The organism is Acinetobacter sp. SWBY1, assembly GCF_002946595.1.
GTDB classification, from domain to species: Bacteria; Pseudomonadota; Gammaproteobacteria; order Pseudomonadales; family Moraxellaceae; genus Acinetobacter; species Acinetobacter towneri.
In genome coordinates, this window is sequence record NZ_CP026616.1 from 1095134 (window position 1) to 1556506 (window position 461373).

401 protein-coding genes, 11 tRNA genes, 3 rRNA genes, 2 other RNA genes, 8 pseudogenes and 1 riboswitch (2 of these 426 only partly in view) are annotated in these 461373 nt (G+C 41.4%); of the genes and pseudogenes, 160 read left to right on the forward strand and 265 right to left on the reverse strand.

The features are described from left to right. Both C3Y93_RS05285 and ssrS read left to right on the forward strand, forming a co-directional pair. A protein-coding gene (locus C3Y93_RS05285) for a cell division protein ZapA (RefSeq protein WP_004970518.1) crosses the window boundary here: on the forward strand, positions 1-241 show its 3' portion. Its footprint begins 44 nt before the window's first position; only the last 241 of its 285 coding nucleotides appear in the window; its start codon lies off the left edge, out of view; it ends in the stop codon at positions 239-241. A gap of 110 nt (positions 242-351) precedes the next feature. Further along, positions 352-534, forward strand: a non-coding RNA gene (gene ssrS / locus C3Y93_RS05290) — 6S RNA. 47 nt (positions 535-581) lie between these two features. On the opposite strand, the gene C3Y93_RS05295 is transcribed toward ssrS, so the two are convergent. The 6 genes from C3Y93_RS05295 to C3Y93_RS05320 form a co-directional block, all read right to left on the reverse strand. After that, on the reverse strand, positions 582-983 hold the full coding sequence (locus C3Y93_RS05295; protein ID WP_004970519.1) for a helix-turn-helix domain-containing protein: 402 nt from the start codon (positions 981-983) through the stop codon (positions 582-584). Between the two features lies 1 nt (position 984). Beyond that, on the reverse strand, positions 985-1275 hold the full coding sequence (locus C3Y93_RS05300) for a type II toxin-antitoxin system HigB family toxin (RefSeq protein WP_019836372.1): 291 nt from the start codon (positions 1273-1275) through the stop codon (positions 985-987). A 71-nt stretch (positions 1276-1346) separates the two neighbouring features. Next, positions 1347-1841, reverse strand: coding sequence for a flavin reductase (locus C3Y93_RS05305; RefSeq protein WP_004970523.1), 495 nt, complete (start codon positions 1839-1841; stop codon positions 1347-1349). A 122-nt stretch (positions 1842-1963) separates the two neighbouring features. Then, positions 1964-2992, reverse strand: coding sequence for a methionine synthase (locus C3Y93_RS05310; RefSeq protein WP_004970525.1), 1029 nt, complete (start codon positions 2990-2992; stop codon positions 1964-1966). Positions 2993-3018: 26 nt separating this feature from the next. Next, positions 3019-4020: a putative oxygenase MesX gene (locus C3Y93_RS05315; protein WP_004970527.1), complete on the reverse strand. Its 1002-nt coding sequence runs from the start codon at positions 4018-4020 to the stop codon at positions 3019-3021. A 503-nt stretch (positions 4021-4523) separates the two neighbouring features. Next, complete coding sequence (locus C3Y93_RS05320; protein WP_004970528.1) at positions 4524-4718, reverse strand: heavy-metal-associated domain-containing protein; 195 nt, start codon at positions 4716-4718, stop codon at positions 4524-4526. 149 nt (positions 4719-4867) lie between these two features. Between C3Y93_RS05320 and C3Y93_RS05325 the strand changes: the two genes are divergently transcribed. The 7 genes and pseudogenes from C3Y93_RS05325 to C3Y93_RS05355 all read left to right on the forward strand — a co-directional run bounded on the left by C3Y93_RS05325 (position 4868) and on the right by C3Y93_RS05355 (position 12855). After that, entirely contained in the window at positions 4868-7339 is a 2472-nt protein-coding gene (locus C3Y93_RS05325) for a heavy metal translocating P-type ATPase (protein ID WP_104852304.1), read from the forward strand. 55 nt (positions 7340-7394) lie between these two features. Continuing rightward, on the forward strand, positions 7395-7787 hold the full coding sequence (gene cueR / locus C3Y93_RS05330) for a Cu(I)-responsive transcriptional regulator (RefSeq protein WP_104852305.1): 393 nt from the start codon (positions 7395-7397) through the stop codon (positions 7785-7787). Between the two features lie 101 nt (positions 7788-7888). Continuing rightward, positions 7889-8107 (forward strand): annotated as a pseudogene (locus C3Y93_RS05335) (transposase); the annotation flags it as partial. A 104-nt stretch (positions 8108-8211) separates the two neighbouring features. Beyond that, positions 8212-8913 carry a VIT1/CCC1 transporter family protein gene (locus C3Y93_RS05340; RefSeq protein WP_096902719.1) on the forward strand — a complete coding sequence of 234 codons (702 nt, stop codon included), beginning with the start codon at positions 8212-8214 and terminating at the stop codon, positions 8911-8913. Between the two features lie 240 nt (positions 8914-9153). Next, positions 9154-10866, forward strand: coding sequence for a phosphoethanolamine transferase (locus C3Y93_RS05345; RefSeq protein WP_104852306.1), 1713 nt, complete (start codon positions 9154-9156; stop codon positions 10864-10866). 1 nt (position 10867) lies between these two features. Continuing rightward, complete coding sequence (locus tag C3Y93_RS05350; RefSeq protein ID WP_104852307.1) at positions 10868-11545, forward strand: response regulator transcription factor; 678 nt, start codon at positions 10868-10870, stop codon at positions 11543-11545. Next, on the forward strand, positions 11545-12855 hold the full coding sequence (locus tag C3Y93_RS05355) for an ATP-binding protein (protein ID WP_104852308.1): 1311 nt from the start codon (positions 11545-11547) through the stop codon (positions 12853-12855). Before C3Y93_RS05350 ends, C3Y93_RS05355 begins: the two co-directional genes overlap by 1 nt. Here the strand turns inward: C3Y93_RS05355 and C3Y93_RS05360 are convergent. From C3Y93_RS05360 to C3Y93_RS05375, 4 genes are all read right to left on the reverse strand, one after another. Then, a complete protein-coding gene (locus C3Y93_RS05360) occupies positions 12836-13549 on the reverse strand; it encodes a phosphatase PAP2 family protein (RefSeq protein ID WP_104852309.1) in 714 nt (237 codons plus the stop codon). The two genes, C3Y93_RS05355 and C3Y93_RS05360, sit on opposite strands and share 20 nt — an antisense overlap. A gap of 55 nt (positions 13550-13604) precedes the next feature. Further along, positions 13605-13982 carry a diacylglycerol kinase gene (locus tag C3Y93_RS05365; RefSeq protein ID WP_004970542.1) on the reverse strand — a complete coding sequence of 126 codons (378 nt, stop codon included), beginning with the start codon at positions 13980-13982 and terminating at the stop codon, positions 13605-13607. A gap of 180 nt (positions 13983-14162) precedes the next feature. After that, a complete protein-coding gene (locus tag C3Y93_RS05370) occupies positions 14163-15293 on the reverse strand; it encodes a TIGR00341 family protein (protein WP_004970544.1) in 1131 nt (376 codons plus the stop codon). A gap of 42 nt (positions 15294-15335) precedes the next feature. Beyond that, positions 15336-16910 (reverse strand): sensor domain-containing diguanylate cyclase, encoded by a 1575-nt coding sequence (locus tag C3Y93_RS05375; protein ID WP_104852310.1) that lies wholly within the window; start codon positions 16908-16910, stop codon positions 15336-15338. 444 nt (positions 16911-17354) lie between these two features. Between C3Y93_RS05375 and C3Y93_RS05380 the strand changes: the two genes are divergently transcribed. After that, positions 17355-17849, forward strand: a complete 495-nt coding sequence (locus tag C3Y93_RS05380) for a ricin-type beta-trefoil lectin domain protein (RefSeq protein ID WP_228153787.1) — start codon at positions 17355-17357, stop codon at positions 17847-17849. Positions 17850-17954: 105 nt separating this feature from the next. Here the strand turns inward: C3Y93_RS05380 and C3Y93_RS05385 are convergent, their stop codons facing one another. The 7 genes from C3Y93_RS05385 to C3Y93_RS05415 form a co-directional block, all read right to left on the reverse strand. Then, positions 17955-18854, reverse strand: a complete 900-nt coding sequence (locus tag C3Y93_RS05385; RefSeq protein WP_004970549.1) for a LysR family transcriptional regulator — start codon at positions 18852-18854, stop codon at positions 17955-17957. Positions 18855-18902: 48 nt separating this feature from the next. After that, positions 18903-20618 (reverse strand): D-lactate dehydrogenase, encoded by a 1716-nt coding sequence (gene dld / locus C3Y93_RS05390; protein WP_035311162.1) that lies wholly within the window; start codon positions 20616-20618, stop codon positions 18903-18905. A gap of 90 nt (positions 20619-20708) precedes the next feature. Next, entirely contained in the window at positions 20709-21863 is a 1155-nt protein-coding gene (gene lldD / locus C3Y93_RS05395; RefSeq protein ID WP_016659249.1) for an FMN-dependent L-lactate dehydrogenase LldD, read from the reverse strand. Next, the gene (lldR, locus tag C3Y93_RS05400; RefSeq protein WP_004970689.1) at positions 21860-22609 is read right to left on the reverse strand and encodes a transcriptional regulator LldR; all 750 of its coding nucleotides are present in this window, start codon (positions 22607-22609) and stop codon (positions 21860-21862) included. The genes lldD and lldR overlap by 4 nt, the downstream gene beginning before the upstream one ends. Before the next feature lie 24 nt (positions 22610-22633). Beyond that, a complete protein-coding gene (lldP, locus tag C3Y93_RS05405; RefSeq protein WP_171287385.1) occupies positions 22634-24304 on the reverse strand; it encodes an L-lactate permease in 1671 nt (556 codons plus the stop codon). 519 nt (positions 24305-24823) lie between these two features. Then, positions 24824-25321 carry a hypothetical protein gene (locus tag C3Y93_RS05410; protein ID WP_004970693.1) on the reverse strand — a complete coding sequence of 166 codons (498 nt, stop codon included), beginning with the start codon at positions 25319-25321 and terminating at the stop codon, positions 24824-24826. Positions 25322-25418: 97 nt separating this feature from the next. Beyond that, positions 25419-26669 carry a YncE family protein gene (locus C3Y93_RS05415; protein WP_104852313.1) on the reverse strand — a complete coding sequence of 417 codons (1251 nt, stop codon included), beginning with the start codon at positions 26667-26669 and terminating at the stop codon, positions 25419-25421. Between the two features lie 351 nt (positions 26670-27020). Between C3Y93_RS05415 and C3Y93_RS05420 the strand changes: the two genes are divergently transcribed. Together C3Y93_RS05420 and lon are read left to right on the forward strand one after the other, a co-directional pair. Beyond that, positions 27021-27617 (forward strand): 5-formyltetrahydrofolate cyclo-ligase, encoded by a 597-nt coding sequence (locus C3Y93_RS05420; RefSeq protein ID WP_026438444.1) that lies wholly within the window; start codon positions 27021-27023, stop codon positions 27615-27617. 147 nt (positions 27618-27764) lie between these two features. Further along, positions 27765-30191, forward strand: coding sequence for an endopeptidase La (gene lon, locus C3Y93_RS05425; RefSeq protein ID WP_104852314.1), 2427 nt, complete (start codon positions 27765-27767; stop codon positions 30189-30191). Between the two features lie 354 nt (positions 30192-30545). On the opposite strand, the gene C3Y93_RS05430 is transcribed toward lon, so the two are convergent. Next, positions 30546-31511, reverse strand: a complete 966-nt coding sequence (locus tag C3Y93_RS05430) for a M28 family peptidase (RefSeq protein WP_416224609.1) — start codon at positions 31509-31511, stop codon at positions 30546-30548. Positions 31512-31668: 157 nt separating this feature from the next. On the opposite strand from C3Y93_RS05430, the gene rlmH reads away from it, so the two are divergent. From rlmH to C3Y93_RS05445, 3 genes are all read left to right on the forward strand, one after another. After that, positions 31669-32151: a 23S rRNA (pseudouridine(1915)-N(3))-methyltransferase RlmH gene (gene rlmH, locus C3Y93_RS05435; RefSeq protein WP_026438445.1), complete on the forward strand. Its 483-nt coding sequence runs from the start codon at positions 31669-31671 to the stop codon at positions 32149-32151. Between the two features lie 150 nt (positions 32152-32301). Continuing rightward, entirely contained in the window at positions 32302-33078 is a 777-nt protein-coding gene (locus tag C3Y93_RS05440; protein WP_104852315.1) for a DODA-type extradiol aromatic ring-opening family dioxygenase, read from the forward strand. A gap of 139 nt (positions 33079-33217) precedes the next feature. Further along, positions 33218-34000 (forward strand): META and DUF4377 domain-containing protein, encoded by a 783-nt coding sequence (locus C3Y93_RS05445; protein ID WP_104852316.1) that lies wholly within the window; start codon positions 33218-33220, stop codon positions 33998-34000. 71 nt (positions 34001-34071) lie between these two features. Here C3Y93_RS05445 and gdhA read toward each other — a convergent pair whose 3' ends face one another. Next, the gene (gdhA, locus tag C3Y93_RS05450; protein WP_004970711.1) at positions 34072-35415 is read right to left on the reverse strand and encodes an NADP-specific glutamate dehydrogenase; all 1344 of its coding nucleotides are present in this window, start codon (positions 35413-35415) and stop codon (positions 34072-34074) included. Between the two features lie 356 nt (positions 35416-35771). Between gdhA and C3Y93_RS05455 the strand changes: the two genes are divergently transcribed. Both C3Y93_RS05455 and nth read left to right on the forward strand, forming a co-directional pair. Further along, the gene (locus tag C3Y93_RS05455; protein ID WP_104852317.1) at positions 35772-36566 is read left to right on the forward strand and encodes an RnfABCDGE type electron transport complex subunit B; all 795 of its coding nucleotides are present in this window, start codon (positions 35772-35774) and stop codon (positions 36564-36566) included. A gap of 92 nt (positions 36567-36658) precedes the next feature. After that, on the forward strand, positions 36659-37348 hold the full coding sequence (gene nth, locus C3Y93_RS05460; protein WP_104853247.1) for an endonuclease III: 690 nt from the start codon (positions 36659-36661) through the stop codon (positions 37346-37348). Positions 37349-37477: 129 nt separating this feature from the next. Here the strand turns inward: nth and C3Y93_RS05465 are convergent, their stop codons facing one another. From C3Y93_RS05465 to C3Y93_RS05480, 4 genes are all read right to left on the reverse strand, one after another. Further along, positions 37478-37702 (reverse strand): hypothetical protein, encoded by a 225-nt coding sequence (locus C3Y93_RS05465; RefSeq protein ID WP_228153788.1) that lies wholly within the window; start codon positions 37700-37702, stop codon positions 37478-37480. 107 nt (positions 37703-37809) lie between these two features. Beyond that, the gene (adk, locus tag C3Y93_RS05470; protein ID WP_004970717.1) at positions 37810-38469 is read right to left on the reverse strand and encodes an adenylate kinase; all 660 of its coding nucleotides are present in this window, start codon (positions 38467-38469) and stop codon (positions 37810-37812) included. 81 nt (positions 38470-38550) lie between these two features. Beyond that, positions 38551-39867, reverse strand: coding sequence for a hypothetical protein (locus tag C3Y93_RS05475; protein ID WP_004970719.1), 1317 nt, complete (start codon positions 39865-39867; stop codon positions 38551-38553). 63 nt (positions 39868-39930) lie between these two features. Beyond that, positions 39931-40449, reverse strand: a complete 519-nt coding sequence (locus C3Y93_RS05480; RefSeq protein ID WP_104852319.1) for a hypothetical protein — start codon at positions 40447-40449, stop codon at positions 39931-39933. A 254-nt stretch (positions 40450-40703) separates the two neighbouring features. Between C3Y93_RS05480 and mrdA the strand changes: the two genes are divergently transcribed. From mrdA to ykgO, 3 genes are all read left to right on the forward strand, one after another. Continuing rightward, positions 40704-42794 (forward strand): penicillin-binding protein 2, encoded by a 2091-nt coding sequence (mrdA, locus tag C3Y93_RS05485; RefSeq protein WP_104852320.1) that lies wholly within the window; start codon positions 40704-40706, stop codon positions 42792-42794. A gap of 3 nt (positions 42795-42797) precedes the next feature. After that, a complete protein-coding gene (rsmD, locus tag C3Y93_RS05490) occupies positions 42798-43355 on the forward strand; it encodes a 16S rRNA (guanine(966)-N(2))-methyltransferase RsmD (RefSeq protein WP_004970724.1) in 558 nt (185 codons plus the stop codon). Positions 43356-43460: 105 nt separating this feature from the next. Further along, positions 43461-43583 (forward strand): type B 50S ribosomal protein L36, encoded by a 123-nt coding sequence (ykgO, locus tag C3Y93_RS05495; RefSeq protein ID WP_026438469.1) that lies wholly within the window; start codon positions 43461-43463, stop codon positions 43581-43583. 47 nt (positions 43584-43630) lie between these two features. Here ykgO and C3Y93_RS05500 read toward each other — a convergent pair whose 3' ends face one another. Continuing rightward, a complete protein-coding gene (locus tag C3Y93_RS05500; protein ID WP_104852321.1) occupies positions 43631-44257 on the reverse strand; it encodes a 1-acyl-sn-glycerol-3-phosphate acyltransferase in 627 nt (208 codons plus the stop codon). 356 nt (positions 44258-44613) lie between these two features. Between C3Y93_RS05500 and C3Y93_RS05505 the strand changes: the two genes are divergently transcribed. Next, the gene (locus tag C3Y93_RS05505; RefSeq protein ID WP_104852322.1) at positions 44614-45444 is read left to right on the forward strand and encodes a copper resistance protein NlpE N-terminal domain-containing protein; all 831 of its coding nucleotides are present in this window, start codon (positions 44614-44616) and stop codon (positions 45442-45444) included. A gap of 140 nt (positions 45445-45584) precedes the next feature. Here the strand turns inward: C3Y93_RS05505 and C3Y93_RS05510 are convergent, their stop codons facing one another. Beyond that, entirely contained in the window at positions 45585-47186 is a 1602-nt protein-coding gene (locus tag C3Y93_RS05510) for an isocitrate lyase (RefSeq protein WP_104852323.1), read from the reverse strand. A 645-nt stretch (positions 47187-47831) separates the two neighbouring features. Between C3Y93_RS05510 and C3Y93_RS05515 the strand changes: the two genes are divergently transcribed. Continuing rightward, positions 47832-48821 carry a LysR family transcriptional regulator gene (locus C3Y93_RS05515; RefSeq protein ID WP_004977282.1) on the forward strand — a complete coding sequence of 330 codons (990 nt, stop codon included), beginning with the start codon at positions 47832-47834 and terminating at the stop codon, positions 48819-48821. Positions 48822-48958: 137 nt separating this feature from the next. Next, the gene (locus C3Y93_RS05520) at positions 48959-50287 is read left to right on the forward strand and encodes a hemolysin family protein (RefSeq protein ID WP_104852324.1); all 1329 of its coding nucleotides are present in this window, start codon (positions 48959-48961) and stop codon (positions 50285-50287) included. 135 nt (positions 50288-50422) lie between these two features. Here C3Y93_RS05520 and C3Y93_RS05525 read toward each other — a convergent pair whose 3' ends face one another. The 3 genes from C3Y93_RS05525 to C3Y93_RS05535 form a co-directional block, all read right to left on the reverse strand. Next, positions 50423-50929 (reverse strand): hypothetical protein, encoded by a 507-nt coding sequence (locus tag C3Y93_RS05525; protein ID WP_004977287.1) that lies wholly within the window; start codon positions 50927-50929, stop codon positions 50423-50425. A gap of 313 nt (positions 50930-51242) precedes the next feature. Beyond that, complete coding sequence (locus C3Y93_RS05530; protein WP_096901477.1) at positions 51243-51422, reverse strand: hypothetical protein; 180 nt, start codon at positions 51420-51422, stop codon at positions 51243-51245. Between the two features lie 304 nt (positions 51423-51726). Then, positions 51727-52719 (reverse strand): NAD(P)H-quinone oxidoreductase, encoded by a 993-nt coding sequence (locus C3Y93_RS05535; protein ID WP_104852325.1) that lies wholly within the window; start codon positions 52717-52719, stop codon positions 51727-51729. A 152-nt stretch (positions 52720-52871) separates the two neighbouring features. Here C3Y93_RS05535 and C3Y93_RS05540 point away from each other — a divergent pair, with 152 nt between their 5' ends. Further along, positions 52872-53192 (forward strand): thioredoxin family protein, encoded by a 321-nt coding sequence (locus tag C3Y93_RS05540; protein WP_004977299.1) that lies wholly within the window; start codon positions 52872-52874, stop codon positions 53190-53192. Positions 53193-53216: 24 nt separating this feature from the next. Here C3Y93_RS05540 and C3Y93_RS05545 read toward each other — a convergent pair whose 3' ends face one another. The 4 genes from C3Y93_RS05545 to C3Y93_RS05560 form a co-directional block, all read right to left on the reverse strand. Next, positions 53217-55058, reverse strand: coding sequence for a diguanylate cyclase domain-containing protein (locus tag C3Y93_RS05545; protein ID WP_416224611.1), 1842 nt, complete (start codon positions 55056-55058; stop codon positions 53217-53219). Between the two features lie 161 nt (positions 55059-55219). Beyond that, a complete protein-coding gene (locus tag C3Y93_RS05550) occupies positions 55220-55561 on the reverse strand; it encodes an FKBP-type peptidyl-prolyl cis-trans isomerase (protein ID WP_004977304.1) in 342 nt (113 codons plus the stop codon). A gap of 58 nt (positions 55562-55619) precedes the next feature. Beyond that, entirely contained in the window at positions 55620-56150 is a 531-nt protein-coding gene (locus tag C3Y93_RS05555; protein ID WP_004977306.1) for a YaeQ family protein, read from the reverse strand. Positions 56151-56242: 92 nt separating this feature from the next. Beyond that, the gene (locus C3Y93_RS05560; protein WP_104852326.1) at positions 56243-57265 is read right to left on the reverse strand and encodes a CobW family GTP-binding protein; all 1023 of its coding nucleotides are present in this window, start codon (positions 57263-57265) and stop codon (positions 56243-56245) included. A gap of 521 nt (positions 57266-57786) precedes the next feature. On the opposite strand from C3Y93_RS05560, the gene C3Y93_RS05565 reads away from it, so the two are divergent. Next, positions 57787-57999 carry a hypothetical protein gene (locus C3Y93_RS05565; protein WP_004977309.1) on the forward strand — a complete coding sequence of 71 codons (213 nt, stop codon included), beginning with the start codon at positions 57787-57789 and terminating at the stop codon, positions 57997-57999. A gap of 184 nt (positions 58000-58183) precedes the next feature. Here the strand turns inward: C3Y93_RS05565 and C3Y93_RS05570 are convergent, their stop codons facing one another. From C3Y93_RS05570 to C3Y93_RS05575, 3 genes are all read right to left on the reverse strand, one after another. Next, the gene (locus C3Y93_RS05570) at positions 58184-58705 is read right to left on the reverse strand and encodes an acyl-CoA thioesterase (RefSeq protein ID WP_004977311.1); all 522 of its coding nucleotides are present in this window, start codon (positions 58703-58705) and stop codon (positions 58184-58186) included. Positions 58706-59063: 358 nt separating this feature from the next. Further along, entirely contained in the window at positions 59064-59234 is a 171-nt protein-coding gene (locus C3Y93_RS14355; protein WP_004977313.1) for a hypothetical protein, read from the reverse strand. A 355-nt stretch (positions 59235-59589) separates the two neighbouring features. Then, the gene (locus C3Y93_RS05575; protein ID WP_162164697.1) at positions 59590-60564 is read right to left on the reverse strand and encodes a patatin-like phospholipase family protein; all 975 of its coding nucleotides are present in this window, start codon (positions 60562-60564) and stop codon (positions 59590-59592) included. Between the two features lie 270 nt (positions 60565-60834). On the opposite strand from C3Y93_RS05575, the gene chrA reads away from it, so the two are divergent. Then, positions 60835-62061, forward strand: coding sequence for a chromate efflux transporter (gene chrA / locus C3Y93_RS05580; protein ID WP_104852327.1), 1227 nt, complete (start codon positions 60835-60837; stop codon positions 62059-62061). Positions 62062-62152: 91 nt separating this feature from the next. Here chrA and gltS read toward each other — a convergent pair whose 3' ends face one another. The 3 genes from gltS to C3Y93_RS05595 all read right to left on the reverse strand — a co-directional run bounded on the left by gltS (position 62153) and on the right by C3Y93_RS05595 (position 66931). Beyond that, positions 62153-63394: a sodium/glutamate symporter gene (gene gltS / locus C3Y93_RS05585; protein ID WP_104853249.1), complete on the reverse strand. Its 1242-nt coding sequence runs from the start codon at positions 63392-63394 to the stop codon at positions 62153-62155. 615 nt (positions 63395-64009) lie between these two features. Next, on the reverse strand, positions 64010-65347 hold the full coding sequence (locus tag C3Y93_RS05590; protein ID WP_104852328.1) for a DcaP family trimeric outer membrane transporter: 1338 nt from the start codon (positions 65345-65347) through the stop codon (positions 64010-64012). 399 nt (positions 65348-65746) lie between these two features. Then, positions 65747-66931 (reverse strand): multidrug effflux MFS transporter, encoded by a 1185-nt coding sequence (locus C3Y93_RS05595; RefSeq protein ID WP_104852329.1) that lies wholly within the window; start codon positions 66929-66931, stop codon positions 65747-65749. Positions 66932-67182: 251 nt separating this feature from the next. Here C3Y93_RS05595 and yccS point away from each other — a divergent pair, with 251 nt between their 5' ends. From yccS to C3Y93_RS05615, 4 genes are all read left to right on the forward strand, one after another. After that, a complete protein-coding gene (gene yccS / locus C3Y93_RS05600; protein ID WP_104853250.1) occupies positions 67183-69357 on the forward strand; it encodes a YccS family putative transporter in 2175 nt (724 codons plus the stop codon). Between the two features lie 147 nt (positions 69358-69504). Then, positions 69505-70065 carry a YcxB family protein gene (locus tag C3Y93_RS05605; RefSeq protein ID WP_004977388.1) on the forward strand — a complete coding sequence of 187 codons (561 nt, stop codon included), beginning with the start codon at positions 69505-69507 and terminating at the stop codon, positions 70063-70065. Between the two features lie 155 nt (positions 70066-70220). Further along, positions 70221-72839, forward strand: a complete 2619-nt coding sequence (locus tag C3Y93_RS05610) for a PepSY domain-containing protein (protein WP_104852330.1) — start codon at positions 70221-70223, stop codon at positions 72837-72839. A gap of 167 nt (positions 72840-73006) precedes the next feature. Beyond that, positions 73007-73825: a YdcF family protein gene (locus tag C3Y93_RS05615; protein WP_104852331.1), complete on the forward strand. Its 819-nt coding sequence runs from the start codon at positions 73007-73009 to the stop codon at positions 73823-73825. Between the two features lie 25 nt (positions 73826-73850). Here C3Y93_RS05615 and C3Y93_RS05620 read toward each other — a convergent pair whose 3' ends face one another. The 11 genes from C3Y93_RS05620 to C3Y93_RS05670 form a co-directional block, all read right to left on the reverse strand. Beyond that, the gene (locus tag C3Y93_RS05620) at positions 73851-74312 is read right to left on the reverse strand and encodes a DUF2750 domain-containing protein (protein WP_004977378.1); all 462 of its coding nucleotides are present in this window, start codon (positions 74310-74312) and stop codon (positions 73851-73853) included. Positions 74313-74406: 94 nt separating this feature from the next. Next, positions 74407-74482: transfer RNA gene (locus tag C3Y93_RS05625), tRNA-Val, on the reverse strand. 101 nt (positions 74483-74583) lie between these two features. Further along, positions 74584-74660 (reverse strand) — tRNA-Asp (locus C3Y93_RS05630). A 65-nt stretch (positions 74661-74725) separates the two neighbouring features. After that, positions 74726-74801, reverse strand: a tRNA-Val gene (locus C3Y93_RS05635). A gap of 101 nt (positions 74802-74902) precedes the next feature. Beyond that, a tRNA-Asp gene (locus C3Y93_RS05640) sits at positions 74903-74979 on the reverse strand. Positions 74980-74993: 14 nt separating this feature from the next. After that, positions 74994-75069: transfer RNA gene (locus C3Y93_RS05645), tRNA-Val, on the reverse strand. Positions 75070-75089: 20 nt separating this feature from the next. Beyond that, positions 75090-75166, reverse strand: a tRNA-Asp gene (locus C3Y93_RS05650). Between the two features lie 51 nt (positions 75167-75217). Continuing rightward, a tRNA-Asp gene (locus C3Y93_RS05655) sits at positions 75218-75294 on the reverse strand. Between the two features lie 26 nt (positions 75295-75320). Further along, positions 75321-75396: transfer RNA gene (locus C3Y93_RS05660), tRNA-Val, on the reverse strand. A 273-nt stretch (positions 75397-75669) separates the two neighbouring features. Further along, positions 75670-76194 carry a cell wall-recycling L,D-carboxypeptidase ElsL gene (gene elsL, locus C3Y93_RS05665; protein ID WP_104852332.1) on the reverse strand — a complete coding sequence of 175 codons (525 nt, stop codon included), beginning with the start codon at positions 76192-76194 and terminating at the stop codon, positions 75670-75672. Positions 76195-76203: 9 nt separating this feature from the next. Continuing rightward, positions 76204-76584 (reverse strand): YbaN family protein, encoded by a 381-nt coding sequence (locus C3Y93_RS05670; protein ID WP_104852333.1) that lies wholly within the window; start codon positions 76582-76584, stop codon positions 76204-76206. A gap of 87 nt (positions 76585-76671) precedes the next feature. Between C3Y93_RS05670 and C3Y93_RS05675 the strand changes: the two genes are divergently transcribed. From C3Y93_RS05675 to dapE, 3 genes are all read left to right on the forward strand, one after another. Beyond that, the gene (locus tag C3Y93_RS05675) at positions 76672-77556 is read left to right on the forward strand and encodes a DUF1853 family protein (protein WP_104852334.1); all 885 of its coding nucleotides are present in this window, start codon (positions 76672-76674) and stop codon (positions 77554-77556) included. Positions 77557-77676: 120 nt separating this feature from the next. After that, the gene (locus C3Y93_RS05680; RefSeq protein ID WP_004968261.1) at positions 77677-77823 is read left to right on the forward strand and encodes an entericidin A/B family lipoprotein; all 147 of its coding nucleotides are present in this window, start codon (positions 77677-77679) and stop codon (positions 77821-77823) included. Positions 77824-77964: 141 nt separating this feature from the next. After that, a complete protein-coding gene (dapE, locus tag C3Y93_RS05685; protein WP_104852335.1) occupies positions 77965-79098 on the forward strand; it encodes a succinyl-diaminopimelate desuccinylase in 1134 nt (377 codons plus the stop codon). A gap of 80 nt (positions 79099-79178) precedes the next feature. On the opposite strand, the gene C3Y93_RS05690 is transcribed toward dapE, so the two are convergent. From C3Y93_RS05690 to pilG, 6 genes are all read right to left on the reverse strand, one after another. After that, positions 79179-79637 (reverse strand): hypothetical protein, encoded by a 459-nt coding sequence (locus tag C3Y93_RS05690; protein ID WP_104852336.1) that lies wholly within the window; start codon positions 79635-79637, stop codon positions 79179-79181. Between the two features lie 3 nt (positions 79638-79640). Beyond that, positions 79641-84212 carry an Hpt domain-containing protein gene (locus tag C3Y93_RS05695; RefSeq protein ID WP_104852337.1) on the reverse strand — a complete coding sequence of 1524 codons (4572 nt, stop codon included), beginning with the start codon at positions 84210-84212 and terminating at the stop codon, positions 79641-79643. A 169-nt stretch (positions 84213-84381) separates the two neighbouring features. After that, complete coding sequence (locus C3Y93_RS05700) at positions 84382-86457, reverse strand: methyl-accepting chemotaxis protein (protein ID WP_104852338.1); 2076 nt, start codon at positions 86455-86457, stop codon at positions 84382-84384. Between the two features lie 46 nt (positions 86458-86503). Next, a complete protein-coding gene (locus C3Y93_RS05705) occupies positions 86504-87040 on the reverse strand; it encodes a chemotaxis protein CheW (protein WP_104852339.1) in 537 nt (178 codons plus the stop codon). Between the two features lie 3 nt (positions 87041-87043). Then, the gene (locus tag C3Y93_RS05710) at positions 87044-87412 is read right to left on the reverse strand and encodes a response regulator (RefSeq protein WP_004975526.1); all 369 of its coding nucleotides are present in this window, start codon (positions 87410-87412) and stop codon (positions 87044-87046) included. Between the two features lie 29 nt (positions 87413-87441). Further along, a complete protein-coding gene (pilG, locus tag C3Y93_RS05715) occupies positions 87442-87825 on the reverse strand; it encodes a twitching motility response regulator PilG (protein WP_004975524.1) in 384 nt (127 codons plus the stop codon). A gap of 338 nt (positions 87826-88163) precedes the next feature. On the opposite strand from pilG, the gene C3Y93_RS05720 reads away from it, so the two are divergent. From C3Y93_RS05720 to C3Y93_RS05735, 4 genes are all read left to right on the forward strand, one after another. After that, positions 88164-88745 (forward strand): hypothetical protein, encoded by a 582-nt coding sequence (locus tag C3Y93_RS05720; RefSeq protein ID WP_228153793.1) that lies wholly within the window; start codon positions 88164-88166, stop codon positions 88743-88745. 51 nt (positions 88746-88796) lie between these two features. Then, positions 88797-89930 carry an efflux RND transporter periplasmic adaptor subunit gene (locus tag C3Y93_RS05725; RefSeq protein WP_104852341.1) on the forward strand — a complete coding sequence of 378 codons (1134 nt, stop codon included), beginning with the start codon at positions 88797-88799 and terminating at the stop codon, positions 89928-89930. A gap of 63 nt (positions 89931-89993) precedes the next feature. Further along, positions 89994-93098 (forward strand): efflux RND transporter permease subunit, encoded by a 3105-nt coding sequence (locus tag C3Y93_RS05730; protein WP_104852342.1) that lies wholly within the window; start codon positions 89994-89996, stop codon positions 93096-93098. Positions 93099-93221: 123 nt separating this feature from the next. After that, positions 93222-94937, forward strand: a complete 1716-nt coding sequence (locus tag C3Y93_RS05735; RefSeq protein WP_104852343.1) for a proline--tRNA ligase — start codon at positions 93222-93224, stop codon at positions 94935-94937. 59 nt (positions 94938-94996) lie between these two features. Here C3Y93_RS05735 and C3Y93_RS05740 read toward each other — a convergent pair whose 3' ends face one another. The 7 genes from C3Y93_RS05740 to apbC all read right to left on the reverse strand — a co-directional run bounded on the left by C3Y93_RS05740 (position 94997) and on the right by apbC (position 104638). Next, positions 94997-96421 (reverse strand): hypothetical protein, encoded by a 1425-nt coding sequence (locus tag C3Y93_RS05740; protein WP_104852344.1) that lies wholly within the window; start codon positions 96419-96421, stop codon positions 94997-94999. A 14-nt stretch (positions 96422-96435) separates the two neighbouring features. Further along, positions 96436-98682 carry a DUF6160 family protein gene (locus C3Y93_RS05745; protein WP_104852345.1) on the reverse strand — a complete coding sequence of 749 codons (2247 nt, stop codon included), beginning with the start codon at positions 98680-98682 and terminating at the stop codon, positions 96436-96438. A 33-nt stretch (positions 98683-98715) separates the two neighbouring features. Next, positions 98716-99432 carry a hypothetical protein gene (locus C3Y93_RS05750; RefSeq protein WP_104852346.1) on the reverse strand — a complete coding sequence of 239 codons (717 nt, stop codon included), beginning with the start codon at positions 99430-99432 and terminating at the stop codon, positions 98716-98718. A gap of 13 nt (positions 99433-99445) precedes the next feature. Continuing rightward, the gene (locus tag C3Y93_RS05755; RefSeq protein WP_104852347.1) at positions 99446-101455 is read right to left on the reverse strand and encodes a hypothetical protein; all 2010 of its coding nucleotides are present in this window, start codon (positions 101453-101455) and stop codon (positions 99446-99448) included. 243 nt (positions 101456-101698) lie between these two features. Beyond that, a complete protein-coding gene (dcd, locus tag C3Y93_RS05760; RefSeq protein ID WP_004975507.1) occupies positions 101699-102268 on the reverse strand; it encodes a dCTP deaminase in 570 nt (189 codons plus the stop codon). 147 nt (positions 102269-102415) lie between these two features. Continuing rightward, entirely contained in the window at positions 102416-103009 is a 594-nt protein-coding gene (locus C3Y93_RS05765; protein WP_019837508.1) for a LysE family translocator, read from the reverse strand. Positions 103010-103384: 375 nt separating this feature from the next. Continuing rightward, positions 103385-104638 (reverse strand): iron-sulfur cluster carrier protein ApbC, encoded by a 1254-nt coding sequence (gene apbC, locus C3Y93_RS05770; protein ID WP_104852348.1) that lies wholly within the window; start codon positions 104636-104638, stop codon positions 103385-103387. A 277-nt stretch (positions 104639-104915) separates the two neighbouring features. Here apbC and metG point away from each other — a divergent pair, with 277 nt between their 5' ends. Continuing rightward, complete coding sequence (gene metG, locus C3Y93_RS05775) at positions 104916-106973, forward strand: methionine--tRNA ligase (RefSeq protein ID WP_104852349.1); 2058 nt, start codon at positions 104916-104918, stop codon at positions 106971-106973. A gap of 264 nt (positions 106974-107237) precedes the next feature. Here metG and C3Y93_RS05780 read toward each other — a convergent pair whose 3' ends face one another. The 4 genes from C3Y93_RS05780 to C3Y93_RS05795 form a co-directional block, all read right to left on the reverse strand. After that, positions 107238-108062 carry a hypothetical protein gene (locus tag C3Y93_RS05780; protein WP_104852350.1) on the reverse strand — a complete coding sequence of 275 codons (825 nt, stop codon included), beginning with the start codon at positions 108060-108062 and terminating at the stop codon, positions 107238-107240. A 52-nt stretch (positions 108063-108114) separates the two neighbouring features. Continuing rightward, positions 108115-108681, reverse strand: coding sequence for an IS630 family transposase (locus tag C3Y93_RS05785; protein WP_121533679.1), 567 nt, complete (start codon positions 108679-108681; stop codon positions 108115-108117). Continuing rightward, positions 108671-109126: a helix-turn-helix domain-containing protein gene (locus C3Y93_RS05790; protein WP_004973749.1), complete on the reverse strand. Its 456-nt coding sequence runs from the start codon at positions 109124-109126 to the stop codon at positions 108671-108673. Before C3Y93_RS05790 ends, C3Y93_RS05785 begins: the two co-directional genes overlap by 11 nt. A 478-nt stretch (positions 109127-109604) precedes the next feature. Then, positions 109605-110228 (reverse strand): LysE family translocator, encoded by a 624-nt coding sequence (locus C3Y93_RS05795; protein WP_104852351.1) that lies wholly within the window; start codon positions 110226-110228, stop codon positions 109605-109607. A gap of 356 nt (positions 110229-110584) precedes the next feature. Between C3Y93_RS05795 and C3Y93_RS05800 the strand changes: the two genes are divergently transcribed. From C3Y93_RS05800 to C3Y93_RS05815, 5 genes and pseudogenes are all read left to right on the forward strand, one after another. After that, positions 110585-112207: an oleate hydratase gene (locus C3Y93_RS05800; RefSeq protein ID WP_104852352.1), complete on the forward strand. Its 1623-nt coding sequence runs from the start codon at positions 110585-110587 to the stop codon at positions 112205-112207. A 135-nt stretch (positions 112208-112342) separates the two neighbouring features. Beyond that, positions 112343-112730 (forward strand): annotated as a pseudogene (locus C3Y93_RS05805) (IS4 family transposase); the annotation flags it as partial. Beyond that, positions 112725-112917: pseudogene (locus tag C3Y93_RS14300) on the forward strand (HlyD family secretion protein); the annotation flags it as partial. The pseudogenes C3Y93_RS05805 and C3Y93_RS14300, both read left to right, overlap by 6 nt. 67 nt (positions 112918-112984) lie before the next feature. After that, a complete protein-coding gene (locus C3Y93_RS05810; RefSeq protein WP_104853251.1) occupies positions 112985-113857 on the forward strand; it encodes a 1-aminocyclopropane-1-carboxylate deaminase/D-cysteine desulfhydrase in 873 nt (290 codons plus the stop codon). 53 nt (positions 113858-113910) lie between these two features. Next, the gene (locus C3Y93_RS05815) at positions 113911-115107 is read left to right on the forward strand and encodes an NAD(P)/FAD-dependent oxidoreductase (protein WP_104852353.1); all 1197 of its coding nucleotides are present in this window, start codon (positions 113911-113913) and stop codon (positions 115105-115107) included. Between the two features lie 183 nt (positions 115108-115290). Here C3Y93_RS05815 and C3Y93_RS14275 read toward each other — a convergent pair whose 3' ends face one another. From C3Y93_RS14275 to C3Y93_RS05825, 4 genes are all read right to left on the reverse strand, one after another. Further along, the gene (locus C3Y93_RS14275) at positions 115291-115458 is read right to left on the reverse strand and encodes a hypothetical protein (protein WP_004975492.1); all 168 of its coding nucleotides are present in this window, start codon (positions 115456-115458) and stop codon (positions 115291-115293) included. Between the two features lie 169 nt (positions 115459-115627). Beyond that, positions 115628-115798: a hypothetical protein gene (locus C3Y93_RS14360; protein WP_171287386.1), complete on the reverse strand. Its 171-nt coding sequence runs from the start codon at positions 115796-115798 to the stop codon at positions 115628-115630. A 95-nt stretch (positions 115799-115893) separates the two neighbouring features. Further along, on the reverse strand, positions 115894-117615 hold the full coding sequence (locus C3Y93_RS05820) for a mechanosensitive ion channel (RefSeq protein WP_104852354.1): 1722 nt from the start codon (positions 117613-117615) through the stop codon (positions 115894-115896). A 254-nt stretch (positions 117616-117869) separates the two neighbouring features. Beyond that, complete coding sequence (locus tag C3Y93_RS05825; protein WP_004975487.1) at positions 117870-118148, reverse strand: hypothetical protein; 279 nt, start codon at positions 118146-118148, stop codon at positions 117870-117872. A 201-nt stretch (positions 118149-118349) separates the two neighbouring features. On the opposite strand from C3Y93_RS05825, the gene C3Y93_RS05830 reads away from it, so the two are divergent. Then, the gene (locus C3Y93_RS05830; RefSeq protein ID WP_004975486.1) at positions 118350-118772 is read left to right on the forward strand and encodes a hypothetical protein; all 423 of its coding nucleotides are present in this window, start codon (positions 118350-118352) and stop codon (positions 118770-118772) included. A 238-nt stretch (positions 118773-119010) separates the two neighbouring features. On the opposite strand, the gene C3Y93_RS05835 is transcribed toward C3Y93_RS05830, so the two are convergent. Both C3Y93_RS05835 and C3Y93_RS05840 read right to left on the reverse strand, forming a co-directional pair. After that, complete coding sequence (locus C3Y93_RS05835) at positions 119011-119517, reverse strand: hypothetical protein (protein WP_158660391.1); 507 nt, start codon at positions 119515-119517, stop codon at positions 119011-119013. A 58-nt stretch (positions 119518-119575) separates the two neighbouring features. Further along, complete coding sequence (locus tag C3Y93_RS05840) at positions 119576-120337, reverse strand: ferredoxin--NADP reductase (protein ID WP_104852356.1); 762 nt, start codon at positions 120335-120337, stop codon at positions 119576-119578. Between the two features lie 85 nt (positions 120338-120422). Here C3Y93_RS05840 and gigC point away from each other — a divergent pair, with 85 nt between their 5' ends. Next, the gene (gene gigC, locus C3Y93_RS05845) at positions 120423-121304 is read left to right on the forward strand and encodes a LysR family transcriptional regulator GigC (protein ID WP_019837525.1); all 882 of its coding nucleotides are present in this window, start codon (positions 120423-120425) and stop codon (positions 121302-121304) included. A 38-nt stretch (positions 121305-121342) separates the two neighbouring features. Here the strand turns inward: gigC and C3Y93_RS05850 are convergent, their stop codons facing one another. The 16 genes from C3Y93_RS05850 to ndhC form a co-directional block, all read right to left on the reverse strand. After that, positions 121343-121918: a cold shock domain-containing protein gene (locus tag C3Y93_RS05850; RefSeq protein ID WP_104852357.1), complete on the reverse strand. Its 576-nt coding sequence runs from the start codon at positions 121916-121918 to the stop codon at positions 121343-121345. A gap of 85 nt (positions 121919-122003) precedes the next feature. Beyond that, positions 122004-122297 (reverse strand): cold-shock protein, encoded by a 294-nt coding sequence (locus C3Y93_RS05855; protein WP_104852358.1) that lies wholly within the window; start codon positions 122295-122297, stop codon positions 122004-122006. 81 nt (positions 122298-122378) lie between these two features. Continuing rightward, a complete protein-coding gene (upp, locus tag C3Y93_RS05860; RefSeq protein ID WP_019836328.1) occupies positions 122379-123014 on the reverse strand; it encodes a uracil phosphoribosyltransferase in 636 nt (211 codons plus the stop codon). A gap of 126 nt (positions 123015-123140) precedes the next feature. Next, complete coding sequence (gene nuoN, locus C3Y93_RS05865) at positions 123141-124634, reverse strand: NADH-quinone oxidoreductase subunit NuoN (RefSeq protein WP_104852359.1); 1494 nt, start codon at positions 124632-124634, stop codon at positions 123141-123143. 3 nt (positions 124635-124637) lie between these two features. Then, a complete protein-coding gene (nuoM, locus tag C3Y93_RS05870) occupies positions 124638-126251 on the reverse strand; it encodes an NADH-quinone oxidoreductase subunit M (RefSeq protein WP_104852360.1) in 1614 nt (537 codons plus the stop codon). Position 126252: 1 nt separating this feature from the next. Continuing rightward, positions 126253-128148, reverse strand: a complete 1896-nt coding sequence (gene nuoL, locus C3Y93_RS05875) for an NADH-quinone oxidoreductase subunit L (protein ID WP_104852361.1) — start codon at positions 128146-128148, stop codon at positions 126253-126255. After that, the gene (gene nuoK, locus C3Y93_RS05880; RefSeq protein ID WP_004975463.1) at positions 128145-128453 is read right to left on the reverse strand and encodes an NADH-quinone oxidoreductase subunit NuoK; all 309 of its coding nucleotides are present in this window, start codon (positions 128451-128453) and stop codon (positions 128145-128147) included. Before nuoK ends, nuoL begins: the two co-directional genes overlap by 4 nt. Then, positions 128453-128971 (reverse strand): NADH-quinone oxidoreductase subunit J, encoded by a 519-nt coding sequence (nuoJ, locus tag C3Y93_RS05885; protein ID WP_171257437.1) that lies wholly within the window; start codon positions 128969-128971, stop codon positions 128453-128455. Before nuoJ ends, nuoK begins: the two co-directional genes overlap by 1 nt. Then, on the reverse strand, positions 128971-129513 hold the full coding sequence (gene nuoI / locus C3Y93_RS05890; protein ID WP_104852362.1) for an NADH-quinone oxidoreductase subunit NuoI: 543 nt from the start codon (positions 129511-129513) through the stop codon (positions 128971-128973). Before nuoI ends, nuoJ begins: the two co-directional genes overlap by 1 nt. Positions 129514-129531: 18 nt before the next feature. Next, the gene (gene nuoH, locus C3Y93_RS05895) at positions 129532-130551 is read right to left on the reverse strand and encodes an NADH-quinone oxidoreductase subunit NuoH (protein WP_004975457.1); all 1020 of its coding nucleotides are present in this window, start codon (positions 130549-130551) and stop codon (positions 129532-129534) included. Positions 130552-130554: 3 nt separating this feature from the next. Then, positions 130555-133239, reverse strand: coding sequence for an NADH-quinone oxidoreductase subunit NuoG (gene nuoG, locus C3Y93_RS05900; RefSeq protein WP_104852363.1), 2685 nt, complete (start codon positions 133237-133239; stop codon positions 130555-130557). Between the two features lie 11 nt (positions 133240-133250). Next, entirely contained in the window at positions 133251-134588 is a 1338-nt protein-coding gene (nuoF, locus tag C3Y93_RS05905; RefSeq protein WP_104852364.1) for an NADH-quinone oxidoreductase subunit NuoF, read from the reverse strand. Further along, positions 134585-135094, reverse strand: a complete 510-nt coding sequence (gene nuoE, locus C3Y93_RS05910) for an NADH-quinone oxidoreductase subunit NuoE (RefSeq protein ID WP_004975451.1) — start codon at positions 135092-135094, stop codon at positions 134585-134587. The genes nuoF and nuoE overlap by 4 nt, the downstream gene beginning before the upstream one ends. A 14-nt stretch (positions 135095-135108) precedes the next feature. After that, a complete protein-coding gene (gene nuoC / locus C3Y93_RS05915) occupies positions 135109-136896 on the reverse strand; it encodes an NADH-quinone oxidoreductase subunit C/D (protein WP_004975450.1) in 1788 nt (595 codons plus the stop codon). A gap of 85 nt (positions 136897-136981) precedes the next feature. After that, on the reverse strand, positions 136982-137659 hold the full coding sequence (locus C3Y93_RS05920; RefSeq protein ID WP_104852365.1) for a NuoB/complex I 20 kDa subunit family protein: 678 nt from the start codon (positions 137657-137659) through the stop codon (positions 136982-136984). Between the two features lie 6 nt (positions 137660-137665). Further along, the gene (gene ndhC, locus C3Y93_RS05925) at positions 137666-138211 is read right to left on the reverse strand and encodes an NADH-quinone oxidoreductase subunit A (RefSeq protein ID WP_004975445.1); all 546 of its coding nucleotides are present in this window, start codon (positions 138209-138211) and stop codon (positions 137666-137668) included. A 439-nt stretch (positions 138212-138650) separates the two neighbouring features. Here ndhC and C3Y93_RS05930 point away from each other — a divergent pair, with 439 nt between their 5' ends. After that, on the forward strand, positions 138651-139007 hold the full coding sequence (locus tag C3Y93_RS05930; RefSeq protein WP_104852366.1) for a hypothetical protein: 357 nt from the start codon (positions 138651-138653) through the stop codon (positions 139005-139007). Between the two features lie 124 nt (positions 139008-139131). Here C3Y93_RS05930 and C3Y93_RS05935 read toward each other — a convergent pair whose 3' ends face one another. Continuing rightward, positions 139132-140067 (reverse strand): polyprenyl synthetase family protein, encoded by a 936-nt coding sequence (locus C3Y93_RS05935; protein WP_004975441.1) that lies wholly within the window; start codon positions 140065-140067, stop codon positions 139132-139134. Between the two features lie 156 nt (positions 140068-140223). Continuing rightward, positions 140224-141414: a 2-methylaconitate cis-trans isomerase PrpF gene (gene prpF / locus C3Y93_RS05940; protein WP_104852367.1), complete on the reverse strand. Its 1191-nt coding sequence runs from the start codon at positions 141412-141414 to the stop codon at positions 140224-140226. A 321-nt stretch (positions 141415-141735) separates the two neighbouring features. On the opposite strand from prpF, the gene C3Y93_RS05945 reads away from it, so the two are divergent. The 6 genes from C3Y93_RS05945 (at position 141736) to C3Y93_RS05970 (ending at position 150240) form a co-directional block, all read left to right on the forward strand. Continuing rightward, positions 141736-143091 carry an amino acid permease gene (locus C3Y93_RS05945; protein WP_171287414.1) on the forward strand — a complete coding sequence of 452 codons (1356 nt, stop codon included), beginning with the start codon at positions 141736-141738 and terminating at the stop codon, positions 143089-143091. A gap of 268 nt (positions 143092-143359) precedes the next feature. After that, on the forward strand, positions 143360-144478 hold the full coding sequence (locus C3Y93_RS05950; protein WP_104852368.1) for an ABC transporter ATP-binding protein: 1119 nt from the start codon (positions 143360-143362) through the stop codon (positions 144476-144478). Between the two features lie 21 nt (positions 144479-144499). Continuing rightward, on the forward strand, positions 144500-145516 hold the full coding sequence (locus C3Y93_RS05955) for an extracellular solute-binding protein (RefSeq protein ID WP_104852369.1): 1017 nt from the start codon (positions 144500-144502) through the stop codon (positions 145514-145516). Positions 145517-145603: 87 nt separating this feature from the next. Further along, positions 145604-147226 (forward strand): ABC transporter permease, encoded by a 1623-nt coding sequence (locus tag C3Y93_RS05960; protein ID WP_104852370.1) that lies wholly within the window; start codon positions 145604-145606, stop codon positions 147224-147226. A 356-nt stretch (positions 147227-147582) separates the two neighbouring features. Continuing rightward, on the forward strand, positions 147583-148797 hold the full coding sequence (locus C3Y93_RS05965; protein WP_104852371.1) for an OmpP1/FadL family transporter: 1215 nt from the start codon (positions 147583-147585) through the stop codon (positions 148795-148797). A gap of 309 nt (positions 148798-149106) precedes the next feature. Beyond that, positions 149107-150240 (forward strand): OmpP1/FadL family transporter, encoded by a 1134-nt coding sequence (locus C3Y93_RS05970; RefSeq protein WP_104852372.1) that lies wholly within the window; start codon positions 149107-149109, stop codon positions 150238-150240. Between the two features lie 72 nt (positions 150241-150312). On the opposite strand, the gene thrH is transcribed toward C3Y93_RS05970, so the two are convergent. Next, entirely contained in the window at positions 150313-150930 is a 618-nt protein-coding gene (gene thrH / locus C3Y93_RS05975; RefSeq protein ID WP_104852373.1) for a bifunctional phosphoserine phosphatase/homoserine phosphotransferase ThrH, read from the reverse strand. A 190-nt stretch (positions 150931-151120) separates the two neighbouring features. Here thrH and C3Y93_RS05980 point away from each other — a divergent pair, with 190 nt between their 5' ends. Beyond that, complete coding sequence (locus C3Y93_RS05980) at positions 151121-151852, forward strand: phosphoadenylyl-sulfate reductase (RefSeq protein WP_104852374.1); 732 nt, start codon at positions 151121-151123, stop codon at positions 151850-151852. Positions 151853-152043: 191 nt separating this feature from the next. Beyond that, complete coding sequence (locus C3Y93_RS05985; RefSeq protein ID WP_104852375.1) at positions 152044-153423, forward strand: WS/DGAT/MGAT family O-acyltransferase; 1380 nt, start codon at positions 152044-152046, stop codon at positions 153421-153423. A gap of 59 nt (positions 153424-153482) precedes the next feature. Here C3Y93_RS05985 and C3Y93_RS14305 read toward each other — a convergent pair whose 3' ends face one another. The 6 genes from C3Y93_RS14305 to C3Y93_RS06010 all read right to left on the reverse strand — a co-directional run bounded on the left by C3Y93_RS14305 (position 153483) and on the right by C3Y93_RS06010 (position 158244). Then, entirely contained in the window at positions 153483-153653 is a 171-nt protein-coding gene (locus tag C3Y93_RS14305) for a PA1571 family protein (protein ID WP_004975418.1), read from the reverse strand. A gap of 129 nt (positions 153654-153782) precedes the next feature. Further along, the gene (gene rng / locus C3Y93_RS05990; RefSeq protein ID WP_104852376.1) at positions 153783-155237 is read right to left on the reverse strand and encodes a ribonuclease G; all 1455 of its coding nucleotides are present in this window, start codon (positions 155235-155237) and stop codon (positions 153783-153785) included. A 39-nt stretch (positions 155238-155276) separates the two neighbouring features. After that, a complete protein-coding gene (locus tag C3Y93_RS05995) occupies positions 155277-155843 on the reverse strand; it encodes a Maf-like protein (RefSeq protein WP_104852377.1) in 567 nt (188 codons plus the stop codon). Beyond that, positions 155831-156337, reverse strand: coding sequence for a rod shape-determining protein MreD (gene mreD / locus C3Y93_RS06000; protein ID WP_104852378.1), 507 nt, complete (start codon positions 156335-156337; stop codon positions 155831-155833). Before mreD ends, C3Y93_RS05995 begins: the two co-directional genes overlap by 13 nt. Continuing rightward, complete coding sequence (mreC, locus tag C3Y93_RS06005) at positions 156324-157181, reverse strand: rod shape-determining protein MreC (protein ID WP_096901766.1); 858 nt, start codon at positions 157179-157181, stop codon at positions 156324-156326. Before mreC ends, mreD begins: the two co-directional genes overlap by 14 nt. A 16-nt stretch (positions 157182-157197) precedes the next feature. Further along, positions 157198-158244 (reverse strand): rod shape-determining protein, encoded by a 1047-nt coding sequence (locus C3Y93_RS06010; RefSeq protein WP_004975408.1) that lies wholly within the window; start codon positions 158242-158244, stop codon positions 157198-157200. Positions 158245-158381: 137 nt separating this feature from the next. Here C3Y93_RS06010 and gatC point away from each other — a divergent pair, with 137 nt between their 5' ends. Genes gatC through gatB form a run of 3 tightly spaced genes read left to right on the forward strand, consistent with a single transcriptional unit; the run spans position 158382 to position 161702 of the window. Continuing rightward, on the forward strand, positions 158382-158696 hold the full coding sequence (gatC, locus tag C3Y93_RS06015; RefSeq protein ID WP_004975405.1) for an Asp-tRNA(Asn)/Glu-tRNA(Gln) amidotransferase subunit GatC: 315 nt from the start codon (positions 158382-158384) through the stop codon (positions 158694-158696). Positions 158697-158748: 52 nt separating this feature from the next. Further along, the gene (gene gatA, locus C3Y93_RS06020; protein WP_004975402.1) at positions 158749-160227 is read left to right on the forward strand and encodes an Asp-tRNA(Asn)/Glu-tRNA(Gln) amidotransferase subunit GatA; all 1479 of its coding nucleotides are present in this window, start codon (positions 158749-158751) and stop codon (positions 160225-160227) included. Beyond that, a complete protein-coding gene (gene gatB / locus C3Y93_RS06025) occupies positions 160227-161702 on the forward strand; it encodes an Asp-tRNA(Asn)/Glu-tRNA(Gln) amidotransferase subunit GatB (RefSeq protein ID WP_104852379.1) in 1476 nt (491 codons plus the stop codon). Before gatA ends, gatB begins: the two co-directional genes overlap by 1 nt. A gap of 30 nt (positions 161703-161732) precedes the next feature. Here the strand turns inward: gatB and C3Y93_RS06030 are convergent, their stop codons facing one another. Further along, entirely contained in the window at positions 161733-162947 is a 1215-nt protein-coding gene (locus tag C3Y93_RS06030) for a hypothetical protein (protein ID WP_104852380.1), read from the reverse strand. 90 nt (positions 162948-163037) lie between these two features. Between C3Y93_RS06030 and C3Y93_RS06035 the strand changes: the two genes are divergently transcribed. Next, complete coding sequence (locus C3Y93_RS06035) at positions 163038-163643, forward strand: hypothetical protein (protein ID WP_104852381.1); 606 nt, start codon at positions 163038-163040, stop codon at positions 163641-163643. A 216-nt stretch (positions 163644-163859) separates the two neighbouring features. Here C3Y93_RS06035 and C3Y93_RS06040 read toward each other — a convergent pair whose 3' ends face one another. Continuing rightward, on the reverse strand, positions 163860-164801 hold the full coding sequence (locus C3Y93_RS06040) for a hypothetical protein (RefSeq protein ID WP_104852382.1): 942 nt from the start codon (positions 164799-164801) through the stop codon (positions 163860-163862). 305 nt (positions 164802-165106) lie between these two features. After that, positions 165107-166303: a peptide antibiotic transporter SbmA gene (sbmA, locus tag C3Y93_RS06045; protein ID WP_104852383.1), complete on the reverse strand. Its 1197-nt coding sequence runs from the start codon at positions 166301-166303 to the stop codon at positions 165107-165109. A 395-nt stretch (positions 166304-166698) separates the two neighbouring features. Here sbmA and C3Y93_RS06050 point away from each other — a divergent pair, with 395 nt between their 5' ends. Next, positions 166699-166905, forward strand: a complete 207-nt coding sequence (locus tag C3Y93_RS06050) for a hypothetical protein (RefSeq protein WP_004975391.1) — start codon at positions 166699-166701, stop codon at positions 166903-166905. Positions 166906-167569: 664 nt separating this feature from the next. Further along, the gene (locus C3Y93_RS06055) at positions 167570-168928 is read left to right on the forward strand and encodes an NAD(P)-binding domain-containing protein (RefSeq protein ID WP_104852384.1); all 1359 of its coding nucleotides are present in this window, start codon (positions 167570-167572) and stop codon (positions 168926-168928) included. A 119-nt stretch (positions 168929-169047) separates the two neighbouring features. On the opposite strand, the gene glpK is transcribed toward C3Y93_RS06055, so the two are convergent. Beyond that, positions 169048-170532 (reverse strand): glycerol kinase GlpK, encoded by a 1485-nt coding sequence (glpK, locus tag C3Y93_RS06060; protein ID WP_104852385.1) that lies wholly within the window; start codon positions 170530-170532, stop codon positions 169048-169050. Between the two features lie 130 nt (positions 170533-170662). Here glpK and ssrA point away from each other — a divergent pair. From ssrA to C3Y93_RS06095, 7 genes are all read left to right on the forward strand, one after another. Then, positions 170663-171022, forward strand: a transfer-messenger RNA (tmRNA) gene (gene ssrA, locus C3Y93_RS06065). 284 nt (positions 171023-171306) lie between these two features. Next, positions 171307-171549 carry a hypothetical protein gene (locus C3Y93_RS06070; RefSeq protein ID WP_104852386.1) on the forward strand — a complete coding sequence of 81 codons (243 nt, stop codon included), beginning with the start codon at positions 171307-171309 and terminating at the stop codon, positions 171547-171549. A gap of 186 nt (positions 171550-171735) precedes the next feature. Further along, entirely contained in the window at positions 171736-172887 is a 1152-nt protein-coding gene (locus C3Y93_RS06075) for an efflux RND transporter periplasmic adaptor subunit (protein ID WP_019383618.1), read from the forward strand. Continuing rightward, the gene (locus C3Y93_RS06080; RefSeq protein WP_104852387.1) at positions 172884-174092 is read left to right on the forward strand and encodes an ABC transporter permease; all 1209 of its coding nucleotides are present in this window, start codon (positions 172884-172886) and stop codon (positions 174090-174092) included. Before C3Y93_RS06075 ends, C3Y93_RS06080 begins: the two co-directional genes overlap by 4 nt. A 1-nt stretch (position 174093) precedes the next feature. Further along, a complete protein-coding gene (locus C3Y93_RS06085) occupies positions 174094-174801 on the forward strand; it encodes an ABC transporter ATP-binding protein (protein WP_104852388.1) in 708 nt (235 codons plus the stop codon). A gap of 274 nt (positions 174802-175075) precedes the next feature. Next, entirely contained in the window at positions 175076-175333 is a 258-nt protein-coding gene (locus tag C3Y93_RS06090; protein ID WP_004975373.1) for a hypothetical protein, read from the forward strand. 3 nt (positions 175334-175336) lie between these two features. Then, positions 175337-176119 (forward strand): hypothetical protein, encoded by a 783-nt coding sequence (locus tag C3Y93_RS06095; RefSeq protein WP_225543583.1) that lies wholly within the window; start codon positions 175337-175339, stop codon positions 176117-176119. Between the two features lie 94 nt (positions 176120-176213). Here C3Y93_RS06095 and C3Y93_RS06100 read toward each other — a convergent pair whose 3' ends face one another. The 3 genes from C3Y93_RS06100 to C3Y93_RS06110 all read right to left on the reverse strand — a co-directional run bounded on the left by C3Y93_RS06100 (position 176214) and on the right by C3Y93_RS06110 (position 178182). Then, positions 176214-176531 (reverse strand): hypothetical protein, encoded by a 318-nt coding sequence (locus C3Y93_RS06100; protein WP_104852389.1) that lies wholly within the window; start codon positions 176529-176531, stop codon positions 176214-176216. A gap of 140 nt (positions 176532-176671) precedes the next feature. Next, a complete protein-coding gene (locus tag C3Y93_RS06105) occupies positions 176672-177454 on the reverse strand; it encodes a sulfite exporter TauE/SafE family protein (RefSeq protein WP_104852390.1) in 783 nt (260 codons plus the stop codon). 44 nt (positions 177455-177498) lie between these two features. Continuing rightward, positions 177499-178182, reverse strand: coding sequence for an MBL fold metallo-hydrolase (locus C3Y93_RS06110; RefSeq protein WP_104852391.1), 684 nt, complete (start codon positions 178180-178182; stop codon positions 177499-177501). Positions 178183-178375: 193 nt separating this feature from the next. Between C3Y93_RS06110 and C3Y93_RS06115 the strand changes: the two genes are divergently transcribed. Further along, positions 178376-179713, forward strand: a complete 1338-nt coding sequence (locus C3Y93_RS06115; RefSeq protein ID WP_104852392.1) for a sigma-54 interaction domain-containing protein — start codon at positions 178376-178378, stop codon at positions 179711-179713. 16 nt (positions 179714-179729) lie between these two features. Here C3Y93_RS06115 and C3Y93_RS06120 read toward each other — a convergent pair whose 3' ends face one another. The 5 genes from C3Y93_RS06120 to C3Y93_RS06140 all read right to left on the reverse strand — a co-directional run bounded on the left by C3Y93_RS06120 (position 179730) and on the right by C3Y93_RS06140 (position 184628). After that, on the reverse strand, positions 179730-180545 hold the full coding sequence (locus C3Y93_RS06120; protein WP_104852393.1) for an SDR family oxidoreductase: 816 nt from the start codon (positions 180543-180545) through the stop codon (positions 179730-179732). A 40-nt stretch (positions 180546-180585) separates the two neighbouring features. After that, complete coding sequence (locus tag C3Y93_RS06125) at positions 180586-181440, reverse strand: TauD/TfdA family dioxygenase (RefSeq protein WP_104852394.1); 855 nt, start codon at positions 181438-181440, stop codon at positions 180586-180588. Positions 181441-181513: 73 nt separating this feature from the next. After that, complete coding sequence (locus tag C3Y93_RS06130) at positions 181514-183085, reverse strand: AMP-binding protein (RefSeq protein ID WP_104852395.1); 1572 nt, start codon at positions 183083-183085, stop codon at positions 181514-181516. Positions 183086-183113: 28 nt separating this feature from the next. Next, entirely contained in the window at positions 183114-183908 is a 795-nt protein-coding gene (locus C3Y93_RS06135; protein ID WP_171287387.1) for a thermostable hemolysin, read from the reverse strand. A 222-nt stretch (positions 183909-184130) separates the two neighbouring features. Next, positions 184131-184628: a thioesterase family protein gene (locus C3Y93_RS06140; RefSeq protein WP_104852396.1), complete on the reverse strand. Its 498-nt coding sequence runs from the start codon at positions 184626-184628 to the stop codon at positions 184131-184133. A gap of 120 nt (positions 184629-184748) precedes the next feature. Here C3Y93_RS06140 and hemB point away from each other — a divergent pair, with 120 nt between their 5' ends. Together hemB and thiO are read left to right on the forward strand one after the other, a co-directional pair. Continuing rightward, a complete protein-coding gene (hemB, locus tag C3Y93_RS06145) occupies positions 184749-185762 on the forward strand; it encodes a porphobilinogen synthase (RefSeq protein ID WP_104852397.1) in 1014 nt (337 codons plus the stop codon). A 13-nt stretch (positions 185763-185775) separates the two neighbouring features. Beyond that, positions 185776-186894, forward strand: a complete 1119-nt coding sequence (gene thiO, locus C3Y93_RS06150; protein ID WP_104852398.1) for a glycine oxidase ThiO — start codon at positions 185776-185778, stop codon at positions 186892-186894. 20 nt (positions 186895-186914) lie between these two features. Here thiO and C3Y93_RS06155 read toward each other — a convergent pair whose 3' ends face one another. Together C3Y93_RS06155 and C3Y93_RS06160 are read right to left on the reverse strand one after the other, a co-directional pair. Continuing rightward, positions 186915-187832 carry a TIGR01777 family oxidoreductase gene (locus C3Y93_RS06155; RefSeq protein ID WP_104852399.1) on the reverse strand — a complete coding sequence of 306 codons (918 nt, stop codon included), beginning with the start codon at positions 187830-187832 and terminating at the stop codon, positions 186915-186917. A gap of 136 nt (positions 187833-187968) precedes the next feature. Then, complete coding sequence (locus C3Y93_RS06160; protein WP_104852400.1) at positions 187969-188415, reverse strand: ABZJ_00895 family protein; 447 nt, start codon at positions 188413-188415, stop codon at positions 187969-187971. A 481-nt stretch (positions 188416-188896) separates the two neighbouring features. On the opposite strand from C3Y93_RS06160, the gene C3Y93_RS06165 reads away from it, so the two are divergent. The 3 genes from C3Y93_RS06165 (at position 188897) to C3Y93_RS06175 (ending at position 194183) form a co-directional block, all read left to right on the forward strand. Next, complete coding sequence (locus C3Y93_RS06165; RefSeq protein WP_104852401.1) at positions 188897-190147, forward strand: exonuclease SbcCD subunit D; 1251 nt, start codon at positions 188897-188899, stop codon at positions 190145-190147. Between the two features lie 9 nt (positions 190148-190156). Next, positions 190157-193768: an AAA family ATPase gene (locus C3Y93_RS06170; protein ID WP_104852402.1), complete on the forward strand. Its 3612-nt coding sequence runs from the start codon at positions 190157-190159 to the stop codon at positions 193766-193768. 139 nt (positions 193769-193907) lie between these two features. Then, a complete protein-coding gene (locus C3Y93_RS06175; protein WP_104852403.1) occupies positions 193908-194183 on the forward strand; it encodes a hypothetical protein in 276 nt (91 codons plus the stop codon). A gap of 366 nt (positions 194184-194549) precedes the next feature. Here the strand turns inward: C3Y93_RS06175 and C3Y93_RS06180 are convergent, their stop codons facing one another. Continuing rightward, on the reverse strand, positions 194550-195239 hold the full coding sequence (locus tag C3Y93_RS06180; protein WP_104852404.1) for a YggS family pyridoxal phosphate-dependent enzyme: 690 nt from the start codon (positions 195237-195239) through the stop codon (positions 194550-194552). 124 nt (positions 195240-195363) lie between these two features. Between C3Y93_RS06180 and C3Y93_RS06185 the strand changes: the two genes are divergently transcribed. Further along, the gene (locus C3Y93_RS06185; RefSeq protein WP_104852405.1) at positions 195364-196401 is read left to right on the forward strand and encodes a type IV pilus twitching motility protein PilT; all 1038 of its coding nucleotides are present in this window, start codon (positions 195364-195366) and stop codon (positions 196399-196401) included. A 21-nt stretch (positions 196402-196422) separates the two neighbouring features. Continuing rightward, positions 196423-197541: a PilT/PilU family type 4a pilus ATPase gene (locus tag C3Y93_RS06190; protein ID WP_104852406.1), complete on the forward strand. Its 1119-nt coding sequence runs from the start codon at positions 196423-196425 to the stop codon at positions 197539-197541. Positions 197542-197613: 72 nt separating this feature from the next. Here C3Y93_RS06190 and fur read toward each other — a convergent pair whose 3' ends face one another. Continuing rightward, positions 197614-198051: a ferric iron uptake transcriptional regulator gene (gene fur / locus C3Y93_RS06195; RefSeq protein ID WP_004975325.1), complete on the reverse strand. Its 438-nt coding sequence runs from the start codon at positions 198049-198051 to the stop codon at positions 197614-197616. 118 nt (positions 198052-198169) lie between these two features. Between fur and C3Y93_RS06200 the strand changes: the two genes are divergently transcribed. Continuing rightward, complete coding sequence (locus C3Y93_RS06200) at positions 198170-198568, forward strand: outer membrane protein assembly factor BamE (RefSeq protein ID WP_004975323.1); 399 nt, start codon at positions 198170-198172, stop codon at positions 198566-198568. Positions 198569-198633: 65 nt separating this feature from the next. Here C3Y93_RS06200 and C3Y93_RS06205 read toward each other — a convergent pair whose 3' ends face one another. The 10 genes from C3Y93_RS06205 to C3Y93_RS06250 form a co-directional block, all read right to left on the reverse strand. Next, a complete protein-coding gene (locus C3Y93_RS06205) occupies positions 198634-198945 on the reverse strand; it encodes an RnfH family protein (RefSeq protein WP_104852407.1) in 312 nt (103 codons plus the stop codon). Beyond that, a complete protein-coding gene (locus C3Y93_RS06210; RefSeq protein ID WP_104852408.1) occupies positions 198942-200027 on the reverse strand; it encodes a hypothetical protein in 1086 nt (361 codons plus the stop codon). Before C3Y93_RS06210 ends, C3Y93_RS06205 begins: the two co-directional genes overlap by 4 nt. Before the next feature lie 147 nt (positions 200028-200174). Beyond that, positions 200175-200630, reverse strand: coding sequence for a bacteriohemerythrin (locus C3Y93_RS06215; protein ID WP_096902263.1), 456 nt, complete (start codon positions 200628-200630; stop codon positions 200175-200177). Positions 200631-200893: 263 nt separating this feature from the next. Beyond that, entirely contained in the window at positions 200894-201742 is an 849-nt protein-coding gene (locus C3Y93_RS06220) for a class II glutamine amidotransferase (protein ID WP_096902262.1), read from the reverse strand. A gap of 149 nt (positions 201743-201891) precedes the next feature. Beyond that, entirely contained in the window at positions 201892-202692 is an 801-nt protein-coding gene (locus C3Y93_RS06225; RefSeq protein ID WP_026438333.1) for a GNAT family N-acetyltransferase, read from the reverse strand. Between the two features lie 209 nt (positions 202693-202901). Beyond that, positions 202902-203807 (reverse strand): acetylglutamate kinase, encoded by a 906-nt coding sequence (argB, locus tag C3Y93_RS06230; RefSeq protein WP_104852409.1) that lies wholly within the window; start codon positions 203805-203807, stop codon positions 202902-202904. Between the two features lie 10 nt (positions 203808-203817). Further along, positions 203818-205260 carry a phosphomannomutase/phosphoglucomutase gene (locus tag C3Y93_RS06235; RefSeq protein ID WP_104852410.1) on the reverse strand — a complete coding sequence of 481 codons (1443 nt, stop codon included), beginning with the start codon at positions 205258-205260 and terminating at the stop codon, positions 203818-203820. Between the two features lie 220 nt (positions 205261-205480). Next, positions 205481-205933, reverse strand: a complete 453-nt coding sequence (gene dut / locus C3Y93_RS06240; RefSeq protein ID WP_004975307.1) for a dUTP diphosphatase — start codon at positions 205931-205933, stop codon at positions 205481-205483. A gap of 91 nt (positions 205934-206024) precedes the next feature. Next, positions 206025-208064: a UvrD-helicase domain-containing protein gene (locus tag C3Y93_RS06245; RefSeq protein ID WP_104852411.1), complete on the reverse strand. Its 2040-nt coding sequence runs from the start codon at positions 208062-208064 to the stop codon at positions 206025-206027. Positions 208065-208233: 169 nt separating this feature from the next. Further along, the gene (locus tag C3Y93_RS06250; protein WP_104852412.1) at positions 208234-208887 is read right to left on the reverse strand and encodes an OmpA family protein; all 654 of its coding nucleotides are present in this window, start codon (positions 208885-208887) and stop codon (positions 208234-208236) included. Positions 208888-209138: 251 nt separating this feature from the next. Here C3Y93_RS06250 and C3Y93_RS06255 point away from each other — a divergent pair, with 251 nt between their 5' ends. The 6 genes from C3Y93_RS06255 to C3Y93_RS06280 all read left to right on the forward strand — a co-directional run bounded on the left by C3Y93_RS06255 (position 209139) and on the right by C3Y93_RS06280 (position 213547). Further along, positions 209139-210065 carry an acyltransferase gene (locus C3Y93_RS06255; RefSeq protein ID WP_104852413.1) on the forward strand — a complete coding sequence of 309 codons (927 nt, stop codon included), beginning with the start codon at positions 209139-209141 and terminating at the stop codon, positions 210063-210065. Positions 210066-210080: 15 nt separating this feature from the next. Continuing rightward, the gene (locus tag C3Y93_RS06260) at positions 210081-211139 is read left to right on the forward strand and encodes a hypothetical protein (protein ID WP_004975298.1); all 1059 of its coding nucleotides are present in this window, start codon (positions 210081-210083) and stop codon (positions 211137-211139) included. 143 nt (positions 211140-211282) lie between these two features. Then, entirely contained in the window at positions 211283-212008 is a 726-nt protein-coding gene (minC, locus tag C3Y93_RS06265) for a septum site-determining protein MinC (protein WP_096902696.1), read from the forward strand. A gap of 69 nt (positions 212009-212077) precedes the next feature. Further along, complete coding sequence (gene minD / locus C3Y93_RS06270) at positions 212078-212890, forward strand: septum site-determining protein MinD (protein WP_096902697.1); 813 nt, start codon at positions 212078-212080, stop codon at positions 212888-212890. A 2-nt stretch (positions 212891-212892) separates the two neighbouring features. Continuing rightward, entirely contained in the window at positions 212893-213165 is a 273-nt protein-coding gene (minE, locus tag C3Y93_RS06275; RefSeq protein ID WP_096902698.1) for a cell division topological specificity factor MinE, read from the forward strand. A gap of 94 nt (positions 213166-213259) precedes the next feature. Next, complete coding sequence (locus C3Y93_RS06280; protein ID WP_004975291.1) at positions 213260-213547, forward strand: PA4642 family protein; 288 nt, start codon at positions 213260-213262, stop codon at positions 213545-213547. Positions 213548-213677: 130 nt separating this feature from the next. Here the strand turns inward: C3Y93_RS06280 and C3Y93_RS06285 are convergent, their stop codons facing one another. After that, on the reverse strand, positions 213678-216866 hold the full coding sequence (locus C3Y93_RS06285; RefSeq protein ID WP_104853253.1) for a DNA translocase FtsK: 3189 nt from the start codon (positions 216864-216866) through the stop codon (positions 213678-213680). A gap of 341 nt (positions 216867-217207) precedes the next feature. On the opposite strand from C3Y93_RS06285, the gene trxB reads away from it, so the two are divergent. The 3 genes from trxB to C3Y93_RS06300 all read left to right on the forward strand — a co-directional run bounded on the left by trxB (position 217208) and on the right by C3Y93_RS06300 (position 219840). Further along, the gene (trxB, locus tag C3Y93_RS06290) at positions 217208-218161 is read left to right on the forward strand and encodes a thioredoxin-disulfide reductase (protein WP_104852414.1); all 954 of its coding nucleotides are present in this window, start codon (positions 217208-217210) and stop codon (positions 218159-218161) included. Positions 218162-218268: 107 nt separating this feature from the next. Continuing rightward, positions 218269-219000, forward strand: a complete 732-nt coding sequence (gene aat, locus C3Y93_RS06295; RefSeq protein WP_096902699.1) for a leucyl/phenylalanyl-tRNA--protein transferase — start codon at positions 218269-218271, stop codon at positions 218998-219000. A 24-nt stretch (positions 219001-219024) separates the two neighbouring features. Beyond that, positions 219025-219840 (forward strand): arginyltransferase, encoded by an 816-nt coding sequence (locus C3Y93_RS06300; RefSeq protein WP_104852415.1) that lies wholly within the window; start codon positions 219025-219027, stop codon positions 219838-219840. A gap of 34 nt (positions 219841-219874) precedes the next feature. Here the strand turns inward: C3Y93_RS06300 and rimI are convergent, their stop codons facing one another. The 7 genes from rimI to C3Y93_RS06335 all read right to left on the reverse strand — a co-directional run bounded on the left by rimI (position 219875) and on the right by C3Y93_RS06335 (position 228054). Further along, on the reverse strand, positions 219875-220339 hold the full coding sequence (gene rimI / locus C3Y93_RS06305; protein ID WP_104852416.1) for a ribosomal protein S18-alanine N-acetyltransferase: 465 nt from the start codon (positions 220337-220339) through the stop codon (positions 219875-219877). A 105-nt stretch (positions 220340-220444) separates the two neighbouring features. Continuing rightward, on the reverse strand, positions 220445-221326 hold the full coding sequence (locus tag C3Y93_RS06310) for a metal-dependent hydrolase (protein ID WP_104852417.1): 882 nt from the start codon (positions 221324-221326) through the stop codon (positions 220445-220447). A 502-nt stretch (positions 221327-221828) separates the two neighbouring features. Then, positions 221829-223019, reverse strand: coding sequence for an elongation factor Tu (gene tuf / locus C3Y93_RS06315; protein WP_004975768.1), 1191 nt, complete (start codon positions 223017-223019; stop codon positions 221829-221831). A 95-nt stretch (positions 223020-223114) separates the two neighbouring features. After that, positions 223115-225250 (reverse strand): elongation factor G, encoded by a 2136-nt coding sequence (fusA, locus tag C3Y93_RS06320; protein WP_096902149.1) that lies wholly within the window; start codon positions 225248-225250, stop codon positions 223115-223117. Between the two features lie 131 nt (positions 225251-225381). Further along, a complete protein-coding gene (rpsG, locus tag C3Y93_RS06325) occupies positions 225382-225852 on the reverse strand; it encodes a 30S ribosomal protein S7 (RefSeq protein WP_004975277.1) in 471 nt (156 codons plus the stop codon). 179 nt (positions 225853-226031) lie between these two features. Next, on the reverse strand, positions 226032-226406 hold the full coding sequence (rpsL, locus tag C3Y93_RS06330) for a 30S ribosomal protein S12 (protein ID WP_000246374.1): 375 nt from the start codon (positions 226404-226406) through the stop codon (positions 226032-226034). Positions 226407-226545: 139 nt separating this feature from the next. Further along, positions 226546-228054 (reverse strand): EcsC family protein, encoded by a 1509-nt coding sequence (locus tag C3Y93_RS06335; RefSeq protein WP_104852418.1) that lies wholly within the window; start codon positions 228052-228054, stop codon positions 226546-226548. A gap of 284 nt (positions 228055-228338) precedes the next feature. On the opposite strand from C3Y93_RS06335, the gene C3Y93_RS06340 reads away from it, so the two are divergent. Both C3Y93_RS06340 and hemJ read left to right on the forward strand, forming a co-directional pair. Further along, on the forward strand, positions 228339-229568 hold the full coding sequence (locus C3Y93_RS06340; RefSeq protein WP_004975268.1) for a beta-ketoacyl synthase N-terminal-like domain-containing protein: 1230 nt from the start codon (positions 228339-228341) through the stop codon (positions 229566-229568). Positions 229569-229586: 18 nt separating this feature from the next. Next, positions 229587-230039, forward strand: coding sequence for a protoporphyrinogen oxidase HemJ (gene hemJ / locus C3Y93_RS06345; RefSeq protein ID WP_004975266.1), 453 nt, complete (start codon positions 229587-229589; stop codon positions 230037-230039). Positions 230040-230155: 116 nt separating this feature from the next. Here hemJ and C3Y93_RS06350 read toward each other — a convergent pair whose 3' ends face one another. Together C3Y93_RS06350 and C3Y93_RS06355 are read right to left on the reverse strand one after the other, a co-directional pair. Next, entirely contained in the window at positions 230156-230503 is a 348-nt protein-coding gene (locus C3Y93_RS06350) for a hypothetical protein (RefSeq protein ID WP_004975264.1), read from the reverse strand. Between the two features lie 106 nt (positions 230504-230609). Continuing rightward, a complete protein-coding gene (locus tag C3Y93_RS06355) occupies positions 230610-231269 on the reverse strand; it encodes an HAD-IA family hydrolase (protein WP_019837216.1) in 660 nt (219 codons plus the stop codon). 88 nt (positions 231270-231357) lie between these two features. Between C3Y93_RS06355 and C3Y93_RS06360 the strand changes: the two genes are divergently transcribed. Further along, positions 231358-232125: a hydroxymethylpyrimidine/phosphomethylpyrimidine kinase gene (locus C3Y93_RS06360; protein WP_104853254.1), complete on the forward strand. Its 768-nt coding sequence runs from the start codon at positions 231358-231360 to the stop codon at positions 232123-232125. A gap of 63 nt (positions 232126-232188) precedes the next feature. Here the strand turns inward: C3Y93_RS06360 and C3Y93_RS06365 are convergent, their stop codons facing one another. From C3Y93_RS06365 to rpe, 8 genes are all read right to left on the reverse strand, one after another. Continuing rightward, complete coding sequence (locus tag C3Y93_RS06365; RefSeq protein ID WP_104852419.1) at positions 232189-232827, reverse strand: nuclease-related domain-containing protein; 639 nt, start codon at positions 232825-232827, stop codon at positions 232189-232191. Positions 232828-232878: 51 nt separating this feature from the next. Beyond that, the gene (locus C3Y93_RS06370; RefSeq protein WP_004975257.1) at positions 232879-233370 is read right to left on the reverse strand and encodes a methylated-DNA--[protein]-cysteine S-methyltransferase; all 492 of its coding nucleotides are present in this window, start codon (positions 233368-233370) and stop codon (positions 232879-232881) included. A gap of 95 nt (positions 233371-233465) precedes the next feature. After that, positions 233466-233783, reverse strand: coding sequence for a quaternary ammonium compound efflux SMR transporter SugE (sugE, locus tag C3Y93_RS06375; protein WP_104852420.1), 318 nt, complete (start codon positions 233781-233783; stop codon positions 233466-233468). A 146-nt stretch (positions 233784-233929) separates the two neighbouring features. Beyond that, positions 233930-234991, reverse strand: coding sequence for a cation transporter (locus tag C3Y93_RS06380; protein ID WP_104852421.1), 1062 nt, complete (start codon positions 234989-234991; stop codon positions 233930-233932). Positions 234992-235113: 122 nt separating this feature from the next. Then, on the reverse strand, positions 235114-236022 hold the full coding sequence (locus tag C3Y93_RS06385) for a copper resistance protein B (protein ID WP_104852422.1): 909 nt from the start codon (positions 236020-236022) through the stop codon (positions 235114-235116). After that, on the reverse strand, positions 236009-238054 hold the full coding sequence (locus C3Y93_RS06390) for a multicopper oxidase domain-containing protein (protein WP_104852423.1): 2046 nt from the start codon (positions 238052-238054) through the stop codon (positions 236009-236011). Before C3Y93_RS06390 ends, C3Y93_RS06385 begins: the two co-directional genes overlap by 14 nt. A 45-nt stretch (positions 238055-238099) precedes the next feature. Next, the gene (locus tag C3Y93_RS06395; RefSeq protein ID WP_228153790.1) at positions 238100-238621 is read right to left on the reverse strand and encodes a hypothetical protein; all 522 of its coding nucleotides are present in this window, start codon (positions 238619-238621) and stop codon (positions 238100-238102) included. A gap of 426 nt (positions 238622-239047) precedes the next feature. After that, complete coding sequence (rpe, locus tag C3Y93_RS06400) at positions 239048-239734, reverse strand: ribulose-phosphate 3-epimerase (protein WP_004975246.1); 687 nt, start codon at positions 239732-239734, stop codon at positions 239048-239050. Between the two features lie 229 nt (positions 239735-239963). Between rpe and C3Y93_RS06405 the strand changes: the two genes are divergently transcribed. Further along, positions 239964-240245 carry a DUF2218 domain-containing protein gene (locus C3Y93_RS06405; protein WP_026438437.1) on the forward strand — a complete coding sequence of 94 codons (282 nt, stop codon included), beginning with the start codon at positions 239964-239966 and terminating at the stop codon, positions 240243-240245. Positions 240246-240255: 10 nt separating this feature from the next. Here C3Y93_RS06405 and C3Y93_RS06410 read toward each other — a convergent pair whose 3' ends face one another. The 9 genes from C3Y93_RS06410 to C3Y93_RS06450 all read right to left on the reverse strand — a co-directional run bounded on the left by C3Y93_RS06410 (position 240256) and on the right by C3Y93_RS06450 (position 248624). Further along, the gene (locus tag C3Y93_RS06410) at positions 240256-241287 is read right to left on the reverse strand and encodes a M48 family metallopeptidase (protein WP_104852426.1); all 1032 of its coding nucleotides are present in this window, start codon (positions 241285-241287) and stop codon (positions 240256-240258) included. Between the two features lie 14 nt (positions 241288-241301). Next, entirely contained in the window at positions 241302-242405 is a 1104-nt protein-coding gene (locus C3Y93_RS06415) for a YjgN family protein (protein WP_104852427.1), read from the reverse strand. 168 nt (positions 242406-242573) lie between these two features. Then, entirely contained in the window at positions 242574-243413 is an 840-nt protein-coding gene (gene fghA, locus C3Y93_RS06420) for an S-formylglutathione hydrolase (RefSeq protein ID WP_104852428.1), read from the reverse strand. An 18-nt stretch (positions 243414-243431) separates the two neighbouring features. Beyond that, entirely contained in the window at positions 243432-244841 is a 1410-nt protein-coding gene (locus C3Y93_RS06425; protein WP_104852429.1) for a C13 family peptidase, read from the reverse strand. A gap of 146 nt (positions 244842-244987) precedes the next feature. Further along, positions 244988-245809, reverse strand: a complete 822-nt coding sequence (locus tag C3Y93_RS06430; RefSeq protein WP_104852430.1) for a class I SAM-dependent methyltransferase — start codon at positions 245807-245809, stop codon at positions 244988-244990. After that, complete coding sequence (locus C3Y93_RS06435; protein WP_104852431.1) at positions 245803-246627, reverse strand: undecaprenyl-diphosphate phosphatase; 825 nt, start codon at positions 246625-246627, stop codon at positions 245803-245805. The genes C3Y93_RS06430 and C3Y93_RS06435 overlap by 7 nt, the downstream gene beginning before the upstream one ends. Positions 246628-246639: 12 nt before the next feature. Continuing rightward, positions 246640-247305, reverse strand: coding sequence for a tRNA (adenosine(37)-N6)-threonylcarbamoyltransferase complex dimerization subunit type 1 TsaB (tsaB, locus tag C3Y93_RS06440; protein WP_104852432.1), 666 nt, complete (start codon positions 247303-247305; stop codon positions 246640-246642). A gap of 160 nt (positions 247306-247465) precedes the next feature. Then, positions 247466-247996 (reverse strand): gamma carbonic anhydrase family protein, encoded by a 531-nt coding sequence (locus tag C3Y93_RS06445; protein ID WP_104852433.1) that lies wholly within the window; start codon positions 247994-247996, stop codon positions 247466-247468. Between the two features lie 31 nt (positions 247997-248027). Continuing rightward, positions 248028-248624: a CoA pyrophosphatase gene (locus tag C3Y93_RS06450; protein ID WP_004975226.1), complete on the reverse strand. Its 597-nt coding sequence runs from the start codon at positions 248622-248624 to the stop codon at positions 248028-248030. 122 nt (positions 248625-248746) lie between these two features. Here C3Y93_RS06450 and C3Y93_RS06455 point away from each other — a divergent pair, with 122 nt between their 5' ends. Next, complete coding sequence (locus C3Y93_RS06455) at positions 248747-249295, forward strand: NUDIX hydrolase (protein ID WP_026438436.1); 549 nt, start codon at positions 248747-248749, stop codon at positions 249293-249295. Between the two features lie 101 nt (positions 249296-249396). On the opposite strand, the gene C3Y93_RS06460 is transcribed toward C3Y93_RS06455, so the two are convergent. From C3Y93_RS06460 to C3Y93_RS06485, 6 genes are all read right to left on the reverse strand, one after another. Beyond that, complete coding sequence (locus C3Y93_RS06460) at positions 249397-251307, reverse strand: flagellar protein FilF (RefSeq protein WP_104852434.1); 1911 nt, start codon at positions 251305-251307, stop codon at positions 249397-249399. Between the two features lie 20 nt (positions 251308-251327). Further along, entirely contained in the window at positions 251328-252611 is a 1284-nt protein-coding gene (filE, locus tag C3Y93_RS06465; RefSeq protein ID WP_265735107.1) for a putative pilus assembly protein FilE, read from the reverse strand. 62 nt (positions 252612-252673) lie between these two features. Beyond that, positions 252674-254338 (reverse strand): OmpP1/FadL family transporter, encoded by a 1665-nt coding sequence (locus C3Y93_RS06470; RefSeq protein WP_070154334.1) that lies wholly within the window; start codon positions 254336-254338, stop codon positions 252674-252676. A 12-nt stretch (positions 254339-254350) separates the two neighbouring features. Further along, positions 254351-255481 (reverse strand): hypothetical protein, encoded by a 1131-nt coding sequence (locus C3Y93_RS06475; protein WP_104852436.1) that lies wholly within the window; start codon positions 255479-255481, stop codon positions 254351-254353. 45 nt (positions 255482-255526) lie between these two features. Next, the gene (locus C3Y93_RS06480) at positions 255527-256360 is read right to left on the reverse strand and encodes a C39 family peptidase (RefSeq protein WP_104852437.1); all 834 of its coding nucleotides are present in this window, start codon (positions 256358-256360) and stop codon (positions 255527-255529) included. A gap of 193 nt (positions 256361-256553) precedes the next feature. Then, the gene (locus C3Y93_RS06485) at positions 256554-257564 is read right to left on the reverse strand and encodes a DUF6160 family protein (protein WP_104852438.1); all 1011 of its coding nucleotides are present in this window, start codon (positions 257562-257564) and stop codon (positions 256554-256556) included. Between the two features lie 255 nt (positions 257565-257819). On the opposite strand from C3Y93_RS06485, the gene pabB reads away from it, so the two are divergent. Further along, positions 257820-259160, forward strand: a complete 1341-nt coding sequence (gene pabB, locus C3Y93_RS06490; protein WP_104852439.1) for an aminodeoxychorismate synthase component I — start codon at positions 257820-257822, stop codon at positions 259158-259160. Positions 259161-259226: 66 nt separating this feature from the next. On the opposite strand, the gene hisC is transcribed toward pabB, so the two are convergent. The 12 genes from hisC to C3Y93_RS06550 all read right to left on the reverse strand — a co-directional run bounded on the left by hisC (position 259227) and on the right by C3Y93_RS06550 (position 271888). Continuing rightward, positions 259227-260315 (reverse strand): histidinol-phosphate transaminase, encoded by a 1089-nt coding sequence (gene hisC, locus C3Y93_RS06495; RefSeq protein WP_104852440.1) that lies wholly within the window; start codon positions 260313-260315, stop codon positions 259227-259229. Between the two features lie 135 nt (positions 260316-260450). After that, a complete protein-coding gene (hisD, locus tag C3Y93_RS06500) occupies positions 260451-261755 on the reverse strand; it encodes a histidinol dehydrogenase (protein ID WP_162495523.1) in 1305 nt (434 codons plus the stop codon). Between the two features lie 186 nt (positions 261756-261941). Further along, entirely contained in the window at positions 261942-262646 is a 705-nt protein-coding gene (gene hisG, locus C3Y93_RS06505) for an ATP phosphoribosyltransferase (RefSeq protein ID WP_104852442.1), read from the reverse strand. Then, positions 262646-263902, reverse strand: a complete 1257-nt coding sequence (gene murA, locus C3Y93_RS06510; RefSeq protein WP_104852443.1) for a UDP-N-acetylglucosamine 1-carboxyvinyltransferase — start codon at positions 263900-263902, stop codon at positions 262646-262648. The genes hisG and murA overlap by 1 nt, the downstream gene beginning before the upstream one ends. Positions 263903-263909: 7 nt before the next feature. After that, complete coding sequence (gene ibaG, locus C3Y93_RS06515) at positions 263910-264161, reverse strand: BolA family iron metabolism protein IbaG (protein ID WP_004975198.1); 252 nt, start codon at positions 264159-264161, stop codon at positions 263910-263912. Positions 264162-264299: 138 nt separating this feature from the next. Then, positions 264300-264632 carry a ribosome hibernation-promoting factor, HPF/YfiA family gene (gene hpf, locus C3Y93_RS06520; protein WP_004975196.1) on the reverse strand — a complete coding sequence of 111 codons (333 nt, stop codon included), beginning with the start codon at positions 264630-264632 and terminating at the stop codon, positions 264300-264302. Positions 264633-264797: 165 nt separating this feature from the next. Next, the gene (locus tag C3Y93_RS06525; protein ID WP_104852444.1) at positions 264798-266252 is read right to left on the reverse strand and encodes an RNA polymerase factor sigma-54; all 1455 of its coding nucleotides are present in this window, start codon (positions 266250-266252) and stop codon (positions 264798-264800) included. A gap of 220 nt (positions 266253-266472) precedes the next feature. Further along, positions 266473-266587 (reverse strand): 5S ribosomal RNA (gene rrf, locus C3Y93_RS06530). A gap of 191 nt (positions 266588-266778) precedes the next feature. Beyond that, positions 266779-269672: ribosomal RNA gene (locus C3Y93_RS06535) — 23S ribosomal RNA — on the reverse strand. Positions 269673-270083: 411 nt separating this feature from the next. Next, positions 270084-270159, reverse strand: a tRNA-Ala gene (locus C3Y93_RS06540). A gap of 55 nt (positions 270160-270214) precedes the next feature. After that, a tRNA-Ile gene (locus C3Y93_RS06545) sits at positions 270215-270291 on the reverse strand. Between the two features lie 59 nt (positions 270292-270350). Further along, positions 270351-271888, reverse strand: a 16S ribosomal RNA gene (locus C3Y93_RS06550). Together the 16S, 23S and 5S rRNA genes with 2 tRNA genes alongside form the textbook arrangement of a ribosomal RNA operon. A 546-nt stretch (positions 271889-272434) precedes the next feature. On the opposite strand from C3Y93_RS06550, the gene C3Y93_RS06560 reads away from it, so the two are divergent. From C3Y93_RS06560 to C3Y93_RS06585, 6 genes are all read left to right on the forward strand, one after another. Then, positions 272435-273358, forward strand: coding sequence for a VacJ family lipoprotein (locus tag C3Y93_RS06560; protein ID WP_104852445.1), 924 nt, complete (start codon positions 272435-272437; stop codon positions 273356-273358). Positions 273359-273459: 101 nt separating this feature from the next. Then, positions 273460-274428, forward strand: coding sequence for an RsbU family protein phosphatase GigA (gene gigA, locus C3Y93_RS06565; RefSeq protein WP_096902424.1), 969 nt, complete (start codon positions 273460-273462; stop codon positions 274426-274428). 113 nt (positions 274429-274541) lie between these two features. Next, on the forward strand, positions 274542-275069 hold the full coding sequence (gigB, locus tag C3Y93_RS06570) for an anti-anti-sigma factor GigB (protein ID WP_004975187.1): 528 nt from the start codon (positions 274542-274544) through the stop codon (positions 275067-275069). 21 nt (positions 275070-275090) lie between these two features. Beyond that, on the forward strand, positions 275091-275915 hold the full coding sequence (locus tag C3Y93_RS06575; protein ID WP_104852446.1) for a carbon-nitrogen hydrolase family protein: 825 nt from the start codon (positions 275091-275093) through the stop codon (positions 275913-275915). A gap of 95 nt (positions 275916-276010) precedes the next feature. Next, entirely contained in the window at positions 276011-276436 is a 426-nt protein-coding gene (locus tag C3Y93_RS06580) for an organic hydroperoxide resistance protein (protein ID WP_104852447.1), read from the forward strand. A 133-nt stretch (positions 276437-276569) separates the two neighbouring features. Beyond that, a complete protein-coding gene (locus C3Y93_RS06585; RefSeq protein ID WP_104852448.1) occupies positions 276570-277661 on the forward strand; it encodes a hypothetical protein in 1092 nt (363 codons plus the stop codon). 76 nt (positions 277662-277737) lie between these two features. On the opposite strand, the gene gspE is transcribed toward C3Y93_RS06585, so the two are convergent. Continuing rightward, complete coding sequence (gene gspE, locus C3Y93_RS06590; protein WP_104852449.1) at positions 277738-279225, reverse strand: type II secretion system ATPase GspE; 1488 nt, start codon at positions 279223-279225, stop codon at positions 277738-277740. A gap of 102 nt (positions 279226-279327) precedes the next feature. Between gspE and C3Y93_RS06595 the strand changes: the two genes are divergently transcribed. Beyond that, positions 279328-280149, forward strand: coding sequence for a hypothetical protein (locus tag C3Y93_RS06595; protein WP_004975182.1), 822 nt, complete (start codon positions 279328-279330; stop codon positions 280147-280149). Positions 280150-280158: 9 nt separating this feature from the next. Continuing rightward, on the forward strand, positions 280159-281082 hold the full coding sequence (locus tag C3Y93_RS06600) for a mechanosensitive ion channel family protein (protein WP_096902425.1): 924 nt from the start codon (positions 280159-280161) through the stop codon (positions 281080-281082). A 48-nt stretch (positions 281083-281130) separates the two neighbouring features. Here C3Y93_RS06600 and C3Y93_RS06605 read toward each other — a convergent pair. Continuing rightward, a pseudogene (locus C3Y93_RS06605) lies at positions 281131-284142 on the reverse strand (DUF2339 domain-containing protein). 182 nt (positions 284143-284324) lie between these two features. On the opposite strand from C3Y93_RS06605, the gene polA reads away from it, so the two are divergent. Beyond that, complete coding sequence (polA, locus tag C3Y93_RS06610; RefSeq protein ID WP_104852450.1) at positions 284325-287084, forward strand: DNA polymerase I; 2760 nt, start codon at positions 284325-284327, stop codon at positions 287082-287084. Positions 287085-287246: 162 nt separating this feature from the next. Here the strand turns inward: polA and C3Y93_RS06615 are convergent, their stop codons facing one another. Genes C3Y93_RS06615 through ppx form a run of 5 tightly spaced genes read right to left on the reverse strand, consistent with a single transcriptional unit; the run spans position 287247 to position 292373 of the window. Continuing rightward, positions 287247-287816: a YggT family protein gene (locus C3Y93_RS06615; protein WP_104852451.1), complete on the reverse strand. Its 570-nt coding sequence runs from the start codon at positions 287814-287816 to the stop codon at positions 287247-287249. 41 nt (positions 287817-287857) lie between these two features. Further along, positions 287858-288685: a pyrroline-5-carboxylate reductase gene (gene proC, locus C3Y93_RS06620; protein ID WP_104852452.1), complete on the reverse strand. Its 828-nt coding sequence runs from the start codon at positions 288683-288685 to the stop codon at positions 287858-287860. A 30-nt stretch (positions 288686-288715) separates the two neighbouring features. After that, positions 288716-290062 carry a tRNA lysidine(34) synthetase TilS gene (gene tilS, locus C3Y93_RS06625; RefSeq protein WP_104852453.1) on the reverse strand — a complete coding sequence of 449 codons (1347 nt, stop codon included), beginning with the start codon at positions 290060-290062 and terminating at the stop codon, positions 288716-288718. After that, positions 289999-290820 carry an acetyl-CoA carboxylase carboxyltransferase subunit alpha gene (locus tag C3Y93_RS06630; RefSeq protein WP_104852454.1) on the reverse strand — a complete coding sequence of 274 codons (822 nt, stop codon included), beginning with the start codon at positions 290818-290820 and terminating at the stop codon, positions 289999-290001. Before C3Y93_RS06630 ends, tilS begins: the two co-directional genes overlap by 64 nt. Before the next feature lie 32 nt (positions 290821-290852). Continuing rightward, positions 290853-292373: an exopolyphosphatase gene (gene ppx, locus C3Y93_RS06635; protein ID WP_004975167.1), complete on the reverse strand. Its 1521-nt coding sequence runs from the start codon at positions 292371-292373 to the stop codon at positions 290853-290855. A 271-nt stretch (positions 292374-292644) separates the two neighbouring features. Here ppx and trxA point away from each other — a divergent pair, with 271 nt between their 5' ends. From trxA to C3Y93_RS06650, 3 genes are all read left to right on the forward strand, one after another. Continuing rightward, positions 292645-292971, forward strand: a complete 327-nt coding sequence (gene trxA, locus C3Y93_RS06640) for a thioredoxin (RefSeq protein WP_104852455.1) — start codon at positions 292645-292647, stop codon at positions 292969-292971. 335 nt (positions 292972-293306) lie between these two features. Continuing rightward, a complete protein-coding gene (gene rho / locus C3Y93_RS06645; protein WP_004975162.1) occupies positions 293307-294575 on the forward strand; it encodes a transcription termination factor Rho in 1269 nt (422 codons plus the stop codon). A gap of 422 nt (positions 294576-294997) precedes the next feature. Then, on the forward strand, positions 294998-295285 hold the full coding sequence (locus tag C3Y93_RS06650) for a hypothetical protein (protein WP_104852456.1): 288 nt from the start codon (positions 294998-295000) through the stop codon (positions 295283-295285). 371 nt (positions 295286-295656) lie between these two features. On the opposite strand, the gene C3Y93_RS06655 is transcribed toward C3Y93_RS06650, so the two are convergent. The 3 genes from C3Y93_RS06655 to pheS form a co-directional block, all read right to left on the reverse strand. Continuing rightward, positions 295657-295953 carry an integration host factor subunit alpha gene (locus C3Y93_RS06655; RefSeq protein ID WP_004649746.1) on the reverse strand — a complete coding sequence of 99 codons (297 nt, stop codon included), beginning with the start codon at positions 295951-295953 and terminating at the stop codon, positions 295657-295659. Then, complete coding sequence (gene pheT, locus C3Y93_RS06660) at positions 295950-298331, reverse strand: phenylalanine--tRNA ligase subunit beta (protein WP_104852457.1); 2382 nt, start codon at positions 298329-298331, stop codon at positions 295950-295952. Before pheT ends, C3Y93_RS06655 begins: the two co-directional genes overlap by 4 nt. Positions 298332-298460: 129 nt before the next feature. Then, positions 298461-299441: a phenylalanine--tRNA ligase subunit alpha gene (gene pheS, locus C3Y93_RS06665; protein WP_004975156.1), complete on the reverse strand. Its 981-nt coding sequence runs from the start codon at positions 299439-299441 to the stop codon at positions 298461-298463. A gap of 159 nt (positions 299442-299600) precedes the next feature. On the opposite strand from pheS, the gene C3Y93_RS06670 reads away from it, so the two are divergent. Then, positions 299601-300629 carry a hypothetical protein gene (locus tag C3Y93_RS06670; RefSeq protein WP_104852458.1) on the forward strand — a complete coding sequence of 343 codons (1029 nt, stop codon included), beginning with the start codon at positions 299601-299603 and terminating at the stop codon, positions 300627-300629. Between the two features lie 298 nt (positions 300630-300927). Here C3Y93_RS06670 and rplT read toward each other — a convergent pair whose 3' ends face one another. Then, positions 300928-301287 (reverse strand): 50S ribosomal protein L20, encoded by a 360-nt coding sequence (rplT, locus tag C3Y93_RS06675; RefSeq protein WP_004975153.1) that lies wholly within the window; start codon positions 301285-301287, stop codon positions 300928-300930. An 11-nt stretch (positions 301288-301298) separates the two neighbouring features. Further along, positions 301299-301493, reverse strand: a complete 195-nt coding sequence (gene rpmI, locus C3Y93_RS06680; RefSeq protein WP_004975152.1) for a 50S ribosomal protein L35 — start codon at positions 301491-301493, stop codon at positions 301299-301301. Between the two features lie 338 nt (positions 301494-301831). Between rpmI and C3Y93_RS06685 the strand changes: the two genes are divergently transcribed. Then, positions 301832-302590 (forward strand): energy transducer TonB, encoded by a 759-nt coding sequence (locus tag C3Y93_RS06685; protein ID WP_416224612.1) that lies wholly within the window; start codon positions 301832-301834, stop codon positions 302588-302590. 28 nt (positions 302591-302618) lie between these two features. Here C3Y93_RS06685 and C3Y93_RS06690 read toward each other — a convergent pair whose 3' ends face one another. From C3Y93_RS06690 to C3Y93_RS06725, 8 genes and pseudogenes are all read right to left on the reverse strand, one after another. Further along, positions 302619-303047 (reverse strand): YqaA family protein, encoded by a 429-nt coding sequence (locus C3Y93_RS06690; RefSeq protein ID WP_004975149.1) that lies wholly within the window; start codon positions 303045-303047, stop codon positions 302619-302621. A 7-nt stretch (positions 303048-303054) separates the two neighbouring features. After that, positions 303055-303339 carry a hypothetical protein gene (locus tag C3Y93_RS06695; protein WP_004975148.1) on the reverse strand — a complete coding sequence of 95 codons (285 nt, stop codon included), beginning with the start codon at positions 303337-303339 and terminating at the stop codon, positions 303055-303057. A 72-nt stretch (positions 303340-303411) separates the two neighbouring features. Then, positions 303412-304029: a glutathione S-transferase N-terminal domain-containing protein gene (locus tag C3Y93_RS06700; RefSeq protein ID WP_004975146.1), complete on the reverse strand. Its 618-nt coding sequence runs from the start codon at positions 304027-304029 to the stop codon at positions 303412-303414. A 211-nt stretch (positions 304030-304240) separates the two neighbouring features. Next, positions 304241-304789 carry a translation initiation factor IF-3 gene (infC, locus tag C3Y93_RS06705; RefSeq protein WP_096902435.1) on the reverse strand — a complete coding sequence of 183 codons (549 nt, stop codon included), beginning with the start codon at positions 304787-304789 and terminating at the stop codon, positions 304241-304243. A 5-nt stretch (positions 304790-304794) separates the two neighbouring features. Further along, entirely contained in the window at positions 304795-306717 is a 1923-nt protein-coding gene (gene thrS / locus C3Y93_RS06710; RefSeq protein ID WP_004975142.1) for a threonine--tRNA ligase, read from the reverse strand. 188 nt (positions 306718-306905) lie between these two features. After that, positions 306906-308075, reverse strand: a complete 1170-nt coding sequence (locus C3Y93_RS06715) for an alanine racemase (RefSeq protein ID WP_104852460.1) — start codon at positions 308073-308075, stop codon at positions 306906-306908. 58 nt (positions 308076-308133) lie between these two features. Beyond that, positions 308134-309417, reverse strand: a complete 1284-nt coding sequence (locus C3Y93_RS06720; protein ID WP_104852461.1) for a D-arabinono-1,4-lactone oxidase — start codon at positions 309415-309417, stop codon at positions 308134-308136. A gap of 191 nt (positions 309418-309608) precedes the next feature. After that, a pseudogene (locus C3Y93_RS06725) lies at positions 309609-311326 on the reverse strand (neutral/alkaline non-lysosomal ceramidase N-terminal domain-containing protein). A 121-nt stretch (positions 311327-311447) separates the two neighbouring features. Between C3Y93_RS06725 and C3Y93_RS14540 the strand changes: the two are divergent. The 3 genes from C3Y93_RS14540 (at position 311448) to C3Y93_RS06735 (ending at position 314592) form a co-directional block, all read left to right on the forward strand. Beyond that, positions 311448-311891: an AraC family transcriptional regulator ligand-binding domain-containing protein gene (locus tag C3Y93_RS14540; protein ID WP_322873887.1), complete on the forward strand. Its 444-nt coding sequence runs from the start codon at positions 311448-311450 to the stop codon at positions 311889-311891. Positions 311892-311925: 34 nt separating this feature from the next. Then, the gene (locus C3Y93_RS14545; RefSeq protein ID WP_322873888.1) at positions 311926-312477 is read left to right on the forward strand and encodes a helix-turn-helix transcriptional regulator; all 552 of its coding nucleotides are present in this window, start codon (positions 311926-311928) and stop codon (positions 312475-312477) included. 468 nt (positions 312478-312945) lie between these two features. Continuing rightward, positions 312946-314592: an acyl-CoA synthetase gene (locus C3Y93_RS06735; RefSeq protein ID WP_104852462.1), complete on the forward strand. Its 1647-nt coding sequence runs from the start codon at positions 312946-312948 to the stop codon at positions 314590-314592. Positions 314593-314701: 109 nt separating this feature from the next. Here C3Y93_RS06735 and yjgA read toward each other — a convergent pair whose 3' ends face one another. The 9 genes from yjgA to mazG all read right to left on the reverse strand — a co-directional run bounded on the left by yjgA (position 314702) and on the right by mazG (position 321409). Continuing rightward, entirely contained in the window at positions 314702-315235 is a 534-nt protein-coding gene (yjgA, locus tag C3Y93_RS06740; protein WP_004975130.1) for a ribosome biogenesis factor YjgA, read from the reverse strand. Between the two features lie 2 nt (positions 315236-315237). Next, entirely contained in the window at positions 315238-315507 is a 270-nt protein-coding gene (locus C3Y93_RS06745; RefSeq protein WP_026438354.1) for an HPr family phosphocarrier protein, read from the reverse strand. Further along, positions 315504-316355 carry an RNase adapter RapZ gene (rapZ, locus tag C3Y93_RS06750; protein ID WP_104852463.1) on the reverse strand — a complete coding sequence of 284 codons (852 nt, stop codon included), beginning with the start codon at positions 316353-316355 and terminating at the stop codon, positions 315504-315506. The genes C3Y93_RS06745 and rapZ overlap by 4 nt, the downstream gene beginning before the upstream one ends. Before the next feature lie 24 nt (positions 316356-316379). Further along, a complete protein-coding gene (panC, locus tag C3Y93_RS06755; protein WP_019836308.1) occupies positions 316380-317225 on the reverse strand; it encodes a pantoate--beta-alanine ligase in 846 nt (281 codons plus the stop codon). 1 nt (position 317226) lies between these two features. After that, positions 317227-318036 carry a 3-methyl-2-oxobutanoate hydroxymethyltransferase gene (gene panB / locus C3Y93_RS06760; RefSeq protein ID WP_004975120.1) on the reverse strand — a complete coding sequence of 270 codons (810 nt, stop codon included), beginning with the start codon at positions 318034-318036 and terminating at the stop codon, positions 317227-317229. A 49-nt stretch (positions 318037-318085) separates the two neighbouring features. Then, entirely contained in the window at positions 318086-318574 is a 489-nt protein-coding gene (gene folK, locus C3Y93_RS06765; protein ID WP_104852464.1) for a 2-amino-4-hydroxy-6-hydroxymethyldihydropteridine diphosphokinase, read from the reverse strand. Continuing rightward, positions 318571-320034, reverse strand: coding sequence for a polynucleotide adenylyltransferase PcnB (gene pcnB / locus C3Y93_RS06770; RefSeq protein WP_104852465.1), 1464 nt, complete (start codon positions 320032-320034; stop codon positions 318571-318573). The genes folK and pcnB overlap by 4 nt, the downstream gene beginning before the upstream one ends. A 129-nt stretch (positions 320035-320163) precedes the next feature. After that, entirely contained in the window at positions 320164-320631 is a 468-nt protein-coding gene (locus C3Y93_RS06775; RefSeq protein WP_104852466.1) for a ComEA family DNA-binding protein, read from the reverse strand. Positions 320632-320647: 16 nt separating this feature from the next. Next, on the reverse strand, positions 320648-321409 hold the full coding sequence (mazG, locus tag C3Y93_RS06780; RefSeq protein ID WP_104852467.1) for a nucleoside triphosphate pyrophosphohydrolase: 762 nt from the start codon (positions 321407-321409) through the stop codon (positions 320648-320650). A 107-nt stretch (positions 321410-321516) separates the two neighbouring features. Between mazG and C3Y93_RS06785 the strand changes: the two genes are divergently transcribed. After that, on the forward strand, positions 321517-322290 hold the full coding sequence (locus tag C3Y93_RS06785; RefSeq protein WP_104853255.1) for an SDR family oxidoreductase: 774 nt from the start codon (positions 321517-321519) through the stop codon (positions 322288-322290). 92 nt (positions 322291-322382) lie between these two features. Here the strand turns inward: C3Y93_RS06785 and der are convergent, their stop codons facing one another. From der to C3Y93_RS06900, 24 genes are all read right to left on the reverse strand, one after another. Further along, entirely contained in the window at positions 322383-323795 is a 1413-nt protein-coding gene (gene der, locus C3Y93_RS06790; RefSeq protein WP_004975107.1) for a ribosome biogenesis GTPase Der, read from the reverse strand. Between the two features lie 218 nt (positions 323796-324013). After that, on the reverse strand, positions 324014-325162 hold the full coding sequence (gene bamB, locus C3Y93_RS06795) for an outer membrane protein assembly factor BamB (RefSeq protein ID WP_104852468.1): 1149 nt from the start codon (positions 325160-325162) through the stop codon (positions 324014-324016). Beyond that, a complete protein-coding gene (locus C3Y93_RS06800; protein ID WP_104852469.1) occupies positions 325162-325863 on the reverse strand; it encodes a YfgM family protein in 702 nt (233 codons plus the stop codon). Before C3Y93_RS06800 ends, bamB begins: the two co-directional genes overlap by 1 nt. A 30-nt stretch (positions 325864-325893) precedes the next feature. Continuing rightward, positions 325894-327189, reverse strand: a complete 1296-nt coding sequence (hisS, locus tag C3Y93_RS06805) for a histidine--tRNA ligase (protein ID WP_104852470.1) — start codon at positions 327187-327189, stop codon at positions 325894-325896. 3 nt (positions 327190-327192) lie between these two features. Next, positions 327193-328314, reverse strand: coding sequence for a flavodoxin-dependent (E)-4-hydroxy-3-methylbut-2-enyl-diphosphate synthase (gene ispG / locus C3Y93_RS06810; protein ID WP_104852471.1), 1122 nt, complete (start codon positions 328312-328314; stop codon positions 327193-327195). A 22-nt stretch (positions 328315-328336) separates the two neighbouring features. Further along, positions 328337-329146 (reverse strand): helix-turn-helix domain-containing protein, encoded by an 810-nt coding sequence (locus tag C3Y93_RS06815; RefSeq protein ID WP_104852472.1) that lies wholly within the window; start codon positions 329144-329146, stop codon positions 328337-328339. Continuing rightward, a complete protein-coding gene (gene pilW / locus C3Y93_RS06820) occupies positions 329137-329925 on the reverse strand; it encodes a type IV pilus biogenesis/stability protein PilW (protein WP_371971077.1) in 789 nt (262 codons plus the stop codon). The genes C3Y93_RS06815 and pilW overlap by 10 nt, the downstream gene beginning before the upstream one ends. A 75-nt stretch (positions 329926-330000) precedes the next feature. After that, on the reverse strand, positions 330001-331233 hold the full coding sequence (gene rlmN / locus C3Y93_RS06825; protein ID WP_004975094.1) for a 23S rRNA (adenine(2503)-C(2))-methyltransferase RlmN: 1233 nt from the start codon (positions 331231-331233) through the stop codon (positions 330001-330003). A 136-nt stretch (positions 331234-331369) separates the two neighbouring features. Next, positions 331370-331801, reverse strand: coding sequence for a nucleoside-diphosphate kinase (ndk, locus tag C3Y93_RS06830; protein WP_004975092.1), 432 nt, complete (start codon positions 331799-331801; stop codon positions 331370-331372). Between the two features lie 162 nt (positions 331802-331963). Then, entirely contained in the window at positions 331964-332164 is a 201-nt protein-coding gene (gene iscX, locus C3Y93_RS06835; protein ID WP_104852473.1) for a Fe-S cluster assembly protein IscX, read from the reverse strand. A 459-nt stretch (positions 332165-332623) separates the two neighbouring features. Further along, on the reverse strand, positions 332624-333175 hold the full coding sequence (locus C3Y93_RS06840; protein WP_104852474.1) for a phosphatase PAP2 family protein: 552 nt from the start codon (positions 333173-333175) through the stop codon (positions 332624-332626). Positions 333176-333200: 25 nt separating this feature from the next. Further along, positions 333201-334484, reverse strand: a complete 1284-nt coding sequence (locus C3Y93_RS06845) for a glycosyltransferase family 4 protein (RefSeq protein ID WP_104852475.1) — start codon at positions 334482-334484, stop codon at positions 333201-333203. A 246-nt stretch (positions 334485-334730) separates the two neighbouring features. Beyond that, positions 334731-335156, reverse strand: coding sequence for a hypothetical protein (locus C3Y93_RS06850; RefSeq protein WP_104852476.1), 426 nt, complete (start codon positions 335154-335156; stop codon positions 334731-334733). Between the two features lie 31 nt (positions 335157-335187). Further along, on the reverse strand, positions 335188-335811 hold the full coding sequence (locus tag C3Y93_RS14505) for a fimbria/pilus outer membrane usher protein (RefSeq protein WP_265735108.1): 624 nt from the start codon (positions 335809-335811) through the stop codon (positions 335188-335190). After that, entirely contained in the window at positions 335793-337496 is a 1704-nt protein-coding gene (locus tag C3Y93_RS06855) for a fimbria/pilus outer membrane usher protein (RefSeq protein ID WP_265735109.1), read from the reverse strand. Before C3Y93_RS06855 ends, C3Y93_RS14505 begins: the two co-directional genes overlap by 19 nt. A 3-nt stretch (positions 337497-337499) precedes the next feature. After that, complete coding sequence (locus C3Y93_RS06860; RefSeq protein WP_104852477.1) at positions 337500-338216, reverse strand: molecular chaperone; 717 nt, start codon at positions 338214-338216, stop codon at positions 337500-337502. 98 nt (positions 338217-338314) lie between these two features. Then, positions 338315-338845, reverse strand: coding sequence for a hypothetical protein (locus C3Y93_RS06865; protein ID WP_104852478.1), 531 nt, complete (start codon positions 338843-338845; stop codon positions 338315-338317). Between the two features lie 731 nt (positions 338846-339576). After that, positions 339577-340503, reverse strand: a complete 927-nt coding sequence (locus C3Y93_RS06870) for a branched-chain amino acid transaminase (protein WP_004975074.1) — start codon at positions 340501-340503, stop codon at positions 339577-339579. A gap of 34 nt (positions 340504-340537) precedes the next feature. After that, a complete protein-coding gene (glnE, locus tag C3Y93_RS06875; RefSeq protein ID WP_096901524.1) occupies positions 340538-343282 on the reverse strand; it encodes a bifunctional [glutamate--ammonia ligase]-adenylyl-L-tyrosine phosphorylase/[glutamate--ammonia-ligase] adenylyltransferase in 2745 nt (914 codons plus the stop codon). A gap of 176 nt (positions 343283-343458) precedes the next feature. Beyond that, positions 343459-344265, reverse strand: coding sequence for an enoyl-ACP reductase FabI (locus tag C3Y93_RS06880; RefSeq protein WP_004975071.1), 807 nt, complete (start codon positions 344263-344265; stop codon positions 343459-343461). A gap of 179 nt (positions 344266-344444) precedes the next feature. Continuing rightward, the gene (locus C3Y93_RS06885) at positions 344445-345437 is read right to left on the reverse strand and encodes a DUF2804 domain-containing protein (RefSeq protein ID WP_104852479.1); all 993 of its coding nucleotides are present in this window, start codon (positions 345435-345437) and stop codon (positions 344445-344447) included. Between the two features lie 203 nt (positions 345438-345640). After that, on the reverse strand, positions 345641-346162 hold the full coding sequence (locus C3Y93_RS06890) for a DUF1543 domain-containing protein (RefSeq protein ID WP_104852480.1): 522 nt from the start codon (positions 346160-346162) through the stop codon (positions 345641-345643). A gap of 174 nt (positions 346163-346336) precedes the next feature. After that, positions 346337-347581 carry a tryptophan synthase subunit beta gene (trpB, locus tag C3Y93_RS06895; RefSeq protein ID WP_004975067.1) on the reverse strand — a complete coding sequence of 415 codons (1245 nt, stop codon included), beginning with the start codon at positions 347579-347581 and terminating at the stop codon, positions 346337-346339. Then, entirely contained in the window at positions 347553-348206 is a 654-nt protein-coding gene (locus tag C3Y93_RS06900) for a phosphoribosylanthranilate isomerase (RefSeq protein WP_104852481.1), read from the reverse strand. The genes trpB and C3Y93_RS06900 overlap by 29 nt, the downstream gene beginning before the upstream one ends. 192 nt (positions 348207-348398) lie before the next feature. Next, positions 348399-348623, forward strand: a riboswitch (cobalamin riboswitch). 35 nt (positions 348624-348658) lie between these two features. Between C3Y93_RS06900 and C3Y93_RS06905 the strand changes: the two genes are divergently transcribed. From C3Y93_RS06905 to C3Y93_RS06930, 6 genes and pseudogenes are all read left to right on the forward strand, one after another. Beyond that, a complete protein-coding gene (locus C3Y93_RS06905; RefSeq protein WP_104852482.1) occupies positions 348659-350494 on the forward strand; it encodes a TonB-dependent receptor plug domain-containing protein in 1836 nt (611 codons plus the stop codon). 95 nt (positions 350495-350589) lie between these two features. Beyond that, entirely contained in the window at positions 350590-351174 is a 585-nt protein-coding gene (locus C3Y93_RS06910) for a cob(I)yrinic acid a,c-diamide adenosyltransferase (protein WP_104852483.1), read from the forward strand. Positions 351175-351341: 167 nt separating this feature from the next. Beyond that, complete coding sequence (locus C3Y93_RS06915; protein WP_004975054.1) at positions 351342-352055, forward strand: glycerophosphodiester phosphodiesterase; 714 nt, start codon at positions 351342-351344, stop codon at positions 352053-352055. Positions 352056-352344: 289 nt separating this feature from the next. Then, entirely contained in the window at positions 352345-353511 is a 1167-nt protein-coding gene (locus C3Y93_RS06920) for an acyl-CoA desaturase (protein ID WP_104852484.1), read from the forward strand. A 124-nt stretch (positions 353512-353635) separates the two neighbouring features. Beyond that, positions 353636-355081: a protein adenylyltransferase SelO gene (locus tag C3Y93_RS06925; protein WP_104852485.1), complete on the forward strand. Its 1446-nt coding sequence runs from the start codon at positions 353636-353638 to the stop codon at positions 355079-355081. Between the two features lie 107 nt (positions 355082-355188). Next, a pseudogene (locus tag C3Y93_RS06930) lies at positions 355189-355563 on the forward strand (MmcQ/YjbR family DNA-binding protein); the annotation flags it as partial. 89 nt (positions 355564-355652) lie between these two features. Here the strand turns inward: C3Y93_RS06930 and C3Y93_RS14435 are convergent. The 4 genes from C3Y93_RS14435 to baeS form a co-directional block, all read right to left on the reverse strand. After that, positions 355653-356723 carry a hypothetical protein gene (locus tag C3Y93_RS14435; protein WP_228153791.1) on the reverse strand — a complete coding sequence of 357 codons (1071 nt, stop codon included), beginning with the start codon at positions 356721-356723 and terminating at the stop codon, positions 355653-355655. 81 nt (positions 356724-356804) lie between these two features. Beyond that, positions 356805-358217: a hypothetical protein gene (locus C3Y93_RS06940; protein ID WP_158660392.1), complete on the reverse strand. Its 1413-nt coding sequence runs from the start codon at positions 358215-358217 to the stop codon at positions 356805-356807. An 83-nt stretch (positions 358218-358300) separates the two neighbouring features. Then, positions 358301-358987, reverse strand: coding sequence for a response regulator (locus C3Y93_RS06945; protein WP_104852488.1), 687 nt, complete (start codon positions 358985-358987; stop codon positions 358301-358303). A gap of 20 nt (positions 358988-359007) precedes the next feature. Then, positions 359008-360663 (reverse strand): sensor histidine kinase efflux regulator BaeS, encoded by a 1656-nt coding sequence (baeS, locus tag C3Y93_RS06950; protein WP_104853257.1) that lies wholly within the window; start codon positions 360661-360663, stop codon positions 359008-359010. A 138-nt stretch (positions 360664-360801) separates the two neighbouring features. On the opposite strand from baeS, the gene C3Y93_RS06955 reads away from it, so the two are divergent. The 4 genes from C3Y93_RS06955 to C3Y93_RS06970 all read left to right on the forward strand — a co-directional run bounded on the left by C3Y93_RS06955 (position 360802) and on the right by C3Y93_RS06970 (position 366180). Next, the gene (locus C3Y93_RS06955) at positions 360802-361419 is read left to right on the forward strand and encodes a hypothetical protein (protein WP_104852489.1); all 618 of its coding nucleotides are present in this window, start codon (positions 360802-360804) and stop codon (positions 361417-361419) included. 309 nt (positions 361420-361728) lie between these two features. Next, complete coding sequence (locus tag C3Y93_RS06960) at positions 361729-363531, forward strand: acyl-CoA dehydrogenase C-terminal domain-containing protein (RefSeq protein ID WP_104853258.1); 1803 nt, start codon at positions 361729-361731, stop codon at positions 363529-363531. A gap of 219 nt (positions 363532-363750) precedes the next feature. Beyond that, on the forward strand, positions 363751-365532 hold the full coding sequence (locus C3Y93_RS06965) for an acyl-CoA dehydrogenase C-terminal domain-containing protein (RefSeq protein WP_104852490.1): 1782 nt from the start codon (positions 363751-363753) through the stop codon (positions 365530-365532). A gap of 138 nt (positions 365533-365670) precedes the next feature. Further along, positions 365671-366180, forward strand: a complete 510-nt coding sequence (locus C3Y93_RS06970; protein ID WP_004975036.1) for a phosphate-starvation-inducible protein PsiE — start codon at positions 365671-365673, stop codon at positions 366178-366180. 78 nt (positions 366181-366258) lie between these two features. On the opposite strand, the gene C3Y93_RS06975 is transcribed toward C3Y93_RS06970, so the two are convergent. Further along, positions 366259-366729 carry an RcnB family protein gene (locus tag C3Y93_RS06975; protein ID WP_004975035.1) on the reverse strand — a complete coding sequence of 157 codons (471 nt, stop codon included), beginning with the start codon at positions 366727-366729 and terminating at the stop codon, positions 366259-366261. 179 nt (positions 366730-366908) lie between these two features. Between C3Y93_RS06975 and C3Y93_RS06980 the strand changes: the two genes are divergently transcribed. Continuing rightward, the gene (locus tag C3Y93_RS06980; RefSeq protein ID WP_004975032.1) at positions 366909-367361 is read left to right on the forward strand and encodes a hypothetical protein; all 453 of its coding nucleotides are present in this window, start codon (positions 366909-366911) and stop codon (positions 367359-367361) included. A 67-nt stretch (positions 367362-367428) separates the two neighbouring features. Here C3Y93_RS06980 and C3Y93_RS06985 read toward each other — a convergent pair whose 3' ends face one another. Both C3Y93_RS06985 and znuD read right to left on the reverse strand, forming a co-directional pair. After that, positions 367429-368892 carry a phospholipase D family protein gene (locus tag C3Y93_RS06985; RefSeq protein ID WP_104852491.1) on the reverse strand — a complete coding sequence of 488 codons (1464 nt, stop codon included), beginning with the start codon at positions 368890-368892 and terminating at the stop codon, positions 367429-367431. A 105-nt stretch (positions 368893-368997) separates the two neighbouring features. Further along, positions 368998-371124, reverse strand: a complete 2127-nt coding sequence (gene znuD, locus C3Y93_RS06990) for a zinc piracy TonB-dependent receptor ZnuD (protein ID WP_104852492.1) — start codon at positions 371122-371124, stop codon at positions 368998-369000. A gap of 148 nt (positions 371125-371272) precedes the next feature. Between znuD and C3Y93_RS06995 the strand changes: the two genes are divergently transcribed. From C3Y93_RS06995 to C3Y93_RS07015, 5 genes are all read left to right on the forward strand, one after another. Beyond that, positions 371273-372037, forward strand: a complete 765-nt coding sequence (locus C3Y93_RS06995; RefSeq protein WP_104852493.1) for a DUF4184 family protein — start codon at positions 371273-371275, stop codon at positions 372035-372037. Positions 372038-372232: 195 nt separating this feature from the next. Next, complete coding sequence (gene aspS / locus C3Y93_RS07000; protein ID WP_104852494.1) at positions 372233-374017, forward strand: aspartate--tRNA ligase; 1785 nt, start codon at positions 372233-372235, stop codon at positions 374015-374017. Between the two features lie 115 nt (positions 374018-374132). Continuing rightward, positions 374133-374351 (forward strand): hypothetical protein, encoded by a 219-nt coding sequence (locus tag C3Y93_RS07005; RefSeq protein ID WP_104852495.1) that lies wholly within the window; start codon positions 374133-374135, stop codon positions 374349-374351. 9 nt (positions 374352-374360) lie between these two features. After that, positions 374361-375470, forward strand: coding sequence for a glycosyltransferase (locus C3Y93_RS07010; protein WP_104852496.1), 1110 nt, complete (start codon positions 374361-374363; stop codon positions 375468-375470). Positions 375471-375653: 183 nt separating this feature from the next. Next, positions 375654-376940: a glycosyltransferase family 4 protein gene (locus C3Y93_RS07015; RefSeq protein WP_104852497.1), complete on the forward strand. Its 1287-nt coding sequence runs from the start codon at positions 375654-375656 to the stop codon at positions 376938-376940. 79 nt (positions 376941-377019) lie between these two features. On the opposite strand, the gene C3Y93_RS07020 is transcribed toward C3Y93_RS07015, so the two are convergent. From C3Y93_RS07020 to C3Y93_RS07030, 3 genes are all read right to left on the reverse strand, one after another. Continuing rightward, positions 377020-377952: an IS5-like element ISAha3 family transposase gene (locus tag C3Y93_RS07020; protein WP_004812228.1), complete on the reverse strand. Its 933-nt coding sequence runs from the start codon at positions 377950-377952 to the stop codon at positions 377020-377022. Between the two features lie 240 nt (positions 377953-378192). Then, the gene (locus C3Y93_RS07025; protein WP_104852498.1) at positions 378193-379125 is read right to left on the reverse strand and encodes an IS5-like element IS17 family transposase; all 933 of its coding nucleotides are present in this window, start codon (positions 379123-379125) and stop codon (positions 378193-378195) included. Positions 379126-379320: 195 nt separating this feature from the next. Continuing rightward, a complete protein-coding gene (locus C3Y93_RS07030) occupies positions 379321-379731 on the reverse strand; it encodes a hypothetical protein (protein WP_158660393.1) in 411 nt (136 codons plus the stop codon). Between the two features lie 41 nt (positions 379732-379772). Here C3Y93_RS07030 and C3Y93_RS07035 point away from each other — a divergent pair, with 41 nt between their 5' ends. Then, positions 379773-380705: an IS5-like element ISAha3 family transposase gene (locus C3Y93_RS07035; protein ID WP_004812228.1), complete on the forward strand. Its 933-nt coding sequence runs from the start codon at positions 379773-379775 to the stop codon at positions 380703-380705. Here C3Y93_RS07035 and C3Y93_RS14575 read toward each other — a convergent pair. Genes C3Y93_RS14575 through C3Y93_RS07065 form a run of 7 tightly spaced genes read right to left on the reverse strand, consistent with a single transcriptional unit; the run spans position 380702 to position 385988 of the window. After that, entirely contained in the window at positions 380702-380956 is a 255-nt protein-coding gene (locus C3Y93_RS14575; protein ID WP_416224613.1) for a hypothetical protein, read from the reverse strand. The two genes, C3Y93_RS07035 and C3Y93_RS14575, sit on opposite strands and share 4 nt — an antisense overlap. A 49-nt stretch (positions 380957-381005) precedes the next feature. After that, on the reverse strand, positions 381006-381281 hold the full coding sequence (locus C3Y93_RS14510; protein ID WP_104852500.1) for a glycosyltransferase family 2 protein: 276 nt from the start codon (positions 381279-381281) through the stop codon (positions 381006-381008). A 1-nt stretch (position 381282) separates the two neighbouring features. Next, the gene (locus C3Y93_RS07045; RefSeq protein ID WP_104852501.1) at positions 381283-381852 is read right to left on the reverse strand and encodes an acyltransferase; all 570 of its coding nucleotides are present in this window, start codon (positions 381850-381852) and stop codon (positions 381283-381285) included. Between the two features lies 1 nt (position 381853). Then, positions 381854-382954, reverse strand: coding sequence for a DegT/DnrJ/EryC1/StrS family aminotransferase (locus tag C3Y93_RS07050; RefSeq protein ID WP_104852502.1), 1101 nt, complete (start codon positions 382952-382954; stop codon positions 381854-381856). A 2-nt stretch (positions 382955-382956) separates the two neighbouring features. After that, positions 382957-383835 carry a glucose-1-phosphate thymidylyltransferase RfbA gene (rfbA, locus tag C3Y93_RS07055; RefSeq protein WP_104852503.1) on the reverse strand — a complete coding sequence of 293 codons (879 nt, stop codon included), beginning with the start codon at positions 383833-383835 and terminating at the stop codon, positions 382957-382959. After that, complete coding sequence (rfbB, locus tag C3Y93_RS07060; protein WP_104852504.1) at positions 383835-384893, reverse strand: dTDP-glucose 4,6-dehydratase; 1059 nt, start codon at positions 384891-384893, stop codon at positions 383835-383837. Before rfbB ends, rfbA begins: the two co-directional genes overlap by 1 nt. A 30-nt stretch (positions 384894-384923) precedes the next feature. Continuing rightward, positions 384924-385988, reverse strand: a complete 1065-nt coding sequence (locus C3Y93_RS07065) for a glycosyltransferase family 4 protein (RefSeq protein WP_158660394.1) — start codon at positions 385986-385988, stop codon at positions 384924-384926. Positions 385989-386169: 181 nt separating this feature from the next. Here C3Y93_RS07065 and C3Y93_RS07070 point away from each other — a divergent pair, with 181 nt between their 5' ends. Both C3Y93_RS07070 and C3Y93_RS07075 read left to right on the forward strand, forming a co-directional pair. After that, positions 386170-387138, forward strand: a complete 969-nt coding sequence (locus tag C3Y93_RS07070; RefSeq protein WP_104852506.1) for an ELM1/GtrOC1 family putative glycosyltransferase — start codon at positions 386170-386172, stop codon at positions 387136-387138. Between the two features lies 1 nt (position 387139). Beyond that, positions 387140-388078 carry a glycosyltransferase family 2 protein gene (locus tag C3Y93_RS07075; protein ID WP_104852507.1) on the forward strand — a complete coding sequence of 313 codons (939 nt, stop codon included), beginning with the start codon at positions 387140-387142 and terminating at the stop codon, positions 388076-388078. On the opposite strand, the gene C3Y93_RS07080 is transcribed toward C3Y93_RS07075, so the two are convergent. Both C3Y93_RS07080 and C3Y93_RS07085 read right to left on the reverse strand, forming a co-directional pair. Next, complete coding sequence (locus tag C3Y93_RS07080) at positions 388075-388881, reverse strand: polysaccharide deacetylase family protein (RefSeq protein ID WP_104852508.1); 807 nt, start codon at positions 388879-388881, stop codon at positions 388075-388077. The genes C3Y93_RS07075 and C3Y93_RS07080 overlap by 4 nt on opposite strands. Positions 388882-388894: 13 nt before the next feature. After that, a complete protein-coding gene (locus C3Y93_RS07085) occupies positions 388895-389785 on the reverse strand; it encodes a mitochondrial fission ELM1 family protein (protein ID WP_104852509.1) in 891 nt (296 codons plus the stop codon). A 400-nt stretch (positions 389786-390185) separates the two neighbouring features. Between C3Y93_RS07085 and C3Y93_RS07095 the strand changes: the two are divergent. Next, positions 390186-390733, forward strand: a pseudogene (locus tag C3Y93_RS07095) (IS66 family transposase); the annotation flags it as partial. Positions 390734-390879: 146 nt separating this feature from the next. Here C3Y93_RS07095 and ilvC read toward each other — a convergent pair. The 3 genes from ilvC to C3Y93_RS07110 all read right to left on the reverse strand — a co-directional run bounded on the left by ilvC (position 390880) and on the right by C3Y93_RS07110 (position 394239). Beyond that, the gene (gene ilvC / locus C3Y93_RS07100; protein ID WP_004974988.1) at positions 390880-391896 is read right to left on the reverse strand and encodes a ketol-acid reductoisomerase; all 1017 of its coding nucleotides are present in this window, start codon (positions 391894-391896) and stop codon (positions 390880-390882) included. A gap of 127 nt (positions 391897-392023) precedes the next feature. Beyond that, positions 392024-392515 (reverse strand): acetolactate synthase small subunit, encoded by a 492-nt coding sequence (gene ilvN, locus C3Y93_RS07105; RefSeq protein WP_004974986.1) that lies wholly within the window; start codon positions 392513-392515, stop codon positions 392024-392026. Further along, positions 392512-394239: an acetolactate synthase 3 large subunit gene (locus C3Y93_RS07110; RefSeq protein ID WP_096902629.1), complete on the reverse strand. Its 1728-nt coding sequence runs from the start codon at positions 394237-394239 to the stop codon at positions 392512-392514. Before C3Y93_RS07110 ends, ilvN begins: the two co-directional genes overlap by 4 nt. Before the next feature lie 729 nt (positions 394240-394968). On the opposite strand from C3Y93_RS07110, the gene C3Y93_RS07120 reads away from it, so the two are divergent. The 4 genes from C3Y93_RS07120 to holA all read left to right on the forward strand — a co-directional run bounded on the left by C3Y93_RS07120 (position 394969) and on the right by holA (position 399883). Then, the gene (locus tag C3Y93_RS07120; protein ID WP_372238842.1) at positions 394969-395340 is read left to right on the forward strand and encodes a DUF4124 domain-containing protein; all 372 of its coding nucleotides are present in this window, start codon (positions 394969-394971) and stop codon (positions 395338-395340) included. Positions 395341-395470: 130 nt separating this feature from the next. Continuing rightward, on the forward strand, positions 395471-398092 hold the full coding sequence (gene leuS / locus C3Y93_RS07125; RefSeq protein WP_104852511.1) for a leucine--tRNA ligase: 2622 nt from the start codon (positions 395471-395473) through the stop codon (positions 398090-398092). A 239-nt stretch (positions 398093-398331) separates the two neighbouring features. Further along, entirely contained in the window at positions 398332-398862 is a 531-nt protein-coding gene (lptE, locus tag C3Y93_RS07130) for an LPS assembly lipoprotein LptE (protein WP_104852512.1), read from the forward strand. A gap of 22 nt (positions 398863-398884) precedes the next feature. After that, complete coding sequence (gene holA, locus C3Y93_RS07135) at positions 398885-399883, forward strand: DNA polymerase III subunit delta (protein ID WP_104852513.1); 999 nt, start codon at positions 398885-398887, stop codon at positions 399881-399883. 50 nt (positions 399884-399933) lie between these two features. Here holA and C3Y93_RS07140 read toward each other — a convergent pair whose 3' ends face one another. Continuing rightward, complete coding sequence (locus C3Y93_RS07140) at positions 399934-400383, reverse strand: bacteriohemerythrin (protein ID WP_004974971.1); 450 nt, start codon at positions 400381-400383, stop codon at positions 399934-399936. A gap of 413 nt (positions 400384-400796) precedes the next feature. Here C3Y93_RS07140 and C3Y93_RS07145 point away from each other — a divergent pair, with 413 nt between their 5' ends. Genes C3Y93_RS07145 through C3Y93_RS07155 form a run of 3 tightly spaced genes read left to right on the forward strand, consistent with a single transcriptional unit; the run spans position 400797 to position 405565 of the window. Further along, a complete protein-coding gene (locus C3Y93_RS07145) occupies positions 400797-402131 on the forward strand; it encodes an efflux RND transporter periplasmic adaptor subunit (RefSeq protein WP_104852514.1) in 1335 nt (444 codons plus the stop codon). 1 nt (position 402132) lies between these two features. Then, positions 402133-404106 carry a MacB family efflux pump subunit gene (locus C3Y93_RS07150; protein ID WP_104852515.1) on the forward strand — a complete coding sequence of 658 codons (1974 nt, stop codon included), beginning with the start codon at positions 402133-402135 and terminating at the stop codon, positions 404104-404106. Between the two features lie 22 nt (positions 404107-404128). Beyond that, a complete protein-coding gene (locus tag C3Y93_RS07155; protein ID WP_104852516.1) occupies positions 404129-405565 on the forward strand; it encodes an efflux transporter outer membrane subunit in 1437 nt (478 codons plus the stop codon). 96 nt (positions 405566-405661) lie between these two features. On the opposite strand, the gene C3Y93_RS07160 is transcribed toward C3Y93_RS07155, so the two are convergent. After that, positions 405662-406930, reverse strand: coding sequence for a sensor histidine kinase (locus C3Y93_RS07160; RefSeq protein ID WP_004974961.1), 1269 nt, complete (start codon positions 406928-406930; stop codon positions 405662-405664). An 816-nt stretch (positions 406931-407746) separates the two neighbouring features. On the opposite strand from C3Y93_RS07160, the gene C3Y93_RS07165 reads away from it, so the two are divergent. After that, a complete protein-coding gene (locus tag C3Y93_RS07165) occupies positions 407747-409981 on the forward strand; it encodes an NADP-dependent isocitrate dehydrogenase (RefSeq protein WP_104852517.1) in 2235 nt (744 codons plus the stop codon). A gap of 190 nt (positions 409982-410171) precedes the next feature. Continuing rightward, a complete protein-coding gene (locus tag C3Y93_RS07170; protein WP_104852518.1) occupies positions 410172-410471 on the forward strand; it encodes an HNH endonuclease in 300 nt (99 codons plus the stop codon). A 274-nt stretch (positions 410472-410745) separates the two neighbouring features. On the opposite strand, the gene C3Y93_RS07175 is transcribed toward C3Y93_RS07170, so the two are convergent. Continuing rightward, positions 410746-410832: transfer RNA gene (locus tag C3Y93_RS07175), tRNA-Leu, on the reverse strand. Positions 410833-411009: 177 nt separating this feature from the next. On the opposite strand from C3Y93_RS07175, the gene queA reads away from it, so the two are divergent. The 3 genes from queA to C3Y93_RS07190 are packed head-to-tail and all read left to right on the forward strand — an operon-like array spanning position 411010 to position 413690. Continuing rightward, complete coding sequence (gene queA, locus C3Y93_RS07180; protein WP_104852519.1) at positions 411010-412047, forward strand: tRNA preQ1(34) S-adenosylmethionine ribosyltransferase-isomerase QueA; 1038 nt, start codon at positions 411010-411012, stop codon at positions 412045-412047. A 25-nt stretch (positions 412048-412072) separates the two neighbouring features. Next, positions 412073-413101, forward strand: a complete 1029-nt coding sequence (locus tag C3Y93_RS07185) for a hypothetical protein (protein ID WP_104852520.1) — start codon at positions 412073-412075, stop codon at positions 413099-413101. A 22-nt stretch (positions 413102-413123) separates the two neighbouring features. Next, on the forward strand, positions 413124-413690 hold the full coding sequence (locus tag C3Y93_RS07190) for a LemA family protein (protein ID WP_104852521.1): 567 nt from the start codon (positions 413124-413126) through the stop codon (positions 413688-413690). Positions 413691-413770: 80 nt separating this feature from the next. On the opposite strand, the gene C3Y93_RS07195 is transcribed toward C3Y93_RS07190, so the two are convergent. Then, the gene (locus C3Y93_RS07195) at positions 413771-414742 is read right to left on the reverse strand and encodes a sensor domain-containing diguanylate cyclase (protein WP_104852522.1); all 972 of its coding nucleotides are present in this window, start codon (positions 414740-414742) and stop codon (positions 413771-413773) included. Between the two features lie 175 nt (positions 414743-414917). Here C3Y93_RS07195 and C3Y93_RS07200 point away from each other — a divergent pair, with 175 nt between their 5' ends. The 5 genes from C3Y93_RS07200 to secF all read left to right on the forward strand — a co-directional run bounded on the left by C3Y93_RS07200 (position 414918) and on the right by secF (position 420388). Further along, entirely contained in the window at positions 414918-415742 is an 825-nt protein-coding gene (locus tag C3Y93_RS07200; protein ID WP_104852523.1) for a DUF4303 domain-containing protein, read from the forward strand. A 149-nt stretch (positions 415743-415891) separates the two neighbouring features. Beyond that, positions 415892-417022 carry a tRNA guanosine(34) transglycosylase Tgt gene (gene tgt, locus C3Y93_RS07205; RefSeq protein ID WP_004974942.1) on the forward strand — a complete coding sequence of 377 codons (1131 nt, stop codon included), beginning with the start codon at positions 415892-415894 and terminating at the stop codon, positions 417020-417022. A 103-nt stretch (positions 417023-417125) separates the two neighbouring features. Continuing rightward, a complete protein-coding gene (gene yajC / locus C3Y93_RS07210) occupies positions 417126-417455 on the forward strand; it encodes a preprotein translocase subunit YajC (RefSeq protein ID WP_004974939.1) in 330 nt (109 codons plus the stop codon). Positions 417456-417506: 51 nt separating this feature from the next. Further along, the gene (gene secD / locus C3Y93_RS07215; RefSeq protein ID WP_104852524.1) at positions 417507-419402 is read left to right on the forward strand and encodes a protein translocase subunit SecD; all 1896 of its coding nucleotides are present in this window, start codon (positions 417507-417509) and stop codon (positions 419400-419402) included. 8 nt (positions 419403-419410) lie between these two features. After that, positions 419411-420388 carry a protein translocase subunit SecF gene (gene secF / locus C3Y93_RS07220; protein ID WP_171287415.1) on the forward strand — a complete coding sequence of 326 codons (978 nt, stop codon included), beginning with the start codon at positions 419411-419413 and terminating at the stop codon, positions 420386-420388. Positions 420389-420478: 90 nt separating this feature from the next. Here the strand turns inward: secF and C3Y93_RS07225 are convergent, their stop codons facing one another. The 5 genes from C3Y93_RS07225 to cysM form a co-directional block, all read right to left on the reverse strand. After that, on the reverse strand, positions 420479-421132 hold the full coding sequence (locus C3Y93_RS07225) for a 4'-phosphopantetheinyl transferase family protein (RefSeq protein WP_104852526.1): 654 nt from the start codon (positions 421130-421132) through the stop codon (positions 420479-420481). 75 nt (positions 421133-421207) lie between these two features. Beyond that, on the reverse strand, positions 421208-423514 hold the full coding sequence (locus tag C3Y93_RS07230) for a RelA/SpoT family protein (RefSeq protein WP_104852527.1): 2307 nt from the start codon (positions 423512-423514) through the stop codon (positions 421208-421210). A 29-nt stretch (positions 423515-423543) separates the two neighbouring features. After that, positions 423544-424935 carry a 23S rRNA (uracil(1939)-C(5))-methyltransferase RlmD gene (gene rlmD, locus C3Y93_RS07235; protein WP_104852528.1) on the reverse strand — a complete coding sequence of 464 codons (1392 nt, stop codon included), beginning with the start codon at positions 424933-424935 and terminating at the stop codon, positions 423544-423546. 6 nt (positions 424936-424941) lie between these two features. After that, a complete protein-coding gene (locus C3Y93_RS07240) occupies positions 424942-425817 on the reverse strand; it encodes a 3'-5' exonuclease (protein ID WP_104852529.1) in 876 nt (291 codons plus the stop codon). A gap of 35 nt (positions 425818-425852) precedes the next feature. Further along, entirely contained in the window at positions 425853-426785 is a 933-nt protein-coding gene (gene cysM, locus C3Y93_RS07245; protein WP_104852530.1) for a cysteine synthase CysM, read from the reverse strand. A gap of 313 nt (positions 426786-427098) precedes the next feature. Between cysM and C3Y93_RS07250 the strand changes: the two genes are divergently transcribed. The 5 genes from C3Y93_RS07250 to rsfS all read left to right on the forward strand — a co-directional run bounded on the left by C3Y93_RS07250 (position 427099) and on the right by rsfS (position 433168). Beyond that, positions 427099-429918: an ATP-binding protein gene (locus C3Y93_RS07250; protein ID WP_104852531.1), complete on the forward strand. Its 2820-nt coding sequence runs from the start codon at positions 427099-427101 to the stop codon at positions 429916-429918. Between the two features lie 190 nt (positions 429919-430108). Continuing rightward, the gene (locus C3Y93_RS07255; RefSeq protein ID WP_104852532.1) at positions 430109-430894 is read left to right on the forward strand and encodes a crotonase/enoyl-CoA hydratase family protein; all 786 of its coding nucleotides are present in this window, start codon (positions 430109-430111) and stop codon (positions 430892-430894) included. Between the two features lie 90 nt (positions 430895-430984). Further along, positions 430985-431851, forward strand: coding sequence for an NAD(P)-dependent oxidoreductase (locus C3Y93_RS07260; RefSeq protein WP_104852533.1), 867 nt, complete (start codon positions 430985-430987; stop codon positions 431849-431851). Positions 431852-431896: 45 nt separating this feature from the next. After that, a complete protein-coding gene (locus C3Y93_RS07265) occupies positions 431897-432691 on the forward strand; it encodes a hydroxypyruvate isomerase family protein (protein ID WP_096901402.1) in 795 nt (264 codons plus the stop codon). A 75-nt stretch (positions 432692-432766) separates the two neighbouring features. Beyond that, complete coding sequence (rsfS, locus tag C3Y93_RS07270; protein ID WP_004974926.1) at positions 432767-433168, forward strand: ribosome silencing factor; 402 nt, start codon at positions 432767-432769, stop codon at positions 433166-433168. Between the two features lie 281 nt (positions 433169-433449). Here rsfS and C3Y93_RS07275 read toward each other — a convergent pair whose 3' ends face one another. The 3 genes from C3Y93_RS07275 to C3Y93_RS07285 are packed head-to-tail and all read right to left on the reverse strand — an operon-like array spanning position 433450 to position 436361. After that, a complete protein-coding gene (locus tag C3Y93_RS07275) occupies positions 433450-434895 on the reverse strand; it encodes an NAD(P)(+) transhydrogenase (Re/Si-specific) subunit beta (RefSeq protein WP_104852534.1) in 1446 nt (481 codons plus the stop codon). A gap of 3 nt (positions 434896-434898) precedes the next feature. Further along, positions 434899-435222: a proton-translocating transhydrogenase family protein gene (locus C3Y93_RS07280; protein ID WP_004974924.1), complete on the reverse strand. Its 324-nt coding sequence runs from the start codon at positions 435220-435222 to the stop codon at positions 434899-434901. Between the two features lie 11 nt (positions 435223-435233). After that, positions 435234-436361, reverse strand: a complete 1128-nt coding sequence (locus tag C3Y93_RS07285; RefSeq protein ID WP_104852535.1) for a Re/Si-specific NAD(P)(+) transhydrogenase subunit alpha — start codon at positions 436359-436361, stop codon at positions 435234-435236. 882 nt (positions 436362-437243) lie between these two features. On the opposite strand from C3Y93_RS07285, the gene C3Y93_RS07295 reads away from it, so the two are divergent. Both C3Y93_RS07295 and C3Y93_RS07300 read left to right on the forward strand, forming a co-directional pair. After that, a complete protein-coding gene (locus C3Y93_RS07295; RefSeq protein WP_104852536.1) occupies positions 437244-438167 on the forward strand; it encodes a DMT family transporter in 924 nt (307 codons plus the stop codon). A gap of 94 nt (positions 438168-438261) precedes the next feature. Then, positions 438262-439452, forward strand: coding sequence for an MFS transporter (locus C3Y93_RS07300; protein WP_104852537.1), 1191 nt, complete (start codon positions 438262-438264; stop codon positions 439450-439452). Between the two features lie 28 nt (positions 439453-439480). On the opposite strand, the gene C3Y93_RS07305 is transcribed toward C3Y93_RS07300, so the two are convergent. Beyond that, positions 439481-440128, reverse strand: a complete 648-nt coding sequence (locus C3Y93_RS07305) for a hypothetical protein (RefSeq protein ID WP_104852538.1) — start codon at positions 440126-440128, stop codon at positions 439481-439483. Positions 440129-440359: 231 nt separating this feature from the next. On the opposite strand from C3Y93_RS07305, the gene dusA reads away from it, so the two are divergent. Then, complete coding sequence (dusA, locus tag C3Y93_RS07310) at positions 440360-441382, forward strand: tRNA dihydrouridine(20/20a) synthase DusA (RefSeq protein WP_104852539.1); 1023 nt, start codon at positions 440360-440362, stop codon at positions 441380-441382. 63 nt (positions 441383-441445) lie between these two features. Here the strand turns inward: dusA and C3Y93_RS07315 are convergent, their stop codons facing one another. From C3Y93_RS07315 to C3Y93_RS07350, 8 genes and pseudogenes are all read right to left on the reverse strand, one after another. Further along, positions 441446-442219, reverse strand: a complete 774-nt coding sequence (locus C3Y93_RS07315; protein WP_004974901.1) for a ThiF family adenylyltransferase — start codon at positions 442217-442219, stop codon at positions 441446-441448. Positions 442220-442287: 68 nt separating this feature from the next. After that, on the reverse strand, positions 442288-443112 hold the full coding sequence (locus C3Y93_RS07320; RefSeq protein ID WP_004974890.1) for a TatD family hydrolase: 825 nt from the start codon (positions 443110-443112) through the stop codon (positions 442288-442290). Between the two features lies 1 nt (position 443113). Continuing rightward, positions 443114-444130 (reverse strand): RsiV family protein, encoded by a 1017-nt coding sequence (locus C3Y93_RS07325; protein WP_104852540.1) that lies wholly within the window; start codon positions 444128-444130, stop codon positions 443114-443116. A gap of 49 nt (positions 444131-444179) precedes the next feature. Continuing rightward, positions 444180-444995 (reverse strand): hypothetical protein, encoded by an 816-nt coding sequence (locus C3Y93_RS07330; protein WP_004974888.1) that lies wholly within the window; start codon positions 444993-444995, stop codon positions 444180-444182. A 167-nt stretch (positions 444996-445162) separates the two neighbouring features. Continuing rightward, the gene (locus C3Y93_RS07335; protein ID WP_104852541.1) at positions 445163-446755 is read right to left on the reverse strand and encodes a peptide chain release factor 3; all 1593 of its coding nucleotides are present in this window, start codon (positions 446753-446755) and stop codon (positions 445163-445165) included. A gap of 136 nt (positions 446756-446891) precedes the next feature. Beyond that, positions 446892-447128, reverse strand: a pseudogene (locus C3Y93_RS07340) (Fic family protein); the annotation flags it as partial. Positions 447129-447131: 3 nt separating this feature from the next. Then, complete coding sequence (locus C3Y93_RS07345) at positions 447132-449198, reverse strand: putative bifunctional diguanylate cyclase/phosphodiesterase (protein WP_104852542.1); 2067 nt, start codon at positions 449196-449198, stop codon at positions 447132-447134. A 321-nt stretch (positions 449199-449519) separates the two neighbouring features. Further along, positions 449520-451724: a carboxy terminal-processing peptidase gene (locus C3Y93_RS07350; protein WP_104852543.1), complete on the reverse strand. Its 2205-nt coding sequence runs from the start codon at positions 451722-451724 to the stop codon at positions 449520-449522. Positions 451725-451918: 194 nt separating this feature from the next. On the opposite strand from C3Y93_RS07350, the gene nagZ reads away from it, so the two are divergent. Continuing rightward, positions 451919-453022, forward strand: a complete 1104-nt coding sequence (nagZ, locus tag C3Y93_RS07355) for a beta-N-acetylhexosaminidase (RefSeq protein WP_104852544.1) — start codon at positions 451919-451921, stop codon at positions 453020-453022. A 244-nt stretch (positions 453023-453266) separates the two neighbouring features. Next, positions 453267-454157, forward strand: a complete 891-nt coding sequence (locus C3Y93_RS07360) for a class I SAM-dependent methyltransferase (RefSeq protein ID WP_104853259.1) — start codon at positions 453267-453269, stop codon at positions 454155-454157. A 59-nt stretch (positions 454158-454216) separates the two neighbouring features. Here C3Y93_RS07360 and C3Y93_RS07365 read toward each other — a convergent pair whose 3' ends face one another. Beyond that, positions 454217-455551, reverse strand: coding sequence for an alpha/beta fold hydrolase (locus C3Y93_RS07365; protein ID WP_104852545.1), 1335 nt, complete (start codon positions 455549-455551; stop codon positions 454217-454219). Between the two features lie 351 nt (positions 455552-455902). Between C3Y93_RS07365 and C3Y93_RS07370 the strand changes: the two genes are divergently transcribed. The 4 genes from C3Y93_RS07370 to pta form a co-directional block, all read left to right on the forward strand. Then, positions 455903-457168 (forward strand): glutamate-5-semialdehyde dehydrogenase, encoded by a 1266-nt coding sequence (locus C3Y93_RS07370; protein ID WP_096901406.1) that lies wholly within the window; start codon positions 455903-455905, stop codon positions 457166-457168. Positions 457169-457354: 186 nt separating this feature from the next. Further along, complete coding sequence (locus tag C3Y93_RS07375) at positions 457355-457765, forward strand: hypothetical protein (protein ID WP_104852546.1); 411 nt, start codon at positions 457355-457357, stop codon at positions 457763-457765. Between the two features lie 340 nt (positions 457766-458105). Next, the gene (locus C3Y93_RS07380; protein WP_096901391.1) at positions 458106-459323 is read left to right on the forward strand and encodes an acetate/propionate family kinase; all 1218 of its coding nucleotides are present in this window, start codon (positions 458106-458108) and stop codon (positions 459321-459323) included. 55 nt (positions 459324-459378) lie between these two features. Next, positions 459379-461373 carry the 5' portion of a phosphate acetyltransferase gene (gene pta, locus C3Y93_RS07385; RefSeq protein WP_104852547.1) on the forward strand. Its footprint extends 147 nt past the window's final position, so only the first 1995 of its 2142 coding nucleotides appear in the window; the start codon lies at positions 459379-459381; the stop codon falls past the right edge of the window.

Below are 461373 nucleotides of genomic sequence, written 5' to 3' on the forward strand. Positions count from 1 at the left end.
TTTCCGTTTAGCCACAACTGAAGAAAAAAGAGAAGATTTAGAGCGTGCAGCACAATTATTGAATGAACGCTATGATGAGTTTCGTCGTAAAGCGCCCAATATGGAACCGAGCAAACTGATTATTGTGGTGGCTTTAGAGTTGATGCAAGAGGTTCTTTCTATGAATAAATCTTTGCAGCATTATGAGCATTGTGAGCGTTTACTCAGCACCATTTTGCAAGAAGTTGAAGCCCTTACTTAAGTGTCGTTTTTTTGACTTAAGTTTGCATAAAGGCTATGCAAACAAGCTCTATCTTTACAGTTAATTCGTGAACATGAGTTGCCAAGCAACTGAGATGGGTTATACTAATTCTAACTCTGAGGTGTTCGCCAGCGAGTCTATATCCCTGCCGATACTTAAATCTTAGGATTGTGTTCTGCATATTTAGAGCGTATGCCCATCTCGTATGGGAAACCCAGCAAGTATGCGTCGCGTCCGCCTTGAACTTTTTCGGGTTCAGGGTAACGACATGCAGCGGCATCTTCGGAGCTATTTATTTTTAAATATCTAAAAATAAAATGTCTAAAAAATATAAAATCGTTTAGAAAAATGTATCAGCAGAAACCTTAAACCGCTCAGACAGCGCTTTAATATGACGAATATTCAACTGGCGTTTGCCGCTTAAAATCTCCGAAATCACAGATTGAGTTGCAACCTCTGCCAAGTCAGATTGACCTAATCCATGTTGCGCCATCAAAAAAGCTAAAGCAGCACGACCATCTCCATGAGGAATAGGCAGGTGTTCATTTTCATAAACAGAAACCAAGTCACCGAGTTGATGAATCAGCCCCATTAAAGGATGCGTTTCATCATCACCAACAATATCTAAAAGCTCATCTAAAGCCTCGACAAGTGCATGAAAATCTTTTTCATTTTCTGGTTTACTCAGCAAAGGAGCAACGTAGTGCCAGTGATCTACAGCCTGTTTAATCATTGCGTTCATACTAATCCTCCTTCCAATGACCTTTGTCATATTCTTTATGGGATAACACATGACGAATATACACACGCTTTGCCTGATACATCACAACAGCAATAAGTCGAATCTTATTCCCACCAATATCGAATACATGAAACTTTCCAACTTTATCAACTGCTGGAAATAACTGCTTCATTTCGGCAAAGTCTTTCGGATCATTTGCCTTAATAATTCGATACCAACCATCGAGTGCTGTTTCAGCCTGTGGCCACTTGTGCATTGCCTCTATAATTCTAGCGTGGGTGATCACATGCATAATATTTTATCGCATTTTGCTATAAATCAAGTATAAACTGATTATCGCATATTGCAATATTTTATAGCGAATTAAACAAACTCAGTTTCACCAACTTGATGATAGTGACGATTAAAATAAACCAACGCCTGATCTTGTTGATTTTTTTGAATGGCAACTATTGGGCAAATAAAAATAGTATGCGTCCCCACTTCTTGAATTTGCGAAATTTCACAATCAAAGCTGACCAATGCATTTTTTAATATAGGAGCGCCCGTTTCCAAAGCAGCCCATTCAGCCTGCTTAAAACGCTCATCGGAACTCAATTTTGATGAGGCAAATGCATTGGAAAGATGTTCTTGTTCTGCATTTAGTACATTCACACACAGCACTTTATTCTCTAAAAAACTGAGATGTGAACGCGATGATTTATTCATACACACCAATAATGTTGGCGGTGTATCTGTCACGCTACATACCGCAGATGCAGTAAAACCATGACGTCCTGCATCTCCCATTGTCGTCACTACATTGACTGCACTTGATAAGAAAGACATTGCATTTTTGAAGTCTGTTGCTTTAACCATCACCGTATTCCAACACTCAACTTTTTTAGAAAGTTCAAAGGATGCTTTTTGCCTGAAAAAGCATCCCTGATTCACTTAACTTAAATTCACTTGGCTTGAATTCACTTCGCCTGATCGAACGCTTAACTAGATAATTCTTGGCGAATAATCTTCGTACCAGCAGCCAAAGCCTGTAACTTGCCTCGTGCAACCTGACGACTCAATGGTGCCATTCCACAGTTAGTCGATGGGTACAACTTGTCAGCATCGACAAATTGCAATGCTTTGCGCAATGTATCTGCAACTTCATCGGCTGTTTCAATCGTATTCGTTGCGACATCAATCGCACCCACCATCACCTTTTTACCACGGATAAGTTCAAGCAAATCCATCGGAACACGTGAGTTGTGACATTCCAGTGAGATAATATCCAAATTAGACTGCTGTAGTTTTGGGAAAACTGCTTCGTATTGACGCCATTCTGAGCCGAGTGTTTTTTTCCAATCGGTATTGGCTTTAATGCCATAGCCATAGCAAATATGCACGGCTGTTTCACATTTCAAACCTTCTAACGCGCGCTCTAATGTTGCCACGCCCCAGTCATTCACCTCATCAAAAAACACATTAAACGCAGGTTCATCAAACTGGATGATATCCACGCCTGCTGCTTCAAGTTCACGCGCTTCCTGATTCAGGATTTTGGCAAATTCCCACGCCAGTTTTTCACGGCTCTTGTAGTGCGCATCGTATAAAGTATCAATCATGGTCATAGGACCAGGCAGCGCCCATTTGATGGGTTGATCTGTCAGTGAACGCAGGAATTTGGCATCTTCAACAAAGACTGGTTTTTGCCTAGAAACTGCACCCACCACAGAAGGGACACTGGCATCATAACGATCACGAATTTTGACTGTTTCACGTTTTTCAAAATCGACACCTTCAAGGTGTTCAATAAAGGTGGTGACAAAATGCTGACGGGTTTGCTCCCCATCACTCACAATATCAATCTCTGCTTGCTGTTGTTCATGCAGTGATAGACGTAGCGCATCTTGTTTTGCGTCCAGTAATTCTTGCCCTGTTAATTTCCAAGCTGACCAAAGCTTTTCAGGTTCTGCGAGCCACGAAGGTTTAGGTAAACTGCCAGCCGTTGAGGTCGGTAATAAAATAGCCATTTTGAATCTTCTATCTGTATTTTAAGTTAAGCAACACGTTCTTGATTGGCAGCATGTAGCGGCACGAACTTGGCAGCCCATTGTTCAAGAATATCTTGATAAGGCTTGATAAAGTTTTCTTCAGTCCATTTGCCCTGCTTGACTGCCAACTGACCTCGCTCAACACGGTCATATACAACTTGGGTTAATGAATAATCCTGATAATTCAAACTTGGCTGATAGACCTCGCCTGCAGGTGAGTTGGTGTTATAAATTTCAGGACGATAAATTTTCTGGAAACTTTCCATGGTACTGATGGCACTGATCAGCTCAAAATCTGTGTAATCACGCAGTAAATCGCCAGAAAAATAGAACGCAAGCGGTGCATTGCTATTTTCAGGTTTGAAGTAACGCACGGTTAAACCCATTTTTTCAAAATAGTCATCGGTTCGTGAATATTCATCATTTTTATATTCTGTGCCTAAGACAGGATGCACATTGGTCGTACGATAATAAGTTTTTGTGGTTGATACGCTCAGGCAAATCACAGGTTGTTTTTGAAACTCAGCTTGGAACACTGCTGAACTGACCAAATGCTGATAAAGCTTGCCATGTAAATCACCAAAACTTTCAGGCTTTTCATTTACTTTGCAGCCTAATGCTGGCAAGACCACACTAAAATCATAATCACGAACATACGATGAAAAACTGTTGCCAATCATGCCTTCAATACGTTCATTTGTTTGATGATCTGTGATCGTACTTTTTAGCATTTCAATGAATGGAAAAGTTTTGCCATTTCCTTCAATATCAATTTCTGCAGAAATAATGTCGATTTCAAGCGAATAACGATCACCTTTTGGGTTATCGCAAGATGCCAGCGAGTTAAAACGATTATTGATCATCGCTAAAGTTCTGCGTAAATTTTCCTGACGGCTTTCACCACGCGCCAAATTTGCAAAATTGGTGGTTAAACGCGTGTTGTTAGCAGGTTCATAGTTTTCGTCAAAACGAATACGTTTAATTGAACAGGTGAATGGCTTTGTCATGATGATCTACTACCCAAATTTAAAAAGTTAAAATTTCTGAATGAGGGTATTTATACTGGAACGACAAAATGAATAAAAATGATTTAACCTCAGTCCAAAGTGAATTTTATTCACCTTAATTTAAAATATGCAGCAAAACATCTAAAAATGATGGTTTTTCTGTTATCCCTTAAATTTAAAAATTAAAATAAATATTTCAATAACAACAAGTTAAAACCAAAAAATATTTTTATTCCGATAAATATTGAAGAGTATATTTTAGAGGACAGCACATAGTTCATTCAGCAGATTTCAGCCCTGAATGAATGAAACTCAGCTTGAAGTTAGAAAATCTCAGCTTCTGATTGGCTTGGTTTAGCATCTTCGTGATCAAAATGTATTCAGTTGGTCACATCAAAAAACAACGAGAAAAAATCGGCAGGCAAAAAAATAGGTCAATTCGTCAGTTGACCAATTGACCTTACGATAAGCTCACACATTGGAGCTTCTTAGATGATGCAGTTTTATTGAACTTGTGCAGGAAAATCATCTTCTGCCAATGCAGCGGTAATTTGATCTACTGTTGCAGTGCTTTCCACAGTCACAATTTTAGTCGCTAAATCGACTTCAACTTTTGCAGCAGGATCAACATCTTGAATGGTTGCCGTGACACCACGTGCACAACCGCCACAAGTCATATTTTCAATCAATAGTTTCATTGCGAACTCCACACTTCTGCATTTATTGAACTGTAGTTTAAAGCTTACCATGCAGGCAAGGTCAAGCCTATTTTGGGCTAAAATTTACTTGACCTTACCATCGTGTCAATCTATATGCTAAACACATCCTCCAAATTATAGAGACGACCATGGACGCAAAACACCCAAATGCCTCTCCCTATCAGGAAACTTTGTCTATAGAAGGCATGACCTGTGCCTCATGTGTCGGGCGTGTCGAAAAAGCCTTAAAAAAAGTCGATGGTGTAGAAAAAGCTGAAGTGAATCTTGCAACAGAAAAAGCACTGATTCACGCATCGCAACCTTTAGACCGTGCACTGCTCATTAAGGCAGTGCAACGTGCAGGTTTTGATGTAGCTGCCATTCAACCAATAGAACTGTCTATTGATGGCATGACCTGTGCCTCGTGTGTAGCACGTGTCGAAAAAGCCTTAAAGAAAGTGTCTGGTGTAGAACAAGCCAATGTCAATTTGGCGACTGAACGCGCATGGATTCAACCGAAAGCCACAGTTTCTAGCCAAGACCTGATTCGAGCGATTCAAAAAGCAGGTTATGACGCCAAACTGCTGCAACACGACTCTAACGAACAACACGATAAAAAGAATCTGGAACAGCAACAACTGAAACGTGATTTAGTAATTTCACTGATTTTAGCCTTGCCTGTATTTATTCTGGAAATGGGCTCACACATGATTCCCGCCTTTCACATGTGGGTGATGCACAATATTGGGCAACAACAAAGTTGGTTGATTCAATTTGCTTTAACCACATTGGTGCTGCTGTTACCAGGACGTCGTTTTTATCAAAAAGGGATTCCAGCGCTGTTACGTTTTGCGCCTGATATGAACTCTTTGGTGGCTGTGGGAACTTTGGCTGCATACAGTTTTTCATTGGTAGCGACATTTATGCCACAGCTTTTACCAGAAGGCACAGTGCATGTTTATTATGAAGCTGCGGCAGTGATTGTCAGTTTGATTTTGCTGGGTCGTTATTTTGAAGCCAAAGCCAAAGGTCGCACTTCACAAGCCATTCAGCATTTAATTGGTATGCAAGCCAAAACTGCGCGTATTCATCGGGATGGTCAAATCATTGAAGTACCTGTGGCAGAAGTCAGTTCCAATACCATTGTCGAAATCCGCCCGGGTGAGCGCATTCCTGTAGATGGTGAAGTGATCGAAGGTCATAGTTATATAGATGAGTCAATGATTACAGGTGAGCCTGTTCCTGTAGCCAAACAAATAGGCAATCAAGTCGTAGGTGGCACCATCAACCAAAATGGCACACTAAATATTCGTGCTACTGCCATTGGTGAAGCTTCGGTGTTGGCGCAAATTATTCGTATGGTCGAACAAGCGCAAGGCTCTAAATTACCTATTCAAGCCTTGGTGGATAAAGTGACCATGTGGTTTGTACCTGCCGTGATGTTATTGGCTGCACTTACTTTTATTGTGTGGTTTATTTTTGGCCCAGAACCTACCCTAACCTTTGGTTTAGTCAATGCAGTCGCTGTTCTAATTATTGCCTGCCCATGTGCGATGGGTTTAGCCACACCGACTTCAATTATGGTGGGAACAGGTCGTGGCGCAGAAATGGGCGTGCTGTTTCGTAAAGGCGAAGCTTTGCAGCTTTTGCAAGATGTTAAAGTGGTCGCGGTGGATAAAACAGGAACGCTCACCGAAGGCAAACCGACATTAACCGATTTTCATGTGCAATCGGGTTTTGATGCAGATCAGGTCTTTGCACTTTTGGCATCGGTAGAAGCGAAATCTGAGCATCCCATTGCATTGGCGATTGTGCAAGCTGCAACAGAAAAGCAAGTCAGTTTACTGCCTGTTACCGAATTTGACAGCATCACAGGTTCAGGTATTGAAGCACTGGTGAATGGTCAACGTATTCAGATTGGTGCAGACCGTTATATGCAACAAATTGGGCTAGATGTTAGCGCTTTTAATGCAGAAGCTGCACGTTTAGGACAAGAAGGCAAAACACCCATTTATATGGCGATTGATCAACAACTGGCAGCCATTGTTGCCGTTGCAGACCCAATTAAAGACACGACTTTTGCTGCTATTGCAGCGTTGCATCAACTGGGTTTAAAAGTGGCGATGATTACGGGAGATAACCGACATACGGCTCAGGCAATTGCTGCACGTTTACAGATTGATCATGTGGTGGCCGAGGTTTTACCCGAAGGCAAGGTCGATGTTGTACGTGAATTACAACAGCAATTTGGACGTGTGGCTTTTGTGGGTGATGGTATTAATGATGCCCCTGCTTTGGCACAAGCCGATGTTGGAATTGCGATTGGCACAGGCACAGATGTTGTGATTGAAGCAGCCGAAGTGGTGTTGATGTCGGGCAATTTACAAGGTGTGCCCAATGCAATTGCTTTGAGTAAAGCCACCATCCGCAATATTCGTCAAAATCTATTTTGGGCATTTATTTATAATATTGCCTTGATTCCAATTGCTGCAGGCGTGCTATACCCGTTTGCAGGTATTTTGCTCTCGCCTATTTTTGCTGCGGGCGCGATGGCATTATCTTCAGTGTTTGTATTGGGTAATGCGCTCCGTTTAAAATATTTCCAAGCAGCACAGATTTAAATGCAACATAAGGGTTTAGAAGATTGCTCTACGCCCTTTTTATGAGAGAAGTCACATGAATATTGGTCAAGCCTCTAAGCTATCGGGTATTTCCAGCAAAATGATTCGTTATTATGAGCAAATTGGTTTACTGGATACCGCCAAACGCTCTGCTTCGGGTTATCGGATTTATTCTGAGCAAGATTTAAAAACTTTGTCTTTTATTAAGCATGCACGGGATTTGGGGTTTTCTTCTGAGCAAATGAAAGAATTGCTAGGTTTATGGAAAAATGCTGACCGACAAAGTGCAGAAGTGAAGCAACTCACGCTTAAACATATTGAAACCTTAAAACAGAAGATTACGCAATTACAGGAAATGGCGAATTGGCTACAAAGTTCTGCAGACCATTGCTCTGGCGATGAACAGGCAGATTGTGTGATTTTGAAGAATATTGAATTGGGCAAGTGAGAATTCAACCCAACATTTAATTTTAAATGGCTTTGGTGCACAAACTATCTCTAAGGCTTATTCCACAATATAATTTCCAAACGAATAAGCCTAAACCTTAAATTTATCCGACAACCCATTGGTCTTCCTATTACCGAGCACTCATTCATCGCGAAAATATTGCCTTTTGGTTTGAGCCTGCTGCGTAATGCTACGCTCCATCAAAAGGCAAACAAGGGATAACCCAAACCTACTCCAAAACAGCCATCCAGTGCTGCTTAATGATGAAATCATTATTCCGTCTTTCTTTACCCATGGTCATTGGCTTTGTACAAAACATCTTTTTCTGAAATAAAGCACCTATTTAGCCGATAAATTTTTTAGAATGATTTATGCTATATCACACATCAATAAACGAAAATTGAATAACAAGAGAGTTTGATCTATGCCACATTCTTACCACCTCGAAAAACACTATATTGAACGGTCTGGATGGTTACGTGCTGCAGTATTGGGTGCGAACGATGGGATCATTTCTGTGACCAGTTTGGTCGTGGGGATGGCAGCCAGTGGTGCATCTTCTCAAACATTGTTAATTACCTGTATTGCAGGCTTAATTTCGGGCGCTGCTTCTATGGCAGCAGGTGAATATATTTCGGTGAAATCTCAACAAGACATTGAACAAAATGACCTTGCGATGGAAGCACGCGAATTAAAACTCAATCCAGAGCATGAACTAAAAGAACTCACCAATATTTATATGATTCGTGGTTTAGATGCCGAATTGGCAGAACAAGTTGCCATACAACTGACTGCTCACAATGCTCTAGATGCCCATGCCCGTGACGAAATTGGTATTTTAGAACACACCTCAGCGCAGCCATTTATGGCAGCTTTTTCATCGGCATTGGCATTTACTGTAGGTTCATTATTCCCGTTGGTGTCTATTTTACTCTTACCTGAACATCTGTTAGACAAAGGCGTGATGTTGGTCGGTGTAATCAGTCTAGGGGTTATGGGTGCGCTTGCCAGCTATGTCGGTGGCGCAAGTATGTGGAAAGGTGCATTGCGTGTCATGATCTGGGGTATTGTCGCCATGGTATTCAGTGCGTGGATTGGTTCAATGTTCCATGTCGCTGTGGCTTAAAATCTAGAAAACTCAGTATAAAAATCTGCTCTATCTTTGGATAAAAATATGTTCAGAGATAGGGCAAGCTTCAGAAATAACATGAATGAACAGCTTATCCATGCAAAGTTTATATCTCTAAAACTTCTATCTTCAAAGTTAATCAAATAAAACTACAACAGATTCAGCCCACAATTTTAAGTCAGTTTTAAGTTTCAAATTTTAAACTAAAGCATCTTAAAGTCTTTTGAATCATTGACAATGTCTAAGCAGCCCGAATCACCACTTGCTCCATCTATCTTTGCCCGACTACGCTTTTGGCAAAAACCGATTTCTTTATTCTATTTCAATCTACTGCTTGCCCTATGGTTAGGCTTGGTATTGAACTATGGATTTTATGAGAAAATTCAACAATTCACACCTTATCAGGGCATTAAAGCCATAGGCTTATTGATTGCAACTGTGATCGTCATCGTATCGGCGTATCATCTGTTGCTGCAATGGCTAAACTGGCGTTGGAATGCCAAAATATTAGCAAGTATTTTGATTGTAGTCGGTGGATTCAGCGCTTATTTTGTCAATAGTTTAGGTGTGGTGATTACCGCAGACCAAATTCAAAATATGCTGCAAACCGATGTACGTGAAGTACGTGATCTTTGGTCAGTGCGCTTGGTGGTTTGGAGTGTGCTGTTTGTGCTACTGCCATTGGTCTTGGTGTGGTCTGTTAAAATTCAGCCGACTCATTTTGCCCGTCAATTACTGCAAAAGACTTTAGGCAGTGTAGTTTCGATTGTGCTGATTTTGGGTTTATTGTTCTGTTTTTATGTGGATTATGCTGCAATCTTCCGCGAGCATCGTGATTTAAAAGGCATGCTTTCTCCACAAAATGCGATTGCCTCTAGTCTATCGTATTATAAAAAGAAAGCACCCAAACAGAATTTGCCGCTGCTGCGCTATGGTGAAGATGCACATTTAATTCAACGTGCGCAAACAGGCACAGCACCCAAAATTATGCTGTTGGTGGTTGGTGAAACTGCACGTGCTGAAAGCTTCTCGCTGAATGGCTACGCAAAAAATACCAACCCTGAACTCTCTAAGCTGCCTGTGATTAATTTCACTCAAGTCAGCTCTTGTGGTACAGCCACGGCTGTTTCTGTGCCGTGCATGTTCTCCGGAATGCCACGCCAAAATTATGATGAACAACTGGCAAGTCACCGTGAAGGATTACTGGATATTGCTCAGCATGCTGGTTATCAAGTCACTTGGATTGATAACAATTCAGGCTGTAAAGGTGCCTGTGATCGGGTGCAGCAATATCAAATTCCTGCAGAACTAAAACAAAAATGGTGTGATGCCAGCGGTGAATGTTTAGACGAAATTTTAGTAGACAGTTTACAGGCTTATCTTGCTCAACTGGACCCGAAAGACACGCGCTCACATTTAATTGTATTGCACCAAATGGGCAGTCATGGACCTGCTTATTTCAAACGCTCAACCGCAGCTTATCAACCCTTCCAACCGACGTGTAACAGCAATGCGATTCAGGGGTGCAGTGCCGATGCCTTACGCAATACCTATGACAACTCGATTGTCTATACCGACCATGTTTTAAGTCAGTTGATTCAAACTTTAGAGCAACAAAAAAACTATCAAACAAGTTTTTGGTATTTGTCTGATCATGGTGAATCGACAGGCGAACATGGTTTATATTTACACGGCGCACCGTATTCTATGGCACCCACTCAACAAACTCATGTACCGATGCTGATGTGGTTTTCAGAAACTTGGCAACAACAAAATGCTGCGCAAGTGAATTGCTTAAAAGCACAACGCCAAACAGCATTGAGTCAGGACAATCTTTTCCCAAGTTTATTGAGCTTACTAGATGTAAAAAGCCAAGTGATTGATCCGAAAAATGATATGCTGAATCAATGTTCTGCCCCATCTACCACTCAACCGCAGCACGAGTCGTAACATGCCTAAAATATTAATCATTGAAGATGATTTTATGATTGCCGAATCGACCCAAACCTTGCTCAAGTTACAGCAATTTGATGTTACTTGGGTGAACAACGGGATTGATGGCTTAAAGCAATTAGAGCAGCAAGATATCCAGTTGGTGTTGCTGGACTTAGGCTTACCCATGATGGACGGCATGCAGGTATTAAAAAACATTCGCCAGTTACATCTACAATTGCCCGTGCTGATTATTTCTGCGCGTGATCAATTGCAACAACGGGTGGATGGTTTAAATCAGGGTGCAGATGATTATTTAATTAAACCCTATGAATTTGATGAATTACTGGCGCGAATTTATGCCCTGCTCAGACGTAGCGGCGCACAAAATCCTGTAAACGATACCGCACATATTTTAAGTTATGGCGATTTAGTCTTAGATACCGAACAACATTTGGCAAAATTCAAAGGTGAATATATCGAATTGTCGAATCGTGAATGGGCAATTTTAATGGCTTTGGTCAGCCACCCTAATAAAATTTTCTCTAAAAGTAATTTAGAAGATAAATTATATGATTTTGACAGTGAAGTCAGCAGCAACACCATTGAAGTCTATATTCACCATTTACGCGCCAAACTTGGCAAGGACTTTATTCGTACCATTCGTGGTTTGGGCTACCGTTTAGGGCAAATTTAATGCAATCCTACTCTTTGCAAAAACGTCTGATTGTTTATGTTTCTATCTTTAGTGTCATGTTGGGCTGCGTTTTGGTATTTGCAGCGTATCGAATTGCCCTAGAAGAAATGAATGAAATTTTAGATGCACAAATGCAAAGTTTGGCAGAACGCATTGCAGCGAACCATCCTGAACCTACACAGAGCCAAATCGATTTAAATCAGAGATATAGCGAAGAAGACTTATTTGTCGATATTTGGTCATATGACGATGCTACAACACAATTACACCCTCAAGATGTGTTGCTACAACCCGTAGAAAAACCAGGGTTTTATAATCATCAAACCGAAGTTGGACTGTGGCATACCTATATTTTGCCGCAAGAAACCCTACAGATTCAAATTAGCCAGCAAAACTCTGTGCGCCAATATTTAGCTTTAGAATTAGCGGCAAATATGTTTATTCCCTATGCAATATTTTTACCCTTTGCCCTTTTGGCTTTGGGTTGGCTGATTCGTCATAATTTTCAACCACTAAATAACTTTAAAAGCGAATTGGCACGTCGTAAAGCGCAGGATCTCAGCCCGATTCACATGTTGGATTATCCTGTCGAGCTTGCACCCACGATTCAGGAAATGAATCAGTTATTTACGCGAATTTCTGCCGCACAGCAGGAACAGCGCCAGTTCGTTGCCGATGCTGCACATGAATTACGTACCCCACTCACTGCACTCAATTTACAAGTACAAATTTTATTGCAGCAATTTCCACATAGTGATGCCCTCAATAATTTAAGCCAAGGGGTTTTGCGTTTACAGCATTTAGTCAATCAGTTATTAAGCTTAGCCAAGCAAGATGCCTCAGATAGTCTAATTGAAAACGATCAAACCCTATCTTTAAATCAAATGACCATTGCCTGTGTGGAACAACTTATTCAATTGGCATTGCAAAAAGATATTGATTTAGGTGTCGAACAACGCCAAGAGTTGAATATTCATGGGCAAAGTTCTGCTTTGCATTCCATTATTTATAATTTAATTGATAATGCGATTAAATATACGCCCAAACAAGGCGTGATCAATGTGACTATTTTTCAGCAAGAACAACATGCAATTTTGCAAATTGAAGACAGTGGTGCAGGCATTGACCCCGCACTATTCAATCAAATTCGACAGCGTTTTTACCGTATTCACAACCATGCAGAAATTGGCAGCGGTTTAGGTTTATCTATTGTAGATAAAGCCACCCAACGCTTAGGTGCAAGTTTAGAGTTTTCTAAAAGTGCCAGTTTAGGTGGTTTATGTGTGCAGGTTAAATTTCCGATGCGTTAAGATCGGGTTTTAATTTAGATTTTGATTGTGGCAATTTATGCGCCAAGAACGCATAAGCGACTACGTTCAAACACCAAGTAATCCAGCCTGTCCAAAGATTATGACTAAAAAAATGTGCCCCGCGCATCATTTGCGCCCAGCCCATCCCCATGCCTAAAATGCAAGCCGCAATCAAGAAAAAATAAGCACGTTTAGGTTGAGCAGCCCGATAAACAAAATATCCTACCAATAAAGCAAAACCACTTGAGGCATGCCCCCCTGGAAAACAATGCCCTGCCGTTGCACTTAAATCCCACCAAACGCCATGCGCTGTGGCAATGCTCATATCCCACGGGCAAGCATGTGCCGACTGTGATTTAAGTATTGCAATCACACTGGTCGAAATCACCACCATCCAAAAGAAATAGCCAAACTCCCAACGACGAGCACGTAATTTTTGAAATTTGAAAGACAGCAACCAAGCCAGCAAATAGCTCAGATATACTGCAATCAGGATATATTTGACATAACGATGATTTAATTCAGCCAATGCCCAATTTTGTCGCAATGGAAATTCTGCATGTGCATCTATAAAAGGTTGAATTAGGTGTAAATCTAGCGTGCCTGCAACGCTAAAAAAATTGAGCAATATCAGCAAACTCAGAAGGAGTAAAATTGCTTGAAGAAGTAAAAATTTTGAATGCTGATGCCGCATGAGGATTACTCAACTCACTATCTATTTTAAAGTCTGTCTTATGCTTTTTGAAGGATTAAGCAGGAATCAGGCATGCGCCCCAAGTCAATGTGATAATTGCCAAAGCAACAAATTGCGCTGCACTGCCCATATCTTTGGCATTTTTAGACAAGGGGTGTTGCTCCATCGAAACACGATCGACCACGGCTTCAATAGCAGAGTTAATCAGTTCGACAATGATGGCAAGTAAACACACCACAATCATGAGCACTTGTTCAACACGACTGACAGGCATGAAAAAACTGAGCGGGATCAGCAGTAAATTAATCAGAATGATTTGCCGAAATGCCGCTTCATTTTGAAAGGCGGCTTTAAAGCCTGCCAAAGAATAGCCTGTGGCATTCAAAATCCGTTGTAAACCAGAAGTGCCTTTGTAAGGAGAGCGTGGAAGCATAGTGAATCTGATTTGAAATAAATCCGATGTTAAGTGGTTTAGCTTAAAATTGGCTTAACTATAACCTTTTGAGACTATTAAATTAAATCGGTGTAATATGTAACATTATGAGTGCCCTATTGAATAATAAGACTCCATCTAAAGTAAGCTGTAAATACCATCAATTTCTTATTGTTGAATCTAAGGTTGTATCAATTGCTCGGCTTCAACTTGCTTAATATCAAAATCAGGACTTTCTTTGGCTTGAATAATTTGCACAGGAATAAAGCGCACTTGAACCACACTTGGTTTTCCACGTGGGTCTTGTGCTAATTTTTGATTCAATGCAGAAATCTGTTGAGGTTTTGGCGCTATATCTCCACGCAAGACTACGCGAATTAAAGTCATCTCTTTACGCCGATCAAACTGCACCGTATCAATCAAATTATTATGTTGATTAAATTGACTTTCAATCAAGCTTTCTACCTGATGTTCATACATCTGTTTATTTAACATCATCATAAAGTTAAAGCTTAAATAGATACCCAGCGCAAAAAGTACTAAAAGACTCACGATATTTCTTTTAATAAATTCAATTACTGTGCTATTTACTTCTTCATCTGAACCGCGTCTAAAACCAGCTGCCCATAACACCAGTGAAGAACTAATTTGAATAGCAACAATATTGGTCAGTGCCAACAGCAGAGCATTTGCTGCATGTTTCCATTCCAGATGCGCAATTAATATGCCACTTGCAACCAGCGGCGGTACCAAAGCAGTCGCAACTGCAACGCCAACAACAGCCACAGACAGACGTGGTGAAACGGCTGCAAATGCCCCTGCTGCACCACCCGCAAGTGCAATCATTAAATCCATAATGGTAGGCTGAGTTCTAGACAGAATTTCATGGGTGATAGGTAAGTTAATATTGATAAGACCTAAAATGATGCCAATACTGACAATCATCGACACACCTAAAACTAAGGTTTTAAATGCTGTTTTAAAAAACAACCATCGATTATCAATAAATGCTAAAGCCATACCTGAAATAGGACCAAGCATCATCGCAACCAGCATTGCACCAATCACCACTGCAGCTGAATTAGACAATAAACCATAGCCTGCAATAATAGCTGCCAAAGCATTCATTATAAAAAAGGTTTTGCTTGGCAAGGCATCGGCCTGAATATTCAGCCGTACTTGTTTATGATCAATCTTTTTAGAGTTTTCGCGCTCCGCTTGTTTGTATTTCAGCTTTTCTTTCAGAAGTTCATATTTTTCTTGTTCAGGACTGTCTTCAACCACAATCGTTGGATCTTGATCTTTTTCCATCGCATGCCTCTGTGTTAGCTGAATAGGAATCTATCCAAATTCTCATGTAGCCGTAGACTTTGTGCAATTCCGCCCAGCATGTTTGGCTTCATACAATTTATTATCTGCAAGTTTAAGCACTTCAGAAATATCCTCTGCATCTTTAAACCAAAATGCGATACCAATTGAGATGGTAATTTCACCCATACCATTAATATTGGTTTGTTGCATGGTCGTTCTTAAACGCTCCGCAGCTTTATATGCCACACTTGGGTCGGCAGTCGTCATCAGCACTAAAAACTCTTCGCCCCCAGAACGGCAACAAATATCATGATCCCTAAAATTAGTTAGCATTATTTGCGCGAGCGTTTTAAGTACCACATCACCTTGATCATGCCCATAGTGATCATTAACTTTCTTAAAGAAATCAATATCAATAGCCAATGCTGCAAACTCAGTTCGGGTTTTGACCAACTCATTTAAAAATAATTGCATCCCACGACGGTTATATAAACCTGTCAATGGATCAGTATTGACGTGATGCTTTAACTCCGCAATCCGATGACTAAAGGTTTCCGAACTGAGTAATAATGAGGTTCTAAACTTTAATACCTCGAAATACCACGGGTCAACTTCTTTAATTTTATTTTCAATGTCCGCATGATTGAGCATACTTGCCATACGTGCCAAGCGGTTCAAAGGTGAAGAAATAAAGCTTGAGATATACCAAATCAATAAAAAAATAAAAAAGTAGAAAATAAAGATACCAATCGATACTTTTAAAATCAGGGTATTGGCTTGGACAAGTAAATCATCTGTGGGCTGCTGAGAAACTACAATCCAATTTACACTTGGAATATGTGCAAAACCCGCCAAATTATCTATACCTAAACTATTCTTTAAACGAATTGATCCCTTTGTATTCTTATTAATATAATCCAAACCTGTATTATTGATAATTTTTTCACCAATTCGCTTTTTATCTGGATGAAAAATAATACGATTATGTTGATCAATCACATACATATAACTTTTTTTATAATCATACTGAGTATTGAGCATGGTATTAATCAAGTTCTGCTCCTGTAAATAAATCGTACCACTGATTAAGCCTAAATATTGATGTGTTTTATCATAAATAGGTTGTGACATCATAACGATTAAATTATTACTTATAGACCAATAGGGAGATGAAATATAAGTTTTCTTTTTTTCAATAGATCCATCAATACCACTGGTGCTATAAGCATGATTAAAATTAAGTTTTAATGTATTAGGTGCATAAGCTAAAATATGTTTATTCTGCCCTACCAATAAAACACTATTAAAATTATTCGATTGATTTTTTAAGCGTTGTACTTCTTCTTTTCTAGCTTGTGTATTATAAAAATTTTTTTCTAATAAACGTGCACTATAATCCAACTCTTGCAGCATATCCGAAAAATGTTGATTGGCACTGGTGGCAATTTTTTCTGCATATTTTTCATTGATCGAAAGTGAATTTTGAATTAATTGTTGTTTAATTACATAATTTAAAATAAAAATACTTACGACAAATAAGCCTGATACACTTAAAATTGTGGAAATTAAAATAAGTTTACGCAGATTCAATCTGAGTGATAGTAAAAAATGTTTCAACAGTTCCTACCCCAAAAACTAAACAACTGCGACAAGTGTCGATTTTAACACATAATTTTACAACTCAATCACATATTTGAAAGCAATACAGTTGAATTTTAGTTGTGAATTTTTGATGTTCAATTGCACAAATTAGATAGTTCGTTTGTTGCTGACCACCAACTAAATCAGAAATATATCCTCTAAATACAATTTCTACCACACACTTCCTAAGAATGCACCGACTAATAACAAATAATGACAACTTGAATTTTTCGTTCTTATTTTTTGCTGAAAACCTTGTCTATTCGATAAATTTTTTGGGTCAATGACTCATAAAATTACAAAAAACTATTATCTTTTTTTGCTTTAAATTTACATAACCACTTAATAAATAGGTTTTTTCTTATATTTAAGCACTATTTTAATTTAAGCGGTTGCTCATTTTTAACAGTCTTTTTTGCTGTGGACGCATTAGCATCAGGGCAGATTCCCAATATCGTCATTCAACCTCAAATTCCAGCAAGTACACCTGTAGAACGTCCTGCACAACAAACCATTTATATGCCAACACCTATGCCTTATCCTGCACAAACATGGCAACAAAAAGTCAAAATTAAAACCTATGATGGTCGCTGCGTAGATTTTAGTCGCAGTAATCAACCTTCCATTCAGACTTCACATTGTCATGATGGTACCAATCAGGATTTTATTTTCCATCCTGATCAAAGCATTACCGTGCAAGGTAAATGTCTAGATGTAGCAGGAAAACAGAAACATGATGGTGCTGAAGTAATTGCTTATACCTGTAATGGACAAAGTAACCAAAAATGGTATCTCGATGGTCAGCGTATTCGTAGTGCAGATACAGGCAAATGTTTAGATATTTATAATGGAAAAATGAAAATGTATAGCTGCAATCAAAATCGTGGGCAGAAATTTAGTTTTATTGCCTTATAAAAAAGAATCACTAATTCCCTCAGCCTAGCCTGCTCTTTTGAAGATGAGGGAATTAGCGAATGATAATTTAAAAAATTATAAAAATTTTACTTTAAATACGATTAATTAAGGATGCTGACTAAACAAATCAAAAATCACTTTTCTTAACCACTGATGACTGGTTTGGTGATGACAAGACGTATGCCAATATTGTCGTACAGGATAGGTTGGAAAATTCAAAGGCGCACTCACTACTTGTAAATTCCCGCGTGCCAATAATACTTCACTTAAATAATAAGGCACTGTCGCAATCATATCGGTTTCTTGCACAATTAAACCGACCCCTAAATAACTTGGGATACTCATTAGAATATTACGTCTTAAACCACGATTGCTTAATTCATTTTCAATATGGTAGTGACCTATACTGGTATCTACATCGACATGCGATTCACGAATATAAGCTTCAACATCTAAACTTTTTTCACAAATACGTGGATGATCTTTACGACTAATCACCACATAATATTGTAAAAATAATTGCTGCTGATAAAAACCCTGCTCTAACTCAGGTAAAAAACCAATCGCAAAATCAATTTCACCATTTGCCATTTGATAACTGGTTTCACGGGTAATAGGACGAATTTTAATCCGCACTGAAGGTGCATATTTTTTTAAAAACTTGGTCAGTTTTGGCAATAAAACCAAATGCGAAACATCGGTCATTGCCAAGGTAAATAATTGATCGGAATGTGTCGGATCAAAATCGACTTTAAAATTATTGACCGTTTCAATTTTATTAATAATTTCACTAATCGGTGAAAAAATCTGTTTCGCCAACTCTGTAGGCAACATTTCATTGCCAACCCTTAAAAATAATGGGTCATTAAAATGCTGACGAATTTTATTTAAACAGTTACTAACCGCAGGCTGACTCATGCCCAATGCATCTGCTGCTGCAGACACATTTTTTAATTTATATACATAGTAAAAAATCTGTAGCAGTTTGCTATCTAACTTAAACATATCCATCTTTCCTTAGAATCAGTTTCACTGCTCAGTTTTCATCCTTATTTAACGCCAAGCTTTTAATTTAGAGCTATGCCCAATGCCCACATTAAAACAATTGGTCGGATCCAATTTTTGATAATGCTGCTTTAAGGCAGGCTTCGCCACATATAAATGCCCAACATTATGCTCTGCAGGATACTCTGCCCCACGTGCATCAAGCAATGACCACATTTGATGTTCCATCGCCAACGGGTCTACGCCTTTTTTAATAATATAGTCCTGATGAAAGACATGACATAAAAAATGACCATAATACAACTTATGTATAATCGCCTGCTCCAACTCTTCGGGCAAGGTTTCAACCCATTGCTGATCATTACGTCTTAACGCAATATCTAAAGCAACAATGTCTTCCACTTCATTTCGATGTGTATCACGATAACGAATTGCAGCACCTGCCACTGCAAAGCGATGCAGAAAAGCCTTGCGGCCTTCATCTTCATTACATAGAAAAAAACTGCCGGAATTGCGCGTGATAAAATAATCCATTAAAAACTGCTGTACTGCCGCAACATCTTGCTGCTCAATGCGCAAAATTAAATGATGTTCATACAAATCACGAAATTGGTTCATGCGTTCTGGTAAATGATTTGGCAGTAGTTTCGTGAACATTTGCAAAACTTTATCCGACAATCCACGCATGCCCCAACGGGTTAGAAAACCATCAACTTTGTCTTTCATGGCAAAAGCTGCAGGTACTTTACTGGTGCCAAACTTCTCGATAAACAAGAAGCTGTCTTTGCCATATTCTGCACCAATGTCATAGGCATCTCGATGAATATACTCGCCAGCAATCGGTACACGCGGCAAATCACGTAATAAAAAACGGCGAATCGCGGTTAAATCATCCTGCTGATTGCTGCCGATATAAAACACCTGACTCGGAATTTTCTCAAACGTATCCAAACGCACTGCAAACACACAGACTTTACCTGCCGAACCCGAAGCTTCAAACAAACGGCTCGGGTCGGCATTAAACCGTGCAGGCGTATCGGCATCGACTTGGGCAACATCATGCACGTAACGCTGATCTGAAGCACAACAATGTTCCGAATATTCAATATCTTCAGGGCGATATTGTTGTTGCTCAAGTTTGGTTAAAATTTCTTCTGGCGAGTTCCCTAAATTCACCCCCAAATGATTGATGAGTTGCAACTCGCCCAGTGCATCGACTTGTGCATATAAGGCCAACTCAGTATAGGCAGGACCACGTCTGACCAATGCACCACCTGAATTATTACATACCCCGCCCAACACTGAAGCGCCAATACAAGATGAACCAATGACTGAGTGTGGCTCACGCTGATGCGGCGCCAATTGCTGTTCCAAAGCATCCAATGTTGCACCAGGCAAGCAAATCACTTGCTTGGCATCGTTGATGAGCTGAATACCTTTTAAACGTTGGGTGTTGATCAAAATTACAGGACGATCATAGTCATCACCAAAAGGGGTAGAACCACCCGTGAGTCCAGTATTGGCGGCTTGCATAATAATAATGCAATCTGCTGCCACAGCCACTTGTAACACTTGCCACTGCTGCAATAAAGAACCTGGCGTGACCACCGCAAAAACCTGTCCTTCGCCAAAACGTCGCCCTTGACGATATAAACGAGTATCTGATTCATGGGTCAATACATGCGCTTTTCCCACAATATCGACCAAGTTTTTGAGGGTTGCTGCAGCATCAAATTGTGTTGCAGAAGAAATTGTCTGTGGCATAGTGTACAAGTCCTGAAACAAGGTGAAAAATACAATTAAGCGATTCAGCCAAATGCATCGGTTGATGGATTGATCGCTCCTGTTGGCAATTTAGCCTTTCAGTTCACGCTCAAGTTGTACCAAGCAATCTGAGTTAATCGCTTGAATGTTTTTAGCACCCGTTAAGGTCATTGCGACTCGCATTTCTTTATCAATCAATTCGAGTAAATTACTCACACCCGCCCCACCTGCTGCACCTAGTGCATAAATAAAGGCACGTCCGAGCATACAAGTATCCGCACCCATCGCCAACATGCGCACCACGTCTAGGCCATTACGAATACCTGAATCCACTAGAATTTTTAGATCTCCTTTTACTGCATCGGCTATTGGCGGTAAAGCACGTGCAGTCGAGAGCACACCATCTAACTGACGACCACCGTGATTGGACACCACAATTCCATCAGCCCCAAAACGAACAGCATCCTTAGCATCTTCTGGGTCTAAAATGCCTTTAATGACCATTGGGCCATCCCAGAATTCACGAATCCACTCCAAGTCTTTCCATGAAATAGATGGGTCAAAGTTATTGCCTAACCAGCCAATATAATCTTCAAGTCCTGTTGGTTTGCCTAAGTATTTAGAGATATTGCCCAAGTCATGCGGACGACCTAGTAAGCCAACATCCCATGCCCAGTTTGGATGCATCACTGCCTGCATATAGCGGCGCATAGCAGCATTTGGACCACTCATGCCCGAATGTGCATCCCGATAACGTGCGCCAGGCACAGGCATATCTACCGTAAAGACTAAGGTTGAACAGCCTGCTGCTTTAGCACGTTCCAAAGCATTACGCATAAAACCACGGTCACGCAATACATATAATTGAAACCACATTGGCCGTGAAATGGCAGGCACCACTTCTTCAATTGGGCATACCGACACGGTAGATAAAGTAAACGGAATGCCTTTTTTGTCAGCTGCAACTGCAGCCTGCACTTCACCACGGCGCGCATACATGCCCGTTAAACCCACAGGTGCCAAAGCCACAGGCATTGACAAGGTTTCATTAAATAAGGTGGTTTCTAAACTCAAAGCCGACATGTCATTCAAAACACGTTGGCGCAAGGCAATCTGTGAAAGGTCTTCCACATTTCTTTTCAGCGTTTGTTCCGCGTACGCACCTCCATCAATATAGTGAAATAAAAATGGCGGTAAACGGCGTTTCGCTGCTTCGCGGTAATCATTCGCAGAAGAAATAATCATGGCGCTATCCTGTTTAATCGACTCGCACGCTGACGACGCGCATCTTCCTCGTCTATCATGCGTACTTGTTGAACTACAAATTCAATATGTCCACACACTGCCGAACGGGCAGCTTCTGGATCCTGGCGTTCAATTGCATCCATCACTTGAAAGTGTTGATCGTGCAACTGATCGAAACGGTGGGCTTCGGTATAGACTTTGCGTCTGCCCAAAACTACGTTGTATTGCAACAAATCAAATAAGCCACGCATCATTTGAATGAGCACCAAATTGTGCGATGCTTCGGCAATTGCCAAATGAAACTTGGCATCGGCAATTGCTGCCTGATCGTCATCACCTAAAATTTGAAAATGGGCGATTTGCTCATAACAGGCACGGATGTTTTTCAAATCCTCAGCAGTTGCCCGCTGTGCGGCATACCATGCCGTACCACCTTCAAGAACCATTCGAGCTTCCTGCACATCAAAACGATAAGCAGGGTCTTCATCAATCAGGTTACTTAAAGGCTGCACAATTTGATATTGCGACCAATTGGTGGGTAGCTGTTGCAAAAAAGTACCCGCTCCAACTTTGCTGACCAGCATGCCCTGACTGGTCAATTGCTGAATGGCTTCACGCAAAGAGGAACGGGAAACCCCGAGTTGTTCACATAACTTTCTTTCGGCAGGCAATCGGTCTCCGACTTGCATCTGATTTTTTTCAACCAGTGTGCGCAGGTCTTGTACAACTTTGTCGGAGACTTTCATGCGGCTATCCTCTTGTGCATGTGATTATGGAATCATCCATGGGAACACATAAGCTTGTAGAGTGATAATAATACCGATCATAACGGTGAAAGTAATACTATGTTTCACGGTAAAGCGGAATAAATCCGATTCTTTTCCGACTAAACCCACTGCCGCACAGGCAATTGCAATCGATTGTGGTGAAATCATTTTGCCTGTTACTCCACCACTGGTATTGGCAGCAACCAACAAGACTTCTGGTACACCAATTTGCTGTGCAGTTGTGGCTTGCAAGGCAGCAAATAAGGCATTGGCTGATGTATCTGAACCTGTCAAGAACACTCCAATCCAACCTAAAAATGGCGAGAAGAATGTGAAAGCATTGCCTGTGTGTGACAAAGCCAGTGCCAAAGTCGCAGACATGCCTGAATAATTGGCAATAAAAGCAAAAGCTAACACCATCCCAATCGAATAAATTGGTGTTTTTAGCTCGTTGATGGTTTCTGCAAAAGTTTTAACCGCTTCACGTGGTTTCATTTTTAAGTAAATGATGGTGATGACAGCCGCAATCATAATTGCAGTCCCTGTTGCACTCAGCCAATCGAACTTAAAGATTGCATCGTAGTCTTTAACTTCAGCAACCACAGGCGGCATTTTTTGCACCAATTGATGTAAAAATGGCACTTTGATGGAAATTACCCAGTCGTGCATTGCGCCATCTTTGGCAAATAAATCTTTAAACGGCTTGATGCTCCAAATAGTGACCATCACCGTTAACACTGCAAAAGGTGACCATGCTTTGACAATCTGACCCATGCTGTATTTTTGCTGTTGTTCTGCAACTAAGTTGGCATCCACTTTGGTGTCTGCATCGCTAAAACGGAAAATGTGTTTTGGCTGCCAGAATTTAAATAAGACCGTTAAACTAATCAAAGAGGCAATTGCAGCGGTAATATCGGGTAACTCAGGCCCTACAAAGTTAGAGGTCAAGTATTGTGCAATCGCAAAAGCACCACCACCCACCAACACTGCAGGCCAAGTTTCTTTCACACCGCGCCAGCCATCCATAATTGCCATAATCCAGAACAACACAATAGGCACCATAAATGGCAACTGACGCCCAACCATCTGGCTAATTTCCATGGTTTCTACACCCGAAACCTGACCCGCCACAATAATTGGAATCCCCATTGCGCCAAACGCAACAGGTGCGGTGTTCACAATCAAACATAAACCCGCAGCGTATAAAGGTTTAAAACCCAAACCCACCAACAAAGCAGCAGTAATTGCCACTGGCGCCCCAAAGCCCGCTGCACCTTCTAAAAATGTGCCAAACGCGAAGCCGACTAATAGCATCTGGAGACGCTGATCTTCTGTAATTGACAGAATAGATGAGCGAATAATGTTAAACTGCCCTGTTTTTACAGAGATTTTATATAAAAATAATGCGCCAATAATAATCCATGCGATTGGCCATAAACCGTAGAAAAAGCCATAGATCAATGAAGCAAAAGCCATTGGTGCAGGCATGCCATAGGCAAATAACGACACTAATAACGCCAAAATAACCGTAATTGTTCCCGCAACACTTCCTTTTAAGCGAAATACAGCCAATGCCAGAAAGAAAAAGATAATCGGGATTAATGCAATAAGACTCGAAATCCAAATATTTGCCATTGGATCGTAGATCTGTTGCCAATGTTGAAGCATTGTCATCTCCTTGAAATGCTCACTCAAACGTAAACATAGGTCTAAGCATATAGATAAAATTCTAATTTTGGTCTGACCAATATTAAGATAAAAAATCAAAATACTTTTAATATTTGCAACAAATAATAGTTTTATACAAATAAATGTCAACATTGGTCTGGTTGTTTATTTAAATGGTCATACCAATTTAAATAAAGATGATCTTTGTTCGCAGCATAAAAAATACGGTGAAGAAAAATTTAAACTTTGTTTTTTCTGTAGTTTTTAAAAGGAAGGAAAAACCAAATTTATTCGGCACAGCCTTATACAACTTTCGTCTAATACAGTAAAATACGTGTGCTTTCTTCTAAGATGAATTGAACGCTTGATCAAAGGAATCATGGATAAATTCAGCTCAAGTGGCCGCTATTCGGCTTAAAAACATGTGGATTAAAAGAATTTTTTAGACAAAAAAATAACGCCATTATTGACTGCAACAATGGCGTCATCGTGTATTTATAACAGCAACTCACACCTTACTGTGGCTTAACCTGTCACCACGTTCAGGCGCTTTAAACGCGAAATATGCAAATCAATTTGCCCTGCAATTTCAGGTAAAATTTGCTTTAAAAACTGGCTATAGTTCATTGCATCTTCTGCTCTTAATACGCCTGCTTGTACCAATTGTTCCTGCTGTAGCAACATACTTTGTACACGGTTTAAATCAGGCTTTTGCCCTTGGCTTAAACCTGTACTAATTTGCTTAAAGCCTAAATACAACTGATCACGTTGCTGGATTAATTGCTGCATTTCAACTGCAGATACCGCAGCACGCTCTAGCATAGCGTTTGTTTCCAGTACATTTTCAGATTCATCTGAATATAGACTTTGCGTTGTTTCTATCTCTGTGGAAGCCGTGTTCGGTTTCACCCACACTGTTTCCGAAACAGTCTTATTCGGTGGTTGAAACACATACACCACGGTAAACAACACCGCGACCGCCAAAACAAAAAAGCCAATACCGAGCCATCGAGTCCCATTCATGTGCATGCTCCATAAGCAAACCATCCTAAAATGCGCTCAATTCAAATATCGTCTTGAGCGCCTTAGCATGCTTTGCCTGTTATGATCGGCTTAAAAATTACGGCGTCGACCAATCGCTTGGTGCATAACCCAAACGCACTCGCTGTGGGTGATTCCCCACTGGCACACTGCGGACTTTTTCTCCCGTAGCAAAGTCAATCACCGTTACCACATCGGTTTCACTTTCTGAAATCACACAGCTTTTTCCATCTGGGCTACGGGTTGCCCAATATGGTTTACCTGCAGGAATCAGTTTGCCTGCTTTTAAACTCTGACGGTCTACAATGGTCGCGTAATCATCCATCGTGCCTGCCACACAGAGTTTTTCGCCATCTGCGCTGATGGATAAACCATGATGACGTGAATCATTTACCCATTTGCTGCGGTCTTTTGGAATTGTACTGCTGCCCGGTAATTGTCCAATACGCGTGACTTTATCGGTTTTTAAGTCGTATTCCACCAAACCATTAAAAAATGAAACCTGCGCATAAAGTTTGCTTTCATCTTTACTTAGCACCATAGGACGCACTGAGTTGGATAAATCTTTACGTCCAAAGGCATCTAACGCAGGTCGGAAATCAATTTTTTTCAGAACTTTATAATTGTTGGCATCGGCAATGGTAATAAAGCGCTTACCTTTGGTAAAATCTTGCCACTGTGCATCCATCGAAGTTTCTACGTTACCAATCGCAGAGTTTAAGATTTTCGTTCCACCTGCAAAGTAAATATTTTCGTGCGGCTTATCCCCTGTTGCAAAACGCCCCAATTCTTTACCTGTATGAATATCTAAAACATGCACCACATTACCTGACGATGCCGACACAGCAACACGTTGTCCATCTGGTGAAACCGCCATGTGGTCTGCGCGGAAACCTTCGACTGGCGTACGCCAATTAATTTTGCCCGTTTTAATGTTGATGGATACCACATCGGCAAAACTTGGACGTGAAGCCACAATCGACTGTCCATCTGGCGTGGAATACATATCATCCACCAACTGGTCATTGCCCTCACCTGCAGTTTGTTGAATGTAAGTGTAGGCAATCAATTTCACTGGATTTAAATGAATTTCTAATAAACGCTCTTTGCGGTCAGGAATCATATTGACCACACCCACTTTGCCAAAGTCTTGTGAAGGGTGAATCACCGTCACTGTGCCATCCCAGTTATTGCCGACAAAAAAGACTTGTTGGGTATTCGGTGGCTGCGGTAAATAGGTCGAATCTGCATAACTTTGTGCGCTGACACAACTTCCTAAAGCCAGCACGCCTTGAAGTAGATGTTTAAACACCCTGTTGGAATAACTCATGTTCTTGTTCTCCCTGAACAGCAAAATGAAAGTGTTGTTTTTGTTTTGGCTTGTGTTTTTACATATTTGTTGTTTTTAACTGAAGCCTGCCTAATCCATCTTGAAGCGATCTTGAAGATTGTTGGCGTGGCATTGATTGGGCAATAGCATAAGAGTTTTTGTAATTTTGCGTCTAGGGTTCGAGCTAGACTATCCGATAGCAGGTCAATTTTCAGATAAACAGAAATACAGCATCACATCCTGTTAAAATGCCAAGTATGATAAAAGCTTGTTTTTGTCGATGAAATGACAGTAATCCCATACCCATTCAAGCATTTAAACTCAAGAATATAAGGATGTGCCGAGATGCAGTTGTTGGAACTTAAAACCTTGCGTAAACAGCTTCGACAACAGCGCAGAGCGGTCACGCGCACCCAACAGCAACACGCACAGCAAGCTGTTTTGCAGCGGCTAATACGACTGCCAAAATTTCAGTACGCAAAAAAAGTGGGTATGTATTTACATGCTTTTGGTGAAATTCATACACACCGCATCATTGAATATTGCTTCGCGCATAGCAAACAAGTGTATTTGCCCATGATTTGCAATATGAATCAACACTTGGTGTGGGTACAAATCACCCCACAACAATATCGTCAGCGTCGCTTTGCCCATCATCGTTTGGGGATGCAAGAACCAAGAACAAGTCGCGGAAAACACATCTCCCATTTAGATTTAGTCTTGATGCCCTTATTGGCTTGCGATACGCATGGCACCCGCATTGGAATGGGCGGTGGTTATTATGACCGCACTTTAGCCTCTGCCCCGCAGCATCCTTATCGCTTAGGGATTGCACATGATTTTCAGCTAATTCATACACGCTTGCCACGTGAAAATTGGGATCAACCTGTAGATGCCTTACTAACTCCACAACATTTTTTACAGTTTAAACGCACCTTGAAACGCTAAATTGATCATTTTGACTGAATAGATCAATTTAAAATCACATATTTAGCTACTTTTTAAACAATTTGTGTTGACCTGCCCTTGTATTTTAAAAAATACCCATCACTATTAAAAACATGGCAACACCGTTGTCACTCATTAGGAGTGCCCATGTCTGAAATTATTATGAATCAAGAAACCTTAGAGCCTCAGGTTCCAAGTGTATTACCGCTTTTAGCGCTACGTGATGTGGTGGTTTATCCACACATGCAAATCGCGCTATTTGTAGGTCGTGAAAAATCGATCAATGCAGTTGATGTGGCTCGTAACAGTGACAATCTAGTATTTGTAGTTGCGCAAAAAGATTCGCTTACAGAAGAAATTGATCACGACAATTTATATCAATACGGTACTGTCGCGAAGATTGTGCAAGTTGTGAATCACGAAAATGATGAAAACTGTATCAAAGTGCTGATTGAAGGCTTATACCGCGCCAAACTCGAAAAAATTATTGATGAAGACGCGTATTTGACTGCAGAACACAACTTGAGCCCAATGACTGTTGCGATGGATGAAAATACCCAAGCAACACGTTTGCAAGAATTACGTGCCTTATTTGCGCAATATGCAGAAGCAAAATTACGCAATGCACGTGAACTGATTGCTGCTGCCAATAAAATTGAAGATTTATTGCAGTTGTTGTTCTTTGTTGCAACCCGTGTGCCATTGAATATTGATGTCAAACAAAAATTCCTTGAGCACGATGAGTTTGAAGCTCACTTGACCGAGTTAATGACTTATTTATTGCAACAGTCTGAAGAACAGCAGATTGAGCAAACCTTGCATGACTCTGTTAAACGCCAGATGGAAAAAAATCAGCGTGAATACTTCTTGAATGAGAAGATGAAAGTCATTCAACGCGAACTGTCCGATATGAACGGCGGTGCGGAAGATGATGTCGCTGAAATTGAAAAACGTCTGGCCGAAGCAGACTTGCCAGAACATGTCCGCAAAAAAGCAGAAGCTGAGTTCCGTAAGCTAAAAGCCATGCAACCTGCATCTAGCGAAGCGGCTGTGGTACGTAACTATCTGGAAGTAATTTTAGATACGCCATGGAACAAAGCCAGCAAAGTCAGCATTAACTTGGCGAAAGCACAAGAAATTTTAGATGCCGACCATTACGGTTTAGATGAAGTCAAAGACCGTATTGTGGAATACCTTGCTGTGCAGTCGCGCGTGAAAAAACTCAAAGGTCCAATTCTGTGCTTAGTCGGTCCTCCGGGTGTAGGTAAAACCTCACTGGGTGAATCGGTTGCAAAAGCCACTGGACGTGAGTTCGTGCGCATGGCGCTAGGCGGCGTACGTGATGAAGCGGAAATTCGCGGTCACCGCCGTACCTATATTGGTGCGATGCCGGGTAAAATTGTGCAGTCATTGACTAAAGTTGGTGTGAAGAACCCACTGTTCTTGCTCGATGAAATTGACAAAATGGCACAGGATTACCGTGGCGACCCTGCATCTGCTTTGTTAGAAGTACTTGATCCATCACAAAACAACAAGTTTAATGATCACTATTTAGATCTAGACTTAGACTTGTCTGAAGTGATGTTCATTTGTACTGCCAACAGCATGAATATTCCAGAAGCTCTGTTAGATCGTATGGAAGTAATTCGTCTACCGGGTTATACCGAAGATGAAAAAGTGAATATTGCAGAACGCTATCTTGTCCCTAAAGCCATCAAAAATAATGGCTTGCGTGCTAAAGAATTGACGGTTCATGAAGAAGCGATTCGTGACATTGTGCAGCGCTATACACGTGAAGCAGGTGTGCGTAGTCTGGAACGTGAAGTGTCAAAAATTGCCCGTAAGGTGGTGAAAGAAGCAGTCAGCAAAAAAGCCAAAAACCTACAGGTAGATGTGACTTCACAAAACTTGCCTGACTACCTTGGTCCACACAAATTTGACTATGGTATGGCAGAAGAAGAAGCCGAAGTGGGTCGTGTAAATGGCTTGGCTTGGACTTCAGTGGGTGGTGAATTACTCACCATTGAAGTGGCAACCATGAAAGGCAAAGGTAATTTCATCACCACAGGTTCATTGGGTGATGTGATGCAAGAGTCAATCAAAGCCGCGATGACCGTTGTGCGTACCCGTGCCGACAGTTTAGGCATTGAAGCCAATGTATTTGCCGAAACCGATGTACACGTACACTTGCCAGAAGGTGCAACACCTAAAGATGGTCCATCTGCAGGTTTGGCATTGACTACGGCATTGGTATCTGCATTTACAGATATTCCAATTCGTCCTGATATTGCCATGACAGGCGAAACCAGCTTACGTGGTCGTGCAATGCGCATTGGTGGCTTGAAAGAGAAACTTCTTGCGGCACATCGTGGTGGTATCAAACTGGTATTTATCCCACAGGAAAACGTGCGTGACTTGTCTGAAATTCCAGACAATGTCAAAGAAGGTTTGGAAATCAAGGCTGTGAAAAGCATTGATGAAATCTTGCCTTTGGCACTGACCAGTATGCCTAAGCCTTTAACCAAGGCACCGATTGTGAAGCCAGTAGCAGCAGGCAAAGCCGCACGTCATTAAGCAAGTTACTCTGCTTTAAGCATAGAACATCTCAAAAGAGCACTTCGGTGCTCTTTTGTTGTATTTAGATTCTGGATTTAAAATAATTGAATAATTTTTTAATTATTTTTAAAATGGATAGTCTGTTTTTAATTCAATTTCCTTGAAAAATAGGCAAACCATCCACATATATAAATTTAAGATACATCGCGCTGTATGTTTCTTGTTTGGTCTATTTAGACCGATAAATTGATCAGACGCTTTTGATTGAAGTGTGCTTCATGGTCTGGTCATCCATATCTCCAGGTGGATGACCTTTTAACCGCAGTCCTATTTCAATTCAGGGCTGCGTTTTTTATGCGCTGCGATCAATCATCAAGGTGATAAAATCTGTGCAACCAAGCCATTCACGACATGTGCCATTTTTTCAAAATTTACTGTTTTTAAAGTATCACCTGTGGTGTGGCGAAGTGTGCTGCGATAACTGCCTGTATCGGTAATTAAAATGGCAGGAATATCATATTTCCAATAATTTAAATGATCTGAAAAATCCATGCCCTTGACGAAAGTCGGTGCGACCACACGCTCACATTGCAATTGATTCAAACGCTGCATCGTATTGCAATAGCTTGCACTCATTTCACGTGACTGCATATTGCTCAATGCCGCAATAAAATTGCCATGACTTGGGTAAATCCACTTTAAACCGATTGGGTAATTTTGCACCAAATTTTTATCGTAATAACCAATCATATCCAGCACATACACCGCACGGATTTTTTCCTTTTCAGCCTGCACAGATTTGGCATGTATAAAACTGCCCATCGACTCGGTTTTAAAAAATGGTGGCTCTGCCAAGGTATAAAAAACAAATTCAACATTTTGACTAAGTTTATTCTTTTCCTGCGCCAAAATTCGTGCTGTTTCGATTACACCTGCAACGCCAGAAGCGTTGTCATTTGCCCCCTGCTGCTGCCCATAAACATCGTAATGCGCACCAAAAATCGTTTTTTGCACAGCACCGATATTCAATTTGCACACCACATTGCGGTAGCTTTGCTGATTGACCACATAATTTTGAAATTGACACGGAATTCCAAATACTCGCATTTGTTCCCGAATCCATGCCGAAACCCGATTCAGTTCAATCACATTTTTATAATGACGATACTGTTCGGAATTACCCAAACCCTGCTGCCCAATCACTTGCTGCATATAGACTTGCAAATTGTTTGGTTCTGCCCATTGAGCCTCAGGCACAGCAAATGTAGCAGTGGTCATCAATCCCATACCCGCGCCCAATATCCATGAATATAACTGCTGACTTTGAAACGCGCGCATGCTGATAATTCCAAGACAAAAAAGACCAATAAGATTGCTGAGTATTAAAGCAACAGCCTGTTGGCAAATTCAATTGCAAATTGTGTCGTTACACAGCGCTTGTGTTGAATCATGGTTATAATGCGAGATTCTGATTGATCGCTACATGAACTCGCCTATGAAAATTCGCATTCTGACCATTGGACAAAAAATGCCTGCTTGGGTGCTGACTGGTTTTGAAGATTATTTCAAACGGATTCAGCCTTTTGTGCAGACTCAAATTGTCGAACTGCCAATGGCGAAACGTGGCAAAAATGATTCTGAGGCCGATATTCTAAAATATCGCCAAATTGAAGGTGATAGCATTTTAAATGCCATGAAAAACAATGAGCTGTTAATTGCCTTGGAAGTGGGCGGCAAAGAGTTCAGCACCGAAAAACTTGCAGAAACCATGAAAGGCTGGATGCTAGAAGGCAATGATGTCGTGCTTGCGATTGGTGGACCAGATGGTCACTCTGAAGCAGTACGTAAAGCAGCAGCATGGCATTGGTCATTATCCAAACTAACTTTGCCACACCCTTTAGTTCGCGTGATGCTGATTGAGCAGCTATACCGTGCTATGAGCATCAACCACAACCATCCTTATCATCGTGCAGGTTAAATCAACTTATTCAATTTGTACGTTGAGTTATCAAAATATCTTCAACTCAAACGACGTTGCAAAGCTGCAACATAGCGTTGAACAAAAGTACATTTCGCTATACACACTTTTTTGCGATGCTGTAGAACAGCAGGCTTTAGGGATCTAGGCATGAACTTACAGACATTACCCGGTTTATTTATCTCACATGGTTCGCCCATGTTGGCACTCAATCCTGAACAGGTCGGGCCTGCACTCAGCCGTTTAAGTGAAAATTTGCCAACACCGCAAGCCATTGTGGTGATGTCGGCGCATTGGGAAAGTAATGCACTGGAGGTCAACACAGGTATTCGCCCTGAAACATGGCATGACTTCCGTGGTTTTCCTGAAGCCTTGTACGCCCTGCGCTACCCTGCACCTGGCTTACCTGAACTGGCAGAAGATATTTTGCAGCGTTTGGCTGATGCGGGCTTTGCTGCCCATGCCAACAGCACACGCCCGCATGATCATGGCGTATGGATGCCATTACTACACATGTATCCCGATGCCAATATTACAGTGATTACCATTTCTTTGCCCATGAATATGAGCGCCGAACAGATTTATCACATTGGGCAAAGTTTAGCGCCATTACGTGAACAGCAAATTTTACTGATTGGCTCAGGCAGTATCACCCATAACTTACGTGAATTATCATGGAATACACCCAATGCGGCTGTGCCTGAATGGGCATCTAGTTTCCGTAATCGTGTGGTGCAGCATTTAAGTCATCGCAATTATGATGCAGTACTAGATTGGCAACAATTGCCACATGTAGCACGTAATCACCCAACCCTAGAACACTTTGCACCGCTGTTTTTTGCAATGGGTACGGGAGATCGATTTAACATTGTACATAGCAGCTTTAGCATGGGTTCACTCGGTATGGATATTTATCGTTTTGACTAACCGATAGCTCCGCTTATTTAAAATCTGACTTTTTAATTTGGATACATTTTGTTAGCAAAAGCTACGATTTGTATCCATATTTTTTGTTAATCTCTTGATTATAATCACGTTGAAACTTTAGCACATAGAATATAAACCAATGAAATTCAGTATTTTTGCGCTTGCCCTGCTCCCTTTGGCTTTAACTGCATGTCAATCTTCACATCTTCCTGCCACTTCAGGAGATCCGGCTATTTCTACTCTATCCACCACATTAAAAACGCCTACACAAATTTTGCCCGCTTATACCTGGGAACTTGATCGTGGGCTGCAACGCCCGATTGTTCTGAGCTTTGATCAACGAGGCAGACTAAGTGTAGCTTCTGGCTGTAATGGCCTTGGCACGAGCTGGACTGTTAAAGATAATTCCCTGAGTACGGGTGACATGATGGGCACCATGATGGCATGTGATGCACCATTAATGGAACAGGAACGTTTTATCAGCCAGCTTCTGCAAAAGCGTAATATTCCGTTTAGTCTGGATCTAAATGATGCCAATCAGCCAAAACTGAGTATTACTGCAGCTGATGGTCAAAAATATGTCTTTACCGGAAAAATGACACCGGAAACCAAATACCAAGGTCAGGCAGAAACCATTTTCCTGGAAGTTTCGTCACAGACTAAAGCCTGTACGGGTGTAGCTCAGCAAACCTGCTTACAGGTGAAAGAAATCAAATATGATGAAAAAGGCTTAAAGACTCAGGTCGATAAAGACTGGACTTTATTTTACGATCAGATCGAAGGTTTTCAGCATTCATCGAATGAGCGTCAGATTATTCGGGTAAAACGTTATGAAATTAAAAATCCGGCAGCTGACCAGTCTAAATATGCCTATGTATTCGACATGACCGTAGAGCGTGAAGCAGTCAAAGGCACTCTATAACGATAAAATCGCAATATAAAAAAACCGAGGCATTCACCTCGGTTTTTTTTCAAGCTTAAACTCAGTCAGACTTAGAATACGCCTTGAGAAAGCATTGCATCAGCAACTTTTACGAAGCCAGCGATGTTTGCGCCGTCTACATAGTTCACGGTACCGTCTTCTTTCGTACCGAATTTTACGCAGTTGCGGTGAATTTCTTTCATGATTGCGTGTAAGCGCTCATCAACTTCTTCGAAAGTCCAGCCTAAACGCAATGCGTTTTGAGACATTTCCAGACCAGAAGTTGCTACACCACCGGCGTTAGATGCTTTACCTGGCGCATAAAGAATTTTCGCTTCAACGAATTTCTCAACCGCTTCAAGTGTAGAAGGCATGTTCGCACCTTCAGCAACACAGATTACGCCGTTTGCAAGAAGCGCTGCTGCATCATTCGCATCAAGTTCGTTTTGAGTCGCACATGGAAGCGCGATATCACATTTAATACCCCAAGGACGTTGACCTTCAAGGTATTCAAAACCGTGCTTAGACGCAAATTCAGAAATACGACCACGTTTTACGTTTTTAAGTTCCATCACTTCAGCAAGTAATTCTGGCGTGAAACCTTCTTTCACGTACACAGTACCATTCGAGTCAGAAAGTGAAACTACTTTCGCACCCAAGTACATTGCTTTGTCTGCAGCAAATTGTGCAACGTTGCCTGAACCAGAAATCGCAACGACTTTATCTTTAAAGCAATCGCCACGAGTCTTGAGCATTTCCTCAGCGAAATACACAGTACCGTAACCTGTAGCTTCTGGACGCGCCAAAGAACCACCGAAAGACAAGCCTTTACCTGTGAATACACATGAAGTGTCATTGCTGAGCTTCTTCATCATACCCGCCATGTAACCCACTTCACGACCGCCTACACCAATATCACCCGCAGGAATATCCGTGTTAGAACCTAAATGACGATATAACTCGATCATTAAGGCTTGGCAGAAACGCATAATTTCGCCTTCAGACTTACCTTTAGGGTCAAAGTCTGAACCACCTTTACCACCGCCCATTGGCAATGTAGTCAAAGCATTTTTAAAGGTTTGTTCAAAACCTAAGAATTTTAAAATAGAAAGGTTCACTGATGGGTGGAAACGCATACCACCTTTAAATGGACCAATTGCTGAGTTGTACTGTACACGGAATGCACGGTTTACGTGGGTTTGACCTTGGTCATCTACCCAAGAAACGCGGAACTGAATTGCACGCTCAGGCTCAACCAAACGCTCAAGCAAACCATGTGCTGCATATTGAGGGTTCTTTTCAATGAATGGCCAAAGACTGGTCATTACTTCTTCTACAGCTTGTAGAAACTCTGGTTGATGTGCATCACGTGTTTTAACGTAATCTAGGAATTCGTTAAGGCTGTTGTATTTCAACGCTTAATCCTCAGCAGAAAATGGATCAAAATTGGTCAAAATTTCAATCAATGATATATTTTGGCGCAAAATATTAAATATCTTTTGTTAACAATCTACAATAGTTTTTTTCAAAAAACTTTAAAACATTTGTATTTTCATAAATTTAACTTATTTTTTAGCGTGTTAAGCCCATAAGTTAATGTAACAAATTAATTCATAGTTTTGAGCATTTTTGCCCAAAAAGCTAGCAATTGTTGTTCTTAATTTGCGCACAAGCCTAAAAGCAAAAATCGTGCTAAAATCATCGACCTAGAATTTTCCCCTAGCCTTATCTTCCGTTTTTCTGCTGCTGTTAAAGTGGCATTGGTTTGTCCATGAATTCGCAAATTGCTCTGATTCAAAATATTGATGCGCTGCTCCCTCAAACTCAATGTGGCTTATGTGGTCACCGCGATGGCTGTTTACCCTATGCCAAAGCGATTGCGGAAGGCGAAGCAGCCAATAAATGCGTACCCGGTGGACAACCTGTTGCAGATGCACTAGCAAACTTACTGCAACGCCCTGTATTGACCGCAGAAGCCAGTGTTTGGCCTGTGCAGGCAGATGGGCGCCCACAGCGTATGAAAGCGCTAATTCGTGAAGATGAATGCATTGGCTGTACCAAATGTATTAATGCCTGCCCTGTCGATGCCATTTTAGGCTCAGGCAAACTCATGCACAGCATTTTGACTGATTTATGTACTGGCTGTGAATTGTGTATTCCACCTTGCCCTGTCGATTGCATTGACTTGGTAGAAGATACACAACCCCTGCTTTCTGATAGCGCACGAGTGGCAGAACAGAATGATTTACGCCAACGCTACTACGCCCACATACAACGTGAAGAACAACGTCGTCTGCACCGTAAAGGCCCTGTGGTACGTGCAGAAATTGATACCGAACTGTTTGCTCAATTTTCTGCACAAGCCGATGCTGCTGTGCCTGCGATTGAATTGCCTGTGCAAAAAAATGAACAGATTTCCACTGCCGATGCACAAACCACCATCGAACTGGCAAAATTACGCACACAAATTAAAAAACTCGAAAAACAACTCAGTGTGCGTGACGATGAGAAAAAACGGCTATTACTAACCAATTTACAACAACAGTTACGTGAATTAGGAGCATAAACATGCCCGAAAGAAATACACGTCTGACCAATAAAGCGGTCAAAACAACGGCTGCCAAAAGCACCACGCTCAAAGAAAAGCTGTCTAAAAATATGACCAAAAAGCAAATTCAGACTTTTTTTGAGCGCTTGCGTGACCAACGTCCAAATCCGACCACTGAACTGAATTTTTCCAATCCATTTGAATTGCTGATAGCGGTGACCTTATCAGCACAAGCGACCGATGTCAGCGTCAATAAAGCCACCGACAAACTGTTTCCTGTTGCCAATACGCCCGAAGCAATTTATGCCTTAGGTGTGGAAGGTTTAAAGGAATATATTAAAACCATCGGACTGTATAATTCCAAAGCAGAAAATGTCATTAAAACCTGCAAAATTCTCATCGAAAAACACGGCAGCATCGTGCCTGATAATCGTGCCGATTTAGAAGCCTTGCCCGGCGTGGGACGCAAAACTGCCAATGTGGTGTTAAATACCGCATTTGGACAGCCAACCATGGCGGTCGATACGCATATTTTCCGCTTAGGTAACCGCACAGGTTTAGCTGTAGGTAAAAATGTTTTAGAAGTCGAACACCGTTTGATTAAAGTCATTCCTAAAGAATTTTTAATTAACTCGCATCACTGGCTAATTTTACATGGCCGTTATTGTTGTATTGCGCGTAAGCCTAAATGCGCTGAATGTGTGGTGTCAGATGTGTGTAACTGGCCTGATCGCTTTGAATTTGGTGCACATCGTCATACTACGCTGCATGAAATTCATCACGCGCCCATATCTAAGTAAGTGCTTCGGTAGACTTTTGCAAAGTGATCTAAACTTATTGATGACAAGCTAGATCATCAAAGCAATGTGGATCATCCAAAATCGTGTGGATAACTGTGCAATCTATGCACAAGATTATGTAGAGATGATTTATTTATCCTGAGAATCTTCAGACTGACGTTGTTGTTCTTGCTGTTGTTTAAGTTTCGGATGCAATTGATAGTGCTTACCTGATTTTTTTTCAGTCGAATTCTGAGCTTGTGTGTTGCGCAATAACTTATAGCTCACAAAAACAAGAAAGCCTAAAACGGCAATACTTGCCAATAACATGATGATAACAGCAGCATGTTGCAAAGCACTCTCCCAAACTGACACAAATAAAAAGAGCCCTAATATGAATCAGGACTCTTTTAAAGTCAAAACAAGCAGCCTGTTTAAACGATTTTATTTTCTTTTAAACAGACTTGGTCTAAAACCTAGACTTATTTTGCTTGGTCTAAAATAGCAAACAAATCTGCTTGAACTTCTTCAATTGGACGAAGACCATTCAATTTGTTATAGCTTGGTGCATTTTCACCAGAAGCAGCACGACCTTGATAGAAGCCAACCAATTGCTCAGTTTCTGAGTGATACGCTTTTAAACGCTTACGAATGGTTTCTTCTTGGTCATCTGGACGTTGAACCAAATCTTCGCCAGTTTCGTCATCTTTACCTTCCACTTTTGGTGGGTTGTAAACAAGATGATAAATACGACCAGATGCAGGGTGCTGACGACGACCAGACAAACGCTGTACGATTTCTTCGTCTGCAACATCAATTTCAATCACGTGGTCGATATTGATGCCTTCACTTTCCAAAGCTTCAGCTTGTGGAATGGTGCGAGGGAAACCATCAAAAATACAACCATTCACGCAATCTGGCTGCGCAATACGCTCTTTCACTAAGCCAATGATCAGTTCATCAGATACCAAACCGCCACCGTCCATAACGCTTTTGGCTTGTAGACCTAATTCAGTACCTTCACGAATTGCAGCACGGAGCATATCACCGGTTGAAATTTGTGGGATATTGTAGCGCTTACAGATCAACTGAGCTTGTGTACCTTTACCTGCTCCAGGTGGTCCGAGTAAGATAATGCGCATAAAAAAACATCCTCATTTTAACAATGTATTTGACACTCGTTGCATATCAGAGCCATCGCCCTTTACGCAGCCAGCATCCTCTTATAAGAAAGCGACAAACAAATGTATTAAACCAGCAATAAAACCAGTTACACCACCCAAGACAATTAAAATCCACTCATCTTCCTGAAAGGCAGGACGCAAGAGATTCTGGAATTCTTTTGGCGTCAGTTCACGAATACGATCTCTGAACATTTGATAAATTTTCTGTGCACGGCTCGCATTAAAGGCAGGGTCGCATACAGGCACCATCGTAATTTCAATCGAACGATCAATCAAGTCAGTCTTGAGTTTGGCATACTCTTTTGGCCCCAAAGACAACTGTAAAGAGGTACGAACCAATGGTGTTTCCATAATTTCGTTGATGTGGCGTTTGACAATACGGCGGGTTTTGTCTTTTTTACTGCCATACATCATTTCAGTCATAATTGATTTTAACGTAATCAGATCTTCTGTGACTACCGTTGCAAACACATCCGAGACTTCTTCTTGGCGTTTCATGAACGCACCCTGAATATTATAAGTCCCAATGCGTGGAATCACTGGCTTAATCCATGGAAATTGACGATTTTCAGTCAATTTAAAGAACTGCGGATATTTCACGTAATGTGGTTCGACTGGGTTAAATACCATCCAAATCGCAATCCAGTTGGTCAAGAAGCCCCAAATTGCCGCCCAAAATGGAACCGTCCAGTGCCATGGTACAAGAAACCAAACAATCATTTGGAAAATACCAAAGAACATCCCAATCAATGCACTGATATGCCAAATAAAGTTAATTTCTTTTTGACCGACTTTTAGGAACATACGCACCATTAAGCGGCGATCACCTTCCATTTGGCTGACCACCATTTCACGCATATCCACCAAGGATTCAACATTCAAGGTCAGTTCAGTCACCAATTCACGCAGCACACCTGGCAATTGTTTATGCGCCTGTGCGTAAATACGGCGTTTAATCGAATACGGTAGGTTTTCCCAAAGCACAGCATTGCGGTCTAACATGACCTCATCAATTAAGTGCTCAAGTTCAAAACCCACTTGCTCACCAATAATACGCGCCATATCTTCAGGGTCCATCGCATTTAAAAATTCACGCAATGAACCTAATTTTGACAATGTGTTATCGGTAATGATGCCTGAAATACGCCCTGCTTTACGCGGTACAATCCCCTGCCATCCCACAGGAATAGGCCCAAGGTGAAAGCCCCAAAAGCTAATTGGATAGAACACCATTTTTAGTGCCATCCACACGTGCGCCCAAGTCACAAAAGCAGTCACAGGAATAATACTGAGCACGGCCCAAAAATCTGGACGATTCAAAAAGGTTTGCCACAACTGATTGACGTACTCAAGCATGCATTTTTTCCATATTTAGTTCTAATTACAAGATTCTAAAGTAGTTAAAAGTCACTATTCTGACTACAAACCCATACTGAGCGTATAGGAAAATTGTAGTCTAGGCTCAGTTTCCGCAATCACTCGCCCTTGTCGATCTTCCAATTTTTCACCTGCGCCAATGCCAACACTAAAGCTACTGATGCGTTCAGGGCTCAGTAATACATAAGCCAGATCAATGCCTGCACCTAAACGCGCTTTTTCTTCACCATCCACCCATTTAGATTCTAGGTGTCCTGCGTAAGCGCCAATATAATAACCATTTTTGTCTTTACCTGTGAGGTGGTATGGGTAACGAAAACCTGTTTGCCCACCGACTTCATGGTCACCATTTAAAAAAGCCCCCGCTTTTAGATAGGCAATGCCATAAGGATTGACCCATTCACCATTCAAATGCAGTAATTTTTGGGTAATACCCGCCCCTACATTCCAAGTTTTTGCGCTATCTGTGCTAATTTTTGCTTCAGGTAAAAAAGTAGTGTTCCCAGCAAAGCTAAAACTTGAAAAGGCAAGTAATGCCACGAAAGAATAGACTTTTGTCATTATTGTCACCAGTGTCCATTTGTTTTAATTTTAAAAACAGTCCTGTTTTCGTGTTTTGACTCTAGCAGAATTGTCAGGATTCTTATATACAGCAAATTACAATTTTGATGTCGCTAAAGTCAAAAATTAAGATTGCGCCCATCTTCTAGGTTAAATCGGGCAATTCAGTCAAACATGGTTACTCAAAATTGCCAATAGATGCGTTAGAATAGTCCAAATTCGTTCTCCCTCATTTTTGTTAAGCCAATTTTTGTATGAAACAACACTATCCGTTAAAAAATGCTCAGCAAGAGAAGCGTATTTTTCGCAATCGCATCTTTTTTTCGGTGGGTGTTGTGGTTTTTTTCTTGCTGCTGTTGGTGGCTCGTTATGCCTTTTTACAAATTAGCGGCTACGATGAATTTGCGACTGCATCAGATAAAAACCGTATTCGATTACAACCACTCGCGCCTGCACGTGGTTATATTTATGACCGCAATGGCGTGTTATTGGCCGATAACTACCCTGTATTCTCTGCTACCTTAAGCCGAGCAGATGTTGAAGATATTGATGACACCATTGCGCGACTGACGCCTGTTTTACAACTGACAGAAGAAGATATTGAGCGCTTTAAAAGTCGGATTAAAACTTCACGTAAAACCGAACGTGTATCGATCAAACTGAATTTAAATGAATCAGATATTGCGCGTTTTAGTGAAGTCAAATATCAGTTCCCTGGTGTCAATATTGAAACTCAAATGACTCGTTATTATCCACACGGTGAATTATTTGCGCATGTGATTGGTTATGTCGGACGTATTAACGACAAAGAACTGAAAGAAATTGACAAAGATGCTTATGCAGGCACTAATCTGATTGGTAAAATTGGGGTGGAAAAATCGTATGAGCACTTACTACATGGCGTACCTGGCAACGAATCTGTAGAAGCCGATGCGCATGGTAATGTGCTACGCAATTTAGGACGTAAAGACCCTTTACGTGGCAATGATTTGTTTTTATCACTGGATTACGGCTTGCAAGTGGTTGCCTCTGAACAATTGGCAGAACGTCGTGGTGCAATTGTGGCACTCGACCCACGCACAGGTGAAATTTTAGCTTTGGTATCTAGTCCTAGCTTTAACCCTAACTTATTTGTCACAGGTATTAGCCATAGCGACTACTCAGCTCTACGTGATAATTTAGATCAGCCGCTCTATAACCGTGCGGTACAAGGTGTTTATCCACCTGGTTCTACCATTAAGCCGATGTTTGGTTTAGGCGGTATTCATTATGGCTATGTCGATTGGAAAACTGCCATTCAGGATTATGGATATTTTACTTTACCGGGTGACAGCCACCGTTTCCGTGATCATAAAAAAACCGGGCACGGCATTGTCGATTTGCACAAAGCACAAATCGTGTCATGTGATACCTACTTCTATGTATTGTCGTATCGCATGGGCATTGAAAAAATGAATGAGTGGATGCGTCAATTTGGTTTTGGTGAAAAAACTGGGGTAGACCTACCAAGTGAAAGCACAGGCTTGTATCCAAACCCTGATTGGAAAATGCGTACGCGCAAAGCCAAATGGATGAAAGGTGAAACAATTTCCGTCAGTATTGGTCAGGGTGCATTTACCTCGACACCATTGCAATTAGCAATGGCCACCGCCATCACCGCCAACAAAGGATTTAAAGTCACACCGCACGTGTTACGTGAAAGTCGTGGCGCGAAACCATTTAAAGTTCACAATGGTACCAACGGAAAAATTGACTTTAACGGCACAGAAGAAGACTGGATTAAAATGCGTGATGCCATGGTTGATGTGATTCAATCAGGTACAGGTAAAGGGATTAAAGGCGGCTTGCAATATTCAGTTGCAGGTAAAACAGGTACAGCACAGGTTAAAAGTATTGCGCAAGGTAAACGCTATAACGAAGCCTTATTGACCGACCGTCAGCTTGACCACGGTTTATTTGTTGGCTTCGCTCCTGCCGAAAACCCTGAAATCGCAATTGCCATCATTCTAGAAAATGGTCGCGGTGGTTCTGCAGCAACGGCTTTGGCGCGTCCAATTTTAGACTATTGGTTACTGAATAAAAATAAAAAGCCAATTCGTCCATCTGCCGCACAAGTGAGTGGTGGCTTAATGACTGCAGGTTTAAAACCAAGTGAATTGCCAAGTGGTGAAGTCCCTTCATCTACTGCACCAAATACGAATAACGTGAATAATCCGAATACAGCAACCAATCACCCTGCGCTCAACCCAAATCCTTCGCAAACTACTCCGAGTTCAGCTCCAACCAATCCACCTGCAACTGCGCCAACAGCAGTTGTACCCACTAACCCAATTGAGAGCGACTAAGCCATGAAAAATCAACTACGCATTATTGGTGGAGAATGGAAACGTCGTCAGTTGGCTTTTGCTTCAATTGAGGGATTACGCCCTACGCCCGACCGAGTGCGCGAAACCTTATTCAACTGGTTAATGTGGGATGTGCAAAACGCCAAAGTGTTAGACCTCTGTTCAGGTTCGGGCGCTTTAGCTTTTGAAGCCCTGTCTCGCGGTGCAGCACACGTGGTCATGATTGAGCCAAACCGTACACAAGCACAGTTTTTACAGCAAAATTTAGAATTATTACGCGTCAATAAAAGCAAAGCACAATTAAAAGTTTCTACCGCACAACATGCTTTGGCGACACTAAAAGATCAGTTTGATTTGGTATTTTTAGACCCGCCTTATAGTTTAGATTTATGGGAAGAATTGGCAGGGTTGGCTGATCCACTCATTGCGGCACAAGGTCTGATTTATGTTGAAGCAGATCGTGATTTAAACCTGTTAAAATTACCGCAGACTTGGCAAAAAGTTAAAGAGAGCAAAGCGGGAACTGTACGTGCGGGCTTATACCAAAAGATTGTTGTTTAAATTTGCTCCTTAAAAGATACGCGGTAATTTTATGACTATCGACACTTTTCAAGAGTCATCTATTAATGTAATATTATAACATTACATATTGTAGTGTTTATCTTCATGAAAGTTCGTTCATCTTTAAAAAGTGCAAAATCGCGTGCCGATTGTCAAATTGTGAAACGTCGTGGCAAATTATTTGTGATTTGCAAATCCAATCCACGTTTTAAAGCAAGACAGGGATAATCCCCTGTCTTTTAGTTTTGATAGATTATTACACTGAAATAGTGTGCTTATTCTGAATAGTAACGTGTATCGACACTAAAACTTTCAGGAAATTTTGCTTGAACCTGCGCATAAAATGCCATGATTTCAGCCATATCTTTTTCAAAATCGCCGGTTGGATGCACAATTTTTCCCACACCCGTTTTCTTTTTTGCGTAATCCATATACGCCAAAGCAATTGGCACACCTGCATTTAACGCAACATGATAAAAACCTGTTTTCCATTGTTCTTGACGCGCACGTGTGGCTTCAGGCGTCACCAACATCACCAATTTAGGATGGTTTTTAAATAAGTCCGTCATGAGCTGAACCATACTAGGTCGTGCTTCGCCTGGTGCTTTCGGACGACGGTCTATACCAATACCTCCCATCGCACGGACAAATGGCCCAAACGGCAATTTCATATAGCTGTCTTTAATGGTCAAGCGAACATTAACGCCCAAAGCTTTAAGCCCTAAGCGTGCATATAAGGCATCCCAATTACTGGTATGCGGTGCAGCAATCATCACATATTGGTCTAATTCCAACGGACAATGATTGTCGATTTCCCAACCCATTAAATTTAAGCTTCGCTCAGCTAACTTTTCAAACACAACCGCATACCCCAAATAAAGTGTGCGAATTTTAGCAAGCATCGACAAATACAAAAGTCTAAAACGACGAATAAATAAACAAATACTTTATAAATGTATAAAAATTTCCTGCACTCATCTTATTTTTGTCATTCCATGCAAAATCATACTGTTTTTGCGCTTATTCATTGCTAGATTCAAGCAAGTTTAAAATGGTAAATATATAAATTTACGCACAGTTTGCTGAGTTTTTTACGGTCTAATCCGATGTAATCCTTGAAGTGAAACTTAAAACTTTAAAACATCGGGCTTGTTATGATTTGCTACAAATCTTCATTAAAAATAAGGCAAATTGGCTTTTCAGATACAAGGTGAAAGTTTAAGGTGGCAGCAAGACAAGTTTGAAGTTTAGAACATTTATGCTGAATCGTTATCCGATTGCACTCAGTACACTTAGCTTATTTTTAGTAGCTTGCGGGTCAACCGAGCAAAGTAAGGAATATCAAGCTAATTTGGCTTCTGAACCACCAGTCGCGCACAAAACTGAATCTCAAAAATCAGCAACTTCTTGGTCAAGACAAGCTACAGGTAACTTTATAGCCTTATTACCTTGTGACCACTGTGAACAACATGTGATTCACTTACGCCTGAATGATGATCAAACCTTTCAACTTAGCGACATTAAACGCTCGAAACAGCGCCAAAGCGAAAACCAAGTGACAGGAACGATTCAAGCTGCTCAAGACAACAAACAGCGAGAAAAACAGAATCAACATCCATCTCAAACTACTATTGATGAATGGTTGCTCCACACAGAAAATGTAGAAGCTTACGCGCGCATTCAGCTTACAACTCACGGGCTTAAATTCAATTTATACAAACAAAGAAATATAAAAAATCAGCCGAAAATTGAAACCCAGGTTTTCCTACATCCTGTAGAAAGTATAAAAGTCAGTAATGCGCTGAAGCATGTCGATATTCAGGCCGAACACGTACAAAATGTTGAGGTCAAAGAGTTAAACGACCCTGTGATGGCACACGATTATTTTCTAGCAATTCACAATCAATCTAATCAAGCATTGCAATTACATGCCAATGACTTAGTTTTGGTCGATCAGCAATATCAAGAATATGCAGCAGTAGTCGATCCACAGTTTTTAGAGCCTATTCCCGCACAACAAAAACAATGGATTAAGGTGTCTTTCCATTACCCTACTTCTGTACAGGCAGATGTGATCAAAATTAAATAAGTTCAAACTGCTGACTGTTCATAAATAAAGAAACATCTCTTTAAAGATGTTTCTTAAAAGTGTTTCAGCATTCTTTGATTATTTTTATCGCCATAAAAAAACCCTGCAGATGCAGGGTTTTCTTTTAAACCATCAAGCGATTACGCGTTGAATTGGTTCATTGTGTTTTTAGCTTCGTCCGCTGCTTTAAGCGCGTTGTCACCAGAGAAAATTTCTTTGTGATCGTCACCGATGTCAGAACCAGCCATTGCTTGGTGTTTAACGCAAGCGATACCACCACGGATTTCTTTACGTTGTACACCAGCAACATAAGCCAACATACCTTCAGAACCGAAGTAACCTTCTGCAAGCTCATGAGTAGAAAGCGCAGCAGTGTGGTAAGTCGGAAGTGTGATCAAGTGGTGGAACACACCTGCTTCACGAGAAGCGTCTGCTTGGAACGTACGTACTTTTTCGTCAGCTTCAGCAGCTAATTCAGTGTTGTCGTACTCAGCGCTCATTAACTTAGCACGGTCGTATGCAGAAACGTCTTTACCTTCAGCAACCCAACGGTCGTAAGCTTGTTGACGGAAGTTTAAAGTCCAGTTGAACGATGGAGAGTTGTTATAAACAAGTTTCGCATTTGGAACAACTTCTTTAACACGGTTAACCATGTGAGCGATTTCAGCTACGTTTGGAGTCGCAGTTTCGATCCAAAGAAGGTCAGCACCGTTTTGTAAGCTAGTTACACAGTCAAGTACCACGCGGTCAATTTGAGTGCCTTCACGGAACTGGTACAAACCAGAAGCTAAACGCTTAGGACGATGTAATTTACCATCACGCTTGATTAGGATTTCGTCTTCTTTCGCTTCAGAGATGTCAATTTCTTGAGTGTCTAAGTAGCTGATGTATTGAGAAGCGATGTCGCCTGGCTCTTTAACTACTGGGATTTTTTGAGTTAAGTCAGCACCTTCAGAGTCAGTACGTGCAACGATGATACCGTCGTCAAGACCCATTTCTAAGAACGCATAACGTAACGCGTGGATTTTAGCGATGAAGTCTTCGTGTGGAACAGTTACTTTACCAGCTTGGTGACCACATTGTTTCGCGTCAGAAACTTGGTTTTCGATTTGAAGTGCACATGCACCCGCTTCGATCATTTTCTTAGCTAATAAGTAAGTTGCTTCTTCGTTACCGAAACCAGCGTCGATGTCCGCAATGATTGGCACAACGTGAGTTTCAAAGTTGTCGATTTGAGCAGTGATTTCAGCAGCTTTAGCAGTATCACCAGCGTCTTGTGCTTTTTTAAGTGCGCGGAACAAATCGTTTAATTCTTTCGCGTCAGCTTGACGTAAGAATGTGTAGATTTCTTCGATCAATGCAGGAACAGAAGTTTTTTCGTGCATAGATTGGTCAGGAAGTGGACCAAATTCTGAACGAAGTGCAGCAACCATCCAACCAGAAAGGTAGATATAACGGCGTTCAGTAGTACCGAAGTATTTTTTGTTCGCAATCATTTTTTGTTGCGCAACAAAACCGTGCCAGCAACCTAAAGATTGAGTGTATTTGCTTGAATCAGCATCATAAGCAGCCATATCACGACGCATAATCGCAGCTGTATATTTAGCAATATCTAAACCAGTTTTGAAACGGTTTTGCATTTGCATACGCGCAGCATCTTCAGGACTGATGTCTGCCCAAGTGTTGCCGAATTTTGCTTTTAATTCGCGGATTGCATCAATCGCTGTTTGGTATGTAGTCATGATATTGTACCCTGTAATATTATTTAGGATTTATCAATCGAAGGCTAAATCGCGCTTATGCTTGATTGCTCAGATTTAGAGCACTTCGTTACGATGAATACAGAGTAGAGTGACTGAATGAATTAATCCAATATTCTCGTGTAATTCTCGGTATTTTTTAAAAAAATGTATAGATCAAAGTCTTAATTCACAAAAACAATAAAAACACAAAATATTGATTTTAAAAACCTTATTTAGAAAATCAATCAAATATCTTTGCTTACAAATTCATCTCTGTGCCGATATTTTCTGCATTAGACTTAAGTCTTGCATTTCATAAAAAATGCTTGCATTGGCGATTTCTGCCATTTTTTAGCAAAATTTTGCTGCTTTTCAGCACAATGTAAGTGCATAAGTTTCATACAAAATAGAATCTGCTATCAGTTCTGCCAATGCTTTTAAGTGTTTTTGCATTTAATATTAAAAAGTATAGATGCAGTGCTAGGCAACTTACATTTCTTTAGGAAATAATGATGGGGCTGGCTGTTTTTATTCAGATTTTTTGCTATTTACCTCGTCGATTTTTTCATCATAATTTATACACAAGCCTTACGGCTTATGGCATAATTCCAATAATTTAGTGATTTTATTTTCGGTATTTATTTTATGAATCTGGAGCGGGTTGATCTTAATCTATTAATTTATCTTGACGTCTTACTTCGTGAAAAAAATGTAACCCGTGCTGCAGAACAATTGGGCGTTACCCAACCTGCGATGAGTAACATTTTACGTCGTTTGCGCAATTTATTTAATGATCCCCTGCTGATTCGTTCTTCTGAAGGCATGACGCCAACTGAACGTGCCTTAGAATTACAACCGCGTATCCGCGATGCCTTATCTGACCTTTCTATGATTTTGGAGCCGCGTACTGAGTTCCGCCCTTATACTTCAAATCGTGTATTTCGGATTATGACCTCCGATTACGCAGAAGCCACATTAGTCCCACGCTTGGTTAAAGCTTTACGCTCTGAAGCACCTAATGTGGTATTAGACTTTTTAACCCCGAGTGATGTGTCTTATCGCGACATGGAACAAGGTAAAGTCGATTTGGCGATTAACCGTTTTAATGAAATTCCACAAAGTTTCCATCAGGTTTTAGTTTGGCGTGATAGTTTTTCTTGCCTGCTCAATCACAAACACCCTGCTGCCAATAACCTGAATTTAAAAAGCTACTTAGATGCACAACATATTTGGGTTTCTAAAACAGGTATGGGCGTTGGTTTTGGTGTGAATCCAGAGAAACAAGCGGGACTGGGTTGGATTGATCAAGCTTTAGAGCGTATTGGACAAAAACGTAAAATTTCGGTGTTTACCCGTCATTATCAAATGCCTGCACTACTCGCGTCTAATGTAGATTTAGTCGCAACCTTACCTACACGTATTGCGCGCTTACAAGCCAAAAGCCAAAGTTTACTGATTAAAGACCCACCATTTTATATTCCAGAATTTGAATTAAAGATGGCATGGTGTCCGTTGTTACATCATCACCCTGCACACCGTTGGTTACGCCAATTGATTTTATATGTAGCGCGCCAAATGATTGAAGAAGAAAACCGTGAGTTTTTACTGAATAACTCTCAATTTTCAGCCTATTAATTAAAAATTCACTGAACTTATTGGCACAAACGCTTATACTCAGATGAGGAATATTTCGATATTCCTCATTGTTTAATCATGATTTAATAAAGATTCAAATTGTTATTTTTAAAATAATATAATCCACAGGTGGATTCGTGAGCCTCTTCCAGAATATTGTTATTATCCTCATCCTCATTGTCGGAGCTGGTTTTTTATCGCTGACTGAAATTGCGTTGGCTGGTGCACGTAAAGTTAAACTGAAAATTCTAGCCGAATCAGGCGATGAACGTGCCCAAAAAGTTTTAGACCTACAAGAAAACTCAGCTGATTTTTTTGCTGCCTCACAAATTGGCTTAAACGCAGTTGCCATTTTAGGTGGTATTTTAGGTGAAGGCGCATTCCGTCCTTATTTTTACAACTTAGTTGTGCGCTTCTATCAAGGACCATGGGCTGAAACGCTTAGTTTTGCCTTGTCATTTACCTTAGTGACTTCGCTGTTTATTTTATTTGCCGACCTAATGCCTAAGCGTTTGGCAATGATCGCCCCTGAAAAAATTGCGGTATCGGTGATTAATCCGATTCAAATTTTTATTCGGATATGCAAGCCTTTGGCATGGATGATTAATGCGATTGCCAACGTGCTGTTCCGTTTATTTAAAGTAAACACCACGCGCGAAGACAATATTACATTTGATGATATTTCTGCAGTCATGGATGCAGGCGCTCAAGCAGGTGTTTTACAAAAGCAGGAACATCACTTTATTGAAAACGTGTTTGAACTTGAAGAACGTAACGTGCCTTCGAGTATGACTACACGTGAAAATGTGGTGTTTTTTACCCTAAAGGAATCTGAAGCCAGTATTCGTCAAAAACTTGCAGAATATCCTTATTCCAAATTTTTGGTCTGTAGCGAAAATATTGATGATGTTATTGGCTATGTTGATGCCAAAGATATTTTGGTCAGAATCCTCAATAATCAATCTTTACTACAACTAAATGAAAGCACCATCCGTAATGTATTAACCATTCCAGATACACTCACGCTGTCTGAAGTCTTAGACCGTTTCCGCTCTACCAAAGAAAAATTTGCCGTAGTCATTAATGAATATGCGTTGGTTGTGGGCGTAATTACCCTGTCTGATATTATGATTACTGTGATGGGCGATTGGGTAACACCTATTGAAGAAGATCAGCAAATCATTAAACGTGATAACAATTCTTGGCTGATTGATGGCAGTACACCAATTGAAGACATTAAACACGCGCTGCAAATTGATGAAATGCCAGATGATGAAAATTATGAAACCATTGCAGGTTTTATGATGTATAAGTTACGTAAAATCCCGCGTCCTGCCGACTCTGTACTTTTTGATGGTTATAAATTTGAAGTGGTCGACGTCGATCATTTTAAAATTGACCAACTTTTAGTAACACGAATTGTAGAAACACAGGAAATACAAAACAACACTGAAGCAGATGGATAGTGAAATTCACTGTATTCGTGTGGGCTTGATCTGCATCCAGATTTTCTAGCATTCATAAAAAAGCACCACATCAAAATGAAGTAGTGCTTTTTTCAAACCTGAACAGATACATCTGAAATTCAGCTGAATATCTATTTAATATTTGCTGATCAATTCATCCAATACCGCTTGATAGTGAATCGCAATATCTTCAGCTAGAATTTTATAGACATTGTCGAATTGCACCATCGGCCAGCCCTCTTTCCAGAAAGGAAAAATGTTGTGCAAATCATGCGTCACCACAGCATCTTCACGCACAATCGCTTGTGCAACCTGAGCCAATACTTGTGCAGTTTCTGTGCCATCAATGGCTAAATAATCAATGCCACGTGCTTTTAAAATACGTACACGGTCTTTTTTATAACGGATTTTTTTCATTTGCGCTTCGTTTAACTGCAAAGCCAAACTTACTGCTTCTACAAATTTGCTTTCGAATGACTGATTAAGTGCCACCAACGCTGCTTTATGCGCTTCCTGACGACCTGCTTTCCCACCATTACGGATAATTTCTTTTGCCTCTGTGTCTAGCTCATCACTTTTCATAGACTGCAAAATGTCGAGTATTTCGATATCACTTAATGATTCAGGAGATTGGTCAATCATGTACTGCCCTTGGACAAAAATAGCAAAACACTATTTTCGCACAATTTAGCTAAAAGCTCGACACATTCCGAAGCAATTGTTCACACAAGGCAGTGCTGCACCTATTACAGTGCAGCAGTTTAAAATTGATCTTTCAGCTTTGATCATCCTTGTTTATTTTAAATTTCTTATTGTTCCCTTAGTTTTTCTCCTGAATTTTACCGTCTATTTAAAACCCGTTATTTCAAATGAATAATCCAATAAATAACAGGTTTAACTTTTCAACTCACTTGTACTTTTTAGTAAAAAATAATTAACAGGTTGCTCTTTACACTTAATACAAGTTTTCGCGTTTATCATGATCGAGGCGGTCAATATAGCGTTCTAAATGTAGCATCGCATGATACATTTTATTTAAGTTCCGAACATTGATTTGCTGACGAACAATATTTTTGTGTAACCGTTTTAATGCACGTAGACTGTGTTTTGGCGTATATGCAGATAAAATTTTCATAAGCCTGCTCTCTCTATCAAATTATTTTACATGAACCGTTTTGTTATCTTGAGAATGAATTCAATGAATATAAAGATAAGCTCTATTATTGACAGGGTGTGTCCTACACCTCCTTAATATCTGACTATTTGGAAAAATTTTATTGTGTTAAATTGTAGTTTAAAGGAATATTTATGTAATTATGATTAAAATAATTGCTAAAAAAGATTCAAAAAATCTTTGTTAAAATCTTCTATAAAAATATGCATAAAAAAACTGACACTCGGTCAGTTTTTTATGCGGGCTGATTTTAAATTTTGAGTCTTTAAATCACTTCCACCACTACTTTGCCCACATGCTCACCTGTATCCATTTCGGCATGTGCTTGTTGAATTTGATCAAACTGGAAAGTTTTATAAATCATTGGCAGACATTCGCCTTTTGCTAACAATGGCCAAACAATCTCTTGCAAGCCTTTGGTAATTTCAGCTTTTTCTGCAGTATTGCGGGCGCGCATAGTCGAACCAGTAATGGTAAGACGCTTCATCATAATTTGACCAAGTTTCACTTCTTTGGCTTTTGCACCACCTAAGAATGCGATATACACCAAGCGACCATCACGACGTAATAAGTTTAAATTACGTTCCAAATACGGCGCACCAACAATATCTAAAATGACATCGACCCCAGCATTGTCTGTCGCTTCGTTAATCACTTGTTCAAAATCTTGTGTCTTGTAATTAATTGCTGTGGTGAGATGTGAAATTGCTTGTACTTTTTCATCTGAACCTACGGTTGCAAAGGTTTTTAAACCTAAGGCATTGCACAGCATTAAAGCAGTTGTACCAATACCACTGGTTCCACCATGAATCAGCGCCGTTTCACCTGCTTTGGCTTTACCCATTTGGAATACATTGGCCCACACAGTAAAAAATGTTTCAGGTATCGCAGCGGCTTGTACAAAACTGACACCTGTTGGAATTGTCAAAGTCTGGCTTTCTGGTACAACACAATATTCTGCATAACCACCACCATTGGTTAAGCCACACACTGCATCACCAACTTTAAATTGGCTAACATCTGCACCCACAGCAACTACTTCACCTGCTACTTCTAAACCTGGCACTGGCGTCACGCCTTTAGGCATAGGATACAGACCCTGACGCTGTAAAATATCAGGACGATTCAAACCAAAAGCATGTACTTTGACCAAAACCTCATTGGCTTGTGGCTCAGGTATTGCAACCGTTTCATAGGCTAATTTTTCTGGGCCACCTGGTTCTGTAATAATAATCTGCTGCATTGTGTTTTGTGTCATGGCAAATCCCTGATTGTTTGATGCTGATATGAATTCTGACTATTTGAACATAAAACAGCAAAGCATTAAAACCCAGATTAACTTAGGTATAATTCTCATGCCGTGGTGTTTCATGCGTGATTAAATTTTTATTTATGATTAAAGAGTATGTGATGTCAGAAATTGTGGAATACAACGAAAATAATTACCGTGAGTTTGAATATGAAACAGGCGTTGCGGTGATTCGTTTTTATGCGACGTGGTGTACGCCTTGTGTTCAAAATGCACCATTTTTTGAGCAGCTTGCCCAACTTTTTGATGCTTCGGTAAAGTTTGGCAAAGTGAATGTCGATCAATCTCCAATTTTAACTTTGCGTTATCAAGTCTTTGGTTTACCGACCACTCTGATTTTTAAAGATGGGCAAATTGTTGAACGACTGTCGGGCAATGTTTCTGTCGTACAACTTCAACAAAAAATTCAGAGCTATCTTTAAGCCATGTAGAGTAGCGTCAACATATTAAGTTTGAATTACTACCTGATCGCGTCCTGCATGTTTGGCTTGATACAAATGCGCATCTGCAGCTTTCATAAAATCATCCACGTGCGTATACGCTTGTGCGCGAGTCATCCACGCTACACCGATACTTAAAGTCACATATTGTTTATGGTCTTCTCGTGCTACATGCTCAAAAGCTGCATCACGCACAGCCTGCAAGACCTTTTGCATGAGTGGTGCAATCGCAGGTTGCGGAATATCGTGCAGTAAAATGGCAAATTCTTCACCCCCATAACGTGCCACAAACGCATTTTTAGGCAAAGTATCTTGTAAAACTTTAACTAGGTTTTGCAGAATTTGATCGCCTTTTAAGTGCCCATAATGATCATTGTATTTTTTAAAATAATCGACATCGAGCATCGCAAAGACCAAAATATGTCGCTTATTTTGCAAGGTTTCAAAATACAAACGCTGAATTTCTTCATTTAATGCACGGCGATTATATGCCCCTGTTAATGCATCGGTTTTAATCTGTATTTCCAGTTTTTCATTCAAAAGACTGAGTTGTTCAGTGCGTTCCTGCACTTTTAAATCTAACGAGCTGTTTAAATGAATCAGTTTTTGGTTCAAGCGTTCAATGCGCAAGTTATGGTAGGCATAATTTCGTGCCTGCTGAAACATGATAAGCAATGCATAAACACTGGTCGAAATAAAAGATAAATGAATGGAATTGACCAAATTCAGCATTAATAAAAAATCATGAATAAATGTGCCACATAGAATAATTACTGCCCAAAAATTGATTCTAGAATAATGCTCTCCTGAATGCAGGGTTTGATAAAATCCATAAGCAAAATTTGCCAAAATCAGCACAAAGAAAAAAGAACTATAAAATGCCAACTGCTGAAAAATAGTGGGTTCTGCCCACAGCGTCACCCCAATATTAAAGCTCAATAACAGCATTGCCACGCTATATACCCAACGATGCAAATAGCGCGAACTGAGCAAAAACATATAACTCAGGAAAAATAAAATCGCTAAAAAACTAAATAAATATTCGAGTCTTATTCCCCAAGACCAACTTAAATTCAGGAAAGTGGTATAGGCATAGGGTGCAGAAAATAAATTGTGTAATGCCAGAAAAACAATAAAAATGCCGAAAATAAAAATACGCTTGGTCTTTCCACCATTTGCAAGACTAAATGCCGAAAACATCAAGGTAAACAAACCAATACCAAGTACTGCCCCACAAATCATGGCAATACTCATCATCAAACGCTGATACTGTTGATTGATGGTGCGACTTAAACCAATTTTCATTGGATTTTTTAAACCACCTTGCAAGCTCTGAAAGCTAGACGCTTGAATGGTCAGGGTAAAATATTCACTTTCAGGAACAAAATATGCAATTCGTGGGGCATTTTCGGTTTGGTGACTACTCGCATCTGCACCGACTGTGCCAACACGCACCAGTGGATCGCCATTTAAAAATACCCGATAGGCGCCATATTGGTTGGGAATCCAAATCGCAATACGTCTGCCTAGAAATTCTTTTGGAATTTGAAAGTGCCCAATAAAAGTGCCGTAAGTATTGGCATTGCCCATTAAATCTTCAAATGAAGCAGGCAATTCAACGGTATTCGATGCCAGTACCGCACTGGGTTCTTGAATCAATTGTTGTGGATAAAACAACCATCGCCCAGTCAAAATACTCGATTGATCTTCAGTAAATTGAACAGAATTGAGCAGTTGTTGATGTAGATAGTAAGATTCAGGTGCAGACTCATACTGCGCCAACACACGCGGTGGTGTGAGTACACTGCACAGTAAAATTAAGAAGAGTAATGCACACTTGTGCCACATCCGAGTGAAATTCAAAAATGCAAAAGTCCTATTGTGCTTGTTTTTTAATCTAATCGTTCTTGCACTAAATTTGAAGTAAAAAATTAAGTCATTTATGCTAGACCTTACTGGCATCGGATGAATGACTTAAATTCTAGCGGTTTGGCTAAGTTGAAAGGTGTTTATTGATCGCGTGTTTTCACATCATACAATTCAATTTCAAAAATCAAATTAGAATTAGCAGGAATGATATTGCCCATTTTGCGCTCACCATAAGCCAAATGCGCAGGTACGATCAGTTTGCGTTTACCACCCACTTTCATCCCCATGATGCCTTGATCCCAGCCTTTAATGACACGACCTGTACCAATCACGGTTTCAAAATAGTTACCACGGTCTAAGGATGAATCAAACTTGGTGCCATCTTCCAACCAGCCTGTGTAATGCGTAGTAATTAAAGCGCCTTTAACCGCTTCTTTCCCCTCACCCACCACCAAATCAATAATTTCTAATTCTGCACTCATGTTCATCTCCAAATATTTACACTTCGATGTTTAAGATAATTTCCAGCTCGTGCAAGTGTTATTGCAACTGTGTCCACTCAATCTGAGCCTGTGCCTGATCGCCAATCAATGTCCATTCGCCATCCATTACATTCAACTGCAATTGCATGGTACGTTCGCATAAAGCTTGAACGGCTTCGGTACTCGCTGGCGATAGTTGCCACACTTCAACATTATTTAAAGTTTTGATTTTACTGTTACGTTTGTACCATTCATCTACCGATGAACCATAAGCAATAATCGCAACTTGCTTACAACGCGAACTGGCTTTTTTGACTTTGTCTTCATCTGGGCAACCGACTTCAATCCACTTAATTAACTGCCCTGTTAAGTCTTTTTCCCACAAAGCAGGCTCATCGGTTTCAAATAAATCTTTGGTAAATTCCAAAGCTTCATCTGCATAACGTGCGAATGCCAAAATACGCACCATCAATCGCTCAATAGTTTCAGAAGGATGCAATGCCATGGTGAGCTGATAGTCACCGTATTGATGCACATCCATATTGGCAATGTTCAAATCTGCCTTATAAATTGTCGCTTTCAGCGCCATTGTCTATTCCTAAAACTATGTTTAAATTTGCCACTAAGCATAATGGATTTTCTGTGATTTTGCTGTATCGTTTGCCCGATAACGTATAGATTTCAGTCTAGAACCGCAGCAGCATCGACCCGATACGCCAATAGTTCAGCCTCAAATTTTTCCCAATCACGCTCGCTTTGATAAATAATTTCCAACCGATTGTCTATGCCTTCATCGGTAGATTGATAATTAAATTGCTGCGGATTGAAGTTGAAACTTTTCCAACCCTGATTGGTATAAAAAATTCCTTTAATACGCAGCCAATCTTGCTGTTCACAGAGTAAATCTAATAAGGGATAAAAGTCGAATTGCCAACGTTTAGGCAATTTCCAACCTGCGACTGCATATCCTTGTGCAGTTTCGAAATAGTGATATGGCAATTGTTTGATTTCTGCAGACTCTTGCAGATTTGTAGAGCTGACCTTCTGTTGCAATTTTAGCAACGGCTGAATTTTACGCTGTGTACCGACATACGGTATATCCATTTCGGTCAAAGCCAGATGACCCTGTTCTGCTTTCAACCATTTTTGCGCGTAGGCTTGATATTCCTGTTGTAGTTGTATGAGGGCTTGCTCATCTGCCGCCTGCATTTGGTCTGCATGTGACACCACAATAATTTGTGCAGCTTTGAGCTGATCGGCATACAGGTTTTGCTGCGTCCACGCCTGATCATGCAAACGCGAACCATCTACTACCGTCACCAAGGCGCGCATCGATAAATGCGTATGCCAATGTGGTTCGGTCAGTTGTTCCAAGAGTTGCGCAGGATGCCCCAAACCTGTCGGCTCGATGAATAAACGGTCAGGCTTCGCTTCGGACAATAAACGCGACAAAGCAATTTGCATAGGCAATTGGCTGCTACAACATAAGCAACCGCCCAATAATTCTTTGACTTGATAACCCTGTTGCTGAGGTAAGAGTTGTTGATCGACCCCGATTTGTCCAAATTCATTCATCAGCACCGCCCAAACTTCATGTTCTGTTTTTTGGCTGAGTAACTGTTTCAATAAGGTGGTTTTTCCTGCACCGAGAAAACCAGAAATAATATGCGTCGGGACTGCTTTTTGTGGTGCAATTAATTTCAAAATAAGCTCACTTTATTGAATTTCAAACAACTCAAGCATGCTAAGCAAGTTTAGCGATTAGTTCAATCTGAATCTAAACACACTGAAATTTATTCATTTCAGCACATCTATCACCATCATGATTTGAAAAATTCGCTTACATTTATTACGTGATGATCTGCAACTTATTTGGGGAAATACACGAGTTTTAGCCGCTTGATGTTATGTTTTATTGCCAACCACGCAATTTTATTGCGGAAAACACAGCCATTTTGATTGGATTTGACTGCATATTTAAAACAAAAATTACCAAACTACGACCTATTCATCATCATTGTGCGGTTCAAGTAACCGTCATTGTTTTGCTTTGTTGCAAGCATTGATCCCATAGCTTTGGCTCTTTAGCATGAGTTCCTGTTCAGCCCGTTCAAATCAGGTGATGACTGACTTGAACACTTTAGCCGCAATAAGTTTTTTTACTTAATGCTTGTGCTGAGCACTCCCTACTACTCATGAAAAACTTTAAATAAGGATGCCAAACCATGAAATTGACACAAATTTTACTCGCTTCAACTTTTGCTTTTGCCACTGCAACTACTTTTGCTGCAAAGGCTGAATCGACAGCAACAGAACAGGAAAAAGTGGTTGTTTCAACGCAGGAAACTGTGGCTGAACCAGCTTCAGAACAAGCTGCTGCACAACCTGCATCTGAAGCAAGCACTGAAACCCCTGCTGCATCGACGCAACAGCCTTAAAACTTAGATACATTTAAAAATGTAAATCGAATACAAAAACTGAGTTTTCCGCCACTCTCTCGGTTTACTCAGTTTTTGTTTATCTGCATAACTAATCAATATTGCCTTGGACAAAATTAAAAAATAGGCACAAAAAAACCTGTCTACAATTGCAAACAGGTTTTCAGCTAAATTTGATGAAAACTTAGTTTTGTTCAGTTTTCTTATAAATGCTGCAAGATGGATGATGATTTTCTTGCAAACGTGCAACTTTACGTTGCTCTGCTGCTTCAAAACGGCAACGCTTCCAGTCATTGTCTAATTTCAACGCAGGGATTTGTTTTGGTTTACCATTTTCATCGACTGCAACCATAGTGAAGTAACAGCTGTTGGTATGGCGCACTGTACGCTTTTGAATATTTTGTGCTTCTACACGAATACCAATTTCCATTGAAGTACGACCCACATGGTTCACACTAGCAAGGAAAGTCACCAATTCACCCACATGAATCGGCTCTTTAAAGTTCACTTTATCAACCGAAAGGGTCACCACATAACTACCCGAATAGCGGCTTGCACATGCATACGCCACTTGGTCTAATAGTTTTAAAATTGTTCCACCATGTACATTCCCTGAGAAATTTGCCATGTCGGGTGTCATTAACACGGTCATGGTTAATTCTGACTGGTCATCTAACACTGGGGCAATTTGATCTAATGGTGACATCGCGTTCTCTAGACTCTTTTAAAGACAGTAAGATATGAGCCTATTATTATATCGCGTTTATAAAAGTTTGAATGTTCATTTCGGCAACAACTGCATCATTATTATTTATATTGTTTATGATAACATTTATTTAAAATTATAAGACTAAAGACTAAGACTCCCAAGCTGTTATTTTTTAATCCATTTCTAATTTTTTAGAATATTTGTTCAAATTGAATATTACGTGAATCCCCCTGATTCAAGTGTTCAAAAAACAATCTAAAATCTTTTATTCAATGGATTATTCAAGCAAATTTCGGCGAATTTACACGAAAAAAAGTTCAATTTACCCGTAAATTTTCAAACTTCGCTGCGACATTTAAACCAAGCGCAGCATTTCCTGCGACACATTGCTATAAGTCAAAGTTTGTTCGGTACTCAGTGCAGCTTCAATCACATAAGAACCATCTGGATTAATCATCGTCACTGTAAAAATAACTTGCTCCATAGTAGCAAGTTTCACCTGCTGTCCAATTTCAAAGCCGTGCATGAAGTATCCCCTCGATTTTTTATAAAGTTTTAAAGTCCTGAAGCACAAAAGTTAGGCCGTCTTGGAAGCATGTTCAATTGGTAAACTGCTTAAAAAACTAATTCAGTAAATGCTGCATAGAATAAATGGAAACAGTGCGAAAGAACACGCTAAAAAATTGATTTTAAGTCTAAATACCTCATCTCAGTATTTAGATATCTTTAGGGTATCTTTATTTTTAAACTATAATATCAAATACTTACAAAGAATAAATCTAAGCAATCTAACATTAAAGTTATTTTTATCAAGCACCTAATTAGACTTAAGTTAAATCTGTTGATTTCATTGAATTGACCTAAATGAAGGATCTGGACAGCTATTTAAACTGTCCATAAAGCCCAAAAGTATTACTCACTTTATAGTCTACAATTCTATGCCCATGCGCATAATGATGCTGTTGATAGACCTGATCAATTTTATTTAATTGCGCTGCGGTTGCTTCTGCACCTGCCAGCATAGTCGCTTCGCGCCCTTTTACATCAAAAATATGGGCTTTTTCACGTAAATCGGGTTGAATGACCACATCTGCCAGTTTCAATTCTTCATTGGCCAAATGCTTTTGCATAATATTAATATTTTGGTTAAACAATCCCCACACATTACTGGTTTCAGTATGAATAGGCTGCGCCAAAATATTCACGGCAATCACAATATCTGCCCCTAAATCGCGTGCAACCTTGACAGGTACAGGGCTCACTAAACCACCATCGACATATTCATGTTCTGCAATTTTAGTAGGTACAAACATACTTGGGATAGACACTGACGCACGCACCGCTTGACCCGTATTGCCATAATTAAATACAACTTTTTTGCCTTCTTTTAATTCAGTCGCCACCACGTACATCGGGATTTTAAATTGCTCCAAACGGAGTTGATCGACTTGTGCATTGACATAATTTTCAACTTTTTTACCATCAAAAAAGCCTTTTAAATCTAAAGTCACATCCCGCACATCATTGGCTTTCATATTCATGGCAATTTCACGTAATTGCTGTGCATTTTTACCACTGGCATAAATTGAACCGACAATGCTGCCTGCGCTGCTGCCCACAATAAAATCAGGATGAATACCGTACTGCTCAAGTACTTCAATCACCCCAATATGTGCATAACCACGTGCGCCACCACTGCCCAAAACCAAGGCGACAACTGGACGTTTTTTTTGTTGTTTTAACTGACGAAAATCAATTTGATTCAGGCGCGACTCTGCTTCAACCACGGGCTGCGACTCACGCAAAGTTTGAGTCGAAAATTGCTGCTGCGATGGCACCACCTGACATCCCACCATCAGTAATGCTGTAAGAGATACATACCCAATTTTCATAATGACCTTCTTGAATCCATAGGTTTCAGTCGATATTTCACCATCAATCGTGTCAAGGTTGATCAGCCTACTTGATACAGCAACCCTCTTAACGTCAACAGTTATGCTCTCTGTTTTTACCTTGCATGAGCGCCCATAGTCTATCTATTATTTTAACCGATCCTTGTAGTAATTCGTTAAACTGTCACGTCTAGCGACTACAGTGGCGCACAAGTCGAATCTGTCTAAAATTATATGCCAACACCTTCTTATTCCTTATTATTCTGGATTTTTCTGCAATTAGGCTGTCTGTCTTTTGGTGGGCCTGCAGCGCATTTGGTGTTTTTCCATCAGCGTTTTGTGCAACAACTCAAATGGCTAGATGAATCCCAGTATTCACAAATTATCGCAATTGCACAACTCTTACCTGGCCCAACTAGTAGTCAGGTGGGTTTAGCGATTGGTTATTTGCAAAAAGGCTATTGGGGTGCAGTCCTAGCTTGGTTGGGTTTTACCCTACCTTCAGCGTTGTTTATGGTTTTGGTTGCAGTTTTGGGACATCAATATTTTGATGTCCTGTCTTCAAATAGCTTTCACAGTATTCAACTGATCGTATTGGCCGTGGTGGCTTGGGCATTTTGGCAAATGCTGCGTAGTTTTTGTAAAACGGTTTGGCAATATGCCTTAATGTTTGCTTCTGCCCTATTTATTTATCTAATGCCATTGAGCTTCAATCAAGTTTTGGTGATTCTGATTGCCGCTTGTTTTGGCATTTGGATGGCGAAACGCGCAGCACCGACTGCTGCACCAGCATCCACCAATACAACGGCGACAGATACGCATTTTACTGCGGCACATTTACTCAAACATCGTCGTTATGCTATATTTTGGGCAGTACTTTTTGTTGCACCCTTTATTGTGCTGTCAGGTCTAAACTGGCTACAACCTCATTTACTCTATGCAGCTAATTTAAGTTTCTATCAAGCCGCATCTTTGGTCTTTGGCGGTGGGCATGTCATTTTGCCTTTATTGCATCAAGATTTTGTTAGCACAGGCTTAGTCAGTGCAGAACAGTTCGATTTGGGTTATGCCATGGCGCAATTGGTGCCTGGCCCACTGTTCAGCTTTGCAACATATTTGGGCAGTTTGATTCCAATGACAGAATCTATGCTGCTGAATGCGACTTTAGCCACGTTGGCGATTTTTCTGCCGTCTTTCTTTTTGCTATTTGCGACCTTGCCTTATTGGTCTTGGTTAATGCAGCAAGCCTATATCCGTCATGCGGTAACAGGTATTAATGCAGCTGTAGTCGGTTTGCTGCTGTATATGGTGCTCGAAATGGCACAGCGTCATATTTTGAGTATTGTTGATCTGCTGTTTATTGTTTTGGTGATTGGATTATTAAAATCCAAACTACCTGTTTGGCTCAGTTTAATTGGTAGTTTTCTGGTCTATACAGCATTCTTGCATTTCATGGCTTAAATGAAAAATGCTACAGATCAAATAAAAATGCCAGTTCAATTGAACTGGCATTTTTTGTGGATGACTGAATCAAGCCTGAATGCTTTGGAGCTTAGCCACCAAAGAATTTTAGAATGGATTGAATCACCGCAACGTTAATTAAATCGACAAAGAATGCACCACACAACGGCACAATCAAGAACGCTTTATAAGATGGACCATACATATTGGTAATGGCCTGCATATTGGCGACTGCTGTTGGCGTTGCCCCCATCCCAAAACCACAGTGTCCTGCTGCCAACACGGCTGCATCGTAGTTTTTCCCCATAAGACGGAAGGTCACAAAAGCTGCATATAACGCCATTGTGAGTGCTTGCGCACCTAAAATCACCATCAACGGACCTGCCAAATCGGCCAATTGCCATAGTTTGAGTGACAACAACGCCATCGCCAAATATAACGATAAAGATGCATTCCCAAACACATCAATCGCACGGTCAAAAATATTAACTTTAAAAATACTTTCTAAGACATTACGCAGAACCACACCGCCCGCCAATGCCCAAACGAAAGTTGGTAATTCAAACATCGTGCCTTTGGCAGCGCCTGTCATAAATTCGGCAAATGCCAAACATCCAGCAAATAAACCCAAAGTAGTAATTGCATTATCTGCTGTAATTAAACGAACCTGATGCGGATATTCAAATGGAATAAACTCATTGGAATCTTGATCCGCAGGTGTATTATCGCGTTTTTCAATTTGTTCGTCGGTACGTGGTACAGCCAATTGATGACGATTGATTAAGGTTTTGGCTAAAGGGCCACCAATCAAACCACCAATGATCAAACCAAAGGTTGCACTGGCCATACCTAATGCCAACGCCCCTTGAATACCATACTGGGTTTCAAAAATTTCGCCCCACGCACCCGCAGTACCATGACCACCCGTTAAGGTAACTGAACCTGCAATTAAACCAATTAGTGGATCAATACCTAATAATGTTGCAAGACTAATGCCGACAATGTTTTGCAACACAATAAATGTGGAAATTGCAATCAAGAAAATAATTAAACCGATTCCGCCCTGACGCAATTTTGTGAAGTTCGCGCTTAAACCAATCGAGGCGAAGAAAATAAGCATAAAGCTAGTTTGCAATGCGCTACTGGTGGTAATGCTATAACCCCAAAATTGACTCACCAACAATGAAACAATAGCGGCAACCAAACCACCTGCAACAGGTTCAGGAATATTATAGCGTTTTAAAAAATCAATTTTATTGACTAAAAGTCGCCCTAAGAGCAGGACGATGACCGCAGCAATCAGCGTATAAAACGCATTAAAAGTAAATTCCATGGCAATATCCATATAGTGATTGCAGATTATTTTTAATATGATCAAGAACTGTCTATGCAAACCAAAGTATTTGCATCATTATGACTCTAAATCAACTAAAAAATGCCGCAATACAAAGTATGTAAACAGTATCGTATTTGACCGAAGTTTAAGAGGTATGCATTTTGCTCAGCCAACCCATCCTTTGGTTTCACTCAAGCGTTATCATCTGCGTTTGCCTAGAACAGAAGAAAAGAAAGACAAAAGACAGCAATTTCACTTTCGGGGTGTCTTCGAGTGCAAACAACTGAATCGGCTTAAGACTGAGAGGTAATCTCATATAAGCTCCAAAATATCTGAGGTAGATAAATACCTTCCGATAAAGATATTCAATCACTTGATAAAAAACAGCAAGATTAAAGGTCGATCATTATGCATTTTTTTTGACAAAAAGCTGCTATTTTCTGCATTATTTCTATAAATTTTATTGATTATTTTCAACTATAAGTGCAAGTTACAGCATTTTATAAAACTGAATAAAATTTAAATTATTGAATTGATAACATAAATTTTCAACATAAAAAAACAGAGCTTAACATTAAGCTCTGTTTTGGTTTTCGCTAAAAGTGCTGAAACTTAGAAGCTATAACGAGCCATAAAGCCTACACGGTCATCACTGAATTTTTGACCTTTGAAAGTTTCACGCTCACCATTAATATATTCAATACCTAAATCAACTGGTTTTACAGGTGAATAGATAAAGTTAATCCACGCTTGTTGTACTTTCTCGTTAGCGCCATCATTTAAACGCGCATAGTCTGTACCATCATCTGCAAATAAAGCACCATACGCTAAAGTTGAACGTAGTTGTGGAGAGAACTTATAGGTTGCGCCCACTTGTACACCAAATGCTTCATTCTGCTCAATATCACCATTATCTGCATTTACGTAAAATGCAGAGTTACTACCATATAAATAGTTACTGTTGCCCTTAACATAAGAGACATCCGCAGATACTTTTAAAGGTTCTGCAACTTGATAATTTGTACCTACAGCTGCGCCCCAACCTGTTTTATCATCGCCAGATTTAGCTTTATAATGTTCAACCAATGCACGTGCAGAAGCCGAACCTTTACCTTCCGCATAACCTTGCATTAATTTAGCTGTAATTACAGGAGCACGATAGGTCACATCTGAAGAAACATTTTCTCTCTTAACTTGAGTGTCAATTACAGCACCCGAATCATCTCTGATTTTTTCTTCTGTAACTTTCAGCTCAGTTGCTGAACTATTACCTTCTTCGGCAGAAACAAATAATTGTGTTGCAGGGGCTAATTTATAGTTGTAACGAACTTGCGGTACACGTGCTGTACCACCACCAATATTTGTATTAAAGTCGATCATTTCTGGTGCATGATTAGACAAGAAGTTCGATGTAGTTTGACCGAATAACCAGTTGTTTAAAGTTAAATAAGCATGGCGAATACGTAAATTCTCTGCGGCACTTGCAAAGTCAACCTCAACTTTACCACCTACTTTGTTGTCACCTACAGGTGTATTAAAGTCTAAACCTAAGCGAGTTACTTTTGCTGTAGCAAGTAATTTGTCACTTGCTTCTTCTTTGCTTGTATGTGCTGAGTTAAAGTCATTATTAGCACCTTTAATAATATAGTTTGCATCCCCACGGATCGAACCATAAATAGAAACATCTGCACCAGATTTAGATTTCCATGCGCTTAATGCACTTGCAGGTGCAGCAGGCTTCGCCTGTTGTACTTGGGCAATTTGAGTTTGCTGCTGTTGTTGTACTTGCTGTTGTTGCTGAATTAACGATTTTAACGCTTCAACTTCTTGACGAAGTTCTTGAATTTGTTGTTGCTCAGTTTTTGCTGCGTGTGCAGTACCTACCATTAATGTTGTAACGGCAATAGCTAAACCTTTGATCATAAATTGACCGTTGAGTAATTGACTCATTTATCTCTCCAAAATAAAACAACGCTGCATCCGTGCATGATGATTTTGTTCGTCATCTATCGATTTCACATCGAATTATAAAAATGGCTTAAAATCAAAACACTTTTGCCAAATAGTCCAAGACACCCAAATATTTAAAATATTACAATTTGTGTCATTTATTACAGGCTTCAATCTATCAAGTTATGACGTTTATTAAAATCAGTTTTCCCGAATAAGAAATCACAATTAATCATAATTACAGATTCAAACAATTAAACCATATAAAATTCAACACTTTAAATAGGTTGATTATTCAAGTATTTACACCACCATTAGACTATTGTATATATTTCAGTTCTGTTAAAAAGCCCGATTTTTTCGAAAAAAATCACCATTTGAAAAAGTATTGACCCCAACTCAATCTGATTGAGGTTGCAAAATATGAAAAACGGCAAACATCCCAAACCCAATAAATAGCAGCATTAATACAGCCATATTCAGCAAAGCACTGCCTGTTAAAAAGTTGAGTAACACTCCACCAATCAAGCCACAAAAGAATTGCACACTGCCCATGACCGCACTGGCTGTTCCTGCACGTGCGCCTTGTTTTGCCATAGCTAGTGCCATGGCATTCGGGCCTGTAAAACCAATCCCAGACACGGCAAGAAATAAACCGACCATCACCAATGCCAAAGGTGCATACCCCAAACTACCTGCAAGCAGTAGAATGACCGCACCACTCAGTTGAATCATGCTGCCCAATTTTAAGCGTTGTAACACACCCAATTTGCCACTGATTTTTTTATTCAGGGTCGAAAACAGCATAATACCAATCGCATTGGCACCAAACACATAAGCAAAAGCTGTTTCACTCAAGCCATATTGATCCATCATGACTGCACTTGAACCGCTGATATAGCAAAACAATGCCCCACCAGTCAGACAGCCTGCCAACATTGGAAAACGAAAATCACGATCTTTTAAAATGGCAAAATATAAGGTCAGTACTTGCTGAAAGTTCAAATTTAAACGACGTTCTTCCGCCAAAGTTTCTTTAAAAAAGAAGTGCACACATAAACAGCAAATAATTCCAACGCAGGTCAGCACTACAAAAATAGCTTGCCAATTCATCCATCTAAGTACCCATGCGCCCAGCGTAGGTGCAATAATGGGCGCAATGGTCATCACAATCATCATGCTCGAAAAAGCTTGAGCGGATGTTTGCAAATCTAAGCGATCACGAATAGCTGCTCGTGCAATTACCACACCCACACAGCCACCCAAAGCCTGCAAAATACGTGCAGCAATCAGTCCCCATTCATTTTGTGCAAACACACACAACATACTGGCGAGTGAAAATAGTGCCAAGCCAAAATATAAAGGCGGCTTACGTCCAATCCGATCACTCAGCGGCCCGTAAATCAGTTGACCCAATGCCAAACCTAAAAAGTAGGCAGGCAAACTGTTTGCGACCATTTGGGTCGATACGCCAAACTCGCTTGCCATAACGGGCAAGGCAGGCAAATACATATCAATCGATAAAGGCCCAAGCGAAGTCAATAACGCCAACAATAAAATCCACGCAGTCGAATATTGCCGCATGTTGGGTTGTTGCGCAGATGGTGGCGTACTGCTTGAACTTGGCAGCGTTTTCGATATGCTCATATTTTATGATGAAATGACAGATGTACAGACAAGCTTACACGCTCCATAGTATGATTTGTTGTGATCAAAGATGAATTTTCACATATTAGGTACTCTAAACATCTCATCTACAGTTACAATGTACGCAAACCTTCATCTTGCAGCATAAATCTCTGTTTAGACAGAAAAGTTTACTTAAAGGAATGATGTTGAAACCTTGGCTGATAAAGCTCAAACAAGCGACCTATAACACCACATTTATGTATAACATCCGCATGCTCATTGCATTTGCGGGAACTGCTTTTGTTCCCTATTTTATGGGGATGCAGCTTGCCACTATTCCTTTAACTTTAGGTGTGCTTGCCGCAGGTTTGAGTGATATTGATGACCGTTTTTCGGTGCGTATTGTCAATCAGCTCTATACTTATATTGGTTTCTTTGTTACCGCCACATCAATTCAGTTTTTATTTCCGCATCCTATTTTATTTGCTACAGGCTTAATCCTGTCGTGTATTGTCTTAATTTTGCTCGGTTCGCTCGGACGACGTTATGCCACCATTTCTTATGGCTGTTTGGTGGTGTCGGTCTATTCCATGCTTGGCGTCAACCTATTTGATGACTGGTACATGCAGCCGCTGCTTTTGGTTTCGGGCGCAATTTGGTACGGCTTAATTTCGACCATCAGCTTTTTACTGTTCCCTGTTCGTGCCTTACAAGACAAACTTTCACTCAGTTATTCTTCTTTGGGTGATTTTTTATTTGCCAAATCAAATCTATTTGATGTGGATATGACTGCACCGAGTTATCAACAAAGTATCATTGATTTATCACTTGAAAATGGCAAATTAATTGCGATTTTTAACGACTTAAAAACCGCTTTACTGACCCGTTTAAAAGGCGACCGTGGGCAAAAAGATACCCGACGCAGCTTACAATATTATTTTGTCGCACAAGACATTCACGAACGTGCAGACTCTGCACATATTGATTATCAAAAACTGGCGAAAATATTTCAGCACAGCGATATTTTATTTCGCTTCCAACGCATTTTGTCGATTCAGGGCAAAGCCTGTAAAGATTTAAGCGAAAGCATTTTGCACCGTAAACCTTATGTGCATAACAAGCGTTTTAAACATGCTTTTGAAAATCTTAAACAGTCTTTAGAAAAACTGCGCAGTGAACAGCAATATGACCAAGTCTGGATTAATGCATTGTTTGCCCTATACCAAAACCTGAAATCTATTGATGCTCAATTGCGTAACCTTGAAACCGAACGCAATATTAAACTGGATAAATCAAAACATATTGAACAACAACTGAAAGATGACGACTTAAAAAGCTGGGATGATATTGTCATCCGTATCAAACAGCATTTAACCCCTGAATCGGTCTTGTTCCGCCATGCCATACGGTTGTCGATTGTACTGTTGATTGGCTATGTTTTTATACAAGTTACCAATATTCAATATGGATACTGGATTTTACTGACCGCACTGTTTGTGATGCAGCCTAACTTTAACACCACCAAACGACGTTTACGTTTGCGTATTATTGGGACGTTGGCAGGGATTGTAGTCGGCTACACCATTTTATATTTTGTACCATCTGTAGAAGGACAATTACTGGTTTTAGTGATTAGTGGCATGTTGTTCTTTGAATTGCGTAGTAAACAATATGCACAAGCCACTGCTTTTATGACCATTTTGGCGCTGATGAACTTTAACCTAGAGGGTTTAGGCTATGCTGCAGCCGTACCACGTATGGTCGATACCTTAATTGGTTGTGCGCTAGCATGGTTTGGCGTGAGTTTTATCTTCCCCGATTGGAAATTCCGTCGTTTATCACGCACGATTCGCCGCTCACTCACCGCGCAATGTGGCTATTTGGCAGAAGTGATTGAACAATATAAAAATGGACGCAACAACGGTTTGAATTATCGTGTCGTGCGCCGTGCTGCTCATAATACCGATGCAGAAGTTGCTTCACTGATTTCAACACTCGCCACCGAACCTGATTTTGACCCCAATCAAAAAGCTCAAGCCTTTGAGTTCTTGTGTCTAAATCACACCTTTATTAGCTATATTGCTGCACTTGGTGTGCATCGTGACAAAATTGACGATCAGGAAGTCTTGCAACTGCTCGATCAAGCAATGGACGATATTCAAGGTGCTTTACTGAAAGATGAAACGCCAGATTTAAGTGCACACAACATGTTGCAAACCATTCGTCAGCGTTTAAGCCAAAACAAAGAAGAAGATCAAAAATCATTAATTATTTTGCAGCAATTATCTTTGATGATGAGTATCTTGCAACAATTAAGTCGCTTAAAACAAAGTTTAAGCCACGAACATGATCAGGACGCAACTGAACTGGCGTCTTTATAAACAATCCTGCAAACGGTCAGTGCCTACTTATTCGCCCTAAGCTGCACAAGTATTCACCGACCTTAGCATGATTTTGCGACAATATACTCACTGCATGACAGCAATTAATGCTAAACTTTTTATAGTTTTAAATTTGTTAGTTTCACTATGACCGCGAAAAGTTTATACGCCTATACCCTACAGCCTGTGATCTACGAAGTTTCTGAAGAAGAACAACGTCACGCACAACTGGTAATTTGGCGCAGTACCAATAAAATTGGCATGAAAGCATGGATTATTATGGGTGTGATTGTTGCCCTTTCCATTTTAGGCATTCTGCTATTAAAAAATTATTCGACAATTTTCTGCTGGGTTGCCATTGTCTGTGTGGTGCTCTACCTGCTCGTGCGTAAATACGGCTTGGAATGGTACGTTAAGCGAAAAATGAATGAATTTCCTGTTCAAGAAATTAAAGGGATTCGTTTAGGCGTACAGCCGCACGGTATCGTGATGCGTCAGCAAATGGGCGCTCAAGAAGGCGTGGGTGCAATTGGCTGGAAAGATGTGTATGAATGGTACAATACCCCTGAGTTTATCTTGATGAACTTCAAAGTAAAAGGTCAGCAAGGTGCTTATATTCTGCCTAAGCGTATGGACAGCAAGAACTTTTCGTTCAACACCATTCGCAAGCATTTGACTGAAGCTGCAGGCGAAGCCAAGCAAATCTAAATATCCCTATTTAAAAATAAACCTCTATCCCCTGTGATGGAGGTTTTTTTTGCTTAAAATTAAAACAATGAACGATAATGAGAATAAATAGCATTTGCATTAACTTCATCTCTGCATTATTCTGCATCACAATTCATACTCAACAACCAACGCTTATGCTGAAGAAAGCCTTTTTCCAAATTCACTGGTTCCTTGGTATTACTGCAGGACTGATCTTGTCACTCATGGGCGTGACAGGTGCGATTTATTCCTACGAACAAGAAATTCTAAAATGGATGAATCCGAACAGTTATCAGGTACAAGTTGAGCAGAAAGCCAAACTAAGCCCTGCAGAAATTTATCAACATTTTCAGCGTACCCAACCTGACTATAAAATTAATAGCATCACCGTTGCAAAAGACCCGGCTGCATCTTCAACCATCAATATTGCGAAAGAAGGTGCAAAACGTGGACAAAATATCCTGATTAACCCTTACTCGGCAGCAGTGTTGCCTGAAATTCGGGGACGTGAATTTTTCCAGTTTATTCAGCAATTACACCGCAACTTAACCGTAGGGCCTATTGGTAAACAAATTACAGCCGCATGTACCCTCATGTTGTTGTTCTTTGTGTTAAGTGGCATTTACCTACGCTGGCCGAAACGCCATTCATTTAAACAATGGTTTGCGCTCAAACCTCAATTAAAAGGACGTAATTTTATTTGGGACTTACATGCCGTAGTAGGCACGTGGGTGGTGATTTTCTATCTAGTTTTGGCATGCACAGGACTGTATTGGTCGTATGAGTGGTGGCGCAATGGCATGTTTAAAGTCATGGGTGTGGAAAGACCACAAGCGCAATTGCAAGCAGATGGACGCAACAAACCTGTAAATTCAAATGCTCAAGCACTTCATCAGGCTGCGCAAACACAAACTGCAGGACGCCGCGCAAACACTACAAAACCAGCCAAGCAGAATACGCTGGATCAGGCACAAATCAATCTGGCATTGACGAAGGCATGGCAACATTTCCCGCAGCAATTGGGGCAGGATTATTCCAGTATCACTTTTAATGTGCCTAAACACACCAATAGTGAAATTGAAATTAACTTTGTCGATGTCATTCCACAACATGAACGTGCCCGCAATAACGCAACTTTTGATTATCAACAAGCACGTATTACTCAACTTGAATTATATGTAGACAAACGGCTTAATGAAAAAATCATGAGCAGTATGCTGCCTGTGCATCGCGGTAGTTTCTTTGGGCCTGTTTATCAATTTTTAGCCATGCTTTCTGCATTGATGATGCCGCTGTTTTTCGTCACAGGTTGGATGCTGTATTTAAAACGTCGTAAACAAAAGCGTTTGACTCTTGCTGCACGTCAAAACCAGACTCAATTTCAGATCGACCCAAATGCTGCACACTGGCTCATTGTCTATGCCAGCCAAACAGGTACTGCCGAACAATTGGCATGGCGCACCGCTACTAGTCTGCAAGAAGCACATCAGCCTGTCACAGTCAAAGCCCTGCAACATCTCAGCCTTGAAGATCTTAAAAACACCACCCAACTGTTATGTATTGCTAGCACTTATGGCACAGGTGATGCACCCGATTTGACCTCAAGTTTTGTGAAAAAAATCCTACCGCAAACCTGTGACCTGAGTCATTTGCGTTATGCAGTACTGGCTTTAGGTTCACGTGAATATGCAGATCATTACTGCCGTTTTGGACATACGATTGCTGCATGGCTGCAACGTAATCAAGCACATGCCTTGTTCAATACCATTGAAGTAAATAATGCCAATCCTGCAGACATACAGCGTTGGAATCAGGCTTTGGTACAGGTCACACAACTTGACTTACCAAGTATGCATATCGAAAAAACTTTTGATACATGGACCTTACAGCAACGTGACTTGCTAAATCCCAACAGTTTAGGCGCACCCGCCTTCAATATTGAACTGTTAGCACAACATGATGTGCATTGGTCTGCAGGTGATATTGCAGAAATTCAGCCTGAAAACAGCACTGCACGGATTCACGCCTTTTTAAAACAGCATCAACTCGATGCCAATACAATTCTTGCTGATGGTCAGCAAACCTTAGTACAGGCTTTGGCAGATAAAGACCTCACCGCGCCAATTCAGACATTTAAAACTGCGGATGAATTATTGGCACAACTTTCACCCTTGCCTAGTCGTGAATATTCAATTGCCAGTATTCCTTCACAACAGGTTTTAAGACTTGTGGTGCGTCAAAAATTCGATGCTCAAGGCGAGCTTGGCTTAGGTTCAGGTTGGTTAACTGCACATGCTGCACTTGGGCAAAATATCGCATTACGCATTCGCAATAATCCATCTTTCCATTTAATTGATGATGACCGCCCAATTATTTGTATTGGCAACGGTACAGGGCTTGCAGGATTAATGAGCTTATTGCATGCACGTACCCGCCTGAATTACACCCAAAACTGGTTGTTTTTTGGTGAACGTCAGCAAGCGCACGATTACTTTTATCAGCACACCATCAAGGCTTGGCAAAGCACAGGTATGCTACAACGCCTTGATTTGGCCTTTTCCCGTGATCAAGCCGAAAAAGTCTATGTACACCATAAGTTACGCGAACAGGCTGAAGAATTAAAACGCTGGATTGAACAAAATGCCGTGATTTATGTCTGCGGTAGCATTCAAGGCATGGCCAGTGATGTCGACCAAGCCTTAAAAGATATTTTGGGTGAGACTCAACTGGAACAATTACGTCAGCAAGGACGTTATCGCCGAGATGTGTATTAGGATTTGTTGACACTTTTTAAATGGCTTGCGCTGTAGCTCTATAGCTAAAACTTGGCAATTCACCCAAGTTTTATCCATAGCCTCAGCCGAAACATAATTCAGTTGAGGCAAAATTTTTCAGCAGCTTCGGCTATACTGTTTGTACAGCATCACAGTACAATAAAATTATGCAAGGCATGCAAGCAAGTCACGTACAAACACAATTTAGTCTATTTAAAAGAATATTGAGTAGCCTAATTGGGCTAATTTTAGTATTGGATGGTGCCTATCTCATCAGCTTAAAGAAAATCCATTTCGGCACCATTTTACCTGTTTTAATAGGCATGATGCTGCTGTGTTATGCGATTTTCTATACTTGGATTCAAAGCTACTTAAAACAACATACACGCTTAGATTGGCTGTGGAAATTCGGTTGGGGCGTATTTTGGCTGTGGTGCATCAGCCTGCTGATCTTTTTTACTTATATTCATTTCAGTACACAGCAGCAAAATACTGTAACCAACAATGCTAAAGTGGTGATTGTACTCGGCAGTGGCATTGAAAATGGACAACCATCGCCCACGCTCGCCAAACGACTGGATACTGCAGCCGCGTATGCCTTAGCGCATCCTCAAAGTTATTTCATTGTTAGTGGTGGCCCTGCATTTGCGGAACAACTCACTGAAGCACAGGTGATGTCTGATTATTTGCAACAACGTTATGCAATTGCAGCATCACACATTATCTTGGAAACCCAAAGCACCAGTACGGCACTTAATTTGAAAAACAGTCAGCCCTTGCTGCATACATTAGGCACAGATAAAACCCAACCGATTATAATTGTCACCAGCGACTTTCACACACCACGTGCAGCAGCCATTGCCAAACGACAAGGATACACACAGTTCAGCATGCTCAGTGCAACGACACCACTCTATACCCGCTATAACGCATGGTTACGCGAGTATTTTGCTTATATCAGTGGTTGGCTGCTGAATGAGTATTAAAAATAAAATCTAGCAAGCAGATCGCTTAATTCAAACGTATCGAGCGTGGTAAAGGAATTTGCATATCTTTAAAAAATTCAGGTTTTTGCATATACACCTGATACAAATAATTTTTTAGATCAAGCAATAACTTTTCAGGGGCAACCAATACATTCTGCCCTTCTGGGCTTAGATTCATCGAAATATTGGTGGCTTCCTGACGTAAAAATGGAATCACTTTTTCAATAAAATCTTTCAGTGAAATTTCTTCGACTTGATAATTGGCCCAATTGTCTTTAATTAACAGTTTTGCCAGACTTTTATTTTGCCACATTGCAAAAGCACGTTGCCCTGTAGGCGTGGCACAGAGCGCCCAGCCATCTTCATACAATGCAAAAACATGCCCCTGAGACACAATGGTCTCAATAAATTGCTTGTAAATATCTTGTGCATTATAAGTTTGCGTTGCTTGCTTAGATGCAGCTTTACGTTGATAAGGATTTCGCATAAGTCACGGATATTAGTATTATTATTAAATAAAAATTTTAGGCGAATTTATTGCAATACGCAAGTAATATAAGATAAATGAGGATGAAAGGATATGGTGGGCGCTGACGGGATCGAACCGCCGACATTCTGCTTGTAAGGCAGACGCTCTACCAACTGAGCTAAGCGCCCTGAAGATTAAAAAATAACATCGTTATTTTTTATGATGCAAGACAAGCGAAGCACGTCGTCTTGAACTTTGAAATACATTTTTCACATCAGGGAATGAAAAATGGCGCAGCGGACGGGGCTCGAACCCGCGACCCCCGGCGTGACAGGCCGGTATTCTAACCAACTGAACTACCGCTGCAACGGTAATTGCGTTAAGCAATTAAGGTCTTTTTTGTATGTATGCCAAGCATAAATACTAAAATATGGTGGGCGCTGACGGGATCGAACCGCCGACATTCTGCTTGTAAGGCAGACGCTCTACCAACTGAGCTAAGCGCCCTGATAAGATCAAAACAATATTTTGTTCTGATTTTGCAAAACTGTCAAACTTTGCATCATTTCAGTTTAAGTCTATCAGGCAACCTAAACTTTTCTTTTGAATGGCGCAGCGGACGGGGCTCGAACCCGCGACCCCCGGCGTGACAGGCCGGTATTCTAACCAACTGAACTACCGCTGCATCGCAAAAGAATCTGGTGGGCGCTGACGGGATCGAACCGCCGACATTCTGCTTGTAAGGCAGACGCTCTACCAACTGAGCTAAGCGCCCTCAAAAGCAATTTATGTAAATGGCGCAGCGGACGGGGCTCGAACCCGCGACCCCCGGCGTGACAGGCCGGTATTCTAACCAACTGAACTACCGCTGCACTTACACAAAGTCACTATTGTGGTACAAACAATGGTTAAAGAATCTTAAGTGGCGCAGCGGACGGGGCTCGAACCCGCGACCCCCGGCGTGACAGGCCGGTATTCTAACCAACTGAACTACCGCTGCACGTAAGAATCTATAACGTAAAGGCTTGGTGGGCGCTGACGGGATCGAACCGCCGACATTCTGCTTGTAAGGCAGACGCTCTACCAACTGAGCTAAGCGCCCTTAACGTCTTTATCGTTTGTGAGGTGCATTATAGAGAATCTTTACCGCCTGTCAAACGCTTTTCGGCTTGTTTTCAGTTTTTTGTGACTGAGTGATTAAAAAATAGGTGATCCGCTATAAAAACAAACAAATTCTGCAAGTTATTTTAGTTTTCAAGCAAAATTAATGTGCTTTTCAACTTGTTAGCGTTGCACTCTACCTGCTCAATGTATTGGTTTTTTATGTTGCGATGAATATAACTTTATTCAATTGACTCGCACCATCAACGCACCATCAACCAAGCAAACCTAAGCTATTTAAATCTAGCTTGTGTTCAGAAATATAAACCAAGGCTTTTTCTGGAATCAGTTCATACAATTCTAAAATATCGTGGTTACGCATCCGAATACAGCCATGCGATGCAGGAATTCCCATCGGCTCTGTATCTGGTGTGCCATGTATATAAATATAACGCTGAAAAGTATCGCAGCCGATGCCTTGATTAAAACCTTCTTGCAAACCACTGAGCCATAAAATGCGGCTTAAAATCCAGTCTCGTTCAGGAAATTGTTCAGCTAAATCTAAATTGTAAATTTCCCCTGTCGGTTGACGTGCAATGAACACTGCATTTTCAGGTTTATTTTCACCAAACTTTAAAGCGACTTCATGCCAGCCACGTGGTGTTTTACCACTATTTTCAGTTTCACCAATGCCATTCACACCACTCGAGATGACGTAGAGTTTCTGATGCTTCGGCAAATATAAAGTTTGCTCGGCTAAATCAATCAAAATATCTGCTTGTGTGTATAAAAAAGACATTGCGCTACCCTATTCTTCTTCTTGCGTGGGCGGCTGTGGCTCAGGACGTAACCACAACCAAATACACACCACCAACATGGTGGTATTGGTAAAAATTTTGACCGCAACGGGCGCAGTTGTAAACAGCATGATCACGGCACTAATACTCATCATGATCGTTGCAAACCATTTGGCTTTACGCGGTACAGTACCATTGGCACGCCAATCTCTGAGTGTACTGCCATATTTAGGATGATTCAGTAACCAGTTGTCCATTTGCGGCCAACCGCGTGACGATGCCCAAGCTGCTAAAATCAAAAAAACTGTAGTAGGCATACCCGGCAACAATGCACCAATAAAGCCAAGGATGACAAAGATCACCACTAAACTTCGCCATAACAAGCTTTGCATACCACTGTCCTAAACTACGAATTGCGGTAGTATAAAGCGTTTTTTAATTTTCCGTTGTAATTCTGCATTTTTCAGCATGGATTCATAATGATTGAGTTGCATCAACCCGAACTTCTGCCCGAAGTATGGCTGACCTACAAAACCCCACTCATCCGTCAGTTGGCTTTTAGTGTGGCAAGTCCGAATATTTTATGTGCTGTGCCTGAGCAATTGCCCATTCAACATGCTTTTGAATTCCATTCAGATACTTTTTGGCAACACCATTATCACGCTTATCAATCACGTTTAGCCTATTTAGATTCACATCCAGAAGCAGTGTACGACTTTTTAAATCAACTGAAAAGCACCCGTTTAGGCTTACGCTTTGAAATGCTGATGTGGTTTTGGCTGCGTGATCGTGATTATCATCCCTTCGAATTATTGGGACACAGTATTCAAATTATTGATGGCGCTAAAACTGTGGGTGAACTGGATTTTTTACTGCACAACCATGACACACAGCAGGTTGAACATTGGGAAGTCGCATTAAAATACTATTTAGCCGAAGCGGATTGCTCTTTGGCACACTGGTATGGTTTAAACCGCTCCGATACTTTGGCGCGTAAACTGAATCATTTTAGTCAAAAGCAATTTCAATTTAAGCAAGCCTTGGATGTGCCGATTCAACGCCGTTTTGCTGTACTCAAAGGACAATTGTATTTCGCCATACATCACTTGGCACAATCATCTACAACACTTACGCCACACTGGGTTAATCGCGCTCGTCGTTTAGGTCTTTGGGGGAGTGATATTCCTGCCCAAGCAGAACGGTTTTATCGCCTACAACGTCATGAATGGATTTGTCAAAATGCTCAAGCCAGTAGCCTACCGAATCAATGGTGGGGCGATGGTTTGTATTATCAAGAGGCACATTCACAATTTTATATGTATCGCGCTGCACCGCTGATTAGCTATCCCCCTTTAACACGCTGAATAACTGTTTCAACATTTTATTACGTAAGCACTATAAAAGTTGCCTATTTATTATTCTGTTTATTTCCTAAGCTAAAAAACACATCAAAATAATCTATCTAGAGCATATTGGAGATGATCATGAAAAAAATTCTAGTGACTTCACTGCTATTAACCTTTGTTTTAACGGGTTGTAATACAATTAAAGGCGTGGGCGAAGACGTATCTTCTGCAGGTCATGCGGTGAGTAACACTGCTGAAAAAACCCAACAAGAAATTCGCAAATAATTCTGAGTATTTCACGAATATCTTCACAAAAACCACAAAAAACCTTGTTCTCGGACAAGGTTTTTTCACGCTAAAATTTCACTTTTGTTGCATTATTCCCCTATTATTAGCACTTACTCTTGATAAACGTCTGAAACTCTCATGACCTCTTCTGCTACTCTGGATTTAAGCCTTCAGCTTTTACGCCAACCGTCTGTCACTCCTGTCGATCACAACTGTCAAAACCTCATGGCAGAACGCTTAGAAAAAATTGGATTTAAGATTGAATCTATGCGTTTTGACGATGTAGATAACCTCTGGGCGCGTAAAGGTACAGAAGCACCTGTCTTTTGCTTTGCAGGTCATACCGATGTTGTACCGACAGGCAATTTAGACGCATGGAATACCGATCCATTTGTACCTGAAATTCGTGATGGCAAACTTTATGGTCGTGGCAGTGCCGACATGAAAACAGCATTGGCAGCCATGGTCGTTGCCTCTGAACGCTTTGTCGCCAAACATCCTGATCACAAAGGCTCAATTGCCTTTTTAATCACCTCAGATGAAGAAGGCCCATCCATTAACGGCACCGTAAAAGTTGTAGAAACGTTGGAAGCACGTCATGAAAAAATGACTTGGTGTTTGGTGGGTGAACCTTCAAGCACCCATAAATTAGGCGATATTATTAAAAATGGGCGTCGCGGTTCGCTTAATGGTGTCTTGACGGTAAAAGGTAAACAAGGTCATGTGGCTTATCCACACTTGGCAATTAACCCGATTCATACCGCGTCTAAAGCGATTTCGGAACTGTGTGAAACGGTGTGGGATCATGGCAATGAATACTTCCCTGCCACCTCATTTCAAATTTCAAATATTCAAGCAGGAACAGGTGCGACCAATGTTGTCCCAGGTAACATGACGGTGACCTTTAACTTCCGTTATTCGACTGAAGTGACTGCAGATGAGCTAAAAGCACGTGTCTTGGAAATTTTAGATCGCCATCAAGTGGATTATGAAATCGAGTGGACGCTTTCAGGTTTGCCATTTTTAACCCCTGTGGACGAATTGGTTAATGCTGCACGTCAAGCCATTCGCAATGTCACAGGTGTTGAAACAGAATTATCGACCAGTGGCGGTACATCTGATGGTCGCTTTATTGCGCCGACAGGTGCACAAGTGTTGGAGTTAGGCGTACTCAATGCCACCATTCACCAAATTAACGAGCATGTTGATGTGGCTGATTTAGTGCCCTTGACAGAAATTTATGAACAGATTTTGGAAGGATTACTAACTTAAATCCAATAAGATTAGTTGCATGAAATAGAAAAGGAACTCTATTTGAGTTCCTTTTCTATTTTACAACGGAGAAAATTGCTTTAAGCCGTCAAATTTTCTTGAATGTATTGCAAATTCGGTACATGAAAGACCTGCTCACCCATACGGACATATTGGAATACCGCAGGATCAGTCGTGGTTTGTTGGTCATCATCTACCACTTCAGAAATACGCAAGCGCAGGGTTTTAGGCATTTCATTGCACATCAAAGCAAAACGCTGCTCCATTTCATCGCCTTCAATCACCAGTGCCACGCCCATTTTTTTCTCTGGGTCATTGACCGCATAAACAGGCAATTGCGATTCGTGCCATTCCACAGTTTTAACTTGAGTGGCGTTATCCAGCGCTGACAACACAATATTTTGAGGTATCAGCATCGGGGGTTTACCATGACATTCAACAATATAAGCATCAATAAAACCGGTAGATACGGTAATTAAATGTTGCAGCTCTTGCTGACTGATTTGCCCGAGTAAATTTGGACTATTCGTCTGACTCATCGTTTACCCCTGACTAACTGCTAATAATTGTTCAATATTGGCAAGCAATTCTGCCTCTTGGAACGGTTTACCCATGTAATGCGTCACACCTAAGCTAAACGCTCGTTCGCGGTGTTTTTCACCTGTACGTGACGTAATCATGATGATCGGCAGATTGCTATGCATGTCGTGGTGGCGTACAAGGTTAGTCACCTCAAAACCATCCATACGTGGCATTTCAATATCCAGTAACATCAAGTCAGGTTTGACGTTTTCAAGCTGCTCCATGGCATCGACACCATCTTTGGCAGTCACGATGTCATAACCTTGACGCTCAAGCATACGTGAAGTTACTTTACGTACGGTGACTGAGTCATCCACAATCATAATTAAGCGGCGTGTATCACGACGTTGGCTATCACGTTGATCGCTGGCTTGTTTAGTACGTTGCGTTGCAAGAATTTGACGGGCAATGTTCTGACCATCCAAAATCAAACAAACTTGACCATCACCCAAAATAGTTGCGCCTGCAATTGCACCAATGCTTGAGAACTGTTGTCCAATTGGTTTCACAACAATTTGACCACGCGAACCAATCAACTGATCGACTAGTAAAGCAATGGTTTGACCTGTGCTGCCTTTAATTAACAGAACAGGTAGTGAATGACCCACATGGCTTAAACGCGGTAATGGCTGATTGCCAACGAACTCAGATAAGTAACGTAACTTGTAGTTCTGGTTGTCAATTTGGAAGAAATCTTCATTGCTGTTGAAGTAAGATTCCAAAGTGGTTGGTGCAATACGTACAATACGGTCAATTTGCGCCAACGGTACAGCAAATTGTTGATCGCCAACTTTAACCATTAAGGCATCGGATACAGCAACTGTCGTTGGTACACGAATACTAAAGGTTGTGCCTTGACCTAAAGTTGAATCTACAGAAACGTGACCACCAAGTGCCTTAATTTCACTTTGCACCACATCTAAACCAACACCACGACCTGAAATTTGTGTAACTGATTGCGCTGTTGTAAAGCCTGGGTGGAAAATGTATTGCAGAATTTCATTTTTATCTAAATTCTGATCGGCTTTGATTAAACCTAAGCTCAATGCTTTTTCTTTAATCTTGGCATCATCAATACCCTTACCATCATCCACAAAAGTCACCATAACATCTGTGCCTTGGCGAGTAATGTTCAGTTCAATTTTACCAACTTCAGGTTTATTGGCTGCAGCACGTTGTGCAGGGTCTTCAATACCATGGTCGACCGCATTACGCAGCATGTGTTCAAACGGTGTCACCAAACGCTCTAGAATGGTACGGTCTAATTCACCTTCAGTGTTATAAACCACCAATTCTGTTGGACGGTTTAAGGTCGATGAAGTCTGACGCACAATACGTTGTAAACGTGGCAATAAACGTGAGAATGGTACAAGGCGTGTGCGCATCAAGCTTTCTTGAATTTCGGCCTGAATACGTGATTGTTGTAATAACAAACCTTCAGCATCACGAATTTTTTCAGCCAAGGTGCTCTTAAAGTCCACCAAGTCCGATGCAGATTCCGCCAGAGATTTAGACAACTGATTCAACGATGAATATTGATCCATCTCTAATGGGTCAAAGTCTGCATAACGTGAGTTTTCAGAACCGTGCTTGGCAATAATTTGCGATTCCAGCTCGCCTTCCATTCGACGTAACTGATCGGCAAGACGTTTAATCGCCAATTCCATCTCATTCAACGTACCGCCTAGTTGCCCAAGCTCCATTTCAATACGTGAACGGTTAATCGAGTTCTCGCCTGACAAGTCAATCATCTTCTCGACTAAATCGGCCGAGATACGAATCATCTCATTGCTATTATCCAGCTGTGTGGTTTCGCCCCACTCACCCGACATTGCAGGTGGCTCTGTACCATCACCCTGAACAAACTCATAACTACGGCTTGGTGATAACAAGTCGTTATGCGTTAAACGCTCAGGTAATTGTGCAGATACATCTACAAACTGCATCGCCGATAAGCTAGATTTTAAGCTGTCATAATCAGTGTAATCTGCTTTGAAAATTGCATCACGCAACCATGCCAATGTGGTTTGCAGCAAGGCATCATAAACATTTGAGTTAAATTGATGCACTGCAAACTGTTCAAAGGCACTTTCCAGTTGATAGGCAATTTGCGCAACAGACTCAATTTCAGCCATACGTGCACCGCCTTTTAAGCTGTGCGCCGCACGTTGTAATTGGAGCAAGACACTACGGTCACTACGCTGCTCAAACCATTGTTTCAAGCGCTGATCTGCAGCATCCAAAATTTCTTCCGCTTCTTCTCGGAAAGTTTCAACCACAATTGAATGTAATTGCTCATCTTCAGATTCAGCATTTGCTTCATGACTTGCAGTTTGTGTTACCGGTTCAAATGACGCAGTAACAGCATCTTCCAGACTTGCCTCATCAGCAATAGCAATATCATCTTCAGCTAAATCTGCAGTCCTGTCTTGCAAGGCTTTTGCCGCCAACTCAGGCTGTGCATCAACCTCTTCTACTTCGATCGCCTGTTCAGGCTGCACTGTACTTATAGCACTTACGACTGACACATCTGCATCGCCTTGTGCCAAGCTGACAATGTTGCCTAAAATCGCAATTGACTCTGTCGCAGCATAGTCCACACGCTCATCGCGAATGGTCTGAATACGGTCTGCAATATCATCTTGCACCAAACGGATAATTTGAATTAACGCAGGTGAAACAACAATTTGGTTGTTAATGATACGCTCGTAAATCGACTCGAGGTTGTGTGCAATTAAACCAATATGCGTCGCAGAAATCATATTTGCGCCACCTTTCAAAGTGTGCAAATAACGCATTAAGTTGTTTAAAGCCGAAGTGTCGCTGGCGTCTTTTGACCAAGTATTGACGTCTTCATCCATACCCACCAAAAGCTCTTCTGCTTCTTCCAAAAAGATATCTAGCAATTCAGGATCGAAGTCTTTATTGGCATCATCGGCATGCATGTTTTGTTGATCTGATGCAATACGTTGTGACAATTGCGCTAAATTCACCGTGCCTGAACTTTCGCTAGCAACTACAGCAGACGCCACATCAGGTTCTGCAACAACCGCTGTTTCTACAGCATTGTCGCTCTCTAATGTTTCAACATCTTCAAGTGCAATTGCATCAATGTCTTGCTGCACAAATGCAGTTAAGTCATTTAAGGTTTTCTGAATGTCTTCTGTAACCGTAACACGCTGTCCCGCAGCCAAGGTATCGAATAAATGAATGAACTCTTGGTGTGCCTGTGCAAATAACTCATAACCATATTCAGAGTTAAGCAGAATTGGTTTGGCTAAAACACTGTCGTAAGCAGCTTTAAGTTCTTCAGTAAATTGATGAATACCCACAGACGCACGGTTATCGGTATGCTCTACCAACAATTGCGCTTGTGCGCTGAGTTCTTCTAAATAGCTTGGGAATTGCGCTTGCGCCAATTTATCAAATTCAAATTCGGCATCAAGTAAACGATCAATATTCAGTTCGATTAGCTTCGATACTAAACCTTGAGGATTAGAGTCTTCTGTATCGCTGGTGCTAAAGCCGTAGCTATCCCATGCTTTATTAAAAGTTGCATAGATTACATCTAAACCATCACAGTGACCTTGACGAAGTACATGCAGATAATCACGGACAAATTCCGCATATTGCACCAACAGCGCAGTTTCTTTAGAGGTGGATTCAATTTCATCTTGCACAAATGTTTTAAACAAGTTTTCAACTTTAGAACTGGCTTGAAAAACTTGATCAATTTGCGCCATAGACGAACTGCCGCGCAGTGTATGTAAAGCACGAATTAAGCCATTATAGTCTTGTGAGTGAATCTGATCTTGCGCCAAGAACTGATCAATTGTTGCTAAATGCTCTTCAGCTTCTTCCACAAAAATAGCCAGAGTTTCAGCCAATAGGCTTGCATCAGCAGCCTCTTCTTGTGCAACTTCTGTCTGCGGCATTTCTTCAGCAGTTATTACGTCTTCAGATGATTCAACTGCTGTGACTACTGCTGTTTCAACTGCAGCATCCGCCAATTCTAGTCCTGTCGGCATATCAGTTGCAGTCAGTTGATCCGCTAAAATCAGCAACTCTTCCAATGCAGGTTCAGGACTTTGGTTTTGCTGTAATTGTTGTCCTAAAAGCACCAATGGGCGTAAATCAAGATCAATTAAACCGACTTGTTTAAAAATTGGATAAAGCTTGTATTGATAAATATTTAAAACAGTTTTTGCGTATTTTTGAATATCAGTATTGAGTGTTACCGCACCCGAAAGCACACGGTTTAAAGTATCTTCAACCGTCCATGCCAATTCGCCCGCAGACTTCGCACCCACCATGCGACCCGAGCCTTTTAAAGTGTGAAAGTGACGACGAATAGTCACTAAAGTTTCTTGATCTGTTGGGTTAGCAAACCAAGTAGTAAATAATGGATTTAATTCTTCGAAGATTTCTTCAATTTCTTCGACAAAAATTTCAAGAATTTCCGCATCTTGCTCAAGATAACTATCTTCAGGAAGCGTCATTGTTTCGACTAAATTTTTTAATATTTCTTTCATAGCTAAGGCTTCTTACGTTTTCAGCACCAAAAGGCACTTCAACTTAATTGTAACCATCCTGAATGCCCCTAACCCAAAAGTTAAGTTCATCTTTGCGATGCTTTATCTCTGAATGATGGTGTACCCATAACTGTGTATAGGTACACCTTTCCCCAAGCTGGAATCCCGCTTATTCAGGTAGTTTAAAGTCAGTTACAGATTCACGTAATGATTCTGCCATGTTGGCCAACTCAGATACCGAACGTGCAGTATCGAAAGTTGCACTGGTCGTTTGCGAGGTAATTTCCTGTACAACATTCATCGTGGTTGCAATGTGACCTGCAGAAGCAGACTGAAGTTTTGCAGCATCCGAAATGTTAGAAATCAATTTCGCAAGGTTGCTCGATACTGTTTGAATCTCATCGAGTGCAACACCCGCATCCTTAGATAAGTTCGCACCACGTACAACCTCAGAAGTCGTTTGTTCCATCGAAATTACGGCTTCGTTGGTATCGGTCTGAATCGTTTTAACCAGTGTTTCAATCTGCTTAGTTGCAGATGCTGAACGTTCTGCTAGACGCTGTACCTCATCCGCAACGACCGCGAAACCACGACCTGCTTCACCCGCCATAGACGCCTGAATTGCTGCGTTCAATGCCAAGATGTTGGTTTGGTCGGCAATATCGTTAATCAAGGCAACGATGTTACCAATCTCTTGTGAAGATTCACCCAAACGCTTAATACGCTTAGAGGTTTCTTGAATCTGCTCACGAATGATATCCATACCTTCAATTGAACGGTTTACAACGTCCGCACCATTCGATGCGATATGTACCGAACGTTCTGCTACCGCAGCGGATTCTTCCGCGTTGGCAGATACTTGGTCAATCGACATTGCCATTTCGTTAATCGCCGCAGATGCACCTGCAATTTCTTGCGCCTGATGTTCAGAAGCTTCTGCTAACTGGTTGGTAATATTCTGCGTAGTTGCCGTATATTGTGCAACTTCGTGTGATGTTTCATGAATACGCGATACAAGGTCACGTAATTGGTCAATCGCGAAGTTAATCGAGTCAGCAATTGCGCCTGTAAAGTCTTCCGATACCGTTGCGTATGAACGTAAGTCACCATCTGCAAGGTCGGCGATCTCATCGAGTAGACGTAAAATCGCGTTTTGGTTACGGTCATATTCATCTTGTAGACGAACCACACGAGTTTTATCGGCTTCACCACGTAAGCCAAGTAATTTGAATACACAGAACAAGAATGCAAGTAAGGCTGCAATTAAGCCAATTGCTGGAATTGCAATAGACCAACCTGAACTGCCAGACAATTTATTTAAATTACTTAAAAGTTTATCAGACTGGTCAAAAATAGAGGATGAAGCCTGACGTACTTTTACAATTTGAGTAGAGTTACTTAAAACGGTTGCAGCAGCAGATTTCAATACATCTTCATATTCTGCTTGAATACCTGTTAATGACTCACGTAAGTCTTCTTGTGCAATACGTTGTACACCCAACTCTGCACTACCATTTAACTGTGCAGCCAAATACGCACCGAAAGTTTCAGTATCGGCACTGAAGTCATCCGCAGATTCACGTGAACTATCTGTACCTGTTAACACCGAGCTAATTGAACGCAAGATACGTTCTGCAATGAATACCTGGTTTTTTGCAATTACAACCTGGCTACTTGGCATATCTTGACGTGCCATTTGGTCAACCATCAAGTTATATTCAGCTTGAATACCTGGAATGGTTTCACTGATTGCAATGTTAGTGTCATAAAGTTGGTTAATGATTTTTTGTTGCGAAGCAATCAAATCAATATTTTCAGAAACCGATTTCCACTGTGTTTCAACTTCACGCAACGTGTCTGTACTAGCATGAATGTCTTTAACCGTTTCTAAGTTTTCTGCAAAAGATTTTTGCGAATCGGTCAAGTTTTTGATTGATTCAGGTGTACCTGATGCAGTTGCTTCAGTCGCTTGACGTGAAATGGTTTGTGACAATAGACGTAAATCACCCAAACTACGGGTAAAATCGTTATTACGCGGCACACTATAAAAGAGGTATAGCAACAGGAAAAGCGATAAGATGATACAAAAAGCTGCGCCTAAAATAAGTGGCTTAGATTTTTCTGTTTCGCCAAATACACTCGCAAACTCATCAGTTCGCGTTTGTAATTTTGCCACAAAACCTGGCCCACTTGCTTTACGAACAGTTTCTTCGCCTGAATTTTTCTTTTTAAGTTTAAAGCCCATGCAGCTTCTCCCCGATTGACGCCTTCATTTTTTAGGTGCGCGACAGTTAATTTATAAATTTTATAGATGCGTTCATGTATTTTGGGTTTTGCAATAAACGACTAAATAAGAAAACATGCCATTGTTGGTTATGCTGGTGAAAATAGCCCTGACAATATTCTTGTAAATTACTTTCTAAATCATTGTGTTTAGAGAAGAAACTTTTCTTATTAAAGTGCTGTATACCCAAAACTTGATCTACAACCAAACCGACATAATGGTCATTATGACTAATACACATTACTTTTTGAGTAGGTGAATATTGGCTGCTTTGCCCAGAAACATAATGTGCCAAATCTGATACTGAGAGCAATCTCCCCCGAATATTGGCTAAACCGACCACCCAAGGTTGGGTATTCGGAACAGGCGTGTATTTCGGTGGGTAAATAACCTCAGAAACCTCTCCTAATGGAGCAACAAAATATTGCCCCATCATCTCAAAAGCAATGCCTGACCAGCGGTTTACCTCATTTTCGGTACTAACGTAGTTTTTGTTACCACGTTTAGATAACCGAAGTAATTCAATAAAACCATTTGCAGCCATAGCTTATCCTGCATTTAGATGTTGATTAATCACATCAATTAATTGTTTTTCGTCAACAGGCTTGGTTAAGTAATCGCTTGCACCTTGGCGTTTACCCCATACACGGTCAGTAGCCTGATCTTTGGTACTTACAATTACAATTGGAATATGCTTGGTAGTATCACCACGCGAAATTTGACGCGTCGCTTGGAAGCCATTTACGCCTGGCATAACCACATCCATTAAAACTAAATCTGGCAATTCAGCTTGCGCCATGGTGACACCATCTGCACCATTAGCAGCTTCAATCACTTCAAAGCCATGTTTAGTCAAAATCTCTCTGAAACGGAAGGTTTCTGTAGGCGAGTCATCGACTATAAGAATACGAGCCATTATTTTCCCCAATAAATCTAACGATATAGTTATGCTGTCACGTGGTTACGAATTGCGTTTAATAATTCGTCTTTACTAAATGGTTTAGTTAAATATTCGTCTGAACCGACAACACGCCCTTTGGCTTGGTCAAATAGACCATCTTTACTTGAAAGCATGATGACCGGAATGTTTTGATAGTTTTGTGAATTTTTAATCAAGGCACAAGTTTGGTAACCATCTAAACGTGGCATCATAATATCTACGAACACAATATCAGGATTTGATTCTGCAATTTTGGATAAAGCTTCAAATCCATCTACTGCGGTAACCACTTCGCAACCTTCTCGTTGTAAGAGCGTTTCGGCTGTACGGCGAATGGTTTTTGAATCATCAATCACCATGACTTTTAGATTTTGGAATTTATCGTCCATTCAATGACCCTTCCCATTTTGTTTGTACAAGCAACTGAGTAGAAATTTTTACACATTGATCGTATTTTTAACATATCTTTACTTGTAGTTTCAATGAACATATTTAGCTCGAAGCTACACTTTTACACCATTATCACCAAATCACTCACACTTTCTGGTGACCATCGATATTTTTTTATCGGTTGTGTTTTTTTAATTTCTAATTTTGATCTAATATAACACTATATATTACGTTTAATTTAAGTAATTTAGTCAACTTTCATTTGGGGGACAACGTGAGCACTTATTTTGCACAATTACTCGCTGTCAAATTAAAACAAAACAAAAAGTCGTTCAAAATGGCGATGCTAGCGTTGCTTCTGTTTCCCTCTGCTCAATTGATGGCTGAAACTCAAAATAAAGCAGTATGGTATCGTTATTATGATCAAAAAGGCGTAGCCAATATTAGCAGCAATGTGACCCCAAATCATATCCGCTATGGCTATGAGGCTTTGGATCGGAACATGCAAGTGATTCAGCGTGCTCGTCCCTATAATACTGAAACCGATATTAAAAAAGCACCACAACGTGCTGCACAAGCACGTCAGAGCGAGTCTGACCAGCGTCTCAAAAAAGCCTATACCAACAGCCAGACAGCAACTATAAAACGGAACAACGCTTTAACGCATATTAAAAAGCAAATTAGCTTTCAACAAGAACAACTCAAGCAACTCCAAACAGACCGTATTAGTTTTAAACGTCAGGAAATGGAGTATTTACGTAAAGTTAAGCCTGTACCACCACAACTGAAAACCAACTTAGACAATAACTTAAAAAATATTGAATTAAAAAAAGACATGATTCACTCTTTACAAACAAGCTATCGAAATACCCAAGCAGAATACGACAGAATTATTCAACGCCTCAGAGCCCTAGAATAGGGCTGGCTTTTTTTGCGTTGTCATTTTGACATTAAAATAGGACAAATATGCATGCACATTGCACAGCGTATCGCATTCATTTTTAATCAACAACCTTTGCCACTTCTTCGGATCAGTACACTTGGTTTATGTGTATTTCTTGCTGCCTGCCAAAAAAATGAAACAGAAAATGTTGCTCCAACACCAGAAAAAATAGAATTAATTCAACAAGATTTAGTTACCATCCAGCAAGGCAGTGCCATCGAAAAAACTGCCTTTACAGGCACCGTGCGTGCTGTGAATCAAAGCAGTATTCAAGCACAGGTGACTGCCACAGCAACCTCAGTCTATGTCAAAGTGGGCGATAGCGTACAACGTGGTCAAACCTTGCTACGCTTAAATAATCAGGATAATGCTGCGCGTTTAGCACAAGCTCGCGCCAATTTAGCTGCAACGCAAGCGCAAGCCAACCAAGCCCGCAACATGATGCAACGAAAAAAACGTTTGCTCGATCAGGGTTTTATTTCACAAGTGGAATATGAGCAAAGTCAGTTAGATTATCGTGCGCAAATGGAAAATGTACTCGCCCAACAAGCCAATGTCGATATTGCACTAAAAGCCGATCAAGATGGCACGATTACCAGTCCAATTCATGGTGTCATTACCCAACGTCAAGTTGAGCCTGGGCAAACTGTGGCTGCAGGACAAACCTTATTTGAAGTCGTCGATCCGAACCAATTAGAAATTCAAGCGAAATTACCAAGCGACTTACAAGCCGCACTCAAAATTGGTCAAAAAATTGAATATCAACTCCAAGGACAAGCAAACACATTTAATGCACAAATTAGCCGTGTTTCTCCTGTTGCGGATTTAGCCAGTCGTCAAATTGAATTTTTTGCGACCCCGCTTGAGCGTCTTCCCTCTTTAAGTATTGGGGCATTTGTGGATGGTTATATTTTAGCGAACACGACAATTTCAGGGCAAATCATCCCACTCAATACCATTCACGATATCCAAAACAAACCTTATGTTTGGGTGATTCGAGATCAAAAAATTGCCCGCGTGGATATCACAGTTTTAGAACAGCGCTATAGTGACAATACTGCCGTCATTCAAGGCTTACAGAGTAGTGATCTAGTCAGTCGAGTGGTGTTCAACCCCGATCAAATTCAGCAGCAGGTGATCATTCAAAATAACCCTCAATAAATTGAATTTCATCTCAATGCAGTAGTGCAGATGTCCCATAAATAAAAAATCAGGATCGTTGTTATGTGGTTTACCCGAGTTAGCGTCAAGTATCCCGTTTTTACCATCATGATGATGTTTTGTCTAATGGTGCTTGGCTTGGCTTCATGGCAACGTATGGGCGTGGAAGAATTTCCTGACGTCGATTTTCCGTTTGTAGTGGTTTATACCAGTTATCTGGGTGCATCACCTGAAACAGTTGAATCTGAAATCACCAAGAAAATGGAAGATCAGATCAACACCATTTCTGGACTCAAACAACTGGTTTCACAATCCAGTGAAGGGCTATCTACTATTATTGCCGAGTTTAATTTAGATGTTCCTTCGGCAGTGGCGGCACAAGATGTACGCGATAAAATTTCGTCTGTCAGTGCAGGCTTTCGAGATGAAATTCAAGACCCTGTGGTGGAGCGCTACGACCCAACTGCCAATGCAGTCATGTCGATTGTGTTTGAATCCTCACAAATGTCTTTGCGTGATTTAAGTTCCTATTTAGATCAACAAGTTGTACCGCAACTGCGCACTGTGTCTGGTGTCGGAACTGTTAATTTATTGGGTGATGCACAGCGACAAATTCGGATTGAGGTAGATCCACAAAAGTTAATGAGTTTTGGCTTAGGTGTGGATCAGGTTATCAACACCCTCAAAGCTGAAAATATTGAAGTGCCAGGCGGTACACTCAAACAAGCCAATAGTGAATTGGTAGTCGAAATCCAATCCAAAGTCATTCATCCTCTGGCTTTTGGCGATTTAATTATTGCCAATAAAAATGGTGCGCCAATCTTTTTAAAACAAGTTGCCACAATTCAAGACAGTCAGGCAGAGCTGGAAACCAGTGCATTTTTAAATGGGCAAACTGCGGTTGCTGTCGATATCTTGCGTAGTTCAGACTCTAATGTTATTGAAGTGGTTGATAACACCTACAAAACCTTAGAACGTATTCAGACCCAACTACCTGTAGGCATGACTGCAAAGGTCGTGGTGGATTCTTCTAAAGGGATTCGTGGCAGTATCCGTGATGTAGCGCGCACCATTATTGAGGGTGCGATTCTGGCAGTCCTGATTGTACTGTTGTTTCTTGGTTCATTCCGTTCTACCGCCATTACAGGATTGACCCTGCCAATCGCCCTACTCGGCACACTCACCTTTATTTGGGCATTTGGCTTTACCATCAACATGATGACCTTACTGGCGCTCTCGCTCAGTATTGGCTTATTGATTGATGATGCAATTGTGGTACGTGAAAATATCGTGCGTCATGCAGATATGGGTAAAGACCATGTCACGGCTGCTTTGGATGGTACTAAAGAAATTGGCTTAGCAGTTTTAGCAACCACCTTAACCATTGTGGCGGTATTTTTACCTGTAGCATTTATGGGCGGAATTATCGGACGCTTTTTCTATCAATTTGGTGTCACCGTCAGTACTGCCGTACTGATTTCCATGTTTGTCAGTTTTACGCTGGATCCAATGCTTTCTGCACACTGGGCAGAAAAAGCAAATCCGAATAAAAAACCTGGACGGGTAAAACGCTTCTTAAACTGGATTTCTAACAAACTCGACAATTTAAGTCATCATTATGAAAAACTTTTAAAATTAGCACTACGATTTCGCGTTATCACCTTATTGATTGCCGTGGGTTCATTATTTGCAGCACTCGGATTATCCAAACTGATTGGCACAGAGTTTGTACCTGTACCCGACAAAGGTGAAATTCGGATTAAATTTGAAACACCTGTAGATGCCTCGCTTGAATATTCACAAGCAAAATTAAAACAAGTAGATCAAATCATCCGTCAACACCCTGAAGTTCGCGCGACTTACGGAGCCATTAACAGCGTGACAGATCGCGGGAAAAATCATGTTAACTTGCGTGTAACTGTCAGCCCGCGTAATGAACGTCAACAAACGCTAACCGAACTCAATAACGAATTTCGCCAGCGTCTACAAAGTGTTGCGGGCATCACCATCACCTCTGTCGCCTCTGCCGATGAAACGGTTTCTGGTGGGCAAAAACCTGTGATGGTGTCTATTAAAGGCCCTGATTTAGCAGAATTACAAAAAATCTCTGACCGCTTTATGACCGAAATTGCTCAGGTGGATGGTATTGTCGATTTAGAAAGCTCGCTAAAAGCTCCTAAACCTACATTAGGTGTTTATATTAACCGTGTCCTTGCTAGTGATTTGGGGCTATCGGTGAATCAAATTGCCAATATTATCCGCCCACTCATTGCGGGGGATGATGTCACCACTTGGCAAGATGAACGTGGTGAAACCTACGATGTCAATGTTCGACTTACAGAAAACCATCGTAGCTTGCCGAGCGATGTGCAAAATATGTATTTAACTTCAAAAAAAACTGATGCCAATGGACAAAATATTTTAGTGCCTTTGGCAAGTGTGGCGAAGTTTGAGGAAAGTTTAGGTGCAGCACAAATTAACCGTCGTGATTTAGCCCGTGAAGTTTTGGTCGAAGCCAATACTGCTGGACGTCCTGCAGGTGACATTGGTGTCGACATTCAAAAAATTCAGGATAACTTTAAATTACCCGCAGGTTATAGCTTCGACACTCAAGGCGCCAATGCTGACATGGCTGAATCTGCAGGTTATGCGCTGACTGCAATTACCCTATCTATTGTGTTTATTTATATCGTTTTAGGTTCACAATTCAACAGTTTCATTCACCCTGCAGCGATTATGGCTTCTCTGCCTTTATCGCTGATTGGGGTATTCTTGGCACTGTTTATTTTTAACTCGACCATGAACCTGTTTTCTATTATCGGTATTATTATGCTGATGGGGTTGGTCACCAAAAATGCGATTTTACTGATTGATTTTATTAAAAAAGCCATGGATCAGGGCGATTCACGTTATGATGCAATTATTGCTGCAGGGAAAACCCGTTTACGCCCTATTTTAATGACCACCAGTGCAATGGTGATGGGGATGGTGCCACTCGCACTTGGCTTGGGTGAAGGCGGCGAACAAAGTGCGCCTATGGCACACGCAGTCATTGGCGGTGTAATTACATCCACCCTACTAACATTGGTGGTCGTACCTGTCATTTTCACTTACTTAGATGATTTTAAGAATTTTATGTTACGCCAAACGCGTAAACTGATTTCTTAAAATCTCACGCAAAGTCACACAATCGTTCGGGCTAAATTTTAACGCAAGTTTAGCCCGATTTTTATTGTATAATCTGGCTTTGAAAAAACTCCATTTAACGCTTCACTTTTTAGGACAGTTTCCATGCGCGCGAGTCGCTTTTTATTTGCTACGTTAAGAGAAACCCCAAACGATGCCGAGGTGATTTCTCACCAGCTGATGTTACGTGCGGGTATGATTCGTAAATTGGCTTCAGGTTTATATACTTGGCTGCCAATGGGTGTGCGTGTGCTAAATAAAGTTGAAGCCATTGTTCGTGAAGAAATGAATCGCGCAGGTGCTTTAGAAACCTTTATGCCTGTTACTCAGCCTGCTTCACTTTGGGAAGAGTCAGGTCGTTATGTACAATACGGTCCTGAATTACTGCGCTTTAATGACCGTCACGACAATCCTTTTGTACTCGGTCCAACACATGAAGAAGTCATTACCGATTTGGCGCGTAATGAATTAAAAAGCTATAAGCAATTACCAATCAACTTCTATCAAATTCAAACCAAATTCCGTGACGAAATTCGCCCACGTTTTGGGGTAATGCGTTCACGCGAATTTATTATGAAAGATGCTTATTCTTTCCATACCGATCAAGCTTCTTTACAAGAAACCTATGATGTAATGTACGACACCTACTGCCGTATTTTCTCGCGCTTAGGTTTAGACTTCCGCCCTGTACAAGCAGATACAGGTTCTATTGGTGGTTCTGGTTCACATGAATTCCACGTTCTGGCTTCAAGCGGTGAAGATGATATCGCCTTCTCTACCGAATCTGATTATGCAGCCAATATTGAAATGGCTGAAGCTATTTTGGTGGGTGAACGTGCTGCGGCAACGCAAGAACTCAAAATTGTGGATACACCAAACCAAAAAACCATTGCGGAAGTTTCTGCATTTTTAGGTACAAATAGCAACCAATCAGTCAAAGCGCTCTTGGTTCAAGGTGTTGCAGATGAAACAGGTCAAGTGCCTGTGATTGCATTATTCCTGCGCGGTGACCATGAACTTAATGAAATTAAAGCAGAAAAGCATCCACAGATTGCAGCACCACTTACTTTTGCAACCGATGCACAAATTGCAGCGTTAGGTTTAACTGCTGGCTTTGTTGGTCCACAAGGTTTGGTTGAAAAAGGTATGACTGTGATTGTAGACCGTGCTGCATCGGTACTGTCTGACTTTGTTGCTGGTGCAAACCAAGTTGATCAACACGCAACAGGTGTGAACTGGGAACGCGATGCACAATATACTGAAGTTTATGATTTACGTAATGTCGTTGAGGGCGATCCATCTCCCGATGGGAAAGGAACGCTACAAATTAAACGCGGTATTGAAGTCGGTCATATCTTCCAGCTTGGTACTAAATACTCAGAAGCGTTAGGCTGCAAAGTTCTTGGTGAAGATGGCAAGCCGTTTACCGTGACTATGGGATGTTATGGTATTGGTGTTACCCGTGTGGTTGCCTCTGCAATTGAACAAAACTTTGATGATAAAGGCATCATTTGGCCTTCTGCCATCGCACCATTTGAAATTGCGATTGTGCCAATGAACGCACATAAATCACCACGTACATTAGAAGCAGCAGAAGCACTTTATGCTGAACTTCAAGCTGCGGGTTATGATGTATTACTGGATGATCGTAATGAACGTCCTGGGGTGAAATTCTCTGACCTTGAGCTTACAGGTATTCCGCACCGTATTGTGATTGGTGAGAAAGGTTTAGATGCGGGTACTTTTGAATATAAAGGTCGTCGTGATGCTGAATCTAGCAACCTAACGAAAGAAGAATTACTCATCAAAATTGCTAAATAAGGTTAAACACTAAGCATAAAAAATCCCGCACAAGTTGCGGGATTTTTTTTCATTTGGAATTAACAGAATTTCATACCACCATAACAGTTAGGGGTAACGTTTTGGTTATTTAAAAGCTTATCCTTTAATGTAATCGTAGCTGGATTTCCTGTTGCATAATTCGTAAATTGACCTACATTAATATTCAATTTTTTTTCAACAGCTACGCCAGCCAAAGAACCTAAAGCCTCAAAAGCACCAACATCAATTGGTTCGGATTTATTGAGCAAATAGTCACTAATCGCTGTAGCTACTTGTGGTAATACCGCAGAAATATCAACCTTATCTGTTGTTGCTAAATATCCCAGTTGTATAGGTTCTTTAAAAGACATCCACCACCCTTGTTGAGCAACATCACCCTGATCGGCTCCTTGCCAATGCACAGGTTTACTTTGCAGAGATAAATACCCTCCTGTGCCATTGAGTGGAATATTGTGAATCATATTTAGGGCTTGAACAAAAGTAATATCCATATTAAGTTCATCCAAACTCGAGCCTGCTGCCATTTTAAAGAATGAGTGTGTCCCAAGAGAACCAAATAATAAAGCAGGGAATTCTACATAAAGCTGGTCTTGAGAGAAATCAGGAGTTCCTTGAACACTACCCGGTAAACTCTTACCCGGCTCTGCAACAGCTAAAGGAATAGAAGGAATAGATGAGCGAATACCACTCACTTTGGCAGCAGTCATACGTTGACCCGTAACCACCGTTTCTGGCATAGTAAAATCTACTTTCATAGAAGGAACTGTAACCCCTGTATGCCCTTCTGTTCTAACACCATTTGTAAATGGCTTACTATGAAACTGTCTTGTTTGCCCCAAAGCCTTTAAACGACCAGAAATAATTTCATCATCGGTCATACCAAATGTCGCTTGCTCAGTAAATGAATGACCTTGAGTTTGTGCCATTTTCATATAACCACTAAAACTTTTAATCCCGTCATTTGGGTTTTGTACGTTATCTGTACCCAAAGTCAGTAGACCTAAAATTTCTTCAGCACCTAAGCGAAAACCAACCACTTCACGTGTTGACGCACTATTTCCACTAATCGCAAATTCAATAAATGGATTAGTAATTTGCGCACTAGTACCCGCACGTTCACCATTAAACTTTGGACTACCTGTTGAATCATAAGATTCATTCAAGCCACTTAATGCAATATTGGAAATATCAATATCACATCCCGCTTTACTACCAATCGCATTATTTACACCACCACAACCCAATTGTAGCGTTTTAATGTTGGCATTGAGCTCCATGAGTGCATCAACACTCAGCTTATAAAAGTTGAGCCCTTGTGATTGATCTGTCGCAGTCATCAGGTTCAAAAGTGCCTGACCTTGTACATGAGATAACTGATCATCATTTAAAGCCTGCATCGCTTGAGCAGAATTGAATGAAAAAGCTGTACTTAAAATAGATGCAACTAAAATTGTTTTTTTCATTTTATTTCTATCCTTTAGCGTGGCGTAATGCCGAATGTGCTGCGCATGGTTCCACCTGTAAGCGCGACAGATGCGATTTTCTGCATATTGCCATTGGTAGACATTGCAAAGTTTGTTTTAAAGGGTTGAGCAATATCATTTTTATAATTAAATTTAACTTGATTGTCTAAAGTGACCGTATCTGCACTGACGACTACTTTTCCTTTAACACCTATATGACCTTCCATTCGATTCAAGTTTATTGAAGAAGTTTGAACAGTTTCATTATTCACTTGATCTTCATTAATCAAACTAAAATAACTACCTAAATTCTTGGGATCTGCCTGTTCTGTGCTATCTAGACTTCTAAACTTAAAGTTCGCATCAAAAGACAAAAAGTTTGAGTTCGGATTAGTATCGGTTGGATCCATTCCAGGAATCACCAACAACTCACCATTTCCATCTAATTTAAAAGCGATTGTGGTCAACACATCATCTTTCTTAGAGAAATTATCATAAGGTATAAAGCCACCGCATTTAGTTGATCCTGTGACGCAGTTGTATTTTGAACCCGGTAGTTGTCCAATCGCTAACTCAGCTTTTGCTGCAACCAATAAATGATCTGCACGAATATAAATCCCTTCATCTTCATAACCAATCACACCATCGGACTGAATTAATGCATCAATATTTCTTAAACCAGCATAATAGTTGACAGCTTCACCAGCATGCAGGCTTTTTTGCCCATCAATTAAGATAATAGAAGTGGTACTTGGTAACCCAGTTTTTGAATCAATGCCATAACCTTCGGTAGAAACAATAGCGTTATAACCAATTCCGGTTTTGTTCGTTCCATCATAAGGTGACAGATATTGTTTACCCGACAAGGCCACATTGGCATTTAAATTATAAATTGGAATCCCAATACCCCAAGAACCACCATCTCCTGTCAATTCATTTAAAGAGTTGTCAGAAATAATTCTAGCTTTGGCTGCAATAGACTGAAAGTCCATGCCACGAACAGCGATCAGTGAAAACTGGTCACCTTCAAGCTTACTCGATAGCAACTGGTTTAAAATAGGACTGGTTGCACCAATAGTATTTTTAATATTTTCATTGACTAAAAAATTGAGGTTTTTCGCTTGTACGGTATTAATATAAATATCGCCAAAATCGATAGAGGCATTTTTATTGTGTAAATTACCTTGTGCATCACGTGTGGTTAGCGGTCTTAAATTCGAAAATTCAACCGCATAACTGCCTTTTCCTGTGTGCCCAATTTCTAAGGTTGTTGGTAATTGCCCTGCGGCCAAACCTGTCGTATTTTGATTGGTAAAATCAGCAGATAAGCCCAAATGCAAACCACCTTGCCCCACCACAGTATCGTAGCCTGTAACTGCGGTATTTTTAGTTTCAATTACACCATTGACCTTATTCGAGACGTCAAAATTAGCAATATTCTTTTGCTGCCCATTAAAAAACAATTTCGCATTGCTCACCGCACCTGATGCACCAAAGCGAATTAAATTTTTATCATCATAACGTAAGTCAATATTGACCCCAGGATTACTTGCATTTTGGCGGCTACTTGCAACATCACTCAGGTCTTTCACTCGTCCAAGATTCACAAAATGGTCGGTGGTGCCATTTTTAGTGGTAAAGACCAATCCCTCATCGGCATCAATGTACATATAGCCGTCAGTCGCAAAATTAAAGTTAAAATCATGCATAGATAATTGATGCTTACCTAAACCATGACTAATTTTGGCATTCTGTAACTGGAAGTTTAAATGTGCCATTTCATTTTGATTGAATAAACCTGCTTTGGTTTCTAATAAAACTTTTAAAGGTGATTTAGTTTCTAAGCCGAACTGACCCAAGCTTTGTGTTTCTTTAGTACAACTATTTCCGACACAGTTTTTTTTGACCAAGTTTAAATCTGCGGTCGCTTGAAAAGCATCAATACTCGCATCGATACGCACACCTGCGCCAACATCAGTTTTCCCCACATCTAAAGCAAGCTTACTGATAATAGGCTGGTTATTCTGTCCTTTAATTTCTACATTATGTAAGCCTAAACCCTGTTGAGTTCCAGCCACTAAATCAGGATCATACCAATTGACTTGATTAATCGTGGCTTTAGACATTTCATGGGTGATTACAATACCATCTTGCCCGCTTACATCAGACAAATGCTGGTCTGCAATCAGCTCTAAAGCATAGACTTGTTGCGCACAAAGTACGCTCAATGTTAATAAATTCAACTGTATTATTTTTTTCATTTTTATTTCCCTATACTGTACTTAATCCTATATTCAACAACGACTTGCTGCTGAACCTGTACAGTTGTAGCTAAATATTTTCACATTGCCAGACATGTGCATATTGCCGTGAATATTTAAGCCCATAAATCCTTTTTCAGCGCCCTGATCAAACAAAGGTACATCTTGCTGAACTAAGTTATAACTACCATCTTGTTGATAATTTCTTCCTAGAAAATTGGTATATACCTCTGAATTTGCATAACCTTCATTTACTCCCTGCCCAGAACCTGTTTCAATAGATAATGCAGCGAAGCCTAAATTTCTAATTTTTAACGGCTTATCATCATAAAACTTAAGCTGCATAGCGGTTTGTGGGTCATTTTTATGATTAATAATGGTTGTGCCATCTAAAGAAAATTTATCTATTTGTATGGTGCCCTGAATTTGTTTAAATACCAGCCATTTTTTATTGCCGTTATTATCTTCATGGTTATTGGGTGCAATGGCTAAACGACAGAGCACATTGTTGTCAGCACAATTTTTACTATAGCGATAATAAACTTCTGTAGGTTTAGTCCCACCATTAAATTTAGAAATATTGCTGAGTTCTAAGTTTTCGGCATATTCATGGTTTAACGATAACGTCCAACTGAGGTCTGCTCCACCTTGACCAGTAGCCTGCGTTAATTCATGATTTTCCAGTGCAATTAAGTTGGCATGGGTCAAAGGACTACACATCAATGCAATACAAAACAGTTTTTTCAACATGATGATTCTCCTTTTATAGACCTGTTGTTTTAAATTTAAGGTGCTGAATCAGCACACCATCTATTGCAACTGAACCTAGATTCTTAGCAGTACCATCCACACCTTTAAATACAACACCTGTGGCATTATCATGATCCTTGGCACGCAACATATTATTTGGCAAGCGTTCTACAGCACCAATTGCAATACTACTATGCGTCGCATTACGTCCTTGATACATCGCAGCACTGTCATTGGCATTGGCTTTTAGCGGTGTGCCACAGCTCACCACATTACAGGTAGAACCTGTAAATGCTGTAGAACCTAAATATCCACCCTTTCCATCTTCATAATTTTGATAAATTTTATTGTAAATTTCAGGAACATTCGGAATACGTGTTACTTCCAGCACAATATTATTGCCCTCAGAACCAACCACAAAAGGCTGATACATATTCCCTAAAACTAAATTGATATTTGGGCTGTATAAATACAGACCTTCTATATCATGAAAAACTGGTGCTAATGAACCATCTATTGCTGGTGTGACCGCAGTTCCATCTAAAGTGTCTGATTTTGCTGCTGTACTAATGCGAATTCCTTTACTGTCTAAGTTTGAATCTGTGAAACTTAGATTCGCAGGATTATCATTGGTATTTAAACGCAATACACTTGCCATACCCAATGTTTGATGATGATTTGGATTATCCGAGTCTAAAGTCTGAAATACTCGGGTCTGTGAACCATTTAAACTTAAACCATTGGCAACAAACTGAGTACGTAAACGGTGCTCTTTATCTAAACCCGATTTTGGTGCTCCAGTGCTCGGATCAACCTCTGCGCTTGAATTCAACTGACGCGAAAAAATATCAGTCCAAAAGCCCAATTTAATATTATTATCACTTTCAGTTGGCGTTGTAGTTGCGAGCGGTGCCTCAAGTGCCAAATAACCGACATCTTTTTCTACATTTTTAAATTGTTTTACTTTTTCTGTACCAGCACGGAATAACCATGGATTGTCTGCAGAACCCCAGTTAAAACCCTGATTGCTATAACGACTGCTTAAAGAGTTATCACTTTTAGATAATGCCAGACCATAAATAAAGACATCTGCTTTGGTTCTGAGTGAACCCACTGAAGTTTGTGCTGCTGCTGTTTTTGCTGCTTGAGTTGCGTTATCTACTGCTAATAATTCTAATTCTTTGATTGCATTTGTAGCTGCTGCTTTTGCAACTTTATCACCCTCAAGGTTTAGTCGCTCCTGAGTTACTGTTTCTACAGTTTGAGCAACCTTAGGATCAATATGATTAAATCTTGTAACCCCTTGCGTCCACTGTGTTGAAGGTACGGTATCAGTATTTCTATTGCCATATAAAATTTCAATCATTTCATATGTATTCTGTAATGCATATTTGGTAGATGCATCTTTATTCCTCAAAGTTGGATTTGCAGCACTAGGAATAGTCGTTCCATCCTTCGTCGCATTAATCCTTCCTTCATTATAATATTCATTATAGCGCTGTTGATAATATTGTTTCATTCGGTCAGATTCAAAGTATTCTGCCACTAAACTTTGACGCACACCAACTGAGATTTCACTGCTCACTGCTGTTTTTGTAGAGCTATAATTTTGTGTTTTATAGTTATTGAAAGTCGTTGTATAGGTACTTTGATATAATGTTGATGTAGTTGAAACACCTGCCAAATATTCAGCATCATAAACCTGATTATAAACTTTCTTATAGGTATGTTCTGAAATATTCTGATAATTCTCCCCCGTCGGGATAATACGAATAAAGCCCGTATCATATTGACTTGGGTTTTCTAACCGACGTGTATAGCTCGACCCTGTTGATAGGTCATTCGGTTGCTGAAACACCATTTTGAAATCATCAAGGACTAAAGCAACCCCTTCGCCTGTGGTATTTGACAAAGAGTCATCGGAGAGTGCTTGTAAAGCATAACTCGGGTTCGCCAAAAATAAGCCTATCGCAGTGGCTAAGCAACGCTTACGAAAAGGGAAAGTAATTGCGTGTTCAGTCATCTCGACCTTCCTTTTATCTGATGCTCCGCATCTTTCTTTTATTTATCTATAGCTTGGCTATTTATTTGAGTGTTTTTATCCTTAAAAACGTGATTATGCCAAAGCATTCTCATATTTAATTATGCTGAATATTTATGCAAATGCAAAACAAACTGGCTAAACTGCACAGCTTTCCGATGAATGAAAAAAAGCGAGCAGATTGGCTCGCTTCTTCAACAGAAAAATATGATAGATAGTTATTGCTTATGCTTTAGGCAAAGTCACGCCTGTCTGCCCTTGATATTTTCCACCACGGTCTTTGTACGAAGTTTCACAGACTTCATCTGATTCAAAGAACAGCATTTGTGCCACACCTTCACCCGCATAAATACGCGCAGGTAAGTTCGTGGTATTGGAAAACTCTAAAGTTACATGACCTTCCCACTCTGGTTCCAGTGGCGTCACATTCACAATAATACCGCAACGTGCATAGGTCGATTTACCTAAACACACTGTCAATACATTGCGCGGAATACGGAAATATTCAACGGTACGCGCCAAGGCAAACGAGTTTGGCGGAATGATGCACACATCTGATTCAATATCGATAAAACTTTTTTCATCAAAGTTTTTTGGATCGACAATTGCTGAGTGAACATTGGTAAAGACTTTAAATTCACGTGCACAACGTACGTCATAACCATAGCTAGAAACACCATAGGAGATGAGTTTCTCTCCATTTTCGTCAAAGCGAACTTGGTTTTCTGCATACGGTTCAATCATGCCGTGTTTTTCGCTCATTTCACGAATCCAACGATCAGACTTAATTGCCATTTATTTTCTATCCAAAATATGAATGTTTAACTGTGCTGTACTTTAACTGAAATCTAAGTTAATGAAAACCAGCCGTTTCCCTCACATCGCTTTTTTAAGTGCAATGATCATTTTCAGTAGATACAACTTTTGGATACAACGTTGGCCTTATAGACTCAACAAAGCCGAATAACTTAAAGGAATTGAAAAGCTCAGCAACACAATAGAAGCTGTTTTTTGTAGATTGCACTGATTGAGCCAGCTAATTTTATTTTTAGCGAGCACAGAACCAATAAAAGTCCAGAAAAAGGCAATCGGCACGATTAAACATAAAAACGCCAGCATGTGTGCAACATAATAGTCTGCTTTTACCCATGCAATTGTTGGGAAAATTGCAGAAGCAAACAACAATGCCTTAGGGTTGAGTAAAGTCGCTAAAAATAGCTCACTGGCACGGATCGTGGGTTGATTAAAGCTTTGCTCGACGTTGGCCGTACGCCACAATTTAATCGCCAAGAAAATAATATAGCTTGCACTGAATAATTTTAGAATGATGGGCAACAACGGGAGATGGGTAGACACCGTACCAATTAAGGCACCCCAAAGTGTAATAGAGATCAAATAACCCAATGCTTCTGCTGGAATTAATCGGAAAGATTTGCGGATACCAACCTGAATGCCAGATGATGCAAGCAAGGTATTGGTTGGCCCTGGTGTCAATAAAATTGTGATCACTAAACCGATAAAAAACCATGAAATCATGCATTGACCTCACTACTGAATGAGCGCAGATTAAAATAGTTCATTGCAATTGGCAAAAAGTATTTTGTAAGACAAATTTTTGATCAGTCTAATATTTTAAATTTATTATTTTTATTCAACCACTTATATAAAAAATATTTTTTAATCGAATGGTAACTTATAAGTCATTTTTTCTTAACATTTTTAAGGTATTTGGAAATTAAACACCTTTAAATCAGATGTTTGCATGTTTTTTAATCAAAAAAAGATAGCCCACCGAAGTGAGCTAAATTTTCAAAATATTGTGACTTAGCTTTTAAAAGATGAATCACTTAAAATTTGAAGGACGACAACTGAATGACGATAACCGCGATCATTCCAAGCTGAGGTCCCCGATTAGAAAATACGATTCTGATCTTTTTCAGCTTTAGGCAGTTTTTTTGCAATTTTCTGAGCAATCGCAATGTAACTATCGGCAGCATCATCGCCTGCAATCACTGACGGCGTGCCTGCATCAACATTTTCACGAATACTGACATTTAAGGGTAAACGCCCAAGCAACGGAATATCATATTGTTCTGCCAGTTTATCGCCACCGCCCTGACCAAAAATTTGTTCTTCGTAGCCGCAGTTTGAGCAGATATGCGTCGACATATTCTCAATTACGCCCATCACAGGAATTTGCACACGATTAAACAGTTCGATGCCTTTCACAGCATCCATTAAGGCAACATTTTGTGGTGTAGTCACAATCACCGCTCCCGTTACAGGAATACGCTGTGCAAGTGTCAGTTGAATATCCCCCGTTCCTGGTGGCATATCAATCATCAACACATCTAAATCTGGCCATAAAGTTTGATTAAAGAGCTGCATTAATACACCTGTGGCTTTTGGTCCACGCCATGCTACAGGTGTATTGTGATCACCTGTTAAATGCCCGATAGATAACACAGGCATCCCAAAAGCATCTAACGGTACAAACTGCTCGGCTTCAATCATTGGAGTTTTGCCTGCATTGCCGAGCATGGTCGGAATACTTGGGCCATAAATATCGGCATCTAATACGCCAACTTTTAAGCCTAGCTTTTGTAATGCCAAAGCCAAATTTACCGTCGTGGTGGATTTTCCAACTCCGCCTTTGCCTGAAGATACCAAAATCACGTTTTGAATACGCGGATGTTTCGGCACATCGCGCTGTTGTGGCGCAGCTTTTTGAATCGGTGGATTATTCGGATCGGCTTCTTGCATTGAACTTTGACCTGCAGCATCCACCACTGGTGGTAAATGAGATGCTGTGGTCTGTGTGGTCGATGTAGCGCAGCCTTCACCTTCAGCATGTTGATGCCCACAACTTTCTTTTTTCTGTGCAGTTTTCTGCTGAATCACATGCATATTCAATTCTTTAATGCCACATTTTTCTAATGCATCTGCCAAATCATCATGAATTTGTTGTAAATGTTGTTTTTCTTCAGGATAAGTATTGATGGTGATTTGCAGGATGTCACCTTGCAAATTCACTTGAGAAATACGATCTTTTAAAACATGTTCAGATTCAGGCAATACATAACTTTGTAGCACGTGCTGAATAGCTTCCTCATTCACCGTATGCGAAGGTGAAAAAACTGATTTAAGTGAAGAAAGCCAAGACATAGATTTACTCCAAAGTTTGGAAATACCGCGATTTTGATAGTGTAACGATAATTCAGTATAAGGTTAAGTCGTGCTATCACTGAAATACTTAATTCTGAGCGTATTGCTTGGTTTTTACATGATTTATGGACAAATGCAGACCTATTCCTTGTTTAGATATTGTATTTAGACTTCTAGGCGGATTTGAAAAGAATTCATTGAATCCCTTGTGCATCTATGTGCTATCTAAGGTAAAATTGCCCGAATTGCATCGTCCATATTTGAGAGAGTTATATCCGTGCGTCAAATTTTAGTCACTAACGCCCTACCATACGCCAATGGCCCGATCCATATGGGTCACTTACTCGGTTATATCCAGGCAGATATCTGGGTTCGCGCCATGCGTGCAATGGGACATGACGTGACTTATGTCTGTGCGGATGATGCGCATGGTACAGCAATCATGCTGCGTGCCGAAGCCAACGGGATTAGCCCTGAACAGCAAATTGCCAATGTGCAACAAGAACACATTCGTGATTTTGACGGTTTTGGCGTGCATTTTGATCATTATGATTCAACGCATAGCGACACCAACCGCGCACGTGCCAGCGAAATTTATGTCAAAAACCGTGATGCAGGCAATATTGCTGTTCGTCCCGTCACGCAATTATTTGACCCTGAAAAAGGCATGTTCTTATCGGATCGTTTTATTAAAGGCACTTGCCCAAAATGTAAAGCGGAAGATCAATACGGCGATTCTTGCGAAGTTTGCGGCACAACCTATAACGCGACTGAATTGATTAATCCAAAATCGACTTTGAGCGGTGCAACACCTGTAGAAAAATCATCAGATCATTACTTCTTTAAATTGCCTAATTTTGGTGAATATTTACAAAAATGGACGCGCGATGAAGGTCGTTTGCCAGTTTCAATTGCCAACAAATTAGATGAATGGTTTGAAAATGGCTTGAATGACTGGGATATTTCACGTGATGCACCATATTTTGGTTTTGAAATTCCAGATGCACCAAATAAATATTTTTATGTCTGGGTTGATGCGCCAATTGGTTATATGTCGAGTTTTGAAAACTACGTAAAAACCAAACGCCCCGACCTGAATTTTGACGATTATTGGAAAAAAGATTCAGACAAAGAAGTCTATCACTTCATTGGTAAAGACATCGTATATTTCCACGCTTTATTCTGGCCTGCGATGTTAGATGGTGCGGGTTATCGCACACCTACAGGTTTATTTGTAAATGGCTTCTTGACTGTAAATGGTCAAAAAATGTCGAAATCTCGCGGCACATTTATTAAAGCAGAAACATATTTGCAGCATTTAAATCCTGAATATTTACGCTATTACTTTGCCTCAAAACTGTCTGACAAAGTTGAAGACTCTGACTTAAATCTGGATGATTTTGTGCAGAAAGTAAACTCTGACCTTGTAGGTAAAGTGGTAAATATTGCCAGCCGTTGTGCCAAATTCATCAACACCAAATTTGATAACAAATTAAGTGCGAGCTGTGCAGAACCTGAGTTAGTACAAAGCTTTATTGCTGCAGGTGATTCAATTGCCAATGCCTATGAAGAGCGAGAGTTCTCTGCCGCCATTCGTGAAATTATGGCGCTTGCTGACCGCGCCAACCAATATATTGATGAGAAAAAGCCTTGGGCTTTAGCCAAAATTGAAGGCGAAGAACAGCAAGTTCATGACGTATGTTCTGTAGGGATTAACCTATTCCGTCAATTGGCGATTTATCTTGCGCCTGTACTGCCAACATTGGCTGAACAAGTTCAAACCTTCTTACAGTTAGATAGCTTTAACTTTGAATCACGTAAAACTGTTTTAGTCGGTCATGAAATTGCGTTGTTCCAACCATTGATGCAACGTGTTGATCCGAAAGCGGTAGCTGCAATGGTTGATGCTTCGAAAGATTCTTTAGCTGCTGCGGCAGAAGCGCCAAAAGCAGAAAAGAAAAAAGAGAAGAAAGTCGAGAAGAAGCCTGAACCTAAAGTGGGTGAAGCTGAAATTATTGGTATTGAAGACTTTATGAAAGTTGACCTACGTGTAGCTGAAATTTTAGAAGCTGCAACGGTAGAAGGTTCAGACAAACTGCTTCAATTAACTTTAAATGTAGGTGAAGCCGAGCCACGTAAAGTGTTTAGCGGTATCCGCGAGTTTTACCAACCTGAAGACTTAAAAGGCAAATTGGTGGTAATGGTTGCCAACCTTGCACCACGTAAGATGCGTTTTGGTATTTCTAACGGGATGATACTCGCTGCGGGTAATGGCGAAGGTGTTTGGGTGATTTCACCTGAATCTGGCGCTAAAGCTGGTGATAAAGTTTCTTAAGATTTAGATCTGAGATGAGAAAAAGCCTCTACGTTGTAGGGGCTTTTTTTAATGGTTTTTAGTTCTCTCTCCTTCTTTAAAGGAGAGGGCTAGGGAGAAGATTTATTAAATCACTGCCCCCACTTTACAATCTAAACTCAATTTTCATTGCGTAGGCATTGCCTTACTTTTGAAAGATCAAAAGTAACAAAAATCTTTTGTTAGCTTGATAATACGTCCATGTATCACAAGCTAACAGCGACATCCATATCGCCTACATCTGAATTAATTTGGTGACGAACTCTGTTTCTTTATTACTTCCAATAATGCAGCTGTCGACTTTAGAACCTCAGCATTCGCTTTAGATTGTTCCTGTATCGAAACTGAGTCCTCTTTAATAGAATCAAAAAGGTTTTGACCAAAATAGCATTTTGCTAAATCAGTCCTAATCTCGTGTTGCTTGTCTTCTGGCAAATGTGCCAAATACTCAGGTAATGCTTCTAATTCCATGAATGTTTGGTGTGCTTGCTCTGAAATTTTTCGATAGAAGCCAATCTGCTTAAAACAGTAAGTAAATAAAGTCGCAATTAAAGCCAGAATTGTTAATTTAATCATTAGAGCATTAGAAACATTTAACGAATCAAAAAAATTGTGTGCAAATAACTGTCCTATAACCAAAGTCACAGATAAACATACGAGTAACATCAGGTACAGTTCATAGACTTCAACAGTTCGCTTATAATCTTTATATTTTTTCTTGTAAATCTCTTTAGTCTTTCGAGCTGAAGCTTCACCTTTATAAAGTTGTAGCTCACCTATTAAGTGATCAACCTGTTGATTTTTTAAATCAAAACTAGGATTAAGATCATCAGATATCTTTTGTTTCAGGAAATTTAATGAAATAGTACTGAGTTGAGCAAAGTGGATAAGTGTGTCATAACTATTTCTAAAGCTAAGATCAATATTATATAGTTCTGATACACTGCCAGATGAACTATACAAATCATTTAAGTCCTCAATATATGCACTAATAGTTCTTAAATTCCCCCTCATAATTTCCTGCGCATCAGACGAAATACTATAAAAATAATTTTTCTGTTCATCGGTCAAAATCTTTAAAACATCGTTTAGAACCGAATCCTTACTTTTTATTAAGCTGTCATTAAAAAGTAAACATGTATTCTTTTCCGAATTGGTTTGATACTCTCTCCACCCATTGCTCTATTTTATCAGCTGTCATGACTTGAAAATCTCGCCAATAATATTTCATCTGCTTCCATACCATCTCGATTCGATTTAACTCAGGGCTATAAGCTGGAATAAAATACAAATTCGTCGAAAAGTTACTTTTAAGTAGCTCTCTGTAATCAGCCATCTTTTTACTTCTATGAATCGAGGCATTATCAACAATAAGAACCAATGGAAGGTTATAAGTCTGTTTTACTTGTTGAGCTATTCCAGTTAAATAGGCATAAAACCAAGTGCTTGTAACTGACTCTTGTAAACAACTTGTCACCAGTTTCCCCGTTGAAAGCAAACACCCCATGACATTAACTCGTTTTAATCTTATTGCATCAACCGCATGAACATCACCTATCTTTGTCCATGCATAGCGGTTATCAGGTGTAGATGAAAACCCTGTTTCATCAACATAACCTAATATAATTTCACCACGTGCCGCTTGCTCTCGTAATTTTTCAATCTGCTGTGTTGCTTGTTCAAATGCAATCGGATCTCTTTTTTTTCAAGCTATGACGGGTACGCTTGAAGACCATACCTGAATCACGTAAAAACTTACGAATGGTTTCAACAGACACGGACACTTCGTATTCTTCATGTAGTTTGACTCGGATTTGTTCTGCATTGAGTGGACTTGTATTGACCCAATCTAGGATTTTCGCCTGATAGTCTGAGATCAATGTATTGGGCCGACCTGAGCGATGACCTTCTTTAATCGATTCAAACTCATACAATTCCCAACGTCGGCGTTGTAGCCTTATGGTTTCTGGGATACGTTCTTGTAGAGTGGCAACTTCCGCAACACTTTTACCTTCAGAAAGCCAGAGAATAGTTTGGGCACGTTGTCTTTCACGCCAATGTTTTGCATGCTTGGCCAGAAAAATGAGTCGTTCTCGCTGTTCTAAACTAAGTGGTACAGAAACAATTCGAGGCATGTGTGAACATCTGTTAACTAAAAAAAACTTTTTCGCATGATTAGTTATTTTTGTCAACTTACAGTAAAACTTTTTTTAATATTAGAACCAAAACTTTCTTTATCACTTATAAGCAAATTTGGTAATTGTTTTGAGAACATCTCACCAATTTCTAAATTACTTTTTGAGCCCAGATAATCTAAAATTCTATCAATTTTAGATGATAATCCCACAAAAAATTATTTGCCATACTCCACCTAAGTAATTATACCCCCAAAGAAGCGATAATAATGAGTTTACTCCAACAAAACTATCATAATAACAATATATCTTCTCTTAAAATTATTCTTCTCACCCAAATTCTTAAAGAATAGACATCAACAATCTGAAAGCAAAAAATAGCCACATGGACAAATAACTATATAGCCAAAAACTTATTGTTTTATACACTGAATAAAAATAGAAAAAAACTAAAACTTATCAAATCATCAGCTTTAAATCACTTCATCCCAAAAATTAATTTTAAGCCCAATACTGTCATTACAGCCCCTGCTAGCCGATCAAAACTCGCTTTAAACTTCAAATAGACTTTACGTGGTTTTTCTGCAGACAAAGCCACAGCAACCAATGAGCACCAGCCTGCATCAATAAAAAAACACAGAATTGGCAGCACTACATAAAAATAGTTTGGAATTTCTTTAGGCAACAAAGCTGTAAAAATACTCGCCAAGACAATTGCAATTTTAGGGTTAGATAGCTGCGTAATTAAACCTGTGGTAAACGCACGGCGCAGTGACATTTGCTGTCCATGTGCAAGATTGGTTTGAATAGGCGCTTTGGCATGCTTCACAATTTTATAAGCCAAAAACAACAAATATAAACCACCACAAATTTTAAGCAGAAAATATGCTGAAGGCACTGCCAATAAAATAGCCTGCAACCCCATCACCGCCAATAAACCAAAAATTGCGGCACCCGTACCCGTGCCTAAAGCCGTAAATAAACCATGCTTACGTGAAATGGCTATCGAATTTTTTGCCACATAAATAAAGGTAGGCCCAGGACTAATTGCCCCCAACATTAATGCCAAAGCAATAGAGCCTAAAATCAATAATGATTCCAAGATAGACCTCAAGATTAGAATAATTTTCAATTATTTATTTTACTTAAAAAACCATAATAGAAGATATAATTTTTTTGATTTATGTTTATAAATTTAAGGATTTTTCAAGCAATTTGATATTTAGTAAAAAACCAAAAATAGAGTAAAAACTCAATTTAATTTCAATATCAAACAGTTAAAACATAGCATATGAACAGTAAAATTTTATTGTGCATCCATTTTTTCTATTAAAGTTTTTTTCTGATAATAATTTATCATCGATTTTTAGCAGAACTTTCATATATTTTTAAAACACATAATCCCATAATAAAATTATGGCTTTAATTTTCTTTAGAATTACAATCGAGGCACATCAGATGCAAAATAAAAGACTGAAAACATTAGACCACTCTAAATCACATCTTTGGATTGTAGGTGGAGGCATAGCTGGTATGGCTGCTGCTGCTTTTGCGATTCGTGATGCTAAAGTGCCAGCTGAACATATCCATATTTTAGAAGAATTGAATGTTTCTGGTGGTTCGATGGATGGTGGACATAATCCACTTAATCCGAACCAAGCATGGGTCACACGTGGTGGACGTATGCTAACTGATGAAACTTATTTGTGTACTTGGGATTTATTTTCAAGCATCCCATCTTTAGAAAATCCAGACATTTCTGTTCGTGAAGAATGTCGTGAATTTAACGAACAAGTTAAAACCAATGCTCAAGCACGTTTGATCGACTCAAATCATATTATTGCAGAAGCTCAAAAATTGGGATTATCAACGCTCAACCGTGCTCAAATGTTACGTCTACTGGCATTAAAAGAAGATCGTATCGGTAGTCGCCGTATTGATGAATTTTTTGATGATGCATTTTTCCAAAGTAATTTTTGGCGGATGTGGCGAACCACGTTTGCCTTTCAAAAATGGCATAGCGCAGCGGAATTACGCCGTTATTTTCTACGTTTCATTCAAGAATTACCACGCATCCATACCTTAGCAGGTGTGAAACGAACTAAATACAATCAATATGATTCAATGATTCATCCTCTACAACGCTGGTTGGTGGAACAAGGCGTTGATGTTCGTTTCGGTAGTTATGTCACAGATGCAGACTTTGTCGAAGATGCGCAAACGAAGGAACGTAAGGCAACCCAACTTTATGTCAACATTCCAGAAGGCACTGAACAAATTCAACTGGGTGAGCATGATCTTGCGCTCTTTACTTTAGGTTCGATTACGGCTGATTCACGTTATGGCGATAAATTCGATGTTCCTGAGCTGATTCGTGATCGACAAGATCATGGCTGGCGTTTGTGGGAAACATTGGCTCAAAAAGCTCCTGATTTTGGTCGTCCAATGACCTTCTATGGCAACATTGATGAGCATAAATGGAAATCCTTTACGCTCACCATGCATGATGATGTGCTGCTAAAACGGATTATTGATTACACAGGAAATGAACCGGGTACAGGTGCACTCATGACTTGGTTTGAATCTGGTTGGCATCTATCTGTGGTCGTTCCAGCTCAACCGCATTTTGCTGACTTACCAGAAGGTAAATTCACCTTATGGGGTTATGGTTTTGAAATTGACCATATCGGCGATTACATTAAAAAACCGATGAGTGAAGCGACAGGTCAAGAGATTTTAATTGAGTTGATTCATCAACTTGGTTTCGATGACATCTTGGATCATGTGTTGGCACATACTGACATTACCACAGTAATGATGCCTTATGCTTCTGCCCTATTTGCATGTCGTAAAGCAGGTGATCGCCCATTGGTCATTCCAGAAAATGCGGTCAACTTTGCTTTCTTAGGTCAATTCGTAGAGCTTGAAGATGATGTGGTTTTCACGGTGGAATATTCCGTACGTTGTGCCATGATTGCCATTTACCAGCTCTTAGGTGTCGAACGTGAAATTCCAGAGATTTACAATGGTTTACTCGATCCTAAAGTTGGCTTAAATGCTTTGGAAGCAGTTTTTCATTAAATTTAAAAAAGCCATAGGGTAAATTGCTGCCCTATGGTTATTCAACTTACTTTGATAAAACGATCTTTGTACACGACAAAAAAAGATAACTCATTGAAATAATGGCATAATACTTGTTTTCTGACGACGAATATGATGATACATTTCAATGAGTTACATCTCATCTTAAACAAATATCTAAAGTTGAATAAGTCACATGTAAAATGTTTTACACTGATTATGCTGGCATTAATTGTAAAACAGACATGTAATCTTTCTTCTGCATTTAAAGCCTTACCCATCACGTGCTTACCACAATCATTTTTATCGACGTATACAACGCTTCTTTGCAGATCAGTATTTCGATTATCGTCAAATTTCTCAGTTAATTTTCAATATATTTTTATTCGATAAAGTCCAATTAACTTTGGATAGAACCAGCTGGAAATGGGGAAAACGAGTTATCAATATCTTGATGTTAGCTATCGTCTATCGTGGAATAGCGATACCTATTGTTTGGACATTGCTCAATGAGCCAGGCCATGTGGAACAGATTTCCCCCCGCTGCGGGTTCAGAGTTCAGTGTACTTAAACCTGACAACCCCACAGGAAATTTTACCAAAGTCGTTCAACGTATAGCGGTACGTATCACCATTGATCCGAATCAAAAAGGGATCGAAAATCTACGCCCTGGTATGTCGGTGATCACGTCGGTGGATACCGACTCATAAACCAACACTGACATTCTCAATCAAATACATTTACAATGTGGTCAAATTCATTTCTCGTTCGCAAAAAATGTTTGATCACATTGCTTTTCCTACCCCTTATCAAACATTAGAACTTCCCCAGCCTGTTCAACTGACCATCAAACGCCTTGATCAGATTCATCCCCAGATTTCGGGCAACAAGTTTTTTAAACTCAAATACAACCTCTTGGCAGCACAACAGCAAGGTTTTTCTCAAGTCCTCACTTTTGGCGGTGCATTTTCCAATCATATTGCAGCAACGGCTTATGCAGCTCAACGCTTTGGCTTTCAAAGTATTGGCATCATTCGTGGTCAAGAACTTGCGACCCAAGACTTAAATCCTACCCTACAAACAGCGCAAGATTTTGGCATGCAACTGCATTTTGTCAGCCGAGCCGAATATCGTCTGCGCCATGAAGTGGAATATTTACAACAACTTCAACAGCAATATCCTCAAGCCTTTATTATTCCAGAGGGTGGAAGCAATTCCCTTGCCATTCAAGGGACACAGGAAATCCTCTCCCCTGATGATTTAGAAAATTATGACGTAATTTGTTGTGCTGTGGGTACTGGTGGAACAATTGTGGGCATCATTGAAAGTAGCTCGGAACAACAGCAAGTTTTAGGGTTTTCAGCCTTGAAAGGTGATTTTCTCAAACAGGACATTCAACAATGGACCGATAAAAGCAATTGGTCTTTAACCGATGCCTATTGTGGTGGCGGCTATGCCAAAACTACACCTGAATTATTGAAATTTATTCAAAATTTTGAGCAAAAATATCAAATTCCACTCGAACACATTTATACAGGTAAAATGATGATGGGACTTCTTGATTTAATCCAGCACAATCATTTCCCTGCCCACACTCGAATCCTGGCCATTCATACAGGTGGGTTGCAAGGAAAGCTTAAAGTATATTAAAACCCCCACAAATCTTTTATAATTACTCGCTTTTCGTCTACCGAGTAATACTCATGGTTCATCAGGTTGATGTTGTTGTTTTAGGTGCAGGTGCATCAGGCTTGATGTTGGCTGCTGAAGCAGGCAAACGTGGGCGTTCGGTTGTGGTACTGGAAAAGGCCAATAAAGTGGGCAAAAAAATTCTAATGTCTGGTGGTGGTAAATGTAACTTTACCAACTTAGAAGTCGAGCCAAACCATTATATTTCACATAATCCACACTTTGTCATTTCTGCACTCACCCGTTATACCAATTGGGATTTTATTGGTTTGGTCTGCGAATACGGCATTGAATATGAAGAACGTAAACACGGACAATTATTCACTTTAAACGGCGCTAAAGAAATTTTAGCCATGCTCTTAGCCGAATGTGAAAAAACCAAATTGGTCGATATTCAAACCAATTGTGAAGTCAAAGCCGTGAATGCGGTAGATGATCAAGGTTTTCAAATTGCAACGACTTTGGGTTATTTCCAAGCAAGCGCTGTGGTCGTAGCAACTGGCGGTTTATCTATTCCAACTTTAGGTGGCTCTGGAATTGGCTATGAAATTGCTAAACAGTTTGGTCATCGTGTTTACCCGACCCGTGCAGGTTTAGTGCCTTTTACCTTCTCAGACAGCTTTAAAGAAGTCACTACACGTTTAAGCGGTAATGCGGTGGATGCGACTTTATCAAATTCATTGACTAGTTTTACCGAAGCATTGCTATTCACCCATCGCGGTTTGAGTGGGCCGAGTGCCTTACAGCTTTCTAATTATTGGGATGTCGGACAAAGTTTTAAAATTAACTTTTTACCTTACTTAGAACTCTATGACTTTTTTAAAAATAAAAAGCAAAGCAGTCCTAAAGTTTTACTGCGCACCTTACTCAGCGAGCATCTGCCAAAAAGTGTAGTGGCTGAATTACAGCAACTGATTTGGCCTGCACTCTCTGAAACGGCAATTGGCAATATCAGTGATGAAAAGCTAGAACAGATTGCAGCACGTTTAAATGCCTTTGAAGTCAAACCATCAGGCACAGAAGGTTATCGTACTGCCGAAGTCACTTTAGGCGGAGTCGATACCCAAGAAGTTTCCTCTAAAACTATGGAAAGTAAAAAACAAAAAGGCTTGTATTTTGTTGGGGAAGTTTTAGATGTAACGGGACATTTGGGCGGCTATAATTTCCAATGGGCGTGGTCATCTGCACATGCAGCATCGGAGTATGTTTAAGTTTGCTTTTAGATGAAACATGCAAACAAATGAATGTGATAAAAATGATTCTAGTCTAAACAGAATAATATTGATCTTGCCGATCAAATTGCAAAATGACAAAAGCCAGTTTTTTCTAAACTGGCTTTTTCTTTAACACCGTCACGTACTATAAAGACTTAGCAATACGTGAATCCTGTTATTTTATTCTAAATAATCGGTACGAAATAATACCAATTTTGGCGTATTTGCCAAACGTGATTCAGTTTGCTGCATTTTAAGCACAGCATTTTGTTGATGCATAGGTAACGAATTTGCCACTTGAACTTTTAAACTGATACGTAATTTGTTTAGCATATTGATTTCTCTCATTATTGTCATCCTTGCGCGAATTTTAAGACTCAAATATTTCAGCTTGGTTAAAACCCAAGTTTTTTATTTTTCCCTTAAACCCTCATCAAGCTTTCCAAGCTATTGATCTGATTTATCCAAATCAGTCTTTGGCTCATTCCTGCCAAAGTTGATTAATTTTTAACATAATTTAAGAGCTTGGTCTATCCTCTTTTGGATGATTTTTCTCAACATTTTCAGTTGGTTTTGCGGTGGCTTCTGGCTTGGCAAAAACAAATTTATAGGCTGTAACAAAAAAGCCGATGGTGATGCCAGCAATCACGATTGGGGCAAAAAACTTATCGGGTGCTGATTTGGACATTATCGTTTCCTCTTTTTTAATGAATACCGAAAAGAAATCGACCAATACGGTGATTGGTCGATCATCTTAGCGATTCAAATCAAAATTTGAACAGGTTATTTCGGGTCATTTTTTGGATGTTCATCGACATCTGGTTCAGCCTCACCTGTCGAACCAAATGGGTTGTTGACTGGTGGATGTTCAGGATCAACCTTTAAGGTATCTGGCACTGCATGATCAGTTGCCGCTTCAGGTGTTGTAGTCACATCACTTACAGACGCTTGCGGCTGCTCAGATACAATAGGTGTCATCACACTTGATGCTGACGTTGCCGTTTCTGTCTTGTGCAAAGGATTCGGTTGATTTGCCTCACGTTTAGCTTTATCAATCAAATCAGTTAACACACGCTCTGCAGGTTGACGACCACCTAAACCAAAGGCAAGTGCGAAAGCCACTGCAACAGAACCGAGGGTTAAACCAAAAGCCAAGTTCACAATCGAGTCTGCAATACCCATCGCGCGTAAGCCCATGGCAACCACCAAGCCCATAATTAAAATACGGACTAAGTTTGCCAACCAACGCGAGCTGTTATATTCACCGCGCTGTACCACTTTGGCAACCAAATTCGCAAGCCAGAAACCCACCACCAAAATGACAGCACCCAACAGGATATCTGCACCAAACTGGATAAACATGGCAATCAAGCCGCTGACTTGATCAAAGCCCAAACGGTTCGCCGCTTCAGATACCGCAAATAGCATGGTAAAGAATACAATCAGATAACCGACTACACATGAAATTTTAGTCGTACCTAAAAAGCGCTGTAAGTCGAGTTTGGCAGGAATATCATCGACTCCTGTACCTGCAACCACTTCCACCACAATATTGGCTACAAAACGCGACACCACATAAGCCAAAATAAGAATCAGACCTGCCGCAATAATATGCGGGATCGCATTCATAATTTCATACAACATGGCAGTCGCAGGCTGAGAAATAGCTTCAATGCCAAGTGCCTCAAAACCAATAATCAAGGCTGTGATGATCACCAAGGCGAAAACAAACGAACCGAGTAATTTAGGTAAATTTGAATTTTTGAAGATGCCAACTTTTTCAGCATGCTGTTGAATATTCAAGCTACCCAATAAACCTTCGACAATGCCACGAACAATTTTTGCCAGAATGTATCCTACAAAAACAATCACACCTGCAATGAAGATGTTCGGTAAATACAGCACAACTTCATTCACCATGTTTTGCACAGGGAACAACAGACCGTTTAAGCCTAAAATTGACAGCACAATTGGCAAGAACAGCAATAAAATCAGCCAATAAACAATTTCACTGATATTTTGACTTAAGCCACTCACACCCACATCGGCGCTGAGTTTTTCATCCAACTGAGTACGTGCCAACAGTTTTTGCATCCCCACTTTGACCAGATTTGCCAAAATCCACCCAATAAAAGCAACGGCTACAGCAGCTAGTAAAGAAGGAATAAACAGTAAGAACTGCTGAATCATATTACTGAATGGCCCACTGACACTGGTCAGATTCAACACATTCAGCGCACCAATGACCGCAATAATTAAAATCACCCAAAACACGACCCGCGACACAATCACTTCAATATTTGAACGATGCCCCGTTGCATTTGATAATTTTTGATCGGTACCTAATTTTTGTAGAACCTTTTTAATTCCACCTGCAACCAATAATGCAATCACCCACCCGACAAGTAAAATTGCGACTGCAGCTAAAATGGGTTGAAATTGCTCCCAATAATACATGGTATCAAAACCTCTGCCATGTAGGTTCCCATTAAAATAATCATTCATCTTGTTTAATCCTCATGGTGATTAGCTTCATTTTTAGGTTTGCACTACAGCGCAAAACTGCTTTTTATCGATTCAAATTATTGAGTAAAGCTCTACCCACCATAGAATTTGCATATTTTTTATTCAACCTTGGGATGCAGAATCGCAACAATTCTACAAAGGAGGGATAATAAACCTTGCGAAAATCCACAAAAAAGCCCTGCATCTAGGCAAGGCTGAATTTGTAAATACGATTTTTTGACGCTTAGGCTAAACTACCGATCTGTTGCTGTTGCAGTATTGCTGTCCTCTGCACGTGCTTCATCTCCAGCTGTGCCCGTTGTCGTGCTATTTGGCGTTGCTTGTTGTACGGTTGGATTAGGATGTCCAGGAGGTGCTTCGCTCGGACTCGGATTGCGATCCGCCATCATGTAAATCAGCAATGCCAATAAAAAGATTCCCACCAGTAGAAGCATATAGACTGGAATACGTTTTTTTCGCTTAATGTCTTCAGCTGAGTTTACATGAGGTGGTTTATTGAAATCATGCGGCATGTTCCCCTCACTTATGTATTTATCTGATGAATTTTCATACTAACAAGCTCCTCACGCTTATTGTGTGACAATACATAGCAAGATGGTGAAAAGATGTAATATACCTCAAGTACCACCTATGTTGCCCAATATCGACAAAGCTGCCTCTCACGGGGAAATGCGCTATAATCACGTACCGTTTTTTTGTGTACTTTGAACTTTATGGCGTATCGTCAACAAAGTGTATCGCTTGATCTTGACACTGACGTCACTCATCAATGTGCCTTGCACTATACCCGTGATGGGCATCTCATTGGTATTATTGAATTTAGCAAGCCCAGCTATCTGCTCAAATGGGGCGATTTGGAATATTTCCGTCGTCGTACCGAAGAATTTTCGGTCATGCCATTTCCAGATTGTGTGAATGCCATGATCATTGATATTCGCAACATTGCTGCATTTCTGGATAATGAAGTGCCAATTTTACCGTGGCGCTTACTTGAAGAAGAATGTCCTGTGCGTTTGGTGGTTCCTCAAGAGCGCTTAGAGCATTATGCAGGTTTTTTTGAACCGACTTGGCTAAGTAGCGATGTCGATAGCGCGATTCAGGAAATCCGCGAATATATGGATATGTTTGTGCACTAATTTCTTTGAAGAGTCACTTTCAAGCATTGCGTTCAAAAGTTGCTTTCAAAATTGAATCGCACCAAGCAAAAACCTCATCTGCAGCGTTGTAGATGAGGTTTTTATATGAATGGTGAAGATCACCTCAACAACCAATTTTTAGCGAATTGTGAAAATACATTTATTTTCAAAACTCGATTTAGGCAGCCACAAAACCTGCTTAAAACGCACCTGATCTATGCCAAAACTTCGCATTTTCTTAGATGTATAGCGCTTGATATTTTTCATATTCAGGAGTCTGCCCTGCAATGGTTGAGCTTTGCTGAACTTTAATTTTCTGAAAAAAAGCGGTTTCCTTTGCACGGATTGGGCCAATATATTCATTATACATTTGCTCCATTTCAGCACTTTCAAATTGCATTTTTTGCAAACTGCCGCCATGCCAACCGAGCTGGCTACGCAAGTTTAAATATTTTACTTTGCCCGCAGGAAATACATAATTAGCACAAGAAGAAAAACAATATTGTCCAACTTCTACATTCAGTTGATGGTCATAAACCAAATTGCCCAAATCAATGCCTAAGCCGATCTCGCCACCACGGCTGTTGATTTTTAAGGTATCAATCTTATCTGACTGTTTGAGTAATTCCGCTGCACGTGCATTGGCTTCAGGGCTAAGTGGCCCATCATAAATGAGCACATGGTCTTGCACAGCAACCTGAGTTTCCACCGTTTCAGCCTGTACGGTTTGTGCGACTATAAACATCAGCCCTGCGCTGGCTATATATTTGAACAGTTGATATTTGAATAGTTGTATCACATCCTCACCAATAATTTTCAACTGCAATATTACCTTCCCCGCGGCGGTTCATGCTTAAACCACGCGCTTTTAAGGCCTCTTTGGTGTCATCGACCATGGCAGGGTTACCGCATAACATCACATGGCTGGTTTCAGGGTTGAGTACACTGCCTGCAGCCTGTTCCAATTCGCCATTAGCAATTAATACAGGTAAACGATCATGCAAAGCAGCTTGAGGGTCGCGGGTGACAATTGGGATAAATTTAAAGCCCGAATGCCCTTCGCCAAAAGTTTCGGCAATTTCTTGAATTTTATCGACATAAGCCAATTCGGCTGCGCTGCGCACGCTATAAATCAAATAAATATATTGATATTTTGTCCACGTTTCAAAATCTTGCAGCATGGATAAAAACGGTGCAAGACCTGTACCTGTGGCCAACAACCATAAATCGTGTGGCGCAGGCAACTGATAACGCGCCAAGGTCAAAAAACCATAAGGGATTTTTTCCAAGTACAGCTCATCGCCCACTTGAAGGTGCTGCAAGTTAGAAGTAAATGCACCATCTGGCACGACAATCGAGAAAAACTCTAAAGTTTCATCAAAGGGTGATGACACCACCGAATAAGCACGTACTACCAATTCATCGCCCACTTTTAACCCGATACGTGCAAACTGCCCTGCGGTAAATTTAAAATGCGCAGGTCGGGTCATGGTGAAGCTAAACAAGGTGTTGGTCCAACGATGAACCGAAAGCACTTTTTCTAAAGTAAATTTTTCAATTGACATGATTTGAGCGTGGCATGAAAGACTGTGCTCATGTTAGCATGTCGGGGTAATTTATGAATATTTTTTAAATGTTAAGGCTTGATTCATGCGCATGACTTTACGCCAGTTGGCGGTTTTTGTAGCAGTTGCCCAAGAAGGGACAGTAACCAAAGCCAGTGATGCCGTTAAACTCACCCAAAGTGCTGCAAGCATGGCCTTAGCAGATTTGGAAGATGGCTTAGGCGCTCCACTGTTTGACCGTTTGGGTAAGCGCCTACAGCTGAACGATTTAGGTCGTTTTTTATTGCCACAAGCCTTAGAAATTTTGGGGCGTTGTGAAGCGTTTGAGCAAGCTGCTAAAGGCGAACTACAAAGCATCGATTTGCGTTTAGGTGCAACCCTCACCATCAGTGACTATTTGATGCCTGATTTAATGGCAGACTTTTTGCAAATTCAGCCACAGGCGCATTTACAATTACAAGTGGGCAATACCCGCCAAATGATTGAAGCTGTAAATCAGTTTCAGCTAGATTTAGCCCTGATAGAAGGCTCTTGTCACTTGCCACAACTCCAATGTATTCATTGGCGTGATGATGAGCTTGCAGTGTGCTGTGCACCAAGTCATCCTTTAGCGCAGTTAAACCGTGCTTTAAGTATCGCAGATTTTGAAGACGCCGAGTGGATTTTACGTGAAGAAGGTTCAGGTACCCGTGAAGTGTTTGACAATGCAATTTTAAAAGACCTGCCTGATGCCAATATTCGTTTAACTTTGGGTCATAACGAAGCGATTTTAAAAATTGTCGCAGGTGGAATTGGTATGTCGTGTATTTCACGATTGGCGATTGAACCTTTACTAGAAAAAGGTCAATTGGTAATTTTGGATACACCTTTCTGGCAACTGACGCGCCCGTTATTCATGTTGGTGCATCGTCAGAAATACCAAGGGCCTGGTTTAAGGGCATTTATGAAATTTTGCGACGCGAAATAATTCATAGGAGTACCAATCAAGGTACTCTTTTTTAACAATTAAAACTGACTCTCACATGGTATGCCGTCACCATCACCGTCCATTTTAGTATTTGGACAATTTCGTATAAAGAATAACGCTTCTTCGTAAGACGTCATTTGACTACAGTGCTCACGCCCATCACAAGTAAAGTTCTGTTCGACAACTGGAACTTCTACTGCTTTTTGTACTGATAAAGCTTCAGGCTGGCTATTTTGCCAAGCTTGGTACTTATTAAATACTGCATAAGCCAAGCCGAATATAATCAATATACCCATATAAGTCACAAAATTGGATGAGTTATTTTCAGACTTCTGCTGTCTTTTTTGAATCTGCTTTGTCGTATGAATTGCCCTTGATTGAGGCGTATGCCTTTCGACTGCAACCTTAATATCTAGACGGACGATATTATCTGCTTTGAACTTGCCATTTTCTTCTACTTTACGAAATTTTAGATTTTCTCCCACTTTTGGTGGCAGATTTTTATTGGGAAAATCTTTAATATGAAAAAACAAATCTTTTGGCTCTCCTTCTATTTGAATAAAACCAAAGCCTCGTTCTTCGTTATAAGTTTTTATTTTCCCTTCTAAAAACATAAATTACTCTTTACACGTTAGTTTTTGATTATTGTATAAAAAAAGAGACTGAAATGCCCCTTTCTATTCATGAAAATATTTAAAATTAACCCTTTAAGTTCGATAACAATGCAGACGTAATCGAGGTATTTGCAGCAACCGCTTTGGCCTTTTTCGCTTTTTTGGATTTATCTTCTACAGGTTCAATATTAATGGCTTTATAACGATCACCATTTTGAACCACATTAAATTTAACCCGATCATTGCGCTTTGGATCACCTTCAGCCGCAGGAAAATCCGAGATATGGAAAAACACTTCACCTTCAGGTGCGGCAATAAATCCATAGCCTTTTTCGGCATTATATTGTTTGATTTTCCCTTGATATTGTTCAGATTTCATGGCTTAACCTTTTACGAGCTGCACTATATGTGAGTATATAAAAAAGAGACAGTTAATGCCTCTTTTTTACCAACATTCAGCTTAATCTTTTTGGACTGAACCAAAAATTTTATCGCCTGCATCACCCAGGCCAGGCACAATATAACCATCTTGGTTTAAACCTTCATCAACCGATGCAGTAAAGATCACCACATCTGGGTGTGCCGCTTCTACACGTTGAATGCCTTCTGGCGCCGCAACCAAAACCATCACACGGATGTCTTTACAACCACTGGCTTTGAGCAAATCAATTGCTGCCACTAAAGATGAACCTGTGGCAAGCATAGGGTCAATAATCATCGCGATACGATTTTGTACATCTGGTACTAATTTTTTGTAGTAAGTACGCGCTTCTAAAGTTTCTTCATCGCGTTCCAAGCCAAGTACAGACACTTTAGCACTTGGAATCAGGTTCAAGAAACCATCTAACATGCCAATACCTGCACGTAAAATTGGCACAACCGTAATTTTTTTACCCGCAATACGGTCTACGGTGACTGCACCATTCCAACCCGCAATTTCGTGTTCGACCACTGGTAAATCTTTAGTCGCCTCATATGTCAGCAACATGGTCACTTCTTGTGCTAATTCACGGAAGTTTTTGGTGCTGATGTCTGCGCGACGTAATAACCCCAATTTATGACGAATAAGTGGATGACGGATTTCATGAATAGCCACGGGAGAACACCTAAAAGGAAAGAAAAGCAAATATCGTTTTATTATATGCTGTTTTTATTGTGTATATAAACCAAAAAGCCTTCAATTTATGAAGGCTTTTTGACTGAAAGTTAAACTTCTTTCAAATTATTGCTGTGACAGCATGAAATGGATGGGTGACAAAATTTCAGCTTCAAGTGCCATTTTGATAATTGGGTCTGGATAAACACCAATCACCAATACCGCTAAAGCTGCAGCCAATACCATAATACCGCCCACTTTTTGACCCCAATGATCGACAGCATCCATTTTTGGTTCGTCTGGCGGTGTCATATACATCACCACCATAACGCGCAAGTAGTAGTACAAACCAATACCTGAACCCACGATGATCATCGCAGCTAAGAACCAGTGCTGAGTCGTTACCGCAGCCATCACCACCAAGAACTTACCAATGAAGCCTGCAGTTAATGGAATACCTGCAAGAGAAAGCATCATCACGGTTAAGACAGCAGTCAATACTGGACGACGCCAGAACAAACCACGGTAGTCAGCCAAACTTTCAGCTTCTGCTACGTTGTTGTATGGGCTAGACATTAATGCCACTGCACCAAACGCGCCAATAGTCGTCAAGACATAGGTAATCACATAAACGCTGACATTACCCAAGCTTGCATAAGTCATGCTGATCAAACCAATCAACAAATAACCAAAGTGTGCAATTGATGAGTAAGCCAAAATACGTTTCAAGTTCACTTGACGTACAGCAAGGAAGTTACCCACCAAAATTGAAAGCACGGCAATAATGGTCATGATAGTTACAATCGAGTCGATCAGGATTGCCCCTGAACCCAAAATGTAACGCACGAACAAACCAATGGTTGCTACTTTCGCTGCAGTCGCAAGGAAGGTTGCGATTGGTGCAGGCGCACCGTCATAAACGTCTGGTGTCCATTTGTGGAATGGTGCCAAAGACAATTTAAATGCAACAGCAAAGACAATTAAGCCTAGACCTAAAACGACTAATGGCTGTTGGATATTTTGCATTAATGCTTGTACAGAGTCATAGAAAGACAATGAACCTGTGTATGCATAAATGTACGCCATACCCATGAGCAACATTGCAGATGCAGTTGCAGACAAGACTAAGTACTTCACGCCTGCTTCTAAAGATTTAGAACGCTGGTGAGTGTATGCCAATAAGCCATAAACAGGAATTGACATTAACTCAAGGCTAATGAAGAACGACGCATAGTGCGAGCTTGACACCATTAACATGGCACCCGTAACCGAACACAACATTAAGATGTAAAGTTCTTCACGGTTGTCTTTATAGGTCTCAATATAAGCATGAGATAAAGTCGAACATGCCAATGCTGCAATCAGAATCACCAGTTGATACAACAAGGTGAACGGATCAATCATAAACATACCCATCACGCTGGCAGGCGCAAAATTGCCGCCAAACATCATGAGTAAAAGGTAAGCAGCAGCAATGTTCAAGCCCACAACTGATGCCGTTGCAATTAAGTTATGATTACGCTTAATTGCTGTAAGAATCATCACGACAATCGCAGTTAAGGCCACGATCATCACAGGAGCTAAAGGCATAAGCTCAGAAAATGACATTGTGAAGTTCATGGCTTATTGGATCTCCACATTTTCGAGTTGAGTTGTTACTTCATGAGTAACTTCAACTACTTCTTGAACTGGGATGTAGCTATTCGCTAACCACGCCATACTTGAGTTTGAAATATCAAGGAAGGTTTGTGGATACAGACCAAGCCATACTAGACCCAGTGCACAGATTAAAAGAATCACAACTTCACGTGCATTTAAATCTTTTAACGGATTTGCATAGTGCTGTTTTTGCTCTTCATTTGGCACACCAAACAAAGCTTTGTGAATCAGGATTAAACCGTATACACCTGCAAAGACCAAGCTCACTGCCGCAATAATTGTGAAGGCTGGGAACTGCTCGAATGAACCCATGAGAATCAGGAATTCACCAATAAAGTTACCTAAACCAGGAATACCAACTAACGCTGCCACAAAGAACATAAGGAAGAATGAAAGGTATTGGAATTGACCACGGATACCGCCCATTAAACGCATGTCACGTGTGTGTACGCGCTCATAAATTTGGCCACACATAATGAACAATGCTGCAGATGACAAGCCATGTGCTAACATCATGATCATTAAGCCTTGGTAAGTCAGGATATTACCTGCATAAATTGCAAGTAATACGAAGCCCATGTGCGAAATAGAGGTATAAGCTAGTAAACGCTTCATGTCGGTTTGCTGGAAAGCACACCACGCACCGTAGAACACACCAATTAAACCCAAAATAATGGCAATGTCTGCAAATTGAGCAGAAGCCGCTGGGAAGAATGGAATCACGAAACGTAATAAACCGTATGCCGCAGTTTTAATCAAAATACCTGCAAGGTCGACAGAACCCGCTGTAGGCGCTTGTGCGTGTGCATCTGGTAACCAACCGTGTAATGGGAAAACTGGAAGTTTTACCGCAAAACCGATGAATAAACAGATCATGAAGGCATAAGCGACTGCTGGTAATTGTGCGTCAAGTGTATTCGCTACAGCCAATAAATAGTTGTAGTTGAATGAAATAGTACCTGACATCATGTATCCATAGATCACTAGACCTAAGATACCAATCAACATGATTAAACCAGCAACTTGCGTATAGATAAAGAATTTGGTTGCAGCGTAAACACGTGAACGACCATTTGAACCTTTATGACCCCATAACGCAATCAGGAAGTAGATTGGTACAAGCATCATCTCCCAGAAGAAGAAGAACAGGAACAAGTCAATCGCAAGGAATACACCAATTACCCCACCCAAAGACCATAAAAGGTTAAGGTGGAAGAAACCGACGTTCTTTTGAATCTCACCAAATGAACAGCCTACCGCTAAAATACCCAGTAATGCGGTTAAACCCACCATGAGTAAAGATAAGCCATCCACCGCTAAGTGAATGTTGATGCCTAGGGTTTGAATCCAAGGCAACATAAATTCAGCCGACCAAGTTGGAACTTGAGCGCCTAATTCATAGTTATAGCTAGCACCTTGCCACAATGCGACAGTTAAGCCCAAAGTAACGAGCATGCCCACTAAAGCAATGTAACGCGGTAATTTATCGTCGAGTTTATCGACCAACCAGCAAATAAAACCTGCAATGAACGGAACAAGGATCAGCGCGGGTAGAATTAAATTGTTTGGAGTATCCATCTTATTTCCCCACGACCTGAATCACGATCAAGATCATTAGTAAGACCACCACACCAAGTGCCATACTCGATGCGTACTCACGTAATGAACCAGTTTGACGTGAACTTGTGAAGCTATGACCACCTTTCACCAGTGCAGGCAGTACTAACCACATACCATCCACTGGATCACGACCTAATAGTTTGGCAATCAGCAAGTATGGTTTTACAAATACGATGTCATACAACGCATCGAAACCAAGTGCATTACGGCAAATATTGGCAAGACCCGCACCCAATGAAGTTTGCGCGAAACCTTTTACAGCGTTGTAAGCAAAGGCAAATAACACCACGCCTACAGCTAAACCAGCCAAAGCCACGCCAATTGCAACATACTCTGCACCATGTGCACCTGCTTCTAATGCTTCAGGAATCACAAATGCTGGGATTTTTGCAGCATCAAGAATGCTCATCACTGGCGCTTTTAATACAATCGCTAAACCAGTTGAAAGTGCTGCAAGCACTGCCAATGGGAACCAGTAAGTTGCGCCTTTGATCTCGTGATACGGTGTGTTTTCTTTACCAAAGAATACAACCCAAATTAAGCGGAATGTATAAATTGACGTTAAGAATGCACCTGCTACACCCACCCAATATAAGGTGTTATATAGCGGAATACCTGCGATATGACTTTGCGTCCAAACTGCTGCCAAAATAGCGTCTTTTGAGAAGAAACCAATGGTCAAGAATGGAATCGCTGCCAATGCACCGCCACCAATCGCGAAACATGCAAACAGGAATTTGTTCTTGTAGAACAAGCCACCCATTTTGAAAATGTTTTGTTCGTGATGGTAAGCCAAAATCACCGCACCAGAAGACAAGAATAATAATGCCTTGAAGAATGCGTGAGTTAACATGTGGAATAGACCCGCTTGGTATGCTTCTGCACCAACTGCCATAAACATATAACCCAGCTGACTCATAGTTGAGTAAGCCAAAATACGTTTGATGTCGGTTTGAACCAATGCTGCAAAACCAGCAACTAGCAAGGTCACAGCACCTGTAATTGAAATGAATAACATCACTTCAGGTGCAAGTTCAAATACGCTGAACATACGGCAGCATAAGTAAACACCCGCAGTTACCATGGTTGCAGCGTGGATTAATGCAGATACAGGTGTAGGACCTGCCATCGCATCGGCTAACCAAGTTTGCAACGGAATTTGTGCAGATTTACCCGCAGCACCCAAGAACAACATTAACGCTGTCCAAATGGTGATCGACGAGCTTTGAGTCATTACATTGGCTGCATTTTCTACGATGTATTGTGTGTTCAACGTACCAAATTGTTGATACAACAAGAACAACGCGATCAGTAGGAAAACGTCACCCACACGTGTTACGGTAAATGCTTTGATTGCTGCAAAACCGTTTGCAGGGTTTTGGTAGTAATAACCAATCAGCAAGTAAGAGCACAAACCTACACCTTCCCAACCTAGGAACAATAACGCCAAGTTATCGCCAAGTACCAACAACAACATGCTCGCAACGAACAAGTTGAAGTAAGAGAAGAAACGTGCAAAGTCTTCTTCACCACGCATATACCATGATGCAAAGATGTGAATTAAGAAACCCACGCCTGTAATCATGCCCAGCATGAGCAAAGATAAACCGTCTAAGTGCAAGCTAAACGCAGGTGCAAAACCACCCACATTGAACCAAGTCCATAAATGTTGAGTCGTTGCAACCGAACCGTTGTTCACAAAGTCCATGCCTGCAATTAGCGCAAATAATGCAGACAGACCCACTGAACCTACGCCAATAATCGCAGCAACTTTTTCAGGTAAGTTGTTACGCCCTGCCGCTAAAAGGATAAAACCAATGAGCGGAAACAATACTGTTAGATATAAATAACTCATCCGCGCATCTCACTAGCAGCATCCACATCCAAATGATGGAAGCGATGATAGAACTGAAGGACGATCGCAAGACCGATACACGCCTCTGCCGCAGCAAGTGTCAAGATCAAGATAAACATGATCTGACCATCTGGTTGTACCCATGCACTACCAGCCAAAACAAACGCCAGTGCCGCAGCGTTCATCATGATTTCAAGGCCCATTAAAATAAATAGTAGGTTGCGTCGCACCATCACACCGTAAAAACCGAGTGCAAAAAGAATGGTCGCGACAATCAAACCATGTTCTAAAGGGATGTTGCCCATTATTCTTTTTCCTCTTCTGCACTTGGTTCACGTTTACCGATGTGGAAGCCTGCAACTAAAGCTGCAAGTAATAACATTGCGGCAACTTCAACCAATAATAAGTACTGAGTAAAGAGTGCTTGACCAACCGCTTTTGGACCCACCATTTCAGTGCCCATTAAAGCGCTTGGTGTGGTGTAGTCTGAGCTTAATGACCACACTAAAACCAAACCAATTAGGAAGCTCATCAAAGCTGGATATGCCCAAGCCGATGAAGTCAACCATTTACGCTCTTGTTCAACGGTTTGCTGACCAAGGTTCAGCATCATTACTACGAATACGAACAAGACCATGATCGCACCCGCATAAACAATGATTTCCAATGCGCCAGCAAATGGAGCACCCACGATCATGAACATGCCTGCAACTGCAAGCAATGACACGATCAAGCTTAATAAAGCATGTACTGGGTTCGCGTTAGTGACTACACGAACCGTAGAGACAATGGCCACGAGTGCCATCAAATAAAACGGCCACATCATGGTAATAGACTCCGTACATCAACAGGTGCGCTTTCACGTTGCGCTTGACCTTTGTCTTTACCTGTAACAGCCATACCCGTTACACGGTAGAAGTTGTAGTCAGGATATTTACCAGGACCTGAAATGAGTAAGTTTTCTTTCTCATAGACCAAGTCTTGACGCACATATTCACCTAACTCGAAGTCAGGCGTTAATTGAATTGCAGTCGTTGGACACGCTTCTTCACACATACCGCAGAAAATACAGCGTGAGAAGTTGATACGGAAAAACTCGGGATACCAACGACCATCTTCCTGTTCTGCTTTTTGTAGTGAAATACAACCCACTGGGCAAGCAACTGCACAGAGGTTACATGCAACACAACGCTCTTCGCCATCTGGATCGCGTGTTAACACAATACGACCACGGAAGCGTGGAGGTACAATTTCTTCGGCTGGTACTTCCGGATACAAAATGGTGTCACGTTTACGTGTCACGTGTGAGAAAACCATCCACAGTGAACGTACAATTGACCCAAACCCAGCTAGAAACTTAAACATATTGTTCTCCCTGCTGTCTTAGGCCGAATGATTCATAAGAATCACAGCACCAGTTACCAAAAGGTTAACAAGCGCCAATGGCAAGCAAATTTTCCAACCAAAGTTCATCACTTGGTCATAACGTGGACGCATTAAAGAACCACGTGCCAAGACAAACATCATTACAAAGAATGCTGTTTTGATAATGAACCAGAAAGCTGCTGGAATGAATGGAATTTCAAGGTTAAACGGCGCAAGCCATCCACCGAAGAATAAAGTCACGATAAGCGCAGAGATCAGTACCACGTTGACATATTCTGCAACGAAGAACATACCCCATTTCATACCGCCATATTCTACGTGATAACCTTCTGCCAATTCTTGTTCTGCTTCTGGTTGGTCAAATGGGTGACGGTGTGTTACCGCAACACCAGCAACCACGAAAATCAAGAAACCTAAGAATTGTGGAATCACAAACCAAACATCACGTTGCGCTTCAACAATTTCACGCATGTTGAATGAGCCTGCAATTGCAACCACACCCATAAGTGAAATACCCAAGAACACTTCATACGAAATGGTTTGAGCTGCTGAACGTAGACCACCAAGCAATGCGTATTTGTTGTTTGATGACCAACCACCAAATAACACCGCATAGACTGCAATACCAGCCATTGCCATAAAGAACAACAGGCCAATGCTCATGTCTGCAACACCTAAATAAGGTGATACAGGAATAACCATGAACGACAGTACCGCAGTTGCCATTGCAACTGCTGGTGCCATACGGAAGGTTAGTTTGTCGGCAAATTTAGGTGTCCAGTCTTCTTTGAACATGATTTTAAGCATGTCGGCTACAATCTGGAACATACCACCTGGACCTACACGGTTCGGACCATAACGGTCTTGCCATAAGCCCAGTAAACGACGCTCAATAAAAGACATGAGCGCAGCAATCAATACTACAACCAGTAAGATGACAATCGCTTGAATGACTGAATAGGCAATTGGCCAGTTCTCAGCCCACAGCGGCGTCTGACGGATTAATTCTTGTTGCATGAATTACACTCCTACCGCGACTGAAACAGGCTCTGCAAGAGATACCGTTGGTGCAAGACCAATTGGGTAGCCAATATAACCTGTAGGTAAATATTCAATCACTTGTACTGGCAGTACGATAGACGTTTCACCTGCTTGTACGGTAATTGTTTGACCATCTTGTACATTCAAACGCTGCGCATCTTGAGTGCCTACAGCAAATACAGCTTCAGGAATACGCGTTTCCATTGCAGGTGTTTTCACCGTAAATTCACCCGATGCAAAAATGTGATGCATTGGAATTAAACGGAAGCTTTCAGGATTAGCTAGCACAGGTGCTGGTGCCACATAGCTACGTGCAGGACGTTTTGCTAAGCGATCGAATAAACGAATGCCTGAATCACCACCTTTTAAGTGACCGCCCACATTGTCTTGGAATTTGTTCCAAGCTTGTGGTGAGTTCCAACCTGCAGACCATGCAAATGGTACAAGTGCCGATGGTGTTTGGTTACCAACATAACCTTCCATAGAGAAAGTTAATGCAGAATCGACATCGGTCGGTTGTTTTGGCTCGTGAATAGATAACGGCGCACGCATTGCAGTACGACCTGAGTAACGACGTGGTTCACGCGCAACTTTCAAGCCATGTACACGGAAACCTGCATCTGGTGCAACATCCTGAATTGCTTCAAGTGCTGGAATATTTTTCGCAACAGATTCAATCACGTCATCTAAAACAGTCCAAGAAATTGCTTTACCTTTTAAGCCTGTTTCAAGTGCGTGTAACCAGCGCCAAGATTCTTTGATTGCTAGTTCAGGTTTGTAGTAGCTTGGGTCATACACTTGGAAGAAGCGTTGAGCACGACCTTCTTGGCTCACTACAGTACCATCCCCCTCAGCAAAGCTTGCTGCAGAAAGTACGATGTTGGCTTTTTGCACTGTTGCTGTTTCAGCATGATCAAGCACGATTACATCTTGTGCTTTTGCCAAAGCGGCATCAACTTGTGCCGCAGGTAAACGACGGTATAAGTCATTTTCAACCACAATCACAGCATCATAATCTTGTGCAAATGCTTGCTCTAAGCTTTGACCACCTAAAATTGCCAAGCCCATTGAGTTCACTTCTGGCACAGTTAGGGTTAAACCTGCGTTCTCACCCAAGTTTTGTGCCACTTGTGCAGCCGCTTCCATAATGGCAGCTTCTTGTAAGCTTGTACCTGAAATCACCAATGGCTTTTTCGCAGCTTTTAACGTGTCGGCAATAGTTTGTGCAAATGCTTTGGCATCGTCATCTAAACCAGTGATTACATCGCCTGCTACTGCAGCTGCAATCGCAAAACCTAAACGTGCGATGTCGTTTGGAGATGCAACCACTTCACCGGTTGCTACATCGGCTAAACGCGTTTGCGTTGCAGCCAAAATGTAAATTGGTGATTTTGCATCTTGCGCAATACGTTGCACAGGTTCAGCCAACCAATCTGGCGTACGACGCTCTGCCGCCATTTCTTTGGCTTTGTTTTTCGCCGCTTGACGAACAGACAACGCCATACGTGGTGCAGTTTGGGTTAAATCTTCACCCAAAATTAACACAGCATCGTAGTCTTCAATTTCACGCATACCCGGGTTGTAAATCCCTTCGGTTTGCGTGATTGAAGCTGCAAGTTCAACCAAGTTTTGCTCTTTTTGCGATAAACCTGTTGAGTAGTTGTCTTGGCCAACCAACTCACGCAAAGCAAAGTTTGATTCAAGCGATGCACGCGGTGAACCAATACCCAAAACTTTTTTGCCTTGAACTTTGGCAATAATTGTATCAAGTGCAGTATCTACAGAAACGGTTTCTACGCTTGCACCGTTACGGAACTGTGGCTGACGTGGACGATCTTCACGGTTCACATAACCTGTACCGAAACGACCTTTATCGCATAGGAAGTATTGGTTGACTTCACCGTTAAAGCGGTTTTCTACACGACGCAATTCGCCATAACGCTCACCCGGAGAGATGTTACAACCTGAAGAACAGCCTTGGCATACGCTAGGCGCATACTGCATGTCCCACTTACGGTTATAACGCGCAGAGTGAGTTTTGTCGGTGAATACACCTGTTGGACATACTTCAGTCAAGTTACCTGAGAATTCAGATTCCAAAGTACCCGATTCAGGACGACCAAAGTACACACGTGATGCGTTGGCATAGACACCAAAGTCTGTACCGCCTGCATAGTCTTTGTAGTAACGCACGCAACGATAACACGCGATACAACGGTTCATTTCATGCGCGATGAACGAACCAAGCTCTTGGTTATAGTGAGTACGTTTAGTAAAGCGGTAACGACGACGATCGTGCTGTGTCATTACAGTCATATCTTGTAAATGACAGTGACCACCTTCTTCACAGACTGGACAGTCGTGTGGGTGGTTGGTCATCAAGAACTCTACAATTGAAGCACGGAACTCAGTTGCTTCCTTATCTTCAATCGAGATATAGGTATTGTCAGCAGCAGGTGTCATACATGACATCACCAAGCGACCACGAGTATCTTCAGGGTTCGCATATTGGGTCACGGCACATTGACGGCAAGAACCGACAGAACCTAAGGATGGATGCCAACAAAAGTACGGAATGTCGATCCCAAGGCTCAAACATGCTTGCAGCAAGTTTTCCGAGCCATTGACTTCGTACGATTTTCCATCGACATGAATTGTAGCCATAGTCGAATTCCTTAAGCTTGTTCTACGTTGCTAGCTTGAGCAGCAGGACGGCTATTTGCCACTTTTGCTTCAAACTCGCTACGGAAATATTTGAGTGCACCCATTAATGGCTCCATCGCACCTGGTGCGTGAGCACAGAAGGTCTTACCAATCCACAATTTTTTGGTGAGTTCTTGAAGATGTTGAATGTCTTCTTCTTTCCCTTCGCCATTTTCAATTGCTTTGAGTGCTTTTACAGCCCACGGTAAACCATCACGACATGGGGTACAGAAACCACATGATTCGCGCGCAAAGAATTCTTCTAAGTTACGGGTTGCAGAAACCATACACTGGGTTTCATCGACCACCATAAGCAAACACGTACCTAAACGTGAACCTGCTTTCATGATGCTCTCTGCATCCATTGGCAAGTCAATGTGTTCTGCCGCCAAGAAGTCAGTAGATGCACCACCTGGTAACCATGCTTTTAGCTTCAAGCCATCACGCATGCCACCCGCATAGTCTTCAATCACTTCACGTGCAGTCGTACCAAATGGAAGTTCCCATAGACCAGGGAATTTCACTTTACCTGACGCACCGTAAATTTTTGTGCCAGGATCTTTCGATTTGCCTGCTGATAAACCGATATACCACTCTGCACCACGCAACATAATTGCAGGTAAGTTGTTATAGGTTTCTACGTTGTTGACAATCGTTGGACGACCCCATGCCCCTGCAACTTGCGGGAATGGTGGTTTAGTACGAGGGTTTGCACGACGACCTTCAAGCGAGTTAATCAATGCAGTTTCTTCACCACAGATATAACGACCTGCGCCTGTGTGCACGTATAACTCAAAGCCCCAACCTGTACCTAAAATGTTTTCGCCCAAATAACCTTTGGCACGAATTTGCTCAATCGCTTCATTTAAGTACTGTGCAGCTTCGATGTATTCGCCACGAATAAAGATATAGCCGTGGGTTGCTTCAAGCGTGTACGCAGCAATCAGCATACCTTCAATCAGTTGGTGTGGAAGTTTTTCCATCAACAAACGGTCTTTGAAAGTACCCGGTTCCATCTCATCGGCATTACAAATCAGGTAACGTGGACCTGAATTGTCGTTTGGTGCCATCAGTGACCATTTGATCCCTGCTGGGAAGCCTGCACCACCACGACCTTTCACTGTCGCAGCTTTAATGACTTCAAGCACATCTTTAGGCGGCATAGAAATCGCTTTCTTAAAGCCTGCATAGCCTTCTAGTGCTTCGTAATCATCTGCATTACGCACGTGCTCTTGCTTGCTTAAACGCCAAGTTAATGGATGCGTTTCTGGGTTACCGTCACCATAAATTGGTCTTGGTTCGGTATTCATACATACTTCTCCAATAACTGTTGCACCGATGTCACCTCAACTAAACCGTGAGTATCTTCATCAATCATCAAGGTTGGACCCTTATCGCAATTTCCTAAACAGCAAATTGGCAATAACGTGAAACGACCATCTGCAGTCGTTTGACCAAACTGAATGCCTAATTCACGCTGGAATGCTTCTGCAAGTGTTTCTGCACCCATCAAAAAGCATGCAATCGAGTCACACAATAAAATCACGTGACGACCTACAGGCTGGCGATAAATACGGTTATAGAATGTTGCGACACCTTCTAAATCAGCAACGCTGATGGTTAGAAGCTGTGCAATCGCATTTAACTGCGCATCATCTACCCAGCCATTACGGCGCTGTACACACTTCAAGGCATCTAAAGATGCTGCACGTGGGTACGGATAATGACCAATGTGATGTTCAATTTCATGGATTTCTTCCGCAGTCAAAATCCCTTCAACATTCACACGTGGCTTTTTATCAGTCAAAATCATCATAATGCGTTTACCCCTTAGCGATCCACGTCTGCCATTACGACGTCAATGGTCGCTAAATAAATGATTAAGTCAGATACCAGACTGCCGTTAATCACAGAAGGCATTTGCTGTAAATGCGTGAAAGTTGGTGTACGAATACGGGTACGGTAACTCATCGTTGACTTATCTGAAGTCAAGTAGTAATTCGATGCACCTTTCACCACTTCTGCCATTACAGATGCTTCACCAGCAGGCATTACAGGACCCCAAGACACGCTTAAGAAGTGCGTAATCAGGGTTTCAATATCTTGTAATGTCTTGTCTTTTGGTGGTGGAACAGCTAATGGATGGTCTGCTTTATATGGACCAGATGGCATGTTATCTAGACATTGTTTGATGATTTTCAATGACTCTTCGATTTCACGGAAGTGAACCAGTACACGTGCGTAAGCATCGCCTTCGTACTCTACAGGTACTTCGAAGTCATAGTTTTCATAACCACTGTATGGACGGTATTTACGCACGTCAAAGTCGATACCTGTTGCACGTAAACCAGTACCTGTCACACCCCAAGCCAAGGCAGATTTCGCATCATACTGCGCTACGCCTTGCGTACGACCCATGAATACCGAGTTGCGTAATGCCGCAGTGTAGTATTCGTTCATACGTTTTGGCATCCACTCTAAGATTTCACGAATCAGGTGTTGCCAGTTGTTTGGTAAGTCGTGTGCGGTACCACCGATACGGAACCATGCTGGATGCATACGGTAACCCGTAATAGCTTCAATCGCATCGTAGATTTTTTGACGGTCTGCGAACATATAGAATACAGGGGTCATACCGCCCGCATCCTGAATTGCAGTACCAATGAACAATAAGTGGTTATTGATACGGAACAATTCCGACATCATGACACGGATACATTGTGCGCGGTCTGGCACAGTAATGCCTGCCAGTTGTTCCACACCCATGACATACGGCATGTTTTGCGCACAACCACCCAAGTAGTCCACACGGTCTGTATAAGGAATGAATGAATGCCAAGTTTGACGCTCAGCCATCTTTTCCACACCACGGTGGTGATAGCCGATATCTGGCACACAGTCTTTCACTTCTTCACCATCCAACTGCAAAATTACACGGAACGCACCGTGCGCAGATGGGTGGTTAGGACCCAAGTTCAGGAACATGAAGTCTTCGTCTTTATTACCGCGCTTTAAGCCCCAATCTTCAGGCACAAAGCGAAGGTGTTCTTGCTCGAAGTCTTGTTTGGCTTGGTTCTGCATATACGGTGTATATTCCGTTGCACGTGCAGAATACTCTTTGCGTAACGGATGACCTTCCCAATATGTTGGCAACAAGATACGACGAAGCATTGGATGCCCTTCGAAGTTGATACCAAACATATCGTAAGCTTCACGCTCGTACCAGTTGGCATTTGGCCAAATGTTGGTTGCTGTTGGAATATTGAGATCACTCTCATTCAACGCAACTTTAATACGAATGTCCGTGTTACGCTCTAGCGATAACAAGTGATAGAACACAGTAAAGTCAGACGCAGGTAGACCATCGCGGTGAGTACGCAAACGCTCATCTACCGCAGACAAGTCGAACAACATCACGTATGGACGTGACACTGTACGCAAGAACATTAAAACTTCTTGTACACGTGCGCGCTCAACCCAGACTGTTGGAAAATCTTCAAAAGTCGTTTGCACATAGAAGTTCTCACCAAATTTGGTTTTGAGCTCTTCTACAATTGCAAATGCTGGGCGTGAATCAACTGCTGTTGATTCTGGCATAGCAATGTCAGTTTCAGCCATTGGCTTGGCTTCCTATTTAATACAAATTCAGTCAACCTAAACGACAACTACACCCGTCGGGTGCATCAATATTTGTACGTTTAAATTATTTAATTTCATCCATAGAGCGTAAGTTTTTCACCGAAATACGCTGCGCATTCTTACGGTCACGTTCTGGCATCATCTTCGGCTTATATACTGGCTTAAGATCATCACCAATCACCGCAGACAACGGACGACGCTCTAATTGAATTTGGTCTTGTAATAACATCAATGCTTGGATTAATGCTTCAGGACGTGGTGGGCAACCCGGAATGTACACATCCACAGGAATGATTTTATCCACACCTTGCACAACTGAATAAATGTCGTACATACCACCTGAGTTTGCACATGCGCCCATTGAGATTACCCACTTAGGCTCAAGCATTTGCTCGTACAAACGTTGAATTACAGGTGCCATTTTCACAAAACACGTACCTGCAACAATCATCAAGTCTGCCTGACGCGGTGAAGCACGAATAACTTCTGCACCAAAACGTGACAAGTCATGCACACCTGTTAAGGTCGTTGCATACTCTACGTAGCAGCACGATGTACCAAAGTTAAACGGCCAAACTGAGTTCTTACGTCCCCAGTTTACTGCTGTATGTGCCAAGTCCTCTAAACGAGTCATGAACACATTTTTATTCACTTCTTCTTCAAGCGGATCGGTTACGATCTGACGCTCTTGAAGTGGATATTGATCAGCATCGGGATTCGCACGGGTTAAGGTATATTTCATCCCGAGTTACTCCTTGTCAGATGAGGTAGTCGCAGATTTTTTTACACGACCAGAGGATTGAGCTGGAATTTGACCGGTAGGGTCCGTTACCAATTCTTCAATTGAGTTAAAGCGTGTGATTTCTGCAAGATCCATATTTGGCGAACCAATTTTAGGTTTAATCCCTGCTGCTTTACGCTTATCAGATGGAGCCCAGTTCAGCGCACCAGTTGATAATTCATAAATTAAGCCAACGAGTAAAACTAAAATAAATACAGCAGCCGTTGCAAAGCCCACCCAACCTACTTCACGAACAGAAGCTGCCCATGCGTATAGATAAAGTGCTTCTAAGTCGAAAACAACGAAGAAAATTGCAACCAAATAGAACTTTGCAGATAAGCGGATACGTGCTCCACCAGCACCTACAACACCCGACTCAAACTGCTCTTGCTTCGCACGCCCCCATGATTTACCCCCAAGGAGTAAAGGAACGGTCAGCATAAAGACGCATAAAAATGTAACGCCGATCACGAAGGCAATAATTGCCCATTCGTATGGAGTAATGGCACTCATGCGGGGATAACTCCTGGCAGGCCTATTTATTAACAAAGAATGTATGTATTGGCCTTCAAATACACCAAACACAAAATTAATCACGCCAATTGTACCTGATTTATGATTTCACTTGCTAGCTCATAAGTCTTAGTCTTTCGGATGATTTTTTATTCAAATACTTGATATTTTAGAATTCCACTACTCAGTAGGGCTTTTAATCGCTTTAACAAATAGATAAGTCGGTTGTGATTATTTTTTCCAAAACACCAATTGAGCGATTCGTTGCAAAGTTTTTAAATTTATAGGAGATCATCGCAACTTCAGGTTTCGGCTTGGTTTAAGCCGCACAAAAATTTGTGTAGTTTTTGCAACTTAAGCCCTGAGCTTCTTTAATTTTTCATTCAGAGTGTGCTATTCCTAGTAGGCATTAAAAATTTGAATAATAAGGAGTAAACACATGAGCTTAGACTATACCCACAAACCAAATTACTTTATGTTTGCGCAATTATTTATTCGTCATTTGCAAAATTATTTTGAAAAACATCCTGACGCACAAAATGCAATTTTTGACCTGCGTGATATTTACGAGTTATTTCGCCAAGACAAAGCATCTGCCACCATTAATTTAGACGGCATTATGAATATTGCAGATGAATACCGCTTTGAAACCTTACAAGGCGATCAAAAATTAATTAGCCGTTATGCGATTGATCCACAAAATAATTCTTTGTTGGTAGATTTTAACCGTGAGGCTTTGGACAGCTTAAAACAAGGCAAAGCAATTTTGCCACCCGATGCAACCCTGCAAGAATAAAGCCGCATAGACTCTGCATTAAATTGTGTCGCTTAAAACAGCTAACACTTTCATAAAGCACAAAAAAGCGAGCATCTGCTCGCTTTTGAGTATTGAGAGCCACAAGCCCTCCATCTAGAATAATTTAGCTTTTACGTGACAATAAAAACTCTGAAATTTGCTGTAACTCTAAGACGGTATCGGTTTTAAAATATGCCAATGCAGCAAAGGCTTGATCGTGCAATTCTTGTGCATAAGCTTGTGCTTTTTCTAAGCCCATGAGTGCGGGATAGGTCGACTTTTCAACTTGTTCATCTTTCCCTGCAGTTTTACCTAGTACTTCAGTATCCGAAATAATATCTAAAATATCGTCTTGTACCTGAAAGGCTAAACCAATCGCCTGTGCATATTCACGCAATTGCGGAATCGCTTTATCTCGTCCATCAAACACGGTCACAGCTGCCATCATCACCGCTGCAGAAATTAACGCCCCTGTTTTATTACGGTGGATATTTTCCAAAGTCGCCTGATCCACCTGTTTACCTTCAGACTGCAAGTCTAAAACCTGACCACAGACCATTTTTGAAGAAGCAGTGGCTAAAATTTGCATCTGTTTGAGCACAATGCCTTGATCTACTGCAACAGCCTGATCAAACAAACGACTGCCTAAAATTTCAAATGCCATCGACTGTAAAATGTCGCCTGCCAACAATGCAGTATCTTCACCATACGCCGCATGGCAAGTTGGTTGCCCACGACGCAACAAGTCATTGTCCATACATGGCAAATCATCATGTGCCAATGAGTAGCAGTGAATTAGTTCAATCGCAACCGCAGCGCGACGTACCGCAGCAAAGTTCTGATTCGGTCTTAACGCTGCGGTGGCATAACACAAGGCAGGACGAACACGTTTTCCACCCAACATGACGGCATGATGCACGGCAGACTTTAACGGTTCTGGCAATGCAAAAGCCTCTAAAGCGGTAAGCAAGTCTTGCTGAATACGTTGTTGGGCTGCGGTTAATGCATGCGCCTGTAAATCGTGAAGTGATGACACATTCGCCTCGAGTTGTTGGTTCATGTCTAATAAGCAGTAAGCTGCCTGTGTTGCAGCATTGTACCTGTAATTCAAAGTTTTTTAAGCCTTAACTGAACTGATATAACATTTCAGCCATAAATAAGCCCCTATCGAAATAGAGGCTGCATTTAGTTAATTAGGGTCTGTTCGAAGCAAAACTTATTCTAATGTTTCAGCAGGTACGCGCACCCAACCTTCCATTAACACACGTGCACTACGGCTCATCACGGCTTTTTTGACTTGCCATTGTCCATTTTCCTGTACGGCTTGCGCACCCACACGAAGCGTACCTGATGGATGTCCAAAACGTACCGCTTCACGCTCACCACCACCTGCAGCTAAGTTCACCAATGTTCCCGGAATAGCTGCAGCAGTACCAATTGCAACAGCTGCTGTGCCCATCATGGCATGGTGTAATTTACCCATCGACAATGCACGTACCAATAAATCGGTATCTTCAGCCTGAATTTGTTTACCACTTGAAGATACATAACTTTTTGGCGCAGAAACAAAGGCAATTTTTGGCGTATGTTGGCGTTTTTCAGCTTCAGCAATTTCCTGAATCAAACCCATTTGTTTAGCACCATAAGCGCGAATGGTTTCAAAACGTGCCAAAGCTTGTGCATCACCATTGATTGCATCTTGCAGTTCTGTGCCTGTATAACCAATTTCTTCTGCATTTAGGAAAATTGTTGGAATACCCGCATTAATAAAGGTCGCTTGGAATGTTCCAATATCTGGCACATGCAAAGTGTCCACCACATTTCCAGTTGGGAACATTGCCCCACCTTCTTCGCCATCATCGGCAGGGTCTAAGAATTCAATTTGTACTTCTGCGGCAGGAAAAGTCACGCCATCCAACTCAAAATCACCCGTTTCCTGCACCTGACCATGCGTCATAGGCACATGCGCGATAATGGTTTTTTCAATATTTTTTTGCCAGATACGTACAGTACAAATGCCATTTTCTGGAATTTTACTGGCATCGACCAAGCCATTGCTGATCGCAAATGCACCGACTGCAGCCGTCAGGTTGCCACAGTTACCACTCCAATCCACAAAAGGCTGATCAATCGAAACCTGTCCAAACAGATAATCGACATCATGATCGGGCTGCGTACTTTTCGCCAAAATTACCGTTTTGCTGGTGCTTGAGGTTGCACCGCCCATTCCATCAATTTGCTTGGCATAAGGGTCTGGACTGCCAATGACGCGCAATAAAATTTGATCTCTAATTTTGCCTGGCTGCTGTGCTGCTGCAGGTAAATCATCAAGTTTAAAAAATACGCCTTTACTAGTACCGCCGCGCATATAAGTCGCTGGAATTTTAACTTGTGGTGCAAAACGCATGAATTTTATTCCCTTGTTTTTGATTGTTATGGTCAATATAAAAAGACCCTTTTGCATGATAACGGTTTTTATTCAAAAGGTATCGTGGTCTTGACTTAAGTATAAAAAAACAACATTTGGTAAAATTTACCCTAGCCAGTCATCTTGATTTATAAGGCAAAAATAAAATTAATATATTGATTCACTTATCTTTTATACAAATAAAAACCATAAAATATTTTAATATTTATCATAAATTTATTTCATTATTGTCTAGCTACTAGGCTAATGAAATTTGATCTATTACAATCTTGTCACTTTTTCCTTGTCGGGCTGAATACTTTGAACAACGAGTCTTCACAACTTCAGCGTGGCTTAAAGAACCGCCATATTCAATTGATTGCCATGGGTGGAGCAATTGGTACAGGCTTATTCTTAGGTTCCGCGCAGGTCATCCAATCTGCTGGCCCTTCTATTATTTTGGGTTACGCCATTGGTGGTCTTATTGCATTTTTAATTATGCGCCAATTGGGGGAAATGATTGTTCATGAGCCCGTTGCAGGATCATTCAGTCACTTTGCCTATAAATATGCAGGTAAATTCCCTGGCTTTTTAGCAGGTTGGAACTACTGGATTTTGTATATTTTGGTGGCAATGGCAGAACTCACCGCAGTTGCCAAATATATTAACTACTGGTGGCCGCATATTCCTGCTTGGACTTCGGCACTGTTCTTTTTCATTGTGATTACCATTATTAACTTGGGCAATGTAAAGTTCTATGGTGAGTCAGAATTCTGGCTAGCAATCATTAAAGTCGCTGCTGTGGTTTCGATGATTGTGTTTGGTTTATATCTCTTACTTTCTGCAGATGCCAATTCAACCGCATCATTCAGCAACCTTTGGGCGCATGGGGGGTTCTTCCCGAATGGCTTTGAAGGTCTGTTCTTCATGCTTGCATTCCTCATGTTTGCCTTTGGCGGCATTGAGTTGATTGGTATGGCTGCCGCAGAAGCGCAAGATCCTGAAAAAACCATTCCTAAAGCCATTAACCAAGTGGTGTTCCGTATTCTAATTTTCTATATCGGTTCACTCACCATTCTATTGTCTTTAGTGCCTTGGAATCAGTTAGATTTAGGTGGTTTAGATAAAAGTCCATTCGTAATGATTTTTAGTCAAATGGGCATTGAATGGGCAGCGCACTTACTGAATTTCGTGATTTTGACTGCGGCACTTTCTGTGTATAACAGTGGGATGTATGCCAACAGCCGTATGCTGTTTGGTTTGGCCAAACAAGGTAACGCACCAAAAATTTTCCTAAAAGTGAATAAACAAGGTGTGCCAATTCCAGCAGTATTATTCTCTGCGGTATTAATTTTCGGCTGTGTATTGTTGAACTACTTTGTACCTGAAGAAGCTTTAAGCCACCTCATGTATATTGTTGTGGGTGCATTGGTTTTAAACTGGGCGATGATCAGTTTGACTCACCTTAAATTTACCAGCACACTGAAAAAATTAGCGATTCCAACTAAGTTCCCTGCGCTATGGTCACCATTTAGCAACTATTTGGTTTTAGCGTTTATTGCAGTGGTACTTTATATTATGTGGACTCAAGGCTTTAAAGAATCAGTCATTATGATTCCTGTATGGGTGGTCTTGATGTACATTTTATTTAGAGTGCTTAATGCGAAAAAACCTTAATTTGCATAGTACGCATAGTACAGATTTCTAAAAATTAAAAAGTTATTGCTTCGGCAGTAACTTTTTGCTTTTAAGCCCCCCTTTTAATAGCCCATAAATAAAGTGCTGCACTTAAAATAATTTAAATTCCAACCCATTCTTTTCAGTTGATATTTCAACTTTTTTGTAGCAAAAGCTACATCATTTACATTCTAAATGATAAAAAGACTCTACATGAGAAGAATTCTTAGTTATCATTTGAGCACAAAATTTGTCGTGTGAATAAACTATGAATGCGTACGCTGCTCAACCTGCCAATGTCTTGACGATCCAACAGCTCAGTAAAAAGTTTGGTTCGCGTTTTGCAGTGCAACAAGCAACATGGTCAGCGATGAGTGGACAAATTGTGTGTTTATTAGGTCATTCAGGCTGCGGCAAAACCACAATGCTACGTCTGATTGCAGGCTTGGAAACACCAAGCAGCGGCACAATCCAACTGAAACAGAATACCTTGTGGAGTGAGCAAGCACAGATTCCTGCGGAAGCACGCAATATTGGTTTAGTGTTTCAGGATTATGCACTTTTCCCACATTTAAGTGTGTTAGACAATGTTATGTTTGGCTTAAAGAAATTTCCCAAAGCGCAGCGGGAAACCATTGCCAAACAAGCTTTAGCGCATGTTTCCATGTTGCATCATCAAGACAGCTATCCATATACACTTTCGGGCGGGGAACAACAACGCGTTGCCTTAGCACGTGCCTTAGCACCAGAACCGCAAGTTTTGTTGATGGATGAACCTTTTTCAAATTTGGATCATCGTCTGCGTGATCAAATTCGTCAAAATACCATTCAACTCCTCAAACAAACTGCAACGACTACGGTTATCGTGACACATGACCCAGAAGAAGCATTGCAAATTGCCGATCAAATTATTTTGATGCACCAAGGGCAAATTATTCAAATTGGTTCACCGAAACAACTTTATTTACAGCCTAAAACGTTGTTTGCTGCACGTTATTTTTCAGCATTGAATGAGATCCCAGTACAAATCAACAACCAAGAAATTCATACCGTATTTGGCAAGATTGATTTACCAGGACATACCACCGCTCATGATTCACTGGTCTGCTGCTTCCGCCCGCATCAATTGCGTGTCAGCCAAACAGCAAGTGAAAATGCGTTGCCAGCAAGCATTGTGTCATCAAGTTTTATGGGCCATGCGCAACAACTGCGTCTAAAACTACGCGATCACGATTTCACTCTTTTGGCCCAAGTCAGTCATCTTCACGATATTCAGCCCGCTGAACAGGTCTATGTTTCTGTCGATTTAAACAGCTGTTATTTCTTGGTGTCTGATGAACCATCACCCAATACCTCATCTTCTACTCAAGCTGCTGTTCAGGTTTAAATTTTCAATTAGGAATACTGCATGAAACCACTGTCTAAATTATCATTGCTTGTTACAGGTTTACTTGCATTTGGTGCAAGTGTCGCACAAGCAGCTGAAGTCAATTTATACACCACGCGCGAACCTGTGCTGATTCAAACTTTATTAACCGAATTTACCCAAAAAACTGGGGTAAAAGTGAATACGGTTTTTATTAAAGATGGTTTATTGGAACGTTTGAAAGCAGAAGGTCGTCGTTCTCCTGCCGATGTGATGCTGACTGTAGATTTTGGCAATTTGGTTGATTTGGTAGAAAGTGGTTTAACCCAGCGCGTGAGTTCTAAAACCTTAAATAGTGCAATTCCTGCCAATTTACGTGCTGCCAATGGTCATTGGTATGCTTTGTCGATGCGTGCACGTGCCGTCTATGCCTCTAAAGACCGTACACCGCTTAATGCGATTACTTATGAAGATTTAGCAAATCCAAAATGGAAAAATAAAATCTGTATTCGTTCAGGCAACCATCCATATAACACTGCTTTAATTGCAGCGTATATTGCCCATCATGGTGAAAAACAAGCCGAAACTTGGTTGCGTGGCGTGAAAGCCAATTTAGCACGCCCAGCAAGTGGTGGTGACCGAGATGTGGCGCGTGATATTTTAGGTAAAATTTGTGATATTGGCGTTGCCAACACCTATTATGTCGGCACGATGCGTACAGGTGACGCGGAACAAAAACGCTGGGGCAATGCCATTAATGTCGTATTACCACGCTTTAAAAATGGTGGAACGCATGTCAACGTATCGGGTGCAGTGGTTTCCAAACATGCACCAAATCGTAAAGAAGCCGTACAGTTGCTCGAGTTTCTAGCTTCTGATCACGCGCAAGCCATTTACGCCCAAAATGGCTTTGAATACCCAGTCAAACCTGGGGTAAAAATTGACCCTATTATTGCCAGCTTCGGTAAACTCAATATCGACTCGATTCGCTTAAGCGATATTGCACGTCACCGTAAAGCCGCAAACTTATTGGTCGATAAAGTCCAGTTTAACCGCTAAAATTTTCTACTTTTATCTTACAGTGCAGCGCTTTGCACTGTAAGATGCTCAGCTGTTCCCTCCCCCTTATTTAGTACCTCTATTGCAATGCTTAAAAATAAATTTAATTTTTTATTTTCGCTTAGTGGGTTATTGACACTACTCGCCTGTTTACCTGTGCTCGCTTTAATTTGGACAGCATTGCAAGGCGATAGTGAAATTTGGGGACATCTGCTGCGTTATGTGATTCCACACACGTTGGCAGAAACAGGGATTTTATTGTTGGGTGTGGGGATTTTTACCATCCTGCTTGGTACAGGCAGTGCATGGATTGTAACGGCCTATCAATTCCGAGGTCGTGCATTTTTAGATTGGGCCTTACTGCTGCCTTTAGCCGTACCGACTTATATTATTGCGTATAGTTATATCGACATTTTGCATCCCATCGGCCCTGTGCAAAGCATCCTGCGCGATTGGTTTAATTTAGAATTACAACAGTTTTGGTTTCCTAATATCCGTACTGTTTGGGGCGGCATCTTCTTACTCAGCTTTGTGCTGTATCCGTATGTGTATTTAAGCACCCGTGCGATGTTTCTAATGCAATCGGCCAGTTTAATTGAAGTGGCACGTACCTTAGGATTAAAACCCGATCAAGTGTTTTTACGGGTTGCAATTCCACTGGCACGTCCTGCTATTGCCGTGGGCACCAGTCTGGTTTTAATGGAAACCATTAATGATATTGGCGCTACAGAATTTTTAGGCATTAAAACCTTAACCTTGTCGATTTATTCAACGTGGACCAATCAATCCGACTTGGCAGGCGCAGCGCAAATTGCCATTTTCATGTTGATAATCATTACTCTATTGGTTTTAGTAGAGCGTTTAGGACGACGCAAACAGCGCTATATGAACTCTGCACAACGCAGCCGTTTAATGCCCGCACAATCGGTCAAAGGTGTTAAAGCACTGGTGTTATTGGGTTTAGGCTTAATTCCAGTCTGTGTTGGCTTTCTAATTCCAACCAGTCACTTATTGGTCGAATCCTATAAACGTATTCAATATGCAGGGTTCTCAGATTTTCTGATCCAAGCATCTATCAACACATTAACACTTGCCAGTATCGCCACCATCGTCACTATTATGATTGGATTCTTCATTGTCAGTGCAGCACGTTTTAGCAAACACACCTGGTTTAGCCGCATTTCGAGCTTAGGCTATGCCATTCCAGGAACCGTTTTAGCCATTGGTCTCATGCTGGCTTTGGGCAAAATTGACCATACCATTGGCGATTTTCTAGAATTTAAACTAGGGATACATACAGGTTTATTATTCCTCGGCACCAGTTTTACCCTCATTTATGCTTATGCCGTGCGTTTTTTAGCCATCTCAGTAGGTGGCATTGAGTCAGGCTATAACCGTATTCATGGTGTTTTTGATGATGCTGCACGTAATTTAGGGCAAAATAGCTTTGCGATTTTATGGCGTGTGCATTTGCCATTATTGCGTCCTGCCATTATTTCTGCAGCTTTATTAATTTTTGTAGATTGTATGAAAGAGCTACCTGCAACTTTATTGCTCCGCCCTTTAAATATGGAAACACTTGCCACCCAATTGTATGCAGAAGCTTCTAGAGGAACCTATGAAGATGGTGCTGTGGCTGCACTGCTGATTGTATTGGTCGGCCTTACTCCTGTTATTTTGCTGGCAAAGCTTGGAAAAACCACACGTTAATATGTGCCATTGTTACTCCATGCGCAGAGTAACAATGGGTTTTAGAATAAAAAATAGTATTTTTTTTAACCAATCAAAAACACTCTACCAACAGCGAATTAATTAATTTTATTTCTTATTTATCAAACACTAATAGATATAAACCGCCTATTTATTAGAACAAATACTCTATTTGGTTTAATTTTTATACTGAATAGTTTTTTCTAGAGCATTTACTCTTATTTTAATTGTGATATTTTTGTCACATGGAGTAACAAATGGTCTCGGTGGATACAAGCCGAAATCATCCTAGATGAAAGCTTAAAGCATCAACAAAAACTGTCATAAAAGACTTTATAGCCCAAGGGAAATGTATAATGAAATTAAAAGCACTTAGCACAGCAATGATTTTAGCAACTGTACCAATGACAGGTGCTTTTGCTGCAGCAATGGATCGTTCTGGTCAATCTATCGCTGCGTTCTTACAACCGGGTAACTATTTTGAAGCTGGCATTTCTGTATTAGACCCAGATGTATCTGGTACAAGTTCTGCTGCTTTAGGTGGACAGGCAACAGGTGACATGGCGAGTGATTATTACTTCCCTCACGCTGCCTTAAAACTACAAGTAACCGATCAGTTTTCTTTCGGTGTAATTTACGATCAACCATTCGGTGCAGAAGCTGAATATACAGCTCAATCTCTTGCATTCAATCCAACAGGAAATGATGGTACTCGTGCTGAAGTTACAACTGAAAATTTAACTTTCTTATTTGGTTTCCAACCAACTGAAAACTGGAATATTTATGCGGGTCCAGTTTATCAAACAGCTAAAGGTGATGTTGCGTTACGTGGTGGGGCTTATGGTCCTTTTGGAGCTTTAAGTTATAATGCCAACATGAAAGAAGACAGTGAGCTAGGGTGGATTGCTGGTTTGGCTTACCAAATTCCAGAAATTGCCTTAAAAGCCTCTTTGACTTACCGCTCTGAAATCGAGCATGAATTGCAAGCCGCTGAAAATGTAACTCACCCTCTTGCTGGTGAACTAAGTGGTGTAGCAATGGTTGGCGCCATGAACCCTGCAGCACTCGCACAATATCAACCAGGTAAAACTGCTGTAACAACCCCACAGTCTGTTAATTTAGACTTACAATCTGGTATTATGGCTGACACTGTAGGCTTCCTTAATGTTCGCTGGGTGAATTGGGATGGTTTTTCAATTCGACCTAATGACTTTGGTTATGTTGTTGACTTATTAGTACCAGGCGCCAATCTAGTTGAATATAATAAAGACCAATGGTCTGCTACCGCAGGCGTAGGTCGTAAATTAAATGATAAATGGGCAGGTAATGTATCTGTAGGTTGGGATTCTGGTGCTGGCAATCCAGTCACAACATTAGGTCCAACTGAAGGCTATTGGAACGTAGGTCTCGGTGTTCAATACTCACCTGCGCCAAACTACTTTATTGCGGGTGGTGTTAAATACTTCTGGTTAGGTGATGCAACCGCTACAACTGCAGCTAGTCCAAATGTTGGTGAATTTAAAGATAACAATGCCATCGCATACGGTCTAAAAATGGGTTACCGCTTCTAATCTCTTGTTTTTCAAAGGAGCCACCCTTCAGGGTGGCTTTTTTTGCACTTAAAACCTCCAGTTTTTATACAAGTGTTAACCAAATGTTCAAATTTAAAACAATCAAACTTATACTTATTCGAACATCCGTCCAAAAAATTATTCAATAAAATTCAATTATTTAAAATTAATTAATAGTACATTTACTCTAATCAAGTACAATTTATAACTTATACAGTTCATTTATTCTGCAAAGTTGAGCATTTACTCTTTTTTTAAATATGTTACTTTTCCTGCACTTTTTGTTACATAAAGCATCACGGAACGACCATGAAGCTCAATAAAATCTATTCGGCTATTTTACTTAGCACTCTCCCACTTACACCTGCGCTTGCTGCTGGTTTAGACCGTTCCGGTCAATCTATTGCTGCATTTTTACAACCAGGTAATTATGCAGAAGCAGGTATTTCAGTTTTAGATCCAACAGTTAAAGGAAAAGATCTTATAAAAAATAACGTCAGCGATATGGCTGAAGACTATTACTTCCCTTCTGCTGCAATTAAAGTACAAGCGACTGAACAAATTTCTTTAGGTCTTTTATATGATCAGCCATTTGGTGCAGATGCGATGTATAGCCTAGAACAGAGCATGTTTAATAATGGAATTGAAGGCACAAAAGTAGAAGTGGAAACACACAACCTTACTGCTTTAATTGGTTACCAACCTACAGAAAACTGGAATTTTTACGCAGGTCCAGTTTGGCAAACCGTAAAAGGTACAGTATCGTTACGTGGGCTTGCATACGGAGGTGAGGATAAACTTGGCAGCTACGACATTAATTTAAAAGAAGATGATGCTTACGGCTGGCTTGCTGGATTTGCTTATCAAATTCCTGAAATCGCATTGAGAGCTGCGGTTACCTATCGTTCAGAAATCAAACATGAACTCGATACAACTGAAACTTTTGGGTTTGGCGCAACTCAACGACCAAATGCACTCACTGAAGTTGTAACTCCGCAATCAGTAAACATTGATTTTCAAACAGGTGTTGCAGCCAATACTTTAGCTTTTGCCAATATCCGTTGGGTACATTGGGATCAATTTGCGGTCACACCAAAGTTTTTAAATGCAGCTTCTGGCAATAACCTTATTGACTATTCAGATGATCAATGGTCTGCAACCGTAGGGGTGGGTCGCAAGTTTAACAGTCATTGGTCTGGTTCTGCTTCTGTAGGTTATGACTCTGGTGCAGGCAACCCTGTCACCACTTTAGGTCCGACTGAGGGTTATTGGAGCGTTGGCTTAGGTAGTCAATACAGCCCTGCAGAAAACTACTTTATTCAAGTAGGCGTAAAATACTTCTGGTTGGGTGATGCCACTGCACGTACGGGTACAAAAAACGTTGGTGAATTTGAAGACAACTATGCATTGGGTTATGGTCTAAAAATCGGCTACCGCTTCTAAATCAATTCACTGTTAATATCGCATAAAAACAAAGGGCATCAAATGATGCCCTTTATTGTATTCAGCTTCAGATTAAGCAGGAATATCTCGTACCGAAGCACCACGAATCGCCTCTTTCAATGCTTCATAACCATGAATGGCCGGGAATTGCGGGAATTCTGCAATTACATTGTCTGGTGCATCAAACAAGAAACCTTTGTCTGCTTCACCAAGCATGGTCGTATCGTTATACGAGTCACCCGCAGCAATCACACGGAAATTTAAACCATGTAGTGCTTTAACTGCCTGACGTTTTTGATCTGGTTGACGTAATTTATACGCAGTGATCATGCCATTTTCATCAGTTTCCAATTTATGACAGAAAATGGTTGGCCAGCCCAATTGCTTCATCAACGGATGTGCAAACTCATAGAACGTGTCTGAAAGAATAATCAATTGGAAGTGTGTGCTCACCCACTCTACAAACTCTTTCGCGCCCGGGAATGGCCCCATGTCTGCAATCACCGCTTGAATATCATTTAAGCCCAAGCCATGCTGTTTTAGAATATTTAAACGCTGAGTCATCAACACATCGTAGTCAGGAATATCACGTGTAGTTGCTTCAAGTTCTTTAATGCCAGTTTTTTTAGCAAAGTTAATCCAAATTTCTGGAACTAACACACCTTCAAGATCAAGACATACGATTTCCATGGGTTCTCCCAAAATACCTGTAAAAATTTTTCCCTATCATAGCCGAAGATTTGTTATTTGCCTTGTTCTTTTTTAAATCTATTTCATTCATAAGCATTTATTTTTTAGTGATAAGACCTTTTTAGGAATTCCATTAAAATAATCCGCTCAAGAACAAAGATTAGCCCTCAAGCCGACTGCAGGAAGACTTATGCACACCATTCCCACCATAGACATTGTTGATGCACTCGCGACTGAATATGCTGACAAATCGCCTAGCGAGATTTTAAAACTTGCTTTGAACCAGCAGGGTGAAGTTGCAATTTCTTTTTCTGGTGCAGAAGATGTGGTACTGATTGATATGGCGTCTAATTTAGGTTTGCCATTTCGTGTATTTAGTTTAGATACAGGACGTTTGCATCCTGAAACCTATCAATTTTTAGAAACTGTACGCAAATATTATAATATTGAGATCGAAATTTGCTTTCCTGAAACCGAAGCAGTCCAACAATTGGTACAAGAAAAAGGCTTGTTTAGCTTTTTTGAAGATGGACATCAGGAATGTTGCGGAATTCGTAAAGTTCAACCTTTACGAAAAAAACTGGCAACACTAGATGGCTGGATTACAGGGCAACGTAAAGATCAAAGCCCAGGTACACGTCAAGATATTCCAGTGGTACAAGCCGATGCAGGTTTTGCTGGTCCAAATAAACAACTAATTAAATACAATCCACTGGCAAACTGGTCAAGCAGTGACGTGTGGAACTACATTCGCATGATGGAAATTCCATACAATCGTTTGCATGAAAAAGGTTTTATTTCGATTGGCTGTGAACCTTGCACCCGCCCTGTGCTCCCAAACCAACATGAACGCGAAGGTCGTTGGTGGTGGGAAGAAGCTACGCACAAAGAATGTGGTCTGCATGCAGGAAATCTCAAATAATCTCCACCCTATTACCCTATTAAGGTCAATAAAAATCACCCACCTACTGTGATTTTTATTGACGGATGATGGCGCAAAAACCACTATATTTGTTTGATAAAAAAGATATACTGAAATTAAATCTTATATAACTCTAAAAAGCCTATTCAGCAAAGAACAGGCGTAGAAATTGCAGTGAGGCAATCCAGAATATGCGACCATTACACCCTATTGATTTTATTTTCCTGTCACTCGAAAAACGTCAACAGCCCATGCATGTGGGTGGATTATTCTTATTCCAAATTCCAGAACATGCGCCAGACACTTTTATTCAAGACTTGGTTGCCGATATTCGCAATTCAAAGTCGATGCCTATTGCACCATTTAACAATAAGCTCAATGGTCTATTTTGGGATGAAGATGAAGAGTTCGATCTCGATCATCACTTCCGTCATATTGCCTTGCCAAAACCAGGTCGCATTCGTGAATTATTAACATATATTTCACAAGAACACAGTTCACTGATTGATCGCGCCAAACCTTTATGGACTTGCCATATTATTGAAGGTATTGAAGATAATCGTTTTGCGATGTTCTTTAAAATTCATCATGCTATGGTAGATGGTATTGCTGGCATGCGTTTGGTGGAAAAATCCCTTTCGCACGACGAAAATGCAAAAAGAATTGTACCTCCTTGGTGTGTTGAAGGTCCACGTGCTAAACGTCTGAAAGAACCGAAAGTCAGCCGTTTAAAGAAAATTTTTGGTGGGGTTAAAGGTCAGTTTGAAGCAACCCCTCGCGCTGTTTATGAAGTATCACAAACTGTTGCCAAAGATATGGGACGCAACCCTGATTATGTCTCCAGCTTCCAAGCACCAAGCACCATCTTAAACCAACGTGTGAGCGCCTCACGTCGTTTTGCCGCTCAATCTTTTGAGTTTGCACGTTTGCACCGTATTGCTAAAGCTTTGGGTGTAACTATTAATGATGTGGTGCTGGCAATTTGCTCAGGCGCATTACGTGAGTATTTACTTAGCCAATATGCCTTACCTAAAAAACCGCTCATTGCGATGGTACCTGCCTCTATTCGAGATGATGATTCTGAGGTATCCAATCGAATCACCATGATTTTAGCCAACTTAGGTACACACAAAGAAGATCCGCTTGAGCGTTTAAAAATTGTGCGCCGCAGTGTGCAAAATTCTAAGCAGCGTTTTAAGCGCATGAATGCCAATCAAATTATGAACTATAGTGCTTTTGTTTACGGCGCTGCTGGTTTAAATATTTTGTCAGGCATTATGCCAAAGCGTCAGGCCTTTAACTTGGTTATTTCCAATGTACCTGGCCCACGTGAACCTTTGTATTGGAATGGTGCAAAGCTAGATGCACTATACCCTGCTTCAATCGTGTTAGATGGACAAGCTTTAAACATTACCATGACCAGCTATTTAGACAAATTAGAAGTTGGTTTAACTGCTTGTCGTCATGCCTTACCGAAAATGCAAAACTTATTGCAACACTTGGAAGATGAAATTCAGCGTTTTGAACAGATTATTGATGCGCCTGAAGGGGTCAATAAAATCGTGGATTGATACGTCAATCCATCAGAAAAATAATTCAATAGAATCAATTAAGGGGCAATTGCTGCCCCTTATTTTTGAATAGTACGACACTGTTTTAATAATTGCTGACAAACCGCGCTAACCATTGCGGTGGTAATTTGAGTTTCTTTACCTTGCTCATCCACAATATAACCGTTATGTGTCACTTTACGATCTAATACTTTTAAACTCTTTTGAATCACAACTTTACTCATACCCATGACATACCTCATTTGCTAAACCGAGGGAGATGTTCGGCTTTGGCTACTCTGTATGCTTAGTATTGAGAATTCACTCAAAAAAGTAAAATTTCAGATGTAACAACTGTTTAGCGATATCCTGTTACAATTTCAGCTCAAAATGATATCGTATTGCTCTTGCGTATATAAATTTTCCACCTGAAATTTAATCACACGGCTGACAAAGTGCTCTAAATCCGCCACTGCTGGCGCTTCGGCAGTTAACAATCGGTCAATCACCGATGGGTGCGCAACGACAGTAAAGCCACGTTGTGATTCAAATGCGCGTGCGTATCTTAAAATTTCTCGAAAAATTTCGTAACATACTGACTCTGCTGTTTTGACATATCCCCGTCCCTGACAAGTTGGACAGGCTTCACAAAGTAAATGTTCTAATGATTCACGGGTGCGTTTACGGGTCATCTCGACCAAGCCCAGTTCAGACACTTGGGTAATTTTGGTCTTGGCATGATCTCGTTCAAGCATACGCTCAAACTGACTCAAGACTTCATCACGATGCTGTACTTCTTGCATATCAATGAAGTCGATAATGATGATGCCACCCAAATTACGCAAACGTAACTGGCGGGCAATGACCTGTGTCGCTTCCATATTGGTTTTAAATACGGTGTCTTCTAAAGTCCGCCCACCGACATAAGAGCCTGTATTCACATCAATGGTAGTCATGGCTTCAGTCTGATCAATCATCAGATAACCGCCCGACTTTAATGCCACACGGGTTTGCAATGCCTTTTGAATATCTTCTTCGACATTGTATAAATCGAACAGTGGCCGCTCACCAGGGTAATGAATCAGGCGATTGTGCATATTCGGCACAAACTCATCCACAAATTCTTTTAATTTGGCGTGAATTTCACGTGAATCGACATAAATTTTGGCGGTGTTATCATTCGCCAAATCACGAATTACGCGTTGCGGTAACGGCAACTCTTCAAAAATCAAAGAAGGCACAGCAATGCTTTTTTGTTTACGCTGAATGTATTCCCACAATTTTGCCAAGTAACACATATCTTGCACTAAGGCCGCTTCATCGACACCTTCGGCTGCTGTGCGTACAATCACTGAGCCTGGTAATTTATGCTCAGCCTGAATGGTTTCAATGATCCCGCGTAGACGCTCACGTTCTTCACTCGATTCAATGCGTTGTGATACGCCAATATGACTGCCATACGGCATTAGAACCAAATAACGCGAAGGAATGGAAAGATCAGTGCTCAGTCGTGCGCCTTTAGTACCGAGCATATCTTTCATCACTTGCACGGTTAGAATTTGCCCAGGCTGCAATAATTCAAAGACATTCGGTGTAGGTTGGCTGCGCGGCCAAATCATGTCATTGATATGCAAAAAAGCAGTACGCGATAAACCAATATCGACAAAAGCGGCTTGCATGCCTGGCAGCACGCGCACCACTTTGCCTTTATAAATATTGCCCACCAAACCACGCTTGGCTGTACGCTCAACGAATAGTTCATTGACCGTGCCGTTTTGAATTAACGCCACCCGACACTCCATCGGTGTGACGTTAATCAACAACTCGTCAGACATAATAAAACTCAAAACATTATAAAAATTTTTGTGCAGCAGTTAATTTAGTGCCTTAACTGTCTGTAATAACTGTACGGTTTCATAGAGTGACAAGCCGACAACGTTGCTATAACTGCCCTCAATACGCGGAATATAACGTGCTGCGATGCCTTGAATCGCATAAGCACCCGCTTTTCCAATCGGCTCACCTGTTGCCCAGTAGCTTTCCATATCATCTAGGCTAAGCGATTGAAATTCAACCTGTGTACGTACCACTATACTGGATTTTTTCTGTTTTGTACGCACACAAACCCCTGAAAAAACATCGTGTTTTCGACCAGAAAGTTGCGACCAAATGGCAAAGGCATGTGCTTTGGATTCTGGCTTGCCCAAAATCTGCCCATCTATGCCCAAACAGGTATCGGCAGCAATTACAATGGCATCAGGAAATAGCTGTAAAACTGCGTCAGCTTTGGCACATGCCAACCGTTCAACATACGCGGCAACATCTTCGCCTGCTAAAATAGATTCATCGATGTCTGGACTGTAAATTTCAAATTCCAGTCCGAGCTGTTGTAGGAGTTCCCGACGGCGCGGTGAACTTGAAGCAAGAATTAAATGCGCCATTTTCGCAAGAAATAATACAGCACAGGCCAGAGCAAAATACTACTCAGCAAAGGTTGCCAATGACGGGCAAATGGGAACTGAATCCCACCCATGACTTGCATCACCCAAATCAGGGCGAGGTGAGCCAAAATTGCGATTACACTAATGACCCATAAATTCGCAAACGTCATAATACGGCGTTCACGAGTCAGGAAACGCGCCACAAAAGTAATCACCACAAAACTTAGGGCATTCATGCCCAAAGGTGCATCGAGGAGCAAGTCTGCAAACAAGCCTGTACCAAAGGCAAACCAAATACCACACCAAGTTGGTTGCCCAAGCACCCAAAACAAGGTCACCATCAACATAAACAATGGTCGCCAACCCGAGCCTGTATAAGACAGCGGATACACCATGAGTACAGATGCAGCAATTACAGAAAAAATAATCGGAAACAGTGGGTCTTTATTCTTGTTTTGCCCGAGTCGGGTTTGTCCTAATTTAGCGATTGGCATTTGGCTGCTCCTTCGCTAAAGATTCTGAGAACAGCACCACCACATGATGACCACCTGCCAATTGTGCTGCAGGCACGACATCAATTTGGGCAAACTCACCTGAGTTATGACGGCTAATTTTAGCAATGCTTCCAACCAAATAACCTGCTGGAAAATGCTCACCTAAGCCAGAGCTATAGACTTTTTCTCCAACTTGAATATTGGCACTGGTCGGTACATATTCCATTTTTAAACGACCAAGGTCACCCGTACCAGACACAATGGCACGCATACCAGTATGTTCTAGACGTACAGAAAGCGAATGTTCTTTGTCTGAAAGCAGCATGACACGGCTACTATGCGGATAAACAGAAATAATCTGCCCCATAATCCCCTTATCATCTAAGACAGTTTGTCCGACTTTTAACTGATTTTGAGAGCCGCGGTTAATCACAATAATGTGGCGCAAAGGATCGGCATCGGTGCCAATCACTTCGGCAATTTCCATGCGTCCATCAATGATTAAGGGCGTATCGAGTAAACCACGCAAGCGGGTATTTTCTGCAGAAAGTTCAGACAATTTTTGCAAACGGACTTGAGCCTGTAATAGCTCTGCCTGCATCGCGGTATTTTCACGACGCAATTGAGCCTCAGACTTACTTTGTTGACTTAGCCATTCTCGCGACAATACAGGATAGCTTGCAAGGGCATAAATTGGATTATATGCCGCATACAAAACATCACGTGCAGGTTGAATTACATGCGGGACACGCCAGTTAAAGAACAGGATGACCAAGCAAGTAATGACCGCAATTATAAAAGAGCGAAAAGATGGCGGTTGTCTGGAAAACAGATTTGTTTGCACCGCCGAATCCTATGTATTAGCCAACAAATAACATATCGTGGTTTGGATTATCAAAGAATTCCAAGACCTTGCCACCACCACGGGTAACGCAAGTTAATGGTTCTTCTGCGACTACCACAGGCAAGCCAGTTTCTTGTGCCAAAAGCTTGTCTAGGTTACGCAATAACGCACCGCCACCGGTGAGCACAATTCCACGCTCTGCAATATCGGAAGAAAGTTCTGGTGGAGTTTGTTCCAGTGCAGATTTTACTGCCGATACAATGCTTTGTAACGGATCAGAAATGGCTTGGGTAATTTCATCAGAAGTTACAGTAATGGCACGTGGCACACCTTCTGCCAAGTTACGGCCACGCACTTCAATTTCCAGTGGTTTAGCACCTTCATCTGGCAAAGCCATGCCAACTTCTTTCTTAATGGTTTCTGCTGTGGTTTCACCAATCACACAACCATGTGCCTTGCGTACATAGTTAATGATTTGCTCATCAAACACATCGCCACCAATACGCAATGAATCTGAATAAACACAACCTTGTAATGAAATGATCGCGATTTCTGTCGTGCCACCACCAACATCTACCACCATTGAACCACAAGCTTGCTCGACAGGCATACCTGCACCAATTGCCGCAGCCATGGGTTCTTCAATTAAACGTACATCACGTGCGCCCGCATTAAACACGGCTTCACGAATGGCACGGCGCTCTACCAAAGTAGATTTGCATGGTACACACACCACTACACGCGGTGCAGGTGGGAATAAACGTTTTTCATGCACTTTGCCAATAAATTGGTTCAGCATGGTTTCAGTCACTTCAAAATCAGCGATAACACCATCTTTCATTGGGCGAATTGCAGAAATGTTTGCAGGGGTACGACCCAACATTTGTTTGGCATCAAGACCGACTGCGGCAACAATTTTCTGTGAACCGCTGTGACGAATTGCCACAACTGTCGGTTCATTTAATATAATGCCTCGTCCTGGCGCATAAATAAGTGTATTTGCTGTACCTAAATCAATGGCTAGGTCTGGCGAAAACAAGCCAATTAGTCGTTTTAGAATCACGGAGTCGTTCTCGATTAAACTTTATGTGGACGCAAGTTGGCAACTTTAACTAAATGTGGTGCGTTGAACAAGTCAATCGCTTATTATAACGCACGATATTTTGAAATTTTTTATTAATACTGATTTTAGGTGATGTTATGTCTACCTCGGATGCTCAGCATTCTGCAGATTTAAATGCACAAACAGTTTCAGCAATTGCCCATCTTGCTCGTCTTAAACTCAATGATACGCAATCTGCTGAGTATGCTCAAAGTCTAAATAAAATTTTAGGCATGATGGAAAGCTTAAAAGGCATAAATACCGATGACGTTGAGCCTTTAAAAAGCCCATTTGACCACCCGCAACCATTACGTGAAGACGTCGTAACCGAACAGAATCATCGTGAGCAATATCAAGCTGTTGCCCCTGCAGTTCAGGATGGCTTGTACCTTGTTCCACGTGTGATTGAATAATTTATTCGGCTGTTACATTTTGACTTCATAAAAAGGTAAAAGAATTTTTCTCATGACAGATTTACATCGCTTATCGATTCGTGAAATCTCTGAGGGTTTAGCGGCAGCCAAATTCTCCTCTCGCGAACTAACAGAACATTATTTAAAACGTATTGCCAAAATTGATCCGCAAGTGCGCTCTTATGTCACCGTGACCAATGAAGTAGCACTGGCACAGGCGGATGCAGCCGATGCATTACGTCAGGCGGGTCAAGCGACAGCACTGACAGGTATTCCTGTTGCACATAAAGATATTTTTTGTACCCAAGGCATTAAAACCTCTGCGGGTTCAAAAATGCTGGACAATTTTATTTCACCTTATGATGCAACTGTGGTGGCACAAGGTAAAAATGCAGGTTTGGTCACTTTGGGTAAAGTGAACATGGACGAATTCGCAATGGGTTCAACCTCTGAAAGTTCGTTCTATGGCGCGACCAAAAACCCATGGGCACTTGACCATGTACCAGGTGGTTCGTCAGGTGGTTCTGCTGCTGTCGTGGCGGCTGACCTTGCACCATTTGCTACAGGTACAGATACAGGTGGTTCAATCCGTCAGCCTGCGTCTTTCTGTGGTTTGACTGGTCTCAAACCAACTTACGGACGTGTTTCACGTTACGGCATCATCGCTTATGCATCATCTTTAGATCAGGCAGGCCCAATGGCACGCTCTGCAGAAGACTGCGCATATTTAATGAATGTAATGGCAGGTCATGACGCCAAAGACTCAACCTCTATGGATAAAGCGGTTGAAGATTATGTGGCGAACCTGAATGCAACAACGCTCAAAGGCTTACGCATTGGTATTCCGAAACAATACTTCAATGTGGCTGGTTTAGATGCTGCGGTGAAAGCACGTGTTGAAGAATCACTAAAAAAATTAGAAGAATTGGGCGCAGTATTGGTTGAGATTGATCTCAACATGACTGAAAGCTACGTGCCAACTTACTATCTGATTGCCCCTGCAGAAGCATCATCTAACCTTTCTCGTTACGATGGTGTGCGTTATGGCTACCGTGCAGAAAATCCTCAAGATATTTTAGACCTCTACAAACGCTCGCGTTCTGAAGGTTTTGGTGCAGAAGTGCAACGTCGTATCTTGATTGGTACGTATGCTCTTTCTGCGGGTTATTACGATGCTTACTACGTGAAAGCACAAAAAGTCCGTCGTTTAATTCAGCAAGACTTCTTAAAAGCCTTTGAACAGGTCGATGTGATTGCAGCACCAACTGCACCAACAACTGCCTACAAAATTGGCGCGTCTTTAGACCCTGTTGAAATGTATTTGGGTGATATTTACACCATCGCAGTGAACTTAGCGGGCTTACCAGCAATTAGTGCGCCTGTTGGTTTTGACCAAGATCACTTGCCTGTGGGTTTACAATTGATTGGCAATTACTGGTCTGAATCACAATTGTTATCTGTGGTACATCAGTATCAACAAGCGACAGATTGGCATACTCAACGCGCTGCAATTGCTGAGGAGAACGCATAATGGCGAAGAATACTGCTAAACCCAAATCAAACCTGATTGATGGCTGGGAAGTCGTAATTGGTATTGAGATTCATACTCAGCTTGCAACCAATTCTAAAATTTTCTCAGGTTCATCAACCGAATTTGGTCAAGACCCAAATACGCAAGCCAGCCTTGTTGATTTAGCTATGCCAGGCGTCTTGCCTGTGCTGAATAAAGAAGTGGTGGATTTGGCAATCCGTTTTGGTTTGGGTATTGATGCCTACATCGACCAAGCGTCTGTATTTGCGCGTAAAAACTACTTCTACCCCGACTCGCCTAAAGGCTACCAAATTAGCCAGATGGATAACCCGATTGTAGGCTTAGGTCATATCGACATCCAACTTGAAGATGGCACAACCAAACGCATTGGCGTAACCCGTGCACACCTTGAGGAAGATGCAGGTAAATCGATTCACGACCAATTTGAAGGCATGTCAGGTATTGACTTAAACCGTGCAGGCACACCTTTATTGGAAATAGTATCTGAACCAGATATGCGTTCGGTTGAAGAAGCCGTAGCTTATATTAAAGCGATTCATACACTGGTACGTTGGTTAGGTATTTCTGACGGTAACATGGCTGAAGGTTCATTCCGTGCCGACTGTAACGTGTCATTACGCCGTCCGGGACAACCTTTCGGTACACGTTGTGAATTGAAAAACCTGAACTCATTCCGTTTCATTGAACAGGCAATCAATGTTGAAATTGAACGTCAAATGGAAATCTTGGAATGGGATGGCACCATTGATCAGGAAACACGTTTGTTTGACCCTGTGAAGATGGAAACGCGTTCAATGCGTTCGAAGGAAGAAGCGAACGATTACCGCTACTTCCCTGATCCAGACTTGTTGCCTGTGATTATTCCTGACGCGCAAATTGAAGCCATTAAAGCGACTATGCCTGAGCTTCCTGCTGCACGTCGTGCACGTTTCGTGGCGGACTTTGCTGTGACTGAGTACGATGCTCACGTTTTAACGCTTACTCGTGAAATGTCTGAATTTTACGAAGCTGTGGTTGCTGCAGCAGGTGGTGCGGCACACGGTAAAATTGCAGCAAACTGGGTGATGGGTGAATTCTCAGGTGCACTCAATAAAGCAGGTTTAGATTTGGCAGACTCACCTGTATCTGCCGAGAAACTTGGCGGTATGATCGCACGTATTGTAGACAACACCATTAGCGGTAAGATTGCAAAACAAGTGTTCGGCTTTATGTGGGATGAAGGCAAAACTGCAGACGAAATTATTGCGGAAAAAGGCTTGAAACAGGAAACTGATACAGGTGCGATTGAAGCAATTATTAAGGAAGTGCTTGCTGCCAACGAAAAAATGGTTGAAGAATATAAGTCTGGTAAAGACAAAGCCTTCAACGGTTTAGTCGGTCAAGTGATGAAAGCGTCTAAGGGTAAAGCCAACCCTGCTCAAGTAAATGAATTAATGAAGAAATTGATTGGTTGATCTGATCAACTTTGAAAAAGGAAACCCGCTTTAGAGCGGGTTTTTATTTAAGCGAAATCCTAGGTTAAAAGCTATTCCTAATTCAAATGAAAGTAAAATCATGAGTGCCATCACTATATTATTTGTCTTCAATAAGTATTCTGTATAGGATAACGTGATTTTTTCAGAGCTAGAACCTGATATCGGGTAGGTTATAAGCTGTGTAGATTCATTATATTTCAACCATTTATGATGAGATGCATTTCTTAATTTACTATCATATTCAAGACTAAAAATGTTAAAGATACTTGTATTCCCCTCAAAACATTTCATCTTTGTTGCCTTATCAATAGTTAAGTATCTTTGATATGTTAATTTTTCACTTTGAAATTCATCATATTTTCTTTGGTTTTCAATATTATTTAAAAAAGCTATCGTGTTTATATTTGAACCTAGAATCTCAAACACTTCACCATATATCATTTTTGTGCGCTTAAAATTAGTTGAAGAAACCTTCGAATTCTTAAATGTTTCAACCTCTAAACGTGCTTGCAAATTCATTTGCTTAAATTCTTGATAATTTGAAAAGAAAGTATCAAAAACCTCCATATAGTCATTAATTTTTTCTTCTAGATTAGGAAGTAAATCATCATTGGCAAACCTATGAAATTCTGACTTATTTTTTTGTAAAATACTTCTAGAAAAATCTCCTAATATATCCATATCCCTAGTTAGCCGTTCACTACCAATAAACATGCCAATGAAACGAAATATTAACTCAGTTAACTCTTGTCCTTGAATAATTTTATCTCTCTGAAGTAAATTTCCTCTAATATTAAATTTGTATGCCTTATATAAATCTTTCCAAATTTCTTCAATGTTTGAAACTCCCATTACCCCCTCTATTTTTTCAGGATTATAATTTTCCCCAAAAGCTTCTTTAAGAATTTCATTCATTTGATATAAAAATGGTGAATATAATTCTTTATTCCTAACCTCATCTGGCACTGTGAAATCTGTACTGAGATTAACTACTAAAGATTTTTCTTCATCGATATCTCCACTTTCAATATAAATTAGATTTTCTAACTCATTAAATGAAATTTTCACCTGTGGTGGATTATCTAATAACAAAACTAATTTAGAATTAGCCTCACAATGTGGGCATGTAAAGTGTAACTCTTGCTTCAATCCATGAGAAATTTGCGTTCTAGTAGTTATAAATCCATCACAAGTTAAACATTGAAAATATATTCTTGAAATCATATTACCTTGATATTTCTATATAATTTTTCATATAAATTACTATATGATATTTCTATATAATTTTCATTACCTCTAGCAAATTAAAACAACATGACCATCAAAAAAGTATCCTCTATCGCTAAACTTGAAGACTTAGGACGCATCAAACTATCCAAGTCCTTTTTTATGCGTGACTTTCTGTATAGCGAAATCGCCAATTGGTACGGTGTACCAAACTTCCCCGACCATCCTGACATTGCCATTCGCACAGGCAAAGAACTCTGCCAACAACTGCTCGAACCACTCCAAGAAAAATTTGGACGAATTGCGATTCGCTCGGCGTATCGCTCACCAAGCGTAAACCAACTTGGTAATGAAAAAGGTCATAACTGCGCGAATAATGAAAAAAACTTTGCGAGTCATATTTGGGACTATCCCGATACAAAAGGTTATGGGGCAACGGCGTGTATTGTCATTCCATCATTTTTAGAGCTATATGAAAAAGATCAAGCCAATTGGCAACAACTCGCCTATTGGATTCATAACCACTTGAACTATAGTTATATGCAGTTTTTCCCAAAACTGTGTGCTTTTAATATTGGTTGGCATGAACAGCCAACACGGGAAATTTATAGTTATATCAAACCCAAAGGCTATTTATTACGTGGGGAAGCGGTGAATCAAGAATTTGAGCAGTTTTATCCTGATCTTATTTAGTTTTCTCTTTTAAATTACCCTCCCCCTTGCGCAGCAGTACTGCTCATCCAAGTGGGAGAAGTAGCTCCCATTACCCATTAAATGCCTAAAAAAATTTAATATTGGATATTGGAAAGGTCTTTAAAACAAACACCAGTGATAAACTGCACTGTGGTGCAAGGGAGAGATAAATATTTAAATTTTAAAATGAAGAGCAGATCAGAAATTATGCGCTCCTCACTTCATGCCTCTCAACATATTCTTAGCCCCTGCGTGATTATAATTTTTGGCTAAATTCTGCAAAATGCGCTTGGCTTGCACTTCTGCGTTTGGAAAACGACTGCGATAACTCGACACACTGGTTAAACAACGTGCCACCAACATGCCAGATTCTGTATAAATACGCGTACCCTCTGCGCCCTGTAACTTGCCATAGTTATAAGCACGTTGCGCATTATTACAGGCATTAATTTGATTACGCCCACTGTTTAAATCACGACGTGCCGCCACATATAAACGTGTCTGTTGCTGTTGTGGTGTCTCAACCACGCGTGGTGGAGCTGTTTTTACTGGCGCAACTACAGGCTCTTTTTTCTCTTCAGGTTTTTCTTTCATTTCAGCAACTTTGGTTGCATTTGTTGTTTTTGGATTACTTTGAGCTGCTTTAGGTGCAGCCTTTGCAGGTGTAGAAACCGCGCGGTAAAAACGTCGTGCTTCATCTTCAGACATTATTTTAGTGACCAAACTCACTACTCGCGCTTCACCACGCTGTTCCAACTGGCGCTCTGCCACAGGTTCAATAGATACAATCCAACTTTCGCCCTGATTACCTACACAGCGGTATGCCCCAATCCCCTGTTTTACATCTCGATAAGTATTGAGTAGTTTTTTAGACCATGCATTTTTGACTAAACTCATTGAGCTTTTATAGGCCAGCGTTAAGCGTCCATTTTGTGACTGACAATAGCTGCCCATATATTTACGTGGAATCATAGATTCAGCAGGCTGATCTTTGCGCTGTGGCCCCCAATAATAGACATATTCTTTAGCGGCACCACTGGGCTGATTTAAGTTTTTTTGAACAATCAGTTCTTGTGCAGATGCAAAATGCTTCACCGAATTTGGGCTATATTGATCGACTGTTGCACAACCAAATAATAGGCTGCCCACCCCCCCCATCAAAAGTATTTTTTTGCAGGTCACGTCTCAATTCTCAATTGTTTTTATATCAATGAAAATATATGAATTAGCGGAAAATAACAAATCTAACACCTTGATTTTATAGTTAAATAATCATCGCTTTATTTGAATCGCGTTTGATATTTTTATAAAACAATCCAATTCATCACAGTTTTTTATGATTTTGAATACTAACACTCATATTATTTTTTATACAACTGTTCAGATCTATTTATATTTAGCAATCATGGCTCTGAACATGTGAACGCGACATCCACAACAAATCATGGATGTCGCCACCACAACTAGTGATCCAAGGTCGATTCAAATGCTTTTAAACGCTTATGAATAGACAAGAGCTCAATAATAGTCGGCCAAGACGCGATGAGGTACTGGAACGACTCACGGACTTTGCCAAATACGTTGGCGATTTGCATCATCAAGCCCAAGGTAATTGCCCCTGCGGCAATGCTTGGGAATAACACAAATAAACCATAAATATTGTCTAATTGCATGTACCAAATGCGTACCAAGTTAAAATAGGCATAGTGGAAATATAAACGGAAATAGTTCAAACGCACTTTGCTAAACAGTTCTTTTAAACTCAGCGGATCAGCACGTTCAGCGTGATCTTCACCATAAACCAATTCTTTACGATAAGCCGCCTCAACTTTTTGGTTATTAAATTCCAGACCTGGTAACTTCGCACCCACCACAATTAACACCACTGTACCAAATACTGCCCAACCCACTGCAGCCCAAACTAAGGCATACGAAATTTCCCCCACTATAGGCAGGGCTTTGACATGCACAGACAAACTAAACAGCACAGGTAAAAATGCCAACAAAGTCATTAGGGCTTCGACTAAATTTACCCCTAAAGTTTCCATGGTTCTGGCAAAGCGCATGGTATCTTCTTGAATACGCTGTGAAGCCCCTTCAATATGTCTGAGTTTTTCCCAATGTGCGGTGTAATAATTATTCATTGCCGTACGCCAACGAAAAACATAGTGACTAACAAAAAATAAATTCAAAACCATTAAGGTCACTGCCACCATGGCGATGTATAAAAAGGTCAGCACACCTGCATAGAGTTCATTGACATCTCCACCGCCACTACTGAGCATTTTTTGAATCAGGTCATAAAATGGGTTGTACCAAGCATTCACCACAACATTGACTTGTACCCCAAACCAAATATTAAACAGGATGAATGCCGATCCCCATACAGACCAGCGCTGCCATGGGTGATTTGCTTTAAGTTTCCAGAAAATGGCAAACAGCGTCGTTGCCACAAAAAACCACAGGTAAAACCATAAAAATGCAGGTGACCAAAAACGGCTGACATCAATGGGTAATGTTGCTTCAGCATAACCTTGCGGAAGGCCAATCAAGCTACCCCATGCGCTACCGCCCGAGTACCATAAAGCCAGATTGATCGCGAACCAAACAAGCAATGAAATAAAAAACCACTTTGGATTTGGAAAAAATGACTTAAACATGCAGACAAAAAGCCTTTATTTTTTAAATTGGAATGTAAAACCCAGTGCCTTCACCACTTAAAAAAGCGTGAATGGATACTTTAACTTTTATACTTTATACGCTGTTTTTTCAGCAATAATTTTATTTTTATACTGAAAACTGTAAATTTCATCAATCGGCTATATTTTACTGCGCTGTTCATTTGCCATTCATCTAAGAAATTACATCAAATTTCAATTTCTTATATTTTTAAAATGTCAAATTATGAAGTATTGGGCAAATTTATTGCGATTTTTTGACCAACAATTCAAGTACAAAATATTTAAACCCGACACAAATTTAAGATTTTGTGTAGATTATTCATCAATTTACTATATAATACAGTTGATTAAAAATAACTCATTTAGGGTGCGGTATGGAATCTCCAACAGAAAACATTGCTATTGAGCTACTTGAACCTATTGTTCTACGTAAAGAAAACTGCGCACCAATTGAATTCGAGCAAGGTACAATTTTAAAAGTTTTATTGGTTAATCCTAACTCCTACTTGGTTACCGTAGACGACGAATTTAACTTTACTGTCTCTTTAGAAGATGAAAATAAGGTGTGGCGTAAACTTTAATTACTGAGTCGCCTCAAACTTTAATGATTGAATGTACGCAAAGCACATTCAATCATTAGATAAAGCTTGATAAATACGCTACTGCTTTCATGGCTTATAAAAACTAAACTTTCATTACACCTATCAATCACAGCATCCTTTTAATTTTTCAGAAGTCCACTTCGGGTATGGCTCTCTGAAAATGTTGCCTAAGATTCAGTTTTCAATCCTCTGTATATCATTGTAGATTTTGCAACAATCTCATCAAAATCACCTTTATATTGGGCAAAATGAGATAAAAATTAGCTTTAAATTTTCATCTTATTTTCTCTATAAAAATCAATAAAATATACCAATTGATCAAACCAAAACAACAACAGCAATGACTTTAAATTCACTTTTACAACTAAGCAAAACCAAAATTAATCAAAAATTATGATAAGATCATGCTTCTTGTAAAATACATTTTTTTATAAAGATGAGTTGCTTAAGCAATTTTTACTGTCTTTAGTGTGTTTTATTTTTTCTATTTTTTTAATTCACATCCTATTTTGACAAGATCTACTTGATCTCTAAATTTAGGATTGTATTTGCTTATTTTTATAATGCGGATATTTAAAATCCTGAATTGTGTCACTCAAAATTGGAGAAGTAATTAAGAACTCAAAAACTAATGGAGATAGCAATGGATCGAATTGCAATTATTGGCGCTGGCCCAAGCGGCATGGCCCAATTAAGAGCGTTTCAGTCAGCAAAGGCCAAAGGTCTACAAGTTCCTGAAATTGTATGTTTCGAAAAACAAAATGATTGGGGTGGACTCTGGAACTATACTTGGCGCACAGGTATAGATGAACATGGCGAACCTGTCCACGGCAGTATGTACCGTTATTTATGGTCAAATGGCCCTAAAGAAGCGCTAGAATTTGCCGATTATACTTTTGATGAACACTTCAAAAAACCAATCGCGTCTTATCCGCCACGCGCAGTGTTGTGGGATTATATTCAAGGTCGTGCAGAAAAAGCACAGGTGAAAGACTTAGTCCGCTTTAATACCGCCGTTCAGCATATTCATTATGATGATGCGACGCAAAAATTTACGGTTGATGTCGAAGATTACGCACAGCAACGTCATTATTCAGAACAGTTTGATTATGTTGTGGTGGCCTCTGGGCACTTTTCTACCCCGCGTGTCCCTGTTTATGAAGGCTTTGATCAATTCCATGGTCGTATTTTACACGCGCATGATTTCCGTGATGCACTGGAATTTAAAGGTAAATCAGTGCTGTTGGTGGGCAGCAGCTACTCTGCCGAAGACATTGGTTCGCAATGTTATAAATACGGCGCCAAACAAATTTACAGTTGCTATCGCAGTAAAGCCATGGGCTTTAAGTGGCCCAAAAACTGGTCTGAAAAACCACAATTACTGCGTGTAGATGAAAATACTGCTTATTTTGGTGATGGAACATCGGCCAAAATTGATGCCATTATTTTATGTACGGGCTATTTACACCACTTCCCGTTTATTGAAGATGGCTTGCGCCTCAGAACGCATAACTGCCTTTATCCACTAGGTTTATATCAAGGTGTGGTTTGGGAAAAGAATCCTCGTTTGTTCTATTTAGGCATGCAAGATCAATGGTACACCTTCAATATGTTCGATGCGCAGGCATGGTTTGTCCGTGATGTGATTTTGGGCAAAATTGCGTTGCCAAGCATAGACGAAATGCAAAGCCATACCCAAACCTTGCATGAAAAAGAACAACGCTTAATGAGCGATGAACAATCTGCACGTTTTCAAGGGGATTACATCAAACGCCTGATTGCGCAGACCGACTATCCATCTTTCAATATTGATGCAGTACACGATATTTTCATGCAATGGAAAAAGCATAAAAAAGAAAATATTATGGGCTTTAGAGATAAAGTTTATCGCTCAGTGATGACAGGAAAAATGGCTAAACCGCATCACACACCATGGCTTTATGCACTAGATGATTCTTTGGAAAGTTATCTAGAAGATGAAGCTCAACGTGAGGCAATGTAAGGCGTAATCTAAAAGATCAAAGTAACGAAAAAACAGCTACAAGCCTCAAAAGTTTTGCTGATGAGGCTTGTGGTTTAAAGATTTATTTCAACTTAGCGTTATTTTAGAAATAGCGCTGATTATAAGTCTGACTTAGCACGTTTTAAGGCTTGTTGCCAACGCGCTAAATGTTCTGCACGCTCTGCTTCATTCATTTGGGGTTCAAATACCCGATCTAACTGCCAAGATGCTGAAATTTCAGATAAGTCAGAAAATACACCCGCCTTTAAACCTGCCATAGCTGCCGCTCCCCAAGCGGTTGATTCCAACATTTTAGGACGTAACACAGGCACATTTAAAATATCGGCTTGGAATTGCATCAACATATCATTTTGACTAGCACCACCATCTACTCGAAGCTCTTTCAGTGGATGATCTAAATCGGATTGCATCGCAGTGAGTACATCCGACACCTGAAATGCAATGGATTCCAAGGCAGCACGGGCAATATGTGCCTTGTTGGTGCCACGTGACATTCCACATAAAAGCGCTCGCGCTTCACTGTCCCAATGTGGCGCACCAAGCCCTGTAAATGCAGGAACTAGCACTACACCATCGCTAGAAGTTACACTATTGGCAAGTTGTTCCACATCGCTGCTTTTTTGGATAATACCCAAACCATCGCGCAGCCATTGCACTACAGCACCTGCCATAAAAACACTGCCTTCAAGGGCAAAATGGGTTTGATTTTGACATTGCCACGCCAAAGTAGTGAGTAACTTATTTTGGCTAAATTGCACCTGATTGCCTGTATTAAACAACATAAAACAGCCTGTGCCGTAGGTATTTTTTGCTGTACCAACTTCAAAGCACGATTGCCCAAACAACGCCGCCTGCTGATCGCCTAAAATACCTGTAATTGGGATATTCGCCCCCAATAAACCCGTTGCGGTATCTGCAATATAGCTGTCGGATGCAATAATTTTAGGTAAAACTGATGCGGGAATTTGAAATAATTCCAGCAATTCTTCATCCCAAGTTTGGTGATGTAAATTCATCAACATCGTTCTTGAAGCATTACTTGCTTCAATGACATGCTCTGCGCCTTGGGTCAAATTCCAGATTAACCAACTGTCGATGGTGCCAAAAGCCACGTGCCCCTGTTGTGCCAATGCTTTTAACCCATCGACATGCTCAAGCAACCACACCAGTTTGCCTGCACTAAAATACGGATCGATACGCAGACCTGTTTTTTCCTGAATCAATTGCATCTGATTATTTTGAATCAAGTGATGACACCAATCAGCCGCACGACGATCTTGCCAAATTATTGCAGGCGCTAATGGTTTGCCTGTGCGTTTATCCCACACCACTGTGGTTTCACGTTGATTGGTCACACCAATTGCGCGAATGTCTTTAGCCAAAATACCTGCAGTCGCCAAGGCTTGTTGCACCACCGCAATTTGATTTGACCAGATTTCTTGGGCATCTTGTTCCACCCAACCTGAATGTGGGGTCTGAATATGGGTTTCTCGTTGTGCCGTTGCCTGAACTTGTCCGTGTTCATTGAAGATGATGGCGCGACTAGAAGTTGTGCCTTGATCGAGTGCCAGTAAATAACTCATATTTTTTATTGTGTTTGACTTGAAAAATAAAATATTAGCGCAATTATGTAACTAAGCGCATCGAAATGTGTAATTGTGCAGAAAATACATCGTAATTTTTGCCAGCTATGCTATGATTGCGCTGTGATATGGGGGTGTTATTGGCTTCGACGCTGATGATGAAGCTCATAGATGCATGCCGAGAGCGCATTTTCTCTCGTAAATCAAATTTGCATTAAAATAGTCGCAAACGACGAATCTTACGCTCTAGCTGCCTAAGGGCCGCTTGTCCGCTTCACTGAATACTTGTGGTCAGTGAACCCGACTGAAGCGCACGCACACAAGTCCGTATAGAGTTGAGCCTCGGGACTTTATACCAAACTTAGAGGATCGCACTTTAAACCCTGTTCGTCGGGTCTTAGAGTGTTAAAACAATAGACGATATCTAAGCATGTAGTATTCTCGAGTGTAGTGTTGGCGGACGCGGGTTCAACTCCCGCCACCTCCACCAAATTCTTAAATTCATATGAAGTTACATAACTAAATATGACTAAAAAAGCCTTAAACATCAGTGTTTAAGGCTTTTTCTATGGGTTTTGCGTCCAATGCTATCCAGAACAAATTGACCCAAATTTGAATAAATTGGGTCAAAATTGCGTCAATTTGACCCACAACTTTTAGATCTATAATGACCTGAAGCGAAGTACATCTCTCAAACAACCCTTGTCATAAATTTGTAATGTTTGTTGCTTATAAATTCTTAGAAATTTCAACTTTATATTTTAAGGTTCAGGAATGTCAGCAAACATCAGCTTAAAGTATCTAAATTCATTGATCAGTGATGCTCAGACTAAAGGCAATAAAATCGATAAGATTTTATTGGGCTATAAAGCCTATTATTTCTTCATGTCGGATAGTGAGTTCCATAAGGAAGTGACTAGCTCTGCACTCTCGCCAAGTAAACGCAAATATAAAGACCATAAAATTAAAGTCACTCAAGACGACTATCAAGTTGAGTTAAAACTTCACGAAAAATGATCAGGATAGCTTTCTATTAAGCGATCTAGGTTCAAATTCACTTTTAGTGGTTTAAGCCTTTTTATTGGACGGTTTATTCATCTCCAAACATTTTTCGCTTTCATCCCCCAAACCGAATAACTCTCCCGCACAATAACAAAATAGATTATATTCTCCTTAATTGATAAAAAATTATGCGGAGTACACATGCAGGTATTTCCCTTAGGCAAGCGAACGATTTCCGTGATTGTGGTCATTGTAGCTTTGGTTTTATTGTTAATTTACGTAGTCTTACGCACAGGCCCATTTGCCCCTGTCAACGTCACCCTCACGCAAGCCAAATATCAATCCATTCAACCTAGCCTGTTTGGCATAGCTACCGTTGAAGCGCGTTATAACTATAAAATTGGCCCAACTGCAGCAGGTCGCTTAAAAAACTTAAAAGTAGATATTGGCGATAACGTACAAGCAGGACAACTGTTAGGCGAAATGGATCCTGTCGATTTGGAAGATCGTTTATTGGCTCAACGTGCGATAATCCAAAAAATTACCGCTCAGCAACAAGACACTCAAATCCGTCAAAATTTTGCGCAGCAACAAGTCAAGCGTTATCAACAACTGGCCAAAATCAATGCCACCAGCCAAGAATCTTTAGCCATTAAACAACAAGAGCTCGATTTGGCAACGGCGGCACTCAGCGCGATGCAACAAGAACTCAATAAAGCACGCGCAGACTTAAACACCTTACAAGCACAGCGCGATAATTTAAATTTAGTGGCCACAGCCGCAGGTGTCGTCACTGCACGTTATGCAGAACCGGGTTCAACAGTCGTGGCAGGTCAAACAGTACTAGAAATTGTCGATCCTAACTCCATTTGGATGAATGCCCGTTTCGATCAATCCAGTGCGATTGGTTTAGCTGCAGGTTTACCTGCTCAAATTCATTTACGTTCACGGCAAAATAATGCTTTGGCAGGTCATGTGTTATGGGTAGAACCCCGTGCCGATGCCATTACCGAAGAAATTTTAGCTAAAGTGGTTTTTAATCAACCTCCAACGCCTCTTCCGCCTTTGGGTGAGTTAGCAGAAGTCACCATCAGCCTCGCACCATTGGCACGCAGTTTAACCATTCCCAATGCGGCAGTTCACCGTATCGATAACCAAGTGGGGGTGTGGAAAGTTGCAGCAGAAAAACCACAATTTGTTGAAGTTCAATTGGGACGTTCAAATTTAGCGGGCGATGTGCAAGTGCTCGCAGGCTTATCTGAAAATGATCAAGTGGTACTGTATAGCGAAAAACCACTGCATGCCAAAAACCGTTTACGGGTTGTGAAGCAACTTGCAGGAGCAGCTAAATGATTAATCTAGCAGGTCGTGATATTTTCCATTCATGGGGTAAATTTGTATTTACTGGCTTTGGACTCGGCTTGCTGATTGGTGTGACCTTAATTATGGCTGGTGTGTATCGCGGCATGGTAGATGATGCCAAAGCCCTGCTGAATAACAGTGGTGCTGACCTATGGGTTGTACAGCAAGATACGCTTGGTCCTTATGCAGAACCTTCAAGTGTACGTGATGATTTATATCGTAGTGTGATGAATATGCCTGGGGTGGCGCATGCTTCAAATATTACTTATTTGACCATGCAAGTGCATCATCAAGACAAAGATATTCGCTCGATGGTGGTCGGGATTCAAACAGGTGAACATGCGTGGAATAACTTGGGGTGGCCACCACACTTGTTGGCAGGACGTCAATTGACTCGTGGACACTATGAAGCTGTAGCCGACATTAGTACGGGATTAAAGTTGGGTGATCGTATTAAAATCCGTCGTAACACCTTTACCGTGGTGGGTTTAACCCGACGTATGGTGTCTTCGGGTGGTGATCCGATGATTTTTATTCCGCTGAAAGATGCACAACAAGCGCAATTCCAAAAGGACAATGCTGCCATTTTACAAGACCGTAGACGAACTGCAGAAAACCCGATTTATAATCGCCCTGCTTATCCTGACTTGCTTGAAAGCGTACTCAATGCACAAAGCAGCAACCGTTATGTAAACGCCATTTTAGTCCGTTTAAATGCAGGCGCTTCGGCTGAAGAAACAGCTGCCCATATTCAGCGTTGGCAACAACTGACAGTCTATACCCGCCTGCAGATGGAATACATTTTAATCAGCAAAATGATTGCCACATCTGCCAAACAAATTGCCATGTTTTTAGTGATTTTGGCCTTGGTCAGCGCCGCGATTGTGGCATTTATTATTTATACCCTGACTATGGACAAAATTCGTGAAATTGCGGTCTTAAAATTAATCGGCACACGCAATCGCACAATCGCTTGGATGATCTTGCAACAAGCACTCGCGCTGGGATTAATTGGATTTGCTGTCGGTAAAATCAGTTCAACTTTTGCAGCACCATATTTCCCCAAATATGTCTTATTGGTTCCACAAGATTCGATTTTCGGATTTTTTGCGGTGATGCTGATTTGCATGTTAGCCAGTTTGGTTGCAATTCGGATGGCACTGCGTATTGACCCTGCCGAAGCAATTGGGGGATAACATGACACACGGCATTTTAATTGAAGGTTTAAAAAAGCGTTTTGGACAAGGTGACAATGCCTTTTATGCCTTAAAAGATGTCAATATGCAGGTTGCACCCGGTGAAGTGGTTGGGCTGATTGGCCCCTCAGGTTCGGGTAAAAGCACCTTGCTCAAATGTTTAGGTGCCGTGATTGATCCTACCGAAGGACGCATGACTTTGGGCGATGAGGTGATTTTTGATCAACGTTGGTTAGTCAAAGACTTAAGTGCCTTACGCCGCGATAAAATTGGTTTTATGTTCCAAACCCCGTACTTAATTCCTTTTTTAAATGTTTTGGATAATGTAGCGCTGCTGCCGATGTTAGCAGGCGTAGCCAATGACATTGCCCGCGCCCGCGCATTGGAAATTTTAACGGCGCTCGATGTGCAGCATCGGGTACATGCCATGCCTGGGCAATTGTCTGGTGGTGAACAACAGCGTGTCGCCATTGCACGTGGTTTGATTAATCAACCGCCTGTGATTTTAGCCGATGAACCCACTGCACCATTGGATAGTGTACGCGCGATGACCGTGATTCGCTTATTACACGAAATGGCAGAAAAATTTCAAACTGCAATTATTGTAGTCACACATGACGGTAAAATCATCCCTACCTTTAAACGCTTGTACCACATTCGAGATGGTGTGACTTATGAAGAACAAGGCGAAGGACGTCCTTTTAAGTAGGCTCTAAAGTTTTCAGCGCTGGAAACTGATGTTTTAGCTCAATATCAAAAGCAATAAAATATCTGCATTTCAAGTTACATGCGACACAATGCTAAAAAACGGTTGATGTGGTATTCTGATAGCATCAGAAATGCAAAAATATAATACTTACTAGCTTCATACTGTTCTTGGAATTTAATCAAAATACGCATATATTGATTAAATAGAGCAATTTATTCTTAATCCAAGAATTGACGCGCTAACCATGAAACTTAATCACCTAGAGGTTTTAGATATGTCAACTAGAAACCGAACCAATGAAAGTGAAATCGCTACAGCTGCAGCTGACGTTTTGCGTGAACGCTTCATTGCAGTAGCTCACAGTGATCGAGTACTTTATGTGGAAAATGATGCCTTAGTCAGCAAAACCCCGAATGGCAAACCAGTTTTAATCAAACAGTTATCTGGTCGGAACCCTGATCTAGCCCGCCAGTTTAATGGTCGCAGAACCTTTAAAATTAGAAAACGTAACATAGAGGCTACTGCAGAATAATTTATGTTGCCAAAAACACCTCGAATCAGAATGTTTGCGGGTCCAAATGGATCGGGCAAAAGTACGATGATTAATGGTTTAGATAGCCGTTTATCTAAATTGTTTTTGAATGCTGACAACCTTGAGCGCGATCTTAAAGCCACACCCATTCTTGATCTAAGTCAATTTGATATACGCATTAATGCAAACATATTGGTTGATTATCTTACTCAAGCAAGTCGACCACTAAAAAATGCAGATGGTACTCTAAGCAAAAGTCCTCTCCTCTCAGTAGATCCTGTGATTGATGGAAGCTTAATCGACTTAAGCGGGAACACGATTGATTCCTACCTCGCAGCCCGAATTCTTGATGTCATCCGTAAAGAGTTACTTACGCTTAAGGTTGGATTTACATTTGAAACCGTAATGTCTCATGAGAGTAAAATCGAGTTTTTGCGAGATGCTAAAACGCAAGGCTATCGTACCTATTTATACTTTGTGACGACTGAGGACCCTGATATTAATGTGGACCGAGTTAAACAACGTGTGAAAAATGGTGGTCATCCAGTCGAAGAAATTAAAATCCGTGAACGCTATTTCCGCACTATGCACATGTTGATTGATGCGATTGAAGTATCTGACCGAGCGTATTTATTTGATAACTCAAGTAATGCGACCAAGAATATGGCTTCTTATATCTGTGAAGTGACTAACGGAGATACATTGATCATTAATCCAGATTTTAAAGGAGAGTTTCCGATCTGGTTTGAAAAATATGTACTTGTTCATTTGGTTGATGAAGAATAAAAAAACCGCGCTTGAATCATTCAAACGCGGTTTTTTAAATATTCACAGGTCAGTAAACTGAACCCATCGGCATCTTATTCAGCCAACATTTTACTCAGTATTCATAGCCATTGTTGATAGACCATTGCTGCAATTTGCCATAATAGATTTCATCACTGAACAGCAGGTCTGCTTTAGAGGCAGCATTACTTTCTTCGGTTGGGCAGAAACCATCATCACAATCGGCATCGACAACCCAGCAACCACGCACAAATAATACTTTATTGCCTTCTTGCTCCAGTTGTTTCTGAACGCGATCAATCGCTTCATGTAAGTCATCTGCGCCTAAATATGCGGTCAAATACGCATAAGAGCCTGTTTCATCGGATGCTTTACGGAACTCGACACCCACACAAAATAAATGTTTTTTCATTCTTGGCTCCTTGTCATCTTATACAACTAAGCTAATCTTTAATTTGGTCTAGGTCTAGTGCTTTTTCTTACACTTAACAATACGTTACCTATTCACAATACTGCAGTTCAAAGTAAAAACATAGTATCCAAATATTAGACTTAAGCCATAATCGCTGTATAAATGAGGTAGAACGCAACACCAATGACTGTTGTAGCAAATACCTTTTGTACAGTATTGCTATTCATGCGATGTACCAAAGTACGTCCAAGTAACATCCCGACAATACACGCCAGAACAAAGGTGATGGTGACTGCCATTGGGTACTGAAAGCCATCTAAAACGTGTGCTGAAATACTCACGCCACCAATCAGGAAAATAATCATCAAAGAGGTTGCGACGATACTGCGCATATCCAAATCGGTAAATTTACGCAATAACGGCACAATAATAAAACCACCGCCCACACCCAACAAACCCGTCAATAAGCCTGCAATTACACCCACACCACCAAGCAAAGACGCCGTTTTAACATTCCAAATTAAGCGTCCTGTGTTTTGGTTTACCTTACACGGTGGATTAGTTTGGTCGTTGACCTTATTAAAGAAAATACGATACGCCACAATAAACATGACCAGACTGAACGCCAGTGTTAACCACATGGGCGGCACAATACCTGCCAAATGCACCCCATAACGCGCAGATGGAATACTGATTAGGGCAATCCACAATGCAGCACGATAACGTACAATACGTTTGAACAATCCTTCAACTGTGCCAACCAAAGCCGCCAAAGTGACTGCCAATAAACCGACAGGTGCAGCCTGCGCCACAGTCCAGCCCTGACTTGCCATAAGTGCAGGAACGGCAAGAATACCGCCCCCTGCCCCAGTTAAACCCAGCAAAGTACCAATCGCCAAGCCTTCTAGGATTAACATCCACATGCGTATTTCCCCCTATTCCATCACTATGTTGTGCTGTGCAAACATCACTTGCCACAAACTTTGTTGGCAGGCAAAGCCACATCAATATGTTTTGGATAAGGCAGGTTTAAATTCTGCATGAGGGTAATAAATTCCGCTTTGGTACGTCCTTGTCCTAAACGCGAGTTATTGCGTTTTTCCTGCCCAACGGTAGAAGATAAACGCCCTTTATAGTCATGCCCTGGATACACCAAAGTGTCATCAGGCAAGCTAAAAATTTGTAGATGAATGCTGTCATATAAACTCGCTGGGTTGCCTTCCTGAAAGTCAGTACGACCACAACCATCAATTAACAACGCATCACCAGTGAATACCATGCCATTGACCACATAGCTGGTACAGGCGTTGGTATGACCCGGGGTATAACGTGCTTCAATCAATAATTCACCCACACGAATGGCGCTGCCATCGGTAATGAAAATATCGCCACACACCACACCTGAATTACGATGTAATACAGTTTTACAACCAAAACGTGTTCTGAGTTCGTTGGCAGCAGTAATATGGTCAGCGTGTACGTGCGTATCTAAGCTATACACCAATTGCAAATCATGCTGTTCTAGAAAAGCAGCATATTGCTCAACCTCTGAAATTACAGGGTCAATCAGCACCGCTTCACGGGTTTGTTCAGATGCCAATAAGTAAGTATAGGTCGAGCTGTCAGCTTCAAAAAATTGATGAAAGATCATGAGATATACACCAAGTTTTATATTTTGTTATTCTTAATTTTGCAAATATAATGCCAACTTAATCTCTTTTAAATATATTAATAAAATACAATATATTAAGAAATATTATTTAATTTAGGTCATATTCCATGTTTCACATCTGTTGCATTTTATGTTTCAATTGAATCAATAATGAAACAAAAGATGAAACATCATGAATGCGATACATGACTTTGAACAACAAGCCAGTCTTGAAAGCTTTTTGTTTCATTTACAACAACTTTGTCCAGACAGTTTGCTCTATGTTTATGACGACATTGCTCAAACATGGATTTATGAATATGCACAAGATGCTTCTGTTTCTGCAGCTACGGGTAAAACATTAAAAAATCAATTATTGAAATTAAAACTACAATCACAATCAGCATCACAACCACAGACAGGTCTGCTGCAACTCCCGAATAGTGCTAAGGCATGGCACTACCACAGCTTAAATATTCGTGTCCATACAGCCGATTTCACAGGATGTTTATTCTTTCTGCAGCCTAGCGTTGCAACAGTGTCATCACAAACACTCACCCCATCTGCCCAAGCACAAAATAGTTTGGCGGAGTTTTTCCATAGTGATTCGCCACAAATGCAGCATATGTATTCCATTATTGAACGGGTAGCGATTACTGAGTTTCCTGTTTTGGTGCGTGGTGAATCTGGTAGTGGTAAAGAGTTGGTGGCGCAAGCAGTACATGCACGCAGCCAACGGCATGCACAAGTCTTTATTGCGATTAACTGCGCGGCTTTAAATGCCAATATTTTAGAAAGTGAATTGTTTGGGCATGTGAAAGGTGCATTTACAGGGGCAATTCGTGAGCATAAAGGTGTGTTTGAACGTGCTGCAGGTGGTACTTTATTTTTAGATGAAATTGCAGAAATTCCACTGGAACTGCAAGCCAAATTATTGCGAGTATTAGAAACGGGCGAATTCACCCCTTTGGGCGGTGAAAAAGCGATTAAATCGAATGTCAGAATTATTACCGCAACCCATCGCGCTTTACGTGAAGAAGCGCGTTTAGGCAGATTTCGCCAAGATTTACTTTATCGTTTACGGGTGATTCCAATTTTTGTGCCACCACTACGTGAACGTAAACAAGATATCCCTAAAATTGCAGCATTTATTTTGCAACAACAAGCCCAGTTTCAGGTCACGCCACATTTGACCGAGCAAGTACTGAAGGTATTAATCAATTACGACTGGCCGGGCAACGTGCGTGAATTAAAAAATACCTTGCTGTATGCATTGACCATGTCAGCAGGTAAAACGGAAATTGATCAACACGATTTACCCGATGAAATTGTGCATGCTAGTTTGAAACTCGCCACAGCTCCCCCAACGCCACAACCTATTGAGCTGCTCATCAAAACCAACAATAAAGTAGATAAAGACACACTGCAGGATTTACTGGAAAAATATCAGGGGCAAACTCAATTGGTGGCACAAGCCTTGGGCATTAGCCGAACCACCTTATGGCGATATCGAAAAAAATATCATTTATAAGGCGGAAACTTAAAAATCAGGAATCAGTCGCTTTGCTTTGATCTGCATATTCATAAATGGTGTCTAAATCTTTTTGAATGGCAGCCGCGACTCGGCTAGGCATCAACTGATTCAGTTTGACAAAGACTTTTTCAGGATACCCGACCTGATAGGATTGACGGTCTGTTTGTAAAAATTGATACAGCTCTTGTGCCACAAATTCAGGTGCATCCACTTTTGTACCCATTTTGATATTCATTTCTATCACATCGGGATTATTCATACTGGTATTGGTCGCGCGTGGGGAGAAATATCTAAAACGAATGGCAGTCTGACAATACTCTCGCGCCAACGCTTCAGTTGCACCACGCAAGGCAAACTTACTGGCGCAATAACTCACATAGCCAGGGTAGCCGATGCTGCCAAAAGTCGAGCCAATATTGATGATCTGACTCGGCTGACTGTCCGACATATATGGAATCACATCCTGAATCAGTTGCAGCGGATAAGCCACATTAACCAGCATCATTTGCTCAATGGTGTCCTGTGATTGCTGCGCAAACAGACGAAAATCATTCATACCTGCATTGTTAATATAGTAATGAATCGGCTGTTTTAATGCGGCAAGTGCCTGAATAAAATCATGACGACTGCTGGCATCAATTAAATCACAACGCAGACTGTGTAATTGCAACTGAGGATACTGCTGCGCCAGACTTTGCTCTAGTTGTTGCAAGGTGTCTTGCTTACGCCCAACCAAAATTAAGTTTAAGCCTTTTTCAGCAAAATGATGCGCAATCGCATGACCAATCCCGCCTGTTGCCCCGAAAATCACCGCAGTTAAATTTGACATAAAAGATACTCTCAATTTTAAGATATTCGATACAACTCAATTATAAAAATGCAGGATTCAGTCCCAAGCCCATACAAATATAGAGTTTACGATCTTCTAATGGCACCAATATTTCACGTCTGCCATGCATAAAGCGCTTGTTATCAATGAGCACCACATCACCATCTTGCCAGTCAATTTCTGAGGTTTCACGCTCGCATCGCTCTGCCAACTCTTCCAATAATTCCGCTTGGATTTCGCTGCCATCGGCAAAGTAAAAACGCGGCTTTTCGTAATTATAAGAAGGCCCCAACAAGGTGTTGGCAAAGGCAGGCACAGCTTTTAAATTGTCATGGCGAATCATCGGCATGTTCAAGTCATACTGCACACCTTCATCATGCGCAGGACGAATCCGTTGTCCAGGAATCATCTCAATAAAATGAGCGAGTTCCTGCTGCCCGACCTGTACGGCATCGGCAATATTGAGTGCTGTCGCCACATACTTTTGCCACATCGCTTTGGGTAAGTAACGGCTGATGGTCATCGGTTCAGCAAATTTCTGCTTCAGTGTGTCAGGCAGTTTTTGCCATACCTCATGTCCATCACATAAAGTAGTCTGCGAACCACGCGAAGCACTTTTTTCACTAAAAAAAGCAATAATATCAGGCGGCATTGGGGTTGAACCATTTTCTATATGCAGTCCCATTGCCTGCGTACCTGCATCTACTTTTTGCGATTGTCGGGTCACATTTTCACGTGCAGGGTCATAGGTCAGCTTTTGGCAAATATTGCTCATCAGCCCACTAAACGCATTCACATCATAATGTTCATTTCTAAGTAAAACCCAACCGTGCTCCACCAAACGATCTTTAATTTGTTGTGGGGAATGTTTGAATTGCTGTTGTGCAATATTCATGTGATTTCTCTCTATCTCTATTGATGACTGACAGGTTGATGTCTATCTGTGAAACATCTCCAAGATCAGCCATTTAATACGTTGTAGGATGTGCCAAAGCTGTCTGATACTGTTGCTGAATGACTGCTCTACGCAATTTTCCGTTATCGGTTAACATCTGATTATTTAAAGAAAAAGGTTGTTCAGCACGGCACCAGTGTTTAATTTGGGCATAATCAGGCATACGGGTATTGGCACGATAAATCGCGGCTGCCAATTGCTCATCTGAACGATGTTCCTCGGCATAAATCACTGCAGATAATGACGGCTGCGCTTCACCAAACACGGCAATCTGTTGAATTTCAGGCTCACTCAAACTGTTCGATTCAACCCATTCTGGTGAAATATTGCGCCCAAAACTGCTGACAATAATTTGCTTGATACGCCCCGTGATATATAAATAGCCATCTTCATCAAAATAACCTGCATCGCCTGTGTGAATATCGGCTGATACCGCATCCTGCTCACGCCCAAGTTCATGCATATATCCCAACATGGCATTGCCCTTGACCACCACTTCTTGATTGGCAGCAATTTCGACTTGAACATGCGGCAACACTCGTCCAACGCTACCAATTCTGCGAGCTTCAGGCAGGTTTAAACTCACGACCAATGCACATTCAGACAGACCATAACCTTCATAAACAGGTAAATTGAATTGCTGACACTGCTTGAGTAAATCTGCAGACACCTTGCCACCACCCACGGCAATAAACTTCAAAGTGCGCAAGCCCAAATCGCCGTGTTGATGGATATATTCCACAATCGCTTTGAGCATTTGCGGCAATAAAATCACGCTTTCAATGCGATATTGCTGCACGGCATCGACAAAGCGTGAAACATCAAACTCATGGTTGGACAGCAAACCGAACTGGCTGACTTCAGCCACCACCACTGCACGTCCCATGTGAAAAGGCACATACACGCCTGCGATATTTTCAAGCAATGTTGCAAATGGAATTAGACACAAATGCCGCCCAAGCTGGCTACTTTGTAATGCCTGACTTAAAGAGTGTGTAATTGAATTGATGGTGGCTTCTGCCAAACACACACTTTTGGGTGTACCTGTACTGCCCGAGGTATAAGTAATTTTTGTAGGCTGCTCAGCAGAATTTGGGGATAAATGCGGTTGTGCTGTTTCAACGCTTAGACGAAACAACTGCTCTTGATATAAATCTGATGGTGGCAAAACCTGTGCCTGAACTGCATGGATCATTTCCAACAAAGCTTCTGGAATAGCAGTATTTCCAATAGCCGAGTTAACATTGGACGGAGTATCGCTTTGTGCAGTATCCGTCAAAATACACAGCAACTCCGCTTGGCTGTCTTGCAGTAAATGTTGCACTTGTGCAGCAGTAAAAAATAAAGGCACAGGAATGACTGTCATTGCAGCTTTACGTGCGGCTAAATCGACCACAATCCAATCGGCCTGATTCACACCCCACAACGCCAAACGCTGTACTTGATAAGTTGCCAATTCTGCACTGAGCAACTCAACCCGTTGCTGTAATGTGGCATAACTCAGTGTGGTTTGTGCCGTCACAATTGCTTCACGCTCAGGGTCTGTTTGGGCATAGTGATTCAGGTTTTCAAATAACTCATTCATCTTTCAATTTCCGCCTTTCTGCATGACCTTAGGCATAAAAACAATATTGCTGTTGCGTGACCGCCAACGCTGCTGCAACGTCAATCGCCAGTACATAAGGCTTCTGTTGGTAATAACTGCCCCATTGATGCTGTGCATCGCCCAAGGCTTCGGGGTTGGCTTTTTCTAGTACCTGAAAATGCAAACCCATTTGCTGTAACACATAGCGCACTGCTGCTGTTCCTGTGCAAACTGCCCACGACACATTGTTCTGCGATAAGTGAAAGACCAAAAAAGCCACCATCAATTTGGCTTTGCTCATGTCTTGCGCTGCCAAGTTGCCAATTTCAACAATCTGCGCGCGCGTTACAGGCACTTGGCTCAATTGGGTTAAAATGGTTTCAATGGGTGCACCTAAATACTGTTCCAAAAAGGCTTGGTTTGCGCCCAATGGTTGCATGCCAATCACCACTTGCATGTCGTGGTTTACATAGCCTGCAAACAAGGTATCTGAAAAAGTATTTATGGATGCCTGATGGACTTTTTGGTATTTATCTCGAATAAAATGCTCTAATGCCAAGCGTTGTTTGCTAGCATCTTGGGTCACAGTTGTCACATTTAAATGTTGTGCTGTTGTGTGTGCTTGAATCACCGAGGCATAGCTGTGTAATACATCTAAATGTGGCTGTTCTAGGTTCAACTGTTTTGGGTTCGTTTGTGGTTTATACGGCTGCGCTACAGCTGCATACCCGTTGAATTGTTTTTTATTTTTTTTCTGATGAAAATTCGCATCCAGAAAATGCGTTTGACTGGATGATTGAGCATCAAAATTAAATTTGATCATGTGCATCACATTGGATAGAAAATAACTCAATGCTCAAGATAGAAATCTAAACTTAAAGAAAACTTAAGTCGCTACAAACTGTCACAATTCAAAAAACTCTTCATGCACACAAAAAAAGGAGATGATCACTCAACTCCTTATATGTTTAAAACAATAAACTAATCAAAAATAAACAGTCATCCAATTATGCAAAACACAATTGTTCGCGCCCTACCTTAGATTTTAATAGGCATAAGACGCAATTGCCGTTGCAATTGGTTTATCTTCATCATTGACCATCGTCATACGCATGGTGCAGCCTTTACGCCCTAAACGCAAAGTTTCCGCACGGGCAATAAAATACTTGCCGCGTCCCGGTGCTAAATAATCCACTCGCATATCTATGGTAGCCAAACGAGTGACTTTTTTAATGGTATCGGGCAAATCGTCAGGTTCTGTCCGTTTATATAATTCCCCCATTGCCACAATACCGCCCACACTGTCCAAAATGGTTGCAGCAACACCACCATGTAAAATTTGGAAAGCCACGTTGCCCACCATATACGGTTGCATCTTAATATAAGCTTCAATTTGACCATCTACCACACGCATGCTCATGCCATTGTGTTGAAAAAATGGCGATCCATTAAATGCATTGACCAATTGTCTTAGCACGACATCAATATCGACTTTCGCGCCTAAATGTATATTCCCAGTCCAATTTTTCTCTGCATTACTCATAACGTGCCCAAAAGTCCAAACAACTCAATTTACCAACAATAAAAACAGCCAATGTATGCCCAAATGAAATTTAAGGGGCTACAATAGTCGTCTAGTTTAATACTGATCAGTGAGATTTTTATGACCTATACGTTCAATCGCCCTGCATTTCCTGCCACTCGTATGCGTCGTATCCGTAAAAATGATCAATTACGCGCCATGGTTCGCGAAACTCACTTAACCACAGATCACTTGATTTATCCTGTATTTGTTTTACCGGGACAAAATCAAACCCAAGATATTCCAAGCATGCCGAATATTCAGCGTTTATCAGCAGACTTATTACTCAAAAAAGCCGAGCGTTTAATGCAGCTGGGTGTGTATAAACTGGCATTGTTTCCAGTCACGCCACAAGAAGATAAAAGCCTGACCGCAGAAGCAGCATGGCGTGAAGATGGCTTGGTGCAAAACACACTACGCCTGCTGAAAAAAGAATTGCCAGAGATGGTACTTATTACCGATGGCGCACTCGACCCGTACACCACTCATGGTCAAGATGGCATTATTGATGACACAGGCTATGTCCTGAATGATGAAACGGTTGAATGTCTAATTAAACAGGCTTTAAGCCATGCCGAAGCGGGTGCAGATGTGGTTGCGCCAAGTGACATGATGGATGGCCGTATTGGTGCGATTCGTCAGGCGTTGGAAAGCAACGGGCATATCTATACCTCTATCATGGCTTATTCAGCCAAATATGCCTCTAGCTTTTACGGTCCTTTCCGTGATGCAGTCGGTTCTGCCAGCAACCTAAAAGGCGGCAACAAATACAATTATCAAATGGATATTGGCAACCGTGCCGAAGCCTTGCATGAAATTGCACTGGATATTCAAGAAGGTGCAGACATGGTGATTGTAAAACCAGGCATGCCTTATTTAGACATTGTACGTGAAGTGAAAGATAACTTTGGTGTGCCAACCTTTGTCTATCAAGTGAGTGGTGAATACGCCATGCTTGCTGCCGCGATTCAAAATGGCTGGTTGTCGGACAGTGTGATTATTGAATCGCTAATGAGTTGCCGCCGTGCAGGTGCAGATGGTATTTGGACATATTTTGCCGAAGAAGCAGCACTCAAACTTAAAGATATGACATAAACAGGCGACTTTCATGCACATCGCAATCATTGGTGCAGGCATCAGCGGTTTGTTGTCTGCACTCGAACTGGTAGAGCAGGGCTGCTCTATCAGTATTTTTGATCAACAACAAGCAGCACAAGCGGCATCATGGGCAGGTGGTGGAATTCTTTCTCCCATGTATCCATGGCGTTATCCTCAAGCGGTCAATGACTTAGCCCAATTTGCCAAACCGCAGTACCAAGCATGGAATGAAAAACTCAAACCTATTACAGGCATTGATTTTGAAATCCATGAAACAGGCATGTTGATTTTTGATGAAGATGATTTTGAGATTGGTTTAAATTATGCCGAACGTCATCATGAACCGATGCAGCAAGCTGAATATCTGAATCGGGAACAACTCGAACAAATTAACCCGCATATCCATCCCAAATTTAAACAAGCCCTGTATTTCTCACAACTTGCCAATGTGCGCAATCCGCGTTTATTACAATCGCTCACGCAATATTTGAAACAACATCCGCGCGTGCGATTTTTTGAACACTGCCCAATTCAGCAATTTCAGATCACTGAAGATCGTATTCAAGCCATTCAATCTGCCGATGGTCGCTTGCATCGTGCAGATCATATCGTGCTTGCGACAGGTGCATGGTCACAGCAGTGGGCGACACAACTGGGTTTAGAGATTCCTGTACAGCCTGTACAAGGGCAAATTGTGTTATTTAAAACCCCTGCACAATGGTTGCCAAGCATGTGCATGAACAAGGTGATGTACTTGATTCCACGTCAAGATGGGCATGTGCTATGCGGTTCCAGTATGCGTCACGTTGGTTTTGACACCACACCAAACCCGCAAACCCAACAAGATATTTTAACGGCTTGTTTTGAAATGGTGCCTGAATTGGCACAGTTCCCCATTGTGAAACAATGGGCTGGTTTACGTCCAGGCTCGCCTACAGGTGTGCCGTATATCGGCAAAGTGCCTAGCCTGAATAATGTATGGGTGAATTTCGGACATTTCCGTAATGGCTTATGCATGGGCACAGCCTCGGCACAGCTATTAAGACAGTTGATGCTTGGGCAAGAAACGATTGTTGATCCTACCGCTTATGATCCAAAGCAGTTACAGCCCACCTCAATCTGTGCATAACACTCAGCAGCATCCTCTGTTTAAGTAGAGGATGATGCACCCAGACAAGCCGCTAGCGCCTGTTCAAGTTTTGGATATTGAAAGCAATAGCCTGCTTGTTCTAACGCTTGTGGTTTAACATATTGCCCATTCAGCACCAATTGCGATTGCTCGCCCAATAACCAACGCAAGACAAAAGCAGGTAACACCAAAAATGGACGACGTCTTAAAAGCCGAGCTGCGGTTTCGGCAAAGTCTTGCTGACTGGTTTTTTCAGGTGCAACCACATTCAAAATTTTGGCGTCTACAGGTTGCGTCATTAACCAGTGAATGGCCTGTAAAACATCTTGTATATGCACCCATGCAACAGGCTGCCGTCCATGCCCAATCCGCCCGACGGCATTTAAACGAATTGGTAATAACATTTGCGGTAAAATGCCACCACCGCGCCCAAACACCACGCCCAAGCGCATAATTTTAGTATTTTGCTGGCTGAAGCTTAACGCAGCCTGTTCCCATTGCTGGCACAACTGCGACATAAAAATATCTTGTGCTGCACTGTGTTCGGTACATACTGCTGACCATTGTTCCTGCGGGTCAATTCCGTAATACCCCACTGCCGAGCCTGAAATAATACACTTGGGGAAAATACGGCGCTTTTCAAGATATTGATATAAGTGCAGTGTGGTCTGAACTCGACTATCAAGCAATTTTTGTTTGCGTGCTGCTGTCCATCTGCCCTGCCCAATACTTTCTCCCGCCAAATTAATCACATAATCAATTTGGTCGGTGTCGAGTTCATCTAACTGCTGAATCCAGCGTAATTGTGGATGTTTGGATACTCGATTGGGCTGTCGGGTTAGCCCCACCACCCGATAATCCTGTTGCAATAAAAACGGCAACAATTGTGAACCAATAAAACCACTTGCCCCTGTTACCAGTACCAAAGGTTTATGCATCTTCCAATCTCAGCATGATGAAAAATATAGTTTTAGCTATACGTGATTTAGACTGAATGTTCAAGTCTAAGCAAATCATCATCACATAACTGATCATGTATATTTGAAGAAAATCAGATATTAACAACTTCTTTTATCAGCCAAACATTTTAACTGCCATACGCTGTGCCTGTTTACCATAAAACCAATAGGTCAGCAGATACAATGGAATTGCGATCAACAAGAACATGATCACCACCACACTCATAAATTGCGGCTGTTGCAAATACTGTAAAAAATCTTGCCAAATGCTTGGGTTTTGGCGAGAAAATATCGCCAAACCTAATAATAAAAACGCCAAGTTATAGCCCCAAAAAATCAGGCTAAATCCTAAAGTAAATGTCTTGCGTTCCTTGTCATTCGGCGCACGGCGTTGTTGTTTTAAAAACTTATACAGCACTAAAATCATGGCAACCAAATAAGGCACTGCAGTTAAAATCCCGCCCACACCCGCTGGTAATAATGCAGCCAATACGCCACAAATACAGGTCATCACAAAGCAATACAAGAAAAACCAGAGAAAATAACGGCTTAGCGATACCATGAAGATGACTCAGACAAAAGATTCAGCCTAGTATAAAAAAAATTGGTTTTTTTTTCATGAAATTGTCAACCGAATACAAAAGCCTGACGTTATATAGGCTACAAGGTCACAACAACCGTTAATGTGTATGGCATCCACAATATTTTCGGTGACCTGACTAAAGCAATAAATCGCATACAGTCATGCTTTGAACAGCAGCCAAAGCTTTACTGTATCGCAAGTTTTTCTTTGACCGACGATTTCATCATCACTCGAATCGTCGGTCTTTATTTTTTAAGGTCTTTTTTTAGCCTTTCTAACATCAGTATTTTAACTCTCTATATTTTTCTATACAGATCACGACAGATTTTACTTTCCCTTCTCTTTAAAATCTCTGCGACCTAAATTGTCGCTTTAAAAGCAGAAAACTGGTTTTTTGCCGCAGTGTTGCGCTCAGTTATGTTAAGTTATCCCATAATTCAACATCAAGATTGGAACACGCATGGCTGTTCATTTTTTACATACGTCTGATTGGCATTTGGGGCAATTTTTCCATCACCATGAACGTGAATATGAACATACTGAATTTTTAAATTGGCTCTTAACTCAAATTAAAAGCAAACAGCCGAATGCCCTGCTCATAGCAGGCGATATTTTTGATGTGGTCAATCCTGCTTCGAGCGCTCAGAAACAACTCTATCAATTCCTTACCGATGCGCATGTGCTTGCTCCACACATGCAAACCTTAATGATTGCAGGCAATCATGACTCTGGGTATCGCATTGAGCAAGTTGAACCCTTTTTAGACCGCTTCAACGCCAAAGCTGTGGGCGTGATTGGTAAAACAGCCGAGCAAAAATTAGATTTAGATAAACTCCTAGTGCCTATTTATGACGCTGCGCAAAATATTGTGGCATGGTGTCTGACCCTGCCCTATTTACGCAGTGCAGAAATTACAGGTTTAAATGAACATAGCAGTGACAATCAATCTGCGGTTGCTTACTTACATCAACAACTGATTGCAGAAGCCAAAGCCCGTAAACAACCCGATCAAGCCCTGATTTTAATGTCACATGCACACATGCAAGGTGGCGAAACTTCCGACTCAGAACGCCCAATTGTAGTGGGGAATGAAGAAGCCTTATCGACTGCGCTGTTTGATGAGGTGATTGACTATGTCGCACTCGGACACTTACACAAACCGCAACAGGTCGGACAGCCACACATTCGCTATAGCGGCTCACCCATCCCTTTATCATTTAGCGAGCTGAATTATAAACACCAAGTCCTTGAAGTTAGGATTGATCCATTACAGGCAGATGCACAGCGTTTCCAATATGAAAGCTTGCTTATTCCACGTACGGTAGAGCTGCTTCGGATTCGCTGTGAACTTTCTGAATTAATCACTAAACTTCATCAATTGCCAAAAGATGAAATTGCAGAAGTTTGCGCACGGCATTTTTTAGAAATTGAATATATCAGCGATGCCCCGCCACCCATTGATTTACGCCAACAAATTGAACAAGCACTGCCTGCCAACCGCTATCGTTTACTGCGCATTGCACGACGCTTTCAAAACTGTGAAAACTCGAACGTGCAACAATCAAAAATTGATTTAGAGCCGCCTACGCCTGAAAAATTATTTTTAGATTTATGGGAAAAAATGGGCTATCAACCTGACCCAGAAGTGAGCCAAGATTTTTTACAGCTTTTGGCCGAAGCCCAACAAGAACTTGATCAGAATAAAGCTTAAGGATTTGCCATGAAAATTTTACGTTTAAGTTTAAATAATTTGGCATCTTTGGCAGGCACGCATGTCATCAATTTTGAAGATGAGCCACTGGCACAGGCAGGTTTAATTGCAATTACGGGCAAAACTGGTGCAGGCAAATCGACTTTGCTGGATGCCATGTGTTTGGCACTTTATGACGAAATTCCACGTTTGAGAGGTGCAACAGGCAGCCTGACCGATACCGCAGGCAAAGAAATTTCCTTAAAAGATTCTAAACATATTTTACGTCGTGGTACGACTTCTGGCTTTGCAGAACTTGAATTTATCGCGCTTGATCAAAAACGCTATTCGGCACGTTGGCAAATTCGCCGTGCGCACAATAAAGTGGATGGGAATTTAAAAGTTGAACGTGCCATTACCTGCCTAGATGAACAACGGGTTTTAAATCAAAAAATTTCTGAAGCTACGCCGATTGTAGAACAACTGATTGGTCTTAGTTTTGAGCAATTCACACGCGCAGTATTATTGGCACAATCGGAAGTTGGGGCATTTTTAAAAGCCAAAGACCATGAACGGGCAGATTTACTTGAATATTTAACCAATTCGCAAATTTTTACCGAAGTCAGTAAACGTGCAGCCGTTAAATTTAGTGAAATTAAACAAAAGCGAACAGATCTTGAAAATGTCATGGGGCATGTGGTGCTCCTCAGCGATGAAACACTAAAAGACTTAGAAACCCAACAACATGACCTGAGCCAGCAGTTAGCTTTGCTGACCCAAACCGAAAAACTGTATGAAAATGATGTGAAATGGCACAAAGATTGCCATGAACTTTATGCTAGCACCCAAGCTAAAAAAGAAATATACGATGTTCAAGTCGATGCTGATCTTAAACTCGCCTCACAAAAACAATTGCTCAAACATTTAGATGAATTTCAAACTATCCGCGAGCAATTTGTCTTGCGTCAGCAAGCAGATACCGAGCTAAAAAATCTGAATCAGCAACTATTGAAGTTTGAGCCAAACTTGCAACAAGCGGAACACGCACAACAGCAAGCGATTAGTCAGCAACAGCAAGCGGAAAAAGACCTTCAGGCATGGCAGCAGCATGTTGAACAATTGAAACCACAACTTGAAATTGCGGCACAGTTACAACATGAAATTTCTAGCAAACTTCAACAATATACCGCTTTGGATGCTGCACAAAAATTATTTGCAGAGCAGCAAATTCAGCCTGTGCAAAATAATTTGAAGCAACTGACGACTCAACTTGCAACCGAGCAACAACAACAGCAACATTTACAACAGCAATTCAAACAGACTGCGGCATGGGCAAATTTTGATGATAATTTAGCCCTTACGTTGCAACGTCTGCAAGATTATTTGCAGCTTGAACAGCAGCTACGTCAGCAAAACCCTACGCTGTTCCAATCTGCATTAGATACTTTAATTGAGCAACAACAACATACACAGCAACAACTGTTGGTTTGGGAAAAACAATATCAACATCCTGAACAACTTGAGCAGCAACTCACGGCAGAGCAACAGCAATTACAACATGCTTTAAAGAGTGTGCATGTTTTAGAGCGCTTGCAACAGGCACTTGAACAATGGCAACAACAGACCACCCTATTTGAGCAGTTACAACAGCGTCAGCAAGAAACTTTAAGTCTGCAACAGCAGACACAGACTCAAATTCAAACCCAACAGCAGCAAGTGCAAATTACTGAACAAACCTTGCAACAATTACAGCAGATTTTTGAACAGCAGCGTTTATTGCAGCATCAAAGTGTGCAGGATTTACGTGCCCAATTAAAACCGAATGAAGCCTGTATGGTCTGCGGCAGCCATGAACATCCGTTTATTCAGCATGAAAATTTACTCAGTGACGCTTTAAACCAATTGCAGGATCAGCAATTGCAGCAGGCCAAAACTGAATTTGAGCATGCGCAAAAACAGCTACAACAATTGGAGCGTGCTCGCAGTCAATACGATGCAACTTATCATCAACAACAACAACGCAGTCTTGAACTGCAACAGCAACTTGAACAACAACAGACATTGGTGCAACAGCTTGCAACATCCTTATCTTTAGATTTGGATGCAGCGCTGCCTGTTGCAAAGCAAATTGAACACGTACAGCAACATTGGGCAACAACACATCAATCCACTCAACACTTGCAGCAGAGTATTCAACAAGCAAACGATACCCTGAAACAATGGCGCAATGCTGCACAGCAGGCAGAACAACTCAAATATGCTATTCAACAACGCCAAGACCTCGCTCAGCGTTTACAGCCTATTTTGTCGCTTTTAGATGCAGAACAAAGACACGCTTGGCTCAATCAACCGATTGAATACTATCAAAATGCCTTACAACAGTTAGAGCAACGTCATCACTTGCAGCAGCAGCAAGTTCAACTGAGCAAAACGATTGAACAACTGACTCAACAACAGCAGCAAGTGCAAGAAAAGTTGCTATTTTTACAACAGCAACATGCAGAGAAAACCCTACAACTGCAGCAGATTAAAACTGCAGGAAGTGAGCTGCGTGATCAAATTAAGCAGCTTACAAGAACTCATGCGGGATGTGAATATCAGACCTATCAAGAATGGCAGCAGGCTTTAGATCAGCAACAACAGCAACTCAATCTTGCACTTAGCACACAACGAACTGTACTTAATCAAGCAGAACAGGTGTTAAAAGACTTACAACTGCAAAAACATGGTTTGGATAGTAGAATTCAACAGCGCATGCAGCAACACACTGAATGTCAGCAACACATTGCAACGTGGCAAGCGACACACACGCATTTTCAAGCCAGCATCATTGATAAATGTTTACAGATTTCTTATGCCGAACATCAGCAAATACGCAACATGCTGCAGCAACAACAAAACAGTTTGGAGAGTGCTAAAACGGCTTGGCAAACATTGGAAGAGCAATATCAAAAACACTTAAAGCAACAGCCACAACTGAGTTTTGACGAGGTCACCACGCAACTGGCAGCGCTGCAAACAGAGAAAGCCAAACAACAGCAAAACTATAATGAGATTGAGGCACAGCTACGCCTGAATAGCACCAATCAAGGGATTTTTGCTACCTATCAAACTCAAATTGAAAATATCAAAGCTGAAGAATATCGTTGGGGACGTATTTACGATTTAATTGGGCATAAAGAAGGGACAAAATTTAAGAAAATTGCCCAAGAACATCACTTGGATATTTTGGTGGAATACGCCAATCAGCAATTGCTACCACTGAGTTCGCGTTATCAATTGCATCGTATTCCAGACAGTTTGGGGTTAGCGATTATTGATTTAGATATGAACAGTGAAATTCGCCCTGTTCTGTCTTTATCGGGTGGCGAAACCTTTTTGGTTTCTTTAGCTTTGGCACTGGCAATTGCCAATATGGCATCTGGCTCAATGAAACTGGAATCGCTATTTATTGATGAAGGCTTTGGCACTCTCGACCCGACTTCCTTGCACATGGTGATGAATGCCTTAGACCATCTGCAAAGTCAGGGACGCAAAGTGGTGCTGATTTCGCATATTCAGGAAATGCACGAACGAATTCCTGTGCAAATTCAAGTCAAACCAGTGGGTGCAGGGGCAAGTGAAGTCAATGTGGTGGGTTAGACTCAAGACTACCTAAAATCTGAAAATTATTTGTCGTTCGAAGAATTATTGAGATGACTGTGAGATTTCAGATTTTAGGCTTCCATGAAGTTGTATTGAATTTATTTTAAAATCACCCACACTTTAAGTACTTAATTTTATGGATATAAAAACGATTGTTCTCTTTGCTGTATTGCCCAGTTTAAGTATTATTTTTCTCACATGGTTAATACGTTTCCCTAAACCTTGGGTTTTTAAAGCGGTTTTAATTTTTGAAATCATTCTCACCGTCTGCACTTTAGTCATTGAGTTGGATGCAAGAAAAACACCTGGAAATAGCGGTTGGATCATCATTTTCACAGGCTTCTTTCAGTTCTGTTTTTTGCTATTTTTACTGATTGCCCGTATTCGAATCTGGATAGAAAATAAATCTTGAATGTCTACTTCACCTATTTACTGGACGGAAGTGGCGCTTTCTAAAAATAGTGAAGGTTATTAAAAATAATCTACACAAGCCAAAACTTTGACAGCTTTACAGCATACATAACTAAAAAAGCCTCGACATCCTGTCGAGGCTTTCTAGATTCAGTTTTTGGTATAACTCCTGTCATACCAAGCACTTCCGTGTTGTTCTATTTCTTATTCTTATTCTTCTTATTTAGGAAACTCCCTGTTTCCCGATAAGTTCATATTAAGAAAATCCAACCTTCAGCACTAGCCGCAAAATTCCGCATTTCATGTCAGCCAAAACGTACAAGATAATGTTTGCAAAATCTTGGCAGATTCTTTGTTCATCTAGCAATTAAGCCTTGGAATAGTCACGTGCGCCAAACAATGCTGTACCAATCCGTACCATAGTTGAACCTGCTGCAATTGCGGCATTTAAATCGCCCGACATCCCCATACTCAAAGTATCCCAATCTTCAGGTTGTGCATGTTGTGCTTTCACTGCATCAAACAATTGTTTGGCATCTTGAAAAGCTTGAGGATGATCAGGTGCAGGAATCACCATCAAACCGCGTAGTTTTAAATGCGGTAATTGGCTGATCTGTCGGACTAATTCTGCAACTTCGCTCGGCTGACAACCATCCTTCGTGTCTTGCGCATCAATATTTACTTGTAAACAAATATTCAGGGGCACTTGTTGAGCATCGCGCTGATTCGATAAACGCTCGGCAATAATCAAACGATCTACCCCATGCACCCATGCAAATTTTTCTGCCAAATGTTTGGTTTTATTGCGCTGCACATGCCCAATAAAGTGCCATTCAATTTCTAAATCACTCAGGGCATGCATTTTATCCAAAGCTTCTTGCAAATAATTTTCGCCAAAAGCGCGCTGCCCTGTCACATACATTTCACGCAAGGCTTCACTCGGATGAGTCTTAGACACTGCCAACAATTGCACCGTATTTGGCTCGCGCTGTGCCAACTGGCATGCCTGTTGAATTTGTTGCAAAACCTGAGTGCGCATAAGCTGCAGATTATTCATTGATGCATTTCTCATTTCATTCATCTTTTTTTACCTTGTCCAGCAACTAACAGTTGGTTAAGCTGATGGAAAGCCGTATTATTCTATCAAAATAATTAAGATTTAATTGATCTCGGGGACTTTCATGGATATTACAGAATTATTGGCGTTCTCCGCTAAAAACGGCGCTTCGGATTTACACTTATCTGCGGGCATGCCACCACTGATTCGTGTGGATGGTGAAGTTCGTCGAATTAACTTACCAGCATTAGAACATAAAGAAGTACACAAATTAGTGTACGACATTATGAATGATAAACAACGTCGTGATTATGAAGAAAATCTAGAAACGGACTTTTCTTTTGAAGTCCCAGACGTGGCTCGTTTCCGTGTGAACGCATTTAACCAAAACCGTGGTGCAGGTGCAGTATTCCGTACCATTCCTTCTAAAGTTTTGACCCTTGAAGATTTAGGCATGGGACAAATCTTTAAAGATATTTGTGAATATCCACGTGGTTTGGTATTGGTGACAGGCCCAACGGGTTCAGGTAAATCAACCACACTTGCCGCGATGATTGACTTTATTAATGACAATCGCTACGACCATATTCTGACCGTCGAAGACCCAATCGAATTTGTACACCAATCTAAAAAATGTTTGGTTAACCAACGAGAAGTACACCGTGATACGCATGGCTTTAACGAAGCATTACGTTCGGCACTGCGTGAAGACCCTGACATTATTCTAGTGGGTGAGATGCGTGACTTAGAAACCATTCGTTTGGCACTGACTGCTGCTGAAACGGGTCACTTGGTATTTGGTACGCTACACACCACCTCTGCAGCAAAAACCATTGACCGTGTGATTGACGTATTCCCTGCCGAAGAAAAAGACATGGTACGTGCCATGTTGTCTGAATCTTTACAAGCCGTCATTTCACAATCCCTGCTCAAGAAAAATGGTGGTGGTCGTGTAGCTGCGCATGAAATCATGATTGGTATTCCTGCAGTGCGTAACCTGATTCGTGAAAACAAAGTAGCTCAAATGTACTCGGCAATTCAGACTGGTGCCAACTACGGTATGACCACCCTTGACCAGAGTTTGAAAAACTTGGTATCGCGCGGTGTGATTAGCCCACAAACGGCTCGTACGGTTGCAAAACAGCCTGAATCATTCTTATAAGTTTAAAATTCGAGATACGCGATGGACTTTAATGATTTACTGAATTTAATGATTCAGCAAAAAGCGTCTGACTTGTTTATTACAGCCGATGTTGAACCTTCCATGAAAATTCATGGACAAATTGTGCCTGTAGCCAAAAGTAAACTTACAGGTGAAATTGTCGGTCAGCTGCTTAACTCAATTATGAGTGAAAAACAGCGCAAGGAATTTGCCGAAACCCGTGAATGTAACTTTGCGATTACCAACCGTGAAAAAACAGCACGTTTCCGTGTCAGCGCATTCCAACAACGTGATGAGCCGGGCATGGTACTCCGTCGGATTGAAACCAAAATCCCGACCATGGATGACTTGAAACTGCCACCTATTCTCAAAGATTTGGCGATGACCAAACGTGGCATCATCATTTTTGTAGGTGCGACTGGTACAGGTAAATCGACTTCTTTGGCGTCTATTATTGGTTACCGCAACCAAAACTCCAAAGGTCATATCATTACCATTGAAGACCCGATTGAATTTGTGCATGAACATGCAGGCTGTATTATTACCCAGCGTGAAGTCGGAATTGATACTGACTCCTTTGAAATCGCCTTAAAAAATACTTTGCGTCAAGCACCTGACGTGATTCTGATTGGTGAGATTCGTTCCCGCGAAACCATGGATTATGCAATTGCCTTTGCCGAAACAGGTCACTTGGTATTTGCCACCCTGCACGCCAACAACGCTAACCAAGCAATTGACCGTATTATTCACTTCTTTGAAGCAGACCGACATAACCAGTTGTTCATGGATTTGTCGCTAAACCTGAAAGCGATTGTGGCACAGCAATTAATTCCAACCATAGATGGCAACTCACGTCGTGCTGCGATTGAAATTTTAATTAACTCACCATTAATTGCAGATTTAATCCGTAAAGGTGATGTGCACGAAATTAAAGACCTGATGAAGCGTTCACGTGAGTTGGGTATGCAAACCTTTGACCAAGCTTTATACGACCTCTATAAAGCCAAACAAATTAGCTACAAAGATGCACTTAAACACGCCGACTCGCCAAACGATTTGCGTCTACAAATCAAACTTGCAGAAGAAGGTGGCGAGCGTTTGTTACATGCAACTTCGAATATTACCTTCGATGGGCAATAACATCACAACAACGCTTAAACACAAACAAAATAGGCTTCCATACGGAAGCCTATTTTTTATGCTTACAGCAAATTATTTCTTGCGTAAGGCTTCACGACATTCTGGCGCATCACAATAACCATATAAATTCAGCGAGTGCCCTGTGAGCTCAAAACCAAATTTCTCTGCCACATCATGCTGTTCTTTTTCAATAGTATCATTAATAAATTCAACCACTTTGCTACAGTTCAAGCAAACCAAGTGGTCGTGGTGATCTTCCTGCATAATTTCAAACACAGAATGATTGTTCTCAAAATTATGACGCTCAATAATGCCTGCAGCTTCAAACTGTGTTAACACACGATACACAGTTGCTAAACCCACATCTTCACCCTGATCGAGTAAAGTTTTGTAGATATCTTCTGCACTTAAATGATGTTGTTTTGAATTTTCCAATAATTCTAAGATTTTAATTCGTGGAAGGGTAACTTTAAGTCCAGCTTTGCGTAATTCTTGATTTGAAATAGGCATGAAAAAAGGTCTCTCAACAAAATTAAAGTTGGAATATGCAACAAAGTTAAGATGCAGTATGATCTAACACTGGATCAAGATCAAATGCATCATAATTAATTTGGGATAGTGTAGCAAAATGCAAAAAATCATGTTGACGTTATTGGTCACTTCACTGCTCGCAGGCTGTTCGACCTTGGGCGTTTATAAAGTCGATATTCCACAGGGTACACCTTTAACCCAAGCTCAAGCGTCTAAAGTCCAAGTCGGTATGAGTCATCAACAAGTCCGCTTTTTGCTGGGCAGTCCTACCATCGCCGACCCGATGAATCCATTACGTTGGGACTACATTTACAACTATATCCCAGGAACTTATGCTAAAAAAGCCAAGATCCCTGCCGCGCATGGTCAGCATTTGAAAATCTTTTTCAATCAAAATGGTATTGTAGAAAAAGTTGAAGGATTGGAAACGATTCCAGAATCTCAACCAGGCCTACCAGGATCGAAAGAAGCGATTCTCAACGCGCCACCACTATAGCCGCTTTAGAATAAAAAGAAACCCCTCACTGAAATTCATCTGAGGGGTTTTTTAAATCATTGCAATTATCTCAAGCGATTGCTTTTGGCATAACGCCCTACTGGGTTCTTTGCGGCACGTTTACGACGAATATCTTTCGGGTTAATGGTCAAAGCACGATAAATCTCAACCCGATCACCTGCTTGTAATACATACTGCGGCTCAACCCGCACACCAAAAATACCCAGCATCAACGGTTCAGGCAAAGTCGTCGCTGTCGTAAGTCCACTTTGCTGAATTGCATCTAAAGCGGTCATACCCTGCTGAAATGCGACAGCCACATGCCATTGTTGTTCGGGTGTGGCATACGCCACCCAAACCTGCGCCATTTGACTCATGCGATCCACTGTCCAATTAACGCCACCATCGCCACTACGATAGATACAGGTAACACCACACGTACTGCAATACGCCAAATGTTATAAAACGCTTCACTGCTAAAGTTCATGGCTTTACGCAAATGGCTGATTTTCATAATCCAGCCTGCAAAAATAGCGTAAATCAAACAAATAACTAAGCCCCAAAGCAACAAGGCAAAATTAAATACAGGACTAATGGCAGGAATTGCCCAAACCAAAGTTGCTGCAATCAATACAACCCACTGAATCGCAACCGCCATTTGACGTTGTGCCAATTGTTCACGTGCCAATTGTAATAAAACCGCTGCTGCTGCAACAGTTGCCGCCACCAAAGCCAATGCTGGAATTTGTGCTTGCACGGCAAAGAATGCAAAAGCAACGACTGCCAATAGCTGAGCAATCCAAATTGGCAATACCGTTGAAGTTGCTGCAGATTGTTGCTGTACTTGCGGCAAACTGGTTTGCCAGTACAAGCCCATGCCTAAACCACTGGCCACCAAAGCCAAAACGGTTGCACTGCCCCATTCACTAAACTCGATTGAGGTGACTTGCCATGCAGGAAGTTCTGAACCCATCACCATCGATAAAACCAAAGCCGCCACAACAGCAACAGCGGTACATAGCAATAAAATTTGACGCGGCACTAATGACAATGCCAGTGCTAAAACAGCCACAATCACAAATAAGACATGACTAGCCAAGTCTGCAGCGGCATATTGATTTAAAATTTGCGCAGCATTAGACAACAAACCGCCTGCTAAAAATGGAATGAACACCACTGCAAGCCAGCCGACCAAACGCCATTTTTGAGAAGCATCGGCATCACGGGTTAAACTTAAAAGTGCTTGTAATGCTGTCGTTTTTGAGCGTTTGGCTAAGGCAATTTCCAAATAAGTAATCGGTAATGCCAAAATCAGCATGGTTGCTAACCACAACAACCAAAAGTCGAGCTGGCGCTCAACCTGAATACCTGTCATTGGTGCGAGTGTGGCAATAATAATGAATGATAAACCAAATGCCATCAGCGGCGATAACCATCGTGACATAGCATTGTCCTGCATGACGCTGTCCTAATAAAAATCTACGGCTATTTTGCCTTTGTCATCAAGGAAAAGCAAAACCTCAAAAAAGAAAAAAGCAAACTATCGTTAGACAGTTTGCTGCGCAAATTTATAATTTTTATTCTTTCATTTTTTATGGCTTCAGACTTATGAGAAGAAACGAGCGAACCAACCTTTACCTTTCTTCTTCTCATTTTCCTTAATAATGCCCATCATATTCTCTTTCACAGCACCAACATAATCGGCGTCATCGTGTTGAATATGATTAATTAACCATTTTGATAAGACTTCATGCAATTCGCCTTCAATGGATTGTCCCATTTCAAAACGATCGCGATAAGACTCAATTTTTTTAATGAATAAATCATGCACACGTTTATGTGGTACGCGGTATTTATAACCCGCTTCTTCTTGTAATGATTCTTCAAACGTAAAATGCGACTGGGTGTAATCAATAATATTATTTAAAATCTGCTTTACACGTGCTCGATCTGTACCATCGCTAATTTCAACAATTTCATTAATATAATCGAGGATACGTTTATGCTGATCGTCAATCACATCGATACCAGTATTGTATTCTGGAACCCATTTCATCTTCATACGACCACCTTACAGAAATAAATGATTAATCACATTGCGGAATGGTAGCCGTATTTCCCATAAATAAAAATGAAGCGAATTGGTAGGGATTGGTTTAAATCGCACAAAAACAACACAAGACATTGATTTAAATAAATTTTAACAAAAATACCCGACTAAAAGAATCAATTATTAATTAACCAATTTATACATTTTCATTCTTGATTTAATTGAATTATACAATAATAAAATGAATATTTTTCAACCACACATACCCGTATAAATTAGTATTGATCCGCTTTGGTGATCCGTCTTAATTCAGGATTTAAACGCTCACGTTCCAAACGCGCAATATGTGTCATTTGGGTTTTAATTGGGCGTCCATGTTGAAATAAAATCATTTCACCTGGCTGAAATGCTGTCCATGTTTCATTTTGAGTCAAGGGTTCAGTGGTAATCACTGCCACACAATCCTCTGCTGTGGTGACTTGGCTAAAATCAACCTCAACATCTAAATCAATTAATTGTGCAGGCTGAAATGGATAAGCACGCACCAACCAATGTAATTTGGTCACCGCATAACTAAATAATGCCTGACCATTGGACAAACAAAAATTAAAAGTGCCATGTTCTGCAATTTTAGGAGAAATTTCGGCTAACAAGTCAAAAATTTGCGTCAGGCTCGGTTCATCATAACCAAAACGATTTACCAATTGATCTAACAAATAACAAAATGCACGTTCACTGTCGGTATTGCCCACAGGGGTAAAACGACCTGATAAACGTGGATGAAAGTCATGTAAATCACCATTATGGGCAAAAATCCACTGGCGTCCCCACAACTCACGACTAAACGGATGTGAATTTTCTAAATTAATTTTGCCTTGTGTCGCTTTACGAATATGGGCAATCACATTACGCGATTTGATGGGATAGTTACGGATCAATTCTGCAATGGGTGACTCCACTGCAGACTGGTTATCGACAAATAAACGGCAAGCTTTATCTTCAAAAAAAGCAATGCCAAAGCCATCAGAATGATCTGAGGTGATTCCTGCGCGCTGCGAAAATCCCCGAAATGAAAAGGTAATATCGGTAGGTGTCGCACAATTCATTCCAAGCAACTGACACATAAGGCCTTATCTTTATACAAATAATGAAATTATCTGATTATTGTGCATCAGCCATGTGGATAATTCAAATCTGAAAAATATAAATAGATTTCTACAGTACCACTTCATAGATATGCAGTGCTGTAGAAATCTCTGCTTAATTATTCTAGTTAAGATGCTTTCACTTTCTTTTGGCGAATAAAATGTTTCGCCATTTGTTTCACATCTAACAAAACAAAATAATCTAGACAGTTAAACTCACGGTCATAAAATGCTTGCTCAGACAGCTTAGCATTCATTTTCAGATAAACATCAAACAGTTTAGGTATTCGTTCATCTTGGCTAAAGCTATGACTTGGACAACTTGGCTCAAACGGCTGCTGTGACTGAATATCGCAGCGTTGATTTTCTGCCAATTGTTGAATCGCTTGATGGGTATGATACGCGCGTGCTTCATTACCTTCCAAACGAATACTGACACAGCCAATCATGTGTTTGGCACGCATTTCCCATAACACTTTAGGCACTAAATTCAGCCATAAAATAGAGAGTGTTTTGCCTGAACGATAACGTGGATGCACACAAGTACGCCCCATTTCGACAATATTCGAGAGATGCCCTAACTCATCTATAATTTTAAACTCGTGCGCACTATAACTGTTGGCTAGCTCATGCCCTTGCCAAAGTTTTAAACGAGTATAAGCAACAATTTCACCCGTAGATTTATCTCTGAGTACGGCGTGTTCACAGCCAAAATCGTACAAGTCCTGATCTAAACCCGATTCAAATTCAATGCCAAATTGCTTGGAAAATTGCTGTGCACGAAAGCGCTGTACTTCTTGTAGTTGCTTTAAATTTTCAACCCATTCAAACGCATATTGCGTAGCTTTGCTGTTTTTTTTCTGTGCTTTACCCACTTTAACCATAGGAAAGCTAAACTGCTGACGATACTGATTTAATTTTTGTAGCATCATAGATACCTCATGTTTTCTCCTACACTAGGACAGCAGCATGACACTATGATGACCGCGATTTTAGCGACTACAATTTTAAGATTGCAGGATAGGTGCAAAGCAATTTCAAGGATGCTGAATCAACAAAATTTCAGTTTCTTGCCGTAAATTTGACATAAAAAAGAGCTTCAATTGTGAAGCTCTTTTAGGGATCATCTTATAGAGTTTTATTTACGCGTTTGGACACGGTTGGTAATTAATGTTCCCACACCATGATCAGTAAAGATTTCCAATAAAGTAGCATGTGGCACACGACCATCTACAATATGTGCACTGATTACACCGCCTTTAACTGCATCCAATGCACAACCCACTTTTGGAATCATGCCACCGTAAATCACGCCTGTATCAATTAAACGATCTACTTCCTGCGTAGTCAAACCAGTTAACAGGTTTTTATTTTCGTCTAATACACCCGTAATATTGGTCAGCAAAATTAACTTTTCCGCACCCAATGCTTCGGCAACTTTACCTGCGACTAAATCGGCATTAATGTTATAGGTATTGCCTGCATCATCGACACCTAAAGGTGCAATCACTGGAATAAAGTCGCTGCTGGTAAACATTTCCAACACGTCGGTTTTGACACCCATCACTTCACCCACCAAACCAAGGTCAATTTGTTGTACTTCGCCTGTTTCAGTAGTTTTTTGCATCAATAATTTTTGTGCGCGAATCAAGTTACCATCTTTACCCGTCAAACCAATGGCACGACCGCCATGTTGGTTAATCAGATTGACGATAGATTTGTTGACGCTACCACCCAAGACCATTTCTACGACTTCCATGGTCGCAGGATCGGTGACACGCATGCCATCAATACGGTCAGACTCACGTCCCAATTGCTTGAGCATAGAATCCACTTGTGGGCCACCGCCATGCACCACAATCGGGTTTAAACCTACAGTCTTTAACAACACGATATCACGAGCAAAAGAACTTTCCAGCTCAGGATCGGTCATGGCATTGCCGCCATATTTCACAACAAGGGTCTTGCCCGCAAAACGTTGAATATACGGCAAAGCTTCAGTCAAAATTTGCGCTTTGTCGATACCAGTCTGTTGATGTGGCATTCGCCTCTCCTTATTGAGCATCTAAAATGTCTTGGGCGATTTCAGGGTATCGCTCACTTAACATGGAAACAAATGTATCGCGAATATCATTCAGTCGTGATGGATTATCGGCATCAAAACGCACCGTAAAATATTCGCCTGTATTGGATGCTCGAATAATGCCAAATCCATCTTCAAAATCAAGTCTTACACCATCTATTTTACTTAATTCTGCACCACTGCGATGGCTATAACTTTCAACATCATTTAAAACCGTACTCGGTTCAATATTCCGTGTGCTGATATACGTGTCTTCAGTGCAACAACGCTCAGGGTATTTCTGCATCAATGCCGAAAGGCTGCTGTAATTACTGTGGCTTAAATATTCCAGCACGCGCAGCGCTGCGTAAATACCATCGTCATAGCCAAAACCACGTCCATCATTGAATACATAATGTCCTGCGTATTCGCCACCGAACACAGCCTTGCCTTGCGACTGCGCCAAATAACGCCGCAAGAAGGTACTGCCCGTGCGAATCATCACCGCTTCGCCACCCAAATCACGCACGGTATTGCGCACCATAGTGGAGCATTTTACATCAAACACCACTTGATGCTGAGGATGAGTTTTTAAACACATTTCTGCAAATAAAGACAGCAAACGATCTGCTGAAAGCACATTGGCATGTTCATCCAAGAGGACGACACGATCACCATCGCCATCTAAAGCAATGCCAATGTCTGCCTGATGTTCACGCACCGCAGCTTTTAAATGTTGTAAGTGTTTTTCTTGTGATGGATCGGGTGCATGTTCTGGAAAATGACCATTGGCTTCGCAGCGTAAAGCAATCACCTCACAGCCCATTTTTTGCAAAACCAAAGCAGCGCAATGACCTGCCGAACCATACATCCCATCTAAAACCACTTTAAAAGTGCCCGCCAGTTGAATATCGTTCAACATTGCCTGCTGATATTGCTGACACGCATCTTCAATAAATTCATGTGAAATATTGGTGGCGTGTTGTGAGGCGATGGATGGTGCTGCATCGGTATTTAAATAATATGGCGCTGCATCGTGTGCCACGTGTTGAATCATTTCAGGGGTTGGCGGTTCGCCCTGCACAATCCATTTAATGCCGTTGTCTGATTTTGGATTATGACTGGCCGTAAGCATAATGCCATTGCCTGCCGTGTGTCGTGCCATAAAATACAACATCGGGCTAGAACAACAACCCACCATCGTCACTTGAAATTGATGGGCAAGAAAGACTTGGCGCATAATTTCAGCATAAGCGGGGCTATTTAAACGCGCATCATAACCAATACTAATTTGAGTTTGCTTTTCTTGTTGATATTGTTGCACCAATCCTTGTGCAATGGCGTGTACCAATTTCGCGGTCAGCACAGTTTCTTTGCCACGAATGTCGTAAGCGCGAAAAATATGCTGAGGAAAAAGTGTTTGTGGATTGTTCATAGGCTTACAACTACAAAGATGAGCCAACATAAAGTGAATAAATCTTGGCTCGAGATATTTTGAAAATTCTAATTAGATTTTTTAATAGATGTGCAATGGTCTCATCAGAGCTAGTGATTTACTTGTCATTATTAGTACATCTTTCGTTACTTTTCAAGAATTGTTGGTAAAGTTTCAGATAAAACTTTACCAAACGATATAGGCTGAAACCTCAGTAAACTTAGTTTTTGCCCGTATGCCCAAAACCACCTGCACCACGTTCGGTGGCAACAAATTCATCTACTTGTTCAAACTTGGCCTGTACCACAGGAACCAAAACGTATTGCGCTAAACGCTCACCAGGTTCTAAGCTAAATGCTGTTTGGCTACGGTTCCACACCGAAACCATCAATTCACCCTGATAATCTGAATCAATCAAACCCACCAAGTTCCCCAACACGATGCCATGTTTGTGACCCAAGCCTGAACGCGGCAAAATCATGCCTGCAAAACCTGTATCTTGAATATAAATCGCTAAACCTGTTTTGACCAATACTGTTTGACCCGGCTCAATCACGGTGCTGCTGTCTACACAAGCACGTAAGTCCAACCCTGCCGAACCTGCGGTTGCATAAGTTGGCATTGGCCATTCTGTGCCTAAACGTGAATCTAAGACTTTAACTTGAACTTTCATGAAGTTTATCCTGTTTTTAAATTTTCAATGTAATTTCGATATAAATTATGCCCTTTGATGCTGTACTTGCATCAACACCGCTGAATATTTTTCAGCGCTTAATCAGAGCACGTAAATTTTCCAAATAATGCTGTGCCTGTAATTTCGGATCGACATCACCGGCTAACTTTTTTTTACGTCCAAGCCATTCCAATTCATCTTGTGGTAATTCATCCAAAAAACGACTTGGGGTCATTTGTTTCATTTGCCCGCCCGCTTTGCGCTGCTCTGCCAAAGTAATGGTTAAGCCCTGACGTGCACGAGTAATCCCCACGTACATCAAACGGCGTTCTTCCTCGACAGTATCTGCCACAATTGAGTTTTTATGCGGTAAAAGCTCTTCTTCCAAACCAATCAAATACACGTACGGAAATTCCAAGCCTTTGGACGCATGCAGGGTGAGTAAATTGACTTTATCAGTGTCTTCTTCTTCCTGTTGCTGTTCGAGCATATCGAGCAGCACCATTTTACGAATCACGCTTTCAATATTCTTTTCATCGACATCTTCAGCACGGTTAATCAAACTTTGGATGCTGCTATATAGAACTTCGATATTATCTAGCTTGGTTTTTTCCTGCGCAGGGGTAGCTGCTTGCTCTTTAATGTAGTCGATATAACCTGCTTCGAGCATCATTTGACGGATGATTGGCACAGGCTCATCATCTTCCAATAAATTACGAGTAAAATTACCAATAAAATCTGCAAACTCTGCCAACTGTGTCGTGGCTTTTTTCGGAATTGCCATCGTCAGACGCTGATCACCTGCGGCAGCCAATAATGACAAATGGTTTTCTTGTGCAAACAGCCCTAGTTTTTCCAAAGTCACAGGACCAATCGCACGTTTAGGCGTATTAATAATGCGCAAGAATGCGCTGTCATCTTCAGGATTAATAATCAAACGCAAATAGCTCATGATGTCTTTGATTTCAGCGCGCGCAAAGAACGATTGACCACCGGAAAGCTTGTACGGAATTTGCATTTGGCGTAATTGGGTTTCCAAAATGCGCGCCTGAAAGTTACCACGATACAAAATCGCATAATCTTTCCAGCTTTTGCCATTCATCAGTTTATGAGTGAGTAAGTCTTTAACCACACGTTCTGATTCATCATCATCGTTACGGCAAGTGATCACCCGAATCACTTCGCCATGACCTTTGTCTGACCAAAGTTTTTTATCAAAAATATGTGGATTATTGCCAATGACGGTATTGGCCGCTTTTAAAATGCGACTGGTCGAGCGATAGTTTTGCTCAAGTTTAATCACTTTTAAATTCGGGAAATCATCTTTCAGCAAGGCCATATTTTCAGGCTTGGCACCGCGCCATGCGTAAATCGATTGGTCGTCATCACCTACCGCAGTGAACTGCCCCATCACCCCCACCAGCAACTTCACCAAAATATACTGTGCGGTGTTGGTGTCCTGATACTCGTCGACCAATAAATAGCGAACACGGTTCTGCCACTTGTCACGTACTTCAGCATTTTCTTGCAAAAGTCGTGTTGGCATTACAATTAAATCGTCAAAATCTACCGCGTTATAGGCACGTAAATTACGTTCATAAAGTTGATATAAATGTGCAAATTGGATGTCTTCTGGCGTTTCGCACGTGGTATGTGCCTGTTCTGGTGCGATCAGATCGTTTTTCCAGTCCGAAATCATCTTCATGGCTTTGGCAATCAATTCTTTGCTTTCTGCACCCGACAAATTATCGCGGTGCATTAAATCCATCAGAATACGTTTACAATCATCGGCATCCAAAATAGAGAAGTTGGCTTTTAACGGCGTGTGTTTTAATTCAAAACGTAATAAATTCAGACCAAAGGTGTGGAAAGTCGAAACCGATAATCCTTTAGCTTCTTCACGTGACAACAATTTGGTCACACGCTCTTTCATTTCTCGTGCTGCTTTGTTGGTAAAAGTCATCGCTGTAATACGATGCGCAGGAATCCCGCAATGCTTAACCAAATAGGCAATTTTTCGGGTAATCACCGAAGTTTTGCCTGAACCTGCACCTGCAAGCACTAACAAGGGTCCTTGAGTGTATTTCATCGCTTCAAGTTGCTTGTCGTTTAACTGACTTGCCAGTGTCATAGTATTTCCTCTATTTCGGTTCGAGCTCGATTATAGTCATCTCCGCCAAAGATGACTAATCTAAAATGCTACTTTAGACGTCATTGTCTATTTGCTGAGTAGACCCTAGAAATTGCTTGCATAAAAAAACCGCCCGAAGGCGGTTCTTTACAATCTATACAATGCCAGATTATTGGATTGCATAAATGCTGATTTCTACACGACGGTTTTGCTCACGACCTTCTGCAGTAGCATTCGATGCGATTGGGTTTGCAGCACCGTGACCTTGTGCATTAATACGTGAAGTTGATACACCACGGCTAGCCAAGTAGTTTGCAACCGATTGTGCACGTGCTTGTGACAATGGAATGTTGATTGCGTCGTTACCAGTGCTGTCAGTATAACCTGTTACCAAAATACCGCTCTTGTTATCTTGGGTTAGCGTTTGCGCTACTTTGTCCAAGGTAGAATAGAAGTTTGGTTTGATGTTTGATTTGTTAGTATCAAACGTGATGTTACCCGGCATGATCAAGCCAACAGAACCATCGGCATTACGGTTTACTTCTACGCCTGTACCAGCCATTTGTTGACGAAGTTGTTTTTCTTTATTGTCAAGATAAACACCCGCAGCAGCACCCACTACAGCACCAATCGCTGCAGCACGGTTGTTTTGTGCGCTTGTATTTGCGTTACCTTTAGAGATGCCATAACCCGCAGCAGCACCAATTACTGTGCCTAACGCAGTTTTGTCATATTCCATACCACCAAGGTTGTTACCAGTCGTTTGACAACCAGTTAAAACCATTGCCCCTACGACTGCTGCCGAAATTGCTAATGCACGCATGGCATGCCTCCTTACTTTTGTTGTATATGCTGAATATTGAATGAAAAAATATACTTAGACCATTAATTTTTTGTTAATAAAAAAACTTTTACTTACAAATATACATGATCATGTACAAATCTTGGTATAACTTCATCACAATTTCTACACACTTTCACTTCAACACTTTTTTATTTTAAAAACAACATTTATATTGGAGTCATCTACAAACACGTGACGCATTGGACGATTTATCTTCAGGATTGATTTATATGTCATCGCAAGCAAAGAAACACCCTTTATTAAAAAAAATCACAAAAGGTCTCACCGTGGGTACAGTCATCACTGGCAGTACATTTTTTCACGGCCCTCCTGTGTTGGCTTTGGGCTTAACCAAACTGTTAAAGCAGTCACGTAAGGTCGATGAAACCAATATTCAAATTACCAACAGTTGGCTCAGTGTAAACAACTGGCTGATTGATCATGTATTACCCAATACCCAATGGGATATCAGCATTGATGAAGATTTGCAACTGAGCATGCAAGGTCGTTATCTCATGACCTGTAACCATCAAAGTTGGGTCGATACCACAGTAAATCAGTATTTTGGCTTAACCCGTATGCCATTGACCCGCTTTTTTACCAAGTGGGAACTGATCTTTATTCCCTTTGTAGGACAAGCCTTTAAAATTTTAGGCTTCCCAATGATGAAGCGTCACAGCAAAGCACAAATTGCCAAAAAACCTGAGCTGAAAGACCGCGATATGGAAGAAGCGCGTAAAGCCTGCCAACAGTTATTAAGTCAGCCCTTTACCCTGCTGAATTATTTAGAAGGCACACGCTTTACCCAAGAAAAACATGATCAACAACAATCGCCTTATCAACATTTATTAAAGCCAAAAGCTGGTGGTTTAGCTTTGGCATTGAATATTTTGGGTGATCAAATTGATGCCTTGGTAGATATGACCATTGTGTACCCAGATGGCGTGCCGGGCTATAGCGAGTTTTGGTTAGGTGAGGTGCCGCGCATTGCGGTGAATTTACGCAAAATTAATATTCCAGATTGGGTGTTGGGCGGCAATTACGAAGATGATGCTGAATATCGTGAGCGTTTTCAGCAATGGGTGCATGAACTGTGGCTGGAAAAAGATCAATTGATTGAAAGCATGCAACAAAAACTTGCAGCTCCGACTGCATAACCATTCAGGTACGCCATGAAAAAGTCTGAAGAACCTGTCATCAAATCCTCTTTTCATCCCCTGCGTAAAGATTCATGGGGATGGAAAATTGCCTTGGCTTATGATTTGTTTTTGATGGGTTTAATCATCTTTAACTTGTTCTGTTTAAGTGCCAATGCCATTTTAATGAGTGATTTTGGCGAATGGTTGTTCGATTTTATTCGTCTACCTGAAATTTTACAGTTTTATCGAACAGAATTGCGCCCTTGGGTGGTGATTACCGAAGGCTGGTTTACCACGTTTTTAATTGTAGAGTTGGGCGTGCGTTGGGGTATTGCAATTATTTTCAAACATCATCAGCGTTGGTGGTTTTTCCCGTTTATTCACTGGTATGAAATTCTTGCAATTATTCCGCAATTGCGTTTTTTACGTTTATTACGTGCCATCGCGATTGGTTACAACCTGCATAGCCATGGCTATAAAGTCATTCCAGACAGTTGGTATAAACGCGGCAACTTTTACTACAACTTGCTAATGGAAGAACTGAGTAGCCGTGTGGTGCTCACGGTACTTAATGGTGTGCAACGTGAATTGACCACCAGTACCACTCACAAACAATTTATTGATGATTTGGTCGAGCATCATCGTCAATTACTCGCGATTGCCCTAGCCGATATTTTGCAGGAATCCTTAGGCAAAGAATTACAAATGCAGCGTCACATGATTGCGAAAAATGTCGGGTTGGTGGTGAATCAAGCCATTGAAGATACGCCTGAACTGACGCAATTGCTGCGCCTGATTCCATTGGTCGGTGGACGTATTGAACAGCAAATTCAAAGTATCGGACAACGATTGGGCGAAAATATCACCCAAGGTTTAATTGAACCTTTTGCACAGCAGCATCAACAAGTACAAAATCCAACTTATCAAATGATTGCTGAAAAAATTAGTCAGATTGAGATTGAACATAATCAGCATATTGATAAATTAGTAGAATCAGCGATATTTGAAAGTTTAGAAGCAATTCGCAAACAAGTAAAAGTTAAACAATGGCAACAAATTTTAAATGAAGGACAACAACACGATATTTCATAAAGGTCTTTCGATAATTTTAGCTAAAACAATGTGAAATATTTTTAGTAACTGAACTAGAGAATTCACCCAATTTGTTCTAGGATTTGCTCTATTTATAAGATGACTTCAACAACCAGCAAAGTTAGAAGTGTTAAGGAATTATTATGGCTGACATACGGATAAAAGGCAGATTGGTCAATGCGATTCGCATTAGCTTAGACACCAATGATCATGATGCGATCCGCCAGCAACTAAGCCCAATGTTGCAAAAATCATTTCCACCAGGGGTTTTGGTGGTCATTGAAAGTTCAGTCGAACAAGAATTGATTGCGCTAATTCAATTGCTAATTAGCCTAGAAGCACAGCCAATTGCTGTGACTGAAGGCATTATGGCAGATCAGGCACGTGCTATTCAGTTCCCTGTCATCCCGCAAGACCGTCCATTGCAGGAAGTGAAAGCCACCAAAGAACAAGTGGTTGAAGTAAAACCTGAACCTGCGGCAGAACAGCAACAGACGGAAAATCAAGTTGCTGAAACTGCACCTGCTGTAGCGCATATTACGTCTTATCACGATGAAATTTTGCGTACAGGTCAATGCTTGGTACAACATCAGGGCGACATTATTTTAACCGCAGGCATCAACAGCGGTTCTGAAGTGATTGCTTCAGGAAATATACATATTTATGGTAGTGTACGCGGTAGAGTCATTGCCGGCGCGGGCGGGAATATTGCGGCACGAATTTTCTGTCATTCCCTAGAAGCAGAATTGGTATCTATTGCAGGCACGTATTGCGTGGCGGACGATATTCCTCAGCATGTAACTAAAAAACCTGTGCATATTTACTTAAATGATAACCAAGAGCTTGTATTTGAAGCTCTACAATTTTAATGTATAAATAATCACCAAAAATCCCCGAAAAAATATAGGGGAATTTAAACCATAACAGGAGTGGATTCGGTGGCGAAAATTGTTGTCGTAACATCAGGCAAAGGTGGCGTAGGTAAAACCACTACAAGTGCATCTTTTGCAACAGGTTTAGCCCTACGTGGTCACAAAACTGTTGTTATCGATTTTGACGTGGGTTTACGTAACCTTGACTTAATTATGGGTTGTGAACGTCGCGTTGTTTATGATTTTGTGAATGTATTAAATAATGAAGCGCGTTTACAACAAGCATTAATTCGCGATAAAGATATCGAAAACCTTTATATTCTTCCAGCTTCACAAACCCGTGATAAAGATGCCCTCACCGATGAAGGTGTGGCACGTATTATGGATGAGTTGGCACAAGAGTTTGATTACATTATTTGCGACTCACCTGCAGGGATTGAGCGCGGTGCCATTCTTGCAATGTACCATGCCGATGAAGCGATTATTGTGACTAACCCTGAAATTTCTTCAGTACGTGACTCTGACCGTATTATTGGTATGCTTGACAGCAAAACCAAAAAAGTAGAACAAAATGAAGGTCGTGTGCGTAAGCACTTGTGTATTACACGTTACAACCCAGAACGTGCCGATAAACAAGAAATGCTGACCATTGACGACATTTCTAAAGATATTTTACGTGTACCAACTTTAGGCGTGATTCCTGAATGTAAGAGCGTACTTCAAGCATCTAACGAAGGTAAACCTGTCATTCTGTATAGCGATGCTGCTGCAGGTCAGGCGTATGATGACTTAGTTGCACGTTTCTTGGGTGAAGAACGTCCGTTTCGTCATATTGAAACAAAACCGAAAGGTTGGTTAGCACGATTATTTGGAGCGTAGACATGGCAGGATTTTGGAGCAAATTATTTAGCGGTGAAGACAAGCCATCTAGCGCACAAACAGCAAAAGATCGCTTAAAAGTGATTGTTGCTTCTGAACAAGGTCTAGGTAAACGCTTAAGCCAAGACAAAATTGATCAGATGAAAAAAGAAATCATGCAAGTGGTAAATCGCTACGTGCGTGGTGTCGATGAACAACATATTCAAATGTCTGTGCGTTCAGAAGCCAATATTGAAATGTTGGAAATGAATATCAATTTGCCTGAAGAGCGATAATCTGAATACTGATTAGTCAAGCAAATTGAATCAGGGCAAAATAACACTAGTTATTTTGCCCTATTTTTTTCAAAAGAATATAAAGGAGATTGCCATGGCATTATCTCAACCTGCGACCTTTAACGAAGCATGGTCGGATGAACGTGTATTTGCCTATTTGAATCAACTTCCACCTGCAGGTGTGAATGCAGATTTTCACGTACTCTATCACGCATTTAAACACATGCGTCCAAGCGACTATGAACGTCTATTGACACAATTTGTTGCCGATGGTCGCGATGTCAATGCCACTAATCCTGAAGGTCAGCGTATTCACGATGTGATTGCTGAATTTCCACGTCAAAAAGATGGTTTTTTAGCAGTTTTAGCCAAGTTTGCTTAAACTGTTTAAACACAATCTCTGGCTAAATTCAGCCAAAAAGATTGAGTGTAAAAAGAAAAAATCCCGCAATTGAATTGCGGGATTTTTTTATAGCACTACTTGATTCAAAATCAAACAGAAAGTGAAAGCTTTACACTAAAATTTCACGTTTCCCATTTGCTCCTTGCTCGCTCACAATACCTTGCTCTTGCATCTGATCGACAATACGTGCCGCACGGTTATAGCCCAAGCTAAATTTGCGCTGTAAAGATGAGGTCGACACTTTACGTGTTTCCAAAACAAATGCTACACACTGATCATACAACACATCACGGTCTGGACTGCCTTCACCATCTTCAAAACCACGTGAAGATGGTTCTTCATCAAATGGCGTCAAGATTTCATCGACATAGTCAGGATCGCCACGCTCACGCCACGCATCACAAATACGGTTGACTTCATCATCCGAAATAAATGCGCCATGCACACGTTCTGGCTCAATTTTACCCGGTCCTAAAAATAGCATATCACCATGACCAAGCAGGTCTTCTGCACCGCCCGCATCCAAGATAGTACGTGAGTCAATTTTCGAGTTCACACGCAAAGCTACACGGGTTGGAATGTTGGCTTTAATTAGACCTGTGATCACATCCACCGATGGACGCTGAGTTGCTAAGAGTAAGTGAATCCCTGCTGCACGTGATTTTTGTGCCAAACGGGTAATCATTTCTTCCGCTTTCTTGCCCACTTGCATGATCATGTCGGCAAACTCATCTGCCACAATCACAATAGATGGCAATGGTGTTAAACGCGGTGCACGTTCTTGCGTTGCTGAATCTCCCGGCTTCCAAGTTGGATCAATTAAATCTTCACCATTGGCAATAGATTCTTCAACCTTACGGTTATAGTCGCTTAATTTACGAATTTTCAGGAAAGACATTAGCTTATAACGACGTTCCATTTCATTGACACACCAATTTAAAGCGCTGACGGCATCTTTCATATCAGTCACTACAGGCGTCAATAAGTGTGGAATATCGTTATAGTTGGCGAGTTCCAATTGTTTCGGGTCAATCAAAATTAAGCGTAATTGATCAGGCTTGTATTTCAGCAACATCGACAAAATCATCGAGTTCACTGCTACTGATTTACCTGAACCCGTTGTCCCTGCTACGAGCATGTGTGGTGCTTTGCCCAATTCAGTAATCACAGGATTGCCTGAAATGTCTTTCCCCATCGCCATAGATAAAATGCCGTTTGGATCTTCAAAAGCAGGCGTTTGTAATAACTCAATCAAACGTACCATTTCACGTGAACTATTCGGTACTTCAATGCCAATATACGGTTTGCCCGGAATCACTTCGACCACACGTACCGATGCCATCGACATTGAACGCGCCAAGTCACGAGAAATATTGGTTACTTTTGAAGCTTTGACCCCAGGTGCCAAATCCAGCTCAAAACGGGTCACGACAGGACCAGGCTGTGCTTCAACCACTTTGGCTTTGACATTAAATTCCTGTAATTTAATTTCCAGCAATTCCGACAAGCGCGATAATTGTTCTGCGGTGAAGTTCACTTTTTTGTTTGGATCGACTTTATCAAGCAAATCCAAACCCGGTAATGGCGATAAATCACGACGTTTTTCTGCAACCTGCATGGCGCGTGACATCGGACGACCATGTGCATCGGTCAGCGGCGCATCAAAATCAAAGTCATCTTCGTCTAGTGGTTTGCCTGCGGTTTCCTGCCAAGCTTCGATAAATGCTTCTTTGGATAACGCCACTTTTTCTGCTTGTTCAGCCTGTGTAGCAGTCGCTGCGTTTGCCATCACTGCGGCAGTGGCTGCCGTCTGAATAGGTGCCTGAACAAAAGCAGAACTTTGTGCATAGCTACTGGTACTACGCGCTACAGGCGCTTGATCTTGAAATGCATCTTGCTGTAACTCATCACCCAAAAGATCATCCACCAACAAGTCATCTAAACTGTCTAAATCATGCTGCAAATGGCGCTCTTGGCGTACAGCATGATTTTGCGTATTCGAAGCACTTGACGATGGCGGGTTAAAATCTGACTCAAATCTGCTGAGATCATCGTTAAAATTGTGAGCCGTAGGATTCGAGTGCGGATGCACTGTTTCTTGCTGGGTCACAGACTCATCTAAAGTATCCATTGCCCCGCTGTTTTGGAATGGGCTGTGTAAATCACTTGCAGCTTTGCCTTGCGGAACTGCTGCGAGCAATTCATCAAAAATTTGATCATCATCCCAATCTAACGAAGATTTTGCAGTGGCTTGAGATGCCGTAGATGCAGGACGCACTTCATCAAAAGGATTCGATTGTAGATGTGGCTCTGGTTCTTCAGAAGCACGTAATAATGCATGAATGTCTTGGTTATGCTGACTGTCGGTATTTTCTTGTAAAGCACGCCACACTTCGCCTGTCGCAACAATACGCTGGCTGTCTTGTTCTAAGCGATGCGCCTTTTCGATGGTTTTTTCTAACTCAACATCATCAATTTCATCTTGCACCAATAGCTGTTGCTGCGCCTGTTGCTCTTCTTCTTCACGTTGCTGCATGTGATTAAACATACGCTCTGCCGCAGGATGTGGCGCAGTTGTTTCAGCTTCTTTCGCCTGTGCAACCACGGGTTCACTTGCTGCTTCTAAATCAGTTGATGCCACTTCAACAGCAACCACAGGTGCAGCAGCGACAACGGTCTTTTTCACCTGTGGTGTAGAACGGTCAAAGTCAGATTCTGCTTCAGGTACATTGCGATAGAACAAATCTTGCAGATAAGCAGGTGTAGCTTTTAAAGTTGCCCACGTTCTGTTCCACTTCACCCCAAATGCGAGGGTAAATAAGAAAATCCAAAAGACGACTAAAAAAAGTGTTGCTCCATAAATGGTTAAAATTTGCGATAAACTTTTCCCAAGTTCAAAACCAATGATGCCGCCTGAGGCATTGTCTAACGTATCGGCAGGTACTTGCCAAAATAAATACAGCAAACTTGCTGTTGCCAATAAAATGAAGAATTGTGCAGCATAACGAAATGGACGGTTTAAAAAACTACGTGGCCACCAGACTTGTAAGGCTTCAATAAAAAAATAAGCAGGAAGAAGCAGACTCGCCCAACCTAAAAAGCCAAACAGTAAATCGGCAATCCACGCACCTGCGATTCCACTCGCATTTGAAACCTGTTGGGTGTCACTGGAAATGTGCATCCAACCTGGGTCAAATGGAGTATAGGTCACCGTTGCAAGGAACAGATATATTCCAAAAGAGACCAAAAATAATGTCGCTATTAAGCGATGTGCATAAGCACCCGACACCGCAGTCATATATTGTCCTGTCGCCAATTCTTCATCAATGTTTTTTGTTTGTTCGATGGTCTTAAAAAGCCACCTGATTCGGAGCGTCTGTATTTCATTTAGCTGTGTCATTTAAGTTGCATTTCACGATGCAAGCTTCACCACACAACAAGCTATAAATTATAACAGACCTTCTATTATGCATGTGTTGCCTAGAAAAAGATGCAAGATTATTGAAGTGTGTTGTTAACTTTTTCTATATAGCTCAAATCGATTTACATGATCAGTAATATCAACTTTAATCACACAGCAAACTCATCCTGTTTCACGTATAATTCCATAAATTTCTAAATAAAAAAAGGATGCTGTGCATGAGCGCTCGTCACTCACGTTTAATTATTTTAGGTTCAGGCCCTGCAGGTTATAGTGCTGCAGTATATGCTGCACGTGCCAACTTAAAACCGACTTTAATTGCAGGCTTACAATTGGGTGGTCAACTCACCACAACTACGGAAGTTGATAACTGGCCAGGTGATCCTGAAGGTTTAACAGGCCCAGCGTTAATGGAACGTATGCAAGCTCATGCGGAACGCTTTGGCACAGAAATCGTGTATGACCATATCAATGAAGTAAACCTGAATGTGCGCCCATTTGTACTGAAAGGTGATATGGAAGAATTTACCTGTGATGCTTTAATCATTTGCACAGGTGCGACTGCACAATATTTAGGTTTAGAATCTGAAGCAGCATTTATGGGTCAAGGCGTAAGTGCCTGTGCCACCTGTGATGGTTTCTTCTATAAAAACCAAAAAGTGATGGTCGTTGGCGGTGGTAACACGGCTGTTGAAGAAGCATTATACCTGTCTAACATTGCATCACACGTGACATTGGTGCATCGTCGTGATTCACTTCGCTCTGAAAAAATCTTGCAAGATCATTTATTTGCCAAAGAGAAAGAAGGCAAAATCAGCATTCTTTGGAACAACCAAGTTGATGAAGTCTTGGGCGACAACACAGGCGTAACTTCAGTACGTTTAAAATCAACTACCGATGGTTCTACTCAAATTGTTGATGTGTCTGGCTTATTCATTGCAATTGGTCACAAACCGAATACAGGCATGTTCGAAGGTCAATTGAACTTGCGTGATGGTTATATCCAAGTACAAAGCGGCACTGCAGGCAATGCGACTCAAACTTCTGTGGCTGGCGTATTTGCTGCAGGTGATGTGGCCGATTCAATTTATCGCCAAGCGATTACTTCTGCAGGTTCAGGTTGTATGGCAGCTTTGGATGCAGAAAAATATTTAGATGCACTTGGTGAATAATTTAGTGACCAAGTTTAAAGACCGCTCTCCTTGAGCGGTTTTTTTATCACGGCATTTTTAGGTATGATGAAATCAAGTTCATCGTAAAACTTCATACGGCAATTGATATGCACACGCTCCCGGCTTCACAATTCATTTTCCCCGATCCCATTGAAGTTGATCCTGAGGGTGAAGGCTTGATTTGTGTAGGTGCAGACCTTTCCCCTTCAACCTTATATGAAGCCTATACACATGGCTTATTTCCATGGTTTTCAGAAGGTGATCCTATTTGTTGGTGGAGTCCTGAGCCACGTTGCGTGATTATTCCGCAACATTATCAGCCGAGTAAGTCTTTAATCCGCAACATGAAAAAAATGGATTATCGCATTACTGTCAATCATGCCTTTGAACAGGTAATTCGTAATTGTGCCTTGCCCCGTAGCTATGCCAATGAGACTTGGATTTCTGAAGAGATCATTCAAGGTTACAGTCAGCTTTTTGCAGCAGGTTATGGCTACAGTGTCGAAGTTTGGGAGCAAGATCTTTTGGTCGGTGGTTTATATGGGGTCAGCATTGGCAAGGGCTGTTTTGGTGAGTCCATGTTTAGCCATCGCACTGATGTATCTAAAATGGCATTTTATAGTTTGATGCTGCTCGGACAAGAACAACAATTGCCTTGGATTGACTGTCAATTGGTCAATGATCATTTAATTAGTCTGGGCGCATGTACACTTTCTCGCCAAGACTATCTTAAATCGTTACAAGATGTTGTAAAACAGCCTGCAATCAATTGGAAAAAATATCAGGACAGTGTATTTTCAAGTAAAACAATAGCGCAGTATGCGCGCCTATTTGAATGACAATAACAGAGAGGGATCTTGAAAATGAATTCATATCACCCAAAATCCCTGCTAAATGATTTGCAGTATTACATTACTCCGCCGCATGATTGCAGCTATTTACCCGAAAAATCTGCGCGGATGGTTTTTTTAGACCCTGCACATAAAATTGATGTGCTGACTTTGTCTGAACTCTCTCGGGTCGGTTTTCGTCGCAGTGGCGATTTTGTCTATCGTCCTGAATGCCATTTGTGCCGCCAATGCCTTTCTTCGCGTATTCCTGTCGCTGAATTTAAAATGAACAGCACCCAAAAAAAAGCTTGGAAACGCAATCACGATTTACAAATCAAAATCACCAAGCCACAAGATGCAGGTGATTTGCATTATGCGCTGTATGAACGCTATATCAATGAACGACATGCCGATGGCGATATGTTCCCTGCCAGCCGTGACCAATTTGAAAAATTTTTAATCCACAGTTGTACCAGCAGCTTCTTTTTAGAAGTTTGGCAAGCAGATCGCCTAATTGCGGTATCGACCTGTGATTATTTAGATGATGGTATTTCTGCGGTCTATACCTTTTTTGACCCAGACGAAAGTCGTCGCTCACTCGGAACATTTGCGGTATTAAAACAAATTGAACAGGCACAGCATTTGGGACTGCAATATGTTTACTTAGGCTATTGGGTACCACATTCCAATAAAATGAACTATAAATCGCAATATGTGCCCCTTGAGCTACTGCTTGATGGTCAATGGCGACGCATTAACCGCAGCCTAAATACCGATGAGGTGCAGCAATTGGGAAACTCCTTAATGACCACGCTGCCCTTAGGCTGGAATAACTCCATCATCAAATAAAAATATAATGATGTAATACTATTTTTTGCATCAATCAGATTCCCTTAAACAAACTGGCAAAATCATCACTACAAGATTTCACCATAATAATGGCATGCTCGCGTGTCCCATCCGTTTTAGGATAATAATTTTTACGTAAATCAATTTGATGAAAACCTGACTTTTCATACAAGGCTATCGCGGCTAAATTACTTTCACGGACTTCTAAAAAAATCTGCACAGGTTGGTTCTTCAATCCTGCAATAGAATGTTCTAGCAGTTGATAACCTAAACCTCTACCTTGCTGACTTGGATGCACCGCCATCAACAATAAATTTGCTTCATCCGATACAGGTTGCAAAATACAAAAACCCACCACTTTCCCTGCGTGTTCAACCACGGTACTGTGATAACTGTCCACCGCTTCGGCAAATTGTTTGGCGCTCCACGGATGACTTTGTACCAAATTTTCAATCGCAACCACATCAGCGACATCATGGGTCTGCATTAAACGAATCATAAGAATGATCTTGTGCTGTTCTAAGATGTAGGCATTATAGATTTCACTACAAAAAAATCGAGCAAAAAAAAAGGCAACTTGCGTTGCCTGACCAAAGGGAAAAGTTTAAAAGCCTAATTTAGCTTTCCAAGTATTTAATAAAGCTGTGGTGTCAAAATCGTTAGGATGAAAATTCGGCTTGAAATAGAACAACATTTCTTTGCCCATGCCGGTAATAATCCCTTTTGATGGGCTATAAGCATAACGATAAATCATGCGTAAATTTTCTAGATTCAATTGCTTATCTTGTTTTAACAAACGCAATAGAAAATAGTTTTGAACTAAAAACAAAGTCAGCATCGAAATAACCAAAGAACTTGTACGTAGTGCATAGGCTTTCAGACCTTTGCCAAACACACCTTCAAATACATCATACGCAACAGCTTTATGTTCGTTTTCTTCAATCGCATGCCACAACCACATAGTTTTCATGGTGTCATCGGTCATCAATTCTTGAATATGTGAATTTGTCAATAATTGTGAGGCAATCGTAGCTGTGAAATGTTCTAGCGCAGTGGTCGCAGTTAAATCTACCATTTTCTGTGTAATGCCAATCGGTTTAGCCAACTTTGCCATAAATTTGCGTGTAGTTTGAATCACAGTATCTGTATAACAATCCAAAGTATCAACATCATGCCCAAATTTCTGTGCAGAGGCATTAAAACCGACATGCTCATGCGTGTGCATGGCTTCTTGTCCAATAAATGCACTGATTTCTTTCTGTAAATCTGCATTGTCTTTCAGCATTGGGTGATAACGCACAGCACGCACACTGTCTATAAAGAACTTCTCACCTGCGGGAAATAACGCAGATAATGCAGTCATAAAATGCGTTAGACCTGCATTACCATTCATCCAATATTCAGGTACAGCATCAAAGTTGAAATTCATTCGACGGACAGGAAAACTCGCCCCTGCACGTTCACTAATACTCACTTTAGCATTCATGTTGCTCACTCCTGAGGTTACAACAATGCAGTCATTCATTTCCTGTAACCCGCTATATTTTTTATTTTTCGGTATGAGTTCATATTACGGTTTTCTGTGCGGTATTTAAGTGCAGTTAAGGACAGTGAGTTGTCAGTTCAGGACATGAGGAATAAAAAATAATGATAAGTGAAATTATTTTTTGTGACGCAAGAGTAAAAAATAGACAATGAAATTATTTTTACGACGCAAGAGTAAAAAAATAGACGATGATTTTTTATGACGTAAGAGCAAGAATAATTAGACAGCAAAATTATTTTTATGATGTAAGAGAAAAAAAGGCAACTAAACCGCAGCAAAAGAATGTTCATAAAATGGTTTTAGATTGATTCAAGGTTTAAAGAACAGCTATTTCATCCATCAATACAGTTGGACAAGCTTTCATCCATCTGGAAACTAGCACACAAAATACAGCCATAAAAAAAGCGCCCCAAATGGAGCGCTTTTTCACACTATAAAGTGATTATGCTGTTACTTTAGCAACAACACCAGCACCTACAGTACGACCACCTTCACGGATCGCAAAACGTAGACCTGGGTCCATTGCGATTGGGTGGATTAATTCTACTGACATTTCAACGTTGTCACCTGGCATTACCATTTCAACGCCTTCTTTCAACTGGATTGCACCAGTTACGTCAGTTGTACGGAAATAGAATTGTGGACGGTAACCGTTAAGGAATGGAGTGTGACGACCACCTTCTTCTTTAGAAAGTACGTATACTTCCGCATCGAATTTAGTGTGTGGCTTGATTGTACCTGGTTTAGCAAGTACTTGACCACGTTGTACGTCTTCACGCTTAGTACCACGTAAAAGAACACCACAGTTCTCGCCCGCACGACCTTCGTCAAGAAGTTTACGGAACATTTCTACGCCAGTTACAGTTGTTTTAACTGTGTCTTTGATACCAACGATTTCAACTTCTTCGCCTACTTTCACGATACCAGTTTCTACACGGCCAGTTACTACTGTACCACGACCAGAAATAGAGAATACGTCTTCGATTGGCATTAAGAATGCTTGATCGATTGCACGTACTGGCTCTGGGATGTAAGTATCAAGCGCTTCAACAAGAGCAACTACAGCATCTTCGCCATATTGACCTGATTCACCGTTAAGTGCAGCAAGTGCTGAACCACGGATTACTGGAGTGTCGTCGCCTGGGAAGTCGTAAGTAGAAAGAAGTTCACGAACTTCCATTTCAACTAATTCGATTAACTCTTCGTCGTCTACGATATCGCATTTGTTTAAGAATACGATGATGTAAGGTACACCTACCTGACGAGAAAGAAGGATGTGTTCACGAGTTTGTGGCATTGGACCATCAGTCGCTGAACAAACAAGGATCGCACCATCCATCTGAGCAGCACCAGTGATCATGTTTTTAACATAGTCGGCGTGGCCTGGGCAGTCTACGTGCGCGTAGTGACGAGTTGGAGAATCGTATTCTACGTGAGAAGTATTAATTGTAATACCACGTGCTTTTTCTTCTGGTGCAGAGTCGATAGCAGCGTAATCTTTCGCTTCACCACCAAACTTACGTGCACATACTGTAGCAATCGCAGCTGTTAAAGTTGTTTTACCATGGTCAACGTGACCGATTGTGCCCACGTTAACGTGTGGCTTATTACGTTCGAACTTAGCCTTAGCCATGAGATCTTCCTTTTTAAAACAACTCATGGAGGATCACTCCATGAGCATTAGGTTTTTTAACTATGAATTAGTTTGCGCTTATAGTAATCGAAAGATTACTCGTCGTCACCTTTTTTACCACCAGACTGGAATTTAGCAATGATGCCATCTGCCACGTTACGTGGAGTTTCAGCATATTTAGCAAATTCCATAGAGTAAGTCGCACGACCTTGAGACATAGAACGCATGTGTGTTGCGTAACCAAACATCTCTGCAAGTGGAACTTCTGCACGAATTGCTTTAGTACCACCAGGTAAGTCGTCCATACCTTGAACCATACCACGACGACGGTTTAAGTCACCCATGATATCGCCCATGTAGTCTTCTGGAGTTTCTACTTCAACTTTCATGATTGGCTCAAGAAGAACAGGATCTGCTTTCATGAAACCGTCACGGAATGCGTAAGAACCCGCCATTTTGAACGATAATTCGTCAGAGTCGACATCGTGGTAAGAACCGTCGAATAATGTCGCTTTAATGCCTACAACTGGGTAACCAGCCAAGACACCATTCTTCATACGTTCTTGGATACCTTTGTCTACTGCACCGAAGAATTCTTTAGGTACTACACCACCTACAACTTCTTCAGCGAATTCGTAGTCTTTACCAGCTTCAGGATCAAGCGGCTCTAAACGTACGAATACGTGACCGAATTTACCTTTACCACCAGTTTGACGTACGAATTTACCTTCTTGCTCAATCGTCTTTTTGATCGTTTCGCGGTATGCAACCATTGGTTTACCAATGTTCGCTTCTACGTTGAATTCACGCTTCATACGGTCAACGATGATGTCAAGGTGAAGCTCGCCCATACCCGCAATGATCGTTTGACCAGATTCTTCGTCTGTACGAACGCGGAATGATGGATCTTCTTTCGCCAAGCGACCTAAAGCAACTGACATTTTTTCTTGGTCAGCTTTAGTTTTAGGTTCAACAGCCAATGCAATTACTGGCTCTGGGAATTCCATACGCTCTAGTGTAATTACGTGGTTTTCGTCACATAATGTATCACCAGTGGTTGTATCTTTAAGACCTACACACGCTGCGATGTCACCTGCACGAATTTCTTCGATGTCGTGACGGTCATTTGCGTGCATCTGTACGATACGACCAATACGCTCACGCTTCATTTTCACTGGGTTATAAACCGGGCTACCCGCTTTAAGAACACCAGAGTAAACACGTACGAACGTTAAGTTACCAACGAATTTGTCGTTCATGATTTTGAACGCTAACGCTGCGAAAGGTGCTTCGTCAGACGCTTCACGAGAACCTTCAGTTTCGTCTTTGTCGTCTAAGATACCTTTGATCGCTTCAACGTCAGTTGGTGCAGGTAAGAATTCAATTACTGCGTCCAACATACGTTGAACACCTTTGTTTTTGAATGCAGAACCACACATTGCAGGTTGAATTTCACCCGCTAATGTACGTTGACGTAAACCAGCAACGATTTCTTCTTTAGAAAGTTCGCCATTTTCTAGGTACTTGTCCATGAGTTCTTCTGATGCTTCTGCAGCAGCTTCAACCATGTTCGTACGCCATTCTTCAGCAGTTGCTTGAAGGTCAGCTGGAATCTCACCGTATTCAAACTTCATACCTTGTGAAGCTTCATCCCAGATGATTGCCTTCATTTCGATTAAGTCAACAACACCTGTGAATGTGTCTTCTGCACCCACTGGTACAACGATAGGCACTGGGTTTGCACCCAAGCGAGTTTTCATTTGTTCAACAACGCGGAAGAAGTTTGCACCTGTACGGTCCATTTTGTTCACGAACGCTAAACGAGGTACTTTATATTTGTTTGCTTGACGCCATACAGTTTCAGACTGAGGTTGTACACCACCTACAGCACAGTAAACCATACATGCACCGTCAAGAACACGCATAGAACGCTCAACTTCGATTGTGAAGTCAACGTGTCCTGGGGTGTCAATTACGTTAATACGGTGTTGGTCAAATTGGTTACCCATACCTTTCCAGAAGCATGTTACAGCTGCTGAGGTAATAGTAATACCACGTTCTTGCTCTTGTTCCATCCAGTCAGTTGTTGCTGAACCTTCGTGAGTTTCACCAAGTTTGTGACTTTCACCTGTATAGAACAAAATACGTTCTGAAGTTGTTGTTTTACCCGCATCGATGTGCGCAGAGATACCAATGTTACGGTAACGAGAAATTGGGGTTTGACGTGCCATGATTTCTAGCATTCCTAAATTTTGTTGTTTAAAACAGGACGCTTTAAGCTGCCTAGCAACTTAAAGCGATTTGATGACAATTCAGTGACAACCGATTCATCACCCTCCTGATTAGGGCCTGTTTTATCCGCTTAGAAACGGTAGTGAGAGAAGGCTTTGTTGGCTTCAGCCATACGGTGCACATCTTCACGTTTTTTGATCGCCGCGCCTTTACCTTCAGATGCATCAAGCAACTCGCCAGCAAGACGTAACGCCATAGTTTTTTCAGAACGCTTAGCAGCAGCATCTACCAACCAACGCATCGCTAAAGCAGTACGACGGGATGGGCGTACTTCCATAGGAACTTGATAAGTAGCACCACCAACACGGCGTGCTTTTACTTCGACCATTGGACGAACTTTTTCAAGCGTAGCTTCAAAAAATTCAACTGGGTCTACTTTAGATTTTTCTTGAACGCGGTCTAAAGCACCGTAAACGATACTTTCAGCAATAGATTTTTTACCATCTTGCATTACGTGGTTCATGAATTTAGCGATTGTTTGGCTGCTGAATTTAGGATCCGGAAGGATTTCACGAGCAGCGACTACGCGACGTCTTGGCATTTTAAACTACCTATAAATATGACACTTCAGGGTGATCCAGCCGTAGCACAAAGTGTCGTGTGCATTTCGCTGGCCTTACTACACGTCGCTTGAATTTCACAAAATTAAATGCAGAAATCAGACAAGCGAGACGATAAAGGATTGCAGTTCTACGAACTAAGAGTTTAATCTTTAAAAGATTATTTCTTAGGACGTTTAGCACCGTATTTAGAACGTGACTGGTTACGATCTTTCACGCCAGCACAGTCTAAAGAACCACGAACGGTATGGTAACGTACACCTGGTAAGTCTTTAACACGACCACCACGGATAAGAACAACACTGTGCTCTTGTAGGTTGTGACCTTCACCACCGATGTAGCTAGAAACTTCAAAACCTGAAGTTAAGCGAACACGGCAAACTTTACGCATTGCTGAGTTAGGTTTTTTAGGTGTAGTTGTGTAAACACGTGTACAAACACCACGACGTTGTGGACAAGCCTTCAACGCAGGAACTTTTGATTTTTCAACCAAAGTCGTACGACCCTTACGGATCAACTGATTTGTTGTTGCCATGTGGCAATTCTCCCGTTAATAAAAAGCCCCAAAAACATACTACTTTTTGAGGGCATGCAATTGTAAGCGAAGATAGAAAAATGGTCAATATTTCATAGGCAGTTAAAATACCAACCAAATTTCTACTTATCACTTGTTTTTATTCAGCTTTTGGCTTGCGAGTACTTGTACGAGTTCTCGGCTTTTTTGTAACCTGCTTTGCAGTTTCTGTACTTGATGTTACTGGATTTTCCGAAACAGTTTCAGCCACTTGGGTTGAATCTTCCACAGGCTCTAAAGCATCTTCCAGCCTATATTCATCAATTTCTTCTGCAGGTACAGCAGGTTTTTGCGGTGCAACTTCAGCATGTGGCTCTAGCATTTGATCTGCCAATTCTTCTAGACCTTGCTGAATATTTTCATCGAGTTGTGCTGCAGTTGTTTCCACTTTGTTCGATTTTTTCTGCACTTTTACCGTTCTGATACTTTCATGGTCTGATACGGTTTGCAGCAAAGCATCTGACGGCGCAGATTCTGCTCTCTCTTGCCCCTCTACTAATGCATCTTGCTCTGCATGTTTGGCTTCATTGCCCTTCAACTGCTCTAAGAGTTTAGGCGCAGCCTGTGCCAGCAATTCCAACGATTTTTCATACGCATGAATGGCTGATAAATTGCTGTCTTTATGCTGAATTAAATAGCTACGGGCATTGGAAAACACTTGCTGTGCCTTGTGATGCACATCTTCCACCAATTTCCAGCTATATACTGCACTCACCGATGCGGTTGCTACAGGCGTGAGTTTATTCAACATGGAAAACTTAGGTACATGATTCAACCACGGCCATTTGACTTGACCTTGCTCATTCAAGAAGTATTTCTTTAATGCCTCATAATCATTGCTTGAACCGAGCATATTTTGTAATTGATGCACATCATGAGTTTGCAGCATATTGGATAAGGTTTTTAGCCCCATCAGTACCGCTTGCTTTTCTGCAATGACGCCTAAATCAATTTGTTTAAAAATAAACTGAACAATTTCTTGCTCGGTGTCTTTGTTCAGTTCAAAACCGTATGCACGTCCCACCTGATAAATGGTACGCAAAGACATCACAATAGATGCAGGCACATCAATAGTTGAACCGATTACTCCTGTTGCACCTGTCAATGCGCCTTGCAGTGATGCAATCCATTTATTTTGTTCTGCGAGTGCCTGACTAATTCGTTTAGAACGATCTACATCTTGAGTCAATTCTTCTAAATCGCGTACGCCAGCCTGATCAAGCACATCATCAACAGAGCTGATATTGGAAGTAAAACTATTCAACTGATCAAATAGGTAATCTGAAATTTTGTCGGAAAAATCGGGCGACACAAAACTCGCCACCTGATTGACGCGGTTATAGTGACGACCTAAAAGCTGACGTGAAACTTGAGGCACATGCTGTCTGAGCATGTGTTGAGGATTGTCATATTGACGCGCTTGAAAAGCACTAAAGCTACGTGCCTGACCTTCAATAATTTGCCCTGATTTTGCACTGTGCTCATCCTTCGCTACAGTACCCGGTGCAACTTGCTGCAATACATGGATGCCTGTACTGCTGAGCTTTTTAGCCACCCCAATCGCATTCGAGAAGAATCCGCTTGATTGTTTATTCTTGGAATCTGACATTCTTACTCCTCATTTTTAATTTCTATGATTTATGGGTAGATACTAGGTGTAGTCTAAGTTTATCTCAATATGATTGTGTATCTTTTGGTTGGCTTCCTGCATCTCATTTGCCGCTTCACTGCGGTTTGATCTTCCCTGCAAAGTGGCATCATATTTGCCATAAGAATTCAAAATTCTTTCTGCTATTATGAACGCAATTGTAAGACATGAGTCATACCGTATCAGCGATTGCTTGGCAGTCACGGTGTTCGGCTCAACATTATCACCATAAAAGGGATCTGTAGATGAAACGTGTTGTAATCACCGGCATGGGCATTAACTCGTGCATTGGTAATACTTTAGAAGCTGTGACTCATTCTTTACAAAACGGTATTTCTGGGACACGTTCCAACCCAACTTATGCTGAACTTAATTTCAAAAGCCACGTAAGTGCAGCAGCAGAACAAAACTTTAACCACATTGACCGTAAATTAAAACGCTTTATGGGCGTGTGTGCGATGTACGCTTACAACGCTGCAGTAGATGCCATTGAACATGCGGGCTTAAAGCAAGAAGATTTAGCAGGCAACCCACGTTACGGTATCGCGGGTGGTTCAGGCGGTAACTCAACTGCATCTGTTGCAGAAATGATTGAGCTACTTGAAGAAAAAGGCGCACGTAAAATTGGCCCGTTCTTCGTACCACGTAACATGTCGAACACCATTACGGCAAACTTGGGTGTTGCGTTCAAATTACAAGGTATCGCGCACTCAATTACCAGTGCATGCGCAACTTCTGCCGATGCAATTGGTTATGCCTACAACCTAATTCAATTGGGTAAACAAGATTTAATGCTTGCAGGTGGCGGTGAAGAAGATCACTGGTCACAAAGCTTATTGTTTGATGCGATGGGTGCTTTGTGTTCTAAATACAACGACACACCAGAAACAGCATCTCGTCCGTACTCTGCAGACCGTGATGGTTTCGTCATTGCAGGTGGTGGTGGTTTCGTGGTTCTTGAATCACTTGAACACGCACAAGCACGTGGTGCAAATATTTTAGCTGAAGTGGTTGCGTATGCTGCAAACTCTGACGGTGCAGACATGGTTGCACCAAGCGGTGAAGGTGCAACACGTTGTATCTTGATGGCTTTAGACGAAGCGAAACAACACGGTGTAGACGCAATTGACTATGTGAACACACATGGTACTTCTACTCCAGCAGGCGACGTGACTGAATTGAAAGCCATGGAACGTGCGTTTGGTGAAGGTAAAGTGCCTGCTCTTAGCTCAACGAAGTCAATGACTGGTCACAGCTTGGGTGCTGCAGGCGTTCAAGAAGCAATTTATTCTGTCTTGATGATGCAAAACGACTTCATTGCACCAAACATCAACGTCACTGAACTTGATGAAGGCGCGAAAGCATTTGATATCGTACTTGAAAAACGCGACACAAAATTGAATACTGTGATGAGTAACAGTTTTGGTTTTGGCGGTGTAAATGCCTGCCTTATTTTCAAGAAGTGGGATGAATAATCTCCTATAGGATAGTCGATGGATGCACCTTCTGATGCTTTTTTATGGGTAAAAGCATTACATATTATTGCCGTGGTTTGCTGGTTCGCTGCATTGTTCTACTTACCACGTTTATATGTTTACCATGCCATGAGTGAAGATACACTGAGCCATCAGCGTTTTGAAATCATGGAGCGCAAGTTGTACCGAGGGATTATGTGGCCGTCTATGATTGCCACCCTCATCACGGCACACTTTTTGGTAGATTGGGGCGATGCGACCCGCAATTACCACGATGCGTTATGGTTTTACCTGAAAGTAGCATTGGTCGGTTTATTGGTGATTTACCATTTGGTTTGTGGCTATTACCGCCAAAAACTGATTGGCAATGCGCATTATAAATCACACAAGTTCTGGCGATTCTTCAATGAAATGCCGACTGTGCTGCTATTAGCGATTGTAATTTTAGTCGTGGTAAAACCACAGTTCTAAAATTTGAAACGCCAAGTATCCTGACATCTCAACCTGATTCGGTTATAAAAAACCTCAGTGCAAAGAACTGAGGTTTTTTTATGGATGACAACTAAAAACAGCACTTATGCTTTAATTCAACGTATTTGTGAGTAAGGCTGAAAGCCCAATGCCGCTGCTTGTTTCTGCTGAGATTGAGGAATCGTGACAATAGCAATTTTTCCATCTGCACCACCACAGACCTGTGCATACATCCGCCCATCTGAACCTACACTGGCCCGCTTCACCTGAATCTGTGCTTGCTGTAAACGCTGAACAATTTCCGTAAGGGTTAAACCTGAATCTGGCTCACACTGTCGATGTTGCAATGATGTGTACATTTCGACCTGCGCAGTAGGTGTTGTGGATGTAGCAGCATGATTGGCACATGCAGTCATCAGTATTGAAACCGCTACTACTGCAATAGATTGACTAAATATCTTCATCACATACCCTCTTTCAATATTAAAATTAAATATTCAAATTAAATATTGAAGCACGATCTTTGCAATAACACTGCGCTAGAAATGCAAACAGATGTAAGCATCTCGCTCATCCAGATAACTGTTCAAGCACCGACAAAATTTGCGCAAAACACTGAATTCTATGTTTTGGTGCAGCCAAGTCTAACTCCTGAGCCGAACCATAGCCGTATTCGACTGCAACACAATCGACTCCATTGGCTCGTGCACCTAAAATATCGTGTTCACGATCTCCAATCATTAAACATTGTTCAGGTTGCAATTGTTCTTGCTGCAAAATATAGGCAATTAAATCCGCTTTATTGGTACGCTCACCATTTAGTTCGCTACCGTAGGGATATTCAAAATATTGCAATAAATCGAAGTGATCTAAAATTTGGCGTGCATAAATTTCAGGTTTGGCTGTTGCTAAAAACAGGCGATAGCCTTGCTGTTTTAAATCTGCCAATGTTGCAGCAACATCTTCAAAGACATGATTTTCAAATAAGCCTGTTGCAGCAAAACGCTCTCGATAGCCTGCTAAGGCTTGCTCTGCCAATACGTCATGCACATCTACATGAAGTAATTTTGCCAAAGAGGCTTTTAAGGGCGGCCCGATAATCCAATCAATATTTTCCGTATCTGCAATAGGATGTCCAACCTTAGCCAAACCATAACGCGCAGAAGCGGTAATGCCCTCTTTCGGGTCGGTCAGCGTGCCATCTAAATCAATTAAAAGGTTCTTTATCACAATGTCAGCCTATGTGCCTAAATGACTATCGAGTGTTACTCCAAAGTTGCCTATACTAACGTAAATAGAAGCAATTAAGGATATGTGTGTGCGACCAACAGTACTATGTTTTTCTGGTTTAGACCCTTCGGGTGGCGCTGGTTTACAGGCTGATATTGAAGCCGTTGGCAATAGCGGTGCACATGCAGCGATTGCCTGCACAGCACTGACCATTCAAAACTCTCAGCAAGTATTTGGCTTTGAAGCAACGTCTAAAGAATTGTTATTGGCGCAAGCCAATGCGGTGGTGAATGATTTGCCCATTAAAGTTGTAAAGTCGGGCATGTTGGGCACCACTGACAATATTGCAGCGCTGGCAGATTTTTTACGTGCACATCCTGATTATTTATATGTGCTTGACCCTGTTTTGGTTGCCAATAGTGGTGGTTCTTTAGGTGATCAAGCGACTTTGGTTCAGGCATTTGTCGAGTTGATTCCACTGGCGACTTTAATCACGCCAAATACTATGGAATTACGTGCCTTAACGGGTGAAGATGATTTAGAACGCGCAACAGCTAAATTATTTGCAATGGGCGCGCAGGCCGTTTTGGTCAAAGGTGGGCATGAAGATACCCCTGATCATATTCGTAATGCACTGTATATTAACAATGAAATGGTTTCAGAAACCCGCTGTCCACGGCTTGAAGGTGAATATCACGGTTCAGGCTGTTCATTGGCGAGCTTTATTGCAGGGCGCTTGGCAATGGGAGATCAACTGAAACAAGCGGTACAACATGCTGAAACTTGGTTGTTTGGTGTGCTTAAATATGCGGAAACGCCTGTACCGAACGGACAGAAAATTCCGAAAAGGTTTTAGTGCTTATCGTTCAACTCCTTCAAACCCTGATCACCTTGTATCAGGGTTTTTCATTGCAACTTTTTAACGTTCGTGCCGTTGTTTCAAATTTTCGACATGCTGACGATTGGTTTTCCAAGACTTATCAAGTAGTTCTTTTTCAATTCTCAGCTGAATACGTTTCAGTTTCATCGGTGAAATGACTTCATGCCGAAAACCTTTGACATACTCAACCCATGCACTGCCTTTAAAAACATTGTTGGGCAAAGAGGTCTTAAACTCACAGTCTGGCATAAATACAATCACAGAATACAGATATTCAGGCTCGACAATATCGCTCAATACTGATTCCAAAACTTTTATATGCTTATAGTTCTGATAGACAGGATTTTGAAACTTGTAGGTCTTTTTATAAATTTTTTGTGTCCATACTTTTTGGCGTTCTCCACCAAAAATCCAGCCTTTATAGTTTTTTGTTTCAATCACAAAAACCCCAAAAGGACTCAATAAAATATGATCTATTTGAGTTGTTCCTGCGAACTCATCAGGCAAAGTTACATCATTCAACAAGATATAACGTTCATCTAAATACAACTTCACATGCGTACTTACTGCGAGTTCCCCCACCTTTCCCTTTAGAAAAGGTTTGAAAATTTTGATCAGCCCTACACCTGCAACAAGCAGAATAAGCCACCAAAACTGCAACAATAATGTTTTTAACATTTCCCCTGCTCTATTTTATTTTGATCAAAATTGTTGTTGAATCTCAGTCATTTAAACTTTTGAAGTTGAAGATTCTAACTTTAACAAAATCGCTTTATTATCCAACCCGCCTGCAAAGCCCACCAATTTTCCACTTGCACCCACCACCCGATGACACGGTGCAATAATCGAAATTGGATTTTTGCCATTTGCCGCCCCTACGGCACGCATCGCATTCTCACTACCAACTTGTTCGGCAATTTGCTTATAACTACGAGTTTCCCCAAAAGGAATGCTTAATAACGCCTGCCAGACTTTCTTCTGAAATTCAGTGCCTTCAAAATCAAGAGGCACATCAAATTGCTGACGCTGACCTGCAAAATACTCTTGGAGTTGCTGCTGAGTTTTGAGCAAAATTGGATGATCATCTTGTCGAACTAAACTGGCTAAACGTACCCGTTTATGATCTTCGTTATCCCACATTACCGCAACCAATGCGTGATCGTGAGCCACCAATTTAAGCACGCCTACAGGAGTGTCCATTTCAGTAAATGCCAATTGCATTATTTTTCTCCTCAAGCAGGTTGGGTATCAGGTCATCCTGTTTTTAACTCAAACCGATCTGTTATTGAGCACACACTAAAAGACTGCATTCCAAGTTAGCTGGATGAAATTTTCATAAGTACCAAGCCTGAAATAATCAGAACTGCAGCCAACATGCGCATGGCACTAGCAGGTTCGCCTAAAATAAAAATACCGACTAAAAATGAACCGACTGCGCCTATACCTGTCCAAATCGTATAAGCCGTGCCTAATGGCAAAGTGCGCATGGCATAAGCCAAAAGCGCAAAACTTAAAATCATAAAAAAGAGAGTCACGATACTGGGCGTTAATTTACTAAAGCCGTCAGACAACTTCATGGAATACGCCCAAACCACTTCAAAAATACCCGCCAATATCAACATCATCCAGGCCATAACGCCCTCCTTCAATAGCATGAAATCAGGCCGTCCTGAAGATTTTTCTTGTCGAGTGTTCAGTCACTTTGACTATTTCTAAAAACCCAAACAAGGGAGGTCGTTCCTCCTGTTGCAATTTAAGCCACCGCGCAGCGATGATCCGTCTATTTTAAACTTAAAATTTTGCGCGCACCATTCAATACAAACATGGCCACAACTAAGCCAATAATCAGGTCTGGATAATTCGACCCTGTCAGCATCACCAAACCGCCCGCGATAATCACACCTAAATTCACAATCACATCATTGGCGGAAAAAATATAACTGGCTTGCATGTGGGTTCCACCATCTTTATGCCCTGAAATTAGCCATAAACAGGTGACGTTTGCCAGCAATGCCACAGCACCAATGACCATCATCAACATGGATTCAGGCTCACTGCCTAAGAAGAAACGGCGCAGGACATCAAAGATAACCAGTGCAGCCAAACCCAGTTGTACCCAACCAGACAAATGTGCAGCTTTGAGCTGTTTCTTGGCGGATTGACCCACGACAAATAAAGCCAAACCATACACGGCGGCATCGGCAAACATATCTAAGGAGTCAGCAATTAACCCAGTCGAAGATGCAATTAAACCTGCAATTAATTCCACCAAAAACATAGCGGCATTAATACCAAGCAAGGCATATAGCACTTTTTGTTGTGCAGCGCTGTTAGATACAGGCAGTTCAGTTTGTGTATTGGCTTCAGTCTGTTGCAACACAGCACCCAAACCCAATGCTTCTAATTTATGGGTAATTTCTGTGGCAGATTGGTTGCTGTGATAAACCTTTAAAAGTCGTGCAGGTGAATCAAAAGACAAGGCTGCAATATCATTATGATCTGCCAAAGCAATCCGCACCATTTGTTCTTCTGCGCCACAATCCATTTTAGGAATATGGTATGCACTCACCCACGGACTCAAAAGTTCCGAATCCAAAATTGTTGCTTTATCTGTCTTGGCAGTCGTTGCAGATGTACAGCTATTTTGATCAGCACAGCTTTTTTCTGTATCGCAAGACGAACCACAGCCTGTATCGCCACATGACTTGGAGTGTGTAGGCGCAGTTGCACAAGGCTGGTTTACATTTTTTTGCGTATCACAACCACAGCCAGTATTGTTTAGATTTTGGTTTTCTAAGTTTTTATCTTGATTCGATTGAGGATCTTGAGTTGATGAAGACATACGCCACACCCAAAAATACAATAGGCTCAGTATAAACCAAGCCTATGTATTTAGGGACAATCTATTCTATTTAGAAGCAGCAACGATCCATTGACTTAATCATTGATAAATACCCCTAATCATTAAAACCTGAAACGCAAGCCTATCGCATATAAGCCGCTCTGCTCGGAATCGGTTGCAGACTGCCAAGCAGTGTGTTGATCACCTTTCGTATACTCATAACCTGCACTGATATACGGCATGATGTTCTTGCTGATTTCATAACGCATTTCCACACCCACAGCTGCGCGGTTGAGTCCTGTTTTTTTCGCATATTTGGCATCATCCTGCAGAATAACATCTACATCTAAATAAGGCTGTGCGATCAATTTCTGAGTCAATAACAGATCCCGTGTGGTTTCCAAACTCAAAGCCGCATATTGATCCTCACCCAAATAAAAATAAGCATCGGTTTCAAAAAAATATGGAGCTAAACCATGTAAGCCAAACACAGCGTCAAACTTATCTTCTCGGTCTGTTTGATGCTCTTGCTGATTCACTTCGTGTCGATAACGCACACCTGCTTGCACATCCCAAAAATCTGAAATCATACGACTGTATAACAACTTGGCATCATATTCAGTCGCTTGTGACTCTTGCTTATCGCTATGAATTTTCACAAACAACTTGTTTTCATCAGTTCCGATACGAGTTTGTAATTTAGATTTGAGCACTCCCTCGGCATGATCATTCACTTGCCATTGCGTATCTAAAGTGCTCACCGCGTACACCTGCGCACCATGTTCTTTACGATGATCGTGTGACTGCGACTCTTGCACGGACGAATCGGATTGATGCGATTGATGCGATTGATGCGATTGATGCGATTGATGCGATTGATGCGATTGAGTATCAGCCTGAGCTGCAATTGTTGCAATCTCTGCTGAACTGGCATGTGCACTATGCACCTCTGTCGCTGCTAGCCCAACTGTACTGATGCAGCAGACAGAAATACTTAAAACTGTTTTCGCAAAAAGATTAATGTTGTGCATGTGCTGCTCCTTTTTGCGCTGTCGCTGAAGGGGTTTGAGTGGCTTGAATTGCTGTGGTTGAAAGCGGTTCATTTTCACTCACCTGCGCTACAATCAATTTATTCATCATTCCCGCGCTCATGTGATAGAGCAAATGACAATGTATTGCCCATTCACCTAATTCATCTGCAGTAAGCAGTGCAGTTACAGTTTGACCTGGCGGCACAATTAAGGTGTGTTTATTCGGCATTTCTGCTGCCGTTTGACCATTTTCCAACTGCATAAACATGCCATGTAAATGCATTGGATGTGCCATCATGCTGTCATTGATAAATTTAATCCGAATACGCTCACCATATTTCACCTTGAGTGGTGTGGCATCACTAAATTTCTTACCGTTGATTGTCCAGATATAACGCTCCATCGTACCGCCTAAACGCACGACCAATTCACTGCTTGGTTCACGTGTATCTGCTTGTGGCTGCAGCGATTTCAAATCTTCATAGTGCAAGGCTTTATGCCCCGCGGGTGTAGAAGCATTTGCCCATCCATATACCACCGCATTTTTGTGTTCTGTTGAAGGCATGCCATGTTGTGTATGCGTATTTTCAGACATTGTTGCATGGTTCATCTTGGAATGATCCATTTCCGACATTACCGCATGATTCATCTTGGAATGATCCATTTCTGACATCGCTACATGGTTCATCTTGGAATGATCCATTTCCGACATCGCTGCATGATTCATCTTGGAATGATCCATCTCCGACATTGCTGCATGGTTCATCTTGGAATGATCCATTTCCGACATCGCTGCATAGTTCATTTTGGAATGATCCATTTCAGACATCGCTGCATGATTCATTTTTGAGTGATCCATTTCAGACATCGTTGCATGATTCATTTTTGAGTGATCCATTTCAGACATCGTTGCATGGTTCATCTTGGAATGATCATCGCCTGAATGCTCTGTAGCATGCCCCATATCTTGCATGGTGAGTAAAGCACGCGGGCGCGCTGCAGGGAGCTGTAGATTTGATGTTGCAGAATGAAGTTCACTCTGTAAGCTACCCACAGCAAAACCTGAGCGGTCTATTGATTCCGCTTCAATTTGATAATGCGCTGCTTGAGGTTCAACAATCACATCGTAGGTTTCTGCAGTGCCGATACGAAATTCATCCACAGTAACAGGTTTGACTGGCTGACCATCGGCACTGACCACTGTCATTTTTAAGTTTGGAATCCGCACATCATAAAACGACATGGCAGAGGTATTGATAAAACGTAAACGCACTTTTTCATTTGGCTTAAATACACCTGTCCAGTTCTGTTCAGGTGTCTTGCCATTCATTAAAAAAGTATAGCCTGTGACATCGGAAAGGTCGGTTTTCAGCATGCGCATCTGATTCCACATTTTACGGTCTGACCATGTGGCTTTTAGCCCATCACGCTGTACTTGACGCCAAACATCACCTAAGGTTTCACGCTGATTTTGATAAAACTCGGCTGAAATTTTTAAATCTTTCTGAATTTGATTGCTAGATTTTTCATGAAAATCTGACAGCATCACCACATAATCACGATCTGTGTATTCATGTGCGTTTACGGCTGGCTTGGCTTTAGGATGAATCACCAAAGAGCCGTATAGACCATCTTGTTCCTGACCTTTGGAATGTGCGTGATACCAATAGGTACCACTTTGACGTACTTTAAATTGATAAACAAAATGTCCTTGTGGCTTAATCCCTTGAAAACCATTAAATCCAGGCACACCATCCATCAAACCGGGCAACAATAAACCATGCCAGTGAATAGATGAGTCCTGATTTTTTAATTGATTATTAACGTGAATTACCGCCTCATCGCCTTCTTCAAATTCGAGTGCAGGCGCGGGAAATTGTCCATTGACTGTAATACGTTGAACAGGTTTTCCCGTGATATTGACCGTTTGTTCTGCAATGGTCAGGTGATATTCCTTGACCGCAGCAAATGCAGAACTCGAACACAATGCACAGACTGTTAAAAACAGCGCAGGCTGATAAAATTTAGACATGACTTAATCCTTAAAATAAAACGTAAAAGTGTTTTGAATTCAGGATTAAGCTTTGGGTGGACGTAAAATTTGCTGCCAATGCCCAAGTAAATGTTGAGCTTGATAAGCAGGCAACAGAATATTGACAGATGAAAGTGCTACAGGTTGAATCAGTTCAGGGACTTGCACATTCAACACACTGTTTAAGCTTTGACAATGCAACTGCGCACAGTCCTGACAATTCGTCTTTGCAGTAGAAAAATCAGCCGAGCCATAACAATTTGCCGCATTTAAATCGGTATCCGTTGCGGATGTGTGCTGACTGAGATGATGGTTGGCCTTGGCATCATGCCCAAATATATGCTGCTTGGTTTCAGGATACGTTTGTAAAGCTATGGTATGACAATCTGGTAAAGATGTCATTTCACTCGCTGCGGTTGCAGAATGTCGAATCTCAGACCCTGCTGCCTGATTTGACATCATCCAATCATGTGCAGGTTTTACCGCAGCACTAACAATACCACTCCACCCTATGACAAATGCCATCAGGACAACAAACCACATTTGTTTGTAGGGTTGAGTCAGCACTAAATAAATTCCTGAGTATGAAAGATGCAGACCTGAACTTGCACAAGAATTGAACATTTTTGCCAAGTACAATCCACAATCTACAATGCACTCAATATAATTCAAGCCCCACTTATACACAATATCTTCTGCATTGAAAAACAGAGTGAATCCGTGCGATTTAAAAGCCAACTAAAACAATCAAGTTATATATTAAGCAACTTATTTTTATAATTAACTGAGTAAATACTCAATAAATTCAGTGTATTTAAAATAAACAAAAAGGATTCGATTGAATCCTTTTTATACTTATTTTGTATAAGTCATAAACAATTGATGTACAAATGTTTATAAATTAATCGGCTTATCCATAGTGTTATCAACATAGATATCCATACGGTTATCTACAAAGTTATCCACAGCATAAGCACTTGTGATTGTAGAAATTTATACTTCGACTGCGCCAACTTTTGCCAATTCAGCACGCATTTCATCAATCACCGTTTTATAGTCTGGCTTGCCAAAAATTGCTGAGCCTGCAACAAACATATCTGCGCCCGCTTCTGCAATTTCACGAATATTGGCAGGTCCCACACCACCATCGACTTCTAAACGGATATCACGACCTGAAGCATCAATGATTTGACGTGCCTGACGTAATTTCTCTAAAGTCATTGGAATGAATTTTTGCCCACCAAAACCAGGGTTCACACTCATGAGTAAAATCTGATCAACTTTATCAAGTACATAATCTAAATAATGCAGCGGTGTAGCAGGGTTAAAGACCAAACCCGCTTTTGCCCCACCCGATTTAATCAGTTGCAATGAACGGTCAATATGCTCTGAAGCTTCAGGATGGAACGTGATAATGTCTGCGCCCGCTTCTAGAAAATCACCAATCATGCGGTCTACAGGTTTTACCATTAAGTGCACATCAATTGGTGCAGTAATACCATAGTTTTTCAATGCCTTACATACACCTGCACCGAAAGTTAAATTCGGTACATAGTGATTATCCATCACATCAAAATGCACCACATCGGCACCCGCCTGAAGTACATTTTCCACTTCTTCGCCTAGACGAGCAAAATCTGCAGATAAGATAGACGGCGCAATTAAATAAGGCTTGGACATGGGAGAACCTAGCTAAATATTGGGATTGTGGTGCATTATAGCAAAGACTGCTTGGTGTGGTGGATTCTGTTACGATTGGATCATTCAGTTCGATGATTCAGGTCGATCAGCCAATTTGATAGTTCTATCTCCGCAACGCTCTGTTGCAGCACTCCACTGTTCTTTCAGTCTGGCTTTGTTATAGTAAAGGTCTTTACTCATTTGAACAAAATGCTGGTTTCAATAGATGATAAACAGTTCTGCCCATATTCAAACAACGCAAGCAAGCCGTATTGCCAAGCGTCTACTCAACCACTGGAAACATAAATTTGACGTTGCAGAAAGCGCAACCCAATACCAAATTATGATGCCAAGTGCCACAATTCTACTTATACCCCAAACACATGAGCTTGTAGTTGAAATTCAGGTAAAAAATACTGAAACAGATTTAAGTTACCTCGAACAAGTCGTGCTTGATCATTTAAGTCGTATGGGACAAACAGAATTGAGCGCGGTTTGGCAACGGTACTAACTGTTTCATGTTAAGGCGCTAAACGCTGCGTTTGTTCAAAATCCTTAACCGCTTGAATACGTTTTTGTGTTGCAGGATGGCTTTGTAAAAAATCCAAAGGGCTTTTGGCGGTGTCTTCACCTGCATTTTCTGCCAAACGCTCCAGAAAATGGGCAAAATGAATGGTTGGAATGCCCTGAGCATGCATCGTATTTAAAGCATAATAATCTGCTTCAGATTCAAAATTACGTGAATAATTTGCCCCCACGAGCGCCACAGGCAAGGTCGAAACTAAATCTGTACCATCTCCTGTAATCGCGAGCAAAATAATACTAAACCCTAAGCTCGATAAAGCCTGTTGCAAGCTGTGTCGTTCTACCAAATGCCCTTGTTCATGTGCCAACACGCCAATGATTTCCTGATCATTCTGTGCCAATTCCACCAATTCATCGGTCAAAATAATGGTGTTATTCGGAATTGCCAAAGCATTCGCGCCTAAGCGATCACCTTGTCGAAACAGCACTTTAGCAGGCGTGTCTCCTGCAATGAGCTTGCGATAATCTGCCAAAATTTTCTGCTGACGTACTGCGGGCAATTGACTTGGCGCTGTCATATCTAAAATATAACACTCTGCTTCATCACCAATTTGATTTAAGGTGTTCGCAGGCAATTGAAAGGCAACGTATTTGGATGCACTTGGGATGCCCCACTGCACTGTGACAAATACCATCAACAACACAAAAAAAAGACTAAATACGATCAGACTTGGCGTGCGTTCCAATTTCCAGATGGAATGCTGCACCTGTTTATTTCGCAGTTGAAACCACTCCGGCAAGGCTTGGGAAAATTCAATACGCGCATCATCTTTGAGTTCAATGACAGGTTGAATTTTACCTAGTGCCCCCACCAACATCATGTCTTGATAATGATAGCGCCGCTGTTGCTCTAAATTTTCACCATAACGGATAAGTACCGACTGAGCATCTATAGGAGAGATTTTGGCAGCCCATGGTTTAGACACTACACCATCATAAAACACTACATCCACGACCTGTGCCGCCATCTTCTTCTCCTAGCTTACAGCGATACATCAATATCAAAAATATCACTGAGTTCTTCTGCAAGTGCGCTATGTTCAGCTTGCAGTTGATTGATCATCAAATCTGGATCATTTTTTAAATGTAGACTTAAAGACTCAACCTGATAGCGATATAAACGAATAGCTGCCCATGGGGTCATTAAACCCAAACTCAGGACTTTCACAATCCAATTGGTCACCACAATCCAAGTATAGTGCCACTGCCCACAATCGGTCTGAAATTCACTACGACTGATACTGGTATTGTTCCATGTAGTGATAAAAATTCGCGCCGACATTAATGGCCAAATTAAAAACAACCCCAAAAGATAAACCGCTACAAATAACCAAATCAACTGCGCAGGATTACGACTCAACTGTCCTGCCAAAGCCAACATTATCCCGACTGCAAGCAAAATGCCAAAGAACAAAAAAACAGGTATGTACATCGCGCGCATATATGCTGGCCAATCTGCTTTCAGCTTAAATTTAAGCTGTCCTGCATATAAATGGTCTAAGCAATAACGCTTATACATCCACACCAACACAGGAAAAAATAAGCCCAATGTAAACAGATTAATCACGATACATTTTAAAAATACCCAATAGGCTTCTTTGTTACTGCCTGAAAAATAAAAACGCGCATTGCCAAATTTACTATTTCGCGCCTTAAAACGGATGGTCGCTCGAATCAACCATGGCACAGCCAAATATAAAACCACCACGCCAATAACCATGGCTTTGACTGAATAATTGGAAATCACCGAGATCACAACATAAATTCCGATGGCAATTAAACGTCCTAATAAAATTTTATGTGGGATACCCGTGAAATCAAAACGACGTTTGATTAATTCGGTATTGCCATAAAAATAGCGCAAACGACGCACTTTTGCCCACGGTGCATACAACCCAAAGGTCACGATCATCAACAAAATATTAACAATCCAAATGCCAAAATACTCTGAGGCACTACCATGAAATTGAAAATGATGAATGTGTCCAAGTAATGGATTACGAGCAGGCGGTGTTGTAGGCTCCGCTGGAAAAAACGGGGAAGATGGCGTTGCTTGTTGTGGTGAATCCCATTCTGAATTGTGCATGTGATGCCTTATTTATTTTATTGTACAGTCGTTATTTTACCAAGACGCTCAAACCCAAATGAGTAATCTTTCCAAATGGTAAAAAGCAAGTGTCCACCATTCTAATAAAAAGTGAACAACTTGCCTAGAAAAGTTTGAAAAATCAATGTGTAAAATTGAGTACTTGGCTTAGTCAGTTTGCAATTGCACCGCATGGAATTGCAAATGCTGATCTATAAAGCTTTGAATGAAATAATAGCCATGATCATAGCCTGCATGTTCCCGCAAACTCAATTTTTGCCCAACCGCATCGCAAGCTTGCTGAAATAATGCAGGATTGAGCTGACTATAAAATTGATCTTTCAATCCCTGATCAATCAAAATTTCACTGAACAATGCACCTTTGACCTGCACCAAAGCAGTCGCATCGTGCTGTAACCATACTTGCTGATCTGTACCTAAATAATTAGAAAATGCTTTTTCACCCCACGGGCATTGGCTTGGCGCACAAATCGGAGCAAAAGCAGACACTGACTTAAATTTTTCAGGATATTTAAACGCGAGGGTCAATGCACCATGACCGCCCATACTGTGCCCCATGATGCCAACGTGCTGTGCCTGAATTGGGAACTGTTGCAGCACCAATTGATAAAGCTCATCGGTGACAAAAGTTTCCATTTGATAATGTGCCGCCCACGGTGCTTGTGTCGCATTGATATAGAAACCTGCCCCCTGTCCAATATCCCAATGGTCGCCTTTGGCAACAGCTTCGCCACGCGGTGAAGTATCTGGACTAATCAAAATCAGTCCCAATTGCGCTGCCATGTGCTGCGCATGTGCTTTAATCGCAAAGGTTTCTTCGTTACAGGTTAAACCTGCCAAATAAAATACCGCAGGACAAGCCTGCCCCGCCAAAGCTTGTTCTGGTAAAAAAATGCCAAACTGAGTTTCAGTCTGTAAAGCATTGGAATGAAAACGATAAATTCGTTGCTCACCCTCAAAACAGCGGTTGTTCTGAATTAACTCCATCACCCTCTCCTCTTTGGCTTATTGAACAGATTGCGCACTCAATTGAATTTCAGCCGATGTTGCAACACTTTTTTGAGGAAACAAACGCTGCTCTAATTGTGGCAACATCAATTCCATATTTTTACCCATCGCCCATTGTGGCTCTGAAGGTTCAAAACCTTGCGCTTGCTCCCATTTCGCCACAGTCACTTTGGCTTCATTAAAAGCATTAGCAAAAGAGTTTTGTTCACGCATAGCCTGATCAAAAAAGGCACGACCAAAATAAGTATAATCAGCTTCGTTTGAACAACCAAACGACTCACGGTCTGCTGCCGATGCAGTAATCACTAAGGTATTATCATCTTGCAAGGCAGATACAAAGCTACCTGAATAACAGGCTGAAATGACGATCACACGCCAACGAATACCCGATTTATCCAAAGTATCGCGTAACCATTTCGGATCGACCTGATTTAAGTCAAGTGGTGCATTTTCAATTTCAAAATGATCTTTTAAACCGTGTGAGGTCATATATAAAAACAGCACATCACTTTCACGGTTCATGCGTTGCCCAATACGGCGCAGCGCCAATTCAATACTGGTTTGCGAAGCAATTGGAATTACATTACGGGTCATTGGGTTATTAATGAGCACCATCGAACGTCCAAAAGTGCCAAAACGGGTATCAAACTGTTCACGAATGCGCTCAATTTCAGACATAAATACGTCTTGATAGCTCGCCCCTGCAACCCCTAAGAAGTACCAATGCGATTGGGCAAATTCCCCATATTGAATACTGTCTAAAGCTTTATTCAGTACACGGCTTTGTGCATAAAAAGCTTCTTCGCTTAAACTTGGTGGAACTTCTTCTACTTTCCAAATGGGCTGACTTTTCACTGACATCTGCCAAACCACCAAAGTGAATAAGGTCGCCAAAACAATCAGTGCACGTTCCCACCACGGCCAATGCAATTCACGTGAAAACACCCATACCACTGCCAAACTTTGCCAAACAAATAGCACCATAAAAATGGTAGGCAAATAGTCATACAACACATACGGCAAGACATCCATCATGCCCATGTATTGAATCAAGCTTTGTAATAATGCAACGTGAGTATCTAATACCAACCACAACAAAGCAGGTACTAACAATAAACGCGGGTTATTGACACGCTGAGAAAGAATAATTCCGACAATTAAGGCAATAAAGGGCCACAAGGCATAACTGACCAAACCTTGTGGGTTAAATTCACCCACTTCTCCCGCGACCAACCAACTGAATAAGGTATTGGCAAGACCACCTAAAATCCCCCAAAAAATCAGTTGTAAGATAGAAGGACGAATAATTTGCAAAGAGCGTCGCGAACCCAAAAATAACCAAACGCCTGCGGCTTGGTTGCTTTTAAAATCGTGCCAAAAATTAATGGAGGGTTTGAAGTCAATCATAGGATTCTGTTAATCGCAGCTCGCGTTTCCACACTCCAAGTTTATGCTTGTCGTCGTAATTATCAATTGTCAATTTTAACTATATAACAAATCTTTGCGCATTATAGAAGCATTGAACGCCTTGCCACTGCTTTAGTGGTAGAAATCTACCCATTGTTCAAATTTGCTTGGAAATAGGCATCAAATCGGCAAGCATCACCCTGCCATTGATGTATGGTTTCCTGCCCCGCCAAAAATACAGCCAAACGTGGGCGCTTCACCACAACACGTTTGGCAATTTGCTGTGCCAAACCCAGTAAATGATCACCTAAATCCATTTCGCCATCTTCAGGTAACAGCAAATGTAATAACTGCATTTGTTTTTTGACTTGTGCCTGCTTTTTCTGCGCCTGTTGATGTTGATCTCGCTGCGGAAACATCGGGTCTAAATACACCACATCAACCACTTTGCCCTGCGCTGCGCAGTTGCGTAAATAATCTGCTGAATCTGTAAAAACCAACTGGATACGGGCAACAACACTTGCTAAAAAAGGATCATCTGCGGCTTGGCGTTTAGCATCCTCCAACAAAGTAAAAAGAATAGGATGACGCTCCAACAACGTGACCTGAGCACCCAAGTGTGCCATGAGTAAGCTGTCGTGTCCTAATCCTGCCGTAGCATCAATTAGGCTTGGTTTTTCCGACAAATTACAGGCACGAGCAATCATTTCCGATTTTAAAGAGGCACGTTTCAATCGCCCAACTTCAGCTTTCCAATCGGGTTGCATTTTCATGCCATTGGCACACAACCACAACCCTTCAGCATCTACACACAATGCCAATTCAGGGTTCAAACGCAAAAAACGTGCATTGAGTTTTTCTACTGTTTCAATGCACGTTTGCACGCCTCTAGACAAAAGCACAGCAGAATAATGCTGTGCTTGAGTGAGCCACTCGGCTTCGGTGTATAAGCGAAGTTCGCTTACCATAGTTTCCAACCTGTGAATGCGAACAATAAAATGATTAAACCTGAAGCAATACGATACCAAGCAAAAATCATAAAATCACGTTTCGCCACATAAGCCACCAATGCACGAATCAGCAAAAGTGCAGAAACAAAAGAAACGATGATCCCGAAGCTGAGTACGGTCCAATCTTCGGTGGTTTGGAATACATCATAGCTTTGATATAAGTCGAGCAAGCCTGCGCCAATAATGACAGGAATCCCCAAAAAGAAGGAAAACTCGGTTGCTGCTTTACGCGACACACCCAAGAACATCGCACCAATAATGGTTGCACCTGAACGCGAAGTTCCCGGAATCAGCGACAATACCTGAATTAGACCAATCCAAATAGCATCTCGGTAAGTTAGGTCTTCAACCTCATGGGCACGTACTTGTGGTGGATGTTTTTCAATCCACATAATGATAAAGCCGCCAATAATCAAACCAATCGCCACGGCAACATCATTAAATAATAATTCTTTTACAGTTTGTCCGAAGGTCAATCCAATCAGAATAATTGGAATAGATGCCATGATCAGACCAAAGCCCAAGCGACGACCTTTTTCTTCGCCTGTAAACATACCTGTGGCTGCGCCCCATAGACGTGTCCAGTATTCATAAATGACCGCTGCAATTGCCCCCATTTGAATGGCAATCACAAATACATCACTTTTTTCTTTGGTCCAAAAGTCCATCAGCTCTGCAGCGAGAATCAAATGTCCTGTGCTAGAAATGGGTAGAAATTCGGTAATCCCTTCTACAATACCCATAATTGCCGCTTTGAGCAGCAGTAAAAGATCCATAAATAACCCTAATTATGCCTTGCCTTGTTCTGGAATTTTTTTCCAAGCATTGTCACGTAAATAGACAGGCAATGCTTGTTCTGCGCTGACCCATTGCTGTTGCTGTGCACAGACGCGTGCAATAGTAGCAATATCTTGTGCGCTTGCACTTAAGCCTTTGTATTGTATTTGTTCTTGATCAATTAGACCTGCACCAGAACCGACCAATTGAAAGCGTACCGTCTGTATAGCATCGCTATAATTCAATAATTGTTCCTGATCAACCGCCTGCATAATCCCTTGTGCATCTAGCTCAAAACTGGCGATATACACTTCATTCATGCGTGCATCCAACACAGCTGTAACCGCAGTTAATCCTTCAAGACGATAAGCCGCCTGCGCCAATGCCTGCAAAGTCGATACAGGAATTACAGGCACATCATGTGACCACGCCAAAGCCTGCGTAACTGCCGCATTAATTCGCACACCGCTAAAAGAACCTGGGCCACGGCTAAAGGCAATTGCAGTCAGATCAGCCGTACTGATTTGAGTTTCAGCAAAGCCTTGCTCAATCATTGGTAAGATGGTTTGCGTTTGTGCTTTTGCTCGCGCATCTAATTGAAAAAAGAGTTCCTGTGTTTCATCTACAATCGAAACGGAACACTGCTCATTGGCAGTTTCCAATGCCAGCAATTTCATGCACAACCTTCAAGGAATAAATATCAAAAATTGGCGTTATGATACTCCACTCCTGAAATTCACGCGAGGATTTACATGCCTCAGATTGCAATTCCTGAGTATAAAATTCTATGTAATTACAGCTAAAAAATGCGTTTGACTAAACGATGCAAATTCTATTTTAGAGTGTTGCAGGCTCTAGGTTTACAAAATGCTGAAAATGTTCAGCATAGTGCAGCGCACTCATTTTTAAACGTGCTTCTGCAGACTCATCCAAAGTCTTAACCACTTTACCGGGAGAACCCATCACCACAGAATTATCGGGAATCACTTTACCTTCAGGAATTAAAGCATTGGCACCAATAATACAGTTTTTACCAATCACCGCATGATTCAGCACCACTGCATTAATACCAATCAGGGTGTTATCGCCCACGGTACAACCATGTAACATCGCCTGATGTCCAATAGTCACATAATCACCAATCTGCATTTCAATGCCTGCATCGGTGTGCAAAACAGCATTTTCCTGAACATTGCTAAAATTACCCAATTTGATTTTACTGTTATCGGCACGTACCACAGCCCCAAACCAAATACTAACTTTCTGTCCCAACTCAACCTGACCAATGACCGTGGCATTATCCGCCACCCAACCATCCCACGGTTGCTGCATTGCTTTCGGGGCATATCCTTTAAATTTATACAACATGGTTCCTTCCTATCTTCACATCAAAAATTTTCTATTTCTTAAATGTTGGTGAATTTAACAAAAACGGCCATTCTTTACGATAATCCAAACCATATTCAAATAAAGACACCAACATCCGCGCTGTTAAGCCCCAAACCACTTCATCTTCAACCTGCATACTCGGAAAATATAATTTTTGTTGTGCAAAGCTCACTTCATACGGCGTTGGTGGCGCTTCCATTAAATGCTGCAAAGAGGCAAAAAAGATCCGATCAATTTCTGAAGGTTGTGGAATTAATTCTACTTTTGGAGGAATCAGCCCCACCACAGGCTTAACCAACATTCCATTACGGGCTTTTTGCATTGGCAAGTCACCAATCAACTGCACTTCAAATGGATTTAATGCGGTTTCTTCCTGCGCTTCACGCAATGCCACCACAATATTACTGGTATCTTGCGGATCGCGTTTGCCACCAGGGAAAGACACCTCACCCGCGTGATTATTGAGTAAGGTAGAACGGCGGGTTAGCAATACCTTTGGATCAGACTCGTCGGTAATGGCAATCAATACCGCTGCATGCGCTTCCATGAACGTTTTAGAAAAGCGCAAACGTTGCTGTAATAGATGCGTGAGCGAATGATCAATCATGCCTTATAATTCTCCTTGTCTAAGTTTCATCATAGCTGAAATAGGTGGGCAATAGATAGAGAGGATGCCAAAGTTGAAATTTTCAGTTATTCTGAGAACTCCCTTCAACAATGACGATCACTATGAACTTTTGTGGAAATTGTGGACAAAAAACAACAACGAAAATTCCGCTTGGCGATCAGCAATTACGTCAAGTGTGTAGCGCATGTGGCAATATTCACTATGTCAATCCAAAAGTCATTTGTGGTGCATTGGTCGTTTGGGAAAATAAAGTATTGTTGTGTCGTCGTGCAATTGAACCACGCTATGGTTTGTGGACTTTACCCGCAGGCTATATGGAAATGTTTGAAACCATGGAGCAAGGTTCTGCCCGTGAAACTCGCGAAGAAGCCGAAGCGGAAATTGAAATCGAACAACTTTATTGCATGTATAACATTCCACGGATTGGGCAAATTTATGTGCTGTTCAAAGCTCAATTGTTGAATGGTCAATTTGGTGCAGGTGAAGAAACCATCGAATCACGCTTGTTTAGTGAAGATGAAATTCCGTGGTCTGAATTGGCTTTCCCAAGTGTAGAACGTACTTTACAACACTACTTTGCAGATCGAAAAAACAATCATTTTACGACCCACTTAGAAACCTTAGGTTCACGTACAGATCATACGGGTTAAAAACCCCACATGATGTTCATTTGAATCAAGCTAAAATCCGAATAATAAATAGCCCACTCTAAAGTGGGCTATTTTCATCACTATGTCACCTAAAATTAATGCTAAATACGCACTTTATTTGGGTTATAACATTCGGCTACATCTAGACTTACAGCGCCACCTTGGGCTTTCACCAAAGCTTTATCTGCATCGGTTGCTAACGCAGGGTTTTGAGCCACGTAAGTTGCAAGTTGTGCATGATAAATATTGCTCCACTTCACGGTTGAGCCATTAAAATCAGACAATGTAATACGGGTAGAGTTGGCTGCAACTAAATTGCCAATATTGGCGCGCGCACCACCCACCACTTGACCATTCCCACCTTCAACCGCTTCAATTTTGGTATTCAAACCAATGACTGCACCATCAAGTTTATGAAATATTGGATTGGCCAAAATCATACGCAAAGTAACTGCTTTATTGTCAATATCGGTTGCACCTAACACACCTATACGGTATTGCTGCACACCATTTGTATCAACATATTCAGCACCAGACTGACGAATTTCTGCACACTGACCAGACATATCGGTTTCTGTGGCATTTGGTGCTATATCTGTACGAATATTGCCATCTTCATCTAAAACAACACCTAATTTGATGCTATCTGTCGTCGTTCCGCCATCAAAATTAAAGGTCAAGGTTGCATAAATTGGGAAAATATAGCGACTGCCTAAAGGTACATTTTTTTGGGTTTTAAAAACGCGATTATCCAAAAAGTTCACAGAAAAGAATTTATAGGCATCAAAAGAACCTTTGAACTGATCAGTGCCTATAGTTTGTTGCCATTGACCATAATCTGCAGGATTCGCTGTTGTAGATTTGGTCAATAATTTATAAAAACCTTCCGTGCCCGCAATTAAATAATCATTAAACACCTTACCTTGGGTAATTTTAAAATCATCAGCCGTATTGTCATTCACACTAAAATGGAATGGCCCCTGAATACGTTTATTCAATGGGTTGACCCATGTGGTTTGTGCTGCTGCAACCATACGCTCAGGACGCACTTTACGAATCAATTCACCACTCACCGTTAAAATTGGGTTAGTCGTGTTCGCAGACACCGCACCTTTCCATTGCATACCATAACCGAAGGTATATCCAGAACGGTCTGTGATTAGTTGATATTGCCCAATGAGGTGTTTCAAATCTGCGACCGTAGATTTACAGTCTGCCAAATTACAGCCATATAAACCTTGTGGTAATTGTGAATCTTCTTTGGCTAAAATTGGATAGTTAGCTTGATAAGATGCCGAGTTATTCATGTAAACCAAGGTGTTTAATGCTTGATAAGCATCATCTTGAGATACCTGTGACACATCTACCCACGGGCGTAAAATACTGGCATAAGCCCCTGAACGATAGTCACCAACCTCAACGGACTCAGCAATATTTGCCAATTGTTCTTTTTTGAGTGTCGTAATCGTTAAAGGCTGAATATCACCTGCAATGGTTCCTCCACCTTCAACAGAAAGTGCTTGTAGCAAGCGTACAATTGCAGTCGCGACCTGTATCGTTTCGTCACTACTACTTAAACTCGTTGCTTGGCGTCCTGTTAATCCACGTGCCATATCTAACACACTTAAACGTGGATAACCCGCACCTGCAGTACTGACCATTCCAATATCAGACAATGATACTGTGCCTAAATCAATATATTGATTGGTCTTTTCCTGAATAAAGAAGTGGACTTTATCTCCTTCACTACATTTACCTGTTGCCGCATTACTTTTCGGCTCAATCATGGTGATGTAGGTTTTACTGGTATCACTGCTACAGGTAAAATTCAAACCATCCACAGGATAATCCAATGCAAATTCCACGCAGTTTTTTGCTGTACTGGCACAACTCCCGTTGATATACGCCACAGCATTAGGCTCTGGATTAATATTGGCACTTTCTCCACCACAGCCACTCAATGCCGCCATCAATGCTGTCGTTGCAAAAGGTAAAATATGTCTTGTTTTCATCCTGAATTCTCTTATTGTTGTTAGCGTATCGCAATGAGTTTTAATTGCCCTTGGTTACTGAGCACGCGATGTTCCATATCCACTGCAGAAGCCAATGGCGTTAATAATACATAGTGGCTATTTTTTGGAAGTTGCAGCATGCCCTCTATCACCTCATGTTGTAAGACATTGCCTGCAGTATCCTGATTTCTAAAACCACCTGCACCTTCAATCACACAGCCTTTTTGATCCAGAAAAACCACAAACGGCCAATAAAAGGTCGGTTGATTTTGCTTCATGGCATAAGAGTTGATTTGAATATTTTGAATATTGCCTTCTAACTTCACCAATTCATAATCAAATTTTTCGGTTAAGGGAGCTCTAGGCCACAAATTTAAATCTTGTTGTGCTTTTAAGGTTTTAGCTTTATTTTTTTTGCTTTCAGCAAAACATTGCTGCCCCAAACCCTCAATTGCTTCAGCTTGATTAACACGATAATAGTCTGCAGCCAAAACAATGGCTTGAGGTTCAGCAACCGATTGCTTTTTAAATAATTTATTGAGAATGGAACGGCTTACACCACGTTCACGTTCGACCACTTGCATGCGAGTACCGCCGCCATTTTTTGTGTCAATCATGCCTTCTGGCATACTGTAAAAGCGTTTTTTTCCTTCTAAATTAAACTCCTGATCTTCCAAATACTCACTTTTAACATACTGTTCACCCGCCATCTCCATAAAACCCGTTTGTTGGGCAGATGTATGCGATGCTTGATCTGGTGTTTTTTTAGAGACAGACACTGTGGATGGATCAATCGCAAATTGCTGAGGAAGCTGTTGTAACCCCTCTAACACAGATGGTTTAACAGCAACTTTGTTGATCATCACTTCTTTAGTGAATCCTGTTTGATGAACAGATTCCGCACTGGAAATTTCTTGCTGCGCTGCATTTGGCTCAGTGTGTGATGCGCGCAATGTTGAATTCACTTTGCTTTGACTGGCCTGATTTTGTGACGTAGCGGATTGTTCTGAGATATTCGGCTTAGACTGATTCAGTTGCTTGTTCACCTGAGCAGAAGTATTTTTAGATACCTGAACGGATGTTTGAGCAGGTATCTGCTGTGCTTGATGCACCTTGTCTTGCTTAAACTGGTCTTGTTGTTGATTTTCTTGTAGTTGCTTTTGTTGGACTTGCTTTTGCTGTTGTGCGGTTTCCAACGCCTGTATCGTTTGCTTTTTTTCTGCAGCATTACGCTGCACCACAATTGGACGACCATCTGGTCCAATAATGGTGTAAAACTGATTCGCGTAACACACCGATCCCATACTGAAAATCAGTGTGAGTATCGACTTTGAAAATAAAGTCCGTTTTATTTTCCGTACTGAACTTACCATCGTGTTCTATAACTCAATCCAAGAATTGTAATTTTTGTATCCGTTTTCACATTCAAACCCGCATAAGGGTTTAACAGTAGGTTATTCACACCTTCCTTATTGGCTAAACTACTGGTATTGGCTGGAATTTTATCCTTGCTTTGTAAAAAGCCGATGGATAAATCAAGGTCTGTATCTGCATCAAAACGATATCCCACACCCAGACCGAATAAACGTGCATTATTAATTGGTACCATAGTGTTACGTTTATTGTCAGGAATCGCACTACCACGTGGTTCATAACCCGCACGCAGTTTTAAACGGTCTGTGGCTGAATATTCGATGCCAACACCCCAGTTCCACGGTGACTTAAACTCTAATGGCAAAGCTAAACTGTCATCAGACACATGCTCCGAAAGCAATTTTGCAATTTTTAATGCCGAGATTTGACGGTCAAACTCGAATTTGAATTTATCCCATGCTTTATAGTCAGTCCAGCCCACATCAAAATTGACTTGTAAATCAGGCATGACTTTATATTTTATCCCCGCTTGAAAGTGCGCAGGATATTCAAAATCCATAGAAACCAAACCAGACTCACTGGCTGGAATATAACTTGGGAAACCTAAAATTGCCGCTAAAATCTGACCTGTTGGTGAAGACATCAAACCATTAATTAACTCACGCGGTGCTTTCGAGTTATCAATATGATATTTGCCCTTTAAGCGCATTTTAGCTGCACTCTGATACACCATACCAAAGCTAAAATCTTCTGTCGGTTCCCACAAAATACCCAAGTTATAACTCGGGCTTAAACTTTGCTCAACCGCCAGTTGCATTTGCCCAAAACGGGAAAATGGATTCATGCCTTCTTCGGCATTACAAATCCCGAGCAACAAAATATCGGTGATGATATTGGCGTTTTCTTTAAATGGCGTACAGACCACTTCATCCACCATACGTAACATCCCGATCAGTTCATTCGGGAAGCGTAAATCGGTATTCATGGCGATGGCTTGGTAAGACATCCCTATTGACGCACCGACTGACAATTCATCATTGACTTGATAGGCGATAGATGGAGAAAGATAAGTAATACGCTCTAAGGCAACCTGTTGTCCCATAAAGTTACCAGGGTTACCATTTTCGGCACCAAAGCCCGCAATCAACGGCGCATATAATGCGGTGGCAAAGGTCACTTTGGAACCTGGTGGATTATAGGCAATACCGTTGGTTGGCGCTGCCAGTGGCATGCCTTTACCCAAATCGACAAATTTTTTCAGAATCGGGACATACAGCGTTGGATATTCTACATCGGCTTGTACTGTACCTTTAAAATCGGTACAAAAATCGGCCAAAATTTCTGGTCCATCGTTACACACCACAGGGTCATCAGAATAACCAAATACGTCATAACCTGCTGGAACGGAAAGCTCACGCTGTACATCAAAATGTGCCAACACCCCTTGCACATCTGTTTGCAAACCTTCAATCTTGGTCAGTGCAGCAGGGTTAAAGTGAATCGCACTAATACCAGGAGGATCTGCAGTGACCGCATTCCCCATAGTCAAAGAACGAATATCGACAGATAAGTTTTGTCCAAGCTGCGCAAAAGCAGCCCCTGAACAGCCCGACAGTATAATTGCAGTCACTAACGGGCGAAGTCGTATCATTTTCATGCGACTAGCCTCTTAGCGAATTTTTTTACCGAAACCGAGAATATCCAGTGGGAATGACAAACCAAGTGATACGTCTGGCGCGTCTTCGGTCAGACCGATTCCTACCGTACCATTCACAATGGTTTCAGGTGAAACGCGAACGCCTAATGAAATAGCCAAAGTCGAACTGGTCTGGTCTGCAGGTGAATAGCTTTCACCCGTATGATAAGTAAACTCCGAACCTGTATTAAAGCTTTGCTGATAGGACATGGTCATCGACACATCGTAGTTAAACGAATAAGCAAAACCAAAAGCAAAACCACCACTAATACCTGGCTCAAATTCTTCAATTATACGGCTACCGCGAATTTGATTGAGACCGCTTTCTTTAAAACCATAGTTGGCTGAAGCAGAAGCAAACAATACAACAGGGTCAATATACTTACGCGTACTTGCACCAATGCCTGCAGAGTAATAACCCTTACCTGTTGATAAATCTTTAACAGGGTTAATCTCGTAAGGACTATCACCCGTTTTAGTCGATAAATTTGCGAATAAAATTAAAGGTAAACGCCCCGCTTTTAATGGGAATGGCTCCCAACGTGCGCCTAAAGAAATATCCCCCAAACCTGCTGCAGTAGCATCCTTTAATAAATCTGACTTTGCAACCAATGGTACAGAAGCAGATAAAGTTAAATTGTCACGCAAACCATATTGTGCGGTGAAGGTGTTAGTTAATGCATGCGAGGCATTTTCTTGCACACGAAGCTGATACAACTGACCTTGAGCCATTTCAAGATCGAGCTGCGTATCACGATGATAGGTATAATCAATATCATAATAAGATGAAATATCACCTTTTTTCATGAGCGAGTATTGCCGCTCATTCGAGGTAAATACTTCTTCTAAATTCGCCTCTTTGGTTGCATCGCCCTCTTGCTGTTGCAAAGCAGATGATGCTGCTTGTGCACCATTTGCAGCGACAACCGCACTATTTGTTTCAGCACTTGTATCTGCAGTTGATGCTGCTGTATCTGATACTTCTGCCTGTTCAGTTGTGGTTTCATATTCCCCTAATTGCGGCTCCTCTGCGGCATAAGCCACCCCAAATACCATTTGAATACTGAGTGCCAATAAGGTTTTATTCATCCATTTACGATCCATGATTTACCCCTTCCATTTTTATTTTTGTATTTCGTGAACAACTAATTACTTGTTTTTATAGTAGAGTCTTAAAAAACGATGCTCGTACTGTCCATAATTATCAGAATCTTTATTTACATTACGTTCCAGACGTATTGTCGATGCTTTATCGGCTATTTTTTCCATCGCAAATTGTGGATATTGAATATCAACAAAGGCATAACGATTCACTGTTGCGTCTTCCACATGACGCAAGTCTTTTTCTTGTAATGCCAACATAGTTTGACGATTTTGCGGTGCGACATTAATTAGAAATAAGGTGTTATTCTCCCAAACTTCTTTAAAGCGTTCTTCATCGAAACTGATATTGCCTAATGCAGGGTCTGCCACATAGACACGTCCATTTTTATATGCCTTATACACCACAAAATGTTTAAAACCTGCATAGGAAATCGGCACAATTGCAGGCTGTCCTTGTTTAACTAAATCCGAAAACTCCCCGCGATATCCACCACTTTCCATGCCCAAAGCTGCGACAAAGCGCTTCATATCCAATAGCGAAAAACTACGACGTTCAATAATTCGGTCGTATTCTCCATAACGCAGCAAGCCACTCATGGTTTGTTGCTCGTTTAATTGTGTTCCTACATAACCATTCAGCAAGGTTGTTAAAGCTGCAGAACCACAACTGTAGTCATAGGCTTGGCGCACAATTCCGCGAAATTGATCTTCTAAAGCAGGTTTAATTTGCACAGGCTCTCTGTGCATACGGGTAAAGGAATTATTTCTAGAATCCAAAGTTTCTGTGTAACGCACAGTTTCAGGATGCTGTTCTTTTAAATCAAAGGCTTGTGTGGCAGCGTAATAGATCAATGCCGAGCCCAAAGCGATCTCTAACATATATTTTTACTTTTTAGTTCTCGGCAATACCTGCCTAATATTTTTATTTTAGAGTTTTCACTCTACTTCCTTGTATTTAGAAAGATACTCGTTTTATAGAAAAAAAAAAGGGCTTTCTATATTTTTTTTGCGAACTCATCAGTTTATTTGTAAAAAAAAGCGCGTGAATTCACGCGCTTTTTCGGTGTTTAAATTAGTGACCAGAAATGGTGATTTTTGCACCTTGCTGGTAACCTGCACCACCCAACGCTGTTGGTGCACCATAATAGGTTTGTAATCCTTGGATTTCCATATCACCAATAGACGTCTTCTGAACTGCACCAGCAGCACGATCATAACTACCCAAATGAATACCTTTAATATAGTTATCTTTAGCACCACCATGGCTGATGATCTGAATATAACCATTGCTAGCATCATCTTTGCCAATGATACTAATATCTTGTTTTAAAGTTAAGTCTTTCTTGCCAGCATCGGTAAGCTTAATACTTTGAATAAAGATTTCACCTGCAGCACGTGTAGTAGTTTTCGTTGAGTTATCTAAAATACCAAGATCTTTGATTTCTAAACCACCCACCATTGTGGTGTTTAATTTAATCATTGCACCTTGTGGTGCTGCACCTAATTGAATATTGGCATCCATTTTACCCGTTTTTAAAGTTAAACCAGATAAAATTGCATTATAGTTGGTGTCATCACCACCACGACGAATATTAGCCGCACCCGCTGCTGGCATAGCATTCGATGCGGTCACACCAATCTCACCAATATTAATATCTAAGCCAGATACTTGTGCTGCCACGTTAATAAATGCACCATTGGCACCTGTACCCGCATCTGTATCAATCACCAAGTCAGCTAAGTTACGAGAATCTAATAAATAAGCACCACCATTGCTATAGTTTGCACCTATGACCACACCATGAGCCGCTGTTACGCCCTGACCATTACCTTTGATAACAATTGCACCAGCCTTGCCTGTTCCACCAAAACCAGCTTCACCCGCAGCGCCTTTTGCTGCTAAACCATCATTATCATGAATAAAAAGTTTTTCGATCTCTACTTTAGAAATACCAATCCCGATGCTTAAACCATCTTGACCAGTAGTTGCGCTTAATGCAGTATCGTCCATTGCCTGCATTGCCATTGCATTTGTTGTTAACGCGATTGATGATACCAAAGCAAGTTTAGTAAATTTTTTCATCTTGTTACTCTCCCGAGAGTATTATTTTTTTGGTTTTACCACTCAGTGCCAGTGATTGTGTTTTTATTTGATGAGGACAACACTGACACACATTCCTTGAGTAGCCGGTTTGCACATACAAAGGTATATCTGAGTTATTTTTTGTTCAACTGCTGTTGGTCGCAATCCACATCTTACCGACAAACGGTTATTTGCTTTTTATCTGCTGCAATCATGTAAAATAGCCTTTTAAAATCTCTCAGCTGTTTACACTTTATGTTCTATCCTACTCATTTTAAAAAATTATTCTGTGAACCTGAATGCGAGGCTGCAAAAATTCTGCAGGCTTTGGCAGCACTTTCACATTGTATTTATTTGCAAAATAATGGAAAGGCGCGTATTGCATTTTTGGCCGAACGCTATTGTGTGCAGCAAAACCATCAACATTTCTACTTTCAAAAAACAGCATTCAATCAATACGAATTAAGTCCAACTCAATTAGATTTAACAGCTCATCTCGGCACTTCAAATGATACAAACACTACCCCATTTTGCAGTGTAATGGGTTTTATTTCGTATGATGCTGCAGCACAGCAACACATCAATATGCAATCCCGCGCCCAACCAAGTGTTTTTTTAGGTCAATTTAAAAGCTATTTACAGCAAGAAACTGATGGCTGGTATTTTTATAGTTCAGACGATACAGCTACGCAAATTTTTGATTTTATTTTAAATTTATACAGCCAACCTGCCGTTATTGAACAGTTCCAATTAAGCCAAAAGTGTCAAGCCCGCTGGAATTTCACAGATTACCAACGCGCCTTTCAACATGTTCAAGACTATATAGTGGCAGGAGATTGTTATCAAATTAATCTTACGCAAGAGTTTAGCGCTGAGGCTCAAGGTCAACTTTTAGAGACTGCAGCTCAGTTTTGGCAACTGACCAATGCACCTTATGCAGGTTATTTACGTATTGGTGATTTTGAAATTTTAAGTTGTTCGCCCGAACTCTTTATCGATTTTGAGGAAAATCGAAAAATTACCACAAAACCCATTAAGGGCACGATGCCACGTTATGGCGATCCTGAATTAGACCGACAATCGAAACAACAATTAAGTGAATCTAAAAAAGATCAGGCTGAAAATGTGATGATTGTGGATTTATTACGTAATGATTTAAGTGTTTATGCCGAAACTGGCAGCGTCAAAACGCCAAAGTTATTCAATATTGAGTCTTTTAACCAAGTGCATCACATGGTCAGTGAAGTGACCGCAACACTAAAAGCCGAGATGAATCCTTTTGCTGTATTGATGTCTGCATTGCCAGGTGGCTCAATTACAGGTGCACCAAAAATTCGTGCCATGCAAATTATAGATGAACTCGAAGGTGCAGCACGTGGCGCCTATTGCGGCTCTATGGGTTATTTTGATGCCGATGGAACGGGTTCTTGGAATATCCTGATCCGTTCTATTCAGAAATATCAGCAAGATGTTTCATTATGGGCTGGTGGTGGCGTCACGATTGCATCTGTTTGTGAAGCAGAATATCAAGAATGTTTTGACAAGGTTTCAGCGATGTTGGACTTATTGAACCGCTGGTACAAACCTGCGCAATAGCATGTCGCAAAAACAAAAAAAGCGAGTGAATTCAATGCTTCACTCGCCTCTACGATATTTTAACAATTAAGCCAAAATATCGTATTTTAAAGTATCTACTAAGCGTTGATTTTGATCATCTGTACCAATAGTAATGCGCAAATATTGATTGATGCGTGGTTTATTAAAATAACGCACAATAATACCGCGTTCACGTAATGCTGCAGCTAATTCACCCGCATCCTGTTGAGGATGTGATGCAAAAATAAAGTTGGCGTGTGATGGCAATATCTTAAAGCCCAAGCTCGTTAAATCCGTCACCAATTTCTCACGGCTTGCAATAACTTTTTGGCATTGTGCTTCAAAATACGCCTGATCTTGAAAAGATGCCACCGCTGCTGCAATCGCAAAACGATCCATTGGATAGGAGTTAAAACTATTTTTCACGGCTTCCAGTGCGGCAATTAAATGCGGTTGCGCAATCGCAAAACCAACACGTAAACCTGCCAAAGAACGTGATTTAGATGTGGTTTGACACACCACAAGATTATCGTACTTTTCTACCAATTTTACTGCAGACTCTGCACCAAAATCGACATAAGCCTCATCAATCACTACCACTGAATTTGGATTGGCCTGTAAAATTTCTTCAATCGCACTTAAACCCAAAGCAATACTGGTCGGTGCATTCGGATTGGTGATGATGATGCCGCCATTGGCTTGCTTATAATCATCAACCACAATTTCAAAATCATCATTTAAAGGCAAAATTTTAGTTTTTACCCCAAAAAATTGACTATATACAGGGTAAAAACTATAGCTGATATCCGGATACAGTAACGGCTGTTCCTGAACAAAAAAAGCTTTAAAAATATGTGCAAGGACTTCATCTGAACCATTGCCAACAAAGACATTTTCCACAGCCACGTTTTGCTGTTTCGCAATGGCTTGCTTAAGCTCAGACGCATCTGGATCTGGATATAAACGCAGTGCATCTGCCGAGTTTTCTAAAACCTTTTGCACCGCTTCCACCACTTTAGGCGAAGGTGGATACGGGTTTTCATTGGTATTCAATTTTAATAAATTTTGAATTTTTGGCTGCTCACCCGGTACATAAGGCTCTAGCTCACGTACTTCAGGGCTCCAAAAACGCATTTGTTCTGCTGTGATATTCATTTTGTATTCTCTTTAAATCCTCTCCTAACCTCTCCCAAAGGGAGAGGAATTTTCATTACTAAAGACACAAAATTTGTGTGGTTTAAATTCCCCTCTCTTTATTAGGAGAGGGTCAGGGAGAGGTTGTAATGCTATTTATGATTGATAACGATAACGTGCTGATCGTGCATGCGCATCCAGATTTTCCTGCTTCGCTAAAATATCAGCGGTTTTCGCCAAACTTTTCACGCCCTCAGCTGAACACATAATCAGACTTGAGCGTTTTTGGAAATCGTAAACACCCAATGGCGATGAAAAACGTGCTGTACCCGACGTTGGTAATACGTGGTTTGGCCCTGCACAATAATCACCAATAGCTTCTGGTGTATAGCGCCCCATAAAGATCGCACCCGCATGACGAATTTCTTCTGCCATCACTTGTGGATCATCCATACACAACTCCAAGTGTTCGGGCGCAACTTGGTTGATCAATTCAATCGCCTCTTGACGATCTTTGACTAAGATCAATGCACCACGATTTGCAATAGAAGTGCGGGCAATTTCAGCTTTAGGCAAATTCGCCAAGTGCTGTTCAATCGCTTGTTCAACCTGATTCAGCAATTGCGCATCTGGTGTAATAAAGATAGATTGTGCAACCGTGTCGTGCTCGGCTTGGGAAAGTAAATCCATCGCCAACCATTCAGGATTATTTTCACCTTCGGCATAAACCAAAATTTCGGATGGCCCAGCAATCATATCAATGCCAACCTGACCAAATACAGCACGTTTTGCAGCCGCCACAAAGCGGTTACCTGGCCCCGTAATTTTATCTACCGATGGGATGGTTTCTGTACCATAAGCCAATGCAGCAACAGCTTGCGCTCCGCCAATGGTAAATACACGAGTCACCCCTGCTAAATATGCAGCCGCCAAAACCAATGGATTGAGTTCACCATTCGGTGCAGGTACCACCATAATAATTTCAGGTACACCAGCAACATGCGCAGGCACGGCATTCATGAGCACAGAAGATGGATAAGATGCCAAACCACCCGGTACATAAATACCAACGCGATCTAATGGCGTGACTTTTTGCCCAAGTGTATTGCCCAAAGCATCAACATAAGTCCAGCCATCCTGCTTTTGCGCTTGGTGAAATTCACGAATACGTACAGCAGCCAATTCCAAAGCTTCACGAACTTCGTTATCTAAAGCATCAAATGCGGCTTTCAGTTGTTCCTGACTTAACTCAAGTTCTGAAAATTGATGCGCTGGATGTCGATCGAACTGTTGAGTGAGTTTAAGAACCTGAGCATCACCGTGCTGACGCACATCAGCAATAATTTGATCTACAGTTTTTAAAAGTTCAGGATCACTGACAGTTTCAAAAGCCAACAAGTCTGCAAAGGCTTGTTTAAAGCTTTGATCTTGAGTCGATAAACGTCGCATCAATTTACCCACAAGGTTTGATAGAAAAGTTTAGTTTACCTTGTTTCTAGGGCTTTGTGGGAATCTATACATGGCGAAAGCAGTATGTTTTGATGGAAATTCACGTTCGAAATCATTCAAGAACAGAATCATGCACGAACATAAAAAAACCGCCATTGAATGACGGTTTTTTGAGAAGGCAGGATAATGGATACAAAGTTAAGCAGATTGTTTTGCCAACTCTCGTTCTGCCACAGCTTTTTCAAGTTGTGCCAAAATTGGATTGAGCATATCTTGCTTGCGCTTAAAACTGGCTTTATTGACAATTAAACGTGAAGATACTTTACAGATTTCTTCTAGCGGCTCTAAACCGTTGGCACGTAAAGTATTACCTGTATCAACCACATCGACAATGTAATCACCCAAACCGACCAATGGTGCTAATTCCATTGAGCCATAGAGTTTAATGACATCAACCTGCTCACCTAAGCTGGCATAATATTGACGGGTCAAATTCACATATTTAGTGGCAATTTTTAAACGACCTTTTGGACGCTGCATACCAACTTTGCCCGCAGTCATTAATTTACAATTGGCAATTTTCAGATCGAGCGGCTCATATACATTTTGAGCGCCATGCTCCATCAGCACGTCTTTACCCGCAACCCCAATATCTGCCGCACCATTTTCAACATAAGTGGGTACATCAGAGGCACGTAAAATTAAAATACGCACTTGTTTATGTGTGGTTGGGAAAATCAACTTACGTGATTTATCTGGATCTTCCAGTAAATTAATTCCCGCAGTTTCTAATAAAGGCAAAGTTTCTTTTAAAATTCGCCCCTTACTTAATGCCAAAGTTAAACCATGATCAAAATTGCCCATGACGTCAAAATTTGGATCATCGTTTCTCATGTCATTCATCAATTTACTCGCTTAATTTGGGCGCCTAAACCTTGTAACTTTTGTTCTACATTTTCATAACCGCGATCAATATGATAAATACGGTCAATCAATGTTTCGCCTTCTGCCACCAATGCTGCTAACACCAACGAGAATGAGGCACGTAAATCAGTTGCCATAACAGGTGCAGCAGAAAGTTTTTCTACGCCTGTCACCACCGCATCATTGCCTTCTACCTGAATATTGGCACCCATACGTGACAACTCAGGGACATGCATAAAACGGTTTTCAAAAATAGTTTCCGAAATGGTAGCAAAACCGCGTCCAATCGCATTCACCGCCATTAACTGTGCTTGCATGTCTGTTGGAAATTCAGGATGTGGTAAAGTTCTGAAACTCACGGCTTTAGGGCGCTTGCCCATCATGTCCAGTTCAATCCAGTCATCGCCACGTGTGACTTCCGCACCCATTTCTTCAAACTTATCTAACACAGATTCTAGCAAGGCAGGATCGGTATGTGTGGTTCTGATTTTACCGCCCGTAATTGCAGCTGCAGCCAAATAAGAACCTGTTTCGATACGGTCAGCAACTACTGAATACTCACAACCATGCAAGTGTTCAACACCTGTAACCACTAAAGTATCGGTATCTAAACCTTCAATTTTAGCGCCCATTTTGATGAGCATTTGCGCAAGGTCGGTAATTTCAGGTTCACGTGCAGCATTACGAATAGTGGTAACACCATCTGCCAATACCGCAGCCATGAGAATGTTTTCTGTACCGCCAACAGTGACCATATCAAAGACCACTTCGCCACCTTTAAGGCGACCATTGACTTTGGCATTTACATAGCCATTTTCAACTTCAATTTCTGCGCCTAAAGCTTCAAGTGCTTTAAGATGTTGATCGACAGGACGTGAGCCTATTGCACACCCCCCTGGCAAAGATACTTTTGCACTACCATAGCGCGCAACCAATGGGCCAAGCACCAAAATAGAGGCACGCATGGTTTTTACCAATTCATAAGGTGCAAATTGGTTGTCCAACGTTGATGTATCTGCAATGACTGTATCGCCTTCATAAGACATTTTAATGCCCAAGCCTGCGATCAACTTCACCAAGGTATTTACATCTTTTAAATTTGGAACATTTTTCAATGTAATTGGCGTTTCTGCAAGAATCATTGCAGCAAGAAGTGGCAAGGCTGCATTTTTTGCACCAGAAATACGCACTTCACCTTCGAGCTTATTACCGCCCTGAATTAAAAATTTATCCATTAAATTATTAAGCTCCAAATAAGCTTGCTTTACGCCATTCTTCTTGTGTCATTGCACGAATTGTAACCGCATGAACTTCACCGCTGGCAATATAGCTATTCAATGGTGCATACACTGCTTGTTGACGAGCAACAGGACGCTTACCTTCAAACTGATTATCTACAATACGAAGATCAAACTTGCCGCCTTGCCCACTTACAGCAACTTCAGCCTCTGGAAAAGCAGCTTTTAAAATTTCAGTGAGCTGTTCACTATTCATCACAAAGACCTCTTATAGGACCAACGGTGTAAAAACCTGTCATTTTACTATAAATAGAAAAAATAATTCATTAATCCTATACATTATCGCAATAAAAAAAGAGGTTTATCCAAAACCTCTTTTTAAATCACATTTTAACTAGATGGCTAAAGGCTGATAATCCAGCTGCATCTTCCGATGTTTTTCTAACTGACGTTTTAATTTTTCTGTCATCATCTTAATTGAAGTATACATATCATCTGCACTAGCCTGCGCAAAAAGCTCCGTTCCAGGTAAACGAATAATCGCTTCTGCAATATGATTGGCGCTACCTTTTTTAGAATGTTTATCGATTTGATGATCTTTACTTAATTTCACCTGCATACTATTGACCTGATCCAGATGTTTGGTCATTTGTGCAAATTTAAGTCGAATATTTTCTTCAATTGCAGGGGTAATAGCTAAGTGATGTCCACGAATTGTTATTTGCATAATTCTATCCCTCACCTTCATTAGGATTAGGAAGGCATAGTTCACATGATTGATTGCCAAATAACAGATCACTGCAGCGGTCACTTTAAATCATGTCTAACTATTCCTTCAAAAAAATTCATTATTTGGTCATAATGAATCCTTAGAATAGACCGATTTTAAAAACTAGATCAAGACTTTTCGTTCAGAAGATGACGGAATATTTAATGACTCACGATATTTCGCAACCGTTCTACGTGCCACATCAATTCCTTCTTCTTTAAGAAGGTTTGCAATTATGTTGTCTGACAAAGGTTTACGTGGATTTTCATCTGCAATTAATTTTTTTATCTTGGCGCGAATCGCAGTTGAGGATGCTTCTCCACCTGAACTTGTTCCAACATGACTTGAAAAGAAATATTTCAATTCAAATAAACCACGTGGAGTTAACATATATTTATTGGTGGTCACCCGTGAAACTGTAGATTCATGCAACTCCACCTCATCGGCAACATCACGCAAAATCAACGGTTTCATTCCTTCAGCACCAATTTCTAAAAATTCACGTTGATGTTGCACAATGCAGGTTGCGACTTTTAATAAAGTTTTATGACGCTCATCGACACTTTTAATAAAGTTTTTTGCATCCAACATTTGATTGCGCAAATATTGATTGTCTTCGCTTTGATCTGCACGTTTAATCATATTGGCATAAAATGAATTGATTCTAAGCTTCGGTACAACATCAGGATTCAGCTGCACCTGCCAATGGTCCTGCTTTTTACTGACCACTACATCTGGAATTTGATAATCTGACTCCTGATCTTCAAATGCTGTACCAGGATGCGCTTTCAAGGTTTTTAATAAAGCCACTGCATGCTGTAGCTGATCTGCGCTTAAACCCGTTTGCTTAATTAACTTGGCTAAATCATTCGAAATTAATAACTCATAATGCTGCAAGAGTTGCAGTGCTTCCTGCCGATAAGGCACATCTGTAGCCAAACTTTCAAGCTGAATAGATAAACATTCCGCCAAATTACGCGAACCAATACCAATCGGCTCTAAACGCTGAATATGTTTCAAAACGACCAAAACTTCATCGTCTTCAATTTCATCTTCGTATTCCATGGAGATCAATAAATGTTGCACAGATGTAGTGATTTCAGATATTTCACAATCCAAGAAACCATTGTCATCCAAAGCATCGACAATACAGTAGGCAATGAGCTGCTCGACTTGAGAAAAATGCAACAGATTGATTTGTTGCATCATGTGCTCTTTTAAACCTAAATGTCCCTGACGATTATCCTCGCGCTCTTCATATTCCGCTGCTCCCAAACTCGTGGGTAAATGAGTGTACACATCATCCCAGTCTGTATCGACAGGCAAGTCATTTGGTAGATGATCTGCATTTAATTCTTTAGTCAAATCCTTTTGATCATGCTCTTGCTCTTCTAAGGTGGATAAACTTTCGACACTACTTTGTTCTTCGACTTTTTCTAATAAGGGATTACTGTCCAACTGAATTTGAACTTCTTGTTCAAGTTCCAAGCTCGAAAGTTGAAGCAAACGAATGGCTTGTTGTAACTGCGGTGTCAGTGACAAGGAGTTTGCAACTTTTAATCCAACCGATAACTTCATTTTCACCCACTCTTTTAAATTTATGTTTTTCAACAACTTAATATATAAGTTTTTGATAAGCAATTTCTATGCCGTTTTATTAGGTATAGCACAGATTTATCAAAAGACATAAAGATTTTAATCAGAAGTTCTATTCAATTTATTATTGTTTTTCTAACTTTATTTTCTCTCTTGCATAAAAAAACACCCCCAACGCTAGTTGAGGGTGTTTAGAATAATGAGCTGGCGATGACTTACTCTCACATGGGTAACCCCACACTACCATCAGCGCGAAGAGGTTTCACTTCTGAGTTCGGGAAGGGATCAGGTGGTTCACTCTTGCTATTGTCGCCAGCACAACTGTTTACGGAGACTTGCATTGGTCTTATTCACGATGGTGATGCACTGCGTTTTCCGAATCTGTAACAGATTGGGCTGTATTGGGTCTGAATTTTATTGTTTAGCGTTAACTAAATCAAGATCAGTCTGAATTGACTGATTGGATTTGAATCGATTGAGCATACAACCCCAACTGTTTGGGTGTTGTATAGTCAAGCCTCACGAGCAATTAGTATTGGTCAGCTTCACATATCGCTATGCTTCCACATCCAACCTATCAACGTCGTAGTCTTCAACGGCTCTTTAGGAGGCATAAAGCCTCGGGGAAATCTTATCTTGAGGTAGGCTTCCCGCTTAGATGCTTTCAGCGGTTATCCCTTCCGAACATAGCTACCCGGCGATGCGACTGGCGTCACAACCGGTACACCAGAGGTTCGTCCACTCTGGTCCTCTCGTACTAGGAGCAGATCCTCTCAAATTTCCAGCGCCCACGGTAGATAGGGACCGAACTGTCTCACGACGTTCTAAACCCAGCTCGCGTACCTCTTTAAATGGCGAACAGCCATACCCTTGGGACCTGCTTCAGCCCCAGGATGAGATGAGCCGACATCGAGGTGCCAAACACCGCCGTCGATATGAACTCTTGGGCGGTATCAGCCTGTTATCCCCAGAGTACCTTTTATCCGTTGAGCGATGGCCCTTCCATACAGAACCACCGGATCACTAAGACCTACTTTCGTACCTGCTCGACTTGTGGGTCTCGCAGTTAAGCGCGCTTTTGCCTTTATACTCTACGCGTGATTTCCGACCACGCTGAGCGCACCTTCGTACTCCTCCGTTACTCTTTAGGAGGAGACCGCCCCAGTCAAACTACCCACCAGACATGGTCCTCGTCCCGGATAACGGGACAGAGTTAGAACCTCAACATTACCAGGGTGGTATTTCAAGGACGGCTCCACTCGGACTAGCGTCCAAGTTTCAAAGCCTCCCACCTATCCTACACAAGTAAGGTCAAAGTTCAATGTCAAGCTGCAGTAAAGGTTCACGGGGTCTTTCCGTCTAGCCGCGGGTACACCGCATCTTCACGGCGAATTCGATTTCACTGAGCCTCTGCTGGAGACAGCGCCGCCATCATTATGCCATTCGTGCAGGTCGGAACTTACCCGACAAGGAATTTCGCTACCTTAGGACCGTTATAGTTACGGCCGCCGTTTACTGGGGCTTCGATCAAGAGCTTCGCTTACGCTAACCCCATCAATTAACCTTCCAGCACCGGGCAGGCATCACACCCTATACGTCCACTTTCGTGTTTGCAGAGTGCTATGTTTTTAATAAACAGTTGCAGCGGCCTGGTTTCTGAGGCTGTCGACAGCTCAAGGAGCGAGTCCTATCACCATCAACAGCGTACCTTCTCCCGAAGTTACGGTACCATTTTGCCTAGTTCCTTCAGCAGAGTTCTCTCAAGCGCTTTGGTCTACTCGACCTGACCACCTGTGTCGGTTTCGGGTACGATTCCAGTGTAACTGAAGCTTAGAGACTTTTCCTGGAAGCAGGGTATCAGCCACTTCACTGTACAAGTACAGCTTGCTATCAGATCTCAGCATAGAGCACCCCGGATTTGCCTAAGATGCATGCCTACTTCCTTTCACCTGGACAACCAACGCCAGGCTGACTTAACCTTCTCCGTCCTCTCATCGCATTACACTGAAGTATTGGAATATTAACCAATTTCCCATCGACTACGCCTCTCGGCCTCGCCTTAGGGGTCGACTCACCCAGCCCCGATTAACGTTGGACTGGAACCCTTGGTCTTTCAGCGAACGGGTTTTTCACCCGTTTTGTCGTTACTCACGTCAGCATTCGCACTTCTGATACCTCCAGCAGACTTCTCAATCCACCTTCTTCGGCTTACAGAACGCTCCCCTACCACGCATAATAAATTATGCATCCGCAGCTTCGGCACATAGTTTTAGCCCCGTTACATCTTCCGCGCAGGCCGACTCGACTAGTGAGCTATTACGCTTTCTTTAAAGGGTGGCTGCTTCTAAGCCAACCTCCTAGCTGTCTATGCCTTCCCACATCGTTTCCCACTTAACTATGATTTTGGGGCCTTAGCTGGCGGTCTGGATTGTTTTCCTCTTGACTACGGACGTTAGCACCCGCAGTCTGTCTCCCGGATAGTACTCATTGGTATTCGGAGTTTGCATCGGTTTGGTAAGTCGGGATGACCCCCTAGCCGAAACAGTGCTCTACCCCCAATGGTATTCGTCCGAGGCGCTACCTAAATAGCTTTCGGGGAGAACCAGCTATCACCGAGTTTGATTAGCCTTTCACCCCTATCCACAAGTCATCCCCTGGCTTTTCAACGACAGTGGGTTCGGTCCTCCAGTTAGTGTTACCCAACCTTCAACCTGCTCATGGATAGATCACCCGGTTTCGGGTCTATACCCAGCAACTATACGCCCTATTAAGACTCGATTTCTCTACGGCTCCCCTATTCGGTTAACCTCGCTACTGAATATAAGTCGCTGACCCATTATACAAAAGGTACGCAGTCACCAAACAAGTTGGCTCCCACTGCTTGTATGCATGCGGTTTCAGGATCTATTTCACTCCCCTCACAGGGGTTCTTTTCGCCTTTCCCTCACGGTACTGGTTCACTATCGGTCAGTCAGGAGTATTTAGCCTTGGAGGATGGTCCCCCCATATTCAGACAAGGTTTCACGTGCCTCGCCCTACTCGTCATCATTATGTGTGCCCTTTCGTGTACAGGACTATCACCCACTATGGTTGCACTTCCCAGAGCATTCCACTAAAACACACATAACTTAATGGGCTTTTCCCCTTTCGCTCGCCGCTACTGAGGGAATCTCAATTGATTTCTTTTCCTACGGGTACTGAGATGTTTCACTTCCCCGCGTTCGCTTCGTATGACTATGTATTCATCATACGATACCTACCTTAAGGTAGGTGGGTTTCCCCATTCAGAAATCTCCGGATCAAAGGATATTTGCCGCCTCCCCGGAGCTTTTCGCAGGCTATCACGTCTTTCTTCGCCTCTGACTGCCAAGGCATCCACCACATGCACTTAATTACTTGACTATACAACCCCAAACAGTCGTTAATCCCTACAAGTAGGATTAAGACAATTAAATAAATAATCAATGATTTATTTAATCTACAGTTCAAAGTCTCGTGCACTTAAGCACTGTACAGCTTCAATCTAAATTCATATACCAAAACGCTTGATTCAGTTAATTTGCTAGTTCTCATTTCAATTCGTAATTAAACCGTAACACCGAAGCATTACTGTCAATCTTGAATTAAATGAGTTGAACAATTTATTTCAGACTCAATTTTTGCCAATCTGTTAATGAATTAATGCGTCTTCGTCAGACCGCACTAAATACTGTGATATTTAAATCACAGAACTTAATAAACCATCAAATCTAATCATTCGATCTTTTATTAAGTTCTGCAATCTTTAGCTTACACCCATACTCAATAAGTACGTGGTGGAGACTAGGAGAGTCGAACTCCTGACCTCCTGCGTGCAAAGCAGGCGCTCTACCAACTAAGCTAAGTCCCCAGCTTATCATCTGTGATTCGATGTATCTTCTTCTGCATAATTGCTTCGTCAGTAGTGGTGGGTCTGACAAGACTTGAACTTGTGACCCCACGCTTATCAAGCGTGTGCTCTAACCAACTGAGCTACAGACCCTCAGATACATCAATGAAGAACAACTTGTTGTGGATTCTTACCAATCGTCAATCTTTCGTTAAGGAGGTGATCCAGCCGCAGGTTCCCCTACGGCTACCTTGTTACGACTTCACCCCAGTCATCGGCCACACCGTGGTAAGCGTCCTCCTTGCGGTTAGACTACCTACTTCTGGTGCAACAAACTCCCATGGTGTGACGGGCGGTGTGTACAAGGCCCGGGAACGTATTCACCGCGGCATTCTGATCCGCGATTACTAGCGATTCCGACTTCACGCAGTCGAGTTGCAGACTGCGATCCGGACTACGATCGGCTTTTTGAGATTAGCATCACATCGCTGTGTAGCAACCCTTTGTACCGACCATTGTAGCACGTGTGTAGCCCTGGCCGTAAGGGCCATGATGACTTGACGTCGTCCCCGCCTTCCTCCAGTTTGTCACTGGCAGTATCCTTAAAGTTCCCATCCGAAATGCTGGCAAGTAAGGAAAAGGGTTGCGCTCGTTGCGGGACTTAACCCAACATCTCACGACACGAGCTGACGACAGCCATGCAGCACCTGTATGTAGATTCCCGAAGGCACCTTTCCATCTCTGGAAAGTTTCTACTATGTCAAGGCCAGGTAAGGTTCTTCGCGTTGCATCGAATTAAACCACATGCTCCACCGCTTGTGCGGGCCCCCGTCAATTCATTTGAGTTTTAGTCTTGCGACCGTACTCCCCAGGCGGTCTACTTATCGCGTTAGCTGCGCCACTAAAGGATCAAATCCCCCAACGGCTAGTAGACATCGTTTACGGCATGGACTACCAGGGTATCTAATCCTGTTTGCTCCCCATGCTTTCGCACCTCAGTGTCAGTATTAGGCCAGATGGCTGCCTTCGCCATCGGTATTCCTCCAGATCTCTACGCATTTCACCGCTACACCTGGAATTCTACCATCCTCTCCCATACTCTAGCTAACCAGTATCGAATGCAATTCCCAAGTTAAGCTCGGGGATTTCACATTTGACTTAATTAACCACCTACGCGCGCTTTACGCCCAGTAAATCCGATTAACGCTCGCACCCTCTGTATTACCGCGGCTGCTGGCACAGAGTTAGCCGGTGCTTATTCTGCGAGTAACGTCCACTCTTCTCAGGTATTAACCAAGAGAGCCTCCTCCTCGCTTAAAGTGCTTTACAACCAAAAGGCCTTCTTCACACACGCGGCATGGCTGGATCAGGGTTCCCCCCATTGTCCAATATTCCCCACTGCTGCCTCCCGTAGGAGTCTGGGCCGTGTCTCAGTCCCAGTGTGGCGGATCATCCTCTCAGACCCGCTACAGATCGTCGCCTTGGTAGGCCTTTACCCCACCAACTAGCTAATCCGACTTAGGCTCATCTATTAGCGCAAGGTCATAAAGATCCCCTGCTTTCTCCCGTAGGACGTATGCGGTATTAGCATCCCTTTCGGAATGTTGTCCCCCACTAATAGGCAGATTCCTAAGCATTACTCACCCGTCCGCCGCTAGCTCAGTTACCGAAGCAACCTCGCCCGCTCGACTTGCATGTGTTAAGCCTGCCGCCAGCGTTCAATCTGAGCCATGATCAAACTCTTCAGTTAAAATCATTTTGAAGTTTTAATCTAAACTTCCAAATCTGGCTCATCAATTTTCTGACTTAAATTTCGCTCAAATAAACTTCGAGTAATTTAAACCAATCAATCAATGAAATATTTTCGATCAATCAATCAGTAAAAATCCACACAAGTTGTTCTTCATAATCTCTTAATGATCTTCTCGATGCTTCGTCAGCATCAAGCTAGGTCGGCTATATTACGCTTTATTTCTAAAGTGTCAACTGGTAATTTAAATTATTTTAAACTTTCTTTCTAAAACCCAACTTAATCAAGTTCAATCAAGTCATTGTTTTATCAGAAGTTTTAATCTTCATCACCGCCGATGGATGTGCATTATAGGGCAAATATTTTGCCATGCAAGGCTTTTTGTAAAAGAAATATTTCGAGTGTTTATTTTTTATTCACTCTTACCTTTTCTACACACATTTTGAGCAAATTTGCTTTAATACATCGTTTCAATTAACTGTTACTATACACCCATCGGCGATATAACAGCTTTTGCTTACTCAGATTTAAGCGCTAGGATTCTTTATGTATCAACAAAAATATCTTTGGGTGTGCCTTGTTTCTTTAGGATTCATCACCTCAACACATGCGACAATGCCTTCTACTGAAGAAGTTGCTCAAGAAGAAACTACTGAAGTTATTGCGGCAGATTCATCTTCTGAAACTAAAAGTAGTCGTTTGAATGCGCTTAAAGAATTAAAAAATGTAAAAGCCAAAGATTTAAAAGTGAATGCAAATGCTGCACAACCCGATGAAGTCAAAGACCCACTGCAACCTTTGAACCGTCAGATTTATGCATTCAACGATATGTTAGATCGTAATATCGCGCGTCCACTTGCGGTTCAATATACAAAGAAAGTCCCTGGTGAAGTGCGCGGGTCATATCGTCAATTCCGAAAAAACTTGGGCGAACCTTGGAATGCGGTTAACCAATTGATTCAAGGCCGCCCTTTACGTGCCGCAAAAACTTTAGGTCGTTTTAGTTTAAATACGATTACTACTTTAGGCATGGCTGACCCTGCACGTCGTTTAGGTTTAGACACGGAAGAAGAAAATTTTGGTACAACCTTGGGCTACTACGGTGTCCCTTCAGGGCCTTATGTCATGCTACCAATTTACGGCCCAAGTACTTTCCGTGATGGTTTCGGCACACTTGTAGATGGTCAGGCACGTCCACAAAAATACATTTTAGATGGCAATGACCGTTTATATTGGTCGGAGCAAGTTATGCGCGGCCTAGATACGCGCTCGCAACTCCTAGATGTAGAACAAGTATTACAGGGCGATAAATATGCCGCAATTCGGGATATTTACTTGCAACGTAAAAACTTTGAAATTGCGGAAAAGAAAGGACTCGATGCAGATAGTATTTCTTTTGTAGATGATGAAAGCGAAGAACTTTTTGATGATCAAGAAGAAATAAACCCGCCTGAAGGAAGCAAAGAATAATTTGTAAAACATTTTACTCAAGGTGAGTTTTTACTTTCCTTGAGTATTCAGGCATTGTTATAGTAACGCTTTGTTTAGGTTCAGGGTCAACACAAAACTCTATGTATTTCATTCAACCCACACGTGATATTCCATATCTAGAACAGGTGCTCGACACACTTCCTAGTGTGCAAATGATTCACATAGATGACATCAGCTTGTATGACCCAACCATTATTGCAATTGCCGATGTGCAAGATTATTTAACACATCAATGGAATTTACCCACGATTGTATTGGCCTTTGAAGATGAAGGCACAGCATTGGTGCAAGCATGGGAACAAGGCGCTTTAGCAGGTTGGTTGTGGAGTCGTTTACCAGAAAATCCACCACAAGCCTTACGCAAAATAGACGCACAATATAAACGCAATCAAGACAGCCGCGACTTACCTTCAGCTGCTGAACTACAAAAAAAATTACTGCCCAATCCTATCGAACTGTGCAACTACCGTGTAGATACGTTATTTAAGCCTTCGGCTTATTTGTCGGGCGATTGGTTTGATTACTGGAAAATCAGTGATAAAGAAATCATGTTCTATTTAGCCGATGTCTCTGGGCATGGTGTAACTAGTAGTTTACTAACGTCTTGGATGGCTGCATTTCATGGTCGCTCCAAAACACCACGCGAACTGATTAAGAAGCTGAATGGCATGTTGGTTCAAGAAAATATTGAAAAGCATATCACCATGATTAGTGGGATTTTAAATATTGAAACCCACGAACTGCGTTGGTCGAGTGCGGGGCATTATCCACCTGCCATTATTATCGAACCCAATCAAGCACCTAAAATTTTAAATACCAGTAGTTTTCCTTTGGGACTGACTGAAGATTTAGAAGTTGAGGAATTTGAGTGCGTATTAAATAAACAGGCGCGGTTTATTATCTGCTCCGATGGTGCGTTAGAACCTTATAGTGGTGGTTTGAATGAACAGTTTGAACAATTGGTCTTTCACTTGCAAAATCAATCATTCCAAGCCCCCGATCATGTAGCAGATGATATTGCGATCTTGAGTTTGTGTCGAACAAAATAACCAATAAATCAGCCAGTTAACTTCTCAACCCAAGATATACGACTGTAAGCCACTTGAGTCTATATAGTCGCTATGGGATAATTATCTAATCCTTCTCTGCAAATGGCATTTATATGTCAACAGGTCATGTTGAATATGCAAGTTTGAATGGAACGCATATCTTTAAGCTTTTTGGCGAAGTGCGTGCCCAATCTTGTATTAGTCTAGACAAACTACTCAGTAAAATTGAACAGCAATCTAATGTGGTGGGTGCAATTGTAGATTTAACCCAAACTACATTTATTGACAGTACAGTTTTAGGTGTATTGGCTAAGCTAGGCTTAAAACTGAAACAAATCCATAACATTCAAGCAGTTATGCTCTCTACTAATCCAGACATTACTACGCTCGCCAATAGCATGGGCTTAGGACAGGTGTTTGTGATTTTAAATTACTGTGGTGACCCAACTGTCTGCACGCGTGAGCTGGTAGAAGAACACGTCACGCATAGCAATATGCTCACTACGGTATTAGATGCCCATAAAACCCTCATGAAGCTGAATGAAAACAACCAAAATATGTTCGAACCTTTGGTGAAACAGCTACAAAAAGAACAAGATAATCTCGATCAATGTGCTGAGCAAAATCAGCAGAACGCTTGATCTTCACTCAGGAATGCTTTGATGACTTTACTTTCTGTTGCTCAAATGAACTCACAAAATGATATTGAGGAAAACTTCAAAATCATTGAAACATTGATTCAACAAAGTAAAGCCGATGGTGCAGAACTGATCGTTTTTCCAGAAAACTTTGTTTGCTTTGCAGCAGGCAAACAATGCGAAACCGCGGCACAGTTTGAAAGTATTCAACAGCGTTTGGAACAGCTTGCACATCAATATCAAATCTGGATTGTGGCGGGTACATTGCCCTGCCCATATCGCCCTGATGGTTCAACAATTGCAGATGGTCGTGTGCGTACGGTCAGTTTATGTATTAGCCCAGAAAAAACTGAAGCACGTTATGACAAAATTCATTTGTTTGATGTGCAAGTTGGTGACTCTGTTGGTGGTTATCAGGAATCTAAGTTTTTTGAACCCGGCTCTGAAGTCGTTGTGGCGAAAACACCGTTTGGCAACATTGGCTTAATGGTGTGTTATGACTTGCGCTTTCCTGAATTGGCCTTAACTTTACGTGCGCAAGGCGCCAATATTTTAACTGCGCCATCGGCTTTTACTTACACCACAGGTCAAATGCATTGGCAATTGCTCTTGCAGGCGCGTGCCATGGATAGCCAATGTGCTGTACTGGGTGCCGCACAACAAGGTTGGCATGGTGAAAAGCGTCAAACTTGGGGGCATGCTGGAGCAAGCAACAGCCGCGGTCAAATTTTAGCAATCACCGCAGAAGAAGGCGCTCAACTACTCACGGTTCCTTTTGACTTAGACGAACAGCAACAGATTCGTGCATCAATGCCACTGATGCAGCACCGTGTTTTGGTTCAATATTGATTTTCACTCTGTATAAAATTACAAAAAAACTGAATATTATTTAAACAAAATCCCCCACGATATGATTTTGAACCATCATCTGAGGGATTAGAAAAATGACTTTAGAAAAAGCAGTTTATACAGCCCATGCAAAAGCCACTGGTGGTCGTGATGGTCGTGCAACGACGTCCGATGGTCATTTAGATGTTCAATTGGCGGTGCCGAAAATTATGGGGGGTACAGGTAATGGTACGAATCCTGAACAACTCTTCGCCGCTGGTTATTCAGCCTGTTTTTTAGGTGCAATGAAATTTGTGTCTAACCGAGATAAAATTTCGATTGCCCCTGCTGCCTATGTTGAAGGTGATGTTGGTATCGGCCCTATTCCAACAGGATTTGGTATTGAAGTGACGCTTAATATTCATCTTGAGGGTATGGATGCAAGCGAGGCACAGAAATTGGTCGATGCTGCACATATTGTCTGCCCTTATTCCAATGCAACACGTGGCAATATCAATGTAACGTTAAATGCGATTACCTGATGAACTCCTACCCTAAAACAAAATGTTTTAGGGTAGCTTCCTAAATTATCAAAATAAATTTTATAAAAAATATTGCCTTATATTTCAAACATAAATAAGATAAGACGAATAATTAAAACCGAGTTTATAAGAAATGTCTGCGTTATTTTATGTATGGGATGCTGAACAGCATCATTTTCAAACAACAATTTCTACATTAGAACAGGCAGAATATTTTGCAACCAATCCTCAAGATTTAGGTTTTACAGAAAATCTGAAAAATTGGCTCATTGAAGTTGAAAGTATTGTGACTAATCCTGAACTTGCAGAAAATTTCGATGAAGAAATTATCCAGTTCTTTAGTAATGTAAAAGGCTTTTTTAATTTTTCTACAAATGTTTTTGTCATCGAATATATACAGGAAAAAAGTAAATACCTTTATAAAATATTGGTTGATACACTACGTAAGTATAATCTCGTTGCTTTTGATGCAAAACATTATGTGTTTTTTAGTCGGGATGTTATTTTCCCCGATCAGAAAAGTATTGAACAGATGTTAAGCTCTGTCGAAGCAGTATCAAGAGAACAGTTATTACAATTTAAAGCTATACCACAAACACAAGAGAAGCTCAGTATTTTTGCAGATCAGTGGTTAGATTTAAATAAAGAATCTTTAAATTTTATAAAGCAGAGAAAAAAAAATCAATTTAACGAAACTATATATCATCGAGATTTTAATGATCAAATATATGAAGGTATATTAATACTATGTTCAAGTAAAAAAAATGTTTTAGCATATAGCCAAATTGCTTTGGGAAGTTATATTCAAATTTCATCAGAAAAAGCAATCCGTATACTACGCCAACATTTTATAGATGATCATACCTTGCAGTATTTACCCAATATTCATGGAATAGAGGGGGAAGCAATTCATTTTAATGATCCACAACAATTGCAGCACGTGTTACAACAAGTTTATGATTTTTTAATTTATGATGAAGAAAAACATAAAGATCTGGAAACTTTAAATCAGTGGTTGAATCATGGAGATGAAAAAGAATATATCACAGGTCTAGGTGCTATCTCACGTTTAGTGTTAGCAAAGTATGTTAATGATCCTTTATATAATCAATTGATGCAGGAAGCTTTGCCATATGTAAATAGAAATAGATTTTTTAAGAATATGACTTTAGAACAATTCTATGAAAGATTAGAAATGGAAATAAAAGAGATTTTAGAAAAATAAGCTAATTTCATACCTACCAAAATATAAGATGCACTTTATAAGTACATCTTATATTTAAAAATTACAGAAAAACTCTCTACTCCGCCGCTTCATTGGTGACTCGAAGCACTTCTTCCAATGTGGTTTTACCGGCCAACACTTTGCGCAAACCATCATCCCGAATAGAACCCGACTGTTTACGCGCATAGGTTTCAATTTCATATTCCGCAGCATTGCCATGCACTAGACGGCGCATTTGATCATCGACCGGGACAATTTCATAAATGGCAGTACGCCCGATAAATCCGGTATGTGAACAGTGCTCACAACCTTTGGGTTGCGGTAACTTCAGTTCAGTGCCGACATCTAAATGGCGGAAAATTTCTGTTTCAAAAGCATCCGCTTCATGCCATGTTGCACAACGTGGACATAAGGTACGCACCAAACGCTGTGCAATAACCCCAATTAAGGAACTTGACAGCAAAAAAGGCTCAATTCCCATATCTTTTAAACGGGTAACCGCACCAATGGCAGTATTGGTATGCAGTGTAGATAATACCAAGTGACCTGTTAAAGACGCCTGCACCGCAATTTCGGCAGTTTCTAAGTCACGAATCTCCCCCACCATCACCACGTCTGGGTCTTGACGCAGCATCGCCTTTAAAGCACGTGCGAAGGTCATATCCACTTTGGTGTTGACCTGTGTTTGCCCAATCCCTTCCAGCTGATATTCAATTGGGTCTTCTGCGGTCAAAATATTTTTAGAACCATCATTCAAGTCTGACAATGCGGCATACAAAGTCGTAGTTTTACCCGAACCTGTCGGCCCTGTAACCAAAATAATCCCGTGTGGTCGATGTACCAGTTGCTTTAAGCGCTCATAATCATTTTGCATCAGCCCCAAGTGCGTCATGTTTAAACGACCTGCTTGCTTATCCAGCAAACGCATTACCACCCGCTCACCATGCGAAGATGGCAGCGTTGACACACGTACATCGACCTCACGACCTGCTAGTCTGAGCGAAATACGACCATCTTGAGGGATACGTTTTTCGGCAATATCCAGTTTTGCCATGACTTTAATACGTGACACCAATAAAGGCGCAAGTTCACGGCGCGGTTGCACGATTTCACGCAACTGACCATCGACCCGCAAACGGACTGACAGTTTTTTCTCAAAAGATTCGATATGAATATCCGATGCGCCAACCCGAATCGCTTCAGACAGTAAAGCATTGATTAAACGTACAATCGGTGCATCATCTTCCTGATCCATCAGGTCTTCTGCTTCAGGAACTGAATCTGCCAAACTAAGCAAGTCAGGGTGATCTTCCAATCCCGCAGCGACTTGCTGCGACTCGCCTGTATCACCTGCAAAACTGCTGCTTAATAATTGGTGAAATTCCTGATCGCTACAAAGTTGATGCTGTGCAGGATGCCCCAAAAAACGACGCGCCTCCTGAATGGCAAGCATCGGCGTATTTTCACGACGTACAATAAAGGCATGATCGCCCTCATAACGAATTAACACCCCATGGCGTTTGGCAAAGCTATACGGTATTTGTAATTGTTTCAGTACTTGCATCAGCGATTATAATAATGATGAAAAAATTTAATTTGAGTGTACTCTAAGCGTATGACAGCGTGAAGTCTGTTTTCGCTGATTTATCAAGAAAGGGATAGGCCATTGTCACAAAATCATGAGATTTCAGAAACTGATTCGGCTAAATTAAAATGGTGGGGTGACTATGAGTTTGAGCTCAATCGTCCTAAAACGTGGCAATTTGGCTCACTCTTAGTACGTTTGACCCGTGGTATGCAAGAATGGCGTTTGGAATATTATCGCCCGCAGGTTCAATACGATTATGAACAGCAATGGCATAACATTGATGATCCTGAGTTTGCCTTTCCACAACCTGTGAAAATTGAACGCTATATGTTCAAATCTACACAAAGTAAATTACAGCTCATGCCTCGTTTGGCAGACCGTTCAGTGGTGATTAAACCTGTCGATCCAATTTATATTCCTGCGGGGCAACGCGGCACCTTGTATATCAGCACACCGTTGTGGATGTCTGCCTTTGTCGATGGTCAACGTGAACCCATTTTTGATTTGCCGATTATTCGCCCGAAAGATACTTGGTTTGGCCCCAATCATCGTACAGGTGAAATTTGCTATGCCACAGCAGTCGATGGCCGTACCGAATTACATCAATTAAAACCACGTGCATTTCGTGCCGTCACGCCGATTGAATTTCACAACACCAGCAATCAACAATTGCGTTTTGACCGAATGAATGTGCCTGTGCCTGCGCTGCCTTTATTTTTCAGCGAAAGTACAGGTCGTTTATGGACTTCACAAATTAAAGTGATGCATGAAGGTTTAGACCGCCCGCCACGAATTCGGATTGAAAATCGCACCCCGCCACATGCAGGTGAAGTGACCTATTTGCAACCACCGCGTGAAACGGCAGGTGCTTTATTTAATATGTTTGATTCATTTTTCTAAGAGGATGTTATGGCAGATTCCAATATTTCCAAAGAAATCACCAACAGCCTCAAAGGAATTTTTACCAGTATCAATACAGATCGTCTGACCGAAATTTTGGTCGCAATTGTATTGTCTTTGATTGGTTTCTTAATTGCACGTTTTGTTTCCAATACTTTTGTACGCACTATTGGCGCACGTTTTAATGCGCATCAACGCTTAGTTTGGCGACGCGGGATTTTTTACTTTATTTTCCTGCTGTTTGTGATGGCGAGCCTGAAAGAAGCAGGCTTTAAACTCAGCGTGTTTTTAGGTGCAGCGGGTATTTTAACCGTGGCTTTAGGTTTTGCCTCACAAACCTCGGCATCCAATTTAATTAGTGGTATGTTCCTGATTGGCGAAGGTTCTTTTGAAGTGGGCGATACCATTCAAATCACCCTGATTCGCGGACACACCATTGAAGGTGAAGTGATCTCAATTGACTTACTTTCAGTTAAATTGCTGACCCAAGACAATATTTATGTGCGTTTACCCAATGAACAATTGATTCGTGCACCCGTGCATAACTTGTCCAAGTTTCCAATCCGACGTGTGCCCATTACCCTCGCGATTAATTTTCACGAAGATATTATTAAAGTGCGTGAAGTGTTGCTCAGTGTCGCCAATCAATATCCGCTCGTGCTGTCTGACCCTAAACCCGCGGTGACAGTTACAGCTTTCCGTGAATCTTCAATTGAATTGTTGTTTGCGGTGTGGTGTCAGCAAGAAAACTTTTTAAAGGTACGTGATGAAATGCAGGAACGTATCCGTAATGGTTTCCTAGACAACCAAATCGAAATTCCTGTACCCAAAATGGGTTTTGTTGATCATCCTTTATCGCGCCCTTTAAATAATGAAGAACTTGATCAATATGCCAATGCCCAAGCACTGAAACGAGAACCTGACTTAAAGTAATCGTTTCAGTCTTCGACACTTTGCCTCTAACTAAACTTGAGGATCTGCTCAAGCTTTGGAAGACGGCGAAGTGTTGTTTTTTGCGAGATCTGGCTCAGGAATTGGGGCGATATATGCAATCAGTAGCATACCTAAACCTGCAGCAAAGAATGACAGCACGCGCATTAAAGTCCCAATATTAGATAAATCTAAAAGCACCAATTTTAAGGTCACAATCACCAAAATACTGCTGCCTAAAATCCACAAGGCACGTAATTGTTTCAGACTGGCAATCCACATGGCGATACAAGCCAAACTCACCCAAAGCAAGGTCAAACTGAGCTGCACAGTGGCATCTTGCCAAACAGCAATTTGGTTGATTGGCGTTCCCAAATACAGATGTAAGGCACGTAATAGCACATAACTACTTAGCCACAGTAAACTCAAGACCATAATTACCGCTGCCAAGCCTTGGTCTAAATGGGTTTTGCGTTGCAGATTCAACATCCACAAAATAGCCACCAACATGGCTATACTGACCAAATCAAATGGATTCAAAATAGGCAGTACATAGCCGTAAAATGCGTGTTCAGTCAACAGTTGTGAACATAGCATCCACATCAACATGAAGATTAAATTGCTACGCGCATACCAAAATTTACGCCAATCTGAATCCGGTTGTTGCCACCAACACCACGCCGCAAAGAGCAATGGTAAAATCACCACGCTGCTATACGGATGCTGTGGTAACAGCGTTAAACTCGCCATCGCCAAAATGGGTAACAGTCCTAAATTCAGCTATTCTTTGTCGCTGCGGACAGTCCATAAAGGACGCAACCACAACACACTGAGCACGCCTGCAAACAAGGCAAATAGCAGACGTTCAGTACCCGAAACCCAATGCACCGCTCCATCATAGCTACGGCTGAATAATAAACCTGCTGCAGTGAGCGAAACTGGCGTTAGACCTAACCATTTGGGCAATAGCCATGACCATGTCGCTTGACGAGAAAGTAGTACTTCGTTGATAAGTAAATAAATGACCACAACCGCCAAAAGCGTCTGTACGGTTGCAAGTTCTCCATCAAAGTAATCTAAACCTAACCATAGCCATAAACTGGTTGCAGACAACATCATTAAACACAGTACGCTCGTGGTTGCTGTGCTCAGTTGTTGTCTGAAAGCTGCACGGCTGTTGGAAAACACCACAACCGTGGCATAACTTAGGCTCAGTACCCAATAAATACTGCGCTCGAAATAAGGCAACTCTACTAAATAATACAGCCCAGATAAGCCCGCTACGGCAAACAAACCTAGTGCCAAATAACGGCTAATTTTAGAATATTGAATAAAGGCAAAAATAAACACAGCCACGCCTTGTAATGCCCAACCAATGACACTCCATTGTTCAGGCAGTAAAATAGGTGGAATCAACACACTAAAAATCAGCATCAAACTGAAATAACTTTGTGCAATAAATTGTGTCTGCCGATGCTGTTTGGTCAGCCAATACAAACCTGCAAAAACCACCGCAAATAACAAACTAAAGGCTGCCTGCTCTGCTGTTTCTTCAAAATACATCAGATATAAACAGGCATAACCGACAATGGGTGCGCCAAAAATCAAGGCAAGGTCTAAAATAGGTTTCAGCTGAAACGTGGCGACATCTTCCTGTGCCAAAAGCTGACTAAAGCGAAAACCCAACCAAATAAAAATAGCCGCATGCGCCAAAACTAAAAGCGTTAGCACCTGCCGTTCAAAGATATAACCATGATAAAAGGCATAGCTGCCACCCACCACAACCGTCATTAAAAACGCAATTTGATTTAAATATTTCCACGGACGTAAACTACTTAAAATGGCAACCGAAATATTAATCAGCAAATAATAGGCAATAAATTCAATGGCTGTTGCATTACGAACAGGTAAAGTAAACGGTGCGAAATACGCAATCAGCATTGCCATGAGGGCAAGTTCGACTGATTGTTGTTTTAAACTCAGCCAGAGCGTGAGCAACATCACCACAATAAAACACAGACTGGCGATAGCTAAATTTGGAATGACCAAATTGTAATAGGCAAAAAATAAGGTCAGACACAGCCCAGCCAACCCCAAACCTTGCACACCCAAAGCAAAGCTGCGATTTTTGTTGCGTAACAGATAACCGAATACTGTCACTGCTGCACTCACGCCAGCAACGAACAAAAGTTTCACTGCCAAACTAAATTGCCAATGTTCAGTAGCAAAACGTAGCAGTAACACCACGCCTATGAGTAACACTACAATTGCTGCTTTTAATACAGGATTACCATGTATCAGCCATGATTGAGCTTGTTGCAATAAACTGTTACTTGATGAGCGCGACTGAGTTGCAAAAGGTGCAACAGACCTTGAGGATTTGGCTAAATCTGGAGCTGAATATTCTTGATGTAGATACTCTTGGTCTTGATATGGATAAGAAACTTGAGCTGCTTGTTCCCGAACAGAATTCGGCTCGCTCGATAATGTGGAATCAGATTGAATAGCGATGGTTTCAGGTTGAGAAGCGGTTGATATAACACCATCATCCACATTTGCCTTAACTGATGAAAGACTTGCATCAACTTCAGATGTATTGGCTAAAATATGCTCTGCGAATTGCGTTTGAACCTTTTTCTCTTGAGCATTGGTCTTTTGAGGATAGCTCTTTTGAGCATGCGCCTGAAGCTTAGCGGCACTTTGTAATTGCTGTAATTGATACAGTCCTTGCTCCAAACGCTGCAACCATCGCAACAACATAAAAATCCATGCACTTAAAGCAATAGATGTCAGTAAATACCAATCCAGCAATATTCCTAAAAAAGCAATAAAAGCGGCGATATATAAAGGAGTTTTAGAGCTTTGGCGTTGTACTTGTGACTGTGCATCCACAACCTGTTCCAGTGAGTTCTGCACTCGTCCCACAAAAAACATCACGCTGACCACCGCAGCAACTGCACAGATATAACTCAGCATCGGCACACCGAGCCACCATGCGCCAATTGAAATTATGATTAATAGCATGAACCAAATGATTCGAATTTCATTCTGCCCTGTCTGCATTGCTCTTCATTTTATTGATATTGTCATGGCTCCGATCATACAACAGACAGCACGATTCTGAATCAGGATTCATCAGCAATTCGGTAACTGTGCGTCTGCAACACTTGCCTTAAAAATCAGTTTCTGCGACAACTGCAAAAATCACGTACAATAAACTGCTTATTTGCAGAAGGAATCAATCCATGCCACCATTTGTCTTGGTCGATGGCTCATATTTTCTATTTCGTGCCTTTCACGCACTACCACCATTAACCACGTCAACTGGTTTACATACCAATGCTATTCGTGGTGCGATCTCTGCGATTCAAAAGTTGATGCGTCGTACTCAGCCTACTCACATGGCGGTAATTTTTGATACGCCTGAGCCGACTTTCCGTCACGAACTATCGCCAATTTATAAAGGTGACCGCCCAAGTATGCCTGAGGAACTTTCTCAGCAAATTCCATACTTACATGCTTTAATTCGTGCTTTGGGTATTCCACTTTACATGCTACCAGGCGCAGAAGCCGATGATATTATTGGAACTTTAGCCAAACGTGCCGAAGCCGAAGGACAGCAAGTACTGATTTCTACGGGCGATAAAGACATGGCGCAGTTGGTGACTGAAAAAGTTACCCTTGAAGACAGCTTCAAAGAAAAGCCAATGGATATTCAGGCTGTATTTGACAAGTTTGGCGTATGGCCGCATCAAATTATTGATTATCTGACCCTCATGGGTGATGCTTCCGATGGTATTATGGGCGTGCCCGGCATTGGCGCCAAAACTGCTGCAAAACTACTGACCGAATATGGCTCGATTGGTGCGATTTTAGAAAATGTCGATCATATTAAAGGCAAAGTCGGACAAAATATTAAAGACAATGCCGATGGCATCGCGCTAGATCATCAACTCGCCAGCATTGTTTGTGACCTTGATCTGAACTTTGGTTATGCCGATCTAAAACTACAAGACCCTAATGTTGAAGCCTTACGCAATTTATATACCGAGCTAGAATTCCGTAATCAATTACAATCGCTCGATCATCCAAATAATCCAAATAACAGCAATTATAAACAAGCTGCAAAAACAGTCGCCGCACCGACAGCCAATGAAATTGAAACTGAAGATCAAGCCACGCAAAGCAGTGTTGATGATCAACTCGGTGCAGCAACATACCACACCATTTTAGATCAGGCGCATTGGGATGCTTTGCTGCAACGCTTGCAAACTGCACAGCGTTTTGCCTTTGATACAGAAACCACCAGTCTGGATTATCGCGTTGCAGAAATTGTTGGTTTTTCTATCGCGTTCGATGCCAAAGATGCCTATTACGTACCTTTGGCGCATGATTATGAGGGCGCACCACAGCAGCTCAACCGTGATCAGGTTTTGGCACAAATCAAACCTATTTTAGAAAATAATGCGGTGGATAAAATTGGGCATCATTTAAAATATGATGCGCATGTGCTTGAAAATCACGGTATTCATTTACAAGGTTGGTATTTCGATACCATGTTGGCATCTTATGTGCTTAACTCTGTCGCAACCCGTCACGGCATGGATGATGTGGCACGCTTATATTTAAGCCACCTGACCACATCTTATGAGCAAATTGCAGGCAAAGGCGTCAAGCAAAAAACTTTCAATCAAATTGAAATTGAAACGGCTGCGCACTACGCTGCAGAAGATGCGCATGTTACGTATCGTTTATATGAAGTGCTGTCTGCGAAGCTACAAAAGCATCCTGAATTGGTCAATATTTTGCACAACATCGAAATGCCTGTGGCGCGTGTGCTGACCAGTATGGAAGAAAACGGCATTCAGCTTGATCTGAAATTTTTAGATCAATTGGGTGTCGATTTTGCCCAAACTATGCAAGATTTAGAAAACCAAATTGTAGAATTGGCAGGTGAAAACTTTAATGTCAGCTCACCAAAACAAGTGGGTGAAATCCTATTTGATAAACTCGGACTCAAAGGCGGCAAGAAAACTGCAACAGGTCAATACAGCACCAGTGAAAGTGTCTTGGAAAAAATTGAGCATCCGATCAGTAGCTTAATTTTAGACTACCGTGGTTTATCTAAACTCAAAAGCACCTATACCGATGGCTTACTGAAACAAGCCAACAACGATACGCATCGAGTGCATACCAGTTATCACCAAGCTTTGACTGCAACAGGGCGTTTATCTTCTACTGATCCAAACTTACAAAACATTCCAATTCGTACCGAAATTGGTCGTCAAATTCGTAAAGCCTTTGTCGCACCTGAAGGTCGCGTGTTGTTGGCAGCCGACTACTCGCAAATCGAATTGCGTTTAATGGCACATTTTTCACAAGATGATGCCCTACTCGATGCCTTTAACCATGGACAAGACGTGCACCGCCGTACTGCGGCAGAAGTCTTGGGTATTGCCTTAGAAGACGTAACCTCAGATCAGCGTCGTCAGGCCAAAGCGGTAAACTTCGGTCTGCTCTACGGCATGTCGGAATTTGGCTTAATTCGTCAGCTTGGGTTTACCCGTGAAGAATCACAAAACTACATCAAGCAATACTTCCAGCGTTATCCGGGCATTTATGAATATATGCAACGTACCCGCCAAGTCGCGCTAGAACAAGGTTTTGTAGAAACTATTTTAGGTCGTCGCCTCTATACGCCAGATATTGCTGCACGTAATATGATGGTACGTAAAGCGGCAGAACGTGCGGCAATTAACGCGCCATTACAAGGCTCTGCAGCTGATATTATTAAAATGGCGATGATTGAAGTCGACAAAATGTTACCGCAAGCGCAAGCCAAAATGTTGCTGCAAGTACACGATGAATTGGTATTTGAAGTCGATGCAGATGCGGCAGATGAACTCGCGCCGAAGTTGGCAGAAGTCATGCAATCTGTGGTGGAAATTTCTGTACCATTGGTGGTGGAAGTCGGAAAAGGCAATAACTGGGATGAAGCGCACTAAAGTCGTTGCGCTCTCTTTTTTCAGCACCTTCCTTCGCCTAGAAGGAGGTCAGGATGCAGGTTATTTGTATTTCTGAAGACTCATTAAGGTCGTCAGCCCAAACTTAAACTACAAAAAAAGGACTCGATTTGAGTCCTTTTTAATGTTTTAGAATAATGCGACTTATAAGCCAGTCAGCAATACAATCGCTACCTGATTCATAATAATTTCAGCGATATATAAAGCCAAAAATGCAATAATTGGCGACAAATCAATCATGCCCATGTTCGGCAATAAACGACGAAATGGTGCTAATAACGGCTCTGCCAACTCTTGAATCACTTCAATATAAGGCCCACGAGACTGGGTAAACATGACCACCCAACTTAAAATAATAGTCGCAAAAATCAGATAGCGACAGAAACGGATTAAATCCTGAATCATGGTCACAAAAGTCAGAATCAACAAGTGAATCGGACTGTTCGGCATAGCCCCATTCAGATACATCACCCCGAAAATTTTAAGTAAATACAACACCACCAACAAAGCTAAGGCAGCTGAATTGACACGACCTTTGGCTACAGTTGGAAATATACGACCAAATACATCTACAATTTTGGTGGCTTTGATGGTTGAAAGCACCACAGGGTTATATGGGCTAACCGCAGCCAACTGCATTAAGAAACGGAAGAAGACGAGCAAAATTGCTACGTTAATGATAATGCCAAAAATTAGCGCAGAATTTGCACCCATACTTGAACTTTCCTAAATTTAAATTCGTTGTTTTTCAATTATTAAATGCTGTCGCTTAACTCTTGTGCCAATTCTTGACTGCGCATTTTTGCAGCAGCCAATGCTGCCTGAATATTTTGTGAAATTTGCGCATGGTCAAATACTTCAATGGCCGCCTGCGTAGTGCCATTGGGTGAAGTCACATTTTTACGTAATTCTGCAGGCGTATTCGAACTGGTAATTGCCATTTGTGCGGCACCCAATGCTGTTTGCAAAGTAAGTGCTGTAGCAACTTTTTCATCTAAGCCTAAGTTTTTACCTGCACGAATCATACTTTCCATCATATAGAAGAAATACGCTGGGCCAGAACCTGATACTGCAGTCACTGCATCAATTTGAGCTTCTGAGTTTACCCAAATCGTTAAACCTGTCGCAGCCAAAACCTGACTGGCCAATTCACGATCTTTGGCATCTACATACTCAGTTGCATATAAACCATGTGCGCCAGTTTGTACCAAAGCAGGGGTATTTGGCATGACACGTACCACACGCTCAGTACCCAATAAATTCGCAATCGTTGAAATTTCTGCACCTGCAACAATCGAGATCACCAGTTTATCTTCAAACTGACCGTGCAATGGACGCAATACTTGTGCCAAAACCTGTGGTTTGACTGCAAATACCACAATATCTGCATCTGCAATCGCGGCCAAATTATCCTCAGTGACATGCACATCTTTTTCTTTTAATAATTCACGCACTTGTTCTACAGGGTCTGAAACTGTAATACGGGTTGGCGGCAAACCTCTGGCAATCAAACCACCAATCAAGGCTTGCGCCATGTTGCCACCGCCAATGAAACTAATATTACAATTCAATACTGCACTCATGATTCACGCTCTTCGTTGAGTTCTTTGTCGTTAAGAGACTAAATTCGGTTGCCATCCATCTGCGACACAATAGTCCGACTGTGCAAGCCAAAAGCCTTTGGGGCTAAAAACGCCTAGCATAACATTATCTAGGCTTAATATTTGAATTGTATGACGCGTCCACGGAAAAATTTGTGCTTCCTGAATGGCTTTTTTCAGTGGCCATGTGCCCACCCGACCATACAAATGAATTTTTTCACCACCCAAACGTGGCCGTAAAGTTAACGGACGATTCAGCAAAGTTGCAGATAAACCGACTTTGGCTTGTTGCAGTTGATAACAGCCAGACCACACTTGAAAAGTCTGATCTGCCTGCAAACATAACACTTGTTCTTCTGCCTCAAAATGTTCTGCAGCTAAATACTCCGCTTTCGGCAAACGAAATAATTGTTGCTGATAACGCAGATAATAATAATCCTGACAATGTAATGCCGCTTGTGCATCGGCTTTGGCTTGAATCACCTCACGTTGCAAGCGTTCGACCATATCAAAACTTGGGCGATATTGTGCCTGTCCTTTCATCCATGCCGATAATAGCTGACGTTGCCGTGACAAAGACAATTGTTGTAACTGAATTAAATTCAACTGCGAGTCTGTGCCACATGCAGCTAAATCCTGCGCCAAAACTTCTGCCAAAATGTTTTCAGTATCTTGCATCAAGTTTGCAGTACGCGTCACAGCTTGCTGCATTTTAGGAAAACGCTGTTGCACGACAGGCCACAATATTTCTCTTGCCCAAGCTCGGTCATAATGCACATCCTGATTGCTTGGGTCTTGCACATAATCGAGCTTTAATTCAGCACTCCATTGGCAAATCTGCTCACGCGAAATATCCAATAACGGACGCCAAATACTGATGTCATCACGCACATCGACAGCTTGCATGGCAGCAAGTCCTTGCACACCTGCGCCTGAAAACAAACGCAGCAATACGGTTTCTGCCTGATCTTGCTGATGATGCGCCAATACTAGAACTTCGTTGCTATCTAAGTGCTGCATATAGGCCTGATAACGCGCCTGACGTGCCTGATTTTCTAAATTACCCTCAGACACACTGACTTTTTGCAGCACACACGGCACATTTAAATTTTGGCAGGTGGCTTGCACCAATGTGCCCCACGCTGCGCTTGGACTTTGCAATTGGTGATCAATATAAATCGCGCGTACTTTTTCAGGGCACAAAAACGACAAAAGATGCAGTAGCAGCATGGAATCCATGCCGCCGCTACATCCGATTAAAAATTTTGTCTGTGCAGAAAAAGCCTGTAATTGGCTTAAGACGCTAGACCTAAATTGTCGCTGCCAAACTTCATTAAACGCTGGTAACGTTCTTCGCATCGTTGTGTTGCATCCATCGCTTGCAATTCATCCAAAGCTTCTTTTAACACATTTTTCAGACTGTACATGACTTGTTCAGGGTTTAAATGCGCACCCTCACCTTCATCAACCACGTATTCTACAATACCAATCTTTTGCAGTTTTTCTGCAGTCAATGCCAATGCTTCACTGGCTTGTTCGGCTTTTTCTGCAGTTTTCCACAAAATAGACGCACAACCTTCTGGTGAAATAACAGAGTAAATACTGTGTGACAACATTACCACACGGTCAGCCACGCCAATACCCAACGCACCGCCTGAACCACCTTCGCCCAATACTGTAGCAATTACAGGTACTTTTAAGTTCGACAATTGCGCTAAGCTGGTCGCAATCGCTTCTGCCTGACCACGTTCCTCTGCACCTACACCTGGGTATGCACCCATCGTATCAACAAAAGTGAAAACTGGCAGATTAAAACGCTCTGCCATATCCATAAGACGCTGTGCCTTACGGTAGCCTTCTGGATTACACATCCCGAAGTTGTGTTGTAATTTTTCGCGGGTACTGCGACCACGATGTTGACCTATCACCATGACAGGCTGACCATCAAAGCGTGCCAATCCACCGATCATTGCACCATCATCACCAAATAAACGATCGCCATGTAAGGCATCAAATTCAGTGAAAATTTCACCCACATAGTCTAGAAATTGCGGACGTTCAGGATGACGTGCAATTTGCACGGTTTTCCATGCTTTAGATTGAGCAGCTTTTTTCATAAGTCGACTGTTATCCCTAAATTAACCAAATCTTAATCGACAAATTGTTCCGACTGAATATTCAATTCAATGTCCCAATTCTTGAATTGCACTTGTTCATCGTGCAATTCAGCGACAAGCAATGGCCATTGTTTGGCATCACCCGACACGCTGAGCTGCCATTGTTGCGCATTGCGGATGCTTAATTCAATGGCAGGAAGCATCGCATCGCTACGACTTGCGTTGACCAAAACTGCAAGGCGAAGCAACAAACTTAAGTAAACAATTTTATTGCCACCCGCTTTCAGTGCTTCTGTTTTCGCGTCTTGGCGCAACTTTCGACGATGGTTGCCGACCAAATGCGAGAGATAGTTTTGGTCAATTTGTGAGAAACCGGGAATGTCCGAATGTTGCAATAAATATGCACCGTGACGATGATAACTGCTGTGACTGATGGCTAAACCAATTTCATGTAGGTACGCAGCACGACGCAATAAGTCACTATCTTCGTTATTTAATTTTAATGATTCTGCCACGCTGTCAAATAAATGTTGCGCAGTTTTCACCACACGTCCAGCCTGTTTCGGGTCTGAGTTATAACGCCCCATTAAGGCCTGTACACTGCGGTCACGAATGTCTTCATGCTGAAAACGCCCCAACAAGTCATACATTACACCTTCACGTAACGCACCGTCGGAATACACCAGTTTATCGATATCTAATACATCAAATACGGCATATAAAATTGCCAAACCTGCTGGCAAAACTGCTCGACGGTCTTCTTTTAGACCATCAAATTCCATTTCTGATACATGTTTAAACTTGAGCAAACGGTCTTTGAGTTTTTCTAAACCTTCACGAGTCAGATTTTCCTGCTCATTGCTCCAGCCCATATTTACCGTAATTTGACGACAGGCTTTAATGGTACCGCTCGAACCTGCAACGGTATCCCAACCTGCTTCTTTATAAGTATTGGCAATCGAATACAATTCTTTACGCGCTGCAACCACTGCTTTTTCAAAACTGCTTTTGCTAATTTCGCCATCGGCAAAATAGGCTTTGGTATAGGCCACACAGCCCATTTGTAAAGATTCGGTATGAATTGGCTCAAATTCTTCGCCAATAATCAACTCTGTCGAACCACCGCCAATGTCAATTACCAAACGACGACCACTATTTGCCATCGTGTGCGATACGCCTAAATAAATTAAACGGGCTTCTTCACGCCCTGCAATAATTTCAATAGGTTTAGGCAAAATTTCTGCGGCTTTTTGAATAAACTCATGTCCATTTTTGGCCTGACGCAATGCGTTGGTTGCCACAATACGCAAACGGTTTGACTGCACCGCAGTTAAACGTCCTACAAAACGCGCCAAACATGCCAAACCACGTTGTTGAGCTGCTTCGGTCAAATTCTTATTTTCATCTAAACCTGCGGCCAACTGTACTTTTTCTGACATTGATGCCACTTTTTTTACTTCACCATGATCCACTCGTGCAATTGCCAAGTGGAAACTATTCGACCCCATATCAATGGCTGCGAGTAACTCTTCATCAATTAAAAAATCAGACATTCTTCAAACAAACCTAGACAGAATTGTGCCTAGAGTAATTCACATACACCTAATTTAAAAGCCATTTATCAGCACAATTTGACGACTATTTAAATTTTCTGCATATATGACAATTGTGTTACAGAATTAGCATTTTCGTTTAGCGTTATCGTCACGATCAATTAGACAAATTTGTATTTTGAGTGGAAAATCCACAGATTCCCCTACTTTGTTCAAGATGGCTATGTAATACTAACTAAAGCTATCTTAAAAATTATTTGGAGCGTAATCCATGTCTGGCAACATCGTAAACACCACTGATGCAAACTTCGAAGCAGATGTTCTTCAATCGGATACTCCTGTATTGGTTGACTTCTGGGCTGGCTGGTGTGCGCCATGTAAAGCAATTGCACCTGTACTTGAAGTACTTGCAGACGAATACCAAGGCAAAGTTAAAATTGTAAAAGTTGATGTAACTTCTTGCGAACAAACTGCAGTGAACTACAACATCCGCAATATTCCAGCATTATTGATGTTCAAAAATGGTGAAGTGGTTGCACAGCAAGTCGGTGCAGCACCTAAATCTAAATTGACTGCATTTATTAACGAAAATATCTAAGTCGATGGATCCATCGTCTATTTATAGAGATGATGAAAAAAATACGCCACGCATTGGCGTATTTTTTTTGCCTACAAATTGACAAGTAGACGTTTCTCTCTTATATTGCATGCTCAGGAAACGCAGGATCTTTCATCCTCTTTCTGAAAAGCCACAACACAAAAATGCCGCTCGGCAACAGAAATTGTTTTTCACATTTTTCAATCAAACAATGAATCAGTGCTCTGAATCGTTATTGTGCAAATACAATTGCTTTCATTTTATTGTATGAATGCGGCTAAATGTTGCTCCCTCTCTAACCTGTACCCCAGAATTTTAATTCTATCAGAACCTCTATGAATTTAACCGAACTCAAGAAAAAACCGATTGGCGAACTCATCAAGATTGCCGAGTTTATGGGCCTTGAAGGAATGGCGCGTAACCGCAAGCAAGACATTATTTTTGCCATCTTAAAGCGCCATGCCATGAATGGTGAAGAGATTTTTGGTGATGGCGTTCTAGAAATTCTCTCTGATGGTTTTGGTTTCTTACGCTCAGCTGCAGGTTCATACCTTGCTGGCCCAGATGATATTTATGTCAGCCCTTCGCAAATTCGTCGCTTTAACCTGCGCACGGGTGACACCATTACAGGTACGATTCGTCCACCAAAAGAAGGCGAACGTTATTTTGCTTTGCTCAAAGTCAATCAAATTAACTATGACACCCCTGAAAATTCACGTAATAAAATCTTATTTGAAAACTTAACCCCGCTTTTCCCAACAGAACAGTTGGTGATGGAGTTAGGTAATGGAACAACTGAAGACTTAACTGCACGTGTGGTAGATTTGGTTGCGCCAATTGGTAAAGGTCAGCGTTCAATTATTGTGGCTCCGCCTAAAGCGGGTAAAACCATGTTGCTACAAAACATCGCTCAGTCGATTGTTCGTAACAACCCAGAAGTGTTCTTGATTGTACTTCTCATTGATGAACGCCCTGAAGAAGTGACTGAAATGGAACGCACCGTGCGCGGTGAAGTGATTGCATCAACATTTGATGAGTCACCTGCTCGTCACGTTCAAGTTGCAGAAATGGTCATTGAAAAAGCCAAGCGTTTAGTTGAACATAAAAAAGACGTGGTGATTTTACTGGATTCGATTACCCGTTTGGCACGCGCCTACAACACTGTCGTACCTTCTTCAGGCAAGGTTTTAACAGGTGGTGTTGATGCGCACGCTTTAGAACGTCCAAAACGCTTCTTTGGTGCTGCACGTAATATTGAAGAAGGTGGTTCTCTAACCATTATTTCAACTGCACTGATTGAAACTGGCAGTAAAATGGATGAAGTGATTTACGAAGAGTTTAAAGGTACAGGCAACCAAGAGATTACCTTAGACCGTCGTATTGCAGAAAAACGTGTTTTCCCTGCCATGAACATCAAAAAATCAGGTACACGTCGTGAAGAGCGCTTAATGAGTGAAGATAATTTGCGTAAAGTTTGGATTTTGCGTAAATTGTTACACACTCAAGATGAATTGGCAGCAATGGAATTCTTGCTTGATCGCATGAAAGAAACCAAAACTAATGACGACTTCTTTGATCAAATGAAACGTAAAGCAGCCAATTAAACGGCTATAAATATTAGAACACCTAAAAAAGTCATCTTAAAACGATGGCTTTTTTATTTGGTTGACAAAATTTACATAAAGACACAATTGCACGCGGTATATGTAAACTTATTTTTAAGTAAATGATTATAAAAAAATATTTAGTAAAAACCTTTTAGTTTTTAGCCAGTTACCGTGCAACTCTCCAATCTAAAATGCCAAATTAATTGTTATTTTCTGTTAAAAAAGCACGTATTTTTCGCGTTTTTTTGCCTTTTTTTCAATCAACCTAGTAGCAATTCAAAAAGCGCAGTGATAGCATATTCGCAGACCAGTTAGACTGCGCCTGCGTTGTTAGTGCCTAACAAAATTTAGGAATAATAAAAGCATACAACAGACTAACGTCGGTTTTTTTTTAATCTCATATTTTAGAGAGTGATGCCATGTTATTCAAAAAAATCGCTATTGCTGCTGCAGTTGCTACTACTTTAGCTTTCGTTGGTTGTGCTAAAAAAACTGAAGAAGCTGCTGCTGACGCTAACGCTGCTGCATCTGAAGCTGTTGTAGCTGCATCTGAAGCTGAAGCTGCTGCTGACGCTGCTGCTGTAGAAGTTGCTTCTGGCGCTGAAGCTGCTGCTTCTGCTGCTGACACTGCTGCTGCTGCTGCAACTGACGCTGCTGATGCTGCTGTAGACGCTGCTGCTGCTGCTTCTGAAGCTGCTGCTCAATAATCGATACGATTATGCAGTACAAAAAGAGAGCCGATGGCTCTCTTTTTTATTTCTGAATATTTTGTCTAAAATTTATTTTACTCAGCACAATATCTCCAAATCGCTCAATCCATCTTTTTCAAGTAGATGATTCAGCATATAAAAGCATTTAACCAAAACACTTAACCCCATTCGGCATTTATTTCGATATAACCTTTTGGTTTCTCATCTCCACGCTCAATTCTTAGGTAGCGTCTTGTTCAGCTCTACAGTGTTTTCATTCATATCCATAGTTTGATTCAAGTCTCTCAATTGCAAGATCAATCACTATGTCTTGCTAAATCACAGCGTCTTTCTAAAATCTCTTATAAAAAGCATAAAAAAAAAGCAGATCAATCGATCTGCTCATTTCCCACACGCTGGCGGAATTTCTGCCCTGCGCGGAATGTGACTACACGGCGGGCTGAAATTGGAATTTCTTCGCCTGTTTTCGGGTTGCGACCAGGTCGTTGACGTTTATCACGTAACTCGAAGTTCCCAAACCCTGAAAGTTTAACTTGCTCGCCAGAGATCAGTGCTTGGCTGATCTCATCAAAAAATAACTCGACCATTTGTTTCGCTTCACGGCGGTTTAAACTCGTGAGCTCACTTAAATGATCAGCCATTTCTGCTTTTGTTAATGCTGTCATGAAGCCCTCAATGTCGCTTGGTAAGTGTTTTCCAACACTTGCAGAATGTTATCCATACCAGATTTAATTTCAGCATCTTCAAGTGTACGTGTTGGATGTTGCCATAACAGAGCAAAAGCCAAAGAACGCTTGCCTTGTTCAACACCTTGTCCAGTATACACATCGAATAACCAAGTTGAGTCTAACAGCGCTCCACCCGTTTTTTCAATAAGTTGCTGAATTTCGCTTACATTTATCTTATCACTAATTAAAAGCGCAATATCACGTCTAACCGATGGAAAACGTGATAATTCTGTAAAATTAGATACATAAGTTTGCAAAACTGCTGTTTGATCGAGTTCTGCTACCCAAGCCGTGCCTAAATCCAGCTCATCTTCTAAAGATGGATGTAAACGACCAAAGTAACCAATAGACTGACCATCTACCAAAATTTCAGCAGATTGTCCAGGATGCAACCAAGTACGCTCTGAACGAACATACTCTACCTGCACACGACCTGCAGCTAAAATTTCTTCAATATCGCCTTTAAAATCGAAGAAATCCATAGGCTGAGCTTTAGCATGCCAAGATTCTGCATGTTTAGCACCCACCGCAATCAATGCCAAAGTTGGAATTTGCTTCAAGTCATGAATGCTTGCTGCATGTTGATAATCAAAACGTAAACCCAACTCAAAGAAACGCACACGGTTTTGTTGACGATTTACGTTGTACTGAACGCATGGAATTAAGCTGGATAACAACGTTGAGCGCATTACTGCCAAATCGCTTGAAATTGGATTCGCCAATGCCAACGGATTCACTGCAGGGTTTAATTGTTTTTCCAATTTTGCATCGGCAAAGCTAAAACTAATTGCTTCTTGATAACCTAAAGTCACTGCGGTTTGACGTAATTGCGCAACTTCAAACTGATCTTGGTATTTTGCTAATTGCACATCAATCACAGGCAAACTGATTTGAATGTTGTCATAACCGTGAATACGAGCAACTTCTTCAATTAAGTCTTGGTAAATTGCCATATCAAAACGATGTGATGGTGGTACAACGCTCCACTGACCTTCAGCTTGAACAGTAACTTCGCAGCCTAAACGAGTTAAAGCATCGGCAATAAATGTAGCATCAACGTGATAACCCAAGAGCTGATCGACTTGCGCTTGATTTAACGCAATTGCTTCACGTGTTGGCAATTGTGCTGCTTGTTCTGCCACTGTAATTGGACCAAATTCGCCGCCAGCAAATTCTGCAATCAGTTGTGATGCACGGTTCATCGCCAATAATGGCAATTCAAAATCGACACCACGTTCATAACGCTGTGAGGCATCGGTATGCAAACCATAACGACGTGCACGACCTGCGATATGCAATGGTGCAAAGAAAGCGGATTCAAGGAAAATTTCTGTGGTTTCATCACTTACCGCAGAAGATAAACCACCCATGATGCCCGCCATCGCCAATACTTTTGCGTCATCGGCAATCACCATCACATCATCTTGCAGCTCAACTTCTTGCTCGTTTAACAGCACCAATTTTTCTGCTGCAGTCGCTTGACGAACTTGAATGCCACCTTGAATTTTAGCACCATCAAAAGCGTGCATTGGCTGACCCAATTCAATCAAGACATAGTTGGTAATATCAACCAAAATACTGTGCTGACGGATACCTGAACGTGCCAACGCGCGCTCCATCCACTCAGGTGTAGCGGCTTTGGTATTTACATTTTTAATCACACGACCTAAATAACGTGGGCAGCCTTCCGTCAAACTTTGTACAGTTTTTTCATCCTGAATAGTTGCCGCTACTGCCTGAATGTCAGGTGTATTCACTGGCAATTGGTTAATCACCCCAATTTCACGGGCAATACCACGAATACTGAAACAATCACCACGGTTTGGAGTAATACTGATATCAATGACATGGTCATCTAGATCAAGATATTCACGTACATTCACACCTACAGGTGCATCTGCAGGCAGTTCCAACAAACCATCAAGTTTATCTTCAAGGTCAATTTCTGATGCGCCGCAGAGCATCCCTTGTGATTCCACACCACGCAGTTTGCCTTTTTTGATTTTAAAGTCGCCTGGCAATACCGCACCAATGGTTGCCACAGGTGCTTTCATACCTACACGCACGTTTGGCGCACCACACACAATCTGCAACGGCTCACCTGAACCAATATTTACCGTAGTCACACGTAAACGATCTGCATCTGGATGCTGTTCAACCGTTAAGACTTCACCCACCACAACGCCTGTAAATGGCTTTGCTGCTGGTGACATATCATCAACTTCTAGACCCAGCATCGTGAGTTGATTCGATAAAGTATCGCTGTCAATGGCTGGGTTAACCCACGTGCGTAGCCAATTTTCGCTAATTTTCATTGATATAAAACCTATAAATCTAAATTTTGAATCCCCTCTACTCCCTCTTTTCAAAGAAGAAGCATCCTGTGTCATATATGGACACCCCTCTCCTTTTAGGAGAGGTCAGGGAGAGGTATAAATTTGTTTTTAAGCAAACTGGCGCAAGAAACGCACATCATTTTGGTAGAACATACGCAAGTCATTGATGCCATAACGCAACATCGCAAAACGCTCTACCCCTAAACCGAAGGCAAAACCTTTATATTTTTCTGGGTCGATGCCTGAAGCGCGTAACACGTTTGGATGCACCATACCGCAGCCCAAAACTTCCAACCAGCGACCACGTTCATCCATAATATCCACTTCAGCACTTGGCTCTGTGAATGGGAAATAAGATGGGCGGAAACGTACTTTTAAGTCTTTTTCAAAGAATTCATTTAATAAGTTAATCAACAAACCTTTGAGTTCTGCAAAACTGGTATTTTCTGCGACGTATAAGCCTTCAATTTGATGGAACATTGGTGAGTGTGTTTGGTCTGAGTCGCAGCGATACACACGACCTGGACAAACAATACGAATAGGCGGCTGTTGATTTTCCATGGTGCGAATTTGTACGCCCGACGTGTGGGTACGCAATAAATGATTCACATCAAAATAGAAAGTATCGTGCATGGCACGCGCAGGGTGATGTCCTGGAATATTCAACGCTTCAAAGTTGTGATAGTCATCTTCAACTTCTGGGCCCGTTGCCACGGTAAAACCTGCTTTGGTAAAGAATTGGCAAATACGTTCCTGTACCTGCGTAACTGGGTGAATACTGCCGATGCTTTGACCACGACCTGGCAAAGTAATATCAACAGTTTCATTCGCCAGTTTTTGTGCCAAAGCCGCTTGTTGTAATTCAGTTTGACGCGCAGTTAATGCCGCATTGATTGCTTCACGCACAGCATGAATTTGTGCACCAAATTCTTTACGCTGTTCAGGGTCCATTTTACCCAGTGCTTTGGATTGTTCCGCAAGCTGGCTTTTTTTCCCCGTAAATTGCACTCGCACCTGGTCGAGTGTAGCAAGGTCCTCTGCTGCTGCAATTGCAGCGAGCGCTTCATTGGTCAGGGCTTCCAGTGACATAGTAACTCTCAAAAGCAACAATTTAGAAATAATTTAAAAACCCCGTATTCTAACAGTTTTTAGTCGCTTTGATGAAGCTTCGATGTAATGAAAATTAGATTAGCATCTTGAAATACAAAAAGTATAAGATAAAGCCAATCACCACGAGATCTCAACATTATGGCGCTCGATCAGATTTGGAAACAGCAACTTGCCCTTGTGACTTATGGCAATGAATATTTGGCTCAAGATTTAAGTTTTAATCATTGGCTCAAGCATCAAGTGTTTAACCAGCATCAAATTCAGTTTCGTGATTTATTGTCACAACATTTACTGGCACAACACTTTCAAATCTGGTTAGAGCATCTTAAACAACAAGGTGTGCGACGTTTAAGCCTACATCAGGCAAGTATTTTAAATGATGAAAAAAACCCCAATCCAAATGTAGAGTTATTGCCTTTTGCACACTTTATTGTGAGTCACGAGGCACAGCACAAATCTGCTTGGATTTTCGGAAAAGAGCTTGCAGAATGGTATACCGCAGAACAAGATTATATGACGCCTGTTTCCCAACAGAGCGAGCTACGTCAAGAAGTCATGTGGCGTTATCAATTAAATCACAAACTTGCCAGACAGCTCGATACAGATTTTGCCTCTCCAAACTGGGATGAAATTGATCGCTTTATTCGCTCCGAGTTATTTTTAAATCCTTGTGCTACAGAGTTTGTTGAACCAGAGCAAAGCGCTAAACCTTATTTCGGTGTAGATCTTACTCAAAACGCAACTGAAAGCATGTACCCAACTTTGGCGTTAATTCCCGCAGACTACCCTGCTGCCTATGCACATCAGATGCTGTATCGTTTAGATGCACTGGATCAACACATTCAGAATAAAATCCAGCATCCTTATCATGCCGATGGCACAGAACTTGAACCAAGCGAACAACTCAATTTACGTCATTTTTCTCAGAAACTTGAAGATTTACACGCCAAATTTATCACCAAGGTTGCGAACCATTATCAGACCGCACAGCTCACGCCAGTGCAAACACCTGATCCTTTTGAATCAACGCCTAGCCAAGTACAAAACATCGCTTCACCACAAATACCAACACCTGCAGCTACGCATATAGTGGGTACATCTGCCGTGATTAAACTGATTTTAATGACTGTGGTTATTTGTGCAGCTGCCTATTATTTTGGTTTATAAGCTTAGGGGCTGTTGACAATTCGTCTATGTTTGCGACAACGCATATTTTTTAGCTGATATAAGGCATGGGCATGGGACAGGAAATTTAGTCATTCTAAATGACCGGCACATAACGCAATAGCAGCAAAAAATATGCTTGTCCTTCGCTGCGCCTTCCGCTGCAAACAAAGCAGTGCTTGTTTTTGCTCAGGCTGTGGCTAAAAATTTCTCAGATTGAGTTATGAAACTTGGCAGAGACCCTAAATTTCAGGCATAAAAAAAGACCGCAAATGCGGTCTTTCTTTTAAGTCATAAAGACTTATGCAGCTAATGCATCTTTAGCTTTTGTAGCTAAAGCAGCAAATGCAACTGCGTCATGCATAGCGATGTCAGCAAGTACGCGACGGTCGATAATCACTTGTGCTTTTTTCAAGCCAGCGATCATACGGCTGTACGATAAACCATTTTGACGAGCGCCCGCATTGATACGCGCAATCCATAAAGCACGGAATTGACGTTTCTTTTGACGACGGTCACGGTAAGCGTATTGACCTGCTTTGATTACCGCTTGGAACGCTACGCGATATACGCGTGAACGAGCACCATAGTAACCTTTAGCACGAGCAAGAATTTTTTTATGACGGCGATGAGCCTGTACACCACGTTTTACACGAGCCATTTATAATCTCCTTAGATGTATGGGCACATAGCACGAACAGCAGCAACGTCACTCACGTGAACCATTACACAGCCGCGCAATTGACGGATACGTTTAGCAGATTTTTTGGTCAAAATGTGGCGTTTGAACGCTTGTTTACGCTTGAAACCGTTAGCAGTCGCTTTGAAACGTTTAGCTGCACCACGGCGAGTTTTTAACTTAGCCATAACAACCTCTTTAAACACCTGTTCGGCACGTCTGCACCATTGCAAAAACGACCTGCAGGTAAGGGAGCGAGTATTCTAAAGCATCTTTGCTTAAAACAAAAGCATATTGGCTAAATAAAAAATGATCATTACCTCACTCATTTGCCGTAATTCAACTCAGGAAAAAATACTGGAATTGTGAACACCCACTACAATTCAAAATAAAGCTAAAGCTCTGTCAAAAATTGTGCAGAAACACCCTAAAAACTTGCAATAAGTTGCGGATTACCCTTGCGATTATCCACAATTCCATCAATACTTCGCCTCGTCTTGTGTGAGATAAAAAAGACCGTAATATGATGAAAACATCTTTATATATAATTCTATTGCTTGGACTCAGTGCGACGCATCTTTTTGCAAAACCACCGCAGCAGAAATCGACACCAAAAGCCACACTCGAAGTACAAAAAAGTGCTGCCTTGCCTGCTCATCTCACCACACGCTTAGCATGGCGCAAGTTTCCACAACCCAAATATAAAAATGAAGATTTAAATCAACAAAACCGAGCTGCAATTGTGCGTATTTATGCAGATGAAACCGGCAAAATCAGTCAAGCCACTATTCAAGAAAGTACAGGGCTGAAAAAATTAGATGATGCCTTATTACAAGCGGTTCGCACTGCTGAAATTCAACCGACCTATGTAGAAGATACTGCCGTACCGACCATTGGTTTTCAAAGCTTTAATTTAAGATTTCAGGATAACCAGCACGAAGATTGCCAGTTTGATTTTCAATCTAAACAATGGTTAGCACAGCAACAACAGCAAAAAGTTCAATTTAAGTATCGTAGTCAACCACAATTAAACTTAAGTGCGGAAGATTTAAAAAATCACTCACGTAAGTTAAAGTTTCAATTCAAAGTAAATAAGCATGGCGAAGTGAAACGTGTGAAATTGACACAAGGTTCGGGACAATACGCACTTGATCAACAAGTTTTAGCTGCAGTGAAAGCTGCTCAAGTAGATGTACCGCGTCAATTTTGGCTGTATAAAAAGTCAAAATTAAAAGATGAAATTTATTTTGATTTAAACACGTGTGATGCTCAAGAACAGTCATAAGTGTCTATAGATAATAGGGGTTGCTTGCTTAAACCCATGTATAAACAAAATAAATAAACAGATAACGCCCGATTTTGGCTAGACTCACCATCAACACAAAACGGGCAAAATGTTCTTTCATTAAACCTGCAATCAGCGTAATTGGATCACCAATAATCGGCACCCAACTGAGCAGTAAAGACCAAAACCCATATTTGGCGTAGGTGTGCTGTGCTTTTTCTAATTGTGTAGCCGAAACAGGAAACCACTTTTTATCTTTATAATGTTCGATCTTGAGTCCCAAATACCAGTTCACACAAGAACCTAAAATATTGCCTAGACTGGCAATGCTAATCAGCCAAATGGGTGCATAGCTGCCTTCATATAACAGCCCCAACAACACAGCTTCGGACTGTAAAGGCAATAAAGTTGCCGCACCAAATGCAGATAAAAATAAACCAAACAGCGTCCAAAGCATAGACGATTTAAAGCCCTAAAGCCTGCTTGGTTTTACGATATTCCCAGTTCGCCCAAACAATACTAAGCAAAATAAGTGCCGCACGTGCCCATGTATAACGCTGAGTAACAGGCTCAATCGCAGCACGTAAAACCTGTTGATCTGTGCTATTTAAAGCCGCAATCATATTCTGCACATGAAATGCTTCGATCACAAATAAGATCAAGCAAGACACAATGCCCAAAATAATGCTCCAATACACTTTGGCATTTTGCTCAACAATCTTGGTAAAGTTTAAAAAAAATTCTTGCATAGCTCATCCAATAAAAAAGCCACCTGAAAAAGTAAGGTATCAGGTGGCTGGCATCTTAGCATAAAAGTAGATTTAAACTTGAATCGCGAGTGCTTTCTGCACTGCAGGGCGCGCAGTCAGCCGTGTAATATAGTCTTGTACATACGGATAATCTTCCAGCGAAATATTTTGCCAGTCATGACGTAACGCCCACGGCAAAATAGCCATATCAGCAATTGAATATTCGCCCGCCACGTACTTTTGCCCCATCAACTGCTTATTTAACACGCCATACAAACGCTTGGATTCATTGATATAGCGTTCAATCGCATAAGGAATTTTCTCTGGTGCATAACGGCTAAAATGATGATTCTGTCCTAACATTGGACCAAAACCACCCATTTGCCACATGAGCCACTGCTCTACTTCAACACGCTCCTGTTCATCGGTAGGATAAAACATGCCAGTTTTGCGCCCTAGATATTGCAAAATTGCACCCGACTCAAACACAGAGATTGGCTCACCACGCGGACCGTTCTGATCGACAATTGCAGGAATTTTATTATTGGGCGAAATTTTTAAAAAATCTGGCTGAAATTGATCATCTTCTGAAATATTGATGGGGAAAATTTGATATTCCAAACCCATTTCTTCAAGTGCAATACTAATTTTATGACCGTTGGGGGTGCCCCAATAATAAAGATCAATCATGTTTTATCCTTCATTACTTTTTTTGCTTTTTGACCAGCATTCTTCTATTGCGGTTTTAGTTATAGCATGTTTTTAAGCGTTTGTTGCGTGTCGCTGCGTAGAGTTTTTTTATCGAATGGCATATCTCATAAACATGAAACATAGATGCTCACTTTCATCACGCAAAAAAAAGCACCGCCAAGGTGCAGTGCTTCTTTTGTTCAAGATGGGATTACTTTTTCTTTTTAGGACCAAGCAACATACCCATTTGACGACCTTCCATTTTTGGTGCTTGTTCAACTACACCATATTCAATTACATCTGCTTCAACTTTTTGCAATTGAGCCAAACCTAACTGTTGGTGAGCCATTTCACGACCACGGAAGCGTAAAGTGATTTTTACCTTATTCCCTTCTTCAAGGAATTTGATAATTGCACGTAATTTTACGTTGTAATCACCAACATCAGTCGCAGGGCGGAGCTTGATTTCTTTCACCTGTACTTGATGCTGTTTTTTCTTCGCTTCTTTCTGCTTTTGCTTTAGATCAAACAAATGCTTGTTAAAGTCCATGATTTTGCACACCGGTGGTTCGGCATTTGCCACAATTTCCACCAAGTCAAGGTCAACGCTTTCTGCTGCGCGTAATGCATCAGCCAAGCTTACAATACCTTTTTGCTCACCATTTTCGTCTACAAGACGGACTTCTTTTGCACGAATTTCATCATTCAAAGCAGGACGGTTAGATTTTCCGCCCTGTTGATTACGGTCAGGCTGTTTAATCGCTGTTACTCCACAATATACCGGCCGCGTTCTGCGACGGCTGTTTTCACTAGGTCAATGAAAGCATCAATTGACATAGTACCCAAATTTGTTCCTGAGCGAGTACGGACGTTTACCGTTCCTTCTTCCACTTCACGGTCCCCAAGTACCAGTAAGTATGGAATACGCTCTAATGTACGCTCACGAATCTTAAAGCCGATTTTCTCATTTCTCAAGTCAGAAATAGCACGAATACCGTTTTCTTTAAGTTTTGCGACGACCTGTTCACTTGCAGCAGCTTGTGAATCGGTAATATTCATGACACAAGCTTGCACTGGCGCTAACCATGGTGGCATAAAGCCTGCATAGTGCTCAATAAGTATACCAATAAATCGTTCAAAGCTGCCAAGAATTGCGCGGTGCAACATTACAGGCTGATCACGATCATTGTCTTCAGTGACATAAGATGCCTCTAAACGCTCAGGCAAGTTAAAGTCACACTGAATTGTACCACATTGCCACACACGACCTAAGCAGTCTTTCAGTGAGAATTCAATTTTCGGGCCGTAGAACGCACCTTCACCTGGTTGTAACTCCCATTCCAGACCTGCAGCATCCAAGGCATCAGCCAAAGATTTTTCTGCCATATCCCAAAGTGCATCATCTCCCACACGTTTTTCAGGACGTGTAGACAGTTTCATTTGCACCTCTTCAAAACCGAAATCTTTATAAACATCTAAAGTCAGTTTGATGAAGTCTGCAACTTCTGGCCCAATTTGTTCTTTGGTACAGAAAATGTGGGCATCGTCTTGAGTAAAGCCACGTACGCGCATAATACCGTGCAGTGAACCTGATGGCTCGTTACGGTGACATGAACCAAATTCTGCCAGACGAATTGGCAAATCACGATATGACTTTAGCCCTTGGTTAAAGACTTGTACGTGACATGGGCAGTTCATTGGTTTTACTGCATAGTTACGGTTTTCAGAATGGGTGGTAAACATATTGTCTGCGTAGTTGGCAGCATGTCCTGATTTTTCCCATAGCGTGAAATCGACCACTTGCGGGGTACGAATTTCTAGGTAACCGTTGTCTTGTTGTACTTTACGCATGTATTGCTCAAGCACTTGGTAAATTGTCCAACCATTTGGATGCCAAAACACCATGCCCGGCGCTTCTTCCTGCATGTGGAACAAGTCCAAAGCTTTACCAATTTTACGGTGGTCACGCTTTTCTGCTTCTTCAATACGTTTGATATACGCCGCGAGCTGTTTTTTGTCCGCCCAAGCCGTACCATAAATACGTTGTAACTGTTCGTTTTTCGCATCACCGCGCCAATAAGCGCCTGAAATTTTGGTGAGTTTGAACGACTTTAAGAATTTAGTGTTTGGAACGTGTGGACCACGACACATATCCAAATAGTCTTGATGATAGTACAAGCCCATTTGGGTTTCGTTTGGCATGTCTGCAATCAAACGTAATTTATATTCTTCGCCACGCGCTGTAAATTCTGCAATTACTTCATCACGCGGGGTCATTTTTTTCACAACATCATAATCTTGGTCGATGAGCTTTTTCATACGCTCTTCGATTGCTGCCAAATCATCTAACGTAAATGGACGAGGCATCCAGATGTCATAGTAGAAACCTTCTTCAATGACAGGGCCAATCACCATTTTCGCTTCAGGGAAAAGCTGTTTTACCGCATGCCCCACTAAGTGCGCACATGAGTGACGGATAATCTCTACGCCTTCTTCATCTTTAGGCGTAATAATTTGTAGGGTTGCATCTTCGGTAATTAAATCGCAGGCATCGACCAAACGATCATTCACACGTCCAGCAACTGTATTTTTGGCAAGACCCGGACCGATGCTTTGAGCAACTTCCATCACAGATACGGCTTGATCAAACTGTTTTTGATCGCCATTTGGCAAAGTGATAATAGGCATAGATAAAAATCCTTAAGGAGTGATGCCCCGTACCATGGAGCATATCACCGCGAGATTATGATTAAGGGAGACCCTCAAAAGATAAAAACGGTGTATAAATAAAAAGCGCCTTAAATTTTACACGGCTTGCGTACAGGTTTAAACCTTTGTGTACTAAAAAAGCCAAAGAATCGGCATTTCAGCTGTTTTTATTCCCTAAAGGTTGCCCACGGCGTGAATTGTCCATGTTGATAGGCATACACCGCTTCAAACTGTGGCAACACCGCCTCACTCTGTTGCGGGCGTAAAAATACATAATCATCTATTTGGATGCGATGCTGTTTGGGTACTTGAATCAACTCTTGATTGCTACTGCGTCCGTATAAAGCATGTGGATGACTGCTCTCAGGATAAACATAATCTGCCATCCAATAGCCACCATAAACAAAAACGGCTTGATTGGATTGTGGCAAATAGGACTGCAAACGATCTAAGCCAGGCACTAGTACCGCAGCCAATACCTTTAAAACAGGTGTTGCAATCCACAAAGCCGATTGCAAATCTGACAAGATTTTTAAATCAAAATCACTGGGTTTAAGCAACATCGAACCAAAAGCCAGATCATTACATTCACTGTGCTGACAATGCTGCATAAATGTCAGGCTACCACCACCGTTAAAACACAAGTCATCCTGCCACAACTTTGGAAAATGATGCTGAATCAGTTGTTTATAATTTCTATATTGCTGCTGTGAGTGTTGATAGGCTTTGGCTTGTGCATGAAATACATTTGGTAATTTCACCACATGCGCATCGTACCCCATCAAACCTGACAGTTTTAAATGTTGTGGATGCTGCTGAATCAATTCCAGCATTTGCATAAATCCAGCATGATCTTGCGCCCCACCACGATGCAAACCGATATCAATTTCAAGATTAATATTCAAACAAAGCTGGCGTTGTTGTGCCAAATGTAAATACTGTTGTAAACGTGCAGGTTGATCAACCAACCATTGTAAATGCAATTGGATATTCTCAGCAGACGCCATCACCTGCTGATAAAAAGCATCTACCGCACGTATTGGCATTGGCTTGCCAAACAGTACATCTGCTTGTGGAAAGTGCTGCATCACTTCATACAAATGTGGCAGATGAAACAACATAAAACGCTGCGTATTCAGACTTTGGCTTGCGTGTTGCAATATCTCCAAACACGCTAGCGATTTCACCACCAGTCGTGGTTGCAACCGTGCAGGCAAATGGGCTGCAACATAATCCAAGTTATGCTGAAAACGTGCCATATCCACAATCAGTTGCGGTGTTCCTGTACCCTGTTGCTGCAAACTGTGGGTGAGTTGCTGAAAATAATCACTTTGCATGTCACGCTCCCTAATTGAATGCTCTTATTTTGCGATTGCTTGAGTTGTTTATTGAACATCACGCTGCACTCAAACTTGGAATCGTGAAAATTTGTCTTAAATATGGATTAATCCATTTTTGCTGTGGATCAAGCTGCTCACGAAGTTGCATAAAATCATCCCATTTTGGATATAACTCACGTAATTGATCCGCTTGCATACTGTGCAATTTGCCCCAATGTGGACGTCCCTGATATTTTTGTAAAATCGGTTCGACCCATTTAAAAATATGTTGGCAATCTTGTTTATAAAATTGGTGGATTGAAATAGACACCGAATCCCGTCCATAAAAAGGACTCAGCCAAATATCATCGCCTTTGACATAGCGAAACTCGATTGGGAAAAACATGGCGACACGCTGTTGTTTCAAAACCGCCAATAATTCTTCTAAACACGCCAAACCTTGCTCGGCAGGCAATTGGTATTCCATTTCGTTAAATTTGGTATTGCGTGGCGTTGGGAAAATTTGACTCGACCAATCGACATGAGTACTCGGTTTGATAAACACGCCCAACAAAGATTGTAAATACGGATTTAACTGTGGAAAAACACGGGTTATTTCCGAACAAAAATTTAATAAACGGTCTTCTGATAACCAATGTTGCGGACGAGGATCCGTCAATCCTCGGCTCTCATCTAAGGTTTTTAAAATCACCTGATCACTGTGTAAAAATGCCCAAAACTCAGTATGGCGATGTTGATGCTTCCAACGGTCTATATATTGATAAATATCACTCAAGGCACATAAACGTAGCTGCTCTTTGAGTTTATAGCGCGAACGGTTTTGTAAAGTGATTTTGGTCATCACCCCAAAACTGCCCAGCGCGACCCGACCTGCCTGAAAAATTTCAGCATTGTGTTCAGGTGAACATTGCAACACCTCACCCTCTGCTGTGAGCAGTTCAAAATCAGTCACCAAAGCCGATAGACAAGGTAAATCCACACCTGTGCCATGTGTTCCTGTTGCAACCACACCTGCCAAACTCTGATGATCAATATCGCCCTGATTTTGCAGCGCCTGATGAATCGGAGCTAGACATTCACCCAGTTTGTACAGCCGAGTCCCTGCATGTAAGGTGCATTGCTGCTTTTGTGCATTAAATTGATGCACCCCCTGAATATGATCTAAATTCACCATCACATCATCGGTTGTGGCTAAGGGGCTAAAGGAATGCCCTGCTCCGACCATTCTAATTTTGTCGTGCTTTCGCACAATTTTTTTCAGTTCATCTACATTTTTCGGCTGTAAAAAGTCTGGATAGGCTGTTTGCTTTCCAGACCAGTTACTCCAACGCTGTTTCATAATCCTTCCTTTTTCTGCGTGGCATTTATTTTTATTGCAGTTTGTTTTGCGTTACTTTTTAAAGTACCGCATTAAAAAAATAGAGACACATGGATGAGATAAATGACCTCTCTATCCATATTGATTTAGATTAACCTCCTGACTAGTACATGATTTAGAATATGTTTCACATGGAACAATGTATAAAAAAACTACAATTCATTTAGCGCATTAGCTTTCAAACTGTCACGATATGTTCTTTTTTCTAATTCATCCAAAGGTACAGCGGGCGGTAATAACGATGCTGTATCGCGTTGTGGAATAGGCAAATTCAATTGCTCTGCGAAATATTGAAATTTAGTTTGCAACGCTGCCAAAGTCCACTGTCCATATAAAGTGTGACCACCTTCATAGGCTTGTTGTTGATATTCCTCGAAGGTGGTCACATAGCCCATATAATCATTGCAATATGAAGCCAACCATACTTTTTGAGTCGATTCCAATTCTTGTTGTACGGTTACTTTGAGCCGCTTAGCTGCAACAGTAGTAATTTCCCCAGGACAGCACAGCAAGGTTAAGTCGCCAATTTTAATTAATTGTAATGGCACTACATTCGGTACCAACAAGCTATGATCAATTGCGCCTACACTGGCCTGCTTGTTCATTTCTGCAATCAGTTTGTCTAAAAATTTAGGATAATGATTCAGTGGCTTGCCAAAAATGGTTTTAGAACCACATTCCAGCACAATATCTTTGGGGCCTTGTGAGGCATATAGCTGTTGATAATAGCTATAATCTGCGGCTTGAGGATTACTCAACTTTTTCTTTTTCACTCGCTGCGCTAACCATTGCATACCTTTAAAAATCGGTTGTGCCACACCTGCACCATCTACAGGTGTTCCTTCAAAAAATGCTGCACCATGACAGGCTGCACTGGTTTTTGCATCTGTTTGCCCCATCGCAAATTCAACTGGAATTTCAATATTGCTTAAATCGACATAATGGCACACAGCATCTAAAGCTCCCATTAACGGCGTACCTCTATGTGCCAAAGCTTTCAGTGCCAACTCACTTTGATAGCGTCCATTTTGCTGTGTATATTCGTATTCTTTTTCATCGCGCATTGCAGCACGTACCTGTGACTGCTCAGGGCCATGATAATGTGGAGAAACATCACCCGCTGCGGCTTGGGCAAAAATTGCCACAGGATTTTTGACCCCACGTTGTTGCAGTGCACGCTCGGTACAAAGTGCGGCATAACCTTTGTTATCACCATCATGAGCGCTTAAACGACTGCTTAAACAGGTAGCATGCACCCCAAATAAAGAAAAAACTGCCTGTAAATTACCTTCGCGATAAAAACCAAGCAATTGCATATCACGATCTAAGGCCAAATGTGCCTGTTCCAGCGTTCTACGAGATACATCAGGATTACGGTTATACGCTGTTAAAGAGCGATTCCATGCCACTGGCGTTTCTTCTGCAAAACGACCATTGCTCATATAAATATCGGTTTTTTCTGGGTCGCCAAAGCTTTGAGCACACCGCCCACAATCGCATCGACCACTGCATTTAAATGTTCAGGCACAAAACCAGGTGTGGGCATATTGTACAACGCTTCAGGTGCACAACCGCCAGGTGCAGAATGAGTATGCGTTGCCATCAATACCAAACGCTGCGGCTGAAAACGCTCCCCCAGTTTACGCTGTAAACGCTGTATCGCTAAATGACGCATGGCATAGGTCACACACCCCATATCCAGACAGCAAAAAATTAATAAGTCATTGTCTAAGGTTTGAATACAAATACTGCGGGCAAATAAAGCTGTTCGTTGTTCATAGGCACGATGTTTCCAGTTGCCATAACCAAACATGGCAAGCCCTTTTGGCTGAATATGAATTTCCTGTTTATCCCAACCCACCAAATACATTGCAATCGTATTCCTTTTCATCTATACAATCAGTCATGACGCTGATCAATGCCATTAAACAAAATTGCATCACGGCAAATAAGGGTCAAAGCGACAATGGCATGGGGGGATAATCGGACTTATGTCAGCAACTTCAAACTACTTGCTGCAGCACGTGCCGCCTGCCTTATTGTCAGGTCTGATTCATTACGCCAAAGAACAACAGATCCCCTATCAACCATGGTTTCAGGGAATTTCTCAAGATCTTGATCAAATCGTCCAAGGCAATGGTTTTGTTTCATTTCAAGATATTTGCAAAGTGGTGACACGCGCCCTGCAAGACACTCAATGTGCACATTTAGGCTTAGAAATTGGACGTGACAAGGGGCTGATTTCCATGGGCATGCTCGGTTTTGCCATGGTGTCCAGTCAAAATGTTGTAGAAGCCTTACAGACAGGACTGCAGTACCATCCCATTTCAGGCAGTGTGATGGATTTGGAGTACGATTTTTCCTCGACCTCTCCTACACTGGTGATGAAAGAGCGTTATCCCACGGGGAACTTACTGCGCTTTTTTTTGCGATGAAGTCCTCTCCAGTATTGTTAGCTGCTTAGACGTCATGCTTGGCAATCATCAAGATTTGGTCGAAGTGCATTTTAGTTTTGCCCAACCCGACTATTTAGAGGCTTATCAGGTGCATTATCAATGTCCTCTGCACTTTTCATCATACATGAATGCTTTGGTGTTCCGACCAGAGATTTTAGGACGCCAAATTAAAACCTCTAGTGCCGCCAATTACAGCACCGCCCTGCGTGTCTGCCAACAAGCGTATCAGGATATGCAGGCGATTAATCAACAGCAATATGCACACGTGTTGAGTTATCTAATCGAACAGCATTTACCTCAGCACTTTGATATGCACCAAGCGGCACAACATTTTCAAATGAGCGAAAGACATTTACGCAGACAATTACTTGCCGAAGGCTGCAACTTCCAAAACCTGCGCCAACACGTTTTGGAAAATAAAGCCAAACAACTGCTACAACAGCCTTTGAGCATGACTGAAATTAGCCAACAACTTGGCTTTAGTGAATTACGCGAATTTCGACGTGCATTTAAGCGTTGGACAGGTCTCAGCCCATCACTCTATAAAAGCCAAATGACAGAATAAGTTAATATTTTCCAATAAGCTACTATTTTTATTGAATAAAAAATAGCTGCTAAATTTTACTTAAACTATTTTTTAAATGTACTTACAAGCGATTCAAAACAAAAACAACAGATTTTCGACTAAAGCATAACTGCAAAGCTGTCATAAAATCCCTATCTTTTAGGGTCTGTTGACAATTCATCCATGTTTGCGACAACGCATATTTTTTAGCTGATATAAGGCATGAGGCTGGAAATTTAGCATTCTAAATGACTGACTCATAACGCAATAGCAGCAAAAAATATGCTCGTCCTGAAAGGCTGTGGCTAAAACTTTCCCAGATTGCGTTATGAAACTTGGCAATAGACCCACTATTCCCCGCGTTTCATGCCTGATCTGCTCAGTTTTAGCCTACAGCGCAAGTCATGCATGAAATGTCAGCAGACCCTCTGATGGATAAAATAACGACACATATTATGGAGAATAACAATGGTCAGCGCATACGATGAATTACCGCGTACCCCTGCGAACTTTGTCGCCTTGTCCCCGTTACGTTACTTAGAACGGGCAGCTTATATTTACCCGCACCAAAACGCGATTATTCACGGTTCACGTCAAATTACCTGGCGCGAAACTTATTTGCGCTGCTGCCAATTTGCACATCAACTTCAAAATTTAGGCATCAGCAAAAATGACACTGTTTCGGTGCTGCTTCCGAATGTTCCTGCCATGCTAGAAGCACACTTTGCTGTGCCAATGGCGGGTGCAGTGCTGAACACACTAAACACTCGTTTAGATGCCAAAACACTGGCGTTTATGCTCGATCATGCAGAATCCAAAGTGCTTTTGGTTGACCCTGAATTTGCGGCTTTGGCACAAGAAGCCTTAGCGATGGTCAATCATGAAATTTACGTGATTGATGTCAACGATGCAGAATATGAGCATGCTGCCAATGCCCTTAGTATCGGACAGATTGAATACGAAACTTGGCTGGCTGCAGGTGACCCAAATTTTGAATGGCATTTGCCACAAGATGAATGGGATGCAATTAGCCTGAACTATACGTCTGGCACGACAGGCAACCCGAAAGGCGTGGTCTATCATCATCGCGGTGCCTACATTAATGCAGCCAGTAATATTATTGCCTGCGGGATGACCCCACGTGCAACCTACCTATGGACACTGCCCCTATTCCACTGTAATGGCTGGTGCTTTGCATGGACGATGGCAGCCAACGGTGGCACCAATATCTGCTTACGTAAAGTCGACCCTGAACTGATTTTTAAATTAATTGCAGAGCACAAAGTCGATTATTTCTGCGGTGCGCCAATTGTCTTGTCGATGCTCATCAACACCCCTGAGGAGAAAAAGACCCAGTTTGATCACCGTGTTGAAGTGATGGTTGCGGGTGCTGCACCGCCAGCAGCAATTATTGAAGGTATGCGCAATATTGGCATTAACGTAACTCACGTTTATGGCTTAACTGAAACCTATGGCCCATCTGCGCTGTGTGCTTCTCAAGCAGGCTGGAGCGACCTATCCATTCAAGAACAAGCACAATTACATTCGCGTCAAGGCGTGCCTTATCCGCTGCAAGATGGCATGAAAGTTTTAGACCCAGAAACCATGCAACCTGTACCAAAAGACGGCAAAACCATGGGCGAAATTATGTTCCGTGGCAATATCGTGATGAAAGGTTATTTGAAAAACCCAGAAGCCACCGCAGAAGCATTTGCAGGCGGTTGGTTTCATACAGGTGATTTAGCCGTCTGCCAACCCGATGGCTACGCCAAAATTACTGACCGTTCTAAAGATGTGATTATTTCAGGGGGTGAAAATATTTCGTCACTCGAAGTGGAGGAGGTGCTGTATCAACATCCTGCAGTTTTGACAGCCGCAGTGGTGGCAAAACCAGATCCACGTTGGCAGGAAGTCCCGTGTGCCTTTATTGAACTGAAAGAAGGCAAGCAGGTCAGCCCTGAAGAAATTATTGCCTATTGCAGTCAACATTTGGCGCGTTTTAAAGTACCAAAGGATGTGGTGATTACTGAAATTCCAAAAACATCGACAGGTAAATTACAAAAATTTGTACTGCGTGAATGGGCCAAAGAGCGTTCAGTCGGTGAGTTTGGCTAAAATTTGAAAATCTCTATATTAAGACCAAATAAAAACGACTCGTCATGAGTCGTTTTTTTGTGCAATCATCAGCTCACGCTATCTATCTTCTTAGATAAGGTACGCTAATCTAGCTTTCTGACAATAAAGCCACTTGCTGCACATAGTTAAACAACTTGAGCTTAGATGCTTCAAGTTCTTCCGCAGACACTTCCTGTTTCATATCACGGTGGATACGCAACACATGCTGACGCAGTGTATGACGTTCAGCCGCTTTATAGGTTTTACTAAAATCATTAATCACAGGGTCGCCGTCTTTAATAATTCGTTCCACCCAACGCTGTAACTGTGCGGTTTTTTTCGCACCTTGTTGCGGTGTCAAATAAGACAAAATTACGCTTTCATCTTCATTACGCAACAATTTACCAATACGCTGACACTGACGACGACGTGCTTCATGTGAAGTAATGCTTTGCAATTCCAGTAAAGCATCAATTAAACGCTCTTCTACTGGAAGTTTCTGAATTTGTTTGGCGCTTAACTGCGCCAATTGTTCGCCCAGTGCAGCCATACGTTGTACGGCTTTTTTCTGTTCGGTTTTACTTGCACGCCCTTCTAAAGATTCAAAGTCATCTTCGGTAAAACGTTGCGGTCGACGTGCCACGATTAATCTGCCTCGTAAAATTTTGCTGCAAACAGTGCTTGAATATCAGATAAAGCTTTTTCTTCATCTGCACCATCAATCACCAAGCGTAAAGTAGTTCCCTTGCCTGCACCTAACATGAGCAAGGACATAATATTTTTGGCATCAACCAATTTGTCGCCTTTACCAATTTGGATTGACGAACGAAATTTGGTGGTCACTTCAATCAGCTTCCCAGATGCCCGTGCATGTAAACCTAGTTTATTAATTACGTCAACAGTTGTGTCAATCATGACCAGTGCTTCATTTCTCGGTGTAAGACTTGAATAGACCATTTTGCCTCAAGTGCTTTTTTTAGTCTATCTACGATATAAACGGAACGGTGTTGCCCACCCGTACAGCCAATTGAAATGGTGATGTAGTGTCGATGTCCTTCGGCAAAGGCTGGCAACCATTTTTCTAAAAACTGATGGATGTCCTGAAACATTTCATGGGTTTGCGGACTTTGTTGCAAAAATTTCTGCACAGGTGCATCTAAGCCTGAATGTTTTCTTAGCTCCAAATCCCAATGTGGATTGGGCAAATGACGCACATCAAACACATAATCGGCATCTAAGGGGATTCCGTGCTTATAGCCAAAGGATTGTAAAATTACAATCAATTTGTCAGTTTGCCCAAGCTTAGACAACAACACATGTTTTAAATCATGCACGCTTTTGTCAGTGGTATCAATATGCACCGTAGAGCGGAACTGAATCGGCATCAACAAGTTTTTTTCTTCTTGAATACATTCATTCAAGCTTTTAAAACGGCTAGAGAGTGGATGCGGACGGCGTGATGCGCTAAAACGGGCAATCAATTCCTGATCTTGCGTGGTCAGATAAATAATATCGACTGAACCATGCTTTTGCAGTTGCTCAAATACCAAATCAAACTCTTGCAAGTCGGCACGGGTGCTGCGTACATCTACCCCCAATGCCAACTGCTCCAAGTTATTTTCCTGATCCAGTTTATCCACAATTTCGGGGAGCAATGCCAAAGGTAAATTATCAATACAGTAATAACCCAAATCTTCCAACACTTGTAATGCCGAAGATTTTCCTGAACCCGATTGACCTGTCACGATCAAAATACGTTTCATGGCATGCAACCCTTCTATTGCCAGCTATGCAGAATGTTTGACCTGCAAATTATCAATTAAACGTGTGTTGCCCAATTTTGCTGCAACGAACAACACCAGATCTTCACTAAATGCTTCAATTTTCTGCAATTCTGTTGTACGCGCCTCTACATAGTCCACAACAAAGCCTGCTGCTGTCAATGTTGCTTTAATATTCGCTAACACTTGTGACAAAGTTTCACCTTGCTGTAATGCTTGTGCAGCAGCCTTTAAACTTTGATAGATTGTCGGTGCAATTTGACGCTGTTCTGCGCTCAAATAACCATTGCGTGAACTGAGTGCCAAACCATCTGCCGCACGTACAATTGGCACACCAATCACCTCTAGCGGAATATTCAAGTCGCGTACAAACTGACGAATGACTGCCAATTGTTGATAGTCTTTTTCACCAAAGAAAGCATAGTTTGGCTGTACCATATTGAATAATTTGGTCACGACCACCGCAACACCATCAAAGTGTCCAGGACGCTGCAAACCACATAAGTCTGCCGTGATCTCGCTCACTGAAATATTGGTCAAACGTGGTTTGTTGCCATACATTTGCTCAACTGAAGGTGCAAAAATAATGTCGCAACCAACTTCTGCCAACAATTGACTGTCTTGGTCTAAAGTTCGTGGATAACTATCAAAATCTTCATTAGGCCCAAATTGAATTGGATTGACAAAAATACTGACCACCACCACATCACATATTTTTTTCGCTTCGCGCACTAAGGTTAAATGCCCTTCGTGCAAATTGCCCATGGTCGGAACAAAACCAATGGTTTTTCGTGCAGCGCGTGCAGGCTGTAATGAAGCCGCTAAGCCTTGAATTGTGGTTTCAGTTTTCATATTACAACTCGACTTGGAAAGTTTGTTCACGTGCTGGGAAAGAGCCATCTTGAACTGCAGCATGATAGGCTTTAAACGCATCCAAAATGGCAGTTTCACCCGCTTGTTCTTTCATAAAGTTACGTACAAATTTTGCGACACGACCAAAAGTCAGCCCCAGCATGTCTTGCACCACTAGTACCTGACCGTCAGTATCTGCGCCCGCGCCAATTCCAATTACTGGAATTTCAGGGAACAAGGCAGAAATTTCTTGACCTAGCTGAGCTGGCACACATTCTAATAATAGAATCGCCGCACCAGCTTCTACAACAGCTTTACAATCTGCAATTAGTTTGTCTGCAGCTTCCCGGGTACGTGCCTGTAATTTATACCCCCCAAATACATGCACCGATTGTGGCGTTAAACCTAAATGCACACAGACAGGAATACCATTACGAGTCAGTGTTGCAACGGTTTCACTGAGCCATGCACCACCTTCCATTTTGACCATTTGCGCACCCGCCTGCATCACCTCTTTGGAGCTTTGCAATGCATCATTTAAGGTGGCATAACTCATAAATGGTAAGTCAGTCAAAATAAAAGCGTGTTGATTACCACGACGCACCGCCGCAGTGTGATAAGCCATATCCGCCACGCTGACAGGCAAGGTTGAGTCACGTCCCTGAATAGACATACCCAAAGAATCACCAATTAAAATCGTATCAATTTCAGCAATTTCCATTGCTTTCGCCATGCTTGCATCATAGCAAGTTAAGCAGGAGAATTTTCGACCTTCCGCTTTAAATTTTCTGAGGTCACTTAAACTAATCATGAAAATATTCCTCTATGGAAAAAGCATCACGCATGCTTAATTTAAAACTTTATAGCCCTGCCCAATTGCCTGCATCCACAACAGTTAAGCTCGGATGTTCAAGCAATGGTGAGTGTTTTAATAATTGTCCTTTGACACTTAAGTTAGCATCTAAATCTAACAGCGGGATGACGACAAAATCACGTTCTAATACCCCTACATGCGGTACAGTCAGACGTTCATTTTGAATATTGGCATCAGCATAAATCAACAAGTCTAAATCTAGCGTACGCTCACCCCAATGGCGTAAACGTACCCGACCTGACTCTTGTTCAAAACGCTGTAATTCATCTAACAATGCCAACGCTTCAAGTTCGGTATCTAAACGTACCACAGCATTCAAATAATTAGGCTGATCTTGTGGTCCCATGGGTGGGCTTTGATACAGTTTAGATGTCTCCACTTGCCCTAGTGTTGCCAGTTTTTGCACCGCTTCAGTCAAAATTTGACGCGAATCGCCCAAATTACTGCCTAAACCAATATAGGTGATGTTGCTCATTGTGTTGGCCCAAAAATCACTTGGCTTAAATCACGTTGCACACGTTTACGTTTTAAAATTGGATGATCTGCACCAATACCTGAACTGCTTGCTGTAGCAGTCAATTGTGCTCGATTTTCTTCATACTGTTTGGCTTTACGGGCCCGACGACTACGAGGCTCAGGCTCATTCACCAAAGGTTCAATTAAATCAGTGGCATGTGTTGCTGGTGTCACATCAACAGGCTCTTGCGCTGTTTTACGGCGGCTCTTGGCTCGTAGTCGATTGTATTGAGCAATCGCACGTTCTTTTTCATCGGTGCTCATGAGTTGGTAGGCATCCCACCACTGTCCCATCCCTAAAGTCGAGCTATCACCTGCTTTTTCACGCAGTAATAAAAAGTCAAATCCTGCACGGAAACGTGCATGCCCAGACAATGCTTCAATTTGCTGTGGTTTCGGTTGCAATAAACGGGTTTGCATTTCCCAAACTTCACGAATAAAAGTTTCAGCAAAGCGCGGAATAATGGTACGTGTCGCCTGACGTTTTAGTACATCTAAACCAGCTTGTGCTCGCGCTTCGGCGGCCACTACACCTTTAGACAGATAAAAGTCACAACGCTCTAAAAATGGTTGCCACAACAGCACCGCATAGAAAAATGCAGGGTTGATGGTTTTACCAATCGCAATCCGTTGATCGGTATTTTTTGCTGCACGTTCAATAAATGAGTTGATGTCTGGTTTGATATCAGCAAATAACTGACGCCAAATACCAAACTCAATCAACATAGGCAGGACTTTGCTTAAATGTCCCATCGTAAAGAGTTTTTGCGACTCATCATATAAACGGTGTGGCGAAACATCACGCAATAACTGCGTCATTTCAGGCGTAAAAATTTTAAGAATTTTTAGATCAATATTGAAATTTAATTTGGCAGCGAAACGCAAAGTACGCAACATACGCACTGGGTCTTCTTCAAAACGCAAGGTTGGATCACCCAATAAGCGTAAGTTTCTGTGCTTAATATCATCTACCGCATTGCAAAAATCGAGTACGATGCCTTTGCGTGGCTGGTAATACAATGCGTTGATTGAAAAGTCACGACGAGCAAAATCTTCCTCTATTGTACCCCAGTTATTATCGCGCAGAATCATCCCTGCGGCAGACGTCACAGCTTTTTTGGGTGGTGCTCGGAAAGTGGCTACTTCAATCAACTCACGTCCTGCATAGACATGCGCCAACTCAAAACGTCGTCCAATAATTCGGCAACGTCGTCCGAAAACTTCTTTCACTTGTGAGGGGGTAGCATTGGTTACGGCATCAAAATCCTTCGGATTTAGCCCTAACATTAAGTCACGAACTCCACCACCGACGATATAGGCTTCATAGCCTGCTTTGGTTAAAGCATCTAGAACATCTAAAATGGAAGAAGGTAATTGAGCGGTAGATAAACCACATTTTGACGCGCGCAAAGTTTGCAAAAGACGCTGTCTCCTACGTCTGAACGTAAAACAGATAAGATGTCGCTAATCATATCTCTAACACAATCAAAGGGCAATTTGATTCACACGCTAATTTTGCAATGTGCGGTGCTAAAATTCTGCTTGCAGCTACAATGCCAACTTGTGTTTATTCTTGGCAAATAAGGCAGGCCCAATCCCTTTGACTTGCTGAAGTTCTTCAATACTTTGGAATTTTCCATTTTGTTTTCTGTATTCCACAATCGCTTGTGCTTTTTTCATACCCACCCCAGACAATTGCTGCAATTGTTCTAGTGAAGCACTATTTAAACGCACTTGATTTGTATGCGCACTTTGCTGAGTAGGACGCGCTAAATAATGTGCTGCGCTTGATGATGCGCTTTGAGTCGCACTTAAACGCTGATCTTGCGCGGCTTGCTGTGCTTTCCATTTTAAATAGTTTTGATCATAGCTGTGCCCATCCACCTGAGCAGGCTTGGACTGCACATTTTGTGCTGTACTCCATACGCTGATACTGCATAACAGCAATGCAAGCCAGCACTGCCATCCGAAAGAAAAAAAGCGAAAAGATGTTTTTAACTGCTGCGATATATTCATGTTGCCGCAAAACCTGTCATTCTAATTGTTGTTTTGCCTGCTCCCAAAGTTGATCCATTTCTTCTAAAGTCATATCTTCTATTGTTTTTTGTTGTAATTTGGCCTGATCTTCAATGTAAGCAAAGCGTGTTCTAAATTTATGAATCGTACCCAATAATGCCATCTCACTGGATAAGCCAAGTTTACGTCCAACATTGATTAAAGAAAACAAACAATCACCAAATTCATCCCGTATTTCGTCGGATTGTTGCTGCTGAATCGCCTGTTGTAATTCTTGCAATTCTTCTTCTAACTTACCAAAAGCATCTTGCACAGTATGAAAATCAAAGGCCAATTGTGCCGCATGCTGTTGAATTTGCTGTGCTTGCACCAAGGCGGGTGCGTGTTTCACTTCATCTAAACGGGACTTTGCTTTACCCTGTTTTTCTTGTTGTTTGATGGTTTTCCATAAGGCAGCCACATCTTCTGCGCTAAGCTGTGCAAACTGTTCTGCCTGAAACACATGTGGATGCCGACGAATTAATTTATCGCAAATGGCTTGTACCACATCTTGAAAATCAAATGCACCTTGCTCGCTATACATTTGTGCCTGAAACACCACTTGCAACAACAAATCACCCAGCTCATCACGTACATCATCCACCTTGCCTGAACGCACTGCTGCTTCAACTTCATAAGCTTCTTCAATTGCGTATTGAGTCAAACTTTCTGGGGTTTGTTTTTGATCCCACGGGCATTGTTGACGTAACTGTTGCATGATTGAAAGCAATTGCTGCATGGGTTGTTCCTTATTTCAATTTATTGCACGAATGCACCATTTTTTTGTTATGCTCAGACGGCAAGGACGATATGCACAACAAAAATAACATCAGGGAGCAAGTTCAAATGCACAGTATCTTGATTAGTGGCGCTGCACAAGGCATTGGTGCCGCAATCGCACAATTGTTTTATCAACAAGGTTACCGTGTCGGTATTTATGATATTCATCTCGCACAAGCACAGCAATTAGCAGAACAATTGGGTGAGCGTGCACATGCAGGTTTGCTTGATGTGGCAGACTATGCCAGTTGGCAAGCTGCGTTATCCGATTTTTGCCAATGGGCAGGTGAATTGAATATTTTGGTGAATAATGCAGGAATTCTCTACTCAGGCGCATTTGAAGACACACCCATAGAAGCGCATCATCGGACTATGGCAGTGAATGTGAATGGTGTATTAAACGGTTGTCATGCGGCTTTGCCTTATTTAAAACAAGCAAGTTTTGCACGGGTGATTAACCTGTCTTCGGCATCTGCGATTTATGGACAAGCCGATTTAATTTCTTATTCTGCTTCCAAATTTGCAGTACGTGGCATTACGGAAGGTTTAGATATAGAGTGGCAAAAATACGGCATTCGGGTCTTAGATGTCATGCCGCTATTTGTACAAACTGCAATGGTGAAAGATATGGATGCAGCCACCATTCAAAACATGGGCGTGCATTTATCGACAGAAGATGTCGCCCAGGTGGTGTATCAACAAGCGACGGTTAAAGATTCGATTCTGACCAATACGCATCGTGCGGTCGGTTTAAAAGCCAAAACCCTAATGCAACTTTCGAGTATTAGCCCACAATGGTTAAATCGTCTGTCGAATAGTTTGTTGGCGAAGCGTCATTAATTCTACATCTATCTATATTTAAATTAAGTTGCTCAAAAAAAATCCCGAATTTACATTCGGGATTTTTTATTAAACACGTCAAAGTTTAAGCCTTAGCCTCGCTTGAACTTCTTCTCGGCTTTCTTAAACTTCTGCACATAACGACGACGACGTGCGGCTGTGCGTTCATCCACTTGTGACTTACGTCCTTCAAATGGGTTTTCAGAAGTTTTAAATTCAATTTTTACAGGCGTACCTTCTAGCTTATAAACTTTACGGAACACGTTTTCTAAATAACGACGGTAATCTGCAGGTGTTTTATCGACCTTATTACCATGAATCACGATGGTTGGCGGATTCTGTCCACCCATGTGTGCATAACGCATTTTAATGGCGCGACCTTGCACTTTGGGTGGATGGTGTGCATCTGTTGCGTCATTCAAAATTTGCGTCAATTTGGCAGGTGACACTTTTAAGTGTGATGATTCATAAGCACGATGAATAGAAGGATATAAATCGCCCACGCCTGTACCATGCAAGGCAGAAATTAGGTGGATTTTTGCCCATGGAATAAAGTCAAAACGACGCTCAACATCTAACTTACATTGTTTGCGATCATATTCGGACATATTGTCCCATTTGTTAATCGCGATCACCATGGCACGCCCTGCTTCAAGCGCATAACCAATTAAGTGTAAATCTTGCTCGACAATACCATCACGCGCATCCACCACAATCACCACCACGTGTGCATCTTTCATGGCTTGCAAGGTTTTCACAATCGAGAATTTCTCGATCATTTCATCGACCTTACCTTTACGACGCACACCTGCAGTATCAATTAAGGTGTATTTACGTTCATTACGCTCAAACGGAATATAGACTGAGTCACGTGTCGTACCCGGCTGATCGTATGCCACTACACGTTCTTCGCCCAATAAACGATTGACCAGTGTCGATTTACCCACGTTTGGACGTCCAATAATGGCTAAACGCAAACCTGTGTCTTGATCGTGTGCATCTGGGTTTTCATCTTCAGGAACATCTGCCAAAACGTCTTCCAGCATTTGCTGAACGCCTCGACCATGACTGGCAGCCACTTGCAATGGCTCGCCCATACCCAGCTTAAAGAACTCAACCAAAGCGGCTTCGGCATGTACGCCATCTACTTTGTTCGCCACCAAGAATACTTTTTTGCCCAAAGTACGCAATTCACGCGCAATTTGCTCATCCGATGCCAACAAGCCTGCACGTGCATCGACCACAAAAATGATCATATCGGCTTCGTGAATGGCTGTTTTAGATTGTTCAGCCATGTAAGAGTCGATGCCACCTTCACTTTCGCCAATACCGCCAGTATCGACCACAATGAAAGATTTATTTTGATAGGTTGCATCACCATATTTGCGGTCACGTGTCAGACCTGCAAAGTCAGCAACAAGTGCATCACGGCTCTTGGTAATCTGGTTAAACAGCGTTGATTTTCCGACGTTCGGACGACCAATGAGCGCAATTACGGGTTTCATAGATTAACCTTTATTCAAGATCAGTCAGTTTCAATGGTCTGTACATCCGAAACTGTGGAAGAAAGAACAGAGTATGGATGTTGGGTTCAGCGTTGCGACCACGCAAACGACAGAGAGAACATCGACCACTCTATTAAATAAAAACACGGGGCATTGATGATTCAATTACCCCGCGTAAAAATACGGACAACTATTTTAGCATAAAAGTCAGAACAAAATTAGCGGTTCTGCCAAACGCTTAATGCGCCCTTTTGCGTTGCGACATAGAGTTGATTGTCAATTACACGCAATGAACGGACTTCGCCATTGGTTTTTGAACGTCCAACCAGTTGCCCTGAGCTTGGATCAATGAGGTGTAAAACACCATCTAAATCACCGACCACTAAATATTGTCCAAACAACACAGGATTAGATAAACGACGGTTGAGCAAACTGTCATTTTCCCAAAGTGCTTGTCCTGATGTGATTTCGTAAGCTGCAATTTTACCATCTGCAGTGCTGACAAATACACCATTCCCCGCAACTTCTGGACGTTTGGTACTGCTTGCATCTTCACTCCAAATCACTTGTTGTGAAGCCAAGTCCAATACGGTGACCTGACCTTGGTAGCTTGTGGTCACCAAGAATTGACCAGCAACCACTGGGTCGCCATCAATGTCATTTAAGCGTTGAATGTCTGAACGGCCTTCACTAATGGCAACGCGGCGCTGCATACGTGGTACGCCTGTAACAATATCCAGTGCATAGACATAGGCATTTGCAGAAGCAATTAGCACAGTACGTGAATCGAGCGCAACAGGTGCCGCCATACCACGTAAGCTAAATTGCACATTTGGCAAGTTGTAAGTCCAAACCAATTGACCTGTTTCGGCATTGTGTGCATATACCGTGCCGTCATTACTTACAGTCACCACACGACCTGCCTGAATTAACGATGGCGCAAGAATTGCACCTGTTAACTGTGCAACCCACTTTTGCTCACCTGTTTGCTGATCTAAAGCAAACAATTGACCTTTACTGTTTCCTGCAACCACAATGCCTTCAGCAGCATTGACACCTGCAGTTAAGCCTTGCTTAGACACTTGTTTTTGCCAAAGACGCTGCTTGCCTTGATAGGCTGCCATCTCACCTTTAGGATCAACAGTATAAATTACCCCGTTTTCGGCATCTAATTGCAGGCGTAGTGGATCGGCTGATGTAGTCGATGCAACGCTTTGTGAAAATACAGGAACTAGACTTTGTGCTTGCTCAAGTTTTGGCAGTGGATTTGGCTTAACTTCTGCAACTTTAATTTTATTGGTAGAACACCCCACTAAAGCGAGGGTTAAAACGGTCAGTGCAAACGGTATTTTATACTTTCTATTCATTAGCTCTCATCCACTTGTGTTTCTAATACTGGGCGTTCAATTTCAGGATCATCCACCAAAACACCAACACTTTCGAGTTTTATTTGTAAAATTTGACGTTCTTGTTTACGTTCCACCAAAGTATCCCATGCACTTTGATACGCTTTTTGGGCATTTTCACGGTCATTTTTCGCGACATAAACATCGCCACGCGCTTCATCTGCAGTCGCTTTAAATGCAGGATCAGTCACCGCGGCCAAACTTTGAATAGCTTCATCGTATTTCTTTTGCGCCAACTGTGCATAAGCCAAACGCAACTTAACCAATTGCACTAAGCCTTGGTCTTTTACTTTAGAGTTTTCAACTTTCTTTAAGGCTTTTTCTGCGGCAGCAAAATCTTGCTGATCGTAAGCGAGTTTAGCCATTAAGAATTGAGTTTGAATAGCTTGCGCAGAGTCTGGCGCTTCTTTCACAATTTTATCGGCAGTTGCAGACAATTGACTAAAAGCATCAGGATTCGCTTCTGTGTTACGTGCATCATCCATCAGTTGCTGCACTTTAGCAGTATTCATTTGATGCTCAGCCAAGTTTTTTTTCTGCCAATATTGCCATCCGAAAAAGGCAATCAACGCAATTAAAATCCCGCTAATAATGGCCGAGCCATACTTTTTCGCAAACGATTTTAAACTATCAAGTTGTTCGTCATCACTCAATGCGCTCATTGGATTACCCTTTTCCTTATGTTATTTGGCTTATTGTGAAGAAAATTTTTCAATGATGAAAGGCACAATTTCAGCAACAGCGACTGCAGTTTGCTCGGCAGTTGCCAAAGTTTTGACTGCCAATTGCTGTGCTTCCGCTTCGCGCTCACCATAAATCAATGCGTAGATTGCACCTGACTGATCGGCTTTTTTCATTTGGCTTTTCATTGAACCTTGTGAACCGACTTTCAGGCGAATTTGGCTGCCTGCCTGTTCCAACTGGTCACGAATTTGCTCAGCCAAAACCAAAGCCTTGCCTTGCGTATTTGGGTCTGCCAACAAGAACACTTCACAATCACGTACTGGTGTATTGTCTTCGACTTGCTCAAGTAGCAACAACAAACGCTCAATACCCATGGCAAATCCCACGGCAGGTACAGACTGATCTGCTTTGCCTTTCAATTGCCCAACCAGACCATCATAACGTCCACCTGCACAGACTGTGCCTTGTGAACCTAAATGCGTAGTTGTCCATTCAAATACTGTTTTGTTGTAATAATCTAGACCACGTACCAATTTTTGATTAATTACAAAATCAATGCCTGCATCTGTTAAATATTGCTGTAATTGGGCAAAGTGATTCAGCGTATCTTCACCCATAAAATCATGCAATTTTGGAGCATTTTCTAGGATGCTTTGCGTTTTAGCATCTTTCGAGTCCAAAATACGCAGTGGGTTAGTACTTAAACGACGCTGTGAATCTTCGTCTAAATCGGCTTTGTGCGCTTCCAAAAACTCAACCAAAGCGGCACGATACGCTGCGCGCTCATCCGACTCACCCAGCGTATTCAACTCTAAGCGAACTTTATCGGCAACGCCCATACGTTTCCATAAACGCGCAGTCATTAAAATAAGTTCGGCATCCATATCTGGTGTTGCAACGCCAAAAGTTTCTACACCAAATTGGTGGAATTGACGATAACGACCTTTTTGCGGTTTTTCATAACGAAACATTGGGCCGATATACCACACGCGCGGTGTCGCGCCACGCAGTAAATTGTGCTCTAACATGGCACGTACACAGCCCGCAGTACCTTCAGGACGTAAAGTCAAAGACTCTGGCGGATTGCCTTTGTCCAAGAAAGTGTACATTTCTTTTTCAACGATATCGGTCGCATCACCAATTGAACGCTTAAACAAATTGGTTTGCTCGACCATTGGCAAACGAATTTGTTGATAACCATAAGCATCCATTAGTGATGCTAAATGTTGCTCTAGACGTCTCCACGCAGGAGTTTGCGTAGGTAGAATGTCATTAAAACCTTTGATTGCAACAATTGAACTCATGTCTTACTCAGAAAAATTTGTACGAATAATCTCTTTAGATTTAGCTTCTTCAAGCTCTGTCACACGTTGACGAACCATGCTTTCGATTTCATCAACAAGTTGGTTGGTATCAATTAAATGGCTTTTTTCACCATTTCGATATACCAACGAACGTGGACTTGCACCCACGACACCAATATCCGCCTCTTTGGCTTCACCTGGGCCATTCACTTTACATCCAATAACCGATACATCCATAGGCGTGCGGATATCTTCCAAACGCTCTTCCAAAGCCTGCATCACAGAAATCACATTAAATTCCTGACGTGAACAGCTTGGGCAAGCAATGAAGTTAATGCCGTTTGAGCGTAAGCTTAAAGATTTAAGAATATCAAAACCAATTTTGACTTCATCTTCAGGTTCTGCCGCCAATGAAATACGCATGGTATCGCCAATGCCTTCCATGAGCAGACCACCCAAAGCAATTGCTGACTTAACCGTACCTGTACGGTAAATGCCTGCTTCAGTTACGCCTAAATGTAATGGATTATCAATTTGTTGTGACAACAGGCGGTAAGCATCCATGGTTAAAAACACATTAGAGGCTTTGACTGAAACTTTAAATTCATGAAAGTCTAAGCGATCTAAAATATCAATATGACGCATGGCAGATTCTAGCAATGCAGCCCCTGTTGGCTCACCATATTTTTTCTGAATGTCTTTTTCTAGCGATCCTGCATTTACACCAATACGCATGGAAATATCGTGATGTTTTGCAGCAGCCACCACTTCACGAATTTTAGCTTCTGAGCCAATATTCCCTGGGTTAATACGCAAACAATCTGCGCCAGCATCGGCAACGGCCAAAGCAATTTTATAGTCAAAGTGAATGTCTGCAACTAAGGGTACAGACACTTGCTTACGAATTTCACCAAATGCAGCTGCGGCTTCCATTGTTGGCACAGAAACACGCATGATGTCTACACCCGCATCCACACAACGCTGGATTTGCGCCACAGTCGCAGCTACATCACAGGTTTCTGTATTGGTCATACTCTGAATACTAATGGGTGCATCACCACCGACATAAACAGAACCCACACGAATTTTACGGGTCGGACGGCGTTGAATTGGATTCACAATCATGATATCGCTCTACCTTGCTGCATTATCGAGACAAACGGAATTCGGCTTTTCCGTTTACAGTATATGGCGATAATGAAATCGACTCATTGTTCAAACTTAATGACACAGCAGTGGCATCATCTAAACGAATTTGGAATGGGGCTTCACCTTGTAAATTTAAAGTTGATGCCTGACGTCCTGTTGCCAATACATTGCCTGCAGAGTCGACAATATGCACTGAAGTTGGACGTGCGAATTGCAAATTCAATTGATCACCTGAAGCAAGTGAGGTTGTGCCAACCGTTGCATTGTCTGAAATGATTTGCACATCAGATTGCAGCACTGCAATTTCAGGTTCAGCAGTGTCTTGACTAGAAGACATCCAGTTCTGAATCAATGCCACCAAAGCCCACAGTAGCAACAAGACAACAATCGCAATGGCGATACGGGTCAGCCACTTCTTATTACGATCACGGTTGGAACCAGGCAGCTTCCCCATAATTTTGATGGGTGAATTGTTCAAGGCATGGTTGGGCAACAGACCTGTATCGTTGGCATAAATTTCATCAAAACGCTGAATAATCGCAGAAGCATCGACCTGCAAATATTTGGCATAGGTACGATAATAACCTTTAATAAAGGTTGCTTCTGGCAAGGCAGTATATTCATCCTGCTCAAGTGCAGTCAGTGTTTTCAATGGAATTTTCAAATCTTTTGAAACATCAGCCAGATCGCGTTTTTGATTCACACGAATTTGACGAAGGTACTCACCTGGACGTTGAACATTTCCTAATGCATGGGGTACCTGATTGCTCCCCTGTGATGGTTGCGGTGAATTAGGATTTACTTCCATACGGCCTCAGTACTGTACTGTAATTGCAAATAACGTTGGTATTCTTGGCTATTGGGAAATAATGCACGCAGCTGGTTCACTAAAACCTGAGTTCCCAATTGATCGCCATTGGCACGTGCTAAACGAATCCCTATCCATAAGGCACGCGCACCCTGATTTTTTTGCCCGACCGCACGTACAAACTGTTCATACAATTGTCGAGCGGGTGCAAATTGTTGTCTTAAATATAAAATTTCAGACAACTCTAACATTGAAACATAAGAATCGCGATTGGCTTGCAAGGCTTGTTTGAATGACTTTTCGGCATTCTCTATATCGCCTAATTTCAAGTAAATACGACCTACATTTTCCAATGCTCTAAAGCGTTGATCATAACCCAGTGTTGCACCTGCAATACTGAGCTGCTCAATCGCATCATTATAGCGTTCTACTTGATATAAATACGTACCATAGTTGTTACGCGCTTGTGCATTTTTTGGGTCAGCGGCAATGGCACGCTTAAAATACGCATCGGCTTTTTCTAAATTCAGCTTGCTGCCTTCTTGTTGCAGCAACACGCCCATCATCATATTAGCAGTGGAATCACGTGAATCGCTTTCCAAAGCTTGATCAAGTGCGCGTTTGGCTGAGTCTAAATCGCCATTTTTTAAGTATTCTGCTGCCAACTGCGTACGTACTTGCACCGCTTTTTCAGGGTCTTTTTGCCCTAAGGTTGGAGCTGTGGTTTGACAAGCTGCAGCAAAAATTGCCGAAATACAAACAGTTGTAATTTGTGCGATTTTAAATACAGGCTTATTCAATGGACATCCCCTTTGCGTCTTCGTTCGATGCAAGTTAGTTATCTATACAAGTCATTATCCTTGCGAGCGTATGATTTCATTTTGCGCTGCAACTTTCTTTTTCCACTGTTCGGCACGGCGGGTGCGGTCTGCCACTTGTCCGACCAATTGCCCACACGCAGCATCAATATCATCACCACGTGTCTGACGAATCGTACACACAAAACCTGCATCAGACAAAGTTTTTTGGAAAGAAATAATTCGATTTCGGCTTGAACGTCCATACGGCGCGTGCGGAAATGGGTTAAATGGAATCAAATTAATCTTGCTTGGCAGGTTCTTGAGTAGCTTAATCATTTGCTGCGCATGTTCAGGATGGTCATTTACACCATCTAACATGACATATTCAATGGTCACGTGTTTACGCGCACTTTCGTTGCCATCTTTGCCAATATAACGCTGACAAGCTGCGATTAATTGTTCCAATGGATATTTTTTATTGATTGGAACAAGTTCATCACGCAGTTCGTTATTGGTGGCGTGCAAAGAAATTGCCAAAGCCACATCAATATCTTGTGCCAATTGGTCAATTTTAGGTACAACACCCGAAGTCGATAAAGTCACACGACGCTTAGACATGCCATAAGCAAAGTCATCTAGCATAATGCGCATGGCGTTCAAGACGGCATCGTAATTCAACAACGGTTCGCCCATACCCATCATCACCACGTTGGTCACAGAACGCTCACGTTCAATCACAGGCACATCTTCCATATAGGAATAGTTTGCCATCCACAACTGACCAATAATTTCGGCTTGGGTTAGGTCACGCTGAAAACCTTGTTTACCCGTAGAACAAAATGAACAGTCCAGTGCACAACCTACTTGCGATGAAATACACAGGGTTTTACGTGAGCCAGTTTTGTCTTCGGCAGGAATCAGAACGGTTTCGACCAATGAGCCTTCACCATCACCGACACGGAATACCCACTTACGAGTACCGTCTTTAGAATAATTTTTATGCACCACTTCAGGCGCTTTAATTTCACAAATCTTTTCCAGTTTTTCACGTAACTTGCCTGAAATATTGGTCATTTCAGCAAAATCTGTAACAAAAAACTGGTGAATCCATTTCATCACCTGCCCTGCACGGAATTTCTTCTCGCCTAAATCTTCAAAGAATTTTTCCATTTGTGGACGTGACATGCCAAGGAGATTCACTTTCTCTGCAGTCGCAGACTGTGCAGGAGCGGACGCAGATGCTTGCTGAACATCTGTTGCAGATGCAGCGAGGACTTCTGTACTCATGTGTGTATACCTAAACCATGTCTAAAGATGAAAGGAGAAGCTCAAGAGGTGAGCAAAGGTTTATTCAGAAAATAAAAATCGGAGAATAAAAAACCAGATAAGCATAATAACACTTATCTGGTTTGAATACTGCGTATTAACGAGTACGTGGGCAAACTTCAGTTTGAGCAAAGAAGTAGTTTACTTCACGCTCTGCAGATGCAACTGAGTCTGAACCGTGAGCAGCGTTTTCGTCGATGCTTACAGCGAAATCTGCACGGATTGTACCAGGAGCAGCTTCTTTAGGGTTTGTCGCACCTAAAATTTCACGGTGAGCAAGAACTGCGTTTTCACCTTCAAGAACTGAAACAACAACTGGACCAGAAGTCATGAACGCAACTAGGTCACCAAAGAAACCACGTTCTTTGTGCTCAGCGTAGAAGCCTTCAGCTTCAGCTTGAGAAAGGTGTTTCATTTTAGTCGCAACGATTTTAAGACCAGCTTTTTCGAAACGAGCAAAGATGTCACCGATGTGGTTTTTAGCAACTGCATCTGGTTTTACGATAGATAAAGTACGTTCAATAGCCATGATTGGCTCCTTAAGTCAATGTTGACGCGAAAATTTTGCCGCATTATACCGAATAATGGGCTGTTTTCTGCTTTTGATGTGTAAAAAAATTGCTTTTTTCGATATGAAGCAAATTATGCAGATCGACATCGGATAAATCCGTCTGGCTTCACAGCACTATTTTTAACGTGCTTCGTCAATCCACGCCATTTGAATGGCTTCTAACAAACCTTCTGTCGATTTTTCTGGGTTATCTTCAAACTCAGGTAAAGCGCAGACCCACGCGTGTAAATCGGTAAAACGAATCCATTGTGGATCCACATCGGGATGTGCTTCATATAATTCAATCGCAATGTCGATGCTATCTGTCCAACGTAAACCCATGTGTATTCCCTATTCTATTTAAGACAGCGACTACTTTAACAAATTTCACCAAAGCTGCCTGCCTTTCTGTATCTGATCTATAACTTTTCAAATATGATTTACACACATAAAACCATACTTAATGGTACTCAATCACATACATCTGATACTCGGAAACGTCATCCACAACCTGAGCAAAAACAAGCACTGCTTTGTTTGCAGCGCAAGTCAATAATGGAGCAGTAATCCAAATATGGAAAATCGCTTTTATGATGAGTAGCGTTACTCCGCAAGATGATGTTCTCGCGAAACACTCAGCTTCTCATTTTGCTGAATGCAAATATGTGTAGTAAAGTAGGTCGAACCGAAGGTTTATCCAACTGTTTGACCGTAATTAATAGGACTCCGTTATAACTCTTTAGCCCTCTAATCAATAAATTCATACTCAAGTTCTTAATATAAACTTGAGATACAAACCACTTATAAAACAATATTTACATAAGGTGCAGTCAAAATAATCACACTCGCTACAGCCCCTCCAATCATCGCCCCGACGGCCACATCACTTGGATAGTGCAAACCTAAAATCATACGGGAAATAGCTACCAAAATCGTAAAGGGCAACATCAACATCAACAATACTGGCTGAATATAACCCAACACTGTGGTGGTCATTACTGCATGTAATGTGTGACCAGATGGAAAGCTAAAATGATCTAAGGGACGTTCACCCAAACGGATCACTTGGTGTACCTGATACGGACGTGGACGGACGGTTTTTTGTTTTAAATATTTATAAATACCTGTGCCGACAGATCCGCCTAACAACAGATAAATAATTTGTAAACTATAACCAATGCCCTGCATCATCCATGCACTTGCGAGCATGACATACCAGAATACGCCATCGCCCAAACGGCTAATAACTTTAAAAAATTGTGCCACCCGCTGAGAGTGGGAAAAATGGTTAAGATACAAACAGCCTTTTAAGTCGAGATCCAGCATTCTTATTTTTGCATTTTTAAACTTCATCAGTTCTCTCCTCTTTGGCGTATAGCTAAGATGGCATGTGTAGCTCCTTCGCCACCAGATATAACGCCTGCTCAAATTGTTGGACTGGATACTGCCAGCCAATATTTAAAGTCGCTTTGCGGGCGTGTTCGCCCATCTGTCTAAGGGTTGTAAGATCGGGAAGTCGGTGGATATGACCGACCAAATCTTCTGGCTGACCGAGTGGACTCAACCAGCCTGTTTCATTCGGTTTTAGATGTAAACGTGCGCAAGCATAGTCATAAGCAATGACAGGCAAGCCACTGGCCATAGCTTCTAACACGACATTGCCAAAGGTTTCGACCTGACTGGCAAAAGCAAACACATCGGCACTGGCATAGGCTTGTGCAAGTGCTGTGCCGCTTAAACTACCTGTAAAAATGATATCTCCCTGAGCGTTCATGGCTTCTAAACGTTCACGGTCTGGCCCATCTCCAACAATCACCAATTTCACAGGCTGTTCGGTATTTTTTGGCATACGCTGATAGGCATTAATAATAAGATTGACTTCTTTTTCAGGTGATAAACGCCCTACATACAACATCACCCGCGTGTTTTCACTGGCACCCCAACTTGCTCGCAGTTGGGTCGAACGAAAATACGGGGAAAAATATTCAACATCGACACCACGCCCAACCACCACTAAAGGCCCTTGCACGCCAAACTGACGCAATGATTTTTCGGTGTGGCTACTTGGCACACAAGTCAGCGATGTATTGTTATGAAACCATTTTAGATAGTGCTGAATGGGTTTGAGTAAAAATGCCAAATCGAAAAAACGGCTAAAATCCTGAAAAGCAGAGTGAAAACCACTCGATACTGGAATATTTTTGGACTTTGCAATTTGTAAACTAGCTAGACCCAAAGGACCTTCAGTCACGATATGCACCACATCGGGTTGAAACTCATCTAAAGCCTGCGAAAGTTTAGACCACTGCGGCCAGCCAAATTGTAAATTATGATATTTAGGAATGGCTTGTGCTTTTACCAGACATTCTTGATACGGTTGGAATTGAGTGCAGGCTTGTTTTTGTTCAGGGCGAATCAATAAAATTTTGTGTCCAAGTTCCTGCAATCCTTTGCAAAGCTGCAACAGTGAACGTGCCACACCATTAATTTCAGGTGGCCAAGTTTCTGTCACGAGGGCAATTTTTAAACGTGGGCGGACGAGGTCTGAGAGTTCAGAGGTAGGCTGGCTGCTTTTTTGTTTTTGATCTTGTTTGAAATAAAATTTAAACGCATCGCTGTAACGCTCTAACTTACTGCTCTGCTTTGCCAATACATTGCTCATCGCCTTATGCTCAATTCTTATTTTATGCTTGCTAGCATAGAGCAGCAGCATTGCAGTAATATGATGCTTTGGTGACACATTTGTCATTTTTTAAACAACTCGATGATCGCCTATACCTAGTTTTGCACACATAGTTTTATGTATGAAAAAAAAGCAGATATTGGATACCTGCTTGCTGAATATTTTTTTGGCTGAATACCTGATCTGCGGTGCATTTTGTCTGGATCTGCCGCACATCTAAGCCCTCTAAAAAAGCAAATTAATATACCATTCATCGGTATAACGTCCTGCTGGTGTTGTCAAACTCGGTTGTTCATCCAAGCGTACCGCGACACTGTATTTATGTCCTGTCGTAGAAACATGCCCTGCTATAGGCGTGTTCCACAAATTTGTTTTTGCTCCCATAATACTCATACTGGTACGTAAACGATGTGTGCCATTATTCACAAAGCTGCTGCCATGTTTGTCACGTAAATTACGACTACTGAACTGAATACTATAACCTCGATCACAGCGCACATTAAAACTGGTTGCGGTCTGGCTACGGTATTGTGAGCTCATTTGCAATAAAGATTCACTGACCGAACCAATGGTGCAAGCCTGTGCAGGAAAACAAATCCAGCATCCACACAGCACTAGACTTAATTTTTTTACCATCCCTAATCTTTTCATGTTCTCATCCTCAATCATCCTGCTGATATACTTACTGACAAATCAAGTCTAACTGTCTTGTTTGTGGAACAGTGCCTGCTTTAAGTTGAGGGACTTCAAGCGAACTATGGCAAACTTTTCCACCTTTGGTTTTAACCTTAAGCATATAACTGCCTGCTTTCACACCATATAAATGTACTTTTCCATCGCTGCCCACAGGTACAAATTCAGTTGCATCATCACTTAAATACACTTCACTGCCCTGCACAAAGGTCTGCTGATCGGGCGTAAGTAAACGCAATATGATCAAACCTGTACGCTGAACAGGGAAATTCACTTTATAGCCACGTTGATTCATGCCAATCACTTTTTGGCTTGAATATTCAAAGCTGTCATACATATCTAACTGGTCTTGATCAAAAGACACGTCGTAATTGACGTAAGGCACAATGTCATGCACAAACGCATAGCCGTGTTGATTGGTTTTACCAACAGGTGTTAAGGCACGCTGCACTTCCACATTTGGAATATCGCCAACATTCACCAAAGCAAAAGCATTGTCTACATATTTGGTCATGGCCCATTTACGGTCTAACCACACTACTGCACCCTGATAATTGGCTTGACTGTAGCTAAAGCTCTCACTTTCATCGTGGCTTAAATATAAATTTCCCATCGGCATTTCAGGGCGGTATAGGCATTTACTCCGACATCCCCTTCAGCTTGTTGGTGACGCACAGCAAGGGTGTAATCCACGCCATTTTGAGTCAGACTACTTTGTGCATAACGCAACTGAGTTTGCTCATCAAAATTATGTGAAAGCTGCGCACTGCGGCGTTGGTCAAATTGATAATTCAGTGTTAAATATGCCCCGTCACTATCCTGCACTTTCAAATCTTTATAATAAGAAAACGACAGTGAAGTTTGACGCCCAAACATACGATAAAAACCAACTGTAAGCATTTGGCTATCTGCAAAGCTATTATTTGCATTGGGATGATAACGGCGCTCTAGATAGTTCACATTTAAGGTATTGATTAAAGGAATATTGAAAATACTGACATAAGCTAAGTTGTCGTATTCCACTGTTTGTGTCATATCGCTATAACCCAAACCACGATATTCAGGACTGTAGTATTTATGACTTGCACCAAGTGCAACCCGACTTCCATTACGGCTTAACGAAGCGCCAAAGGTATAACCATCGCCCCAATCACTGTGGCTAGACGCAGCATGCGTATCTAACAAGGCATATTTGCTGAGAGATTGCGTCCATAGCAACCCGACATTCTGCACATCTTTGCTATAACTTAAATTGGTTCCTAAAGTCGTGCTGTCTGTAATTCCACGTCTGAAATAAAGGTTGCCAAAAAACTCCCGATAATCATCCGACACGTAGTCGTAGTCATAACGCAGCTTTCCTGCAGAAAAGTTGTATTCGTTCAGTCCTGGTTTGAGTAGTTGCGTGGTGACATAAACTGGAAAAGATTGCACGGTACGATTTCCCAATACATCTTCCACGACCACTTGCGCCTCGCCCGACTGCTGAATATTTGCACCCGTATTTAAGGTATAGTGCCCAGGCGTCACTTGTTGCTGATATAGATTGATGCCATTAATGTATAAATCGACGGTGGATGGCAGTACAGCACTGCCTCTTAAGGTGGGTACATTCCAATAAATAAAGTCTGGATAACTACTAAAATTTGAACCAAAAGACACACCACCAAATCTAAATGTATCTAATAAAGGATTGTAAACGCTGGTGTTATCACCCAAAGTTAAACGCTGATAACGTGATGGAAATTCAATTTCAAAACTGGTATTCAAACGCAGCAGCTTATCTTGATCCTGTTCTGCCTCTTTGCGATACATCATGCCATTTTTAAAAATCCAGTAATCTTTAAAAATACCAAGCTCCGCCAAGCCATTTAATTCATTGTAATTATCATAACGTGCATACAGCACATCATAATTTAAAAAACCGCCCAACTCTGCTTTAGACGGAATCGCATGGGTTTGGCTCAATTGTGCATCTATAAAATAGCTGGCAGGTACAGTTAATTTAATCGCTTGCAGCGCAAAATCTTGCTCAGACTGAATTTCATTGGTGGTTACAGAACAGAACTGAGTTTGTGCGCTGTGTTTTTGTAAACGGTCTTGCTGTAAACCGAGTTGTTGCAAAACCTCGCATTCCATATAGCGTTGCCCATCCTGCTGCAACACTAGACTTTCAATGACACGATCTACGCCATTTAGCCAGACACTATTCAATGCCATTTCAGTATTGGCAGCATTGGCGGGTAATGGTATCCCCCACAGGACACATTGCAGCGCAAAAAACAGTCGAGTTCTATGCATGATTTAGCCCTTCATTTTTAACTCAATGGCTTGCTCACTTTTATCTGTTTCAAGTTTGAGTATGTAATTTTTCAAATCACTGAGTTTGATTTGCCCCATATCAAAGCTGTGTTTTTGTTGATTTAACAAATATTTCATTTCACGTGTGGTTGCGATGGGTTGTTTTTGTTGGTTTAAAATGCTGATTGAAGAAATTTGCACATGCGATGCAGCATGATTTTCTATCTCTAAAAACAAATGGTCGTTTTGATAACGCGGGGTTGCAGTCACCTGAATGGCATCTTGCTTACCCACAAATAAAGGAACAGAAATCGTAAATAAAAATTGCAGAGCGTCTTCTTCCACCACAGGGGCAATTTCTTTAAAAACAATACGCCAAGTTTTTTCTTGCGCCATTTCTTCCTTAGAAAGTGGTCGGCTAAAACCTACGCGTATCACTTGTTGTGCATTCGGTTGTAAAACAAAGTTTTTAGGATTAATTAAGATGTCTTGTTCTGGTTCTAGCACATCTTCACCCTGTGCATTTTGCGACCATTTGTAGGCAGACATTTCAAAGCTTTTCGGTTCAGTAAGATCTGTGGCTTCCATGACCACCGTTGCACTGCGCTGTCGTGCTTTATCGCCCAAATACATTTGAGTCGGTGAAATCACCAAATTTGCATAAACTGCCTCTGCACATAAACAACTTGCGACCAGCACATATTTCAATAATTTTTTCATGCATCCCCCAACAATGTCTGATTACGCTTGTCTTTAGACTAAAAAGTTGACTCCACCCTGTCGGTAAAGCCAACTGATTCAGATTGCGTTCAAGTGAATTAGAATGACACTCGAATGTTGTATTTATCGGTATAGGTACCCGCTGGTTTAGAAATACCTACACCGTCACTTTTAACCAAGACATTGTAAGTACTCCAGCCATTGTTGCCTGGCGCAATATTGGTTTGCTGATCGTTTAACTGAATCAAAGATGGTGAACCCGCACGTTTGGTTTCAACCGTTAAGCCCACTGCATGATTACCTGATTTGGCTGCAGATTTGGTTGTTTTGCCTCCACCAACACGGTTGTCGGTATCGACCAATAAGTTGTAGTTTGCATTCGCCCCAACCATAAATTGACCAGAAGCTTGTGCACCATCTTTTAATGAGATACTTGGTGTTTTCACTTTCAGCTCACAGCGCTTAGGCACAATCACTTGAATTGGAATACTTCCTGTACATGGCCCTTCGTTACATACTGGGGTTGGCTTAGGGTCTGGTTTAGGATGATGATTACTACCCGCCATTGTTACCGTTGAAAAAGCTCCGAAAACAATCAAAGCAGCAGCAGTTTTAATAAATTTAGACATGTCACTTCTCCATAACTCTTATAAAAAACCATTTTTTAATCATTCACTCACTTGAGATATCGTTAGAATTATTGAAACTCAATCCTTAGCGAGCTTCTTCATTTTAGGTATTTCTCACAAAAAGCCATCTATACGCCCTAATTCACACAATATTAAATAAACCTTGGAATTCAGCTAATTAGGAGATTAAAGTACTGTTTTAAATGACATCGCAAAAAACTAGGGAGCAGCCCACTCCCTAAAACTTGTGATACCAATTCTAGGGATACCCAAAAAATATATTTATTTACATTTAAACCAACACATTGTTTTTATTTTAACTTTTGTTACATTTTAAGTAGGTTTATTTTTGAAAAAATGGTCAAAATTCAGTTTTTAGCCTAATTTTTACTACACTTTTCACGTATTTAATTCACTATCTCCTATCACATTCAACAGACTGAGCGTTTTTTAACATCAAATCTCACCAATTACAGGGATTGCCTCTCGCTATAAAAAAGCCATGTTTTGGGCGGCTGAATCTATCCAAAAGATCAAATTTGCACACCACCAACTCAACGAAGAAACAGTTGATCATTCATCTATATCTGTAACGTGAGAGATAAACCTCGCAAGATGTTTAGCTAACTCATAACGCAATAGCAGACAAAATAAAACCCCATTCAAACTATTGCCTGAACGGGGTCATCACACCTGAGTCAATCATGTTGACTCAGGTACACACGCGTGACTTATTTAACGTAAGTCAACCAATGTGCATATTTGTCATTCTTGCCTTGAACTGCGTCAAAGAAAGTTTTTTGAATTTCAGTAGTAATTGGGCCACGTGAACCACAGCCAATTACACGGTCATCGTATTCACGAATTGGGGTAACTTCTGCTGCTGTACCTGTAAAGAAGGCTTCATCGGCAATGTAGAATTCATCACGCGTAATACGGCGTTCAACTACCTCATATCCCAAGTCTTTAGCAATGGTGATCACCGTTTGACGCGTAATACCATCTAAAGCACCGCCTGCGATGTCTGGTGTATGTAAAACGCCATCTTTAATTAAGAATACGTTTTCGCCAGAACCTTGACATACATAACCTTGTGGATCCATCAACATCGCTTCGTCATAGCCTGCTTGCGCTACTTCTTGGTGTGCAAGAATAGACAAAGTGTAGTTACCAGAAGCTTTAGCTTTACACATGGTCACGTTTGGATGATGATGCGTAAACGATGAAGTTTTAACGCGAATACCTTTAGCCATCGCTTCTTCACCCAAGTATGCACCCCAACCCCAAGCCGCAACAGCAGCATGAATGGTGTTATTGGTTGCAGCAATACCCAGTTTTTCAGAACCAATCCAAATTAATGGACGTAAATAGCACGATGAAAGTTTGTTTTCACGTACCACATCAATTTGCGCCTGTTCTAAAGCTGCTTGATCAAATGGTACTTTCATTTGATAGATTTTTGCAGAGTTTAACAAACGCTTAGTATGGTCCTGAAGACGGAAAATCGCAGTTCCGTTTGGCGTTTCATAAGCGCGGACACCCTCAAACACACCCATACTGTAGTGTAAGGTATGCGTTAAGACGTGAATTTTTGCATCACGCCAGTCAACCAATTGTCCATCTTGCCAAATAAAACCATCACGATCAGCCAAATTCATGGCACACACTCCAAATGTTTATACAATAGTCATTTTAATCCAACGCAGACATTGCAGTCGGATCAATTAATCTTTGCCATAACTTGCAAACGACCTCACGGGTATCGTACCAGTCCGCAGCATTGACTTGCATGGATTGATTTGCAAGGGCTAAGCGGTGGCTTTCGGCTCGTTCACGGAGATAAGCTTGAATCAATGCTGTCGCATCGTCGCTGGATAAGCAACCTGTTTTTGCGGCATCTTCAAGGATTCTTACGTTGTCGGAATAATGGGCGAGATCAGGATTCGACCCACTCCAGGCTAATACCGCATACTGTGCCATAAATTCGATATCAACGATACCACCTGCATCCTGTTTTAAATGAAAAATTCCATCTTTTTTTTGCTCTTTAGATGAACCCAAATGATCTTTCATTTTTTGACGCATTTTCAGCACTTCACTGCGGACATAAGCTTCATCTCGCGGCTGGGTTAAAATCTGACAACGCAACACTTCAAACTTGTCACGTAAACATTGCTCACCCGCAATACTGCGCGCACGCACTAAAGCCTGATGCTCCCACAGCCACGCACTTTTCAGTTGATATTGCTCAAAGGCCCGTAAACTGGTCACCAATAAACCCGCATCTCCCGAAGGACGTAAACGGGTATCGACATCATAAACGCGACCATCTAAAGTTTGCGTGGTCATTAAAGATACAAATTTACGTGCCACCCGCATAGCAAATTCAAAGCCACTGATCGGTTTAATGCCATCAGTATCGGCTTGTTCATCCATGTTGTGAATAAAAACCACGTCTAAATCTGAGCCGTAACCAAGTTCGATGCCACCTACTTTGCCATAACCAATAATGGCAAAAGCGTTATGCTCCAAACCACAGCGCTGTCCTTCACTGTCTAGCGGATAACCATGTTTTTTGACAATCATTTGATAGGCCAGTTGCAGGGCTGCATTTGCAGTCACTTCGGCAATATCAGTTAACGCATCTGACACTTTCATTAAGTGGCTTTCTGCCAGTACATCGCTGGCCGCAACTGTCAATACGTTGGATTTTTTGAATAAACGCAGCACCCGCATGAGGTCTTCAACTTCATCCAGTTCAATGCGCAGCAATTGTTGGCGTAAAGAATCTTCCAAATCACTGCGTTTTGGCAATTCAAAATCCATAGATAAAAATTCATCCAACAACACAGGATATTGCGTTAATTCTTCACAAATCCACGGGCTGACTGTGGCCATTTTTACCAAGCGTTGCAGTGCCCCCTTGCTTTCAATCAGCATGACCAAATACACGGTACGACGCAGAACAGATTCGACCAGTGGCATTAAACGCATCAATGCCATTTGTGGATTTTCTGACTGCAACACTGCTTCAATCAAGTGTGGCCAAAAGGTTTTTAAACGCTGTAAAGCTTTGGCGGTGAGTTTTTTAATGGCATGTCCATACCAGAACTCATGCACTAAATTTTTCGCTTGATCGTCTAGTACCGCATCGAGCTGTTTTTCTAGCTGACTGTAATTTTCCAGCAAAGAATCGGGTTCATTTTCTTTAATTAAATGCTCAAACTGATAAATGACTTTGACACGCTTTTCATTTAGGGTCTGCATAAAGCTGTCCCAATCGGCAAAGCCCAAAGTATCGCTAATGCGTGCGCGTAACTCAGGTTCAGTCGGTAAAGCTTGGCTTTGCTGATCATTCAAGGCTTGAATGGCATGTTCTACTCGACGCAGGAATAAATAGGCATCTTCCAAATCCAGTACGGCTTGTGGCTCTAGCAATTCAGCTTCGCCCAAATGGCGCAAACTCACCAAACACTGGCGGTCTTGTAATTCTAGTTTTGAACCACCGTAAATCAGCTGAAAAACCTGCACAATAAATTCAACTTCACGAATACCGCCCGCGCCCAATTTAATATTGTCTTCAATATTACGACGCTGCACTTCGCGCTCAATCATGGCTTTCATTTCGCGCATGGCTTCAAAGGCGGTGTAATCGACATATTTGCGGAATACGAAAGGTCGGGTCATTTCCAGCAGTTCATAACCTTCTTGCCCACCTGTGATAATACGTGCCTTAATCCAAGCATAGCGTTCCCATTCGCGTCCATGCTGGCTTAAATATTTTTCCAGTGCGACATGGCTAATCGCCAAAGCAGAACCATCGCCCCACGGGCGTAAACGCATATCGACGCGGAAAACAAAACCATCGGCGGTGATATGATCTAATAGATAGATCAGTTTTTGTCCCCATAAAATGCAGAATTGCTGCACTTCAATACACTTGCGTCCATTGGTTTCGCCTTGTTCATCAAAGGCAAAAATCAGGTCGATGTCGCTGGATAAATTCAGTTCCTGCGCACCATGTTTACCCATGGCGACCACAATCAGGTCTTGGACTTTGCCGTTATATCCCATCGGTTCGCCATGCTTGGCAACCAACGGAATCCGCGCAAAATCTTTGGCAACTTGCACACAAATATCGGCAAAGTCTGAAAGTTCCTGTGTCAACGTCACCACATCGGTGAGTTGGTTGGCATCTTGCCAAATCCAGCGGAACATTAAACGCGCGCGTAAAATTCGCAGGGTTTTCATCCACAAGGTTTCATCTTGAATGTCTTGTAAAGTCGAAATCACCAGTTGATGAATGTAGTCTGCGCTCAGCGGTTTTAGGAATTGGTCAATTGCATAATCCTGCTGTAACAGGCTTTCGTGATTTGCCAAGACTTGTTCTGCATATTGACTGGCATGTAACGTTTTTTGCAATTGTTCCGCATTCATTTTTAAGACCTAAAACCCAGTTTTATTTTGAAATATTGTCAACTCATCTATTTATAGCAGCAGATGCGCCAAAGAAGAAAATAAAATTACAGCAATCTGCAAAATACCTCTTGCTTAAAATGCAGCGATAAAAAAACCGAAGCCTAAACTTCGGTTTTATCTGCTTGATGCAATGCTTATTCAGCATCTAGCATTAATTCTGCGCTCATACCAACCGTGTTAAAACCTGCATCGACATACAGAATTTCACCAGTAATACCATTCGCCCATGGTGAGCAAAGGAATAATGCCGCATTACCAACATCTTCAATGGTCACGTTGCGTTTTAAAGGTGCAACTTTTTCATTGAGGTCTAACATTTTACGGAATGATTTAATGCCTGATGCGGCAAGCGTACGAATTGGGCCTGCAGAAATTGCATTCACGCGAATACCGTCAGCACCCAAGCTTGAAGCCAAGTAGCGTACACCTGCTTCTAAAGATGCTTTCGCCATACCCATGACGTTGTAGTTTGGCATCACACGCTCAGAACCTTGATAAGTCAAAGTCAATAAGCAACCTTGGCGTGCTTGTAATAATGGTTTTGCAGCACGTGCCATCGCAATAAAGCTATAAGCACTAATGTCATGCGCAACTTTAAAACCATCACGATCTGTAACATCGGTAAAGTCACCATCTAAAGTATGCGCAGGCGCAAAACCAATCGAGTGAACCAAACCATCCAAACCATCCCAGTGCTTTGCCAAGTCAGCAAAAGCTTGCTCAATTTCTGCATCTACGCCTACATCGCAAGGCAATACAATGCTTGAGCCAAATTGTGCAGCGAAGTCATCAACACGTTTTTTGAGTTTTTCATTCGGATAAGTAAATGCTAATTCTGCACCTTCACGATGCAATGCTTCTGCAATACCAAATGCGATAGATAATTTACTTGCAATACCAGCAATTAAAAAACGCTTACCCGCCAAAAGACCTTGTGCCATGTGAAACTCACCTTGATATATTTCGCAGTATCATGCCAATTCTGAACGCATAGTGAAATTGCATAATGCGCCTTTTTTTGCCGTTTATGTAAAAACTCAATGGCGATTCAAGTGAGTGATAGATGACGTCACATGATGATCTGCAAGTGGTGACGTACAATCTTGGTTAAAAACTTGCCCTACCACTTGGCATAATGCTGTTCAAGCAAGCCGTATTCGTTTAACAAAATAATTTCGGTATCGTCTTGTTGAATAGTACCACTAATTTTAGCTTGCCATTGGCTGAACTGACTGCCGACTAGACGCAAATTCAGGTTTTCATAACGGCGCCAACCTGTGCTGACAGTTAAATTCAAACGATGATCCAGTGAGCGAATGCTCCACGAGCCATCATCCTCAGGTTGGAACAACACATCTGTTAAGGGATACAGCACGCCATTAATCCACAAACAGTTTTCGTTGCCAAAACTTTCATTCACACCAGAAGCCAGATTCAAGCCTACACGTCGGTTTTCGGTATCCCAGAAGTTGCACGACAACCAAAACCATGCCGTTTCAGGACGTAAAAACCCGCAGGTGTCATCTAAAGAGGCAAAGGTGCGTTCATGGAATTGAATGGTTTGTCCAGTTTTATTGATAAAATAGCCTTCACAGCCGAGCGTAGTCAGTTTTTGAGTATAAGTCCAACCATTAATACCTGTTGGGCTACACATACTTAGCGGGTCTGTGCCTGCACAAAATATCCGCGCACTGAGTTTAATTTCACCATATTTGGTCACGCGGATATAACGCACACCATTGGCATGTTGAATTTCAATTTGAAATGGCGATTTTTCAAAAAAACTTTGATTAAATAACGGTTGCTCATCTAAAACCGTATTACGCGATAAAAAATTAATCGCATTCCATTCCTGCACTTCGCCCGTCATGTGATTATAAATATAGACAAAACCGTGCCCTGCCCAAGCAATATCGGCAATCGCAAGCCCAATGGTATAGTGTTCGTGCTGAATACTACAAAATTTAAACTTTTTATATTTTAAGCGTTTACGCCAACCCGACAATACTTCACCATACGGTGATTTATATTGATAAGCCTGATAATCAATTTTTTTGGGAAGTTCACTAAAACGTCCATAATACGGTTGTCCATTCGCCTGAATTAAATCCATTGAAGACATTCCCTATTGTCTAAAAACAATTCATCTTTGGTCGTATTATGCCTACAAATGCATGTACAAAAAACCCGCAGCTTATGATTTTGTTCAAAAAACTATAAAAGCATAGATTGTTTTACTATTTTAAGGCTTGAGCGTTCACTAAATATACAAAATATAAATTAATAGATATCTTTCCCTCAATATTCTGAAGGTATTTAAGCATCAGCATTCAAAGTCAGATAGGTATTTTCCCAACGATTGCCTGAAAATGAGCCTTCAACCAATTGCACATAGCGACCATGCACCTGATCTATCGCAATACAATCATCTACCTCTAAGACCCGATCGGTATGTTGTTTTTGCCAGTGCTGGGCAAAATAGGCTTTACCACGCTGTTTTGCCACCATTGGATTTTGCGCCACCACCAGTACATAACGATGTAACTCGCCAAACTCACGCGGATCATATCCACCTAAATTAATTAAATACAGTCGGTTTTCTGCCTGATTCGGCTGCGCATCGGTAAATTTTAAATAGTAGGATTTACCTTCAAACTCAACACCATTAATTTGCGCCCATGCGTCAATATGCAAACCTTTCGGTTCTGCAAACCAAGCCTGCTTGAGTTGCGGATAGGTCTCTTCTAAAGAATCGCCTACCGCAAGTACCACATCATGCACTTCGGTATTGGCTCGCGCATGACGTCCGCCTAACATCACGATAAATAAACTGGGCATATCAGACTCCTGCGCAAATATCCTAAGCTTGATGGCTTTTATAGTTGATGATTTTTAAGCATGATTGTTTAAAGTAGCGAGAATTTTTCAATCCTCCAAATAAAAAATCGTGCCGAATTGCTTCAGCACGATTGAATTGAAATGTAGCATACTTTATTTCAAGCAGTTTACGATTTACATATCCACCATTTCCACGCCATCAATGCGGGCAACAGTCATTAAGTCTTTATCGCCACGACCTGAAACAGTCGCAATAATGATTTGGTCTTTATCCATCGTTGGTGCAAGCTTGCTCACATAAGCCATAGCATGCGAGCTTTCTAAAGCAGGAATAATCCCTTCGATACGGGTTAAATCACGGAAACCTTGCAAGGCTTCTTGGTCATTGATTGGCACGTAATCGACACGGTGCATATCTTTCAGGAAGCTGTGCTCTGGTCCTACACCTGGATAATCCAGACCTGCAGAAATAGAGTGGGTTTCAATGATCTGACCTTGTGCATCCGACATTAAATAAGTACGGTTACCGTGTAATACGCCCACGTGTCCTGCATTCAATGGTGCAGAGTGTTTGCCTGTTTCAATGCCTAAACCTGCAGCTTCGACACCGTACATTTTCACTTCGGCATCGTTCAAGAATGGATAGAACAAGCCCATGGCATTAGAACCACCGCCTACACAAGCTACTAATGCATCAGGTAAACGACCTGCCTGCTCTTGAATTTGGCGACGCGCTTCACGACCAATAATCGACTGGAAATCACGTACCAATTGTGGATATGGGTGTGGGCCAGCGACCGTACCAATCACGTAATATGTAGAGTCAACATTGGTGACCCAGTCACGCATGGCTTCGTTCATGGCATCTTTTAAGGTTTTTGAGCCACTTTCTACAGGTACAACAGTTGCACCAAGTAAACGCATACGGTACACGTTCATGGCCTGACGCTTCACGTCTTCTGCACCCATGAACACCACACATTCCAAGCCTAAACGAGCGGCAATGGTCGCGGTTGCTACACCGTGCTGACCTGCACCTGTTTCGGCAATAATGCGTTTTTTACCAGACAGTTTTGCCAACAGTGCCTGACCAATGGTGTTATTCACTTTATGTGAGCCAGTATGGTTCAAATCTTCACGTTTTAAGTAAATTTGTGCACCACCCAACTCTTTTGACCATCGCTCAGCATAATACAAAGGACTAGGACGACCTACATAGTAGGCGAGATCGCGGTCGAATTCTGCCAAAAACTGCGGATCATCTTTCATGCGGAAATACAATTTCTCTAAATCTTGTAAAGCCGCCATCAGCGTTTCTGACACAAAACGTCCGCCATGGATACCAAAATGCCCTTTTGCATCTGGGAATTGGGTATAGTCAATCACTGAGTTATTGTGATTTGTACTTTGCTGATCCACGTTGGACTCCTTGCATGAAGTTTTCTATGAGTTGTTGGTTTTTAATACCTTTTGCAGATTCCACTCCGCCACTAACATCAACGGCATAGGCTTGGGTGGTCTGAATTGCATCTTCAATATTGGCAGGGTTTAAACCACCCGCCAATATTAAAGGAATATCGAGTTTGGGGAATTTTGACCAGTCAAAACTGTGTCCTGTTCCACCTTTCAGCTCAGGATGCCACGCATCTAATAATACTGCGCTTGCACCTGCTTGTTGATAGCTTTTTATCGCATCCAACACATTTAAATCAGGTTTGACCTGTATGGCTTTGTACCATCTGCGTCCGACTTGCTGTGCTATTTGCTGACATTGCAATGGTGTTTCATCACCATGAAATTGCAGAATATCTAAAGGCACTTGTTTTAGTACTGCGGCTATGTCGTCTGCACTGGCATTTACAAACAAGCCAACCACTTGCACATAAGCGGGTATGTGTTGCACAAGGTTTTCTGCTTCAGCAATGCTGACATTACGAGGACTCAGTGGATAAAACACCAAGCCAATTGCATCTGCACCCGCATGCACAACACTGTTTATATCTTGAATTCGCGTGATTCCGCAAATTTTGGCACGGGTACGCATCGTTTTGGACTCTAATCCTGATTTTCAATTTTCATTTTGCTGATCTTGCTGTGCGTGACTTTAAAATTGTCTGTTCACACTAACAAAATCAGATATTGGGGCGAATCATTGTAATGCAATTTTAAGGGGTTGAGTGAAGTTCAGGCGGATTATTCTGCATTTCCGTTGTTTAAATGGCATACAGACTTTATACTTCGCGCAAATGCAACGAGTCCTAGCTTTGAGCTTTAGGGAAGTTGGTGAAAGTCCAACACTGCCCCCGCAACGGTAACCATGAAACGTATATCAATTTAAATCTTATGATTTACACCACTGTATGAACAATATGGGAAGGTGGATATACAGCGAAGCAATCATAAATTAGAAGATGCTTGGCACATTGAAGTCCGGAGACCTGCTTGTTGTGCCCTTAACTCAATCATTCACGTGGGGTGAATGTACGGAGCAAAGTCATGTCTACTCTTTTTCAGCCTACTGCTTTAGTGGGCGCAATTGCGCTTGCAATGGGTTTCTCTACGTCTGTATCTGCACAAGACAGTTCTAATGTTGTAAATGCATCTTTAGACACTTTGGTCGTTACCGCGACACGTTCTGAAGAAAAGATTGAAAATGTACCTGCACGTATTTCTGTGATTTCAAAAGCTGAAATTGAAAAAAATCCAGCGCTCAACCTCAATGATCTTGTAAAACAAGATGCCGCTCTCAATGTTGTTCAAACTGGTGGTCTTGGACAAACAACCTCCATTTTTACCCGTGGTACAAACTCAAACCATACGTTAGTACTTAAAGATGGTGCTGCTTTAATTGAAGGTATTAACGGTAAAAATAATTCAGAACTTTTAGACTTGTCTGATGTTGGTCAAATAGAAATTCTTAAAGGGCCTGCTTCAGTTCAATATGGTTCCGATGCAATTGGTGGTGTTATCCAATTATTGACTGATACCCCTGAGAAAAATAGTGCATTCATCACTGGATTGTATGGTGAGAACAATACCTATAAGGCTCTTGTAGGATTAGACCTTAATCAAGATGGTTTTTTTGCCCAAATTCGTGGTCAGCGCTTAGAAAGTGATGGTACCGAAATCTTGAATACCCAAGAAAAAGATCAAGCAAGTTATGATCAGAAGGGCTACAGTACTAAAATTGGATACAAACAAGATAACTTTAAAACAAGCGTATCTATTAGTGAAAATGAAGGTATCAATCGCTATTTAGATTATTCAACAGGTACAAATACTGCCAAACGTGATTTTAAAAATCAGCTTGTTAACTGGAATGGCCAATACCAATTTAGTGATGCATTAACAGTAAATGCGCGTTATTCAAATTATCAAGATGAAGCGACATATATAGAAACATATTCGTATGCTTATGAGAGTGAGCGTGATGAAGGCGATATCAATTTAAATTGGAAATTCACTCCAAAACAAAACTTGTTGTTAGGTGTATCAACTCAAGATACCGATGTTACTTATGACTACTTATCAGGAAAAAAGAACCTTGGGTCAACTGGTTATTACTTACAACATCAATTTAATAATGCCAATGTACATACTCAAGCAGGTATTCGTTTAGAAGATGATGATCAATTTGGTCAACATACTGTTGGACAAGTTGCAGGACGTTTACAGGTTGCTCCTTTAACCAGTATTTATGCCAATATAGGCACCGCATTTAAAGCCCCTACCGCTTATCAATTATATGCTGGCTTTTATGGTAATCAAGATCTTAAACCTGAAGAAAGTATTTCTTATGAAATTGGTCTAGATCAACAATTTCATTATGGTTTAAGTGCAAATGCTTCTGTGTACTATACAAAAGTTAAGAATCTAATTGGCGCTAATGAATTATGGCAGTATGTCAATATAGATGACGCGAATATGACTGGCGGTGAAATCGGTCTAAAATGGAAAAAAAATCAAATCTTTGCATCTGCTGACTACGCTTACGTAAAAACAGAAGATGAGTCTACTGGATTTGAACTCATCCGTCGCCCACGTCAAACCTTCACTTTTACAACAGGGTATGATGATGGAACTTATGGTGTAAATACATCTCTAATCGCACACTCTCATGCAAATGCTCAAGCTCGTCAAAACTCAATTAAAGTGCCTGGATATACAACGATTGATCTCAATGCTTTCTGGAATGTGAATCCAAACATTAAATTGTTCACTAATATCCAAAATATTGGTGATGTGAAATACAAAGCTGTCTATTCAAGCACCGATACTTGGTACATCAACGGCGGTCGTTTCGCTTCAGCAGGGGTAACTTTCCGTTATTAATTCTCAGCTTCAAAAAAATATATAAAACAGCGCAGTTTATGGATAATGTTTTGACCGGCATTATCCTTTTTTTCATTTCTACCTAAGGAAAAGTTATGGGCCACCGTTTAAGCAAAATTTATACCCGCACAGGCGATTCAGGCACAACAGGACTGGGCGATGGCTCACGTGTCGCCAAAGACGACTTACGCATTCATGCACTGGGCGATGTCGATGAACTCAATGCCTGCATAGGCGTATTGCGCTCACAAATTACACATAGCAGCATTCAAGACAAAAACACTTGGGACAAATCGCTTAGCCTGATTCAGCACTGGCTATTCGATTTAGGCGGTGAAGTCTGTATCCCCAATTACCATCTCGTACAACCACTTGCGATTGAGTTCCTAGAACAAGACATTGACCGCATGAATGAAAGCCTGCCAATGCTCAAAGAATTTATTCTGCCTGCAGGTACATTGGCATGCAGTTATGCACATCAAGCCCGTGCCGTATGTCGTCGTGCAGAACGTAGTTTAATGACCGTACACAACCGTGATCAAAATATTCAGGCACCATCTTTGCAATTACTGAACCGACTGTCTGACTGGCTATTTGTGGCATCTCGCAGCTTACAACGTGCCGAAGGCGGCAGCGAAGTACTTTGGCAAAAGAATATCAATGACAGTATTGGTAGCTAACATTGCAAACAAAATCGGAAACCAAAATAAAACCCTAATTTTGCATCTAAAAAATCCTGTCGGATGCTGCTTGAACTTTCACACCATCCGACCAAAATAAGAGATGTCATCTCTTTGTCACGTCGTACTTGCAAAATGAAAGCAAACTTTCAATTCATGAGCACATTATGCGCATAATTGGTCATCGTGGTGCGCGTGGCGAAGCGCCTGAAAACACGCTTGGTGGTTTTGAATACATTCAAAATATTGGCATTCGTGCGGTTGAGTTTGATGTGCGTCAACTCAAAGACAATGCCTTGGTGGTTATGCATGATGATCAATTCATCCGCACCACAGGACAAGACAAAGCGTTGTATGAATGTAGTCTGGAAGATTTAAACCATTATAACCATGCGGTGATGTGGTCGGACTGGAATAAAGTCGAAACCACGCCCCTACTCAATCAAACCATGACCATTATTCAAAATTTTGATCATATTGAAGTAGAAGTCAAAGCGGTCAACTCGCATGCCGCTGCCGAAAAAATTACCCAAAGTTTAGAGCAACATTTGAAGGGTTTTGAACACAACGCCATCATCACCAGTTTTGATCCGAAAATTCACTGGGCTTTGCAACAACAAAAATCACGCTTTAAACGCGGTTTATTGGTTGAAGATGATCTGCAATATCAAGCCATTGATCAGGCTTTAGAATTAGGTTGTTGCCAAATTGGTTGGATGAACGAACTCGCAACCGGTGCGCTCATTCAAGCCACACAACAGGCCAAACTGAATATCAGCGTTTGGACAGTCAACCAGATTGAACGCGCCAAACAGCTTAAAGATTTAGGGATTCAGGGTTTAATTACCGATTATCCTAAACTGATGATGCAACACTTGTAAGCGGTAACCTTAAGCATATTGATGAATAAATAAATGATTTATCGTACTTGTTTGGCTACCGTATATCATATTTCCGTAAAATCTCGCAGATACCATTATATTCTGTTACCACCCAGTACAATACAACTGTACAATAATGCTGTGATCGTGAATACGCTCATGCTAATATGCGAAAAAATTAATCCCTAAAAAATTTAATACTATGATTTCAATCTATAGATCGGTCATAGCGTTATAACGGATTAAGCGTCCATTTATACCTCCCAAGGTTCTAGGAGTGCTGTTGGAGATGAATGCTCCCTTACCCAAAGCCCCAATCAACTGGATTGCCATCTTTGCACTGGTTTTCTTACCTATTGTTGCAGTGATCGCGATTCCTTGGTATGCCTATCACCATGATTTTAGCTTAGCCGCTTGGATCAGCATGTTTGTATTACTTGGCGTAAGTAGCTTGGGTATTACAGCAGGTTATCACCGTTTATGGGCACACCGTGCTTATGAAGCTACCCTTCCCTTGAAAATCATTTTAATGATTATGGGAACATTTGCCGTTCAGAACAGTATTTTGTTCTGGGGTTCAGGTCACCGCACCCATCACCGCCATGTTGATGATGTCGAAAAAGACCCATATTCAATTAATAATGGTTTTTGGTTTGCGCACATGGGCTGGATGTTACGCGACTATCCTGCCGCAGAGCCAAACTTTAAAAATGCGCCAGATTTGTTAAATGACAAATTGGTGATGTTCCAACACAAATACTATATTCCGCTCGTAATTGCAGTTCACGTTGGCATTTTGGTGCCAATTGGTTGGGCTGTGGGCGATATGTGGGGCGTGTTGTTATTGGGCGGTTTAATGCGTCTGATTTTAAGCCACCATGTTACCTTCTTTATTAACTCGCTGTGCCACATGTGGGGTTCGCGTCCTTATACTGACGAAAATACCGCGCGTGATAACTTCTGGTTAGCAATTGCCACTTGGGGCGAGGGTTATCATAACTATCACCATATTTTCCAGTACGATTATCGTAATGGCGTAAAATGGTGGCAATATGACCCAACCAAATGGTTAATTTGGACATGCTCAAAGTTGGGCTTAGCGAAAAACTTGCGTCGTATTCCAAGCTTTAATATTAAAAAAGCAGAATTGGCGATGCGTTTTAAATATGCAGAGCAAGACTTGGCAGTTTATGGTCACAATGTAAATGATGACATTGGTCAAGTTAAAAGCCGTCTTGCGCAAGAATATGATGCCTTTACCCAAACCCTGAACGATTGGGCAAAGTTAAAAGAGCAAGAAATTCAGGCGAAAAAAGCGTCTGTAGCTGAAAAAATTCACCAAATGGATGACAAATTAAAAGTTGAATTCCAGTTGGTTGAACAGCGTCTTTCACACCATCGTGAAACATTGAACTTGCTGATGCGTAACCTAAAAAAGAACCCTGTATCTGAATAAACCTCTGTTCTGATGCACTGCGAAAGCCCTGACCTGTTCAGGGCTTTCTGCATTGTTAGGCTACAGTTTTTAAAGTCCAAGTTTGCTATAGTGAAACTCACTTTGTGCCAAGCGCTTCATCATCATGCAATTTAATCCACGTTATCCGACCCTGCCCGCCCGTCTTTATCACATGCAGCAGCCTTTACCTTTAAAAGGTGCAAAAGCAGGACACTTTAATGCTGCATTGGCAAAAGAACTGCAATGGACAGCAGAGGAACAACAACAATGGGTTGAAATTTGCAGCGGACAAACCACGTTTAAAGAATTTCCTGCTTTGGCAATGGTCTATGCGGGACATCAATTTGGTCAGTGGGCAGGTCAATTGGGCGATGGACGCGGTTTACTTATTGCGCAAGTTTTGGACACACAACAACGTACAATTGATCTTCATTTAAAAGGTGCGGGGGAAACGCCTTATTCACGTATGGGGGATGGACGTGCCGTGTTACGTTCAGTGATTCGTGAATATTTGGCAGGTCATGCTTTAAATGCGCTGGGTGTGCCATCAAGCAATGCTGTTGGATTTACCTCATCCACTCAAGGTGTACAACGTGAAAAATTAGAACTTGGCGCAATGCTATTACGCACATCAGACTGTCATATTCGCTTGGGACATTTTGAATGGATCAATCATTATCAACCTGAATTACTGTCTGAATTTGTGCAAAAGTGTATTGAATGGCACTACCCAGAATGCTTGGCAACCGAACAGCCGATACTCGCTTTTGCTACGAAAGTCATTCAACGTACCGCTGTCATGATTGCAAAGTGGCAACTGGTCGGTTTTGCGCATGGCGTGATGAACACCGACAATTTAAATATCACAGGTTCAACACTCGATTTCGGTCCTTATGGCTTTATGGAGCGTTTTCGTCCCAATTGGATCAACAATCATTCGGACTATCAAGGACGTTATACCTACCAACAACAACCCAGCGTAGCACACTGGAATTTATGGGTCTGGTTAAATAATTTAATTCCACTTGAGCAAAACCCAGATCAGAAAGAACACTGGAAACAAGCACTGGCAGCATGTTTAGAGCATTTTGAACCGACTTTTTTAGAGCATTACAAACTTGGTTTATGTGAAAAAATGGGACTACCAAGTTTCCACAAAGACAGTTTTGACTGCGCTACCAACTTCTTACGCATTTTGCAAAGTGAGCAACTGGATTACACCCAAAGCTTTATCCGCCTACAAAATAAACAATACACAGAAATACTGGATGATTGTTTGGATCGTCGTCAGTGGGAAAGCTTTTTAGCGCAGTATTTACAGATTCGTGAACATCAGGATACCGATGCCTTAGATACTGCTATGCAACTAGTCAACCCTCATTATATTTTGCGCAATCACATGGCACAAAAGGCGATTGAGCACGCAGAACGTGATGATTTTTCAGAAGTTGAGCGTTTATTTAACTTGCTCAGCCAACCCTATATTCAGCAAACAGCATTGGAAAAACCTGAAGATTTAGCACCTTTACCAAGTGATGTGCCAGAAGTGATGGTGAGTTGTTCATCTTAATACCAACGCACTCGCCAAAGGACGTTTAAAATTCCAACAAAGTTATACACATTTTCTGTGGAAAAAGCTGTGGTTATCCACAGGATAAACTTTTTAGGAGAAAATAAGTGGCACAAACGCCGTCATCACTGCATCAAATTGCAGCAAGTGTTGCAGCACAATTGCCTGAGGTTAGCCTGAGCGAACCTTTTGGTGATGGCTGTTTGGTGCATAAATTTTTCGATAAAGTATTTATGCTGAGTCTGTATTTAAAAGGTCATGCCATCATCAATCTAAAAGTTCAACCTGAACATGGTGCCATGCTACGCGATTTTTATTCGTATATCCGTGCAGGTTGGCACATGAACAAACAGCACTGGATTTCAATTTTTGCAGATGACAATTTAGATGAGCAATTGGTGCAAGATTTGGTCTTAAACTCGTATGAATTGGTGGTCGCAAAATTAAGGAAAGTAGAAAAACAACGGGTTGGGCTAATTAAAGCATTTCATACGGTAATACCCCTAATATTCTTCTTTTGGAATCATTATATCTCACACCTATTTAAAGAAAAAAATATAATAAATAAGTTTTACCATTGATATTGTGCAAATAAATAGGCTTCCATTCTATGCGCTTGATTTGTGTTTAAATTATCCGTCAAATACTTCATTCCAATATTTTCATGCCTAAAAGAAACACCTAAGCTTTTGGTTTGTGGCTCAAAATGTAGACCTAATTGCAATGAGTCAGGTTGCCATAAAAAGTGCATTTGCCATAAACTTGTGAACGGGTTAGAAAAACTACTAACTCCTAATTGGATTTCTGAATGAATATTGTAAAGTAATTCGGTCGAAATTTTATATGGAATTTTTTGCTTATAACTCTTATCTGTAGCTACTGTGCCGGTTAAATTAATTCGAGGTCGAGAGTTTTGATCAAATGTTGCTTGGTATTGGCTATAGGGAGCTTCATCCCAATACATATAGCTAAAAATATCCTCCAATTGGAATTTCAAGTACCATTTTTCTAACCACTCCCCTTGTAAAGTAAGATCTAAAGCATAACCATAACCTTCTTTTGCTCTAAAATCTCCAAGACCTAACTCATCCTCTTTTAATGCTGGCTGGTCATAATAATAATTAAGTTGTCCATTCAACCATTGCACACGGTCTGCTAAACGAGGCATTAAATTAGTTTCACCAAAAGCATTAAATTGACCGTCTACAAAATGTCGACCATATAATGCACTTACACCGGCTGTAAGTATCAAATTTGATTGGGGCACCCAGTCATATGCTATACGTGCGCCAATACGCTCTAAATGTTGTGCATGTAGTGTTAATTCATACATACTCTCTGCATCTAAAGGCAAATCATTTTCAATTTGGTAATAAAGCTTTGCCATATCTGGACTAAATTTTAAAATGTAATCATAACGCCACAACCAACCTAAATTCCATTGATCTTGTTGCACAGAAAGCTGCATCAAACCATGAGCAAAGGCGTACTTGCCACTTTTAAAATCAGGATCTTGCCAATCATCTAAAAAAGCATCAATAGCAATAGGCTCACTATATAATGACGCATCCGCTCGATATTCCACGCTCGCAGCATAGGTAAAAACTGAAAAAAAACATAGAATTAAAAATAGATATTTCATAAAAAATAAAATGGTTTCTTAATTTCAGAAAAATCTATTTGTATAGACATCACTGTATCAAGAAACCATTTCCTTATAATATTAAGGAGCTATAACAAGAATCTGATTATCAACAAATGAAGCGATATAGTTTCCTGTTGAGTTTTTTGTCACCTTACCTTGAGATTTTCCATTTACCATAATATCTGCCTGAGTAAATGTATCAATATTTTCAATAGTGACCGAAGCACCTATTTTATTTTTAATAACAGCAGATAAAAATGGTTCAGCATTCAACTGTTGTGCTACTAGATTAATATCTAGTACAGACTTATCTACGGCAACTTCAATATTCGCTGTTCCCTTAGTGAGTTCTGAACGCTTTGCATTTACACTTAACACAAATGGTTTTGTCGTAGCTTGAGCACCTTTTAAATTACCAGCTAATTTAAGATATACGCTTGCATCCATAAAATTATCTGGTGTTTCTACAAGAATATTATAAACTTTATTAAAATCATTATTTAAGTTTAACTTTGCATCTAGTTGAAGCAATTCATCATTGAGATCAAGACTACCTTTTAAAATAATTTCTGCAGGTATTAACTGATCATAACTAGCTACGCCATCAGTCAACTTTGCAACTTTAGCTTGAGCTGAAAACTCAGTCAAAATAGCAGTTAATCCTTCACTTTCAAACTGTACATTTAAAAACTTTAATTGAGCATTTTGTGGTAATTCTTCTGCAGCTCGCTCATCCATTTTCATTGCATCCGCATACGTTACTGCAATTGCACTGGTGTTACTAAAACTTAATTTTGCTTTTTTATTATTAGCTAAGTTTTGTACTTCTAAAATACTGTTAGCACCAATTGTCGCATTTAAAGTAGTATTTACCTGATCTAAAACAGGTTCCTCAACTGTAAAATTACCTACAGTAATAGCCATTTCATCACCATAAATAGCATATTCTGGATTTGAAAACCAACCATCAGGCCAATTATCTTGTTGAGCTTTATCAAAATCAAAATTCTGAAAAGTTTCAGCTTTTAATGTACCCGATACTTGTACACTATTTGCACTCGTTACCACCTGCAACGTATTATTTTTTATGTTGTACTCTTGAGTAAAACCACCTAATGCTAATAATTTTTCTAAATCTTTGGCTGTATATGTTTTATTACTCCCACCCGCATCTGCCTGTGCCAAACGTACTAATGTAATAACAATATCCGCAGCGTCAATCAAATCACTTGTTGTACCATTAATCGCCTGTATTGGTTGTTGATAACGTTCACTAATATCAGCAAAGCCATCATAATACGCAACAATATTATTTACCGTCTGAATCAACTCTTTTGCATTAGACAAATCATTGGCTGGTTGTTGAATGACACTACCATCTGCAGGATTTTTGGGTGAAGTGTCACTTCCACCACCACCACCACCACCACCACCACCACCACAAGCTGTCAAAATTAAGGCACAAGACACAGTTAAAATCGTTTTTTTCATCATGAGTTTCCCTCTAAAATAATTGTTATAAAAAAACGGTTGAAAAATATCACTTTTTCAACCGCTTAACAATATATTCTAAATCACTCTTCAGGATATTCAAAACGATAACCTACACCATACACCGCTTGAATCCACTCATGTCGATTACCTGTTTCGGCAGCGTCAGAAATTTTACGGCGCAAGTTTTTAATGTGGCTATCGATCACCCGATCTGCCACTTCAAAACTGTCAGGGTTAATATGATCTAACAATTGCGCACGTGAATACACCTGCCCAACATGCTCTAAAAACAATTCCAATAAACGGAATTCGGTTGGGGTCAAATTCAAGGTTTTTTGCTGATACCAAATACGCTGCTGCGCTTTATCCATACGGAACAAAGACTGATCTTCGGGCTCAGCCTTACGTTCCAAACGGCGCAACACCGCTTGCACACGTGCCACCAATTCTTTCGGACTAAAAGGCTTACACACATAGTCATCTGCGCCCATGTTTAGACCCAGCACCCGATCAATTTCTTCAGTACGTGCCGTGACCATAATAATAGGTACATCGGACTGTTCACGCACTTTGCGGCAAATGGTCAAACCATCCATACGCGGTACCATTAAATCTAAAATCATCAGGCTCGGTTTACGCTGCAAAAAGCTGTCATAAGCTTCTTGCCCATCATGAAACATACTGACTTCAAAACCAGCAGCTTCTAAATAATCTCGCACCAATTGGGCAAGTTCAATTTCATCTTCAACCAGCAAGATATGTTTCATGCACGATTCCTTAAAGTCCTTCAAGATTTGATTGTTTTAGGAAAGCTTAATTTGCAACGTAAACCACCCAATGGTGAATGTGCAAAACTTAACTCTCCGCCCAATGCTTTGGCAATTTTGACCGATAAAGCCAGACCTAAACCTGTCCCACCTGTGGCGCGTGTACGTGAATCATCGGCACGATAAAAACGCTCACCCAAACGTGCCAATTGTTCATCACTTAAACCAAACGGACTGTCATCTACATACACTGTCCATTCTGTTGCACTTTGACGGGTGTGAATATGCACCTGCCCACCCGCTTCGGTATAACGAATACTATTACTGAGCAAGTTGAGCATAATTTGCTTAAAACGGTCTATATCCAATTGTAATTGCGTGCCTTCACCCGACACGATCACGTCCAACTGCGCTTGTTCAAATTTCGGCTTAAAGCTTTCAATTTCCTGCTCAATCACTTGCCATGGATCAATAATCGAAAAATAGCATTTCAGCTGCATGGCTTCGGCTTGCGCCAAGTCCGATAAATCCTGTGTGAGTTTTTTCAGATTATTGACCTGATGCATCATCGCAGCCAAATGCTCTGGTGTGGCTTTGCGGATACCATCTTGCATGGCTTCAATTTGTGCCTGCAACACCGCCAATGGCGTTTTTAACTCATGCGAAGTATCTGCCACCCACTGACGACGTGAAGTTTCATGTTGATCTAAAATCACCGCCAAATGATTCAATTCGGTAGATAAATCCCCCAACTCATCATTACGATTGACCTTGACCTGATGCTGATAATGGCCTTTGGTTAATTCACGTGTGCCATTTAATAAGCGCTGAATTGGCTTTTTAAAATAGGTCGCTAACAATAAGGCAGCAATCAAACTGGCCAAAATACTTAAGGCATAAACCAATAATAAATAACGGGTTTGCTTACTAAAAAAGTTAATACTTAAAGCATCTTCCTGATCTAACACAGGTTTTAAGCCTAAATAGCCCACGACTTTTTCATTGACCATAATTGGACGATAAGAAATTTGAGTTTCAGCAGGCTCTCCTACCACAAATTGCCGCTGTGCATCATATAAAGATAAGCGCGAACTCAAACCCAAGCGGTCAGGCATCGAAATAAATTGTTTTTTCCCTGAAGATTCTGTCGTGTTGTTTTGCCCTTCATTTTTACGATCTGAACGGAAAGCATTTTGATTGGCACTTAAAGGAAAGACCAAACCTTCAAATGGCTGAAACTGTGAAGGTAAATTCAGTTCTAACCAGCGAAGTTCTGCGGCATTGGCTTGTCGTTTAGCTAGATCAGGCTCGACCACACTTGGGTTTACATTGGCGAGGGTGTGTTCCTGAAAATAACGCTGCTGCAAGGCAATGTCATACTGACGGCGCAACCACCACCGCGATAAACGGTCATAATCATCGGGCGCAGCTTCACCTTCAATTTGGAGAATTTGCGCCTGAATGGCATTGCCCCAATCGTGATATACCGCATAGACTTCTGCCAAGTTTTGAGTGAGCAAGTCCAGCTTTTGCATTTCGACATCGGCCACATATTTGCTGAAGTTTCGCTGCATATTGACATGCAATACCCCCAAGCTGACCGTGGTAATCAGCAAGGTCGTCAGCAGCACTGTTAAGAACAGGCGTAATGCGATGGGTATACGGCGAATTTTCAAAAGCGCAATCTCAGCTTTTTTGTCGATTTTGAGCATTGTAACCAACAGTGCTAGAAAAAACTCTCCATTGTTTCTACATCTTTATTATTTAATCTTTAATCATCCAAAATCACATGCTCTTGTATGGGGGAATTTAGAATGAATAAGATGACAAAAATTGCTTTAGCCACTGCCAGCGTTTTATCTGTAGGTGCGTTGACTGCCTGTCAATCCACCCAAGCACCAAAAGATATGAAGCAGTCGCAATATATGCATGGTCATTATCAGAAAGACCGTCACATGACGCCTGAACAACGCAAACAATTTGAAAAAATGCGTACTGAACGTAAACAAGTCATGCAAGACATAAAAAAAGCCTGCGATGGCAAAGCGGTGGGTTCAGCAGTCCAAGTCAAAGCAGGTGAGCAAACACTACAAGGCACATGTGCGATTACATTTAAACCGAACCGTGATAAAATGAAACGTGGTGAACATCACCCAATGCGTGCCGATAAAGCCGATCGTAGTGAATTCCGTGGCATGCATATGCAACGTGGCGAACCACTAACCGATGCGAAACGTGCTGAGTTAACCCAGCAATACGATCAACGTTTAGCTGAACGTCAAGCGCGTGAACAAGCTGCGACCAAAGCCTGCCAAGGTCAAACCCATGGTAAAGCCGTGCAGCTAAAAGTCGGCACACAAACAATAGATGGCAAATGTATCGTTCACTTCCAGCCTAACGCACCTGTTTCAGCACCGGATAAGGCTGCTTAAGCCACTCTAAAAAGCATAAATAGATAAAAAAGGCGCAAATTGCGCCTTTTTTATTGGACATATCTCTTTACGGTTTTGACTATTTGTATCATTTCAAATTCAGCAAAACTATTTACACTCAAGCAGTTTAGCCATTTCAAGGTAAAAATCTTTGACTTTACAGTCACCAAGAAATGCTATGCAGATGCTTGTACCGAATTAGAAGATGTTGCACGATTACAACCATTGCAACACGGCATGTCTAATAAGGCATGCGATGAAATCCATTTAAAATATAACGCTGGTCAAACCAGTATTGAGGAAACCGATATGCCACAATACAAAGCGCCTTTACGTGATATGCAATTTGTTTTGCATGAATTATTAAATGCCGAAGATCACTATTCAAAATTACCTGCATTCCAAGAAAACGTAAGCCGTGAATTGGTTGACCAATATTTGGAAGCTGCAGCAGATTTCTGTGAAAATGAACTTTCTCCAATCAACCAAAGCGGTGACCGTGAAGGTTGTACTTGGAACGACGGTGTTGTTACTACGCCTACAGGCTTTAAAGAAGCGTATCAAAAATATATCGAACTTGGCTTCCCGTCTCTTTCTGCTGAAGAGCAATATGGCGGTCAAGGTCTACCTGTTTCTTTAGGAAACGTGATTTCAGAAATGGTAGGTACAGCAAACTGGGCATGGGGCATGTACCCAGGTCTTTCTCATGGTGCTGTACGTACTTTAGAACATCACGGTTCAGATGAACAAAAAGCAACCTATCTGCCAAAGCTTGTTTCAGGTGAGTGGACGGGTACCATGTGTTTAACCGAATCTCATGCAGGTTCTGACTTGGGTATTATCCGTACTAAAGCTGAACCACAAGCAGACGGTAGCTATGCAATCTCTGGCGAGAAAATCTTTATCTCTGCTGGTGAACATGACATGGCAGAGAATATCGTGCACATCGTATTGGCACGTTTACCAGGCGCACCTAAAGGTACTAAGGGTATTTCTTTATTTATCGTACCAAAGTTCAATGTAAATGCAGATGGCTCTTTAGGGGAGCGTAACGCAGTTCGTTGTGGTTCAATCGAACACAAAATGGGGATTCATGGTAACGCAACTTGCGTCATCAACTTTGATAATGCGAAAGGTTTCTTGATTGGCCCTGAAAACCGTGGTCTAAACTGCATGTTCACGTTCATGAACACTGCACGTATCGGTACAGCGGTACAAGGTCTTGCAGCATCTGAAGGTTCTTTCCAAGGTGCGTTGACTTATGCCAAAGACCGTTTAGCAATGCGCTCACTTTCTGGTCCGAAAGCTCCTGAAAAAGAAGCAGATCCAATCATTGTGCATCCTGCGGTACGTAACATGCTGTTGACGCAGAAAGCATTTGCAGAAGGTGGTCGCGCACTAGTGTATCTGTTGTCTCTACACGCAGATATCGTTGAACAAGGTGCAACTGAAGAAGAACGTAAGTTCTCTGACAACATCTTGTCTTTATTGACGCCAATTGCAAAAGCATTCTTAACTGAAACTGGTTACGAATCTGCAAATCATGGTGTGCAAGTCTTCGGTGGCCATGGCTTTATTTCTGAGCACGGCATGGAGCAAATCGTACGTGATACACGTATTGCTTGCTTATACGAAGGTACAACTGAAATTCAAGCAATCGATTTGTTAGGTCGTAAAGTTTTGGGTACACAAGGTGCAATGTTGAAAGACTTCACCAAAATCATCCATAAATTTGCAGAAGCCAACAAAGACAACGCAGCAATGCAAGAATTTGTTGAACCGCTCGCAGCGCTCAATAAAGAATGGGGCGATTTGACCATGCAAATTGGTATGCGTGCAATGCAAAACCCTGAAGAAGTAGGTGCTGCAGCAGTAGACTACATGTACTTCTCTGGCTATGTAACGCTTGCTTACCTATGGGCTCGTATGGCATTGGTCGCACAAGAAGCACTTGCAGCGGGCACCACCGATGTAGACTTCTACAATGCTAAAGTGACGACTGCACGTTTCTACTTCAAGAAAATCTTGCCACGTGTTCGCTCACACGTAGACGTGATTGCAACAGGTGTAGAGCCACTATTTGCATTAGATGCTGAACACTTTGCTTTCTAAGCGAAAATTGAAACTCGCTAAATATTGAACATATTTAGCGAGATATTCAAAATGTTGTACTCTTGAGTACAGAAATTGAGAAAGGACGGTCATAGCATTGACAGTCCTTTTTCTTTATAAATAAAGCATTCTTTCGCTTTAGTGGTCCACAACATTCACAATTGTAGATTACACTGAACTCAACGAATCAAGATTCAAACAATAAACAGGTGAACTCACATGCCAATTTATAATGCCCCACTTGCCGATATGAAATTCATCTTAAATGATGTATTCAATGCAGAACAATTCTGGCAAAACAATGAAAACCTCGCTCACCTTGATGCTGCAACGGCTGAAGCAATTTTGGAAGAAATGGCAAAATTTGCCCAAAACGTGACGCTGCCGATTAACCGTAGCGGTGATGAAGAAGGCGCGACCTATAACAATGGCGAAGTCACTACCCCTGCTGGTTTTAAAGAAGCATTTAAACAATATGCCGAAGGCGGCTGGATTGGTTTAGGCGCAGATGAAGAATGGGGTGGTCAAGGCATGCCAAAAATGCTGACAGTATTGTCAGATGAAATGCTGTTTGCCACCAACCCATCATTCTTGTTGTATCCACTACTGTCTGTCGGTGCAGGCATGGCGTTAAGCAGTTATGCATCACAAGAACAGAAAGAAACCTATTTACCTAAAATCTACTCTGGCGAATGGTCAGGCACCATGTGCTTAACTGAACCGCATGCAGGTACAGATTTAGGGATTATTAAAACTAAAGCTGAACGCAACGAAGATGGTACTTATAACATTACAGGTACTAAGATCTTCATTACAGGTGGTGATCACGACCTCGCACAAAATATCATTCACTTAGTTTTAGCGAAAACACCTGATGCTCCTGCAGGTTCACGCGGTATTTCTTTATTCATCGTGCCAAAATTCTTGGTGAATGAAGATGGTTCATTGGGTGAACGCAACCCTGTAGCCCCAGGCTCAATCGAACACAAAATGGGCATTAAAGCCTCTGCAACATGTGTGATGAACTTTGATGGTGCCAAAGGCTACTTAGTGGGTAAAGAAAATGAAGGCTTGGCCGCAATGTTCGTGATGATGAACTATGAACGTTTATCAATGGGTATCCAAGGTCTTGGTGCTTCTGAATTTGCCTACCAAAATGCAGCTCAATATGCGACTGATCGTTTACAAGGTCGTAGTGCTTCTGGTGTTAAATCTCCAAGCAAACCTGCGGATAGCATTTTAGTTCATGGTGATGTTCGTCGCATGTTGCTCAATGCCCGTGCCAATAATGAAGCATCTCGTGCATTTGCAGTTTACGTGGGTCAGCAACTGGATATCACTAAGTTCTCAACAGACCCTGAAGCTGTAAAAGCAGCCAATGACCGTGTCGCGCTGTTAACACCAATTGCAAAAGCTTACCTCACAGATACTGCATTCCAAGCAACTTTAGATGCGCAAATGGTATTTGGTGGTCACGGTTATATTCGTGAATGGGGCATGGAACAATGTGTACGTGACTTACGTATTGCGCAAATCTATGAAGGCACCAACGGCGTACAATCACAAGACTTGATTGGTCGTAAAACCATTAAATGCAATGGCGAATTTATTGCAGAATACATTGCAGAAATCCGTGATTTCACCAATGGTTTAGATGCAGACCTCAACTTCATTAAAGATGCAACTTTGGATGCAGCGACCGAAGTCGAATCTGTGACCCTATACGTTTTAAATGCAGCCAAAGAAAATGTAGATTTCCCGAACGCAGCAGCGGTTGATTATTTACATGCGGTAGGTTTGCTCAGCTTCTCATATATGTTTGCGCGCATTGCCAATGCAGCCAAACAAAAAGAGGGTGAGTTCTATCAAAACAAATTGTCATTGGCACTGTACTTTGTACAACGTATTTTGCCAGAACTGGCTTTACGCATTACCAAAGTGAAAGCGGGTGCAGAAGTGGTAATGAACTTCAGTGAAGATTACTTCACCAACCAGTCTTAATTAATACAGTATCGCAAAAACGCCTGAATCATCAGGCGTTTTTTTATACTAAATTTTATATACCTATTCTAATTTGTGCATGAAATTTGCATCACCTTTGTTGAAGTCTGAATATCCATACTTAAACAGGAGGTGAAAATGGCAGTACGTCGTTCAAAAATAGATAAAAATATTCAAGCAGTTGAAAGCCTATTAGACAAATATGGCAATTGGGCTGTAGAAAGTTTTCATTATCTTGCGCTCTTTATCATTGGCTGTATGGTCATTTGGTCTGCTGGACATACGGTAATTGATATTTTCACCATCAAACAATATGCCACTATTGATGACATCTTATTGCTTTTTATCTATTTAGAACTAGGTGCAATGGTGGGTATTTATTTTAAAACCAATCACATGCCTGTGCGTTTTTTAATTTATATTGCCATTACCGCACTAACCCGTTTGCTAATTTCAGATATTCAACACGACCATAAAGCTGATCTCGACTTAGTGATTATTACTGGTTCAATTTTAATTTTAGCCGCTGCAATTTTAGTGGTGCGTTTTGCATCTTGGCATTACCCTTCCGTTATTAGAGACAAGCACAGTGAAAAGCCTTTAGCACAAGGCAAAACCCCTCGCCCAGAAGATGATGAATTGGCGTAAAAATCTAAAATAGGTCAAAAAAATGCTTCTAGATATTCAATATCTAGAAGCATTGATCTCTATGATTTCACTTTTTTCTCAACGATTTGCCACCAACACATAACGCCCATGTTCAAAAATCCAGTACATACCTCGTGGCGGAGCGGGTAAACCCAAGTGCTGCCAGTCGGTCACCACACGATAGGTCGAACTTTCAATATGTGCGCTACTTGGCTCACCATTTACCCAACTGTAACTTTGGTGGTTATATTGCACAGTACTTGGCGCATTGTATTGAATATTGATGCCACTACGAATCGTGGGCTGCCCCCACTGCGGCACAGGTCGTTGATGGTATGGATAATGTGGTGGATAGGAATAGGGTTGCTGTGAATGATAAGGTCGATGCTGCGGATAAGCAGGACGATGTTGTGGCGAATAAGGACGATGCTGATCACGCTGTGTATTGACGCCTGTATATCCTGCCCAGCGATTGGTTTCGGCCAAGCTCTGCATCGACACACCTAAAAATAGCATGCCACTCAATGCAGTTAAAATCGCCACTTTCATATCTAGCACTCCTATTTTCATATTTTTATTCTAAGCTCAAATTAAGGATAAACAATGAATAAAAAAACAGCAATTTTAAACTTTCGTCTCCGCAGATTTCACCGACACGGCTCGCCATTTATGAAATATCTCCAACCCCTATGCTAAGATACATTTTTTTTGAAATTGGATGAAACCTCGTGCCTGAATTAAATTTTGACCGCCTTCATCAGTTTTTCTGCAAAGTTCCGAGTGTACAGCAAGCCCGTGTAGACGCTTATGGTTCAGACGGTCAGCATGCATGGTGGTTCAAATTTCAAATTGATGTAGAACATCCGTTGGCATGGCAAACTGTGCAGGAATTGGGACATGTGCTGAATTATATTTCCAGAGATGAGCGCTTGCCGACTCAATTCTTACCTGTTTCACCGCCACCGTATATGAATGGTGAAGCCAAAGATTTTTTATCGTGGGTAATTCAATGCAACCATCCAGAATTTAGCCCAGATGTGGTTTGTGATTGGTTAGAAGCGCGTTTACCGAATCCTGTGGATGATGAAGCACAATGGAAAATCAAAACCGATATTGCCGAGTTAGATCAAATGAGTGATAAAGATTTGGATGAAATGGTGCCGCCAAATCCTGTAAAGTAATATTCGGCACAAAAAATCCCTCTTTCAACAAGAGGGATTTTTGAGTTCAAGGCATACAATTAAAAAATCAAAAGGTCGATAAACCACTCCATTCCATAAAGCGATACAGCGCATATTTCCACTTCGACTCATCGGCATAAACCGCATAATCCACACTCATATTTTTACCCTCAAGGTTTGACCATGCGGTATTAAAATAGTGTTGAGCATCCTGAAATACAGGGTCTTGCACCTGTCCGACCACACGCAAGTTGCTTTCTAAATTATAGTTTTTTAAATTACGTGCGGTGAAATTGGCAGAACCTAAAATCAACTCAGCCTGTGTGGCATTCGATTTTATCAGCATTTTATTGTGGCATTGCTCACCTTGGGTATTACACCAACGTACCTTCACCCCTGCAGCATGTAATTCTGCCGCCACCTGTCGGTTTGGAATGCCATTTTTTTCACGTCCAAAAGCATCTTTATTCGGGTCGAGTAATACTCGCACTTGTACGCCACGTTGTTGTGCAGCAATCAGTGCCTTGATGATTTGTCGCTCCGATAAATAGAACATTGCCAAATCCAGATGTTCTTGCGCTTTGGTCTGCCGAATCAGTGTCAAACTGCCCTCTAAAATGGCTTGTTCAGTGATGACTTGCACTTGAGGATAAGACGAATCTGCCTCAAACTCCCCCACAATCACCCCAGACAGATTGCCCTGCGACATACGCGCGACGGCTTGTTCTGTTTTCAACACATCTACTGCAGTATTGCCCGTCACCAATAACGCGCTGTTAGAATGACGTGAACTGCCATCATGTGGATTAAACGACGTGACCAATGCTTTCCAGCCTTCGGCGGTATCGACCACCATGGTTTTACGATGATTGGCTTTAAAATTGAACAGACTAAAATAACTGCGCAAGGTAATTTTATCTTTGCCGAAAGGACTGGGTAGCCAGCCCTTTTCGGCATTATTTGGAATACCCTGACAGCAGAAATACCAAAAACCCGACCACAAAGGATTCGATGCGCGCAGCGGGGTTAAATCTGTTTCAATCACATCAATACCTGCCTGACGCAATTGACGATAATGTTCAGGTGCGATGCCACCATATACCGAATTAATGGGATCAGTAATGACTTTGATTTCAATATTTGGCTGCAGCTGACGTTTATGAATTAAAGCATCGGTGAGTTGCTGTGTCAGTGGCTGATGCTGCTGTTTAGATGTTCCCACTTCAGGATTAAACAAGAACATATCCAATACAATGGTGCTTTGTGCTGCATCAATCAGCTCTAAAATTTCATTAAAAATTTGATGCTGTTGTTGCTGAACACCTTGCGCGTCGATATAGGTCTGATCGGCAATAAATTTAATAGGCGCATGACGTAACTTTCCAGTGTAATTCAGCCCTTCGGGCAATGGTTTTAAGCTGTGGTAGGTCGCAGACGCCAAATAACCTAAAGCCAGAAAACTTATAATAAGTCCCACATACGCCCGAGGCGACCAATTCAATTTTTGATGAATTCGCTGAAAGATACGCATAACAAAAAACCTAGTCCGATGCGCTCAGACTAGGTTTAATTGTTTGGATTTTCAAGAGGATTTCTGTGTTTTCACGCAGACATCCTGCTCAAAGCAAATTGAATTTTAGAAGCCAAATTCCACACCAACTGTAAAGTTACGACCCACTTGTGGAATATTCGACAAGAATGAGGCATGTGAATACACTTCATCATCTAGCAAGTTGTTGGCTTTAAAATACACACGATAATCTTGTTTGTTGGCATAGTTGCCCGCATAAGCCACACCAACATTGACCATATTATAGCCTGCTGTTTCTTGCTCTAAATAAGCAACCTTGTCTTGTTTGAAGACACGATAATATTCCGCCATACCCGACCAACCATCGGCAAAGTTGGCATCTACTTTAGTCCCCAAACGCCCTGCAGGTACACGTGGTGCATTTTGATTGTCAATCTCACCACGGACATAATCACCAAATACACTGAGTTTATAATCTGGGCTGATCTGATAACCTAGCTTGGCTTCTGTGCCATAAAACTTGGCTTTGTCTTGTTGATAATCAATTAAACGGAAAGTTTCCTTATGGTCAGTAGTTGCACCATAAATATAATTATCAAACCAGTTGTGATAGACATGCAACGAATAATCAAGTTTATCGGCTTCATAGTGCAAACCAAGTTCTAAATTATTCGACTTTTCCACATCTAAATTCGCATTTCCACGCTCATAAGTGTTTGTTGCAAAGTGGATGCCATTTGCATAAAGCTCTTGCGCCAACGGTAAACGCTGTTGGTGTGAGCCTGTAAGGGATAGTTTATAGTTCGGTGCAAACTGCCAGTTGGCTGCTGCAGAAGCAGATACGCCTGTATCTGAATAATCTTTTAGCTCTGCATCGACATCAATTTTTTGATGTTCAACCCGTGCACCGAGTTCAACATGCACATCGCCAAATTGTTTATGCTCTAAACCGAACAAACTATATTTTTGAGTTTTGGTATCAGGCATAGGCACGGTTTCGTGAGAATGATCGCCGTGTTGTTCTACTTGTCCAGTTAAATCAATTTTTTGCTGACTATACTGTGTACCAAACACACCTTCCCAACCTGCAACAGGTTGATGAACCAACTCTAAACGCGCATCGTAGCCTTTACTTCTAAAGTTACTGATAACTTTATTTTCTTCTAATTCATCATGTTCATAATCAGTAAAGCTGGCGTGCGCACGCAGTTTATCAAAGCCTGCAAAGGGCTGATCAAGTTCGGTACGCAAATCATAACGATGTGATTCTAAATCTACCCATGGGCCACTATGTGCATGTTCTTCAACAGCATTTGAATTAGGCGTTGGGCAACCATGAAAATGATCATCATGCAATACACAACCATGATATTCATGGCTATGCCCTGGCAACCCATATTTATCCTGACGATTACTATATGACACGCCCACAAAACCACGATCATGAATCCATGAGCCACCAATATTCACCGTTTGACCTTCGGCAAAGGTATTGCCCACGCGGCGTTCTTTTACAAGCTCTTCATGTTCATGTGTATGGGTTGAGCCATCTGGTTCAACATGTACTTCTGTATGATGATGCTCTACCCAATAGTTTGGGGTAATGTAATCATTGGCTTTACGTTTTGAACCTTCAATACGCAGCGCAAATTGATCACTGAGTGCTGCAGTTACCCCCGCACTCACTAGCTTTTCATCGCTACCTGTGTTGTAACGTAAACCTACCTGTCCTTCTAAACCATTATTTGGCATTTGAGTTGGAATTTTTTGATCGGTCACATTAACTAAGCCACCAACCGTTCCTGCACCATAAAGTAATGTTGATGGGCCACGAATAATTTCAACTTGTTTGGCTAAAATCGGATCTACAGTGATGGCATGGTCAGGTGAAAGTGTAGAAACATCGGCAGTTTCTGAAGCATGTTGCAGCACTTTAACCCGTGGGCCATCTTGTCCACGAATCACAGGGCGGCTAGAGCCTGAGCCATATTGATTGGAATATACGCCTAGCTCATCTGCCATCGCATCACCTATAGTGGTACTCCGCTCTGCCAACGTTTTCTGATCAATCACATGATCTGCTACTGCAAAATCTGCTGCAGTTTGCACCAAAGGATGTGCTTGTAGCTGAATAGTTTCCAGTTGTGTACTACTGCTTTCAGTATTGGCAAATGCTGCAGGTGTCAGCACTGAAAAAATGGAAAGTGTTATTAAATTTTTATGGAACGACATGACCCATGCTCAAATTAGCAAAAATAATTAATGTTATAATATAACACTTCATTAACATTGCAATAAAAAACATTGTTCCTCTGTATTCTCAATTAAGCTGTTCATCACAATTTATTCTGATTTTTTATATTCTTTACTTTGAATTGGTATGCCCTTTACGCTCTCACATGCGGTACTTGCCCCACCACTCGCCAAGCTTTCAGGACAACGTCTGCCCATCGCTGCACTCGCGATAGGTACGATGTTGCCAGATTTACACCGTCTGTTTACTTTGCGTCATGATCCCACTCCTCATTTATGGTCAGCATTGCTGTATCCGAATTTATTATTGGGTCTTGTGTTTTGTGCGCTGTGGTATTTGCTCTATCGCCCTGCATTGTATCGCTTTGTGGGAATCCATCACCCGTTAAATCTAAACACGATAAAATCTGTACTTGGGTTTGTATGTGGCTTGATTCTGGCCTTACTGATTGGCAATGCCACCCATTTAATTTGGGATGGTTTAACCCATCACGACTTTCGTAGTTTTGCCTTTCAGGATTTTTTAGCGCAATCTGTACAATTAGGCACAGGTATTTATCCGATGCATCGCGTACTACAAATTGGCAGTTCTATTTTGGCGCTGCCTTTTTTGTTATGGATGAGCCTGCATTATTATCGCAAGCATCGGCAGCTCGGTTCTGTAAACAGTAAAATTCGCGTTTATGCCATTGCTCTAATTATCTTGTCGATTGTATTTGGTGGTTTTTCACTTTGGGATTATGCGCGTTATATCCCCGATGCGACTTGGCAAGCCGAACTGTATTACTTTACGGGACGCGCCATCAATGAGTTTAGCCAAGGGGCATTACTCATGTTCAGTTTGGGCTGCCTGCTATTTCTGATTTTAGATTTTCAAGGGCGGATGGAATAAACGCTCTATCGCTCTACTTTCTCTTTCATCTGCCTACATTCTTCAGTTTGAAGCAGATTCCTGCTAAAAACCCACGGTTTTTGCAGCAGGTTCTTGTAGCCACATGCCCAAAGAGGCATAATCCTACCTTTGCTAAAGGCGGTGCGCTGTTTACGTATTCGCTTCCTTAACCCATATAGTTGGATTTTTAACGCTATGATGCGAACTCATTATTGCGGTTCTTTAACCGAAGCTCAAATTGATCAAACCGTGACCCTGTGTGGTTGGGTACACCGTCGTCGTGACCACGGTGGTGTAATTTTCCTAGACATGCGTGACCGTGATGGTCTTGTGCAAGTCGTAATTGACCCAGATACCCCAGAAGCATTTGCAACTGCAGATAAAGCACGTTCAGAATTTGTATTAAAAATCACAGGTCGTGTACGTCGTCGCTATGCAGGCACAGAAAATGCCAATATGGTCAGTGGACAAATTGAAGTTTTAGGCAAGGAAATTGAAGTTCTTGCAGCATCTGAAACGCCTCCGTTCCCATTGAACGATGAAAATACCAACATTTCAGAAGAAATTCGTTTGAAATACCGTTTCTTGGACATCCGTCGTCCAGAAATGTTAGATCGCTTACGTTTCCGTTCTAAAGTCACCAACCTAATTCGTAACTATTTAGACGATCATGGTTTCTTGGATGTTGAAACACCAATTTTAACACGTGCAACGCCTGAAGGTGCGCGTGACTATTTAGTACCAAGCCGTGTATCTAACGGTAGCTTCTATGCTCTGCCACAATCTCCACAATTATTTAAACAATTGTTGATGGTTGGTGGTATTGACCGTTATTACCAAATCGCTAAATGTTTCCGTGACGAAGATTTACGTGCAGACCGTCAGCCAGAATTTACTCAAATCGACATTGAAACATCGTTCATGAGTGACGATGATATTATGGATTTGATGGAAGGCATGACCGTGAAGATGTTCGATGAACTTCTAGGCGTGAAATTCGACAAATTCCAACGTATGCCGTATTCAGAAGCGATGCGTGATTATGCGTCTGATAAGCCAGACTTGCGTATCCCACTGAAATTGGTAGACGTTGCTGACTTGATGCAAGACGTTGAGTTCAAAGTATTTGCTGGCCCAGCGAAAGATCCGAAAGGTCGTATTGTTGCCCTTCGCGTTCCTGGCGCGGGTTCATTGCCACGTAGTGCGATTGATGAATACACTAAATTTGTAGGCATCTATGGTGCGAAAGGTTTGGCGTATATTAAAGTCAATGAGCTTGAAAAAGGCATCGAAGGCTTACAATCTCCAATTGTGAAATTTATTGAGCCAATCGTGCTTGATTTATTAAAACGTGTAGGCGCTGAAAATGGCGACATCGTATTCTTTGGTGCAGATAAAGCTAAAATTGTAAACGATGCAATGGGCGCACTTCGTGTCAAAATCGGTCACGATTTGAACCTTGCAACTTGTGAATGGGCACCGCTTTGGGTGGTTGATTTCCCAATGTTTGAAGAAACTGATGATGGTAAATGGACCTCTGTGCATCACCCTTTCACTTTACCAAAATCAAGCGTTGAAGATGTGAAAAGCAACCCTGGTGAAGCTTTATCTGTCGCGTATGACATGGTATTGAACGGTACTGAAATTGGTGGTGGTTCACTGCGTATTTATACTTTAGAAATGCAAAAAGCGATTTTTGAAGCTTTAGGTATTGAAGAAGAAGAAGCCGAAGAGAAATTCAGCTTCTTACTGAATGCATTGAAATACGGTGCGCCTCCGCACGGTGGTTTGGCATTTGGTTTAGACCGTTTGGTGATGTTGATGACAGGTGCATCGTCTATTCGTGATGTAATTGCCTTCCCGAAAACCAAGACAGCTGAATGTCCATTGACTCAAGCACCTGCACCAGTTGAAGCGACTCAATTGCGTGATTTGGGTATTCGTTTACGTGAAAAACCAAAAGCAGAATCTCAAGAATAAGTTTTGAGAATGTGAGAAGAACCCTGCAAATTTGCAGGGTTTTTTTATGAATTGAGATAAAGCCAAGCTAGTGGCATAATAGCGCTTCGTTTTGAATTTTGAGTTGAGCGTTACTATGGCTATGCGTCCTGCAGTTCGTAATCGTGGCATTATGCTAATTGTATTTGCTGTCGCTCAATGGTTATTCATGCGTTATATTCTGGCCAATAACCTGTTTGCCTTAGACACTAATGACCGTATTTTGTACTTTAGCTTAAGTTCTATTGGCGGCGCATTTGTGATTTTTGTAGGGCTGATTTATATGGTGTTGGCGGGGAATGCGGATAAAGAGTAAATTTTTTAAATGAAAAAAATTTTATTTATAGTAGATGATTTAGGTAAGGGGGGGGCTGAAAAAATTACTCTCGCGCTTGCGCATACTCTAGCAAAAAGCAAGCATTTAGTAACTCTTGCTGTTTTAAACTCGAGTAGAAATACACTAATAGTTGACCCATCTATCGAATATATTGACTTAAATATTGATACAAAATTTGCATTTGGTAAGCTTTGGAAGTTTAAAGAACTTTCGACAAAAGAGCTGCAAAATTTTTCATCATTAATAAATAAGAGAAATTTTGATTTAATAATTATTGGTTTTCATAATGGATATTACCTAGGCAAATACTTAACCCAAAAAGAAAACATCTGGTATTGGATTCATGGAGATCTTTTAGAGATTAGAAGATTTAACAATCCTTTAAAACAAATCAAAGAGTATTTTCGTTTTTTTAGAAATAAAAGAAAGTTTTCTAAATTATTTAAGAATAAAAACCTAATTACAGTAAACCGTGACTTAGAATATAAAGCAAAGATTCATACACAACCAAATTCAACTATCACTATTGCAAATGGTGTAGAATTACCTAAAGATCTTATAGGTCGATCTAAATTTACTAAAAAGAAATGGGATGTAATTTTTGTTGGGCGCTTAGTTCAAATTAAGCAAGTAGACCATGCCATTAAAGCATTTGCTATGAGTAATCTCACGGGAAGAATGGCCATTGTTGGTGATGGGCCTGAATGCCAGAAACTCAAAGACCTAGCAAAACAACTTAATATTTCCGATAGAATAGATTTTCTTGGATGGGTAGATGAACCACATCAACTAATGTTACAAAGCAAGAGTCTTGTTATGTGCTCTTTATACGAAGGTAGTCCAGTAACATTAGCCGAAGCAATTGCTCTTGGTATTCCTGTTATTAGTTATGACTCTTCAGCTGGTATTACAGATTTATTTACTCTTGATACTGCAAAATTTGGATTAGTTCCTAAACAAAATATTCAAGCTTTAAGTGATGCATTGGAAAAATGTGTAGCAGACCCTTATATATATAATAATGAATGTATAGAAAAAGTATGCATACAGAATATGGAAATACAAATTTTAAATTTAGTTTCCAAAGAAAATAAATGACCTTCATTTAAAGTTAAGATTAATGTGTCTATTAATTTCAGATAGCCAACTTTAATTCTGATTCAATAGTGCCAAAACAACACAACCAAACATTAAATTCTATTAAAAAATTAGATCAAAATATATGACAAATTAAAAATAAATATATATGATTAGTTATTAAATTTAAAAGAGTACACTTTTATGCTTATTAATTCCAATGAAAAAAAATTAAATAGTAATACTCAAATTTCAAAATCAGACAAATTTAATCTATTAATCATTGACGATACATTCCCCTCTCCTAAAAGTGGATTTAGATATATAGAGTTCACCACATACTTACAGGAATTTAAAAAATCTGTAATAATAACTTCTGGAAAAAATATTGAGTCACTTGATAAAAAATCAGCAGCTATTATTGTACAAGAATATAAGGAAAAATTTCCAAATCTTAGTCATAAAGTAATACTTGAAAGCAAAAAAATACATATTAAGAGCACTGATCTGGTCTATCTCACTTTTTTAAATAACACATTCGCAATTTTACCTAAAATTGAGTCCGCTAAAGCTCCATTTGTATTTACTCTTTATCCAGGTGGAGGATTTTTACTAAACGATCCTATATGTGACCATAAGCTCAAACGAATCTTTAGTTCCCCTTGTTTTAAAAAAGTAATAGTAACCCAGCAAGTAACTTATGATTATATTTTGAATAAAGGAATGTGTTCTAAAGAAAAAATTCAAATGATCTTTGGAGTTGTAATGCCTGAGATATCCAAAACAGATTTATTTACTAAAAAACATTATTGGGGATTTGATAAGAATCGCATGGATATCTGTTTTATGGCGCACAGATATACTCCGTATGGAAAAGATAAAGGATATGATATTTTTATAGATGTTGCCACTATACTGCATCAACGATATAAGAATATCTACTTTCATGTTATAGGGTCTTTTGATTCTAAAATTATTAATGTTGATACATTAGGTGACCATATCAAATTTCATGGTTCATTAGATCCAGAAGATTTTGACAATTTATTCAAAACTATTGATATAATTTTATCCCCCAATATTAGTGGTCAAATTTCTCCAGGATCATTTGATGGCTTCCCCACTGCTAGTTGTATTGAAGCTGCTTTACGCGGTAGTGCTATCTTTGCTCACGATGAATTTAACTCCGCAGAAAACTATTTTACTAACGAGAAAGATATTGTATTAATTAAATATGACACCAATGATATTATTGATAAAATTATTTTTTATTATAACCATCCCGCTGCCCTAAAAGAAATAGGAAAAAATGGCGCACACCGCGTCAAAGAACTGTACAGCTTAGAAACGCAAATGGATCCACGAGTTAACTTATTACACAAATTAGCGTACACTGAAGAACCATTAAAAAATATATTTTTTAAAATTTTTAAACTAAATATTCAATGGAAATTACATTCAATTCTAAATATCTTTAAAAAGCACATATAAAACTAATGCCTGTTGGTATTTTGGTGTGGCTTTGTTGCATAAACATTCAAAAGCTGAGTTCTCCCCAATCCATTCAAATTTAAGACACAACTTGGGTGCGAGGTCTACCTAATTCCGTAAATCTATTCAGAACTGCCACACGCGCATGAATTTCATTGACCTGACTTTGAAAATGTCTTGCCGTCAGCCTATCACCTAATAATTTGATGCAATGCATCTTGGTTTCCACCAAACTACGACGGTGATAACCCGACCATTTTTTCCATAGGGTTCTACCTAAATGTTTAACCGTTTGAAGTAACTCATTTCGTTCTATTGAACTTATTTTAGAATCTTTCCAGGGCTTGGCATTCTTTCTGGGTGGAATTACTGCATGTGCTTGACGATCTGAAATCACTTTTCTGCAGCACTTCGTGTCGTACGCGCCATCGGTATAGACAGAATCTATTCGCTCATCTAGTGGAATTTGATCCAGTAAATCACCTAGTACTTGTGAATCACTGACATTATTTGTAGTAAGCTGAACGGCACGTATTTGCAGTGTTTCAGCATCTATACCAATATGCAGTTTACGCCATTGCCGACGGTATTCAGGCTGATGTTTTTTACGCTTCCATTCGCCTTCACCTAAAAACTTTAAACCCGTAGAGTCGACAAGTAGGTGTAACCCATCATGACTTTTCTGATAGCTTATCGCAATATCAATATGCTTTTGTCGTCTACAAAGGGTGGAGTAATCTGGTGCTGTCCAATTCAAGCCACAGAGTTTAATCAGGCTTTGAACAAAGCCAGTAACCATACGTAAAGAAAGACGGAATAGAGATTTGATCATTAAACAGCATTGAATCGCTGTATCGGAATAAGTTTGATTTCGTCCTTGCTTGCCTTGTGGTTGTGCATACCATTGCGTCTTAGGATCAAACCAGATTGAAATATTTCCTCGCTTGATTAAAGCTTGGTTATACGAGGACCAATTGGTTGTACGATAGATTTTAGGTGTAGGCTTCTTCATCTGGAAATTATATTACTGAAGAAGCCTTCAAGAATAGCTTTGTGCAACAAAGCCTTTTGGTGTATAAAAATAGTAAACTCAATTATTAAATCAAAATCACTACCATCGGTGCTTCCTACAATGCTGAATGAACAATTCTAGTCTAATTTAATCGAATTTATTATTTCAGATAAAGCAGCTCATGATAGGGCTTTGTTGCACAAAGATTTGAAATGCAAAGCGCCCCTAATTGAGCCAAATTTAAGGCGTAACTTGGGTAAGTGGTCGACCTAATTCCGTAAATCTGTTGAGGACTGCTACACGTGCATGAATTTCATTCACCTGACTAGGAAAGCTTCTTGCCATTAATTTATCGCCTAATAATTTGATGCAATGCATCTTGGTTTCCACCAAACTGCGGCGATGATAGCCTGACCATTTTTTCCATAATGTCCTGCCTAAACGTTTAACTGTTCGAAGTAATTCATTTCGCTCTAGCGAGCTGATCTTTGTATCTTTCCATGGTTTCGCATTTTTTCTAGGTGGAATCACCGCATGTGCTTGCCGATCTGCAATGACCTGACGGCATTGCTTGGTGTCATAAGCTCCATCGGTATAAACAGAGTCAATCTGCTCATCTTGTGGAATCTGATTAAGTAAATCACCAAGCACCTGTGAATCACTGACATTATTGGTTGTGAGCTGAATAGCGCGTATTTGTAGGGTTTTGGCATCTATACCAATATGTAGTTTACGCCATTGGCGACGATATTCAGCTCCATGTTTCTTGCGTTTCCATTCGCCCTCACCTAGAAACTTCATGCCTGTAGAGTCTACGAGTAGATGCAGCCCATCGCTACTTTTTTGGTAGCTGATTGCAATATCAATATGCTTTTGTCTTCTACAAAGCGTACTGTAATCTGGTGCGGTCCAATTTAATCCGCAAAGTTCAATCAGACTTTGCACAAAGCCAGTGACCATACGTAAAGATAGACGGAATAAGGATTTAATCATTAAGCAGCATTGGATAGCTGCGTCGGAGTAGGTTTGATTTCGCCCTTGTTTGCCTTTTGATGGAGCATACCATTGCGTAGCAGGATCAAACCAAATGACAATATTTCCGCGACTCATGAGTGCTCGGTTATATGCGGGCCAATTGGTTGTGCGGTAGATTTTGTGTGTAGGCTTCTTCATTTGAAAATTATATCGCTGAAAAAGCCTTTACAGATAGGTTTGTGCAACAAAGCCACTAACAACAGTCATCTATAACATAAACTTCATTTTAAACAATAAAAATTTAAAGCTATAAACCTCATAAAGTTTAGCTTATACTTTAGACATCCTAGTTATCATCAATAACACTGAATCAATACACAAATAGTTTAAAAATCACCGTAATTTCCAAATAATAATTTTTGGTAAAAAAACAAGTAAGTAAAAAAATATTTGACGCATAGTAAATATTTTTAGCGAAACTGATTTCTTAATCAACAAACAATAAATATTATAATCACTTCCAGTTTTATAAAAATATCTTGCATAACGAAAAGTATATTTCGCATACACTGCATTCAACCTTTTTCTCTCCTCACAACTCAACTCTTCAGAGAGCTTTTTATCATATGCCCTCATTATACCCAGAGGCAAAATTGGGTTTATTTTTTTACCAATATTACTAATCCCAACATCTACACGATATGCACCCAACTCTTCATCCAAGTGATAAATAAACCCTTTTCTAGCCTGCTCAATATGAATTTCAATATCTAATGCTTTAGGATGCAAACGGCTTTGTTGCACAAAGCTATTCTTGAAGGCTTCTTCAGTAATATAATTTCCAGATGAAGAAGCCTACACCTAAAATCTATCGTACAACCAATTGGTCCTCGTATAACCAAGCTTTAATCAAGCGAGGAAATATTTCAATCTGGTTTGATCCTAAGACGCAATGGTATGCACAACCACAAGGCAAGCAAGGACGAAATCAAACTTATTCCGATACAGCGATTCAATGCTGTTTAATGATCAAATCTCTATTCCGTCTTTCTTTACGTATGGTTACTGGCTTTGTTCAAAGCCTGATTAAACTCTGTGGCTTGAATTGGACAGCACCAGATTACTCCACCCTTTGTAGACGACAAAAGCATATTGATATTGCGATAAGCTATCAGAAAAGTCATGATGGGTTACACCTACTTGTCGACTCTACGGGTTTAAAGTTTTTAGGTGAAGGCGAATGGAAGCGTAAAAAACATCAGCCTGAATACCGTCGGCAATGGCGTAAACTGCATATTGGTATAGATGCTGAAACACTGCAAATACGTGCCGTTCAGCTTACTACAAATAATGTCAGTGATTCACAAGTACTAGGTGATTTACTGGATCAAATTCCACTAGATGAGCGAATAGATTCTGTCTATACCGATGGCGCGTACGACACGAAGTGCTGCAGAAAAGTGATTTCAGATCGTCAAGCACATGCAGTAATTCCACCCAGAAAGAATGCCAAGCCCTGGAAAGATTCTAAAATAAGTTCAATAGAACGAAATGAGTTACTTCAAACGGTTAAACATTTAGGTAGAACCCTATGGAAAAAATGGTCGGGTTATCACCGTCGTAGTTTGGTGGAAACCAAGATGCATTGCATCAAATTATTAGGTGATAGGCTGACGGCAAGACATTTTCAAAGTCAGGTCAATGAAATTCATGCGCGTGTGGCAGTTCTGAATAGATTTACGGAATTAGGTAGACCTCGCACCCAAGTTGTGTCTTAAATTTGAATGGATTGGGGAGAACTCAGCTTTTGAATGTTTATGCAACAAAGCCGATGCAAACTATCAAAATAATCAAATATAAAATCATTGCGAAACATTTTTGATGAATGTGCAAAAAAAGGTAAATTTAGATATAAATAATCTAAATTAAATTTGCCTTTTTGATGAGTCCATTCTCGCACCTTATTTCCTTTGGCATCTATATACCGCATATCATGAGTACAGATAACACTATCTGGGTTGGATTCCATAACATCAAATTGACGTTGCAATTTACCTGGTAGAGCTAAATCATCTCCATCAAGGTGATATATATTTGCCTTTAGCCTTTTTATATACAGATTTAATATTTTCTATTGGGCCTATATTTACTTTATGAAATATAGGAACAACAATATTAGGATATTTTATTAAAAATCCTTCTATTATTTTTCTAGTTGAATCAGTAGAGCAATCATCCCCAACAATCACTTCATACTGAAAATTTGTATTTTGATTTAGAATACTTTGTAAAGTCTGCTCTAGAAATTTTTCTTGATTATAGGTAACAATACAGACTGAAACCAATATATTCATACTAAATCGATCTCTCTTTTTTTAGTTCTATTTCCAGCATAAGTAAATCTCTTTTTCTATCTTTAATTTTTTTTGCTGGTGTACCCATATAAACACCAAACTCTTTACAATTTTTATTTACTAAACTTAATGCACCAATAGCAACACCTGTTTCTAAAGTAACACCAGGCAAAATCACACATCCAGATCCAACAATTACATGCTTTCCGATTATAACATCTGAACTTGTCACATTTGTATATTTACTAGGCACTGTAGGATTCGTCATAAACTGACCACTGTAATCATCATTACTACTATAAATAGCTACTTTTGATGAAATATTACAGAAATCCTTTAACACTATTTTACCTGCTCCTATGAGTGAGCTATATACTGCAATATGAATATGGCTTCCTATCTCAATTCCACCTATACCAGCTGATAGTACACAAAAGTCATCAATTCTTACATTATTACCAATTATTATGTTATTACAATTATAATAAGATGCCTTATCCGAAAGTAAGCAATTTTCACCTACGTGATGAAAGCCCATGGCTTTAATTTGCTCTTCTGTTAAAAAAGCCATCTTAATTGTCCTTAATTAAATCAATAATTTTCTGTACTGAATCTAGGCTAAGATTTGGATATAGCGGCAAGCAAAGCACTCCCCCTGATAAGAGTTTCGCTTCAGGGGTGTCTGATTGATACTCCTTATAAATAGCCAAATCAGTCATTATCGGATAAAAATATTTTCTTGCAAAAATCCCATTAAGCTTTAGTTTTTCAAACAATTCATCACGTCTAAGCGGATACGGCTTAGAAATAACGATTGGGAAATAAGAGTAATTATCTTTTTCTAAACTTGGACGTTTAATACAGTGAATTCCAGATATACCTGTAAGTCCATGACGATACATGTCATCTATTTTTTGACGTGCTAATAGTGTGCGATCAATAGATTTCAATTGTAGCAAACCTAGTGCAGCATGCACTTCACTCAATTTACCATTTAAAGAAATCTCATCTATTGTATTCTCATTCACAATACCAAAATTCTTTAAACGATCAATACGTTGCTTCATTTCAGCACTATGGCAAACAATAGCCCCCCCCTCAAAAGTATTAAATACTTTTGTAGCATGAAAGCTCATTACACTTAAATCACCATAATTGAGTAAGCTTTTTCCATGATGTTTTACACCAAAGGCATGTGCCGCATCATAGATTAATTTTAAATTATGCTTAGTAGCAATATTTTGTAGTACTTCCACATCACAAGGGATGCCATAACAATGTACTGGTAAAATCGCGACCGTCTTATCAGTTATGGCTTGCTCAACTTTTACTGGGTCAATATTAGATGTTTGCGGATCAATATCAACAAAGACTGGAGTGAGTTTATTCCAAACTATCGAATGAGCTGTAGCAACAAAAGTATATGGTGTCGTAATCACCTCACCTTGTTCAAATCCAAGTGCCTGTAGCGCTGTTACCAATGCAATCGTTCCATTATTAAATAATGAAATATAATTAACACCCAAATACTCACAAAGCTCTTTTTCCAACTGCTGATGCAACGGCCCACAGTTGGTTAAAATTTTATTATTCCAAATTTGCTTTAGATAAGGAATAAATTCCTCAAGCTCAGGTAAAACAGGCTGAGTGACATAAATTGGCTCTTGACTCATATCTATTCACTCACCAATGAAACTAGATATTGACCATAATCATTTTTACTCATGCTCTGACCAATTTCTAAAAGCTGTTCTTTACTCAGCCAGCCATTATTCAGCGCAATTTCTTCTAAACACGCGACTTTATAACCTTGACGTTTTTCAATGGTCTCTACAAACTGCGCTGCCTCAAGTAAGCTCGCATGTGTCCCTGTATCCAACCATGCAAAACCACGTCCAAGTAACTCTACATTTAAATCACCACGCTCTAAATACATCTGATTAACTGTGGTAATTTCTAATTCTCCACGCTCAGAAGGCTTCACTTGTTTCGCAATTTTAATTACATCATTGTCATAAAAATACAAACCGGTGACCGCAAAGTGAGATTTAGGTTGTTTAGGTTTTTCTTCTAAAGAAATTGCACGTTTTTGCTCATCAAATTCAACCACACCAAAACGCTCTGGGTCTTTCACTTGGTAGCCAAATACCGTTGCACCTTTTTGACGGGCAACGGCTTGACGTAGCATTGGAGTAAAACCTTGACCATAAAAAATATTGTCGCCAAGCACTAAGCAAACATTACTATCCCCAATAAAGCTTTCACCAATTATAAATGCTTGCGCTAAACCGTCTGGACTAGGTTGGACGGCATATTCAAGCTGAATACCAAATTGAGCGCCATCACCCAATAAACGTTTAAATCCATCAATATCGTCAGGAGTACTAATGATTAATACTTCACGAATACCCGCAAGCATAAGCACTGAAAGTGGGTAATACACCATTGGCTTGTCATAAATAGGCAATAATTGCTTAGATACACCTTTGGTAATCGGATATAAACGTGTACCTGAACCGCCAGCTAAAATAATACCTTTTGTTGTATTTGACATTACGAATTTACACCCAATCTTTCACGTTGGTAACTGCCATCTTGCACTCGATGACACCAGTCTAAATTATTTAAATACCATTGCACCGTTTTACGGATTCCAGTTTCAAATGTCTCTGTTGGTGTCCAACCTAATTCATTTTGAATTTTTGTAGCATCAATCGCATAGCGTAAATCATGCCCAGGGCGGTCTTTTACAAATGTAATCAGTGATTCATAGGTTTGACCATTTGCCTGTGGTTTTAGTTCATCCAAAATTTTACAAATAGTTTTGACTACTTCAATATTCTGCTTTTCATTATGCCCACCAATATTGTAGGTTTCACCCACCACACCCTCGGTCACCACTTTATATAAAGCACGTGCATGATCCTCTACAAATAACCAATCCCGAATTTGCTGACCATTACCATATACTGGTAAAGGTTTAGCATCCAGTGCATTTAGAATCACCAATGGAATTAATTTTTCAGGAAAATGGTAAGGCCCATAATTATTGGAGCAATTGGTCACAATGATAGGTAGGCCATAAGTTCTGTGCCAAGCACGTACCAGATGATCCGAACTAGCTTTAGAGGCAGAATATGGAGAGCTTGGCGCATATGAAGTTGTTTCAGTAAATAAATCTGTTGTCCCTTCTAAGTCACCATAAACCTCATCAGTTGAAATATGATGAAAACGAAAGTTTTGTTGAGCTTCGGCGTCAAGACCCATCCAATACTTTCGAGCAGCTTCTAATAATGTATAGGTTCCCACAATATTGGTTTGAATAAATGCTGCAGGGCCATCAATTGAACGGTCTACATGCGACTCTGCGGCTAAATGCATAATTGCATTAGGTTGAAATGCATCTATTGCAGCTGTAATTTGTTCTCTATCACAAATATCAATTTGTTTGAACTCATAATTCGGGTATTGATCGATTTCTTTTAACGATTCTAAATTACCCGCATAAGTCAGTTTATCGATATTCAGAACTTGGTTATTGGTATTTTGAATAATATGGCGGATAACAGCTGAACCAATAAATCCTGCACCGCCTGTAACTAAAATTTTCATAACCAACCTAAATAAACCATAATGACATTATTAAATATATGCAGAATCAAGAAAATCGATCAGCTTATCCGCAACTTTGCAAAATTGATATTCATTTTCAGCATCTTGGTGTCCAACCTGTGCCATTCTACTAATTTGCTCAGGGGATTCAATCAGAATAATTAGATTATTAACCAAATCTTGAATATCTCCGCATTTTGCCATTAAACCATTTTCACCTTGCCGAATAATTTGTTGGACACTAATATGATCACTCGCAACAACAGGTTTCCCCCAAGCAAAAGCATCTAATATAGCCAAGGGTTGGGTATCATTCATTGTAGGAACGAGTGTAATATCAATATCTTTATAAAACTTTCTTTTTTGTTCGCCACTAATCCAGCCTAAAAACTCTACTTCACCTTCCAAATTCAAATCTTTAACTTGCTCAAATAAAAACTCTTTCTGTTCACCATCCCCTGCAATCAACAACTTGACCATGTATCCTTTTTGCTTTAATTGCTCCACCGCAGAAATTGCTATGTGTGTACCCTTATATTCAACCAAGCGCGTCATAATTCCCAAGACCACTGGTTCCCCAAGTTTTTTAGCAAAAGAAGGTTCATCATCCGGCAAATGTATTAAATTTGGAATAACTGCTTGTGGTTTTTGACTCAAATCCACACCCTTCTTTTTAGCGACCTCAGCAACACACTGCGCCACATAAGGAGTAATATGAATAAATCCATCTGCGCGCAATGTTCTTTTCACGTTATGACTATGATTCATCGCAATAACAGGGCATTTAATTTGTGCAAAAAACATCGCATTTTTAAATAAGTAAACAGCACGTCCACTATGAGCGATTACAACATCAGGCCGATAAGAGCGTAACCATAAAGCTAGTTTTACTGCTGCAATCAGATCATAAAACCCTGAACTATTGAGTACAAATTTTGGATAATTTTCAGATTTTAACTTTTTATTTTCATCACCATATACCAAAACACCTTCATGCCCCTTGCTTTCTAATGCATCAAAAGTGTTTAGCATTGCTTGCCAACGCCCACCTGAAGCATCCCCATAAACTGTGTGAACTATTTTTAGTTTTTTCAAGAAAAGCCTTTTTAAAATTGCGCTAACTACTGATTAGAAAACATTTTATTATTAATCACCTAAATAGGCCACCACCTAATCTAAAATAACATACTGAATCTTGCCTTACTATAAGGTTGCTCTGACAACAGAATAGATTTTTGCTAATATACAGCGTTGATATATCAAACTTTTAAATCTTATGAAAAGCAAACCTAGCCTTGCTGTTCTCCTTATTCATGACCAACGTGCTGGGCATTTAAACCCTAGCTTAGGAGTTTACGACAATCTAGAAACCGCTTATTCAACAACTTTATATAAAATAGTTACACCCACCTTAAAAAAGTGGCAAATCAGCCTCTTAAAAAAAATTAGTTGGTATCCGCGTTTATTCGACTTATTTGCTGCTTTGTTTTTTAAAAATTTTATTTTAAATCATGATATTAACTGCATTATTTGCTCTGGAATGCCCAACCTAATCTATGGCATTTTTGTAAGCCGTAATTTAAAAGTTCCTCTATTTTATGCAGGTGACTTACGTAAGGTAAACAGCAAACTAGTCAGGTGCACAATTACTGCACTCCCACAAAATACGCAGTCAGATCAAGTTGTACTAACAACACCACCTGTTAAAAAAGAGTTTTTTAACATGCAACATGATCAACTCGATCAAACAACAGCTTTACTCGTTTTAGGAGGGGCTACAGATGAACACCCTTTTACTTATACAGATTTTGAAAAAATCATAAGTAACTTCATTCTATTTTGTAGAAACAATCAACTTAAAGGCTTAATTACCAACTCACGTCGCACACCAAATCTAAGTGCATTTTTGAATAAAACTGATATTCCAAAAAATATCCAATTACATTTTATTCATACTGAAAAAGCTTTATCACTAATTCAACTAATTCAACAAGCTACTTATATTTTCGTCACAGAAGACAGTACTTCCATGCTTGCCGAAACTATCCAAAGTGGACGTTTTGTCAGCTCAATATATGGCCCCAAGTCTATTTTAGAACCTTTAAATGAGAAATATCTTCAAGCTCAACTCATGCAGAGACAAATGCTCGAAGATATTTTTCAGTATCCAAATGTCAGAAATACCCAAGATTTAAACTCATCAAGCCCAATTACCCAAGCTTTTAAACGTAATTTAGGATATTAAAATGATTTCAGTCATCCTCACTCATTACAATAAAGGCCAATTACTGAATAGAACCATTGAATCACTACAACCTCAAGATGAAAATTTGCACGAAATTATTGTGGTAGATGACTGCTCTACAGACCCAGAATGGTCTAAAAACAGTAAATATCTAATAGAAACTTACCCAAAAATCAAAATCATTCAAAATGCAGACAATAAAGGCCCAGCTGTTCGTTTAAATCAAGGTGCATTTTCTGCAACTGGTAATTATCTATTTTTCATGGATGCTGATGATGTTTTAGCACCTAATCGTCTCAATATGTTTTTAGCAGAAATGCAAAAGCAAAATGCCGATTTATGTTATGCAGAAAAGGTTAAAATTCACGATCTGAATGAAATTCAGAAGCACACTATTGCAACATGGCAATCTAGCACAACACCTTTAAATTACGTACTTGAAAATAATATTATGCAGATGTGCGTTATGTGTACACGTGACTTATTTATAAAATCCAAAGGCTGCAATGAAAACATATTTATTCAAGATGAATCATTAGCTTTAAACTTATCCAAATATTCAAAAAAAATAATCTCTAGCGACTTACATAGTGTTTTTGTTATTTTAGATGAGACTGAAACAAAATCTATTCGTGGGGAAAACCGCCTATCCCGCCATCTAGAACAACAACACCATGATATGTTCTTCACAATTGATGATTTTATCCGAGACTATCCAGATATTGCTGGACAAAATAAAAAACTACTGATCAAAAAAGCAATTTCAACCTATTGGAAAAGTATACGCCATACACCCCAGCGAAAATTTACAGACTTCATCATTTACTTAACAAGTCGTCTTCATCCAATTCAAACATGGAACAAACATCGGATGAAGCTCACAACTTACTTCAACCAATTAGATCATGTAAGAAAAATTAATAGTAGAGAAAGCAACTAAGCTCTTTTCCCCAATTTCATTCGCAATTTAAAAGCAAATAATGAGTCTTTACCACTCACTTTAATACGTTGCAATTGCATAAAATCAGGCATTTTCCCATCTATGCCTTCTTGCGTTGTTACTGCATTGGTATATCCTGCCTGCTGTGCCAAACTTACATCACGCGCGGCATAAATACCAAATGGATATGCAAAACTATTTACAGAGCGATGAATCAAATCTTCAAGTGATTGCTTGGATTGAGTTAACTCATCTAAGCATTCAATATCATCCAACTTTGCAAGATTCGCATGGGTCATTGTATGTGAACCAATTTCCACCAAACCAGAATTTGCTACAAACTGCACTTGCTCATCATTAAGCTTTGGTTCACGCGCCAGCTCACCACTGTTATGGTGGGCTTTCTTATATGTCGACCAATCTCGATCATGCCGGTCCACAACTACATAAATCGTAGCTTTAGCTTGATATTTTTCTAAAATGGGAAAAGCATTTTCCAAGTTATCTAAATAGCCATCGTCAAAGGTAATCGCAACTGTTTTTTCTGGGTGATTCCCCCAATTATCCTGCAGTTCCTGCATAGTTACAAAATTAAAACCCTCTGCTTTAAGCCATGCTATTTGCTTTTCAAACTCAATAGGCTTAACCCTTAATTTATTAAACTTGGCACCATCAATATGCTCACGCACCATGTGATACATTAATATACGTGGTCTATTCCAATCTGTTGCTGGCTTCCACCATGCATACTTATAACTGAATGCGAACAACAATATAAATAAAACAATCAGAATATAAATCACGATTCAATCACAGCTACTTGATTAAAAGATATGTTGCCACACGCTCTGCTTCTTTAAAAGCAGTCGTAGAATATAATTCAGCAATTTGTCTAGCATTCGATACAAGCTTTTGATCAACCAAATGCTGTACCGAACGGGTGATACGATCCTCTTTCACTCGATCTATCTGAATAAGCCCGACTTTACAACCTGCGGTGAGTGCCTCATATATCATAGACACACTATCTTCAGTCACCCATACAGCTTCCGCTTTTTGCATCTCTTCAAAAATCCAGCCCTGCGGCGTTTCTTCAACTGGAAAAATTTGCAGTTGTGAAGCAAAACTTTGCTGAGCCACTGCAGGTAAAAAATCAGCAGGTGTACGCCTAGAACTCGTCAAAATAATGTCACACTGCATGTTCTGCTGCACAATCTGCTGAATCGCAGACAATACCTTATCTGCATTCCATTGATGGCGTTTAGATGAACCACCTAAGGCAATCAAAATACGGTTTGGAATGTGTCGCTGCTCATTTTCAATTGGATTCAGCGCACCTTGTGTAACAATCACATTTGCCTGCTCTGGCACACCATCATGTTCAGGAATAACCACATAATTAAACCAAGACAATGGAAAATTTGGTTTCATTAAAATGACAGTTTTTGCACATGGAAAAACTTTACCCATCAAGAAAACACGTAATTGCGTATGACTGCCTACCCCAAAAATGTAATCTGGTTGCTGAGATACAGCCGCATGTTTTTGTTTTTTATATGCGGTCAATAAACTCAACAGTGGTAAATGATCAATTGAAATTTCTTCAAAAGTCAGATCAATATTTGTTTGCTTTTGCATTGCCTTAAAAAGACCCAATGCTTGAGAGCGATGACCTGCCTTACCATCGCTCACATATAAAATATGCATATTCACCCACCAGATCTAAAGCACGAATAGCATCATTTTACTAGATCAAAGCATTTAAAGTAAGCAAAGCTACATATCCTCAATGACTCGAAATATAAACTTCATTGAACCGTCACAGCGCTTGAATCCGCCTTTTCAGATTCAATGAGTAATTGAACCGCTCTTTCTCTAATTTCGGGAGTATAGTTTGGTTTTTTCATCGGAATAGTCTCTCAGAATATTGAGTCTCCGACAAACCCGGTACGGTTCAAATTGCCTTAATAGATTGACCTTGTTGATGAAGTATTTGGATTGTCACTGCTTGCTCCAAAGTTAACATGTTGAGCAGTCCAAAAAGACCACTATATTAACCAAGGGGGTCAATTTTCAAATGCTGTTGGGGGGTCATTTTTACATTGCCGCTAACAGTAAATTCCATGAACTGCATGTGACCGGGAAAAGTCAGGTCGCTGAACAGGCATTAGTGCTGATTCAGAAACTGTATGTCATAGAAGCAGAACTCAGGAAAAAGACCGATGGTACAGCGGAAGACCGCCGCGAATACCGACAACAGCATAGCCAACCGGTGATGCAACAACTATATGAATGGCTCAACCAACATCATCTGACGGTGCCATCGAGTTCTCCCACCGCCAAGGTCATCAATTACACTCTGAAGCGTTGGCCAGCTTTAATCCGCTATTTGGATGATGGCAATCTACCGATTTGCAATAATTGGGTAGAGAATCAAATGCGACCTTGGGCCTTAGGGCGCAAGAACTGGCTGTTTGCTGGCTCGCTGCGCAGCGGCCAGCGAGCGGCGAATATCATGACTTTAATCCAGTCAGCAAAGCTGAATGGCTTGGATCCGTATGCCTATTTAAGTGATGTGCTGAAAAGGCTGCCGACGCATAAAGCGACCCAAATAGAAGAATTACGCCACATCGCTGGAAATCCAACTCAAATTAAAAAATAGGCATGGGGTTCAGCGGACGCTTACAGCGCAAGGAGTGAAAACACAGTTCTGAGCGAAGCGCAAGGCACGTAACATCCTTTACTTCACTCATAAAAAACCCTTATATACAATAAGGGTTTTTTAAAGATTAAACTAAAACTTAGTTTTTCTCTTTGTCTACGATTTTGTTTGCTTGGATCCAAGGCATCATCGCACGTAACTTGTTACCCGTTACTTCAATACCGTGAGCCGCGTTTTGACGACGACGAGCAGTCATTGATGGGTAGTTCAACGCACCTTCTTGGATGAACATTTTCGCATATTCACCAGATTGAATACGTTTAAGTGCATTGCGCATTGCTTCACGTGATTGTTCGTTAATCACTTCAGTACCAGTTACATACTCGCCATATTCAGCGTTGTTAGATACTGAATAGTTCATGTCAGCGATACCGCCTTCGAACATCAAGTCAACGATCAATTTAAGTTCGTGTAAGCACTCGAAGTAAGCCATTTCTGGTGCATAACCAGCTTCAACAAGAGTTTCGAAGCCCATTTTAACCAATTCAACAGCACCACCACAAAGAACTGCTTGCTCACCAAATAAGTCAGTTTCAGTTTCTTCACGGAAAGAAGTTTCGATGATACCTGTACGACCACCACCTACACCTGAAGCGTAAGAAAGTGCAACGTTACGTGCATTACCAGAAGCATCTTGATGAATCGCGATAAGATCAGGAACACCTGAACCACGTTGGAATTCAGAACGTACAGTGTGACCAGGTGCTTTAGGTGCAACCATGATTACATCTAAGTCTGCACGTGGAACAACTTGGTTATAAAGTACAGAGAAGCCGTGAGCAAATGCTAAAGTTGCGCCTTGCTTGATGTTTGGCTCAATCACGTCACGATAAAGTTGTGATTGGAACTCATCTGGAGTCAAAATCATAACTAAGTCAGCTTGAGCAACAGCAGCAGGAACTTCAGAAACTTTAAGACCCGAATTTTCAGCTTTTTTCCAAGAAGCAGAACCAGCACGTAAACCTACAGTTACGTCTACGCCAGAATCTTTAAGGTTAAGCGCGTGCGCGTGACCTTGTGAACCGTAACCAATGATCGCTACTTTCTTAGATTGAATGATAGATAAGTCGCAGTCTTTATCGTAAAAAATTTGCATTGCTGTCTCCGCTAAAATGCTTTGGATTCCTATCTTACTCAAGTACTTGTCTATTCAGTACTTGAGTAAGCTCTCCATCCTTTGAGATGGAATGAATTCGATGAGTAAAATTAACTATGAAATTTAGTTAAATGGTTAAAACTTTTTCGCCGCGTGCGATACCTGACACACCTGAACGCACAACTTCTAAAATGGTGTTTTCAGCAATCGCGTCAATAAAACCATCTAGTTTTTCAGTTGTACCCGCAAGCTGCACCGTATAAGTCGTTGGTGTGACATCCACAATTTGACCACGGAAGATGTCTGCAGTACGTTTGATTTCAGCACGTGCAGCACCCGATGCTTTGACTTTAATCAGCATCAATTCGCGTTCAATATGCGGGCCTTCTGACAGGTCGACCACTTTAACCACTTCAACCAATTTATTCAGTTGTTTGGTGATTTGCTCAATTTTATGATCATCACCATAAGTTGTAAGCGTTAAACGTGAAAGTGTTGGGTCTTCGGTTGGTGCAACGTTTAAAGTCTCAATGTTATAACCACGTTGAGAGAATAAACCCACTAAACGAGAAAGCGCACCTGATTCGTTTTCAACGAGAACGGAAATAATGTGTCTCATTCTGTGCGCTCCCCTTTACCTAACCACATATCTTTCATGGATTGACCCGCAATTTGCATCGGATAAACGTGCTCTGTACGGTCAACCATTACGTTAATGAATACGCATTTGTCATTAATCGCCATCGCTTCTGCAAGCTTAGACTCAAGCTCATCGGCATGGTTAATTTGAATACCAACGTGACCATAAGCTTCCATCAATTTAGGGAAGTCAGGCAATGAGTCAACATAAGAACTTGAGTGACGACCTTCATAGTTCATATCTTGCCATTGTTTAACCATACCTAAAGCTTGGTTATTCAAGCATAAGATCTTAACGTTTAAACCATATTGCTTACAGGTAGAAAGCTCTTGGATACACATCTGAATCGATGCTTCACCCGTGATACATACAACCTGTTGATCTGGATAAGCCAGTTTAGCCGCCATAGCATACGGTAAACCTACACCCATAGTACCTAGACCACCAGAGTTCAACCATTGACGTGGACGCTTGTACTTATAGTAGTTCGCGCCAAACATTTGGTGCTGACCTACGTCAGAAGTAATGATCGCATCACCATTGGTCACTTTGTCTAAAGCTTCAACTACTTGTTGCGGCTTCATCGTGCCATCGGTTGGTTTGTCATATTTCAAACCATGAACTTTACGCCATTCATTGATCTGATTCCACCATGCAGCAATCGCTTCAGGGTTTGGCTTGGACACATTTAATTGCTTCAATTGAACCAACATTTCCTGAAGTACAGGTTCAACCGCACCTACAATTGGAATGTGTGCCATGATGGTTTTTGAAATTGTCGCAGGGTCAATGTCAATATGAATGACTTTGGCATTTGGACAGAATTTTGCAGGGTTATTGGTTACACGGTCATCAAAACGTGCACCAATACACAAAATCACATCGGCATTGTGCATGGTCATGTTGGCTTCATACGTACCATGCATGCCCAACATACCAATAAATTGTGGATCATTACCCGGGAACGCGCCCAAGCCCATTAATGTATTGGTTACAGGGAAGCCCAAGATGTGTGCAAGTTCAGTCAATTGCTCAGAAGCATTACCCTGAACAACACCACCGCCTGAATAAATCACAGGACGTTTGGCATTTAATAGCTCATCAATTGCTTTGCGAATTTGACCTGAGTGACCACGATGCGGCGGTTGATACGAACGCATCTTCACTTTTTCTGGGTATTCGTAAGCAAATTTTTCTGCTGGGTTGGTTGCATCCTTAGGAATATCAACCACCACAGGACCAGGACGACCTGAAGATGCAATATAGAATGCCTTCTTAATCACTGAAGGAATTTCGCTTGCATGACGCACTTGGAAACTGTGTTTTACAATCGGACGTGAAATACCCACCATATCGGTTTCTTGGAAGGCATCTTCACCAATTAAGTGTGTTGCAACCTGACCTGACAAAATCACCATTGGGATTGAGTCCATATAAGCCGTTGCAATTGGAGTTACCGTGTTGGTTGCACCAGGACCTGAAGTCACCAGCACCACACCAGTTTTACCTGTTACGCGCGAGTAGGCATCTGCCATATGACCAGCAGCTTGCTCATGGCGCACAAGGTAATGATTAATTTTGTCTTGTTGAAAGAACGCATCGTAAATATGAAGTACTGCGCCGCCTGGGTATCCAAAAACATGCTCAACGCCTTCGTCCGCCAATGCGCGAACGAGCATTTCACCACCAGATAAAAGTTCCAACGTGATTCACCCTAGTCTTGTCACTGCAAAATGGGAGACACCTGCAGTGTTTTGTTCATTAATTCCTGCACTGTTATAGCACACATATTTCATAGTTTTCATGGCAATAGGAAAAATTTCTGATCTGATTACCGTATAAGCAATATGAGATCTAAAACGTGTTGGGGTAAACACATTTTATAAGCTTTGTTCAGCTTCTCGGCTAGAGAAGTTGCCCATTGCATGACATGACACTTATTCGAAGGGTGATCGATCTAAGGCACATAAAACTAAAGTGTGCATTTTTGTAGTTTACCAGACTAAAGTCAAGTTTAAAAATCGGCTTTTTCTGCTTTATTTATAAACTGGGTATTTTTTGCGCTTTGTGTCATCCATCACAATTTAATCCAAAGTCTAATATTTCCATATAAAACAAATAATTTCAGAGATTTGCTGAATTTTTTATAATTTTTTAATATCACATACATAAAAATAAAGAATGAATTAAAAAATATATAAATCGCTTGGTTATGATTCACCAACGCATTTCAGCTTATTTTAACTTGCAAATAGACAAGTCAATGCTCCAATTTTAAATAGGCGATATTGCAGATAAAAATCATCAAAAAATTGTCAATAAATCCTAGCTTCACGGGGAATTATTGCTAAAATTTAGCCAACATGATTTTTTGTAATTGGTTTTCTGCCATTTACCTTTTTTGCTCAGGACTTCCAAACATGAAAACGCCAATGATCCGCTTGAGTTGTCTTTCTGCAAGCTTGATTTTAATTTTTGCCACTAGCTCAGTTTCTGCAAAACAATATTACAAGTGGGTCGATGCAAATGGATCAACCCATTACACCACGACACCACCACCAAAAACAGCCAAGAAAAAAGGTAAAGTCGATACCTACGGCTGGAAAAATTCAGCACCTACTGTTGCCATTCCTGCAAATTCTACTGCGAACCCTGAGCCTACTGCTGCAAATGCAACAAACCAACAAGCGACACCAACCACAAATCATCCTGCAGGAAATCCAGCCATGGATCAGCAACAACGTGAAGCCAATGCAGCTTTAAATCAGGCACAACAAGAACGTGCCAACCCACAAGTTTTTTAAGTTTTAAGCCATAAAGTACGACTCGCTTAAATTTTCCTGCACAATCCAACGCGCAAAATTCAATTTAGCTGCATTTTGCGCTATGCTGTGTGACACACTTTTTTTAACCGTTTATTCCTGATTTAACCTTATGACTACTCACATTGACCCTGAATATCAAGCCAGTGCGATTGAACCCCAAGTCCAAAGCGACTGGGAATCTCGTAAAGCCTTTAAAGTTGCCGACACAGTCGAAGGTCCACATCGTTATATCCTCTCGATGTTCCCTTACCCAAGCGGCAAACTGCACATGGGTCACGTGCGTAACTACACCATTGGTGATGTAATTAGCCGTTTTCACCGTTTAAAAGGTGAAACAGTCTTACAACCTATGGGTTGGGATGCTTTTGGTTTACCTGCTGAAAACGCAGCGATTGCGCATCAGGTTGCCCCAGCTAAATGGACTTTTGAAAATATCGCCTACATGCGCGACCAATTGAAAAAACTAGGTTTGGCAGTAGATTGGGATCGTGAATTTGCCACTTGCACCCCAGAGTATTACCACTGGGAACAATGGTTATTCGTGCAACTGTATAAAAAAGGGTTAATTTATCGCAAACTCTCGACAGTCAACTGGGATCCTGTCGATCAAACAGTTTTGGCCAATGAACAGGTCGAAAATGGTCGTGGTTGGCGTTCAGGTGCATTGGTAGAAAAACGCGATATTCCAATGTACTACTTCCGCATTACCGATTATGCCCAAGAATTATTAGACGATTTAGAAACTTTAAAAGATGGTTGGCCACAGCAAGTCTTGACCATGCAGCGCAACTGGATTGGGCGTTCGCAAGGGATGGAAATCACATTCCCATCGGCAAATCCTGAAATTTATGCAGATGGTCTGACTGTATTTACAACGCGTGCTGACACGTTAATGGGTGCAACTTATGTGGCTGTTGCTGCAGAACATCCAATGGCGTTAAAAGCAGCAGAAAATAATGCACAATTAAAAGCCTTTATTGAAGAATGCCGCATGGGTTCTGTGGCAGAAGCTGACCTTGCCACTGCCGAAAAAAAAGGTATGGCGACTGGCTTGTTTGTGAAGCATCCAGTAACGGGTAAAGAATTGCCAGTGTGGATTGCCAACTATGTGTTGATGTCTTACGGTTCTGGTGCGGTGATGGCTGTACCTTCGCACGATGAGCGTGATTTTGAGTTTGCCTATAAATTCCAATTGCCAATTATTCAGGTGATTGATGCCAAAGGTGCAGACGATGCGGACTTTGACACAACCCAATGGCAAGAATGGTACGGTTCTAAAGAAGGTAAACTGGTCAATTCAGGCGAATTTGATGGTTTAGATTTCCAAGCGGCTTTTGATGCACTTTTAGCGAAATTAGAGCCACAAGGTTTAGCCAACGTAAAAGTACAATTCCGTTTACGTGACTGGGGTGTTTCACGCCAACGTTACTGGGGTTGCCCAATTCCAATGATCAACTGTGAAAAATGTGGACAAGTTCCAGTGCCAGAAGATCAACTTCCTGTCATTTTACCTACCGATGTTGTGCCAGATGGCTCAGGCAACCCGTTAAATAAAATGCCTGAATTCTATCAAACCACTTGCCCATGCTGTGGTGGCGAAGCACGTCGTGAAACCGATACCTTAGATACTTTTGTAGAGTCATCTTGGTATTACGCACGTTACGCATCTCCAGACTTTACAGGTGGCATGGTCAAGCCTGAAGCTGCACAAACTTGGTTGCCAGTCAATCAATATATTGGTGGTGTAGAACACGCCATCTTGCACTTATTGTACGCGCGTTTCTTCCACAAACTTATGCGTGATGAAGGCGTGGTACAAGGCAATGAGCCATTTACCAACTTACTGACTCAAGGCATGGTCTTGGCTGACACCTTCTACCGCGAAGCAGAAAGCGGCAAGAAAACTTGGTTTAACCCTGCCGATATCGAGCTTGAAAAAGACGAAAAAGGTCGCGTTCTTTCGGCTAAATACATAGGCGATGGTCAAGCTGTGATTGTTGGTGGTCAGGAAAAAATGTCGAAATCGAAAAATAACGGTATCGACCCACAAGCCATTATTGACCAATACGGCGCAGATACTGCACGTGTATTTATGATGTTCGCTGCACCACCAGATCAGTCTTTAGAATGGTCAGATGCAGGCGTTGAAGGTGCGAACCGCTTCTTAAAACGTGTTTGGCGTTTAGCAGCAGGTTTCCTTGAAAAAGGCAGCAATACAACTGTAATTGACAGTAGTAAACTTGCTACAGCAGCGCAAGACTTACGTCGCAAAACCCATGAAACCATTCAAAAAGTGGGCGATGATATTGAACGTCGTCATGCGTTCAACACTGCAATTGCAGCATTGATGGAACTCTTGAATGCTTGCAACAAGTTTGAAGCGCAAAACGAACAAGACCTTGCGGTTGAACGCGAAGCAATTGTGACGTTATTGACCTTGCTTGCGCCATTTGCACCACACTTGAGCCAAACCTTATTGGCAGAGTTCGGAATTGAATTAACCTCCACCCTATTCCCTGTGGTCGATGAGTCTGCATTAACCCGCAATACTCAAACGATTGTGGTGCAGGTAAATGGTAAATTACGTGGCAAGCTTGATGTAGCAGTAGATGCATCTAAAGAAGACATTCTTGCACTTGCCAAAGCCTTACCTGAAGTACAACCATTCTTGACTGGGCCAACCAAGAAAGAAATTGTAGTACCAAATAAGTTAGTGAATTTGGTGGTTTAAACCCTTAAGTTCCATGTCCTTTTAGGAGAGGGCTAGGGAGAGGTAAATATATAACCCCTCATCCTCTTGCGGAATATATTCCTCATCCTGAGCCACATGTGGCGCAAGAGAAGGAACTTTCTGAAGGATTTCACAATTTCCAAACAAAGCCCGTTGTCACTCAACGGGCTTTGCACCTACAATCAAGATATTCTCAACTTCCACTTTTAAACCTTCAAGAATATTACAGAGGACAGCACATGCACTTTAGCCAACGTTTAGCAGTCATTGTTTTAACTTGCGGACTCAGTGCTGGTTTAGTCGGCTGTGGTTTTCATTTAAAAGGCACCAATCCAAGCATTGCACCTGTGGCCTATTCAAAAATGAGTCTGGCACTCCCTAGCAATGCCGAAGAATTAGAAGAAAAACTCTCTATTCACATGGGTACAGCAGGCGTCCAACTCAGTAATGACCCTAATGCCTACGTGTTGCGTGTATTGGAATACACTCCACAACGCCTAAGACTGAATGGCAAATTGGTCGAAACTTTATTACGTTTAAGTGTGACGTTCCGCATTGAAGATGCGCAAGGCAACCCGATCACCGAACCTCGTACAATCATGGCAAGCCGTAGTTATCAGTATGATGTCGCAACTGTGAATACCGATGATCAGGAACAAAAATTCTTAAAAGAAGTCATTATTGATGATGTGGCACAGCAAATTGTGCGTCAAATTTCATCTAACCGCTTACCTTTGGTCAACCCACCAGTTTACACGCCTAATAAATAAGCAACTGAGTTCAGATTAATCTATGAAACTTGACTATCTACAAGCTCTCAAACGTGTTGATGAAGCATGTGGCGCATGGATTTTGCATGGTCAAGAACCTTTACTCGAACAAAACTTGCTGGATGCTTTTCGTGCCAGTTGGCAAAAACAGGATATTGAACGTCAGCGTTATGATTTAAATAGCGTTAGCGATTGGAAAAATGTATTCAATGCCTTAAACAGTCTGTCACTGTTTTCGAGTCAATTGGCGGTTGAAGTACACGGCAATATCAAGCCTGATGCCAGCACACTAAAACAACTGAAAAGTTATATTCAACACAATGAACAAAACTTGCTGTTGGTGGTCATGCCCAAACAGGACAACAACAGCTTAAAATCCAGTTTTTTCCAGTTGATTGATGCCAATGGGGTCAATGTTGCACTCACGGCGAATTATCCTAAAGATCGGCAGCAGATTTTAGGTTTGGAAGCAGAAAAGCTTGGCATCCAATTGGGACATGATGCGTGGCAATGGTTGGAACAACATCATGAACACAACCTTTTGGCTGCCAAAAATAGCTTAATGCGGGTCAGTGACACCTTTCCTGAAATTCAGCAGATTCAGATTGAACATTTACATGCCTGTTTACAAGATCAATCCCGTTATAGCACTTACGATTTAAATGATGCTTTACTGACGGGAAATTTAGCGCAAGCTATGAAAATTTTTCAATACCTCATGGCTTCGGGTGAAGCCATGAGTTTAATTTTGTGGAGCATCAGCAAAGAAATGCGCTTACTGATGCAATTATTTGAACAACCACAAAATGCTTTGCAACTGGGTATCTGGAAAAACAAAGTCAGTGTTTATCAGCAAGCTTTGCGACGTTTAAATCCAAATAGTTTCTTGCAATGGCCCGCCCTATTATTGCGTATTGATGCCGCCATCAAAGGGATGTCCAAGGAAAACCCTGAACATTTGGTGCTACAAGCCATTACAGAACTCTGTGGTAAAACGCTGTTTGCTTCTCACTCGGCTTAATTAAGCAGACTTCATCAAATAATTTTTAAAATCATCTGCTTTTCAGAGGATTAGCTAAAGAAACGTGCAAACCAACTTTTGCCTTTTTTCTGTTCCTGTGAACGCAAATAATGCAGCATATTGTCGCGTACCGCATCGACATAATCCTGATCATCATGCTGAATATGGTTAATCAACCATTTAGACAACAAACGATACAAATCATGTTCTACCGATTCGCCATTGGCAAAACGCTGACGGCAATCATTCAAACGCTTCACAAAGAGTTCGTGAATACCACGATGTGATGGTAAGTATTGATAATTGACCTGTGACAACAAGTTTTCTTCAAAGCTAAAATGCGATTGCGTATAGTCAATCAAGTCATCCAAGACTTCTTTGATTTGCTCCCGCGCACCTGTCGCCCGAATTTTTTCCAGCGCATTAATATAGTCCAGAATTTGTCGATGTTGATTGTCAATCACATCAATTCCGATATTAAATTTCTCACTCCACTCCATGATTTACCCCTCAGATTTTTTGCTTAAAGTCATGTTTTATTGCATCGTCCCGATGCCGTATTATCCTAATGATTAAATCCATAATTATTTTATGGAATTTGATACTAGCTGCTTTTAATTCTTAAATCCATATAGAAAATAAGGTTTTTTAAGCAACTTAGACCATAGTTGTATTTTTCAGCATTTATCATAAAAATTCATAAAATTATCATAGAGATGAAACAAACTACCCCACCTCGTTAACAGATGCTATTTTCACTTTTTTTATGGATGTAATACCGTACTCAGACTGTATTAAATCTAGCTCAAACCACCAATAAATAATTCTCATTTGCAGTTTCTTCAAAAAATTCACGATTTATCCTTATTTCACTTCTATAATCCTTTTAATTTCTTTTTCTGTTTTTTGACTCATGCCAAAAATAAAATCGACCAAACTTATTGCGGGAATTATCATTGCGCTGATGCTGGCATTTGCCGCTTGGTATTTTTTAAAACCCAAAGAACAACAACCGCAATACATTACTGCCGAAGTGAGCCGTGGAGATATTGAAAGTGCGGTGTTGGCAACAGGCGTACTTGAAGCCACCAAAATGGTCAGCGTTGGTGCGCAAGTTTCGGGTCAAGTCAAAAAAATGTATGTTCAGTTAGGCGATCAGGTCAAACAAGGACAGTTGATTGCCCAAATTGACTCTGTACGACAGGAAAACGAGTTTAAAACAGCACAAGCCAGCATTAAAAACCAACAGGCACAATTGGCGGTTCGACAAGCTAATCTTGCTAAAGTCGCAGCAGAATATCAGCGTCAACAAGCCATGTATGCGCAAGATGCGACCTCACGTGCCGAACTTGAAACTGCCTTAGCCAACTATAAAACTTCGCAAGCAGAAATTGCTGCCATTAACGCTCAAATTGAACAGTCACGCCTAACTTTAGACACGTCTAAAGAAAATTTAGGTTATACCCGTATTCTTGCCCCAATGGATGGCACTGTCGTCGCAATTGTGACCGAAGAAGGTCAAACCGTGAACGCCAATCAAAGTGCGCCCACGATTGTTAAATTAGCCAAACTTGACACCATGACTGTAAAAGCAGAAATTTCTGAAGCGGATGTAATGAAGGTCGAAGAGGGACAAACGGTCTATTTCACCACCTTGGGCAACAGTGAGAAAAAACATTACGCTACTTTACGTCAGGTAGAACCTGCACCCAAATCCATCAATACCGAAAGCAATAACAATACGTCATCATCTTCAAGTTCTGCCGTGTACTACAACGCTTTATTTGACGTACCAAATGAAGACGGCAAGCTACGCATCAATATGACCGCACAAGTGTCCATTGTTTTGGCAGAGGCACGCAATGTGCTGACCATTCCTGCTGCTGCGGTACAAGGTGTAAACCGTTCACGCAGTCGTGGCAACAGCAATAATTCAGACAGCAACGTACGTGCTGAGCGCGACAATACCAATGCCAGCTCTGCCAAACGCCCTCCCCGCTTGGAGTTGACTGCCAATGAAAAAGCCTTGGTTGATCAAGGTAAAGCCTCTTTAGGTATGGTACGTGTACTGCAAGCTGATGGTTCAGCTCGTCCACAATCGGTATTGCTTGGCTTAAATAACCGTGCAACAGTACAAGTCATTCGTGGCCTAAAACTGGGCGATCAAGTCATTATTGCCGATGGTTCCGATACCTCAAATGATGCGGCGAAGCGTGGTGGTCGTGTTGGTCCATCAGTGAGAATGTAAGATGAGTCAGTCACAACCTCTGTTAGAGGTCACCAATCTGACCCGTGAATTCCCTGCGGGCGAATCTACAGTACAGATTCTCAAAGGTATTGATCTGAAGATTTACCCAGGTGAATTGGTTGCAATTGTGGGTCAGTCAGGTTCAGGAAAATCCACCCTCATGAATATTTTGGGCTGTTTGGATCAACCCACCACGGGCAGCTATAAAGTCAAAGGACGCGAAACCCGACAACTTGAAGCCGATGAATTGGCACAGCTACGTCGTGAATATTTTGGTTTTATTTTCCAGCGCTATCACTTATTGGGTGATTTAAGCGCTGCGGGCAACGTCGAAGTGCCTGCAATTTATGCAGGTGCCGATGTTGAAGAACGACAAGCACGCGCGACTGCGCTGCTCAGTGACTTAGGTCTAGCCGATAAAACCCAAAACCGCCCAAGTCAGCTTTCAGGTGGACAACAACAACGTGTATCCATTGCACGTGCCTTGATGAATGGTGGCGATGTGATTCTTGCCGATGAACCCACAGGTGCACTCGACAAGAATAGCGGTATTGAAGTGATGCGGATTTTGCGTGAGCTAAATACCAAAGGTCACACCATCATCTTGGTCACACATGACCATAATGTCGCTAAAAATGCCACACGGATTATTGAAATCAGTGACGGGCTTATTATTTCTGATCAGCCCAACACACCTGCCGATCAGGATGATATTACTCAACAAACCTTGCAACATCCGCCACAAAAAAGAACTTCAGCTTGGCGCTCTGTATTTGATCGTTTAGGTGAAGCCTTCCGCATGGCGCTACTGGCGATGAATGCACATCGCATGCGCACCTTTTTAACCATGCTCGGGATTATTATCGGGATCGCTTCGGTTGTATCTGTTGTGGCACTGGGCAATGGTTCACAGAAACAAATTTTAGAAAACATCAGCAGTTTAGGCACCAATACCATCACCGTGTTTCAAGGGCGTGGTTTTGGTGATACCTCGCGCTCATCTCAGCTTAAAACCCTAATTCCTGCCGATGCCGATGCTTTGGCAGAACAACCTTATGTGGATGGGGTCAGCCCATCGGTCAATAGCAACGTCACAGTACGTTTTAAAGACACCGAGGCTTCTGCCACAGTCAATGGTGTGAGCGAAGACTTTTTCTATGTGCGCGGCATGAACTTCCAGTCGGGTCAGCCTTTTGACAAACACAGCGTGCTGGAACAAGCGCAAGATGTGGTGATTGATCACAACACCAAAAATACATTTTTTAGTGATGGCAGCAACCCTGTCGGGCAAGTAATTTTATTGGGCAGCGTACCCAGCCGTATTATTGGCGTGGTCGAAGAACAAAAAAGCATGATGGGCAATGCCGACAGCTTAAATGTGTATTTGCCCTACTCTACGGTAATGAGCCGCATGCTTGGCCAAAGCCATGTGCGCAGCATTATTGTACGAGTCAAAGATGAATATCCAAGTGCTGCAGCAGAAAATGCCATCCTAAGTCTGTTGGTACAGCGTCATGGTGCGCAGGATGTATTTACTCAAAATGCCGACAGTATCCGTGAAACCATCCAACAAACTACCGCCACCATGACCTTACTGGTTTCTGCTATTGCAGTGATTTCACTGGTGGTCGGTGGAATTGGCGTAATGAACATCATGTTGGTCTCTGTCACAGAACGCACCCAAGAAATTGGGGTACGCATGGCAGTCGGCGCACGACAAAGCGATATTTTGCAGCAATTTTTAATTGAAGCCATTTTAGTGTGTATTTTAGGCGGTGTACTTGGCGTCTTGCTCGCACTCGGAATTGGGCAATTGATTAATCATGTGGCAGGTGGAACCTTTCAAATGGCGTACTCCACCACCTCGATTGTAGCCGCTTTTGTCTGTTCAAGCCTGATTGGAATTGTGTTCGGTTTTATTCCTGCACGTAATGCTGCCCAACTGAACCCTGTCGATGCGCTATCTAGAGAATAAGGAATTAGAGTAAGGAATGATGATGCGATTTAACCAGAAGTCACGACAATTCAGCCAACTCGTCACTGCGCTTTTTCTTGGCAGCAGCTTAGTGGGTTGTGCAGCCGTAGTCAAAACACCTTATCAGGCACCTGCTGTAAATATTCCTCAACAGTTTGAGCAGCAGCAAAAAAGCCAGCAAGTCCTTGCACAACTAAATACAGACCGTTGGTGGACACTCTTTCACGTTGCTGCTTTAAATCAATTGGTTGAACAAGTCTTGGCGCGTAACAGTGACCTCGCGGTTGCAGGACTGAATTTACAACAAGCCAGATTACAAGCAAAACAAAGCCAAAGTCAGCAAGGTGTCCGGATTGGCAATGCAGGTATTTCTACAGGGCATCAATTTAGTTTAGAGGGCAATGGTGATACAGCGCGTGGGATTTCGCTGAATTATCCCGGACTGAGCTATGAATTGGACTTATTCGGTAAACTTGCCAATCAGACTGAAGCTGCACGTTGGGAAGCCTTAGCCACCGAACAAGACTTACAAGCCACCGCACAAAGCCTGATTGCAACCACTGCCAATTTATATTGGCAATTGGGTTATTTAAATGAACGCTATGTTGTCGCACAACAAAACCTTGCCAGTACGCAAAAAACGTATCAATTGGTCAGTGCGCAATATCGCGCGGGTGCAGTTTCAGGATTGGATTTAAACCAAGCCGAACAAGCCCTGCAAAGTCAAAAATCAACCTTGAGCCAAATTGCACAGCAAAAAGTTGAAACACGCACCGCCTTGGCAGTTTTACTGCATCAACCTGTGCAAATGTTGAATATCAATGAACCACAGAGTTTAGCCGCTGTTCGTTTACCGAATATTACTGCTGGCTTACCTGCAGAACTGCTGTCACGTCGTCCCGACTTACGTGCAGCCGAATTACGTTTACGTAAAGCCTTGGCCAATAAAGATGCCAATCGAGCCAGTTATTACCCATCCATCAGTCTTACAGGCACACTCAGTACAGGTGTCGGTACAGGCGCGCATACCTCTTTAAGCGATGCCCTAAAAAACCCAATTGCCACTTTAGGTGCAGGTTTAACCCTGCCATTTTTGCAATGGAATGATATGCAGCGTGATCTAAAAGTGAATGCTTTGGAATATGAAAAAGCCATTGTGCAATATCGACAAACTTTATATAAAGCCTTTGCCGATGTCGAAAATGCACTGTCAGCACGAACCGCGCTGAATCAACAAGTCGCGCTGCAAAGCCGCAATTTAGCACTGGCAGAGAAAACTGAACGCTTAACTGAGGTGCGTTATCGGCATGGTGCGATTGCCTTAAAAAACCTGCTAGATGCACAAGAAACCACCCGCAATGCACGTTTAAGTTTATTGCAGACCAAGCAAAACCAATACAACGCCTATGTGACTTTATTGCAAGCGTTGGGTGGTAGTCCGATTCAAAACATTCAATAATGCAAGAGTTGATCTAAATTGATCACGATAAAAAAAGCCTGTGGATGATTTTAAACATCCACAGGCTTTTGCTTGCTTTGTATATAAACTTTGAAATTAAGTTTTCTCAGATAATAACGCTTCTTTACTTAATACTTGATGGCTACTGGTCGCAATTGGCAAACTGACTTTAAAAGTCGTTCCCACACCTTCTTTCGATTCCACCACAATTTGCCCGTGGTTCAAATCGACAAAACGCTTACACAACACCAAACCTAAACCAATACCCTTTTCACCTGCAGTGCCTTTAAAACTAACAGTAAGTTTAGGCTCGAACAGCGTTTCGAGTTGTTGTGCAGTCATGCCCAAACCCGTATCTTGAATATAAATATCCACACTGGTTTCTGTTTGCTCTGCACGTAAAATGACTTTGCCTGTGCCATCGGTAAAGGTAAATTTCAGCGCATTCGACACCAAATTTTGAATCACCGAGGTAATCATATTGATGTCGGCATAAACTTTAATGCCTTCTTCAACTTGATCAATCAGTTCAATATTTTTCTTGATTGCCAAACTTTTCAACACATCGCAAACAATTTTGGTCGATTGCTTTAACTCAAAATTAATTGGGTGATACACAAAGCGTCCACCCTCTGCCATCGCCCAATTCAATAAACTTTCTAGCAAGTTATAGGTCGATTGTGCTGTGTCGAATAAATAGTCGGCAATATTTTGAATACTAGAATCATCCAAAGTTTCGCGCTCTTGCGCTAAAACTTCCGAAAACCCCAATAAGCCATGAAATGGCGCGCGCAAATCATGCGCAATAATTTGGAAAAATTTGGTTTTACTAAAATTCAATGCAGACTGCTGTTCATACAGTTCTTTTAAGCTTGCATAATCAACTTTTAATTCAATATAACGCACCAAACCTGCAGCAAACTCCGCCACTGTCGGCAAAGCACCTAAACTAAACGCTTCTTCACGATGATCAAATAACAACAACTGCCCAATAGACTCGCCATCGGTTTTGAGTAAATCCAGTGCGATTAGGCGCGCGGCTTCTATCCCCAAACTTGCGATGTGCTGCACAAAATTTGCATATTGAGGATGTTGAGGTTCAATCAGTTGCTGACCTTGAAAGAAAGCGTCTAACCGTGCGTTTGGGTTGGCACGAAAGGCTTTAAAAACTTGATTGGTGGAATACCAGATGTACGGCTCATTTTTAAAAGTCAAAATGGCATGATCTACTTGCAGCATTTGACGGGCAAACTTCAAAAAACCATCAATTTGGTTACTTGGCGTATGTACACCCAATAATAACGAGAGTGTGCAAGCACTGAGTTGCTCCGTTTCAGGACCAATTTCCAGCAACTGTATTTTCATTTTTGCCTCGTTAATTAAAGTGTGCCGCGCCTATGAATTATTTTGTCTACAAAACTCATCCACTGAATTCAGAGTTAACCTACAAACTTTAACACAAAACACAAGCTTTCAAACTAATTTAAAAAACTGCGTAACAACTCGGCATTTCTTCTTTACTACTTGATTTTTTCATCTATGGATTAACAAGGGTTTAGCTCACGCTTGATTATGATTTTTGATGGATCAAACGGTGCTACAAACCCACTAAAAAATACGCTTATTTTTGTAAAATTTGGACCATAAAAATAGATCTAAACTTTTAAAATATAAATCAGGCTTTTTATCTGTAGATTTCCCTCCGTTTTTGAAGAAAATCTCAACTTCTATACAAGAATTTACATTGCATCACACTGTAAAAAACCGAAGCAACATATTGATAAACATATAAAATAAATAGAATAAATATATCTACCTATCATTTTCATCGGTTATTTATCAAACATTCGACTTAAGTCGAACCCTCAACTGGTTAATTTATAATAAAATATACATATATTTTTGATGTCATATCTTCATCATACGATTTGATTAGTATTTCAACAGTAAATACTCAAGGCAATTTTTAGGTTTAAACAGGCTCGTTTTTACATTAAGCCGTGTCTTGACTCGCACAAATGCGACACATCATTTCGTAGCGAAATGGCGTCATCACTGTAATTACGTTGACTGAAATGCATAGAGAGTCGATACTCTCAAGGTTAAATTAGGCAAATCGGTTCGCAGGGGCTGAGTCATTATCTCGCTCCTAAAAAACTCAATCAAAGCAAGGGGCTATATATGGCTGGTGGAAAGTCAAAAATCATTTACACACTGACCGATGAGGCGCCATTGTTGGCGACCTACTCTCTACTGCCGATCATTGAGACCTTTACTAAGCCTGCTGGCATCGAGATTGTCAAGAGTGATATCTCTGTAGCAGCACGCGTACTCTCTGAATTCTCGGAATACCTAAGCGAAGAACAGAAGGTAGCCGACAACCTCGCAGAGCTTGGACGTCTCACGCAAGATCCAGATACCAATATCATCAAACTTCCAAACATCAGTGCTTCAGTTGCTCAGTTAGTTGCATGTATCAAGGAATTACAAGCAAAAGGCTATGCAATTCCTGACTATCCTGAAAATGAAAATACTGCAGAAGATAAAGCTTTACGCGCTCGTTTTGGCAAATGCTTAGGCTCAGCAGTAAACCCTGTATTACGTGAAGGTAACTCTGACCGTCGTGCACCTGCTGCAGTGAAAAACTATGCGAAAAAACACCCGCACTCTATGGGTGAATGGAAGCAATGGTCACAAACTCACGTTTCACACATGGATGAAGGCGACTTCTACCATGGCGAAAAATCGATGACGCTTAACCGCGCACGTAACGTAAAAATGGAACTCATCACTCAATCTGGTGAAACCATTGTACTGAAAGAAAAAGTAGCGTTACTTGACGGCGAAATCATCGATTCTATGTTCATGAGCAAGAAAGCGCTTTGCGACTTCTATGAAAAAGAATTGGATGATTGTAAAGAAGCAGGCATTTTGTTCTCTTTACACGTAAAAGCGACCATGATGAAAGTTTCACACCCGATTGTATTCGGTCACTGTGTGAAAATTTACTATAAAGAAGCGTTTGAAAAACACGGTAAATTGTTTGAAGAACTTGGCATTAACGTCAACAACGGTATGGCAGGTCTTTATGAAAAGATCGAAACCTTACCAACTTCTTTACGTGAAGAAATCATCGAAGATTTACACGCATGCCAAGAACACCGCCCTGCACTTGCAATGGTGGATTCTGCAAAAGGCATCACCAACTTCCACTCTCCAAACGACGTAATTGTAGATGCTTCTATGCCTGCAATGATTCGTGGTGGCGGTAAAATGTGGGGTGCTGACGGTAAACCTTACGACTGTAAAGCAGTAATGCCTGAATCTACTTTCGCGCGTATTTACCAAGAAATGATCAATTTCTGTAAGTGGAATGGTAACTTCGACCCACGTACGATGGGTACTGTGCCAAACGTAGGTTTGATGGCGCAAAAAGCTGAAGAATACGGCTCACACGACAAGACTTTTGAAGTTCCTGCTGCGGGTGTTGCAAACATCACTGATATTGACACTGGTGAAGTGTTGATGACTCAAAACGTAGAAGAAGGCGACATCTGGCGTATGTGTCAGGTGAAAGATGCACCTATTCGCGACTGGGTTAAACTTGCAGTAACACGTGCACGTAACTCTGGTATGCCAGCAATTTTCTGGTTAGACCCGTACCGTCCACACGAAAACGAAGTGATCAAGAAAGTTCAAAAATACTTAAAAGATCACGACACGACTGGTTTAGATATTCAAATCATGTCACAAGTTCGTGCGATGCGTTATACACTTGAGCGTGTTGCGCGTGGTTTAGACACCATTTCTGTAACAGGTAACATCTTACGTGACTACCTCACTGACTTGTTCCCAATTATGGAGCTTGGTACTTCTGCGAAAATGTTATCTATCGTTCCGTTAATGGCGGGTGGTGGTATGTACGAAACTGGTGCGGGTGGTTCTGCGCCTAAACACGTACAACAACTTGTTGAAGAAAACCACTTACGTTGGGATTCATTAGGTGAGTTCCTTGCGCTTGCTGCTTCTTTAGAAGAAATGGGTATTAAAGAAGATAATACTCGTGCGAAATTACTTGCATCAACTCTTGATCAAGCGACCAGCAAATTACTTGATAACGACAAGTCTCCATCACGTCGTACTGGCGAACTGGACAACCGTGGCAGCCACTTCTACTTGGCAAAATTCTGGGCAGAAGCACTTGCTGCTCAAGATGAAGATGCTGAGTTGAAAGCGAAGTTTGCACCACTTGCACAAGCTTTAGCTGCAAACGAAGACAAAATTGTTGCTGAACTTGCGGAAGTACAAGGTAAATCGGTTGATATCGGTGGTTACTACGCAGTAGATCAAGCTAAAGTGAATGTAGTAATGCGTCCAAGCGCAACATTCAATGCTGCTCTTGATGCAGCTCAATAAGTTGATGCAAAACTAACCTAAGTTAGTAATGTTAAAAACCAGCGCTTCGGCGCTGGTTTTTTACACCCTCATTTATATAGTGTTATGACAACTATTTCATTTTATGCTTAGATCTAAATTTTATGAATGTGAGTTATCACAGGTTAGGATTTTTCATTCAACTATAGCCATAAAATAAGGAAAACCTAAAATGGCAAATTCATGGGGAATACCAAAGCACATAGAAGATGCGGTCTTGGAGCGAGACCTGTGCTGTGTATATTGCGGCAAAAAGTTTGGCACTGAAAGAGCCAATAAGAAGTCTTGGGAACACATTATCAACGATATAAGAATTACAACCTTATCCAATATTGCATTGTGCTGTGTTGGCTGCAATGCATCTAAAGGCAATAAAGACTTAGCAACTTGGTTCCATTCTGAGAATGCTCGAAAAAGAGGCATCACCACTGAGACAATTGCAGATGTCATCAAAGTAGCTTTAGATAGTTAATAAAGCTTTTAAAATACTACAAGCCCTATAAGACACCCGATCAATCACATTTGATTATTGTATTGATCTAATAATTTAAGCTTAGCATCTGATTCCACCATGAGTACCAATGAAAAATCAGGTACTCATTTGGGTACTCATTTTCCAAAGTGACCACCTGAATTGTGGCTAATGGAATCATTAAGACTGGAGCTAAAAAATGGCACAACCCATTAATATACAGACAATAAAAAAGCCCCCAAGTCTTAATATGCTTGAGGGCTTTTCCTTTATATGGTCCCGAGGGTCGGACTCGAACCGACACGTCATCTCTGACAGCGGATTTTGAGTCCGCCGCGTCTACCAATTTCACCACCTCGGGTAGGTGTTGATGGGTATAATAAACTTTTTTGACAGCTTGTCAACGCAAGTTTTTTGCAATTGTTTAAAATTAAATCAGCTGTCATTTTTTTGATTTATAATCGACCAATTTCATCCATAAAACCTAAAAAAGCATATACTAGGCGCAGTTTTCCCAGTGTTCTAACTTGTTTTTATCATGCAGCTTTCTGACTTTAATTTTAATCTCCCCGATGAACTCATTGCTCGTTACCCACTAGCAAGTCGTAGCGCCTCTCGTCTGCTGCATCTTGATGCTCAAGGTCAGTATCATGACCATCAATTTACCGACTTACTGAATTTACTCGAAGCGGGCGATTTACTGGTACTTAACGATACCAAAGTCATGAAAGCGCGTCTTAAAGGTAAACGTGCCACAGGCGGTGCAGTGGAAGTCTTGGTAGAACGTCTGCAAGATCAATTTATTGCCCATTGCCATATTAAAGCCAGCAACTCACCAAAAGCAGGTGCAGAACTGTTTATTGGGCCTGATGCTGTAAAAGTGACCGTACAAGGTCGCTATGAAAACTTATTTATTGTCGAGTTTTCGCAGCCAATTTTAGACGTATTGGATGCCTACGGTCAGTTGCCGATTCCACCCTACTTTAACCGCGAAGCAGAAGCGATTGATACCGAGCGTTATCAAACCGTATTTAACGACCCAACAAAACTCGCTAGTGTTGCCGCACCCACTGCCAGCTTGCACTTTGATGAAGCCTTACTGCAACAGCTAGCAGATAAAGGCATTCAAAAAACCTTTGTGACCTTGCACGTGGGCGCAGGTACATTCCTGCCTGTACGTACCGATGATATTGCCAATCACATCATGCACAGTGAATGGTGTGAAGTTTCTGAAGCTGCCGTAGCGCTGATTCGTGAAACCAAAGCACGAGGCAACAAAGTTATTTCAGTGGGCACAACTGCCACCCGTGCCGTGGAAAGTGCTGCCCAAGCCCATGCAGGCAAACTTGCAGCGTGGTCGGGTGATACGCAAATTTTTATTTACCCAGGTTATCAGTTTAAAGTGGTGGATCGTTTGATTACCAATTTCCACTTGCCTGAATCCACCTTATTAATGTTGGTATCTGCGCTTTCAAGCCGTGAAAATGTCATGCAGGCTTATCAACATGCTGTGGCTGAACGCTATCGTTTCTTTAGTTATGGCGATGCCATGCTGATTGATCAAGCTCAGACTTAATTTTCAAACTGTAAAAGAAACCGCCATGCCGCTCGATACCGTGCAACACTCCATTCATATTCGACGCAAGAAGAATCAACGGGTATTTCGTAATATCGCGCGGTTATGGGATATTGGAAAAAAAGCACAAAGCCATCAAGAAATTTTGGATGGTTTGCACCCTTGGCAAGATGACATTACCTTAAAATTTGAAAATGTTTTGCCGATACTGCTGGGCATTATAGGTGTGCTATTCTGTTTATTACTCTTGATTCAACCGAGTAATATTTGGCTGCAATTTTGTTTGCTGATTGGTGTAGTCTGTATTTTTTGGGCATTTATTACCTATGAACAAGATGATCCCATTGAAGAAGTCATTGCTTTTTTAGAACAGGAAAGCATTGCTCAACGCTACCAACTGGCATGGCAACAACCACCGCAGCACCTCGCCAAAACCTTGCAACCCATTTACTTTATCGCCCATTTAAAAGCGATGTTCCCCTTATTTCATTTGGGTAATCTTTCCAATGACATTACCCGCTATGCCAGTACCGTTTGGCTTGATCAACAGGGCAAACAACATCAGGTTTTGCTTTTTGAATACCGCTATGTCAGTGAAATACGTATTAAAGACAAAAATGGCAATGATTATAAAGTCAAAGAAGTGGTGCGCTATTTATCGGGTGTCTTTGTCTTTGATGTGAAAATTCAAGGTTTAGCCATTAGCACCAATAAAAAAACTTTTGGTGCGCCCTACCATGTACCATGGCATACCAGTGACATCCGACTGAATCAAAAACTCAATTTCTTTGGTAGTGATGCGATTCAAATGGCGCGCACACTCAGCCCTGCAATGGTGTTAAAACTGGATGATTTTTTTCAGCATCAGCAAGGTGATTTGTTATTTCACCCTGAGCGGAACACGCTCTGTTTTTTAGGTAATCGCAACTTGTTTGAAATTTCCAGTAAAGCAAAAAATATTCAAGATATTTCCGCATTGCGTGGACACTTACGCACTTTTAAATTACCTTATTTAGAACAATTACAGACAGATTTGATTGATTTTCTGGACTAAGAAAATCGTCTTGGGGCAAAACATGGGTATCGCAATTTTTCTTTTGGTTGTCATCGTCTTGGTGATGCTGGGCATCATGATTCGTAACAACATCATACGCCACCATAACGCCACCATCCGCGCTTGGGCAGATGTGACCAGTTTTGAACGACAGAAATTAAAAACGCTCGAAGAACTTGCACCAGTGGTCGAACAATATGCAGGCATGGAAAAAGGCACTTTAGAAAAAGTGACTGAACTACGCCAAAATATTATGAACCTGAACATCAACAATGCCGATGTGAGTCAGTTACAACGTGTTGAAGCCTTGAGCAAAGAATTGATGCGCAGCTTAAATGTGGTGGTCGAAAATTACCCTGAACTCAAAGCCGACCAACTGTATTTAAAAATGATGCATGAAATTGATGAGCAGAACGAAAATGTCGGTGCTGCGATTACTATTTATAACCGCAATGTCGAGTTATTTAATAACTATATTCAGGTCTTTCCTAACAACATGATTAACACTGCAACCACAGCGAAAAAACCTGTGCGCGCCTTTCGGGACAACAGTGCAGCACAAAGTTTTGATTATCGTCCAAACTTTTAAGCCATTTAATTCTAAGCCGCTCCTTTGAAATTATTTATAAAAACAGCAAGCACGAAGCTTGCTGTTTTTTCAGATTTCGACTAAACACAAGACTGTGTCAGATACTGCACCTGATTACGTCCTTTGTTTTTTGCCAAATACAACAATTCATCGGCTGAATGCAGAAAATCGACCACATTGTGATACTGCTGATTTTGGTGATAGCTATTTACACCAATACTCACAGTAACTTGGGTCGTCTCCCCTGTCTTGGTATGTGGAATTTCCAGCGCATATACTGCCTGTCTAAAGTTTTCAGCAAGTTGTACAGCATCTGCCAATGGTGTTTCAGGCAATAGCACCACAAACTCTTCGCCACCAAAGCGAGCCACAAAGTCAGATGCACGCGCAAAGTGTTGTTTAAGCAACTGCGCCACACTAATCAAACAATGATCACCCTGTAAATGTCCATAATTGTCGTTATAAGGCTTGAAATGGTCGATGTCGATAAACAAGAGAGACAATGCATGTTGATGACGCACAGCACGTTTAAATTCGTTTTCTATACGCTCACTGAGCGCCTTTCGATTGGCAACCAAGGTCAGCGGGTCTTGTAAGCTCAAAGCCAGATTTTTGCGACTCAACGCTTCGAGTTCCAACTCCATTTGTTTACGCGCAGAAATATCAAACATAAACCCAATAATCGCCACAGTTTCGTTATTTTCACGAATCACATGCACCACATCACGAATCCAGACATAATCTCCTGTAGCGGTTAAGGCACGATAATCCGCTTCGTGGTCTGTGCCTTGATCGGACAAACTCACACACATATTCACGGTCTTGTCCCGATCTTCAGGATGCATCCGATCAATCCAATCTTGTGCAGTTTTCCAGCTGTCTTGCGTCCAACCCAGTAAAGACTCAATTTGTGGGCCAATATAGCTAAAAGCTTTGGTTTTCCAGTTAATCTGCCACGGAATTGCATTCGTGGTTTCCAAAAGTGTTTTATAGAATTGGTCTTCTTTTAGTGCACTGTTTATTTCACTGAATGCACTGTTTATTTCACTCATAGCCTACCCTATGAATTTATTTTAATTACAATGTAACAACTTAAGTGAGCTTTGACTACAATTTGTTCTGTCTTATTGACATTTTTCTCAGCTTTGACACAATCATGAGGTTGAGCAAAATATAAACAACAATTGCTCAAAACATAAATCCCAAAATAAAAAGTAAGCCGATAAAATGTTAGAACATATTCAGAACCTGAAAAACACCCTCATTCAAGAGTTTTTCCAACTCTATGAGCAATATGAACAAGACCAAATTTATGCCTGTGTACTGGTCTTTAATGAATATCTTGGGGTCGATTATTTAGCTGTTTCAAGCCAACGTAGCCTGTTTAATGAACAGGAAGATGAAGCACAATATTTATCTGAAGTAAATAAATGGAATATAGAAAAATGGCGTTATCGCACTCAAGCCAACAATTCTAGCGGTCTGCATCAATTTAAAAATATTTTTGCAGATTATTTTAAACAGCGACATATCTATGGCAATCCTCTGCTGAATTCCAATGACACGCTGCAATACAACCATCTTGAACTTTTACTGGATATATTTCAGCAGGCTAAACAATCTTTATCGGGCGCTTATGGCTTAGATTTAAGCCAAATTCTGTTTTTTATTCATGTGCCCAAACAGGTCGATGTAGAAATCCACTCAGCGCAATTTCTAAACGCTCCAAGTGCTTTGCTCGATGAATTCCTGCACAACAAAGCGCCTCAAACCACGATGGAACAATCCACCGCACAACCCAAGCTCAAACTACAACAAGTGGATAAAGACTTGCTGATTGATCTGGCACAACTTTTAGAAGTGGAACCGTATGATTATTTGAGCATTGCACATGAAGCCTATTTGCTCACATTAGAACCGAGTTTTATTGACAGTAATTTATATATTCAGCGTTTAATTCAGCACGTTGCTGCAATGGACAATCATGAACAAGGTGAAATTGCCTTACATAAAGAAATTACCCAACGTATTCAGCAATTTTACGCCATGTAAGCACAATAGATTTGAACAAAATATTTACTCGCAATTTTTACCAAGGAAAACGTATCTCAACTGGCAATTCCGTGCAGAATCTAGGAAAATATTGCACTTTTAGCATGAACAATCAGCGAACTGTTTTTTCGCCTTGATTTGGAACATATATGAAGTTTGAGAAATTAGGTCAGTCGGGGCGCGCCCGTCGTGGTCGTTTAACACTTGCTCATGGTGTGGTAGAAACCCCTGTGTTTATGCCTGTGGGGACGTATGGCACAGTCAAAGGCATGCTGCCACGCGATATTGAAGAAATTCAGGCACAGGTTATTTTAGGCAATACCTTTCATTTATATTTGCGTCCAGGGCTAGAAGTGATTCAGCAACACGGCGGTCTACATGAATTCATCAAATGGGATAAGCCTATTTTGACTGACTCTGGTGGCTTTCAGGTGTTTAGCTTAGGCGCAATGCGTAAAATTAAAGAAGAAGGTGTGACCTTCCGTTCGCCTATTGATGGCTCAAAGGTTTTTCTTTCGCCTGAAATCTCGATGGAAATTCAAAAAACTTTGAACTCTGACATCGTGATGATTTTTGACGAATGTACGCCTTATCCTGCAACGCATGAAGAAGCACAAAAATCTTTGCAATTGTCTTTACGCTGGGCAAAACGCTGTAAAACACATCACCATGATGAGCTACAAAACAGCAACGCGCTGTTCGGGATTATTCAAGGCGGTATGTACGAAGATTTACGTGTTGAATCTTTAAACGGCTTACTTGAAATTGGTTTTGATGGTTATGCCATTGGCGGTCTTTCGGTGGGTGAACCGAAAGAAGAAATGATCAAAGTACTGGATTATTTGCCAGCTAAAATGCCAGAAGATAAACCACGTTATTTGATGGGCGTCGGCAAGCCAGAAGATATTGTGGAAGCAATTCGTCGTGGCGTCGATATGTTCGACTGCGTGATGCCAACCCGTAATGCGCGCAATGGTCATTACTTTGTAACCGATGGCTTGGTGCGTATTCGTAACAGTAAGTATCGTCATGACCAAAGCCCGCTCGATCCGCATTGTGATTGCTATACTTGCAAGAACTTTACCCGCGCTTATTTGTTTCATTTAGAAAAATGTGGCGAAATGTTGGGGTCAATGTTGGGCACTATTCATAACTTACGTTATTACCAACGCTTTACCCAAGATATTCGCAATGCCTTAGATAACGGCACTTTCGATGAATTTGTACAGGACTTTTATGCCCGTCGTGGCCTAGAAGTACCGCCTTGTCCTGAAGATTAGTCTTTTCAGTATTTGCGCTGAGTAAAAAGACAAGGTAAATTGCAGAACAAACCCAATTTATTATCAGATCACTGATCGCCAGTTTTTAGTTTAGGAAAATGAAATGAGCCTTTTTATTTCGACCGCTCACGCAGCAGGTGAAGCTGCACAACAACCAAGCCTTGTGGCTAACCTTTTAATGATTGCAGTCTTCATTGCAATTTTCTACTTCCTGATTTGGCGTCCACAATCAAAGCGTGCCAAAGAGCATCGTACACTGATTGAAAGCTTGGGCGTAGGCAGTGAAGTGGTATTCGCAGGTGGTCTTATGGGTAAAATCACGAAAATTGAAGGTGATTTTGCAGTGGTAGAGCTGAACCGTGGTGTAGAAGTAAAAGTACAACGCGCGAGTGTCATTTCAGTTCTTCCTGAAGGCACATTAAACAACCTCTAATCAAAAAGAGTCGTGCTCACGCACGACTTTTTCATTTTAAGAAGAAAATAAATGCGTTACCCAGCATGGAAATATCTGCTCATCCTCGTTGTTCTTGTGGTGAGTACATTATATGCCCTGCCTAGCTTGTATCCAGATGAACCTGCTGTTCAAATTTCAGGTGCCAAAGCTGGTACCCAAATTGATCAAAGCATCATACAAAAAGCAGAGCAAATTTTACAATCAGAAAATATTGCCAGTCATGACAACAGCTTTACCAACAATGCTGCATTGTTGCGTTTAGACACCTCAGAAGCCCAACTCAAAGCCAAAGAAGCTTTACGTCGCGGTTTAGGTGATGACTATGTCGTGGCACTGAACCTTGCGCCAACCACACCAGAATGGCTACAAAAAATTGGTGCAAAACCAATGAAACTCGGTCTGGACTTACGTGGTGGTGTGCACTTCTTATTAGAAGTGGATATGGACAAGGCCATCAGCCAGCGTATGGAAACTTCAGCCACCGATTTACGCCGTCAATTGCGTGACAACAAGCTGAAATTTAATAGCCTTTCGCTGAATAACAACACCATCACCCTACAGTTTGCCAATAATGCAGACCGTGATGCAGTGATGGATTTCTTGCGTCGTAACGGCAATGAATACACACAGCAAGCTGTAGCCACCACAGAAGGCTCTAGCTTACGTCTGAACTATACCGATGTTCGTAAACAGGAAATTCAGTCGTATGCGGTCAATCAGAACTTAACTACTTTACGTAACCGTATTAACGAGTTAGGTGTGGCTGAAGCTTTGGTACAAACTCAAGGTAGCAACCGTATTGTAGTGGAATTGCCAGGCGTACAAGATACTGCTGAAGCGAAGCGTGTACTCGGTCGTACTGCGAACCTCGAATTCCGTTTGGTGTCTGACTTAAATGATCAATATATTGATCCGTACACAGGTCAGACTACAGGTACAGTACCACCTGGCACAGAAGCGTTTGCCTTTGAATCTTTGGACAGTGGTCGCCAATTATTATTGAACCGCAGCCGTATTTTAACGGGTGAGCGTGTTCAAAATGCGTCGAGTGGTTTTAGCCAAGATACAGGCGGTGCAGAAGTTAACATTACCCTTGATGCTGCGGGCGGTAAACTCATGGCAGATGCGACACGTAACGCTGTGGGTAAACGTATGGCGGTATTGTTTATTGAAAACAAACAACGTATTAGCTATGTGACCGATGAAACTGGCACACAAACTGAAGTACGCACCCCATATACCGAATCTGTCGTCATTAATGCTGCAACCATTCAGGCGGTATTGGGTTCGCAGTTCCGTATTACAGGTCTAGATTCCCCACAAGAAGCCTCTGAATTGGCCTTAATGCTTCGTGCAGGTGCCTTGGCAGCGCCAATGTACTTTGTCGAAGAACGTGTGATTGGTCCAAGCTTGGGTCAAGAAAACATTGATAAAGGCGTATTGTCGACTCAGATTGGCTTCATTTTGGTTGCAATCTGGATGGTGGTGTTCTTCCGTCTGTTTGGTCTGATTGCCAACTTCGCTTTAGTGTTTAACTTAGCCATGATTTTAACCGTCATGTCTTGGATTGGTGCATCACTCACCTTGCCGGGTATTGCGGGTATCGTAATTACCATTGGTATGGCGGTAGATGCCAACGTCTTGATTTGTGAGCGAATACGAGAAGAAATTAAGTGGGGGGCCTCGCCCAAACAAGCCATTGTGGCGGGTTATGACCGAGCGTATAACACTATTTTCGACTCGAACTTAACCACATTCTTGGTGGCATTCATTCTGTTTGCGATTGGTACAGGTCCAATCAAAGGCTTTGCTGTGACGCTCATGATTGGTATTGTCTGCTCGATGTTTACTGCAATTACAGTGACCCGTGCAATTGTACAAATCATCTACGGCAAAAAACGTAACTTGAAAAAGTTGAGCATTTAAGGAGATCACTGATGACTGAGAATACTCAACTGCCTTCAAAAAAATATGGCCGCCCTGATGATGAGCGCGTGATTCCGTTTATGAAGATTGCTTTGCCTGCGGCATTGCTTTCTATTCTATTAACGGTTGCCAGTATCTTCTTCATTGCCACCAAAGGTCTAAACTTAGGTTTGGACTTTACTGGGGGTATTGCTGCAGAACTCAACTATAGCAATCCAGTAAAAGCCACCGATGTTTCTAACGCATTGGTCAAAGCAGGCTTTAACGACCCTGTGGTACAAACGCTTGGTTCAGACCGCGACCTAATGGTACGTATGCCTGTGCAAGAAGATGTTGAAGCAGAAGACTTAACCAAAGCAATTACTGCTGCGGTACAACTACCAAATAACACGGCAACTGTGCCAAAGGTAGATGTGGTTGGTGGTCAAGTCGGTAATGAGCTGTACGTACGTTCTGCGGGCGCTGTAGCTTTAGCGCTGTTATTGATGTTGGTATACGTCACCATTCGCTTTGAATTCAAACTGGCAATGGGTGCGGTACTGTCATTGTTCCACGATACTGTGGTGACACTGGGTATTTTTGCCATGATGCAATGGCCATTTGACCTGACTGTATTGGCAGCGTTATTGGCGATTATTGGCTTCTCACTCAACGATAACATTGTTGTATCTGACCGTATTCGTGAAAACTTCCGTAAAATCCGTGGTGCAACACCACTTGAAGTGGTAAACATTGCGCTGACAGAAACTTTACGTCGTACCATTCACACCTCTATGACCCTATTATTGGTTGTAGTCGCAATGATGCTCATGGGCGGTGATGGTCTGAAATGGTTCTCGATTGCGATGTTTGTGGGTGTATTTGTCGGAACATATTCATCTATTTACATTGGTACAGCCTTTGCTTTATGGCGCGGTTTGAACCGTCAGGACTTCATTGTTCAAGTCAAACCTGAATTTGAAGGTGAAGAGCAAGAAATTCCATAATGCATTTCTGCTAACACCAACATTCAAGCCTATCTTCGGATAGGCTTTTTTGCGCCTTAGCATTGCGATATTTGCGCTGACGTTGCGATGTTAATGCTGAATAATATGAATCTGTGGAAATTGAAAGCCTGCGCAAGATGGTGCTGCTCGCCACGCTACAGTCAGCATACAATCTGATAAACGAAAGTTTTGATAGGCAAAATGCCCAATCTGTGGATGATGACAAATACCGCCCTGTGCATTGGGATGCATACGGGTATCCAGCTCATTGAGACTTAAACGAATGCCTAAACCTGATGCTTTCAGCACTGCTTCTTTAGTTGTCCAGACACGAAACCAATAATCAGCGTCGTGTTCCAAATCTTGCCAGTATTGGAGTTCATTGGGATGAAACGCATGTTGTGCCAAGGCATCGAAACGCACCTTACGGTCTAAGTCCTCGACATCTACGCCAACATCGAGCAATTCAAAACTGCTTACCAAAGCATAATGCTGACGGCTATGACTATGGTTAAACTGCAATTGAGGGAATGCTGTCAAAAATGGCTTGCCATGTGGGTTACGCTCAATATCGCTGTTTTGAATATCGTGTTCTAAGTATCCAGAAAGCAATTGATTCCGATGCCGATAAATCGCCTGTTTCTGCTGTTGAATCTGTTCACTGCGTACAGCACTTGGATCGGGACTAAAAATCTGCTGAATGCGGCTAACATTCACACAAATTTTTTTAGGTGTTTTATTCATCCGCCCTTCTCCATTTTGGCTGAAATACGATAGAAAAAAACCAGCAAATATGCTGGTTTTTTAAAGCGTGCTCGCTTAGCTGCCTTGCACCAAACGACGTGCGCTGATAATCCCTGGTTGCTGCTCTAAACGTGCCAACAAACGAGAAAGTTGCGCCAAGCCTTTAACCTCAATTAACAATTTCATATTGGCGATACCATCACTTTCAGAAATAGTATTCACCTGACGAATGTTAATTTGATCGGCAAAAATCACTTGGGTTAAGTCTTTGAGCAAACCACGGCGGTCATAGGCTTCCACCACAATTTGCACGCTTTGACCACGGGTTGGCTGCATTTCCCAATCGGCTTCTACCGCACGTTCAGGTTCGTTGCCAATCATACGCACATAGTCCGAACACGCCACTTTGTGAATACTCACACCACGGTTCAGGGTAATATACCCCGCAATCGCTTCACCATGCACAGGCTGACAGCATTGTGCGATATGCAGTTCAACGTTATCCAAACCATCAATCAAAATGCCATGTGCCGATAAGGTATGGCTGGCACGTGGGTTCAAGGTTGGCTTCAACACCAGTTCAGGTTCATCCTGATCTAAGTGCATGTGACGATTGACCTGATTAATTAAGGCATGCAGGCTAATATCACCATTCACCAAACCAATCAGAATGTCTTCACCTGTTTTGACGTTAAAGTGATTGCAATAATCATTTAAATCAATACTTTTTGGATGAATCGCCAAACGTGACAGTTCTTTGTTGAGCACTTCACGCCCTACTTCTAGATTTTTGCTGCGGTCCTGCTGTCTAAACCAATGACGCAGTTTATCGCGCGCACGTGCCGTTTTAATATATCCTAAAGAGTTCACCAACCAATCACGGTTCGGTTCACGGTCTTTTTTGGTCAAAATCTCGACCTGCTCGCCTGTTTTTAAGCTATAGGTGAGCGGTACATAGCGCTGATTGACCCGCGCAGCATAACATTTGTTACCCACTTCGGTATGCACATGATAGGCAAAGTCCAGCACTGTTGAGCCACGTGGTAATTCTTTAATATCACCATCACGGCTGAACACATAAATTTTCTCAAAATCTTCAAACTCTTGGATTTGTTCAAAATTTTCAGAATCATCATCTTCTTTATGTGCGCTAGCATCGTTACGTTCCTGATAATGCTCCAAAACAGAACGCAAAGAATGTAAACGATGATTAAACGAATGGTCTGTGGCTTTAGAACCTTCTTTATAATTAAAGTGTGAACATACCCCAAGCTCGGCTTCTTCGTGCATATCTAGGGTACGAATTTGCACTTCAAGCGACTTGTTTTCTGCAATTACGGCAGTATGCAATGAGCGATAACCATTGGCTTTCGGATTGGTAATGTAATCATCAAACTGGTGCGGAATATGCCGCCACAATTGATGTACGATGCCCAAAGAGTGGTAACACTCTGGAATGGTTTTCACCAAAACACGTACAGCACGAATGTCATAGAGCTGATCGAAGCTGAGGTTTTTACTCTTCATTTTTCGATAAATCGAATAAATGTGTTTCACCCGCCCGCTAATTTCGGCATGAATACCATTATTGCCCAGCTCTGTACGCAATTGCTCAATTACGTTTTGAATGTAGTTTTCACGCTCCAAACGCTTTTCATTCAGTAACGTCGCAATTTCTTTATAACGGTCTGGCGCCAAATAACGGAAGGCTAAATCTTCGAGTTCCCATTTCAGTTGGGCAATGCCTAAACGGTGTGCCAATGGCGAGTAAATGGTTAAAATTTCTCGCGCCACACGCTCCTGACGTTCTTTGGAAGCGGTTGCCAACTCACGTAATGAATAGGTACGTTCTGCCAGTTTAATTAGCACCACGCGCACATCTTCCGTCATGGAAATCAGCATTTTATAAATGCCTGTTAAATGTTCACGCTGGTTATTATTAAAATGGTCTTCTAAACGCTTATTTTTCTCAATCAGTTCAGACAACTTACCCATCGACAAGGTGCCTTTGATCAAGCCATAAACTGCTTCACCAAATTCTTCACGCACTTCATCTAACTGCATGACATTTTCACGCACGCTACGATAGAGCATGGCTGCAGACAAAGTGTCTTCATCGACATGCAAGTGCGCTAAAATATTCGCCATCTCAATACCTGTATATAAGGTATGCGATGGATGACTGACGTCTGTTTCCAGCTCTTTTTTCAGGGTGTAATTGGCAACGCGTTCTAATTGTTCAAGTGCCGCCCCATCGTAAATCCCGCGTACTCGGTCTAGCCATTCTGCTAAATCCTGTCGGGCTTGCTCGGCATGTTCTACAGTCGTTTCCTCAGACAGTTCATTTAAACGTCCAGGAAGTTGTTCACGTACTGTGACCATACCCTTCTCCTACCTCTATGTACTTCATATTATAAATCGTTTATTTGCTTTTCTTTCTCAAACAAGGCAATGGATTCGACATGCCCCGTATGCGGAAACATATCCATCACGCCTGCTTTTTTCAATTGATAGCCCTGCTTGACCAATACACCTGCATCCCTTGCGAGTGTGGCTGGATTACAAGACACATAAACGATTCTATCTGCGCCAAATTTGGGCACATAATACATCACTTCCTCTGCGCCTGAACGCGGAGGGTCAATTAATAATGCCTCAAATCCTTGATTTGCCCAAGAATGATGCGAAAAATCTTTTGTTAAATCTTGTGAATAAAACTTAACATTGTCTAAATCATTACGTTGTGCATTCTCTGCACCACGCTGCACCATTTGCTCTGAACCCTCTACAGCAACCACCTTTCCTGTTGCACCTACACAACGTGCAAGCGGCAATGAAAAGTTGCCTAATCCACAAAACAGATCAAGCACCCGATCACCTGATTTTAAGTTAAGCAAATCACATGCCAGCTTAACCATTTGTGGATTAATTGTAGAATTGACTTGGGTAAAGTCTTGGGGATGAAAGCCAAAATTCACATCAAAATCATCTAAACGATAATGCAAACGCATTGCTGCATGCGGATCATCAACCCGATGCAAACTGTCTGGACCTTCAGGCTGCAAATACAATTGCCAGTGTTTCTGTAACGCAAACTGCTGTAACTGGTTGATATCGGCTGCAGATAGTTGTTCTGTATGCCGCACCACCAAAGCAATCTCTTGATCTCCCATCGCCAATTCTATATGACCAATATGGGCCTTGCCTGTTAGACTTTGGAGTAGCTGCTTGATTCGTGTTAACGAACCAAATGCCTGATCCAACACCATACAGCGGTCAATTGAGGTCAGTTTATTGCTATTGCGCTCACGAAAACCGACCACCAATTTGTCTTGACTGGCAATATAACGCACCCCAACACGGGCTTTGCGGCGATAATCTTCACGCTGTGAACGCAAAGGCGCTAACCATTCTTCAGGCTGAATTTGCGCAAAATGTTGCAGATGCGACTGCAACACCTGTTGTTTGAGATGAATCTGCTCATCCAACTGAATATGCTGCATGCTACAACCACCGCAACGCTGATAATGTGGACATTGTGGCGTAACCCGTAATGTCGAAGGCTCACCCAGCACTTCTAGACACTCGGCTTCTTCTAAGCGTTTGTTACTATGCGTAATTTTGGCGCGTACTGTTTCACCAGGCAATGCGCCCTCTATAAAAACTGTTTTCCCCTGCTTCTCGGCTGGATGACCCGACTGAGCTGTGTAGTGTGCAATCCCGCGCCCTTCATGTGACAACGATTCCACCTGAAAGCAATATTCAGCCTGCTGCGTGGTACGGTTTTTACTGCGATGTTTCATATCAGTCTAAATATCGGAAGATGGGGAAGATTGAAAAGGCATCACGGATTCATTTGAAGGCGTGGTGACACTTTGTTCAGGAAAATCTGTACGGGTAAATTCAGTTTGCTGCGAACTGTGCTGCCACACGCTTAAAAAGTCTGCATGCTGCGGCTGAGTATGCAAATATTGAATGGTATGCTGTACCCATAAAGTATGCTCTTCAAGCAGCAATTGCCCTTTGAGCAGCAGCCAACGCAAATAAATCAACCAAGTATTTAAGACATCGCCTTCACAATAACGCGTCAGCCTTGACCATTCGCCGCTTTGCATAAATGCAGGAACATGATAGCCCGCATCTACACGTTTACCTGGAAAACCTAGCAAATACGCAATGTCATCCAACTTTTGAAAATGACGACCATTAAACATTGCCATCACATCCATTAAATCGACATGACGCTGATGGTAACGGTTTTGATAATTGTTATAGCGCTTTTGCTGATCAATCTCGCCCTGATCAAATAAACTTGGTGCAGACAGCCCGTGATACATGGCGCGGAATAAAATCACTGGCAAGTCAAACTGCGAACCGTTCCAACTGACCAAAGTCGGATGACGCTTATCAAAAATAGACAAAAACTTTTTCAGCATGGCCGCTTCGCTGTCGTGTTCACGGCTAAAGGAAAACAGCTTCATGCCGTGTTCATCAATCCATAAGCCTGAAATGCAGACTATTTCATGCAAAGGCAGACGCTGAAAATCGGTGCCCGCTTCTTGGCGACGCAGTTTCATCATCGCCTGCTCAAGTTCAGCCTCAGGCAAATCCAGCTGATATAAATGCGCGCCTGACTTCAAATCGGTAACGGTTTCTATATCGAAAATCAGCACAGGTAAACGCATAAAATCTTACTCAATGGGTGATAGAAAAATGGATATCACGATTCAGTATCTTGAACAGAGAATAAACCTGTCGATAAATAACGATCACCACGGTCACAGACAATACAAACGATGACTGCGTTTGGATTTTCTTCGGCAATTTTTAAAGCTGCCCAAACCGCCCCACCCGATGATGTGCCTGCGCTGATGCCTTCTTTTTGCGCTAATTTGCGCATGGTTTTTTCCGCTTCAATTTGTGGAATATCAATAATACGGTCAACACGGCTGCGGTCAAAAATGGTGGGTAAATAGGCTTCAGGCCAACGACGAATCCCTGCAATACTTGAACCATCGGAAGGTTGTAAACCAATAATTTGGATTTCTGGGTTTTGTTCTTTTAAGTATTTAGACACGCCCATAATGGTACCTGTGGTACCCATAGAACTGACAAAGTGAGTGATTTTTCCACCCGTTTGCTGCCAAATTTCAGGGCCCGTGGTCAGATAGTGTGCCTGCACATTGTCAGGATTACCAAATTGATTCAGCACCAAGCCTTTGCCTTCACGTTGCATTTGCAAAGCCAAATCACGTGCACCTTCCATGCCTTGTGCTTTGGTCACTTCAATCAACTCTGCACCATAGGCACGCATGGCATCTTTACGCTCTTGGCTCATGTTGTCAGGCATAATCAGCTGCATTTTATAACCACGCATGGCGGCTACCATCGCCAAAGCAATGCCCGTATTGCCACTAGTTGCTTCAATTAAAGTATCGCCCGGTTGAATTTCACCGCGTTTTTCCGCCTGCATAATCATGTTGTAGGCAGGACGATCTTTAACAGAACCCGCAGGGTTATTGCCTTCCAGTTTTGCTAAAACCGTTGCCTGCGTATGACTTGCCAAACGCTGCAAACGCACTAATGGGGTTTTGCCCACATAATGATCTAACAAAAATTCATCACTTTGGAAGTCTGGTTGGGTATCACGCATGCTGTGCACCAATATCAAGGTGGGCTTATTGTATGAAAATTTGCATCTTCCTGCACGTTTTTCACAGGCTTTTTATCAAAACAGCAATAGTCTGCCGACAATTTATGCATCACTCACCATCTAAATAATTCAAGCTGGGATGAATCCATTTTTAATGGCTAGTTTTTACTAGATGAATGCCAAAAATTCTCACAGCAGATTGATTACAAATAACAAGATAAATTTGCACCGCTCGCTCCAAACAGATGAAAACACAGTCAGGAGAAATAAAGCATGCTAAACTGCCAAACATAGGGATTGAACTGCGTTAACCATGTCAAATATCAATAAAAAGTTATTTAAGCGCTTACATTTAAATCATGCTTATGGACAGCTGATTGCACTTATTTTTGTGCCAATTATGGTTTTGGCATGCGTCGGCACGATGCTGGTTTTATCCGAAACCTCGAATGCCGCAAAAGCACAGCAGCGACAAATGGCAATTGCGATTTTGACCCGTTTTGAGTTGCCATCTGAAGCAGCTTTGCATCAACTGGCTAGCTTTCCGTGGAAGTACGAAGAAGCCCGTTCTTATATGCAAAATATGATGAACGAAAAGCATTTGGTTCGTACTGCACTGATTGATGCTTCGGGTACACGGCGTTTAAGCATGGGCTTTCAGGATCAAGACGAATGGCCCCAATTCCCTACAAATGCCGATTTTTTTGGCCCAATTCAGTATAAAAATAATCATGTGTATGGCATGCAAATTCAGCAAGACATCAACCGACCTGCATGGTTACTAATTGAACTAGACAATCAACCGCTACAAATAGCCCGTTATCGGGTCATGATTGTATTAATTGCCACAGGCTTACTGACTTTATTGCTGTTATTGCTGTGTCTGAACTTCTATTCACGTCGCTGGATTGCACCCATGTATGAAATTCGCATGCAACTACAACGCCTAAATGCGGATACACTCGATCAACACATGGTCATTAACAGCACTGGCGAATTACGCTTATTGCAGCGGGATATTGCCAATGTGGTAAAACGCCTGCATTCCAGCTTTTTAGAACTCAAAGAACACACCGAACAAACTGAAGATGACTTGCGTCGCACCCTCGATACTTTGGAAGTACAGAACATCACTTATCGTCAGGCACGTGACCAAGCGATTTCTGCCAACCAGTCTAAATCGGTATTTTTAGCCAACATCAGCCACGAACTCAGAACACCGCTAAACAGTATCGACGGCTTTATCCATCTGTTATTACGTCAAGAAAATCTAAGTAATGAGCAGAATTTATATTTACAAACCATTCGTAAATCATCGGCGCATCTTTTAGCACTGATTAATGATGTGTTGGATTTTTCCAAAATTGATGCAGGCAAACTGGAACTGGATACAGCACCCTTTGATTTAGAAGAAGCTATTTTTGATGTAATGGATATGCTCTCGCCATTGGCTGCGCAAAAAAACATCAACATGGCCTTTTATTTTGCCAATAATGTGCCGCAATATGTGCTGGGCGATGCTTTACGTTTCAAGCAAATTTTGACCAATTTAATTTCCAATGCGATTAAATTCACCCCCGATGGTGAAATTATTGTACGGACGCGGGTAGAACATGATGATATTGGACAATGTCTGATTCACTTTAGCGTCCAAGATAGCGGTATTGGTTTAAGCGGCGCGGACCGTAAAAAACTGTTTGAGTCGTTCTCTCAGGGTGATACTTCGGTCACGCGTCAATTTGGTGGTACAGGGTTAGGTTTGGCCATTTCCAAACAATTGGTTCATTTAATGCAAGGTCAAATTGGCTTTGAAGACAATCAGGAACGTGCCCCAACCGAAAAAGGCTCGACCTTCTGGTTTACTGCCTTGTTTACGGTAGATGAAGCGCATGCTCAACAGCATCCAACTTTTAAAGAGATTCAGGTAGTGTCCTATTTGGCGCACCCTGCCACAGCCAATATCTTGCGTCATTATCTTGAAAATTATGCAGTGCGACATATTGAAGCCGCTTCAATTCTAGATTTATTTAGCCGCTTAAAAGATGTATCTGGCCTGCAAGACAACACTTGGTTGATTGTTGACCACAGCGGCGACACCGAAGCCTTGTTAAAAGAAATTCGTACCCGTTATCAAGGCAATTTGGCGGTATATGGCTATCAAATGGCGCTAGACCCAAGCCTATTAAATGAATATCGTGCACGGGCTTTGTATCAACCGCTCAGTCGTTCAGCATTAATTGACTTACTTAACAATGAAAATAATTTTGATGAACAAGATTCTGCATCATTTGATGGTAAAGGCCTGCACGTTTTAGCGGTGGATGACCATCTACCCAACCTGATTGTACTCGAAGCCTTGTTGGGCGAACTGAATGTGACCACTACCAAAGCGCAAAGTGGTCAGGAAGCGTTGGGGATTTTGCAGCAACGCATTGAACAGGAGCAGCAACCCTTTGACCTGATCTTTATGGATATTCAAATGCCTGTGATGTCAGGGATAGATACCACTCGCGCAATTCGTTCATTAGAGTCGACTTTAGAAAACCACAAACGCTTGCCTATTATTGCCCTCACCGCACATGCACTTGCCGATGAAAAGCAAAAATTACTCAAAGTTGGTATGGATGACTATGTCACCAAACCGATTCAGATTGAACAAATCATCCAGATTTTAACCCATTGGACCACCCAAAGTTTTAATAAACCACCTGCAATCGATAAAGTCATTGTGATTGAAGCGCTAGACCCACAGGTGTTGGATTGGCAACAAAGCCTGATGCTGGCTGCCAACAAAGAAGACCTTGCAATGGATTTACTGAAAATGTTGGTAGATAGCTTTGCCACAGAATTGCATGAAATTGAACAGCTTATTGAACTTGAAGATTTCCCGCAACTCGAGCATGTGTTGCATCGTCTGTATGGTGCAACCCGTTATGTTGGCACGCCAAACCTGCAAGAAGTAACAGGTTCATTTGAACAGTTTGTTTCGACATTGCGTAAAGAACGCCGTAAAGCCGATGATCTGTTTGTGCAGGAAGTACTCAATCGTTATCAGGAGTTAAAAGCATGTATCCAACAAGTGGAACATGCAGCAGAACATATTTTTGCTCAACATACAGCAACGAGTTCATAGTGGATAAAGTAGGATGAATGTCATTTCGTCCAAATAAAAATTGTTTTTTAAATATAAGTTTCACGAAGCGCATCACATAATTTTATCAATTCTTTCAGGCTGAGCCGACGGATTTGGCCGTGACTCTGCTGTCATTTATCTTGGGTCTGTGCATGCTATGCTTTGCTCAGTAAAAACAAGAGCTCACATCATGACTTTACTTCGAATCGAAAAAAATAATGGCATCGCCACAGTTTTCCTAAACCGCCCAGACAAACGCAATGCCATGAGTTTTGCCCTACTTAAAGAATTGGTGCACACTGCAGAAAAACTTAAAAAAGACCGCAACTTACGTTGTGTGATTTTAACAGGCGAAGCAAACGTATTTAGTGCAGGCATTGATTTGGCCGACCTCAATAATCCACAAAACCGTGCATTTGCAGCTTGGGAGTTAATTAAGCCGGGGCAAAGCCTGTTTCAAAAAGCATTTCTCGTTTGGCAACAATTGCCTGTACCTGTAATTGCTGCAATTGAAGGTTATTGTTTTGGCGCAGGAATGCAATTGGCTTTAGCTGCAGATATTCGTATCGCTCATCCTGACACGCAAATGTCGATTATGGAAAGCCGCTGGGGCTTAGTGCCTGATATGGGGCTGAGCCGCTCTTTAAAAGGTTTAATTGGCCTAGATCTTGCCAAAGAGCTGACCTTAACTGCACGTATTTTTGATGCCAACTATGCCAAAGAAATTGGCTTGGTCACGCATTTAAATGCAACACCTTTGCAAAAGGCACAAACTCTTGCCGAAGAAATTGCACAGCGCTCCCCAGATGCACTGGCTGCAGCCAAACAAGTGCTGGATGCCATGGAACATTCTCCAAATAAATCTTTACGTTTAGAAAAAATTTGGCAATTAAAATTATTGCTAGGTAAAAATAGCCAACTGGCACGTAAAAAGGACAAGAATCCTGAAGTGACCTTTGCACCGCGTCAGTTTTAATGCAGCTCAGACACAACAGACTTTGACCAAAGGCTAAATTGACATTTCAAGCCAGACTTGTACTGTAGGCAAAAATGGAGAATCAGCGCTATGCATTTTGATCGTGACACAAAAATCGCTTTTTTAGGTATGGGACTTATGGGGACGCGCATGGCAACCCGCTTAGTTCAGGCAGGTTTTGAGGTCGCGGTGTGGAATCGTAGCCCTGCGGCTTGCGAATCTGTGCTCAGTCTGGGGGCAAAACCGCTGCAATTGAGCGAGATCGGACAATATCCAGTGATCTTGAGTTGCCTTGCCGATGATCATGCCGTCCAAGCTGTATTAGATCAAATTGAGCCTTTTTTGACTGCTCAACAAGTCATTGTCGATTTTTCCAGTTTGTCTGTAGATCAAACCCAAAAGCTAGCGCAGCAAGCCAACCTCAAACAGGTCACATGGATTGACTCACCTGTATCGGGAGGCACTGCGGGAGCCGAACAAGGTAGTTTGGTGATTTTTGCAGGGGGTGATGCAAACACCATCGAAAAATTAAGCCCGATTTATCATGTGCTGTCACAACGTGTAACCCGTATGGGTGAAACAGGCACAGGACAAGCCACTAAAATCTGCAACCAACTGATTGTTGCTGCCAACAGCACCCTAATTGCCGAAGCTGTTGCCTTAGCAGGACAGGCAGGCGTAGACACCCGTTTACTTGCACCTGCTTTGGCGGGTGGTTTTGCCGACTCGAAACCGTTTCAGATTTTAACTCCACGTATGGCAACTCACAGTTTTGAGCCTGTGCAATGGAAAGTCAAAACCCTGTCTAAAGATTTAAACAATGCCTTACAACTGGCAGCGCAATTTCAGTTACAGATTCCTGTGGCAGAAAAAGCCCTTTCACAACTGCAAGCCCATCAAGCCAAGGGTTTTGCAGAAGCAGATTTAGCCACCATTATTCATCAGGTCGAAGCTTAATCGGCTTGATTCCTGATCCAACCTTTGCCTGCAAGGAGCACCTGCATGTCTAAACTGGCGGTTAATCTGTCGATGATTTTTACCGAAGTGCCTTTAATTGAACGCTTTGCCCTTGCACGCGAACATGGTTTTCAGCATGTTGAAATTCAATTTCCCTATGAGCTGAGTATTGAGCAGATTCAAACCCAACTCACACTCCACCAACTCAGCCTGTGTTTAATCAATGTCCCTGCGGGTGACCTCATGCAAGGCGGCAATGGTTTGGCGGGCGTACCCGGAAAAGAGATTGAATTTCATCATGCCTTAGAGTTAGCCATCCGCTATGCCACGGCATTAAATGTCCCTAGCGTCAATATTTTGGCAGGCAAACAACCTGTCGATGCCGATTTACTGCCTTGCTTAAACACACTGGCAGAAAACCTAAAACTGGCCTGCTCGATGCTCACTCAACATCATATTCAGCCTGTCTTTGAAATGATTAATGGCACCGACATGCCACGCTTTTTAGTACAAAATATTGCGCAAGCTCAAGAGATGCTAGAAGCAGTCAAACATCCTGCTCTTAAAATGCAATACGACTGTTATCACATGGCGATGATGGGTGAAGATGTGCTGAGCGCATTGCAAGAAAACATTCAGGATATTGGTCATATCCAGTTTGCCGACAATCCAGGACGCCATGAACCCGATTCAGGCGAGCTAGACTATACTACTATTTTCAAATGGTTACAGCACAGTGCTTATTCAGGCTATATCGCTGCAGAATACCGCCCAAGTCTGGCGTCAAATCAATCATTTGCATGGAAAGACAAATACTTTCCCTCAAATCAAAGTGGTTAAAATTAAACCGATTTGAAATTTCAGGCTAAAACAGCTATATTAGACGATGAATAATTTTAGGAAATTATACACCCCATGAATTTAGAACCATCGCCCGGCGCTTCTAATTCTCACGATCTTGCAATGAATACCCAAAAGCATGACGTACAAACTTGTCTTAAAGTTGTACATGAAGCTCTCCTTGATGTAAAAGCCAAAGAAATTGTTGAACTTGATGTCAGCAGCATCAGCAATGTTTCAGATGCCATAGTGATTGCTAGCGGTACATCAACTCGCCACGTAAAATCTCTTGCCGACAATGTTGCCGAAGAAGCGCGCAAAGCAGGCTTCCGCCCAATTGGTATTGAAGGTGAACGTGATGCAGAATGGATCTTGGTCGATCTTGGTATGGTAGTGGTTCACATCATGCTACCAACAGCACGTAAATTCTATGACCTAGAAAGCTTATGGCGCACTACGCCTGAGTCTGTTGCTTAATACAACAGCTCACTTGAGCAGCCTTAAAGATACACAAAAAGCGACTTTCAAATAAGTCGCTTTTTTAATGCGGATCTTTTGAAGCTCATATCCCTAATCATTTTTATATCGCATTAATCTACCCACCAAATATTGGTTTATATCATCCCCTACCCAATACATTGCTTCAAACCAATCCTATAAAACTCGCCCGAACTCAATCTGCCTGGTCTCAATTAACCACTTTACATCAGCCATAAAAAAAACCGCCCGAAGGCGGTTTCATATCTAGAAACAGTGTCTTAGTGACCTGTACCGTTGATTGATTTAGTCATATCTTCCACAACTTTCTTGGCATCACCAAAGATCATCATGGTCTTGTCGTTATAGAACAAGTCGTTGTCTAGACCCGCATAACCTGTTGCCATTGAGCGCTTGATGACCATAATGGTACGTGCTTTATGCGCTTCAAGAATTGGCATGCCGTAAATTGGCGAGTTTGGATCGTCTTTTGCCGCAGGGTTAACTACGTCATTTGCACCAATCACCAACACCACATCTGTTGCCGGGAAATCTGAGTTGATTTCGTCCATTTCTAAGATGTCTTCATACGGTACGTCTGCTTCTGCAAGTAATACGTTCATGTGACCCGGCATACGACCTGCCACTGGGTGAATCGCAAAGCGAACAGTTACACCTTGTTCTTTCAGCAAGTTAGCCAATTCTTTAACTGCATTTTGTGCACGACCTTGCGCCATACCATAGCCCGGTACAATTACTACGCTGTCTGCATTTGACATCAAGAAGCCAGCATCATCAGCAGAACCTGAACGGTAGTTACGTTGCACTTGCGCACCCGCTGCTGCCGTTGGTGCTGCTGCACCGCCCATCGCACCACCAAACAATACGTTGATGATTGAACGGTTCATGGCTTTACACATGATGTAAGACAGAATCGCACCTGAAGAACCGACCAATGAGCCTGCAACAATCAGCATGTTGTTTTCAAGTGTGAAACCAATACCTGCTGCCGCCCAACCTGAGAACGAGTTCAACAATGACACCACAACTGGCATGTCACCACCACCCACTGGTGCAATCCATACCCACCCGAATGCCAATGCTAAACCTGTCATTGCCCAGAATGAAGTCATGTTGCCGCTCAGGAAGAAGTGAATCCCAAAACCGAGCATGGCAAGGAAAATTAACGCCTGAACAGGTTTTACCCATGCACCCGAAATAGTTTTTGCCCATTTCTTCGCCGCCAATTTACCGTATGCAAATACAGATGCAGTAAAGGTAATCGCCCCCACGAAACAGCCCACAAACAATTCAAATAAATGAACTTTGCTCATTTCATGGAAAGTAATGCCATTTGTAGCCAACAAGTCTGGACCAAGTTCAATCAACTTGTTGTTATGAATAATCGCAGCAATCGCAATTAAAACTGCAGCCAAACCGACTAAAGAGTGCATTAACGCTACAGTTTCAGGCATTTGAGTCATTGGCACCGTACGTGCGCGGGCAATACCCACCACCGCACCTGCTGCCATAGCTGCCAGAATCATCCACACAACTGGATTGTCTGCCACAAAGAATGTAGTCAAGACTGCAATCGCCATTGCGATCATGCCGTAACGGTTGCCCGCAATCGCAGTTTTAGGCCCAGACAAACCACGTAAAGTTAAGATAAAGAGCACAGCCCCGATTAAATAGAACCAGTCTGCATATTCACGAATAAATTCCATGCATTAGCCCTCTTTTTTCTTTGCTTTTGGTTTGAACATTTCCAGCATACGTGCAGTCACTGCAAAACCACCGAAAATATTGATGCTTGCCAAGAACACAGCAATCGCACCCAGTACACTCACCACATTAATGGTTTGGAAATCGACACTGCCTTCTACACCCATGATTGGTAGACCAACAGTTTGAATCATCGCACCGACAATAATGATTGAAGAAAGTGCATTGGTTACTGCCATTAATGGCGTATGTAACGCAGGTGTTACCCCCCACACCACGTAGTAACCTACGAAGATGGCAAGGACAAAAATCGTAATTGTTTCAACCATGAGAATTCTCCTTAACCACGCTTTAACAGCACTTGACCGTTATGAGTGACCAGCAACGCTTTCTGAATTTCTTCTTCAGGATTCAATGCGAAGTTCTTGTCGTTATCAAATAATGTTTCAACAAAATTCAACACATTACGCGCATATAGTGCAGATGCTTCTGTCGATACAGTCGATGGAATATTTGGAATACCCAAAATTTTCACACCATTGGCAGTCACTACAGTTTCACCGCATTGTGAACCTTCGACGTTACCGCCCGTTTCGACTGCCATATCTAAAATCACAGAACCCGGCTTCATTTTTGCCACAGTTTCCGCTTTGATTAAACGCGGTGCATCACGACCCGGCAATAACGCAGTGGTGATCACGATATCCGCATTAGAAACGGCTTTATCGACAATCACTGCTTGGTCTTTAATGTATTGTTCACCAGGCATCCAGCCATAACCATTTTTGGCAGCATCGGCAGCTTTTTGTTGTTCTTCTTCAGACATTGGTACGTCTAACCACTTACCACCCAAAGATTCCACCTGATCTTTTGCCGTTGGACGCAAGTCAGTTGCTTCGACTACAGCACCTAAACGCTTCGCTGTTGCAATGGCTTGCAAACCAGCAACACCCACACCCATGATCACAACACGCGCAGGTTTTACAGTACCCGCTGCCGTCATTAACATTGGGAACATGCGTTGATATTCTGCTGCAGCCAACAACACAGATTTATAACCTGCCAAGTTGGCTTGTGATGACAACACGTCCATATTTTGCGCACGCGACAAGGTACGTGGCAAAAGCTCTAAAGCAAATGCAGACACCTGAGCCGAAGCAAATTGGTCTAATTCAGTATTGCGGTAAGGATCAAACATCGCCACCACAGTGCTGTTCGGTGCAAGTTTTTGAATTTCTTCACCCTTTGGGGCACGAACTTTCAAAATCATTTGGCTACCGCGATAAGCATCATCTGTCATGGTCGCGCATACTTGTTCATAAGCGCTGTCGATATAAGCGGCTTTTACGCCTGCACCACGTTCAATGACTACGCTATGACCCGCGCTAATCAACTTCTTTACTGTTTCTGGCGTCGCAGCGACACGATTTTCACCGACAACAGTTTCGGTTGGAATTCCGATCTGCATGAGCGTTCCTCAAGCTAGTTTTTCTTAAGTCAACATCGTGGATAACGATGCTTTCCCCTCAGGATAAGTTTTGTTGAATTTTTGGATTCTAATGCAACATTTTTAAATTACCACCCAATATTTATTTAATAAATACCCATATTTTGAACTGATGATTCATAAAAATATTGTTGCGAGATATAATTGATAAGTTTTGCTTCTTGAATATAAGTCTAATTATTCAGCAAAACTTCGATTTGAAGTGTCTAAAAGAAAAAAAGCGATGCTTTGAGCTTGCAGTTGACCACATTTAAATGAATTAAGCATTGATCATTCTGACACGCATTTCACTTAATTGGGAAAATCCGACTTAGCGCTAAAAGATTGCATATCTATACATTTAAGCGCTAAAAGCAAAAACTTAAACACCAAATTGACTTTTTTGACAATTTTTACACCGCACAACAAGGTTCAATTTAGAAGTGTTTTGCGCATCTGAAAACCTTAGAAAAACCTACCTTTGCCTTATGAGTAAAATCGAATATTTGAAACAGTAAAACTTTTAAAAGAAGCTTGAATTTATTCAACTCAGGTCTAAGTTAAGTGCTGCTATTTTTTTCATTTTTTTTGTGCGTCATTTAGTCTGATGATGGATTTTCTCTGTTTTGCAATATTTTTAGCTAATTTGCACCATTATCGTGCAAAGCTCATTTACTCTACTTTTCACAAAATTTATGCCATCTCAAGCAGACCATCTGCATAAAATCAGCTATGCTTGCTCAAATACAGCACACACAGCTTGATCCATGCAGTCGCATCTGCCTTTATCTATCATGCAACTTGCATTTGTGTGCGCGGCATGTGTCACTTCTCTTGCATCCACCTTGCTCGACAGCATTTTTCATGATAAGACTTAACGCCACACAATGGGGCTCAATCTTCGCTTTATTTGCTGCTTTTTTGTTTAGCACCAAAGCTATTTTTATTAAACAGGCTTATGCGCTTTCACCGTTGGTCGACGCAACCGTACTCATGGCTTTGCGCATGGCAAGTGCCCTGCCTTTCTTCTTGCTGATTTGTTGGCTCAATCGCCATCACAGTCGCAACATCTCTACACGCAATTGGCTGTTGCTGATTTTTGCAGGTTTGATGGGCTATTATTTTTCCAGCTGGTTGGATTTTTTAGGGCTGATGTTCATTAGTGCCTCATTAGAACGCATTATTCTGTTTTTATACCCAACGCTCACCGTTCTGGCTTCGAGCGTAATGTATCGACAGAAACTGAGCTGGCTGAGCCTATTTGCAATTGCCCTGAGTTATGGCGGAACAGTGATTGTGATGTTACAGGAACAGAGCAATACCCCGCATGACACGTATTTTTGGTTAGGCAGCAGTTTGGTGTTTGCCAGTGCGGTGTGTTTTGCAGGCTATTTATTGCTGACCAAAAGCCTGATTCAGCATTTTGGTTCATGGAATTTTACAGGTCTGGCTTTAAGTATTGCCTGCATCGGCACGCTTACGCATTACAGTTTGGTCACACCGAATCCACTGGGACTGGTACAACAACTGCCTGTAGAAGTGCTAGGCTATGGTATTGCTTTAGGGATATTTGTCACAGTCTTGCCCACCTTACTCATGGCGCACAGTATCGCCCGTTTAGGTGCGGCACAATCGGCCATGATTGCTTCAATTGGCCCCATCTTGACGATTCTATTGGCCACAGCATTTTTAGGTGAACATCTAAATGGCATACAATGGTTCGGCTGCATGCTCAATATTGTAGGCGTGATGATGATCACCTTGTCCAAAAACAAGTTCTCTCATTAAGTTAAAGACGACATCCTGCCACTAATGAAGTTGAATATTGGATTCAATCTTTGAGCTACTGCAACCTCGTTTTACCATTGATCTTAGGATAATTATGAACACTGCACCCGACATCAGCCAAGATAAAACCCTGCTCTGGTTGATGGCGATTGCCTGTGGTCTATGCGCGGGTGCGAATTATTATTGCCAACCGCTGATTTACTCGATTCATCAATCTTTCCAAATTCCGCAATCCCAAGTGGCATTGACGGTGACTTTTGCACAAGTGTCTTATGCACTGGGTTTATTGTTCATTGTGCCTATGGGCGATATTGTCAATAAAACCAAATTCATTCCCCTATTGATGTTTTTGGCCTCGATTGGCTTATTTTTATGTGCCTTTTCCAGCAATTTAAGCATGTTATGGATTGGCACGATTATCACAGGGCTATTTTCTGTGGCAGCACAAGTCTTAATTCCTTTTGCCACCATGACTGTAAAACCTGAAAAAATGGGTGAAGTGGTCGGTTTATTGATGAGTGGTTTATTGGTCGGTATTTTACTTTCGACCAGTTTGGCAGGTTTACTGTCTAATTTATTCCATTGGAAAGTGATTTACCTGATTAGTGGCGTGCTGATGCTATGCATTGCTGCAGTACTCAAAGCGCGCTTGCCGTTTGTCTCAACCAGCAAACTCAGTTATTTGGCTGTGTTTCAGTCTATGGGCAAACTCATTTTAGAAGAACGTCGTTTGGTCTATCGTGCCTTGCTCGGTGCGTTTGCTTTTGCAGCGATGAGTGTGTTGTTTTCTACCATTGCAGTATTACTCAAATCCAGTTTTGGCTTAGCCGACTTTATGGTGGGCATTGTGGCAATGGTGGGAGTATTCGGTGCTCTTTCGACTAAACATGTGGGAAAAATTGCAGATCGCGGCTATGTTACAGCACTGACTTGGGGTGGTTTAGCTTTATTAGCAATTAGCTGGGTCTTTCTATACAACGGACAATTCAGCTTATGGAGTTATATTCTTGGTTTTGGCTTAATTAACCTTGGGCTTGCCACCGTACACAGCAGCAACCAAAACGTAATTTTTCGCTTACGCCCCAATGCCAAATCGCGGATTAACTCAATTTATATGACCAGTTATTTTACTGGCGGTGCTTGTGGTTCTGCTTTGGGAATCTATGCATGGCAACACGGTGGATGGTTATGGAGTTGCCTAGTTGGTTTGTGTTTTGTTGCCGCCGCAATGAGCTTTGCCCTGCTCGACTGGCAACATCAACGTCAACACACCGCCATGCCTTAAACGCTGCTATTACAATGAAGCAAGTCGCTTAAGACATTTGCATCACAGGATAAAATGGCTGACTCAACTCCACATTTTCTAAATTTTCCAATAAAATTTGGATAAAACACGGCATCAACGCACACAGTAAAGTATTGGCATGGCTGAGTTGTTTGCGGTTGATTGCACTGTTATAAGTTGCACCACCGTGTAAAAGTTGCTGCTGTAACGTCAATAAGCGCTTAAACAAACATGCCAAAATTGTGACCGAATCATGAATGTGCAATGCCTGCATAATCTGCTGTTTCTCTGCTTCATAATCTGCACGCCATTCAGCTTCAGTCATTTTTTGATTACGCCAATCCCAAAAACTTTGATACAAATAAGGGTTGGTCAGCAACACCTCTAAACTTTGTGGATATTTTTCCCAAATAATTCTCGCCATGCGCTGATCGACATCTTTTTGATACATACGCTGCACAAATTGCTGCAAGGTCTGTTGTTGTGTATGCTCTGCTGTCTGACTTTGCGCATACAAGGCACTCAAGGCTACCCATGCTGTCATAAATTGCATATCAAGATCATCATGAAAATCAATGGCTTTTTTCCACCAACTTAAACTGCGCTGCATGCGTAAATTAAATGCCTTTGAAAATTCATTTTTCTTAGTTCGATAAATTTCTTCTAATACCAACATTTTATTCTCACTCTTATGCTGCGTTATCGTTATCTTTTCAACATACTAAAAAACGGCTACGCATACAAATACTGAGCAGTTCCGCTTTAGCACCTACGGTTGCGCTGCTGTGTTCATAGCGAACAAAGCAAAGTTGATGCCAATGGATGTGGGGTGGGGACACTGTCGATTTTCATTTAAACCCCGTATAATGCGCGGTCTTGTGCTTTTGTTTTTCAATTCAGGTGGGTTATGACACGTGCCATCCAAACTTTACAACCTCGCATTTCGGTTGCCCCTATGATGGATTGGACTACCCGCGATTACCGTTTTTTTGCACGTTTATTTAACCCCAATATCATTCTGTATACTGAAATGGTAACCACTGGCGCAATTTTATTTGGTGATGCCAAGCGCCATTTAGATTACAGCAAAGAAGAACATCCTATTGTCTTGCAGTTGGGCGGTTCAAATCCGAAAGACCTTGCGACCTGCAGTAAAATGGCACAAGACTGGGGTTATGATGAAATCAACCTGAATGTTGGCTGCCCAAGTGATCGAGTACAAAACAATAAAATTGGTGCGTGTTTAATGGCAGAACCAGACTTGGTTGCAGAGTGTATTGCCGCCATGCGTCAATCGGTTGATATTCCTGTGACCGTAAAACATCGCATCGGGATTGATGACATGCACTCTTATGCAGAGATGCTGCATTTTGTGGATACTGTGGCTCAAACAGGTTGCAATAACTTTATCGTGCATGCCCGAATTGCCTTATTACAAGGTTTATCGCCTAAAGAAAACCGCGAAGTTCCGCCTCTGCGTTATGAGGATGTGTATCGCCTAAAACAAGACCGCCCCGAATTGTTAATTGAAATTAATGGTGGAATTAAAACGTTTGCCGAAACCCAACAACACCTCAAGCATGTCGATGGGGTGATGATTGGTCGTGAAGCCTATCACAACCCTTATTTACTGGCAGAGCTTGGGCAATTATGGGGGCTAGAATTACCTGACCGTTTTGAAATTATGCAGCGCATGTTGCCGTATATTGAACAACGTCTACAACAAGGTGCACCACTTTCTGTCATTACCCGCCATATTTTAGGTTTATTCCAAAACCTGCCAGGTGCACGTAAATGGCGTCAGGCACTAAGTGGCGGCAATGCCAAAACATTTGCAGATGTAGATCAAGCATTGGTCAATATTCAAGCAGCAATGCAGCGTACGGAAGACTATTTAAAAGAGCAGCAGCTACAACGACCTACTGAATAAAGTCATTGGCGATGTGCAAAATCAAAGAACTTTTTTATAAGCCATGCCTCGCATGGCTTTGATTTATGTATTTTTAGCCTGTAAGGCATCTAACTTTTTCAACACTTCTGCCACAGCTACCATCGCAAAACTGGACGTGACCACCACCGCCGAACCATAGCCGCCACAGCGCAAGCCTGCGCTTGGGCATACATCGGCACTAGAAAATGGATTGTCGATGGAATACACACAGGTAATCCCAAACTTTTCTTTTGGCTTTTTACAAATACCTTTGCTGCGTAATTGGGCGCGCAATTTGGCCAACATTGGGTCTTGTTCGGTTTTAGATAAATCTGCCACTCGAATTTTCAACGGATCAAGTTTGCCACCTGCACCACCCGAAACAATCAGTGGAATCTTGTTAAAACGACAATGCAGCATCAACGCTAGTTTAGCTTTTACGTCATCAATGCAATCTAAAATCAAATCAGGTGCAGTCGCCAATAACGCTTTGACGTTATCTGGACTGAGGTAATCATCGACCAAATTAATTTTGATACGTGGATTAATGGCGCGACAACGCTCTGCCATGACATTAATTTTTTCATGCCCCAAGGTTGAGCTCATGGCAGGCAATTGACGGTTAATGTTAGATGCTGCGACCACATCCATATCCACCAATGTCAGCTCGCCGATACCTGTACGTGCCAACGCCTCAACTGCCCAAGAGCCGACACCGCCAATTCCAATCACCATGACATGACTTTGGGCATAATGCTGAAAAGCACTGTCGCCATAAATCTTGGCCACACCCGCAAAACGGCGTTCATATTCATCATCTTGAAGAAGGTCTGTCATGCTGCAATCAAATCTAATTTCAAAGTGTGGGCATTTTACTGCGTTTCGCAGACTTCGTGTTGTTTCATCTAAAGTTTAGGCAAGTCTAATATTTGAATGCTATTCTGCCAAATCTGTGCGGCTAAAGTTTGCGGTGCAATATCTAAACAATCCGCTAAACCTTCAAGCACATAAATCAGGTTCGCAGGGGTATTTCGGGTTCGTGATTGAGTATCTGTCTGACAACATAAAGGCGTCATATCGGGGCAGTCGGTTTCCAAAACCAAATGTTCAGCACCAATTTCCTGCACAACACGGCGCAGTTTTTTTGCATTGGGATTGGTAATCTGCCCTGTCACACCAATTTTAAAGCCCAATTTGATCAGTGCTTTGGCTTCTTCTACCCCACCGCTAAAAGCATGTGCAATGCCACCAAACTGAAATTGTTGTTGTTTGAGTATTTTTAAGGTTTCGGCATGGGCCTTACGAATATGTAGCAGTACAGGTTTTTGTCGATGGCGTGCGATTTCCAATTGCGCGGCAAAAAAATCTTGCTGCTTTTGAAACGCTTCAGGCTGTTTATGTTCAACCAAAAAAGTGTCTAAGCCAATTTCACCCACCGCGACACAATGCTGTTGTTGCAAAAAATGTTCTAAATCTTGTAAATGTTGGTCTTGATGTTGTTCGATATAAAAAGGATGCAAGCCTGGTGCAAGATGACTTTGTGGCACATGCTCAAGTTGGTTTAAAAACTGTTGTGTAGAGATTAAATCTTGAAAACGTGATTGTACAAAGCCAATCAGTACCAAATGTTCTACGCCTGCTGCCTTGGCCGCATACGCCAATTGCTCCCGATCTGAGTCAAAATCAGGTACATCAAAATGGGTATGCGTATCAAACAGCGCAATGCTCATATTAAGATTTCGCTTTGGTTGTGTTTACTGCACTGGCTTCGGCAGATTTTGCGGTTGCTTCAGAGGCTGCTTCTGTTACAGGCAAATACGCAGCTTTTAAAATCCCCTGCAGTTCTGCATACGGAATGGTTAAACGCGGTAAACCAACGACATAAGGGCCTATTTCATATTCTGCGTATTGCAGAATTAAACCCTGTTGACCTAAATAGTAATTTTCCGACAGCTTAAATTTCCACGCTTGTTCATATTCTTGCACATTAGTGGAAAGTTCAGATGCGATGACCCATTGTTTAAACGCTTCGTAGGCTTTACGCTCCAATTGGGGACGCTGCTTCTCTAACAGAATGTCATTTAACAACACTAATTTTTTCTGCTCTAAATCAAAATTATAGTATTGCTGTGCCGATGCACCATGCGCTCCGCCCAAATAACTGCTGCTATTTAATACCACGGTTGCCAATGGTTGATCTGCATTCAAAATTTTAGGCTTAATCATCAAACTGATTTTATGATTTGAGCTTAAAGCTTTCAGCTCCTGATCAAGTGCCAAAAAGCTTTGCACATAAGGCACGGTTTGTTTTTCTAATTTTTGCGCCAAAGTTTCCACTTGTGCAATGGCAGCTGCAGTGGGGTTACTGGCAGGTGCATCTGCAGCACTGGCTGCTGTATTTTCACTGGCTGTCTTCTCAATTGCTGCAGCTTCAGAAACCGCCTGCTGTGGTGCAATTTCTAAAATTTGTGCCAATTCTTGAATAATTTTCTGATCAATAAAATGGTCGATAAAGGCCTGATTACTATTCAAACGCTCAATTGAGATTTCAGGGCAATTTTTCCCTTCACATTTAGGCAACGACAAATTCAGTTTTTCAGTATCCCCGACCAGTTTTAAGCTTTGTTGTTCCGCCTGCGTCTGCTCTGGCTCGACTGTTTCTGGTTCGGTTTTCTTTGGCTGACATGCAGTAATCCCTAGCGTTGTAATTAAAATACTGATCGCCAAAATACTTTTATTTTTCAACATGGATCCAACCTTGATTTCATCTATTTTTGCTTGTCACCGTACTCACCTACTAAAACATAGATGGATAGATGTCTGCTTTTAAAACTTGTTGTGTTTGTGCTTTGCTTAGGTAAATATCTAACTGCGTGCCATCTTTGACAATTTCATGGGTGCGATAATGCAATCCTAAGCCCTGATCATCAAAAAACCAATCTGCCTGCCCCCAGTATAATTTGGCAGGTGCTGCTTTTTGCACGTCACTGCTTTGTGTTTTGAGCCAATCCTGATAGGCCTGCTGTACAAAAGTATTCATACGGGTTTGTTGTTTGGCATCAATCACATCTAAAACAGACAAGGCTTTTTGCTGCTTCCGATCTGCCACAAAGAAATAATAGCGTTCCTTGACTTGCGTGCCTTCCTGTTTGCTATCTACCCCGACTTGCAACAAAACATATTGATTACGTTGATATGCCATACGGGTGTACATCGCCAATTCATAAGCTTTATTTTGATCTAATTGTGCCTGCCAAGCATCGGATTTTTTCACATAGGCATCTACGGCTTGCTGCAAATTCATGTTTTGTTTTAAGCCAATTTGGTCTTGAATCACCATGGCCTGATTTTTTGCAATCCAACTGTTGAGCCATGTATCTTGGGTATTTAAAGTTTGTACTTCTAATTCAATGCAGTTTTTATTTTCACAAAAAGGTAAGGCAATTTCTGCCGCCTGTTGTTTGATATTCAAATACGGCAAAACATCTGCTTGATCTTTCTGAAAAATAGACGTTTGCTCATCTGAGTTTTGATCTTGTTTAGATGAGTCACAGGCGCTAAGCAAAACCATCCCGCTCAAAATTGCACCCAGATAAACCGATTTTTGCTGCATGATTTCCCCAATTCATTTATCAAAAATAATCTTTAATCTTTTACCGCCCCCATAATAAAACAGCTTCCTAAAGAAGCTGTTTTAATTTTGAAACTTTTAGGCATGCCGAACATTCATCTGCGCTACGCTGATTGCATCTGCCAGATTAAGCATCATCAACCTGAGGCTTAGTGCTCGCGTGTATTTCTAAACTCAATGTCAGGGTAACGCTCTTGCATTAACTGTAAATTCACACGACTTGGCGCGAGATAAGTTAAGTGACCACCACCATCGACAGACAACTGATCGTGGGCTTTTTTCTTAAACTCGTTAAATTTTTTCTCATCAGCACAAGACACCCAACGTACCGTGTTGATGCTGACAGGCTCGTAAATACAATCAACTTTGTATTCTTCTTTCAGGCGATAGGCGACGACTTCAAACTGTAGCACACCAACAGCACCTACGATTAAATCATTGCTGTTTTGTGGCATAAAGACTTGCGTTGCACCTTCTTCTGAAAGCTCTTTAAGGCCTTTTTGCAGCTGTTTGGACTTCAATGGATCTTTCAAACGTACACGACGGAACATTTCAGGTGCGAAGTGCGGAATCCCTGTAAATTGCAACTTTTCACCCGAAGTGAAGGTATCGCCAATTTGAATCGTCCCGTGGTTATGTAGACCAATAATGTCGCCCGGCCAAGCTTCTTCGAGGTGCTGACGGTCACCTGCCAAGAAGGTCAAGGCATCGCTGATACGTACATCTTTATCAATACGCACATGCTTCATTTTTAAGCCTTTTTCATACTTGCCTGAACAGATTCGCATGAAAGCAATACGGTCACGGTGCTTCGGATCCATATTGGCCTGAATTTTAAAAACAAAACCACTAAAGCCTTCTTCATTGGCTTCTACAATACGGTCTTGCGTTGGATGTGCTTTTGGCGGCGGCGCATATTCACTGAATGCATTCAATACATGATCTACACCGAAGTTACCCAAAGCCGTACCAAATAGCACTGGTGTTTGACGACCCGCTAAAAACTCGTCACGGTCTAAAGGCTCATTCGCCATTTGTACCAATTCAAGTGATTCTTCAAATGCCGCCCATGCCAATTCACCTACTTTTTCACGTAGGTCTGCATGGTTATAGCCATCACGTACTTCAATTTCAGGAATGGTTGAACCAAAACCTGATTTGTACACATAAAACTTTTCTTCGATGAGGTTAAACACCCCTGCGAAATCACGCCCTGTACCCATTGGCCAAGTGATTGGCACACACTTAATTTTGAGGACATTTTCAATTTCATCCAACAACTCTAATGGTTCACGAATTTCGCGATCCATTTTGTTGACGAATGAAATGATAGGTGTGTCACGCATACGACACACGTCCATTAATTTAATGGTACGGTCTTCGACACCTTTCGCACCATCAATCACCATCAGTGCAGAGTCCACCGCAGTTAAAGTACGGTAAGTATCTTCAGAGAAATCTTCGTGCCCCGGGGTGTCGAGCAGGTTAATCATTTTGTCTTTATATGGGAATTGCATCACCGAAGTTGTAATGGAAATACCACGTTCTTTTTCCATTTCCATCCAGTCAGATGTTGCGCCACGATCCGACTTACGGCTTTTTACCATCCCTGCAACTTGAATGGCTTGTCCCCATAACAGCAGTTTTTCTGTCATGGTAGTTTTACCAGCATCGGGGTGGGAAATAATCGCGAAAGTACGTCGCTGTGCGACCTGCGCCGCTAACTCATCTTTAAAACTCATGCAAGACACCTACTGCAGAACCGCAGTGTATAAGATCAAAATGATCAATATGAAAAATTGGCGTAATTGTAGCAGATTTGAATCAAATTTTATTGATTGTTGATATGTTCTAATTTATCCACAACTGAGAATATAGTTATTTTTTCAATCTATACTTTTGCTTTTGGCTTTTCGGTTTTTCTGGAATCGTACGTTCAATCAAACCTACTTCTATGGCAGGATTCATATCGTTCTTTTGGAATGTTGCGCTATGAGTTAAACCTAACAACTGCATCAACTCAGCCAAACTATATTCATCTTGTTTCATCACTGAAATTAAACGCTGGACTTGGTCGCTCACTTGTACGCTATCTTGAGCGGTAGCATGATCGCTAGCTTAAGCCGAATGTTTAAACAACTCTTCTAAACGCTCAACATCCATAGGTAAGCTTAATAAATAACCTTGCAACTGCTGACAGCCTAAACGGGTTAAAATCTCAGCTTGCAATGGCGTTTCCACCCCTTCAGCGGTCACAGTTAAACCCAGTTTAATGGCCAACTGAATAATACTTTCTAAAATTAATTCTTCTTTGCTGTCCAAACACAAATCTAAAATAAAAGCACGATCAATTTTCAACTCATCGACTGGCAATTTTTTCAAATATAAGAAACTCGAATGTCCTGTGCCAAAATCATCAATCGCCAATTGAATCCCCATTTGACGCAAACGCTCAAAACTACGAATACTCGATTCAATATGATGCATTGCTGTACTTTCAGTCACTTCAATCATCAGGTGATGGGGTTGAATCTCATAGCGTTTAAACAAGTTTTCTAAAGTCGAAAATAAGTGTTTATGTTCAAACTGCACTGCCGATAAATTCACAGCCACAGGAAATAACGGTGCACCTGATCTTTCCCAAATTTGAATTTGTTTAAAGGCTTCCTCTAACGTCCAATAGCCAATTTGAATAATCAACCCCGTCTTTTCAGCTCCTTTAATAAACATATTTGGGGTAAGTAAGCCATGTACAGGGTGATACCAACGAATTAAAGCTTCTACGCCACAAATTTTATGGTCAGTGGCTTTAAACTTTGGCTGATAGAACAACGCAAATTGTTGTTGTTCAACCGCTTTATATAAATCATTAATCAACTTACTTTGGCTTTTGGCCTCAAGTAACTCCAGATCATAATTAAATACCGAACTGGTGTTACGCCCCTGATATTTAGAGGTCAGCATCGCCGCATCAGCATTCATTAAAATATCTTGCAAATTGGTGCCATGCTCTGGATACATCGCAATGCCAATACTGCCTGAAATATTAATGACCTTGCCTGCAATTAAGAAACTTTGCTGAATCAGTTCTAATATTTTTTCAGAAATGAGCGTGGCTTCTGCTATATCGGTATGTTCAATCACCAAAAGAAATTCATCGCCACCAATTCTTAATAACTGGGTATTTTCGCCCAAGTGGGATTGCACACGTTTAGACAACTGAATCAGCAATTGATCGCCAACATGGTGTCCAAATACGTCATTCACCGCTTTAAAGCGGTCTAAGTCGATATACAAAAACGCAATTTTAGTATTTTTTTGCCGATGTTCAGAAAAAAGCAATTGTGCATATTCGGCTAAATATAAACGGTTAGGCAATTTGGTCAGGTTATCTTTGACTGCCTGATTGGCCAATTCACGATTGGCTAAAGACAATTGTCTGCTTTTTTCTTCTAAGCGTAGCTCCAGCAGAGATACGCCCACCGCAGCAGCAAAAATCAAACTGGTCACTAAAATAACCACCAACAGGGCTGGCCCTTGCCCGATCTGAAAATGCCCTGATTGAGGCAAATCGGCTGTAGAGTAAAAATGTAGTGCTTCCATGCCTATATAGTGCATGGCAACAATGCTCAGACTCATGAGTACCGCAATGAAAATTTTATATTGTGCCTGACGCCCCATTCTGCACTTGGAATGAAACATAAACCAAAAGGTAAGTATTGCACCGCCAATGGCCACTAATACAGACAGTAAAACAATCGTGGGATCATAATAACTACGGTAGCCTTCTACCTGAATTCCCATCATGCCCGTATAGTGCATGCCTGAAATGCCCAACCCCATCAAAATGCCGCTCAGGATCAACCGCGCCACAGGCAGGGTCGATTGCGTGGTCAGCCAAACCGCAAACGTAGAAGCGATAAATGCAATAACAAAAGATAGGGTCGTAAAGCTAAGATCAAATTGATACGGTGCAGGTAACTGGCATGCCAACATGCCCACAAAATGCATACTCCACACTGCCGCACCCAGCAGTAAACCACTCATGATTAATGCAATTTTTTTTAGTTGTTGTTGTACATTTTGAAAAAGCATTTGCTCAACAGACACTGCAAAATAGCAGGCCAATACTGAGATTGCTACCGAGCCAATTACCAAGCTCAGATCATAATGTACATGCATCATTATATGTATCCATCTCTGTCATATTTTATTGTTTTTCGGCTACTCAATCTCACACTCTCTTATAAATAATAACTAAAAAGCAACCTGAACGACGGATTGATCTAGCAAAGACCGCATTGATTTTAGAATCTAATACTATTCTGCTTTGGTCAATAGTCAAATAAATCATATGTCATTATGCAAGAATAGTAATTTAAAACTGCTAAAAATAGCTATCTGACTCAAAGCTTTACACATCTTGCTATTTTACTTTTCGCTTGAGGATAAAAAACCAGCAACTTTTCGCTGCTGGTTCTATTTGATTAAGATTGTAGCATTGTTTTATGGTTGATTCGGCTCAGATACACCTTTTTGTAACATGGCATAATCTTGTAACACCTGCGCTGCTTCAATCACAAAAGCTTCTTCCTCAGGCAAGGCAGGACGTTGTGCCGCCTTCATTTTGGCACGCGCTTCTGCCAATGCATCAATGGATGCCTGATAGCTCTCCCAATTGGCAAATGGTTTCAAACCTGTTTCCTGACGGCGTTTGTTTTCTGCAGTCAGTGTTTGTTGTTCCAAAGCCAGCAACTCTGCTCTGCGTTGTTCAATATCTAACACAATACTTTTGCGATCTTCAGTTTGTTTGGCAATCTGCTTACGTTGTTCTAAATATTGAAATTGCGGATCAAGCGTGACACGTTGCTGTGACAATTGACTCAACTTGGTGATATACGGCTGCACTGAACCTTCACGCTTAAATGGCGCAGTTGGAATGGTATCCCACTTCAAGGCATTTTTCGCTTTGCGTTCACCAAACTCCTCATTGTAAATATCCACCAGTTTAATGTCTGGAATCACACCCTTGTTTTGGGTACTTCCGCCTGTAATACGGTAGAACTTACGTTGAGTTAAGGTCGCCTGACCATAGGCCAAGGTGTCGAGTTGTACCTGCGCTGTACCTTTACCTGTGGTGGTGCTGCCAATCACAATCCCGCGCTGGTAATCCTGAATAGCGGCAGAATAAATTTCACTAGCAGAGGCTGAAGCTAAGTTAATCATCACCGCCAATGGGCCTGCATAAGTCTGTGCACCGCCATCGTCATCTTCAAACACGCTGACATTGCCATTGCCATCACGAATTTGCACCACAGGGCCTGACTTAATCACTTGCCCGAGCATACGTGCCACTTCTTCAAGTGAGCCGCCTGGGTTATTGCGCAAATCTACAATAATGCCTGCCACATTTTTTGCAGCCAGCGTTTTCAGTGCATTGTTGGTATCTTCAGAAACTGAGCGATATTCATTACCCGCACGGCGTGCACGATAGTTCAAATAGAAAGATGGAATTTCAATCACACCGTAAGTATAAGTTTGATCATCACGTCGGATGTCAATAGTACGCGAACGAACTCCTGCATCCTCTTCCTGAATGACATCACGCACAATGGTCACATTACGTGCCTGATTCATGGCAGCACCAGCCCCAAGTAAACGCACGGTCACTTTAGTGCCACGTTTACCACGAATCAAACCGACAATTTCATTACTTGGCCAACCGACCACATCCACCATTTTTTCGCCATCTTGCGCCACACCAATAATGCGGTCACCCGATTTCACCTGTCCTGTTTTACTGGCAGGGCCACCCTCAACAATGGTTTCAATTTTGGTGTAATCTTCATTGCCTCGTTCAGGACGAATCGACACCCCAATCCCTTCCAACTGTAAAGTCGTTTGACGGTTTAGCTCCATCGCATCGACTGGTGGGAAGTAGTTACTGTGCGGATCGTAAGTCAGCATCATCGCATTTAAAGTTTTGTCCAGTACATCATCACTCTTTAAACGATTCATGCGCTCTAACTGACGTGTATAACGTTTGGTTAGCGTTTGCACTGGAGTCAAATCTTCAGGACTAGCCAAATCTTGCCCATTGGTCAACTCAGGATTGTCTTTAATGGCTTTTTGTTTTGCCAGTTCTTCTTCTTTGCTGATGGTGAGGTTAATCAGCTGAGATACCAGCATTTTTTGCCAGTGCGCACGCATTTCTGCTTCTGTTTTAAAGAACGGTGCTTTTTCTCGATCTGTTTCAATACTGACATTTGGCTGTTTTAAATTTTGTGGTTTTTTCAGCTCTGCCAACATGAAATTATAAAACTGTTTTAAACGCTCACGGTACTGCGTATGAATTTGATACGGCCCAGCCAAATTACCCGCTTTTAAGGATGCACCAAAAGTTGCCGCATACTGTTTACGGTACTGTTCAACTTCCTTTGCCAAAAACAAGGTGTGGTCTGGGTCTAGACTGTCGATATAAAATTCAAAAATACGCTGAGATGTAGACGCATCCAAACGCTGATTTAAATAATGCTGACGATCGACCAAGGTCGCCAATTGACGCGAAACCAAAGCTTGTTCCTGCGTCGGCACAATACTGTTGGCCACTGCAGCGGTGTTATTGGCTGCAATCGCTTCATTAATGGCGTGAGAAAAGAAAAAACCGCCAGTTGCAATAGCAACCGCACAAGCGATGGTTTGAAGTTTCATAAAAATATTTACGTCCTTGGTTTTTGACCAATCTCTGCTTTTCAATGCGAATCGAGCAGATTCAAAATCTTATATAACTTAATTAGGTTCTGTCGTGTAGTTTTATCATAATCTGTACTGTCAAAATGTAGCAAATCATTGCAGAATTCGGGTATTGTTTTTTTATTGATAAAAATCGAATACGGACACCCAATATGATTGGCGCATTGATGCTCGACATCGCTGGCACAGAACTTACTCAAGAAGATATTGAACTATTAAGCGCTCCGCAAGTCGGTGGAGTCATTTTATTTGCCCGAAATATCCAATCTCCTGCGCAAGTACGCGCCTTGACCGACCACATGCGTCAGGTACGCCCTGATATTTTAATTGCAGTCGATCAGGAAGGCGGACGCGTACAACGCTTAAAACAAGGTTTTACCCTATTGCCTGCTATGGGTAGATTTGGCGAGTTATACCAAAACGAACCTGAACGTGCCTTAGATTTAGCCGAAGAGTGTGGCTGGTTAATGGCCACCGAGGTGCTGGCTGTAGGTATTGATTTTAGTTTTGCACCCGTCTTGGATTTAAATGACATCAGTGATGTCATTGGAGATCGTGCTTTTGCTGCGCGTCCTGCCGATATTATTGCTTTGGCAGATGCTTTTTTACGTGGAATGCATCGTGCAGGAATGGCAACCACAGGCAAACACTTTCCTGGACATGGATCGGTTAAAGCAGACTCTCACGTTGCTGCCGCGATAGATTCACGTTCTTTTGCCGAAATTCAACAACAGGATATGCAAACCTTTATCCAACTGCAAAATCAACTGGATGCGCTCATGCCTGCGCATGTCATTTATGATCAGGTCGATCCGAACCCTGCAGGTTTTTCTGAGTTTTGGTTACAACAGGTCTTGCGTCAAGATATGGGTTACGATGGCGTACTCTTTTCAGATGATTTAAGCATGCAAGCAGCCTGTGTGGCAGGCGATGCCGATGCCCGTTTGCGTGCAGCATTAGCTGCAGGCTGTGATATGGGCTTGGTCTGCAACAACCGTGCAGCGCAACAACTGGCTTTAAATGCGATTGCCGATTTACCCTTGCCGAATCAGGCACGTTTAGAACGCATGCGCGGTAAAATCCCTGAGCTTAGTGCAGAGTTTAGCATTGCTGAAGTTTTAGACTTGGGTGATGAATGGCGAAGCGTCCGTGATCGTATCTTGGTATTTAAAGAACAAAGTGCCGCGCTACTGGCAGCACAAACTAGTCACGACCCGACCAATTACTCAAGTACCACTAAAAACGCTGCGACTTGAGATCACCACAAACTAACTATACGCCTTCACTTTTTCACAGCATTTATACGACAAAGGAACACGACAGCTTGTTCCTTTTTGATTATGATAAACTTATTCTATTTTGAGTATATGCCTGACACCGCAGCTTGAGTGTCAAAGCATGCCTAAAAAGACAACGACCACCATACAAACAATTAAGGTCTATACGAAAATGACAAAAACATTGCTGAACAGCAAAATCACGACAGAAAAAAGGACTGAAATGCACAACTCGGATGCCAAGCCAACTCGCTCAGACACGACTGCATTGTCCAAACATCGGCATATTTCTTTTACCGCACATTATACGGGATATATCTGGTATCAAAGGGGGATTTCACATCCTGTATTTGCGACCCGAAAAGGCAAGTTTTTAGCCAAATTGGTACATCCTTTAGAAAACTGGGCAGAACGTCATGTGGGCGGCAGTATGCGCAGCACCCTCAAACAACGTCACCAAATGATTGATGCACACTTAACCGCACTGATTCAGCAACATCCGCAATTACAAGTGCTCGAAATTGCATCTGGGCTGTCACCACGCAGCTGGAACTTTCGACAAAAATATCCTGAACTGAATTACCGTGAACTGGATTTGCCTGATATGGCGCAAATTAAAACTCAAGCGTTACGACAAATTGACCACGACGCACCTGAAGTTCTCACCGCCGATATTTTTAGTGAATCCTTTCAACAGGCCTTTGAATATTTTGATCACTCGCAGCCCTTAGTAATTATTAGTGAAGGTTTAATTAACTACTTCAGCAAAGACATGCTACAACAGCTGTTAAATGGCATGTGTAACTACACCCAAGACTTTCGAGAACTGCATTATTTAACCGATATTTACCCTGAACCCGTCAAAAACAAGCTCGCCAATTTTATTTGGAACTGCAGCCGATTATTGAAATTTATGTCACGCAGTGCTTTCACCTTTCACTTTCAATCTCCGCAGGAATTAACTCAGTTTTTTCAAAATGCAGGTTTTGAGCAAGTGCAGCTACAACAACCACAACTGTATTTTTCCAACAGCTCTTTAGAAAAAACAACCGCAGAACATTTAGGCGATTTAGTCTGGATGGTTCATGCCTACAAAAAAAATAGCGTGGTTTAACACGCTATTTTGATTCTATTTTCTTTGGATAATTTTAAACCAAGCACTGATTTTATCTACTAACGGGCATATTCCAAATTTTGTGCAGCCGCTTTTTGACGTTCCACATAACGCAACAAACGCTCTGCCACCTCAAAACTACCATGCTTAAATAATGCGCGTAGTTGCTGCCCTTGGCTTTCAAAAATTAAACATTCAATGCTAAAACTGCCTTCCTCATCCTGTAATTCTAAGGCCATATCTCGTTCAAACTCTGCTGCTTGTGCCGCCAACGCAGCATTTTCAAAATCAAGCAATACACCAAAGAAGTTTAAATCGACAATGTGCGTGGCAATTTTCAAATCAGAATGACGATACTGCAAATGACTTTGCGGATTTTGCACCCGAATACGCGCTTCTCCACGGCGTTCCATCGTCAATAGTTGCGCACGTGTCATTGGAATAATGCCATCTAAGTCCTGAATAGATTCATCGCTTAAAAAGGTCGCAAATAAATTCATGGTTTCTTTACGGCGCTGTAATTGCGGCACATGATCTGCATTGGCAATCATGGCAAACTCCATATTAGGGCACTGTAAAGCGAAATTGGCATTTTCATGCGGCAAGGTAAAACTGTCATATTGCCCACACGCCACCAAAACCTTACATTGCGGAATAGGCACATTGGTTAACCGCAATAAACGGTTGCAGTTCACATCGTAGCGATCTTGCTCTGTAGCGGTAAAGTCGGCCATTTGTCGGTAAAACAAACGCTTTGCAGTCGGTGACATGCGAGTTTGTTCCATTTTGGCATGATTGACCAAGTATAAAATCACCGCCTGACCAAATTCATCCATGCGCTGCTCTTTCATTAAATGCAGTGATTCTTCAAGCAACATGCGCCAACTTTTACGGGTCTTTTGCATAACCCCCATTAAAATCATGCGATCAATCAATTCAGGACGCTGATCTGCTAGACACGATGCCACCACCGAACCCAATGACATGCCCATGACGGATACTTTATCTAAGCCGACAATATCCAGCCAATCACCCAACATCTGACCTAAATCATGCAGTTCTAGCGTTCCTGCCGACTCACCTGTTTCCACATTGGTCATTTGCTGATTGGCGCCCATAGATGGCATATCAATTAAAATGATTGGCCCTGCACGAAAAAGCTGCTCGACACAATATTTATATGAATTAAAGTTTTGGAATGCACCACCAATAATCACAATTGGAGTTAAATGTGCGGTTTCTGGCTGAGCAATTGCCATGTATTCCACTTTCCAGCCGTTGATCCAAGTGGTACGAGCGGGTTGTTTAAAGCTGTGTTTATCGTAAATATCAAAAAAACAGACATGCGAACTTGCGTCCTGTACATCCGTGTCCATCTGGATCATGGAATTCATATTCCTTACCTCCATGCGCATTTTATTTTTATTGTGCAAGTGTTCGTCATTGAACGATTACCCACTTATCTGAATTAATCTGAATTAAAGTGGCATCCTGCTTATTGTTGTGAATGACATCAATGTCGTTATCGCATCATTCTATACAGGTGCTGATTTTATACGCAACATTTTCTATGACCGCTCATCTACTTTTAAATCATAAAGCATTTCAAAATATTAATTTTTGTGATGAAAGCATTGAAAAATATGAAAAGATTGAACAATTTAGTCGATTTTCCGCTGAGACGCTTCATTGTGCAGGTACAGACTGTTAATATCGAGTTGAAATTTCTAAGTGATCAAACCGCTATGCAAGAGTCTATTGAACAATATATGCAAACGGTAGGACAACAAGCACGCCAAGCCTCTCGTGTCTTAGCAAGCGCTTCTACCCAATCTAAAAACAATGCGTTATCGGCTATTTATACGGCATTGGAAAATAGCGAGTCCGCTATTTTAGCTGCCAACCAAATTGATATGACCAAAGGTCGTAACAACAACTTGGATAGCGCACTGCTTGATCGCTTAGAACTTAACCCCGCACGCTTTAAAGGCATGTTACAAGGTCTGAAAGATGTGATTGGTCTCATGGATCCAATTGGTGAAATTACCGATATGGCTTACCGTCCATCTGGTATTCAATTGGGCAAAATGCGTGTACCGCTAGGTGTGGTGGGCATGATTTACGAATCACGTCCAAACGTAACCCTTGAAGCTGCGTCTTTGGCATTAAAATCAGGCAATGCGATTATTTTACGTGGTGGTTCTGAAGCACTGGAATCTAACCAAGCGATTGCTGCCGCGATTCAACACGGCTTAAAAGCATCAGGCTTGCCAGAAACATCGGTGCAAGTGATTAACACCTCAGACCGTGCTGCCGTTGGGCAATTAATTACCATGTCTGAATATGTAGATGTAATTGTGCCACGTGGCGGTAAAAGTCTGATTGAACGCATCAGCAATGAAGCGCGTATTCCAGTGATTAAACATTTGGATGGTAACTGTCACGTATTTGTAGAAGCACAGGCCGATTTACAAAAAGCCCTGCCTATTGCCCTGAATGCAAAAACTCACCGTTATGGCGTCTGTAATGCCATGGAAACATTGTTGGTCGATGAGGCTGTTGCCGCACAATTCTTGCCACGTATTGCCGAGCTATATGCAGAAAAACAAGTCGAATTACGCGGCTGTCCTGCAACCCAAAAGATTTTGGGTACAAGTGTTAAAACAGCAACCGAAGAAGATTGGTACACCGAATATTTAGGCCCAATTTTGGCAGTTAAAGTGGTTTCAGGAATTGATGAGGCAATTGAACATATCAATAAATATGGTTCACATCATACTGATGCCATTATTACTGAAAACTTTAGTTTGGCGCGTCAATTCTTGGCTGCGGTAGATTCTAGTTCAGTCATGATTAACGCTTCTACACGCTTTGCCGATGGTTTTGAATATGGTTTAGGTGCTGAAATTGGAATCTCTACTGATAAAATTCATACCCGTGGCCCTGTCGGTTTAGAAGGTTTAACCTCACAAAAATGGATCGTATTTGGCGATGGTCAAATCCGCCAATAAAGCCCATCTGTAATTTTGTAACACTCAAATATAATGTTCAGTTTCACAGGAAGCTGAACATTATTCCCTTCTATTTTTTAGACATTGTTTTAAGACACAGTTCCACTACACATTTCTGCTTCACGCTCACTTAAAATAAAAACACCATCAGGATTAGAAAAATCATCAAAAAGAGTGGCGATGCTTATGTTTTATTATTTGATTATTAGTACCTTTGCTTTGGCACTGTTGGTGTCGTTTATTGTCATGCGTCTGTTTTCTAGCTCCATCAATGCAATTTTGGCGCGTATCATCCACGACCCAATTCATGAAGCATGGGCAAAGTACACCAAATTTGCAGGCATGGTGGTCGGCACATCTTCAGGCATTCGTATTTACGATATGGAAAAATACATTACCCCACTCACCTATGCCGAAAATGACAAAAGAACTGTGATTGAACTGACGCAAGAACGCTGGGTATTGGAAATTTACCGCACCATTATTGAAACCTTACAAGGCTTGGCGTGGATGATGTTGGTGTTTTTTATGGTGGCACTGATTGCTTATGTGATTGTCCGTTGGTCGGAAATTAAATACGCTGCCAAATCAAAATAAACCGACAAAGATTGAGGAAATAATTTAAAACAGTTTGCCACTCGCCTGCAGAATGAAGTGTGCTATGTTAAGAGAATACAACAGGAATTAAGCAGAAATTTTAGACCATCATTTCATGAAAAAATGAAAGTTTCGGGCTGATAAATTTTAATTATTTCTGATTTCATGGTCGATAATGCTTAAGTCTAATCTCCTAAAGTCTATCTAGGAGCAATAAAAAACCCATGATAAAACATACGTAATGATCAAGATTGCAACACAATAGATTGCCGTTTGCCATATCTTGCAATGCAGCTTGATTGACTAGGGATAACTTCAATTAGAATTCGGGTACATAAAAGTGACTACATCAGTATTAGTGATTAACTGCGGATCTTCTTCTATCAAATATGCGCTTGTATCTGAAAGCGTTGGAGATCGTATCTTTGGTTTGGCAGAAAATCTAGGTTCTGCTGATGCGCGCATTAAAGGCATTACCGCAGGTGGTGAGCCGCTCGAACTTTCTATTCCACATGCTGACCATGAAAAAGCATTGGAAACTATTCTTGGTCGCTTATCTCAATATAAGCCACAAGCCATTGGTCACCGCGTTGTACACGGCGGTACTTTAACCAAAGCAGAATTATTAACTGAAGAAATCGTGCAACGTATTCGTGAAGCAACTCCGCTTGCACCTTTACACAACCCTGCACACTTGGTGGGTATTGAAGCAACAATGCGTTTGTTTCCAGAACTTCCGCAAGTGGCTGTATTTGATACTGCATTCCACCAAACGATGCCTGCTCACGCTTACCGTTATGCAGTGCCTAAATTCTTATATACCGACCACAACGTACGTCGTTATGGCTTCCACGGTACAAGTCACGCATACGTTTCAGAGCGCGGTTCAGAGTTGGCTGGCAGCTTCAAACAAGGTGGCTGGTTAACTGCTCACTTGGGTAACGGTAGCTCGACTTGTGCAATCTGGAATGGTCAAAGTGTAGACACATCGATGGGCCTAACCCCACTTGAAGGTTTGGTGATGGGTACTCGTAGTGGTGATGTAGACCCAAGCTTACACAGCTTCCTTGCAAGCAACTTAGGTTGGGATATCTACAAAATTGACAAAATGCTAAACAGCCAAAGTGGTTTACTTGGTTTGTCAGGCTTATCGAACGACATGCGTACCCTGATTGAAGCATCTGAACAAGGCAACGAAGATGCAACGCTTGCAATTGAAGTATTCTGCTACCGTTTAGCTAAATCTTTAGCTGCACTTAGCTGTGGTTTACCACGCTTAGATGGCTTATTCTTCACAGGTGGTATTGGCGAAAACTCTGCGTACATCCGTGAAAAAACTGTATCTTACTTGCCACACTTTGGCTTTAACTTCAGCAAAGAACGCAATGACAGCTTAAAACGCGGTACTGAAGGTCGTATTGATGCAGGTACAGGCGGTCCACAAATTTGGGTTGTACCAACTGACGAAGAAGGCCGTATTGCGAAAGAAACTGCGCAAGTTGCAGAGGAGCTAAAGTCAGCTGCAAAAAAGTCTGAATGTGACGCTGCGATTGCTTAAGCAATCGTAGTGCTCAGCCACTTTCAATCAGTCCCTTTACGATTTAGAAAAAATTATGAAAACAATACTTTTGGTTCCTACAGAAATTGGTGTTGGTTTAACATCAGCATGTTTAGGTTTAATTTACGCTTTGGAATGCCAAGGCGTAAAAGCAGGTTTCTTAAAGCCTTTTTCACAAGAATTACAACCTGAAGCAGACCGCACAACTGCGTTGTATCGTCACCTGTTCAAGCATGAAACAGTTGAGCCGATTTCTTATACTGCGCTGACTGAGCGTTTAAAAAATGATGAAAATGACGAATTGCTTGAAGATGCAGTTCGTTTACATCGTGAAATTTCTAAACATCACGATATCATTATTGTAGAAGGCGTGTTGCCAAACGGACGCGATCCTTTTGCAACTGAATTGAATGCAAATTTGGCTAAAGCACTTGATGCAAAAGTCATTATTGTCAGCAATGCCGACATCAACAATGCTGCAAAAACAGCTGCCAAAGTAGACAATCAATTACGTTTCTTTGGTGGTGCAACTTGTGAGCGTACTGCGGGCGTATTGTTTATGCGTACCAAAGGTTTACCAGAAGATTCTGCACAAATTCCTGTTACGCTTGATCCAAACTTACGTTTAATTAGCGACACCAACCAGTTTGTCAGCAAAATTCAAACTACACATTCAATGATTGGTAAAGATTGCATGCCAGTGATTGGCTTGGTGCCATTCAGCAATACTTTAAGTGTGCCACGTATGTCGGACTTGGCTGCACACATTTCTGCAGAATGGATTAACCAAGGTGAAGCAGCGCAGCGCCGTGTATTACACAGCAGCTTAATTGCATCGAATATTGAACACGAAATGCATAAATTCGTTGCAGGCGAGCTGATTATCAGTGGTTCTGACCGTGTCGATGTATTGCTTGCCAGTAGCTTAGCCAGCAGCAATGGTATTCCACTTGCAGGTTTGGTGTTAACTGAACATCAAGCACCAAGCGCACAAGCTTTAGAGTTCTGCCAAGCAGCAATGAAAAATGGCTTGCCAATTTTACATACTAAATTGAGCACCTTTGAAACTGCACAACAGTTATTAAACCTGAGCAACGAAATTCCTGTAGATGATACTGAGCGTGCAGAACAAGTTACCCGCTTTGTGGCCAGTCACATCAATGCAGAATGGTTAACTCAATTAATCAGCGATACGCATAAACCACGTTTATCGCCTTCTGCATTCCGCCATGAATTGGTACAAAAATCTATTGCAGCGAAAAAACGTATCGTGCTTCCAGAAGGTGATGAGCCACGTACCGTTCAAGCTGCAGCAATTTGTCAATCACGTGGTATTGCGCACTGCGTATTATTGGCAAAACCAGAAGCCGTAGTTGATGTTGCCAAAGCACGTGGTATTGAGCTTCCACACGACTTAGAAATCATTGATCCTGACTTGATTCGTGAAAACTATGTCGAAAAAATGGTGGAAATGCGTAAAGGCAAACTTACTGACGATCAAGCACGTGAACAGCTGCAAGACACTGTCGTATTAGGTACGATGATGTTAGCACTTGATCAGGTTGATGGTTTGGTGTCTGGTGCTGTGCATACTACAGCCAATACAGTTCGTCCTGCATTCCAGCTCATTAAAACTGCACCTGATTACTCTTTAGTTTCGTCTGTTTTCTTTATGTTACTACCAGATGAAGTATATGTGTACGGTGACTGTGCGATTAACCCAGACCCAGATGCTGAACAATTGGCTGAAATTGCGATTCAATCTGCTGACTCTGCAAAAGCGTTTGGTATTGACCCACGTATTGCCATGATTTCTTACTCAACTGGTACTTCGGGTGCAGGTGCTGACGTAGAAAAAGTAGCGAAAGCGACTGAAATTGCGAAACAACGTCGTCCTGACTTACTGATTGATGGCCCATTACAGTACGATGCAGCATCGGTTGAAAGTGTTGGTCGCTCTAAAGCACCAAACTCTCAAGTTGCAGGTCGCGCCAATGTGTTCATTTTCCCTGACTTGAACACAGGTAACACGACGTATAAAGCAGTACAG

Bases quoted from the DNA above. Each gene is read 5' to 3' on its own strand.
- C3Y93_RS05295 (WP_004970519.1), bottom strand. From the start codon at position 983: ATGAACGCAATGATTAAACAGGCTGTAGATCACTGGCACTACGTTGCT.
- C3Y93_RS05300 (WP_019836372.1), bottom strand. From the start codon at position 1,275: ATGCATGTGATCACCCACGCTAGAATTATAGAGGCAATGCACAAGTGG.
- C3Y93_RS05305 (WP_004970523.1), bottom strand. From the start codon at position 1,841: ATGGTTAAAGCAACAGACTTCAAAAATGCAATGTCTTTCTTATCAAGT.
- C3Y93_RS05310 (WP_004970525.1), bottom strand. From the start codon at position 2,992: ATGGCTATTTTATTACCGACCTCAACGGCTGGCAGTTTACCTAAACCT.
- C3Y93_RS05315 (WP_004970527.1), bottom strand. From the start codon at position 4,020: ATGACAAAGCCATTCACCTGTTCAATTAAACGTATTCGTTTTGACGAA.
- C3Y93_RS05320 (WP_004970528.1), bottom strand. From the start codon at position 4,718: ATGAAACTATTGATTGAAAATATGACTTGTGGCGGTTGTGCACGTGGT.
- C3Y93_RS05325 (WP_104852304.1), top strand. From the start codon at position 4,868: ATGGACGCAAAACACCCAAATGCCTCTCCCTATCAGGAAACTTTGTCT.
- cueR (WP_104852305.1), top strand. From the start codon at position 7,395: ATGAATATTGGTCAAGCCTCTAAGCTATCGGGTATTTCCAGCAAAATG.
- C3Y93_RS05340 (WP_096902719.1), top strand. From the start codon at position 8,212: ATGCCACATTCTTACCACCTCGAAAAACACTATATTGAACGGTCTGGA.
- C3Y93_RS05345 (WP_104852306.1), top strand. From the start codon at position 9,154: ATGTCTAAGCAGCCCGAATCACCACTTGCTCCATCTATCTTTGCCCGA.
- C3Y93_RS05350 (WP_104852307.1), top strand. From the start codon at position 10,868: ATGCCTAAAATATTAATCATTGAAGATGATTTTATGATTGCCGAATCG.
- C3Y93_RS05355 (WP_104852308.1), top strand. From the start codon at position 11,545: ATGCAATCCTACTCTTTGCAAAAACGTCTGATTGTTTATGTTTCTATC.
- C3Y93_RS05360 (WP_104852309.1), bottom strand. From the start codon at position 13,549: ATGCGGCATCAGCATTCAAAATTTTTACTTCTTCAAGCAATTTTACTC.
- C3Y93_RS05365 (WP_004970542.1), bottom strand. From the start codon at position 13,982: ATGCTTCCACGCTCTCCTTACAAAGGCACTTCTGGTTTACAACGGATT.
- C3Y93_RS05370 (WP_004970544.1), bottom strand. From the start codon at position 15,293: ATGGAAAAAGATCAAGATCCAACGATTGTGGTTGAAGACAGTCCTGAA.
- C3Y93_RS05385 (WP_004970549.1), bottom strand. From the start codon at position 18,854: ATGTTTAAGTTAGATAGCAAACTGCTACAGATTTTTTACTATGTATAT.
- dld (WP_035311162.1), bottom strand. From the start codon at position 20,618: ATGCCACAGACAATTTCTTCTGCAACACAATTTGATGCTGCAGCAACC.
- lldD (WP_016659249.1), bottom strand. From the start codon at position 21,863: ATGATTATTTCTTCTGCGAATGATTACCGCGAAGCAGCGAAACGCCGT.
- lldR (WP_004970689.1), bottom strand. From the start codon at position 22,609: ATGAAAGTCTCCGACAAAGTTGTACAAGACCTGCGCACACTGGTTGAA.
- lldP (WP_171287385.1), bottom strand. From the start codon at position 24,304: ATGACAATGCTTCAACATTGGCAACAGATCTACGATCCAATGGCAAAT.
- C3Y93_RS05410 (WP_004970693.1), bottom strand. From the start codon at position 25,321: ATGAATGGGACTCGATGGCTCGGTATTGGCTTTTTTGTTTTGGCGGTC.
- C3Y93_RS05415 (WP_104852313.1), bottom strand. From the start codon at position 26,669: ATGAGTTATTCCAACAGGGTGTTTAAACATCTACTTCAAGGCGTGCTG.
- lon (WP_104852314.1), top strand. From the start codon at position 27,765: ATGTCTGAAATTATTATGAATCAAGAAACCTTAGAGCCTCAGGTTCCA.
- C3Y93_RS05430 (WP_416224609.1), bottom strand. From the start codon at position 31,511: ATGCGCGCGTTTCAAAGTCAGCAGTTATATTCATGGATATTGGGCGCG.
- rlmH (WP_026438445.1), top strand. From the start codon at position 31,669: ATGAAAATTCGCATTCTGACCATTGGACAAAAAATGCCTGCTTGGGTG.
- C3Y93_RS05440 (WP_104852315.1), top strand. From the start codon at position 32,302: ATGAACTTACAGACATTACCCGGTTTATTTATCTCACATGGTTCGCCC.
- C3Y93_RS05445 (WP_104852316.1), top strand. From the start codon at position 33,218: ATGAAATTCAGTATTTTTGCGCTTGCCCTGCTCCCTTTGGCTTTAACT.
- C3Y93_RS05455 (WP_104852317.1), top strand. From the start codon at position 35,772: ATGAATTCGCAAATTGCTCTGATTCAAAATATTGATGCGCTGCTCCCT.
- nth (WP_104853247.1), top strand. From the start codon at position 36,659: ATGACCAAAAAGCAAATTCAGACTTTTTTTGAGCGCTTGCGTGACCAA.
- adk (WP_004970717.1), bottom strand. From the start codon at position 38,469: ATGCGCATTATCTTACTCGGACCACCTGGAGCAGGTAAAGGTACACAA.
- C3Y93_RS05475 (WP_004970719.1), bottom strand. From the start codon at position 39,867: ATGCTTGAGTACGTCAATCAGTTGTGGCAAACCTTTTTGAATCGTCCA.
- C3Y93_RS05480 (WP_104852319.1), bottom strand. From the start codon at position 40,449: ATGACAAAAGTCTATTCTTTCGTGGCATTACTTGCCTTTTCAAGTTTT.
- mrdA (WP_104852320.1), top strand. From the start codon at position 40,704: ATGAAACAACACTATCCGTTAAAAAATGCTCAGCAAGAGAAGCGTATT.
- rsmD (WP_004970724.1), top strand. From the start codon at position 42,798: ATGAAAAATCAACTACGCATTATTGGTGGAGAATGGAAACGTCGTCAG.
- ykgO (WP_026438469.1), top strand. From the start codon at position 43,461: ATGAAAGTTCGTTCATCTTTAAAAAGTGCAAAATCGCGTGCCGATTGT.
- C3Y93_RS05500 (WP_104852321.1), bottom strand. From the start codon at position 44,257: ATGCTTGCTAAAATTCGCACACTTTATTTGGGGTATGCGGTTGTGTTT.
- C3Y93_RS05505 (WP_104852322.1), top strand. From the start codon at position 44,614: ATGCTGAATCGTTATCCGATTGCACTCAGTACACTTAGCTTATTTTTA.
- C3Y93_RS05510 (WP_104852323.1), bottom strand. From the start codon at position 47,186: ATGACTACATACCAAACAGCGATTGATGCAATCCGCGAATTAAAAGCA.
- C3Y93_RS05515 (WP_004977282.1), top strand. From the start codon at position 47,832: ATGAATCTGGAGCGGGTTGATCTTAATCTATTAATTTATCTTGACGTC.
- C3Y93_RS05525 (WP_004977287.1), bottom strand. From the start codon at position 50,929: ATGATTGACCAATCTCCTGAATCATTAAGTGATATCGAAATACTCGAC.
- C3Y93_RS05530 (WP_096901477.1), bottom strand. From the start codon at position 51,422: ATGAAAATTTTATCTGCATATACGCCAAAACACAGTCTACGTGCATTA.
- C3Y93_RS05535 (WP_104852325.1), bottom strand. From the start codon at position 52,719: ATGACACAAAACACAATGCAGCAGATTATTATTACAGAACCAGGTGGC.
- C3Y93_RS05540 (WP_004977299.1), top strand. From the start codon at position 52,872: ATGTCAGAAATTGTGGAATACAACGAAAATAATTACCGTGAGTTTGAA.
- C3Y93_RS05545 (WP_416224611.1), bottom strand. From the start codon at position 55,058: ATGTGGCACAAGTGTGCATTACTCTTCTTAATTTTACTGTGCAGTGTA.
- C3Y93_RS05550 (WP_004977304.1), bottom strand. From the start codon at position 55,561: ATGAGTGCAGAATTAGAAATTATTGATTTGGTGGTGGGTGAGGGGAAA.
- C3Y93_RS05555 (WP_004977306.1), bottom strand. From the start codon at position 56,150: ATGGCGCTGAAAGCGACAATTTATAAGGCAGATTTGAACATTGCCAAT.
- C3Y93_RS05565 (WP_004977309.1), top strand. From the start codon at position 57,787: ATGAAATTGACACAAATTTTACTCGCTTCAACTTTTGCTTTTGCCACT.
- C3Y93_RS05570 (WP_004977311.1), bottom strand. From the start codon at position 58,705: ATGTCACCATTAGATCAAATTGCCCCAGTGTTAGATGACCAGTCAGAA.
- C3Y93_RS14355 (WP_004977313.1), bottom strand. From the start codon at position 59,234: ATGCACGGCTTTGAAATTGGACAGCAGGTGAAACTTGCTACTATGGAG.
- C3Y93_RS05575 (WP_162164697.1), bottom strand. From the start codon at position 60,564: ATGGTGGGATGTCAGGTGGTGCCATCGCAGCAGCAATTTTCGACTCAA.
- chrA (WP_104852327.1), top strand. From the start codon at position 60,835: ATGCCAACACCTTCTTATTCCTTATTATTCTGGATTTTTCTGCAATTA.
- gltS (WP_104853249.1), bottom strand. From the start codon at position 63,394: ATGGAATTTACTTTTAATGCGTTTTATACGCTGATTGCTGCGGTCATC.
- C3Y93_RS05590 (WP_104852328.1), bottom strand. From the start codon at position 65,347: ATGAGTCAATTACTCAACGGTCAATTTATGATCAAAGGTTTAGCTATT.
- C3Y93_RS05595 (WP_104852329.1), bottom strand. From the start codon at position 66,931: ATGCGGCAATATTCGACTGCGTGGATTTTATTGTTGGCGTTATTGACT.
- C3Y93_RS05605 (WP_004977388.1), top strand. From the start codon at position 69,505: ATGACCGCGAAAAGTTTATACGCCTATACCCTACAGCCTGTGATCTAC.
- C3Y93_RS05610 (WP_104852330.1), top strand. From the start codon at position 70,221: ATGCTGAAGAAAGCCTTTTTCCAAATTCACTGGTTCCTTGGTATTACT.
- C3Y93_RS05615 (WP_104852331.1), top strand. From the start codon at position 73,007: ATGCAAGGCATGCAAGCAAGTCACGTACAAACACAATTTAGTCTATTT.
- C3Y93_RS05620 (WP_004977378.1), bottom strand. From the start codon at position 74,312: ATGCGAAATCCTTATCAACGTAAAGCTGCATCTAAGCAAGCAACGCAA.
- elsL (WP_104852332.1), bottom strand. From the start codon at position 76,194: ATGTCTTTTTTATACACACAAGCAGATATTTTGATTGATTTAGCCGAG.
- C3Y93_RS05670 (WP_104852333.1), bottom strand. From the start codon at position 76,584: ATGCAAAGCTTGTTATGGCGAAGTTTAGTGGTGATCTTTGTCATCCTT.
- C3Y93_RS05675 (WP_104852334.1), top strand. From the start codon at position 76,672: ATGATTGAGTTGCATCAACCCGAACTTCTGCCCGAAGTATGGCTGACC.
- C3Y93_RS05680 (WP_004968261.1), top strand. From the start codon at position 77,677: ATGAAAAAAATTCTAGTGACTTCACTGCTATTAACCTTTGTTTTAACG.
- dapE (WP_104852335.1), top strand. From the start codon at position 77,965: ATGACCTCTTCTGCTACTCTGGATTTAAGCCTTCAGCTTTTACGCCAA.
- C3Y93_RS05690 (WP_104852336.1), bottom strand. From the start codon at position 79,637: ATGAGTCAGACGAATAGTCCAAATTTACTCGGGCAAATCAGTCAGCAA.
- C3Y93_RS05695 (WP_104852337.1), bottom strand. From the start codon at position 84,212: ATGAAAGAAATATTAAAAAATTTAGTCGAAACAATGACGCTTCCTGAA.
- C3Y93_RS05700 (WP_104852338.1), bottom strand. From the start codon at position 86,457: ATGGGCTTTAAACTTAAAAAGAAAAATTCAGGCGAAGAAACTGTTCGT.
- C3Y93_RS05705 (WP_104852339.1), bottom strand. From the start codon at position 87,040: ATGGCTGCAAATGGTTTTATTGAATTACTTCGGTTATCTAAACGTGGT.
- C3Y93_RS05710 (WP_004975526.1), bottom strand. From the start codon at position 87,412: ATGGCTCGTATTCTTATAGTCGATGACTCGCCTACAGAAACCTTCCGT.
- pilG (WP_004975524.1), bottom strand. From the start codon at position 87,825: ATGGACGATAAATTCCAAAATCTAAAAGTCATGGTGATTGATGATTCA.
- C3Y93_RS05720 (WP_228153793.1), top strand. From the start codon at position 88,164: ATGGCGATGCTAGCGTTGCTTCTGTTTCCCTCTGCTCAATTGATGGCT.
- C3Y93_RS05725 (WP_104852341.1), top strand. From the start codon at position 88,797: ATGCACATTGCACAGCGTATCGCATTCATTTTTAATCAACAACCTTTG.
- C3Y93_RS05730 (WP_104852342.1), top strand. From the start codon at position 89,994: ATGTGGTTTACCCGAGTTAGCGTCAAGTATCCCGTTTTTACCATCATG.
- C3Y93_RS05735 (WP_104852343.1), top strand. From the start codon at position 93,222: ATGCGCGCGAGTCGCTTTTTATTTGCTACGTTAAGAGAAACCCCAAAC.
- C3Y93_RS05740 (WP_104852344.1), bottom strand. From the start codon at position 96,421: ATGAAAAAAACAATTTTAGTTGCATCTATTTTAAGTACAGCTTTTTCA.
- C3Y93_RS05745 (WP_104852345.1), bottom strand. From the start codon at position 98,682: ATGAAAAAAATAATACAGTTGAATTTATTAACATTGAGCGTACTTTGT.
- C3Y93_RS05750 (WP_104852346.1), bottom strand. From the start codon at position 99,432: ATGTTGAAAAAACTGTTTTGTATTGCATTGATGTGTAGTCCTTTGACC.
- C3Y93_RS05755 (WP_104852347.1), bottom strand. From the start codon at position 101,455: ATGACTGAACACGCAATTACTTTCCCTTTTCGTAAGCGTTGCTTAGCC.
- dcd (WP_004975507.1), bottom strand. From the start codon at position 102,268: ATGGCAATTAAGTCTGATCGTTGGATTCGTGAAATGAGCGAAAAACAC.
- C3Y93_RS05765 (WP_019837508.1), bottom strand. From the start codon at position 103,009: ATGATTTCATGGTTTTTTATCGGTTTAGTGATCACAATTTTATTGACA.
- apbC (WP_104852348.1), bottom strand. From the start codon at position 104,638: ATGTCTTGGCTTTCTTCACTTAAATCAGTTTTTTCACCTTCGCATACG.
- C3Y93_RS05790 (WP_004973749.1), bottom strand. From the start codon at position 109,126: ATGCCTCGAATTGTTTCTGTACCACTTAGTTTAGAACAGCGAGAACGA.
- C3Y93_RS05800 (WP_104852352.1), top strand. From the start codon at position 110,585: ATGCAAAATAAAAGACTGAAAACATTAGACCACTCTAAATCACATCTT.
- C3Y93_RS05810 (WP_104853251.1), top strand. From the start codon at position 112,985: ATGTTTGATCACATTGCTTTTCCTACCCCTTATCAAACATTAGAACTT.
- C3Y93_RS05815 (WP_104852353.1), top strand. From the start codon at position 113,911: ATGGTTCATCAGGTTGATGTTGTTGTTTTAGGTGCAGGTGCATCAGGC.
- C3Y93_RS14275 (WP_004975492.1), bottom strand. From the start codon at position 115,458: ATGAGAGAAATCAATATGCTAAACAAATTACGTATCAGTTTAAAAGTT.
- C3Y93_RS14360 (WP_171287386.1), bottom strand. From the start codon at position 115,798: ATGTCCAAATCAGCACCCGATAAGTTTTTTGCCCCAATCGTGATTGCT.
- C3Y93_RS05820 (WP_104852354.1), bottom strand. From the start codon at position 117,615: ATGAATGATTATTTTAATGGGAACCTACATGGCAGAGGTTTTGATACC.
- C3Y93_RS05825 (WP_004975487.1), bottom strand. From the start codon at position 118,148: ATGCCGCATGATTTCAATAAACCACCTCATGTAAACTCAGCTGAAGAC.
- C3Y93_RS05830 (WP_004975486.1), top strand. From the start codon at position 118,350: ATGGCGTATCGTCAACAAAGTGTATCGCTTGATCTTGACACTGACGTC.
- C3Y93_RS05835 (WP_158660391.1), bottom strand. From the start codon at position 119,517: ATGTTTATAGTCGCACAAACCGTACAGGCTGAAACGGTGGAAACTCAG.
- C3Y93_RS05840 (WP_104852356.1), bottom strand. From the start codon at position 120,337: ATGTCAATTGAAAAATTTACTTTAGAAAAAGTGCTTTCGGTTCATCGT.
- gigC (WP_019837525.1), top strand. From the start codon at position 120,423: ATGCGCATGACTTTACGCCAGTTGGCGGTTTTTGTAGCAGTTGCCCAA.
- C3Y93_RS05850 (WP_104852357.1), bottom strand. From the start codon at position 121,918: ATGTTTTTAGAAGGGAAAATAAAAACTTATAACGAAGAACGAGGCTTT.
- C3Y93_RS05855 (WP_104852358.1), bottom strand. From the start codon at position 122,297: ATGAAATCTGAACAATATCAAGGGAAAATCAAACAATATAATGCCGAA.
- nuoN (WP_104852359.1), bottom strand. From the start codon at position 124,634: ATGAACTTCACAATGTCATTTTCTGAGCTTATGCCTTTAGCTCCTGTG.
- nuoM (WP_104852360.1), bottom strand. From the start codon at position 126,251: ATGGATACTCCAAACAATTTAATTCTACCCGCGCTGATCCTTGTTCCG.
- nuoL (WP_104852361.1), bottom strand. From the start codon at position 128,148: ATGAGTTATTTATATCTAACAGTATTGTTTCCGCTCATTGGTTTTATC.
- nuoK (WP_004975463.1), bottom strand. From the start codon at position 128,453: ATGGGCAACATCCCTTTAGAACATGGTTTGATTGTCGCGACCATTCTT.
- nuoJ (WP_171257437.1), bottom strand. From the start codon at position 128,971: ATGTGGCCGTTTTATTTGATGGCACTCGTGGCCATTGTCTCTACGGTT.
- nuoI (WP_104852362.1), bottom strand. From the start codon at position 129,513: ATGTTTAAGTTTCTAGCTGGGTTTGGGTCAATTGTACGTTCACTGTGG.
- nuoH (WP_004975457.1), bottom strand. From the start codon at position 130,551: ATGCAACAAGAATTAATCCGTCAGACGCCGCTGTGGGCTGAGAACTGG.
- nuoG (WP_104852363.1), bottom strand. From the start codon at position 133,239: ATGGCTACAATTCATGTCGATGGAAAATCGTACGAAGTCAATGGCTCG.
- nuoF (WP_104852364.1), bottom strand. From the start codon at position 134,588: ATGAATACCGAACCAAGACCAATTTATGGTGACGGTAACCCAGAAACG.
- nuoE (WP_004975451.1), bottom strand. From the start codon at position 135,094: ATGATGATTTTGACTGATAAAAAGCCACGTGTGAATGTTGAAGGGATT.
- nuoC (WP_004975450.1), bottom strand. From the start codon at position 136,896: ATGGCTGAAACTGACATTGCTATGCCAGAATCAACAGCAGTTGATTCA.
- C3Y93_RS05920 (WP_104852365.1), bottom strand. From the start codon at position 137,659: ATGAAATATACCTTAACCCGTGCGAATCCCGATGCTGATCAATATCCA.
- ndhC (WP_004975445.1), bottom strand. From the start codon at position 138,211: ATGAGTGCCATTACTCCATACGAATGGGCAATTATTGCCTTCGTGATC.
- C3Y93_RS05930 (WP_104852366.1), top strand. From the start codon at position 138,651: ATGAGCTTAGACTATACCCACAAACCAAATTACTTTATGTTTGCGCAA.
- C3Y93_RS05935 (WP_004975441.1), bottom strand. From the start codon at position 140,067: ATGAACCAACAACTCGAGGCGAATGTGTCATCACTTCACGATTTACAG.
- prpF (WP_104852367.1), bottom strand. From the start codon at position 141,414: ATGCGTTTTGCACCACAAGTTAAAATTCCAGCGACTTATATGCGCGGC.
- C3Y93_RS05950 (WP_104852368.1), top strand. From the start codon at position 143,360: ATGAATGCGTACGCTGCTCAACCTGCCAATGTCTTGACGATCCAACAG.
- C3Y93_RS05955 (WP_104852369.1), top strand. From the start codon at position 144,500: ATGAAACCACTGTCTAAATTATCATTGCTTGTTACAGGTTTACTTGCA.
- C3Y93_RS05960 (WP_104852370.1), top strand. From the start codon at position 145,604: ATGCTTAAAAATAAATTTAATTTTTTATTTTCGCTTAGTGGGTTATTG.
- C3Y93_RS05965 (WP_104852371.1), top strand. From the start codon at position 147,583: ATGAAATTAAAAGCACTTAGCACAGCAATGATTTTAGCAACTGTACCA.
- C3Y93_RS05970 (WP_104852372.1), top strand. From the start codon at position 149,107: ATGAAGCTCAATAAAATCTATTCGGCTATTTTACTTAGCACTCTCCCA.
- thrH (WP_104852373.1), bottom strand. From the start codon at position 150,930: ATGGAAATCGTATGTCTTGATCTTGAAGGTGTGTTAGTTCCAGAAATT.
- C3Y93_RS05980 (WP_104852374.1), top strand. From the start codon at position 151,121: ATGCACACCATTCCCACCATAGACATTGTTGATGCACTCGCGACTGAA.
- C3Y93_RS05985 (WP_104852375.1), top strand. From the start codon at position 152,044: ATGCGACCATTACACCCTATTGATTTTATTTTCCTGTCACTCGAAAAA.
- C3Y93_RS14305 (WP_004975418.1), bottom strand. From the start codon at position 153,653: ATGGGTATGAGTAAAGTTGTGATTCAAAAGAGTTTAAAAGTATTAGAT.
- rng (WP_104852376.1), bottom strand. From the start codon at position 155,237: ATGTCTGACGAGTTGTTGATTAACGTCACACCGATGGAGTGTCGGGTG.
- C3Y93_RS05995 (WP_104852377.1), bottom strand. From the start codon at position 155,843: ATGGCGCATTTAATTCTTGCTTCAAGTTCACCGCGCCGTCGGGAACTC.
- mreD (WP_104852378.1), bottom strand. From the start codon at position 156,337: ATGCCAATCGCTAAATTAGGACAAACCCGACTCGGGCAAAACAAGAAT.
- gatC (WP_004975405.1), top strand. From the start codon at position 158,382: ATGTCTACCTCGGATGCTCAGCATTCTGCAGATTTAAATGCACAAACA.
- gatA (WP_004975402.1), top strand. From the start codon at position 158,749: ATGACAGATTTACATCGCTTATCGATTCGTGAAATCTCTGAGGGTTTA.
- gatB (WP_104852379.1), top strand. From the start codon at position 160,227: ATGGCGAAGAATACTGCTAAACCCAAATCAAACCTGATTGATGGCTGG.
- C3Y93_RS06030 (WP_104852380.1), bottom strand. From the start codon at position 162,947: ATGATTTCAAGAATATATTTTCAATGTTTAACTTGTGATGGATTTATA.
- C3Y93_RS06035 (WP_104852381.1), top strand. From the start codon at position 163,038: ATGACCATCAAAAAAGTATCCTCTATCGCTAAACTTGAAGACTTAGGA.
- C3Y93_RS06040 (WP_104852382.1), bottom strand. From the start codon at position 164,801: ATGGGGGGGGTGGGCAGCCTATTATTTGGTTGTGCAACAGTCGATCAA.
- sbmA (WP_104852383.1), bottom strand. From the start codon at position 166,303: ATGTTTAAGTCATTTTTTCCAAATCCAAAGTGGTTTTTTATTTCATTG.
- C3Y93_RS06050 (WP_004975391.1), top strand. From the start codon at position 166,699: ATGGAATCTCCAACAGAAAACATTGCTATTGAGCTACTTGAACCTATT.
- C3Y93_RS06055 (WP_104852384.1), top strand. From the start codon at position 167,570: ATGGATCGAATTGCAATTATTGGCGCTGGCCCAAGCGGCATGGCCCAA.
- glpK (WP_104852385.1), bottom strand. From the start codon at position 170,532: ATGAGTTATTTACTGGCACTCGATCAAGGCACAACTTCTAGTCGCGCC.
- C3Y93_RS06070 (WP_104852386.1), top strand. From the start codon at position 171,307: ATGTCAGCAAACATCAGCTTAAAGTATCTAAATTCATTGATCAGTGAT.
- C3Y93_RS06075 (WP_019383618.1), top strand. From the start codon at position 171,736: ATGCAGGTATTTCCCTTAGGCAAGCGAACGATTTCCGTGATTGTGGTC.
- C3Y93_RS06080 (WP_104852387.1), top strand. From the start codon at position 172,884: ATGATTAATCTAGCAGGTCGTGATATTTTCCATTCATGGGGTAAATTT.
- C3Y93_RS06085 (WP_104852388.1), top strand. From the start codon at position 174,094: ATGACACACGGCATTTTAATTGAAGGTTTAAAAAAGCGTTTTGGACAA.
- C3Y93_RS06090 (WP_004975373.1), top strand. From the start codon at position 175,076: ATGTCAACTAGAAACCGAACCAATGAAAGTGAAATCGCTACAGCTGCA.
- C3Y93_RS06095 (WP_225543583.1), top strand. From the start codon at position 175,337: ATGTTGCCAAAAACACCTCGAATCAGAATGTTTGCGGGTCCAAATGGA.
- C3Y93_RS06100 (WP_104852389.1), bottom strand. From the start codon at position 176,531: ATGAAAAAACATTTATTTTGTGTGGGTGTCGAGTTCCGTAAAGCATCC.
- C3Y93_RS06105 (WP_104852390.1), bottom strand. From the start codon at position 177,454: ATGTGGATGTTAATCCTAGAAGGCTTGGCGATTGGTACTTTGCTGGGT.
- C3Y93_RS06110 (WP_104852391.1), bottom strand. From the start codon at position 178,182: ATGATCTTTCATCAATTTTTTGAAGCTGACAGCTCGACCTATACTTAC.
- C3Y93_RS06115 (WP_104852392.1), top strand. From the start codon at position 178,376: ATGAATGCGATACATGACTTTGAACAACAAGCCAGTCTTGAAAGCTTT.
- C3Y93_RS06120 (WP_104852393.1), bottom strand. From the start codon at position 180,545: ATGTCAAATTTAACTGCGGTGATTTTCGGGGCAACAGGCGGGATTGGT.
- C3Y93_RS06125 (WP_104852394.1), bottom strand. From the start codon at position 181,440: ATGAATATTGCACAACAGCAATTCAAACATTCCCCACAACAAATTAAA.
- C3Y93_RS06130 (WP_104852395.1), bottom strand. From the start codon at position 183,085: ATGAATGAGTTATTTGAAAACCTGAATCACTATGCCCAAACAGACCCT.
- C3Y93_RS06135 (WP_171287387.1), bottom strand. From the start codon at position 183,908: ATGATCAAATTTAATTTTGATGCTCAATCATCCAGTCAAACGCATTTT.
- C3Y93_RS06140 (WP_104852396.1), bottom strand. From the start codon at position 184,628: ATGAGTAATGCAGAGAAAAATTGGACTGGGAATATACATTTAGGCGCG.
- hemB (WP_104852397.1), top strand. From the start codon at position 184,749: ATGACCTATACGTTCAATCGCCCTGCATTTCCTGCCACTCGTATGCGT.
- thiO (WP_104852398.1), top strand. From the start codon at position 185,776: ATGCACATCGCAATCATTGGTGCAGGCATCAGCGGTTTGTTGTCTGCA.
- C3Y93_RS06155 (WP_104852399.1), bottom strand. From the start codon at position 187,832: ATGCATAAACCTTTGGTACTGGTAACAGGGGCAAGTGGTTTTATTGGT.
- C3Y93_RS06160 (WP_104852400.1), bottom strand. From the start codon at position 188,415: ATGGTATCGCTAAGCCGTTATTTTCTCTGGTTTTTCTTGTATTGCTTT.
- C3Y93_RS06165 (WP_104852401.1), top strand. From the start codon at position 188,897: ATGGCTGTTCATTTTTTACATACGTCTGATTGGCATTTGGGGCAATTT.
- C3Y93_RS06170 (WP_104852402.1), top strand. From the start codon at position 190,157: ATGAAAATTTTACGTTTAAGTTTAAATAATTTGGCATCTTTGGCAGGC.
- C3Y93_RS06175 (WP_104852403.1), top strand. From the start codon at position 193,908: ATGGATATAAAAACGATTGTTCTCTTTGCTGTATTGCCCAGTTTAAGT.
- C3Y93_RS06180 (WP_104852404.1), bottom strand. From the start codon at position 195,239: ATGAATAATCTGCAGCTTATGCGCACTCAGGTTTTGCAACAAATTCAA.
- C3Y93_RS06185 (WP_104852405.1), top strand. From the start codon at position 195,364: ATGGATATTACAGAATTATTGGCGTTCTCCGCTAAAAACGGCGCTTCG.
- C3Y93_RS06190 (WP_104852406.1), top strand. From the start codon at position 196,423: ATGGACTTTAATGATTTACTGAATTTAATGATTCAGCAAAAAGCGTCT.
- fur (WP_004975325.1), bottom strand. From the start codon at position 198,051: ATGCCTATTTCAAATCAAGAATTACGCAAAGCTGGACTTAAAGTTACC.
- C3Y93_RS06200 (WP_004975323.1), top strand. From the start codon at position 198,170: ATGCAAAAAATCATGTTGACGTTATTGGTCACTTCACTGCTCGCAGGC.
- C3Y93_RS06205 (WP_104852407.1), bottom strand. From the start codon at position 198,945: ATGAGTCAAATGGCGCAGGTTTGGGTGGCGTATGCCACACCCGAACAA.
- C3Y93_RS06210 (WP_104852408.1), bottom strand. From the start codon at position 200,027: ATGCAGGACAATGCTATGTCACGATGGTTATCGCCGCTGATGGCATTT.
- C3Y93_RS06215 (WP_096902263.1), bottom strand. From the start codon at position 200,630: ATGAAGATGAAATGGGTTCCAGAATACAATACTGGTATCGATGTGATT.
- C3Y93_RS06220 (WP_096902262.1), bottom strand. From the start codon at position 201,742: ATGTGTCAGTTGCTTGGAATGAATTGTGCGACACCTACCGATATTACC.
- C3Y93_RS06225 (WP_026438333.1), bottom strand. From the start codon at position 202,692: ATGCTACAAAAATTAAATCAGTATCGTCAGCAGTTTAGCTTTCCTATG.
- argB (WP_104852409.1), bottom strand. From the start codon at position 203,807: ATGCCACATCAACAGACTGGTATCGACAAAGCGCAAATTTTGACTGAA.
- C3Y93_RS06235 (WP_104852410.1), bottom strand. From the start codon at position 205,260: ATGAACAATCCACAAACACTTTTTCCTCAGCATATTTTTCGCGCTTAC.
- dut (WP_004975307.1), bottom strand. From the start codon at position 205,933: ATGAAAGTTCAAGTTAAAGTCTTAGATTCACGTTTAGGCACAGAATGG.
- C3Y93_RS06245 (WP_104852411.1), bottom strand. From the start codon at position 208,064: ATGACACTGGCAAGTCAGTTAAACGACAAGCAACTTGAAGCGATGAAA.
- C3Y93_RS06250 (WP_104852412.1), bottom strand. From the start codon at position 208,887: ATGCGTGCATTAGCAATTTCGGCAGCAGTCGTAGGGGCAATGGTTTTA.
- C3Y93_RS06255 (WP_104852413.1), top strand. From the start codon at position 209,139: ATGTCATCGCAAGCAAAGAAACACCCTTTATTAAAAAAAATCACAAAA.
- C3Y93_RS06260 (WP_004975298.1), top strand. From the start codon at position 210,081: ATGAAAAAGTCTGAAGAACCTGTCATCAAATCCTCTTTTCATCCCCTG.
- minC (WP_096902696.1), top strand. From the start codon at position 211,283: ATGGCTGACATACGGATAAAAGGCAGATTGGTCAATGCGATTCGCATT.
- minE (WP_096902698.1), top strand. From the start codon at position 212,893: ATGGCAGGATTTTGGAGCAAATTATTTAGCGGTGAAGACAAGCCATCT.
- C3Y93_RS06280 (WP_004975291.1), top strand. From the start codon at position 213,260: ATGGCATTATCTCAACCTGCGACCTTTAACGAAGCATGGTCGGATGAA.
- C3Y93_RS06285 (WP_104853253.1), bottom strand. From the start codon at position 216,866: ATGACTGCGGTGTCGGGTGCTTATGCACATCGCTTAATAGCGACATTA.
- trxB (WP_104852414.1), top strand. From the start codon at position 217,208: ATGAGCGCTCGTCACTCACGTTTAATTATTTTAGGTTCAGGCCCTGCA.
- aat (WP_096902699.1), top strand. From the start codon at position 218,269: ATGCACACGCTCCCGGCTTCACAATTCATTTTCCCCGATCCCATTGAA.
- C3Y93_RS06300 (WP_104852415.1), top strand. From the start codon at position 219,025: ATGAATTCATATCACCCAAAATCCCTGCTAAATGATTTGCAGTATTAC.
- rimI (WP_104852416.1), bottom strand. From the start codon at position 220,339: ATGATTCGTTTAATGCAGACCCATGATGTCGCTGATGTGGTTGCGATT.
- C3Y93_RS06310 (WP_104852417.1), bottom strand. From the start codon at position 221,326: ATGAATGCTAAAGTGAGTATTAGTGAACGTGCAGGGGCGAGTTTTCCT.
- tuf (WP_004975768.1), bottom strand. From the start codon at position 223,019: ATGGCTAAGGCTAAGTTCGAACGTAATAAGCCACACGTTAACGTGGGC.
- fusA (WP_096902149.1), bottom strand. From the start codon at position 225,250: ATGGCACGTCAAACCCCAATTTCTCGTTACCGTAACATTGGTATCTCT.
- rpsG (WP_004975277.1), bottom strand. From the start codon at position 225,852: ATGCCAAGACGTCGCGTAGTCGCTGCTCGTGAAATCCTTCCGGATCCT.
- rpsL (WP_000246374.1), bottom strand. From the start codon at position 226,406: ATGGCAACAACAAATCAGTTGATCCGTAAGGGTCGTACGACTTTGGTT.
- C3Y93_RS06335 (WP_104852418.1), bottom strand. From the start codon at position 228,054: ATGTCAGATTCCAAGAATAAACAATCAAGCGGATTCTTCTCGAATGCG.
- C3Y93_RS06340 (WP_004975268.1), top strand. From the start codon at position 228,339: ATGAAACGTGTTGTAATCACCGGCATGGGCATTAACTCGTGCATTGGT.
- hemJ (WP_004975266.1), top strand. From the start codon at position 229,587: ATGGATGCACCTTCTGATGCTTTTTTATGGGTAAAAGCATTACATATT.
- C3Y93_RS06350 (WP_004975264.1), bottom strand. From the start codon at position 230,503: ATGAAGATATTTAGTCAATCTATTGCAGTAGTAGCGGTTTCAATACTG.
- C3Y93_RS06365 (WP_104852419.1), bottom strand. From the start codon at position 232,827: ATGTTAAAAACATTATTGTTGCAGTTTTGGTGGCTTATTCTGCTTGTT.
- C3Y93_RS06370 (WP_004975257.1), bottom strand. From the start codon at position 233,370: ATGCAATTGGCATTTACTGAAATGGACACTCCTGTAGGCGTGCTTAAA.
- sugE (WP_104852420.1), bottom strand. From the start codon at position 233,783: ATGGCCTGGATGATGTTGATATTGGCGGGTATTTTTGAAGTGGTTTGG.
- C3Y93_RS06380 (WP_104852421.1), bottom strand. From the start codon at position 234,991: ATGTCTTCATCAACTCAAGATCCTCAATCGAATCAAGATAAAAACTTA.
- C3Y93_RS06385 (WP_104852422.1), bottom strand. From the start codon at position 236,022: ATGCACAACATTAATCTTTTTGCGAAAACAGTTTTAAGTATTTCTGTC.
- C3Y93_RS06390 (WP_104852423.1), bottom strand. From the start codon at position 238,054: ATGTCTAAATTTTATCAGCCTGCGCTGTTTTTAACAGTCTGTGCATTG.
- rpe (WP_004975246.1), bottom strand. From the start codon at position 239,734: ATGTCCAAGCCTTATTTAATTGCGCCGTCTATCTTATCTGCAGATTTT.
- C3Y93_RS06410 (WP_104852426.1), bottom strand. From the start codon at position 241,287: ATGGCGGCACAGGTCGTGGATGTAGTGTTTTATGATGGTGTAGTGTCT.
- C3Y93_RS06415 (WP_104852427.1), bottom strand. From the start codon at position 242,405: ATGCACAATTCAGAATGGGATTCACCACAACAAGCAACGCCATCTTCC.
- fghA (WP_104852428.1), bottom strand. From the start codon at position 243,413: ATGGAGTTAATTCAGAACAACCGCTGTTTTGAGGGTGAGCAACGAATT.
- C3Y93_RS06425 (WP_104852429.1), bottom strand. From the start codon at position 244,841: ATGATTGACTTCAAACCCTCCATTAATTTTTGGCACGATTTTAAAAGC.
- C3Y93_RS06430 (WP_104852430.1), bottom strand. From the start codon at position 245,809: ATGGTAAGCGAACTTCGCTTATACACCGAAGCCGAGTGGCTCACTCAA.
- C3Y93_RS06435 (WP_104852431.1), bottom strand. From the start codon at position 246,627: ATGGATCTTTTACTGCTGCTCAAAGCGGCAATTATGGGTATTGTAGAA.
- tsaB (WP_104852432.1), bottom strand. From the start codon at position 247,305: ATGAAATTGCTGGCATTGGAAACTGCCAATGAGCAGTGTTCCGTTTCG.
- C3Y93_RS06445 (WP_104852433.1), bottom strand. From the start codon at position 247,996: ATGTTGTATAAATTTAAAGGATATGCCCCGAAAGCAATGCAGCAACCG.
- C3Y93_RS06450 (WP_004975226.1), bottom strand. From the start codon at position 248,624: ATGATTGATCATTCGCTCACGCATCTATTACAGCAACGTTTGCGCTTT.
- C3Y93_RS06455 (WP_026438436.1), top strand. From the start codon at position 248,747: ATGAACTTTTGTGGAAATTGTGGACAAAAAACAACAACGAAAATTCCG.
- C3Y93_RS06460 (WP_104852434.1), bottom strand. From the start codon at position 251,307: ATGAAAACAAGACATATTTTACCTTTTGCAACGACAGCATTGATGGCG.
- filE (WP_265735107.1), bottom strand. From the start codon at position 252,611: ATGGGATCGGTGTGTTACGCGAATCAGTTTTACACCATTATTGGACCA.
- C3Y93_RS06470 (WP_070154334.1), bottom strand. From the start codon at position 254,338: ATGAAAATGATACGACTTCGCCCGTTAGTGACTGCAATTATACTGTCG.
- C3Y93_RS06475 (WP_104852436.1), bottom strand. From the start codon at position 255,481: ATGGATCGTAAATGGATGAATAAAACCTTATTGGCACTCAGTATTCAA.
- C3Y93_RS06480 (WP_104852437.1), bottom strand. From the start codon at position 256,360: ATGTTAGAGATCGCTTTGGGCTCGGCATTGATCTATTACGCTGCCACA.
- C3Y93_RS06485 (WP_104852438.1), bottom strand. From the start codon at position 257,564: ATGAAAAAATTTACTAAACTTGCTTTGGTATCATCAATCGCGTTAACA.
- pabB (WP_104852439.1), top strand. From the start codon at position 257,820: ATGTTCTATCCTACTCATTTTAAAAAATTATTCTGTGAACCTGAATGC.
- hisC (WP_104852440.1), bottom strand. From the start codon at position 260,315: ATGAATATCACAGCAGAACAAATGCGTTTTTGGAGCCCTGAAGTACGT.
- hisG (WP_104852442.1), bottom strand. From the start codon at position 262,646: ATGAATGACATGAGAAACGATGATCCAAATTTTGACGTCATGGGCAAT.
- murA (WP_104852443.1), bottom strand. From the start codon at position 263,902: ATGGATAAATTTTTAATTCAGGGCGGTAATAAGCTCGAAGGTGAAGTG.
- ibaG (WP_004975198.1), bottom strand. From the start codon at position 264,161: ATGAATAGTGAACAGCTCACTGAAATTTTAAAAGCTGCTTTTCCAGAG.
- hpf (WP_004975196.1), bottom strand. From the start codon at position 264,632: ATGCAAATAACAATTCGTGGACATCACTTAGCTATTACCCCTGCAATT.
- C3Y93_RS06525 (WP_104852444.1), bottom strand. From the start codon at position 266,252: ATGAAGTTATCGGTTGGATTAAAAGTTGCAAACTCCTTGTCACTGACA.
- C3Y93_RS06560 (WP_104852445.1), top strand. From the start codon at position 272,435: ATGTATCAACAAAAATATCTTTGGGTGTGCCTTGTTTCTTTAGGATTC.
- gigA (WP_096902424.1), top strand. From the start codon at position 273,460: ATGTATTTCATTCAACCCACACGTGATATTCCATATCTAGAACAGGTG.
- gigB (WP_004975187.1), top strand. From the start codon at position 274,542: ATGTCAACAGGTCATGTTGAATATGCAAGTTTGAATGGAACGCATATC.
- C3Y93_RS06575 (WP_104852446.1), top strand. From the start codon at position 275,091: ATGACTTTACTTTCTGTTGCTCAAATGAACTCACAAAATGATATTGAG.
- C3Y93_RS06580 (WP_104852447.1), top strand. From the start codon at position 276,011: ATGACTTTAGAAAAAGCAGTTTATACAGCCCATGCAAAAGCCACTGGT.
- C3Y93_RS06585 (WP_104852448.1), top strand. From the start codon at position 276,570: ATGTCTGCGTTATTTTATGTATGGGATGCTGAACAGCATCATTTTCAA.
- gspE (WP_104852449.1), bottom strand. From the start codon at position 279,225: ATGCAAGTACTGAAACAATTACAAATACCGTATAGCTTTGCCAAACGC.
- C3Y93_RS06600 (WP_096902425.1), top strand. From the start codon at position 280,159: ATGGCAGATTCCAATATTTCCAAAGAAATCACCAACAGCCTCAAAGGA.
- polA (WP_104852450.1), top strand. From the start codon at position 284,325: ATGCCACCATTTGTCTTGGTCGATGGCTCATATTTTCTATTTCGTGCC.
- C3Y93_RS06615 (WP_104852451.1), bottom strand. From the start codon at position 287,816: ATGGGTGCAAATTCTGCGCTAATTTTTGGCATTATCATTAACGTAGCA.
- proC (WP_104852452.1), bottom strand. From the start codon at position 288,685: ATGAGTGCAGTATTGAATTGTAATATTAGTTTCATTGGCGGTGGCAAC.
- tilS (WP_104852453.1), bottom strand. From the start codon at position 290,062: ATGCGAAGAACGTTACCAGCGTTTAATGAAGTTTGGCAGCGACAATTT.
- C3Y93_RS06630 (WP_104852454.1), bottom strand. From the start codon at position 290,820: ATGAAAAAAGCTGCTCAATCTAAAGCATGGAAAACCGTGCAAATTGCA.
- ppx (WP_004975167.1), bottom strand. From the start codon at position 292,373: ATGTCTGATTTTTTAATTGATGAAGAGTTACTCGCAGCCATTGATATG.
- trxA (WP_104852455.1), top strand. From the start codon at position 292,645: ATGTCTGGCAACATCGTAAACACCACTGATGCAAACTTCGAAGCAGAT.
- rho (WP_004975162.1), top strand. From the start codon at position 293,307: ATGAATTTAACCGAACTCAAGAAAAAACCGATTGGCGAACTCATCAAG.
- C3Y93_RS06650 (WP_104852456.1), top strand. From the start codon at position 294,998: ATGTTATTCAAAAAAATCGCTATTGCTGCTGCAGTTGCTACTACTTTA.
- C3Y93_RS06655 (WP_004649746.1), bottom strand. From the start codon at position 295,953: ATGACAGCATTAACAAAAGCAGAAATGGCTGATCATTTAAGTGAGCTC.
- pheT (WP_104852457.1), bottom strand. From the start codon at position 298,331: ATGAAAATTAGCGAAAATTGGCTACGCACGTGGGTTAACCCAGCCATT.
- pheS (WP_004975156.1), bottom strand. From the start codon at position 299,441: ATGTCACTGGAAGCCCTGACCAATGAAGCGCTCGCTGCAATTGCAGCA.
- C3Y93_RS06670 (WP_104852458.1), top strand. From the start codon at position 299,601: ATGGCGCTCGATCAGATTTGGAAACAGCAACTTGCCCTTGTGACTTAT.
- rplT (WP_004975153.1), bottom strand. From the start codon at position 301,287: ATGGCTCGTGTAAAACGTGGTGTACAGGCTCATCGCCGTCATAAAAAA.
- rpmI (WP_004975152.1), bottom strand. From the start codon at position 301,493: ATGGCTAAGTTAAAAACTCGCCGTGGTGCAGCTAAACGTTTCAAAGCG.
- C3Y93_RS06685 (WP_416224612.1), top strand. From the start codon at position 301,832: ATGAAAACATCTTTATATATAATTCTATTGCTTGGACTCAGTGCGACG.
- C3Y93_RS06690 (WP_004975149.1), bottom strand. From the start codon at position 303,047: ATGCTTTGGACGCTGTTTGGTTTATTTTTATCTGCATTTGGTGCGGCA.
- C3Y93_RS06695 (WP_004975148.1), bottom strand. From the start codon at position 303,339: ATGCAAGAATTTTTTTTAAACTTTACCAAGATTGTTGAGCAAAATGCC.
- C3Y93_RS06700 (WP_004975146.1), bottom strand. From the start codon at position 304,029: ATGATTGATCTTTATTATTGGGGCACCCCCAACGGTCATAAAATTAGT.
- thrS (WP_004975142.1), bottom strand. From the start codon at position 306,717: ATGCCTATTATCACTTTGCCAAATGGCGATCAAAAACAGTTTGATCAA.
- C3Y93_RS06715 (WP_104852460.1), bottom strand. From the start codon at position 308,075: ATGCAAAGTGATTATTTTCAGCAACTCACCCACAGTTTGCAGCAACAG.
- C3Y93_RS06720 (WP_104852461.1), bottom strand. From the start codon at position 309,417: ATGAAACAGCGTTGGAGTAACTGGTCTGGAAAGCAAACAGCCTATCCA.
- C3Y93_RS14540 (WP_322873887.1), top strand. From the start codon at position 311,448: ATGTCAGCAACTTCAAACTACTTGCTGCAGCACGTGCCGCCTGCCTTA.
- C3Y93_RS14545 (WP_322873888.1), top strand. From the start codon at position 311,926: ATGCTTGGCAATCATCAAGATTTGGTCGAAGTGCATTTTAGTTTTGCC.
- C3Y93_RS06735 (WP_104852462.1), top strand. From the start codon at position 312,946: ATGGTCAGCGCATACGATGAATTACCGCGTACCCCTGCGAACTTTGTC.
- C3Y93_RS06745 (WP_026438354.1), bottom strand. From the start codon at position 315,507: ATGATTGACACAACTGTTGACGTAATTAATAAACTAGGTTTACATGCA.
- rapZ (WP_104852463.1), bottom strand. From the start codon at position 316,355: ATGAAACGTATTTTGATCGTGACAGGTCAATCGGGTTCAGGAAAATCT.
- panC (WP_019836308.1), bottom strand. From the start codon at position 317,225: ATGAAAACTGAAACCACAATTCAAGGCTTAGCGGCTTCATTACAGCCT.
- panB (WP_004975120.1), bottom strand. From the start codon at position 318,036: ATGATTAGTTTAAGTGACCTCAGAAAATTTAAAGCGGAAGGTCGAAAA.
- folK (WP_104852464.1), bottom strand. From the start codon at position 318,574: ATGAGCAACATCACCTATATTGGTTTAGGCAGTAATTTGGGCGATTCG.
- C3Y93_RS06775 (WP_104852466.1), bottom strand. From the start codon at position 320,631: ATGAATATATCGCAGCAGTTAAAAACATCTTTTCGCTTTTTTTCTTTC.
- mazG (WP_104852467.1), bottom strand. From the start codon at position 321,409: ATGCAGCAATTGCTTTCAATCATGCAACAGTTACGTCAACAATGCCCG.
- C3Y93_RS06785 (WP_104853255.1), top strand. From the start codon at position 321,517: ATGCACAGTATCTTGATTAGTGGCGCTGCACAAGGCATTGGTGCCGCA.
- der (WP_004975107.1), bottom strand. From the start codon at position 323,795: ATGAAACCCGTAATTGCGCTCATTGGTCGTCCGAACGTCGGAAAATCA.
- bamB (WP_104852468.1), bottom strand. From the start codon at position 325,162: ATGAATAGAAAGTATAAAATACCGTTTGCACTGACCGTTTTAACCCTC.
- C3Y93_RS06800 (WP_104852469.1), bottom strand. From the start codon at position 325,863: ATGAGCGCATTGAGTGATGACGAACAACTTGATAGTTTAAAATCGTTT.
- hisS (WP_104852470.1), bottom strand. From the start codon at position 327,189: ATGAGTTCAATTGTTGCAATCAAAGGTTTTAATGACATTCTACCTACG.
- ispG (WP_104852471.1), bottom strand. From the start codon at position 328,314: ATGATTGTGAATCCAATTCAACGCCGTCCGACCCGTAAAATTCGTGTG.
- C3Y93_RS06815 (WP_104852472.1), bottom strand. From the start codon at position 329,146: ATGGAAGTAAATCCTAATTCACCGCAACCATCACAGGGGAGCAATCAG.
- rlmN (WP_004975094.1), bottom strand. From the start codon at position 331,233: ATGAGTACAGAAGTCCTCGCTGCATCTGCAACAGATGTTCAGCAAGCA.
- ndk (WP_004975092.1), bottom strand. From the start codon at position 331,801: ATGGCTATTGAACGTACTTTATCTATCGTAAAACCAGATGCAGTTGCT.
- iscX (WP_104852473.1), bottom strand. From the start codon at position 332,164: ATGGGTTTACGTTGGACAGATAGCATCGACATTGCGATTGAATTATAT.
- C3Y93_RS06840 (WP_104852474.1), bottom strand. From the start codon at position 333,175: ATGAAGTTTAAAAATGCAAAAATAAGAATGCTGGATCTCGACTTAAAA.
- C3Y93_RS06845 (WP_104852475.1), bottom strand. From the start codon at position 334,484: ATGAGCAATGTATTGGCAAAGCAGAGCAGTAAGTTAGAGCGTTACAGC.
- C3Y93_RS06850 (WP_104852476.1), bottom strand. From the start codon at position 335,156: ATGAAAAGATTAGGGATGGTAAAAAAATTAAGTCTAGTGCTGTGTGGA.
- C3Y93_RS14505 (WP_265735108.1), bottom strand. From the start codon at position 335,811: ATGGGAAATTTATATTTAAGCCACGATGAAAGTGAGAGCTTTAGCTAC.
- C3Y93_RS06855 (WP_265735109.1), bottom strand. From the start codon at position 337,496: ATGCATAGAACTCGACTGTTTTTTGCGCTGCAATGTGTCCTGTGGGGG.
- C3Y93_RS06860 (WP_104852477.1), bottom strand. From the start codon at position 338,216: ATGAAAAAATTATTGAAATATGTGCTGGTCGCAAGTTGTTTATGTGCA.
- C3Y93_RS06865 (WP_104852478.1), bottom strand. From the start codon at position 338,845: ATGTCTAAATTTATTAAAACTGCTGCTGCTTTGATTGTTTTCGGAGCT.
- C3Y93_RS06870 (WP_004975074.1), bottom strand. From the start codon at position 340,503: ATGAATTTGGCTGATCGTGATGGTTTTATTTGGCAAGATGGACAATTG.
- glnE (WP_096901524.1), bottom strand. From the start codon at position 343,282: ATGAATGCGGAACAATTGCAAAAAACGTTACATGCCAGTCAATATGCA.
- C3Y93_RS06880 (WP_004975071.1), bottom strand. From the start codon at position 344,265: ATGGCACAAGGTCTTTTGGCGGGTAAGCGTTTTTTAATTGCTGGTATT.
- C3Y93_RS06885 (WP_104852479.1), bottom strand. From the start codon at position 345,437: ATGGATTTAATTCAGGCGAATGGACAACCGTATTATGGACGTTTTAGT.
- C3Y93_RS06890 (WP_104852480.1), bottom strand. From the start codon at position 346,162: ATGCCCAGTTTATTTATCGTGATGTTAGGCGGACGTCATGCGCGAGCC.
- C3Y93_RS06900 (WP_104852481.1), bottom strand. From the start codon at position 348,206: ATGCGTACCCGTGCCAAAATTTGCGGAATCACGCGAATTCAAGATATA.
- C3Y93_RS06905 (WP_104852482.1), top strand. From the start codon at position 348,659: ATGTCTACTCTTTTTCAGCCTACTGCTTTAGTGGGCGCAATTGCGCTT.
- C3Y93_RS06910 (WP_104852483.1), top strand. From the start codon at position 350,590: ATGGGCCACCGTTTAAGCAAAATTTATACCCGCACAGGCGATTCAGGC.
- C3Y93_RS06915 (WP_004975054.1), top strand. From the start codon at position 351,342: ATGCGCATAATTGGTCATCGTGGTGCGCGTGGCGAAGCGCCTGAAAAC.
- C3Y93_RS06920 (WP_104852484.1), top strand. From the start codon at position 352,345: ATGAATGCTCCCTTACCCAAAGCCCCAATCAACTGGATTGCCATCTTT.
- C3Y93_RS06925 (WP_104852485.1), top strand. From the start codon at position 353,636: ATGCAATTTAATCCACGTTATCCGACCCTGCCCGCCCGTCTTTATCAC.
- C3Y93_RS14435 (WP_228153791.1), bottom strand. From the start codon at position 356,723: ATGAAATATCTATTTTTAATTCTATGTTTTTTTTCAGTTTTTACCTAT.
- C3Y93_RS06940 (WP_158660392.1), bottom strand. From the start codon at position 358,217: ATGAAAAAAACGATTTTAACTGTGTCTTGTGCCTTAATTTTGACAGCT.
- C3Y93_RS06945 (WP_104852488.1), bottom strand. From the start codon at position 358,987: ATGAAACATATCTTGCTGGTTGAAGATGAAATTGAACTTGCCCAATTG.
- C3Y93_RS06955 (WP_104852489.1), top strand. From the start codon at position 360,802: ATGAATAAGATGACAAAAATTGCTTTAGCCACTGCCAGCGTTTTATCT.
- C3Y93_RS06960 (WP_104853258.1), top strand. From the start codon at position 361,729: ATGCCACAATACAAAGCGCCTTTACGTGATATGCAATTTGTTTTGCAT.
- C3Y93_RS06965 (WP_104852490.1), top strand. From the start codon at position 363,751: ATGCCAATTTATAATGCCCCACTTGCCGATATGAAATTCATCTTAAAT.
- C3Y93_RS06970 (WP_004975036.1), top strand. From the start codon at position 365,671: ATGGCAGTACGTCGTTCAAAAATAGATAAAAATATTCAAGCAGTTGAA.
- C3Y93_RS06975 (WP_004975035.1), bottom strand. From the start codon at position 366,729: ATGAAAGTGGCGATTTTAACTGCATTGAGTGGCATGCTATTTTTAGGT.
- C3Y93_RS06985 (WP_104852491.1), bottom strand. From the start codon at position 368,892: ATGCGTATCTTTCAGCGAATTCATCAAAAATTGAATTGGTCGCCTCGG.
- znuD (WP_104852492.1), bottom strand. From the start codon at position 371,124: ATGTCGTTCCATAAAAATTTAATAACACTTTCCATTTTTTCAGTGCTG.
- C3Y93_RS06995 (WP_104852493.1), top strand. From the start codon at position 371,273: ATGCCCTTTACGCTCTCACATGCGGTACTTGCCCCACCACTCGCCAAG.
- aspS (WP_104852494.1), top strand. From the start codon at position 372,233: ATGATGCGAACTCATTATTGCGGTTCTTTAACCGAAGCTCAAATTGAT.
- C3Y93_RS07005 (WP_104852495.1), top strand. From the start codon at position 374,133: ATGGCTATGCGTCCTGCAGTTCGTAATCGTGGCATTATGCTAATTGTA.
- C3Y93_RS07010 (WP_104852496.1), top strand. From the start codon at position 374,361: ATGAAAAAAATTTTATTTATAGTAGATGATTTAGGTAAGGGGGGGGCT.
- C3Y93_RS07015 (WP_104852497.1), top strand. From the start codon at position 375,654: ATGCTTATTAATTCCAATGAAAAAAAATTAAATAGTAATACTCAAATT.
- C3Y93_RS07020 (WP_004812228.1), bottom strand. From the start codon at position 377,952: ATGAAGAAGCCTACACCTAAAATCTATCGTACAACCAATTGGTCCTCG.
- C3Y93_RS07025 (WP_104852498.1), bottom strand. From the start codon at position 379,125: ATGAAGAAGCCTACACACAAAATCTACCGCACAACCAATTGGCCCGCA.
- C3Y93_RS07035 (WP_004812228.1), top strand. From the start codon at position 379,773: ATGAAGAAGCCTACACCTAAAATCTATCGTACAACCAATTGGTCCTCG.
- C3Y93_RS14575 (WP_416224613.1), bottom strand. From the start codon at position 380,956: ATGGAATCCAACCCAGATAGTGTTATCTGTACTCATGATATGCGGTAT.
- C3Y93_RS14510 (WP_104852500.1), bottom strand. From the start codon at position 381,281: ATGAATATATTGGTTTCAGTCTGTATTGTTACCTATAATCAAGAAAAA.
- C3Y93_RS07045 (WP_104852501.1), bottom strand. From the start codon at position 381,852: ATGGCTTTTTTAACAGAAGAGCAAATTAAAGCCATGGGCTTTCATCAC.
- C3Y93_RS07050 (WP_104852502.1), bottom strand. From the start codon at position 382,954: ATGAGTCAAGAGCCAATTTATGTCACTCAGCCTGTTTTACCTGAGCTT.
- rfbA (WP_104852503.1), bottom strand. From the start codon at position 383,835: ATGTCAAATACAACAAAAGGTATTATTTTAGCTGGCGGTTCAGGTACA.
- rfbB (WP_104852504.1), bottom strand. From the start codon at position 384,893: ATGAAAATTTTAGTTACAGGCGGTGCAGGATTTATTGGTTCAGCTGTT.
- C3Y93_RS07070 (WP_104852506.1), top strand. From the start codon at position 386,170: ATGAAAAGCAAACCTAGCCTTGCTGTTCTCCTTATTCATGACCAACGT.
- C3Y93_RS07075 (WP_104852507.1), top strand. From the start codon at position 387,140: ATGATTTCAGTCATCCTCACTCATTACAATAAAGGCCAATTACTGAAT.
- C3Y93_RS07085 (WP_104852509.1), bottom strand. From the start codon at position 389,785: ATGCATATTTTATATGTGAGCGATGGTAAGGCAGGTCATCGCTCTCAA.
- ilvC (WP_004974988.1), bottom strand. From the start codon at position 391,896: ATGCAAATTTTTTACGATAAAGACTGCGACTTATCTATCATTCAATCT.
- ilvN (WP_004974986.1), bottom strand. From the start codon at position 392,515: ATGAGACACATTATTTCCGTTCTCGTTGAAAACGAATCAGGTGCGCTT.
- C3Y93_RS07120 (WP_372238842.1), top strand. From the start codon at position 394,969: ATGATCCGCTTGAGTTGTCTTTCTGCAAGCTTGATTTTAATTTTTGCC.
- leuS (WP_104852511.1), top strand. From the start codon at position 395,471: ATGACTACTCACATTGACCCTGAATATCAAGCCAGTGCGATTGAACCC.
- lptE (WP_104852512.1), top strand. From the start codon at position 398,332: ATGCACTTTAGCCAACGTTTAGCAGTCATTGTTTTAACTTGCGGACTC.
- holA (WP_104852513.1), top strand. From the start codon at position 398,885: ATGAAACTTGACTATCTACAAGCTCTCAAACGTGTTGATGAAGCATGT.
- C3Y93_RS07140 (WP_004974971.1), bottom strand. From the start codon at position 400,383: ATGGAGTGGAGTGAGAAATTTAATATCGGAATTGATGTGATTGACAAT.
- C3Y93_RS07145 (WP_104852514.1), top strand. From the start codon at position 400,797: ATGCCAAAAATAAAATCGACCAAACTTATTGCGGGAATTATCATTGCG.
- C3Y93_RS07150 (WP_104852515.1), top strand. From the start codon at position 402,133: ATGAGTCAGTCACAACCTCTGTTAGAGGTCACCAATCTGACCCGTGAA.
- C3Y93_RS07155 (WP_104852516.1), top strand. From the start codon at position 404,129: ATGCGATTTAACCAGAAGTCACGACAATTCAGCCAACTCGTCACTGCG.
- C3Y93_RS07160 (WP_004974961.1), bottom strand. From the start codon at position 406,930: ATGAAAATACAGTTGCTGGAAATTGGTCCTGAAACGGAGCAACTCAGT.
- C3Y93_RS07165 (WP_104852517.1), top strand. From the start codon at position 407,747: ATGGCTGGTGGAAAGTCAAAAATCATTTACACACTGACCGATGAGGCG.
- C3Y93_RS07170 (WP_104852518.1), top strand. From the start codon at position 410,172: ATGGCAAATTCATGGGGAATACCAAAGCACATAGAAGATGCGGTCTTG.
- queA (WP_104852519.1), top strand. From the start codon at position 411,010: ATGCAGCTTTCTGACTTTAATTTTAATCTCCCCGATGAACTCATTGCT.
- C3Y93_RS07185 (WP_104852520.1), top strand. From the start codon at position 412,073: ATGCCGCTCGATACCGTGCAACACTCCATTCATATTCGACGCAAGAAG.
- C3Y93_RS07190 (WP_104852521.1), top strand. From the start codon at position 413,124: ATGGGTATCGCAATTTTTCTTTTGGTTGTCATCGTCTTGGTGATGCTG.
- C3Y93_RS07195 (WP_104852522.1), bottom strand. From the start codon at position 414,742: ATGAGTGAAATAAACAGTGCATTCAGTGAAATAAACAGTGCACTAAAA.
- C3Y93_RS07200 (WP_104852523.1), top strand. From the start codon at position 414,918: ATGTTAGAACATATTCAGAACCTGAAAAACACCCTCATTCAAGAGTTT.
- tgt (WP_004974942.1), top strand. From the start codon at position 415,892: ATGAAGTTTGAGAAATTAGGTCAGTCGGGGCGCGCCCGTCGTGGTCGT.
- yajC (WP_004974939.1), top strand. From the start codon at position 417,126: ATGAGCCTTTTTATTTCGACCGCTCACGCAGCAGGTGAAGCTGCACAA.
- secD (WP_104852524.1), top strand. From the start codon at position 417,507: ATGCGTTACCCAGCATGGAAATATCTGCTCATCCTCGTTGTTCTTGTG.
- C3Y93_RS07225 (WP_104852526.1), bottom strand. From the start codon at position 421,132: ATGAATAAAACACCTAAAAAAATTTGTGTGAATGTTAGCCGCATTCAG.
- C3Y93_RS07230 (WP_104852527.1), bottom strand. From the start codon at position 423,514: ATGGTCACAGTACGTGAACAACTTCCTGGACGTTTAAATGAACTGTCT.
- rlmD (WP_104852528.1), bottom strand. From the start codon at position 424,935: ATGAAACATCGCAGTAAAAACCGTACCACGCAGCAGGCTGAATATTGC.
- C3Y93_RS07240 (WP_104852529.1), bottom strand. From the start codon at position 425,817: ATGCGTTTACCTGTGCTGATTTTCGATATAGAAACCGTTACCGATTTG.
- cysM (WP_104852530.1), bottom strand. From the start codon at position 426,785: ATGCGTGATACCCAACCAGACTTCCAAAGTGATGAATTTTTGTTAGAT.
- C3Y93_RS07250 (WP_104852531.1), top strand. From the start codon at position 427,099: ATGTCAAATATCAATAAAAAGTTATTTAAGCGCTTACATTTAAATCAT.
- C3Y93_RS07255 (WP_104852532.1), top strand. From the start codon at position 430,109: ATGACTTTACTTCGAATCGAAAAAAATAATGGCATCGCCACAGTTTTC.
- C3Y93_RS07260 (WP_104852533.1), top strand. From the start codon at position 430,985: ATGCATTTTGATCGTGACACAAAAATCGCTTTTTTAGGTATGGGACTT.
- C3Y93_RS07265 (WP_096901402.1), top strand. From the start codon at position 431,897: ATGTCTAAACTGGCGGTTAATCTGTCGATGATTTTTACCGAAGTGCCT.
- rsfS (WP_004974926.1), top strand. From the start codon at position 432,767: ATGAATTTAGAACCATCGCCCGGCGCTTCTAATTCTCACGATCTTGCA.
- C3Y93_RS07275 (WP_104852534.1), bottom strand. From the start codon at position 434,895: ATGGAATTTATTCGTGAATATGCAGACTGGTTCTATTTAATCGGGGCT.
- C3Y93_RS07280 (WP_004974924.1), bottom strand. From the start codon at position 435,222: ATGGTTGAAACAATTACGATTTTTGTCCTTGCCATCTTCGTAGGTTAC.
- C3Y93_RS07285 (WP_104852535.1), bottom strand. From the start codon at position 436,361: ATGCAGATCGGAATTCCAACCGAAACTGTTGTCGGTGAAAATCGTGTC.
- C3Y93_RS07295 (WP_104852536.1), top strand. From the start codon at position 437,244: ATGATAAGACTTAACGCCACACAATGGGGCTCAATCTTCGCTTTATTT.
- C3Y93_RS07300 (WP_104852537.1), top strand. From the start codon at position 438,262: ATGAACACTGCACCCGACATCAGCCAAGATAAAACCCTGCTCTGGTTG.
- C3Y93_RS07305 (WP_104852538.1), bottom strand. From the start codon at position 440,128: ATGTTGGTATTAGAAGAAATTTATCGAACTAAGAAAAATGAATTTTCA.
- dusA (WP_104852539.1), top strand. From the start codon at position 440,360: ATGACACGTGCCATCCAAACTTTACAACCTCGCATTTCGGTTGCCCCT.
- C3Y93_RS07315 (WP_004974901.1), bottom strand. From the start codon at position 442,219: ATGACAGACCTTCTTCAAGATGATGAATATGAACGCCGTTTTGCGGGT.
- C3Y93_RS07320 (WP_004974890.1), bottom strand. From the start codon at position 443,112: ATGAGCATTGCGCTGTTTGATACGCATACCCATTTTGATGTACCTGAT.
- C3Y93_RS07325 (WP_104852540.1), bottom strand. From the start codon at position 444,130: ATGTTGAAAAATAAAAGTATTTTGGCGATCAGTATTTTAATTACAACG.
- C3Y93_RS07330 (WP_004974888.1), bottom strand. From the start codon at position 444,995: ATGCAGCAAAAATCGGTTTATCTGGGTGCAATTTTGAGCGGGATGGTT.
- C3Y93_RS07335 (WP_104852541.1), bottom strand. From the start codon at position 446,755: ATGAGTTTTAAAGATGAGTTAGCGGCGCAGGTCGCACAGCGACGTACT.
- C3Y93_RS07345 (WP_104852542.1), bottom strand. From the start codon at position 449,198: ATGATGCATGTACATTATGATCTGAGCTTGGTAATTGGCTCGGTAGCA.
- C3Y93_RS07350 (WP_104852543.1), bottom strand. From the start codon at position 451,724: ATGAAACTTCAAACCATCGCTTGTGCGGTTGCTATTGCAACTGGCGGT.
- nagZ (WP_104852544.1), top strand. From the start codon at position 451,919: ATGATTGGCGCATTGATGCTCGACATCGCTGGCACAGAACTTACTCAA.
- C3Y93_RS07360 (WP_104853259.1), top strand. From the start codon at position 453,267: ATGCACAACTCGGATGCCAAGCCAACTCGCTCAGACACGACTGCATTG.
- C3Y93_RS07365 (WP_104852545.1), bottom strand. From the start codon at position 455,551: ATGAATTCCATGATCCAGATGGACACGGATGTACAGGACGCAAGTTCG.
- C3Y93_RS07370 (WP_096901406.1), top strand. From the start codon at position 455,903: ATGCAAGAGTCTATTGAACAATATATGCAAACGGTAGGACAACAAGCA.
- C3Y93_RS07375 (WP_104852546.1), top strand. From the start codon at position 457,355: ATGTTTTATTATTTGATTATTAGTACCTTTGCTTTGGCACTGTTGGTG.